Below are 461,373 nucleotides of genomic sequence, written 5' to 3' on the forward strand. Positions count from 1 at the left end.
GATCAGCCAGGCCTCCAACGAGCAGGCCCGCGGCGGCGAGCAGAACATGAAGAGCGCGGAGCGGATGAAGACGCTCACCCAGCACGTGCAGCGCTCCAGCCAGGAGCAGGCGCACGGCAGCAAGCAGATCACCCGCTCCATCGAGAGCATCAACGAGATGGTCACCCACCTGAACCGCGCCCAGAAGGAGCAGACCAAGGGCAGCGAGCAGGTGCTCAAGGCGGTGGAGACCATCAAGGGCGTGTCCGAGCACCAGACGCGCTCGGTGCGCCAGCTGGAAGAGGCCATCGACAACCTCACGCGCCAGGCGGAGATCCTGCGCGCGGAGGTCCGCCGCTTCCGCGTCTGACGCACCGCGAGTCCCCGAAGGCCTCCATGCCCGAGTCGTCCGAGTCCGCCGCCCCCTCCCGTCCCGTGTCCGAGCGCGCCGTGGTGCTGCTCATCGGCGCGGTGCAGTTCGTCAACATCCTCGACTTCGTGATGGTGATGCCGCTGGGCCCGGACTTCGCGAAGGGGCTGGGCATCGAGTCCTCGCACATCGGGACCATTGGCGGCAGCTACACCGCCGCCGCGAGCGTGGCGGGGCTGCTGGGCGGCTACTTCCTGGACCGCTTCGACCGGCGCAAGGCGCTGGCCGTGTGCATGCTGGGGCTCGTCGCGGCCACCGCGGCGGGGGGCCTGGCGCTGGGGCTGTCCACGCTGCTGCTGGCGCGGGTGTGCGCGGGCATCTTCGGCGGGCCGGCGACGGCGCTGTCGCTGTCCATCATCGCGGACCTCATCCCGGTGGAGCGCCGGGGCCGGGCGCTGGGCTCGGTGATGGCGTCCTTCTCCGTGGCCTCCGTGCTGGGCGTACCCCTGGCGCTGAAGGTGGCGGAGGTGGGCGGCTGGCGGCTGCCCTTCTTCGTGGTGGCGGCGCTGGGCCTGGTGGTGGTGGGCGCCGCGCTGTGGCTGCTGCCGCCGGTGCGTGGGCACCTCAAGCCGGGAGGCAGCGCGGCGCGGGCCCCGGGCGTGCGGGAGCTGATTGGCCACTCCGACGTGCAGCTGTCCTATCTGATGACGGCGCTGGTGATGATGAGCGGCTTCATCGTCATCCCCAACATCTCCGCCTACGTGCAGCAGAACCTGGGCTACCCGCGCGACCACCTGTGGATCCTCTACTTCGCGGGCGGCATCGTGAGCTTCATCACGCTGCGGCTGACGGGGCCACTGGTGGACCGCTTCGGCTCCTTCCGCGTGGGCACGGTGGGCGTGGTGCTGGCGGCCGTCACCACGTACGCGGGCTTCGTGCACTACCCCGCGTGGCTGCCCATCCCGGTGCTCTTCATGGTCTTCATGCTGGCCATGGGCGTGCGCAACGTGGCCTACAACACGCTCACCTCGCGCGTGCCGGACAACCCGGTGCGCGCCCGCTTCATGTCGCTGCAGTCCGCCACCCAGCACATGGCCTCCGCGCTGGGGGCCTTCCTGTCGTCGCGCCTGCTGGTGGACCTGCCGGACGGGACGCTGGGCGGCATGGACACGATTGGCTGGGTGTCCATCGGGCTGTCGGTGGGGGTGCCCGTCATGCTGCGGGTGGTGGAGGCGCGGGTGCGCTCGCGTGAGCAGGCCCGGGCCCTGGCGGTGCCCCCGGCCCAGGGGATGGCGGCGCCGCTGTCGCCCCAGGCCAACCCCCACGCCTGATGGGGCAATGTGCCCCAGAGGGAGGAGGGTGCCCGGCCGCCCGCCTCCCGGACACGAGGCCGGCCGGACGCTGGACGGTCGCTGACGGTTGCGCGGGCCCGCCGTGGGCGCGATAACCCCGGGACGTTCCCTTCCAGGGGAAGACGACGACCCATGTTCAACATCGGCGCAGGCGAAATGGTGTTCATCCTGGTGGCCGCGCTGATCGTGCTCGGCCCCCAGCGGCTGCCTGAGCTGGCGCGGGCCATCGGCAAGTTCATGCGCGAGTTCCGCCGGCAGACGGACGATGTCCGCAACGTCGTGGAGCGCGAGTTCTACGCCATGGACCAGGACTTCAACGCGGAGCCCCCGCCGCGTCCAGGCACGCGCGTGCCGTCCCCGCCGCCGGAGCTGGCCGCGTCCTCGCTCCCGGACGGGTCCCCGCCCAACGTGCTGGCGGAGCCCGCCCCCGCGCTCACCGCGACGCTGGACCCCGCGAACGTGCCCGCCCCTTCGGAGGCCGCCGCCGTGGATGGCGCCGCTCCTGGCACGGAAGCCAAGGTGGATGCGGCGCCGGCGCAGGACGAGAACGGCCTTCCGCAACTCGCCCCCATCCCGGGCACGGTGGCGCGCAACGCGCCGAAACGGAGCTGAGCCCTGAACCGCCAAGGGGTTGACCTGTCGGACTTCCGCATGAGCCTGGCGGAGCACCTCACGGAGCTGCGCTCGCGGCTCGTGAAGTGCTCGCTCGCGGTGCTCGTGCTGGGCGCCGTGTCGCTCATCTTCGCCAAGCCCATCTTCGGCGTGTTGATGCGGCCGGTGCTGGACGCGCTGCCCCCGGAGGGGCGCTCGCTCGTCTACACATCCGGCATCGAAGAGATCAACGTCCTGATGAAGGTGGGCGTGTACTGCGGCATCTTCCTCACCACGCCCGTCATCCTCTGGCAGATCTGGGGCTTCGTGGCGCCGGGGCTCTACCCGGAGGAGCGCAAGTACGCGTCGCCCTTCGTGGTGCTGGGCTCCGTGGCCTTCATCGTGGGCTCGCTGTTCTGTTACTTCCTGGTGCTGCCCTCCATGTTCAAGTTCCTCCTCAACGAGGAGGAGACGCTCGCCCTGGAGCAGCGCATGGACACGGCGCGCATGGGCGCCGAGGACTCGCTGCGCTTCCTGCGCATTGGCGAGGTGGAGCGCGCCGGCCACGTGGCCAAGGAGACCAGCGCCGCGCTGACCGCCGTGGGCGAGGGCCAGGTGAAGGACCCGCAGGTGGCGACCGCGAAGAGCGTGGAGCTCACCGCGCGCCTCAAGGGCCTGGGCGACCTGCTGGACGCGGCGTCGGACGGGATGGGCGTCTCCGTGCGCGGCGTGCTGCGCCAGGCGGTGGAGAAGCGCGTGGAGGCGGTGACGGCCTTCGGCAAGAAGGACTACGTCGCGTCGGAGGCCGCCATGGACCAGGCGGCCAGCCTGCTCGCGGGCGTGGCGCCCACGCGCGCGGAGGAGATGTCCGGCCTGTGGCGGCTTCAGAAGGAGCTGGCCAAGGGCCACGCGGATGCCGAGGCCGCGCGCTGGACGCGGCCCATGCTGACGATGAACGAGCAGCTGTCGCTGGTGCTGCTGCTCATCCTCGCCTTCGGCGTCATCTTCGAGCTGCCGCTGGTGATGGCGCTCCTGGGCATCGTCGGAGTGGTGCAGTCGAAGTGGCTCTTCCGCTATCAGCGCCACGCGTTCGTGGTGTGCCTCATCGCGGCGGCGGTGCTGACGCCCACGGGTGACGTGGTGAACCTGTCGCTCATGGCCGGTCCCATGCTGCTCTGCTACGAGCTGGGCGTGCTGGCGGTGTGGCTCATCGAGAAGCGCCGTGAGAAGGCGGAAGCCTCCACGGACATCACCCCGGCGGCTTAAGCTCTCCGCGCATGAAGAGCCCCGCCGCGCGCCTGATGGTGGACCTGCGGTACCTGCGCGCGCTGTCGCGGAGGTTCCGCAGCACGCTGGTGCTGGCGGTGGTCCTCTTCGGGCTAGGGCCGGCCCTGTACCACTGGCGCTACGTGGGGCCGGGCGGGGACCGCATCTCCTACGGAGAGGCGCTGCACCACGTCTACTTCCTGCTCTTCGGCCAGCCGTCGCTGCCGTACGTGAGCGACTGGCTGGTGGAGCTGCTCAACATCCTCATCCCGCCGGTCAGCATCGCGCTGGTGGTGGATGGCGTGGTGCGCTTCGCGTACCTCTTCTTCGCGCGGCACAAGAACGACAAGGAGTGGGTCTCCGTGGTGTCCGAAACGATGAAGGGCCACGTCGTGGTGTGCGGCGCGGGCCGCGTGGGCTACCGCGTGGTGACGCAGCTGCGGGAGATGGGCAAGGACGTCGTCGTGGTGGAGAAGCGCGAGGACGCGACGTTCGTGTCCGCGCTGCGCGACGAGAACGTGCCCCTGCTCATCGACGACACGCGCAGCCCGCTGTGCCTGCCGCGCACGCACGTGAAGAAGGCGTCCGCCATCGTCTGCGCCACGGACGACGACCTGGCGAACCTGAACATCGCGCTGGACGCGCGGCGGCTGAACCCCGGCATCCGCGTGGTCATCCGCCTGTTCGACGACGACCTGGGCGCGAAGGTGCGCGACACGTTCAAGGCGGAGGCCCTGTCCAGCTCCTCGCTGGCCGCGCCCGCCATGGCGCTGGCCGCGTTGGATCCGCGGCTCATCCATTCGTTCCGCATCGGCAAGCACCTGATGGTGGTGTCGCTGTTCGTGGTGCGCGACGGCCTGACGGGGATGAACGTGTCCCAGGTGCGCGACCGCTTCGGCGGCCTGGCGCTGTCGCTCATCCGGGGTGACACGGAGACGCTGCACCCCAACGGGGACGTGGTGCTCCAGGCGGGGGACCAGGTCACCATCCAGGCGTCCTATCCGGAGTACTGCGCCCTGCGCGCCTTCACCGGCGAGTCGGACGCGCCCGCGTACGCGGACCACGACAACTTCCTCATGCCGGGGTACCGCCCCACGGGGTGAGCGGACGCTGCTTGGGTTCGCCCTCGCGCACCCGGTGGATGCGGGTGCCGGAGGCGCCCTCGCCGAGCCCGGGCTTCAGCACCTGCTGCGTGTCGTAGTGCCCGCCGTTCTGCCTGCGGAACGGGATGGGCGCGTCGGTGAACAGGCCGTCCAGCCGCGCCTTGAAGGCCTCCGCCACGGCGGGCCACTGCTCCTCCTTCATGCGGTCGGACTGGTAGACCGTGAAGGACGGCAGGACGTCCATCCCCGGATAGAAGAGCACCCCGTGCTCGATGGGGAAGAGCAGGTCGTCCAGGGCGCCGTTGACGCCCCGGTCGGTGTAGTGCGGCGCGCGTCCGCCGATGGTGAGGGAGAGCATGGCGCGGCGGCCCATGAGCGTGCCCTCGCCGTAGCGGTCCCCCCAGCGGTCGCCGCCATGCACGCCCACGCCGTACGCGAAGCCCAGGGCGAAGACCCGGTCGATCCAGCCCTTGAGGATGGCGGGCATGGAGAACCACCACAACGGGAACTGGAAGAGGACGGCGTTGGCCCAGAGCAGCTTCTGTTGCTCGGCGGTGATGTCCGCGGTCTGGGTGCCGTTGGCGTAGGCGGCCTTCGACGCGTGCTCGTAGAAGAGCCGCTCTCCGGCGGTGGAGGTGAGGAAGTCCTCGCCATCCGCGATGGCCTTCCAGCCCATGGCGTAGAGGTCCGACACCTGGACCGCATGGCCTTGCGCCGTCAGGTGTTGCACCGCCAGGTTCTTCAGTGCGCCGTTGAGCGAGCGGGGTTCCGGATGGGCGTAGACGATGAGGACGTTCATGGCCCATGAGGTACGATTGCGGTTATTTTCACGCAAGTACGCACAAGTTTGGGCAGTACGTACAAAGAGGTAACCATGAGCCGCAAACGTGACGACGACTCGAACACGAACTGCGCGGTGGAGGCGTCCCTCGGCGTCATTGGAGGACGGTGGAAGGGCGTGGTGCTGTACTGGTTGCTGAAGGGCACGCACCGCTTCGGTGAGCTGCGCAAGCGGCTGCCCAATTGCAGCCAGCGCATGCTGACGTTGCAGTTGCGCGAGCTGGAGGAAGACGGGCTGGTGAAGCGCACCGTCTACGCCCAGGTGCCGCCGCGCGTGGAGTACGAGCTCACCGCCTTCGGCCGTTCGCTGGAGCCGGTGCTCATCGGGCTGCGGGACTGGGGTGAGAAGTACAAGCGCCGGTTGCAGCGCGCGGGGTGAGGCTTGCGAGCGGGACCGCCGCCGATTAGGCAGGGCGCGCTTTCTTCCGGAGGCCGCCTTGCACCGTTCCGCCGTCGTCCTGGGTCTGCTGGCCGTTCTGTCCTCGGGGTGTGCGTCGTCCCCGCCGCGTCTGAAGGGGGCGCAGGTGACGCTGGCCTCGCACGCGGACGCGCGCGTGGGGACCTACGTGTCGTCTCCGTGGGGCTTCAGCACGTCGTCCTATTGGATTGAAGGGCCCACGGGGCTCATCCTGGTGGACACGCAGTTCCTGCCGTCCGCGGCGGAGGAGTTCGTCACCTGGGCGGAGGCGGTGACGGGCAAGAAGGCGGAGCTGGCCATCGTGCTGCACGCCAACCCGGACAAGTTCAACGGCACGGACGTGCTGCGCAAGCGCGGCATCCGCGTGGTGACGAGCGAGCAGGTGCGCGCGGCCATCCCGGCCATCCACGAGAAGCGCACGCGGGCGTTCGGCGCGCGCTATGCGCCGGACTACCCGACGTCGCTGCCGCTGCCGGACAGCTTCGGGAGCCAGACGGCGGAGCTGAGCGCGGGCGGAGTGACGGTGAAGGCGCACGTGCTGGGCGCGGGGTGCAGCGAAGCGCACGTGGTGGTGGAGTTCGACGGGCACGTGTTCCCCGGCGACCTGGTGGCGAACGACGCGCACAGCTGGCTGGAGATGGGCCGCACGGAGGAGTGGCTCCAGCGGCTGGAGGAGCTGAAGGCGCTGCGCCCGAAGTGGGTGCACCCGGGGCGGGGGCCTTCCGGCGACGCGGGGCTGCTCGCGAGCGAACGGCAGTACCTGGAGCGCGTCATCGCGGAGGTCGCGGCGGAGAAGCCCCAGGGGCCGTTCACGGACACGGCGGCGCAGCACATCCGCGCGCGCATCGAGGCGGCGTACCCGGGGCTGCGCTTCCCGGTGTTCCTCGACATCGGCCTGCCAGCGGAGTGGGAGCGGCAGTCACGGGTGGCCGCGCCCTGAGGAGCGCGGCTTCAGGGGCAGGACAGCGGCGTGTACGATGGGTCAGCCAGGAGCGTCAATGTCGACAGGTCGGACGGCGGATGGTGGATATCAGGCAGGAGTGCGGCGCTCGTACGCGGTGGGCTCGGAGATGGCCTGGGCCGCCTGGGGCGAGGAGGCAGGACTCGTGCGCTGGGTGGGCGCGTGCTCGCAGCCGCTGACGCAAGGGGAGCAGGTCTCGCTTCCGGACGGCACGCGCCTCAAGGTGGTGCGCCGGGTTCCGCCCCAGCAGCTCCGGCTGCGCCTGGAGCGTGACGAGTGGCCCCGCGCTCGCACCGTGCAGCTTCGCGTGCTGCCGTCGGTGCATGGCGTCACCGTCGCGCTCCATGCGGAAGGACTGCCGGACGCGGAGGCTCGCGAGGAGACGCTGGCCCGGTGGACGCGTGCGCTGGAGAGCTGGGATGCGTTCTCCGGAAGGGCCGTGACGGTGAACCGGGAAGGGCCTCCGAAGCGTGAGCCCGCTGGGAAGAAGGGCGCCCGGAAGCCTCCCGCGCTGGAGGCAGGCCTCGCGAAGAAGGGCGCCGCCGAGCTGAAGAAGCATGGCCCCGCGCGCGGGACGAAGAAGGCCGCGGCCACGAAGCAGCCCCGGGTGGCGAAGAAGCAGGCCGCGCCCGCGAAGAAGGCCGTGGCGAAGAAGAAGGCCCCTGCCCGGCGCCGGTGAACGCAGCGCGGGTGGTGACCGGGGTTCGTGCGCCGATGACTCCAGTCACCAGGGACGAGCCCCGGTGCGCCCCACCGTGGCTCCCGCTTCCTCAAGGACATCAACCACTTGGCTTGCGGTGGATGTCCGCCAAGGGGTTGGCATGTCCCCTGCTGTAGGTGTTCCTCGTCAGCAGCACTCAAGCTCTCGAGGAAAACCCCCATGGTCATCGCGCCCGGCGCCCCCCGCCTCCCTTCTTCCTCCCGCATCCCCTCCCAGGACCTCGGTCTCAGCCCGGAGGCCATGTCCGCTGGCCGCGTGCAGGGCGGTGGCTGCCAGAAGCCCGGGTCGGGCTTCGCGTCCCGGTTCCAGCAGGACGGCTTCAGCGCGGGCCCCGCGAAGGGCGCGCAGTTCAAGCAGTTCATGGAGGGGCTCACCGAGGTGGTGAAGGAGCTCCAGCAGGTCGTCCAGACGCTCCAGGCCACCATGGGCGGTGCCAATGCCGCCACGGGCGGCGTCGACGGCGCCCAGGGCCCGTCCGGCGTGTCCGGTGCGTCCAGCAAGGACGGCACGCCGGGCACGGGCGGCGCGTCCGGCGCGGGTGACTCGTTCCAGGCGGACTCCGCTCAGTCGGCCGGCGCCACGGGCGACATGCCGAAGGGCGAGGTGGGTGACTGGATCAAGCAGGCCATGGAGATCCTCAAGGCCGCGGGCGTCCCGGTGGACAAGATGAACCCCCAGGACATCGCGAAGATCATCGAGCACGAGTCCAGCGGCAACCCGAACGCCATCAACCTGACGGACCAGAACGCGAAGGACGGCCACCCCTCCATCGGCCTGATGCAGACCATCCAGCCGACGTTCGACGCGTTCAAGCTCCCGGGTCACGACAACATCCGCAACCCGGTGGACAACATCATCGCGGCCGTGCGCTACGCGGTGGACCGCTACGGCTCCGTGTCCAACACCCCGGGCATCCAGGCGATGAACGGCGGCAGCGGCTACGTGGGCTACTGAGCCTCACCGCCCTCGCAGGTTCTGGGCAATCTTCAGGATGTCCGCGAGGACGCCCGCCGCCGTGACGGGGCCTCCCGCCCCCGCGCCCTGCACGAGCAGCGGGTAGTCCGCGTAGCGCTCCGTGGAGAAGGCCACGAACGCCTCCGAGCCGCGCAGCCGCGTGGCCGGATGCTCCTCCGGCACGGCCACCGGACCCACGCGCAGCACCGGCCCGTCCTTCGCCGACGGGTCGATGCGCGCCAGGTAGCGCAGCACCTTGCCCTCCGCGCGCAGCCCCTCGATGCGCGAGGTGAACGTCCGGTCCAGCTTCTCCAGCCCCGCGAGGAAGCGCTCCACGTCCGCCTCCTCCAGGGACTCGCGAGGCACGAACGGCTCCACCTCCACGTCCTCCAGCGACAGGTCCAAGCCCTGCTCACGCGCGAGGATGAGCGCCTTGCGAGCCGCGTCCGTGCCCGCCAGGTCCTCGCGCGGATGCGGCTCCGTGAAGCCCTTCTCGCGCGCGGTGCGCACCGCCTTGGACAGCGGCACGCCGTCCATCAACTGCTGGCTCAGGTATCCGAGCGTCCCGGAGAACGAACCCTCCACCCCGTGCACCCGGTCCCCCGTGCGCACCAGGTCCTTCAGCGTCTGGATGACCGGGAGCCCCGCGCCCACCGTCGTCTCGTAGTGGTACGCGCGGTGGTTCAGGTGCGCCGTGCTCCGCAAGCGCTCCCAGACCTCACGCGGCTGCGTCAGCGGCTTCTTGTTCGCCGCCACCACGTGGATGCCGCTGCGGAAGGCCTCCAGGTATAGCTCCTCCATGCCCTCCGCCGCGGTGCAGTCCACCAGCACCGGCACCGGCAGCCGGCGCAGCGGCTCCAGCAGCGCGCGCACCACGGGCGGCGACGCGCCTTCAGGCACGGACCCGATGCGCTCGCGCCACTGCTTCAGCGGGATGCCCTCCGGTGAGAAGAGCACCCGCCGGCTGTCCGCGAGCCCTACAAGATTGAGCTGGATGCCGTGCTCCTGCGCCAGCGTCTCCTGCAGCGCGCGCAGTTGGTCCAGCAGGTTGCTGCCCACCACGCCGTGCCCCAGCACCAGCAGGCTCACCTCTTCGTGCGCGAAGTGGAAGGCCGCGTGCACCGTGCGCACCGTCAGCGCCGTCTCCGCCCCGTCCACGATGAACGAGATGGAGCGCGCGCTCGCCGTCTGCGCGATGGCGCGCACGTTGATGCCCAGCGCGCCCAGCGGCTGGAACAGCCGTCCCGCCACGTTGGCGCCCTGGCCCATCGCCTCCGCCACCAGCGCCACCTGCGTCACCGGCGCGCGCACCTGGGGCGGCTGCAACGCTCCGCGCTCCAGCTCCGGCGCCAGCTCCCGCCGCAGCACCTCCTCCGCGCGGGCCGCGTGCGCCCGGCGCAGCACCACCGCCACCGAGCGTCCCGGTGACGACTGCGCCGCCATCCACGCGTCGATGCCGGCGGCCTCCAGCGCCTGCAACGCGCGAGGCCCCACCGGCCGCGCCGCCTCCTCCGTGCCGCCCTCCAGGCCCAGCAGCGCCAGGTCCTCCAGCGACACCACGCACGTGGGCACGCTGCCGTTGCCTGCGCCGCGCACGTCGATGAGGGTGCCGGGCTCCTCCGGCTGTTGCAGGTGGCGCACGCGCAGCGGGATGTCCGCGTCGCGCAGCGTGGACAGCGCGCGCGGGTGCAGCGTGGGCAGGCCCAGGTACACCAGCTCCAGCGCCTCCGTGTAGCTCAGGTGCGGCACCGGTCGCGCATCCGCCACGTGCAGCGGATCCGCCGTCATCACGCCGGGCACGTCCGTCCACAGCGTCAGCGGCGTGCCCAGCAGCACGGACAGCACCGCCGCCGTCTCGTCCGCGCCCTCCACGCCCAGCGTCGTGGAGCGCCCATCCAGCGCCACGCCCCGTCCGCCCGCGTGCAGCGTCAGCCGTCCCTCCCACGAAGGCCGCAGCGTCGCCACCCGCGCGCGGGTGTGCTCGCGGTTCACGCGCGCCTGTCCGGGCTCGCCCTCCGTCACCGTCCAGTCCGCCGCGTCCACCTCCAGCGACGGCACGCCGCGCGCCCCCAAGAGCCGCGCCAGCAGTGCCGCCGTCAGCCGCTCGCCGGTGCCGCGCACCACGTCCTCCAGCGCGGGCCGCCGCTCACGCACCAGGCTGGCGCCATCCAGCGCGCGGCGTGCGGGCTCCAGCAGTGACGCCAGCGTGCGTGCGCCGTCCGCCTCCACCGACGTGGAGCCCGGGGGCGCGCCCAGCCGGCGCTCGGCCTCCTCCAGCATCAACAGGCCCCGCGCGAGCAGCCCGTCCAGCTCCTGCCGGGCCAGCGTGGAGTTGCCCTTCAACGCGATGGACAGCGCGGACTCCAGCCCCGCCGCGAGCCACGGCGGCGACGACACGATGGCGGCGCGCGTGTTGCCCGCGTCGCGGCGTGACAGGTGCGTGGCCACGGACGCGAGTCCCTGGGCGGTGTCGAGCAGGAAGGGAGCGTAACGGGTGATGCTCACTGGGGCGGTCATGAGGTCTTCCGGGCGCGGACGCCGGCAGGGGAGAAGAGGCGATCGTCGCGGCCCAGGCCCGCAGGCAGGGCGAGCGCGCGGATCAACAGGGGCGCGAGCGCGTCCCATTCGATGAGGAAGCCGTCGTGGCCGTGCACGCTGCACAGGACCGCGTGCTCGGCATGGAGTCCCTGCGCGCGCAGGCGCCGGGACAGGTTCTTCATGTGCTCGGGAGGAAAGAGGACGTCCCGGTCGATGCCAACGGTCAACGTGCTCGCGCGGATGCGGCCCACGCCGGGACCTCCGTTGGCTGTCGGCACGCGCGTGAGGTCGTGATGGTCCATGGCGCCCAGCAGCGCCAGGTAGGAGCGGGCATCGAAGCGCGCCTCCAGCTTCGCGCCCTGGTGCTCCAGGTAGCTCTCCACCGGATACAGCGTGCGCGACGACCACGCCTGCGGACGCGGCTGGAGCGCGTCCAGTCCGGCCTCCGCGCGATAGGTGAGCGTCGCCAACTGGCGCGCCAGCTCCAGGCCGCGCCGCGGAGACTCGGGGTACTCGGGGTCGAGGAGCAGGGCCTGCCGGGCCACGTGGTTCCAGCCCACCACCCACGCGGACGCGGCCTCCGCCGTCGCGATGGGCACCATGCGCTGGAAGCGCTCCGGCGCGAGCGCCGCCAGGCACAGCACCACCATGCCGCCCAGCGAGCCGCCGGTGACGAGCGCCACCTCGTCCACGCCCAGCGCGTCCAGCGCCGCGAGGATGGAGCGCGCCTGGTCCCACGGCGTGAGGGTCGCGGGCAGGCTCCGCTCGTCCAGGCGCAGGTCGCCCTTGGGCAGCACCGGCGAGGGGCCGAAGCGCGTGTCGTCGGTGCGCTGCGGGAAGCCCTCGTCGGCGGGGCCGAAGGTGCCGTAGCAGGAGCCCAGGTTGTTGAAGCACAGCAGCCGCACGCGCGATGGGTCCAACGGCCGGCCATGCCCGATGACGGGCTCCCACCAGCCGCCTTCACCACCGGCGTGCATGTCCCCGGTGAGCGCGTGCACCAGCAGCACGGTGGGCACCGCGTCCGGTGTGCGGCGGGGCCCGGTGCGGCGCGTGCCGCGCAGCTCGGAGGCCGCGTCGCGCAGTTCGGAGGCGGACCTGCGCACCACGCGCAGCCGGCCTGCCCGTGTCGCTTCGTCGGAATGCACGCGGGCGCGCGACTGCAACCACGCGAGGTCCTCCGGGGGCCCCCACCACCAGCCGCGCACGAGGTGGGGCGCCACGCGGGCACCGGCCTCCAGCGGCAGGTCCGGCAGCGACAAATCAAAGACGCGCGGGGTCTCCGCGCGCGGGGGCACTTCCTGGCCAGGCCTCACGGGTCGCATGGCGTCAGGCCGCGCTCAGGGCCTGGTCCAGGTCGGCCAGGATGTCGTCCAGGTGCTCCAGGCCCACGGACAGGCGCACCAGGTCGTCGGTGACGCCCGTGCTGGCGCGCTCCTGCGGGCTGAGCTGTTCGTGCGTGGTGGACGCGGGGTGGATGATGAGCGAGCGCGTGTCGCCGATGTTCGCGAGCAGGCTCCACAGCTTCACGCCGTCAATCACCTTGCGCCCGGCGGACAGGCCGCCCTTCACGCCGAAGGTGACGAGCCCACCGAAGCCGCCCTGGAGGTACTTCTTCGCGTTGAGGAACGAGGGGTCGTCCTCCAGGCCCGGGTAGCGCACCCACTCCACCTTCTTGTGCTGCTTGAGCCACTTCGCCACCGCGAGCGCGTTCTGCGAGTGGCGCTCCAGCCGCAGGCGCAGCGTCTCCAGGCCCAGGATGAACGCGTGCGCGTTGAAGGGGCTGAGCGCGGGACCCAGGTCGCGCAGGCCCTCCAGCCGGGCCTTGAGGATGAACGCCGCGGGGCCGAAAGCCTCTCTCAGGCGCAGGCCGTGGTAGCCGGGGTTGGGCTCGGTCAGCTCCGGGAACCTACCGTTCTCCCAGGGGAAGTTGCCGCCGTCCACGATGACGCCGCCAATGGAGGTGCCGTGGCCGCCGATGTACTTCGTCGCGCTGTGCAGCACGATGTTCGCGCCGTGGCGCAGCGGGTTGAAGAGGGCGGGGGACAGCGCGGTGTTGTCCACGAAGAGGGGCAGGCCCGCTTCACGTGCCACGGCGCCGATGGCGTCGAAGTCCGGCACGTCCAGGCGCGGGTTGCCGAGCGACTCCAGGTAGAGCGCCTTCGTCTTCGGCCCGATGGCCTGACGGAACGCGTCCGGGTTGCCCGCGTCCACGAACTTCGTGGTGATGCCCAGGCGCGCGAGCGTCACCTTGAAGAGGTTGTACGTGCCGCCGTAGAGGCTGGCGCCGGAGACGATCTCGTCCCCCGTCTTCAGGATGTTGAGGATGCCCAGCGTCTGCGCGGCCTGGCCGGACGCGACCGCGAGCGCTCCGACGCCGCCTTCGAGCGCGGCGATGCGCTTCTCGAAGACGTCCGTCGTGGGGTTCATGATGCGCGTGTAGATGTTGCCGAACTCCTTGAGGCCGAAGAGGGCGGCGGCGTGGTCCGCGTCGCGGAAGCGGTAGCTGGTGGTCTGGTAGATGGGCACCGCGCGAGCGCCAGTGGTGGGGTCGGGCGAGTAGCCGGCGTGCAGCGCGAGCGTGTCGGGGTGCAGCGGACGTTCGGTGGGCGTGCTCATGGCAAGGGACTCCTGTTCGCGTCGCTCCGGAAGGAGCGCGCGTGCGTGAGGGCGGACGGGTGGTGGGGACGTCAGGACACTGCGGGCGGCGGGGAGGGCTTCAGGACTCGGTGGGCGCTGCGACGCTTCTCGGCAGGGGTGCGAGAGCGGAGGCCCGGAACGACGAAGCCCACCGACCCTCGCGGGTGGGTGGGCTCCGGTTGGCTCGCCAGGGGCAGGCTGTGCGTCAGCCGGCCGCGGCGGGCTTGGGCCCACCCGGAACAGGCATCGAACACATGCACATGGCGGAGGTGACGAACATTCTGCGAGAAGAAGTAGACGCGATGTCGCGAGCTGTCAAGCCACCCTCCAGAACATCACCGCACGTGTCGCGCGCCCGTGACAACGATTCACCGCGTATTCCCAGAATGAAGTCCTTCCACCGTCATGTCCTGCTGGCCTGTCTGTTTCTCTCTGCGTGCTCCAAGCCCGCGCCGCCCACGTCCGTGAACCTTCGAAAGACCTTCCGCACGCAGTTGAAGGTGGAGCCCGAGCAGCGCATTCCCGCGCCCACGCCGCGAAAGGAGCTGTTCGAACTGGTGCGCTATCCCGCGCCGCTGGGCACGAACGCGGCCTACGTCACGCCCGTGCGGGAAGGCGCGAAGCGGCCCGCGGTGGTGTGGATCCACGGTGGCATGGACTTCGGGATCGGCGCCCTGGCGTGGGCGCATTCGTCCCGGAGCAATGATCAGAGCGCGCGGGCGTTTCGTGAGGCGGGGCTGGTGTTGATGCTGCCGTCCTTGCGAGGGTCGAACGACAACCCGGGCGCGCGTGAGTACTTCCTGGGCGAGGTGGATGACGTGGTGGCCGCCATCGACTTCGTGGCGCAGCGCCCTGACGTGGACCCCGCGCGCATCTACGTCGCGGGCCACAGCACGGGAGGCACGGTGGCGCTGATGGCGGCGGTGCTGTCGCCGCGCTTGAAGGGAGCCTACGTGTTCGGCCCGGTGCACGACGTGTCGGAGTACGCGCACTACGTCCCGCTGCTGGGACAGGCCCGTGGGCCGGAGCTGTGGATGCGCAACCCGGTGAGCTACGTGGAGCACCTGCGCGTGCCCACGCAGGTCATCGAGGGCTCGGACCACGGGAACATGGACGCATTCGAACCGCTGCGCGCGGCGGCGAAGGGCGCACCGCTGTCGTTCCTCGCCGTGCCGGGTGCCACGCACTTCAGCGTGCTCGCGCCCGTGACGGAGCTGCTGGCGAAGCGGCTCATGGAAGCGAAGGCGGACGCGCCCACGGTGATGCTCACGGACGCGGAGGCCCGTGAGGCCGTGGCCGCTGAGCAGGAGTAGTCAGCGCACGTTCGCGTTCGCGGAGTAGGGCGGCACTGTGCTTGACCCGCCGGGCCAAGCACACCTGAGGAGTGGGTGAAGGAACGGACAGGCGTAAGGCTGCCGGTGTCCCCGCGGCGCTGGGTGCGTCACGCAAATGGGAGCTGGCGCTGGAGCAGTTGGACGACGCGCTGAAGTGAGGCGTGCGTAAGCACGTCGTGCTGGCGGATGCGGGGTATGGCAACTGCCGTGAGTTCCGCGAAGGCCTCACGGCGCGAGCACTGCCTTACCTTGTCGGAGTGCCAGGGCAGCACAAGGAGTGGCCGCCAGGAGCTACGCCGCACCGTCCGGTGAAGAAGGCGGGCGAGTACGGCCGTCCCCGGACGCGCTTTGTCGACGGCAGCGGCGTGCAGCCTTGGACGATTGAGGAGCTTGCGCGCAAGTTGCCCGAAGAAGAGTACCGCCGTGTCAGCTGGCGCGCCGGGAGTCGTGGCAGGCAGGCGTCCACCTTCGCCGCGGTGCGAATCCAGGTCGCTAAAAGCCACGTCATCCGCAATGCACCAGGTGCACCCGAATGGCTGTTGTGTGAATGGCCGCAAGGGTAATCCGCGCCGACGAATTTCTATCTCTCGTCATTGCCGGCAGAGACGCCCCTTAAACGCCTCGTCACCCTGGCGAAGCTGCGCTGGCGCGTCGAGCGTGACTACCAGGAGATGAAAGGCGAAGTGGGGCTGGACCACTTGGGGGCACCTGGAGAGGCTTTCACCATCACGCCACGCTCTGCATTGTGGCCCATGGATTCCTCGCTCCGTCGATCGCTTTTCCCCCGGAGGAGGATTCCCTGGACGATGCCCCAGGTGCGTCGGCGGCTTCTGCAGTTGCTGCTGCGCCGCCGCGACCATTTTTCGCTGTGCCTCCGCAGACTCGGCGCTCGCGCTCCTCCTCGAGGATCGTCACGAATCTGATCAAATAGTATCAGCCCCGCGCGAGCAACTCGAGCTCGGCGAACATGCCCGTCGCGGTTGCGAGTTGCAGCCGCGTCTCTGTCGACGCCCGCCGCCACCCCAGGTGTGTTCGCGCCACGGACTGACGTACTGCTCTATCCAAGTCTCCAGCAACAACTGCATCGAAGATGTTGCGGCTCAGACCCGTCCGGATGCGAATCTCATCGAACGCCATACCATTGTCGGTGTGAAGTTCGTGAGGGTAGAAGACGGTGCGTGACTGCACGATAAAAGGCTCTTTTTGTAACTTGCCGATGCCAAGCACTGTTGAGAGTTCCCGGACACGTTCGGCAGGCGGACCTTTCATCTCATTTTCTTTAAGGGCCACCGCGTTTCCCTCTCGACGTAGACCGAGTAAGTGCAACGCCGAGGCGACATTCGCGCGAGCGGCGGCGACCGCTAGGTTATCACCCCCGTTTCCCTGATTGCGCTCGCCCTCTGCTAGCTCAATCTCCGGGTCGATGATTTGGCAGAGAGGCTTCCCGCCGCCGTGCTGAGGAATATAGACGCCAGCGACGAGGCTCTGCCCCAGGGCGTAGGGAGGGCCGACGCGCATGTTCTGCTTCTGAGGGATACCGTTGTTCAGGAGCTTGTAGAGGGTGCTCGGTGTCTGGGTGCCCTTGCATTCGATGATGTGCGCCCGGCCCTTGGTGTCGACGGCGACAAAGTCGGGACTTTTGCGCTGCCCTTTCTTCTGGGATGGCTTCAGACTGAAAGCAGGCGTGTTGAGCGTCTTCACAAGGTACTGCGTGTGGGCGAAGTAGATGGTGTCGAGCGCTTCGAAGAGCAGAAGCGTAGTGATCCCCATTCCGAAGTCGTCGCTCAGCACCGTCTTCTGGTGAGGATCGAGTTCTGTCCACTCATGCCGGAGGTGCAGGAGTGGGCCCTTGTCCAACGCAGGCAGATAGCGCGCGCATGCCCAGCTGTTGTCGAACTCGAAGCCGAGGGCAAGAGGTGGTGCCGTGAGAAGAGCAATGAGCACCAAAACCTCACGCATGTCTACAGGGACGAGCTGTTTGTGGAGCGACATTATCTTGGGGGGACCGGTTTCGCGCCCCACGAACTCACGTCCACATTGACCAACAGATGACGAGACACCGACACAGTCACCTCACGTCGCTAATGCGATCCGGTCATTTCCCAGAGGTACTACAGTATTTCGAGAGCGCTCCTTCGCGGCAGGCGCCCGAAATGATCGAGTAATATTAGCGCACCGGAAATGGCGACAGCTCTTCGAGCAGTCGCTTGGCCATCTTGAGATCCAGTTTCTTTGGTCCGTGTTGGAGCCCACCAACGAACGGTTGGAAATTACCTGGCCCGTGGATCAGGTCGACGAGATTACGCAGCAGCGGTCCAGCATTGTTTGGGGGGAAGTAGACGACTTGGCAGGGCCAGCCTATCGGCCATCTTCGCTCGCGAGTAAGAAGGTCGTTGAAGAAGTAATTGTCAACCGTCCTGTTTGCTGGCATCTGCAACAACTTTACGGCCCCCACGACTCGCCCGCGCTGGCCTTCATTTTGGTACACATCATCGGTCCCCTCAGGGATGTAGATGGCAATCATGTCATCCGTGCCGAGGAGGTCATCGACCATTTCCTTTAACTTGACTCCGGCCTTCGCGGGGACCGCAATGTGTTCCTGCTCGGGACCCAGCCCAAACATCGCTTCAAGGTAGCGAATCGTCGCCATGTTTAATCCTCCAGAGGCAGACACGGACGGGACTTAGGTGTTCGCGGCCGCGTGAAGATCCTCCTCGCTCAAGTATTCTACTGCGCCTCGCTCCGTTTCCATTAAGGGCTGTCCCTGAACACGTGCGCGTTCGCGGAGTAGGGCGGCACGGGGCCCAGGAAGCCGGGCTGGGCCTTCACGCGCTCCAGCCACGCGCGCACGGATGGGTAGGGCACGAGGTCCACGCCCGCCTCCGGCGCCAGGTGCGTGTACGCGTAAAGGCAGACGTCCGCGACGGTGTAGCGCTCCGCCACTAGGAACGGGTGTTTGCCCAGGTGCCGCTCCAGCGTGGCCAGCGCGCGCTCGCCGTTCTGGATGCGATTGCGGAGCACGTCGGACTCTGGCGGCTGCCGGCCGGTGAGGAGCCAGAAGCGTGCGGTGCCCAGGTTCGGCTCCACCGCGTTCTGTTCGAAGAACATCCACTGGTGCACCTGCGCCCGCGCGAAGCGGTCCTCCGGCAGGAACCGAGTGCCCTCCGCGAGGAACAACAGGATGGCGTTGGACTCCGCGAGGAACCGCCCGGGCTCCGGCTCCAGCACCGGGATGCGGCCGTCCGGGTTCTTCGCGTGGAAGTCCGCCGTGTGGCTCTCCCCAGCGAAGATGTCCACCGGCACCAGCTCGTACGCGACGCCCAGTTGGTTCAGCAGCGTGCGGACCTTGTAGCCATTCGCGGAGGGGAGATAGTCGTAGAGGCGCATCCGGGCTCCAGCAAGAGGATGCGCGCGACGCTATCGACCGGCCTTCTGCCCTCGCACTCCGCTTCTTGCGATGGAATCACCGCGAGAAGCGGAGCAGGGAAGACAGCCGTTACTGCGCGGTGGCCTCGTTCCACACTTCCGTGACGCGGCCCACCTGGTCGAACGCGCAGTGCGCAGCGCCCGCGATGACCTTGTCGTTCACCGGGAACTGGAGCCCGGTGAGGTACTGCTCCGCCGCCTGGATGTCCTGGAGGAGGTAATCCTGGTCGCCGTACGTGAAGTAGAACTTCGTGCCCGCGCGCAGCGCCGCGTTCGACGCGTCCCAGTTCATGCTGCCCGACCACGGCTTCTCACCGCCGCAGCTCAGCGCGTAGACGCCCGGGTAGCGGTCGCCGTAGCGCGGCAGGAAGCTGGCCGTCAGCTGGATGGAGCCACCCGACGAGCCGCCGAAGAGGATGGGGCCGTCCTGGATGTCCCAGCCCTTGCGCAGCGCCTCGATGAGCGACACCAGCTCCGCCGCGTTCTTGCCCTCCAGGTCGCGCGCCTCGATGGGCGCCTCCGTGGTGCAGTCCGTGCGCTCCGGCACCGTCCACCACGCGCACTTGTTGGGCGCGAGCGCCGTCACGTAGAGCGTGTTGTGCCCGTACGTCCAACCGCCGTGCGTGAACAGCGAGCGCGGGTTGTTGCCGTTGTACGTGGCCGCGCCGTCACCGTGCAGGTAGATGGCCAGCCGCATGGGCCCGGGCGCGATGCCCTGCTTCGGCTCGATGTACTTCACCTCCGTCGCGCCCACCTGCGCCACGCAGTACGTCAGCGTGCCCGCATCCGTGCTCACCGTGCCCGTCTTGCTGCACGCGAGCTTGCCGGAGCCGTGCGAGCTGCTTGTGCCCGCGTCCGTGCCCGTCCCAGCGTCCGTGCCCGCGTCGACGCCGGTGCCCGCGTCCGTGCCCGCGTCCACGTCGGTGCCGGCGTCCACGTCCGTGCCCGCGTCGCGGCCCGCATCCGTGGTGGAGGTGCCTGAGTCAGGCGTGACTTCATCGGGGTCGTCGGAGCACGCGGACAGACCCAGGGCGAGAACGGCGGCGAGGAGGATGCGGGACATGGTGACTCGAAGGGGGAGGAGGCAGCGCCTCTGTTCAGGAGCCAGTATACCGGGTATAGATTTCCAGTCGGGAAAGGAAATTCTTCCATGGCTGAACGAGTGAACCTGCTGGCCCCGGAGGTCCGGGCGAATCCCTACCCCGTCTACGCGGAGCTGCGCCGCACCGCGCCGGTGTGTCAGGTGGAGCCCGGCGGGCTGTGGGCCCTCACGCGCTTCGAGGACGTGGCCGCGGCCTTCAAGAACCCGCAGGTCTTCTCCTCCGCCGGCGTGCGCACCACCACCGCGCCGCCGTGGCTGGGCCACAACCCGTTCTCCGAGTCGATGATCGTCATGGACCCGCCGCACCACATGCGGCTGCGCACGCTGGTGAGCCGCGCGTGGACGCCCGCGGCGGTGAACCGGCTGGAGCCTCGCATCCGCGGCTTCGCGCAGACGCTGGCGGAGCGGCTGACCCCGGGGCGCGAGGTGGACCTCGTGGACGCCTTCGCCATGCCGCTGCCCGCCAGCGTGATTGGCGAGCTGTTCGCCTTGGACCCCACCATGACCGCTCGCTACAAGCGCTGGTCGGTGGACCTGTCCAGCGTGTCCGGCACGACGGAGAAGGACACCCACCGGCACGAGTCCATCAAGGCCACCGTGCGCGAGATGGAGGACTACCTGTCCAACGTCGTCGCCGAGCGCCGCCGCCACCCGCAGGACGACATGGTGTCGGACCTGGTGAAGACGCGCGTGGACGGGGAAGCGCTCTCCGACGCGGAGGTGATGAGCTTCCTGTTCCTGCTGGTGGTGGCGGGGCTGGAGACCACCGTGCAGCTCGTCAGCCACAGCGTGCGCCTGTTGATGGAGCAGCCGCACCTGGTGGCCCGGCTGCGCGAGAACCCGTCACAGGTGGGGCGCTTCGTGGAGGAGGTGCTTCGCTACGAGCCCTCCGTGCACGGCCTGGTGCGCGTGACGACGAAGGCCACGGAGGTGTCGGGCGTGGTGATTCCGGAGGGCGCGCGCGTGGCGCTGATGATCGGCTCCGCGTGCCGCGACGGCGAGCGCTTCAAGGACCCGGACACCTTCGACATGGACCGCGAGGGCGTGAACAACATGCCCTTCGGCCACGGCATCCACTTCTGCCTGGGCGCGCCGCTGGCCCGGCTGGAGGCGCGCGTGGGGCTGGAGGTGCTGCTGTCCCGCTTCACGCGCTTCACGCCCACGGGCCCGGTGAAGTGGAACACCTCCCTCACCGTGCGCGGCCCGCTGAGCATGCCCCTCATCCCGCACGCCTGAGGCGCTTACGCCTCGATGTCGAAGGCGAGCGACACGCGCTCGCCCGGAGCGACGTGCAGCAGCCCCTCGCCGGTGGCCAGCGCCCCGGCGGCGGCCGTCCACGGCTCCACGCAGACGAAGTCCTTCCCCGTGAGCGTCCACACGACGAGCATGCGGAACTCCCCGCTCCACGACAGCTTCACGGGGGACAGGCCCGGGCCCCGCTCCAGCACCGTGCCCGGCGCGGAGTGGTCACGCAGGTGCATGTCCACCTCCTGCGCGGTGAGGTCCAGGCCGGTGAAGGGCACCTCGTGCTTCGCGCGGTTGTCCCACGCGTGCGTGGCGTCCGTCTCCACGCGCGCCTGGGCCTTCTGCGCTTGAGGCACGCGGAAGTACGGGTGGTAGCCCAGGTGCAGCGGCAGGGGCCGCGTGTCCCGGTTCTCCAGGTCGAAGTCCAGCGTCAGCCTGCGGCCCGCGAGCGAGAACGCCAGCTGCGCGTCGAACGCCCACGGGTACTGGCGCAGCGTCTCCTCCGACGACGTGAGCCCCAGCACCAGCAGGGACTCTTCCGCCTGGCGCACCGTCCACGGCAGCTTCCGCGCGAAGCCGTGCTGCGGCAGCGAGTACGCCTTGCGGTCCGCCGGATACGTGTCCCCGGGCAGGGGACCGGCGTTGGGAAAGAGCACGGGGATGCCCCCGCGCACGCTCTTCGTGAGGTCGGCGACGGTGCCCTCGTCCAGATAGAGCACGTCCTCGCCCTCCACCACCATGCGCGTGACGAGCGCGCCGCGCGTGGGGATGACCTCCACGCGGCAGCCGCCGTCCTCCAGCGCGTAGGTGTCCAGCCCCGCGATGCCCGGGAACGGTCCGCTCATGGAACTAGATGGCCCCTTCCTTCGGGTCGCTGTCCATGAACGGGTAGGGGACCTTCACGGGCGGCGCGAAGTTCTCCTTGATGGTGCGCGGGCTGCTCCAGCGGAACAGGTTGATCATCGACCCGGACTTGTCGTTGGTGCCCGAGGCCCGGCTGCCGCCGAAGGGCTGCTGGCCCACCACCGCGCCCGTGGGCTTGTCGTTGATGTAGAAGTTGCCCGCCGCGTTGCGCAGGCCGCTCATCATCTGCTCGATGGCCTTGCGGTCGCGCGCGAAGATGGCGCCCGTCAGCGCGTAGCTCGCGGACTGGTCGCACTCCTTCAGCGTCTCCTCGAACTTCGCGTCCGGGTAGACGTACACGCCGACGAGCGGCGCGAAGATCTCCTCCGTCATGATGCGGTGGCGCGGGTTCGTGCACTGCACCAGCGTGGGCTGCACGAAGTAGCCCTCGCTCTTGTCCGTGCCGCCGCCCGCGACGATGGAGGCCTCGCCGCCGGACTTCGCCAGCTCGATGTACGAGGACACCTTCTTGAACGAGCGCTCGTCGATGACGGCGCCCATGAAGTTCCGGAAGTCCGCCACGTCGCCCATCTTGATTTCACCGATGAGCGCCTGGAGCCGCGACTTCAGCTTGGGCCACAGGGACTCCGGCACGTAGACGCGGCTGGCCGCGGAGCACTTCTGGCCCTGGTACTCGTAGCCGCCGCGCACGATGGCGACCGCGAGCGCCTCCAGGTCGTCCGCCGCGGACGGGTGCGCGAAGATGAAGTCCTTGCCGCCCGTCTCACCCACCAGCCGCGGGTACTGCTTGTAGCGGCCGACGTTCTCCCCCACCGTCTTCCACAGGTTGTTGAACGTGGGCGTGGAGCCGGTGAAGTGGATGCCGCCCAGGTGGGGGCTGGCCAGCACCGGGTTGCCCACCGTGGGGCCGTCACCGGGCAGCATGTTGATGACGCCGTCGGGCAGGCCCGCCTCGCGCAGGAGCTCCAGGCCGTACCACGCGCTCAGGGCCTGCGTGGAGGAGGGCTTCCACAGCACCACGTTGCCCATGATGGCGGGCGACACGCAGAGGTTCAGCGCGATGGACGTGAAGTTGAACGGCGCGATGGCGAAGACGAACCCGTCCAGCGGCCGGTAGTCCGTCATGTTCCACGTCTGCGGCGAGTTCTCCGGCTGGATGGCCAGGATCTGCTGCGCGAAGTGGACGTTGTAGCGAAGGAAGTCGATGAGCTCACAGGCCGCGTCGATCTCCGCCTGGTGCGCCGTCTTGGACTGGCCCAGCATGGAGGACGCGTTGAGCAGCGGGCGGTAGCGCGTGGTCAGCAACTCCGCGGCGCGCAGGAAGATGGCCGCGCGCGCGTGGAAGGGCATCCGCGCCCAGTCCTCCTTCACGCTCATGGCGTTCTGGATGGCCTGCTCCACGTGGCCCGCGTCGGCCTCGTGCAGGGTGGCCAGCACGTGCTGATGCCGGTGCGGCATGCGCACGGTGTCCGTCTTGCTGGACTTCACGTGCTTGCCGCCGATGACGACGGGGATGTCGATGCGCTCCCCGCTCATGCGCTTGAGGGTGGACTGGAGCTCCGCGCGCTCGGGGGTGCCGGGAGCGTAGGAGAGGACAGGCTCGTTCTTGGGAGCCGGGACGCGGGGAATGGCGTTGAGCACGCGGTGACCTCGGGACGAGAGGAAAGGGAAGGTTCGGGCAAGGTATAGCCCTCCCGGTGTCCCAGGTCAGTGACAGAAGCGTGGGGCGTCCGCGCCGCGACACAGGCGCGAGGCCTGGACGGCCGTCCGGCTCAGCCCTCGCCCGCGGCCTTGGCGGTTTCGCCCCGGGCACGCTGCAGCACGGCATGCAGCTGCGCGATGAGGTACGGCGGCTTCACCGGCTTGACCAGGTACGCATCCGGCTGGGGCTGCCCGGGCTCCAGGTCCGCGCGCGGTGCGTAGCCGCTGACGAACACCACCGGCAGGTGCGCCAGGGCGGGCTCGGCGCGCACGCGGCGGCACAACTCGTAGCCGTCGATGCCCTCCATGTTCACGTCCGACAGGAGCACGTCCGGCGGCTGCGTCAGCGCGTGCGCGAGCCCCGTCTCCCCATCCGCCGCCACCGTGCAGTCGAACTCACCCGACAGCAGCAGCCGGAGCGTCTCGCGCATGGTCCAGGAGTTCTCCACGATGAGGACCTTGGGCTTCACGGTGCATCGACTCCCGGGGCGGCAACGACGGACGGCAGGGGGAACGGCGTGCACAGCATCCCCCCGCCGTGCGCACCGGGCAAGAGGTCCCCCCTCACCCGTGAGAATTCACGAAAGCCTCCACCTCACGGGTTTGCCGCCAACGCCCCTAACTCTCGGGCGGCGGATTCAGGAGCCCGCGCCGGGAAACCTCGGAGTCCGGCTCCTCGTCGCCCCGCGCCTCGCGCTCGGGCACCTCTTCTTCCCGCCACTCCGCGCCGCGCTCCACCTGCGCCTCCCAGGCGGTCTCCTCCAGCGGGCCGGGGTTGACGTCCTCCCGGGCGGCGGCCCGCGAACGCTCCCGGGCGAGCTCGGCGGCGCCGCGGTCCAACGCGTCCTCCATCTGCCCCCGGTTGCGCGGCTGGAAGTTCTTGGAGTCCAGGATGTCCTTGTCCGAAGCCATGGGTGTCACCTCCGACGGGAAGGTGGGATGCGCGGCGGCGGGCGGGCAATGACGGCCCGTGCAGAGGCCGCCTGCCCGGCCGTCCAGGTGCGGAAAGGGCGGGGTGCGCCGTCTTCCCGCGTCAGCGCGGCGCGGAGGCCGGCCGCCGGGCCAGGGGCTGCGCGTCCTGCCGTGACAGGCGCTCGATCTCCGGCGCCACGTCCCCGGTGGGCGCGGCGATGCTGCACCGGGCGCCGCCATGCACCAGGCCCACCACGCGCTGCTGCTCGTCCACCAGCGGCGCGCCAGAGTCTCCGGGGACGCCGTGCATCGTGGTGAAGAGCGCGTTGGGCACGTCCGGCAGTGACGGGCAGCGGCCCCAGCGCTCCACCATCACGCGCTGCGGTTCGCCGGGCCGGTCGTGGCGTCCGGTGAAGACGAGCATGGCGCCGGGGATGGGCAGCCCCCGGGCCACCTCCAGCGGTGCGACAGGCGCCTTCGCCTCCAGCTCCAGTACCGCCATGTCCCGGCCGCGATCCACGAACACATAGCGGCCCGACAACTGCCGCCCGTCCTCGAAGTTCGTCCGCTCGTTGCCCGCGTCCGGTGCGACGCAGTGGGCCGCGGTGAGGACGTGGCGTCCCTGGCCCACCACCACGCCCGCGCAGTGGCCGTCGCCCAGCGTCACCGTCGCGGCCTCGGCCTTCGCGATGCCCTCGAGTTCATCCGTCCCGGACTGGCCGCAGGCCATCCAGGCCGTCACGGCCGCGAGGCCCACCGTGGCGCCGCCCCACTTCCATGCACGCATGCCGCTTCCCCCTCCTCCCGGGGCGACGGGCCCACGGGCTTGGAGCAAGGGTGTGCACGCGGACGGGCGCGTCGTGGGAGCGGGTGTGGAAGTGGCTCCCCAGCAGGCGTCCGGGCACGCCTGCCGCGAGCGCTTCCAGCAGGGCGGTGAAACAGGGAATGCAAGCAGCGGGAGCGCACCTGCTCGGATGTCCCGGAGGCGGTGTCACTGAAACGTGCTATTCCTCCGACGTCTGGATTCTGCAAACCGGACCCTGGCCGGAAACGGCCAGCCCTTTGGCTCGTGAGCGACGACGAGAAGACAACGGTACTGGATGAGCGCACCCGCCCTCCGAGCACGTGGGGTGAGCGGATGCGTACGCCCATCACGTTGCCGGGCTCGGGCGTGGGCGAGCGCCGCTCGCTGATTCCCGGCGTCATCGTCACCGGGCGCTACCGGGTGGACTCGCTCTTGGGCGAGGGCGGCATGGGCCGCATCTGGCTGGCGGACGACCTGCAGGAGCGCCGCCGCGTGGCGCTCAAGGAGATGCACGTCCCCTCGGAGCTGTCCGCCGCGAAGGTGGAGGAGCTGGTGCTGCTGTTCCGGCACGAGTTCTTCGCGATGAAGAAGCTCCAGCACCCGTCCACGCTCAAGGTCTTCGACTGGGGCATGACGGAGGCCGGCAACCGCTTCATCACCATGGAGGTGGTGGGCGGCAAGGACCTGAGCTCGCTGGTGCATGACGCGCCGCTGGACACGCGCACGCTGTATCGCGTGCTGATTCAAATGGCGCAGGTGCTCGCGTTCATCCACTCGCGCCTGTACGTGCACTGCGACATCAAGGCCAGCAACGTGCGCATCACCGAGTCCGGCGCGGTGAAGCTGATGGACTTCGGCGTGATGCACCAGCTGGGCACGCCCAGCCCCGGCAAGCTGAAGGGCACGCTGGAGTACCTGGCGCCGGAGTGGCAGCGGGGCGCGAGCATCGACGGCCGCGCGGACCTGTACTCGCTGGGCGTGATGGCCTGGTACCTGGCCACGCGCAAGTTGCCCTTCAAGCGCGCGAGCCCCGCGGTGCTGCTCGCGGACCACCTGACGCGCCCGGCGCCGCGCCCGTCCACCATCTGCCCGGTGGATCCGCAGCTGGAGGAGATCATCCTCCTGTTGATGGCGAAGGACCCGCGCGAGCGCTTCCAGGACGCGGGCGAGCTGCTGGAGGCGCTCTGCCAGGCCAGCGGCGAGCCCGTGCCGGAGGAGTCGCTGTCCGCGCGCGCCAGCTACCTGCACGTGCCGGAGGTGGTGGGGCGCGAGGCGGAGCTGGAAGGGCTGATGAACGGCCTGGCGGAAGCGGACTGGGGCCAGTCGCGCGCGGTGCTCGTGGGCGGGCCCGCGGGCGTGGGCAAGACGCGGCTGCTCCAGGAGTTCGAGCTGCAGGCGAAGCTGGCGGAGCTGCCCTTCGGCCGGGGCCAGTGCCGCGCGGAGGGGCTGTCCCCGCTGGCGCCCGTGGCGCAGGCCCTGCGCTGCCTGGTGCCGCACACGCCCTCGGAGCTGATGGACCGGGTGAAGGCCCCGCTCGCGCGCCTCTTGTCGTCGGACGTGTTCGACGGCGACCTGCACGAGCAGCTTCCGCGCGACAGCTCCGATGAGAAGACCGCCTTCTTCGAGGCGCTGTCGGAGTGGACGCGCACGCTGGGGGGGCGGCAGTCCTTCGTGCTGTGCTTCGAGGATCTCCAGTGGGCGGACAGCGCGTCGCTGGAGGCGCTCAACGTCCTCATCCGCGCGCTGCACGGCACGCGCGGCATGGTGGTGGGCACGTTCCGCTCGCAGGAGCTGTCGCGCCTGAGCCTCGCGTTCCAGACGGTGGATGAGAAGCTCACGTCCCGCGTGGACCTGGAGCCCCTGTCCGCCGAGCACGTGGCCACGCTGGTGGAGCTGGTGCTGCCGGGGCTGGACGTGCCGGAGGGCTTCGTGCAGCGGCTGCACGCGACCACCGGCGGCAACGCCTTCTTCGCCACGGAATGCCTGCGCATGCTGGTGGAGGCGGGCGCGCTCAAGCGCGTGGGCGGACGGTGGGAGGCGGAGGAGGGGCTGGGTACGCGCAGGCTTCCGGCGAGCATCCAGGAGGCGGTGCTGGTGCGTCTGGCCAGCGCGCCGCCGGAGCAGGTGGCGCTCCTGCGCAAGCTGGCGCCCGCGGGCCGGATGCTGGACCTGCCGCTGTTGCGCGCGCTGTCGGGCCTGCCGGAGGCGGAGCTGTTCGCCGTGCTGGACGGCATCGTGGAGCGGCAGTTCCTCCAGGACGTGGAGGGCCGCTACGTCTTCACGCACGACACCGTGCACCAGGCCGTCTACGACAGCACGCCGGAGGCGGAGCGCCGGGCCCACCACGGCCGGGTGGCGCGCACGCTCCAGTCGCTGCCCTCCGAACGCGCGGGCGTGGTGCGCGCGGTGGGCTGGCACTTCGCGCGCTCGGACGCGCCCGCGGAGGCCATCCAGCCGCTGCTGGAGGCGGGGCACGCGGCCATCGAGGCGGAGGCGCTGCTGGAGGCCACGCTGCTCCTGAAGGAGGCGGCGGCGCTGCTGGAGTCCGCGCCGGACTACCCGGGGCGCTCGGAGCAGCTTTTGCGCACGTGGGTGTCGCTGGTGGAGGTGGGCTACTCCAGCGACCCGCCGACGTCGGTGGCGTACGCGGACCGGCTCTTCGCGCACTGGGCGGCCACGGTGGACGTGGCGTCCGGACGGCGCGAGGCGCTCTCCCGGCTGGAGTCCGCGCGCACGGCCACGCCGGCGGAGCGCGAGGAGCTGTTGATTCCGCTCTTCCGCGAGGTGGCGGCGGACGCGCGGATGACGCCGGTGGATGTCTTCTGGAAGCGCTCGGAGCTTGAAATCCTCCAGGGCATGGCACTGGCCATCCTGGGGCGCACGGACGCGGTGGAGGCGCTCATCGCGCGCGTGGCCGCGGAGCACCCGGAGGACTCGCCGTACCGGGCGGGGCTGTCCGTGGCGCGCTCCACGCTGAGCGCTTACACCGGCCAGTGGGCGGGTGGGGTGGCGGACCAGCGCAGGCAGGTGCAGCGGCTGCGCGAGTTCCGCGACGCGGTGGGGCGCCCGCCCCGGCGGCTCGCGTGGGCGCTGGGCATGGGCGGCTACCTGCTCAACGTGAACCTGGCCCTGCGTGGCGAGCCGCTGGACGAAGAGCTGCACAAGGACGGGCTCCAACTGGCCGAAGCCCAGGGCTTCACGGACGTGCGCGCCTACCACCTCTTCGCGCAGGTGGCGCGCGCGGCCTTCACCGGCGACGGCGCCGCGTTCGCGTCCGCGCTCGCGCAGAAGACGGAGCTCATCCGGCGGCTGGGCAGCCCCCGGCTGATGGAGCGCAACCTGGCCCTCTTCACGCCGCCCTACTACCTGGAGCGCGGCGAGCACGAGCTCGTCGCCGCGGTGGTGTCGCGCGGCGAGGCGCTGTCGCGCGTGCTGCCCGAGGACCGCTGGCTGCGCGCGCACGTGCTCGTGTACCAGGCGTGCCGCGACGTGCTCTTCGAGGACGCGGGCGCCGCGCGCGAGTCCCTGCCCCGCGCGCTGGAGGCCGCGCGCCAGGGCGGCCTGCGCATGGAGACGCTGGTGCACGTGTACCAGTCGCGCTTCGAACGCGACCAGGGCCGGCTGCCCGCCGCGCTCGCCGCCGCCGAGGCCGCGCTCGAGCGCGCGCTGGACCCCCGCTTCGCCAACCCCTGGGACGAAATCCTGGCCCGCCGCGCCCTGGCGCCGCTGGTGTCACAAGAGGACGGGGACGCGCACCTGCGCCGCGCGCGCCTGCTGGCGGAGTCCACCGGCAACGTGCTCCAGATGGGGCTCGTGTACCTGCAGCACGCGGAGCGCTACGGCACGCCGGAAGAGGTGATGCGGGAGCTGGAGATCGCCGAGCGGGCCTTCACCACCGCCCGGGCCACGCACCTCCAATTGCTGGCCCAGTCGCTGCGCGGCCCGCTGTCGCGCCAGCACGAGGACGTGAAGCAGAGCGCCTGACGGCCGGGTCGTGCATAGGATGGGGACACCATGGCCTCCTCCCCCCTGCGCTTCTGCCTGGACTACCTGTCCCCGTACGCGTACCTCGCCTGGCTCCGCATGCCCGCCATCGCGGCCCGGCACGGCCGGGAGCTGGAGCCCGTGCCGGTGCTGCTCGCGGGGCTGCTCAACGCCGTGGGCTCCGTGGGCCCGGCGGAGATTCCCGCCAAGCGCGTCTACGTCTTCAAGCAGACGTTCCGCATCGCGCACGAGCAGGGCGCGCCCTTCACCCTGCCGCCCTCGCATCCGTTCAACCCGCTCCTGTCCTTGCGCGTGACGGCCGCGGTGGACGACGTGGCGGAGCGCACGCGGCTCACCACCGCGCTCTACTCGGCCGCGTGGGGCCAGGGCCGGGGCATCGAGACGCCGGAGCAGGTGGGCGCGGTGCTGACGGAGGCCGGCTTCGACGCGCAGGCCCTGCTCGCGCGGGCGCAGCTGCCGGAGGTGAAGGACCGCGTGCGCAAGAACACCGAGGACGCTCTGGCCCACGGAGCTTTCGGCGTGCCGTCCGTGCTGGTGGACGACGAGATGTTCTGGGGCGTGGACTCGCTGGGCCACCTGGAGCGCTACCTGGAGGGCCGCGACCCGCTCACCCCCGGCGAGCTGGCGAAGTGGACGAATCTGCCCGCCACCGCCAACCGGCGCCCGGAAGGAAAGCCCCGCCCGTGAACGTGCTCGGGCAGCTGGGGGTGGCCGTCGCGGGGCTGGTGCTGGCCGGCGTGCTCCTGTTCCTCAACTTCTGGCGCGCGCTGCTCTACCTCTTTCCCCACACCGTCCGCGTGGAGCCGGAGGCCCCGGCGGACCAGATGGACCTGCCGGACGGGCTTGGCCCCCTGGCCGGCCAGCTCCAGGCGCTGGGCTTCACGCCGCTGGGCAGCCACGAGGAGAAGCCGCTCCTCCAGAAGGCCACCCGCTCCTACGACTGGGCCCACGCGGGCGAGCGCGTCTTCGCCACCCTCTACGAGGGAGCCGACCTCTTCCCCCGGCTCTACCTGCTCACCCCCCTGGCCTCCGGGGGCTTCGTCGTCACCGCCAGCTACCGGCGCCCCGCGCTGGACGTGCCCGGCTACCGCTCCGGCTCCCTGGAGGACGCCGCACCGGAGCGCCTGTTGCGCGCGCATGTGCGACGACTCGAGGGGTTGGAGCCGGCGGGCCCCGAGGGCTTCACCTGGGAGGGGCGCGTCCAGACGGCGCGGGCCTGGTACGCCGGTTTGGGGCGCAAGGAAATCCGCCGCCAGAACCTCCAGGGGCTGTTGTGGACGGCCATCGCGCTTGCCATCGTCGCCAGCGCCTTCCTGGGACGGCGCGCGGGCTGACGGCCCCCCGGACGCTTTTTCCGTGTCACGTCGTGCGTGCACCGCGCGCCCCGGAAGAGTAGGGAGACGAGCACCATGAAGAGCGTGTCCAAGAACGAGGAAATCTACTTCCTGTCCGGCAAGCGCACCCCGTTCGGTACCTACGGCGGCAGCCTCAAGGACCTGAGCGCCACCGACCTGGCCGTGGAGTCCGCGAAGGCGGCCCTGGCCCAGGCGGGCGTCTCCCCGGAGCAGATCGAGCACGTGGTGTACGGCAACGTCGTCCAGACGAGCGCGGACGCCATCTACCTGCCGCGCCACGTGGGCCTGCGCACGGGCGTGCCGGTGCCGGTGCCCGCGCTGGGCGTCAACCGGCTGTGCGGCTCCGGCTTCCAGGCCTTCGTCACGGCCGCGGAGATGATGCTGACGGGTGGCGCGGAGAGCGTCCTCGCGGGCGGCACGGAGTCCATGAGCCAGGCGCCCCACGTCATCCGCGGCGCGCGCTGGGGCATCCCGCTGGGCAAGGGCGGCCTGGAGGACATGCTCTGGACGGCCCTCACGGACAGCTACACCGGCCAGGCCATGGCGCTCACCGCCGAGCAGCTGGCGGTGGACTACGGCCTCACCCAGGACGACGTGGACCAGTACGCCGTCCTCACCCAGAAGCGCTTCGCCGCGGCCCAGGAGTCCGGCCGGCTGGCGGATGAAATCGCGCCGGTGACGCTCAAGGGCAAGAAGGGCGACACGGTGGTTTCCAAGGACGAGCACAACCGTCCGGAGACCACGGTGGAGGGGCTGCGCAAGCTGCCCAAGGTGTTCAAGAAGGACGGCGTGGTGCACGCGGGCGCGGCCAGCGGCATCTGTGACGGCGCGGGCTCCATGGTGATGGCCACCCGGAGCTTCGTGGAGAAGCACGGCCTGAAGCCCGTGGCGCGGCTCGTCAACTGGGGCGTGTCCGGCTGCGACCCGAAAATCATGGGCATTGGCCCCGCGCCGGCCATCCGCAACCTGCTCAAGCGCGCGGACGCGAAGCTCACGGACGTGGACCTCTTCGAGGTCAACGAGGCCTTCGCGCCCCAGTACCTGGCGGTGGAGAAGGAGCTGGGCCTGCCACGCGACGCCACCAACGTCAACGGCGGCGCCATCGCCGTGGGCCACCCGCTGGGGGCCTCCGGGGCGCGCATCACCATGACGCTCGCGTACGAGCTCAAGCGCCGGGGCGCCCGCTATGGTATCGGGTCCGCCTGCATCGGTGGCGGCCAGGGCATCGCCGTGCTGATCGAGGCGCTCTAGGACGGGACGTGAGATGAGCAACGAGGTGGACGCGAAGACGGCCCGCGAGCGGGCCAAGGCCATCGCCGAGCAGCGCCGTGCCGAGCGCCGCAACCGCAAGCGCCGCTGCGTGGTGTGCGGCGTGGAGGAGAGCGACAAGACGCCCCTGACGGCCCACCCGGAGGGCATCGGTCCCGCCTGCAAGGACGAGATCACCTGTCAGACGCGCCGGGCCGCCGCCGGCCGCTGAAGCGCCGGGGCCCATGCCCACCCTCTTTCCGCCGCACTGTCGGCGGGTGGACGGTGGGCCGGGCCCCGCGCGTCACGGGCCTGCCCTCCAGGGCGAAGGCGCGCTCCCGGGCCGGATTGTCGGGCCCGTTTCTTGATGGCGCCCGCGACTCGGGGTAAACATTTGTAATCTCTGGTGACACGAGGGTTGGAATGGGCGTTATCAGCTTCACGGGAGTCAAGGTGTTCTCCACCACGCTCGCGCGCGATCGCGAGAACATGGGCGAGAACATCACCAAGTGGCTGAAGGAGAACTCCTCGGTGGAGGTCGTGGACAAGATCGTCACGCAGTCCTCGGACAAGGAGTTTCACTGTCTGACCATCACGCTCTTCTACCGCCACAAGGCGTAGGCACCGGCTCCAAGGCTGGCGAAGGCGTGGGATGCGAGGGCGCTTCTCCCGGGTGACACCTGGGTGGGGCGCCCTTCATCGTTTCTGGATTTGGGGTTGCGGACCGGGCGGTGTTCCACCACCTTTGGGCCTCTATGCGACCCATGCGGGGCTTCAACCGGGGAGGCGGCGGTTTCGGCGGCGGCTTCCCGGGCCTGGATTCGATGGCCGCCAAGCTGGCGGTGGCACTGGTGGCGTTCTCCGCGCTGTTCCTGGCGACACGGGGAGGGCAGGGTGTGCTGCTGCTGCTCAACCCCCGGGACGTGCTGGGGCTGCGCGTGTGGGAGCTGTTCACCTACGCGTTCATCGCCACGGATCCGCTGGGCATCGTCTTCGGCGGCATCATCATCTGGTCCATCGGCGGCTTCCTGGAGTCCACCTGGGGTCCCCGTCGCCTGTTGATGGCGTCGGTGGGCATCACGGTGCTCGCGGGCCTCATCACGGTGCTGCTGTCGCTCGTGATTCCCATGGCCAGCCTCTACGCCGGCGGCACGGTGATGACGACGGTGCTGTGGGTGGCGTACGGCCTGGTGATTGGCCGGGGGCAGACGAACTTCTGGGGCATCCCGCTCACGGGCAACTGGTTCGCGGCCATTGGCGCGGGCTTCACCGTGCTGCGGCTGCTCACCGCGCCGGCCTGGCAGGTGCTGGCCCCGGAGCTCATCAGCCTGGTGCTCGTCTTCGCGTACGTGCGCGGCGCGAGCCCCAAGCGGCTGATGCTCCAGTTGCAGCACTGGCGCCTGCAGCGGCAGCTGCGTGACCGCTCCAAGCACCTGCGCGTCGTGGACCGCAACCGTCCGCCGGACCGCGACCAGTACCTCAACTGACGCTAGTGCGCGGCCTCCGGGTGGCCGTACTGCTTGAGCTTCCGGTAGAGCGTGGCCACCCCGATGTCCAGCTGCTCCGCGGTGCGTGAGCGGTTGCCGCCGTTCTGCGCCAGCACCGCGAGGATGTACTCCTTCTCCATGTCCTCCAGCCGGCGCGGGTTGCCGGTGGGGACCAGCGGGGGCGGCGCGGCGCGCACCTCTTCGGGCAAATCGTCGCGCTCCACGCGCGGGCCCTCGCACAGCACCACCGCGCGCTCGATGGCGTTGCCCAGCTCGCGCACGTTGCCCGGCCACGGGTAGCGCAGGAGCTGATCCGCCGCGTCCGGGGACAGGCTCGTCACACGCCGGCCCAGGCGCTCACCGGCCTCCGCCAGCAGCAGCCGCGCCAGGGGGAGGATGTCCTCCTTGCGCTCGCGCAGGGGCGGGATGCGCAGCTCGATGACGCGCAGCCGGTAGAAGAGGTCCTGGCGGAAGCGGCCCAGGCGGACCTCCTCGGACAGCTCGCGGTTGGTGGCGGCCACCACGCGCACGTCCACCTTGCGGCTGGTGTTCTCGCCCACGCGGCGCACCTCGCGCTCCTGCAGGGCGCGCAGGAGCTTCGCCTGCATGGCGGGGGGCACCTCGCCCACCTCGTCCAGGAAGAGGGTGCCGCCGTGCGCGGCTTCGAAGAGGCCGGGCCGGTCGTGCGTGGCGCCGGTGAAGGCGCCCTTCGCGTGGCCGAACAGCTCGCTCTCCAGCAGGCCCTCCGTCACCGCGGCGCAGTTCACGGCGATGAAGGCCTTGGGCGCGCGGCCGGACTCGTCGTGGATGAGCCGGGCGATGCGCTCCTTGCCCACGCCGCTCTCGCCGGTGACGAGGATGGTGGTGTCCACCTTGGCGGAGCGCCGCGCCAGGTTGAGCACGCGCTGCATGGCCTCCGCGCGGGCCACCATGCCGGCGGGGTCCTCCGTCACGCCGGACACGCGCGCCAGCGACTGCCGCTTCGCGCGCAGCTTGCGCTCCGCCTGCCGCAGGGCTTCCGTCACCTGCCCGAGCACGCCCTCCATGCACTGCGTTTCATAGAAGCGCAGGAACTCCGTGCACTCGCTGCTCCACTCCTCCTCGGGGCGGCCCACGATGTGGCAGAGCGCGTCGCCGTGGCCCACGCACTTGAGCTCCGCGCAGTAGATGGGTTTGTTGTTGCAGTAGCTCAGGTAGCCGGACGCGAAGCCGGTGAGGCTCCAGCACACCGGCTGGTCCGCCTGTCCCAGGTGGAGCAGGTGCTGCTCGGCTTCATAGGAGTCGCGCCACTGGGCTTCCGCGAAGGGCTCCGGGCCGTCCTTGTCCGTGCGCTCGATGCGCTCCACGCGCACCTGGCCCATCAGCGTGTGCAGCCGTCCGCCCGCGCGGCGCCACTCCGCCTCGTCCGTCCACGGCACCGCGGTCTTCATCGCCTCCGCCGTGCGCCAGCCGTGCGCGTAGCCCAGCCGCGTGAAGATGCCGCGCGCGGCCGTCATCCCCAGCATCCCGATGAGCTCCTTGCGCAGGAGCCCCAGCGCCACCGGATCCATCAACAGCGCGCGCTGCCCGGCGAAGCGGATGACCCCGCCCTTGGGCTCGAACGCGAGCAGCTCCCTCAAGTCCAACCCTTCCAGACCCGCCACGGTGTCTCCCAGTGCCTTTCAGACTGATGCACCTTCCTATCAATCTGAGAGGCGTTTTTCAGGGGCGGAAAGCGATTCCCCGTCATTTCATGGGGTTATCGTGTCGGGTGCGCTGGTCCTGGGGTTGCAGTACAAGGCGCCACGATGGCTTCCGGGGTGGACAGACGCGAGGTGCTGCAGGGGGTGGCGGCCGCCGGGGTGGCGGGGGTGATGGGTCCTGGCCCCTCGGTCGCCCGGCAGGTGGCGCCGGCCCTGTTCGTCTCGCACGGCTCGCCCATGACGGCGCTGGACGCGGACGACTACCCCCAGGCGCTCAAGCGCTTCGGTGACGGCGCGGGCGCGGTGAAGGCGCTGGTGGTGGTGTCCGCGCACTGGGAGACGGACGCGCGCGTGCACGTCACCGCGATGGCCGCTCCGCCGCTCGTCTACGACTTCTACGGCTTCCCGGAAGCGATGTACCGGCTGCGCTACGCACCGCCCGGCGCGCCGGCCCTGGCGCAGGACGTGGTGGCGCGGCTGTCCGCGGCGGGCGTACCCGCGGTGGGGGACGCCGAGCGCGGGCTGGACCACGGCGTCTGGGTGCCCCTGCTGCATGCCTTCCCGGAGGCGCGCGTGCCCGTGGTGCAGGTGGCGCTGCCGGCGGACGCGACGCCCGCGCAGGTGGCGCGCATGGGCGAGGCGCTGCGTCCGCTGCGCGCGGAGGGCGTGCTGCTCATGGGCAGCGGCGGGGTGGTGCACAACCTGCGCCGGGTGAATTTCAGATCCAAGCTGGCGTCCGTGGAGCCATGGGCCGCCGAGTTCGATGCGTGGGTCGCAGGAAAACTTGCCGCACGCGACTTCATCGGGCTTCAGTCGTGGATGGACGCACCGAATTCGCGGGTCGCGCATCCATCCGCCGAGCACTGGCTGCCCATCTATTTCGTCCTCGGAGCTGCCCTCCCCGAGGACCGCATCACCCCCGTGTTCGAGGGCTTCCATCACGGAACCTTGTCCATGCGCAGCTTCGCGCTGCGCGCCTGAACCTCGCAGTCCGCAAACTCCAAGGAGTCACACCATGAAGCTGTCCCTCAAGTCCGCCGTCACGCTGCTCGCCGTCGCCGCCCCGTCGTTCGCGTTCGCGTCCGCGTGGGAGATTGACTCGTCGCACTCCAGCGCGCAGTTCGCCGTGAAGCACATGATGGTGTCCAACGTGCGCGGCACGTTCAGCAACGTGAAGGGCGCCGTGAACCTGGATGACAAGGACGTCACCAAGTCCACCATCGAGGCCACCATCGACGCGAAGACCATCAACACCAACGAGCCCAAGCGCGACGAGCACCTGAAGAGCGCGGACTTCTTCGACGTGGAGAAGTTCCCGACCATCACCTTCAAGTCCACGAAGGTGGCGAAGGCCGGCAAGGACAAGCTGAACGTCACGGGCGACCTGACCATGCACGGCGTGACCAAGCCGGTGACGCTGGCCGTGGAAGGCCCGACGGCGGAGACGAAGGACGCCTGGGGCAACGTGCGCCGCGGCGCCGTGGCGACCACGAAGATCAAGCGCAGCGACTTCGGCCTGACCTGGAACAAGGCGCTGGAGGCCGGCGGCGTGGCGGTGGGTGACGAGGTGACCATCACCCTGGACCTGGAGACCACGAAGAAGGCCGAGGCGGCGGCGCCGGCGGCCAAGGACACGAAGTAGTCCGCGTCGTCTTCACCAAGCTGAAATGAAGAGAGGGGCCTCGGGTGACCGGGGCCCCTCTTTTTTTGTCCCCGGTGGGCCGGGGACGGGCGGCGGCTGCGCTCAGCCCTCGGCGACGGCCTGCACGCTGGCGCGGTAGATGAAGATGCGCGCGGTGTTGGTGCGGGTGTCGGCGGGGACGACGAAGAAGCCCGGGGTGGGGCCCTTGAAGTCCTGGGAGAAGCCGGCCACCTGGCGGCCGTCGTTGAAGGTGACGCGAATCTTGGAGCCTTCCGCCTGCGGCTGACGCGCGCCCGCGGCGAGCATGAAGAAGATGGCCTTCACGCGCTTGCCGGGGATGCGCTCCGGGGCGAAGCCGCTCTGCTGCTCCAGGGAGATGGTGTCCTCCAGGAGGTCCGCGTCGCGGATGGTGCCGCGCTTCACCTGACCTTCGACGGTGTGGATGATGACGCGGTGCTCGCCCTCCACGAAGGAGCTGGTGGCGGAGGCGAAGCCGTCCCCGGGCACTTCGAACAGCGTGTCTTCCGTGGGGCGCAGGTGGTTGGCCGTCACGGGCGTGGCGGCCATGACCGGCGTCGCGGCGGCGACGGGCGCCGGGCCCCGGACGGTGGGAATGGCCGGGGAGGAGGGCGTCAGCCGGGCCACGGGCGTGGCGGCGAGTGACAGGGCCGGCGGGGGCGGCGGAGGAGGAGGCATGGCCGCGACGGGCAGCGCGGGGACGACGTCCTCGACGAGCTCGATGTCGGCGACGGGGTCGGACTCGGGCTCCACCTCCTCGACGTCGAGGGCGGGCGTGGCGTCGAGCTCCGCGTCCACGTCGACGGCGGGCTCCTCCCAACCGGAGGACGGAGCCTCGGCGGCGGGCTGGGCGGCCCAGGTGGGGGCGGTGATGTCGGTGAGGGAGACCTCTTCCTCGGCGACGGGCTCGCTCCACCCGGCGGCGGGGGCCGCGGGCGCGGAGTCGGCCATCCAGTCGGGCTGGGCCTCCTTGGGCGCGCCCCACGTCGAGCGTGCGGCGGGGGCTTCAGGGGCGGCCCACTCCGGCGTGGTGGGCGGCGCCTCCCACTCGGAGGCGGCCTCCTCGACGGGGGCGTCCCACGGCTGCTGGGCGCCGGAAGGCTGGGCCCAGGCGGCTCCGGCATTGGGGTCCTCGGAGGCGGCCCATTCCGGCTGAGCGGCGGGAGCCGAAGCGTCCGTGGCGGACCAAGGCTGATCCGCGCCCGGAGTCACATCCTCCGTGGACGCCCATTCCGGTTCGGCTTCGATGGGGGCTTCCTCGGAGGCGGCCCACTCCGGCTGAGCGGCGACAGGCGCGGCGTCCGTGGAGGCCCACTCGGACTGAGCGGCGACGGGCGCGGCCTCTTCCGTGGCCCATTCAGGCTGGGCTTCGATGGGCGCGGCCTCTTCCGTGGCCCACTCAGGCTGAGCCTCGATGGGCGCGGCCTCTTCAGACGCGGTCCATGCCGGCTGAGTGGCGACGGGAGCAGCTTCTTCCGTGGCCCACTCAGGCTGGGCTTCGATGGGCGCTTCCTCGGAGGCGGCCCACTCCGGCTGAGCGGCGACAGGAGCGGCTTCTTCCGTGGCCCACTCGGGCTGAGCCTCAATGGGCGCGGCCTCTTCGGACGCGTTCCACGCCGGCTGAGCGGCGACGGGTGCAGCCTCTTCCGTGGCCCACTCAGGCTGAGCCTCGATGGGCGCGGCTTCCTCAGAGGCAGTCCACGGCGGCTGTGCTGCGACGGGCGCAGCCTCTTCCGTGGCCCACTCGGGCTGAGCCTCGATGGGCGCGGCTTCCTCGGAGGCGGTCCACGTTGGCTGTGCTGCGACGGGCGCGGCTTCTTCCGTGGCCCACTCGGGCTGCGCCTCAATCGGTGCGGCTTCCTCGGTGGCCCATTCGGGCTGAGCCTCGATCGGCGCGGCTTCTTCAGACGCGCTCCACGCCGGTTGTGCGGCGACGGGCGCGGCTTCCTCGGTGGCCCATTCAGGCTGAGCCTCGATGGGCGCGGCCTCTTCCGTAGCCCACTCGGACTGCGCTACGGCAGGCGTAGCGGCCTCTTCGGTCGCCCATTCAGGCTGGGCTTCGATAGGGGCGGCCTCTTCCGTCGAGGTCCACTCGGACTGAGCCGTGGCCGGCGTCGTGCCTTCAGCGGTGGCCCATGCGGACTGATCAGCAACCAGTGCAGTGCCTTCAGCAGCCGCCGATTCGGACTGATCCGTAGCCGACGTGGTGTCTTCAGCGGTCGCCCACTCGGACTGCGTGGCGACCGGCGCGGAGCCTTCAGCAGTGGCCCATTCGGACTGATCAGCGACCGGCGCAGCGTCCGTGGTGGCCCACGCGGACTGCGCAGAAACGGGAGCAGCTTCCGTGGCCCACTCGGGCTGAGCCTCGATGGGCGCGGCTTCTTCAGCGGCGGTCCACGCCGGCTGAGCGGCGACGGGTGCAGCCTCTTCCGTGGCCCACTCAGGCTGAGCCTCGATGGGCGCGGCTTCTTCCACGGTGGCCCATTCAGGCTGGGCCTCGATCGGCGCGGCCTCTTCAGGCTGAGCCTCGATGGGCGCGGCTTCTTCCACGGTGGCCCATTCAGGCTGGGCCTCGATCGGCGCGGCCTCTTCTGGCTGGACCTCAATGGGCGCGGCTTCTTCGGACGCGGTCCACTCCGGCTGGGCGGCGACCGGTGCGGCGGCTTCTTCCGTGGCCCACTCCGGCTGGGCCTCAATCAGCGCTGCGTCTTCCGTGGCGCTCCACTCGGACTGCGCGGCGACCGGTGCGGTGGCATCGGTCGTGGCCCACTCAGGCTGGGCCTCAATCGGTGCCGCCTCTTCCGTCGAGGCCCACTCGGACTGCGCGGCAACCGGTGCGGCGGCTTCTTCCGTGGCCCACTCGGACTGCACTGCAACCGGTGCGGCGGCTTCTTCCGTGGCCCACTCGGGCTGTGCCTCGATCGGCGCAGCCTCTTCCGTGGCGCTCCACTCAGACTGCGTGGCAACCGGTGAGGCAGCTTCGGTCGTGGCCCACTCGGGCTGTGCCTCGATCGGCGCGGCCGCTTCCTCAGTGGCCCACTCGGGCTGGGCCTCAATCGGCGCGGCTTCTTCGGAGGCGGTCCACGCCGGCTGTGCGGCGACGGGCGCGGCTTCTTCCGTGGCCCACTCGGGCTGGGCCTCAATCGGTGCGGCTTCTTCCGCAGTGGCCCAGGTGGACTGATCAGCGACCGGTGCAGCGGCCTCTTCGGTCGCCCACTCAGGCTGTGCCTCGATCGGCGCGGCTTCTTCCGTGGCCCACCCTGCCTGCGCGGCGTCAGGCGTGGTGCCTTCCGCGGCGGTCAACTCAGGCTGGGCAGCGACAGGTGCGGTCTCTTCCGTGGCCCACTCAGGCTGAGCGGCGACGGGCGCGGTCTCTTCCGCCGTGGCCCATTCAGACTGCGCGGCGGCGACGGGTGCGGTCTCTTCCGTGGCCCATTCCGGCTGCGCTTCGATGGGAGCGTCGTCGGTGGTGGCCCACTCGGGCTGGGCCTCGATCGGCGCGGCTTCCGTGGTCGCCCACTGCGGCTGCGTGGGAATGGCGGCTGCGCTTCCGTTGGTGGCCCACTCGGACTGCGCCTCGGCCGTACCCCAGCCGGTCTGCTCAGCGTCAGGCGTGGCGCCTTCCTCCGTGGCCCATTCAGGCTGGGCCTCGATGAGAGCGGCTTCTTCGGACGCCTGGGCGATAGGGGCGGCTTCTTCCGTGGCCCACTCGGACCGGGCTTCGATCAGCGGGGCTTCTTCGACCTGCGACGTCGCTCCGCCCTGGGCCTCAGGGGTCGACGCCGACGTCGATGCGGCCCACGCGGATTCCGCGGCCGGGGCATCCCAGGCGGGCGTGGCGTTCGCGGTGGGCTGCGCAGACGTGTCAGCGGTGGACGCCCACTCGGGCTGCAGCTCGATGGCGGCGGGCTCCGCGGCATCGGCGGCCCACTCGGGCTGCAGCTCGATGGCGGCGGACGCGTCCTGCAAGCCCACGGTATCGGTCGCGTCGGAGGGCGTGCCCTCGGCGGACCACTGCTGCGCATCCTCACCCGAGGCATTCCACGCGGATGGCTCGGTGGACTGCGCTTCGGCGAGCGACTCGGCCGCGGTGGCCAGCGGCACGGCTTCGTCGGCGCTGCCGCTCAGCTCGCCCCACTGCTCCGAGACCTGGACGGCTCCGGCCGCGGGCTCGACGTCATCCGCGCCAAGCTCCAGCGTGTCGGCTTCGATGTCCGGACCGACAGGGATGCTGCGGATCCGCAGCGACGGAACACCCGTCTCGTTCGCGAACGGGGAGGGCGGCGGAGTGAGCTGCTGCTCCTCCTCTGCGCCCAGGTCGGCCACGTCGAAGGTCTGGGCCTCCACACCGGCCGCGACCGCCGAGGCCGCGCCGCCATCGGACCAGTCCGCGTCGCCTTCGTGGGCAACGTCGTTCGCGTCGAGCGCGATCTCTTCGGCAGGGGCCGCATCGGACGCGACGCCCGCCGGATCTTCGCCGGACGCCTGCCACTCCGTCGCGACGTCGCCCGTGCCCAGGGCGATCTCCTCCGCGATGTCACCCGCGCCGAGCGCGATCTCCCCACCGGACTCCGGCGCTTCAGCGACAGGGGACGCATCCGCGCCCCACGCTCCCGCAGTCTCCGTGGCGACAGGCTGCGCCTCCACGGCCACTTCCGTGGACGCTGCGGGCTCCGCCGTCGCGACGTCGCTCCAATCCCACTCCGCGCTCCCACCCTCGGCGGACGCCGTCGGCTCCACCGCGAGCGGCGCCGTGTCGAGCGCGCTGGCCCCGGACTCCTCGGACTCCACCGCGAGCGGCGCCGCATCCCACGCCGCGTCCATGGGCGCCGGCGCCAGGTCCTCGGCCAGCACCGCCTCGGCCTCGGGCTCCGCCTCCAGCAGCTCCGCGTCTCCCGCCGCCTGCTCCGCGGAGGCCAGCGCCTCCGCCATCGGATCCAGCCCGGACGTCACCGGGGCCTGGGCCTCCGCCTCGACCTCCATCGACAGGTCCGCGAACGAATCCTCCAGCGAAGGCTCCGGCGCGGCGGCCGCCACCGGGGGCGGCGTCTCCACCGACAACCCGGAGAAGTCATCCTCCGCGCCCGTCCCCCACGACTCCGCCGGCGCCGCAGCGGGCGCTGCCGCCACCGGTGCCTGCGGCATCCACGGCGCGGGCTCGCTCAACGACGGGATGTCGATGTCATCCGTGCTGAGGCTCAGGCTGTCCTGTTCGGAGGGCGCCTGCGGGACGTACCCGTCGGCCTGCGGATCCACCGGGGCCGCGTAGCCCGCGGCGTTCGGGTCATACGCGGCGTTCGGGTCATACGCGGCGTTCGGGTCATAGCCCTGCTGCGCCCACGCCGCGTTCGGATCATACGCCGCCGCGTTCGGGTCGTAGCCGGCGGGGTACGCGTACCACTGGCCGTCCTCGCCGTAGTAGCCCTGCGCGTTCGGGTCGTAGCCGGCGGGGTACGCGTACCACTGGCCGTCCTCGCCGTAGTAGCCCTGCGCGTTCGGGTCGTAGCCGGCGGGGTAGGCGTACCACTGGCCATCCTCGCCGTAGTACCCCTGGGGCTGCTGCTCGGGCTGGGCGTACGCCTGGGCCGCCGCCGCGGTGTCCGCCGCGTCCTGGATGCCCAAGAGGCCGCGCAACTCGACCCAGCGAGCCTCCTCGACAGCGGACAGGCTTCCCAGCTTCCGCTTCTCATCCAGGAAGCGGAACTCTCTCATCGCGGCGCGCGTATCGGACATCCGTCACCTTGCTGCGCCAGCGTCCAACAGGGGGACCGCCGCAGCGAAAATCTTGGAGGCCCGCGAGTGTAGGGGACTCCCGCCAGGGGGTAAACCAATCCGCCACGCCCGACCGGCCGCTACCTCCCCGAGAGGGCGGCATGCACCGCCGCGTCCAGGCCCGCGAAGTCCTTCTCGTAGGTGGCCTTCAGGACCTCCTGGAAGGAGTCGGCCTGGCCCGCCTTCTCGATGAAGGCCAGCAGCTTGTCCGGGCCGCCCAGCCGCACCAGCTCCCGCACCGCCATGGCGGAGGTGCCGTAGGCGATCTCCGGCTGGGACAGGGTGATGGGCGCCCGCGAGTCCATGTCCGACAGCTTCGGCAGGGCCCCCTGCTTCGAGCGGGCGCGCATCACGTCCCGCAGGTTGCGCGGCGGGCCGTCCAGCCCCAGGTAGCGCCACTCGATGTACTCGGCCAGGCCCTCGTTGAACCAGCGGGGCAGGGCGCCGCCGCCGCGCGGGGAGATTTCATCCACCGCCGCGTGCACGTACTCGTGGACCAGCGTGGCCTTCGTCGCCTGCGTCAGCTCCGCCGCGTCGTTCATGCGGATGGCGTCCTCGGAGTACAGGCCGGCCACCCGGGCCGCGAACGTGGCGCCCATGTGCGTGGCGAACTCGTCGCGGGTGTAGAGCACCACGTTCAGCTGCCGCGCGCGGGCCCGCCCCAGCGTGCGCTGGGTGAAGTCATAGGCCTCGTCCAGCGCGGACACGACCTTGCCCTCGTACTCCGCGCGCTGGCCGAAGTCCCGGTCGCTGTTGAAGTAGCGGATGGCGAAGCGGCTGTTCTGGCGCACGCGCATGCCGTCCTTGCCCACGCCGGACTCGTAGCTCAGGCCCGCGGGCCGGACGTCTCCGCCCGAAGTCGCCCGCGCCTGGCGCGTGTCCCCGGTCGCGGGCTCGCCGTTCATCCGCTGCTCCAGGCGCTCCGCCTCGCGCCGCGCGGAGCCCTCCTCCGACGCCTGCGAGCGCGCCTGCTGCATCAGCTTGCGCGCCTCCGCGGCCTCCTTGGACTTCGGGGGCACCTGCTGCAGCGTGGCCAGCGCCCCCGCCGGGTCCTTGTCCAGGAGCTGCAGCCGTCCCAGCTCCAGCGCGAACGCGCCGTCCTTGGGGAAGGCCGCCAGGCCCTTCTTCAGCGCCTCCTCCGCGGCGGCCCGCTGATCCGTCTTCAGCGCGGAGCGCGCCAGGCAGCGCAGCCCGCCCGCCGTCTCCTGGAAGGCCACGGCGCGCTCGCCCAGCGAGTACGCCATCACCGCGTCGTCCGCGAGCAGCGCCTCGCAGCCCTTGAGCAGCGGGGCCGCCACGGACGGCCGCTGCGCCTCCGGATACGAGGCGGGGTCCGCGGCCGCGAAGGCGAGGTACAGCTCCTCCCACTCCTTGTGGGCCGCCAGCTCCTTCGCCTTCTGCGCGGGAGGAGCGGCGGCAAGGAGCAGCAGGGCGATGAGGGGCGTGTTCATGGGTTTCCGGAGTATCGCCGAACCCCGGAGCGCCCGCGCAAGCCTCCCTGCCCTACGTCCGGGCGACCTGCCAGCCCTGAGACTCCAGCGCGGTCATCAGCTCCTGGATGTGGGCGTGGCCGGTGGTCTCCAGCATCACCTCCACCGTGGCCTCGCCCAGGCCCGCCTTGGAGAAGGCGCGGTCGTGGTGCAGGTCCACCACGTTGGCGCGCAGCTCGGCGATCTGCGTGGTGAGCCGCGCGAGCATGCCGGGGCGGTCCGGCAGGCGGACCTCCAGCTGCACCAGGCGGCCCGCCTTCACGAGGCCCCGCTCGATGATGCGGCTGATGACGTTCATGTCGATGTTGCCGCCCCCGATGATGATGGCGACGCGCTTGCCCTTCGCCTGGGGGATCCGGCCGTTGACGAGCGCCGCCAGCCCCGTCGCGCCCGCGCCCTCCGCCACCGACTTCTCCTGCTCCAGCAGCATGAGGATGGCGGCGGCGATCTCCTCCTCGTCCACCGTCACCACCGCGTCCACGTACTTGCGCACGTGCTCGAAGGTGAGCTCGCCCGGAATCTTCACCGCGATGCCGTCCGCGATGGTGGTGCCCGCGGAGGTGAGCTCCGTGCGCTTCCCCGCATCCAGCGACGCCTTCATGCTGGCGATGGTGGAGGCCTGCACGCCCACCACCTGGATGCGCGGGTTCGTCTGCTTCAGCGCCACGGCCACGCCGGAGATGAGCCCGCCGCCGCCCACCGGCACCACCACCAGCTCCAGGTCCGGGCACTGCTCCAGCAGCTCCAGGCCGAGGGTGCCCTGGCCCGCGATGACGTGCGGGTCGTTGAACGGGTGCACGAAGACCAGGCTCTCCGCGGCCTGGATGCGCAGCGCCTCCGCGTAGGCCTCGTCGAAGTTGGCGCCCTTGAGCACCACGCGCGCGCCGTAGTCGTCCCGCGTGCGCGTGACCTTGATGAGCGGCGTGCGCTCCGGCATCACGATGGTGGCGCGGATGCCCAGCCGCCGCGCGTGGTACGCGACGCCCTGGGCGTGGTTGCCGGCGGAGGCCGCGATGACGCCGCGGCGCTTCTCGTCTTCCGTCAGCGTCAGCAGCTTGTTGAGGGCGCCGCGCTCCTTGAAGGCGCCGGTGCGCTGGAGGTTCTCCAGCTTGAAGTACACCACCGCGCAGTCGGTCTTCTCCGTGAAGTAGTCCGACGCGGGGCACGGCGTGGGGCGCAGCGCGGTGCGGAGCCGCTCGCGCGCCGCCTGGATGTCCTGCAAGGTGACCATCATGGCCGGGCGTGTAGCGGAAGCCGGGCCCGTACGGAAGGGACCCGGAGCCCACGCCTGCCTGTCCGCGATGTGGCGGAGCGCGTCAGATGCCGCGCAGCACCGTGGCCTTGCCCACCCGGCCAATGGCCAGGATGTAGGCGGCCGTCCGCATGGAGACCTTCCGGGAGCGGGCAATCTGCGCCACCCGGTCGTAGGCCTCCTTCATCGTCTTCTCCAGCTCCGCGTTGACGCGGTCCTCCTCCCAGGAGACGTGCTGGAGGTTCTGCACCCACTCCAGGTAGCTCACCGTCACGCCGCCCGCGCTGGCCAGGATGTCCGGCACCACGAAGATGCCGCGCTTCTCCAGGATGTCGTCCGCCTCCGGCTGGGTGGGGCCGTTGGCGCCCTCCACCACCAGGCGCGCGCGCACGCTGTTGGCGTTGTCGCGGGTGAGCACGTGGCCCAGCGCCGCGGGGATGAGCACCTCACAGTCCGCCGCGAGCACGTCCTCGTTGGTGCAGGGCGTGCCGCCGGAGAAGCCCGTCACGGTGCCGGTGCGCTTCACGTGCTCGAAGAGCGAGGGCACGTCCAGGCCCAGCGGGTTGTACATGCCGCCCAGCACGTCGGACGCGGCCACCACCACGCCGCCGTCGCCCCAGATGAGCTGCGCGATGTGGCTGCCCACGTTGCCGAAGCCCTGGATGGCGAAGCGCGTGCCCTTCACCGGCATGCCCAGATCCCGCAGGATTTCGCGGCACACGTAGAGCAGCCCGCGCCCGGTGGCGGCCTCACGGCCCTTGGAGCCGTAGAGCTCCAGCGGCTTGCCCGTCACCACCGCGGGGGAGTGCCCGTGGTAGCGCGAGTACTGGTCCATCACCCAGGCCATCACCTGGGGGTTGGTGTTGACGTCCGGCGCGGGGATGTCGCGCGTGGGCCCGATGACGTCCTGAATCTGATCCACGAACTTGCGCGTGAGCCGCTCCACTTCCTTGAGGCTCATCTGCGCGGGGTCGCACGCCACGCCGCCCTTGGCGCCGCCGTAGGGCACGTTCACCACGGCGGTCTTCCACGTCATCAGCGACGCGAGCGACACGCACTCGTCCTGGTCCAGGGCGGGGTGGTAGCGCAGGCCGCCCTTCATGGGGCCGCGGCTGTTGTCGTGCTGGATGCGGTAGCCCAGGAACGTGCGGATTTCGCCGGAGTCCATCTCGATGGACACCTGCACCTTCACCTCGCGCAGGGGCGTGGCCAGGAGCGTCTCGATGGGCGTGCCCACGTCCATCACCCGCGCGGCCTTGCGGAAGTAGTAGTTGGTGCCGTCGACGGCGTTCATGGCGGGCTTCACTCCTGGGGACAGACGGAAAACCTTAACAGAAGGGGTGCGCTACGATGCGCGCGTCCATGCGCTCCCACCCCCCGGACGACAGCGACGCCGGCCCGTCCCTGCAGGGGCTGGCCCGCCGCATCCGCACGCTGCGCGAGCGCCGGGGCCTCACCCAGGAGGACTTCGCCGCCCGGTGTGACATCTCCGTGAGCTTCGTGTCCCTGCTGGAGCGCGGCGAGCGCAACCCCAGCTACGACACGCTCCTGCAGGTCGCGGCCGCGCTGGAGCTGCCGCTGTGGGAGCTGTTCCGGCTGGAGGACGCGGAGGACGCGGGGGCTCATCGGCTGGTGGACTGGGTGCGGCTTCGGAAGCTGGGCCGGGAGGACGTGGACCGCCTCCTGGCCGTGGCGGAGGCGATGTTCAGCGGCGGGCCGGGCGCTCCAGGCCTTGGGGCCAGGGAAGTCAGCGCGGCCTGTACTTCACCGGAGTGCGGCCGGCCCGTGCTGGCCCGGGGGTTGTGCGTCGCGCACTACCACCGGGCCCGCAGGAAGAAGGCGCCCTCCGGACCTCCGGAAGGCGCTCCGTAGGCGAAGCGCTACTTGCGCTTCGCGCGCTCCACCTTGAGCGTCTTGCCCTCGCCGTGGGGCTTGCCGTGGGTGGCCTCGAAGCCCGCCACGTCCTCCTCCGCGACGAAGACGTACGCGTACGTGGGGCGCAGGTCCGTGCGCAGCACCTTGCCCGCCGGAGCGCCCGCGGCCTCCAGCGCGGCGGTGACGCCCGCCTCGTCCAGGCCCTCCTGCCGACCCAGGCCCACCCACAGCCGCGCCTGGCCGGGGACATCCGGCAGGGCCTCGTGGCGGGGGCGGCGCTCCTCACGCTGGCCGCGCGGACGGTGCCGCTCCAGCTTCAGCGGCTTGTCGTTGTGCGCCTTGCCGTTGAGGGCCTCGAAGCCCGGGGCGTCACCTTCCGGCACGTAGACGTAGCCGTAGGTGGGGCGGGTGAGGGCCTTGATGACCTTGCCGCCCGGGGCGCCCAGCGACTCCAGCGTGGCGGGCAGCTTCGCCTCGTCCATGCCGTCATCCGAGCCCAGGTTCACCCAGAGCTTCACCTCGCCGGGGCCCGCGTCCGGGGACGGGGGCGGGCGGGTGCCGGGCACGTCGCGCTCGCTGCGCGGCTTGCTCTTCTCCACGCGCAGCGTCTTGCCGCCGTGCTGCTTGCCGTTGAGCGCCTCGAAGCCCGCGGAGTCCTCCTCCGCCACGAAGACGTACGCGAACGTGGGGCGCAGTTCCGCGCGCACCAGCTTGCCCACCGGCGCGCCCGCTTCCTCCATGGCCGTGGCGATGCTGCCCGGCCCCAGGCCGTCCGCGGTGCCCAGGTTCACCCAGAGCTTCGTCTCACCGGGGCCCGGCTCCAGCGCGGCGGAAGTCCCGCCACCCCGGCGCTCGCCCCGGTCCTCGCGGCGCGGCTCGTCGCGGCGCGGACGGCGCTCGCGGTCCGGGTGCTCGTCGCGGCGGGGGGGGCGCTCGGTGCGCTCGCCGCGCTCCTCGCGGCGGGGACGCTCGCGGTCGCGCTCCCGGTCGCGGTCCTTGCCCCGGCGCTCCGGCGGCTTGCGCTGCTCCACCGGCTCGCGCTTCTCCGCCTCGCCCGCGGCCTGCGCCTTCTCCATGCGCAGGTGGCTGAAGTAGTACTTGATGAGGAAGGCGATGAGGTCGTCCGCGTCCTGGCGCTGCTTGAGCTGCGAGGCCAGCGGCAGGAAGCCCTCGAAGATGCTGGAGCCCATGCCCTCGCGCAGCTCGCGCACGTGGCGCTCGGTCCACAGGCGCATGGCCTCTTCGGGGGCGGGCATCTCGCGCATCTCGAACTTGATGCCGAACTTCTTCTCCAGCACGGTGAACGTCGCCAGCTCGCGCCCGGAGAAGAGGTTGATGGCCGTGCCCTTGTTGCCGATGCGGCCCGTGCGGCCCACGCGGTGCAGGTAGACGGCGGGGTCCTCCGGCAGGGAGTAGTTGATGACGTACTCCAGCCCGGAGATGTCGATGCCGCGCGCCGCGATGTCCGTGGCGACCATGAAGGCCACCTCGCCGCGCTTCACCTTGCCCATCACCCGCTCGCGCTCCTTCTGCGGCAGGTCTCCGTTGAGCAGCTCCGCGTCGAAGCCGTTGCGGTTGAGCACCGCGGTCACCAGCGCCGTGTCATCCCGCGTGTTGCAGAAGATGATGGCGTTGGAGGGCTCCTCCTTCTCCAGCACGTAGATGAGGTTGCGCGGCTTGGGGAACTGATCCGACACGTCGTAGCGGATGTGGTGGATGTGCTCCACCGTGAAGACGTCGCCGGACAAGAGCAGCGTCTCCGCGTTCGTCGTGTAGCGCGCGATGAGGTTCTGGATGTCCGTGGGGACGGTGGCGCTGAAGAGCAGCACCTGGCGCGTCTTCGGAAGACGGTCGAGGATGCGGGTGACCTCCTCGTAGAAGCCCTGGTTCAGCATCTCGTCGGCTTCGTCCAGCACGGCGTGGTCGCAGCCGTCCAGCTTGAGGTTGCCGCGGTTGATGTGGTCGAAGACGCGGCCCGGGGTGCCCACGATGATGGGCGTGCCCTCTTCCAGCGCGTCCTCCTGCTGCTTCATGGAGGCGCCGCCGTAGATGGCCGCCACCTTCACGCCCTTGTGCTTGGCCAGCATCGTGAGCTCCTCCGCCACCTGGAGCGCCAATTCGCGCGTGGGGCAGAGGATGAGGGCGCGCACGCGCTTCTCGTCCGCGGGGATCTTCTCCAGCAGGGGCAGGCCGAACGCGGCCGTCTTGCCCGTGCCCGTCTTGCTGCGGACGATGAGGTCCTTGCCCGCCATCGCGGGACCGAAGGCCTTGGCCTGGACAGGGGTGGGGCGGGTGTAGCCGCGCTCCGCCAGCGCGCGGCGGAGGGGCTCGGAGAGGTTCATTTCGTCGAAGCTGATGTCCGCGATGTATTCGGCGGGACGCGTCGTGGCTTCGTCAGGCGCCGGGGCTCCCGGCGTGGGCTCTTGGATGTCGCTCATCGGGCATGGGCATAGCCCCTGCATTACCCTCTGGCAACAATCGCGGCACTTTGGGGTATGGAGCGCGCATGGCGAATGGGAGGAAGAGAACCAATGGTCCGGCCGCCCCCCGGCCCCGCGCGAAGCGGCCCGCGGCCTCCGCCCGTCCGGAGACCGCCCCGGAAGGCGTCGAGGAGGAGGTGGAGGAATTCCCCCAGGACCCGGACGCCCTGGAGCCGGACCTGGCGGAACTGAACGAAGCGGAGGCGGAAATCGAGGAGGTGGCCACCCCGGCCCGCCCCGTACGGCCTGCCGCCCTGGTGAAGGCCGAGGGCGCCGCCCTCACCAACCGGGACCCCCTCCAGGCCTACATGGCCGAGGTGACGAAGCACCCCCTGCTCACCCGGGAGGAGGAGCACCGGCTGGCCAAGGAGTACCAGTCCACGGGGGACGTGCGGGCTGCCTACCGCCTGGTGGCGTCCAACCTGAGACTCGTGGTGAAGCTGGCCCACGAGTACCACCGCAACCCCCTGTCGCTGCTGGACCTGGTGCAGGAGGGAAACATCGGGCTGATGCAGGCGGTGAAGAAGTACGACCCGGACCGGGGCGTGAAGCTCAGCTCCTATGCCGCCTGGTGGATCCGCGCCTACATCCTCCGCTACATCATGGACAACTGGAAGATGGTGAAGCTGGGGACCACCGAGGCCCAGCGGAAGCTCTTCTTCAAGCTGCGCCAGGAGCAGGAGAAGCTCGTCGCCCAGGGCTTCGAGGCCAGCCCGCGCCTGTTGGCGGAGCGGCTCAACGTCTCCGAGCAGGACGTGGTGGAGATGGACCAGCGGCTGGGGCACGACGAGATGTCGCTCGACGCGCCGCTGGGCAACGACGGGGACTCGGGCGCCACGCGGGCGGACCGCTACCTGCCGTCCAGCGCGGTGCCCGCCGACGAGCGGCTGGGCAGTGAACAGTTGAAGGCCCTCTTCCGGGAGAACCTCAACGCCTTCGCCCAGACGCTGGAGGGCAAGGAGCGCTACATCTTCGAGCACCGCCTCACCGCGGACGAACCGCTCACGCTCCAGGACATCGGCGACAAGTACGGCGTCAGCCGCGAGCGCGCCCGGCAGATTGAAGCGGCCCTCATCAACCGGATGCGCGAGTTCATGCGCGAACGCATCCCGGACTTCGACATGGTGGCGGTGCCCAAGGGCTGACGGACGCCGGGGGCCCCCCGAGCAGGGCAGGGGAGGGCCGCGCTAGGATGGGCGGCCTCCACACCCCGCTGCTTCCCGTCCGGGAGGTCGTCCCCCATGCGCCACCTGCTTCGCGCGGCCCCGTTGTGGGCCCTGACCCTGTCCGCCGTCCTCTTCACCGGCTGCGCCGGCCACCAGCGCGACAACTACATCCGCGACCGCGCGGCCACCGTCGCCTACGAGCAGCCGCTCGCGCAGTTGTGGCCGGAGGTGAAGACCCTCATGGACGCGCGCGGCTATTCGTGGCGCGAGCTGCCCAACCAGTACGTGCTGGAGACGGAGTGGCTGGACTCCGGCGGCGGCACGCTGGGGCCCACGTCCTCCACGCGCTACCTCATTGAAGGCGTCACGCTGGCGGATGGCCGGGTGGTGCTGCGCGCGCTGCGCACGGACCGCGTGCAGCAGTCCGTGGGCGTCAGCTACGCCACCGACAAGGGCACCGGCAGCCCGTCCACCGGCGGCCTGGCGGACGCCAACGGCGTGGGGCGCAGCGCCAGCGGCCTGGCCCCGGAGCAGAAGGCCAGCTACCGCGACCTGGAGCTGGAGCTGGAGTTCTTCCGCAAGCTCAACCCGAAGGGCGCCTCGGCCCTGGAGGCCGAGGCATCCGCGAAGTACCCCTGAGCCCGGCCTACTTCCAGGGCCGGGAGATGACGCAGGCGTTGATGCCGCCCACGCCCATGGACAGCTTGCCCGAGCACCCCTCGGGCGCCGCCACTTCCTGGTTGAAGACGAAGCGGCCGTGCACCTTGGCGATCTGCTTGTTGAGCTCCGGCGCGGCCAGCGGCGTGGGGAACACCTTGCCCGCTTGCGCGCCCAGGTACTGCGCCGTGAGCTCCCAGCCGCCGCCCGCGGACATGCCGTGGCCGAAGGTGCCCTTGCGCGCCGTAATCAGCACGGACTCCGGCAGCACGTCGCGCAGGTTCTGCACCTCCAGGAAGTCGCCCGGGGTGGCGGTGGCGTGCAGGTCCCAGCTGCCCACGTCCTGGGGCTGACAGCCCGCGGCGCCCAGCGCCTCGCGGATGGCCAGGGTGGGGCCTTCCTTGGACGGGGTGATGATGTGGTCCGCGTCCGCGGTGACGCCCACGGCGACGGGCTCCAGGCCCAGCGCCTTGAAGCCCTTCTGCGTGAAGTGCTCGTAGTCGCCCACCACCCACACCACCGCGCCACCCGCGATGTGCGTGCCGCGCAGGGCGGTGAGGGGCTTGGACACGGCGGCGTCCGCGGAGATGACGCGCGCGTTGTAGAAGCCGCCCACCACCAGCGGGTTGGGCGCCGCGTCCGTCATGCCCAGCACGACGGCCTTCGCCTCGCCCAGGCGGATGGCGTTCATGGCCAGCTTCAGGCCGTAGCCGAAGGACGAGCACGCGGCCACCGGCGCGAACGTCATGCCGGTGATTTGACCCAGCATGGACACCTGGGACGCGGGCGTGTTGTGGATGTTCCACAGCACGTTGGAGGACACGGCGTTCCACGGCGGCTCGGGCGCGTTCCACTTCTTCTGCAGCCGGCCGTTGCGCGTGCGCTTCTCCTTGATGACGGCCAGCTTGGCGGACTCCACGTCGCCCTCGTCGGGCACGCCAATGGCTTCAATCTCGCGCAGCTCCTCCAGGTACTCGCGCAGCTCCGGCGAGCGGCCGGCCCAGAAGTGCCACCAGTCGTCCTCCGCCTTGTCGCGCTCCACCTCTTCGATGGTGGAGGGCTCCGGCGGCAGGCCGGGCAGCGGCTCGCGCGTCTCGCGCCACGCGCGCAGGGCGCCGTTGCGCTCCGGGGAGGCCCAGAAGCGGTCCCAGCGGCGCTGGGCGCGGTAGAGGTCCAGGGAGATGTTCTGGATGGTGGGCAGGTCGCCCAGGCCGGTGCCCACGTAGACGTGGGCCTTCGTGCCCAGCGCCTGGAGCTCTTTTTCAATGCCCGGGTTCTGCGCGAGCGACTGGATGAAGGCGCCGATGGCGTACTGCGTGGGCTGCCCCATCTTCCGCTCCAACTGGGAGAAGCGGTTGGCGGGGAAGCGCTCGTCGATCCACGGCTTGTAGGCCGCCAGGTCGAACTCGGGCGTGCCGACGAGGAAGTTGTCCGGACCGAAGCCGTTGAAGGGGGTCAGCCAGGTCTCGGATGATTCGAGGTTCTTCGCGAAGGCCTCGATGTTGGGGGAACGCGGGGCGACCACGCCCCAGCCGAAGATTCCGACTCTGCGCACGGGTGTTTCCTCCGCCGCCCGGGGGAAGGCTACAGCGGCTGGATCTTGAGGTTGTCGAAGTGGACGCGCGTCTGCCAGCCGGAGAAACCGAAGTACTGGTTCCGGGGGCCGTAGAGGGGGGACGCGTCCTGGAGGGTGAGGAAGGGCTTGCCGTCGACTTCCCACGTCAGGAGGCCGTCCCGGCGGGTGATGCGGAAGTGGTAGCGCTGGCCGGGCACCACCGCGGCGCCGTCGCGCACGGCGCGGTCGTTGGTGTGCTCGTTCTGGCGCGCGATGACGGACTGGGTGTTGCGCCAGCCGCCGAAGATGAAGACGTAGCCGGTGGCGGTGTACTGCAGGCGCGGGTCGCCCGCGTAGAAGGAGCGGCCGTCGCCCCACGCCTCGATCTTCATGTCGCCGTCCGGGCTGTCACCCCAGGCGTCGAACTCGATGACGGCGTTCTCCGGGATGGGCTTCTTGAGCCACACCGGGCGGTTGCCCACGTTCTGCACCACGAGCGCCCCGTCCTCCAGCTTCACCGCGGCGGGGTTCGTCACGTTCCACGCGTCACCCAGCGTGTCGCGGTTGAAGTCGTCCTCGGAGGGGCCCGGGGGCAGGGTGGGCTCCTGCTTCGTCGCGATGGTGGCGGGCAGGGAGTCCGGCGTGCCGACGCGCAGGTTGTCGAAGAACAGCTGCGACTCCCAGCCGGACAGGCCCAGCCGGTCGTGGCCCTTGCCCTTGAAGGGGAACGGGTCGTCCAGCTCCGCCACCAGCGTGCCGTCGATGGCCCACCTGAGCACGTTGCCGCGCCGCTCGATGCGCCAGTGGTACGTGCGGCCGGACTGGATGGGGGCGCCCACGCGGGACTCCACGCGCACCGCCGTGTCCCGCTTGAAGACGCCGGTGGCCACGAGGTCCGCGCCCTGGCCGCCGCCCTTCTCCGCGATGCGCGCGGCCCGGCGCTGGAGCGCGTCCATCGCGGGGGCGTTGATGTCGCGCCGGGCGATGACGGACAGGCTGTTGTTCCACCCGCCCTGCACCAGCACGTAGCCGGAGGCCGGGTCGCGCCCGTTGCCGAACAGCTCCACGCGGATGTCGCCCTCGGGGTACTCGGGGCGCACGTCGAACTCCACCGCCACGTCGTCCGGCAGCACGGCCTGGAGCCACAGCGGGTTGTTCTTGGGCGCGGGGCCCAACAGCTCCCCGTTCGTCACACGCCAGTAGGCGCCGGTGGAGAAGAAGTCGCGAGAGACGACGCCCGGGTCGTTGAAGGCCTGCTGGTAGGGCACCGTCGCGGTGACGTCCGCCTGGCCACGGAAGAGCGCGTAGTGGATGAGCGGGAGCTGGATGAAGGCGACGGCGCCAGCGAGGACGGCCCAGCCCTTGCGGCCCATGCCGGCGGGCTTGCGCCACCCTTCATGGGGCACGGCGGGCTGGGGGGCCTCCGGGGAAGACGGGACGGTGGCCGCCGGGGGCGACCCTTCCTGCTTCTGCGTGTCCTTGTCCTTGCGGCTGGCCTGGCCCATCGATGCTCGAGGAAGGGGAGGGGGAAAGCCGGCGGAATCTACGCCCCGGCCCCCCCGGCGTAAAGGATTGCCGGGACAGGGGTTACTTGACACCCCAGCGCTTCTCGAGCGCCTGCTGCTCCGCCAGCCGCTGCTTCAGCCGCTGCTTCTCCGCCTTCTGTTGATCCGACTCCTCCGGCGAGGGGCGCACGGCGAGCTGGTACACGCTGCCCGCCAGGGCGAAGAGGAGCGCGGCGATGATGACGCCCCAGGGCCGGCTGGCCACCGCCTCCACCACGCCGCCAAACTGGTGCAGCGCCGCCAGCGCGCCAATCACCAGCAGCCACGCGCCCACCACCGACGCGACGATGCCGCTCACCTGCCGGTGGAGGAAGGCGCCCACCAGACCGCCGATGATGAAGCCCGGCCCGAAGCCGAGCAGGAAGTCCGCGGGGCCGGCGATCTGCCCCGCCACCAGCCCCAGCGGCACGCCCACGCCCACGAAGGTGATGGCGGGCGGGAAGAGGAAGCCCAGCGCCATCAGCGCCGCGGCCACCAGGGTGGGCAGGCGCGGATCCAGCTCCGCGCCCAGGTTGAGCCGCTGGGTGACGGCGCCCGTCCACACCAGGCCCAGCACCGCGCCCACCGGGCCCGCCACGGCGCGGAACAGCTTGCCGCCGCCCGCGAGCAGCAGCACCAGCCCCACGAGCGCCACCACCACGCCGACCCACATGGGCAGCAGCCGGTAGATGCCCACCCAGCCGGAGGGGTTGAAGGTCTGGTACGACTTGAGCGCCTGGAGGAAGCCTTCCATGACGCGCCATCCTAGCGGCTGTGGCCGTCAGGAATAGCGGGTCAAGGCGAGCCCCAGGAGCACCGCCAGGATGACGGCGCCCAGGAGCGCGTACCCGTACAGGGCGCGGGGCGTGGCGGTGGCGCGCAGCAGGTCTTCCGCCCGTTCACGGTCTTCCGGGGACGGGGTGCCCGCGAGGATGCGCTCGGCGTCCTTCCGGGCACCGGCCACGTCACCGGCGTCCTTGCGGGCCCAGGCGGCGCGCACGGCGTCGGAGCCCTGGGGGCTTGGAGCCCTGGGAGGCTGGCCGGGAGCGCCGGGCTCCGTCTGTCCGCCTTTCGCCATGGCGCGCGTCTATACCAGGGAATGCAGGCACCCGCCGACGGTATAAGCGGGTCCCCATGCCCGTGCGGTCCCTGTCCCGTCGAAACCTGCTGCTCGCCACGTCCGCGCTCGTCCCGCTGCTGTCCCGGCGTGCGGCCGCCTTCGGTGAGAAGAGCCGCTTCATCCCCGCCGTGGCCCGGCACGGAGGCCGCTGGGACGGCCGGCTGTCGGGCCTGCGCCGGCTCGCGTGGGAGCTGCAGCGGCGCACGTCCGTGGAGGTGGTGCCGGACGCGCGCCCGTTCGCGCTGAGCAGCCCGGACCTCTTCGAGTACCCGTTCCTCTACTTCGGGGGCGACGGCGCCTTCCCCGCGCTCAGTGACGCGGAGGTGTCCAACCTGCGCCGCTACCTCACGTACGGCGGCTTCGTGTTCGGGGACGCCAACGACGGCAGCGACGGGGACGGCTTCGACGCCAGCTTCCGCCGGGAGATGGCGCGCGTGCTGCCGCAGAGCCCGCTGAAGGAGGCGCCGGGGACGCACGTCGTCTTCAAGTCCTTCTTCCTGCTGGACGCGGCGCCGGGGCGCCTGTTGCACAAGCCGCTGCCGCTGGTGGCGAGCGTGGGCAAGCGCGCGGCGGTCATCTATTCGCAGAACGACGTGGCGGGCGCGTGGAGCCGCAGCGAGTCCGGCGACTACGAGTTCGACGTGTCCCCCGGCGGCGAGCCGCAGCGCGAGCTGGCCATCCGCCTGGGCATCAACCTGTGCATGTACGCGCTCTGCCTGGACTACAAGGACGACGCGGTGCACCTGCCCCTCATCCTCAACAAGCGGCGCTGAAGGCACTCCTCGAGCGCACGACCGAATGAACTCCCCGTCCTTCAACGCGTGGAAGCTCGTCAGCCTGTCGCCCCTGCCCGTCTGGGCGCTGGTGCTCTTGGGCGTGGGGCTGTTGCTGGGCATCGCGCTGGCGGCGTGGGGCGTGCGCCGCGAGCCGTCCCGGGGCCGCAAGCTGCTCTTGTGGGGCCTGCGCCTGGGCGCGGGCGTGGCGGCGTTCTTCTTCCTCCTGGAGCCCGGCATCCGGCACCTGCAGGTGGCGCGGATGAAGAACCGGGTGGCGGTGCTGGTGGACCGCAGCGCGTCCATGAACTTCCCGTCGGAGCCGGGCGGGCCCACGCGCAGCGCGCAGGTGGCGGCGTTCCTGGAGAAGGCGGCGCCCACGTTCGCGTCCTGGCAGGACCGCTTCACGGTGGAGGTGTACGGCGTGGATCCGGAGCTGGCTCCGGTGACGGCCGCGCAGCTTGGGCAGGAGCCCGCGCGCGCGGGCACGACGGACCTGCTCGCGGCGCTGCGGTCCGCGGCGTCCGGCGGGCAGGGGTCGCGCAAGCTGTCTGGCGTGCTGTTGTTCAGCGACGGCGCGGACAACACGGAGCTGAAGGCCGGCGCGGTGGGCCGGGCCCGCGCGGCGCTCACGGACCTGGGCGTGCCGGTGTCCACGTTCCTGGTGGGCCAGGAGGCGCTGAAGGATTTGTCGGTGGAGGGGCTGAAGGTGGATGACTTCGCCTTCGTGCGCAACTCGCTCACGGTGGAGGTGGAGATCCACGGGCGCGGCTTCTCCGGGCAGGACATCCCCGTCGTCCTGAGCCAGGAGGGCAAGACGGTGGCGAGCAAGCTGGTGCGGATGACCACCGGCGACGACGTGAAGCCGGTGTCCTTCACCTTCACGCCGGACCAGACGGGGCGCTTCGTCTACACGGTCACGGTGCCCACGTTCCCGGATGAGGCGGTGAGCGACAACAACAGCCGCTCGTTCACGCTGAAGGTCATCCGCGACCGCGTGCGCGTGCTGCTGGTGGTGGGGCGGCCGTCGTGGGACGAGCGCTTCCTGCGCGGGCTGCTCAAGCAGGACGCGAACGTGGACCTGGTGTCGTTCTACATCCTGCGCACGCTGTCGGACGACCCGGGCGTGTCGAACGAGCGGGAGCTGTCGCTCATCCCGTTCCCCATGGAGGAGATCTTCGACACGAAGCTGCACACGTTCGACGTCGTCATCTTCCAGAACTTCGGTTACTCGGACCCGTCGCTGTCCATCGCGGAGTACGAGCGCAACCTGGAGCGCTACATCCACGAGGGTGGCGCGTTCGTGATGATTGGCGGCGACAGCGTGCTGGGCGAAGGCCGCGCGGCGATGCCCACGCTGATGGAGGCGCTGCCGGTGGAGGCGGCGGGGCCCGCGAACGCGGATCCGTTCAAGCCGCGGCTCACGCCGGAGGGCCTGCGGCACCCGGTGACGTCCATTGGCACGGGCGCGGCGAGCACGGAGGGCACGTGGGGGGAGCTTGCGCCCATTCCGGGGGCGAACCTGACGCGGGCGCGGCCGGGGGCGACGGTGCTGATGGACCACCCGTTCATGACGGTGGACGGGAAGAACGCGCCGCTCGTGTCCGTGTGGGACTACGGGCGCGGCCGGGCGATGGTGGTGGCGACGGACGCGACGTGGTCGTGGGCGTTCACGGCGCACCGGGACGGCTCGCCGAACCGGGCGTATGACCGCTTCTGGGGCAATGCGCTGCGGTGGCTGGTGCGGGACCCGGACCTGACGACGCTGAAGGTGACGGCGGATCCGCCGTCGGTGGAGCCGGGGCGTCCGGTGGGCGTGGTGGTGCAGGCGCGGATGGCGGACTACCAGCCGGCGGAGGGTGCGCAGGTGCGGGTGGAGCTGCTCTCCGTGGCGACGCAGAAGCCGGTGGCGGTGCAGACGGGCACGGCGGGGGCGGACGGCGTGGTGCGGCTGGAGTTCGCGCCGCCGGCGCCGGGGCCGTACAAGCTGCTCGCGTCCGCGAAGAAGGGCGAGACGGACCTGGGCAAGGGCGAGGACGCGGTGGCGGTGCGCGCGGTGGGCCCGGAGCTGTCGGACGCGTCGGTGCGGCCGGAGCTGATGGAGCAGATCGCCAGCGTCACGGAGGGCAAGGCGTACAAGCTGCCGCGTGACGGCATGCCGGACGTGCCGCTGTTGGATCCGCCGGTGGTGGAGGTGGGGCGCGCGAAGGACCAGCCGCTGTGGGACCGCTGGTACTACCTCGTGGCGCTCATCGCGCTGCTGGGCGCGGAGTGGTTCGCGCGGCGGCGCTTCGGGTACGTGTAGCGGGAAGGTGCGGCCCGGTCCCCTCGTGAGGACCGGGCGCGTTCTTGCCGTGAAGCGGGTGACTACTCCGACTTCTCCACCACGCCGCAGGCGATGCGGCCGCCGGCGTCGCCGGTGGGGTCGGTGTGGTAGTCGTCCAGCTTGGCGTGCACCATGAGGGCGGAGCCGTCCTTGTCGAGCAGCGACTTCACCTTCAGGTCCGCGATGAAGACGTCGAACTTCACCTTGCCGTCCTGGGGGACGTAGAGGTTCGGCATGTCACCCGCGTGCTGGCCCTTGGGCGACAGCGCGCCGTGCTGCTTCTTCGTCGGGTTGAAGTGGCCGCCCGCCGTCTTGAACTCCGGCGCCTCGCACTTGCCCGTCTCGTGGATGTGGAAGGCGTGCTCGCCCGCGGGCAGGTTCATCAGCGTGCCCTTCACCAGCACGCCCTTGGGCGCCTGCTCCAGCGTGACCTCGCCCACGTCCTTGCCCTGCGCGTCCTTCAGCATCGCCTTCACCGTCTCGCCCTTCTTGGGCGCGGGCTTCGTGCCGGCGTCCGCGGGGGCCGGCGTCCCGGCGTCCTGGGCCAGGGCGGGCGTGGAGAGGAGGGCGGCGGCGACCAGCAGGGGACGGATCATCATGTCTCGGAGACTCCAGGGATGGGGTTACCCAGCAGCGCCGGACACTACCCGCCGCACGCCCCGCTCGCTGGAGAATGTCCACCGCCGCGCGTGGCCGGTGATGGGGAGTCATCACTCCGGCAGCGGCCCGTCCAGCGGCACCGGCACCACCCGTGAGGCCCCGAACGCGGGCGCCCACACCCGCTGCACCGGCGTCCCGTTCAGGAAGCGCATCACCGCGCGGAACGCCGCCTCCGGACCGCCCAGCCCTTCCGCCCACGCGCTGCCCCTCGGCGACAGGTTCGGCACCAGCGGGCCCAGGGACGCGCGGGACGTCGCGCCCCGCGTGATGCCCAGGCCTTCGTCGCGGAGGCGCTGGGGCACGTACAGCGGCGCGAAGCGCGCGTGGCGGTGGTCGTGCACGCAGCCGGGCTCTTCCAGGAGCGCGGCGGACAGGGGCAGCTCGCGCACGTTGAACAGGAGCTTCACGGCTTCCTGGTGCGGATCATACGGACCGCGCAGCCGGTGGTCGCCTCGCGGAATCAGCCGCCGGTCCAGGTAGCAGAAGGCCTTCGCCTCGGGGGGCAGCGCGCCGCGGTGCCTCGCGCCGCCGTAGCGGAAGAACGGCCGCACGTGGCTTGCGTCCACCTCCAGCGCGGGCCCCTGCTTCAGCGCGCGCAGCTTGGGCAGCAGCGCGGGCTCCAGGCTGAACTCGCGCGCGAAGTCCTCCAGCGTGTCCTCCGTCGCGGCACAGAAGGCGTGCAGGCGCGCGAGCAGCCGCTCCGGGTCCGCGTCCACCAGCAGCTCGTCGAAGCGCGTCTTCACCCCGGGCAGACTCACCGGGATGAGCGTGGTGAGCAGCTCGCCCCGCGCGCGCCAGTCCGCGTCCAGCGCGGCGGCCTCCTGGGCGATGGGGGACAGCCGCCACTCGGGGGGCTCGGGGGTGAAGCACTGGCCCACGCCCTTGTGCTCGTAGCGGGGCGCGGAGGTGTCTGCGCCGGACCGCGACGTCCACACCGTGATGCACGTGCGCACCTGCGTGCCGGTGAAGATGCCCGGGCCCAGGTCCACCACCTCGCGCAGGTGGAGCGCCTCCAGCAGCGCGTGGCGCAGCGGCGCGTAGATGAACGACTCCAGCAGGCTCGCGGGCGTGATGAAGGCCAGCACGCCGGGGCGGGCCGTCAGCCGCTTCATGGCGACGAGGAGGAAGAACGCGAAGTCGTCGCGGAGGCTCGTGCCCGGCGGCATCGCCAGCGGCACCAGGGCGCGCAGCCGCGCGTAGCAGGCCGCGTCCTTCAGCACGGCGGACGTGCCGTTGTAGGGCGGGTTGCCCACCCACAACTCCGCGTGCCCCTCCGGCGTCCCCGCGAGCAGCGGCTCCAACCCGTCCCGGAGCGCGTCCCCCACGCGCACGTCCGCGCCGGGCACGCGGGCCTGGCAGAGGCTGGCCACGCCGGCATCCAGCTCCAGGCCGCACAGCCTCGCGTCCGGGCGGTGGCGCGCGGCGGCGGCGAGGAAGGCCCCCGCGCCACAGGCCGGGTCCACCACCGTGAGCGGGCCGTCACCCAGGTGTGACAGCGCGAGCGCGAGCGTGCGCTCCACGATGGGCGCGGGCGTATAGAACGCGCCCACCGCCTTGCGGTCGATGCCGGGGAACTGGTGGACCAGCCGTTCCTCGTCCAGCTCGGGCGTGTCGATGGCGCGGGCCATGCGCGGCCATCCTAGACAGATTCACCCGGTGGGCCGCGAGGGGGCCCAGTCCAATGCCGTGCCGCAGCGTTTGCAATAGCGCGCATCCAGGTCATGACCCTGTGCGCCACAGCCCGGGCACGCCTGGGTATTCAGGGGTGGACGCGTTGCGGCAGCGAGCTCCACCGACACGATGCCCGTGGGCACCGCGATGATGCCGTAGCCCATCACCATCAGGATGGACGCGAGGAACTGGCCCGTCACCGTCTTGGGCGTGATGTCCCCGAAGCCCACCGTCGTCATCGTCACGATGGCCCAGTACATGGAGCGGGGGATGCTGTCGAAGCCGTGCTCCTCGCCCTCCACCAGGTACATGACCGCGCCCATGATGACGTCGATGCTCAGCACGGTGCCCAGGAAGACGATGATCTTCGGGCGGCTCGCGCGCAGCGCCGTGAGCAGCACCTCCGCCTGACCCAGCAGGTGCCCCAGCTTGAGGATGCGGAAGACGCGCAAGAGGCGCAGCACGCGGATGACCAGCAGCGTCTGCGCGCCGGGGAACAGCACGCTCAGGAACGACGGCAACAGCGCCATCAGGTCCACGATGCCGAAGAAGCTGCGCGCGTAGTGCAGCGGCTGGCGCACGGCGATGAGGCGCAGCACGTACTCCAGCGCGAAGAGCACCGTGAAGATCCACTCGGCGGTGTGCAGCCAGTGGCCGTAGCCCGCGCGCACCTGCGAGACGCTCTCCAGCATCACCGCGACGACGCTGAACACGATGGCCCACAGGAGCGCCACGTCGAACGCCTTCCCCGCGGGTGTGTCCGCTTCGAAGATGATGGTGTGCAGGCGGGCGCGGAAGCCGCTCGGGGGGCTCTGTTCGGACGGGCGGTTCACAGGCCGCGCAGCTTAGGCGCAATCCCCCGCGCTCCCGCCCTGGAACGTTCAGCATCTTCCCCGGCCCTGGACCCCGGGGCCGCGTTGCCCGCGTCCGTTTCCGGACCCAGCTTCCCGGGCTGCCTCTTCCGGGGCGCGGAGTCCTTCCGGCGCATGTTCCGAGTCCTCGACGTCGTGCCTGTGTGGCTGCTCGCCCTGGGGGTGATGGCCCTGCTCTTCGCGAGCCTGGAGGTCGGCTTCCGGTTCAGCCACCGCAAGCCGGGGCTCGTTGACGCCTCGGCGCTCCAGGCCTCGGTGCTGGGGCTGGTGGCGCTGCTGCTCGCCTTCTCCTTCTCCATGGCCGCGGACCGCTACAGCCTGCGCCGCGCCCTCGTCGTCCAGGAGGCGAACGCCATTGGCACGCTCTACCTGCGCGCGGGCTTCCTGCCTGAACCGGCGCGCGGCGAGATGCGGGCCCGCCTGCGCCGCTACACCGACCTGCGGCTCGAAGGCTACGAGGCTGCGGGGTCGACGGAGCTCTTCGAGGAGCGGCTGCGGGAGTCGGATGCGCTCGGGACCGAGCTCTGGTCCGGCCTGGAGGCCGTGGCCCCCCAGCTTCCGCCCGCGGTCCTGCTGCTCACCACGGAAGCCCTCAACGAGGTGCTGGACACCTCCGACGAGCGCCTGGCGGCGGCCCGCAACCTCATCCCGACCTCCATCTTCTTCCTGCTGCTCATCGGGACGCTCGGCTCCGGAGTGCTCCTGGGGTACCGGCCGGAGGCGCGCCTGCGCGGGGTCCTCACCTGGACCCTGTTCGTGGTCGTCCTGACCGCCGTCATCTTCACCCTCATGGACCTGGACCTGCCCACGCGCGGGCGCATCCGCGTGGATCAACAGCCGCTGCGGTCGCTCCAGGAGAAGCTGCGCGCCCGGCCCTGACGCACCTCCCCAGGCAATCGAGGTGGAGCCCGTCCGTTCAGGGGGCATGCGGACCCTGAAAGACACCTTGAAGCGCGGCCCCCTGTCCCTGCTGGGCCTGGGCGTGTCGCTGACGGCCTTGCCCGCCCTCGCGGCGGACGCCCCTCCCACGCCGCAGGCGGTCATGCGGGAGGCCCGCCGCAGTGTGCTCACGGACGGCATCGAGAAGGCGGAGGCCGTGCGCATCGGCGGCATCGACCAGTGGATTTCGGTGCGCGGGCGCCACAAGGACAACCCGCTGCTGCTCTTCCTGCACGGCGGGCCGGGCTTCACCGCGCTGCCCACCGCGTACTTCTACCAGGGCGAATGGGAGGAGTACTTCACCGTCGCGCACTGGGACCAGCGCGGCGCGGGCAAGACGTACGCCCTCAACCCGCCGGACAAGGTGCGCCCCACCATGACCGTGGACCGCATGATCGCGGACGCGGAGGAGGTGGCCGCGTACCTGCGCAAGACCTACGGCAAGAAGCGCATCGTGCTCGTGGGCCACAGTTGGGGCACGGTGCTGGGCGTGCGGCTCGCGCAGAAGCACCCGGACTGGTTCTACGCCTACGTGGGCATCGGCCAGGGGGTGGACGTCCCCAGGAACGAGGTCCTGGGCTACGAGGCCACGCTCGCCGCGGCGAAGGCGGACGGCAACGCGAAGGCCATCGCGGACCTGGAGTCCATCGCGCCGTTCCCGGACCCCAAGGACCCCTCGCGCACGCTGGCCAACCTGCACAAGGAACGCCGCTGGCGCTCGCACTATGAGACGCACGGCTGGCGCGCGCCGGACTGGCACGGCGCGGAGGTCTGGCGCTACAGCCCGGACGTCACCGACAAGGACATGCAGGCGCGCGACGAGGGCCTGGACCTGAGCCTCGCGGCGTTCTGGGGACCCATCACCCAGCTCAACCTCACCCAGGCCCACCGCTTCGCCGTGCCCGTCGTCTTCTTCCACGGCCGGCATGACCGCACCACGTCCGCGCAGCTGCTGGAGGCCTGGTACCCCACGGTCCAGGCCCCGTCGAAGAAGCTCGTCTGGTTCGAGGACTCCGCGCACATGGTGCACGAGGAGGAGCCCGGCAAGGTGCTCGTCCACCTGGTGCAGGACGTGCTCCCGCTCACGCGCAGGAAGTAGTCCCTGGGGGAAAAAGAAAGGCGGAACCCGAGCCCCTTTGGAAACTCCCGGGTTCCGCCCCGGCCGAGCAGCCTCAAACCTTTTGCGGTGCCTCCGGGATGCCCGGAGGCACCCGTCCCGCCACCCCTGTGGGGACCGTCACGGGCGGCGTCACCACCGCGCCCACGTGCATGCGGTGCTCCACCTCCGCGAACCGCCGCGACGCCTCGTCCTCCGGCGACAGCAGCGACACCACCCAGCCGACGATGAAGGACAGCGGGATGGTGACGATGCCGGGGTTCTTCAGCGGGAAGAGGGCGGACGCGTTGCCCAACAGCTCCACCTGCACCGTGGGCGACAGGAAGATGAGCAGCACCGCGCTGATGGACCCGGTGAGCATGCTGGCCACCGCGCCCTTCGTGGTGAAGCCCTTCCACAGTATGGACAGGAGCAGCGCGGGGAAGTTCGCGCTCGCGGCGATGGCGAACGCCAGCCCCACCATGAAGGCCACGTTCTGGTTCTTGAAGAGGACGCCCAGGATGATGGCCAGGATGCCCAGCAGCAGGCTGGAGATGCGCGCCACCTTGAGCTGCTCCGCTTCTGGCGCGTGCCCCTTGCGCACCACGCTGGACCACAGGTCGTGGGACAGCGCCGCCGCGCCCGACAGCGTCAGGCCCGCCACCACCGCGAGGATGGTGGCGAAGGACACCGCGGAGATGAAGCCCAGGAAGCCCGTGCCGCCCACGGCTTCCGCCAGCATGGGCGCGGCCATGTTGCCGCCCTTGTCCACGCCGACGATGGCCTGACGGCCCACCAGCACGGACGCGCCGAAGCCCAGGATGAACGTCACCAGGTAGAAGAAGCCGATGAGGCCCGTGGCGTAGAAGACGCTGGTGCGCGCCGCCTTCGCGTCCGGCACCGTGTAGAAGCGCATCAGGATGTGCGGCAGGCCCGCCGTGCCGAACATCAGCGCCACGCCCAGGGAGATGGTCTCCAGCGGGTTGGACACCAGCTTGCCCGGCGCCAGCGCCTCCGGACCGTAGCGGTTCACCGCCTCGCTGAAGAGGGCCGTGGGGCTGAAGCCGAACTTGTAGAGCACCGCGCCCGCCAGCGCCGTCGCGCCGCCCAGCAGCAGCACCGCCTTGACGATTTGAACCCACGTCGTGGCGATCATCCCGCCGAACAGCACGTAGAGGATCATCACCGCGCCCACGATGACGACGGCCGTCTCGTAGGAAAGGCCGAACAGCAGGCGGATGAGGTTGCCGGCGCCCACCATCTGGGCAATCAGGTAGAAGACGACGACGGTGAGCGTGCCCACCGCGGCGGACAGGCGCACCGGGGTCTGCTTCAGCCGGTAGGCCACCACGTCCGCGAAGGTGTACTTGCCCAGGTTGCGCAGGGGCTCCGCGATGAGGAAGGTCACCACCGGCCAGCCCACCAGCCAGCCCACGGAGTAGATGAGCCCGTCGAAGCCGGACGTGGCGACGAGCCCCGCGATGCCCAGGAAGCTGGCGGCGCTCATGAAGTCACCGGCCAGCGCGAAGCCGTTCTGCGCCGCGCTGATGCCGCCACCCGCGGCGAAGAACTCGGAGGTCGTCTTCGTCTTGCGCGCGGCCCAGTAGGTGATGGCCAGCGTGATGCCGACGAAGAGGAGGAAGAAGAAGATGGCCGTGGTGTTGGGCTGGCCAATCTGCGTGCCCGCGGTCGAGGAATTCATGGGGGGCCTCTTTCAGCGGCGCAGTTCGTCGAGCGCGCGGTCGTATTTGCGGTTCGCCCACAGCATGTAGACACCCGTCAGCACCCAGGCGAGCAGGATGGTGAGCGCCCCCAGCACGATGCCGACGGACAGCCCCGGCACGAACTGGTGCCCCATCAGCGGCCGGTTGAACGCCACGAGCAGGATGAAGCCCAGGTAGGCGACGAGCATCGCCACCGTCAGCGCGCCGGCCACGCGCCAGCGCCTCGCGGCCAGCGCCTTCAGCAGGTCGTCCTTCGAATTGCCATACATCGGTGCGCTCCGGAGTGAGGGGTTCAGCGTCGCGAGGCCGGCGGCAGCCCCTTGGTCAACAGCTCATCCAGCACGGCGGGGTCCGCCAGCGTGCTCGCGTCGCCCAGGTTCTCCGTCTCGCCGCCGGCGATCTTCCGGAGCATGCGGCGGAGGATCTTTCCGGAGCGCGTCTTGGGCAGGCCCGACACCAGCACCACCCGGTCCGGCGTGGCGATGGGGCCAATCACGTGGCGCACCTGCTCGCGCAGCGTGCCCACCATCTTCTCGTCCGGGGTGCGAAGGAAGTCCGGCTTCACCGTGACGAAGGCGCACACGCCCGTGCCCTTCAGGTCGTGCGGATAGCCCACCACCGCGGCCTCCGCGACGGCCTCGTGCGCGACGAGCGCGCTCTCCACCTCCGCGGTGCCCAGGCGGTGGCCGGACACGTTGAGCACGTCGTCCACGCGGCCGGTGATCCAGTAGTAGCCGTCCTCGTCGCGGCGGCAGCCGTCACCCGTGAAGTACAGCGGCAGGAAGCGCGCGTAGTACGTCTCCACGAAGCGCTCGTGGTGGCCGTACAGCGTGCGCGCCTGGCCCGGCCACGAGCGCGCGAGACACAGGTTGCCGCTGACGCCGTTGCCTTCCAGCTTCCGGCCTTCTTCATCCACCAGCACCGGCTCCACGCCGAAGAAGGGCAGGGTGGCGCTGCCGGGCTTGCAGGGCGTCGCGCCGGGCAGCGGCGCGATGAGGATGCCGCCCGTCTCCGTCTGCCACCAGGTGTCCACCACGGGGCAGCGGCCCTCGCCCACCACGTCGTGGAACCAGCGCCAGACCTCCGGGTTGATGGGCTCGCCCACGCTGCCCAGGAGGCGCAGCGACTTGCGGGAGGACTTCGTGACGAACGCGTCGCCCTCCTTGATCAGCGAGCGCAGCGCGGTGGGCGCGGTGTAGAGCGTGGTGGCCTTCAGGTCGTCCACCACCTGCCAGAGGCGGCTCGCGTCGGGCCACGTCGGAGTGGACTCGAAGAGGACCGTGGTGGTGCCGGTGGAGAGCGGGCCGTAGACGAGGTACGAGTGGCCCGTCACCCAGCCCACGTCCGCGGTGCAGAAGTGCACGTCGTCCGGCTGCGTGTCGAAGATGTAGCGGAAGGTCGTGTTCGCGTAGACGAGGTAGCCCGCCGTCGTGTGCAGCACGCCCTTGGGCTTCCCGGTGGAGCCGGAGGTGTAGAGGATGAAGAGCGGATCCTCCGCGTCCATCCACTCGGCGGGGCAGACGCCCCGGTGCTTCTTCAGCTCCACGTCCAGCCAGTGGTCGCGCCCCTCGCGCAGGGGCACTTCCCTGGGCGTCCGGCGCGCGACGAGCACCGACGTCACCTGGGACAGCCCCTCCAGGGCCTCGTCGGTGATGGCCTTGGTGGCCACGCTCTTGGGGCCGCGCGGGCCCTCGTTGGCGGTGATGACGACCTTCGCGCCGGAGTCCAGCACGCGCTCGCGCAGCGAGTCCGCGGAGAAGCCCGCGAACACCACCGAGTGCACCGCGCCGATGCGCGCGCACGCGAGCAGCGAGTACACCAGCTCCGGAATCATGGGCAGGTAGACGATGACGCGGTCGCCCTTCCGCACGCCGTGCGCCTTGAGCACGTTGGCCAGGCGGTTCACGTGGTGAGCGAGGTCGCGGAAGGTGATGGTCTCGTACTCGCCGGGCGTGTTCTTCGCCCAGAGGATGGCGGCCTTGTCCGGACGCGCCTTCGCGTGGCGGTCCACGCAGTTGACGGTGACGTTGAGCTTGCCGCCCACGAACCACGCGAAGTCCGCGGCCTGTTCGTTCACCTCGCGGATGGACTCCGGCGGGTGGAACCAGGTGAGCTGCCGGGCCTGTTCGCCCCAGAAGGCGTCCGGGGCGTCCAGGCTCTGGCGGTAGAGGCGCTGGTACTCCTCCAGGCTTTGCACGTGCGCGGTGCGGCGGAAGGCTTCCTTGGGCGGGACGAGCGAATCCGGTTCGATGGCCATGGGGTGCGTCCTCAGTAGAAGAGCTGGAGCTGGGCGGTGCCGGTGATGCCCGTGGTCGCGTGGGCGATGTCCCCGACGCGCGCCACGGCCACCTCCGTCTTCAGGTTGAAGGTGTGCTTCTGGAACCAGATGTTGAAGCCGGGCCGGAACGTGAGCAGGTCCTGCGCGGCCACGCGTCCGTTGAAGTACTCGGTGGTGAAGACGGGCTCGATGATGCCGATGCGGTAGCCCAGCTCCACGAAGAAGCCCGTGCCGCTGCGCACGTTGTCGTGGCCCTGCTGCCAGGAGAAGACGTTGCTCTGGAAGACGAACTCCTGGTCGTCGCCCACGGGTACGTCCAGGAACACGTCCGCGGCCAGGGCGACCGCGTCGTGCACGCCGGAGGCGGTGGCGATGGCGGAGTACTGGTAGTCACCGGCCACTCCGAACGACAGCAGGGGCTCTTCCGTGAAGTAGATGCCCCGGAGGAACTGGTCGTACTCGTGGCCCCAGACGTTGTAGCGCACCGTGCCCACCGCGCGTGGCAGGTCGTCCGGGTTGACCACCTGCCCGTTCTCCAGCTTCGCGCCCTCCACGCCGTTGAGGATGGCGGCGCGGTACGTCCACGGGCCCGCGAAGCCGCGCACCTGCACGCCCATGTCGCGCCACACCTTGCCCACGCCCAGCGGGTAGCGGATGAGGTCGGAGTGGTAGTCCACCGTGTGCAGCGCGATGGCGCCCTGCAGCGCGTGGTGCGACAGCGGCGCGAGGATGAAGCCCGCCTCCACCCACATCTTGTCGGCGACCTCGTATGCGATGGTCGCGTCCTGGATGTAGAAGGACGGGTTCCAGTCGCCGTTCTTGCCCAGGTTCGGCTGGTCCGTGTCGATGAAGAACGACAGCTTCTTCGTGATGGAGCCGAAGACGAGCAGGCGCACGCGGCGCAGGAAGAAGTCCGTGCCCACGCCGCCCGTGGGCGCGCCGTCCTTGATGAGCTGCATCTGCGGATGCAGCAGCACGTCGACGTTGAGGACCGCGTCCTCGCCGAGCTGGATCTTCCCCGCGGCCGCCGGCAGCGCGGTCAGCAGGGTCGTGAGCACCAACAACCGCGACAGGGGGGCGAGGGCGGGGCGCATGGGTCCCCATCCCCAGAGCAACCCGCGTTCCACCCGCGCGCACTCCGGGTTTCAGGACCTTGGGGGTTGGCTCGCCGCGTCAGGATGTGGCGGAAGGTGACAGGACGTTACCCCCCGTAACGATTCGTGCAGCGCGTCGTAACAACTGGGCCGCGTCAGGCGCGGGTGCGGGGGATGCCCAGCCGCTGGCGCTTCTCCCAGAGTGTCTTGCGGCTGATGCCCAACCTGCGCGCCAGTTCGGTTTCGCCCATGCGATCCTGGTGCTCCAGCACGAAGCGGCGGAAGTACTCCTCCATGGAGTCGGGGGAGTCCGGGGCTTCGCTGGTGGGCACGGGCGGGAAGTCGGTCTCCTCCAGTGGGGGCGGGCTGCCGTCCACGTTGGGGCCTCCCGGCGACTCCAGCGCGAGCAGGTCGGCGGTGATGAGCGGCCCGTCCGCGAGGATGACCGCGCGCTCGATGGCGTTCTCCAGCTCGCGCACGTTGCCGGGCCACGGGTGCTGGGCGATGGCCGCCAGCGCGTCCGGAGACAGCGACGCGGGCGGGCGTCCCATCCGCTTGCTGGCGCGCTCCAGCAGGTGCCTGGCCAGCGCGGGAACATCTTCGCCGCGCTCGCGCAGTGGGGGCAGACGGATTTCCACGACGCGCAGGCGGAAGTAAAGGTCCTGGCGGAACAGTCCTTCCTGCACGCGACGGGGCAGGTCGCGGTGCGTGGCCGCGAGGATGCGCACGTCCACCTTGCGCGAGCGCGTGGCGCCCACCCGCCGCACCTCTCCGTCCTGGAGCATGCGCAACAGGCGCGCCTGCGCGGGCGCGGGCAGTTCACCAATCTCATCCAGGAACAGCGTGCCGCCGTGCGCGGCTTCCACGAGTCCCGCGTGCGCGGCCTGCGCGCCGGTGAAGGCGCCCTTCTCGTGGCCGAACAGCTCGCTCTCCAGCAGGCCTTCCGGGATGGCGGCGCAGTTGACCGCGATGAGCGGCCCTTCCGCGCGCGGGCTCTGGGCGTGGACGGCGCGGGCGACCAGCTCCTTGCCGGTGCCGGACTCGCCCAGCACCAGCACGGTGGCGGCGGAGGGGGCCACCTTGCGCACGCGCTCGAACACGTCGCGCATGGCGGGGGAGTTGCCCACCATGCCGCCGGGGGACCAGGTCTGTTCCACTTCGCGCTTGAGCGCGGCGTTCTGGCGGCTGAGGCGGCCCTCGCGCAGCACGCGCTCGACCTGGAGCAGCAGCTCGTCATGGTCGAAGGGCTTCGCGATGTAGTCCACCGCGCCCAGCTTCATCGCGTCCACGGCGGACTTCACCGTGGCGAAGCTGGTCATGATGAGCACCGGTACGCCCGGACATAGCGCGATGATGTCCGTGCCCGGCGGCCCGGGCAGGCGCAAATCCGAGATGACCAGATCGAAGGCATCCAACGCGTGTTCAGCCGCGGCCTCCGGCACTGCGCCAGCCTCCGCCACGTCATGGCCCGCGCGGGTGAGCAGACGGCGCAGCTCCGTGCGGATGATGGGCTCGTCCTCGATGACCAGGATGCGGCTCAAGCGGAGGCCTCCTGCTTCTGCGTGTCCGCGCGGGGCAGGCTCAGCGTCACGCGGGTGCCACCTTCGGGACGGCCTTCGATGCGCAGCGTGCCGCCGTGCTCGCGCACGATGCCCTCCACCAGCGCGAGGCCCAGGCCGGTGCCTTCGCCGGGCTGCTTGGTGGTGAAGAACGGCTCGAAGATGCGTTGCGACAGCTCCGGGGCGATGCCGTGCCCCCGGTCCTCCACCTGGATTCGCACCTGATCTCCAGCGGCTTCCGCCATGAGGTCCACGCGCGAGCCCGCGGGCGACGCGTCGATGGCGTTCGTCAAGAGGTTCACCAGCACCTGCTCCAGCCGCTGCGCGTCGCCGCGCACGTTCAGCCCGTCCGGACTCTGATGCGTGCACGTCACGTCGCGCGCCTTGCGTGACAGCCGCGCAAGCTGCGCGGCCTCCGCGAGCAGCGGGCCCACCGCCACGCGCGTGAATGGCCGGGACTCGCCGCCCACCGTGCCCGCGTGCCCGAAGCCCACGAGCGCCCGGACGATGGCGTCGATGCGGCGGCACTGCTGGAGGATGAGCCCCACGCGCTCGCGCACGGCCTCCGGATCCTCCAGCTCGTACTTGAGGTTCTGGCTGATGCTGGCGATGGCCGTGAGCGGGTTTCCAATCTCATGCGCCACGCCCGCCGCCACCCGGCCCAGCGACGCCAGCCGGTCCTGGTGCGCGAGCCGCGCGTCCACCGCCTTGCGCTCCGTCCAGTCCTCCACCAGGAACGTGATGCCCGTCTCCCCACCGCCCTCCCCATCCGAAAGCGCGAGCCGCGACCGGTGCAGGCGCAACAGCCTCGGCCCGCCGCGCACCGTGACGCGCACCTCGTCGTCGCCGCCCGGCGCCCGCGCGAGCTCCGCGAACAGCGGGCCCCACGGCTCCGGCAGTCGCGCGAGCGGCTGCCCCCGCGCCGAGTCCATGGGCACGCCTGACAAGTCCTCCAGCGCCGCGTTCCAGATGACGACCTCTCCGTCCGGGCCCATGGCACAGACACCCAGCGGCAGGTCCTCCAGGATGCGGTAGAGGTAGCGGCGCACGACCTCCAGCTCGCGCAGCGGTCCGCGCATGTCGCGCGCGTCCCGAAGCCGCTCCTCCACGAAGCGCAGCTGATCCGCCAGGGCCGTGCGCGCACCGGGGTCCAGCCGCAGCGCTTCTCCCACCGCGAGCCGCGCCAGCACCGGACCGATGAGGCCGGAGAGGTTGCGCTCCACGCCATCGCGCAAGCGGCGCAGCTCCGCCGGGCGGCGCTCGTCCGGAGCCAGGTCCAGCGCCTCGCGCGCGCGGTCCACCTCCGCCGCGGCCACCTGCGCGCCCAGCACCGGCTCCAGCTGCCGGCGGAACTCATCGGGAGAGCTGGCCGCGACGCTGCCCTCCGCGAGCCCCGGCGCCTCGCGCGCGCACACCCGCGCGGCCTCCTTCTCCTCCACGGACTGGCGCGTGACGAGCGACACCGCCACGAAGCACAGCGCGTTGAGGGCCAGCGACGTGAAGGTGGCGAAGCCCCAGGGCTCCTCCGTGCCGAAGCCCAGCTTCGCGGAGACCTGGTTGGTCCACGCCACCAGCGAGGGCGGCTCCCACAGCGGAGCCACCAGGGTGACTGCCCACGTCGCCGCGCCCGCGCCCAGCCCCGCGAGCAGCCCCGCGCGCGTGGCCTTGGGCCAGATGAGCAGCCCCAGCACGCCCGGCGCGAACTGCGCGGTGGCCACGAAGGACACGAGCCCCAGGTCCACCAGTCCCGTCGCTCGCGCGTTCAGCAGCCGGTAGAAGCCGTATCCCGCCAGGATGACCGCGGCGATGATCACACGCCGGGCCCACAAGAGCCACCCGTAGAGGTCGTCGCGTCCGCGCGTGCTGCTCAAGGGCAGCACCAGGTGCGTCAGGCACATGGGCGCGAGCGCGAGCGTGGTGACGATGACCATGGCGCTCGCCGCGGACACGCCGCCCAGGAAGGCGATGAGCGCGAGCAGCGGCGCCCCCTTCGCGATGGGCACGGAGAGCACGTGGAAGTCCGCGGGCCAGGGCAGGCCCAGCGCCTCTCCGGACCACAGCAGCACGGGGATGGCCGCGTTGATGAGCAGCATCAACAGCGGGAAGGCCCACGCGACGGTGGCCAGCCCGTCGCGCTCCGGCGCCTCCGTGAAGGCCACGTGGTACTGCCGGGGCGTGAGGAACGCGGCGATGGTGGAGAGCACCAGCAGCGGCGCCCAGGACGCGTCGCGCGCGGGGCGCTGGAGGGCCTCCACCGCCTCCGGGTGGTGGGTGAGCCAGTCGTTGAGCCCGCCCACGCCGCCGAAGACGGACAGCACGCACCAGCCCGCGACGATGAGCAGCGCCAGCAGCTTCACGCCCGACTCGAAGGCGATGGCCAGCATCAGCCCTTCATGCCGCTCGCGCGGAGCGGGGTGGCGGGCACCGAAGAGGAGCGCGAAGACGATGAGCACGGCGCAGAAGCCGGGCCCCACCAGCGCGGGAGACGCCGCGGGACTCAGGAGGCGCGCGGACTCCACGACGGCGCGAATCTGGAGCGCCAGGTAGGGCAGGCTGCCGGCCAGCGCGAACAGCGTCACCGCCGTGCCCGTGACCTGACCGGGGTAGCGGAAGGCGAGCAGGTCCGCGAGCGACGTGAGCTGCAGCTCGCGCGTCAGCCGCAGGAGGGGCCGCCACAGCACCGGGGCCAGCAGGCACGCGAGCGTGAGCCCCAGGTAGATGCCCAGGTAGCGGAAGCCGTGGCGGGCCGCGTAGCCCACGCTGCCGAAGTAGGACCAGGACGTGGCGTACACGCCCAGGGCCAGCGCATACGTCAGCGGGTGCTGGGTGATGCGCGGGGAGATGCGGCCCCGCTCCGCCGCGTACGCCACCAGGAACAGCACGCCCAGGTAGGCCACGGACGCGACGACGAGCGGGCCCGGCCCCAGCGTCATGGGCGCAGGCTCCGGTGCGCCACCCACCCGCCCAGGGCGATGACGCCCAGCCACACGAGGAAGGGCAGCGAGGCGGGAGCGCCTTCCGCCAGCCACAGCCTGCGCAGCGGCGAGCCGAACAGCAGCACCGCCACGGCGAACACCAGCAGCGACGGCATGGCGGGAGGATCCGCGGGGGGCCGCGACATGGGGTGCGAGGATAGCAGCCCTGGCGGGTCACGCGGGGGGCCGTGATAAGCCGGCGGGCCATGGCTCCCCCGGACGTGCCCCCGTTCTCCGAACTGCCCCAGTTCACGCTCGACCGCGACTCGCTGCGGCTGCTCCCCGAGTCCTTCTGCCGGCGGCTGGGCGTCGCGGTGATGGGGAAGGTGGACGCGGCCAACGACACGGAGCCCGTGACGGTGGCCATGCTGGATCCGCAGGACGACTCCGTGCGCTACCGCATCGCGGACTTCCTGCGCCGGCCCGTGCGGCCCGTGCGGCTCAACCGCTACGAAATCGACTCCGCGCTGGAGGTGGGCTTCGGCGCGGGCGTGCACGCGTCGGTGGACGTGGTGCTGAAGGCCGGCACGCCGCTGTCGCATCAGCCCACGGCGGTGGAGCTGGTGAACCACGTGCTCGCGGTAGCGGTGGCGCAGAACGCGTCCGACATCCACCTGGAGAGCTACACGGACGACGTGGACCTGCGCTATCGCGTCGACGGCATCCTCCACCAGACGTACACGGACATCTCGCCGGACTCGCTGCCAGAGGTGGTCAGCCGCATCAAGGTGATGGCGGGGCTGGACATCGCGGAGAAGCGCCGGCCCCAGGACGGCCGCCTGCGCGCGCTGTACGAGAGCGAGGCGGGGCGGAAGTTCGTGGACTTCCGCGTGAGCGTGGTGCCCTCCCCGGCGGGCGAGGACGTGGTCATCCGCCTGCTCGACGCCACGGTGGGCCTGGTGCCGGTGGAGAAGCTGGGGATGACGCCGGAGATCCAGGCCACGGTACTGCGGCTGTTGAGCAACCCGGAGGGGCTGGTGCTGGTGACGGGGCCCACGGGCAGCGGCAAGACGACGACGCTGTACGCGGCGCTGGCGCGGCTCAACGACGGGCGCAAGAAGATCATCACCGCGGAGGACCCCATCGAGTACGTGGTCCCCAAGGTGAACCAGAAGCAGGTGTCGCCGCAGATGCCGCACCTGACGCTGCTGCGCGCGCTGCTGCGGCAGGACCCCAACGTGATGCTGGTGGGGGAGATCCGCGACCTGGAGACGGGCAACACCGCGCTGATGGCCGCGTCCACGGGCCACGTGGTGCTGGGCACGTTGCACACGGCGGATGCCATTGGCGCGGTGAGCCGCCTGCGCGGACTGAAGCTGGAGGACGGGGACATCGCGGAGGCGCTGCTCGCGGTGCTGGCGCAGCGGCTGGTGCGGCGCATCTGCCCGGCATGCTCCGCGCCCACGACGCCGACGGCGGACCAGCTGTCACTGCTGGGGCCGCTGCTGGACGGCGTGCAGCCCCGGGCGGGGCAGGGCTGCGAGGCGTGCCGCCACACCGGCTTCAAGGGGCGCGTGGGCCTCTATGAGTTGCTGGTGGTGGACCCGGAGCTGCAGTTGCTCATCGCCACCGGGGCGCCGGGCGTCCAACTGCGCCAGCACGCCCGGAAGTGGGGCTTCCGCACGCTGGTGGAGGACGCGCTGGCGAAGGTGGCGGATGGCATCACCACGCTGCACGAGCTGACGCGCGTGGTGCCCTACCGCTACATCCTCACGGCTCGGGAGGAGCGTCAGGGGGCGGCTCCACGTCCGGACCCATCGGCAGCATCACGGTGAAGGTCGCGCCCTCGCCGGGCGTGCTGCGCACCTGGACGATGCCGCCGTGCGCTTCGACGATCTGCTGGGTGATGAAGAGGCCCAGCCCCAGGCCGCCGTAGTTGCGCTCGGACACCGCGCGCACGAAGCGCTCGAAGACGCGCGGCTGGTCCTCGAGCGGGATGCCGATGCCCTCGTCGCGCACGCTCACGACGGCCAGCCCCGCCTCCTGGCGCACGCGGATGTGGATGGGCTTGCCGGCGCCGTACTTGAGCGCGTTGGTGAGCAGGTTGGTGATGACCTGATCCACCCGGGCGCGGTCCCAGTACCCCTCGATGGGGTTCGGCGCCTCCAGCGTGACGGCGCACCCGACCTGCGCGGATTGGGGGGCGTAGCGGACCACCACCTCCCGTGCGAGCGCGGCCATGTCCATGGGCGCCCGGTCCAGCCGCAGCTGGCCCATGCTGATGCGCGAGACGTCCAGCAGGTCCTCGATGAGGTCCGACAGCTTGCGCACCTGCCGGCGGGCCACCTCCAGGTCGCGGGAGATGCGCTCCACGGGCAGGGTGGCGGAAGGGTTGTTCTCCACGGCGCGCAGCAGGGCGGTCAGCTTCAGCTGCAGCGGGGTGAGCGGCGTCTTCAGCTCGTGCGAGGCGACGGAGAGGAACTCGTCCCGGGCGCGCACGGCGTCGCGCAGCATCTCCAGCTCGCGCCGCTCCTGGTTCTGTTTGCGCTGGGTGATGTCGCGCGTCACCTTGGCGTAGCCCACGAGCTTGCCGTCGGTGTCATGCAGCGCGGTGATGACGACGCTGGCCCAGAAGAGGCTGCCGTCCTTGCGGACGCGCCAGGCCTCCTCCTCGAAGCGGCCCTCGCTGGCAGCCACCTGGAGGGCGTGCCAGGGCTTGCCGCGCGCCACGTCCTCCGGGGGGAAGAAGCGGCTGAAGTGCTGGCCGATGATCTCCTCGGCCTTGTACTGCTTGAAGCGCTCCGCGCCGGCGTTCCAGGTGGAGACCCGGCCGTCCGCGTCCAGCATGTAGATGGCGTAGTCCTGGACGTGCTCGACGAGCAGGCGGAAGCGCTCCTCGCTCTCCCGCAGGCGCTCCTGGGTCTGCTTGCGCTCGGTGAAGTCGCGCGTCACCTTGCCGTAGCCGATGAGCTGGCCCTTCGAGTCGCGCATCGCGGTGATGACGACGTTGGCCCAGAAGAGGCTGCCGTCCTTGCGCACGCGCCAGCCCTCCTCCTCGAAGCGGCCCTCGCGGTTGACGATCTCCAGCTCCATCTGGGGCTTGCCGCTGGCGATGTCCTCGGGCGGGTAGAAGCGGCTGAAGTGCTGGCCGAGGATCTCCTCGGCCTTGTAGCCCTTGATGCGTTCCGCGCCGGTGTTCCAGCTCACGATGTAGCCAGCGGGGTCCAACGTCAGGATGGCGTAGTCCTTCACGCTGTCGATGAACAGGCGCAGCTGCGCGCCCATGTCGCGAGCGGACTGGGGGCTGACGTACGCGATGTCGCCACCACTGGAGGAGGAGGGTGGCTGACCTTCGTCCAGAGGACTCCTCATAGGTTGAGAGCGTATTGCACCGGGCGGGCATTTCGGGATCGAACGATGTTTTGGATCCATCCACCAGCCAACCCTGCCGGGGGCCAAGCTTACGAGCAGGGCGGAAGCTCACACCCTGCGTGGATGCCGCGCTGCTCCGCCCATTGTCCCCAGGTTCAATGCGGGGGCCCGGCGGCGGGCCTGGCTAGGGCTCGCGAGGGACGTAGCTCAGGAAGACGACGCCGCTGTCGACGGTGCGCGTTCCGGTGAGCCGCAGGCGGTGGGGCGCGAAGCCCGCGTCGACGAGCCGGATGCCGGCCCCGGCGATGACGGGATTGAGCTTGATGATGTACGCGTCGATTTCAGGGAGGAGCTCGGCCGCGAGCTTGCCGCCGCCGCACAGCCAGATGCCCAGGCCGTCGCGGGCCTTCAGCTCGCGCACGGTGGCGAGCGGCGTGCTGGAGAGGTTGACGCCGGGGTCGGGGCTCTGGGTGAGGGAGCGGGAGAAAACGTAGTGCGTGAGGTGCGGGTACGCGTTGGTGACGCCCGCGTCCAGGCCGACTTGATAGGTGTGACGGCCTTCCAGGACCGTGTCGAAGTGCTTTCCCGGGCCGGTGATGCCTTTGAAGGCGCGGTAGCCGGCGGGGAGCGTCTCCGGGTACTCGGCGGCGATGGCGTCCAGGTAGTCCTGCTCCATGGTGAAGAAGTCGAACGCCCCGGTGGGCGAGGCGATGAATCCATCGAGCGAGCTGGCGATGTAATAGGTCAGTTTCCGCATGGGCGTGCTTCCTCCTGACGCCAGGGCTTAGCACCGCGTGGGAGAACGCACCTGTTAGAACGGCGCTCCTGTCTCCAGTGAACGTGGAGGGCGCATGAGGCTCTGGGCAATGGCCGTGCTGCTGTGGCTGGCGGCGGGCTGCGCGACGACGCGCGTGGTGAACCTGGACACGGGCCGACGCTTATTGCTCGCGTCCGCGGGCGGCATCGTCGACGGGGCTCAGGGGCGGCGGTCGCTGCGCTTGCGTGAGGATTTCCCGTTGGAGCCCATGGCGCGGTGGAGGCTGGCGCTCTCCTTCGCGCTCGACACGGTCTGGGAAGGAGTGGCGGAGGCGATGGGGGAGTTGATGGATCCGGCCGCGCTGCGGGCCATGGTGACGACGATGATTGGCACCGCGATGGTGATGCTGGTCGCACCGGAGCCCATCACGAAGCTGGTCGCGGTGGCGCTGACGGCCGCGCTCATCGCGTACCTGGGCACGGGGCCGGTGTGGAACCTGGGACAAGGCTTCCTGCGGCTCATGGATGAATCGCGGGATGCAGGGGACGTGGTTGGGCTGAAGGATGCGGGGCATCGCTTCGGGCGGGTGCTCGGGAGCAATGGCGCACGGGTGCTGGTCATCATCGCGATGACGGCGCTCGGTGGCAGGAGCGCGATGGCCGCGCACGGGCCCCGGATGCCGGGCTTCCCGCAAGCGGCCTTGAGGGCGGAGGCGGAGGCTGGATTCCAACTGTCGCGAGCACTGTCCGGTGAGGTGCGGTCCATCTCCGTGTCATCCGCGGGAGTGCTCAACGTCACGTTGGCGCCCACCGCGGTGGCTGCCGTCGCCATGGGGCCTGGAGGCGGAGGGATTCAGGGCGACCCGGAAGGAGAGGTCCATCACATCTGCACGGACAAGAACGAGGTGTCGGAGCTGTCAGGTGGACCGTGGACGCCCATCTTCGAGCAGTTCTTCGAGTAGGCGGGAATGAGCTTCAGTGACAGGGCGAACCTGGTGCGGATCAACGGACATCGCGGACCGCATCCTGCGGAGTACCATCGAGAGGTGCTCGCTCGGCTCACCGATGCCATGGCAGAATGTCAGGGCATCGCACAATGCCGGATTGCTTTGGTGGATGTCCTGACAGCCATCGCGAAAGAACTGACGACCGCAGGCACCGGCTTGCGCAAGCTCATCACCCGGAATCCAGATGCCTGAGACGATGGAACGGCGGTTCTTCCAACTGGACATCGATGTGTATGTGCCGGGGCGTTGGTACTTCAAGACGCCGGTTCAGCTCGATGGTCAGCCACTTGAGAACCCTTGGGTGTTCACGCGGGGCGCACCCATTCCCGACCCAGGAACGCTGCGGATTCCGCTCTCCCGTCCTGGGATTCCCCTGGACTTCACGTCCGCGGGCGTAGGGCTGACGCCTGTTCTCAATGCCAGGACCGCCGAGGTGTTTCGCACGCTGGCCCCCAACGACGTGTAACTCTTCCCGGTGCAGGTCGAGGGACAGGTGGAGCCCTATTTCCTCATGGTCGCTGCGCGCACGGTCCGCTGTGTGGATGAGGCCGCGAGTGAAGAGTTCAAGCACTGGATGCCCGAGGACGGACAGCCCGCGAAGGTGGGGCAGTATCGGTACGTCGCCGGGCTGCGTATCGACAAGGCGAGGGTGGGTGACGAGCGCGTGTTCCGCCCATGGGGACTTCGCTCCGCGCTCATCGTCGATGGAGAACTGAAGGACGCCCTGGAACGGAGTGGCATCGTGGGAGGCCAGTTCGTTGAGGTGTAGAACCCGGGTCCATGGAACTTCGTCCCGCATTCCTCCTGGGCCTGCTCTGCGTCCTCCCAATCCCTGGCACCGCGCGTCCCCGGTCCAGTGACCTGGCCATCCCCTTTGGCGGACGGCCGGGTGCGCTCAATGCCATCACGGACGTCAAGGGCGTGGAGGTGGGCCACACCACGCTGATCACCGGCTCCCAGGTCCGGACCGGTGTCACCGCCGTGCTGCCCCGGGGCCGGGACGCGGTCGCCCAGCCTGTCTTCGCGGCCACCCATGACCTCAACGGCAGCGGGGAGATGACCGGCACCCACTGGGTGAAGGAGTCCGGCCTGCTCTCCGGCCCCGTGATGATCAGCGACACCCACGCCGTGGGCGCCGTGCACGAGGGCGTCATCTCCTGGGCCCAGAAGCGCGACCTCACCTGGGAGCTGGGCCTGCCCGTCGTCGCGGAGACCTGGGACGGCCTCCTGCACGACATCGACGGCTTCCACGTCCGGCCCCCGCACGCGATGCAGGCGCTCGACGCCGCCCGCTCCGGCCCCGTCGCGGAGGGCTCCGTGGGCGGTGGCACCGGCATGGTGTGCCATGGCTTCAAGGGCGGCATCGGCACGTCCTCCCGCAAGCTCCCCGCGGAGCAGGGCGGCTACACCATCGGCGTGCTCGTGCAGTGCAACTACGGCAGCCGCCGCCTCTTCTCCGTCGCGGGCGCTCCCGTGGGCGAGGAGATTCCCGACCTGCGCGCCTGCTACTCCGGCGACACCGCTCCGAAAGGTCCCTTCTTCTCCCAGATGCCCCCGTGCTCGCAGCGCGCCAGCACCGGCCCCACCCACCCGGAGGGGCTGGGCTCCATCATCGTCGTCGTGGCCACCGACGCGCCGCTGCTTCCACACCAGCTCGACCGCGTGGCCCGGCGGGTGCCGCTCGCGATCGGGAAGATGGGCGGCCTGGGGGAGAACTCCTCCGGCGACATCTTCCTCGCGTTCTCCACCCAGCCCGTGGCCAACCCGGAGAACGCCTCCGTCGCTCCGGTGGCCATGCTCGACAACGAGCGGATCAACCCCGTCTTCGAAGCCACCGTGCAGGCCACCCAGGAGGCCATCCTGAACTCGATGCTCGCCTCCGACACGATGACGGGACACCAGGGCGCCCGCGTCCATGGCCTGCCACCGGAGCGGCTGGTGAAGGCCCTGCGCAAATCCGGCCGCCTGCCGCCGGCCCCGAAGCCGGTGAAGTAGCGCGTCCCTCCGGCCTTCCCCGCGCTCCACCCGCTGCGCCATGCTGCGCCGCCGAAACGCCAGCCAAAGGGGATGCGGGATGGAGACGGAAGCGTACGGACCTCCGAGGGACGAGCAGGAACTGGCCGCCATCGCGGACATCACCGCGCAGGCGTTCGCCATGTCGCTCGCGGACTCCGAAACCGTGGTGCGCAAGAACTTCTCCGAGTCCTCGCTGCGCATCCTGCGCTCGGACCGCGAGGTCGCCGCCACCCTCACCCTCATCCGCATGGGGCAGTTCCTGGGCGGCCGCTCCGTGCCGCTCATCGGCGTGGGCGGCGTGGGCGTCGCTCCCGCGCACCGGGGCGCCGGCGCCGCCACGCGCCTCTTCCACCGCTTCCTGCGGGAGATGCGCGACGAGGGCGCTCCGCTCTCCGTCCTCTACCCCGCGACGCAGCCGCTCTACCGGCGCGTGGGCTACGAGGTCTCCGGCGCGCGCTATGAAATCCACGTCGACGCGGCCTCGCTGGAGCTGGGGGAACGCTCCCTGTCCCTGCGCCCCATGCGCCCGTCCGACGACGCGGCGGTGGAGGCCTGCTACCGGCGCTTCGCGGCCCAGCACCACGGCTGGCTGGACCGGGGCCCCTACATCTGGCGGCGCGTGCGCACGCCCCGCGGCGACACCGCCTACGGCTACGTCGTGGAGGGCACCTCCGGCGTGGAGGGCTACGTGTACCTCGTGCGCAGCCTGGCACCCCAGGGCGCCGTGCCGAAACAGGCCCTGAAGCTCACCGACCTCACCGCCACCACGCCCGCCGCCGCGCGCCGGCTGCTGCGCTTCCTGGGCGACCACCGGTCGCTGGCCCAGGACGTGATGTGGTTCGGCGGCGCGGACGAGCCGCTCCTCACTCTGCTGCGGGAACAGACCTACCAGTTGAAGCTCTCCATGCACTGGATGACGCGCCTCTTGGACGTCCCCCGGGCCCTGGAGTCGCGCGGCTTCACCCCCGGCCTGTCCGGCGCGCTCCACCTGGCCGTGGAGGACGACCTCTTCCCGGAGAACCAGGGGCGCTTCGTGCTGGAGGTGGAGGGCGGCGCCGCCCGCGTCCGCCCGGGGGGCGAGGGCCATCTCCAGTTGCACGTGCGCGCCCTGGCGCCGCTCTACACCGGCTTCCTCTCACCCCGCGCGCTCCAGCTCGCCGGCATGCTGAGCGCGGACGAAAAGACGCTCGACGCCGCCAGCGCCCTGTTCGCGGGGCCAGCCCCCGCGATGCGCGACATGTTCTGACGCACGGGCGCGGGCTACCCCGCGCCCCGCCGGGAGTGGTAGGAGCGGCGTCCTCTGGCGGAAGGAGGCTTCACACGTGCGCGCGTTCGTCACCGGTGGCTCGGGGTTCGTCGGGAAGCACCTGCTCACGGCGCTCGCGAAGCGCGGGGAGCCGACGCGCGCGCTGGCCCGCTCGCCCGGCGCCATGGACGCCGTCCGGGCCGCGGGCGGTGAGCCGTGGGAGGGCGACCTCTCCGACCCGGAGCGCCTGCGCCTGGGCATGGAGGGCTGTGACACCGTCTTCCACTCCGCCGCGCACGTGAAGCTGTCCGGCCCCCGCGCGGACTTCCATGAGACCAACGTGCGCGGCACGGAGGCCGTGCTGGAGGCGGCGCGCGCGGCGGGCGTGAAGCGCTTCGTGCACGTGAGCACGGAGGCCGTGCTGGTGGATGGCGGCCCCATGGCGAACCTGAACGAAACGCACCCGCTGCCCGCGCGTCCCGTGGGCCCGTACCCGTCCACCAAGGCGGAGGCCGAGTGGCGCGTGCTCCAGGTCAACTCGCCGGAGTTCACCACCGTCGCCGTGCGGCCCCGGATGGTCTGGGGACCGGGGGACACCACGCTCCTGCCCACGCTGGTCGCCGCGGTGAAGTCCGGCCGCTTCCGCTGGATTGGTGGCGGGCACTACCTCACGTCCACCTGCCACGTGGCCAACGTCGTGGAGGGGATGCTGCTGGCCGCGGAGAAGGGGCACGGCGGTCAGGCGTACTTCCTCACCGACGGCCCGCCCGTGGAGTTCCGCACCTTCATCAGCGCGCTCCTGAAGACACAGGGCGTGGATCCCGGGCACAAGACGATGCCCACCGCGCTGGCCGCGACCGTGGCCGTGGTCAGCGACTTCGTCTGGGACCTGTTGGGCCTCAAGGGCACGCCGCCCCTGTCGCGCACGGAGCTGCTGCTCGCGGGCCAGGAGGTGACGGTGAGCGACGAGAAGGCCCGGCTGGAGCTGGGCTACACGGGCAGCGTGTCGCGCGAGGAGGGACTGCGCGCACTGGCCGCGAAGGTGGAGTAGCCTGCCTGCCATGCGCAGGTTCGAGTTCGTCGACGGCAACAGCTCCAAGTTCTGGATGCCCGAGGTGCAGGGCGCCACGTTCATCGTCACCTACGGCCGCATCGGCACCGCGGGGCAGCGCAAGGAGAAGGTCTTCCCGGACGAAGACGCCGCCCTGAAGGAGTACAACAAGAAGGTCGCGGAGAAGGTGCGCGAGGGCTACGCCGAAGTGGGCGCCGAGGCTGGCGCCGCCCCCGCCGCCCCGCCCCCGAAGGCCGCCGCCGCCCCGCCCCCCGCGCTGGTGCTGCCGCGCCGCGTGGCCCCCGCCTCACCCGGCCCGGAGGCCGTGACCGCCGCCGCCGCCGCGCTCACGCTGCTCCAGTCCCGCCTCAAGGGCCCCAGTTGGCGGGTGACGCGGCTGGCGCGCAAGGCCCGTCAGGCGCTCCGGGCGCTGGGCGGCGTGGACCCCGCGGCGCACCCGGCCCTGGCCGCGCCCTTCGCCGCGCTGATGGCGCACGTGGTGGGGCCCAAGGCGGAGGGCCGGCTGCCGGTGCGCCACGCGCTGGGGCTCCTGTCCCAGGTGGACGTGGCGGCCTTCCAGCGCGCGGCGGAGATGTGGAAGGCGGCGCCCGCGGGCTCGGTGCCGCCGGGCGTGGCCGCGGCGCGGACGCTCAGCGACCCGGAGCTGGCGCTGCGCGTGACGGCGCTGCTCTCCGAGCGCCCCGACCTGCGCGACGGCTCCGAGGACGCGTGGACGAAGCGCTGGACGACGCTCAAGCCGCACGTGGAGGCCCACCTGTCCGGCGCGGGCCAGTCGCTGTCCGCCTTCGTGTCCAGCGTGGACGCGGGCGGCGACGCGCACCTGTCCAAGCGGCTCGCCCGGCTGGGAGCGTGACGCCGGGCGCCCGCGCGTCACGCCCGGGCCTACGGTGCGCCTTCCGCCGCGCTGCCACCCTCGGGCGCGGCGGGCTTCCGGAGGCTGGCGGCCGTGGGCTCGCGGTCCACCTCCTCCGCGGGATAGGCCAGCGCCGCGTCCAGGTACTTCTTCGCCTGCACCCGCCGCCGCTCCGCCTTCGACAGCCCCTCGGGGCTGAGCAGCGAGGGCTCCGCGTCGCCGGACTTCTCCACGACGTGACCGTCGCAGAAGAACCACTCGGTGCGCCCCTCGGGCGACAGCCGCGCGAAGTAGAGGTCCGGCTGGCCCACCTTGGAGGGCTTCGGGCACCACGTCTCGCGCGCCTTCGCCTCGCGCGCTGGGCCCTGCTCGCGCCACTGCTTCTGGGCCTCCTGCAGCGCCGAGGCCGCCTGAATCTGGGGCCCCAGCGCCATCAGGTCCCGCGCCTCCGTCAGCAGCGTCGCGCCGCGCTGGGCCAGGTCCGGGAACGCGCCCGTGCGCCGGAAGTCGCAGGCCTTCAGCGCCTGGAGGTTGGCCTCGTGCACCTTCAGCACCGGAGGCAGCGTGCGCAGGCCCTCCTCCAGCAGCGTCAGGTGCTTCGGGTGGTCCGGCCCCTTCGGGTCCAGGGCCTGGTCCGTCTCCTTGATGAAGCGCGCCAGCAGGCCGTTCACCGCGGTCAGCTCGTCCTGGAACCAGCGCGGCTCCGCGTCACAGGGGCTCGCCTTCGCGCCCGCGTAGTCCCGATACTCCGCCCGGGACATGCCCAGCGCGTAGCGCTGGACGGGAGGGGCCTGCTTCGCCGCGCAACCCCCGAACACCGCTCCCAGTCCCAGGAGCGCCATGGTTCGTGCCAGTGTCTTCATCCGGGCCATTCTGCCAGCCCTATGAGGGCAAACAACCGGCGTGGACCCCTCTTGGAAGGGGAGCGGCCGGGGGAGAAGTCGTGAGTGACAGGGTTGTGACAAAAGCGCCCCCGGGCTTTCCGGGAATGCGGCCTGGAGTACGAGGGGGGACATGAAGCCCCGGATCCTCCTCCTCATTGGGATGCTGGCCGCGGCGCTGGGGGTGTTCTACCTGCTGGCGGCCCCGGAGGCGCCCCGCGCGCTGACGTCGGAGCCCGAGTCCGTCTCCGCGCCGCTGCCGTCGCGCCGGCGGGTGACGGACATCACGTTCCTCTACAGCACGGAGAAGCGCGCGTGGGTGGAGGCGGCGCTCGCGGACTTCCAGCGCACGCACCCGCACGTGCGGGTGACGCTGGTGGGGCGGGGCTCGCTGGAGGCGGCGCAGGCCATCCTGGAGGGGCGGGAGAAGCCCACGGTGTGGAGCCCGGCGGACAGCGCGGAGCTGCGCATGCTCGCGGCGGACTGGGCGACGGAGCCCTCGCACGGGCCGCTGTTCGCCACGCAGGGTGAGGCCGTGCCGCATCCGCTGGTCATCACCCCGCTGGTCTTCGTGGGCTGGCAGGACCGGATGGACGTGCTGCGCAAGGCGGGCGGCGGCGCGGCCCTGTCGTGGAAGACGCTCCAGCGCGCGGTGGCGAGCGACCGGGGCTGGCCCGCGGTGGGCGGCCCGCCGGAGTGGGGCTTCGTGAAGCTGGGCCACACGGACCCCACGAAGTCCAACTCGGGCCTGCAGGCGCTCCTGTCCGCGACGCTGGAGTACCTGGGCCGGCGCGCGAGCGTGAAGGAGGCGGACCTGCTGGACCCGGGCTATCAGGCGTGGCTCCAGGGGCTGGAGCGGGGCGTGACGCGCTTCGAGCCGTCCACGGGCACGTTCATGACGGACCTGGTGCGCTACGGGCCGTCCCGCTACGACCTGGCGCTCGTGTACGAGAGCCTGGCCATCGCGCAGCTGGACCACGCGCAGGGGCGCTGGGGGCAGCTGCGGGTGGACTATCCGCCGGTGACGCTGTGGAGCGACCACCCGGCGGCGGTGCTCCAGGCGGACTGGGTCACACCTGAGCAGCGCGAGGCAGCGCTGGAGTGGGTGGCCTTCCTGCGCAGCCCGGCGGTGCAGGCCCGGGCGCTGGCGTTCGGCTTCCGGCCGGCGGACCCCACCGTGCCGCTGAAGACGCCGGACGCGGACAACCCGTTCACCCGGTTGGCGGCGCAGGGCATCCGCGTGGACGTGCCGCCCGCGGCGGACGTGCCGGACGCGTCCGTGCTGCGCACGCTGCTGGAGCTGTGGACGCGCATGGGTGTGGGGCGCTGAGCCGGACATCCTGCCCCTTCCAAAGGCCCGTTCACCCCATTTCCAGCCCGTCTGGCCGGCTCGGGGCGTATTGGTTCCATGAAGGGGAGGAAGCGCATGGCCATGCGAAGCGCACGTGGGGCCCTGGGGCTGGTGCTGCTCGGGCTGGGGTTGAGCCATTGCAAGGGGGACCCGGACGGGGCGGGGGACGCCGGCGTGGATGCGAGCGTGCCTCCTCTAGAACAGACGGTGATGCGGGACGTGCACCTGCTGGACGTGGATGCCCGGCAGCAGCGGCTCATCGCGGTGGAGCTGGATGGCGGCACGCTGGCCCACGAGCTGGCGAGTGGTGAGACGCGGCGCATCGCGCCCGGCGCCTGGAGTGGACGCTTCACGCAAGATGGCGGCGCCGTCGTCCTTTCGAGCTTCCCCCAGGATGGCATCAGCACGGCCTGGCTGTGGCGGCCCGGTGACGCGGAGGCGCGGACGCTGGGGACGCAGGTCTGGGGCGGCGTGGTGCTGAAGGAAGGCGCCGAGCCCTACGTGGCCTTCGCGGAGCGCACCGACGGGGGCGGGGCCGCCCTGCGCAGGGTGCTGCTGCGGGAGTGCGATGCGCAGGCCTGCACGGTCCAGACGCTGGCCCAGCTCGACGGGGGACTTCCCCTGGAGCCCGTCCTCCTCGCGGGGGAGCGCTTCCTCTGGATTTCGCGGGACAAGCGCGGGTGGGCCTTCGACACGGTGTCGGGCACGCTCGTCGAGGCGGGCGGGGACGTCTCCCACGTGCTGCGCATCTCCCCCAGCGGGAACCGCTTCGCGCGCGTCACGCCGGACCGGCATGTCCAGGTGCATGAGACCGGCACGGGGACCCTGCTCTGGGACGTGGTCGTGCCCCCGGACGACAAGAGCATCACCCAGTCCGCGTTCTTCGGGGAGGACACCTTCATCGTCAACACGTGGCGAGCGGGAAGCCCCGCGCCGTCGCCCCCGGAGCTGGCGTCCCATGCGTGCACCGCGCAGGGGTGCACCTGGTTCGCCGACTCGACGTGTGAGCCCAGGCAGGTGCGGGGGGGAACCGTCCTCTCCTGCTACGCCACGGACTGCTTCGGCGTCCGCTGCTCGCCGCGCTACGCGTTGATGCGCGAGCCGGGCGTGGTGTTCTCCGGGCGGAACTCCTCCTACGACCAGCAGCCCGCCGTGAGCGACGACCTGACGAGCGCGGTGTGGATGACCTACGAGCTTCGCAACCAGCCGGGGACCCGGACCCTGAGCTGGGACCGCGACCCGCCCGTGCAATCGCTCACGTTCCCGACGCAGATCAACCTGAACGTCTTCGACTTCGTGCCGGGGCAGCAGCGGTTCGTCTTCGTCAATCCCAAGCATGTGGCGGACGGCGGCGTGGAGAACGTCCTCTCCGTCTGGGACGAGACGGGCGTGGAGGAACGGGGCGTCGTCGAAGGCTATCCGGGCGGAGCCCTCATCCGGATGGATCCGCCCGTGCTCTACATGACCGGGTACGAACTGGGACCGGACGGTCCGCCCGTGGCGTCGGTCCTCCAGCGCTTCGCGCTCTGACACCGGAAGGTAGACTCCCGGGGGTGCCCTTCCTGTCCATGTTGGCTGTGGGGGCTGGAGGAACGGATGTCATTGCGACGCGGATGCAGGGTCCTGGGGCTGGTGCTGTTTGGAATGGGCTTGAGCCACTGCAAGGGGGACCCGGACGTGGGGGATGCCGGCGTCGATGCGGGCGTGCCTCCAATCCAGACGGTGCTGCGGGACGCGTACCTGCTGGACGTGGATGCCCGGCAGCAGTGGCTCGTCGCGATGAAGTCGAATGGCGGCGGCACGGTGGTCCAGGACCTGGCGACCGGGGCGACCCGGCGCATCGCTCCCACGGCCGCGAGCGGGCGCTTCACGAGCGACGGTAACGCCCTGGTCCTCACCTTCCCTTCACAGGAGGGACTCTCCACCGCGTGGCTGTGGCGGCCCGGTGACGCGGAGGCGTCCGTGATGGGTACCCGCATCTGGGGGCGCGTGGCGGTGAAGGAGGGCGCCACCCCGTACGTTGCCTTCGTCGAGCGGACCGCCGACGGCGGGGCGGACCTGAGCAGGGTCTTCCCCCCGGAGTGTGATGGGCGGGCGTGCCAGGTCGAGACGGTGGCGCAGGTCGAGGCGGGCCTGGCCACCGAACCGGTCCTCCTCGCGGGCGAGCGCTTCCTGTGGACGACGCTGGACACGCGCGGGTGGGCCTTCGACACGGAGCTGGGCATGCTCGCGGAGGCCGGAGGGGACCCGGCCTACAGTCTGCACATCTCCCCGAGCGGAAATCGCTTCGCGCGGCTCACGCCGGAGCGGCACGTGCAGGTGTACGACACCCGCACGCAGGCCCTGCTCTGGGAGGTGGCCGCGCCGCAGGGGAACGGAAGCGTCACGCGGGCCGCGTTCTTCGACGACGACACCTTCCTCATCGGTACGTCAACCCCCAGCTATCCGCCGCCCCCGGAGCAGAACTCCTATTCCTGCACTTCGCAGGGGTGCACCTGGATGGGCTCCACGGTCTGCGAGCCCCGGACGGTGCGCGGTGGGACGGTGATCTCCTGCGCGGCCCTGGACTGCTTCGGTAACCGCTGCACGATGGTCTACAGGTTGATGAGACGGCCAGGCGAGGAGTTCTCCTCCGTGGGCGAGCTCATCGAGCGCGCGCCCGCCGTGAGCGATGACCTGACGAGCGCGGTGTGGATGACCTACGCGCTGCGGGACAGCTCGAGTGGCCCCCGGAACCTGCGCTGGAACCGCGCATCGCGATCGCTCACCTTCCCAGCCGGGACCGACATGACGGTCTTCGACTTCGTGCCGGGAGAGCAGCGGTTCGTCTTCGTCAATCCGATCGCGGGCGCGGACGGAGGCGTGGAGAAGGTCCTCTCCGTGTGGGACGGGGAGACCGTGGAGGGAGTGGGCGTGGTCGAAGGCCGACCCAGCCACCCTCTCACCCGAGCCCACCCGCCCGCGATCTATCTGAACGACACCCAGCGGCAGTCGGATGGGGGCGCCACCTCGCCGGTCATCCGGCGCTTCGCGCTCTGACGCCTAGCGCGCCTGCGCCACGAACTCCGCGACGCGCAGCGCCCAGGCCTCCGCGGAGTCCAGCTCCGAGCGGGCGTCGGCGTAGCGGTCGAACGACGCCTCCGAGCCGTCCCGAGCGAAGAGCGCGGTGTTGAAGTCCTGCTGCGCCTTCATGAGCCACTGGCTCGCGCGCATGCGCAGCCAGTTCATCACCTGTGGCGTGGGCTCGATCTGGTTCAGATCCAGCGCCGCGGGGTGCATCTCCACCGACTCTCCAGCCTTCTCAAATTCTGGCGTCACGTTCATGGACCGGATGGTTGGCATGCACCCAAGAGCATGCACCCGGCCCGCATGGACGAGACAAACGTCGATGGTGAGCAGTTGGTCGCGCTGAAATCTTCGCTGCTTGACGGAACGTCGGACTGACGGGCTGCGTCAGATGACGCCTTCCCAACCCTGCCCCTGGCGGTGGAAGGCATCCCGGATGCCCTGAAAGGTGGACTCGGGAAGGGGGCCCTGCTCCAGGGTGCGAGCATTGGCGCGGAGGTTGTCCAGCCGCGTCGTGCCCACGATGCAGGTGGCGACGCCCGGCGCGAACGCGGTGAAGCGCAGCGCCAGCTCCGGCCAGTCCAGGCCGTCCGTCTGGAGGGCCATGCGCTGCATGCGGTCCCAGTACTCGCCCACGTCGTGCGCGTGGGGGCGGCCCGGGAAGCGCCAGGGCGCGTTGGCCAGGGGCCGCTTGGCGATGACGCCCACGCCGCGCTCGCGGGCCTTCGCCACGCCGTGGTCCAGCGCGCGCTGGTCGAAGAGGTTCACGGACGTCTGCACCACGGCGAACGCGCCCGTCTCCAGCGCGGCGTCCAGCCCGGCGTTGTCGCCGGAGTACGCGGCGGCGCGCACCTTGCCCGCCTGCACCGCGCGCGTCAGCGCTTCAATGAGCCCCGGGCGGTGCAGCACGTCCGGCGGGCACGAGTGGAAGTGCAGCACGTCAATCACCTCCGTGCGCAGCCGCTGGAGGGCCAGGTCCACGCCGCGCGTGATGCACTCGGGCGTCCAGTCCTCCACGCCGGGCACGCCGTAGCCGCACTTGGTGGACAGCACGAACTCCCGGCGGCGCGCGCCGAGGAACCTGCCGATGCGCTCCTCGGACACGCCATAGCTGGGCGCGGTGTCGATGAGCGTGATGCCCGCGTCCAGCACGCCGTGGAGCAGGGCCTCCGCGCCGGCGTCGCTCAATGCCTCACTGCCCACGGGCCCCGCGCCGAAGCCGAGCGCGGACACCGTGAGGCCGCTGTTGCCCAGGGGACGTTGAATCATCGGGTGGGGCCCTCGCCCCGCGCGGCCAGGTCGATGAAGCCGCGGATCCAGATGAGGTTCACCGCGTCGCACGCGTCCTGCGTCGTGGGCGTGGTGGTCTCCAGCGCGGCGGCATAGGGCACGCCCTGGCGCATGTACCAGTCGGTGACGCTGCCGTCGTGGAAGTAGATGAGGCCGTTCTCGTCGGCGTAGGCGTTGTCATCCACCTTGCGGCTCTTCACGACCGTGGCGTGCGCGGCGGCGGCCTCCATCAGCGGGCGGTAGGCGGCCTTGTCTCCAAACGTGTACGCGTACGTGGCGACGCCGCCCAGGTAGTTGTCCTGGTGGATGTCGAGCGCCGCGTCCGGAGCGGGGAAGCGGGCCAGGTCGCTTCTCACCGCGCGCGTCTCCTTGGGGCCGCCGTCGTACAGGGCCCAGCGGAGGATGGGCGGGTCGCCCACCAGCTCGCCGCGCCACTCGCCGGGGGCGATCTCGTAGCGCATGAAGTCGTTGTTGGGCTTCTCGCCGCTGCGGTTGTAGCGCGTGCCGTCCTCGAAGCCGGAGGGGTTGATGCACGGGTAGACGCGCAGCCCCACGCCCTTCGACTTCGCGTACGCGACGATGTCCGGCAGATGCTTCGCGAGCGTCAGCGGACCGGCGGGTTCCTCCCCATGGAAGCCGGACGTGATGACGAGCCAGCGGTCGCCAGGGACGATGAGGCGGAAGAGGGGATAGTCGCGCCCCCCTTCGTTCACCTGGCCGTATTCAGAGAGTTCACCCAGCGAAGCGTGGGCACGGATGCGTCGAGCGTAGTCGGTGTAATCCACCGTCCGACCATAACCGCGCGCGTCATCCCTGCCCACGAAGGTTCAGGGTGAGACACGGAATGTGTCTACTTCGCGCCGGTGCGCTCGCGGATCTCGCTGGCCAGTTCCTGCCGCTGGGCCGGGGTGAGGGTGCGGTGGACCTCCAGCACGGCATCCACCGCCTTGTGGGCGAAGGCGCGGGCGGCGTCGATGCGCGCGTCCACCAGGGCGTGGAGCTTCGTGGCGTCGGGCGTGGCGGACTCCAACTGGGTGACGGCCTCGGCGCGGGCGGCCTGCTGGCCTTCCATGAGCGCCTGGCCTTCGTTGAGGAGGCGGTCCTTCACGGCGTGGATGGAGGTGCGCTGGGCCTCGGTGGCGTCCAGGTCATCCAGCGTGTCGTTGACCTTCCAGGTGACCATCTGGTGGATGCGCTCCGGGTCGGGCGTGCCGCGGTGATGGCGGCCCCAGCCGAAGCCGGTGAGCAGGGTGACGGCGACGACGGCGGTACCAGCGATGGCGAGCGTCTTCTTCATGGCGTGTGGCTCCAGAGGCGTGGGGTGTCTTTCCCGCTGCGTGACTGGACCCAAGATGCAAGGCGCCGGTTGCGGTGGTTTGAGCTGGGGGTGAAGAAGTGTGAAGGGCGGGCTTCAACGGCGACAGGGGGGCGAACTAACGTCGCGCGCCATGGAATCCCAGTCTGAGTCTGTCGTTTCCACACCCGTGCGGCGCCCGCGCGTGTGGACGGTGTTTGTCGCGTTCGCGGTGATGTTCGGGCTGCTCGTCACGGGGAGCGTCCTCGTGAACCACGTCGCCACGGGCATCGAGGCGGCGAAAGCCGGCGTGGACCCGAGCGACAGCGGATTGACGGAGCGGGTCGAGTCCCTGCCATGGCCGACCGTGGCGGTGGTGATGATGGTCGGCGTGGTGGCGCTGAGCCTCGCGCTCCTGGGTGGCAGGCTGTCCCCGCAGCCCCTGCGCGACCGGCTGCGCCTGCGGGCCGGCGTGCCGCTGCCGGCCTGGGCCTGGGTCACGGCGGCGGTGGGCTGCTTCGCGGTGGGACAGGTCCTGGAGAGCCTGGCGGTGCTCACGGGAGCGTGGAGCTGGACGGGGTCGTTGAAGGGATTCCAGGCCGCGAGCCAGGGGCCGCTCGGGACCTTCGCGCTGCTGTTGTTCTTCGGCTCGCCGGTGGCGGGCACGGCGGAGGAGCTCTTCTTCCGGGGCTACGTGCAGACGCGGCTGGTGGAGCGCTGGGGTCCCAGGGCGGGCGTCGTGGTGGCCGCAACGCTCTTCGGCCTGCTGCACCTGGATCCGGTCCACGGGCCCATCACCCTGATGGTGGCCTTGTTCCTGGGCTGGCTCGCGGTGCACACGGGAAGCGTGCGGCTGCCCATCTTCGTCCACATCGTCAACAACGGAGCGTCCTTCCTCCTCGGCCGCTACGCGCCGCCATCGTCCGAGTACCCGACGTCCGTGCACACGGCGCTGCTCTGCGTGAGCACGCTGGTGGTGGTGGGTGCCGTGACGTTGCTGCGGCGAATCCCTGGGGCCCCGAAGACAGAAGCACCCGCGATGCTCGTGGGCGCGTGAGCTTTCAGCGGCCGTCCCAGAACGCCATGTCGCCGTACTCCCAATCCCAGGGGACGCCGGCCTCGCCCAGCACGAAGCGGACGAGGTGGGGATAGGCGGGTTCAGCGCGGACGTCGTTGCTCAGGATGAGCACGCAGCGGCGTCCGCGCGGCAGGCATACGAGGGTGTTGGCGGTGCTGTCGTTGTGGCCGTTCTTGAAGAACCCGCGACCCTGGGGACCATCGAACACCACCACGCCCAGGCCCGCGGCCAGGTCCTTGCGCCGAGCCTCCGGAGGCAGTTCATCCTGAAGAGTAGGGAACTGGCTCCGCGTGGTGATGGGCAGTTGCGGCGAGGTCATCCGGGCGAAGCTGTCCGGTGACAGCCCCTCGCCACGCACCAGCGCCGCGGCGAAGCGAGACAGGTCATCGAGGGTCGTATCCATGGAACCCGCCGCGCGAACCCGGCTGCGTTCGTCGTGCGGCTCCACGCCGCCGTCCAGCTTCCAGCCGTCGGCCAGGTTGTTCGCGAAGTCCGGCCGCCACGTCATGCTGGTGGTGCGCATGCCGAAGCGGTCGAACACGCGCCGTTGCAGCTCCGAGCCCACGTCCAGCCCGAGCCCGCGCTCGAGCACGAACTGCATCAGGATGATGCCGTCACCAGAGTACGCGAAGCGGCTGCCGGGAGCGAAGTGGATGCGCAGCCGCTCGTCAGGTTCGAGGAACCCGAAGTTGGCGAATCCCGCGCTGTGGGTGAGCAGGACGCGAGGCGTGATGTCCCGCCAGCGTTCGTCACCGGTCAGGTGCGACCAGGTCGAGTAACGGTCCTCGTCCGGATACGCCGGCAGCGGCTTCTCCAGGTACTTGGAGATGGAGGTGTCCAGGTCGATGCGCTTCTCATCCGAGAGCTGCATCACGAGGTAAGCGAAGACCGTCTTGGTGATGGAAGCGCCATACATCACCGTGTCCGTGCGCAGCGGTTCGCCCTGAGCATTGCGAGCGCCATAGGCCCGGGTCGCCACCACGCGTCCGTCGTCAATGACAGCAATGGCCAGCCCCTTCGTGCCAGTCGCGGCCATCGCGCGAGCCGCTTCCGCATCCAGCGCGGCGATGTCCGGAACGGGCGGCACCTCGCGGCGAGCGGACGTCGTGGCACAGCCGCAGACGAGCATCAGACCCAGGCTCCAGGCACGCAGCCGCTTCATGCAATGGGCTCCCATCCGCGAAACATGAAGCAGACCCTATCGTCCGTACAACGCGCGCGCCTACGGCGCGATTGCTCCGCAGCGGTGGATTCGCGGCGTGGCCCGCATGGGCGATACCCTCGTCCGCTTTGGAATTTCCAAGGAGAAGACGTGCATGCCGCACGTCAACACGGAGCGCGAGGCCCGCTATGGCACATCGGACCCGACGTACCTGATGTACGCGCTGGGCAAGAAGATGCTGATAGACCTGTGCGAGGAGACGAAGGTGAAATGAGCCGGGGCTTCACCTTCCAGCGCTTCCTCGACGCCGTCGCTTCCCACAGCTACCGGCCGTGCCACGGCACCTTCGAGCCCGCGGCCCTGCGTCGAGCCGTAGCTGTCAGTGCTGCGCCTTGAACCAGCGCACCCATGCGTCCGCGACTTCCTTGGACGGGTTGTTGATGGAGTGGGGGTCCAGGACGAGGGAGAAGGCATAAGCGTCGCGGGCCAGCAGGTCGCGTTTCACCGCGTAGTCGCCTTGTGCGTCGCGCTGGGGCGTGCCTTGGGCGTCGCGCTGGATGTAGCGGCTGTGGGTGGCGAACTCGTCCATGCGGCGCTGGTACTGGCCGGTGCCGTAATAGTCGGTGAGCGCCTGGGTGATGCTCAGGGCTGGTTTCTGCCGCAGGCGGTTGGCGAGGTTGAGCCCATCAATGTCGCCGTACCAGTCTTCATTGCCCTCGCGGCTGATGGCGAGGTCCGCGCGGTGAGCTGCGTTGTTCCCCTTGGCGGTGTTGCGCACCGCCGAGGCCACGTCCCCTGTCAGCGTCACGGTATCGAGAGTGAAGGGGTTCGGGATGGCGACTGGCGGAACCGTCGGGACCAAATAGGACTTGGGGACGCGGGCCGAATTCACCTGCCAGTCGAGCGCGGCGGTCACATGGCCCATGTCGACCTCACTGCCGTCCGGGGAACGCATTCGACCGCCGTAGCCGCCCACCGCCTGGCCGCCGCTGTAATCCGGGGCATGCGGCAGGCCCGCCGCGAGGACCTTCCCCTCGGAGGCAGGCAGTGAACCGCGACCCACATTCCACGTCACGCTGTTGTAATAGGTCTGACGGGCGATGGTGGCCGCGCCGCTCTTGCCCAGCTCCAGCTCCAGCTTGGGCATACGCTCGTTGAAGACGGTGAATCGCGCGCGCTCCACGGCGTCTTGCGGTTGGCCTCGCTCCACGTTTTCCAGCGCGGCGATGTTCTGCTTCAGCCGGACGATCTCCGCCTCCGTCGCCTCAGCCTTGCCGGTGAAGGCATCACGGCCCTTCTGAATGATGCTGCGGTTGTCCAGCCCCAGTTGCAGCCGCCCCGCCGTCTGGCGCAGGTCGGACAGCCGTCGCTGAGTGCCCAGCGCCTGTGCGTATGCGGCGTCGCTCACCTTTCTGACGCCCTGGGCTGCATGGGGGCCGCGGCTGCGGTCCGGTCCAAAGCCATCCTTCACCTGTTGCTGCGGCTGCGGTGTAGGAAGGAGGGACGTGGCTAACCCCTTCTTGGTCTCGCGGAGTGGGGCCGCCAACATTGCGGATGTCCGGGCTCCTGCGGGAGGCGTGGACGCGCGATAGCTTTTGACGGTCACGGGCAGCCTTTCGCGAAGCCTTGAGGGCGCCCACAGTATCGACGGTCGTCGCTTGCGATTGCTATGTGGGTTCCTGTCGTTCCCCTGGCCGAGGGATGGAAATTCGACTAGCACCCAGACAGTCATGTCTGAGAACCCTGCCATTCGCACGGATGCCGCCAACCTGCTTGCCTCGCTCATGCCCGGGGGGCTGTTCGGTGTGGCACTTGTGTTTCTTGCCGGGCAGCCTGGCTTTGGCTGGCTCATCAACCCTTCCCGGTACCCCTGGGAACTGTGGGTGATAGCGCTGGCGGGCACGGTGGCGACGACGGCGGGCGTGTTGGACTGGCGCTATCACCGCACGGCAGGCATCCGCGTAGGGCCTAACGAGCACCGCGCCGAACTACTCGCCCTGGCGGGAGGGGGGCTGCCCCTGTTCCTCCTGATGTGCGCCGCCTCGGTGGCTCGGCAATCACGGGCGTTTCTATTGCCCGTCCTCGTCGTGCTGCTGTGGACGGTGGTTCTCATCTGCTACGACGAGTTCGTCTTCCACCGGCGGCGGTGTGACGGGCACGAGGCGCTGCTACACCGCACGCTGCTGGCGGGGCATTGCGCGGCCTTCCTGGCCTGGGCGCACTTCTGCTTTGTCCGCGAGGTCTTCCATGGTTGAGGCCCTCGCCGCTGTCCTGCCCGACTCGCTGCGGCGGGGCGCGAGGCTGCTGGAGCGCGCAGCGCGGCTGTATGACGCTCCCAACTCGCCCCTGCCCCGGCGGGCCAGGGGGGCCTGGCGGGGAGGCTTCCAGGGGGGCGCGGCGTGGATGGCCGGGGCGATGGCGCTTGTGCGGGGCCAGGCTGTGCGCGCACCGCCCCAGGGTGCCTGGACATGGGGATTGGCGAAGTATTCCGCCTCGTTCCTTGCCGCGCTTGGCACCTGGGCCCTGGCGGTGGGCATGGGGGGACCGCACGCGCTGGGACTGGTGCTCGCCCTGCCCGCCTTCTATGCCGTGGAGGTACAGGGACTGTTCCTCTTTCCGGTAGCCATCGACGGCGCTCCGCATCCCTGGCGAACCGCGCGCGCGATGCTGCGGGACGTGGGCGGCACGCCAGGCGCGATGGGCACGGTGGGGGTGCTGGCATCGGTGATGCTGCTGGGCGGGCTGGCTGGACGCGGGCAGGTGCGATGCTGGTGCTTGGGCTGCCTCGCGGTGGTGCTCTGGTACGAGGACCTGCGGACATGAGTTTCGCCGGGCTCTTCGCGCTCGCGGTGGACGCCGTGAGCGTCCACGCGGTGGGGCAGGAACAGGGCTTGTGGGTGAAGCGTCGCCGCGCCGGGATGGGGGCGGTGATTGCCATTGGCAATGTCTTTCTATACCAGTCACGCAGCCGCATCCGCATGTTCTCCTCATGTGCTCGTTGGCAGGAGCGGGAGCTGGCATCCTTCAAGCTCCTGCATCCGGGCCGGTTCGCCGAGCCCCGCGGAAAGGGGGCGGTCGCGCTGGAGGCGCTTCCTGGGGAAGGACTGGACCAACTCGCGACGCGGGGGGAGTTCACCCCCGAAGTGGCCGAGGCCGCCGCCCGGGAACTGCGCCGGGCTCATGCGCTGGTCTATCCCGGCACCGCAGAGCCGTGGTCGCACGGGGACGCGCACCTGAAGAACTTCCTCTACGAAGCGGCCGGCGCGCGCGCGTGGCTCATCGACTTCGAGACGCGGCACGAGGCGCATCTGGCCCCCGAGGCGCGCCATGCGGACGACCTGCTCGTCTTCTTGTTGGACTTGGCGGGACGCGTCCCCAGGGCCGAGGAACTCTCGCGGGCGTTTCTTCGCGCCTATGCCCGCGAAAACGTGCTTCGCGCCCTGCTCGCCCGGCTGCGGCCCCCCCGGGGATTGGAACGGGCGCTGTGGCGGAGCCGCTCCGGGCATCTGCCCCAGGCGCGGCTCCTGGGCTGGCTGGAGCACCTCCGTGAGGATGTGATCCGCCTGACTCAGTCTCCGGAGCCGCCTGTCGACGCGGGATGAAGCCCTTCGCTGACAGCCGCTGCTTCGCCGCGAGCACCAACTCCAGGATGGACGCGACGAGCGCCTTGCGTCGGTCCATGTCCAGGGGCGCGGGGAGCAGCGTCTTGAGCACAGTCGCGAAGCCCAGCGCCCTCGCGAGGACGGCTGCCGTTCCGCCTGCCTCCGGTCGGCCTGCCACGGGCTTAAGGTGGGGCGCTACCATCGACCGCCATGGATTGTCCTTCCGAGCCAGCCTCCGCCGTCACGTCGCCTGCTCCTGCGTCACCGCGCCCGCGCGTGTGGACGGTGCTGGTGGCCTTCCTGTTGCTGCTGATGGGGATCCTCGCGGTGAGCGTCACGGTGGCCAGCATCGCGATGGCGGTGGAGATCGCCCGCACAGGAGTGGATCCCCGGGACAGCAAAGCCATCCTGGCCCTGACTGAACAGCTCAAGACGATGTCCTGGCTCCAGGTGGCTGGAGTCATCACGTCGAGCCTCCTGGGGCTGACTGCCGCGCTCCTGGGCGGGTTCCTGTCCCCGAAGCCCCTGACGGAGCGGTTGCGGCTGGGGAAGGGGACACCGTTGCCGGCGTGGGCCTGGGGTGCCGCGCTCGTGGGCTGCTTCACGATGGGACAGGCGCTGGAGAGCCTGTCCGTCCTCACGGGTGTCTGGGATTACACGGCGTCGCTGAAGGGGTTGCAGGCCGTCAGCCAGGGCTCGCTCGCGACCTTCGCGCTGTTGCTGTTCTTCGGCACGCTGGTGGCGGGCACAGCGGAGGAACTTTTCTTCCGGGGCTATGTGCAGACGCGGCTGGTGGAGCGCTGGGGGAAGTGGGCCGGCATCGCGGGCGCTGCGGCGCTCTTCGGGTTCCTGCACCTGGATCCCATCCACAGCCCCATGGCCTTGATGATGGGCCTGTTCCTGGGCTGGCTCGCGGAGCGCACGGGCAGCCTGCGCCTGCCCATCTTCGTCCACATCCTCAACAACCTGACGTCGTTCCTGCTGTCTCGCTACGCGCCGCCCACCGCGGAGCTGCCAACCTCCGTGCACGTGACGCTGCTGGTGGTGTGCTCACTGGCGTTCGTGGGCGTGGTGCTGGCGCTGCGGCGGTCGGCATTTCATTCAGTGCGAGGTGGGACTGAACAGCATCCGTTGCCGCAACACGCTCAGTGACTCCAGGTCCGCAGCCACCTTCCGGACCTCCGCCATGGCCGCGTCCGCTGCCTTCAGCGCCTCATCCTCCAGCCCTTCGCGATACTGGTGCGCGGCGAAGTCAGTCCACTGTTCCCAACGCGAGTAGAGCCGCATGGGCCAGTCGGAGAGGCGGACTTCCGCGTAGTAGGGATCGGCTTCGCGCTTCGCCGGACCACATCGCAGGACCCAGGCGCGCCCTCCTGAGAGGACACCATTGGCGAGGACGGAGTCGTCCTTCCAGAGATCGAAATAGCCGCGAGAGAACCGCTCCCGGTGCGGCCAGCGAGCCAGGCAGTCGAAATGCAGCGGGGCGTCGCAGAAACGCCACAGCTCATCCTCTTTAGGAAAGGCCACTCCCGAGGTCGCTGTGTAGGGCTTCGACAAGTCAGTGCTGCCGCAGATGGCGCAGCTCGTGAATCCCTTGATGATCATTGCCATGGAGTGACACCCTACTCAGGGACCCACGGCACCGCGAACCTCTCCTGTCGCATCCGGCAGCTCCGCCGCGAGCTTCGCCCTCAACGCGGTCACGACGTTCGGATGGTCCCCCGCCACGTCCCGCAGCTCCGACGGGTCCGACACCGTGTCGAACAACTGCACCCGCACCCCATCCGGCGTCGGCAGCTCCAGCAGCTTCCACCGCCCCAGATACACGCCGCGGTGCCGGGCCCGGCGCACCGGCCCCTCCCACTCCGGCTTCAACGCAATCTCACCCGTATCCCCCTCCACCATCGCAATCTCATACAGCCACGGGTACGGCATGCGCACCGTCTGGTACGGCTGACCGTCCCGGTCGCTGAACCACACGTCCGTCTCAATCAGCGCGGGCACGTCCGGCAACGGCTTCGGCTCCGTCCCCGGCCGAGCCAGCGACGCCAGCGAGCGACCCCGGAACGACTCCGGCGCGGGCACGCCCAACAGGTCCAGCACCGTCGGCGCCACGTCCAGCGAGCGCGCCCGCTGCGTCACCTCGCGCCCTGACGCCACCTGCCCGGGCAGCCGCACCGCGAACGGGATGCGCAAACCCGCGCTGCCCCACAGGTGGTCTCCATGCCCCTGGCCCAGCCCCTCGTCCTCCAGGTGCTCGCCATGGTCCGACAGCAGCACCACCAGCGTGTCGTCCCACCGGCCCCGCCGCTCCAGGTCCGAGCGCACGCTCCCCACCAACCCGTCGAACGTGCGCACCGCCGCGTCGTAGTTCGCTCCCAGCGCCGCGACGTCCTCCGGCGTGGTCGCGGACGCGTTCGGATCCACCTCCATCCGAGGCGTCGCACCGAAGCGCCACGGTCCCCGGTAGCCATGCTCCACGTACTTGCCCTCCTGCGGCCACGGCGCCGCGTAGGGGAAGTGCGTGGACGACGCGAACACCACCAGCGCGAACGGCGCATCCTCCGGCAGCCCGTCCAGCACATGCCGCACCCGCGTTCGCAGCGGGGCCGGGTCCGTCAGCTCCGGGAACTCGCCCCGTTCCTTGAACAGCCCCGGCGCCAGCGCCGTCCATGGCAACAGCGCCACGTGCGTGATCAGCATCCGCTGCCGCACCAGATCCGGGAAGCGGAAGTCCGGCGCGGACACCACCTGGAAGCCGTACGGGAAGCGCGTGAAGTGGTCCCCCGCGTAGTCCGCCACCACCGCCGTGCGGTAGCCCTGCGCCTCCAGCACCGTGGCCAGCGTGGTGAGCTTGGCCTCGCGCGCCTCGCGCCCCACCAGCGTGTGCACCACCGGGTGCTCGCCCGCGTACTGCGACGTGAGCAGCGTCGTCCACGACGGCGCCGTGCGCGGCACCTGCACCACCGTGTCGTTGAAGCGCGTGCCTTCCCCCATCAGTTGGTCGATGTTCGGCGACGTGGCCCTCGGATAGCCGTTGCCCGACAGGCGGTCCGGCCGCAGCCCGTCCGACGCCAGGATGAGCAGGTTCGGCCGTGCGGGAGCCCCGGCCTTCGTACCGCCCGCCGCCCGCGCGAGGCCCAGCCCCGTGAAGCCCGCCACCGCCGCCGCGGCCGTCACTCCGCCCAGCACGCCGCGCCAGCGAGGGGACTCGGCCAGCCACCGGCCCACCACCGCCAGCACGCTCAACACCGGCAGCACCAGCGCGGCCATGACCCAACCCGACGGCTGCGTGCCGCTCAACCCCCGCAGCACCGCCGCCGTCACCTCCGAGCGCGCATACAACGTCGCCGCGTACAGGTGCGGATGCCGCGCCATGTCCCCCGCGACGAGGAACACCTCCACCACCAGGCACCCCAGGCCGCTCAGCCAGAACACCGCGCGCCGGCTGCGCCCCGCCGCCCACAAGCCGGCCCCCAAGAGCGCCCCCAGCACCAGCCCCACCACGCAGTACGCGCCAATCAGCCGCGCCACCTGCCACAGCACCACCCCGCGCCATGCGTTCCAGACGTACTCCGTGACGATGCCGCTCTCGTTGCCCTGGTAACCCAGTTGCATGTTCAGCAGGGCACAGAGCGTGTAGAGCACCAGGAAGACGAGCAGGCCCGCCCGGCAGCCCAGCAGGAGGGCGCGAGCGAGCGTCGGCGGTGTACGGGCGAAGGCGGGCATCCTGGGGCAGCGTGGTCACGAATCCCACGGCGCACACCCCACGCCGGAACGGAGTGCCCACGCCCGGACGTACGGGGGGCCGGAATTCCGCTCCGGGTGTCTCCCAGGCCGGTTTTCCGGGCCCCGGCTCCGAGCGGGCCCAGGTGTTTTCGCCAGGGCCGTCACTGGACTGGCGAGCAGGGGTTGCGGGCTCTACTGTTCAGGCGCCTCTTTCTTCACCGGGAGCCGGAACGCCCATGTCCTTTACCCACCTTCACCTCCACACCCTCTATTCGCTGCTGGATGGGGCCATCCGGATGAAGGACCTCATCAAGACGGTGAAGGAGAAGGGCATGTCGAGCGTGGCCGTGACGGACCACGGCAACATGTTCGGCACCATCGACTTCTACAAGAAGGCGAAGGACGCCGGTATCAAGCCCATCCTCGGCCTGGAGGCGTACGTCGCGGGACCCAAGGGGCGCGAGGACCGTTCCGAGAAGGTGGCCCACCACCTCATCCTCCTGGCCAAGAACGCGGAGGGCTACGCGAACCTGCGCTACCTGTCCTCCACCGCGTACATGAACGGGTTCTACTACCACCCGCGCATCGACAAGCAGGTGCTCGCGGAGCACAGCAAGGGCCTGGTCGGCCTCACCGCGTGCCTGGGCGGTGAAGTGACGAGCGCGTGCTTCCGCGGCGACATGGACCACGCCCGCCGCGTGGCCGCCGAGTACAAGGGCATCTTCGAGCCCGACAGCTTCTATCTGGAGGTCCAGTCCAACGGCATGGCCGAGCAGGACAAGGCCAACGAGAACCTGAAGCAGCTCTCGCGCGACCTGGACATCCCGCTCGTCGCCACCGCGGACGCGCACTACATCAAGCGCGAGGACGCCAAGGCGCACGAGTTGCTCATGTGCATCGCCAGCGGCAAGACGCTGGCGGACAACAAGCGCCTGCGCCACTCCACCGACAAGCTCTACGTCACGAGCCCGGAGGAGATGCTCGGCTTCTTCGCGGACTCGCCGGAGGCCGTGCACAACTCCATGCGCATCGCGGAGATGTGCAACGTGGAATTGAAGCTGGGCAAGCCCATGCTCCCCACGTTCAAGGTGCCGGACGGCCACACGCCGGACACCTTCATGTCGGAGCTGGCCTACGAGGGCCTGCGCCAGCGCTTCAAGGAGCTGGAGGGCCAGTACCCCATCGACCGCGAGCAGTACCAGGCGCGCCTCACGCTGGAGCTGGGCGTCATCCAGCGCATGGGCTTCTCCGGCTACTTCCTCATCGTCCAGGACTTCATCAACTGGGCCAAGGACCACAACATCCCGGTGGGCCCGGGCCGTGGCTCCGGCGCCGGTTCGCTGGTGGCCTACGCGCTGCGCATCACCGACCTGGACCCCATCCCGTACAACCTCCTCTTCGAGCGCTTCCTCAACCCGGAGCGCGTGTCGATGCCGGACTTCGATATCGACTTCTGCCAGGACCGGCGCGACGAGGTCATCAAGTACGTGGGCCGCAAGTACGGCGAGATGAACGTGGGGCAGATCATCACGTTCGGCTCGCTCAAGGCCAAGAGCGTGCTGCGCGACGTGTGCCGCGTCTTCGGCCTGCCCTTCAGCGAAGGCGACCGCATCGCCAAGCTGGTGCCCGAAGTCCTCAACATCACCTTGAAGGAGGCCATCGAGATGGAGCCTCGCCTCAAGGAGATGATCGAAAAGCCCCAGAACATCGGTGAGGTGGAGGGCAACCCCGTCACCACCAAGGACGTGCTCGAAATCGCGCTCGCGCTGGAGGGCCTGCACCGCCAGCCCGGCATGCACGCCGCGGGCGTGGTCATCGCGGACAAGCCGCTCTGGGAGTTCGTGCCCGTCTACCAGCCGCCGGGCGAAAAGATTCTCATCACCCAGTTCGCCAAGGACGAGGTGGAGGCCGCGGGCCTCGTGAAGTTCGACTTCCTCGGCCTGAAGACGCTCACCGTCATCCAGCACGCGCTGGACCTGGTGAACCGCAACCACGGCAAGGACATCAAGCGGCACGAGATCCCGCTGCACGACGAGAAGATGTGGCAGCTCATGGCGGAGGGCGACACCGCCGGCGTCTTCCAGATGGAGTCCAGCGGCTTCACCGAAATGGTGATGAAGCTGAAGCCCACCTGCTTCGAAGACGTCATCGCCGCCGGCGCGCTCTACCGCCCGGGCCCGCTGGACTCCGGCATGGTGGACGTCTTCATCAACCGCAAGCACGGCCGGGAGAAGGTGGCCTACCCGCACCCGAAGCTGGAGCCGGTGCTCAAGGACACCTACGGCGTCATCGTCTACCAGGAACAGGTGATGCAGATCTCCCAGGTGCTGGGAGGCTACACCCTGGGCCGCGCCGACCTTCTTCGCCGCGCCATGGGCAAGAAGAAGGCGGAGGTCATGCAGGCCGAGCGCGCCGGCTTCCTGGAGGGCTGCAAGACCAACAACGTGGACCTGAAGGTCGCGGGCGAAATCTTCGACCTGATGGAGAAGTTCGCCGAGTACGGCTTCAACAAGAGCCACTCCGCGGCGTACGGCCTGGTCACCATCCACACGGCGTGGCTCAAGGCCCACTACCCGTGCGAATTCATGGCCGCCCTTCTCACCAGCGAGAAGGACAACACCGACAAGGTGGTGAAGCACATTGGCGAGGCCCGCGAGTCGGGCACGCAGGTGCTGCCGCCGGACGTGAACCTGTCCGACCTGGCCTTCGGCGCGGTGGAGGGGAAGATCCGCTTCGGTCTGGGCGCCATCAAGGGCGTGGGCGAGGGCGCCATCGAGTCCATCCTGGAGGCGCGCAAGGAAGGCCCCTTCAAGAGCCTGTTCGACTTCTGCGAGCGCGTGGACGGCCGCCGCGTCAACCGCAAGGTGCTGGAAGCGCTGGTGAAGGCGGGCGCCTTCGACTTCGAGAAGCGCCCCCGCGCGCAGCTCTTCGAGACGATTGAGCGCGCGATGAACCGCGGCTCCTCCAGCCAGAAGGACCGCGCGGCGGGGCAGAGCTCTCTGTTCGGGATGCTCGCGGGCCCCGCGTCCTCCGGCACCGGCCTCAAGGACGACTACGCGCAGGTGGAGGAGTGGCCGGAGAAGGAGCGGCTGGCCTTCGAGAAGGAGTCCATCGGCTTCTACGTGTCCGGCCACCCGCTGTACCAGTACGAGAAGGAGCTCAAGCGCTACGCGCGGCCCATCACCGCCGTGCAGCGCGCGCGCCGCGACGAGAAGCTCACCGTGGCGGGCATCATCACCGTGCTGCGCGAGCGCCCCACCAAGACGGGCAAGCGCATGGCGTGGGTCACCATCGAGGATTTGTCCGGCTCCACGGAGCTGGTGTGCTTCCCGGGCAAGGACGGCACGCGCAACGTGATGGGCAAGGACGGCAAGTGGTCCAAGCAGGGCCCCAAGCCGGGCTACGAGCACTGGGAGCACCTGCTCAAGTCGGACGACCCCATCCTCGTGACGGGCACCGTCCAGATTTCCCAGCGCGACGAGAACACGCCCACCGCGGAGCTCATCGTCGAGGACATCCAGAGCCTCAAGGCCGTGCGCGAAAAGCGCACCAAGCGCCTGGAGCTGCGCCTGCCCGCGGAAATCGTCACCGAGGAGCGGCTGGCCAAGCTCAACGAGCTGGCGAAGAAGTACGCGGGCGCCACGCCGGTGGCGGTGAGCGTGCTGTTCCCCGGGGAGGCGGAGGCGCACATCTCCGGCACCACGCTCAAGGTGCAGGTGAACGACGATTTGCTCCTCGCGGTGGACCGGCTCTTCGGGCAGAAGGTCGTGGAGTTCGGCTGACAGCGAAAGGAAGCGACTCCATGGCGGACAGCGTGTTCAAGGACGGGCTGCTCAAGGGCAAGACGGCGTTCGTCTCCGGCGGCAGCAGCGGCATCAACCTCGGCATCGCGACCGCGTTCGTGAAAGCGGGCGCGAAGGTGGCCATCAACGGCCGCAACGTGGAGAAGCTGGAGGGCGCGGTGAAGGGCCTCCAGGCCCACGGCACCGCCATGGGCGTGGCCGCGGACGTGCGCGACTACGCGTCCGTGACCCAGGCCCTGCAGCAGGTGAAGGACGCGTACGGCGAGATCGACATCCTGGTGTGCGGCGCCGCCGGCAACTTCCCCGCGCCCGCGCTGGGCATGTCCTCCAACGGCTTCAAGGCGGTGATGGACATCGACGTGCTGGGCACCTTCAACGTGTCCCGCGCCGCCTTCGAGCACCTGCGCAAGCCGGGCGCCTCCGTCATCAACATCTCCGCGCCGCAGGCCTACCTGCCCATGGCCATGCAGGCCCACGTGTGCGCCGCCAAGGCCGGCGTGGACATGCTCACCCGCGTGCTCGCCATCGAGTGGGGCGGCGCGGGCGTGCGCATCAACGCCATCACCCCGGGCCCGATTGAAGGCACGGAGGGCATGAGCCGGCTGGCCCCGTCCGAAGCGGCCCGCACGAAGCTCGCGGAAGCCCTGCCTCTCCAGCGATTCGGGACGCCGGACGACATCGCCCGGCTGGCCCTGTTCCTGGCCTCGGACGCGGCGTCGTACATCACCGGCGCCATCATGGTCTGCGACGGCGGCCAGTCCCTCCTGGGCGGCGCCGCGGTGCTCCAGGCCATCAACGGCTGATGGCAGTCGCCGGCCCTGCTTCGCGGTGGCCGGGGAATGTCTGCTAGAAAGTGTTGCAGCCCTGCGTGCCGTACACGAAGCCGCAGGGCTGCTCGCTGGACAGGGACATCCATGACGCCACGCTTTGCCTTGCTCGCCCGCTGTCTGGGGGTGGGTTTGTTGTGTCTGGGATTGTCCCTGGGCTGCACGGAGCCTGGAGTCTCCCCGCTACCGCCGCTGGTGCATTCCGGGGGGGACGCGGGCACGGACGCCGGGACGGACGCAGGCGCGGATGCAGACGCCGGGACGGACGCGGGCGCGGATGCGGGCACCGAGCCGACCGTGGATGCGGTGAACTCCACGGTGACGGTGAATCGCCCCGGGGCCATTCCGGCGGACGGCCAGGAAGTGGCGGTCGTTACGGTGACGGTGCTGCTGACGGACGGCTCGCCGGCGGTGGGGCTGACGGTGACGGTGACGGTGACGGGAGAGGGGGCTTCCGTGACGCAGGCTGCCGGCGCGACGGACGCGGAAGGCCGAACCACCGCGAAGGTGGCTTCGACGGTGCCGGGCATGAAGTCGGTGATGGCGTCGGTGACGGATGCCCTGGGCAGCAAGGTGTCGCTCACCCAGACGGCCACGGTGGAGTTCGTGGAGGTCCGCACCGTGAAGACGCTGGCGTTCCGCTCGACACTGCCGGATGGCGTGGCGGGCGTGCCGCTCCAGGGCCTGGTGGTGGAGGTGCGGGACGGCGCTGGCGCGGTGGTGGCGGACAGCACGGCGGAGGTGACGCTGTCGCTGGGCTCCGGCGCAACGGCATCCCCGGAGGGCCTGTTGACGGTGTCCGCGGTGAATGGCGTCGCGACCTTTGCGGACGTGGTGCTGAAGAAGGCGGCTGGGGGCTACTCCTTCATGGCGAGCGCTTCGGGCTTCGAGCCCGTCACCAGTTCCGTCTTCACGGTGGCGCCGGGGGCCGTAGCCGCACTGGGATTTGACCACCGCTTGGAGACCGCCACTGCGGGTGTGGCCCAGGACCTGGAGGTCACGCTCGCGGACACGTACGCCAACACGGTGACGAACTACACGGGCACGGTGAAGCTGACGTCCACGGACGCGGCCGCGGCGCTGCCCTCCCACACGTTCACCGCCGCGAACGCGGGCAGGTTCAAGTTCCAGGGCCTCACCTTCCGCACGGCCGGGCCTCAGACCCTGACCCTCGCGGACCTCGCGGGCGCCTTCTCGTTCACGTCCTCCGTGGACGTGTCCGGCGCACTGCCTACGCACATGGTCTTCACGCAGCAGCCGGCCACGCGGGTGTCGACGCGCGGGGCCTTGGGGCCCGTGAAGGTCGAGTTGAAGGACCCCTTCGGCAATACCTCGCCGGTGACTGGCATCCTGGTGCGTGTATCGGTGCCGGCGGGTGCCTTCACGCTTTCGGGAGGGTTGCAGCAGTGGGCTGATGGGGGTGTCGCGACGTTCCCGGACCTGAGCCTCATGGGACATGGCATCACGCACCTGATTGCCTCCGTGGCGCCTCTCCAGATGCAGGATGTGAGCGGCGCGGACGTGCAGGTGGTGGACGACGTGGCACCCGCGAAGCCGGAGTTGACGCAGACGGAGGGCACGGAGACGGGGCTCACCGTGCAGTGGACCGGGGTGGGGGATGACGGTGTGCTGGGGCAGGCGACGTCGCAGGAGTTGCGCTACTCAACGTCTGTCATCACCACGGATGCGGCCTTCGACGCGGCGACGCCAGTGACTGCCGCTGTCCCCGGGCCTCCGGGCACGGTGCAGTCCGCGACGCTCTCCGGCCTGAAGCCGGCCACGACGTACCACGTGGCGTTGAAGGTGACGGACGCGCACGGCAACTCCGCGCGTTCGGAGAGCCTCGCGGTGTCCACCGCGGATCCGCAGGTGACGCAGTTGGCGTTCACGCCGCAGCCCTCGAACGGTACCGCGGGCTCCGAACTCGCGGACGTGAAGGTTTCGCTGCTGGACGCGCGCGGGGACGTCGTCCCCAAGGCCTCCAGCGTGGTGACGTTGACCCTGACCGGTCAGCCGGGCTTCCCCGCGGTGACGGTGTCTGCGGTGGATGGCGTGGCCACCTTCTCCGGCCTGCGCGTGGACACGGCGGGCACGTATACGTTCACCGCTATGGAGGACGCGCTGACGAAGGGGAGCCAGCCCTTCACGGTGGACCCCGGTGCGGCGGCGAAGCTCGTGCTGTCGGCCCTGCCGGCCTCGGTCTCCGCGGGCGCTTCACTCGACGTGACCGTGTCCGTAACGGATGCGTACGACAACCGCCTGGAGGACTACGCCGGCACGGTGCACTTCACGGCCTCGGACACGCAGGCGGTGCTGCCCTCGGACGCGGTGTTCGCCCCGCCGGACGGGGGACAGAAGACGGTCTCCGGCCTCGTGTTCAAGACGGCGGGAGCGCAGTCGCTCACCGCCACGGCACCGGCCCTCACCGCGACGGTGAACACCGAGGTGCGCGCCAGCACGGCGGCGTCCCTGGCGGTCGTCGCGAGCGCGGAGCCCGTCATCGCGGGGCAGGCGTCGAGCTACGAGGTGGTGGCGCATGACGCCTGGGGCAACGTGGCGAAGGACTACGCGTCCACGGTGACCTTCGCCTCCTCGGACACGCGGGCGGTGCTGCCGGGCGCGTACACGTTCACCCTGCTGGACGAGGGCCGGCACCTCTTCAGCGTGGAGTTGCGCACCGCCGGGGACCAGGACGTCACCGTGGAGGACGTGGCGGACCCGTCACTTACGGCTACGCATCCCTACGCCATCGTCCCCGCCGCTGCCGCCCAGTTGGCCTTCGTCTCCGCCCCCGCGACGGGCTCGGTGAGGCAGGCGCTGGCGGATATCGCGGTCGCGGTGAAGGACCTCTACGACAACACAGTTGCCAGCGCGTCCGCTGATGTGCAGCTGGCGCTGGTGGGAGGCACCTTCGCCCAGGGCATTCCCACGCGCGCCGCCGTGGACGGTGTGGCCACGTTCAGCGGCCTCAGCCTGGATGCCGAGGGCACGTACCAGCTCCAGGCGAGCGCGGACGGCTTCCAGGACATCACGTCCGGGGACCTGAGTGTCTCCGATACGCAGGCGCCGGCCGCCGCAGCGGGCTTCAGCGCGACGGCGGTGTCGGGCGACAGCATCCGGCTGGCATGGCAGGCCCCTGGCGACGACGGCGTCCTGGGCACGGCCGCTCGCTACGAGCTGCGCTACGCCATGTCCGCCATTACCGACGCCACCTTCGACTCCGCGACGCTCGTGATGGGCGTGGCCGCGCCGAAGACGGTGGGCACGGCGGAGTCCTTCACTGTCAGCGGCCTGATGGTGGGGACGACGTACCACTTCGCGCTGAGGACCTTCGACGGCGCGGACAACGCCAGCGCGCTCGCCAACGCGAGCACCGCCACCACCAACCCCTGCGACGGCTACGTGTGCTCGCCGCCCGCGTCCCAGTGCGCGGAGGACGGCACGTCGCTGGAGGTGTACTCGTCGGTCTGCGTGGTGCAGGGCGGCATGCCGACCTGCGAGCCCGGCGAGCCGAACCTCCAGGCCTGCCCTGGCGCGGACGCGGTCTGCTACGCGGGCGCATGCGCCACGGCGCCGCACCCGGGCGCGGGCGAGCTGGTCCTGTCGGAGGTGATGCACTCGCCGTCCGCGGGCACCACGGAGTACCTGGAGCTGACCAACACCACGTCGAAGCTGCTGGATGCCAACGGCCTGGTGGTGAACCTGGTGAACGGCGCAGGCACGCCCACGACCATCACGGTGAACCACGGCCACGCGCTGCTGGTGCCGGCCGGGAGCCGCACGGTGCTCGCGCAGAGCGCGAACTTCGGCACCAACGGCGGCGTGGCTGCGAATCACGCCTGGGGCCCGGACATCTCCCTGGACAGCACCGGCTCCATCACGCTCGAGCAGGGCACGGTGACGGTGGACAGCCTCACGTATACGAACGCGTTCCCGCAGACGACGGGCCGGGCCATGAGCCTCGCGTCCAGCATCGTGGGGACGAAGGGCAGCGCTCGCGCCTGGTACTGGTGTGAGTCCACCGGCAGCCTCTCCGGCGGAGACCGGGGCACGCCGGGCCAGGCCAACGACGACTGCGGCCTGAACGTGGAGAAGCCGCTCAACTTCTGCGCCATCCAGTCCCCGAAGACGTTCCCGTCGGGCAGCGCCTACCCGACGTTCATCACCGCCACGGAGAGCTACGACATCCTCAGCCAGTTCAACAGCTCCGACGTCACGCAGCGGAACACGAAGGGCAACGACTTCTATCCGCGCATCGAGGCGCAGCTGGGCTACGGCACGGACGCCACCAACCCCGCGGGCTGGACGTGGAGGGCGGCGGACTTCAACGCGGCCTTCAGCCCGTCGAACTCCAACAACGACGAGATGAAGGCCGCGCTGCGGATTCCCACGGCCGGCACGTACAGCTACGGCTTTCGCTACCGGTTCACGGACGCGGGCGCGCCGTGGGTGTACTGCGATCAGAATGGCAAGACGGTGCCGCCCGCGGGCACCTGGGGCACGGTGCAGGTGGCCAAGCCTCCGCTGACGAACCACGTGGTCATCAGCGAGGTTTCCACCTCCAGCGTGGCGAACGCGGATGATGACTTCATCGAGCTCTACAATCCGACCCATACGGACATCGACCTGACGGGCTGGAAGCTGATGTACAGCCACGCGTGGACTCACTGGACGGACTACACCCTTGCGGCGACAGTGGCCACCACCACGCCCCGCAAGGTCATCAAGGCGCATGGCTATTTCTTGTTCGCGAGCCCCCGCTTCGCCTCCAGTAATCCGTCCGTGGGCGTGGATACGGTCTGGGTCAGTTTCGTGGACCTGCAGCTAGGTGGGGGAAACATCCGGCTGGGTGATCCGACCTCAGCCCTCAAGGCCACCACGACGACGGGTGTCGTGGACACGCTGGCCTACGGAACGGGCCTTCTGGTGGCCGAAGTCTCAGCGGCCATGGCGCCGCCATCAGGCGGGGGCAGTATCGAGCGCAAAGCCGTGTCCACCTCCGGCTCCGGCTCCATGTACTACCCGCTTGGCGAGGATGCCTTGAGGGGCAACGCCTACGACTCGAACTTCAACTTCGCGGACTTCGTGGAGCTCTTCCGGCGCGCCCCCCAGAACTCCGCGAGCCCGATCGAGTTCTACTGATGCCCCCTCCTCCCTGAGAAGTCCCAGGAAGGCTCCCTCCAGCACTCACGCCGGGGTCACCTTCCGCCTTTGGAGCACGCTGCGACGGCGGCCAGTCCCTCCTGGGCGGCGCCGCGCTGCTCCAGGCGATGAACGGCTGAATTTCAGTTGATGTGCAAAGTTCCGGCCCTGCTTAGCGGGGGCCGGGGGATGTCTGCTAGAAAGCACTGCAACCCCGCGTGAAGCGCACTTCGCCGCGCGGGGCTGCTCGCTGGACGGAGACATCCATGTCCCCACGGATCGCTGTGCTCGCCCGCTGTCTGGGGCTGAGCGTGCTGTGTCTAGGGCTGTCACTCGGCTGCACGGATTCAGGAACCTCCCCTCAACCTCCGCCCGAGGCGGAGAGCGTGGTGGATGTCGCGGCCTCCACGGTGACGGTGGACCGGCCCACGGGCGTGCTCGCGAACGGCAGTGACACGGCGGTCGTCACGGTGACGGCGCTGCGCAAGGGGGACGGCTCGCGGCTGTCCGGGCGCGCGGTGTCCGTGACGGTGGAGGGGGAGGGCGCCTCCGTCCTGGAGTCCGCGGCCGTGACCGACGTCTCCGGCGTGGCACATGCCCGTGTGTCCTCCACGGTGCCGGGCGTGAAGACGGTGAAGGCGTCCGTGAAGGACGACACCGGCAAGATGGTGACGCTCACCCAGACGGCCACGGTGGAGTTCGCGGACGTCAGCACGGTGAAGACGCTGGCGTTCCGCTCGGCGCTTCCGGATGCCGTGGCGGGCGAGCCGCTCAAGCTCCTGGTGGTGGAGGTGCGGGACGGCGCCGGCGCGGTGGTGCAGGACAGCACGGCGGAGGTGACGCTGTCCCTGGGCTCCGGCGGCATCGTGTTCCCGGAGGGACTGGTGAAGGTGGCGGCGGTGAACGGCGTCGCGACCTTCACGGACGTGGTGCTGAAGAAGGCGGGCGGGGGCTACCACTTCATCGCGAACGCGCCGGGCTTCGAGCCCGTGGCCAGCACCGTCTTCAAGGTGGAGCCGGGCCCGGTGGCGGCTCTTGGATACGACCGCTTCCTGGAGACCGCCACGGCGGGCGTGGCGGAGTCCCTGGAGGTCACGCTCGCGGACACGTACGCCAACACGGTGACGAACTACACGGGCACGGTGAAGCTGACGTCCACGGACGCGGCCGCGACGCTGCCCTCGCACACCTTCACCGCCGCGGACGCGGGCAAGTTCAAGTTCCAGGGCATCACCTTCCGCACGGCCGGCCCCCAGTTCCTGACCATCGCGGACAGCGCGGGTGCCTTCTCCTTCGAGTCCCGGGTGATGGTGTCCGCCGCGGAAGTCGTGAAGCTGGCGTTCACGCCTGAGCCGGCGAACGGCACCGCGGGCTCCGCGCTCGCGGACGTGAAGGTGTCCTTGCTGGACGCGCGCGGCGACGTGGTCCCCACGGCCACCAACCTGGTGACGCTGACCCTCACCGGCCAGCCGGGTTTCCCGGCGGTGCAGGTGGCCGCGCAGAACGGCGTGGCCACCTTCCACGGGCTGCGCGTGGACACGGTGGGCACGTTCACGTTCACCGCCACGGCGGGCGCGCTGACCCAGGTGAGCCAGTCCTTCACGGTGGGCGCCGGTCCCGCGGCGAAGCTCGTGCTGTCGGCCTTCACGGACCCGGTGGACGCGGGCGAGGAGAGCGACGTGAGCGTGGCCGTGACGGATGCCTACGGCAACCCTCGCAAGGACTACGCCGGCACCGTGCGGTTCACGTCCTCGGACGCGAAGGCGGTACTGCCGGAGGACGTGACCTTCGTTCCGGCGGACGAAGGGGAGAAGACCGTCTCCGGCCTCGTGTTCAAGACGGCGGGAACGCAGTCGCTCACCGCCACGGACACCGTCGTCACGGCGCTCACCGCGACGGTGGACGCCGACGTGCGCGCCATCTTGGCCGCCTCCTTCGAGGTCGTCGCGGGCGCGGGCCCCTTCGTCGCGGGCCAGTCGCTGAGCTACGAGTTGGTGGCGCGTGACGCCTACGGCAACGTGGCGGAGGAGTACACGTCCACGGTGACGTTCTCCTCCACGGACACGCAGGCGGTGCTGCCCGGCGCGTACACGTTCACGCTCCTGGACGAGGGCCGGCGCCCCTTCAGCGTGGAGCTGCGCACCGCCGGGGCCCAGGACGTCACCGTCGCGGACGTGGCGGACCCGTCGCTCACTGCCACGCACACCTACGCCATCGGCTCCTCCGCCGCCGCCCAGCTGGCCTTCGTCTCCGCGCCCACGACGGGCTCGGTGCGGCAGGCGCTGGCGGACGTGGAGGTGGCGGTGCGGGACGCCTATGGCAACACCGTCACCGATGCGAACCTCGACGTGACGCTGTCGCTCACGGGCGGCGCCTTCGCCCAGGGCAACCTCACGCGCGCGACCGTGGACGGCGTGGCGACGTTCTCCGGGGGGCTGGTGAATGACGAGGGCACCTACCAGCTCCAGGCCGGAGCCGACGGCCTCGCGCTCATCACGTCCGCGGACCTGATCATCTCCGACACGCAGGCACCGGCCGCCGCGGCGGGCTTCAGCGCGACGGCGGTGGACGGCGCCAGCATCCGCCTGGACTGGCAGTCCCCGGGCGACGACGGCGTGCTGGGCACGGCCGCGCGCTACGAACTGCGCTATGCCACGGCCGCCATCACCGACGCGAACTTCGACTCGGCCGCGCTCGTGACGGGCGTGGGCCTGCCGGGCACGGCGGGCACGGCGGAGTCCTTCACCGTCACCGGCCTGACGGCGGACACGACGTACCACTTCGCGCTCAAGACGTTCGACGGCGCGGACAACGCCAGCGCGCTGGCCACCGCGAGCACCGCCACCACCAACCCGTGCGACGGCTTCGTGTGCACGCCGCCCGCGCCCCAGTGCGCGGAGGACGGCTACTCGCGGGAGGTCTACGCGTCCGTGTGCGTGGTGCAGGACGGCGCGCCGGCCTGCGTGGACGGCGACACGACGCTGGAGACCTGCACCGGCTCGGATGCGGTCTGCTACGCGGGTGAGTGCACCACCGCGCCGCACCCGGGCGCGGGTGAGCTGGTCATTTCGGAGGTGATGCACTCGCCCTCCGCGGGCACCACCGAGTACCTGGAGCTGACCAACACCACGTCGCACCTGCTGGACGCGCAGGGCCTGTCGGTGACCCTGGTGAACGGCGCGGGGACGGAGACGTCCTTCACGGTGAACCACAACCCCACGCTGCTGGTGCCCCCGGGCGGCCGGACGGTGCTCGCGCAGGACGCGAACTTCACGCGCAACGGTGGCGTGGCGGCGAACACCGACTACGGCATCGACAAGTTCATGGACAGCACGGGCTCCATCACGCTCAAGCAGGGCCCGGTGACGGTGGACAGCCTCACGTATACGAACGCGTTCCCGCAGACGACGGGCCGGGCCATGAGCCTCGCGTCCAGCATCGTGGGGACGAAGGGCAGCGCTCGCGCCTGGTACTGGTGTGAGTCCACCGGCAGCCTCTCCGGCGGAGACCGGGGCACGCCCGGCCAGGCCAACGACGACTGCGGGCTGAACGTGGAGAAGCCGCTCAACTTCTGCGCCATCCAGTCCCCGAAGACGTTCCCGTCGGCCATCAGCACCGCTGACAGCTACGACATCCTCAGCCAGTTCAACAGCTCCGACGTCACGCAGCGGAACACGAAGGGCAACGACTTCTACCCGCGCATCGAGGCGCAGCTGGGCTACGGCACGGACGCCACCAACCCCGCGGGCTGGACGTGGACCGCGGCGGACTTCAACCCGGGCTTCACCACGCCGGGCTCCAACAACGACGAGATGAAGGCGAGCCTGCAGATTCCGACGGCCGGTACGTACAGCTACGGCTTCCGCTACCGGTTCACGGACGCGGGCGCGCCGTGGGTGTACTGCGATCAGTCCGGCAAGGTCACTCCGCCTGCCGGCACCTACGGCTCCGTGACGGTGGTGAAGGCTCCGCTGACGAACCACGTGGTCATCAGCGAGGTCTCTTCTGGAAGTTCGGCGAACACCGATGATGACTTCATCGAGCTCTACAACCCGACCCACACGGACATCGACCTGACGGGCTGGAAGCTGATGTATCGCTCCGTGAGTGGCACCTCGACGGACTACACCCTCGCGGCGACCGTGAGCGCCACCACGCCCAGGAAGATCATCAAGGCGCATGGCTATTTCCTGTTCGCGAGCAGCCGCTTCGCCACCAACAACCCGTCCATTGCCGTGGACATGCCGTGGGGCAACGGTGTGGACTTGGCCGGAGGCGGGGGCAACATCCGCCTGGGTGATGCGACCTCGACGCTGGTGCCCACCAATGCCGTGGGGGTCGTGGACACGCTGTCCTATGGAACTGGGCGCACCCTCCCCGAAGGCTCTCCGGCGACGGCGCCAGCGAGGGGCAGCAGCATCGAGCGCAAGGCCGTGCAGGAATCGACCTCCACCTCCATGGGCGGGGTAGGCACGGACGCCTCGCGAGGCAATGCCTACGACTCGAACAACAACTCCTTGGACTTCGTGACCCGCGACGCCCGGCAGCCCCAGAACTCCCAGAGCCCGCTCGAGTTCTACTGACGCCTCCGTCCCACCCCCGCAGTCCCAGGAAGGCCGCCTCCGGCACGCACGCCGGGGCGGCCTTCCGCCGTTTGAAGACCGCCCGCCCGTCCGCCGCCCGACGGACGGGGCAGGGAAGGGCGTCCACTGCCCGGCACCTGCTGGCCCCCGGTCACTCGGATGCTGCCAGGGCGTGCGGGGCGCATTAGCTTTGAGCCCTTCGCCGCACACCCACGGCTTGAGAGGAGCCCTTCCCGTGTCCGAGCCCCTGGTCCCCGACGCCGCCCGCCATGTCACCTGCCCGCCGGAGGAGTTCCGCCGCGCGAGCGAGGAGGCACTGGCCAAGGCCCGCGACGGCATCGCGCGCCTGAAGACGCTGCCCGCCTCCACGCCTCCCCGCGAGGTGCTGGAGCTGTTCGACGAGTCCTCCGCCGCGCTCGATGACGCCGCCGCGCGCGCCAGCGTCGTGCGCCACACCCACCCGGAGGCCGCCCTGCGCGAGGCCGCGGAGAACGCCGAGCAGGCCATCGAGAACCTGGCCAACGACATCCGCATGGACCGGGGCGTCTACGACGTCCTGGCGGGCGTGAGCCTGGCCAACGAGGACGCCGCCACGCGCAAGTGGATGGAGAAGGTCCTGCGCGACTTCCGCCGCGCCGGCGTGGACCGCGACGACGCCACCCGCGCGAAGGTGAAGGCGCTCCAGGAGGAGCTGGTCCGCATTGGCCAGGAGTTCAGCCGCAACATCAGCCAGGACACCCGCACGGTGTCACTGCCCCCGGCCGCGCTGGACGGCCTGCCGCAGGACTACGTGCGCGCGCACGCCCCCGGCGAGGACGGCCAGGTGCGCATCTCCACGGACTACCCGGACCTGGTGCCCTTCCTCACCTACGCGCGCGACGGCAGGGCCCGCGAGGAGTTGTGGCGCGCCAACCGCCAGCGCGGCTACCCCGCCAACGTGGAGGTGCTCCAGAAGCTGGTCCAGAAGCGCCACGAGCTGGCCACGCTGCTGGGCTACCCGCACTGGGCCGCCTACGCCACCGAGGACAAGATGGTGCGCACCGCGGACGCCGCGGGCACCTTCATCCGGAAGATCGCGGACGCGTCCGAAGAGCGCATGAAGCGCGACTACGCGGTGCTCCTGGAGCGCAAGCGCAAGGACGACCCGAAGGCGGACCGGGTGGACCCGTGGGACTCCGGCTACCTGGATGACCGCGTGAAGGCGGAGCAGTACGCCTTCGACTCGCAGACGGTGCGCCCCTACTTCGAGTACACGCGCGTGAAGCAGGGCGTCCTGGACCTCACCGCGCGCCTCTTCGGCGTCACCTACCGCCCGGTGAAGGACGTGCCCGTGTGGCACCCGGACGTGGAGGCCTATGACGTCTATGAAGGCCCCACGCTCAAGGGCCGCTTCTTCCTGGACATGCACCCGCGCGCGGACAAGTACAAACACGCGGCCCAGTTCACGCTGACCAGCGGCAAGTCCGGACGGCGGCTGCCGGAAGGTGCGCTCATCTGCAACTTCCCCAAGCCCGGCGCGGAGCCCGCGCTCATGCAGCACGGCGACGTGGAGACGTTCTTCCACGAGTTCGGCCACCTGCTGCACCACATCTTCGGCGGCCACACGAAGTGGGCGGGCCTGTCCGGCGTGCGCACGGAGTGGGACTTCGTGGAGGCCCCGTCGCAGATGCTGGAGGAGTGGGCGCGCGACGTGACGTGCCTGCAGACCTTCGCGAAGCACTACCAGACGGGGGAGGCGCTGCCCGCGGAGCTGGTGGAGCGCATGCTCGCCGCGGACGAGTTCGGCAAGGGCCTCTTCGTGCGCCAGCAGATGTTCTACGCGGCGCTCAGCCTGGAGCTGTACCGGCGCGACCCGAAGAACCTGGACGCCACCGCGCTCGTGCGCGAGCTGCAGAGCCAGTTCGTCCCCTTCCCGTACCTGGAGGGCACGTACTTCCACCTCACCTTCGGGCACCTGGACGGGTACTCGTCCAACTACTACACGTACATGTGGTCGTTGGTCATCGCGAAGGACCTCTTCACGGTGTTCCAGACGAAGGGCCTGCTCAACCCCGAGCCCGCGCAGGCCTACCGCCGCGCGGTGCTGGAGCCGGGCGGCTCCGACGACGCCGCCCGCCTGGTGCACCGGTTCCTCGGCCGCGACTACGACTTCCGCGCGTACGAGGCCTGGCTCAACAAGGCCGCGTGAGACGCTGACGGCACACGCAGCGCGGCCCCGGGAAACCACCGGGGCCGCGGGGTGCCCGCCGGCGCGCTACTCCACGTCCGTCTTCTGCACCTTCCAGATCTCCTCCGCGTACTGCTTGATGGTGCGGTCGGAGGAGAAGATGCCCGCGCGGGCCACGTTGATGATGCACTTCTTCGTCCAGGACTCCGGGTCCCGGTAGGCGCGCGCCACGTCCTCCTGCTTCGCCATGTACGCGGCGAAGTCCGCCAGCACGAGGTAGCGGTCCTCGTTGAGCAGGCTGTCCACCAGCGGCTGGAAGAGGTTGCGGTCCTCCGGCGAGAAGAAGCCGGAGCGGATGAGGTCCAGCGCCTCGCGCAGCTCCGTGTTGGACTCGTACACCTCGCGCGGCCGGTAGCCGGCCTTCTTGCGCGCGATGACCTCATCCGCCGTCAGGCCGAAGAGGAAGAAATTCTCGTCGCCCACCGCGTCGCGGATTTCCACGTTGGCGCCGTCCAGCGTGCCCAGCGTCAGCGCGCCATTGAGCATCAGCTTCATGTTGCCCGTGCCGGAGGCCTCCCAGCCCGCCGTGGAGATCTGCTCGGACACGTCCGCCGCGGGGATGATGCGCTCCGCCAGGCTCACGCGGTAGTTGGGCAGGAACATCACCTGCAGCCCCGTGGCGCCCGCGTCGCTGTTGACGACCTCCGCGATGCCGTTGATGAGCCGGATGGTCAGCTTCGCCAGGTGGTAGCCCGGGGCCGCCTTCGCGCCGAAGAGGAACGCGCGCGGCGTGATGACGCTCGCCGGGTCGCGCCGCGCCTTCATCCACAGCGCCACGATGTGGATGGCGTCCAGCAGCTGCCGCTTGTACTCGTGCAGGCGCTTGATCTGCACGTCGAAGATGGCGTCCGGATTGAGCTGCACCCAGCGCAGGTCGCGCACGTGCTGGGCCAGGTCCTCCTTGTTGGCGCGCTTCACCTCGCGGAAGGCCTTGCGGAACTCCGGGTCCTCCGCGAGCGGCTCCAGCTTCTGGAGCTGGTCCAGGTCCGTGACCCAGCCCTCGCCGATGCGGCTGGTGATCAGCTTGGACAGGCGCGGGTTGCACCACGCCAGCCAGCGGCGCGGCGTCACGCCGTTGGTCTTGTTGTTGAAGCGCTCCGGGTACATCTGCGCGAAGTCCGGCAGCACGTCGCGGCGCAACAGGTCCGTGTGCAGCGCGGCCACGCCGTTGATGCTGTGGCTGCCCACCACGGCCAGGTGGGCCATGCGGATCTTCTTCTCCGGGCCCTCCTCCACCAGGCTCATCCGCTGCTGCTTCTCCACGTCGAACGGGTAGCGGATCTGCACCTGACGCATGAAGCGCTGGTTGATCTCGAAGATGATTTCGAGGTGGCGCGGCAGCAGGCGCTCGAACAGCGACACCGGCCAGCGCTCCATGGCCTCCGCCAGCAGCGTGTGGTTGGTGTAGCCGAACGTCTCCTGGGTGATGGACCAGGCCTCGTCCCAGAGCAGGCGCTTCTCGTCCACCAGCACGCGCATCAGCTCCGCCACGCCAATGGCCGGGTGCGTGTCGTTGAGCTGGATGGCGCACTTGCGGCTGAAGTCGCGGAAGTCGTCGTGGTTCTTCAGGTAGCGCCGGACGATGTCCGCGATGGAGCACGCCACGAAGAAGTACTGCTGCTTCAGGCGCAGCTCCTTGCCCGCCTGGAACGCGTCGTTGGGGTAGAGGACCTTGGAGATGACCTCCGAGTCGTTCTTCTCCACCACCGAGCGCTCGTAGTCACCGGCGTTGAACAGGAGCAGGTCGAACTCGGCGCTCGCGCGCGCCTGCCACAGCCGCAGCGTGTTGACGGTGTTGTTGCCGTAGCCCGCGATGGGTGTGTCGTACGGCACGCCAATCACGGTCTTGCCGCCCACCCAGCGCGCCACCGGCCGGCCATCCGGACCCTGGTGGTGCTCCACGCGCCCGAAGAAGCGCACCGGCACCGCCTTCTCCGGCCGCACGATCTCCCACGGGTTGCCGAACTTCAGCCACTCGTCCGCGCGCTCCACCTGGTGTCCCTCCACCAGGTCCTGGCTGAAGATGCCGAACTCGTAGCGGATGCCGTAGCCCATGCCCGGGTAGCCCAGGGTGGCCAGCGAGTCCAGGAAGCACGCCGCCAGGCGGCCCAGGCCGCCGTTGCCCAGGCCCGCGTCCGGCTCCATCTCCAAGAGCTGCGTCAGGTCCACGCCGACTTCCTGCATGGCGGCGGCCGCGGCGTCGTACATGTTGAGGTTGAGCAGGTTGTTGCCCAGGGCCCGACCCAACAGGTACTCCGCGGAGAGGTAATAGGCGCGCTTGACGTCCTGCTCGTAGTAGGTGCGCGCCGTCTTCACCCAGCGGTCCGTGAGGCGGTCGCGGACGGCCAGGGACAGGGCCATGAAGCGGTCATGCGGAGTGGCCGTCTCCGGGTTCTTGCCGCGCGAGTAGCGCACGTGTTCGAAGAAGCCGCGACGGACGCTGGCCGCGTCGAGCCCGGTGCGGCCGCTGTCTTCGGGCGTTCCCGAGGCGGAGGGCGGGGGCGATGCGGGGCGCGCGGAGGCGGGAGGAGCCATAAGTCGTTCGTCTCGAAGGTCGCGAAGGGATTGAAGGACTGCCGGGGACGCCCACGCTTTTGACGCGGAACGCCCATGGCGGAAGGCTACCGTGTCGCGCCAGCCCAGGGCAGGGGAAACCCACGCCCTTTCACAGGGTCGGCTGCCTCCCCCGCCAGGGAGGGAAGGTGCCCCGGGACCCGCCGTGACGCGGCGCGCCCCAGGGAATGACAGACATCTCCCGCGTCTTCGTGAGAAGGACCGAAAACGCGCAAAACTGGAGTACAACGGACGCGAATGTCCCTCCCCCTGGACGACCTGGAGCAGCGCATCGCCCTGACCCGGCCGGGTGACACCGTTCGAGGGCTGAGCTTCGCGGCGGTGCTTCGGCTGACGCACCAGCGGCTGGGGCGCGACGCCGCGGAGCGCCTGCGCGCGCCGCTCCTGCAGCGCAGCCCGGTGGACTTCTTCTCCTACCCGGCGGTGGACTTCCTGCGCCTGATGGCCTTCGCGTCGGAGGCCCTCCAGGCCGAGTACGGCTCGCGCGACGCCGCCCTGCGGGCGTGCGGAGAGGCCATCGTCGGGACCTTCTTCGAGTCCACGGTGGGGCAGACGCTGCTGCGCCTCACCGCCGGCGCGGGAGACCCCAAGCGCATGTACAGCAACGCGCCCGCGTCCTACGGCACGGCGGTGAGCTACGGCCAGCGCGAGTACCAGGCCCTGGGCGACAAGCGCGTGCGGCTGACCTTCAAGGGGGACCTGCTGCCGGTGCAGGTCCACGAGGGCATCCTCGGCGGCGTCCTCACCGCGCTCCACCGCGACGGCAGCGTGCGGGGCACCGAGCGGTGCCTGGGCGACTCCGAGTTCCTCATCGAGTGGAGCTGACGGTCTGGGCAAAAGCGACGGGCCCCGCTCCACCGTGAAGGGGAGGGGGCCCGTGGGCTTTGAAGCGCGGGACGGCTGCTACTTCGTGGCGGTGGGCGGCGGGCCCGCCTGGCCGGCGACGGCGGCCACGGACACAGCGTCGAGCTGCTGGGCCATGTCGTGCGCCTTGGCGAGGAAGTCCCCGGTCAGCTCCTTGGGCAGCGGATCCGCGCGGGGGAACTTCTGGGTGAGGGGGTTGGCGTAGGCGCCGTTGCGCTTCAGGCCGAAGTGCAGGTGCGGACCCGTGGAGCGGCCGGTGTTGCCGGAGTAGGCAATCACCTGCTTCTGCCGCACGCGCTGGCCGGTGCGCACGCCGTCGCCGAAGCGCGACAGGTGCATGTACTGCGTCTCCATGCCGTTGGCGTGGCGCAGGACGACCATGTTGCCCGCGGCGCCCGCGTTGCCCGCGGACACGACGGTGCCGTCCGCCACCGCCCACACCGGGGTGCCAATGGGCGTGCCGTAGTCCACGCCATTGTGGTTCTTCACGTACTGGAGCACCGGGTGGAAGCGCGACCCGAAGCTGCTGGTGACGTGCGCGTACTTCAGCGGGCTCTTGAGGAAGGTCTTCTTCGCGCTCGCGCCGTCCTCCTGGAAGAAGTTGGCCTCGCCGTTGGGCAGCACGTAGCGGAACACGCGCTTGTTGCCCACCAGGCCGCCTTCGTACGTGGCCGCCAGCACCTCGCCGTAGCGCAGCACGCGGCCCTTGGAGACGAACTTCTCCACCAGCGCCTTGGCGCGGTCGCCCTTGCGCACGTCGCGGTAGAAGTCGATGTCCCACGCGAACACGTCCGACAGCACCAGCCCGATGGACGGGTCCTCGCCGGCCGCCAGCGTCGCCTCGTACAGGGACGAGTTGATCTCCAGCGAGACGACGGACACCTGCTTCTCCACCTCGATGGAGCGCTTGCTGCCGACGTACTTCTCACCGTCGCGGCGCACCTGCCACTCGTCCACGGTGCTCTGGCGGTAGTCGAAGAAGTCCAGCTCGCCGTTCTTCATCACCAGCCGGAACTGGTCCCCCACGCGCGACTTGCGGAAGTCGAACACGCCCTCCAGCGCGGCGATGACCGCCGTCACCTGCTCGTCGGGCAGCGCCGCGTCGTGCAGCGCGCCCGCCAGGGTCTGGCGCGGCTCGATGCGGCGGTTCTTGATTTCGAAGTGGGTGGCGGCTTCCGACGTCGAAGCCACCCCGAGGGCGGCGAGGCAGAGCAGGGAGGCGGTCTTCATGGGGGGCGATACAGGAGTGTAGAGGACTGTTGGTCCTCCGCCCAAATCCTGTCCGCACTTCCTGAGCCCGCCTGCCTGCTTGGACCGGACCGGCCTTACAGCTCCACTTTCTTTTCCGAGTGGTGCTGCCCGTCGTAGCGCAGCAGGGTCCCCTTGCCGTCGTAGCGGGTGATGATGTTCACCGGCCGGCGCCAGAGGCTCTGGAGGTTGCGCAGCGTCTCCCGCGCGTAGTCGCCCTTCAGGTCCTGCCCGTCGTGCTTGTGCGCGAGCAGCAGCTCCGAGCGGTTCTCGTAGTTGCCGTCCACCACCTCGATGATGGGCTGCCCGAAGTTGGTGAGCGACGTGAGCAGCTTGTTCTTCACCTTGCGGAACTCGCGGTCCAGGATTTCCCACGAGTTGCGCTTGTCGTTGAAGCCGTAGACGAAGAGCTTCTGCTGCTGGGCGAACTCGGCGGTGAGGAACGTGTCGATGAAGGTGATGTCGTTGTAGTGCTTGCGCACCTCGAAGATCTTCTCCCGCCCCGCGCCCAGCTTCTTGTCCCAGGCCTGGCGCGCGCGAAGGTCATCGCACTCGTCCCACTCCTTGCCGAACTTGCCCTTGTTCCACCGGTCTTCGATGTCCCGCCACAGCTCGATGCCCAGCTTGTACGGGTTGATGGCGCCGGGGCGCACGCCCATGGTGCCCGAGTGGTGGTCCGCGTAGTCGATGATTTCATCGTCGCGCAGCGCCCTGCGGGTCATGATGGTGGAGTGCCAGTAGCTGGCCCACCCCTCGTTCATGATCTTCGTCTGGCCCTGCGGCGCGAAGTAGTACGCCTCGTCGCGCAGGATGGAGAGGATGTCCACCTCCCACGGCTCCAGCGGCGCGTGCTCCAGGAGGAAGTAGAGCACGTCGCGCTGCGGGCGCTCCGGGAAGCGCTTGCGCTGCTGCTTCTCGTCCTCGGCGCGCTTGCGCTGCGAATCCATGAACTCCGAAGGGTTGATGAAGCCGCGCATGTACTCGCGGTCCACCTTGAAGCCCTCCACGCGCTCGTTGGACTTGGCCTCCTCCTCCGCGCGCTGCGGATCCGGGTTGCGGCGGATGTGGGGCGCGTGCTGGTCGATGAGGTTCTCCAGCGACAGCGTCCGGTCGATGAAGTCCTCCACCTTCTCCACGCCAATCTTGTCCACCCACCGCCGGACGCGGGTGGCGTGGTTGGCCATGTCGTCAATCATCCGGCGGTTGGTGTGCCGGAAGGAGAAGTTGTTCTTGAAGAAGTCGCAGTGACCGTAGACGTGGGCCATCACCAGCTTCTGGTCCACCTCCGGGTTGCTCTCCATCAAGTAGGCGTAGCAGGGGTCGTTGTTGATGACGAGCTCGTAGATTTTGCTGAGCCCGTACTCGTACCCCTTCGCCAGCTGCTCGTACTCCATGCCCCAGCGCCAGTGGGGATAGCGGGTGGGGAAGCCGCCGTAGGCGGCCACCATGTTCATCTCGTCGTAGGACACCATCTCGAAGACGGTGTCGAAGAAATCCAGGCCGAACTCCTTGGCGTAGCCGTGGATTTCATCCCGAAGCGCGGCGAGTCGCGGTGTGAGGCTCTTGGGCATGGGGCGGTGGCTCCGGTGGGGGATGAGACAGAAGCGCTCGGGTGTCAGCGCCCCTTGCCGAGGAAGTCCTTGATGGAGGCGTAGATGGCGTCCTTGTCCGCGATCTCGCTCAGCGCGACGTTGGTCGTGTCACCCACCGCCTCGCGCAGGTCCTTGATGAACTGCCCGCTGCCGTAGGGCGACTCCACCTGCCCGTAGGCGAACTGGTTCACCTGCGGGAGGATGTCGTTGCGGAGCATCTCGATGCACTGGCGCGTGTCGTCCGCGCTCCAGTTGTCCCCGTCACTGAAGTGGAACGGGTAGATGTTCCACGCGCTCTTCGGGTAGTCCGCCTGGATGATGTCCCGGCACAGCTTGTACGCGCTGGAGATCATCGTCCCGCCGGACTCGCGGGTGTGGAAGAACGTGTCGCGGTCCACTTCACGCGCCACCGCGTCGTGGATGATGTAGCGCGACTCCAGGCCCTTGTACTGGTGCTTGAGCCACGTATCGAGCCAGAAGCTCTCGATGCGGACGATCTCCTTCTGCTCGTCCCCCATCGAGCCGGACACGTCCATCATGTAGATGATGACCGCGTTCGTTTCAGGCAGCTCCTGCAGCTTGTAGCTGCGGTAGCGGCGGTCCTCGCGCGTGGGGATGATGACCGGCATCTTCGGGTCGTAGGTGCCGGTGGCGATTTGACGCTTCAAGGCCTGCTTGAAGGTGCGCTTGAAGTGGCGCAGCGACTCCGGGCCCGTGGTGTTGACGCCCGTGTACTTCACCTTCTGCGTGACGATGCGCTCGTTCTGCCGCCGTTCAATCCGCGGCAGCTGGAGCTCTTCTCCAAGAATCTGCGCCAGCTCCTCCAGCGTGACGTCCACCTCCAGGGCGTGGTCTCCCTCGCCCTGGCCGGCCTGGTGCCCGTCCCCGGGCTCTACCGCCCCGGGGCCGAGCTGCTGGCCTACGTCACCGTCACCCTGTCCAACGCCGCCCTGCTCCTTGTGGCCGTACTTGAAGCGCGGGATGTCGATGAAGGGGATGGGGATGCTGATGGCATCCTTGCCCTTCTTGCCCAGCATCTCGCCCTTCTGCACGTACTTGCGCAGGTTGGCTTTGATCTTCCCGCGGACGATCTGTTTGAAGCGGGAGTGGTCCTGGTGGATCTTCAAGGTCACGGTGTCACGTCCCTCTTGGGCAAAGTCGCTAGGCGTTACTCCTTGGCGTCACCGCGGGCGAAGATGCTGGCCACGAAGTTCAGCACGTCCGTGGAGCAGATCTCGCAGTACCCGTAGTTCTTCATCATCCGGTCCTTCACCAGGTCGATCTTCTCCTGGGTCTCCTTGTCCACGACGGAGGACACGAGGTTCTTGAGCTTGATGCTGTCCTTCTGGTCCTCGAACAGCTTCAGCTCCAGCGCCTTGTGCAGCCGCTCGTTGGTCCGGTAGTTGAAGGTCTTGCCCTCCACGGCGAGCGCGCCGATGTAGTTCATGATCTCGCCGCGGAAGTCGTCCTTGCGGCTCTCGGGGATGTCGATCTTCTCTTCAATCGACCGCATCAAGCGCTCGTCCGGCACTTCATAAATGCCGGTGTACTTGTTGCGGACCTTCTCCTTCTGGGTGAAGGCCTTGATGTTGTCGATGTAGTTGCCGCACAGTTTGCCGATGGCGTCCTCGTCGGCGCTGATGGCGCGCTGGACCTCGTTCTTGACGATGTCCTCGTACTCCTGCTTCACCGTGGTGAGCAGCTCCTTCATGCGCTTGCGCGCGTCCTCGGTGTTGATGAGGGAGTGCGTCTTCAAGCCGGCTTCCAGCTCGTTGAGCACCATGAAGGGGTTGATGCAGCCCTCGCCCTTGTCGCTCACCAGGGCGTTGGAGATTTTATCCTGGATGTAGCGGGCGCTGATGCCCTCCAGGCCCTCGCGCACGGACTCCTTGCGCAGCTCCTTGATGTTGTCCTCGGTGAAGTTGGGAAGCGTCTTGCCGTTGTAGAGCTTGAGCTTCTGCAGGAGCGACAGGTTGTGTTTCTTGGGCTCCTCCAAGCGCGTGAGGACGGCCCACATGGCGGCCATCTCCAGCGTGTGCGGCGCGATGTGCTTGCCCTTGATGGCGCGGGAGTTGAAGTCCTTCTCGTAGATCTTCACCTCCTCGGCCAGCTTGGTGATGTACGGGATGTCAATCTTCACCGTACGGTCCCGCAAGGCCTCCATGAACTCGTTGTTCTCGAGCTTCTTGTACTCGGGCTCGTTGGTGTGCCCGATGATGACCTCGTCGATGTCCGTCTGAGGGAACTTCTTCGGCTTGATCTTGTGCTCCTGCGACGCGCCGAGCAGGTCGTAGAGGAACGCGACGTCCAGCTTGAGCACTTCGACGAACTCGATGACGCCGCGGTTGGCGATGTTGAACTCGCCGTCGAAGTTGAAGGCGCGCGGGTCGGAGTCCGAGCCGTACTCGGCGATCTTCCGGTAGTTGATGTCGCCGGTGAGCTCGGTGGAGTCCTGGTTCTTCTCATCCTTGGGCTGGAACGTGCCGATGCCCACGCGGTCCTTCTCGCTGAAGATGAGCCGGTTGACGTGCACGTGGCCCATGACCTTGGCGAAGTCACCGCCGTACTGGGTCATCAGCTCCTTGAAGACGAAGCGGCACGCGGGGCACAGCTCGCAGCCGCCGGGAATCGTGTAGCCGGACTCCGGCGGGGACAGCTCGGAGAAGACCTTGTCGCGCCACTCCCGCGGGATGAGGTTGAGGGGCTCCTCGTTCATCGGGCACTTCATCTTCTCCTTCGTCACCGTGCCGTCCGGCTGCTTCTTGTCGGTGAGCCAGGAGAAGGTGTACGCGGCGCCCTCCGGCGTCTTCGAGTACTCCTCCATGCCCTTCTTGAGCAGGCGGGCGATGGTGGACTTGGACGAGCCCACGGGGCCGTGCAGGAGGATGACGCGCTTCTCCGTGCCGTAGCCCTGCGCGGCGGACTTGAAGACGTTGACCAGCTTCATCAGCGGCACGTCCAGGCCGAAGATGGCGTCGCGGCCGCCGAAGCGCTCGTCACTGAAGAAGTGGTAGCGCGTGAGCTTCTTCTTGTTGTCGATGTACTCCGACTTCCCGTGGCTGAGGATCATGTCGTAGATCCTCTGGAAGGCGGTGCGGGTGACCTTCGGGTTCTTCCGGACGATTTCGAGGTAGTCCTCGAAAGAGCCCTCCCAGTTGAGTTCCGCGTAGGTCTTCACGTCCTGGAACGCGGCGATTCTGGAGACCCACGAGCCCTTCTCAGCGTCCTTCATGTCTCTCCCTCGTAGCCTCACAGGAGGACGCGAGGACTCGCGTGCTTCCGGGGGGCCAACATGGTGAACCTGGAGGGCTGGAAGGCCATTCCACACCCACTCCGAAGAGGTCCCAGGCGACGACAATCGCGATGCTTCAGCCCCTTCGGGACCCCGCCGCGGAGTGGGACCGCGCGTTCGGCTCGTGTCGGAGGGGAGCCGCCCTCCTCCACGGGGTGAAAAGGCACTTCGATTATAAGGACCGGGACGCGCGCTGGGAGGAGCCCCCCCGGTGCGATGTGTCCGGTCCTACCTCGCCCAAGCGCGTACTTCCCGACGCTTGGGTTTCCGCTAGAGGACACCCCGTCCGAGCAGGCCCTCACTGTGGGGCGGCGTCCGTGTCCGCTCCACATGTCGGCGTGACGGCCGGCGCACCGGTTCCGTCCTGCCCCGAAGGGTGCGTAACGGCGAGAATCCTCCGCTGCCCGGGGATTTGGCCCGTGGGTGAGGGCAGGCGGGCGGGCATCAGGCAGGAGGGAGGGTCGCTGGCTTGGCTTTGAGCCCTGCCTGCGTATCCTCGCGCGCGCCATGGTTCCCGCATCGAGTCCCGCCGCCCTTGCTTCCCCCTCCGCCGCCGTGCCCGGCCTGTCCGCGGTGCCCGCACCCCAGCCCGAGCCTTCCACCCGGTGGTTGGTGGGCCTGCTGCTCGTGGCGGCGCTGCTCCCCCGGTTGGGGGTGTTCTTCATCAACGAGAACCTCTTCGGGGACGCGGTGGTGCGCACGGAGCTGGCGGAGCGCTGGCTGGCCGCGCCGCACGTCATCACCTCGTACAAGGACGGCACGTACCAGTTCGGCCCGCTGCACCTGTACCTGGTGGGCGCGGTGCTGTCGGTGTTCGAGCGCGACGTCGCGGGCCGGCTGGTGAGCCTGCTGTTCGGCGTGGCGTCGGTGGTGCCGCTGTTCGCGCTGACGCGGCGGCTGTTTGGCTGGCGCGCGGGCGTGGCCGCGGGGCTGGCCTTCAGCGCGTGGGGCATGCACCTGCAGTTCTCCACCACCGCGGGCAGCGAGGCGGTGTCGCTGTTCTTCATGCTGGCGGTGTTCGCGCTGGTGGCGGAAGGCGTGGAGGAGAACCGCTTCCAGCCGCTGTTCTGGGGCGCGGTGCTGCTCAACTTCGCGTGCGCGCTGCGCTACGACGCGTGGCTGTACATCCCGCTCATCTCCGTGGCGCTGGTGTTCAGCAGCGAGGACCGGGTGGCGTCGCTCACGCGCGCGGTGGGCTTTGGCCTGGTGTGCCTGCCGTTCCCCCTGTTGTGGATGCAGGGCAACGAGCTGGCGCACGGCGACCCGTTCTTCCCCATCAAGGCGGTGGAGGACTTCCACAAGCAGTGGGTGTCCGACTCCGGCGGCGCGGGAGGCTCGCTGGGCTGGCGGCTGCAGCAGCTGGGGTTCTGGCCCGCGGTGGCGCTCTTCACGCTGACGCCCGGCGTGGCGCTCCTGGGCGGCGTGGGCATGGTGCGCGCGTGGAAGAAGCACCCGGAGACGCGCTGGCTGGTGGTGATGGCGGTGCTGCCCGCGCTGTACTTCACCTTCCGCGCGGCGGTGCTGCTGAGCTTCGTGCCCCTGGCCCGCTTCACGGTGACGCAGCTGGTGCTGCTGCCCGTGTTCCTGGCGCCCGGCCTGGCGGCGGTGGTGGGCAACCGGGGGGCCTTCGCGCGGCGCGCGGTGGTGGGGGTGAGCGCGGTGCTGGCGGTGGTGATGCCGGTGGCGCTGGGCATCTACACGTTCCGCACCGAGGGCGGGCTGCACGACTCGCTGCGCCCGGTGAGCCCCACGTCCACGAACCCCGTGGCGGTGATGCAGGTGGCGCGCTACCTCAAGGAGGAGGTGGCGGCGAAGGGCGGCGCGGCGGCCATCGACGACGACCCGCGCTACATGGACCTGCAGGTGGCCTTCTTCTCCACGCTGCCGGAGATGCGCATGGCGCGCGTGCGCTGGGACACCTTCCGCCAGCGCCTGGGTGACGCGCGGCCGGACGTGCTGGTGCGCTTCGACGAGGGCAACCTGGTGAAGGACCCGGGCGTGAAGCTGGACGGGCGGACGCTGACCCTGGACGGCGTGGCGTACCAGGAGCAGGACGGCTTCACCGCGCCGCTGCACGTGTACCGGCGCCAGCCGTAGTGCCGGGCTGACGGCTCCCGGAGGCGGTGCTCAGGCCTCCGGGTCGTAATCGTCGTCGTCGTAGCCGTCTTCATCCTTGGGGCGGTGCGCGTCCAGCCAGCCCTGCAGGATGAACTGCGCGGCGAGCTGATCAATCACCTCCCGCCGCTTCTCCCGGCGCACGTCCGCCTCCAGCAGGGTGCGCTGGGCGGCGACGGTGGACAGCCGCTCGTCCCACAGCTCCACGGGCAGCCCCAGCGCGCTCTCCAGCACCTCCGCGAACTTGCGCGTGGCCTCCGCGCGGGGCCCCTCCGAGCCGTTCATGTTGAGGGGCAGCCCCAGGACGAAGCGCGTCACCTCGTGCTCCTTCACGAGCCGGGACAGCTCCGCGAGGTCCGCCTTGAGCGACGCGCGCCGCACGGTGGTGACCGCCTGGGCGGTGAGTCCCAGTCCATCCGAGACGGCCACGCCGATGGTCTTGGTGCCGTAGTCGAGCCCGAAGGTGCGCATGGGCGCGGGACTCTAGCCGCAATCCTCCGCGACGGACCGGACCGTCCGCGGGCGGGGACGCGGACGGGGTGCCCTCGCGCACAACCCCTCGAATCGACTTGGCCCGAGCGCCGGCGCGCCCGGCACCGCCGCTGCAATGCCTGCCCGCGTCCGAAGAGACGGCGCGCGGCACCCTGGCAGCACCCACTTCAACCCGTCGCGCGGGAGTATCGATGCTCGACATCCTCAAAGGCGTGGCGAACCTGCTGGGCGGTCCCATGGCCGCCGTGACCGACCTGGCGGGGGACGCCCTGGGGCTTCCCCCCGTCCTCACGAACTCCATCAAGACGGCCGCCGGGGTGATGACCGGCAACGTGATGATGGCGGCCAGCGGCGCGCTGGGCGTGGCGGATGAGCTGAAGAAGAACCCCTCCGCGAAGACGGAGTACTGCGCGCCCCGGGACGCGGCGAAGGCGGGCGCGGGCTACGCGGGGGCCTCGTCGGCGGGGGGCGCGCAGGCGGGAGGCGCGGCCGGGAGCCGCAGCCCGCTGGACCCCAAGCTGCTGGACTACGCGGACTCGCTGCGCACGCTGGAGGCGAACTTCGGCTACCTGGACCTGCTGGACGGCAAGAAGGACGGCACGCTGTCGCACGCGGACCTCCAGCGCATCTCCCAGGACCGCAACGTGTCGCCGTCGCTCCGGGACGCGGCGAAGTTCCTCGTCGACAACCGCACCTTCTTCGAGCAGGTGGACACGGCGAAGAAGAAGGTGCTCGGCCTGCCGATGCCGGTCTTCAACGACGACCGCATCGACCTGATGGGCCTCCAGCAGGAGTCCAGGCGGCTGGCCGCGGACTTCGCGAAGTACGGACGTCCGGACCGGCCGGGCCAGCCGCCCCCCACGCAGTCGGATTGCAAGCCGGCGCCGTCGGACTGCGCGCCGCCCACGACGGGCGGTGGCTCCAGCCCGAGGCCGGGCAGTGGGGGCGCCGGGAAGCCGGGCAGCGGCACGGGAAGCACGGACGGCATGTCGGGCCGGCCGGGGCAGGGGACTCCGGGCACGGGCCGGCCGGGCCACGGCGGCGGAAGCACCGGGGGGACGGGGCGGCCGGGGGGCAGCGGAGGCACCGGGGCGGCGGATCCGGATCTCGCGGAGTACGCCGACGCGCTCCAGGTGCTGGACGAGAACTGGGACACCTTCGACACGGCGAAGGGGACGAAGGACGGCAAGGTGACGCTGGCGGACCTGGGGGCGGTGCTGGACAGCCCGGCCGCGTCCGCCACGCTCAAGCGCGCCGCGCAGTTCTTCACGGACCACCCGGAGTACTGGCACCGCCTGGAGATGGCGGCCAGCGGTGGCCGGGACGGCGTGGCCAGTTGGCAGGACCTGGACGCGGCGCTCGACGCCGTGCCGAAGCAGTCGGGCGGGAGCGGCCGGAGCACGGGCGGCACGCGGGCGCGCGACATCGTGGACAACCCGAACATGAGCATCGAGCAGAAGGTGCAGGCCCTGCTCATGGGCATCACCGAGGACACCGACTCGGAGCTGCTGGACGTGATGAACGAGATGGCCAGCGCCCGCGAGGAGCGCGCCACGCTGGGCGGCAGCGACGCGGACAAGGCGCGCGGCGCGAAGCTGGACACGAGCATGCAGGAGCTGGAGCTGCGGCTCCAGACGCTGATGGAGAAGCGCAAGGCGATGTTCGACCTGATGAGCAACATGTCTTCGAAGTTCAACGAGATGGCCAAGACGGCCATCTCCAACCTGCGCAGCGCGTGAGGACCGCCATGGGACGCATCATCAAGCACGAGGGCGGCGAGGAGCCGCGGATGGAAACCGGAACGGCGCGCAGGCTGAAGGCGTTCGCGCGGGGGGAGACGACCTGGGCGGAGGTGGAGGGGATGACCTTCGAGGAGGCGAAGGCCATCGCGCAGGTGGGCTGCGACCTGGCGGCGGCGGGCCGGCTGGAGGAGGCGCGCATCCTCTTCGAGGGGCTGGTGGAGGGAAACCCGAAGGACTCCGCGGCGCACGCGGCGCTGGGCACCGTGTACCAGAAGCTCGGGCGGGTGGAGGACGCGCTCACCGAGTACACGCACGCGCTGTCGGGGGATCCGCGCAACCCCGTGGCGCTCACGGGCCGGGGCGAGCTGCACCTGCGCCGGGGCGAGCGGCAGGGCTTCACGGACATCGCCAACGCGGTGGAGGTGGATCCGCACGGGGAGACGTCCGCGGGGCGCCGCGCGAAGGCCCTGGTGAAGGCCATCACCCTGGTGGCGGTGGAGAAGCTGAAGGAGGGCGCTCCGCCGACGTGAGGCGTTGAGCGCAGGGACGATTCAAGACGGATGTGCCACCGGACAGTTGGGGAGCGGTCCGGGGGCGGCCGGCCGGAGGGTGGGCCTGGATGGCGAGGGGGAGTAGTGGAGTGGAGGCCCACTCACCGGCGGCTTCTTGAAAGGCGTTCAGGGCGCGTCGAGCGCGGCGAGCCGTTCCCCGATGGGCGGATGGCTCATGCCCTTGAAGACGACCCAGCGGGGCGGCTCCGGGTCCATCTTGTTCACCCGGGCGGCCTTCACCAGCATGCGGCGGAAGGCGCCCGTGTCGCCGGTGAGGTTCAGGCCGTAGCGGTCCGCCTCGCGCTCGCGCTCGCGCGAGAGGGCCCCCGACACCGGGGCCGCGAGCACGAGGAGGAGGAACACCGCCAGCGACACCAGCGGCAGGGTGCGGATGTCGCCCGCGCGCTGGACGCCCCACCAGCCCCGGCGGGCGGAGAGGCGCAGCAGCTGGTCGATGAGGAAGAGCAGGGCCAGCACCGCGAGCGAGGAGGCGATGCGGCCGGGCCAGCGGGGCTCGTTCACATGGCCCGCCTCGTGCGCCACCGCGGCCAGGATTTCGTCCTCGGCCAGCTCCTTCAGGATGACGTCGTTGAGGACGATGGTGCGCGTGGGGCCCTGGCCGGCGAAGTACGCCTGGATGCGCTTGGACGTCACGGACGTCTTCTCCACCACCACGTCGGAGAAGGTGATGTCCGCCTTGCGCATCAGCGCGGTGATGCGCGAGCGCAGCGGCCCCTCCTGCAGGGGCGTCTGGTCGAAGTAGAGGCGGGCGCGGTACGGGTCCAGGGCGGAGGAGACCAGCATCAGCAGGGCCACGGGCACGCCCAGCACCAGCCACCAGCGGCGCACGCGGCGGGCCAGGCCGTACAGGCCCACCACGAGCGCGGTGAGGGCGATGGCGCCCACGAGGCTGCCCTTGAACCACGTCCACGCGAAGGTGGCGGGCGTGTCGTTGGACAGGCCGTGCCGGTGCTCCAGCACGTAGTAGAAGTAGACGTTGGCCGGGGCGTAGAGCAGCTGGGTGGCCAGGTCGATGAAGAGCGCGAAGAAGATGGCGGTGCCCCAGCCGGGCTCGCCCCACAGCTTGTCCATGGCGCTGAAGAAGGCGCGGCTCACCGGGGCCGTGCGCAGCGCGCCACCGAACCTGCGCTCCAGGGCCGCCGCCGCGGCCGCCGCTCCCCGGTACACGGGCCGCACGAGCACGGCCAGCAGCAGCACCGACAGGGCCAGCCGCACCAGCGGCTCCACCGCCGCCCGGATGTAATAGGGCTGGTGGTAGGCGTGGATGTCGGCGAGCTGCTCCGGGGTGAAGAGCGGTTCCATGGCTGGCGGAAGGTGCGCTTTAGCGGTGCTTCGCGCCCGCGCTGGAGGCGGGCATGGGCACGGAGACCTCTCCCGACTCCGTGTCGGCGTCCGCGTCCGCGAGCAAGAGCGACTTCACCTTCTCCAGGCTCTGGCGGGTGCGGTCCACGAAGGCGCTCTGCGAGCCGATGCGCTCGGCGGCCTCCAGCGTGCGCTCGTAGATGTTGATGGACTTGGTGAGCAGCACGCGGATCTTCTTGCGCAGCTCCTGGCGGTAGACCTCCGCCTCCTCGGCGTTGAGCTCCGGGGGCGTGGGCGAGTTCACCATGTGCTCGTAGAGGTTCTCGTAGAGGGCGCCAATCTGCGAGCCCGCGGCGGTGGCCCAGTAGCCGTTGCCCACGCGGATGGAGCGCAGGTAGTGGCCCTGCGCGGACAGCAGCAGCTCCGCCTTGTAGTTGAGGTCCTGCGCCAGCCCGTCGCTGCCCCGGCTGGCCTCCAGCTTCACGGCCTCGTAGTGCAGCCGGTAGATTTCCCCGACGAAGAAGTGCGCCTGCGCGGGGAAGTAGTCCTCCACCTCCGCCTTGTCCGGCAGGGCGTCATACGCGGCCAGCGCCTTGCGCAGCGTCGCCTCCGCGTCGTCGGTGCGGCCGGCCTCCACCTGGCAGATGCCCTGCTGCACCTGGGCCTCGATGCGGCGGCCCGCGGGCAGGTCCGCGCGCGCGGCCAGCGTCGTCAGCAGCTTCGTGGCCTCCTCGTAGCGCTCCAGGTGGTAGAGCGTCTCCGCCACGCGGAAGGACGCGTCCAGCGCGTCGCCCTGGCCCTTCTCCGGCTCGGCCAGCTCGGAGAAGCGGCCGTAGGCGTCGTCCCACTCCTTGAGGCGCTGGTGCGCGAGGCCCGCATTGTAGAGGGCCTGGCGGCGGTGCGGGCTGTTGGGGTGGAAGTCCGCGAGCCGGCCGAAGTAGCGCGCCGCCTGCTTGAAGTCGTTGGCGGCGAACGCGGAGGTGCCGCCCGCGAAGAGCTCCTCGTCGTTGAGCTTGTCCAGCTCCAGGTCCGCCGTCACCGTGACGGGGTCGAACTCCACGACCTGCTTGTTCGCCGTGGCGTCCGGCTTTCCCGCCGCGCCCGTGGTGCGGCAGCCCGTGAGCGTCAGGCCCAGGCCCAGCACGCCCACCCACAGCCACCGCCGGGCGACTCCGGCTGCCTCCATCCGCTTGCTGCCGTCCATGCACCTGCTCCCGTCCGGACACCGGCGTCACCCGGCGTGGCCCCGGACATCGACACCCCGGGGACCCGACAGGTTCCCCGGATGGCTCTCCCCGGAGGACTTCCAGGGCACGCCACTCTAACCAGGAACGACCGCGCGTGCCGGATATGCCCGGCGCGCACGGCGTGTCACTCGGGGTGGGGGAGGGCCCTCAGGCGAGGACGTCGTCGCCCAGGAGGTAGCGGCCGGTGCCCCAGAGCGCGGTGAGGTCGTGCACGTCCAGCCCGAAGCGGGGCACCTGGATGAGGGGCGTGCCCGGACAGGCCGCGCGCAATTGCGCCATGCCCTCCAGGTCCTGCTGCGCCAGCACCTGCGTCTCGCGCAGCGTCTCCTCCACCTTCGCGCGCCGGGTGGGCGTCAGCGTGGCCGCGTCCTCCCACTGCGCCGGGGTGGGCATGGGGTGCACGCGGTTCACCACGATGGCCGTCATCTCCATGCGGTTCTGCCCGAGCAGCTTGTGGAAGTGGATGGCCTCGTCCAGCCGCTCCGGGTTGGGGCTGGTCACGAGCACGAACCCCGTCGACTTGTCCTCCAAGAGCTCGCGCACGCCGCGGGCGCGCTCGCGGAAGCCCTCGTTCATGGAGGAGAGCGTCACCATGAAGGAGGACAGCTCCTGGAGCATCTCCGTGCCGGTGAAGCGCGACAGCGCGCGCGTCACGTAGCTGCCGCCCAGGTTGAAGAGGGACAGGCCCACCTTGCCGGCCTTCAGCGCGGGCGTGAGGAGCCACTTGGCCGCTTCGTTGTCCAGGAAGTCCAGCACCCGGTTGGGCGCGTCCAGGAAGTCCAGCGCGTGCGCGGTGGGCGGCGTGTCCAGCACCACCAGGTCGTAGTCGCTGCGCCGCCGCAGGTCCCAGACCTTCTCCATGGCGATGTATTCCTGGCTGCCCGCCAGCGCCGTGGAGAGGGACTGGTAGAAGCGGTTGGCGAAGATCTTCTCGCGCTGCTCCGGCGGGGCCACGCGGGTGATGAGGTCGTCCCAGGTGGCCTTCATGTCCAGCATCATCGCGTGCAGGGCCGCCTTGGGCTTCACGCCCAGGGGCTCCAGCACGGACGCGGGGACTTCGGCCTCCGTGTTGCCCAGGCCGGACAGGCCCAGCGAGTTGGCCAGCCGCTTCGCCGGGTCGATGGTGCACACGATGCTGGGACGGCCATCCACCGCCGCGCGCAGCGCGAGCGTCGCCGCCACCGTCGTCTTGCCCACGCCACCGGAGCCCACGCAGATGAGCACGCGCTTGTTCGCGAGCGCCGTTTGCAGCGCCGTCATGCTCCCGCGCCTCCCTTCACCATCGCGTCCAGGTGCCCCATCACCGTCTCCACCGCGTCGCGTCCGAAGCGCGGCACGAACAGCCTGGGCACCGTGTACACCGGCGCGTGGAGGTTGCGCTCCAGCTTCGTGCCCGCGAGCACCGCCTGCGACGCGCGGTCATGGTGCGCCTGCGCCACGCGGCGCAGCTCCGGGTGGCCCGCGAGCGCCTCCAGGTCCGCTTCCGTGAAGCGCTGGGGGAAGGCCTGGTTGAGCACCGCCGCGTGCGTGCGGATGTGCACCCTGTCCCGCAGCGCGCCGTGCAGCTCCAGCGCCTCGTTCACCGGCATCTCCTCCGGCAGCGCCACCAGCACCGCGGCGGTGACGGTGGGGTCCACCAAGAGGTCGCGCATCTTCAGCGCCTCGCGCGTCATGGGCCCCGGCGGCACCGTCTGCAGCAGCACCTGCGGCACGCTCAGGAAGGAGATGGCGTGGCCGGTGGCGGGCGCGTCCAGCACCACCGTGTCGTACTTCCAGCGGCCGTCCGGCAGCTTCTCCTGGAGGTGGAAGAGGATCTTCCCCAGCAGCACCAGCTCCTGGAGCGACGGGATGAAGCGCAGGAAGTAGCGCACCAGCCGGTTCTCGAAGACCGTCTTGTAGAGGGTCTCGAAGCGCAGGACCATCAGGCCGTACTCGCGCATGGCCTCCTGGGGGCGCACGTCCACCGCCCAGAGGTTCTCCTCCAGGAGCTTCACCTCCGGGCCCGCTTCGGGCAGCTCCAGGAAGCGGCTGACGCGCTCCTGGGTGTTCACTTCACACACCAGGGTGCGCCGGCCCGCGCGCACCGAGGCAAGGGCCAGGGCGGCGGCGACGGTCGTCTTCCCCACGCCCCCCTTGCCAGAGACGATCCACAGGCGTTTGTCGAGCAGTCCGGCCATAGAGGGCGCGCGAACCGTAGGGATGGCCTCCCGGAGAGTCAACGAGAGTCCACGAGGAGAAATCCCCATTGTTCCCCTGCTTGACACGTCGCGTTGGCCCCTCCCAGAGTGCGGCGTCCTCTTCCTGACGTCCCGCCTGTCCCGAGGGCCATGACGCCCTGGCTTGCAGGTGGGCCGGACCTGAACGGTTCCAAGACCATGCTCAAGAACAACCCGGTGATGAAGAAGCTCGTGGAGACAGGCGAGGAGCGCGTGGGCAAGCTCGCGCAGCAGCTGCTCTCCAACGAGAAGTTCGTGGCGGCGGTGCAGGGACTGGTGTCCCGCTCGCTCGCGGCGAAGGGGACGCTGGACGGCGCGCTGCGCACGGCGCTGTCCGCCATGAACCTGCCGTCCACGGGGGACCTGGAGCAGCTGCGCTCGAAGGTGGACGACCTGGAGCGGCTGCTCGCGTCCATCGAGGGCAAGGTGGACACGCTCGTGTCCAGCACGTCCACGTCCTCGAAGAAGAAGGCGTAACGCGCGCTGTTCCCAAGGCCATGCGGCGCCCGCTTCCTCACGGGCGCCACGTGCTTCAAGCCGCGCCAGCGCTTCAGGAAGCGCTGGAGTCCTTCTTGTCGCCCTTCTCCACGGCGTCGAGCTTCTTCTCCAGCTCCTCCAGCCGCTGCGTGAGCGCCTGCATGTCGCGGCCCAGGGCGGGGAGGTTGCCGGTGAGGTTCTCCACCACCTGCTTCACCCGCTCGTCGATGCGGCGCTGGAAGTCCTCGAAGGCGCGCTGGCTGGCCTTGAGCAGCTCCGCCGGGTTGAGGCTGGCGTTGCCCTCCGCCTGCGGCGCGGGCGTGGCGGCGGCCGTGTCCGGGGTGGCCTCCTGGGGGCTGCCGTCCTCGCGGCGCAGCAGCTTGTCCAGCCGCTGCTCGGCCTCCTCGCGGATGGAGGCCACGCGCGGCGTGACCTCCTTCTGGATGAACCCGGAGATGGACTCGCCGGGGTGGCGGATGATCTCCCGCAGCACCGACAGCGGCATCTGGTTCTTCTTCTTCTCCTCCTCGAAGATGATCTGCGCGAGGGTGACGGAGGTCAGGTCTTCCTTCGTGCGGTTGTCGACAATCCGCACCTCGGTGCCCTCCTTGATCATCGCGGCGATCTCATCGAGCGTGACGTACCGGCTCTCCACGGTGTCGTAGAGCTTCCGGTTCGTGTAGCGCTTGATGATCTTCGGCTCCTTGTTGCTGCTGGGAGCGTTTGCTTGCTCGGCCTCGCTCATGTCTGTCGTCTCCGACCCCGGCTGCGCCTTGGCATTTACTGGTTTACTTCTTGATTTCCAAAGGGGCGAACCTCGTATCAAAGGGGTCGGAAGCGAGCAAGTTACCCGGGCCCGACTCGCGGTGGTTGACGGGTGGGCCTATGCTTCGAGTCCCCCCGACCCGACCCCATGATCGTCCAGTGTGAACAGTGCCAGACGCGGTTCAAGATCCCCGACGAGAAGGTGACGGAAAAAGGGGTCAAGGTCCGCTGCACCAAATGCCAGAACACCTTCCGGGTGGCGCGTGAGCCCGCGCCCGCGCTGAGCGCCCCTCCGCCCGCTGCCCCTCCGGCCGTGCAGGCGGACCCGTTCCAGGCGTTCGGAGACGCTCCGGAGCCGACCGGGGAGGTCACCCGGCCTGGACCCGCGTACTACGCGCCCGGCGCGCCCGCGGTGAAGACCCCGGTGAAGACCTGGGGTGACGTGGACGTGGACATCGACGTGGACACGGGAGGGGCGACGATGCCGTTCGACCCGCCCGCGTCGTCCCCGGGCATCGCCGCCCGGCGGCAGGCGGCTCCGCCCTCGACCCCGCTGCCGTCGCCCACGAACCTGGCCGGGCTGGACCTGGAGGACCCGTTCGCGGACTTCATGTCGGATGCGCCCGCGCCCGCCGCTCCGGTGGCGCCGCCGCGGCCCGTGGCCTCTCCTGCGTCGGGGACCTTCCGCGCGGTGCCTCCGGGGGCCTTCGCGCCGCCGGCGGCCCGGGCCGCTCCTCCCGGGGCGTTCGCGGCGGGGCCCTCGGGTGCGGCCCGTCCGGCCGCCGTGGCTCCGGCGGGGGCCGCGCCCCTGGGGGGACCCTCCGCGCCCGGCTCACGTCCGGCCGCCGTGGCTCCGGGGGCCGGTGGAGCACGGCCGCCAGCGGTCGTAGACCTCGGTTCTGACTTCGGCTCCGTGGATGATCCGTCGTTCCTGGGCCTGGATGACTTCGGCGGGACTGATTCGCCTGGGCTGGGGCTTGAGGCCGCTTCGGCGCCTCCCGGGGCAAGGGCAGGGGCCCCGCCGGCAGCACCAGGAGTTCCCGCGGCTGCTCCGGCCCGTGCTCCCATTCAGCCGACTCCCGGCGCTGCTCCGGCCCGTGCCGCCATGTCCGCGACTCCGGGAGCCCCTGGGGCCGGGGGCGCGGCGCGCGCGGGCATGCCGCCGGCGGCTGGAGGCATCGCGGCCTCGGCGCGTCCCGGTTCGCCCGGGGGCCCTGCCGCGGCGGCTCGTCCGGGAGCCGCGCCTGTCGCCTCGCCGGGCCTTGCCGCGGGTTCGACGGCCCCCGCTCCGGATCCGCTCTTCGACTTCTCCCTCGACGCTCCCGCGGCTCCGGACGCGGTGTCGCTGCGCCATGCCGCGAACGTCGCCGTCGCGCCCTCTCCGAGCGGCGCCACGGCGGTGGGACCCGTCGTTCCGTCGCCGTCGACGGGCTTCGAGAGCGACGACCCGTTCGCCTCCATCGACGTCGCCGCTCCGGCGCCGGACCTGGCCGCCGCGCCCATGGACACCGGTGCGGCTCCGGAGCCGATGGGCGACCTGTTCGACTTCTCCGGCGCGGGTGCCTCCGCAGAGGAGGGGATGGCTCCCACGGACACCGGCCGCGCCGCGCTCCTGGGCGACGTGCCCGCGGAGGCTGGCGCGGACGAGCCCGGCGGCATCTCCCTGCTGGGCGACGTGCCGGCCTACGACGACGGCGACCCGTTCAAGATCACCACGCCCCGCCGCGAGGTGGTGGACCTGGCCAACATGCGCGGCGGCCCCGCCGTCACCGTGGCCAAGCCCTCCGCGCGCATCGAGGACGTGGGCATGCCCCAGCGCCGGCTGCCCGGCCGCGCGCGGAAGGTGACGGGGCTGGTGCTCAACCTCGCCATCGCCACCGTCCTGGTGGTGGCCCTGGGCGCGCTGGGCACCGTGTACCTGCGCGATGGCAAGGTGGATCCGTCCACGCTGTCCCCGGACCGGCTGCGCACGCTGGTGATGCCCGCGTCCCGCCCGTTCGTCGCGAGCGACGTGTCCAACGGCCTCTATGAAACGCGCGACGGCCGCATGCTCTTCGTCGTGCGCGGCGAGGCGGAGAACCGCACCGGTGCCGCCGCGGCCGTGCGCGTGAAGGCCGCCCTGTTCGACGGCGACCAGCGGGTGCGCTCGGCGGAAGGGCTCGCGGGCGCGCTGGCCACGCCGGAGGAGCTCCACGCCGTCACCACCCGCGAGGCCGCCACCGCGCTCCGCCAGCGCATGGACGCGGCCGCGCTCCCGGTGCCGCCGGGCGGCAAGGTGCCCTTCCTGGTGATGTTCCAGGAGTTCCCCGCGGACCTCGCCGGCTTCCGGCTGGAGGTGACGCTGGAGCCCGTCCCCACCGAACCCACCGCTGACCGCACGGGAGGCTGAAGCCGTCATGTCCACGCTGGAGGAGGCCCGTGCGCTCGCGCGCAACCTGCACGCCCTGGGCGGGGGCGCCACCGTGCGCCGCAAGGCCGCCGCGCGCGAGCTGGCCCGTCGTGAGCCCTTCGACACGAACGAGCTCATCGGCCACCTGCTGACGCTGTCCCGCGCCGGGCAGGCCCCCGCCACCTGCGTGCTGTCCGACTTCCTGGCCGCGTTGGACCAGGAGGCCGAGCACATCCCCCACGTGGAGGCGCTGCGGCGCATGGCCCACGTGCAGTCACTGGAGGCGGTGGCGGACCTCTTCGCGCAGGGGCCCGCGCGCAAGGAGCTGGACGCGGACGCCGCCGCCCGCGCGGACGCGCTCGCCGCCAACCAGTCCCTGGGCCACCTGAAGCAGCAGGCCCGCCTCACGCGCGACCCGGACGTGCTGTCGCGCCTGGCCACCGTCAGCAACCCGGCCGTGCTGCGCAACGTGCTCATCAACCCGCGCCTCACGGAGGACCTGGTGGTGCGCATCGCGGCGCGCAGGCCCGCGCGGCCGGAGCCGCTCGTCGAAATCTGGAAGACGCCGCGCTGGTCCGTGCGCCACAAGGTGCGCCGCGCGCTGGCCTTCAATCCGTACCTGCCGCCAGAGGTGGGCGCGAAGCTGGTGCCGCTGCTCACCACCGCGGACCTGCGCGAAATGGTGGAGGCCACGGAGCTGCTGCCCGCGCTGAGGCAGCAGGCCGCGCGCCTGCTCCTGGCGCCAGCGCCCGGCAGTCCGCCCGGTCCGCTGGTCCTCTCGACGGGGGAGGAGTTCTAGGAGCGGCGGTCCTTGTTGGGGCCTTCGGTGAAGTCCGCGTCGGTGTGGCCCCGGCGCGAGTGGGGCAGGTGCTTCACGTCCACCAGGTCCTCGCCGCGCGAGGCCTTGCGGAAGGAGTAGACGAACTTGCCCACCGCGTTGCCCAACTGCCCCATCCGGGCGGCCGAGAAGACCACCAGCAGGATGAAGCCGAGGACGATGAATTCTCCGAGGCCCAGCATGCGGCGGACACTGCAATAAACCCACCCGCGAGGCAAGTTGCGCCCACGCGTCCACCCCCGGACGCCCGTCCCACGTGGGCGCTGCGCCGGGGGGCCGTTCCAGCGCACACTGCGCGCCCATGCTCCTGCTCGCTCACCGTGGTGCCAGCGCCGACGCCCCCGAGAACACCCTGGAGGCCTTCACGGAGGCCGTGCGCCAGGGCGCCGACGGCGTGGAGCTGGACGCCATGGTGTGCGGCTCCGGCGAGGTCGTCGTCTGCCACGACGAGCGCCTGGACCGCCTGGCGGGACAGCCCTGGGAGGTGCGCACCACGCCCTGGTGGAAGCTCGCCCGCGCGGACGTGGGCTCGCCCCTGGGCTTCGCGCCCGCGCGCATCCCGCTGCTGGAGGAGGTGCTGGACGCGCTGCCGGAGCACTTCCTGGTCAACATCGAGCTGAAGTGCGACCGCTTCGACGACGGAGGCCTGGCGGCGGGCGTGGCGCGGCTCCTGGGCGACCGCGACCTGGCGGGCCGCGTGGTGGTGTCCAGCTTCAACCCGCTGTGCCTCTTCCGGCTGGCGGCGGCGGCACCGGGCCTGCGCCGGGGCTTCCTCATCGACCCGGACAAGCCCTGGGCGCTCCAGGCGTACGCGCTGAGCCCGCTGGTGTCGTCGCACTCGGTGCACCCGTTCCACGAGGCGTGCACGCCGGAGCGCGTGGGCGCGTGGCGGGATGCCGGACTGCGCGTGGCGGCGTGGACGGTGGACGACCCCCAGCGCGCCCGCGAGCTGCGGGACCTGGGGGTGTCCTACCTCATCACCAACCGTCCGGGCCGCGTGCGCGAGGCCCTGCGCTGACTAGAAGTCCAGGCCCAGCGTGGTGTTGAAGGCGAAGACGGACGGCAGGTCGCGGCTGCTGGCGCCCTCCTGGTCGAAGCTGCCCAGGTTGGTGAGGGAGATCTCCGCGCCCAGCTGCAGCACGCCGCCAATGAAGCGCGCGCCCGCGTAGAAGCGCGGGGTGAGGTTGTCACCCGCGTTCACCCGCGAGTACGGCGCGGCGTTGGTCAGCGCATCGCGCGAGTCGTTGCCCTGCGAGTCCGCCACGGTGCGGCCGGGGTCGAAGTCCAGCGTGCGCGTGGTCGCGCTGACGAAGTTGAGGTCCAGGCCGCCGTAGGGCGTCAGCGTGACCATGCCGCCCAGGGGGAACTGCTTGCCCACGCCGATGTCCAGGCCCGTGGTGGTCAGGTCCAGGTTGTGCGCGCCGAACAGCTTCGTCACGTGCAAGCGCAGGCCCACGTCCGGCAGGTAGGTGAAGCCCTCGTTGACGGCCCACTTCAGCTCGCCCGTGGCCGTCACCATGCCGCTCTTCTCAATCCAGCCCACGCGCCCGCCCAGCTCCAGCGAGAAGGGCAGGCCCTTGCGCACGTGGAGCGACGGCACCAGCACGGAGCCGGGCTGCTCGGCCTCCGTGGGCAGCACCACGTCCTCCGGCAGCGACACCACGGACAGCTCCGCGTTGAACGCGAAGCCTGAGTGGCCCGTCGTGCGCGGGGGCATCAGATTCGCCGACGTCATCACCGCGCCGAAGGTGCGCGCGAAGGCACGGAAGTCCGCGCTGGCTTCGGCGAACTGCGTGTCCGTGATGACGGAAGAAGTGCCCCGGCGCTCGACGCCGAAACGGGAAAGCTTCAGGTCGTTGTCGTCCGCATGGGCCGCGGCCCCGGACAGCGCCGTCGCGAGCAACAGGCACCGACTGAACGTCCGCATGGGGGAATCACGCCTCCAGGACGCATGCCGGCCAAGCGGGCGCCCACCTGCCGCGGACCCTAAATCGGCCCTCGGTGAAGCGTCAACAAAACGGGCGGCCCTCCTCCAGGGAAACGCCTGGAAGCGAGCCGCCCGTGGGTCAGGCACTCCGGGTCCGTGCCCGGAAGCCTGGAATGACTACTGCTGGCGCGGCTTCACCGGCGTGGTGGCCGCGGCGGCGGGCGTCACGACCTTCTGCGCCACCTCCGCCGGACGGCGGCGGATGACCAGGGTGCGGCGGCTGGCGAACTCGGTGCTCTCACGGGCCACCACCAGCACGTTGTTGTTGCCCTCCTTGAGCGTGAAGTCGGAGGTGAACTTCAGCGTGTTGGGCTCGCCGCCCTTGGGGTCCACGGCCTTGAAGTAGACCTTCTGGTCGTTGACCAGCACGTAGACGTCCAGGAGGCCGTTGGGGTCCTTCACCACGCCGGAGAGGGTGAACTTGTCGCCGTTCACCACCACGCCGCCGTGCGACGGATCCACGTCCAGCTTGATGTCCGGCGGCTGGCGCGACGTGTTGTACGCCACCGTCTTGGGCGCCACGGCCTTGCCGGTCTTCACTTCCTTCGCGTCCTGCGTGCGAACGAAGGCGAAGCGGTCCTTCTCCAGCGCGACCTTGTAGTAGCCCTTGGTGGTGGCCTCCAGGGCCAGCGTCGCACCCTGCGGCAGCTTCGCCACCGGACGGGCGTCCGCGGTGGGGGAAGCGAACAGCTCCGCCTTGTCCGACAGCTTCACCAGGCCCTTCTTCGCCTCCAGCGAGGCCACGGGGCCGTCCTTCACCGGCAGCTGGAGCTTCTCCAGGACGAACTCCTCCAGGGGCTCGTCGAGGATGGCCAGCTTCAGCGGGAAGGTGTCGCCCTTGAAGGCCTTCTTCAGGGACACCTGGAAGCGCGCCGTCTTCGTCTCACCGGGCTTGATCTCCCCCAGTTTGAAGCGGCCCTTCTCGATGAAGATGTTCGCGTCGCCGCCGTTCTTGATCTGCGCGAAGGAGTCCAGCGCCGGGCCCACGCCCGTGTTGGTGACGTCCATCACCACCGTGACGTCCTCGCCGCGCTGCACGACGCCGTCGCCGTTGCAGTCCGCGCAGTCATCCACCACCTGCCAGTTGAAGGCGAACGTCGGGCGGGGCAGCTCCACGAAGGACAGCTCCGACACCAGCGTGTCGCGCAGCGGGCCGTTGTCGTCGAACAGCTTCACCTTCACGTCGTCGCGGCGGCTGGTGAGGTCCTTGGGCAGGCGCACCTGCACCTTCCAGGACTTCTTTTCACCCGGGGCGATGGCGCCGAAGAGGAACTCGCGGCGGTCGAGGAACGCGTTGTCGCTCTCCGTCCAGCCACGCACGCGCTTGAGCGGCTCCGTGCCCTTGTTCTCCACGTGGATGACCATGTCCAGCTGCTCGCCGGCGATGATCTTGGCGTCGGCGCCCGGGGTGAAGCTGGCGTCCAGCTGCACGTTCTTCGGCGTGGGACCGGGGCTCCAGTCCAGGCCCAGGGCGGCGATGGCGTTGTTGATGCGCTGCTCCTCCTCGTTGCGCTTCTGCTCCACGAAGGCCTTGCCCTTGGCGATCTGCTCGCCGCGCTTGATGGCCGGCACCTTCAGCACGAAGTCGCGCGCGAACTGGACCTCGAAGTCCTCCTTGATCTCCTCCTGGGACTCCGCGTCCAGCTGGTCGTCCAGGTCCTCGCCCTGGCCGGCCACGTCCACGTCCAGGAGCGGATCATTCTGGCCGTGCTCCTTCTTGGCGTCCTTGCCGGTGCCCGGCTTGGCGGCGACCTTCTCCTTGGGCTCTTCCTTCTTGGCGGTGGCCTGGGCGGCCTTCTCGTCCACCTTGAGGTACTTGAGGCTGGTGCCCGGCTTCTCGCGGTCCAGGACCTCCTCGCGCTTCTTGGCGACGGTGGAGGACTCCGGGTTGCCGAAGTGCTGATCCAGGTCCGCCTCGCCCATGGACTTGCGCGGCGCGAACACGTCCACCCGGTCCGCGGTGACGCGCGTGGGCACAAGCTGGATGTCCGGAACGATGCCGACCTCCTGGATGGAGACGTCACCCGGGGTGAGGTACTTGGCGATGGTCAGCTTGAGCGCGCTGTCGTCCGGGAAGTCGTAGAGCACCTGCACGCTGCCCTTGCCGAACGTCTGGCGCCCGATGATGACCGCGCGGTCCAGGTTCTTGAGCGCGCCCGCCACGATTTCAGACGCAGACGCGCTGCCCGCGTTCACCAGCACCGCGATGGGGTAGGACTCCTCGCCCTCCGTGGGGCGCGCGCGCTTCTCCTCGCGCAGCTTGTCGCTGAAGCCCACCGTCGCGACGATGTTGCCCTTGGACAGGAACGTGTCCGACACCTGGATGGCCTGCTCCAGGAGGCCGCCCGGGTTGCCGCGCAGGTCGAGCACGAGGCCCTTGAAGCCGCCCTTGGCCTCCGCCTGCTTGCGGATGTCCGCCAGCGCCGCCTCCAGGTCGCGCGTGGTGTTGCCCTGGAAGTTCTTCAGGCGCACGTAGCCCACGCCGCCCGCGAGCAGCTTGTGCTGCACGGACTCAATGGAAATCATGGCGCGCGCCACCGTCATGTTGCGCGGCTTGTCCCAGCCGTCGCGCTCCACGGTGATGGTGATGCGGCTGTCCACCGGACCGCGCAGCTTGGACACGGCCTCGTTGAGGTCCATGTTGACGGTGGACTCCTCACCAATCTTCTTGATGCGGTCGTCCTTCTGGATGCCGGCGCGCGCCGCGGGCGTCTTGGGCAGCACCTTCACCACGGTGAGGTTGCCCTCCTTCATCTGGATGACGAAGCCCAGGCCGCCGAACTCACCCTTGGTGGACAGCTTCATCTCCCGGTACAGCTCCGGGCGCAGCAGCACCGAGTGCGGGTCCAGCGTGGAGAGCATGCCGTTGACGGCCGCGTACTCGATGTCGCGCGTCTCCTCGATGGGACGCATGTTCTTCGACAGGAAGTCGAACACGTCCTTCAGCGCGAAGGACATCTTCCACAGGGAGTCGACGTGGGAGATGTCGAACTCCTTCTGCTTGCCGTTGACGTTGACGTTGAGCTTTCCCGTCTCCGGGTTGCCGTCCACGAGCACGTCCGGGACGCTCTTCTCCACGTACTCCAGGGAGGCGATCATCATCTCCTTGGGCTTCACCCGCTTGGGGTCGACGTAGTTCTCCTTCACGTAAAGGATGACCTTCGTCAGGACGCGGAGGCTGTTGAGGTCGTGCGGGGCCTTCTCGCCCTTGTTGGCGGAAGGCAGCGCGCCGTCCCAGGAGTCCTGCCCCGCCTCCGCCGCTCCCACGGTGAGCGGGAGGGGGGCGCGGTCACTGCCTGCGAATGCCCAGGCCCCACACAGAACGGCGACGGCGGTGATGCGGCGGAAGATACGCGGCATGCGGTTCATCCCAGCTGAGGCGCGAGGGGCGCCCCGGGTGATGCGTGAAAAGCCCTGTGAATCCGAACGGTTCAACGGGTGCCAAGGGACCTGGCAGCGGCCGGGCAAGCCTAATCACGGCTTCCAGGTGCTTCAAGGCGTGGCCTTGTCACTAGCGACCGAGAACGTCTGCCGCAGGCAATGCGTTCCCGGGCGGCCTGCACGGATGGACACCCGGCATGCCCCTTTATTTCGTGTCAGGGGCTGCCACCGGACGATGGGCTCCCGGCGCGGATCGCATCCGGCGGCGGAGGCAGGTCCCCGGCCTCCCGCAGGCCCCGGTACAGGAGGGTGCCTCCGATGATGGCCACCGGGAGGAAGAAGGTGTTGAGGATGGGAACCCAGAGCAGCAGGTAGACGCCCGCGCCGAAGCCCAGGCAGAGGGCCCGGCGCTCGCGCAGCATGCGGCGCACCTGGGCGAAGGGGTACAGGTGGCGCGTCATGGGCGCGGCCAGGTGCTCCGCCGCCATCCAGAGCATGGTCCACAGGCTGGCCAGCACGGTGAACGCGATGCTGCCCAGGCCCGGGACGAAGTTCAGCGGCAAGAGCACCGCCAGCCCCAGGAAGAGCAGCGCCATGCGGGCGAGCGTGTGCAACAGCCCTGTCGTCATGCCGCGCAGGAAGGAGGCGGGGGAGAGGACGGCGTCCGCTTGCGCACACTCGGCCTCCGTCGCCTCCGACAGCGGGTCCTGCAGCGGCGTCAGCAGGAGGGGCGGCACCACGTTGGCGCCCACCACCCAGGCGACCAGCGAGCCCAGCACGAGCGCGGCGTACCAGCCGGCGCGGCCGTACCAGGTCTCGGGCCGGGCCCACACGGACTCCAGGAGGCCGGGCGCGTAGCGGTAGAGCAGGACGGCCAGGGCCACCAGGGCCACGGCGGTGAGGACCGCGCACAGGCTGGACAGGAGGAAGAGGCGGCGCGAGCGGAAGATCAGCCGGAAGGCGCGGCCGAGCACGCCCACCCCCTGGAAGAAATCCGACAGACGGGGCTGGGGGGAGAGCGTGGGGACGGGGGATGCAGGACGCATGGGGTCGGGGTGCTCAAATGAGGGCAAGGCCAGCGGGCCTCGTTATATAGGGCGCCCTCATGTCCCTCGACCTCAAGCGCGTGGCCTCCGAGCCCCTCACTTCCACCGCCCCCCTGGTGGAGGAGCTTCGCAAGGCGGAGAAGCCCCGGGCCCAGCACCGGCTGGGGCTGGAGCACGAAAAGTTCATCTATCCCGTGGGGTCCGCCCAACCCCCGACCTACGAGGGACCGAACGGAATTGGCGCCCTCCTGGAGCGCATCGCCCCAGGCGGCTACGACCGCTTCCGGGAGACGCCCGAGTCGCCGGTCATCGCGTTGCAGCGCGGCATGGCGGCCATCTCCCTGGAGCCGGGCGGGCAGTTCGAGCTGTCCGGCAGCCCGTTCTCCACGGCCCGCGAGGCGCACCAGGAGAACCTCCAGCACCTGAAGGAGACGAAGGCTGCGGCGTCCGCGCTGGGCCTGCGGCTGGTGGCGCTGGGCTACCGGCCGGTGGGCACGACGGGAGAGATGCCCTGGATGCCCAAGACGCGCTACCAGGTGATGCGCCGCACGCTGCCGGAGCGCGGCCGGCTGGCGCTGAACATGATGTTGATGACGTCCACCGGGCAGGTGTCGCTGGACTGGGCGGACGAAGCGGACTGCGTGCGCAAGACGGTGACGGTGGCGCGCCTGTCGCCGCTGCTCGTGGCGCTGTACGCGAACAGCCCGCTCGTGGAAGGCAAGCCGTCCGGCTACATGTCCTTCCGCAGCCGCGTCTGGGAAGAGGTGGACCCCACGCGGTGCGGCTACCTGCCGTCCTGGTTCGACGGCTCGTTCTCCTACAAGGCCTACGTGGACTGGGCGCTGGACGCGCCGCTCCTGTTCCTGCGCCGTCACGGCGAGTACCGCCACCCGAAGCTCACCTTCCGCCAGCTGATGCAGGAGGGCTACGAGGGCAAGCCGCCGGACATGGGGGACTGGACGGACCACCTGTCCACGCTCTTCCCGGAGGTGCGGCTCAAGAAGGTGCTGGAGGTGCGCGGCGCGGACTGTTCCAGCGCGGCGATGACGGGGGCGCTGGGCGCGCTCTGGCGCGGCATCCTCTACGACGCGCAGGCGCTGGAGGAGGCGGAGCTGCTCTTGCCGCGGCTGACCTTCACCGAGCACCTGGCGTTCCACGACACCGCGCGCCGCGAGGGCCTGGCCGGGAGGCTGGGGCCGCGCGAGCTGCACCGGCTGGCCGGGGAGATGGTGGCCATCGCGAAGCGGGGCCTGATGCGGCTGGACCCCGAGGACGCGCCGCTGCTGGCGCCGCTGGAGGCGGTGGCTGCTTCGGGCCGCTCTCCGGCGCAGGCGGTGCTGGATGCGTGGAAGGAAGATCCGCGTCCGGAAGTGCTGATGACGCGCTTCGAGCTGTGAAGCGCGTCCCCTCGCGGACGCGGACCTGCGTGGGCGGCTAGAAGCGGCCGCCCACGGTGATGTTGCCGTTGAAGAGGCTGCCCTTCGCGTCGTCGTTGGTGCCGGGGCGCTCGACCAGCTCCTCGCCGCCGACGAGGCGGTAGGTGGCGCGCACGCCGGCGGTCAGGGCGCCCAGGCGGTACTCGATGCCCGCGGCCAGGGGCAGCTCCGTCTGCCAGTCATTGTTGTAGACGTCCTGGGAGCCCGAGGACGCGTGCAGGTAGCTCAGGCCCAGGCCCGCGCCCACGAAGGGGTGCCACTTCTGGTCGACGATGGGGCCCAGCTTGCCCAGCAGCGTGCCGTTGTTGCGCCAGATGTGGTTGCCGCCGGCCACGCGGGCGTCGTCGATGGGGATGTTCTGGCCTTCGTAGCCGGCCTCCACGCCGATGTACTTGTAGGGCTGGGCGTTGGCGGTGATGTTGAAGAGCCCGCCCACGCCCGTCTCATCGCCCAGGTCGCCGGTGAAGCCGCCCAGGCCGATGCCCACGTCCAGGCCGGCCTGGACGTCCTGCTCGCTGTAGCTGAGCCGGCGTGACACTTCCGTCGCATCCACCGCGAACGCGGGGCCTGCCACGCAGACACCGGCCACCACCAGTCCTGCCACCCTCGAAGTCCTTCTCATGTCCAGGCTCCTCCTGCTTGAAGTGCATGACCTGGAATGGAAGCTGGGGCGGTGGGGCTGGACGGTGCACCTGCCCTGGGAGCGGAGCCAGGAGGCCGAGGGCCTCAGCGCCGGCCGAAGAGCTTCTTCAAGCCGGACAGCAGGCCGCTCGGCCGGGCCTCCGGTTCGGTGTGGAAGGGCGAGCGGGCGATGAGCGCGTCGCGGGAGGCGTCGTCCAGGTCCTCCGTCGCGAGCGTGACGGGCTGCCGCTTCGCGCCGGGCAGGGTGGCGCTGAAGGCCAGGGTGCCGTCGGTGGACAGCTCCAGGTGGAGCTCCACCTCGCCGGGGCGCTCCACGGTGAGGGTGAGGGCGCCGAGCCATTCGTTCTCCACGGCGGTGGCGGCGGTGCCCTGGAAGAAGGCGAGCGCCAGCGGACCTGGAGCGGTGACGGGGATGACGAGCGTCTTGGCGGTGGGCAGGCGGGTGTTGCGCTCCAGCACGCGGCGGAAGGTGCCGGAGTCCTCGGCGACGCCGATGGGCGCGGTGAGGACTTCGGAGACGCTGGCTGCGGGCTTGCCGGTCTCCGACAGCAGCAGTGCGTGGCCGAGCAGCGCGGCGCCGCGGACCACGGCGGTGCGGGCGTCCACGTCGTCCTCGCGCACGGGCACGCCCAGGCTCTCCTCCAGGCGGCGGCGCACGAGGGGCGCGCGGGACTGGCCGCCCACGAGGAGCACGGCGTCCAGGCCTTGAGGGGAGAGGGCGTTGGACTCCAGCACCTCGCGGGTGACGGAGACGACGCGCTGGGCGAGGTCGGCGGTGAGTGCCTCCACGCGCTCGCGGTCGAGCGTGGGGCCGGGGCCGGTGGGCAGGGTGACTTCCACGGAGTCCTTCGTGGAGAGGGACTCCTTGGTGGACTCGGCGAGGGTGCGCAGGGGGCCCCAGTCGAGCGGGTGTTCGGGGCGGGGGTGGCCCTGTTCGGAGAGGTCGCTGACGAGCGCCTCGGCGATGCGGCCGTCGAAGTCCATGCCGCCCAGGGTGGGGTCGCCGCCGGTGGTGACGACCTCGAGGTCATCGCCGGTGACCTGCACGACGCAGACCTCCAGGCCGCCGCCGCCCAGGTCCACGACGAGGACGCGCTTGCGGGCCAGGCCCCGGCCGTGTGCGTACGCGAGCGCAGCGGCGGCGCTGTTGGTGAGCACGCGGGGCACGTCCAGGCCGGCCATGGTGGCGGCCTCGCGCAGGGCGGCGCGCTGGCGTTCGGTGAAGTGGGACGGAGCGCAGAGGACGGCGCGCGTCACCTTGCGGCCAAGGAACGAGGTGGCGGCCTCGCGCAGCTCGCGAAGCAGCATCGCGGTGAAGAGGGTGGCTGCCACGACGCGGCCACCGAGTTCCACGCCCGCGTCGCCGTGGAGGTCGGTGGCGATGGGGAAGGGGAGCTGCGGGGACAGCCAGCGCAGGTTCGGGGAGCGGGCGCGCATGCCGAGCAGGCGCTTGAGGCCGGCCGCGGCGCGGCGGGGCGCACGCGAGGCTTCAACGAGCGCGGCGGCGCCGACCTGGAGCTCCCCGGTGCTGGCCACCGCGATGACGGAGGGGATGCCCGAGCCGTCGGTGCCGGGGATGGGGATGGGCGTGGCGACGCCGTTGATGAACGCGGCGACGCGGGCGTGTGAGGTGCCCACGTCGATGCCGAGCACGACCTCCGCCGCCGCCGGAGCGGGGACGGGCACGGCGGGAGTCAGGTCGAAGAGCGTGCGGCGACGGCTGCGCGCGGTGGCGGCACTGCTCTGTGCGTCGGTGGAGGCCGACGGGGTGACTTCGTCGCGTGCTGGGGTGGATGTCCGTGATGCGGCCGTGCTGACGGCAGCTGTGGCTTCGCTGGCCTGGGACGGCTGTGACGAGGCCGTGCTGAGCGGGGTCGTGGCTTCGCTGGTCTGGGACGTCTGTGACGAGGCCGTGCTGAGCGGAGGCGTAGCTTCGCTGGCCTGGGACGTCTGTGATGCGGCCGTGCTGAGCGGAGGCGTAGCTTCGCTGGCCTGGGACGTCTGTGATGCGGCCGCGCTGAGCGGAGGCGTAGCTTCGCTGGCCAGGGACGTCTGTGACGAGGCTGTGCTGAGTGGCGCCGTGGCTTCGCTGGCTTGAGAGGACTGTGACGAGGCTGTGCTGCGCGGAGCCTTGGATTCGCTGGCCTGGGACGTCTGTGACGAGGCCGTGCTGAGTGGCGCCGTGGCTTCGCTGACTTGAGAGGACTGTGACGAGGCCGTGCTGAGCGGAGCCTTGGATTCGCTTGTGCTGGAGGACTGTGTCGCAGCAGTGCGAAGTGGTGCCGTGGCTTCGCTGGCCTGGGAGGACTGTGTCGCAGCAGTGCCAAGTGGCGCCGTGGCTTCGCTGGCCTGGGAGGACTGTGACGCGGCCGTGCCGAGCGGAGTCGTGGCTTCGCTGATGCGCGAGGGTTGTGTCGCGGCCGTGCTGACGGGCGCTGTGGCTTCGCTGACGCGAGAGGGCTGCTCCGTGGTCAGAGGCTGTGACGAAGCCGCACTGGGTGGCGCCGTGGATCCACTGGCTGCCGATTGTGAGGCGGCAGGGCCGCCTGGCTCAGTGGCTTCACTGACGCTCGATGGCTGAACCGTGGCCACCGGCTGTGACGAGGCGGGGCTGTCTGGAGCAGTGGCTTCAGTGGCGCGAGAGGTCGGCTCCGTGGCCAGCGGCTGCGACGGGGCTGTACTGATGGGCGCCGTGGCTTCACTGGCGTGGGAGGACGGCTCCGTGGCCTGCGGCTGGGGCAAGGCCGTGCTGAGCGCAGCCGTGCCTTCGCTGTCGCTAGAGTGGTGCTCAGCCGTGTCTGGCTGTGACGCGGTCGTGCTGACGGATGCGGCTGTTTCGCTGTCGCGGGAGGACTGCTCCGCGGAGAGCGGTTGCGGCGAGGCCACGCGGGTGTGCGCGGCGGCTTCGCTGTCGCTCAAGGGCTCCGTCGCACCGGATGCTTGAGAGGGTGTTTGTTGCGAGTTCTCGTTGGGACTGGATGGGTGCGCGGCAGCGGCCTGCGTGGCTTCGTCCGAAACCGGCTGTGAATCGATGACCGGTGGAACGGAGGTTCCAATCGGAACCTGGAGCGCCGTTGTTTCGCCCGGGGACTGCTCAATGGACGCCTGCGTGTCGGATGCGAGCGCAACAGAAGCGTCCTCGGGCAGTCCCGGAGTGGGGGCCACCGGCGATGCGGATGGCGTCTCTTCGAGGAACACGCTCGACGCAGCCGTGGAGCGCGCTCCCGCTTCTTCCAGAGGCGACTCCCCGTCGGGAGCGAAAGGGGAAGGGGACGCAGCATCCGCCTCGAAGGGCCTCTCCGCTTCGGCTGCTGCCGTGTCGCTGGCTGATGGAGGCTCAGCCGATCCGACAAGCGCCGTCCATGCATCCTCTGTCGGCAGTTCGACCACGACGACTGTCGACGAATCCTCCTCGTCCTGCGGAGAGTCGAGCACTGGCTCCGTGTTCGACCTGTGCCCTGATTCATCAGCGAGTGACGTGGAGACGTCTTCGCTCGCGGTCGGCGCCGTGGCTTCAACAGCCTGCTCAAGCGCCGCGCTGAACGGGTCCACGTCCTCCGAAGCCGTGCTGAACTCGTGCGGCAGGGAGTCCGGGTCGATGCCCCACGCGCGAAGGCGATCAGCCTCCCGTTGGCTTGGCGTCGCAACCGGTTCGGTGGCAGGAGGCGTCTCCTCCGAAGCGACTGGAGTGTCCTCGGTGGAGAAGGGCTCCGCCGGAGGGAGCGTTGCATCAACCGCGTCGGCGTTCAGTGCGGCAGAGACGCTGTGCTCTTCGAGCGGCAACGACGCTGCAGTGGAAGCTTCCTCGGAGCTGGAGTCCGTTGCTGCCCAGGAGTGGCTCTCGTCCTCAGGCGGCGTTGCTCCAACTGCATCGGAGTCCTGAGCAGCCGAGACAGCATGCTGCTCATCCTGCGGAGGAAGCGTCGCGTCTGGGGCGCCTTTCGCCGTGTTGAAATCCGGTGCGGAAGAAGACCCAGCGGGTTCCTCCTCCGACTCCATGTTGAGGTCGACGTCGAAATCGAACGACGCATCGGAGGTGGCCGCTGCTTCGACGCGTTCGGCTTCGCCTGAAGTGCCACCGGCTGCAGACGCGGAGGCCCACTCGGAATGCTCGGGAGCGTGCGGGGCTCCGAGCACGGCGTTCGGATCAAACGCCTCCACCGACGCCGGAGTGAAACCGGCTGCCGCCCCTGTCTCCAGCGGGAGCGCTTCGTCCGCTCGTGCATCCGGCGCGAAGGCATCCCACTCCGATGCCGAGGACCTCGCTTCCGTGGAGGACTGCTCCCAAGACGATGCTTCCGCGCGGCCTTCATCGACAGGTGCGCTTGTCGCTGCGGCCTCGGCGGTTCCAGATGCCTCCCAGGAAGGCGCATCCGTTCCGGCCTCACCAGCGGCCTCCACCGGTGGCTGATCCGCAGGCGGCTCAGGCGTCCACCCGGCCTCCACCGGAGGCGGCATCACGGCCGCGAAGGTGCCCGAAGCCGCGACAGGCCGCGTCTCCGTGGGGTTCGGCACCTTCGGCTGGACCGTGAACATCTCCTGGGTCGCCCGTTGTGCCCCTTCGCCCGGCGGGTTCCTCCGCGCCTTCCTCGAAAGGCCCACCGACGGAAGGGGCGCGAGGTCCTCATCCTCCTCTGCCGGGCCCTCCGGAAAGAGCGACACCGGCTCATCCGGTTCAGCCAGGTCCGGCGGTGTGACCGCGTCGGGCACCGTCACGGCCGGCAACGTCATGGACGCTCTTGGCGTCGCGGCGCTCGTCCCGGGTTCCTCGCGCGAAGCCTTCGCCGGAGGCTCCGGCGGCACAGGCGCCGTGGGCACTGCCTCCGTCCCGGCGCGTGCGGCAGGCCGTGACGGATTCACAGCCGCGGTCCGCCGGACGAGCCCTGGCGGCAATGGCGCGGCAGGCGGCGTCACCGCCGCTTCCGTCCCGCTCCGCCGCGTGACGATGCGATCGATGAGCGCCTTGCTCGCGGCGTCCAGCTTGGTGAAGCGCACCGTCATCCCGGTGCGCGCACCGCCCGCGTCCGGCTGCGCCCTGGCCACCACGCCTTCACCGCGCAGCAGCCGCGTGCCGTCCGCGAGCACGAACTCGAACGCCAGCCCCGTGCCCTCTGGCTTGAGCGCCTTCGTGGCCACGAAGACCCCACCGCGCCCCACGTTCGAGCCATACCGCTCGATGAACTCCTCCTCCGCCGTGTACGGAAGTCGGATCCGCAGGGGGAGGAGCTTGGGGGCCGGCCCGGTCATCGCAAGGGGATCCGCACGTCCCCGCCGGAGCCCTGCACCACGAGCGCCAGCCCATCGTCTTGCACGGCGTCCTGCGGCACCTCGAACAGCAGCACCACTTCCGTGCGCTGCTCGGGTGCCCATGTGGTGGGCAGGGGCTTCGTGCCGGCCACCGCCTGCGCGTCACGCGCCAGCGGGTACGTCTGCCCCTTCGCGTCCGTCACCTTCGCGCCGTCCAGCGTCAGCGGCGCGGGCATCCCGCCCACGTTCTGGGTGAGGAGCGTCACGCGCAGGAACAGGTCCTCCGTCGTGAGTCCCAGCCCCACCTTGCCGGAGCTGCCCTTCACCGAGTGCGATGCCTCCAGCCCCGTCACCTTCACCGCCACCGTGTCCACGTGCACGGTGTCGTTGCGCTCGGGCAGCCGCAGCTTGCGCGGCCCGGAGTCCCCCATGCCCGCGGCAAGCCCCGCGAGCTTCGAGTCCTCCGGCTCGCGCTGGGCCGGCTGCGGGCGCGTGGCTACGGCGCCGCCCTGCTTCACCCGGTCCGCCTCCGCGCGCAGCTTCTGGAGCGTGCGCGCTTCGGCTTCCTGGCCCCCTTCGGACGTGGAGGCTTCCTTCGAGCAGCCCCCCAGGAGGAGGGCCGCCGTCAGGAACGCCAGGGAGCGGGATGAAGCGCGGGGACTCACGCCGGGCTCGCGCCCTTCACCAGCTCGTAGAGCTTCTCGAGCGCCACGGGCAGCTTGTCCGCATCCGGGCCACCGGCCTGCGCCATGTCCGGCTTGCCGCCGCCCTTGCCGCCCACTTCCTTGGCCATCTCGCGCACGAGGTTGCCCGCGCTGATGCCCTTGGCGACGAGGTCCTTCGTGGCCGCCACCAGGATGACGGCGCGGCCGTCCTTCTCACCGCCAATGGCGATGATGCCGGAGCCGATGCGGTCGCGCAGCTGATCCGCCATGCCGCGGAACACCTTGTCGTCGGCGGGGTCCACGCGCGTGGCCAGCACCTTCATGCCGTTGACCTCACGCGCCTGGTCCATGAGGTCCTTCTGCGAGGCCGACTGAGCCTTCACCGAGACCTCCTCTACCTTGCGCTCCAGCTCCTTCACGCGCTTCTGGGTGGCCTCCACGCGGGTGGCGACCTCCTTCGGGTTCGTGCGCAGGAGCGCCGCGACCTTCTTGAGCTCGTGCTCCTGCTCGCGCACGAACTGGAGCGCGCCCACGCCCGTCACGGCCACGATGCGGCGCACGCCGGACGCCACGCCGCTCTCGCTGGTGACCTTGAACAGGCCGATGTCGCCGCTGCGCTTCACGTGCGTGCCGCCGCACAGCTCCGTGGACTCCGGGTGCACGGTGACGACGCGCACGGTCTCGCCGTACTTCTCACCGAACATGGCCACGGCGCCGGACTTCTTCGCGTCGTCGATGTTCATGACGCGCGTCTGCGCATCCGCGTTGTCGCGCACCCAGGTGTTGACCAGGTCCTCCACCTGCTCCAGCTGCTCCTGGGTGGCGGGGGAGAAGTGCGAGAAGTCGAAGCGCAGGAAGTCCGGCGCGACGACGGAGCCCGCCTGCTTCACGTGATCGCCCAGCACGCGCTTGAGCGCCTTGTGGAGCAGGTGCGTGGCGGAGTGGTTCGCGCGGATGGACTTGCGGCGCTCCACGTCCACGGACGTCTGCACCATGTCGCCGACCTTCAGCGTGCCTTCCTTCAGCTCCACGCTGTGGACGATGAGCCCCTGCACCGGGCGCTGCGCGTCCTTCACCTGCGCCACGGTCTTGCCGCCGTGCGCGACGATGCGGCCCGTGTCGCCCTGCTGGCCGCCGGACTCGCCGTAGAAGGGCGTGCGGTCGAGCACCACGTCCACCGTGGCGCCCGCGGAGACCTGCGGCACCTCCACGCCGTCCTGCACGAGCGCGATGACGCTGCCCTCGCCCTCGTGGCCCTCGCCCTCGTAGCCCAGGAACTGGGTGGGCGCGGTGCGGGCGAGGACGCTCTGGAAGATTTCGCCGGTGGACTTCTTCTCACCGTGGAAGTCCTGGCTGTCGGCCTCCTTCTCCTTGAGCTTGTTGAAGCCCTCCAGGTCCACGTCGTAGCCGCGCTCGCGCGCGATGATCTGCGTGAGGTCCCAGGGGAAGCCGTAGGTGCCGTGCAGCAGGAAGACGACGTCGCCGGAGAGCAGCTTGCCCCCGGAGGACTGGAGCTTGGCCAGCTCCTCGTCCATCAGCTTGAGGCCGCGGTCGAGCGTGCGGCGGAAGCCCTCCTCCTCGTGCTTGGCGACCTCGAGGATGAAGGTGCGGCCGTCGCGCAGCTCGGGGAACGCGTCGCCCATGAGCTCGATGACGCGGTCCACGACCTTGAAGAAGAAGGGCTCCTTGATGCCCAGCTGCGTGTCACCGTGGCGGATGGCCCGGCGCATGATGCGGCGCAGGACGTAGCCGCGCGCCACGTTGGAGGGCTGGACGCCGTCGGCCACGAGGAACGCGGTGGCGCGGGCGTGGTCGGCGACCACTCGCTGGGACGCGCCGGTCTCCTGCGTGTACGGCTTGCCGCACAGCTGGCTGACGGTGGCGAGGATGCCCTGGAACAGGTCGGTGTCGTAGTTGGAGCGCTTGCCCTGGACGACGGACGCGATGCGCTCCAGGCCGGCACCGGTGTCGATGGACGGCTTGGGGAGCGGGATGAGCGGCGCGTCCTTCTCCTTGCGCTCGAACTGCATGAACACGAGGTTCCAGATTTCCAGCCACCGGTCGCAATCACACGCGACGCCATGGCACTTGCGGCCCGCGGCCTCTTCCACACAGGGGATGTCGTCGCCCTGGTGGTAGTGGATTTCAGAGCAGGGGCCGCACGGGCCGGTGTCACCCATGGCCCAGAAGTTGTCCTTGTAGCCGAGCTTCAGGATGCGGTCGCGGGACACGCCCTGCTTGGCCCAGAGCTCGAAGGCCTCTTCGTCCCAGGGGATGTTGTTCTCGCCGTTGAACACGGTGACGGCGAGCCGGTCGATGGACAGGCCCAGCCGCTTCGTCACGAACTCCCAGGCGAACGCGATGGCGTCGGCCTTGAAGTAGTCGCCGAAGGAGAAGTTGCCGAGCATCTCGAAGAACGTGTGGTGGCGCGCGGTGTAGCCCACGTTGTCGAGGTCGTTGTGCTTGCCGCCGGCACGCACGCACTTCTGCGAGGTGGTGGCGCGGCGGTAGTCGCGCTGCTCGCGGCCGGTGAAGACGTCCTTGAACTGGACCATGCCGGCGTTGGTGAACAGCAGGGTCTGGTCGCCAACGGGCACCAGCGAGGAGGAGGCGACACGGCGGTGGGCGCGCTCCTCGAAGAACTGGAGGAACGCCTCGCGGATCTGGGAGGCGGTGAGGGCGGAAGGCATGGTGTGGGTATATGCCACAAGAGGGCCGGGCGCAGCAGTTCCTGGACGGGTCATCCCCTGTGGGACGGGGCATGTAGGCAGGGCTGACGACCGCAGGGCAGGGGAGCAGCCGGGGCCCGGCCAGGTGCCCTGTCCAAGACGCTTGGGGCTCCAGCTTCAGGCCCTGGGGCCTCCGCGATGCGACGGGAGCGAGACCTTGAAGGTCGTTCCCGCTCCCGGCTTGCTGTCCAGCTCGATGCTCCCGCCGTGCGCGTCCACGATGCTCCGGACGATCCACAGCCCCAGCCCGAAACCTCCGGCGTGGGACTTCGGCGACAGCTGCACGAACCGCTCGAAGACACGCTGCTGCGCTTCCTCGGGGATGCCCGGGCCGCCGTCGCGGACGACCAGCGTCGCGCCGTCCTTGGCAGGCTGGACCGCCAGCTCCACCTCGGTTCCCGGGGCGTACTTGATGGCGTTGGACAGCAGGTTCGTCACCACCTGCTCCAGCCGCATCCGGTCCCAGTGGCCGACAGCGGGGTGGTCCGCCTGCACGCGCAGCTCGCAGCCCGCGCGCTGGAGTCCTTCGGCGAAGACCTCGCCCACGCTCCTCGCCACCTCCGCGAGGTCCACCGGTTCCACTTCGATGGGCAGTGGATCATCCGACGCGGTGGCGCGTGAGACGTCGAGCAACTTGTTGATGAGGTTCTCCAGCCGCCCGCACTGCTCCTTGGCCTTGAGGAGCTTGGGCGCTACCTGCGCGGGCGTCAGCGTGCCGCGCTGATTCGCGCGCAGCAGGCTCTCCATGTAGAGCTGGAGCGAGGTGATGGGCGTCTTCAGCTCATGCGATGCGACGGAGAGGAACTCCTCGCGCATCTGGAGCGCGTGCTGGAGCTCCGCCGTCCGCTCCCGCACGCGCTGCTCGAGTTCTCCGTTGAGCTTGTGCAGGTCCGCCTTCGCGCTCTTCAGCGACGCGCTCTCGATGAGCTCCCATTCGCCCGCCTGCCGGATGAGCGCGAACTGGTGGTTGCGGACGACGTTGAGCACATCCATCGGGCCACACCGCTCCAGGCAGTAGCTGCACATCCCGATGATGTTGTGGCTCTTGAAGGTGCCGGTGACGCGGGCCTCGTATTCGACGAAGCCGGACCAGTCCTGACGCTCCAGCCAGTAGGTGTTCCCCGTCAGGCGCAGCCCGGCGTAGCCCTGCGCGAGCGCCCGGCCGTGCCGGTCCACCCAGCCCTGGAGCACTTCGTCCGCGCTCTTGCCCCCGGCCTTCATGTACCAGTCGCGATGGTCGATGATCTCGATCTGCCCCCGGCTCATCCGCTGATCCAGGTCGGGCACCGCGTTGCGCAGCAGGGTCCGCGCATCCGAGGCTCCAAAGGGCTCGGACGTGACCCACAGGCAGTGCTCGTTGTTCTCCAGCCCCGCCTTGAAGTAGGGGACCAGCGAGTCCACGAGGTCCTCCCGGTCGCCGTAGAACTGGCAGAAGTGGGAACCCCAGGGCAGGTCTCCCACCGCGGGGATTCCACTCGGACGCAACGGGATGGGCATGGGGGTTGGTACCTTGAACATGGGGCACCAACAACACGACGGCGCCGCGAATCCGTTCATCCTTGAACGGTCCGCCCGGCTGCCTTACGGGCGGCTGCGTCATGCCCGGACTCCGAGTGGAACTCTCGGGTTCTCACGGGCTTGGAACGGAGCACGCAACTCCTGGCGCCATTTGCCGACAATGTAGGCAAGCCTCCCTGCTGCTCCACTCGGCTCCCCCTCCCGAGGTCCCCTCATGGTCCAGGTCACGCGTCCTTCCAGCCTCACGCCGTCCACCCAGGCGCGGGTCGCTCCGGAGGCCCCTGTCCGGGCCAGGGGCGCGCAGGGCTTCAACGCCATCGTGAAGGGCGACAGCTTCAGCTCGGCCGCTCCGGCGGGTTCGCAGCAGGTCAATGCGCTGCGCCTTCCCATCCCGTGGCCGGGCAAGGGCGAGGCCGACAAGATCGGCTGGATCCAGAAGGCGTATCCGCCCGCGAAGGACTCCACCGCGGAGTTCATGAAGCTGAACCAGGCGGTGCGCGCGGGCCAGAACGTGATGCCTCCCGAAGCCAAGAACTGCGTGTTCCTGGCGGTGGGCGGACTGCTCTCGGAGGCGGCGCCCAAGCAGTTCTACTTCGACAAGAACCTGGACGCGCTGGAGGCGCAGGGGCTCCAGGTCGGCCGCGTGCCGGTGGACACGGACATGGGCGTGGAGCACAACGCGGCCATCGTCCGCCAAGCGGTGCTGGAGGCTTCGAAGAACGGCAAGCAGGTGGTGCTGATTGGCCACAGCAAGGGCGGCCTGGACTCCGCGGCGGCGCTGTCGATGTACCCGGAGCTGAAGGAGCACGTGCGCGCGCTGGTGACCATCCAGTCGCCGTACGGCGGCTCGCCCATGGCGCAGGACCTGCTGGACAACCCGCTGGTGCGCTACGGCGTGGGCGGCGCGGTCGAGGCGCTCGGCGGCAGCATCCAGGCCGGTGAGGACCTGACGTACGACTCGCGCAAGGAGTTCCTGAAGAAGCACCCGATGCCCGCGGGCATCCCCACGGTGTCGATGGCCTCCACCACCGCGAACCCGACGTCGCCGCTGTTCGCGATGCAGGAGTACATGCACCAGCGCTACGGCGTGAAGTCAGACGGCCTGGTGTTGCCGCAGGACGCGTTCATCCCGGGCTCCAAGTCCGTGACCCTGTCCGGCCTGGACCACCTGGACTCCACCGGGACGACGCTGAACCCGTTCAAGCCCTACCAGCCCGAGGACCTGACCCTCTCGCTGGTCGCGATGGCGCTGAACATGCCCAAGGGCAGCTGAAGCCTCACGTCCGAAAAGCATCACGGTGAGAAGGACAACGCCTCTCGGCCCCTGACGCCTGCATGGGGGCAACTCCCTAGACACTCACTGCGATTGTGCACGCGGAGTGAGCGAGCTTCGTGGTATGTCCGTTTGTGAATAGACGGACTGCGACCGGGCTGTCCGGTCCTGTGTAAAAGTACAGACGGGGCACAAACTCAAAATGTGGCATGATTGTCTGCGAGCTGAACCGAAGGGTTCGAGCCGAAGGAGAAGGCTCGCCCTGTTGATGGCGCTGATGGGTGGGGTGATGGGGTGCAGCGAAACCCCTGCCAAGCCCGCTGCAGTCAAGAGTACCCCGGCAACCGCAGCGGTCCTGTCGGAGCATCGGTTCAAGGCCAATGCTTCGAGCAATGGGTTCCCACTGGGACATGATTGCTCCACGGGCGGCGTCTCCGACTGTGCGTCCGGGCTCTGTGTGCACGTCGGCGCGCAGCGGGATGCAGGCTATGTCTGCACGGAGCCGTGTGACGCCAGGCGCCCCTGTTCCAATGGTTGGCGATGCGCGCAGGTTCACCCCACGGATCCTTCGGCTCGCGTCTGTCTTCCCTGAAGGCAGAACCGCTGCACGTTGAAGCGCAATCCGGTTCGCCGGTCAGGCCAAATTATTATGTCGAGATGGATTTCAATGGGTTTCTCTAGAAACACGATGAGTCAGCGCGTTCCGTACTTCATGGGTCTGCTGCTGGCAGGCCTCCTGCTCATGCCAGACACCGTCCTGGCCTACGGCACGTTCAGTTTCTGCGCGCCTCCCCCCAGTGGTGGGAACACACTGGTTCAGTGGGCTTGCACCTGTCCTGATGCCAACGGCAATACAGGAACGCTGTACTGCAATGGCAATGACCCGAATGGGGGATGTCATCTGCAGACATGCCTCTATCCTCCGAATGGAAGTCAGACGGATATTGGCAACTATACATGCTGCCCTACCGGCATCACCTGTGGATCGAGCTATACGGCGTTCAAGGTCCTCAATGAAAGCTGCTACGGACCGGACTGGGAGTGCGATCTCGGCACCGAGTGCACGGCTCCGGATGATGTCTGCAAGACGGGGTACTGTGAGGCGAAGGTTGATGATGTTCTTCCCTCGGGGGAGCCCATCAACGACAGGGCTGAATGCAAGTACAGCGACTACTCCGCCTGCGATGACGAGGACGATGTATGTGACGGCGTGGGGGGCCCTGGCTGGGTCGGAGATCCGGTCGTCGTGGCGTCCCGGGGGACCCGCCACCCGGTGACCGACGTGGAGATCCAGGGGACGGTGGGGGGGCTCTCGCTGGAGCGCACCTATGCCTCATCCGTGAGACTGTGGGCCAACCAGAAGAGCCTGGGGGAGGCCGGAGGCTCTTATCTGGCACGACCGTTCGGAGCCGCCGCGGAGAACCGCGAGTCGCTGCACTGGTGGCATGATTTCTACAGTTTCGTCCATCCCGTGGGCAGCGGTGGCGGCGAAACCTGGAAGCTGCGTGAGGGAAACGGGAGGTTGCTTGAGTTCACGGGGTGCACCCGGTCCGCGACGTCGTGCCTTGCTCAGCCCGCCTCCGGCTCCAAGGAAACCCCAGCGCGGCTGGTCTGGGAGAGCACCGGTAGCGGCGCCGGTTATTTCGTCCTGCACAAGCCTGGCGAAGGGCGCTTCTTCTTCGAAGCGGTCTGGAGCCCCACGGGCAGCGCCAGTTCGTCTGACACCCGCTACTTCCTGACGCGAATCGAGGATGCTCAGCACCCGGCTCCAGGTGGTCTGCCCCGGACTCGTGCCACCTTGAGCTATGCCGTGCCCGCGGGCCTGACGTGTCCTGGCGTGGGCGCTGGACCGACGGCAGGTGTTCCCTTTCTTTACGAGGTCAGCTCCTTGGAGGGGACCCGCCTGCGATTCATCTACAAGAAGCTGCCGAGCGCACGTGCTGAAATCGGAGAGGAATGCGTCCTCGCGAGTGTGTCACTCGTGGGCGACGCCGGCGTGTTGATGCCCCTCGTGGAATACACCTATGCACCCACCGGCTCCGTGAGCGAAGTCGGAGGGCGCATCGCCCAGGCGAAGTGGCCTCAGCGCGGGGGGATGATCGAGAAGTATGAGTACAAGGACAGCACGGGTGCTCCTGCCTGGAAGGTCAGTCGAGACAGTACTCCCCAGACGCTGCACACCTACCAGAATGGCTATGTCACGTATGATTCCGAGTCCTTGACTGGCTGGTTCGAGATCAACGTGCAGATGGCCACCCGCACCACCGGGGCATGTGATTCCAGCTCCTCGCCGGAGTGCCTGGAGCGGATCATGAGCACGGTGGTGAAGCATGGCTACCTGGGGAACGGCGGCGGGTACGCGGGTTACGAGGGGCGGAGCTACGTCCAGGAGCGGACGGGCTTCGCGAGAGCCCCCCGGGTCAAGAGCATTGGGGTGGGCTGTTCCGGGACCAGCTGCACCCGGATGCAGGAGTATGTCTGGAGCACCCTGTCCAACGGCGTCGTCGTCAACCGTGCGAAGAAGGACTGGAATGGCGCCTGGACGGCCCGTGACTGGGTGGTTCCCACGGGGGCGACCTCGTCCACGCTGCCGGAGCTCCGCACGCTGGCCGTCGGCGCGACCGCCGCGGACGGGACAGGGGCCCTGGAGACCACCCACTATACGTACGAGGAAAGCACCGCCGGAGCCGGGATCGTTCTGGGAGAGCGCCTGCGCGTCGAGGAGAAGAAGGTATCGCTTCTCCAATCTGGCGCCGACGCTGTTCAGCGCAATGTGTACGACCCCCTGACGAATCGGCTCCAGGCGGTCATCCGAAGTGGCTACACGGAGGGGCTGGGCTCGGGTGGCGCGGCTCCGGTGCCAGTGCTGAAGCATCAGGCGACCTTCTATTTCACGCGTCAGGTGTGTTCGGGAGGAACCACCGATGATGCCCTGGGCCGGGTGCTGGAGGTTCATGGCCCGTGCTGGGTGAGTGGCCCCACTGCCACGGATTGCTCGGCAACACTCAACGCGACGATTCCTGTCACCCAGTATGAGTACTGGTCCGCAGGGACGGGCAACTCCAATGCCAACCGCCTGAAGAAGGTCTCCCGGTATCCGCAGGTGACCTCCGTGACGGGGTGCTCGGGGCAGACGGCCCTGGAGACCCAGTATGCGAACTACGACGTGCGGGGGAATCCCCGGAGCGTCACGGACGCCAATGGCATTGAGACGACCTATGCCTATGAGGAGGACCGGGTCACTTCCATCACGACGCAGGGGGCGACCTGGGAATACCTTTATGACAACGGAATGATGACGGCCATTCACTTCCCCCGGGGTGACTACGAGCGTTTCTGCTACCGCGGTTCAGGGTTCGGCCATTGTACGAGCGGCTGGATGGGGAAGCTCACGCTGCGAGCCAAGCAGGCGTTCTTGAACAGCTACACCTGGAGCGAGGAAGTCCAGTACGACTACGGGCTGGACCGGCAACCGCAGCGGGAGACGTTCCATTCCAACGATGGCTCGGATCTCGAGCGCAGGCAGCGCAGCCTCCGGGTGGACATGAATGGAAATCCTGCCTACGAGTTGGTGGGAGGGCGCGGCGGCGGCTATCCTCCCTATTACATCCGTCCGAAGCTGTTTGACGGAGCGAACCGATTGATGGGTGTGGGCCTCGCCTACAACTCGCCTCCCGCGTTGTGTGGCGGATTGGATGTCGACGGACGGCCCGTGTCACCGCTTTGTAATGCGATGAGTTACGACCGGGCGGACCGGTTGACCGGCGTGGATGAGTATCCGGAGATTGGAACGCGAACCGGGGGAACACGGACGTGCATGTCTTACGACGCGCACGGAAACATGGCGACGGTGCGCACGGGGTGTCCAGCCACAGGCGCGGGTGGGGACTGCACTGCTTGCGCTCAGCCTGAGTCCACCTATCGATACGACGACTTCGGGCGCGTCATCGCGGTCAAGCTGCCTTGGCAGGGGGGCGATGGGTGGACGCGCTACGACCATGACGCTGCCGGCAATCTCCTGGCGAAGCAGACGCCGCAGATGCGCGCGGATGGAGAGCACCTGGCCTATGCCTACGATGCGATGGGGCGACGTTTGTCCGCGACGCGTGTCGTGGGCGGCTCCTCGCCGCTCACGGAGACGCTCTACACGCTGGGCTACGACAACTCCGCGACACCAGATTCGAGTTGCCCGCAGCCTGTGAATACCCTGGGCAGGACGCTCTTCCGGAATGACTCCTTCGGCCAGACCTGGCTGTCATATGACGCCTGGGGGCGGGTCACGAAGGAAATCAGGGTGAGGCGTTCCGCGGGGAACACGTTCACGTGCCCGAGTGATACGCCAGCAAGCACGCTGCATACGAGTTACGCGTATTCCACGTCAGGTGACCTGTTGTCCGTGACCTACCCCTATGGGCATCGTGTCACCTACGGGTATCGCCTCTACCCCAACACCACGGTGCCTTCGGACCGGGTTGGAACTGTCACGGTCGAGCGTTGGAGCGGGAGTGCATGGACGGCGCTCGCCAGTGTGTCGGACATCCTGTGGGAGCCCTATGCGGGGCTGCGTTCCTACAAGATCAATTCCCCAGGGGCTGCGAATCCCCTCTACGTGGAATACGCGCTCGGAAACAACAGTGATGCCCCGCCTGTGTCGCCATGTTCGGAAGCGGCGCCTCCCTATTCGGATTTTACGGGGCGGCTGCGCAATGTCTGGGTTTCGTCCGCGGGGTTCTCCTGGTCGGGAGGCACGGGGAATCTGTACCGGCGGGTCAATACCTGGAAGGGAGACGAGATCATCCAGGAGGATACGTGCCTCCTGGGAGGGCCGACTCCCACGACCGTGAAGTATGAGTATGACGGACTTGGGCGGCTCAAGAACGTTACCCGTCCCGCTGGGAATGTTGCCGCGGTGGGTGGGACAGTCAGCTCCCGGAGCTACGGGTATGACGGGCGTGGAAACCGGATCAGTCAGGTCGAGGATGGAACAGCGCTGACCTTGACCCATGGCACGGGGGCTCTGGTCGACCGGCTTGAGCGCAGGCAGGGAAGCGCCGCTGGTTCGATGCTGGATTACCAGTATTCGTATGACCTGGACGGCCGCGCCATGGGGAAGCGCTGGGTAGAGGTTGCCGGGACGCCTGTGTACCAGCTGCAGTTCAACCACGGTGCGTCCGTGGGTGGTGCGTCGGAGACGGTGTTTCGCTCCGTGGACGTCAATGGAAGTACCTACGAGTACTTCTACGACGCGATGAATCGGCGGCGGCTCAAGCGCTATCCGACCACGGCGGAAGATGAGTTCTTCTACGACCTTGACCATTCGCTTCTGGTTGATCGGGGTAATCCATCTGTGTCACCACCGGTGGGAGGATTCACTCAATACGTGGATGACACCTATGTGTGGCTGGATAATCGGCCAATCATGGTGGTTCGGGGGCAGTTGACATCTGGGATGTCGCGAGTCGTGAGCCCGGTGGGAGGTTGCACCCGAAATGGGGAGGCCGCGCCGTGCGGTGTGTACTTCCCGGTAACAGATGCCATTGGTAAGCCAATTGTGATGTTTGACTCCTCGGCCAAGGTAGCTGGAACTGCGGACTACGATCCGTTTGGCCACGTCAACCGGGTAGCGCTAGGCCAGGAGTCGTCTCATCCGCTGCTTGGAACGGATGGGGGCGCCGTTCAGGAAAGCCTGCTGGCTGAAATGAGCCAACCAGTCTCGGAGGACGGCGGGGTCATGATTCGTGAGCGTGCGCTTTTCCACTTACTGGACACAGGAGATATGGCGCGTGTGGAGTTGCGCAATCAGACCGATGGCGGGGTCCTGTCCAGTGTACTGACCGCGACGGCAGCGGGACAGGTTTGGTCTCCCTGGGTTGAGCCTCCTGAGGGAAAGTCCTCAGTTGTATTGGTGACGACAGGCCCGTCAGCGCCTCAGGCCTCAGAGGGGGTCGTGGCAGAAGGGTATGAGTACCAGCGGTTCCAACGAGGTGGGCAGCCCTATTGGGTGCCGCTGCGGTTCCCGGGCCAATACCATGATGCTGAGACAGACTTGTTTGAGAACTGGAACCGGTACTACGAGGCTGCCACATCCATTTACCTGCAGCCAGAGCCGCTTCTTCAGAGCCCCAGTTTTGTGATGGGCATGGCGATGCAGGGGGTGAGCATCCCAATGTATGCCTACGCGAACAGCAATCCATTGCGTTTTGCTGATATGACTGGGTTGTTCACGGTAGACACGCGATCGATGCGGGCCTGTCTCGGGGCAAACCAGTGGAAGTGGACCAAAGCCTATGAAATACTCAGGAGGATGGCGAACAGTCCACGTTGTTCTTCGGAGTTTAGGACCAAGTATGGTGCAGATCTGAACCAACTTCTAGATTACTGGCGACCGGGTGCCACTTTGAAGTTTGGTGACATACGGCCGTCCCTGGCAGGGCAGCAGCAAGGAGACGACATCACCGTGCAGTGTAGCCTTTGGGCAGGAGCTGCAACACCCAAAGCACTTGCCGCTACGGTCGTTCATGAACTTGCGCACTACGCGAACATGAAAGCCGGAGAGCCTCTGTCGGAAGTTGCTCCTTCTCACGGTGGAGCCAACATTACCGAATTCGAGTGCGTAGATGAGTGCCAGTGGGGAGAAGACTAGTTTCAATGCGTCTGATTTATTGGGCGATTGTGTTGGTTGGTACGGGGTGTGCCCGGTCTACGAGAGTAGATCACTTCAATGACATTCTTCCTGGATGCCAGGGGGCACCTCCGGTTTCCTCTCCGTGTGAATGCCCTCCCTCGTCCCTGAGAGACGAGTTCTGTCCAGAAGACGCAGGTGAACGGTCTGGAAGCCCGCCACTCCAAACACAGAAGTAGTGATGGCTTTGTGCAGAGAAATGCCTCGTCTCTGCACCGTGCTCCTATGGCGGGCCGGAGCATTCTCGTTCTTCGCGTGTCGTAGATGTGAAAATTGAATTTGGTGATTGTGGCTGCCACGCCCGCGAAGAAGACGAGGGAGGCTGAAGCCTCACGTCCCCGTGGGGGGAGCCTGGCGCTTGAGTTCGCGCGCGGGAATCCCCGCCACGGTGGCTCCTGGCGCCACGTCCTCCATCACGAGGGCGTTGGCGCCAATCTTCGCTCCGTCTCCAATCGTCACCGGGCCCAACACCTGCGCGCCCACGCCGATGTAGACGTCCTTGCCCACTCGGGGCACTCCGGCCACGCCGGGCAGGGGCTCCAGGCTCACGTTCTGGGAGATGAAGCTCCGCTCTCCAATCTCCACTCCCGGCGCGATGATGACGCCGATGCCTCCGTAGCCCAGCTCCACCGTGGGGTGCAGCGCGGCCCTCGTGTCCACGTGGCTGTTGTGGATGCGGTCGCCCACCGTGGCCACCATGCTCGCGAGCCTGGGGTGCGCCTGGAGCCGCTTCGCGGCCCGGTAGAACGTCAGCGCCGTCGGACCCATCTGCCCACCATCCTCTTCGCGACCGGTGCCCAGCGGAACTTCGACCGCTGCAGCGTCTGCCCCATCCAGGTGTCCCGGTAGATGAACAGCCAGTGGTGCTGCCGCACCTGCTCCGTCCACTCGCGCTTGTAGGGGGCGTCATCCCCCAGCAAGTCCAGCTCGCCCAAGCCCCTCCCAATGCAGTCCTGGACCAGGCTCTCCGTCAAGAGATGCCCCGGGCTCACTTCCGACAACGTCTCGTCGTAGCCCGGCTTCATCGCCAGATATCGGCCGCTGTACTCAAGGCCGTACTGGAAGGCGATGGGCCGCCCGTCCAACCGCAGGAAATACAATCCCAGCCAACCGCGCTCCGCCGCCGTGCGCGCCAGGCCCGTGTAGAAGCCGCGGCGGTGCTCCGCCTGCGCGATCGCCGTGCCTTCCTGTGCCTTCCAGCCGCTCTGTTCCAGTGCGAAGGCCTCCTCCAACTTCGACCCCAGGCCCTCCACTTCGGCCACGCGCTCCACCTCCACGCGGCCCTTCTCTTCCAGGCGCCTGCGCCTCCTCCGCAGCGGCTTCGCGTTGCTGCGTCCCTTCGTCCACGCCGCCACCGTGGTGGGCAGCACCAGGTACGGGGAGCGCGCGCTCGGCCACGCGCCCCAGGGCATTCCCGCGCCCTTCGCCGCGTGCACCAGCTCCCAGGCCGCGCCGCCTTCGGGCACGTCCGACAGCCGGAGCACCTCCCAGCTCGGGTCGCCCATCAGGTGCGACAGGAAGGCCACCGCCGCGCGCTTCGGCTCCTCGGCTACGAGGTCGAAGCGGCAGGAGTGCTTGTTCGTCAGCGACACCAACTGCCGCACCGGCAGGCCGTACTGATGGCCCTGTTCCTCCTTGAGGCCCAGCACCGCCACCAACGTGCCCAGCGCGTTCCTCGCGGTGAGGATTCGCAGGGTGGCTCCGGGCGCGAAGTGCTCCATCCAGCAGCGCACGAACTCGTGCCGGTAGAACACCTGGTCGTCCACGCGCTTCACCAGCGCGTTCCACTCGGACTCCAGCGCGTCGAAGGCCGGAAGGCTCCGGACCTCCTCCACGCACAGGGGCTCCACGCGCTTGCGCGGCGCGGGCTCCACGGCGTTGTGCCGCGAAAGGGTAGGGACGCGCTCCCCGAGCATCGCGTCCGTGATGGGAATGTCCTCCATGTACGTCTCTCCTCGGGTCTCGCGCTCAGGGGGACTCAGGACAGCGGCTCGCCCGCGTCATCCACCGCTTCGGGGGCGGGGAGGTCCGGTCCCTGCTTCTTCAAAGGCTCGTCACGCACCAGCACGGGCCCTTCGCCCTTCGTCAACGCGTTGATGTCCAGGGGAACGTGGTGCACCGGCACCTTCGTGCTGGGGAGCTCCACGCTCGTCTTGAACACCGCCTCCGCGGACGCCGGCAGCGACGCCTCCTCCATCGCGGGCACGGGCGCCTCCACCACCGGCACCGGCGCCAGCCGCTTCGGCTGCTTCTTGAGGCCGCGGAAGAGCCAGCCGCCCTTCTGGCGCTCGTACAGCTTGCGCGTCTCCACGGCCGCCCGCGCGTGCGACACGCGGCCCGACTCCAGGTCCTCCAGCAGCATCTCGCTCAGCCGGCGGCGCGTCACGCTGTCCAGGTAGTCGAACACCTTCTCCAGCTTGCGCACCACCACCTGCGTCGCGCCGCCCGCCGCCGTGTGCGTGAGCGCGTTGATCTTCAGTTCGTGCCGCGCCCGGGCGCGCTCGGCCAGCTTGCGCAGCCGGTCCGCTTCGTCCGGCGAGCTGGCCTTGCCGACGAGCCCCGGCAGCACCGTGCGCGCCAGGCCCGCGTCCACGAAGCCCGAGTCGTCGAACGTCTCCAGCGACTCCAGCGCCCGCCGCCGCGCCTCCACCGACGTGCCCTCCAGCGCCTTGAGCGCCGTCGTCACGCGGTCCAGCGCCATCCAGCGGTACACCCAGTCCAGGCCCGTGCCCTTGATGTTCTGCGCACCCATGATGCTCACCTGCATCCCGGGCGGCACCGCGCGGGCGCACGCGTCCACCACCTGGTCGCCCGTCGCCTGCGAGTCGGACACCGGCACCAACTGCTCCAGCATCATGGCCTTGTAGGCGTCACGGAACTTCGCGTGGAACGCCTTCACGCGGCCCTGCGCATCCGCTTCGCCCCGGGGCAGGAGCGCCTTCAGCCGCGCGTGCACCGCCATGCGCGCCAGCAGGTACAGCGCGTGCTCGCGCACCTCGTCCTTCGTCGCGGCAGTCAGCACCTCCGGCAGCGGCGAAGGCTGCGCGCGCGACACCGGCGACAGCGCCTCGTCGATGAGCGGGCCCACCTCGCGCTCCAGCGCGCGGCGGATCTTCTCCACGCCCACCTCGTCGTCGCCGCCCTCCAGCGCCTTGCCCACCGCCGCCGTCAGCGCCAGCGTGGCCGTGGACTGGAGCCCCGCGCCAGCCGCGTACCGCTCCAGCCGGTCCATGAACGTCGCCATCGTGGGACGCGGCACCTTCAGCTTCGCCAGCTCCTTCGCGAGCCGTGCCTCCGCGCGGGCCTGACCCTCGGGGCTCGAGACCTCTTCCGCCGCGACGACCTCCGTGCTCAGCAGGTGCCGGTCCAGCGCGTCGCGCACGTACTTCTGGAGGCCCTCCAGGTTCGTGCCGATGAGCACGTGCCGGTCCGCGGGCGCGTCCTCCACCATGATGCGCGCGAAGACTTCCGAGCGGGACACGCGGTCCCAGCGGTTGTTGATGACCGTGATGACGGCGCGCTCCGGGTTCGCGTCCGGATCCACGTCCCCCAGGCCCGTGCGGATCCAGTTGTTCATGAAGCCCGTGCGCTCGTTCGCCGAGTGCCCGTTGATGAACTGGAGCTGGCGGCCGCGCACCAGCGCCGGCGGGAAGACCTTCAGCACGCCGATTTCCGGCTGCACGTGCTCGGCCATCAGCGCCAGCGCGTACGGCCGCGACACGCCGAGCTGCTCGGCCAGCGTGGCCACCAGCGCCATGTTGCGCGGGTGCTCGCGGTAGGGGAACAGCGCGAGGAACTCCTCGGGGATGAGCTCCGCCTCCCACCACGCGCTGTGCAGCAGCGTCGTGTCCTTCTCCTTCGCCGCCTGCTTGAAGAGCGGCAGGAAGTGGTCCTCCGTCGTCACCACCCGGCCGCCCTTGGGCATGAAGTTGGTGATGACGGACGCGACGTTGATGCCCGCCGGGCCCTGGATGTCCTCATGGTCCGGATAGGCGTTGGTCAGCGTGGCGAAGTCGTCCTTCATCCAGTCGTTCTGGAGCAGTTCGACGAAGTTGGGCTGGAGCGCCATGCACTCCCAGAGGAAGACCTCCGTGCCCAGGCGCGCGCCCAGCTCCACCATGTCCTTCTGCTCCCAGATGGTGGCCTTGTCGTAGGGGCGGAAGATGAAGAACTCGGACGGCCCGGCGCCCGGGGCGCTGTGCACGAACATCGCTTCGGAGCCCGTCGTCTTCGCGAAGACCTCGAAGCCCATGCCGGAGAAGAGCGCCGCCTTCAGGCGCTCCGTGCCGGACTTGCCGCGCGTGCCCCAGCCGCCGATGACGAGCGGAATCTTCTCCCGCGACTTGCGCACGTTCTGGCGCTTCACGTACGTGTCGCCCAGGAAGATGGAGAAGAGCGCCGCGGTGAAGAGGCCCAGCGCCGCGATGCCGTTGCCTCCCATGCCGAGGAAGTAGCCCTCGTTCTCCATGATGCGCTCGGTGAGGAGCGCCAGGAACCCGCTCTGCAGGCCCACGAGCGCGGGCGTGTGCAGCGTGGACGTCGGCTTCGGCGCGGCCTCCGGCTCGTGGAAGAGCGTGGCGAGCGGCGAGGGGACCTGCTTGTTCTGACCGTATGGCGTGAAGTGCACCTGGACGCCCAGGTCCTTCTCCACGTGCTCCACGAAGCGGCGGCGCTCGCGGGGCTCCTCGCCTCCCAGCGAGTCGAGCCGCAGCGACGCGAGCTTGCGGTAGTCCTTGGACACCTTCAGGCGGTTCGTCAGCCGGCGCAGGCGCGACGCGGGCGGCACCAGCACCGTCTCGCCGTGGCTGCTGAAGAGGTGGACCTTGCCGTCCTTGGACAGCGGCATGTCCAGCAGGTCGTCCACGGTGGGCAGGTGGCGGCCCCAGCTGCCCTGGCTCGCCACGTGGACGCGCTCGCCGGGGACCAGCGTCTCCGTGATTTCATCCAGGTGGCCCGGGTGCGCACGCAGCGTGCCGGACATCACGCGGCCGGTGGTGTGCAGGAACGCCTGGCGCTTGTTCGGCGCGGGGCGGCCCAGCTCGTGCCACATGCGCCACAGGCGGCGCTCCTGCCGGTCGCCGTGCCACAGCGTCAGCGTCTTGTCCGTGCGCTCCGCGTAGAGGCCGTGCCCGTCCTGCGACAGGTCCGCGAGGATGGCGCCCAGCCACGCGGGGCCCTCCGGCATCGGCGGCAGGTTCTCCGGCGCGGGCTGGAGCGGGATGCGCGTGCGGCTGCCCGGACGGAGCTTGGAGACACGGCCGGCGAGGAACGCCGTCCACGCCTGGCGCGCCGGATCCTTCACCCGGCGGAGCACCTGCGCCGCGGTGGCCGCTGCCTCCACCACCGGGCCCGAGGCGCCCGGCTGCGTCGTCAGCGACTCCACGGCATCCAGCAGCGCCGCGTGCGCGGGACCGAGGCCCGCGGCTCCCAGCGCTTCGGCCAGCGCGGCGGCGCGCTCGCACGACACGCGCAGCACGAGCGGCGCGGTGTCACGGCCGAGCACGTCCACCAGCACCTGGAGGGCGGGACCCTTCACCTTCGGCGATGCGAGCGCCGCGTCCACCGCGGCCAGCACGGCGGCGGTGCGCACGCGCGGGCTCGGCTCCGACAGGGCCTGTCCCGCGACGGCGGGCATGGGCTCCAGGCCCGCGAGACGGCGCAGCAGGGATTGACCATCCGGACGCTGCGCGATGAGGGCGCACAGGCCCATGCGCACGTACTCGCTGGGGTCGTTGTGCGCGACCTCGGTGAGCAGCGGCATGCGGTGCTCTTCGGAGAGCAGCGGCGCGCACTGCTCCAGCACCTGACGGCGGAAGAGGAAGTCCTTGTCCGACGGGGCCTTCGCGCGCAGCCGCTGGCGCAGCAGGGTGATGCCCTCGAGCACGTCCACCGTGAGCAGCGCGCGCAGGGCCTCCGCCTGGAAGAACGGGCTCACGTCCTCCTGGCCCGCGAGGCTCGTCAGCGTGGGGCCCACTTCGGGCAGCGACGCGGCGACACCCGGCACGGTCTGCGCGAGCTGCCGGAAGGCCTCCAGCGCGGCGAAGCGGTTCTGCGCTCGGGGTGCGTCCACCGCGCGGTCCAGGAGCTGCCTCGCCAGCGGCACGGCGGCGGGCTGGAGCTCCTTGGGGGGGGCCGTGGCCAGCACGCCCGTCAGCGCGCGCAGCGCCGTCTCTTCTTCGATCAACAGCTTGTGGCGGCGCTTCTCCTGCCGCTCGCGCAGGGCGTCGAAGCCCATCCACCGGTCCAGGGCACGCAGGTCCTCCTTGCGGTCCTTGCGGTCCTTCACCGTGGCCTTGATGTGATCCACCAGGACCTGGCGGCGCGCGGCGTCATCCACCGCCTCGTTGTGCTGGCGGGTGAACTGGACGATCTCCGCGTGGATCGCCGCCAGCTCCGTCTCCAGGGCCTCCAGGGCCACGCCCAGCCACGGGGCCAGCCCTTCCAGGCCCGCGGGGCGGGGACAGGTTTCCGTCAGCCGCTGGGCCAGGACCTCGACCGAGGCCCCCCGCACACGCCGGTGCAGGGGGGGCAGGGCTTCCAGCAGCTGGGATTCGAGTGGTTCGTTCGCCGGGTGCATGTCGCGGCCAGAGCTATTCATTGCTTGAGAAACCTGCCCGGCCCCCCCAGGCACGCGTTCGGATCAGGACAGCTCGGGACGTCTCAGGGCTGCAAACGTCGTTCATCCAGCAGCTCTTCGAACTCCTCCTCGGTGGGCGTGACGTCCTGCAACCCACGTCCACCCGTCCAATCCCACCGCGCTCCGAGTGAAAAGACGTTCTGCGTGCCGTACGGGCCGGAGAGGAACGCGCGGTCTTCCGCGAAGAGCATGAGGCGGTTGCCGCCCTTGCCCATCCACACGTTCCAATCCAGACGGCCCGACACGCGGTGGCGCAGGTACGCGGTGGCGCGGTGATCATCCTGGAAGCGCTGCGACGCGCCGTAGCCCAGCTCCACGCGCGTGCCCTGGAGCTTGCCGCCCAGCAGCGCCGCCCAGCTCGCGTAGGCGCCCGCGTTGTCCACGGTGTAGAGGTTCGCGTTGCTCACCGCGGACATGCCCAGCGTGGCCACGTGGTCCTGGAAGGGCTGCCAGCGCAAGGACAGACGGGGCGACAGGCGTTGCGGGTGGTCCTTGCCGTAGAGCCAGTAGACGTTCTGGTCGTAGCGGCTGGCCTCCACCGCGCTGCCGCCCTGCATGGACTCCACCGTCAGGCCCAGGCCGGGGATGAGGCCCACGTCCGGGGACAGGCGGAAGTAGCGGTCCGCGGCGATGCGGCCTCTCGCGCTCCAGCGCATGGCGCCGTCGATGGTCTGCGAGAACACGCTGCCCTGCATGGACAGACGCAGGTCACCGGGGAGCTGGTTCACGTAGCCGGCCACGGTGCCGCCGAGCACGGCGGTCTGGTTGAGCGGGTAGCGCGCCTCGGGCGTGAAGCGCAGCCACGCGCGGCCCGGGGACAGCTCGCGGCGCAGGGACAGGCGGACCTCCAGGCCTGTCTGGAGCGGGCGGTTGAGCAGCTCGCCTTCCTCCACGTCCTCGCTGCGGTAGCCCATCTCCGCGGACACCATGCCCAGGCCGCCGGTGCGCGTTTCCGGAGGCATGCCCTCCGGCAGGAGCGACAGGCTGGGCGGCAGCGCGGGCCAGGGCAGGGGCTCCAGACCCGTGCTGCCCTGCGCCCACGACGGGGCCGCGAGCGCGCTCGGATCCGAGGCGACACCCAGTTGCACCTGCACCAGGGCTTCACCTTCAGGCGACTCCAGGCTCACGCGGTGCGGACCGCGCGAGGGCAGGAGCAGCCACGTCTCACCCATGCGGCCCAGCGGCTGGGACGCGCCCTGGAGGCCGGGGTCGGCGTCCGCGGGCAGGCCCAGGTGCATGAGCGGGCCTTCCTCCGCGCTGGAGCCGCCCGTGCCGTCACCGGACGGCAGCGGCGTGCTGCGCAGGAGCAGCTCTCGGCCCGACGAGGGGGCCAGGGCGGAGGCGCGCACGCGCAGGGCGGTGGGGCCCAGCACGGTCATCACGACGGGCGCGCCAGGACGGCTGCGCAGCAGGGACAGCGGCTGCGGGGCGGCCACGACGCGGGCGTTGGCGCTGGCTTCCTCGGACTCCACGAAGCGCACCAGGCCGGTCTGCTGCGTGTCGGCGCGCGCCATGACGACTTCCACCTGGTGGCGGCCGGGGACGTCCAGGCGCGTGCCCAGGATGGCGGTTTCGCCTTCAGCGACCTTCAGCTCGCGCACCACGCGGCCATCCACGCGGAGCGCGAAGGCGCAGGTGCCGGCGGCGTCCACGCCCGGACGCGGGGTGGTGCCGCAGAGGACCTCGGCGCCCAGGGGCCGGGGCTGTTTCACGACCAGGCTCATGACACGCGAGGCCCCGGCGGGCAGCAGCTTCGCCTCGGAGAGCTTCCACGGCGGCGCGAGCAGGGCCTTGCGCACGGACATGGCGACGTCCTCGTCATCCGTGCCGGCCTCCGACGTGGCGACGAGCGACCCGGCGGTCTCCTCCGCGTCGCGCAGGCCTTCCCAGCGCGTCCAGCGGCCCGCGGTGAAGCGCATGCGGCGCACGTCGGGATGATCCGCCCAGGCCTGGAGCTGACCCGCGAGCGCCGCACCGAGCGGAGCACCGCCGTCCTTCCACGCCTGCGGCGAGTCCTGCAGCCGCTCCAGCATGGCGAGTGCTTCCAGGCCCACCTGCGGCAGGCCCGTCTCGCGGTACAGCGCGGCCATGGCCAGCGCACCCGCCGCGTCCTCACCGGAGGCCGACAGGAGACGGGCGCGCAGGTAGCGGCCCTGAAGGCTCTTGTCGCCCGATACCGCCGCGAGCGCCGCGTCCGCGTGTCCCTCACGGACCTGGGCGCTGGTGGCCGTGAGCTCCGCACCGTCCGTGCCCAGCGCCGGAAAGGCGGGGGACACAAGCGTGGGCTGCGTGATGGCCTGGGCGAAGCGCACCGTGCGCGGGGAAGCCTGTGACAGACGATCCATCAGCGCGAGCAGCCGCCGCTGCTGCTCCGGCGTCAGCTTCGCCTGCGCGTCCAGCAGCCGGCCCACGTCCGCACGGGCGAAGCCGTCTTCCTGCAACGACGAGAGCAGTTCGGCGCGCGCGAGGCGCGGCTCCGTGTCATCAGGCTGGGTGCGCAGCGTGCGCGAAAGCGCCTGGAGCGTTTCGTACGCCGTGCCTGCCTGCGGCTGCTGCGCCGGGGCAGGGGACTCCTCGGGCGTGGCCACCTCCGCGCGGCGCACCGCCAGCGAGACGGCGAGCTGAGCCTTCGGATCCTCGGGCTCGAACCAGACTTCGCGCGCCTGCGCGGGCAGCGTCACCACCGCGGACACCGGCGCGGAGGACGTGCCCTTCGCACCCTCCAGCGCGACGTGGCTCGGGCTGGCGGTGCCCGGCATCAGCACCAGGCGGCGCGGATGGCCCACGTCGGTGTTCATGCGCACCACGATGGGCTTGCCGGCTTGCGCGTTCAGCGGACGGAACTGCACTCGCACCGGCGATGGCAGCTTCGCGTCCGGCACCCGGAAGCGCACCGCCTTCGCGTCCACCTTCACCGGCCACTGCGAGCGCACGTAGCCCACTTCACCCGGCGCACCCTCCGCCTTCGCGGGCGCGAGCGACAGGAACGCGCGCGTGCCCTCCGCGCCCTCCAGCTTCAAGGCGTGCTCGCCCGGAGGCAGGGCAATCTCCACCGGCTCCACCGCCGACAGCGGCAGCAGCGGGAAGGTGTTGTTCCCCACGCGCAGCACCGGGTTCGCCTTCGCGCCCGGCGGCGTCATCACGTAGGCGCGCAGCAGGGTGGGGGCCTCCGCGAGCCCCGTGGCCTGCACGCGCGTGGTGCCTCCCACGGCGAGCGGCCACAGCGCGCTGCCCGCCATCGAGGCGTCGGCCTCCACGCCCTGGAGGTCCAGCCACTGCGACGCCTTCACCTCGGTCCCATCCTCGCGGGGCGCGGGCGCCACCTGCGACCAGCGGCTCGCGCGCCACCACGCGGCGCGGTAGCTCCGGCGGATGTCCTCCGACAGCGGCTCCGCGCGCCACGCCAGCTCCAGCGCGGCCAGCTCACGGCTGCGCAGCGGGTCGCCCAGCGGGAGGCGGGACACCAGCTCCGACGCCTCGGCGGTGAGGAAGCCCGCGTCCGGCAGCGCGGGCGCGGTGCCCAAGAGCGCGTGCGCGACGTCCGGCTTGCCCGCGTCCAGCAGCTTCTTCGCGGTGAGCAGCCGCAGGTGCCACGCGAGCGGCGACGCATCCGCGCTCTTCAGCTTCTCCACCGCGACGTCCGTGTCGCCGTCAACCAGGGCGGCCATCGCATGCAGCAGCGGCGGCAGGCCCTCCGTCTTGATGCGTCCGTACGTGCCGCGCGCCAGGTCCGGCATCAGCGCCACCAGCCGCTGACGCAGCAGCGACGGACGCGCGGCGGTGTCCTGCTTCACCACCTCCCACGCCTTCTCCGCCAGCTCCGTCCAGTGCGTCTGGTGCGACAGCGCCTCGGACAGCGTGGGGCGGCGCGTGGCGATGCGCGCGCGCACCATGGGCGCGGGGCCCTTCCAGCTCACGCGGTAGTTGTGCTTGCCCGGAGGCAGCGCCACGCGCATCTCCTCCACGATGCCCACGCGCTCACCCGACGCGAGCACCCGCGCGGTGCGCCCGTCTGGCAGCGCCGCGCCCTCGGGCGCCTCCGCCCACGCCGGCTGCGGCGTGAGCTGCGCCTGCGCGAGCACCCCGCCCACGCCGTAGACCTCCACCGTCGGTGCCTCGGCGGGCGCGCCATTGCCCAGCACGGCGCGCGCCTCCAGCGCGAACACCCCCGGGCCTTCCAGCTCCAGCGCCCAGACCGAACCCTTCACCTCCGGGCGGATCCACGGCGTGTCCATCCCGTCCAGCACCACCTCCGTGCCGGTGGGACGCGGACGCTCCACGCGCACCGCCTGGCCGTAGAGCGGCGACACCAGCGCCCACTCGCGCAGCGCCGAGGCCTTGCGCCAGTCGCGCACCGCGGTCCGGAAGGGCGAGGACTCAGGCTCGTCCTTCACGAGCTCCGCCTCCAGCGCCGCGTCCACGTCCAGCCGCGCGCGCGTGGCCGCGTCGAACGCGAGCGCCGGACGCGGGCCCTTGCCGTCCACCCACTTGAGGAGGGCGTCGCGCATCCGCTCCTCGGTGCGCGCCGTGGACGTGTGCGTCGGGCGCTCCACCACGATGCGGGCGTTCTTCGTCGCCGTGACCCACCAGATGCTGCCGGCGCCCATGGGCTCCGCCAGGTACCAGCGGCCCGGACGCTCGGACACGCCCTCTTCCTCCACGCGCAGCTCGGGCGCCTCGGTGCCCTCCGACAGCGGCACGCGGGTGAAGCGCAGCGCTCCGGCGGGGCCGGTGACGCGCACCACGTCCAGCGGGCCCAGCCACACGGCGGCGCCCTTCTTCGCGGACACCTCCACCGCGCCCGTCACCTGGGGGACGCCGGAAGGCACGTAGGGCGCGTGGCCCCGCAAGTCCTCCAGCGCCACCGGGCCGCGGATGGCGCGCGGCTGCCACGTCATGCCCTCTTCGCTGCGGGCGATGACGGACGGCTGCGAAACGGCGGGCTGCGCGATGACGGGCAGCGCCGCGAGCGCTCCCACGAGCAGGGTGTAACGGGCGCGGCGTCGAACAGGAAACATCGGCGCTCAGTCCTCCAAGGGTGCGAACAGAATCTGGGCCAGCCGGTCCAGACGCGCCGGGCTGGCCAGCGCTTTGCGCGTACGGGATGACATTTCCAGGTGCAGGAAGCGGGCGAGCGGGTAGGCCTGGAGCAGCCGGGCCTGCGCGTTCTGTGTTCCACCGAGCACCCGGACTCCATCCGGGAACAACTTCACTCCGGGACCGAGCGCCTCCTCCAGCGGTGTGGCCACCTTCCGGGCCCACGTGCCGGGCTTGCGCGTCCCGTCGCTCACCACGGCCGCGAGCATCTCCGTGCGGCCCTTCTGGACCTTCGATTCGCCGAAGCCGTGCAGCTGCGCCACGCGAGGAGCGCGGAGCTGGCGCGCGGCCAGGTCGGTCACGGTCTGGAAGAGATGATCCGGGTTGTGCGCGACGTCCGCCGGGTGCTCCGGATCCTCGGGCGTCTCACCGGGCGCGCCCTTGTAGCGGTGCGCGGTGGCGGTCATGAACAGGCGCGGCGCGTGGCCCTGCGGCGGGCAGGAGAAGACGCTGGCGCCGATGTCCTCCGTGCCGATGTCGAAGTACGGATGGGGCACCTGCACCACGTCGTCGGTGGCCTCGCCCGTGCGGATCACATACGCGCCCGCGCCGTGGAAGTTGTCCGGGCGCTCGCGCAGGACCCAGAAGGTGTCGCGCGGCGTCGTCCACGTCTCCAGGAAGAAGCCCGCGGACGCGGCGACGTTCGTGAGTTCCGGCGGGACGTCCTTCTGCGTGGGCGCCGCCGCCAGCAGCGCGGGGATGAGCTTCGAGAACGCCGCCCGTTCCTCCAGCGTGGTGGGGTGGAACGTCACGGCGTCCAGGCGCGGCCACAGCCCGGAGAAGCGCGCGTCCACGCGGCACCCCGAGTGCTCGGGCACGTTCACGGATGGATCCTCCTGCGGCACGCGCTCCGGGGGAGGGTGCGTCGCGGCCTTCGGGCGCTGCCGGGATGGCTTCGCTGCCTTCGCGGAGTCCGAAGCCGTCTCAGCGCCCGGGGCCGTCTGCGCGTGGGCGCTGATGCCAGCGCCCAGCACGGACACGACTCCCGCGGCCACGAGCGGGCGCCACGACCCGGTCATCCCACGGGACTTCACAGCAGGTCCTCGTCGGGCTGCCAGCCGCCCCGGTTCCACATGCGCGGCGCGGTGTTCTCCACCGACTGGCCGAACATGAAGAACCGCGCCCACATGGGCTCGGAGCCCAGCGCCTGGATGCGCACGGTGTGCACGCCCGGCGCGATGTCCTCGCCCAGCGTCACCGGCACCGTGCGCGCGTACCACTTCACGCCCGGGCGGCCCGCCGGCATCGCCGGGTCGCGCTCGGAGGCCGGCAGCACCACCGTGCGCTCGGCGCGGGTGACGTGCGGCACCAGCACGCTGGCGCGGCGCACGGGGTTGCCGCCGTCCACCGTCACCGTCAGCTGGGGCTCCTTCGCGCCCTCCGCCACCGGCGTGTAGACGACCACGTTGAGCGTCACGGCGCCCGGGCCCGTCTTGCGCACCGGCACGCGCAGACCACCCTGGCCCACCGGATACACCGTGCGCGAGCGCAGACCGCTGCCCGCCGCGGGAGGCCGGTTGAGCATCGCCGTCAGCCCCGGCGCGGTGGAGCGCAGCTCCACCTCGTGCTCGCCCGGCGGCAGCGGAGGCAGCAGCTCCCGCGCCCGCGTGGAGCGCACGGTGAAGCGGTGCAGGGGCTCGCCGTCGAGCAGCACCTCCACCTCGTTGCCCAGCGCCGCCGCGTCCTTCAGCGACAGGCGCACCTCCGGACGGGTGGGCGTGCGCGCATCGAAGCGCGCCCGCACCGCGCGGCCCGGCTCCAGCACCGTGGACAGCGCCTTCACCATGTCCACCGTGTCCGCCTGCGCGGACTCCAGCACCTCCACCACCGCGGGCGAGCCGTAGGGGCGCACCACCACCGCGTCACCCGACGGCGGCAGGCGCTCCTCCACCGGACCCACGGGCTCCAGGCGCACCTGGCTCAGCAGCTCCAGCCGGGCGCCCGCCTGCAGCAGCGCCGGCAGGTTCGCCGGACGCATCGGGTGCCACGCGCGGGAGTCCACGGGCGCGTTGCGCCAGCGCACGGCCGTGAGCGCGTCGTTCGTGTACGGCGCCGACGCCGCGATGGGCTGGCCGCTGGAGAGGAAGCTGTAGAGCTGCACGATGGTCGCGCGCGGCGCCTCCACGCGCAGCTTGCGAGCCCCCATCGGCAGGAACACCCGAGCGCTCGCCGTGCCCGACACCCAGGCCGGCAGGTCCGTCACTTCTCCGGAGCCCCCGTCCTGCGCCACCTGCGCCATCGGCGTGCACGGCAGCGCGCCTCCGGGCAGCGGGGCCAGGGCCGCGCTCTCGAACGGGGCGGGCTCCGGCGTGGCGTCCAGCGAGGCCTGGCCCAGCGCCTGGCCCTGCTCATCCAGCACCGTGAGGCTCAGGTGCAGCGGCTCACGCGAGGGCGCGCGGTCCAGCGAGCGCGCGTCGATGCGCACCAGCCGCCCCACCGCGTCCATGCGCGGGTCGATGTCCAGCTCCAGCACCGGGCACGCCGGGCCGGTGGCGAACGCCTCCGTGCGGCGCGTGTCCGGCAGGAAGGCCACGCGGCCCTCCGACGCGACGCTGGAGGAAGGACGCGACTCGGCGGGCAGCAGCCACGACTCGAACGGGCCCTCCACCGTGTAGCGCAGGTCCTCCTGGCCGTCGTTGCGCACCATCACCGTGTGCACGCCCTCCGGCAGCTCCAGCGGATGCGACATGGGCGAGCCCGCCACGGGGCCCGGCAGCTCCAGCGTGTGCGCCGAGCCGTCCGCGGACAGCGTCTGCACCGTCACGGGCCCGTGCGGCTGGGCCTTCGCGTCCGTCGCGTCGCTCCACAGCCACAGCACCGGCTTCGAGGGGCCGGTGACGTTGAGGGCCACGGCGCGGCCGGCGCCCAGGCGCTCCTGCACGGACTCGGTGGCCTCCACCAGCGGCAGCCGGTACGGGGTGCGGTAGACGGGTTCAATCTGGTAGTCGGTGCCCGCCTCGCCTTCCGCGTTGAGGCGCTCCCAGTGCTCCTCGGCCAGCCAGCGGCGCGTGTCGGCGGAGAGCTTCTCGAAGGGCTCGAAGGTGGCGCGGCCGGCGCGCACCTCCGCGCGGGCCAGGGCCAGCTTCTGCGACGCGAGCAGCGGCAGCGTGCGGTGCGCGCGGACGTAGACGCGCGCGAGCAGCGTGTCGTTCGTGCCCGCGGGGCGCAGGTAGAGCACGGAGTACTCCGGCCGCTCCTCGGGCAGGCGCAGCACGAACTCGCGCTCGTCCGTCACCTGCTGATCCGCGTGCGTGGTGAAGGCGCTCTCCTGCAGGAACGTGCCGTCCTCCTGCGGCTGGCCCTTGCTCTGGCGCGTGCGCGTGAAGATGGCGCGCTCCAGCAGCACGCCGTCCGGGCCGCGAAGGATGGCCTTGAGGCCGTACTGGTACTGCTTCTCCGGCGCGTAGGGCGTGCCGTCGGGGAGCAGCTCGTGCGTGACGATGAGCAGCTCCTCCGCGTCGGCGGGGACGCGCACGCGCATCTCCCGGCCCGGCTCCAGGCGGTAGAAGATGAGGCGCTCGGCGTTGACGAACTTCGCGTCGCGCCGGGCGGTGGGCGTGTCGGTGTTGCCGAGCACGGCGAGGCTCGCGCCCCAGATGAGGGCCAGGCCCACCATCAGGCCAAGGAGCGCCACGAGGGCGCGGCTGCGGGTCTTCATCGACGGGCCTCTTCGCGGGAGACTTCCCCGGTCAACACCACAGGACGGCGGTGCCGCAGCGCCAGGTCCACCGTGCTCGCGAGCTCCGCGTCACCCGCGGTCAGCTCCGCGCGCTTCGCCGGCGACGGGTGCTGCTGAAGGAAATAGACGGCGCGCAGCACCTGCTTGCCCTGCCGCGCTTCCACCAGGAGGAAGGGCAGGCCGTATTCGGCGCTGTAGCCGGACTTCACCGAACGCGTCACGTTGCCCACGCGCTTCGTCTGCGCCAGCGCCCGCAGGTCGTGCACGTTCTGCTGCGCGACGTAGCGCTCCGCGCTGGCGGTCAGCTCCGCGAAGTGCTCCTTCAGCGCGGAGGACACCGGCTGCGTGGGCGCCACCAGCCGGTCCGCCAGCAGCGCGCGCTCGGGAGACTCGCGCGGCTCCTCGGGCAGCAGCCCCGTGAGCGCCAGCTCCTCGGCCGCCAGCCTCGGGCCCACGAAGGCGCCGCGCAGCGGCTCGGACAGCCACAGCGTGGCCAGCCGCGCTCCGCCGAAGGTGCGGGAGAAGACCTGCTGCGGGCTCGCGTCGTTGAGGCCCGTCAGCTCCGGGGAGCCGTCGTGGTAGCGCACGCGCTGCCCCAGCCAGCCCAGCGGGCCCTCTTGCGACAACAGCTTCTCCAGGTCCGCCGGCCGCTGCGCCGGCGTCAGCACCGGGCTGCCCACGTCCACCAGCACGTCCGCTTCCACGGAGGGCCGGCCGGAGAAGCCGCGCAGGTGCAGCACCCAGCCCTGCTCCTTCGGCAGCGCGCGGTGCACCGCCTGGTGGAACGCCTGGAAGCTCGTGCGCAGCTCACCGAAGGTGGCCGGGTGGGGCAGGTCGCCCGACGCGGTGGCGAACACCATCGCGGTGGCGCGCGACTCGTGCCACACCTCGGCGGCCACCGGCAGCGTGCCCGCCTCGCGGGCCGGCGACGGCACCTCCAGCGCCAGCGGCGAGCCGCCCGGCCGCACCATCAGCCCCGCGCCCAGCCGGCCCGGCGTCTCTTGCGCGTCCGTCACCCACCAGCACCCGGCCGCGCCCGCGCACTCCGTCACCGGGTGCACCCGCAGGCCCAGCAGCGCCGCCATGGCCCCGGCCCAGCGCGTGCGCAGCTCCACCGGCACGTCCGCCGTGCCGCCGCCCAGGAGCGGCGAGGCCACCTGCTGCTCCAGCACCAGCAGCTCCGCGTCCGAAGGCTGCACCGCCGGCACGCGCGCCACCTCCGGCGTCACCATCAGCGTGCCCAGCGCGTCGCGCTCCGTCATCGGCTCGGCCAGCCCGGGGGCCTGCGCCAGCACCAGCGCGGCCAGGTCGAAGGCGCCCGCGCGCAGCACGCTCACCCGCGACTCACCCCAGTTGCCACCGGGCTCCGGCGGAGCCTCCGCCGTCACCTTCGCGCCCGGCCACAGCGCGTCCAGCCCGCGAGGCGCCTTGCCGTCCGGCGTGTGCAGCACCGCCTGGCCCGGCTTCAGCGAAGGATCCACGCGCAGCTGCACGCGCTCCCGCGACGACAGCGCGTCGTGCGCGTGGCGCAGCGGCGTTTCCGACTGCGACAGCGCGTCACCCAGCACCAGGCCCGCGCGGTGCGAGTCCACACCGCTCACGATGACGGCGCGGCAGCTCACGCGCTCGCACAGGAGCGCGGCGGCCTCGGCGCTCGGCGCCTCCGTCAGCGGCCGCGGCACCTCCAGCACGGGGCCCTGCGCGCCGGGCACGAGCAGCGCCGTGTCCCAGCCCGCCTTGCCCTCGCCCTCCACGCGCTCCACCAGCGCGTAGCGCGCGGGCGCGCCGTCCTGCTTCGGCAGCTCGCGAAGCTCCAGCCCCAGCGCCACCGCCTGCGTGCGCAGCGAGGACACGGCCTCCGCGCGGCCCGACTCCAGCCACGCGTCCAGCCCGTTCCACAGCCCGGTGTACGCGCGCAGGTCGCCGTGCTTCAGCCGCAGCGAGCCGCCCACATCGCTCTCACGCGCGGTGGCGCGGCCCATCACCATCAGGCCCAGCGGAGACCGGTCCAGGCCCAGCCCGGGCACGTGCTCGTGCGGCGCCTCCGCCGTCAGCGCGGTGGCCGGACGCGGTTCGATGAGCGACAGCCCGAAGCCCGCGAGGCTGCCGATGAGGAAGCCCGCCAGCGACGTGTGCAGCGTGGGCAGCAGCACGCGCGCGATGACCTGCTTCTGGAGCATCTTCACCGCCAGCAGCGTGGGCACCAGGTAGCCGAAGCCGAAGAGGTCCGTGACCTTCAGGCCCGGGATGCGCGCGCCCATGGCCCAGCCGATGGTCCACTTCACGAGGAAGCCCAGGCAGAAGACGAGCACCGTCTTGCGAGGGCCCTCCAGGTTGAGCGTGCGCAGCCCCGGCACCGACAGCACCGCCTTCGCGGCCAGCACCAGCAGCAGCACCTCCGCCATCGTGGCCACGAGCTTCAGGGGCTCCAGCCACGTGAGCGCCAGCAGCGCGGGCACGAGGATGCCGTTGAAGTCCCAGCCGTACTTGAGGTTGAAGCGCGCGGCGAGGAACGCCGTCGTCAGCAGGATGATGTAGGCCTTGGGGCTGGACAGGAAGTCCTGCGCCACGTCCTCGTACATCAGCTCCAGACTGGAGAAGGACAGGTTGGTGCCGGGCAGCAGCACGAAGCGGAGGATGACGTACGTCAGCGCCACCGGCACGGCGACCTGCCACAGGCCGCGGCGCAGCTTCAGCTTCCAGAAGGCGTTCGCGGTGAGCGGCACCAGCACCAGGCCGATGCTGTGCAGGCTGCGGTCGACGATGAAGGACGTGCCCCAGCGCTCGTCCATCCAGTGGCCCAGGACGGGCAACAGCCACGTCTCACTCACCGCGCGCACCACCACGCTGGCGAGCACCACGGCGAAGAAGCGGTCGCGTCCGAAGAACTCGCTCCAGGCCCCCGTGCGGGACAGTCCACTGGAGAACGCCAGCGCCAGGCCGTAGGTGAGCAGCGACTCCGCCACCACGGTGCAGCCGGCCTCCGGGTGGATGACGAACACCGAGGCCAGGTAGCCGGGGACGACGAGGCCCACGAAGACCCACCCCAGCGTCTCCGTGAGGAGCGCCAGGATGAGCACGCCCACGAGCACCGCCACCAGGATGGAGGTGTCGAGGGAGTAAGCCGGAAACAGTGTCAGGGTCGAAAGGAGCGGCATTGGTGGCCGCTCGAATCTAGGGAGGCTCCCGTCCCCGACCAGGGTTGCCCCTCTCAGGGGATGAGAAGCGTCCGCTGCCCAACCGATGCTCCGGGCCTCCAGTCCCACTGAATGCCCAACCCCGGACAGTGGAATTGGCCCCCTGAACCGGATCAGCCTGTGTGCTTCACGGGAGGAAAAGCCGGGCTGAACGCCGCGTGTGGCCGCCTTACGCGGGCAGCCAGAGGGCCTACGGGCAGTCCTGCGCCGCCACGGCCTGGCAGCCCAGGCCGGAGCCGGCGAGCGTGCAGGGCACGGTGTCCGCGAGCGCCTGCATGACGGCCCTGGACGACGCGCCGGTGCCGCGCAGCGTGGCGGACTGCTCCAGGTGGATGAAGCGGTCGGACGCGGCGGCGGCCTCCGTGAAGCACGCGTCCCCGGCGCCGTTGTCGATGCGGCCCTGCACGTTGCTGGTGCCGCACAGCGCGCGGTGCTTGCCGGAGTCATCCACCGCGTTGCAGGAGAAGGCCTTCTTCGTGCCCACCAGGTGGGTGTTGAGCGCGTCGCGCAGGCGGTTGGAGATCGACTCCGGCCGCAGCACGCTGGTGCCGTCGCTCACCACGGCGGCCTCCGGGCCGGTGCCCGCGTCCATGCCGTGGATGCTGGCGGCGATGGCGTCCGGGTAGGTGGCGCGCAGCGCGCGGTGCGCGGCGGTGAAGAAGTTGTTGCCGTAGTGCGCGGCGTCGGAGATGCGCAGGCCCTTCGTGCCGCACACGCTGGTGGTGCCGCTGCACGGGCTGGCGGTGGTGACGGCGCAGCGGTTGCTGCCGGTGATCAGCAGCGCGCGCGCGCCCAGCGTCACCAGCTGCGTGGCCGTCTGACGCAGCGTGCCCTCATCAGAGTCCGCGTGCGGCGCCTCCAGCCACAGGTTTCGTGCGGGGAACAGGTTGATGATGAAGGTGCCGCCGCCGCGCGCCAGCAGCCCCTGCTCGCGCACCACCAGCCAGCCGCCGCCCGTGGCGTTGCGGAAGGTGGACACGCCGTAGCCCATCCCCGCCAGGTCCTGCACCACCTGCGGGGTGGGACCTTCGGTGAGCAGCGTGCGGAAGGCGCCCTCGAACGCGGCCAGCTCCGTGCCGCCCGGCTCCTTGAAGCCGCCGCTGTTGGCCAGGGCGATGGGCGCCGTCTGGAGCCACGTCGTCAGGTCGCCCGTCAGGCTGGACAGCGAGGTGAGCGGCGCGCACACGCTTGCTGACTGCCCGGGCGTGCTGACGACCGGCGCCTCGGCGGTGGGCGTCTCGCCGGGCGTCACCGTGTCGGTGGGCGTCGGCGTGGTGGGCACCTGGCCCACGTCTTCGGCGGGCGCGGTGGGCTCGGTCGGAGAGGCCGGGGCCTGGCCCACGCTCCCGGGCGCGTTGATGGAAGAGGGGTTCTCCGCCACCGCGTCACTCGGTCCAGCGACGGCATTGCTGCACGCGGCTGCGAGGAGCAGGAGGCAGGAAAGGGACGTGCGCAGGGGGGACAAAGACATGGTCCTGTCCCGAACAGCATGCCCTGCGCATGCATTCGCATCCCGTCAATCCGGGATGACAGCCGGAACAGCGCCCGCACGCCTGTCCGCTCTATGTCGCCTGCCTGCTCAGGGCAGGGTCCGCAACAGTCCCTCCGCGTCGGGTGCGCCCCAGCCGGTGGGGATGTCCCAGCCCGGCCCGGCTTCGTACTGACGGTCGGTCATGCCCACGGTGATGTCTCGGAAGGTGTCCTGCACGTCGGGCAGCGTGTAGAGCTGCGAGTTGAGCCAGCCCACCGGCGGCTTCGCGGCTTGCGCGCGCGCGCCGTTCACCACGGAGATGAGCCCCGCGAAGATGGGCGAGGAGAACGACGTGCCGGTGTTGGGCGTGGTGACGCCCAGCCACGTGTACCAGTAGCCCGTGTCCGCGTTGAGCGCGACGTCCACCACCGCGCGCTTGGCGGGCATCGGGTAGAGGCCCTTCTGCCACTCGGGCGTGGCGAAGGTGCGGGTGATGCCGGAGCCGGAGTAGTACCAGGCCGTCTCGCCCGTCACCGTCATGCCGTTCATCTTCAACTGCGTGCCGCCCACGGCGGTGACGTAGGGGCTGTTGCCCGGCACGTCCACGCCCGCGGAGTCACCGCTCGCGGCGGCGATGGTGATGCCCAGCGCGGCGGCCATGGTGCTGGAGTGGCTGTACGCCTCGTGCACTGCCTTCGGCTCGGAGTCCTCGCGGTGCGCGAAGGACGTGGTGATGACGCTCACCTCGCCGCGCGAGATGGCCTCGTTGTAGGTGTAGAGGATGGACGTGTTGCGCGCGTCCGGGCCCATGTAGACGAGCACCTCCGCCTTGGGCGCCATCGCCGCGGCCCACTCCACGTCCAGCGTGCCCTCGCGGTAGCGCGTGACGGGCGGCTCCATGGTCTGGATGACCTTGGGGTCCTCGCGCTCGATGCCCCACATCTTCCAGAAGGCGCGCACGTCCTTCCACCGGAAGCCGGCGCCAATCACCACGCCCAGCTTCGTGCCCTGGCCCTGGTGGCCCTGCTGGTAGAGCGAGTCCACGTTGTACGCGCGCGCCACCTGCTGCGGCGTGAGGCCCCGGCTGACGGGGTTGGGTGGCTCCGTGGACGGCTGACCGAACTCGCCGGGCATCGTGCCTGTCGGCACGGGCAGGTCCAGCGCGACGACCGCGTGGATGCGCTTCTGCACGAACGCCGGCGCGTTGACGCTCTCCGTGAGGCCGTAGACGTCGTGCGGATCATTGCCGCCCTGGGGCGACTTGCGCTCCAGGACGCGCAGCTTCACGCCGAAGGCCTTGTTGAACTGGCCCACCGTCCCCACGAACTGCACCAGCAGCCGGTTGGTGGCGACGAAGGGCACCTGCATGCCCTCGGACTTCAGCCAGTCGGTGACGATGGTGACGTCCTTCTCCAGCGGAGCGTGCTTCGTCATCCACTCGGCGGGCGTCATGTACTGGCGGAAGCGGGAGCCGCCCGGCTTGTAGATGTCCGCGATGCGCTGCTCCAGCGCGTCCTTGTCGCGGATGGGGAAGGACACGAGCCCCCGGATGAGGTCCGTCTCCGGCGCCTCGCCCTTGTCCGTGTAGACGCCCGGCAGGGGCCCGGGGACACCGTCCGTCGTCGGGACGGGCGTGGGGTCCAGCACCTCCTCTTCCGGATCCGGCGGCGGTGGTGGCTCCACGACCTCGGGTGCCGGTGGCGGCTTGCCGGGCGGCGGCTGGGAGTTCTCGGAGTCGGGCAGGGTGGGCGTGGACTCCACCGGCGTTGGCCCGGGAGGCCGCGGCTTGCCCACCGACGTCAGACGGTCCGAGTCACGGCAACCGCCCAACCAACCCGCCAGCAGCAGAACACCCGTCAGGATGACTCCGCGTTTCATTGCGCCCCCAGCCCACGGTGACCCGCCTCGGGTCCGCCGCACCCCAGCCGTCCTCCCCCCTGGAGGACGTCGCCCATTGTGCGCCTGCAAGGTGTGCGCGATTGCCCTGAGAGGCAACTGTCATGGACAGGTAAATCGCGGCTACACTGTTGGCACTTCTTTGCCCATCCCATGCGGCTGCCGACAGCACTCCTGCTCCTCTTCTTCCTGCTGCCGAGCGCTGCGCTGGCGCAGGGAGACACGCGCATCACCTTCCTGGGCCGTCAGCTGGAAAAGGGAAGGGATCCGCGTGCCCGCTCACAAGCCGCGCTCGTGTTGGGCGCCACCGAGGATCCCGAGGCGGTGACGCCTTTGTGCGGCGGCCTCAAGGACCCCAGCGAGCTGGTGCGCGCGGCGGTGGCGAAGGGCCTGGGCGCCCTCCTGGAGCCGGGCGGGCTCGACTGCCTCCAGGCGGTGAAGGGAGAGACGGACACCACGGTGCAGGCGGCGGTGGCGGAGTCCATCAAGGCCATCAAGGCCTACCAGGCGCGCCGGCCGCGCTTCTACCTGTCGCTGGACACGCTGAAGGACAAGACGGGCAGCGTGCCCGCGGAGCTGGTGAAGGTGACGGAGGCGCGGCTTCGCTCCAAGCTGGTGCGCCGGGGCGCGCAGCTGGCGCCGGAGAAGGAGTCCAAGGCCGGGGCGAAGGGCGTGCTCAAGAAGCTGGGTGTGCACGGCTACCGCATCACGGCGGAGATCCAGAAGACGGACAGTGGAGGCCTGCGCCTGGCGCTCCTGTGCATGACGTACCCGGAGCAGTCCCTGATGGGACAGGTGGAAGTGAACGCCGCGGGAGCTCCGCCCGCGGACCTGTTGAAGGCCCTGATCCCCCGAGCCATCGAGGAAGCCGCCGCGACCTTCGACTGGAGCAGCGAGACATGACGACGACCACGGCCCAGGCCCCGACGACGAAGCGCCGCTGGCGCAACTACCTGCTCGACGCGCCCTTCCAGCTGAAGCTCACCGCGTACATCGTCGGTGTGTCGCTGGTGATGGCGGCGCTGCTGGGCATCTTCCTGGTGCGCGCGGCGAACTCGCTGATGCACGAGACGGCGACGGCGGTGGACGCCCGCTCGGCGGCGGCGGAGGTGAGCCGCGAGCTGTCCGGCGCCACGCTCTCCAACGAGCTGATGGCCCACATGAACGACCCGGCGTTCGAGAAGCAGTTCCGGGAGCAGGCGCAGGCCATCGACGCCAAGTACGAGGCGGAGCGCTCGGCCATCGTCGCGCAGCGCGCGGAGCTGGAGCGCCACCAGCACCTGACGTGGTGGGTGCTGGGCGGCTGCCTGCTGACGTTCATCGTGGTGGTGGCGCTGGCGACCATCGTGGTGACGCACCGGATGGCGGGCCCGCTCTTCCGCATCAAGCGCATGATGCGCGAGGTGGCCGACGGCAGCCTGAACCCGCCGCAGCACGGCCTGCGTGAAGGCGACGAACTGCAGGACGTCTTCGAGGCCGCGCGGGACATGACCCAGCGGCTGCGCGCGCGGCAGACCGAGGACTCGCGCGCGCTGTCGGAGGCCCTGGCGCAGGCACGCGCGAGCGGCGCCACGGGCCCCTGGGTGGACGAACTCAGCGCCCTGGAAGCGCGCTACCGCGAGCGGCTGGCTCGATAGGGAAGAGCTGGGGGCTCACACCCGCGCGGTATCGGCGGTGAGCCCCATCTGCATCAGCTCCGAGTGCAGCAGCAGCCGCGCCTGCGCCCACGGCAGCGCGACGACGCGGTAGCCCGCGAGCGCCTGGAGCAGCATGGGCCGGTAGCTGGCGTGTCCGGGGTCGGCGATGACGACGATGCCCCGGTCCGTGGTGGAGCGGATGAGCCGCCCGACGCCCTGGCGCATGAGCAGCAACGCGCGCGGCAGCCGGTACTGGAGGAAGCCCAGGTACTCGTTGCCCGCCTTCGCCAGCGGCTCCTCGCGCGCGGCCACCAGCGGCCGGGACGCCGGCTCCAGCGGCAGCTTGTCGATGAAGACACACCCCACGCCGCGCCCGGGGATGTCCACGCCCTGCCAGAAGCTCTTGGTGCCCAAGAGCACCGTGCCCGTGTCGCGCTCCTGCCGCGCCGCCAGCGACCGGCCGTGCCCGCGCGACTGGCGCAGCACTTCGATGCCGTGCGGCTCCAGCCGCGCCTGCACCTCGCGCGACACCCGCTCCAGCCGCCGCGTGGACGCGAACAGGCCCAGCACCCGGCCGCCCATCACCTGCGCCAATCCGGAGATGCGCCCGGAGGCCCAGTCGATGAACGGCTCCTCGTGCGCGCGCGGCGCGTCGGTGACGAGCACCACCAGCGCCTGCTGTCCCAGGTGGAAGGGCGACGGTGCGCGCAGGAGCGGCGGCTTCAGCCCCAGCCGCTTCAGCACGAAGGGCACGCCGTCCCCGGTGCCCAGCGTGGCGGACGCCATCACCAGCGCGCGTTTGTTCGCGGCGAAGTCCTTGGCCACGGCCTCGGACACGTCCACCGGCTGCGCGCCCACGCTCCAGCGCCCCTTGCGAGGCTCCGCCCGCGCCGCGTAGCAGCGCTTCGCGTCCGGCTCTCCGGCCAGCTCTCCCGCGAGCACCGACAGCTCACCCAGCTCCGTGGTGGCGCCGGCCAGCTCCCGCTCCAGCGACGGCTGCTTCACCGCCAGCTCCGGCAGCGCCGCCAGCACGCGCACCGCCAGCAGCGTGTGCACGCGCTGCAGCGCCGTGCGCACCGCCACCAGCCCCTCGCGCACGGGCTCCCAGGCGGGCAGGGCGCGCACCGCGTCCGTCACCCGCAGCTCCGGCGCGTACGCCGCGTCGTCCGCGTCCTCACCGGGCATCGCGGACGCGGGCTCGCACAGGGCCGTCACCTGCTCGCCCAGCGCGCGCGCCTCTTGAAGCAGCGTGCGCAGGGCGTCGTCCACTTCGGACATCAGCACGCGGGACTCATCCCGGCGCGTGGCCGCGAGCGCGCGGCGCAGCTCCGCGAAGAGGCCCCGGCGCCCGTCGCGCCCGTGCAGCCGCTCCGTGAGGCGCAGGAAGGCCAGGTCGGACAGCTCCACCGTGAGCGCGGTGGTGGCCACGTCCTCCAGCTCGTGCGCCTCGTCCAGCACCAGGTGGTCCAGGCGCCCGTAGCGCGCGGGCCACGCGAACGCGAGCGACTGGTTGATGACCAGCACGTCCGCCTCGCGCGCCTGCGCCACCGCCGAGTGGTAGAAGCACTTGTGGTGATGCGGGCAGCGCTCGCCCAGCGTCGTCGCCGCCTCGGAGCGCACCGACGGCACCAGCCCGTGCATCCCCGGGAAGCGCTCGCGGAACCAGTGGCTCAGCCGGTCCAGGTCTCCGTCCAGGCTGCGGCGCAGGTACGCGCGCACGTAGGCCCGGGGCGCTCGCGCGGTGTGGTTCATCCCCGGCTCCACGCGCGTGGCCTCCAGCGCGCGGCGGCGGCACAGGTAGTTCGTCTGGCCCTTGAGCAGCGCATAGCCGAACGCGCCGCCCGTGGCCTGGTGCAGCCGGGGCAGGTCCTTCTCCAGGAGCTGGTCCTGGAGCGTCTTCGTGTGCGGCGCCACGCCGACCTTCAGGCCGTTGCGCGCGGCGAACAGCGCGGCGGGCGTGAGGTACGCCAGCGACTTGCCCGTGCCCGTGCCGGCCTCCACCGCCACCTGCCCGCCGTCCGACAGCGTGCGCGCCACCGCGTGCGCCATCTCCAGTTGCGCGGGCCGGGACAGGAACCCGCCCCCGCGCTCCAGCGCGCCGCCGGGGCCCAGGATTTGCGCCACCTCGTCCGGCCGCACCGGCAGTGGCGTCGCGTCCAGCTCGGGTTCGGGAGGCGGCCTGCCGCCATTGGCGCGCTTGCGCTCCGGCCGCGCGCGCAGGAAGCCGCCCGTCGTCTCCAGGTTCAGCGGCACCGGCGTCGCCCGGCACGCCTCCCACAGCCGCGACAGCAGTCCCAGGAGGGGCCGCGCCTCCGCGTCCGCCGCCAGGTCGCGAGCGTCCTCCTCCGTCAGCGTGTCCAGCAGCGGCGTGGGCCCCAGCGCCGCGCGCGCGCGCGGATCCAGGGTGGCCAGCAGGTCCGCCACGTCCTCCGCGCGGCCGTCCCGCACGCAGCCGTCCAGCGCGTGCACCAGCACCGCGTGCACCGCCACGCAGTCGTGGAGCGCGCGGTGCGGCTGCTGCGAGCCCAGCTTCGCCCACCGCATCAGCGACTCCAGCGAGTGGCTGGGCAGCTCCGGGTGCAGGTAGTGCATGAGCTCGCACGAGTCGAGCACCGGCACGCCGCCGAGCACGTCCGGGAGGAAGCCCTTCTCGAACGGGGCGTTGTGCGCCACCACCGTCCAGCCCTTCAGCCGCTCCCGCAGCTCCGCGCGCTCCGCGTCGAAGCGGGGCTGTCCGGCGAGCTGCGCATCGGAGAGGCCGGTGAGCCGGCGGATGGTGAGGTTCAGCGGGCGCGACGCCGAGTACAGCCGGGAGAAGCGGTCCACCTCCCGGCCATGCTCGAAGAAGAGGCAGCCCACTTCGATGACCTCATCCACGCGGGGGTCGAGCCCCGTCGTTTCGAGGTCCAGGAAGACGTGCCGGGTGAAGAGCTCCGAGCTGCCCATGCAGGGCGTCGAGCCTACCCGGCCGGGGGGACATCGCCAGTTAACGGGCGGCGGCCCCCCACCGGCTCAGTCCACGACGAAGGTGCCGGCGATCATCTTCCCCATCGCGCAGCCGTACTTCAGCGTCCCGGACTGGTTCGGCGTGAACGCAATCTCCACCGGCGTGTCCAGGGGCAGCTTCGTGTCGATCTTGTACTCGTCCATCACCAGCTCGGTGGCGCACGTCATGTCCGTCTTGCGCGTCACCACCAGCTTCACCGGCTCGCCCTTCTTGAGCTGCACCGGGGAGGGCTCGTAGCCCTTCTCCGTCACGGCCAGCTCCACCACGTGCACGCCGTTCTCCCGCCGTCCCACCTCCTGCGCGGCGGGCGCGGACGGCTCCTTCGCGGAGGACTCCTTGGAGCACGCCTGCTGGGACGCTCCCGCGAGGACCGCCGCCGCGGTGAGCGCGAGCCAGGGCTTGATGATGCGGGAGAAGAAGGGGCGCATGGACGGGGCTCCTTGTCGGAGGAGGGGAAGGAAGAAGGGCGGCCCGCCCGTGAAGGCGAAGGCCGCCCGGAAGTAACGGCACCGCGCGCGGATGTCAGCTCGCGGCGTCGGGCTTCGAGTCGTCCGCGTCGTCGGAGTCGTCCTCGGCGGGGGCCGGGGGCGCCTCGAAGCGCAGGAGCGCGTGCAGCGGGACGAACAGCTCGTGCCCGGCCTCACCCAGCAGCACGTCGAAGCGGCCCACGCGCAGGAGCGGCGCCTCCACCGTGATGCCGTTGCGCAGGGTGAGCTTCACCGTCTGCCCGATGTGCGGCAGGAACGGGCGCGGGTCCGAGTAGGGCCGCTTGTCCGGCTGCCGCGCCACCTGCGCCGGCTTCTGCGTGAGCTTCGCGTCGCGCTCCAGGTTCGGCATCAGCCGCTCCCAGTCACCCCTGCGCGCGATGAGCACCACCTGGAGCTTCTCCAGCCGGCCCGTGCGCTCGAAGGTGAAGGCGATGGGCTCCTCCGCCAGCAGCGTGTCCAGCAGCGACCGCTCCGCCAGCACCACGGACAGCTCGGTCTTCTGCTCGATGAACGCGCCCAGGAAGTCCGCGACGAGCGCGTTGTCCACCTGGCCGCGCGCCTGCTTGATGGCCGCCTTGCGCTGGCTGCGCTCCTTGCGCGCCATGAACTCCTGCACCGTCAGGCCGCTCTGGAGGATGCCGAACGCGTCTCCCAGCGACAGGCCCGGCGTCTGGCCCATGAGCTCGTAGACCTGGTCGAAGCGCTTCGCCTCCTCGGCGTGCAGCTTGCGCCAGATGCGCGCCTTCATCTTGCCTTCCAGCTCACCCTTGGCGATGCGCGCCGGCACGTGCTCGCGCGTGGCCAGCGCCAGGATCTGCTCCGGCGTGGGCGGCGGACGCGGCGTGCTGGGGCGCGCGAAGCGGCCCGGAGGCCCGCCCGCGCGTGGAGGCCCACCCATCCCGGGACCCCGGGGCGGGGGACGCGACGCGGCGCCCGGCGTGAAACCCGCCGCCGGAGGACCGGACGGCCGGGGAGGCGCCGAGGGGGCCGTCGACACCGGACCTGACGCACCCACCGCGCCCGGCGTGGTCCGGGGCGTGGGAGCGGACAGGCCCGCGGGGGCCACGGGGGTGGCCGGCCGGGGAGGCGTGGGCGCCAGCCCGGCGGGCTTGGGCGTGGGCGCGACCCCCGGGGTCGGGCGCGGGGCCGTCGTCGGGCGAGGTGCGCCTTCGGCGCTGGTGGGGGCCACCGGGGCGGAGGGCGCCACCGGCGTGGGCCGGGGCGTGGGCCTCGGCGTGGGGGAGGGGGTGGGGGCGGCCGAGGACGGAGTCACCGGGGCGCCGGGCGAACCCGGCCGCCGGATGACTTCGACTGCGGGGAGCACCCGCCGTGTCTTCCTGTCGTTCACGGTTGTACGTTACCTGATGCGCGGGGTCCGGGCATGCCCGGGCTCACGGCTGGGGGGATGCTGAAAAGTCCACCTTCCACCCGGACGGCTCCCTCACCATCCGGACCTCGCCCGACCTTCCCGCCGAGCGCACGACCAAGGTCGCCACGTCGCCCTCCTGGCGGAGCAGCGAAACCTCTTGAACATCGGGCGGCACGGGAACATTCGCGAAGAACAACGCGAGCGGCTCCGGCTTCACCATGCCTCCGGACGCGTCGCTCACCTGCTGGGCCCGCGTCTTCAGGACCTGCTGGGTCGGTTGCGACAGCACCGCGTACGCCTTGGGCAGCTCACCGCGCTGCACGTGCCGGTGGAACGTCTGGTAGGCCCCCACGGGGGAGTCCGGCTGGAGCCGGTTGCAGCCGCCCAGGGCGAGGAGGGCGAACAGCAGCCAGGTCGTCGTCGCGAGCGGGCGCATGGAGCCTCCGGTTTAGGTCAAACCGCAGCCGTGGGGAAGCGCGAGGTGCGTCACGCCGCATGCTGGTGGACGCGGTTGCGGCCCGTCCCCTTGGCTGAATAGAGGCTCGCGTCCGCCGCGCGCAGCAGCGCCTCCGTGCCCGGCAGGTCGTCCGCGGGCACCGTCGCCACGCCCAGCGACGCGGTCAGCTTCACCTCCTGGGAGCCTCCTCCGTCCGGCGCCTTCCACGTCAGCTCCAGCCGCTCGATGGCCTCGCGCACCCGCTCGCACGCCCGGAGCGCGTCCTGGGGGGCCGCCTCCGGCAGCAGGGCGATGAACTCCTCGCCGCCATAGCGGGCCAGCAGGTCCACCTCCCGCAGTGTCGCGCGGGCCGTCTGCGCCACCGCGCGCAGCACTTCATCTCCGAAGGGGTGGCCGAAGGTGTCGTTGATGCGCTTGAAGTGGTCGATGTCCAGCATCACCAGCGACAGCGGGGAGCGGTAGCGGCGCGAGCGCATGAACTCCTCGCTCAGCCGCTCCTCGAAGTAGCGCCGGTTGAACAGCCCCGTGAGCGCGTCCGTGCGGCTGAGCGCGAGCAGCTCCTGGCGGCGGCGGTCCAGCTCCCGGTTGGCCCACTCCAGCTCGCGGTTCTTCTCCAGCAGCGCGTCCTGCAGCGCCTTGAGCCGCAGCATGGACTTCACGCGCGCGCCCAGCTCCAGCATGTCGAAGGGCTTCACCAGGTAGTCGTCCGCGCCCAGCTCCAGCCCCTCCACCTTGCCCGCCGCCTGCCGGGCCGTCATCAGGATGACCGGGATGAAGCCGAAGCCGCCCTCGCCCGCGTTCGCCTTGACGATGCGGCACACCTCCACGCCGCCCAGGCCCGGCATCTCCACGTCCATCACGATGAGGTCGGGCCGTCCCGCGCGGATGGCGGACAGCGCCTGCGCGCCGTCCAGCGCTTCCTTGAACACGTAGCCGTGCGGGGCCAGGCCCTCGCGCACGTGCTTCACCTGCGCCGGATCATCGTCCACGATGAGCACGGTGCGTCCGGAGAAGTCATTCGCGGGTCCGCTCCGGCGCGCGCCCTCCGCCATCCGCTTCCTTTCGGCATCCGGCATGAAGCGCCCACCCCCCCAACAGGCTGCGGTCGTGGCCAACGTCGCGAGTGTCCCCCGGGGCGGGAACCCCGTGGGTGGATTCTCCCTTGGGTGGCGGGCGCTGCCAAGGGCCTCCACGGACTCCGCGAGGGGCCAGCGCCCCCCTTGCGTCCACGGCCTGACAGGCTTTGAGCGGACTACGGCGCGGGTTTCACCAGACGTGCGCGGTAGACGGGTTCTCCGGACGCCAGGTAGCGCCGCTCGCGGGTGGAGGGCACCTCCTCCGGGTCGTACGGGTGGAACACGCCCGCGCCCAGCGGGTTGTGGAAGCCCGCCTCCTCCAGGATGCCCAGCATGGCCACCGCGCGGTCCTGCACGTCGGTGCGCATGTCGAAGCGGCCGCCCGGCTTGAGCAGCCCCAGCATCAGCTTCGCGAAGTCCGGCTGCACGACCGCACGCTTGGCGTGCGAGCGCTTCCACCACGGGTCGGGGAACTGCAGGTGGATGACGTCCAGCGACCCGGGGGCGAAGATGCGCGGCACCACGAAGCGCGCGTCGGATTCGATGACGCGCAGGTTCTTCAGGCCCAGCTTCTCCCCGCGCATCTGCGTGTCGCGCGCGTACTTCTTGCGCCACTCGAAGGCGACGAAGCGCACGCCCGGATTGCGGCGGCAGTACTCCAGCGCATGGCCCCCCGCGCCGGAGCCGATCTCCAGCTCCAGCGGTCCCGTGAACCCGAACTCCGCGTCCCAGTCCGGGGGCGCTTCCAGGGGGACGAACTTGAGGCCGACCGGATCAGGGAGCAGGGCAGGGCGCATGGCGGGAGCGGGGGCCTCTAACCATGGAGCCGCGTGGGTTGGCCAGGGCAAAAGCGCGCGGGGTGGTATAGGTGGGGGCCATGAAGGTCTTCCAGTCCGTGTCCGAGGCGGGCCGCCAGCTCCAGGGACAGGCCCTCGCGCTGGGCAACTTCGACGGCGTGCACGTGGGCCACCAGGCGCTCTTCGCGGAAGCGCTGCGCCACGCCCCCGCCAACGCGCTCACCTTCCAGCCCCACCCGGGCAAGGTGCTCCAGCCGGACCTGGCGCCCAAGCTGATCACCCTGCTGCCGCGCAAGCTGGAGCTCTTGTCCGAGCACGGCCTGGGCCACGTGGTGGTGCAGCCCTTCACCCGCGACTACGCGCGCTCCACGCCCCAGGACTTCGAGTCCGCCCTCTTCGACAGCCTGGGCGTGGGCCACGTCGTCGTGGGCAGCGACTACACCTACGGCGCCCAGCGCGCAGGCACCGTCACCACGCTGCGCGAGGCCGCGGCGAAGCGGGGCGCCCAGGTGCACGTCGTGCAGCCGGTGAACGTGGACGGCGTCGTCGCGTCCTCGTCGCGGATCCGCGAGTACATCCTGGAGGGCAGGGTGGGCGCGGCCCGGCGCCTGCTCGGCCGCCCGTTCGACCTGGACGGCACGGTGGTGTCCGGCGCGGGCCGCGGGCGCACCATCGGCTTTCCCACCGCCAACGTGGACACGCAGAACGAGCTGCGCCCCGCGCCCGGTGTGTACGCCATCCGCGTGCGCCTGCGGGCGGAGGAGGGCGGCCCGTGGCGCCCCGGGGCGGCCAACATCGGCGTGAAGCCCACCTTTGGCGGCACGGAGGTCACCATCGAGGCGCACCTGCTGGACTTCACCGGTGACCTCTACGGAAAGGAGCTGCGCGTGCAGTTCCTGGAGCGGCTGCGCCCCGAGCAGCGCTTTGGTTCCGCCGCGGAGCTGGTGGGTCAAATCAAACGCGACGTGGAGGCCGCCCGCACCGTGGTGGCCCGCGACGACGGGTAGGGCCCGCGACGCCTCGAAAAAGGGGCGCCGGACAGCAAGGGAGCACGCCAGGGCGCCTTGACAGGCCGCGCATCGGTTTCCTCTAATCCGGGAGGATCCGTGCCAGGGCTTCAGGCCCCTGTCGCACGTCTTCCTTCCCCCCGCGGGTCCCGCCTTGGCCGGGGCTCTGGCTGTTCCCTCCTCACGCTCAAAGAGGCATCCCAGAAATGTCCGGTCGACTCGGTGAATTGCTGGTGCGCGAGAACCTCATCTCCGTCCAGCAACTCCGCAAGGCGCAGGAGGAGCAGCAGAAGAGTGGCGCGCGCATCGGCACGGCGCTCATCAAGACGGGCGCCATCGAGGAGTCGAAGCTCACCGACTTCCTGTCGAAGCAGTACGGCGTCCCGGCCATCAACCTGAAGGACTTCGACATTGATCCGGACATCATCAAGCTCGTGCCCAAGGAAGTGGCCGAGAAGCACCTGGTGATCCCGGTCAACCGCGCGGGCCCGTCGCTCATCGTGGCCATGTGCGACCCGTCCAACATCTTCGCGGTGGACGACCTGAAGTTCCTCACCGGCTACAACATCGAAGCCGTCGTCGCGTCGGAAATCTCCATCCGCGAGTCCATCGAGCGCTACTACGCGGAGAAGGGCCCGTCGCTGGAGGACATCGTCGGCGACGTGGCCGACGACATCGAGGTCGCCAAGGACGAGCAGGAGAACGTGGATGAGATGGCCCGGGCCGCGGACGACGCGCCCGTGGTCAAGCTGGTGAACCTCATCCTCATGGACGCCATCAAGAAGCGCGCGTCCGACATCCACATCGAGCCGTACGAGAAGGACTTCCGGGTCCGCTTCCGCATCGACGGCGTGATGTACGAGGTGATGCGCCCGCCCATGAAGCTGCGCAACGCCATCACCAGCCGTCTCAAAATCATGGCGTCGCTGGACATCTCCGAGCGCCGCCTGCCGCAGGACGGCCGCATCAAGATCAAGATCGGCGGCGGCAAGGAGATGGACTTCCGCGTGAGCGTGTGCCCCACGCTCTTCGGCGAGAAGGTCGTGATGCGCTTGCTCGACAAGAGCAACCTGCAGCTCGACATGACCAAGCTGGGCTTCGACGCGCAGCCCCTGGCCTGGTTCAAGGAGGCCATCGACCGGCCCTACGGCATGGTGCTGGTGACGGGCCCCACGGGCTCCGGCAAGACGACGACGCTGTACTCGGCGCTCTCCAGCCTCAACGACGTGGGCACCAACATCTGCACCGCGGAGGACCCGGTGGAGTTCAACTTCGCCGGCATCAACCAGGTGCAGATGCACGAGGACATCGGCCTGAACTTCGCGGCCGGCCTGCGCTCCTTCCTCCGCCAGGACCCCGACATCATCATGATCGGTGAGATCCGCGACTTCGAGACGGCGGAGATCGGCGTGAAGGCGGCGCTCACGGGCCACCTGGTGCTCTCCACGCTGCACACCAACGACGCCCCGGGCACGGTGAGCCGTCTGCTCAACATGGGCATCGAGCCGTTCCTCGTGACGGCGTCGCTCAACCTCATCCTCGCCCAGCGTCTGGCGCGCCGGCTGTGCCCCGCGTGCAAGCGCCCCGCGGAGAAGGTGGACGAGCAGGCCCTCATCGACGCGGGCATCCCGCCGGACAAGATGGGCACCTTCACCATGTACGAGAAGGTCGGCTGCCGCGAGTGCAACGACCGCGGCTACCGCGGCCGCGTGGCCATCTACGAGGTCATGCCCTTCTGGGACGGCCTCAAGGAGCTGGTCATCAACGGCGCCTCCGCCGCGGAGCTCAAGCAGGAGGCCATCCGCCTGGGCATGAGCAGCCTGCGCATGAGCGCGCTCAAGAAGCTCATGGACGGCATGACCACCCTGGAAGAGGTCGTGGGCAACACCGCGCCGGACCGCTTCTAGTCACCCCCTTCCTCCACCACTTTTCCCCCGACAGGACACGCATCCGTGGCCAACCTGCACCAGCTCCTCAAGGCGATGGTCGAGAAGGGCTCTTCCGACCTCCACATCACCACCGGCTCGCCGCCGCAGCTTCGCGTGGACGGTGAGCTCGTCCCGCTCAAGACGGCGCCGCTCACCCCCGTGGAGACGAAGCAGCTCTGCTACTCCATCCTCACGGACGCCCAGAAGCACAAGTTCGAGGAGGAGAACGAGCTGGACCTGTCGTTCGGCGTGAAGGGCCTGTCACGCTTCCGCGCGAACATCTTCATGCAGCGCGGCGCCGTCGCCGGCGCGTTCCGCACCATTCCCTTCAAGATCCTGACGTTCCAGGAGCTGGGCCTGCCGCCGGTGGTGGCGGAGCTGGTGAAGAAGCCGCGCGGCCTCATCCTGGTGACGGGCCCCACGGGCTCCGGCAAGTCCACCACGCTGGCCTCGATGATCGACAAGATCAACACCGAGCGTCATGAGCACATCATGACCATCGAGGACCCCATCGAGTACCTGCACCCGCACAAGAACTGCCTGGTCAACCAGCGCGAGGTCGGTGCGGACACGCGCAACTTCAAGACGGCCCTCAAGTACATCCTCCGCCAGGATCCGGACGTGGTGCTCGTCGGCGAGTTGCGCGACCTGGAGACCATCGAGGCGGCGCTCACCATCGCGGAGACGGGCCACATCTGCTACGCGACGCTGCACACCAACAGCGCGGTGCAGACCATCAACCGCATCCTGGACGTCTTCCCGCCGTACCAGCAGCCCCAGGTGCGCGCCCAGCTGTCCTTCGTGCTGGAGGGCGTGATGAGCCAGGCGCTCGTCGCCAAGGCGGGCGGTCCGGGCCGCGTGCTGGCCCTGGAGGTCATGGTGCCCAACCCCGCCATCCGGAACCTCATCCGCGAGGACAAGGTCCACCAGATCTACTCCTCCATGCAGGTGGGTCAGGCGAAGTACGGCATGCAGACGTTCAACCAGGCGCTCGCCGCGCTTCTGGCGCGCCGGCTCATCTCCCAGGACGAGGCCTTCGGCCGTTCCTCCGACCCGGAGGAGCTGCGCAACATCCTCGCCACGGGCGGTGCGCCGGGCGGAGCCCAGCGGCCGGCCGGGGGAGCGGGTGCCCGTTAGTTTTCCGACGTGAATTTCGCGGGTTAGACTCGCGCCCTCCCCGGAGGTCCAGGTATGGCAGCACCAGCGGTCCAGCAAAAGGCGACAGCGTCGAAGAAGAACACGGCCCAGTTCCTCTGGGAGGCGAAGACCAAGAGCGGGGAGAGCAAGAAGGGCGAGATGGAGGCCTCGGACATCGAGGCCGTCAATGCGCGCCTCAAGTCCCTGGGCCTCAACCCGACGAAGGTGCGCAAGAAGGGCACCTTCGACATGGAGCTGTCCCTGCCCGGGAGCGTGACGGGCAAGGACATCCTCATCTTCACCCGCCAGTTCGCGACGATGATCGACGCGGGCCTGCCGCTGGTGCAGTGCCTGGACATCCTCGCCAGCCAGATGGACAACCCCGCCTTCAAGAAGGTGGTGTTCGCCATCAAGGGCAAGGTGGAGCAGGGCAGCACCTTCGCGGACGCGCTGAAGGAGCACCCCAAGGTCTTCGACGAGCTCTACGTGCAGCTGTGCGCCGCGGGCGAGGTGGGCGGTATCCTCGACACCATCCTCAACCGGCTCGCCGCCTACCGTGAGAAGAACGAGAAGCTCAAGGCGAAGGTCAAGGGCGCCATGACCTACCCGTCGGTGGTCATCCTGGTGGCCATCGGCGTGACGGCGCTCCTGCTCCTCAAGGTGACGCCCGTCTTCGAGAAGATGTTCTCGGACTTCGGCTCGGCGCTGCCGGGACCCACGCAGGTGGTGGTGGACCTGTCGAAGCTCGCGCAGGAGTACTTCATCCACGCCGTCGTCGGCATCGCCGCGCTCGTCTTCTCCTTCACCTGGAGCTACCGCCAGCCCAAGGGCCGCAAGTTCTGGGACAAGACGTTCCTCAAGCTGCCCCTGTTCGGCGACGTGCTGCGCAAGGTGGCGGTGGCGCGCTTCACGCGCACGCTGGGCACGATGATCTCCTCCGGCGTGCCCATCCTGGACGCGCTGGACGTGACGGCGAAGACGGCCGGCAACCGCACGGTGGAAGAGGCCATCTACTACGTGCGCGGGAAGATCGCCGAGGGCAAGAACATCGCGGGTCCGCTGCTGGAGACCAAGGTGTTCCCGTCCATGGTGGTGCAGATGATTGGCGTCGGTGAGGCGACGGGCGCCATGGACACCATGCTCAACAAGATCGCCGACTTCTACGACGACGAGGTGGACGCGGCCATCGGCGCGCTCACGTCGATGATCGAACCGCTGCTGATGGTGTTCCTCGGCGGCGTGGTGGGTGGCTTCCTCATCGCCATGTACCTGCCCATCTTCAACCTTGCCGGCGCGATCAAGTAGCGCGCGGCTGGGAAGCTCCGCGTCGGGCGCGGCCCCGGGCCTGGGGCCCCGCCTGGTGTGGCTGGTGTTGTTCCGCACCGTCGCGGCGAGCCTGTCGCTCGTCGTGACGGTGGCGAGGCTCCTGACTCAGCCCGCGCAGGAGCCCAGCCGGGCGGACTCGCTGTCGTTCGCGGTCATCGCGGGCGCGTACGTCCTCACGGTGGTGACGGGCCTGCGGTTGCGCCGGGGCACCGCGGGACGGCTGGACGCCACGGTGACGGTGGTGGGCGACGTGCTCATCGCCACCGGGCTCGTCTACCTGAGCGGCGGCGCGGACTCGCCGCTGACGTTCCTCTACAGCCTGGCCGTGATTGGCGCGGCGGTGGTGCTGGACTGGCGCGGCGCGCTGGTGGCCGCGGCCGTGTCCACGTTCGCGTTCACCATGCTGCTGCTCATCATGCGGCTCACCACGCCCGTGGACGCGGTGGCGGTGCCCGCGGCGCGCGTGCTCTTCGTGCTGGGCAGCAACGCGCTGGCGCTGGTGCTCATCGCCGTGCTGTCCGGCTACCTGTCGCGCCAGCTGTCCGCGACGGGCGGCGCGCTGTCCCAGAGCGAGGCGGACCTGCGCCGGCTGGGGCGGCTGCAGCAGCTCATCCTGTCCTCCATGCCGTCGGGGCTGGTCACCTGCGACGCCGGGCGGCGCGTCACCTTCCTCAACACGGCGGCCCACGCCATCCTCCACGTGGAGGACAACGCCTCCGTGGTGGGGCTGCCCCTGGAGAACCTGCTGCCCGGCGTGGCGTCCCTGGCGCCGCGCTCCACCCGCGGCGAGCTGCGGGTGCGCACGCCCGGAGGCAACCGGGTGCTGGGGCTGTCGGTGTCCCCCCTGGAGGGCGAGGCGGGCGCGCTGCTCATCGTCTTCCAGGACCTCACGGAGCTGCGCCGCATGGAGGAGGACCTGAAGCGCACGGACCGGCTGGCCAGCCTGGGGGCGCTGTCCGCGCAGCTGGCGCATGAAATCAGGAACCCGCTCGCCGCCATGCGCGGCTCCGCGCAACTGCTGGCCCAGGAGCAGTCGCGCGACGTGGTGGTGACGAAGCTCACCGGCATCCTCACGCGGGAAGCGGACCGGCTGGCGCGGCTGGTGGAGGACTTCCTGCGCTTCGCCCGTCCGCCAGAGCCCCAGCGCCGGCCGGTGGCGCTGGACGCGCTGTTGTCGGAGACGGTGGACATGCTGCGCGCGGATCCGCTGGCGCGCGAGGTCCAGATGGAGGTGCGGGCCCCGGAGGCGCTGACGGCGCCGGTGGATCCGGATCAGCTGCGCCAGGTGCTCATCAACCTGCTGCGCAACGGCTTCCAGGCGGCGGGCCCCCAGGGGACCGTCCGGGTGGCGCTGGCGCGGGCGGAGAAGGAAGCACAGATTCGCGTGTGGGACTCGGCCGGCAGCATCACGGAGGAGATGATGGGACACCTGTTCGAGCCGTTCTTCACCACCCGCAGCGGCGGCACCGGCCTGGGGCTGTCCACCGCGCACTCCATCATCCGCGCGCACGGCGGCAGCATCCGCGTGACGTCCCACCCGGCCGAGGGCACCGAGTTCCTCGTGGGGCTGCCGCTGTGACGGCGCTCCCCCACGAAGGAGGCCCGCGCGGCCACGTGCTGGTGGTGGACGACGAGCTGTCCATGCGCGAGTACCTGGAGATATTGCTCGTGCGCGAGGGCTACGCGGTGACGAGCGTGCCCGGCGTGGAGCCCGCCCGCGCGGTGCTGGAGAAGGACCAGGTGGACCTGGTCATCTCCGACATGAAGCTGGGCCCGGCGGGCAGCGGCCTGGACGTGCTGCGCGCGGCGCGCTCGCGCAAGGAGCCGCCGGAGGTGGTGCTCATCACCGCCTTCGGCACGCCGTCCTCCGCGGTGGAGGCCATGCGCGAGGGCGCGTACGACTACATCTGCAAGCCCTTCGACAACGAGGAGCTGCGGCTCTTGGTGCACAAGGCGCTGGAGAAGCGCGCGCTGCGCCAGGAGAACAGCACGCTGAAGGCGCGGCTGCTCCCCGGGCTGGGCGGGCTGCTCGTGGGCACCAGCCCGCGCATGCGCGCGCTGTGGCAGCTGGTGGAGAAGGTGGCGCCGGGGCGCAGCACCGTCCTGGTGACGGGGGAGAGCGGCACCGGCAAGGAGCTGGTGGCCCGGGCCGTCCACCTGCGGGGCCACCGCGCCGCGCAGCCCTTCCTGCCCTTCAACTGCGCGGCCCTCAACGAGGGCGTGCTGGAGAGCGAGCTCTTCGGCCACATGCGCGGGGCCTTCACCGGCGCCACGCACGAGCGGCCGGGCCTGCTCGTCTCCGCGGGCGAGGGCACGGTGATGCTGGACGAGGTGGGGGAGATGCCCCTCTCCACGCAGGTGAAGCTCTTGCGCGTGTTGCAGGAGCGCAAGGTGAAGCCGGTGGGCAGCGCGGCGGAGATTCCCTTCCAGGCGCGCGTCATCGCGGCCACCAACCGCCGGCTGGAGGCGGAGGTGAAGGCGGGCCGCTTCCGCGAGGATCTCTTCTACCGGCTCAACGTCATCACGCTGGAGCTGCCGCCCTTGCGCGAGCGGCCGGAGGACATCCCGCCCCTGGCGACGCACTTCCTGTCGCGGCTGTCAGAGGAGCTGGGGCGCCCGGGGCTGCGCTTCGCGCCGGAGACGCTGGCGCTGATGGAGCGCTACGCCTTTCCGGGCAACGTGCGCCAGCTGCAGAACATGGTGGAGCGGGCCGCCACGCTGTCGGACTCGGACGTGCTGGGCCCCGGGACGCTGCCGCCCTCCGTGCGCGGCGAGGCGGAGCCCCAGGCCCGCGCGGGCGACGGGGAGCCGGTGCTGGGCCAGGGCTTCAACCTGGAGCGGCACCTGGACGACCACGAGCGCCGGCACCTGCTCGCCGCGCTCAAGCAGGCGCAGGGCGTGAAGACGCGCGCCGCGGAGCTGCTGGGGCTGTCCTTCCGCTCCTTCCGCTACCGGCTGGCGAAGCACGGCCTCACGGACGAACTGGACGAGCCCGGCGGGACGCGGGCCGGCTGACTACTTCCGGAAGTAGCGGGCGAAGGCGGGGTCCGGGTGGCGCTCCCGCACGGCCTCCGGCCGGTGGACGCGCAGGGTGTACTCGTAGAGCGGCCCGCCCGCGTCCAGCTCCCAGAAGCGGCTGAGGCGCTCCACCACGAAGTCCAGGAGCGCGCCGGGCGGCTGGTAGTGCAGGTCCTCCCGCGTGAACGCGGGGTCGTGGTAGCTGGTGAGGAAGTTCACCGCGAAGCCCTTCGTGCACAGTGCGTACATGGCGCCGAGCATGCCGTGCACGAAGCCACGCCACGCCTCCGGCGACGCGGACAGCCGCACGTTGAAGGTGCCCGACAGCGTCAGGTAGTCGTAGCGCTCCGGGGGCAGCACCGCGACGATGTCGCGCGTGTGGAAGTGCCCGCCGGGGAACTTGGCCTGGCACGCCTCCACGAAGCCCGGGTGCACGTCGCTGCCGGAGTAGGCCGCGCGCGGGTGGTGGCGCTGGAGGTACTCGCCGTAGTGGCCCATGCCGCAGCCCACCTCGTGCACGCTGAAGGCGTCCGTCTCATGCGCGAACACACGGGAGAGCCGGTGGAAGCGCTCGTATTGCGTGGCCTGGTCGCGGTGCGACAGCGCCCGGGGGTCGTCTCCGTACTGCTCCAGCAGCGCTCCGTAGAAGGCGCGCTGCTCGTCAGCGATGTCCATGGGGGGCCCCGCTCGCCGCCGCTTCGGGCCCGGGCGGGGAGGGGGTCTGGGCCTCCCGCCCGTCCGTGACGGCGCGCACCACGGACTGGGGCTTCTGGTTGATCTGCAGGAAGATGCGCGTCACGTACTCGCTGAGGATGCCCACCCCCAGCAGCGTCACGCCCGAGGAGAAGAGCACCCCCACGGCCAGCGACGCCCAGCCGGGCACGTCGATGTCGCCGGCGAACTTGGAGAGGATGACCGACGCGCCCGCGGCGACGGACAGCACGGACAGCACGGCGCCGCCAATGGAGGCCAGCCGCAGCGGAAAGGTCGTGTAGTTGAAGAGCAGGTTGAAGAAGACCTGCACCAGCTTGCTCAGGGTGTAGGAGCTGCGCAGGCCCTGGGGCTGCTCGTGCCGCACGGGGGTGGCGGTGATGCGGTCCGTCACCCAGGACAGGTAGATGTCCAGGATGATGTCATGGCGCTCGCTGCGCGCCGCCTCCGCCGCCACCGGCCCGGAGATGAGCCGGAAGGCGGAGATGTCGAAGCCCACGCCCATCACCCGCCGCGGCACCACCATGATGAGCCGCGACGCCCAGGTGCGCCAGCCCGGCCCCTGCCGCTCGTGGGGGATGCCGTAGACGACGTCCGCGCCCACCTCGTTCGCGCGGGCGAGCAGCGTGGGAATCTCCTCGGGCGGGTTCTGCAGGTCCTCGTCCAGCGTCACCACCCAGCGGCCGCGCGCCATGCGGAGGCCCCGCACGGTGGCGTTGTGCTGGCCGTAGTTGCGCATCAACTGGATGCCACGGATGCGCGCATCCCCCTTCGCCAGGGCCTGGATGCAGGCCCAGAGCGCGGGCCGGGCGCTGTCATCCACGAGGAGGATCTCGAACGTGTCGCCGCGGGCCTCCAGGGCGCGCACCAGCCGTCCGCAAAGCGCGGGAAGGGAGCCTTCCCCCCGGAAGCAGGGGACGACCACGGAGACGTCGACGGAGTCAGGGGGCATGCGGGCGGAGGCGGGGACTGTAGCGTCTTCGCGCTGGAATGGGGGAGGGACGGGGGGCCCGGGCGGGCGGGCTCAGCGGGCGGCAGTCATGGTGGTGGCAGGGCGGCGCGCGGGGCGTCCATGCCCGCTGCCTGCCCGCGGCCGGGGTGCGCTAGCCTCCTGGGGCGGACTCCCATGACCATCCCCTTCAATCGGCTGTCCATGCTTGGCGACGAGGCGAAGTTCATCGATGAGGCGCTCGCGAAGAGCCACCTCATGGGGGACGGGGGCTTCACGAAGAAGTGTCACGCCTTGCTGGAGGCGTCGCTGCCCGGGGGCAAGGCCCTGCTCACCACCTCCTGCACGCATGCACTGGAGATGGCGGGCCTGCTGCTGGACCTGAAGCCGGGAGATGAGGTCATCGTTCCGTCCTTCACCTTCGTGTCCACCGCGAACGCCTTCGCGCTCCGGGGCGCGCGCATCGTCTTCGCGGACGTGCGGCCGGACACGCTCAACCTGGACGAGGCGAAGCTGGAGGCGCTCATCACCCCGCGCACGCGGCTCATCGTCCCGGTGCACTACGCGGGCGTGGGCTGTGAGATGGACGCGCTGCTGGCCATCGCGGCGCGCCACGGCCTGCCGGTGGTGGAGGACAACGCGCACGGCCTCTTCGGGACCTACCGCGGCCGGCCCCTGGGCACGCTGGGGGCCTTCTCCACGCTGAGCTTCCACGAGACGAAGAACATCAGTTGCGGAGAGGGGGGCGCGCTGCTCGTCAACGACGCGCGCTTCGCCGAGCGCGCGGAGATCATCCGGGAGAAGGGCACCAACCGCAGCCGCTTCTTCCGGGGCCAGGTGGACAAGTACACGTGGGTGGACATCGGCTCCAGCTACGTCATGTCGGACCTGCTCGCGGCCTTCCTGTACGGCCAGCTCCAGGCGCGCGAGCGCATCCAGGCGTGCCGCCGGGCGCTCTGGGAGACGTACCACCGCGAGCTGTCGGCCTGGGCCGCCGCGCAGGGCGTGACGGTGCCGCACGTGCCCGCCCACTGCGAGCAGTCCTTCCACATGTACTACCTGCTGATGCCGTCGCTGGAGGCGCGCACGCGCTTCATCCAGCACCTGCGCGCGCAGGACATCAACGCCGTCTTCCACTACCTGCCCCTGCACCTGTCCCAGATGGGCCAGCACCACGGGGGCCGGGCGGGGGACTGCCCGGTGACGGAGGACGTGAGCGACCGGCTGGTGCGGCTGCCCTTCTTCACCACCATGACGGAGGCGGAACAGGCGCGCGTGCTGGCGGCGGTCCGTGACTTCCGGTGCTGAAGCCCCGGCACACGGTGGCCATCCTCCAGTCCAACTACCTGCCGTGGAAGGGCTACTTCGACATCATCCACGACGTCGACACGTTCATCTTCTACGACGACGTGCAGTACACGCACCGCGACTGGCGCAACCGCAACCGCGTGAAGACGGCGCAGGGGCCGCTGTGGCTGACGGTGCCGGTGGGCTCGCGCACGGACCGGCGCATCTGCGACGTGCGCATCGAGGACGCGGGCTGGGCGCGACGGCACTGGGAGACGCTGCGCCACCTGTACGGCCAGGCCCCCCACTTCGCGCGCGTCGCGCCGCTGCTCCAGGAGGCGTACCTGGAGCGGACGTGGACGCACCTGTCGGAGCTCAACCAGTTCCTCGTCCAGCGCATCGCCCGTGACTTCCTGGGCCTCACCACGCGCTTTCGAGACTCGCGGGAGTGGACGGTGCGGGGCGCGAAGCAGGAGCGCATCCTGGACCTGCTGCGCCAGGCGGGCGCCACGCACTACGTCTCCGGCCCCGCCGCGAAGGACTACCTGCGCCAGGAGGCCTTCGACGCGGCCGGCATCGCCCTCACGTACAAGGACTACGCGGGCTACCCGGAGTATCCGCAGCCGCATCCGCCCTTCGAGCACGCGGTGACGGTGCTGGACGTGCTCTTCCAACTGGGGCCTGAAGCCCCCCGGGCCATCTGGGGCTGGCGGGGCGCGTAGCGGTCGCGCGTCCCCACCTGGCTGCCGGGCGGGCCGCGCGCCGCCGTGCATTGCCGGCAAAGACGGGGCTGTGCTACCCCCGCCGATGGATGACCCCCGAACAGACCCATGCGTGGCGCACTTCCGTGGTCAGGGGCGGACTGGGGCTGCTGCTGGTGGCGGCCTTCTTCGGGCTCGCCCTGACGAACCCGGGGCTTCGCGTCACCTTCCTGCCTCCGTGGAGTCACAGCTCCTCCGGCGAGCTCTACCTGTGGCTGGGCCACGCGCTGCTGCTGGTGCCCGGCGGCGCGCTGCTGGGACTGGCCCTGCTGCCCGTGCTGCCGGCGCCCCTCGGCCGGCTGTGGCGCCGGGTGGAGGCCCTGGACGCGCGCGAGCGCCGGGTGGCGCTGCTGCTGCTGGGGATGGTGGCCTTCCTCGCCGCCCGGCTGGGCCGCTTCGTCTTCCTGCGCGACTTCCCCATCACCGACGACGAGGTCTCCGCGCGCTTCGGAGGCCAGGTGCTGGCATCCGGGCACCTGCTGACGCCGCTGGTCCGGCCCGCGGCCGCCATGACGGGCTTCTATCTCCACGCGCGCGACGGGCTCGTCACCAGCTTCGAGTGGCTCGGGCTCCAGCTGACGTGGGCGCTCAGTGAGGTGACGGGGACGGGCTCGCTCATCTTCTCCCTGGTGGCCGCCGTCCCGGTCATGGCGGTGACGTGGGTGACGACGCGGCGGCTGGGGCCCGCCTGGGGCGCGGTGGCCGCGGCGCTCCTGCTGCTGTCGCCCATGGCGGCCATGCTGTCCATGACGACGCATGCCCACCTGCTGTCGCGCGCGGCGCTGGCGGTGGCGGTGGCGGTGTACCTGCGGGCCCGCGACGGAGGCGGCGCGCGCGCGTGGGCGCTGCTGGGCCTGGTGAGCGGCGTGTCGTTCCTGTGCCGCCCCTTCGAGACCCTCTTCTTCCTCCTGCCGTTCTATCTGGAGCTGCTGGGGGGCATGGCGCGCCGCCAGCTTCCGGTGGGCGCCTGCCTGGGAGGGCTGGCGCTGGGCTGGGTGCTGCCGCTGGTGGCCTTCCTCGCCTTCAACCACGTCCTGACGGGCAACGCGCTGCTGCCGGCGCGCATGGCCATGTACATCTCCCCCGTGAAGCTCACCGAGCACGACGGCACCCTGCTGGAGCGCTTCGGGACGAACACCAGCTACAACGCGCTGATGCTGGCGGTGTGGTTCCTGGGGCCGGTGGGCGTGGCGCTGGTGGCCCTGGGCGCATCCTGGGACCGGCTGACCGTCCTGCTGTCGTTGTCGGTGTTGTCGCTGCTGGGGCTGGCGCTCTTCCATGATGACCATGGCATCCACGCGGTGGGGCCCATCCACTACTCGGAATGCGCGCCAGCGCTCGTGCTGGTCGCGGTGCACGGGCTGAAGCGCGCGGTGGACTTCGTACGGCGGGCCCAGGTGTCCGCGTGGCCGTTGATGCTGGCCACGGGGGGCTCGCTCGCGGTGGGGCTGGGCATCTTCGACGTGCGCCATGCGCTCGCCCTGAGGGAGCAGTCCGCCATCCATGAGACGGTGCAGGCCTACGTTCGCGACGCGGGCCTGGGCCGCGCCGTGCTGCTGGTGCCGTCGTACATGCAGGTGTGGCAGCGCGTGCCGGCCTTCCGCGACGTGGGCAGCTGGGTGTTCGAGTGGACGCCGCCGCGCCCGGACTTCTCCGACGACGTCCTGCTGTTCCACGACGGCCCGGGCCACTACGAGCAGCTGCGGGAGCGCTTCTCCGACCGGCGCTTCTTCCGGCTGAAGCCGGGCCGGGCCCCGGCGCCCTGGCGCATCATCCCGGCGGACTCGCCGCGGGAGGAGCCCGGAGCGACGCCGCCCTCCACGCAAGAGCCCGCGCCATGACGGCGCCGGACGTCCAGGAGGCTCCGCGCGCGGAGGCGGGGCCGGGGCCCCTTCCCCCGGCGCCCCGGTCGCAGGCGGCGCTGGTGGCGCTGCTCGCGCTGGGGGTCTTCGCGGGCACCCTCCTCAACGGCTTCGTCTATGACGACCAGCAGCTCGTGCTGGAGAACCCGTGGATCCGCTCGCTCGCGGGGATGCGGGAGCCCTTCCGTCAGTCGCTGTTCGGCTTCCTGGAGTCGTCCACCGCGCAGGATGCCCGGAGTCACTACTACCGGCCCCTGATGCACGTGTTCCTCTTCGTGCTGCGGCAGGCCGCGGGGCCCACGGCCTGGGTGCACCACCTGGCGCTCATGCTGGGGCATGCCGCGGTGTCGGTGGGGGTGCTCTGGTTGCTGCGCACCTGCCTCGTCCGGGGACGCCCGGCGGCGCAAGGCGCGGCGGGGGACTGGGCCGCGCTGGGCGGCGCGCTGCTCTTCGCGCTCCACCCCGTCCATACGGAGGCGGTGGCGTGGGTGAGCGGCGCCATGGATGTGGGGATGACGCTGCTGCTGCTCGTGGCGGCGAGGCTGTGGCTGCCGGTGCCCGCGACGGCAGGGCGGGCGCTGCTGGCCTCCGGCGTCTGGCTGGCGGCGCTGCTCGTCAAGGAGACCGCGTTCGTCCTGCCCGTGCTCCTGTGGAGCCTGGAGCGCGTCGTGGCCTCCGCCGAGGCCCGGGGCGGGTGGGGCCCGTGGCTCCGCCGCCAGGCGCTGCTGGGCGTGGGCGGCGCCGTGTACCTGGGGCTCCGGCTGTCGGCCCTGGAGGGCGCGCTGCCCGGCACCCCGCCCGTGGACGGCGTGTCGCGCGTGGGCGGCGTGCTGGCGTTCACCGCGGACCTGGGCGGCAAGCTGGCGTGGCCCGCTCCGCTGGCGGTGCTGTCGCCAGGAGGCCCCGTGCACTCGCTGCTGGAGCCCCGCGTGTGGCTGGGGGGACTGCTCCTGCTGTCCGCGCTGGTGCTGTCCGCACGCGCGTGGCGCCGGGGCCCCGCGGCCGCGGGGATGGGGTGGGTGTGGCTGGGCGCGCCCATGGTGCCGGCCTTCGTCCTGCAGGCCCGGGGCGTGGATGCCTACGCCGAGCGGTACCTGTACCTGCCGTCGGTGGGCTTCGCGCTCCTGGTGACCGTGGCCCTGCGCTCGGCCCTCTCCCGCTTCCCTGAGCGCGCGCGGCCCCTGGCGCTCGTGTCCGGGGGCGTGCTGGCCGTCTTCGCCGCGCTGACGCTGGCGTACGTGCCGGCCTGGCGCGACGACCTGTCGCTCTGGACCTGGGTCCAGGCGCGGGTCGTGGACCAGCCGCTCATCCACCTCAAGCTGGGCGACCTGCACCTGGGCGCCGGCCGCCTGGACGCGGCCATCCCCGAGCTGGAGCTCGCCGCCCGGGGCCTGCCCGGGGACTTCCGCGTCCACAACAACCTGGCGGTGGCGTACGCGAAGTCGGGGCGGATGGGGGACGCACGGCGGGCGCTGGAGCGCACCGCGCGCCTCATGCCGGACAACCCCGTCGCGTGGCACAACCTGGGGCTCGTGTCCCGGCGGGAGGGGGACTGGGACACGGCCATCGCGCGCTTCCGCGACGCGCTCCGGCTGGCGCCGGACCGGGTGGACTCCCTGCTGGAGCTGGGCCGCACGCTGCTGCGCGCGGGCCGCGCCGGGGAGGCCATCGCGCCGCTCGAGGAGGCGCTGCGGCTGCGGCCGGACCTCGTCGCCGCGCGCAAGGCCCTGGCGGAGGCCCGGGCCGCGGCGTCCCCACCCCCGCGCTGACAGGTGCTCCGCTATGGTCGGGCGCGGCGGGCCGGACGGCCAGGGAGCGCGATGAGCGACCAGCAGCGCGGGACAGTGGTGGGGCGGTGGGGGCCGGTGGCGCTGGCCGTGGTCCTGTGCGGCCTCTTCTTCTTCCGGGCCCTCTCCTCGTCCGGCGTCTTCCTGGGTGGGGACGCGCTGCGGGTCTTCCTCCCCATGCGGGCCTACTGGGCCTCGCGCGTGTCGGCCCTCGAGTTCCCCGACTGGCTCCCCTATGACGGGCTGGGCCAGTCCTTCCCCGGCATCTTCATCACCGGGACGTTCCACCCGTTGATGTGGCCGCACCTCGTCCTGCCGCTCGGGCTCGCGGCGAAGGTGGCGCTCCTGGGCTGTTTCCTCCTGGCGCTGGGCGGCACATACGCCCTCGTGCGGGCCTGGGACGTGCCGCGCGCGGGCGCGCTGTTCGCGGGCGTGACGTTCGCGTTCTGCGGCTACCTGGTCTGCATCACCAACAACCCCACCTACCTCCAGGCGGCGAGCACGCTGCCCGGAGTGCTCTGGCTCGCGCTGCGGTTCCTGCGTCAGCCGGACCTTGCCCGGTTGACGCTCGCGGGCATGGGGCTGGCCCTGCTGGCGTTCGCCGGGGATGCCCAGGCCTTCGTCATGGCCAACGCGCTCATCGTGTGCCTGACGGCCCTGGAGCCACACGCCGGGCCGTGGCGCCGGCGCGTGACGGCGTGCGCGCTGCTCATCCTCGCCGGGGGGCTGCTGGCCGCGCCGCAGCTGCTGCCCGCCGCGGCGCTCGTCTCCGGCTCGGAGCCGGGCGCGCGTTCGCTCGGGGAGGCGCAGCGCTTCTCGCTCCACCCGCTGCGGCTCTGGGAGCTCGTCCTGGGGCCCTTCCTGGCGGACGCACGGGGCACGCAGGGCATCCCCTACGTCGTCGTGACGCACCTGGTCCCGTCCGGAGGGTTCGGCCGCGCCTGGGTGGACTCGGTGTACCTGGGGACGCCCGCCTGGGTGCTGGCGCTGGCGGGGCTGGCCGCCTCCGCACGGCAGTGGCGCGCCTGGGCGTTCGTGGGGCTCTGGGGCGTGCTGCTCGCGCTCTGCCTGGGGGACGCGCTGCCGGTGTACGGCTGGGCCTACCACCTCATCCCGTTCTGGAAGCCCTTCCGCTACCCGGAGAAGCTGGTGCCGCTCGTGTCCCTGGGGCTCGCGGTCGCCGCGGGCCTGGGGTGGAAGCGGTGTCTGGGCGCGGGAGGCCCGGTCCGGCCCGTCGTCTGGGTGGGGGCGCTCATGGCGCTGCCGTTCGCGGGGGTGGCGCTGGCGGAAGGGCGCGGCCAGTGGTGGAGCGAGCACTGGCTGCGCGCCCGCTGGCCGGACGTGCCCGGCCCCGTGCTGCGGGGCTTGTCCGACAACGTCGTCGCCACGACGGCGACGGCGGCGCTGCTCGCGTTCGCCTGCGCGGCGCTGGCCCTCCTGCGCGAGCGGCCCGCCCTCCGCGGCTCGCTGCTCGTGGTCCTGCAGTGGGGAGCGCTCACGTGGGCCCACGAGCCGCTCTACCAGCTGTCTCCTGAAGAGCTGCTGAGCACCCCGCCCGCCTTCGTCGAGCACATCCGCGCGCGCTTTCCTTCGCCGGAGCCCGTCCGGGTGGCCTCGTCGCTGCGCGAAACCACGCCGCCGCGCCTGCCCGGGCTGAACTACCACGACAGCCTGCACCTGACGCTGCTGTCCGCCCTGGCCCCGGACATGGTGGCGATGTGGGGCCTGGAGAGCGCGAACGAGTACCTGCCCGGGGTCAGCCCCCGCGTGCGCCAGCTCAAGGCGGACCGGGTGCAGTGGTTCACGCGGCTCGCGCCCCGGCTGGGCACGCGGTTCCTCGCCTACGCCACGTCGGAGCATGCGGCGTTCGCGGCCCGGCTGAGCGTGCGGAGCACCTTCACGGATCCGCTGCTGGGCCTGACGCTCGTGGAGTACGCGGATGCCGTGCCTCGCGTCCTGCTGGCCCGTCCCGAGTGCGTGGCCGGACGGGACGAAGCCGCGCGGCGGATGCTGTCCGCCACGCTCCCGCCGCCAGACGTCGCCCTCGTGGAGTGCACCGCCCCGCTGCCCGCCACGCCGGAGGGACCGCTGGGCCCGGTGCGCGTGCTGCCGGGCACCCCCGAGCACCTCACCGTGGAGGTGGATGCGCGCGCTCCCGCGGTCCTCGTCGTCAACGACGCCTTCCAACCCGGCTGGCGCGCGACGCTGGACGGACAGGACGTCGCCATCCTGCCCGCCAACGTGGCCGTGCGCGCGGTGGCGGTCCCCGCCGGCCGGCACGTGGTGGAGCTCCGCTACCGCACGCCGGGCCTGACCGCGGGGCTCATCGTGGGGGCCGCCGCGTGGGTGGGGCTCCTGCTGGCCTGCCTGGGAACGCGCTACGTCCCCAGGCGCCGGGCAGCAGGGGGCTAACGGAAGTCGCGCCGCTCGAAGATGGTGATGGCCAGGGTGATGAGCACCAGCGTCCACGCCAGGCTGTAGCCCACGCCGGACAGGAACGTGGAGGCGTCCACCGGCAGCGCGTACGTGGCCTGGGGCCGGAAGTTCACCCGCTCCAGGTTGGGCAGCAGGTAGTAGATGGTCTTGCCAATCGCCTGGACCGCGCCGCTCTCCGAGCGGTTGGCGATCATGTACAGGTCGCCCGTCAGGTGACCCGTGAAGTACATGCCCGTGGTCGCGATGGCGGACACCGCCGGCCCCGCGAAGCTGGAGAACAGGATGCCCACGCTGCTGAGAATCAGCAGCTCGAACCACAGCCCCGCGCTCGCCAGGAGCTGGGTCGACGTGATGTCCGCGCCGAACAGCAGCAGCTCTCCCAGGAAGATGAGCGTCATCGCCACCAGCAGCACGCCCAGGGTCAGCATGTTGCCCGCGAGCCGCGCCAGGAGGAACTGACGGCGCGACACGGGCTTGCTCACCACCAGGAAGATGGTGCGCCGCTCGATCTCCCGGCTGAGCAGGCTGCTGGACAGGAAGATGGTGAGGAAGACCAGGATGATGCTCATCATCCCCAGGCCGAAGTCCGTCAGCACGCGGTCGAACGTCGCGACCGTCACCTCCGTCACCAGCGTGGAGGACAGCAGCACCACCGCGGTGAACACGCCCACCACCACCGTCACCCGGTTGCGGCGCGCCTCGCGAAAACCATTCCACATCATCGCGGTGAAGGCGCTCACGTGTTGATCTCCCCGCCCACGCTGGACGCGCGGCCTGATTCCTTCAAGGCATTCATGAACAGCTGCTCCAGGGAGAAGCGGGCCGGCTGCATCCGGTTCACCCGGCCGCCGGCGCCCAGCACGCTCCCCAGCAGCCGCTGGCTGTCCACGTCCGCCACCTGCAACATCACGCGCCCGTCCAGCGCCTGCACCGACTCCAGCGGAATGCCCAGTCCCCGGACCTGCTCGGAGTTCATTCCCTCCACCACCACCTCCATGGCCGACGCCTGCGCGGACACCAGCTCCTGCACGCTGCCCTCGCGCACCCGCCGGCCGCCCACCAGCACCGCCAGCCGGTCGCACAGCGATTCCACGTCCGGGATGATGTGGCTGCAGAACAGGACCGTGGTCCCCTTCTGCCGCTCCGCCAGGATGAGGTCGCGGATCTGCCGGCGCCCCAGCGGATCCAGACCGCTCGTGGGCTCATCCAGGATGAGCAGCTTCGGCCGGCTCACCAGCGCCTGCGCCAGGGCCACGCGCTGCACCATGCCCTTGGAGTAGCGGCGGATCTGCAGCTTCTCCGCGCCCGCCATCTCCACCGCGCCCAGCACCTCCGTCACGCGCCCGTCCAGCTCGTGTCCGGACAGGCCCGCCAGCTGGCCCGCCAGCGTCACGAACTCACGGCCCGTGAGGTATTCGTAGGGCGCCGGGTTCTCCGGCACGAAGCCCACCAGCCGGCGCGTCTCGGCGTCCTCCACCGGCTTCCCGAAGAGCCGCGCCGTGCCCCCGCTGGGGCGCACCAGGTTCATGAGGATCTTGATGGTGGTGGACTTGCCCGCGCCGTTGGGCCCCAGCAGACCGTAGATCTGCCCGGCGTCCACCCGCAGGTCCATGGACTGCAGGGCCCGCACGGTGCGGTTGAACCAGAAGCCGACCTTGTAGGTCTTGTGGAGCCCCTGCGCCTGGATGGGCGGGGCTTCAGGGTTGGGCGTCGTCATGGCTTGTCACTCGGGGCTTGGGCACCAGGCGTTCACCGTCCTCGCCGCGCTCGTCCTGCACGAGCTCCATGCGGAAGCGCACGGCATCGGAATACGCGCGGCCATCCTCGCCCAGGAAGAGGTGGCCTCCCAGCGGATCCTCGGGGAGCCGGGGGAGGTCGCCCGCGGTCACCAGCACGGCGAGTGACTGGGGCAGGTGGCCCTCGCGCGCGCGGTAGCGGGCAATGGCTTCATCCACCGTGCGCAGCATGCGCTCCTGGAGGATCTCCTGGACGCGGTGCTCGTAGAAGGCGCGGGTCTCCGGGTCCTCGGAGCCGTCGCGCAGGGCCATGCTGAGCGACAGGCCGCTGTCGAAGTCACCCGACTGCGCGTACAGACGCGTGGCCAGGGCTGAATACCAGGAGGGCGCATCCGGCCGCCGGGACAGCTCCTGGATGATGTCCGCCGCCTCCTTGTACTTCTTCTCGAAGAACATGAGGTTGTAGGCGAGCTGGAAGGCGATCCGCTCGTTGCTCGGCAGGTGCTTGCTCCCCTTGCGCAGCAGGGCGGAGGACTCCGCGACGTTGGCGTACTCCCCCTTGCCCAGGTGGACGGGGAGGGTGATGCCTCCGTAGACGTACGGGTGCCGGAACAGGGGATCCAGGTCCGTGACGAGGTCCGCGTAGTCGTACACGCTCCGGTACTCGTCCACCGTGTTCGCGCTCCCGATGCGGTTGAGCATCAGGATCCAGAAGTAGTCGGTGACGAGCCCCAGCTGCGACTTGAACAGGGCCGTGAGCAGCCCGGGGCGTGGGAGCAGGGCGCCGCCTCCCTGCTTCTGCATCCGCTGCGGCGGGGCGGACAGCACGGCCACCAGCAGCAGACCCGGGATGAATCGAAGCGCAGACGACTTGACCATGGGTCCACTCAACGAAAATGGGGCGCCCTGAAAATCCGGGCGCCCCATCGATTCTGCCATCAACCTTCCAACCCGTCAGCAGGCAACGCGGCGGGCGGAGGGAGACGGATTACTCGCAGCTGACGTCGTTGTACGCGTTGCTCGGCTCGCCCGCGGCCGTCAGGGTCGTGTCGACGCCGCAGGTGTTGGCCAGGGTCGCGCCCGTCGGGTTGGACGTGATGCCCCACGCGTCGCCGGCCTCGTCGTTGTCGACGTTACCGACCGCGTTCGCGCTGAAGAAGCAGTTGGGGCAGTCCGCCGCGGCAGGCTGCACGCCCAGGGCCGCGATGGCGTCCTTGGCGGCCGGCACCTTCGGGAACTTGCCCGAGTCCTGGCCGATGCAGCCCTTGTTGGCGTTCGCGCGCGCGTTGGCGGCGGTGCCCTCGGCGCAGCTCGCCGCCAGGCCGTAGCTGTAGCGGTTCGCGGGCTCCGGATCGAAACCGATGACCGTGAAGTCGGAGACGTACTTGTCCTTCTCACCGAAGTACGACTTCTGCGCGGTGAAGATGGCCTTGAGGTTCGTCTTGGCCTCGGACTGCTTCGACTTCGCCTGGAAGCGGATGAAGTTCGGGATGGCGATGGCGGCCAGGATGCCGATGATGGCGACCACGATCATCAGCTCGATGAGGGTGAAGCCACCCTTCTTCCGGAAGAGACGGTTCATCATGTTTGGGAACTCCGCGGCAGGCAGAGGGGGGTTGAACGACGTGCGAACTCTTAGCACGAAGAGTGCCACGCCGAACAATCCGCCCAACCCCCGGGATTCCCAGGGCAGGCGGCCGGGGCAGGGGATGGATCAGCCGGGGACCTGCCAATTTTTGTCACCGGCGCTGACGGTTTTCGTCCTCCATCGCGCAGTCGCCAGCTCCGGAAGCGGCGGGTAGGATTCCGGGCTCCGTGACGTTCACCTACGCGCCGGGCTGGGCCGAGCCCCTCTTCATCCTCTTCCTGTTCATCCTCGGCCTGTGCATCGGCTCCTTCCTCAATGTCGTCATCGCGCGGGTGCCAGAAGGACTGAGCATCGTGCGGCCCGGCTCCCGCTGCCCGAAGTGCGGGCATGTCCTCTCCTGGTACGAGAACATCCCCGTCCTGTCGTGGCTGGGGCTGCGCGGGAAGTGCCGCGGCTGCGGCATGCCCATCTCCCCGCGCTATGTGATGGTGGAGCTGCTCACGGGGCTGTTGTTCCTCGCGTGTCTCAAGCGCTTTGACTGGACGTACGAGCTGGTGCCCGCGCTGGTGCTGGTGTTCCTGCTGGTGCCGCTCACCTTCATCGACCTGGAACATTGGATCCTCCCGTTCTCGCTGACGCTGCCGGGCATCGCCGCGGGCGTGCTGCTGGCCATTCCGCGGGGCGGCGGCGCGGTGGCGCAGGCGGCGCTGGGCGCGGCGGTGGGCTTCCTCGGCTTCCGGCTGATGGAGTACGTGGGCTGGCGCGCCTTCAAGCGCGAGGCGCTGGGCGGCGGGGACAAGTTCCTCGTCGCGCTCCTGGGCGCGTTCCTGGGCTGGCACTCGCTGCTGGGCATCCTCTTCTTCTCGTCGCTGCAGGGCTCCATCGTGGGCGTGGCGCTGCTCGCCTTCACGGGAAGGGCGGGTCCGCGCGGCGCGGAGGAATCCACAGCCGAGCCTCCGCCGCCCCAGGCCCCTGAATCCGACGTGTCCCTCACGCCGCCGCCAGAGACTCCCGTGGAGGAAGAGGCGGAGCCCGAGCCCACGATGACGTGGGACTTCACGAAGCCCGGCCTGCCCCCGTGGAAGCGGATCGTGCTCGTCCCCTGGTGCCTGCTCTTCCAGCCCATCCCCGACGCGGAGCTGGACGAAGCGGGGGAGGAGGAGGAGTGGGTCCCCGGTCCCACCAACATCCCCTTCGGTCCGTGGCTGGCGCTGGCGGGGCTGGAGGTGATGCTCCTGGGCCCCTGGCTCGCGCGCGTGCTGCCGCTGGACGTGGCGCTGATGCTCGGGGGGACGCGGTGAGCGGCCCCGGGCCGGTGCCGGGATGAAGTGGCGCATCGCCAGCGTGGCGTTCCTCCTGGGCTCGCTGTCCACGGGCCTGTCGTGGCTCACGCTGCAGCCGGTGTTGATCCGCCTGCTGGACACGGCGCGCCGGCTGGCGCTGCCCGGGTCGCTGGACATGGAGGGCCTGGCGCGGATCCGCGCCTTCCTGCCGCTGGCGCTGGGGCTGGACCTGCTGGTGCTGACGGTCCTGGCCTACGGCGTGCTGTACCTGGCGGTGGGCCGTCCGCTGCACGCCATGGAGAAGTCCGTGGAGCAGTTGGGCCGGCTGCAACTGGACGTGCCGCTCTCCGGGCAGGGCGGGCCATTCCTGTCGCGCATCCAGCGCGAGCTGCGGCGCATGGCGGAGGCGCTGCGCCAGGAGCAGGCCCTCACGCGCTCGCAGCTGGAGGCGCTGCGCGAGGCGAACGCGCGGCTCGCGCGGGCACAGACGGAGCTGGTCGCCTCCGAGCGGCTGGCCACGGTGGGCAAGCTGGCCGCGGGCGTGGCGCACGAGGTGGGCAACCCGCTGGCGGGCATCCTGGGCTACCTCTCCCTGGCGCGCTCCCGGGCGCAGGGGCCGGAGCTGAAGGACTTCCTGGAGCGCATCGACCACGAGGTGCTCCGCATCGACCGCATCGTGCGGGGGCTGCTGGACCTGGGGCGTCCGGCCAGCCCCCAGCCCGGGCCGGTGGACGTGGGGCAGGTGGTGGAGACGTGCGTGCGGCTGGTGCGCGCCGGACCGGAGCTGGACCGGGTGGACGTCACCCTGGAGGTGGCGCCCGGGCTGCTGGCCCGCGCGGATCCGGGCCCCCTGTCGCAGATCCTCATCAACCTGCTGCTCAACGCCGCCCAGGCCATGGGGGGCGAGGGCCGCGTGCGCGTCTCCACGCGGAGTGAGAACGCGCTCGTGGTGGTGGAGGTGCAGGACAGCGGTCCGGGCCTGTCCCCGGAGGTGCGGGCGCACCTCTTCGAGCCGTTCTTCACCACCAAGGGCCGGCAGGGCACGGGCCTGGGACTCGCGGTGTCGCTGAACCTGGCCCAGGGCATGGGCGGCCGGCTGGACGCGCGCGACGGCGCGGGCGGCGGCGCGTGCTTCCGTTTGTCCCTTCCAGCGGCCTGACGGCGTGGCCGGACGGCATATGATGGGCGGCACCCCATGCCCCTCTTCCGCACCGTCCTCGTCGCCGACGACGAGCCGTCCATCCGCCACATCCTCACCCTGGTGCTGACCGACAAGGGCTACGACGTGCGCGCCGTCGCGGACGGAGACGAGGCCCTGCGCGAGCTGTCCACCCGCGCCTACGACGTCCTGGTGACGGACGTGCGCATGCCCAAGCGCGACGGGCTGTCGGTGCTCAAGGCCGCGCTCGCGGAGCAGCCCGGCCTCACCGTGGTGGTGATGAGCGCGTATGGCTCCCAGGAGCAGGCGCTGGAGGCGGTGCAGGCGGGCGCGTACGACTACGTCCAGAAGCCCTTCAAGCCGGAGGAGATCGTCCTCGTCCTGCGCAAGGCGCAGGAGCGCGAGCGGCTGGTGCGCGAGAACCGCCGCCTGCACGAGGCGCAGCTTCCCGGCGCGTCCGGGGGCCACATCCTGGGCCAGAGCGCCGCGCTCCAGGCGGTGCTCAAGCAGGTGGCGCGCGTGGCGCCCGTGGACACCACGGTGCTCATCTCCGGGGAGAGCGGCACCGGCAAGGAGCTCATCGCGCGCGAGCTGCACGGCCAGAGCCGCCGCGCCGCCATGCCCTTCGTCGCCGTCAACTGCGGCGCCATCCCCCACGGCCTCCTGGAGAGCGAGCTGTTCGGCCACGCGAAGGGCGCCTTCACCGACGCGCGCACCGCCCGCCGCGGCCTGTTCGCGGAGGCCGACGGCGGCACGCTGTTCCTCGACGAGGTGGGTGAGCTGCCCCTGGGCGCGCAGGTGAAGCTCTTGCGCGTGCTTCAGGAGGGGGAGATCCGCCCGGTGGGCGAGAGCCGTGTGGAGCGCGTGGACGTGCGCGTGGTGGCCGCCACGCTGCGCGACCTGGGCAAGCTGGTAGAGAAGGGGGACTTCCGCGAGGACCTCTACTACCGCCTCAACGTGGTGAACCTCACGCTGCCGCCCCTGCGCGAGCGCCGCGAGGACATCCCGCTGCTCGCCCGCGCCTTCCTCCACCGCTTCAACCGCGAGCTCAACCGTGATCCACCGGTGGAGGGCTTCACCCCGGAGGCGGAAGCCCTGATGACGGCCTACGCCTGGCCGGGCAACGTGCGCGAGCTGGAGAACGCCATGGAGCGCGCGGTGCTGCTCGCGGAGGGCACCCACGTCGCGCCTGGCAGCCTGCCGGAAAAGCTGTGGGCGGCTTCCGCACCCGCTCCGGCCGGGACGGCCGCGCCGCTACAGGCCGGGGGCGACCTGTCGCTCAAGCGCGCCATCCGGGAGCTGGAGGAGTCCTACATCCGGGCGGCGCTGCGGCGCACGAAGGGCAACCGCACCCGGGCGGCGGAGGTGCTGGACATCAGCCACCGGGCGCTCCTCTACAAGATCAAGGAGTACGGCATCGATCCGGACGCCGAGGGCACCCGGACCTGAGGGCAGGGGAGTGGCCCGCCCGCCGACCGTCCAGTAATCCCCGGGCAGGAATCCTCCGCCGCCATTTGACGGAACGCCGCCGGGGCCGGAAAATCGGGCCTCCGCGAAGGTGTGGGTCCGGGGGCGCGGTCGTGGCTGGCTTTCACGGCGCTCCCCCGTCCGCAGGGCGGCCGGGCGCCAAGCACTTTTTAGGAGGGGTATCAAGCCGGTGCTACGCTGGCCGCCTCTCCGATGGAGTTACGCATGGCGAAGGGCAAACTGGCACTCGGGCTGGATATCGGGTCGACGTCGATCAAGATGATCATGCTCAAGGAGCAGCGCAAGCGCGGTGAAGTTGGCTACGCGCTCCAGAGCTTCGGAATGAAGCCGCTGCCTCCGGAAGCCATCGTGGACGGCGCGCTGATGAACTCCACGGCCATCGTCCAGGCCGTCCAGGAGCTGATGTCCGAACTGAAGGTCAAGGGCAAGGACGTCGCCATCGGCGTGTCCGGCCACTCGGTCATCATCAAGAAGATCCAGATGCCCCGCATGAGCCAGGAAGAGCTCGAGGAGAGCATCCAGTGGGAGGCGGAGCAGTACATCCCCTTCGACGTGAAGGACGTGAACATCGACACGCAGATCCTCGACGGCGGCGGCAACGACGCCACCGGTCAGATGGACGTGCTGCTGGTGGCCGCCAAGAAGGACATGATCAACGACTACACCACCGTGGTCTCCGAGGCGGGCCTCGCGCCGGTGGTGGTGGACGTGGACGCGTTCGCCGTCCAGAACATGTTCTCCACGAACTACGAGCTGCCGGACAAGGAGACCGTCGTCCTCATCAACGCCGGCGCCTCCGTGGTGAACATCAACATCATCGCCAACGGCGTCACCGTCTTCACCCGTGACGTGACCATCGGCGGCAACCAGTTCACCGAGGAGATCCAGAAGCAGCTCAACGTCTCCTACGAGGAGGCGGAGGCGCTGAAGATCGGCGGCAACCGCGCGGACGCGGACGCCGTCGTTCCCCAGGACGTGGAGCGCGTGCTCTCCAGCGTCGCGGAGCAGGTGGCCGGCGAAATCCAGCGCTCGCTGGACTTCTACGCGGGCACCGCCGCGGACTCGAACTTCACCAAGGTCTACCTCTCCGGCGGCACCGCGAAGATCCCCGCCCTGTTCAAGACCATCGAGGCGCGAACCGGCGTGCCGGTGGAGATCCTCAACCCGTTCCGGAAGATTGAAGTGGACAACCGCAAGTTCGACCCCGCGTTCATCATGGACGTGGCGCCCATGGCCGCGGTGGCCGTGGGACTGGCGCTCCGGCGCCCGGGCGACAAGCTGGGCTGATACCGCTCTGACCGACCTTGAGGAACTGAACGCACATGATGATCCGAATCAACCTGCTGCCCGTCCGGGCGGTGAAGAAGCGGGAGATGGGCCGGCAGATCCTGGCCCTCTACGCCGCGGTCCTGATCGCCGCGGTGGTCGGCAATTACTTCTGGTTCGCGGACCGTGACGGCGAACTGGAGCGCACCAAGCAGGGCATCGCCCAGACGCGCGCGAAGATCGCGGAGCTGGAGAAGGTCATCGGCGAGGTGACCAACATCAACGCCCGCAAGGCGGAGGTGGAGAAGAAGCTCGCGGTGCTGGACACACTGCGCAAGGGCCGCAACGGGCCGGTGCGCATGCTGGACGCGCTGTCCTCCGCCATGCCCAAGAAGGTCTGGCTCAAGGACTTCGTGGAGGCCTCCAACAGCGTCACCATCAACGGCGGCGCGGTCAGCCACGACGAGGTCGCCGAGCTGATGCGCGGCCTGGGCGGCATGGTGTGGACGCCCAAGGGCATGGGGCGCCTGGTGGATCAGGGCCGTGGCGTCAGCAAGACGTCGCGCGTGGAGCTCTTCAACACGGAGACCGCCAGCGTGGAGGAGTTCTCCGCCAGCGACATCAAGCCCTTCTTCGGAAACATCGAACTGACCAACGCGGTGCAGACCAAGCCCAACCAGGCCGGGGCCGCGTCCTTCGTCGAGTTCAAGCTCACCCTCACCGCCAACTACGCCATCTGATTGGCGGCGAAGGACCCCTGTCATGGAAAAATACCTGGATCAACTCGCGAAGGCCCCTCCCGCGGCGAAGTTCGGCGGGCTCGCGGCCATCGTCGTCCTGCTGACCGTGGGCAACTTCTTCTCCTTCATCCAGCCCACGGAAGAGGACATCGCCCGCCGCCAGTCGGAGCGCCGGACGCTGGACCTGGAGCTCGCGGAGAAGAGCGAGATCGCCCAGAACCTCAACGAGCGCCGTCGTGAGATGGACGTGCTCGAGCAGAAGCTGGCGGAGGCCCTCACGGAGCTGCCGGAGCGGCGCGACATGGAAGAGCTGCTCGCGCAGATCAACGACATCGGCAAGAAGTCCGGCCTGGAGATCTCCCGCGTGGAGCCCGACCGCGAGTACGTCGAGGGCGGCGAGTTCTTCGCGCGCATCCCCATCAAGATGACGGTGAGCGGCAACTACCACGAGATCGCCATGTTCCTGCAGGAGATGGCGAACATGCGCCGCATCGTGAACGTCAACAACATCAAGCTCGATGGCGCGACCCTGAAGAACGAGAAGGTGGTCCTCCAGAGCAGCTTCCTGGCGACGACGTTCCGGTTCATCGAGAAGAAGAGCAACTAGAAACTTGATCCGCCCGGCAACTGGGGCGACAAGGGATGACGCGGATGAAGACGTTCAAGTCCACGATGACCGCTGCGGTGATGGCGCTGACCCTGTCCGCTTGTGAGGACTCGCCCCCAGCCCCGCCACCTGCTCCTCCCAAGGCCGCCGCCCCCGCGCCGGCCCCGGTGGAGGAGAAGACCGAGGCGTCGGCGGCGCCACCGTTCGTCTACACCTATAGCCCGGTGGGCAAGCGGGATCCGTTCCGCAGTCCGCTGGAGGAGCTCGGGCCGGTGGCGCGTGACGCACCGGAGCGTGCCTGCAACGAACCCCTGTGCGTGTTCGACCTCGACCAGCTCAAGCTGGTGGCGGTCGTCACGGGGGATGCCAGCCCGCTGGCGATGGTCGAGGACCCCCTGGGCCGCGGCCACATCGTCCGGCGCAACACCCGCGTGGGGCGCCAGGGCGGCAAGGTCACACAGATTCTAAGGGACTCGGTCACCGTCACCGAGGTCTTCACGGGTGCCAAGGGCGAACTCATCAGCAACCCGGTGAGTCTCCAGCTCAAGGCGGATGGCGTGAAGGACCCCGCCTACAACCTGATGACGGGCAAGAACTGGGAGTAGCGCCCCACGGCGCGCCCGCGGGCAGTCGTCGCCCGCTTCCAACTTGTTGAGGGGACGCATGCTCGAGCAGAGCGCTGTGACGAGGGGCAAGTGGATCATGGCGGCCGCATGGGCGGTCGTCCTGGCAAGCGCCAAGGTGTACGGCGCGGATCTCAATACGCTGCGGGACCTGCAGGTGTCCCGGACGGGAGCCGGTGCCCAGGTCGTGGTGACCGGGACCCGGCCGCCCACCTTCACCGTCTTCCGGCTCAGTGGGCCGGAGCGGCTGGTGGTGGACCTGTCGTCCGCGGACGCCACCGGCATCAAGGGGCACCACGACGGCACCGGTCCGGTGTCCGGCGTGGTGGCCGCCCAGTTCTCCGACGCGCGCGCCAGCGTGGGCCGCGTGCTGGTGGCGCTGGATCAGGCCTCCCAGTACGACGTCCGCGCGGAGGGCAACCGCGTGGTCATCTCCGTGGACGGCTCACCGGTGGCCCCCGCCGCCGCGACCGCCCAGGCTCCGGCGGCTGAGGCGAAGCCGGTGGCCCCCGCCGCCGCGCCGAAGCCCGCCCCCTTGCAGGTGGCCGCCGCCGAGCCCGTGAAGCCGGAGCCGGTGAAGCCCGCGCCGGTGGTGGAGGCGATGGTGGCGGTGGTGCCGGAGGAGGGGACCTCCTCGAAGGCGGCCCCGTCCCAGGCGCCCGGCCGTGAGAACGTGGTCGCCACGGAGGCGGATGAGCGCGACGTGGCCCACCCGGCCCAGCGCATCACCCGGCTGTCCCTGGACGGCGACGCGCTGCGCGTCGGCGCCGACGGCGACATCGCCCGCTATGAGGTCCTGGAGCTGGTGGACCCGCCGCGCCTGGCCGTGGACGTGTACGGCGTGGGCCTGAGCGCGAAGGCGCCCAAGGTGAAGGGCAACCTGCTCAAGGACGTGCGCGTGGGCGCGCACGAGGACAAGGTGCGCCTGGTCCTCGTGGCCAAGGGCGACATGCCCGCGTACCGCGTGGACCGCTCCGAGCGCGGCCTGGAGGTGGTGTTGGGCGGCGCGGTGGCGCGCAAGCCGAAGCCCTCCCAGCCTCGCGACGCGGTGGCGGAGACCGAGCCGCTGCGCCCGCAGCCCCTGCCGGTGCAGGAGGCCGCGAAGCCGCAGCCCGCCGTGGCGCAGGCCGCGCCGCAGCCGGCGGCGGTGGAGGTCAAGGACCTGTCCTTCGACGAGAGCCCCACGGGCGGCCGCGTGCAGCTGAAGCTGTCCGGCGCGACGGCGTGGAAGGTGGACCGTCCGGATCCGCGCAGCGCGGTGCTGACGCTGGAGAACGCGCGCCTGCCCAAGAAGCTGGAGCGCAGCCTGGACACCAGCGCGCTGGACACGCCGGTGAAGATGATCAGCGCCTTCAGCGTCCCCGGTGAGGGCCGCAAGGTGCGCCTGGTGGTCGCCGCGGACGGCGCCATCGAGGAGAACGTCACCCAGGGCGCCAACAGCCTGAGCTGGCGGCTGGACGTGCAGGGCGTGAAGACGGAGGAGGTCGCCGTCACCCAGCGCACCGCCGGCTTCACGGCGGAGGCCCCGGCGTACGCGGCGGAGGGCGCGCCCCAGCAGGCGCGCTACCGCGGCAAGCGCGTGTCCTTCGAGTTCAAGGACATCGACATCCAGAACCTGCTGCGCGTCATCGCGGAGATCTCCAAGCGCAACATCGTCGTGGCCGACGACGTCGGTGGCCGCGTGACCATCCGCCTGCGCAACGTGCCCTGGGACCAGGCGCTGGACCTCATCCTGCGCACCAAGCAGCTGGGCCAGGAGCAGGTGGGCAACATCATCCGCATCGCGCCGCTGAAGACGCTGGAAGAGGAGGCGCGGCTGCGCCAGGAGCGCAAGAAGTCGCTGCAGCAGCAGGAGGACCTGCTGGTCAGCCTGGTGCCGGTGAACTACGCGGTGGCCGGTGAGATGTCGTCGCGCGTGAAGGACGTGCTCAGCGACCGTGGCTCGGTGACGGTGGACACGCGCACCAACGTGCTCATCATCAAGGACATCCGCTCCAACACGGAGAAGGCGCGCGCCCTGGTGCGCAGCCTGGACACGCAGACGCCGCAGGTCCTCATCGAGAGCCGCATCGTGGAGGCGAGCACCACCTTCAGCCGCAACCTGGGCGTGCAGTGGGGTGGCCAGACGCGCCTGTCCACCGCGACGGGCAACCCCACCGGCCTCATCTTCCCCAGCACCGTCGGTGTGACGGGCGGCTCGCCTGGCGGGGCCGCGGGTGTTCCGGCCCAGCCCAACTTCGCGGTGAACCTGCCGGCGGCGGTGGGTGAGGGCCTCGGTGGCGCCATGGGCTTCGCCTTCGGTTCCGCGGGCGGCGCCGTGCAGCTCAACCTGCGCCTGTCCGCGGCGGAGACCGAGGGCACGGTGAAGACCATCTCCTCGCCCAAGGTCACCACGCTGGACAACAACACGGCCCGCATCAGCCAGGGTCTGTCCATCCCGTTCAGCCAGACGTCGGCCGGCGGCGTGAACACGACCTTCGTCGAAGCGCGCCTGTCGCTGGAAGTCACGCCGCACATCACCCAGGACGGCAGCATCCTCATGTCCATCGCGGCGCAGAACAACCAGCCGGACCCGTCCAACACGGGCGCCAACGGCCAGCCCTCCATCCAGCGCAAGGAGGCCCAGACCCAGGTCCTGGTGAAGGACGGCGACACGACGGTCATCGGCGGCATCTACGTCCGCCGGGGCAGCACGCGGGTGAACTCGGTGCCCTTCCTGTCGAAGATCCCCGTGCTCGGCTTCTTCTTCCGGAACACGAACGACACGGACGAGCGGCAGGAGCTGCTCATCTTCATCACGCCTCGCATCCTCAACCGGCAGACCATCGCGCAGAGCCTCTAACGGCTTCGCGCCCTGATTGAGAGAGACCAGTCCAATGAAGCCTTTCTTCATCGCGGCGGCCCTGTCGCTCGGGCTCTTCTCGTGCTCCGAGAGCGCTCCCGCTGTCCAGATCACCCAGATCAAGCTGCCCGACGCCAGCTGCTCGGTGGACACGGAAGCGCCCGGGATCGCGAGCGGCCAGCTCAACTTCGAGTATGGCCGCAGCTACGTCCTGGCCTTCCTCGTGAACAACAGCTACAGCGCGACGCCCATTTCCGTCGGGGATAACCCGCTGGAGCCAGACGGCGTCGAGGGGGGCGCCGCCACCGCGTTCGTCACCACGCTGCGGCTGTCCTACGACACGACGCCGAGCCTCTCCATCCCCGATGCGGAGGTGCCCTACGCGGGCGGCCTGAATCCCTCTTCGCAGGGCAACGTCCTCGTGACCGGCCTGCTCACGTCGGAGGCCTCGGGGATCCTGTCGGAGGCGACGAAGGGCGGGGACGTCCAGGTGCGCGTCACCGTCCAGTTCGCGGGGGAGTACGGCTCGGGCAGCAAGGAGTTCGAGACGAACGAGATCGTCTACACGATCAACGCCATCCGCCGGAACTTCGGCGTCGCTGACTGCAAGGCCGGCGAGGTGCCCGAGCCCGGAGCCCCGTGCGGTTCGCCGGGTGGCCAGGATGGCAACCTCCCCTCGTGCAAGGTTCCGCAGCCGTGAGCCGGGCACCCATCACCACGCCCCGGGAGGACCATGTCTTTTCGCACGCACCTTGAAGCGGTGGTGAACCAGGTGGACGGAGCCCTCGCGTGCAGCGTGATGGGCTTCGACGGCATCTCCGTGGACACGTTCCAGAAGGACGAGGCCACGGAGCTGGACGTCTCCGGCACCTGGGTGGAGTACGCCAACCTGCTCACGCAGTTGAAGAACGCGGCCGAGTCGCTGAAGACGGGCACCGTCACCGAGGTGTCCGTCAACAGCGAGAAGGTCCTCACCGTGATGCGCCTGCTGACGCCGGAGTACTTCCTGGTGCTGGCCCTGCGCGCGGACGGGAATTTCGGCAAGGGGCGCTATGTCCTGCGCGTCACCGCGCCGCAGGTGAAGGCGGAGTTGTAGCCGCGCACGTCCGCTCGGGCAGGAGCTTGTCGAGCCTGCCCGGCGACGCAGCGTGCCTCCGCTTTCCTCTTTGCAGGAACCAGGGCATGGGCTAGACACCCCGGACTTTCGCCTTTACGTCTGTATGAAGGAGTCGGTCCCATGGCCGGGTTTGTCGACACGTCCGAATTCCGCAATGGTTTGAAGATCTTGTGGGAGGACAAGCCGTACGTCATCGAGTACTTCCAGCACGTCAAGCCTGGAAAGGGCTCCTCCTTCACGCGCACGAAGATCCGCAGCCTGCTGGACGGTCGCGTCCTGGAGCCCACGCTGAAGTCCGGCGACAAGGTGGGCACGCCGGACATCGAGTCCAAGGACATGCAGTACCTGTATGTCCAGGACGGCGACTACTACTTCATGGACAAGAAGAACTTCGAGCAGACCTTCCTGTCCAAGGAAGGCCTCGGAGAGGCCGTGAACTTCCTGAAGGAGAATCTCGACGTGGAGATCCTCTTCTGGAACGGCAAGGCCATCAACGTGTCGGTGCCGAACTCGGTGGACCTCAAGGTCACCAAGTGCGACCCGGGCGTGCGCGGCGACACCGTGTCCGGCGCCCTGAAGCCCGCCACGCTGGAGACCGGCTTCACCGTCAACGTCCCCCTGTTCATCAACGAGGGCGACGTGCTGAAGATCGACACGCGTGAAGGTGGCAAGTACCTCACCCGCGTGTCCACCGCGGGCTGAGAGCAGCTTCCCTTCACCTGGCGACCCGGGAGGGGTCTGAATGGCAACGAAGCGCAAGGCAACCCGGTCGCCCGAGTCCTCGGGTGCGGCCTCCGGACGGGATTCGGGCACCACGTCGCTGGACGTGGAGGCCCTCCGGCAGATCGTCGAAATCCTGGAGGCTTCCGACGTCACCCGGCTGGTGTGGACGCGGGGGCCGGAGAAGCTCTACATCCGCCGCGGTCACGCGCCGGAGACGACCATCGTCCACCACACGGCGCCTTCGGGCCCCGGGGTGACGGTGTCGCCGCCGGTGGAGTACGCCGCTCCCGCCGCGCCCCGTGCGGCGCCCCCCGCCGCGCCCGCGGCTCCGGCCGCCGCGGCGGCTGCGGAGAAGCCCGCGGAGAAGCCGGGCCACCAGGTGACGAGCCCCTTCGTGGGGACGTTCTACCGGACCCCCGCGCCGGACCAGCCCCCGTTCGTGGACGTGGGCACGGTGGTGCGCAAGGGCCAGGTGCTCTGCATCGTGGAAGCGATGAAGTTGATGAACGAAATCGAGTCCGAGGTCTCCGGCCGCATCGCCGAGGTCCTCGTGGAGAACGGTCGCCCGGTGGAGTTCGGCCAGGCGCTGTTCCGCATCGAGCCGGCCTGAGTCACTCGTCGTCTGGCGCGTCCGGCCCGCATCGGGCGGGGCGCGCCGCGCCTTGAAGGCCCTCGCGTTAGGAGCACGGCCGTGTTCAAGAAGGTCCTGGTCGCCAACCGCGGGGAGATTGCCCTGCGGGTCATCCGCGCATGCCGTGAGCTGGGCATCGCCACCGTGGCGGTGCACTCCACCGCCGACGCCAACGCGCTGCACGTGCGCTTCGCGGACGAGGCCGTCTGCATCGGGCCGCCTCCGTCCAAGGAGAGCTACCTCAACGTGCCGCAGCTGCTCTCCGCGGCTGAAATCACGCGCGCGGACGCCATCCACCCGGGCTACGGCTTCCTGTCGGAGAACGCCGAGTTCGCGGAGGTCTGCGAGAACTGCAAGATCCGCTTCATTGGCCCGCGTCCGGAGATGCTGCGGCTGATGGGCAACAAGGTGCGCGCGCGCGCCGCGGCCCGCGAGGCCGGCATGCCGCTGCTGCCGGGCAGCCCCGGCGTGGTGAAGGATCCGCGCGAGGCGGAGGCGTTCGCCAAGGAGATCGGCTTCCCGGTCATCCTGAAGGCGGCGGCGGGCGGCGGCGGCAAGGGCATGAAGATCGTCCGCGAGCCCGGCGTGCTCGCGCAGGCGTTCTCCACCGCGCAGGCGGAGGCCCTGGCGTCCTTCAACAACGGCGACCTCTACATCGAGCGGTACGTGGAGAAGCCGCGCCACATCGAAATCCAGATCGTCGCGGACGAGCACGGGAACATCATCCACCTCAACGAGCGTGAGTGCTCCGTGCAGCGGCGGCACCAGAAGCTCATTGAAGAGAGCCCGTCCCCCGCGCTCACGCCGGAGCTGCGCCAGCGCATGGGCGAGGTGTCCGTCGCCGCGATGCGGAAGCTCCGCTACAACAACGTGGGCACCATCGAGTACCTGCTCGACGAGCGCGGCGAGTTCTACTTCATGGAGATGAACACGCGCATCCAGGTGGAGCACCCCGTGACGGAGCTGGTCATGGGCGTGGACCTGGTCCGTGAGCAGATCCGCATGGCCTACGGGCACCCCCTGCGCTTCAAGCAGGAGGACGTGCAGATCCGCGGGCACGCCATCGAGTGCCGCGTGAACGCGGAGGACCCCGTCACGTTCGCGCCGTGGCCGGGGAAGATCACCGGCTACAGCGTGCCGGGCGGCTACGGCGTGCGCGTGGACTCCGCCGCGTACGAGAACTACACGGTGCTGCCGCACTACGACAGCCTGCTGTCGAAGCTCATCGTCCACGCGGAGGACCGCGAGACGGCCATCCGCCGCATGCAGCGCGCGCTCTCCGAGTACGTCGTGGAGGGCATCCGCACGAACATCCCGTTCCACCGGGCCGCACTGGCGGAGGAGTCCTTCCAGGAGGGCAACTACGACACCCGCTTCGTGGAGCGGCTGCTGGCGAGCGAGACGGGTTCGCGCCGGCTCAAGAAGGCCGTGGAAGAGACGCCGTAGCGCTCACCGTGAGGGCACGGAACACCCGCCGGGCGGACGAGCGTCCAGGCGGGTGATCCAGCCCCGGGGGGTGGAAGGCTGTTTCTTGACCCGCGTTGGAGGATTCCGTTAGCCTCCAAAGCTCCCCCCCAGAGAAGGACTGAAACCCGCGAAGTTCCTCGGGGTTTCTGCCTGCCGGAAGCGCACGCTCGATGGACAAGAACAAGATCATCGAAGCCGCCGCGAAGCTGGTCGCGAAGGGCGCGTACGACAAAGCCATCAAGGAGTACCAGAAGGTCCTGGAGGTCGACCCGAAGGACATCCGGGTCCTCCAGAAGATGGGGGAGCTGTACCAGAAGAAGAACGACAACGCGCAGGCGGCGCACTTCTTCACCAAGGTCGCGGAGAGCTACTCCTCGGACGGCTTCTTCCTCAAGGCCGTCGCCCTCTACAAGCAGGTCCTCAAGCTCAACCCGAACCTGCTGGAGGTGAACCTCAAGCTGGCGGAGCTGCACCAGCAGCTGGGATTGATGTCGGAGGCGATGGCGTACTTCCAGATCGTCGCCAACCACTACGACAAGGCGGGCGACACCAAGTCGAGCCTCGACACCCTCAAGAAGATGGTGGATCTCGACCCCGAGAACGTGGCGTCGAAGATCAAGCTCGCGGAGCTGTACGCGCGCGAGAGCATGACGAAGGAAGCGGCGCAGGAGTTCAAGCGCGCCGCAGAGTACCTCAAGCGCAACGCCCGCGCGGATGACTGGCTGCGCGTCGCCGAGCGCCTCTCCGCGCTGGAGCCGGACAACCTCCCGCTCGCGAAGGAGCTGGCCGCTTCCTACCTGCAGCGCGGCGACCAGAAGCGCGCGCTCGCCAAGCTCCAGGTCTGCTTCAAGGCGGATGGCCGCGACGTGGAGACGCTGACGCTCCTGGCCCAGGCGTTCCAGGGGCTGGGCCAGGTCTCCAAGACGGTGTCCGTCTACAAGGAACTCGCGAAGATCCACCAGGAGCGCGGCCGCACCGCCGAGTCCGACGGCGTGTGGACGCAGATTGAACTGCTGGATCCGAATGATCCGGATCTGCTCGCGCGCCGGGGACCCGTCGCGGAGCCCGAGCCGGAGCCCGCTCCCGCCGCGCACCACCCCGCGGAAGAGGCCGCGCCCGCGTGGAGCGCTCCCGCCGCCGCCGCGCCCGCCGCCCGTCCCGCGCCCGCCGCGCCGCCCGCGGCCGTGGTGCCGCCTCCTCCCGCGGGGATGAGCCGCGAGCAGCTGGCCAAGCTGCTGACGGAGACGGACGTCTACGTGAAGTACGGGCTCCACGACAAAGCGCTGGAGCACCTGCGCAAGGTCTTCTCCGTGGATCCGGAGAACCTGGACGCGCACGAGAAGGCGTACCACATCTACGTGGCGGCCAATAACGGCGCGCAGGCGTCGGAGCAGTTGCTCAACGTGCTGCGCCTGTGCACGCGCCGCGCGGACGTGCAGCGCGCGCAGCCGTACCTGGCGACCATCCTCCAGGAGAACCCGGCGCATCCCGAGGTGCCTGCCTTCCTGTCCGTGCTGCGCGCGGAAGGGGGCTTCGTGGCGCCGGCGGCGACGCCGGGCGTGGAGTCGCTGGAGGAGGACGCCATCCTGGTGGACTCCAACGACGACGAGGTCCTCGTCGCGGAGCCGCCGGAGGACGCGCTCGCGCAGCCGGAAGGCGACGAGCTGGCGCTCGCGGCGCTGAGCCACGGTTCGGACTCGGATGAGATCGTCGACGACGAGGTCGCGGAGACCACGTTGAGCGGCGAGGAAGCCGTGATGGGCGAGCCCATCAGCTCCGCCGAGCACGACGTCTACGACCTGCCGCCGCAGGACGACATGGTGGTGGCGTCCGACGAGGACTCGCTGGTGCTCGCGGACGAGCCGGGCCTGGACGGCTCCGACGCTTCCGCGGGCCTGGACGACGAGCCGCTGGTCGCTCCGGACGACGCGCTGGCGTACGCGGACGCGGGCGGCGACGAGCCCATGGTGCTCGCGGACGAGCCGGGCGGCATGTCGCTGGGCGACGAGGAGGAGGCGCCTCCCACGCGCATCCTGTCCCCGTCCCGCGCGCTGCTGGAGGAGGCCGCGCCGGACACGTACCAGATGCCGACGCTGGACGACGGCGGCGACGAAGCCCTGGTCGAGCCCGGCATGTCGCTGGGCGAGGACGACGACGCGCCCACGCGCGTGGGGCTGGCACCGCTGGACGCCTCCGCGCTGGACGACGCCGGCCTGGACGAGAGCTTCGCCGCGCCCGCCGACGAGCCCCCGTACACGGGCGGCATGTCGCTGGGCGACGAGGACGACGACGAGCCCACGGCCGCGCACATGGTGCTCGCGCCGGTGGAGGTGCCGGCCTACGACGAGCCCCAGGCCGAAACGTACGAGGAGACGCCCGAGCCGGAAGCCGAGCCCGAGGCCCTGGCGGATGCGCCGGAGCCGGAGCCGGAAGCCGAGCCCGAGGAGGAGCCTGCCTCCGAGGAGTGCGACGAGGCGTCGTTCTTCCTGGACCAGGGCCTGCTGGAAGAGGCGCGCGAAATCCTGGAGACGGTGGCCATCGCGTTCCCGGGCCACGTGCGCGCCGGGGAGCTGATGGCGCGGCTGGAGGAGCTGGAGGCCGGCGGTGGCGCGGCCCCCGCGGACGAGGCTCCCGCCGAGCCCCTGCACGTGCCCTCTGTGCAGCCGGTGACGGAAGCGTCGCTCGACGACGGCGGTGGCGGCGACGCGTTCGACCTGGCGGCGCAGCTGGCCGGAGAGCTGGACGACCTGGGCGGTGAGTCGCTGGCGGCGGTGCCCCCGGCGGACGAGGACTTCCAGTACTCGGTGGACGAGGTCTTCGCCGAGTTCAAGAAGGGCCTGGCCAAGGTGGTGAAGCCCGAGGACGTGGACACGCACTACGACCTGGGCATCGCCTACAAGGAAATGGGCCTGCTGGACGACGCCGTCCACGAGTTCGACGTCGCCCGCCAGGGCTGCGTGGGCACGCCGCGCGAGCTGGACTGCCTGACGATGATTGGCATGCTCCACACGCTGCGCGGCAAGCCGGAAGAGTCCGTGCAGGTGTTCAAGGAAGGCCTTTCCAACGTGCTCGCGACGGGCGAGGTGGCCAAGGCCCTGGGCTTCGAGCTCGCGAGCGCCTACGACGCGCTCAACGAGCCGGGCAAGGCGCTCTTCCACTTCCAGCGCGTGGCCGCGATGGACGCGAAGTACCGCGACGTGGGGTCGCAGGTGACGCGGCTGTCGGCGGTGACTGCTCCGGAAGAGGACCCGCTGCCTCGCGCCGGCAAGGGCCCCGCGACTCCGGCACCGGTTCCTGCCGCGGGCGCGCCGAAGGCTCGTAAAGTAGGGTACGTGTAGCGCGTCCCCACGAGGCCCGGCGAGCGATGACGACCTACCTCGATTTCTTCGAACTCACCCAGGAGCCGTTCTCCAACGCTCCGGTGAGCCGCTTCTATTACAACTCCGCGCAGCACTCGCAGGCCCTCACCCGGCTGATGCACGCCGTGGGCTACATGAAGGGCCTGTCCATCCTCGTGGGCGACATCGGCGCGGGGAAGACGACGCTCGCCCGGCGCATGCTCGACTCGCTTCCGGAGTCCGAGTACGAGGCCGCGCTGCTCGTCATCATCCACTCGGGAATCACCGCCCAGTGGCTGTTGCGCCGCATCGCGCTCCAACTGGGCGTGGAGAACCCCGCGCAGGAGAAGCTGGCGCTCCTGTCGCAGCTCTACCAGCGCCTCCTGCAAATCTACGAGTCCGGCAAGAAGGCCGTCGTCCTCATCGACGAGGCGCAGATGCTGGAGACGCGGGAGATCATGGAGGAGTTCCGGGGGCTGCTGAACCTGGAAGTGCCGGAGCGCAAGCTCATCTCCTTCGTCTTCTTCGGCCTGCCGGAGATCGAGAAGAACCTGAAGCTGGACCCGCCGCTCGCCCAGCGCGTGGCGCTCCGCTACAAGCTGGAGCCCTTCACGGCGGAGTCCACCGAGGCGTACGTGAAGCACCGGCTGCGGCTCGCCGGCTGCCCGCGCATGCCGTTCTCGCCGGAAGCGCTGCTCGCCGTCCACGAGCACTCCGGCGGCACCCCGCGCGTCATCAACACCTTGTGCGACAACGCCCTCTTCGAGGCGTTCCTGGCGCGCTCGGAGACCATCAGCGCGGAGCTGGTGCACCGCATCGGGACGAACCTGGGACTCCAGGGCGGCTCGGCTGCTGCCCAGGCAGGCGAGCGAGCGAGCGCTCCCGCCACGTCGCTGCCCCGGACGGCGAACACGAAAATCGACCTGGCGGAGATCGACCGCTACCTCGAGGGACTCGGTAAGCTCTAGCGGCTTGTCCCTCCCCAGCCGCAACAGCGCAGCGCGCAAGGCGCTCTTGTGGGTGCTCCTCGTGGTGTCGGGGAGCATCCTGCTATTGCGTCAGCCGTTCACCTGGGACGCCGCCTGCACCGTCGCGCGCAGGCACCTGCCGGACCTGCTGGGCGTGGACATCGGCATCGGCCGGTGCGAGCTGGATCCGCTGGGCTCGCGCGTGGTGCTGCACGGCGTGTCGGTGTTCGCTCGCGGCACGGACACGCCGCTGTTCGCCGCGGACGAGGCGGAGGTGGCGCTGGGCTTCCTGTCGCCCCTGTCGCGCCGCCTCATGCTGGGCCAGGTTCGCGTGCGCCATCCGCGCGTGGCGTTGGATTTGTCCCGGCCCTCTTCGAGCCCGCCATCCTCCGACAGCACGTGCCCGCTCACGCCGCTGACGCGCGTGGGCGTGGGGCGCCTGGACATCACCGGCGCGGAGGTGCGCCTCGCACTGCCGGAGGGACGCGGCGTGGAGGTGGAGAACCTGGACGTGGGCTGGGTGGAGCACTGGGGCGTGATGGAGCTGGAGGTCGGCGCGCGGCGCGGCCTGGTGCGCCTGGGCGCGGGCGGCGGCGAGCTGTCGCTGGGACAACTGGGCTTCACCGGCGCGTTGGATCCCGACGAGGGGCTGCTGGACGTGGAGCGCGCGGAGGTGACGCTCGACGACATCACCGCCACGGTGTCCGGCCGCGTGGAGACGCTGTGCCATCCGGTGCTCGCGCTGGACGCGCAGGTGTTCCTGCCGCTGCGCACGCTGTCGCAGGCGAAGCTGCTGCCGCGCCCGGCCACCGGACACCTGTGGACGCGCCTGTCCTTCACCGGGAAGCCCTCCGCGCTGGCGGTGGGCGCGGACCTGTCCGCGAGCAACCTGGCCTATGAGCAGTACGGCCCGGTGAGCCTCAACGCGCGCCTGTCGTACGCGGGGGACCGCGTGCGCGTGGAGTCGCTGGAGGCGCCGCTGGGAAGCGGCAAGGTGAAGCTGTCGGGCGCGCTCCAGCTCACGCCGGAGCTGCCGGTGGACGTGACGCTCCAGACGGAGGACGCGTCGTTCGGGCGCATCCTGGAGCGAGCGGGCGTGGCGGGCTCCTGGGTGGACTTCCCCGCGACGGCGAACGCGCACCTCACCGGGACGCTGCTGCCCCGGCCGTCGCTGTCCGGGCCGCTGGACCTGCGCAGCGGCCGCTTCGTGCTGGCCACGCGCGCGTTCGACGCACCACCGAGCGCCGGCAAGACGCTGCTCACCTTCGAGCGCGGCCGCGCGCAGACAGCCGTGAAGCTGACGGGCGACCGCGTGTCCTTCACCCGCCTCACGGTGGAGTCCGGACGCTCGCGCGTGCACGGCGACGTGACGCTCTACTTCGACACCGCGCGCGGCCTGGACATCCAGGGCAACGGCGAGCTGGAGCTGTCGGACTTCGGCCACATCGCGGAGCTGCCGTGGTCCGGCAAGGGCTCCGCGAACTACTCCATCGTGGGGCCGTACTCGGACGTGAAGGTGGACGCGAGCCTGTCCCTGCGCGACTTCACCTTCTGGGGCTTCGGCCTGGGCGTGACGCAGGCGAAGCTGTCGTACTCCAACGGGCTCCTGTCGTTCCCGTCGCTCACCGGCCAGAAGGGGCGCACGCAGTACTTCGGCAAGGCAGCGCTCACCTTCGCGCGCCTGCTGCACCTGCGCCTGGACGTCACGGTGCCACAGGGGCGTACGGAGGACCTGGTGGACCTGGTGGCGGGCCTGAGTCCGTCCATCGCCGTGATTCAAGGCCAGTTCGCCGGCGCGGCCTCCGGGCGCGTGGAAATCGACAGCCCGCTGGAGAAGCTGGAGGGGCTGGTGGCCTTCGACCTGCGCGACACCACGTACCTGGGACGGCGGCTGGGCGCGGGCTCCGCGCGGCTGCGCTTCGTGGACGGCAAGGAGATGGTGCTGGAGCGCACCGTGCTGGACGGCCGGCTGGGGCGCAGCTGGGTGGAGGGCTCCTTCGGCTTCGCCACGGGCGCGCTGGACTACCGCTTCGGCGGCGAGAACCTGTCGCTGGCGGAGGCCGTGGGCCCGGAGACCGCGGAGGAGATGGGCATCCAGGGCGCGCTCGCGCTCGCGGGCACCGTGGCGGGCACGGCGGACAAGCCCGACATCCAGGCCACGCTGAAGGGGCCGCGCATCACCTTCGCGTCGCGCGACCTGGGGGCCATGGACCTCGCGCTGCACCAGGAGGGCAAGCAGCTGCGCATCACCGGCCGCCCCTTCCGCGACGCGCAGGGCTCGCTGTCCATGACGGTGAAGGAGCCCTACCTCTTCGAGTCCAACATCGACCTGCTGCTGCCGGAAATCCGGCCGCTGCTGCCCCAGGTGCCGGCGCTCGCGGGCGTCACCGGCATGCTCGCGGGGCGCGTGGCGATGCAGGGCCCGCTGTTGCAGCCGGAGGGCTACCAGGTGGGGGCCACGGTGCGGGAGCTGTCGCTCGCGCGGGGCGACCTGCGCGGCCGCAACCAGGGGCCCATCGTGCTGACGTACATCAACGGGCGGCTGGACGTGCAGCCCTTCCGCTTCAGCGGCGCGTCGGTGGACGTCACGCTGGGCGGCTGGATGAGCAAGCGCGCCATGAACATGAGCCTGCGCGAGGGGCGCATGGACGTGCGCCTCCTGGAGCCGCTCCTGCCGGGCATGGAGCGCGTGGGAGGGCAGCTGCGCGTGGACGCGGAGGCCACGGGTTCGCTGGACGCGCCGTCGGTGGTGGGCACCGCGGAGCTGTCCGACGTGCGGATGTCCATGCGCGACCTGCCGCTCACCGTGCGCGGCATGTCCGGCCGCTTCGAGATGACGGGCCAGCGCGTGCTGCTGGAGCACCTGCAGGCCCAGGTCAACGACGGCCAGGTGTCCGCGCGCGGCGACATCCGGCTGGAGCGCTTCGTGCCCAAGCGGCTGGCGCTGACGCTGCAACTGGATGCCGTGCCGTACCGGATGACGGAGGACCTGCCGCTCACCGTGTCCGGCCTGTTGCAGGTCGTGGGACCGCCCACGGGGCCCACCGTCACGGGCGGGCTGGACATCGTCAAGCTGCGCTACCAGAAGCCGCTCGACATCGAATCGCTGCTCAAGACGATGCAGAAGAAGCCGCAGCTCGCGGTGGGCGGCGGAGGCGAGCGCGCGAGGGACCCCTTCTTCACCTGGGACGTCAACGTGCACTTCGGTGACGTGCGCGTGGACAACAACCTGGCGAAGGCGCGGCTGTTGGGTGACGTGCGGCTCACCGGCACGGACGTGAAGCCGGGGCTTTTGGGCCGCGTGGAGGCGGCCGAGGGCAGCCAGGCGTTCTTCCGCAACAACCTCTTCACCATCGAGCAGGGGCAGCTGGAGTTCCGCGACGCGTCCGGCATCGACCCGGTGTTCGAGGTGCAGGCGCAGACGTCGGTGCGCGAGTTCGTGGTGAAGCTGCACGCCTTCGGCCGGCCGGCCAACCCGCTGGTGGTGCTGTCCTCGGAGCCGGTGCTCACGGAAGGGGACATCCTGTCGCTGCTGACACTGGGCGTGACGAGCGCGGACAAGGACACGGCCGCGTCGGCGAGCTACGGTCTGGCGGCGGAGGCACTCTTCAACGTGTCGGGACTGGACAGGCAGGTGCGCCGGTTCCTGCCCAGCAACCCGGTCCTCAGGGATTTGTCCCTGCAGATCTCCACCACCTACAACGACGCCACCCGGCAGGCGGAGCCCACCGCACAACTGGAGTCGAAGTTCCTGTCCGAGCAGCTTAAAATCGGGATGACCCAGCCTGTGAGTGGGCGAGGCACCCGGGCACGCGCTGAGTACCGCTTCGACGACCGTCTTTCCGCACAGGCCCAGTGGGACAACGAGAACAGCCAGGCGTCGTTCGGAAACCTCGGGCTCGAGCTGAAGCTGGGCTGGGAGGTCGAGTAGCCGCGCTGACCGCGGTGCTGCTCCTCGTGTGCGCGCAGCCCGCCTTCGCGGCGCCCACTGGCCACGACGACGAAGCGCCCGCGGTGGTCGCGGTGGAGCTGCACCTGCCGGAGGGCATGGCCGCGGACGGGCTGTCGGGGCTCGTCACGCTGCGCAAGGGTCAGGCGCTGACGCCCGGCGCGGTGCGCAAGTCGGTGGAGCAGCTCTTCGCCACCGGACGCTTCGCGGACGTGGTGGCGCTCACGCAGGACGTGCCGGGTGGGGTGCGGCTCGTCTTCCAGCTCACGCCGCTGCCCTTGCTGTCGCACGTGGCGGTGCGCGGCAACCACGTCCTCACGTCCGGGGAGCTGCTGGAGGCGAGCGGGCTGCTCCAGGGTGGGCCGTTGGATCCGGAGGAGCTGGACACCGCGGCGGCCTCCGTGCGCGAGGCCTACCAGCGCAAGGGCTACGACGCCGTCGACATCCGGGTGGAGGAGCGGCCGGTGCCCGCGGGCGGCGTCGCGGTGACGCTGGTGGTGGAGGAGGGCAAGCCCACGCGCGTGCGGCAGGTGACCTTCTCCGGCAGCCCCGCGCTGCCGCTGCCGCGCCTGGTGGAGGCGCTGGGGATGAAGCCCGGCGAGGTGTTCGACCGGGCGAAGCTGGACTTCGGGCTGGAGCGGCTGCGGGCGCTGTTGCGCGAGGGCCGGCACTGGCGGGCCTGGGTGGGCACGCCCACCGTCGTCGTGGAGGACAGCGAGGCGTCCGTGGCGGTGCCGGTGTCGGCGGGCCCCGCGTTCCACCTGCGCTTCACGGGCAACCGCCGCTTCCCCAGCTCGCTGCTGGCGCGCGTGGTGGCCTACGACGGCGAGGAGGCGATGGACGAGGCCGTGGCGGCGCGGCTCGCGCGGCGGCTGGAGGCGTTCTACCGGCGGCGCGGCTTCCACGACGTGCGCGTGCGGCCGCTGGAGCTCATCCGTCCGGACGGGGACGCGGCGGTGCTGGGCTTCCAGGTGGACGAGGGCGCTCCGCTGCTCGTGACGGACGTACGCTTCCACGGCAACGCGGCGCTGTCGTCCGAGCTGCTGCGCTCCATGCTCACCAACCAGGTGGCGGCGCAGGAGACGTGGCCGGAGCTGGACCTGGCCATGCGCGAGGATCCGCTGGAGACCGAAGGGCGCGAGCGGCGCTACGACACGAGCGTGGTGTCCCCGCCGGATCCGTCCACGGTCTACGTGGAGGACGCGTGGCTGGAGGCCGCGGACGCCATGACGACGGCCTACCGCGAGCAGGGCTTCGCGTCCGCGCAGGTGACCTTCCGTGGCCTCGAGGTGGATGCGGTCCGCCACACGGCGGAAGCGGACTTCGACGTGGAGGAGGGACCGCGCGCGCTGATCCGCGCGCCCATCTTCCTGGGCATGCCGCTGGAGGTGGATCCGGTCTGGGTGACGCTGCTGCTGCCCGCGGGGACGCCGCTGAGCTTCGAGAAGGTGGACCAGGCGCAGGCCGCGCTGGAGCGGGGACTGGGCCGCGAGGGCTACCTCTTCGCTCGCGTGAGCAACTCCGTGTCGGTGGAGGAGAACGGCACCTCCGCGCAGGTGACCTACCGCACGGACGCGGGGCCTCGCGTGCGCGTGGGGCAGGTGCTGCTCCAGGGGCTGACGCGCTCGGATCCGGACGTGGTGCTGGCGCAGTTGGACCTGAAGCCCGGGCAGCCGCTGTCGGTGGAGGCGCTGGCGGAGGCGCAGCGCCGGCTGTCGCGGTTGGGGCTGTTCCGGCAGGCGGAGGTGTCGCTGGCGGACCCCAACCGCCGCGAGGCCTCCAAGGACGTGCTGGTGACGGTGCAGGAGCGCCCGCGCATCGACGGCGAGGTGTCCGGTGGCTACTTCCTGGTGGACGGTCCGCGCATCACGCTGGATACCGCATGGCGCAACCTGGACGGCCGGGGGCTGAACCTGCTGGCGCGCGGCAAGGTGAACTACGCGGGCGCGAGCGCGGAGGCGCTGTCGTCGTCGCGGCTTCCGACCGGGTGCTCCACCGGTGAGCTGTCCGGCGAGGCGTGTGAGTCCGACCTGGACGGCTTCAGCGGCCTGGGCGGACGCGGCAACCTGGCGCTGTCCCAGCCCCGGCTGTCCTTCCTGGCGCCGCAGGAGATTGGCGCGCGGCTGGACCTGATTGGCGAGCGCGTGCACCGGCCGTCGTACCTGTCCACGCGGTTCGCGGCGGTGCTGGGTGCGGACTGGGCGCTGGCGTCGTGGGTGAACGTGTCGCTCCAGTACGAACTGGAGAACAACCGGCTGCGCTCGCGCGCGGGCGTGCTGGAGCTGATCAACCGCGCGGACCAGGAGCGCCTGCGCTACCCGTACGGTGACTTCGCGCTGCACTCGCTGCGCCCGTCCATGACGCTGGACTTCCGCGACGACCCGGCGAATCCGCGCCGGGGCATGGTGCTCAGCAGCAGCGTGGAGTTCATGCGCGGCATCAGCGTCCACCCCACGGACGTCGCGGGCAACCGCGTGCCGGAGTTCCCCATCGACGGCGTGAAGCTGTCCGGCAGCGTGAGCGCGTACGCGCCGCTGGGCCGCCGCGCGAGCGTGGCGGTGAGCGCGCGCGCGGGCACCATCGTGCCGCTGACGCAGGGGGCGCAGAACATCGGGTCGAAGCTGTTCTACCTGGGCGGCTCGTCCAGCCTCCGGGGCTTCCGCGAGGACGGCGTGCTGCCGCAGGACGTGCGCGAGGTGCTGCACCAGCGGCTGGCCGCGTGCCGCGCGGTCATCACCCCCGCGGGCTGCCCGGACGACCTGAAGGCGGTGCTCTCCGGCCAGGTGCCCGCGAGCCAGGGCGGTGAGCTCTTCACGCTGGCCAAGGCGGAGCTGCGCGTGCCGGCCATCTCCGCGTTGGACCTGGGGCTGTTCTTCGAGGCGGGCAACCTGTGGCAGGACCGCACGTTGTTCGACCCGGGCGTGCTGCGCTACGCGGCGGGCGTGGGCCTGCGCTACGTGACGCCCGTGGGCCCGCTGGCCTTCGACGTGGGCTTCAACCTGGACCGCGACGAAGCGCTCAACGAGGCCCCCACGCAGTTCCACTTCAGCATCGGGACGTTCTGACCGGAGGCCTTCGCTTGCGACCCGAACGTGTGCGCCGTGGAATGTCTTGGGGCCTGGCCCTGCTGGGCGTGGGCGCGCTCGCGTGTCAGCACGGGCCGGACGCCGCCGCGAAGGTGCCGCGTCCCGCGTGGATGCCTCCGGAGGGCAGTTGTCCCCGGGGCGCGCAGCTCCAGATGGAGCGGCTGGGGCTGAAGGTGGGGGACCGCATCCCCGTCATCGTGGACAGCATCCAGGACCACCCGGGGCCGGCCCGCTACAACTACAGCTTCGTCATCGCGCTGCCGCAGGCGGAAGGGGAGGCGAAGCTGCCGGGGGCGCGCATCGGCGGACGGCTCTACGTGACGAAGCACCGCGTGTTCGGCCGGTATGACCGCATCTTCACCCCGGAGAGCGGTGCCACGTCGGTGCCCTTCTGCGGCGTGCTGCTGGACTCGCGCTGGGACCGGGATGGCGAGGGGCTCATCGCGTATCCCAGCCCCATGAAGGGCTTCTCCGTGGTGCAGGACAACACGGGCGTCATCCAGGTGGTGGACCGCTACCCGTGAGGCCGGACCGTCAGTCGACGTGCAGGCTGTAGGACTGCTTGTCGTTGGCGAGCAGGTCCACGACGCTGATTTCGAAGGTGAAGTCGGTCCCGCTCGTGGGCTTGCCGTAGAGGACACCCTCCTTCGTGTCGAAGAGGATGCCCGGCGGCAGCGCTCCGTCCTTCACGCTCCAGCTGAACAACGAGCCGGAGCCACCGGTCGTCTGGAGGGTGTAGCTGTAGTCGGAGCCCACGCGTCCGGTGGGCACCGCGCGCGACAACAGCTTGACGTTGCCGGTGGCGTTCGTGAGGGTGATGGAGAGCGTGCCGGTGACGGACTGGGGGGGCGTGTCACTGTCCGTCACGACCACCATGAACGACGTCTTCCCGGCCTGCGTCGTGGTCCCGGTGATGGTGCCGTCCGCCGCGAGCGTCAGTCCCGACGGCAGCGACTGCTCCGGCGCGAGGGCGAAGCTGTACGGGCCCTTGCCGCCGGTGGCGGAGATGCGCTCGGTATAGTCGCGATTGCTGGCGGCGTCCGCCAGCGGCTCCGGCCCCGCGATCCGCAGCAGCGGACGGGCGTACAGGGTCAGGTTGCCTCTGGCGCGCTTCCGCGGATTGCCGCTGTCCGTCACCTCCATGGGGAGTGACAGGTTCCCCGCGCGCGGGGGCTTGCCGATGACGTGGCCCGCGCTATCGATCGAGATGCCCTCGGGCAAGTCGCTGGTGGCGGTGAACGCGTACGGTGGCGTGCCGCCCCGGGCCTGGATCCGAGCGGAGTAGGAAGCGCCCTCGATGGCGTCCGGCAGGCTGGGCTCCAGCGCGAGCGCGGGAGTGCCCGGATCCGGTTCGCCCGCGTCCGCCACGCCAGAGTCCACGCTGCCCGCGTCCACCTCCACGCCGGCATCCTGCTCCGTGCCCGCGTCATCCACGGGCGCGGGTCCGTCATCGCAAGGCCCACCTTCGCCACATGCCGGCAGACAGCGGTTCTCCGCGGCAAGACACGAGGTTCCGGAAGGGCAGCCACCGGCGGGGTCGCACGCGGCGAAGCGGGACAGGTCCGGCACGAACGTGCACGCCCCCACCACCAGGACAACGGCACCGGTCAGCGCGGCGAGCAGCTTCCTCATGGCAGCTCCCAGATGAAGGACACCGCGCCTCCGATGCCCAGCAACGCGCCCACACCCAGCAGCACGTTGGACGTGCGCGCCTGACGCCGGCCCGCGTCGAGCCTCGACGCGAAGCAGTCCGCGAAGGCCTGCCCGGCCGTGGCGCACTCGCCGCCGTTCGTCGACACCTTCGACTCCGTGCTTCGCGCCGCCAGCCCGAAGCCCACGCCCGCGATGAGCGCCGCGCCGCCCGCACCCCACAGCACCTTGGGCAGCACTCGCGAACCCTGGGGCTGCCGCACCGCGCGCGCCGTCACCAGCGGCGACCAGACCTGCTGGAGCGCGTGGGTCGCGCGCGCGTCCGCTTCGCCCGGTGCCGTCGCCGGTGCCTCGAACTGCGCTCGCGTCTCCGAGCCCTGCGCGTCCGTCACCGTCAGCGCGACGCTGCGCTTGCCTCCCACGCCCAGCGCCACCCCTCGCACCAGCCTGCGCACGCCCAGCGCCGTGGCCTGCGTGCTCCGGCACTCCGCGTCGCTGCACGTCGCCAGCGCCGCGCCGGCACCGCGCAGCCTCGCCACCGTGTCCTCGCGCGACTCCAGGCATGCGTCTGGCAACGCGGCCACCGCGCGCCGCGTGGCGTCCTCCAGCTCGCGCGCGTCCTCGGACGGCAGGGCCAGTCTCTCGAAGGGCACGAGCACCACGCGCGTCTGCGCGTCGCATGGCGCGGACACCCGCAGCAGCATGAACAGCAGGGACGCGGGGAGGCTCATGGCACCAGGAGCGCGTCGGCCTCGTCCGACGGCGGAGTGACGCCGAGGCTCGCCATGTAGCCCCGGTAGAAGCGCGGTCCGAACGGCACGGAGAAGAGCTTGAAGCGCAGCGCGTCCTCCACCGCGCCCCGGGCCGCCACGCTGGAGTCGCTCCAGCGCAGGCCGCCCGCGTCCACCACCTCCGACGCCCGGGTGATGGAGAACGACGCTTCACGGCCGTTGGCCCGCAGGTAGTAGCCACGCCTCACGGGCAGCGACACCACCAGCGGACGCTCGCGCTCCTTGTGCAGCTCCACCACGCGGATGCCTCGCGCGTCCTCCACCCACAGCCGGCCCGCCACGCCCGTGGGCACCAGCAGGTAGCCCAGCGACGCGGCGTCGGCCAGGTTCGTCAGCGCGAACGTCCGGTCCAGCGCGGGCGGCTGGATGTACACGCGCGACTGGCCCCGCACGTCGTCGATGCCCTGGCTCGCGGCGGCCACGAAGGCCCGCAGCTCCGCGTAGTCCACCTTGCCGTCCCCGTTCACGTCGCCCGCGCCCGACAGCGCCGAGCGCACCATGTGGCTGAAGACGCCGGAGCGGATGGCGCTCCACTCGTGGCTCTCCTGCTCCGACGACGTGGACAGCACCACGCCCACCTGCGGGAAGCGCTCCAGCTCGCGGTTGCCCAAAAGCCCCTTCACCGCGTCCGCGTACGCGGGACCCACCGGCAGCGCGCCGCGCGAGTGGACGAAGAAGTACGAGTCACACGCGTCCACGATGAGCTGGAGGAACGACGCCTTGCTCGGCGCCAGCACCCGCGAGTACAGCTCCGTGCGCGTCAGCGGCCCGTCCAGCAGGCTCACCGACCCTTCACCCGCGGCGCCGCGCTTGCCGTGGCCCACGAAGACGAAGGACAGCACCGGCACCGCGCCCTTCGCCCGGTCCTCCGCCATGCGGCCGTTCAGCCGGGCGAGCGCGTCCATCAGCGCGGCGCGCGTGGGAGGCCGCGTCTTCGCGGCGAGCCCCGGGTGCAGGGCCTGCGTGTCCGGGTCCAGCACGCTCAGCAGCACCACCTCCCGCGAGCGGGGCGCGAACAGCTCGTAGTACCGGGCGCCGTCGTCGTCCGCGTAGCGCAGGGGGGCCTGGGACGGCTCGGTGCCCGTGTTGCTGGCCACGATGAGGGCGTAGTGCACCTGCTCCGGCGCGGCGCTCGCAGCGCTTCCGGCCAGGAGCAAGACACCCAGGGCCAGCGGCCTGTGAGAGGGCATTCGCATCAGGGGATTGCGCGGTGCGCTGTGGGAAAGAATGCCACGGGGCGCAACCGACAATCCACCGCAGGCCGCTCGCGACAACATACGGATGACGGAACCGCGACGGACGCGGTAAGCCCCTGAGGGATGGAGTGGGATGACGACACGCTGCGCCGTTTTCGCGAAGGCACCCCGGAGGTGCTGGCGGACGTGTATCGCGCGCACGCGGAGCCGCTCGCTCGCCTGCTCAAGGCGGCCGCATGGCGGGGAGCCTTCACCCGCCTGAGGAACGCGATGGAGTTGGAGAACACGCTGCTGGAGACCTTCGCTCGCGCCTTCGAGCCGCGCACCCGCGCCGCGTACAACGGCACGCGCCCCTATGCCCACTTCCTGATGGGCATCGCGCGCAACGTGCTGCTGGAGCAGTCGCGCGAGCGCGAGATGGTGGGCCGGGACGAAGCCTTCGAGGGACTCACCGAGTCCTCTCCCGAGGACGGCGGACTGGCGGAGCTGCTGGAGGACCGCGAGGTGGAGGCGCTGCTCGCGGCGTTCAAGGATGGGCTGTCGCGCGAGGAGCACCGGCTGTTCGAGCTGCGCTTCGCCGAGGGCGTGGCCCAGGAAGAGGCGGCCACGGCGCTGGGCCTCACGCGCATCCAGGTGCGGCGGCGCGAGTTCGGGTTGAAGTCCAGGCTGCTGGGGTTCCTCCAGTCGAAGGGGTACCTCGAGGACCTGGAGACGCAGGGCTGGAGCTTCTTCAGACGGCGGGGTACGCGATGAGTGGATGTGACGACCGCCGGGCGAAGCAGGCCATGGCCGCCCTCTTCGAGAAGGGCCGTGACGGGCTGGACGCGGACGGCTTCGAGCGCCTGCGCGCGCACCTGGCCACGTGCCCCGCCTGTCAGCAGACGTACACGCGGCTGTCGCGCGTGGAGTCGGTGATGGAGCAGCGCGCGCTGCCCCAGGCCCGGAGCGCGCTGCTGGAGCAGGCGCTGTTCGCGAGGCTGCAACCGGCCCCGGCTCGGGCCGTGGTGGCACCGGAGCGCAAGAAGTGGTTCGCGTCCCCGCTCCTCATGCCCCTGTCGCTGGGCGCCGCCGCGGCGGCCGTGGCGCTGGTGGTGGTGGCGCCTTCGCTGGAGCGTCCGGAGCAGGGCGCGCCGGAGTGGCAGGCGCGCTCCTCCGCGCCAGGCGTCGGGGCCTGGGGCGTGCGCGCCTTCTGCATCGCGCCCACGGGCACGGTGCTGGCGGAGGCCCGGCCCGGTGGGACGCTGACGTGCGCGGAGGGCAACGCGGTGCAGTTCAGCTACACCGCGCCGGAGCGCGTGCGCCTGTCGCTGGAGGGGCTGCCCCGGTCCGGCGGGGAGCCGCTGCGCTTCTTCCCCAGTGAGGGCGCGGCCCCGGAGGTCGCCGCGGGCGTGGACGTCCCGCTGCCCTTCAGCACGCCCGTGCAGGGCGGGTGGCTGACGGGCCCCGTGCCGGTGCACGCGCGCTTCACGGACGCGCAGGGCCGCACCGTCGCGGACACGCAGGTCACGCTCACGCCCCGCTGAGCGGTTTCAAACGAACAACCCCCCTCCCGTGCGAGCACAGGAGGGGGGCGGGGACTGCCGTGCCTTGTGGGGTCCGTGAGTGACTACGGACGCGGGACGCGGCGGTCCACTTCCGCGGTGCCGGTGTACTGCGTGGACACGTTCAGGAAGCCCTTGAGCTGAACGCGCCAGGTGCCGGCGGGAGGGTTCGTGATGGTGACGGCCTCACCGGTGGAGGTGCCCTCGGCGCTGGTCGCGACGAGCTCCCCGTTGGGGCCATAGACATACAGGTCCAGGTCGTAGGCAGGGTTGCCCCAGTCCGTCCGGATGCGCAGGGCGTTGGCGCCCGAGGGCACCACCAGCGGGTGTTCGTGCTGCGCGGCGCGCAGGGACAGGTCCACCACCGGGAGGTTGATGCTCGTCTTCACCGTGCCCGTCCAGCTGGGAAGGGCGGTGGTCTGCGTGGTGTAGCGGGTGCCCACGGCGTCATTCACCAGCTTCGTCGCCGCGTAGACGTCCGCGTAGCCCGCGCCCACCTCCCACGTCTCCAACTGGCGCGTGTTGCCCGCCGCGTCCGTCGCGTACATGGGCCGCGCCGTGGCCTGCACCGCCGCGAGCACGCCGTCCATGTTGAGTGCGGGGTTCACCTCCAGGAGCAGCGCGGCGACGCCAGACATGTGCGGCGCGGCCATCGAGGTGCCGGAGCTGGCCGCGTAGAACGGCTCCGGGTGAAGGAGGTCCAGGCCCAGGTACGGCTGCATGATGGTGCCGGTGAGCGCGCGCGCCGCCACGATGTTCACGCCGGGCAGCGTAATGTCCGGGTGGTGGAACTCGTCGCCCGGGATGCCGCGGCTGGAGAAGCCCGCCAGCTCGCCCGGCGTGTCCTGGCTGAGCAGCGGGTTGATGGCCGCCGTGGTGTCGCGCGACGTGCCGGCCGCGACGGAGATGGCGCACGGCGAGGCGCTGTAGGGATTCAGCGTGTCCGGGTCGGAGCCCTCGTTGCCCGCGGCGAACACCACCACCATGCCCAGGTCGTAGGCTCGCTTCGTCGCGATGGAGATGGGGTCGAACGGCGCGAAGTGGCTGCCGCTGGTGCCCCACGAGTTGGAGATGACGCGCACGTTGTGCGCTTCGCGGACGTCGGGGTCCATCAGGAAGGCGAAGCCCTCCAGCGCGAACAGGATGCTCAGCGCGTCACCGGTGCCCACGCCCAGCAGCTTCGCGCCAGGGGCCACGCCCTGGTGCCTGCCGCCCGAGCGCGCACCCGAGCCGGCGATGATGCTGGCGCAGTGCGTGCCGTGGCCGCTGGTCAGGTCGCTGTTCGGCGTGTCGATGTACAGCGCGCCGCCCACGCCGACATCCAGCGGGGACGCGACGACCTTCACGTTGCGCGCCACGTTGGGGAAGTCGCCGTGCGTGCCGTCCAGGCCGGAGTCGATGACGCCCACGCCGATGCCCGCGCCCGTCGTCCCGTACACGGTGCGCGCGGTGTCCGCGTGGATGTACGGCACGCTGGTGTCCAGGAAGTACTGGAGCGGCTTGTCCTCGTAGATGGAGAGCAGGCCCAGCGGCTGCAACTCCTGGCGCAGCTGGGTGATGAGCTGCGGCGTCACCGGGGCCTTCAGCGCCACCATGGGCAGCGACTTGAGCGCCAGCACGTTGCCCAGGCCCAGCCCCTGCGTCACTCCGCCCAGCGTCCGCGTCAGGCCGCCCAGGACGGCGTCCAGGTTCAGCACCCCGCCCGTCGCGTTCGCGGTGTTGAAGGAGAGGATGAGCGTGCGCACGGAGCCGTCCGTGTGCAGCGCCGGATCCACCACCGCCTGGCTGAGCGCCGCCTGCGCCGCGCTGGACGCATAGAGCGCGTTGCAGGCACTGGGAGTCGTGGCCGCCGCAGTGACGATGGACCGCGAGGCCGACGTGACGGCGGGCCGCGCCTCCGGCTTCGAGCCCTCCTCCTGCGAGGCGCTCGCGCCACAGCCCAGGACGGCGGCGGTGGCGGCGGCCCAACCCAGCGACATCAAACGCTTCATGTGGTGTTCCCCCGAGGTGTGCGGCGGCTTTCCAAGGTCCGCGCGCAAAAAAGGGGTGACGCGGACGCGCCCGCATGGATCGCGGTCTCACCGGATTGTTCTGTAGTGGCTGAATCCGGAGGGCTGTCGGGGAAGAGGGTCTTTCCGGCCCCTGGCGGTGACAGTGTCCGGAGCGTGGACGGGCCCGGGGTGGGGCGCCGGGATACAGTCCGCGCTGTGTTCTACGCGTGTGTGCGGGCGGTGGTGGCGCTGGCGCTGCGGCTCTTCTACCGGGTGAGGGTGAATGCCCCGGGTGAAGCGCCCTCGGGGCCGGTGCTCTTCGTGGGCAACCATCCGAACGGGCTCATCGACCCGGCGCTGGTGTTCATCCTCACGCGGCGCCAGGTGACGTTCATGGCCAAGGCGCCGCTGTTCAAGCTGCCCGTCATCGGCTGGCTCTTGAAGGGGCTGGACGCGCTGCCGGTGTACCGCAAGCAGGATGACCCGACGCAGATGGGCCGCAACGAGGGCACGCTGGAGGCGGCGAAGGGCGCGCTCGTGCAGGGGCGGGCCATCACCATCTTTCCGGAGGGCAAGAGCCACTCGGAGCCGGAGCTGGCGGAGCTGAAGACGGGCGCGGCGCGCATCGCGCTCAACGCCGCGCGCGAGGGTGCCCCGGTGCGCATCGTCCCGGTGGGGCTCACCTACGCGGAGAAGAACCTCTTCCGCAGCGAGGTGCTCATCGAGCAGGGCGCGCCCATCGACGTGACGGCCTTCCTGCCGAAGGACGCGGCGGCGGAGCAGGACGCGGTGCGAGCGCTGACGGAGCGGGTGGCGGAGGGCCTGCGCGCGGTGACGCTGAACCTGGAGCAGTGGGAGGACCTGCCGGTGGTGCAGGTGGCGGAGCAGCTCTACGCCTTCCGCCAGGGCGGCACGCTGGACGCGGAGCGGCTGCGGCTGTGGGCGCGCGGGGTGCGGCTGTTCCGGACGCAGGAGCCGGAGCGCTACGAGCGCCTGCGGCAGCACCTGTCCTCGTTCGGCCACCGGATGGCGCTGGTGCAGGCCTCGCGGCCGGAGGAGCTGTCCGTGGAGTACCGCCCGGGCAACGTGGTGCCCTTCGCGGTGAAGACGCTCCTGCGGCTGGTGTTCGGGCTGCCGCTGTTCGCGCTGGGGCTGGCGCTGTTCTGCATTCCGTATCCGCTGCCCCGGATGGCGGCGCGGCGCGCGGAGCTGGACGTGCAGGCCACGGTGAAGTTCCTCACCGCGGTGGTGGTGTCCGTCGTCTGGTGGTGGGGGCTCACGGCGGTCGCGGCGGTGTGGGGCGGGTGGGCGTGGGGGCTGGGGACCTTCGTGCTGATTCCGCCGCTGGCGCTGTTCACGCTGTCGTTCGCGGAGCGCTGGGACGAAATCCGCCACGACCTGGAGCTCTTCTTCACGCTGGGCAACCGGAAGCGGCTGAAGGCCCGGCTGCTCACGGAAGGGGAGCGGCTGGCGAGCGAGGTGGAGCGGCTGGCGGAAGAGTACCGGCCGAAGCTCGACGCGCCCGGTGCTGCGCCCGTCGCCCGGTAGCGGATCCGAAGATCCGCCGATGCCACCGAAAGTCCCGCCCTCCTGCCGGCCCCGGGCCCGTCGTTAGGTTTCCGGAAGGGAATCAACGGCACTGGCATGAGGAGCAGGGCAATGGCGGCATACGACGTGGTCATCGTGGGAGGCGGCCCCGGCGGGCTCAACGCGGCGCTGTATCTGGGACGTGGGCGCAAGCGGGTGCTGCTCTGCGACGCGGGCACGCCGCGCAACGCGGCGGCGGAGCACATGCACGGCTTCGGTTCGCGCGACGGCATCCCGCCGCCGGAGTTCCGGCGCATCAGCCGCGAGCAGTTGAAGGCCTATCCCAATGTGGAGGTGCGCGACACGCGCGTGGGATCCGTGGAGAAGCACGCGGGCGGCTTCCGCGTGGCACTGGGTGACGGCACCTCGGTGGACGCCCGGCGCCTTCTGCTGGCGATGGGCGTGGTGGACGTGATGATGGACATTCCCGGCTACAAGGAGCTGTGGGGGCCCAGCATCTTCCAGTGTCCCTACTGTCACGGCTGGGAGGTCCAGGACCAACCCTTCGCCATGCTGGCGAAGAACCCGCAGTACCTGGACGGCGCGCCCATCATCCAGAACTGGTCCCGGGACCTCATCGTCTTCACCCACGGCGCCTTCGAGGTGCCGCCGGAGCAGCGTGAAAAACTCCAGGCCCTGGGCATCCCGCTGGAGGAACGGAAGATCCGCGCGCTGCACGGCAAGAACGGGCGCCTGTCGGAGGTGGAACTGGAGGACGGGACGCGCATCGCCCGGAGCATCATGTTCTCCGCGCCGCCGCAGCGGCAGCATGAGCTGGTGACGCGGCTGGGGCTGGAGCTGGACGACCTGGGCTACGTGAAAGTGAACCCCACGGGTGAGACGTCCGTGCCGGGCATCGTCGCGGTGGGCGACATGACGACGCCGATGCAGGCCGCCATCGCCGCCGCCAGCGCGGGCACCATCGCCGCGGCGATGATGAACCACGCGCTCATCCTGGAGGACGCGGACCGCCGCTACACGGAGGTGACGGGGAAGCCCGCGCCCTCGCGGCAGAAGGCGCACTGAGCCTCAGTGCGCGGAGGGCTCGCGGTGCTGCTTGCGCCACGCGGCGGGCGTGAGCCCCTCCGTGCGACGGAACAGGCGGATGAAGTGCGTGGGGTCCGCGTAGCCCACGCGCTCCGCGATGATGTCCACGCGCTCGTCCGTGGACATCAGGCGCCGCCGCGCCTCCGCCATCCGGCCGGAGATGATCCACTCCACCACGCTGCGGCCCGTGGCCTGCTTCACCGCGGTGGTGACGTGCGCGGGCGAGCGGCCCACGGCGGCGGCCACCTCGCGCAACGAGATGGGCTTGAGGCAGTGGCGCTCGATGAACGTGAGCGCTTCACCGGCGAGCGGCGCCCGCGACTCCACGGGCGCCCACGAGCTGGAGCGGGCCACCTCCGCGAGCACCAGCGAGAACAGGCTGCGCGTCACCTGTTCCCCCATCGCACGGTGGGGCGCGCGCGTCTCCGTGTGCAGCTCCGACAGCAGGCGCAGCAGGTGCTCCTGGCGCCCGGAGGGAATCGGCACGACGGCGGACGCGCCCTGGCGCACGCGTTCGAAGGGCTCCAGCAGCGGCGCCACCTCCGTCTGCGTGAAGGCGGACGGATGGAACCCGAGCCCCCACACCTCCGCCCCGTCAGCCGACACCGTTCGGTGCCGCTCCCCAGCGGGGATGAGCATGACGTCGCCCGCGGACACCGTCAGCCGGGTGCGCTGGTCGATGACCGCCCGCCCGCCCGTGTAGAGGGCCAGCACGGCCTGGGGATGCGAGGCGGCGTGATGAGAGGGGGCCTGCTGGGCATGGCCACAGGCGACGACCAGGGTGCTCGACGGCCGCTCCCACACGTGGACCGCCTGGGAATGCACGACAGCCATGGGCGCCTCCGCTTCCTTCCCTGGCGAGCAGTGAACCTGCTCGCCCAACCGGATGGGGCTCGGATGCATTCCGGGCCCGGGCGTTTCAGCCCGCCTGCGTGCGGGGCGTGGCCTCCCGGAACAGCTTCGCGCCCACGAGGAGCGCCAGGCCGCCCAGCAGCACCGGCACCGCGTTGATGGCGATGGCGGTGTGGAGGCTGGCCATGTCGGCGATCTGCCCGATGAGCGTGGGGGAGATGGCGTCGCCCAGCATGTGGATGCACAGCACGTTGAGGCCCATGGCGAAGGCGCGGAACGCGGGCGGCACGCAGTTGACGATGGCCGCGTTGATGGGGCCGCTGTTGAGGAAGATGAGGAACTGCGCCACGCCAATGGCCGCGAACGTCAGCGTCGTGTCCTGGATGTTCACCGCCAGGTACATGCACGGCGCCGCCAGCAGCAGGCCCACGCCGGACAGCCACAGTCCGCCGCCCGCGCGCTTGCGGTCCATCTTGTCGCCCAGCCAGCCGCCGGCCACGGTGCCGGTGAGGCCCGCCACCGCCGTGATGGCGCCGAACACCAGGCCCACGCGGCCCGGGTGCTCCAGCCACAGGTGCCGCTCGCGCACCAGGTACGTGGGCATCCAGAACGCCAGGCCGCCAATGGAGAACGTCATCAGCGTGTAGCCCGCCGTCGTGGCCCAGAAGGCCATGTTGCGGCCCAGCCCCTTCAAGCCCTCCATGAACGGCAGCTTCACCGCCGCGTCCGGCCCGTCCATGGCGCCGCGCTGCGGCTCCGGCATGAAGAAGGCCATGGTGCCCAGCAAGAGCCCCGGCACGCCGCCCGCGAAGAACGCCGCGTGCCACGAATACGTCTGCGTCAGCCAGCCGCCCAGGCCGTAGCCCATGGCGGAGCCCACCGGGATGGCGATGTAGAAGTACGACAGCATCCGCGTGCGCTGCTCGCGCGGGTACAGGTCGGAGATGATGGACGGCGCCACCGCGCCATAGCCCGCCTCGCCAATGCCAATCACCGCGCGCGCCAGCAGCAGCGCCGTGAAGCTGGACGCAAGGCCGCTGGCCCCCGTGGCCAGGCTCCAGAGGATGACGCCGCCCGCCACCAGCAGCCGGCGGGGGATGCGGTCCCCCAAAAAGCCGCCCAGGGGCGACGCCAGCATGAACACGATGATGAAGACGGTGCCCAGCAGTCCGGACTGCGCGTCGTTGATGCCGAAGTCCTTCTGAATCTCCGGCAGCGCGACGGCGATGATGTACCGGTCAAGGTAGTTGACCAGGTTGATCAGCGTGAGGATGAACAGCGCGTAGCCCGCGCGCACGGACTGCGTGGCACGCGCGCTGGACGGAGCGACGGGGGTGGAGGCGTTCATGAGCGAGAAGAGCCGGAGCCGGAGGCCGAGCCGAAGCGGTGTGCCAGGAGGCCCCAGCGCAGGCCGCGGTCGCTCACGCGGACCGCATCCAGGCGCAGCGCCTTCACCGCTTCCCGCAGGATGAGGGCGCCCGCGGGGATGACGTCCGCGCGCTTGGGCTGGAGGCCGGGCAGCGCCCGCCGCGCGTCCAGGGGCAGGGCGCACAGCCGGTCCGTGAGCGCGTCCAGCTCGCCCCGGGACAGCGTGCCGCCATGGACCGCTTCCGCGTCGTAGGTGGCCATCTGGTGCTGCACGGCGTACAGCGTCGTCACCGTGCCGGCTACGCCCACCAGCATCGCGCCCGGAGGCGGCGGGGGCAGGGCGGAGAAGGTGTCGCGCAGGTGCGCCTCGATGGCGCCGCGCTCGTCGGGGGACAGCGGGTCGGTGCGCACGTAGCGCTCCGTGAGCCGCACGGCGCCCACGTCGAAGCTGTGGCGGAAGGCCACCGTGCCGGCGTCGCTGCCGTAGATGAACTCCGTGGACCCGCCGCCAATGTCCACCACGAGCAGCGGGCCCGCGGCCTCGCTCCCGAAGTCCTGGGCCACGGCGGCGAAGGACAGCTGCGCCTCCATCTCCCCGGGGATGATCTCCACCGTCACGCCCGCGCGGTCCTTCGCGGCGGCGATGAAGTCCGCGCCGTTCTTCGCGTCGCGCGCGGCGCTGGTGGCGGACACGGCGATGGCTTCCGCGCCCAGCTCGCGGGCCTCGTTGGCGAAGGCCACCAGCACGGACAGCGTGGCCTCCATGCCGTCGGAGGAGAGGACGCGGCTGGTGTCCACGCCCCGGCCCAGGCGGGTGATTTCGGCGCGCTCCACCACGGCCTCGAAGCGCCCGTCCGGCTGGCGGTCCGCGACGAGCAGCAGCACGGAGTTGGTCCCGATGTCGATGGAGGCGTAGCGCGGCATGCCGCGCACACTACTCAACGCAGCAGCGCTTCCAAAGCGCGCTCCAGGGACTCGTAGTCCGCCGGGGTGTTGTAGAGCTGCGCGGACAGCCGCAGGTGCCGGCGGGGCGCCCGGGGCCAGGCCGTGACGGGGATCTCGATGCGGTGCTCCTCGAACAGGCGCACATGGAGGGGATCCACGTAGAGCGGCGGCTCGGGACGCTCCGGGAAGCCGTCCGGCAGGGCCACGCACGCCATGCTGCCCACCATGGATTCCGGGCACAGCGGCTCCGTGTTGCCCAGCTTCGCGTTCAGCCGCTGGCGGGCGGCCAGGGCCTTTGCCCGGTTGGACGCCATCACCTCCGGCCACCCGCCCGGCACGAGCCCGCCCATGAAGCGGATCACCGTGGGGATGCACAGGAAGGGCGTGGGGTCGACGGTGCCCACCCAGTCGAACTCCAGCCGGAAGCGCGAGCGGTCCGTGCGCGGCGAGTTGTGCCCGTGGCTCACCACCATGGGCTTGAAGCCCCGCTGCAGGTCGCGGCGCACGTACAGGAACGCGGCCCCCTTGGGCGCGCACAGCCACTTGTGGCAGTTGCCGGTGTAGTACGCGACGCCCAGCTCCTGGAGCGCCAGCGGCACCATGCCGGGCCCGTGCGCGCCGTCCACCAGCGTCTCCACGCCCCGCTCGCGCAATCGGCGCACCAGCTCCGCCACCGGCAGGATCAGCGCCGTCTGGCTGGTGATGTGGTCGATGAGGACCAGCCGCGTGCGCGGCGTCACCTGCGCCATCACCGCGTCCACCACCGACTCAGGCGACGTGACGGGCCAGGGCAGCTTCGCCACCACCACCTTCACGCCCTGCTCGGCGGCGGCCACGTCCAGCGCGTTCCTGGACGCGTTGTATTCGTTGTCGGTGACGAGCAGCTCGTCGCCCGGCTGGAAGCGCAGGTTGCGCAGCACGGTGTTCACGCCCGTGGTGGCGTTGGGCACGAACGCCAGGTCCTCCGCGTCCACGCCCACGAAGGCCGCGAGCGCGGCGCGCGCCTCGTTCAGCAGCGGCTCCAGCTCCCGGGCGAGGAATCGCACGGGCTCCGACTCCAGCCGCGCCCGCAGCTCCGCCTGGTGCTGGAGCACCGGCGTGGGGCACGCGCCGAACGAGCCGTGGTTGAGGAAGACGACCTGGGGGTCCAGGCCCCAGTGGGTCCTGAGGGCGGGGAGGGGAGCGCTCATGGGGCGCGCAATGCACCCCGGCGCGTCCCCCCTGTCAACGGCACCCGCCGTCCGCTGCTACTTCGCCGCCGGAGCGGTGCCCCAGTCCGGGGTCAGCCAGCTGCCCTTCTCCATGGGGAGCGGCACCTGGTTGTTGCCGTCGGCGGTCATCACCCACAGGTGCGCGGCGCCGTTGCGGTTGGTGCTGAACATGATGAGCCGGCCGTTGGGGGAGAAGGTGGGCTCCTCGTTGTTGCCCTGGTCCTGCGTGAGGCGCGTCACCTTGCCCGTGTCCACGTTGACCGTGAAGAGGTCGAAGGCGTTGCGCTCGTCGCGCGCGGTGAAGGCGATGAGGTCCCCGCGCGGCGACCAGTCCGGCGTCTGGTTGTAGTTGCCCTGGAAGGTGAGCCGCTTCACGCCGGAGCCGTCCGCGTTCATCACGTACACCTGCGGGCTGCCGCCCCGGTTGGACACGAACGCGATGCGCTTGCCGTCCGGCGACCAGGTGGGGCTGGTGTTGAGGCCGTAGGGCGTGTCGGTGACGGCCTTCGCGCCGGAGCCGTCCGCCGCGGCGACGTAGATCTGCGCGCTCTCACCCTCCGCCAGCGCGTACGCGATTCTCTTGCCGTCCGGCGAGTACGCGACGCCCGTGGCCATCTGCCCGTCCGTCACCAGCGCCTTCGCCTCGCCGCCGGGGGACTGCACGTAGATGTCCGGCCGGTTCTTCCGGTAGGACGTGAAGGCCACCTGGCCGGAGGGGCTGAGCGTGGGGAGGATGTGCGTGCCGCCCTTGGTGAGCGCCTGCGCGCCCATGCCGTCCCAGTCCGCCACGTACACGTCGCGGTTGGAGCCCGCCTTGCGCACGTAGGTGATGCGCGACAGGAAGGGGCTGGGCTCGCGGGTGAAGTGCCGGTAGAGCGCGTCCGCCAGCGCGTGCGCCAGCCGCCGGGGCTCATTGGCCGGCGCGTCCTTGGCCACCTTCAGCTCCTCCTTGCCCGTGGCCACGCTGAACAGGCGCAGCTCGCCGCGCAGCGCGCCGCCGTCCTGCGCGAGCGACACCTTCACCAGCGACTCCGCGCCCACGTCCGCCCAGCGGCTGAAGTTGATGCTGCCCGCCGTCATGCCCTCCTTCGCGTCCGCGGTGAAGCTGTTGCGGTCCAGCACCTGGAAGATGCCGGAGGCGGTGAGGTCGTACGTGAAGGCGGAGTCGAACGTCTGGGCGGACTTCCTGTCCGCGCCCTCCTGCACCACGGGCGCGGGGGCCGCGAGCGGCAGCGGGCGGAAGTTCGCGCCGGAGATTTCGATGACGGGTGCCTGCGCCAGCACCAGCGCGGGGACGAGGAGGAGCGACAGCAGGAGGGCTTTCATGGGCTGAACACCAGGACGACGCCGTTCTTCTGGAGCGCGTCGCGAAGCGCATCGGGGGGAGGAGAGAAGGGGGATGCCTTGCGCACGGCGGCCACCACCGCCGCGTCGAACAGCTCGTTGCCGCTGGCCTTGGCCAGGCTCACGTCCAGCACTTCGCCCGCGCGGCCCAGCTTCATGGCCACCTGCGCCTTGAGATACAGGCGCTCCGCGTCGGGGATGGTGTCCGCCACGTTGTAGTGACGGCGCACCTGGGACTTCAAAAGACCGTAGTACCGCTCGCCCTCCGCCACCGCGGAGTCACCGTCGGGGTCGCCGTCCTCGGCCCCCTCCAGCTCCTCCGGCTCGCTGGGCTTCGCGGACTTGTCGAACGCGCCGAACAGCTTCTTGCGCCGGTCCTCCGCGTTCGCTTCCCCCTTCTGGGGCGCGGGCGACGGCGCGGGCTTCACGCCGGGCACCGCCACCGCGGCGGGGGAGGGCGCGGGCGCGTCCGCGGGAGGCGTGGGCGTGGGCTTCGCCACGACCTCCTTGGGCGGCGGCTGCGCCACTTCCTTGCGCGGCAGGAGCTTGGGGTCGCGCGGCTTGCCCAGGCGCACCAGCGACGCGTTGATGGGCTTCTGGTCCAGGTCCACCTTCGGCGCGGACGTGAAGCGCGCGTACAAGAGCGCCGCCGCCAGCACCGCCACGTGCCCGACGACGGAGACGACGAGGAAGCGCGACAGCCGCGTGGGCCGGCTCACCAGCAGGCTGTGGGTCACCGCGGAGCTCATGGGCTAGCGCTTCGCCTCCTTGGGCTTGCCCTTGCCGCTGGACGCGGGGGCGGCCTTGCCGGAGTTGGACGCCTTGGAGCCCGTGGCCGGTTCCGTGATCATCCCCACGTTGGAGATGCCCGCGCGCTGGGCCGCGGCCATCACCTCCACCACCACGCCGTACGGCACGTCCCGGTCCGCGTGGAGATACACTTCCTTGTCGGCCTGCGCCTTCGCGTTGGCGGCGAGCTTCGTCTCCAGCTCCTCCAGCGCCACCTCCGCGTCCCCGATGTAGACCTTCTTGCCCGCGTCGATGGAGAGGACGACCTTCTTCTCCGTCGCCTCCACCGGGGCCGCCTTGGTCTCCGGCAGGTTCACCTTCACGCCCTGCTGGATGAGGGGCGCCGTCACCATGAAGATGATGAGCAGCACCAGCATCACGTCCACCATGGGCGTGACGTTGATCTCGCTCATGGTGGTGCGGCCACCGCCGCCCTTGCCTCCGCCCATGCCCATGTGACGGGTCCCCTAGCGGAAGAAGTGCCGCTTGATGATGTTGAGGAAGTCCGCGGAGAAGTTGGACATCTCCGTGTCGAAGACCTTGATGCGGCTGACGAACGAGTTGTACGCGACCACCGCCGGGATGGCCGCGAACAGCCCCGCCGCCGTGGCGAAGAGCGCGTTGCCCACCGGCGCGGCCACCGTGGCCAGCGTCGCGTTGCCCTGCTCGGCGATGTTGTTGAACGCGCCCAGGATGCCAATCACCGTGCCGAACAGGCCCACGAACGGCGACGCGGCGCCCACCGTGCCCAGGAAGGACACGCGGTTCTCCAGCTCGGTGATCTGCGCCGTGGCCGCGCGGTTGAGCGCGCGCTCCACGTTCTCGATGCCGCCCAGCTTGGCGCTCATCGCGGCCTCGGCGCCGCCGCCCTCCTGGTTACCCGTCTGCGCCAGCTTGCTCAGCTCCTCGTAGCCCGCGCAGAACACCTTCGACAGCGGCGAGCCCTCCAGCTTCTGGGCGGACTGGTAGATGGCCTCCAGCCGGGACGCCTTCCAGAAGGTGTCGAGAAAGGTGAGCGACTGGGCGCGGGCGCGCGACAGCTGGGTGGCCTTCATGGCGATGAGGGCCCAGGAGGCGACCGAGACGGCCATGAGGAGCAGGAGCACCGCGAGCTCGATGAACGACGCGTCGCGGATGATCTCCACGTAGTTCATGGCGCCAAAGGCCAGGGGCAGGTGGGGTATCATGGGGTCCAGCGCGTAACATTCCGTCCTCGGGTGGGTCAAACCCGCCGTCGCTGCCCGGTTGCTTTGGACGGCACTGAATAATTCCCAGGGTCGGTCGTCTGGACGGTTGTTACGGGCCGACGACCTCAACTTCCCGAAACACGGATGCCCACCATGAACGCGAGAACGCTCGCCGCATTCCTCTGCCTCTCCTCTGGACTCACCGGCTGCATCGTCGAAAGCAACCACCCGCGCTACCCCGGCGACGTCCGGATGTCGTGGAGCTTCGATGGCGCCACCTGCGGTCAGATGCGGGACGTCCGGGGCGTGGACATCTACATCGACGGCGAGATCCTGGAGAACGACGGCCAGTATCCCTGCACGGCGAACGGCTTCGACGGCATCGTGCTGCACGACTTCGCGCCCGGCACGTACTCCTTCAGCGCGGAGGCGGTCGACTACGACGGCGTCGCGGTCTACTCGTACCGCGGCAACTTCACGGTGGACGGCAACGTGGCCGTGCCCATCAACTTCTCCACGGGCCGCACGGGCGCCACGTCCTACGCCTACGTGAACTGGCTGTTCCCGACGGAAGCGGGCACGAGCTATCCCACCTGCGGACAGGCCGGGGTCGCCTACGTGGACGCCCGGGTGGATGACGGCGCGTGGGGGCGCTTCAACTGCAAGGAGGGCAGCGAAGGGCGCTACGTGGAGACGCCGGAGCTGGCCCCCGGGCAGCACTACCTGGAGGTCGTCGCCGTCGACGCCTTCGAGAACCCCGTCTACTACTACGGCGGCGGCTTCACCTCTCAGGCCGGCATCCCGGCCTCCATCACGGCGAACACCTGGGTCATTGGCGGGGCCGCGGTGGGCTGGAAGCTCTACGAGGACAGCGTGTCGCTCAGCTGCGCCCAGGCCGGCGTGAGCGAGGTGGGCCTCAACTTCAAGGACATCCACACGGGCGAGTGGGTCTACGGCGATGAGGGCCAGTGGTTCGCCTGCAACGAGTCCCCGGCCATCTTCGAGTTCCTGCGCCCCGGCGAGTACTTCGTCTCCTTCAAGGCCTCGGGCACGGGCGGCCGCGCCTACTCGTCGCGCAGCGACCTGGCTCCCATCCGCGTCTATGCCCATGACTTCCCAGGCGTGAAGGACGCGATCTACGCCCCGCTGTACCGCATCCAGTAGGCCGCGGTCCCGGCAGCACCGGCGAGCAAGGAAGGGTCGGAGGCCATCCAGGCTTCCGGCCCTTCGTGCGTTCCGGGGGCAGGGGGCGTTGGCATCAAACGTGATAGGGACTCCCCCCATGCGGCAAGACAGCCACGGTCCCATCGGCGTGTTCGACTCCGGCATCGGAGGCCTCACGGTCCTCAAGGCGCTCATGGCGCGGCTCCCCCACGAGCGCACGCTCTACCTGGGGGACACCGCCCGGGTGCCCTACGGCACCAAGTCCGGCGAGGTGGTGACGCGCTACTCGCTGAAGAACGCGGAGTTCCTCCTGGAGCGCGGCATCAAGCTGCTGGTGGTGGCGTGCAACACCGCCTCCGCCGCGGCGCTGCCCGCGCTCCAGGCCGCGCTGCCGGTGCCGGTGCTGGGCGTGATTGAACCCGGGGCCCGCACGGCGCTCCAGCGCACCCGGGGCGGCGGCGTGGGCGTCATCGGGACGCCGGGCACCGTGCGCTCCGGCGCGTACCAGCGGGCGCTGGAGGCGGGCAACCCGAGGGTCGCGGTGAAGGCCACGGCGTGCCCGCTCTTCGTGCCCCTGGCGGAAGAGGGGTGGACCACGGGCGACGTGCCGCTGCTGGTGGCCCGCGAGTACCTGGCCGGCTTCGCGCGCGACGGCGTGGACACGCTGGTGCTGGGCTGCACCCACTACCCGCTGCTCAAGGGCGTCATCGCCGAGGTCGTGGGGCCGCACGTGTCGCTGGTGGACTCGGCGGAGGCCACGGCGGAGGCGGTGGCGGAGCTGCTGGGACAGAAGGGCCTGCTGGCGCCGGAGTCCGTGGGCACGCCGGAGCACGCCTTCTTCGTCACCGACGTGCCGGAGCGCTTCGTGGAGGTGGGGGCCCGCTTCCTGGGGCGCCCCATCCCTTCCGCGGAGCAGGTGGACCTGCGCTTCTAGACGGGACTGCCGCCCCGGCCCCTTACGGAACGGGGCGGGTGGACACGGCGGGAGCGGGCTCCTCGGCGGAGGCCTGGAGCAGCTCCTTGGCCGCCTGGAGCACGGGCAGCGGCTGCGCGTCGTCCACGGCGACGAGCGCCTCGGCGGCCTCCGTGCCGATGTCGTCCTGGCGCGGCAGCTGGCCGGTGGCCCAGGTGATGAGCCGCTCCATCAGCGGGAAGAAGCGGATCAGCTTCAGCGGCCGGTTCATCCAGCCCACGGTGATGCAGTAGTACTGGTTGAAGGGCGCGGTGTGGTGCACGCGGTGGTGGTCCGGCGGCAGGATGAGGTGCACGCGCTGCAGGAAGTTGATGAGCGCGGGCGGCTGGTCCAGGTGCGACCACTTGTGGAACTGGTTGGTCGCCATCACCCAGAAGATCATCGCGCCCAGGAACGCGGCCAGGAACACCCAGCCCGGGCCGTTGAGCGGCACCGCCACCGCGAGCGCCGCCACGGGCAGCGACACCAGGCAGTTGTTGCCGTTGGTCTCCACGAAGTCGTGGCGGGTGATGGCCTTCTCGTCGACGTGGTGCTCGCGGAAGGGGCGGATGAAGGCCTTGCCCAGGATGGGCATCTCCGTGGAGCCCCACGTGTCACCCATCCAGTGGACCACGCCGGACACGAAGTCCGCGGCCAGGTAGCCCAGCACCACCGCCAGGGTCAAAAGCCACGGGCCGGTGTGGTGGGTGCTCCAGAGCTTGTAGACGAGCGCGCCCTCCAGGCCCACGAACGCGATGATGGAGGCGATCTCCATGGCGCGGATGGCGGGCGAGTACCCCTGCGCGAGCGTCTGGGCGTCCTGCAGGCGGACCTTCTCCGCGATGGTGTTCGGCTTCTTCATCGGCATTTCCGCCCGGGGCAAGGGATGGAGGGACTGACGGCGCGAACGTCAGAACGGTTTACGTACCCCAGCCTGTTTCGGCTTTTCAACAGAGCTCCCCATGCCCGCCAGGCTGGTATGCGCGTGCGGATCCGTACACCGCGGGTGGCGGAAGGTGGCGGACGCACACCCGCGGGAGCGGGCAGGCACGCGAAAAGAGGCGAGGGGCGCGTGACGCTTGCCTTGTGAAGCCTGGACCCCGCTGCTACGGTGCCCGACCTCGGCAATGGCGAAAACCTTCGAAAAAGCCGTCACCGGCTTCAATCACAACATCAAGCACAAGGGGAAGGTCTACCACGTCCAGACCGAGGACTCGGGCGTCAACAACCCCCACATCATCACCCACCTGTTCGTGGGCGGGAACATCCTCGCGTCGAAGAAGACGTCCTACGCGGACATCCTCAACGCGGAGAACCTGGCGGAGGTCGTGCGCGAGTTGATGGAGGAGCAGCACAAGGAGATGCTGCGCAACCTCATCAACGGCGTGTACGACAACTACGAGTCCACGGTCCGTTCGTACCAGCCCGGCCAGCTCGCCACGGACGCGGAAGTGGCCGCGCAGCCGAAGCTGCCGCCGCAAGCGCCCGCGCAGCCGCGTCCGCCCACGCCGCCCCCGCCTCCCGCCGCCGCCTCCGGCTCGCACCTGCCTCCGGAAGTGGCCGCCGCGCGCGCCCTCAAGGAGAAGCCGCGCATCAACGAGGTGGGCGTGGAGACGCTCTTCGGAGAGGACCTCATCTCCGAGAAGAGCCTGGACGAGGTCATCCTCAGCTACCTGGCGAGCGAGGGCGAGCCCTCGTAGTCCCCGCACCTGGAGCCGCGCCCGGCCCGTTCCTGGGCGGGCCCTGGGGGCGGTGGTACGCTCACCGGCAGCCCCTCGCTTCCGGTCATGATCCAGTTCTTCCACGTCTACAAGGCGTATCCCGGCGATCCGCCGGTGTTGCAGGACATCAACCTGAACGTGGAGAAGGGCGAGTTCGTCTTCCTCACCGGCCCGTCCGGCGCGGGGAAGACGACGCTGCTCAAGCTCATCTTCTGCGGGGAGAAGGCCACCAAGGGTCAAATCCTGGTGGGCGGCAAGAACATCGCGCGCATCCGCGAGTCGGCCGTGCCGTACCTGCGCCGCAACATCGGCGTGGTGTTCCAGGACTTCAAGCTGCTGCCCCACCGCAGCGTCGCGGACAACGTGGGCTTCACGCTGGACGTGCTGGGCGTGCCCCGCGCGGAGGGCCGCGAGAAGGTGCACCGGATGCTCAAGCTGGTGGGGCTGGAGCACAAGGCGAACTCGCTGCCCCTGCGGCTGTCGGGTGGAGAGCAGCAGCGCGTCGTCATCGCGCGCGCGCTCGTGAATGATCCCACCATCCTCCTGGCGGACGAGCCCACGGGCAACCTGGACCCGGCGCTCACCGTCGAAATCATGGACCTGCTCACGGACATCAACATCCGGGGCACCACGGTGATGGTGGCCACGCACGACGCCACGCTGCTGTCGCGCTACCAGAAGCGCACGGTGCGCCTGGAGCGCGGGCTCATCGTCTCCGACGAGGACGGCGTCAAGGCGGCGCGGCGGATGCTGGTATGAGCGTGCTGTCGAAGGCGGCCTACTTCTGGCGCTCGGCGGCCGGGGGGCTGAAGCACGCGCCCTTCGTGCACTTCATCGCCGTCTCCACCATCGCCATCGCGCTGTTCGCGGCGGGGCTGGCGCGCGGCGCGTCGCACGTGGTGGACAACCTGCTCGCGTCGCTGGGCGGCGAGGTGGAGGTGACGCTCTACCTGGCGCCGCAGCTGGGCGAGGACGAGGTGCACGGCGTGCACACGCGCGTGGTGGAGCTCTCCCACGGCGAGGTGACGGTGGTGCCGCCGGAAGCGGCGCTCAAGCGGCTCAAGCAGGAGCTGGGCGACCTGGGCGAGGCGCTGTCGGAGCTGCCGGAGAACCCGCTGCCCGCGACGCTGGAGCTGCGCGTGCCGGAGGCGCGCCGGTCTCCCGCGGCGCTGGCGGCCCTGGCGAAGGAGCTGCGCGCGCTGCCCGGAGTCACCGGCGTGGACTACGGCGAGGCCGCGGTGGAGCGGCTGTCCGCCATCGCCCGCGCGCTGAGCTTCGGCGCGCTGGTGGCGCTGGTGGTGGTGCTGGGGACGACCGTCGTCATCGTGGCGGCGACGCTGCAACTGGCCATCTACTCGCGGCGCGAGGAGATTGAAATCCAGAAGCTGGTGGGCGCCACCGACCGCTTCGTGAAGGCGCCGTTCCTCCTGGAGGGGCTGCTGCAGGGGCTGCTGGGCGCGCTGGTGGCGGTGGGCGGGCTGTGGCTGTTCGGCCGGCTGCTGGGGCCCACGCTGGGGTCGCTGTTCGCGTTCCTCCTGGGGCCGGGCGTGGCCGCGCCGTGGGTGGAGACGCGCACCGCGGTGGAGCTGCTGGTGGCCGGCTGCGCCCTGGGCCTGGGCGGCAGCTTCGTCGCGGTGGGGCGCTTCCTGCGCGTATGAGGCGGCTCGTCTGGCTCATGGCGCTCCTGGGCGCGACCGCCGCGCTCGCCCAGCAGGACGAGGAGGCGGAGCGCGCGGCCATCCGTGAGAAGCTGGCCGCGCAGCGCGCCACGCTCGCGCTGGTGGAGGCGAAGAAGCTCTCCGTGCTGGAGGGCATGGAGCTGATGGAGGACATGGCCGCCTTCTCCCGCCGCCGCGTGCGCGCGCTGGAAGGAGACCTGAACCTCTTCCGCCGCCGCGTGGCGCTCGCCGAGCGTGAGGAGGCCGTGCTGCGCGAAGCCCTGCGCGCCCAGCTTCGCCGGCTGTCCCCGCGCCTGCGCACCCTGTACCGGCTCCAGCGCCGCCGGCCGCTGGAGGTCCTGCTGTCCGCGGACGACTTCGCCGCGCTCATGTGGCGGGCCCGCGCGCTGGAGGCCAGCATGGCGGGCGACCTGGAACTGCTGCGCACCGTGCAGCACGTGGCGACCCTCCAGCGCCAGGCGACGCTGGAGCTGAAGCGGCTGCACACCTCGCTGTCGCAGCGCGTGGCCTTCCTCCAGCAACAGTCGAAGCAGGCCCAGGCCCAGCAGGAGGCGCTGGAGGAGGTCGTCGGGAAGCTGGCTGGCGAGGCGGAGCTGGCGAAGCGTGCCGTGCGCGAGCTGGAGGGCGCGGACGCGGAGCTCACCCGCATGCTGGCGGACCTGCATGAAGCCCCCGCGACGAGCGGCTTCGGCGCGCTGAAGGGCAAGCTGCCCCGGCCCGTGGCGGGCATCGTGGAGGTGGGCTTCGGCCGCGTGGTGAACCCGCGCTTCAACACCGTCACCGTGCAGAAGGGCGTGGACATCCGCGCCGCCGCGGGCACCCCGGTGCATGCCGTCGCCGAGGGCACCGTCGTCTACGCGGGCTGGCTGCGCGGCTACGGCAACCTGCTCATCGTCGACCACGGCGATGACTTCCACACCCTGGTGGCCCACCTCTCCACCATCGCCGTCGCCGTGGGCGCCCGCGTGGCCCCGGGCGACGTGGTGGGGGAGGTGGGCGACACCGGCTCCCTCAAGGGCGCCTACCTCTACTTCGAGGTCCGCCGCGCCGGGCAGGCCGTCGACCCGGCGCCCTGGCTGGCGCCCGCCACCGCCGCCGCCGGGACGCCCTGACTCTGTCTGCTTTGATGCGCTGCGTCCAAGACGCGGAGGCATTAAAAGGTGCAGGGCAGCGGTCGTTGGTGAGGAAGGAGCCCCGCGCGTGGACCTGATGGGTGGGATGCAGAAGGCGATGCGCCGTGTGCTGGTGGCGCGTGGCGTGGTGTCGGAGACGGTGACTGTCGGCGGTCAGGCGGTGCACCACTACGCGCTGGAGGGGCAGGGCAAGGGCCCGCCGGTGGTACTGGTGCACGGGCTGGGCGGCTCCGCCAACGGCTTCGGGCGCACGTTCTTCGGGCTGTCGAAGCGCTTCTCCCGCGTGCTCGCGCCGGACCTGCCGGGCCACGGCTTCTCCGGCGAGTACTGCGGCGGCCCCACCTGCGTGTCGAACCAGTTCGACGTGCTGCGCGCCTACTTCCGCGACGTGGTGAAGACGCCCGCCGTCGTGGTGGGCAACTCGCTGGGCGGGGCCATGGCCGTCAACCTGGCCTCCGAGCATCCGGCCCTGGTGAAGGCGCTCGCGCTGGTGGCTCCCGCGGGCGCGGAGCTGACGCCGGACGCGCTGGCGGCGCTCCTGGGCCACTTCGCGGTGAAGTCGAACGCGGACGTGCGCGCCCTGACGAAGCGCCTCTTCCACCGTCCGCCGTGGGCGGCGATGCTGCTCGCGTCGGAGCTGCGCAAGTTCTACACGACGCCCACGGTGCAGGCGCTCGCGGCGGATGCGCTCGCGACGCAGGCGAGCATCGCGCCCCAGGCGGTGCGGGACTTGAAGATGCCGGTGCTCTTCCTCTGGGGCGGCAGCGAGCGGCTCCTGCCCCCGGAGATATTGGCCTGGTACCGGCAGCACCTGCCCGCCCAGGCGGAGGTGCACGTGGTGGAGGGCTTTGGCCACGTGCCGCAGATGGAGCGGCCGGACGCGTTCGTGTCCCACCTGGTGGGCTTCGCGGACCGGGCGGGCCTCTAAGGGCGGGAATCGTCCGGCGGGCCGGGTGTAGACTCGGGGGACTTGCGACGGCCCCTCTCACCCGACCCCCAAGGACGCGCTCCCGTGACCCGTTTCCCGAAGCCGTGGCGCATGGGACTCGCCGCGCTCCTCCTGTGGAGCGGGCCCGCGTTCGCGCAGAAGCCCGCGGGCGCGGCCGGCCGGGAGGAGTCCGCGTACCGCCAGCTGGAGCTGTTCGCGCGGGTGCTCTCCTACGTGGAGAACAACTACGTGGAGCCCGTGGACCGGAAGACGCTCATCCAGGGCGCCATCCAGGGGATGCTCGACACGCTGGATCCGCACACCGTCTACATGCCCCCGGAGCTCTTCCGGGAGATGAAGATCGACACGTCCGGCGAGTTCGGCGGCCTGGGCATCGAAATCGCGCGCAAGGGCGACCGGCTGGTGGTGGTGGCGCCCATCGACGACACGCCCGCCGCGCGCGCCGGCATCAAGGCCGGGGACGAGCTGCTCGCCATCGACGGGGAGAGCACCCAGGGCATGGACCTGGGCCGCGCGCTCCAGAAGATGCGCGGGCCCGCGGGCGGCCGCGTGCTGCTCACGCTCATGCGCGCGGGCTTCAACGCCCCCCGGGAGCTGGCCATCCTGCGCGACCACATCCGCATCGTGTCCGTGGAGGGCGCGCTCTACGACGGCATCGGTCACGTGAAGGTGAAGAACTTCCAGGACCGCACGGACGTGTCGCTGAAGAAGGAGCTGGACCGGCTGCGCGCGCTCAACGGCGGCAGGGAGCTGGACGGCGTGGTGCTGGACCTGCGCAACAACCCCGGCGGCCTGTTGGATCAGGCCGTGGCCATGAGCGACCGCTTCCTGCCGGGCAACCTGCCCATCGTGTCCACGCGCGGGCGCGACGGCCGCAACGCCTCCGAGGAGAAGAGCCGCGACCGCGACACGGAGAAGGACTACCCGCTGGTGGTGCTGGTCAACGCGGGCAGCGCCTCCGCGTCCGAAATCGTCGCCGGCGCGCTCCAGGACCACGGCCGCGCGGTCATCATGGGCACGCAGACCTTCGGCAAGGGCAGCGTGCAGACCATCATCGAGCTGGAGGACGGCTCCGGCCTGAAGCTCACCATCGCGCGCTACTACACGCCCAAGGGCCGCAGCATCCAGGAGAAGGGCATCACCCCGGACTTTCTCGTGCCGGAGGATTCCTCCGGGAAGACGGGAAGCGACGCGCCCCGGGAGAAGGACCTGCGGCGCCACTTCAAGGCGGAGCCCTCGCAGGCGACGTCGGAGGTCGCCGCGCCGCCGCGCACCCTGCCCGCGAACCTGAAGGACTGGGCGGTGACGGCGAAGCTCGCGGATCCACAGCTCAAGGTGGCGCTCAACTATCTCCATGGGTTGGCGGCAGGACCCGCGTCCCGGTCCTCCGGGAGCACCGCGGGTCGCTGAAACCCCCTTTCGAGGTGGCGTTCCGCCTCGCAGTGCGTGTAATGCGCACAGCAACGAGGGAGACCGGATGCGACGTCCTTTCAATCGCGCGCTGCACGCGACGCTCAGTGGCTGGCTGGTGGGAATGCTGGCCGTGGGCCCCGCCGCCGCGCAGCAGCAACACGTATCGCTGCGGCTGATGCCGCGAACGCTGCCGGCGGCGGCGGGCCCCCGCGTGGCGGTGGTGGCCATTCCCGTGGATGCCTCGCTGGAGGGGGAGGCGCTGGCGCTGGCGCACTGGGCCGAGCAGGCCGTGGCCCGCTCCGGGCGCCTGGAGCTGGTGCGCCTGACGGACGCGCTGGACGCCCAGGGCGCGAGCGCGCGCCAGGCGAAGGCGGTGGAGGGCAACGCCGCGTTCAAGGACGGCGCGAAGGCGTACGACGAGCTGGACACCGTGAAGGCGCTCCAGAGCTTCGACAAGGCCGTGAAGGACTACGAGCAGGCGGACCTGTCGCGCGCGTTCCCGCTCTTGAGCCGCGCGCGGGTGATGAAGGCCGCGACGCAGGTGGCCAACGGGGAGAACAAGGCCGCGGAGCTGGAGATGCGTGGCGTGCTCGCGGTGGATCCGCGCGCGACGTTCAACCCCAACTACTTCCCCCCGGAAGAAGTGGCGTTCGTGGAGAAGGAGCGCAAGGCGCAACTGGAGGGCGCGCAGGCGACCCTGTCGGTGCGCACGCAGCCCGTCGTCGCGCAGGTGTTCGTGGACGGGACCTACCGGGGCGTGTCCCCGCTGTCGCTCACCGGCCTGACGCGCGCGGACCACTACGTGACGCTGGTGGCGCCGGGCTACGCGGTGACGGAAGGCCGGGCGCGCGAGGGCGAGTCCTCCTTCACGCTCACGAAGCTGCCGGTGCAGCAGCGCTACGCCGCGCTCGTGGAGCGCATCGCGAAGAACCCCGACGATGACGAGCGCGACAAGGCGCTGCAGGAGCTGGGCGCGCTCGCGGGCGTGCCGCAGGTGCTGGCGCTGGTGGTGCGCGGCGGCCCTGGCAACGCGCCCTTGAGCGTCACCGGCCTGCGCATGGACGTGGCGGATGGCCACAACCAGGCGTACGCCCTGGGCCAGGTGCCGCGCGGCGACGCGATGGCCACGGGCTCGGAAGCGCTCCTGACGGGGCTCGTCGCCCAGGACGCGGCGCGCGTCGACGGCAAGCCGGTGAAGCACTTCGCCAGCGGCGGGGGCGTGAGCCGCCGCACCGCGGGCTACGTGCTGCTGGCCACGGGCGTGGCGCTCCTGGCGGGCGGCATCTACTTCGGCCTGGAGGCCTCCTCCAAGTCGGACGCGTTCAAGACCGCGCCGCAGGGCAGCACGCGCGCGGAGGACCTGAAGAGCACCGGCAAGACGTACGCACTGGTGGCGGACATCGGCGTGCTGGCGGGCCTGGTGTCGGCGGGCGCCGGCAGCTACCTGGCGTTCTACAAGAAGGGTGGGGGCTCGTCGTCCAGCGCCCCCGCGAGCACGCCCTCCGAGCGCGCCGCGCCGGCCCGTGAAGAGAAGCCCATGAAGGAGGCGCTGCCCATGCCGCCGCCTCCGCCCCCCGCCAAGACGGAGCCCGCCCCCAAGGCGAACGCCACGTCCACGCCGCCGGCCCCCGAGCCGGCCCCGGCGAACACGCCCCCGCCGGCCGCCTTCGAGCCGCCCCCGCAGGCCCCGCCCCCTCCGCCCGCGAAGAAGATGACGCGCAAGGAGCGCGAGGCCGAGGCCCGGCGCCAGCGTGAAGAGGCGGCCCGCCTCAAGCGCGAGGAGGAGCAGCGCAAGAAGGACGAGGAGGCGCGGCGCAAGCAGGAGGAAGAGGCGAAGCGCAAGGCGGACGAGGAGGCGAAGCGCAAGGCGGAGGAAGACGCCCGGCGCAAGCGCGAGGAAGAGAAGAAGCGTCCCAAGCTCGACGAAGACGATCTCCGGAACTACTAGCCATGCGCCGCCTTTCATCGCTCATCGTTCCCTCGGCCCTGGTCCTGGGACTGTCCGCCTGCAGCCTGCTCGTCGACTTCGACCCCGAGGGGCAGCCGTGTGACCGCGGCCAGTGCCTGGAGGGCTACGTCTGCCGCGACGAGGTCTGCGTCTCCGACGACGGCACCCCGGCCGGTGACGCCGGCACCACCGACGCCGGCACCAGCGACGCGGGCACGTCCGACGCCGGCGCCACCGACGCCGGTGACGGCGCGGACGCCGGCCTCACGGATGGCGGTCTGTCGCCCGACGCCGGCCTCGGCACCCGCGACGGGGGCTGAGGTCCCCAGGCCGGTTCCACCGCCGCGCCTTGAGGCCCCTGTCTCCCGGGGCCCGGGGCGCGGCGCCCTGTAAACACTCCCGCACGTGGCCGCCGGGCCGCGCCGTGTCCCCGCGGACACGGCTGCCTGCCCTCGGGCGCCAGCGCGAAACCCCTGTCATTCCAGTCACTTGCACGCGACGTCCGCGCCGGGGACCACGGCCGGTGCGTGGCATCATCCGTGCTCTGAGGCGGGCCCAAGGAGGCATCAACGACATGGGCAAGCGCGTGGGAGTGCTGATGGGCGGGTGGGGCGAGGAGCGGGAGATTTCGCTCAAGACGGGGGAGGCCGTGGTGGCGGCCCTGGAGACCCTGGGGCACACCGTCACCCGCGTCTTCGCGGGCCCGGGCCTGGACCGGGCGCTGCGCGCGGCCGACATCGAGGTGGCCTTCCTCGCGCTGCACGGCCGCATGGGCGAGGACGGCCGCGTGCAGGGCCTGCTGGAGCTGCTGGAGATTCCGTACACCGGCTCCGGCGTGCTGGCCTCCGCGCTGGCCATGGACAAGCCCATGGCGAAGAAGCTCTTCCAGCTGCACAACCTGGCCACGCCCCGGGGCTACCGGGTGGGCCGCGAGGACGCGGAGCGCGCGCTGGAGCTGCACGGCGACAGCGGCTTTCCCTGCGTGGTGAAGCCCGCGAAGGGCGGCTCCTCCGTGGGCCTGTCCGTGGTGCACGACGCCGGGGCGCTGGTGCCCGCGGTGGCCCAGGCGTGCCGCTTCGGCGGCGAGGCCCTGGTGGAGCGCTTCGTGAAGGGCCAGGAGGTGACGGTGGGCATCCTGGGCGACAGCGTGCTGGGCAGCTGCGAGGTGGCCTTCCCGCGCGAGGGCTTCGACTACGACGCCAAGTACAAGAACGGCGGCGCCCAGTACTTCCTCCCGCCCCGCCTGTCCGACACCCGCCGCGTCAACGTGGAGACGCTCGCGCTCGCGGCGTACCGCGCCCTGGGCTGCCGGGGCTACGGCCGCGTGGACCTGCTCTGCTCGGACACGGAGAACGACGTGGTGCTGGAGGTGAACACCCTGCCGGGCTTCACCCCCACCAGCCTCCTGCCGAAGATCGCCGCCCGCGCCGGCCTGGACTTCCCGGCGCTGGTGCAGGGCGTGCTCGACCGCGCCACCCGCGACGAGTCCCACGTCGCCGAGGGCGTCCCCGCCGCGCCCGTGCCCCTGCGAATCGCCCGCTAGGTCCTGCGGCGCCCGGAGCACCCGGGACGTCGTCCCAGCAGCCACTGGACGCAGGGAAGAGGGGGGTAACATCCTGCGTCAAAACCGTCCTGCAAGGCCTCTCGAATCCGGGGAATAGTTTGACACGACCCGGGTCGCTCCCTATTGTCCGCCGGCGATCAGTAGCCGGAAGGTCAAAGCCCTGTCTTTTCGGGCACATACGGGGCGGGGCTCAGCAGACCCACAGGCGGCGGTCAGCGTGAGCGGTCGGTCGGCATGCCGCCACGTCTGGTAGGACCGCTGGCGCCAGTGCCAGCGGGAGGGGCTGAGCGTCACCGATGACCACCGTCGAGATCATCTTCCTGGCAGTCTACTTCAGCCTGCTGAGCGTGCTGGGCGTCTATGGCTCCCACCGCTACCGCATGGCGTTCTTGTACTACCGCCACAAGTTCAAGCTGCCGACGCCCAACGGCACGCTCCCGGCGCTGCCACGGGTAACAATCCAGCTGCCCATCTTCAACGAGATGTACGTGGTGGAGCGGCTGGTGGAGTCGGTGTGCCGCATCGACTACCCGCGCGAGCTGCTGGAGATCCAGGTGCTGGACGACTCCACGGACGAGACGTGCGCCATCGCGCGCGCGTGCGTGGAGCGCCACCGCCAGAAGGGCCACGACATCGTCTACATCCACCGCGTCAACCGCCAGGGCTTCAAGGCGGGCGCGCTGGAGAACGGCCTCAAGCTGGCCACCGGCGAGTACGTGGCGGTGTTCGACGCGGACTTCGTCCCCAGCCCCGACTTCCTGATGCGCACGGTGCCCTTCTTCGCGGACGCGAAGGTGGGCATGGTGCAGGTGCGCTGGGGCCACCTGAACCGTGAGTTCTCCATCCTCACGCAGGCGCAGAGCATCTTCCTGGACGGGCACTTCATCATCGAGCACACCGCGCGCAACCGCGCCGGCTGCTTCTTCAACTTCAACGGCACCGCGGGCATCTGGCGCCGCGGCACCATCTCCGACGCGGGCGGCTGGCAGCACGACACGCTCACGGAGGACCTGGACCTGTCCTACCGCGCCCAGCTGAAGGGCTGGCAGTTCATCTTCCTGCCGGAGGTCATCTCCCCGGCGGAGGTGCCGGTGGACATGAACGCCTTCAAGAGCCAGCAGCACCGCTGGGCCAAGGGCTCCATCCAGACGGCGAAGAAGCTGCTCCCCACCATCCTCAAGAGCGACCTGCCGCTGCTGGTGAAGCGCGAGGCCTTCTTCCACCTCACCAACAACATGGCCTACCTGTTGATGGTGCTCCTGTCCGTGCTGATGCCCATCAGCATGGTGGTGCGCTTCCAGCACGGCCTGTACGGCACGCTGTTCCTGGACCTGCCCTTCTTCATCACCGCGACGGCCAGCGTCTGCGTCTTCTACGTGGCCGCCCAGCGCGAGCGCGGCGTGAAGGGCTGGGAGCGCTTCAAGTACCTGCCCTTCCTGATGAGCCTGGGCATCGGCCTGGCCATCAACAACGCGAAGGCCGTGGGCGAGGCGCTGCTCAACCAGCAGTCGGGCTTCGCGCGCACGCCGAAGACGGGCGCCGAGGGCAAGAGCGTCAAGGCCGTGAAGAAGAGCTACCGGGGCAGCAAGACGCTGATGCCGGTGGTGGAGCTGCTCTTCGCCGCCTACTTCACCGGGGCGCTGTGGTTCGCCATCGACTCGCGCATCTACACGTCGGTGCCCTTCATCATCCTGTTCCTGGCGGGCTTCCTCTATGTGGGCGTGTCCAGCCTGCTGCAGGGCCTGGCGGGCCGGGTGAAGGCGCCGGACGCCGCCCCCGCCGTGCCGGCCTCCGAGGAGCAGCCGCGTCAGGCGGCCTGAGCCGCCCCACCGCATCCGCGCCGGACCTCGCGCCGCCGCTTCCCACCTGGAATTTCCGGGCGGGGAGGGCGGCGCGGTGCTTTTCGCCCGGGAGGCTACAGGCCCGCGTCGGGCGCGCCGCGCAGCAGCACCTGCTCCTGGCGCACCGGGGCGGGGCCGGCGGTCGCGGTGCGGCAGCCCTCGTCGATGGAGGTGCTGGACGCGGCCCTCAGCGTGAGGCCGGCGTCGGTGCAGGCCACCGCCTCCGTGGGGAAGGTGACGGGGCAGGGCGTCCCGGAGGCGCTGAAGCCGGTGGCGCGCGTCTCCCCCACGAAGCCCTCCGGCGTGCGGGTGAGGATGATGCCCACCGAGCCCGCGTCCGGGGACTCCACGCCGCCGTCCGCCCAGGCGCGCACCACCGCGAGCGACAGCGTGCGGCCGTCGTCCTGGCCCAGGTAGCGGAAGGCCGGGTTCTGCGCGTGGTGGTAGTCGCCGGACTGGTCCTTCTCACAGCCGGGCGGCACGTGGATGGGCGGCGGCCGGGAGGCCGTGGCGGTCTCCACCCGGGGTGGGGCCTTGCCCGGACAGGCCGCGAGCGAGAGGACACAGAGGCCAAGGGGGAGGGTGACGAGGGCGCGGTGCATGGGGCGCGGATATTCTCCCAACGGACGGCCGGGTGGGACGGTGTTTGCTTCCCCTGGGATGACTCTCTAACCTTCGGTCCGACATGAGTCTTCGCCGCTTCGCCATCCTGTCGCTCGTCGCCGCCCTGGCGCTGCCCTCCGCCGCGTTCGCCCAGGACATTGATGATCTCCTCGGCCCCTCGGAGGAGACGAAGCCCTCGAAGCCCAAGGGCAAGCCCAAGACCGCGAAGCCGCCGAAGGCGACGGCGAAGAAGAAGACGCCGCCCAAGGACAAGAAGGTCACCACGCGCAAGGGCAAGGCGGGCAAGGGCGCCGCGACGGCCACCGCCGAGGACGCGGCGCCGGCCAAGGCCACGCTCGTGCTCAAGCTGGGCAGCAACGCGCGCGGCGCGAAGGTGACGGTGGACGGTCAGGAGGTGAACCCGCAGACGCCGCTGGAGCTGACGCCGGGAGATCACACCGTCGTCGCCCGCCGTCAGAACTACTCGGACTTCAACCAGCAGGTGACGCTGGCGCCGGGCCAGTCGGCGGAGCTGACGCTGGCGCTGGACGCGGCGACGGGCTTCGCCACCCTGCGCGCGGACGTGCCCCGCGTCACCGTGTACGTGGACGGGGCGCGCGTGGGCCCCACCCCCGTGGAGAACCACCCCCTGGCCCAGGGGCAGCACGAAATCGAGTTCCGCGGGCCCGCGGGGCTCAAGGACGTGAAGAACATCAACGTGCGCGCCGGCCAGCTCTACGTCGTGGAGGGGCGCCTGCGCCCGTCCCAGGAGCCGGTGGCGTCCGCGACGACGCCGGTGTCCCAGCCGGACGACACGCCGCGCTCGACGGTGCTGGAGCCCTCGAAGCCCTCGCAGCCGGTGGAGCAGCCGGGGCTGGCGCTGGGCACCGAGCAGCCGCCGGAGGTGAAGGAGAGCACCAGCAAGGCCTGGTACCAGAAGTGGTACGTCTGGGTGGGCGTGGGCGTGGTGGCCGCCGCGGCGGGCGCCGGGGCCTACGCGGTGACCAAGAGCCCCGCGGAGCTCACCCCGGGCCAGGTGTGCGGCGGGGAGTGCGACGGCTCCATCGGGTTCTCGGGCCTGCGCCCGGTGATGCCCGCGCCCGGCATGCGCTTCTGACGCTGTCTGGGGCGGACGTGCGCGTCCGCCCTTCGGACCTCGGGGCCCCTCAGTGGCCTCGCAGGTCGTCCTCGGCGCGGCCCGCGCCCGGCTCCAGGCGCAGGAAGACGTTCGTCACGCGGCCCACGCCCCAGTAGTCCAGCGCGGTGGCGCGGACGCGGAAGGGCTCGGACTCCGGCAACAGCGCCGTGACGTCCACCTCGTTGGGCTCGAAGCTGAAGGCGCGCCGGCCCACGTTGTCCACCTGCTCGTTGCCAATGAAGACGCTGTCCGTGAAGCCCACGGCGGCGCGGCGCGACACCTTGCCCTTCGCGTCCAGCACCTCCAGCAGCAGGAAGTTGTCCACGGCGAAGCCCTGCGTGCAGTCCGCGTCTCCGCACAGGCGGGCCTGGGCGCCGTCCAGCCGCAGTGACGGCGTCTCCGCGGTGGCGACGACGCGCGGCGTGCGCTCGCCCTCGCGCGTGTCCACCTCCACGTCCTCGCGCCGCTGCTCCAGGCGCCCCGTCTCGCGCTCCGGCGTGGCGGTCAGCAACTGGACCGAGCGCGGCTTGGACGGCGCGGCGGCGGTGGACGGCGGAACCTGCTTCGCGCAGGCCAGGAGGCTCAGCGCGGCGGCGGAGAGGGTCAACGTTCGCGAGTGGCGCACCCAAAGGCTTGTAGCGAGCGGCCCTGGACGGGGTCAATTAGCATGCCCCCCATGCGGACCCTCCCCGGCTGGTGGCTGCTGTGCGCGCTGCTCTCAGGCCCTGCCTCCGCGGCCCCTCCCGCCGCGCCCGCCGTCCCGGGCGCGACCAGCGTGGCGCCAGAGGTCCAGCTGTGCCTCCAGCACCTGAAGCCGGCGGAGCGGGACCGGGCCGCGCGGGCGCTGGGGCCGCTGGAGTCCGTGCCGCTCTACCGCGTGCAGCTGGAGGTGGAGCCGAAGGAGCGGCGCGTCTCGGGCAAGGTGCAGGTGCAGTGGGTGGCGAAGGGCCCCCGTCCGCTGACGGAGCTGTACCTGCGGCTGACGCCCAACACCCGCTCCCGCCAGGTGACGCTGTCCGGCGCGAAGCTCAACGGCAAGGCCGTGGCGCTGGAGCTGGGGCCGGAGCCCACGCTGCAGCGCATCGCCGTGGAGCCGCCCGTGGCCCCTGGCGGCACGGTGTCGCTGGAGGTCGCGGTGAAGGGCACGGTGCCCAAAGCGGCGCCAGGCGCGGAGTCGCTCATGGGCGCGGGCGGGCTCCTGGGCGGCGGAGGGAAGGGCGGCGCGGAGGACCACGGGGCCTTCTCCGCCACGGCGGACGTGGTGAGCCTGGTGGGCGTGGTGCCGCAGGTGCCTCCGGTGGATGACCAGGGCCAGCCGTGGGCCGGTCCGCAGGGCATGGGGGACCTGGCGCTGTACGAGCCCGCGCACGTGCTGGCCACGCTCACCGTGCCGGCGGGCTGGGCGGCGCACGCCACCGGAACGCCCCTGGGCGAGGTGCCCGAGCGCGACGGCCGGGTGCGCTACAGCTTCGCGGCGGCGGCGGTGCGCGACTTCCCGGTACTGGTGACGCGCGGCTACCAGTCCGCGACCTCCACGGTGAACGGCGTCACGGTGGAGAGCCACTTCGCCGCGCAGGACGCGGCCACGGGCAAGCGCGTGCTCAAGTACGCGTCGCAGGCCCTGACGGAGTTCGAGAAGCGGCTGGGCCCGCTGCCCTACACCCACTTCCGCGTGGTGCAGGCGCCCTTGAGCGGGGGCGCGGGCGGCATGGAGTTCCCGGGCCTGGTGACGGTGGGCACGTCGCTCTACCGCGCGAAGCAGGACCCCCTGAAGATGCTGGCGGGCATGCCCGGCATGGAGGCCTTCCAGGAGCTGCTGGACGCGCAGGGCGCGAGCCTGCTGGCACAGGTGGGGGCGCAGGTGGGCGAGTCGCTGGAGCGCACGCTGGAGTTCACCGTCGCCCACGAGGTGGCGCACCAGTACTTCGCGGGGCTCGTGGGCTCCGACCCCATCCACGACCCGGTGGTGGACGAGTCGCTGGCCCAGTACGCGGCGCTCCTCTACATGGAGTGGGCCCATGGCCCGGAGGCCGCCGAGTCCCTGCGCAACGAGGCGCTGGTGATGCCCTACCAGTTCTTCCGGATGTCCGGCGGCAGGGACGGCCGCGCGGACCGGCCCACGGGCGACTTCGACGGCGGCGAGCTGGAGTACGGCGCGCTCGTGTACGGCAAGGCGCCGCTGCTGCACCACGCGTCGCGCAAGCTGGTGGGGGACACCGCCTTCTTCAAGGCCCTGCGCGCGTACGTGGACACGTACCGCTTCAAGTGGGCGTGCAAGGCGTGCTTCACGCAGGAGCTGGCGAAGGCGAGCCCCGCGAACGCGAAGGCGCTGGGACACCTGCGCACGCGCTGGTGGGAGGAGGCCCACGGCGACGAGGACCTGGGCGCGGCGGACCTCCAGGGGCTGATGGAGGCCCTGGGCGGCGGCATGGGCATGGGCGGCGTGAAGATGGACGCCCAGACGCAGGAACTGCTGGAGCAGCTCTTGCCCCAGCTCATGGGGCAGTAGGGGCGCGTCAGTCGAACAGCGCCTTCACGAACTCGCGCGGCTCGAAGCGGCGCAGGTCGGCGACCTTCTCGCCCACGCCCACCCAGACCACGGGCAGCTTCAGTTCGTCGCAGATGCCGATGATGACGCCGCCCTTGGCGGTGCCGTCCAGCTTGGTGAGCGCGATGGCGCTGACGCCCACGGCCTCGTGGAACTGCTTGGCCTGCTGGATGGCGTTCTGGCCGTTGGTGGAGTCCAGCACGAGCAGGATTTCATGGGGCGCGCCGGGCAGCGCCTTGTCCATCACGCGCTTGACCTTCTTGAGCTCCTCCATGAGCGGGGCCTTGGTGTGCAGCCGGCCCGCGGTGTCCGCGATGATGACGTCGGCGCCTTCCTCCTTCGCCTTCTTCACCGCGTCGAAGATGACGGAGCTGGGGTCGCCGCCCTCCGGCCCCGTCACCAGCTGGGCGTTGGCGCGGCCGGCCCACACGTCCAACTGCTCCGTGGCGGCGGCGCGGAACGTGTCGCCCGCGGCGAGCACCACCTTCTTGCCCTGGCCGGTGAGCTGCGCGGCCAGCTTGCCGATGGTCGTCGTCTTCCCGGCGCCGTTGACGCCCACCACCATCACCACGTGCGGTGGGCCTCCGCCCTCCAGCGAGCGCGGCACCGGCAGGTCCACCATGCGCGCCACCTCGTCGCGGATGGCGCCCTTGATGCGCTCCGGGTCCTTCAGCTCGTTGCGCTTGAGCTTCTCGCGCGCCACCTCCACCAGGTGGTCCGCGGTGCGCACGCCGATGTCGGCGGTGAAGAGGATCTCCTCCAGCTCCGACAGGACGGACTCGTCCATGGTGCGCTGGCCGCCGAACAGGCCGTTGAGCCGCGCCATGAAGCCCTGGTTGCGCGTGCGGTCCAGCCCCTGCGCCAGGGTGCGGCCACCCTCCGCCTCCACCTTGGCGCGCGCCGCGGCGGCCTCCGCCTGACGGGCGGCCTCCGCCCGGGCGGCCTCCTGGGCAAGGGCCTCCTCGCGCAGGCGCACGGCCTCCACCTGCTCCCGCTTGCGGCGCTCGCGCGTCTCGTCGTCGACGGCCTTCTTGGCGCGGTACTCGACGCGCTTGGCCTCTTCTTCCTTCTCCTTGAGGGCGCGGACCTGCGCCTCCAGGCGGGCCTTCTCCGCCGGGTCCTTGGCGGCGTGGGCGGCGAAGGAGGCCGTCTCGCGCTCGCGGCGCAGCTCGTCCATGCGCGCGTGGGCGTCGTCCAGCTCGCGGCGCCGGGCCAGCTCCGCCTCGTTGGGCGGCAGCTCCACGCGCAGCTCGGGGCGCTCCGCGGGCAGCTGGGGCGCCTCCACCTCCGGCTTCCGGGGCGCTTCCGGCACGCGCTTCTTGCCGAAGAGCCTCCGCGCCCCGACGAGCGCGAGGATGACGGCCAGGACGGCGCCGCCAATGCCCACCACCTCGCCGCCGCTGAGCCCGGTGTCCGGCGGGGTCCCCGTGCCCGGCTGCGTCGTCCCGCCGCCGGGAGTGGGGGCGGGGGAGGGGGCGGGGGGCACCTGCGCCAGGAGTGCGTCGAGGGAGGTCGGGGTCTTCATCGCCGCTCCGCATACACCAACGCGCAGTTGGATGCAGCGCCCGTGGCCGGGTAGAACGGCCCTCCGTCATGCGCCTTCCGCCCCTGAACGTCCTGCTGTCCGCTTCCGTCCTCCTGGGCACGTCCAGTGCCTGCATCGTGGAGGCCCCCGGAGGGGCCAGCCCCGCGGAGCGCCGCGCGGCCACCGTCGCCCAGGTGCCCCCCCTGGCCATCCGCAGCGGCGCCAACCTGGGCGGCAAGGTGGAGGTGGTGGGCGCGTCGGTGCAGCCGGGCCGCATCCCCGCCGGGGACCAGGCGCGCGTCACCGTCTTCTTCAAGGTGCTCCAGCCCCTGGAGGAGGACTACCTCGTCTTCGTGCACCTGGAGGACGCGGACGGGCGCATGGAGCGCATGAACGTGGACCACAAGCCCGCGGGCGGCATGTACCCCACGACGCAGTGGAAGGTGGGGGAGACGGTGAAGGACGAGTTCGTCATCGCCCTGCCGCCGGGCGCCTCGCCGCGCGCCATCAACGTGTGGATGGGGCTGTGGGAGCCGCGCAACGACGCCCGGCTGCCCATCACCAACCCGGAGGCGGTGCGCAACGATGGCCGGGGCCGCCTCTTGCTGGCGCAGGTCCCCGTGGGCGGGTGACAGGGCAAAAAAACCGGAGCGGCCCTGTAAGCCGGGTTCTGTCCCCACCCCTTTCGGGATGGGCGGCGAACATTCATCTAGGGCCCTGGTTGCCCAGGGACCTCATCAGCGAGCAACCCGAACGCATGGGACGGGCCATCCCTGTCCCCTTTCGGGGACGCGCTCCTATTGGCTCTTGCTCCAGGTGGGGTTTACCGTGCCGTCCGGGTCACCCCGGACGCGGTGCGCTCTTACCGCACCGTTTCACCCTTACCCGCCCCCTTGCGAGGACAGGCGGTCTGTTTTCTGTGGCACTTTCCTGCGAGTCGCCTCGACTGGCCGTTAGCCAGCACCCTGCCCTGTGGAGCCCGGACTTTCCTCCCGCCATCCATGCCTGCGATGGCCGGCGTTCACCCGGACCGCTCCGGCACTCCGGGGATACAACAGCCAGCCCGGGCGGGTCCACCTTCAGGATGGGACGATGTCGCGCGGGCAGCGCCGTGAGCCCCGGCGGGTGAGCGTCCGGGGGCCTGTCCGGTTTCCCCGCGCCTGAGCGTCCCGGAGTCCCGCGAGCGTTGGCTCGGGAGGGGAGGGACGGCATGGAAGCGGTCATCTTCACGGGCATCCAGGGGACGGGGAAGAGCAGCTTCTACCGGGAGCGCTTCTTCACCACGCACGTCCGCCTGAGCCTGGACATGCTGAAGACGCGGCACCGGGAGAAGGTGCTGCTGCGCGCGTGCCTGGAGGCGAAGCAGCCCTTCGTGGTGGACAACACCAACCCCACGGTGGCGGAGCGCTCCCGCTACATCGCCGCCGCGAAGGGGTTCGGCTTCCGCGTGGTGGGGCTCTACTTCCAGTCGAAGGTCGCGGACGCGCTGCTTCGGAATGATCAGCGCCCGGTGGAGCAGCGCGTGCCGCTGGTGGGCGTGCTCGGCACCTACAAGCGCTTGCAGGTCCCCAGCCCGGAAGAGGGCTTCGACGCACTGTTCTTCGTCCGGCTGTCGCAGGACGGTTTCACCGTGGAGGAGTGGCAACGTGAAGTTCGATGAGCTCGACCAGAAGATGCGCGTGTTCGAGACCGCGCATGACCTGTGCGTGCTGCCCGGGGTGTTCATGGTGGCGCGCATCGATGGACGCGGCTTCACGCGGCTGACGAAGGAGGTGCACGCCTTCGAGAGCCCCTTCGACGTGCGCTTCCGGGACCTGATGGTCGCGACGACCGGGCACCTGATGGACTGCGGCTTCCGGGTCCTCTACGGCTACACGCAGAGCGATGAAATCTCGCTGCTGTTCCACCCGGACGAGGACACCTTCGGGCGCAAGACGCGCAAGCTCAACTCGCTCCTCGCGGGAGAGGCGAGTGCGAAGTTCTCGCTGCTGTTGGGGGACCTGGCCGCGTTCGACTGCCGCATCTGCGAGCTGCCGAATGCGGGGCTCGTGCGCGACTACTTCCGCTGGCGCAGCGAGGACGCGCACCGCAACGCGCTGAACGCGCACTGCTACTGGAGCCTGCGCCGCGAGGGAAAGGGCGTCGCGGAGGCGACGAACACGCTCATGCGCCTGTCGGTGGCGCAGAAGAACGAGCTGCTCTTCCAGCGGGGCGTGAACTTCAACGACCTGCCGAACTGGCAGAAGCGCGGGACGGGGCTCTACCGGGAGACGTACGCGAAGGAGGCGCTCAACCCGAGGACGGGAGAGACGGTCCTCGCCGAGCGCCGCCGCCTCAAGGTGGACTCCGAGCTGCCGATGAAGGACGCGTACGACGCGTTCATCCTGGCGTTGCTGGAGGGTGTGGAGCGATGAGCGTGGACCTGGACCGTTTGATGCGTCAGTACCGGGAGTGCGCCCGGCACGTGTGGAACACGTACTTCCAGCCATTGCAGGACGGGTGGCACGAGTTCATCGGCGTGGAGCAGGCGCTCCTCTCGGGCCTTGTCCTCGAACAGGCGGGCATCGACTCCACGCGGAAGTCTCTCGAGTACATCCAGGGCCTTCGCGTCCGCCCGGTCATCCCTCCCATGGGCTACCTGGACGTGTTCCTCGCTCCGGCGCGGGTTCCGGAGGATCGCGTGACGCGCTGGCGCCAAGGCGTCCTGAAGCCCGGGGAAGTGGACCTTCGGTTCCTCTGCTTCTTCGACTGGGCCGGGATGAACGACCCGCAGGACTATCGCTACGTGAGGGCACGGGTCCTGGCGACCGGACAGCCAGAGTTGGAAGGCTGTGACGTACTCCTGGAGTTCCAGGCCGTCTCCTTCGAGCGGGTGTAAGGCTTTACGGGCAATGCCACTCCTTGACCGTGAGGCGCTGTCCTACCCGGGGGATGGGGGATTGCGCGGCTTCGCCCGGGTGCCGCAGGATTCGCGCTCGCGCCGCCGGGTGCCCTGCGGCACGGCGCGACGGTTTCGAGGGGGAAGCACATGGTCATCTTTGGTTCGAGGCTCTACGGCAAGGTCGATGCGGTTCCGGGCCTGGGCTACGTGGCGACGAAGTTCGGTCACATCAACTTCGTGCCACTCATCCCGCTGGAGGGCTGGCTCGTCGTCGCCGAGGAGGGCAACGGCTGGAGAGGGCAGGCCATTGGCATGAGCGGCAAGTCCGTGCTCGTCGCGTGGGCGCGCTTCTTGTTCATCGTCGTGGGGCTCGGCTCGCTCGCCTTCGGCTTCATCGGCAGCACGAGCCACGATTCGGGCGGCATCCTCCTGCCGGGCGTGCTCGCGCTGGCGTGCATTGGCGGGCTCATCGCTTCGTACACCTGGAAGTGGGTCACCCACGCGTCGCCGGAGCGCGCGCTGGAGATCGCCCGGGAGGCGGGAGTGGGCGAGGCGGGGCTGGAGCAGCTGCGCCGCATGTACCTGATGCCCGAGGCCGCCGCCGCCGTCGCCGCGCCCGCTCAGCCGTGGACTCCGCCGGAGTCCTAGTCTTCGCCGAAAGGCTTTTGGGTTCTCCTCGCATGAGTCATGTCGTTGGCATCGATCTGGGCACCACGCATTCCCTGGTGGCCGCGCTCGACGGCGCGGGCCGTCCCAACCTGCTGACCAACCGGTTGGGGCAGCGGCTCACGCCCTCGGTGGTGGGGCTGGACGCGGAGGGGCGGCTCCACGTGGGCGAGTCCGCGCGAGCGCAGTTGCTCGTGCATCCGGAGCGCACCATCGCGGAGGTGAAGCGGCGCATGGGCCGCGACCTGCCGGTGACGCTGGGTGACCGCCGCTACAGTCCCACGGAGATCTCCGCGCTCATCCTGCGCGCGCTGCGTGAGGACGCGGAGCGGGCGCTGGGCGGCGCGGTGACGGAGGCCGTCGTCACGGTGCCTGCGTACTTCAGCGATGCGCAGCGCCAGGCGACGAAGGATGCCGGTGAGCTGGCGGGGCTCAAGGTGGAGCGGTTGCTCAACGAGCCCACCGCCGCGGCGCTCGCGTACGGCGTGAACCACCTGGACGCCGAGCAGTACGTGCTCGTGTACGACCTGGGCGGCGGCACGTTCGACGTGTCGGTGCTGGAGATGTTCCAGGGCGTGCTGGACGTGAAGGCCTCCGCGGGCAACAACCAGCTCGGAGGCAGCGACTTCGATCAGGCGCTGGCCGCGTGGCTGGGCGCGGAGTTCGAGCGCACCCACGGCGTGTCGCTGACCGGGAACCTGGCGGCACAGGTGCGGCTCAAGGCGGCGGCGGAGGCCGCGAAGATCGCGCTCACGGCTGTGGATGCCACGCCCGTCATCGTGCCGTTCCTCGCGCCGGGGCGGGGAGGCACGCCCGCGTCGCTGGAGGTGGAGGTGACGCGCGCGCGGTTCGAGGCGTTGATCACGGACCTGGTGCGCTCCACGCTCGAGCCGATGGAGAGCGCGCTGCGCGACGCGAAGCTGTCGAAGAAGTCCATCGCGGAGGTGGTGCTGGTGGGCGGCAGCTCGCGCGTGCCGTTGGTGCGCCGGCTGGTCGCGGAATACTTCGGGCGCGAGCCCCGCGAAGGCGTGCACCCCGACGAAGCGGTGGCGCTGGGCGCCGCGCTGCAGGCGGGGCTGAAGACGGGCGCGGTGAGCGCCGCGCACGGCATCATGATCACGGACGTGTGTCCGTTCACGCTGGGCGTGGAGGTGCAGGCGACGGTGGGGCGCGAGCGGGTGGGGGGCGTCTTCTCTCCGCTGATCCCGCGCAATACGACGGTGCCGGTGTCGCGCACGGAGACCTTCGCGACGACGGCGGACGGTCAGCGCGCGGTGGAGATCCGCGTGTTCCAGGGCGAGGCGCGGCTGGTGAAGGACAACCTGCTGCTGGACGCGTACACGGTGGAGGGAGTGCCGCCAGGCCGTGCAGGGGCGGAGAAGGTCGCGGTCACGTTCACGTACGACATCAACGGCATCCTCGACGTCACGACGCGAGTGGTCTCCACGGGCAAGGAGGCCACGCTCGTGGTGGACAAGCGCTCGCAGCGCCTGGGGCCGGAGCAGCGGCTGGAGGCGAAGGAGCGGCTGGCGCGCGAATGGGGAGCGGCACCAGGAGCACCCGTGCCCGTGGCGGCGCCGCAACCTGTGTCTCCGGAGGCCGATGCGGATGCCCTGCTGACCGCCGCGACCGAGCGGATCGCGACCGCGCCCGCGGGAGTGCGTCCCCGGCTGGAGTCGCTGTGCAACGCCCTGCGTGAGGCCCGAGCCAAGGGAGACCGCGCCGCCGCGGCCCGCCTGGATGCCGAGCTGACCGACCTGCTGTTCGACCTGGGCTGAGCGCGCGGATGCCGCCGACCGAACTCCCGTGCCTCACCGGTTCGTTGATCCTGGCCGCGATACCGCTTCAGGAGCACGCAGGTGCTTGAGCAAACTCAAGCGCACGGTGGAGCCACGCCCGGCCGGAACGTCAGGGGCGATGGGCCTGTGTGCGATGCAGATTCAGGAGCCGGCATGCTCCTGACTGAGTTGAGCTTCGCGATGGTGCCGCGTCCGGCCGGAATGCCGGGGGCGATGAGCCTGCATGTGCTGCTGCCTCAGGAGCACGCATGCTCCTGACCGAACTCAAGCGCGCGGTGGTGCTGCGTCCGGCGGAGCCCTCGGCGCGTCTGGCATTGGCCGAGGCGCTCTTCCAGGAGCGCGACTTTCGCGGCGCCGCGGAGCATGCGCGCAAGGCACTGGACCTGGGCGGTGGCGGTCCCGCGCGTCGCCTCCTGTGCGGAGCCTGGGCTCGTGATGGCAAGCGGGCCGACGCGCTGAAGATGCTGGAGACGTCCGTTCGTGAAGCTCCGCGCGATGCATCCCTGCGCGCTGAGCTGATCACGTTCCTGGCGGAGGAACGGCCGGACGACGCGCTCGTGCATGCGCTCGAGGCCGCCGAAGCCGCACCCGGTGAACTGGAGGCCTGGCGCGCCATCATCCGGCTGTGTGAACGCACGAACCGTCCCTCCGAAGCCATGCCCGCGCTCAGGCGTGCGCGGCTGCTCGCGCCGGAGGATCCGCGCCTCGCGGAGTCAGTGCTCAGTGCACGTTCCGCGCTCGGACTTCCGGCCACCACCGCCATGCTGGATGCGCCTCCCCTGGAGCAGGCCGCGTTTGCGCTCAAGCTGCCCACGGCGCGCGCCGCGCTCTCCCAGGCAAAGCTCGAGGCCGCCGTGGATGCACTCTCCCGAGGTGCGCTCGCGGAGGCGAAGCGGCAGCTCGTGGTCGCGCCCGCTTCGACCCGGACCGGCGCCGCCGCGGCCCTGCTTCGCGCGGAGTTGCTGTGGCTGGAGGGACGTCCCGCCGCTCAGGTGGAAGAGGCCCGTCGCGCCGTGGTGGACATGCCCGGTGCACCCGGGGCCGCCGCGCTGCGCCTGGGTGATCACCTGCTCGAGGCCGGCGCGCTGGATGAAGCGCGAGAGCTCTATGCCATCGCGGCGGCGAACGGAGAGTCCCTGGCGGCCGCGGGCCGCGAGGCCGAAGTCGCCGAACGTCGCCGGCTGCTCGCGCGCGACCTGCCCGCGGTGGGCCGCGTGGGTGTGCTCGGCTGGCATCCGGGGGGCGGGCATGTCTCTCCGCTGGAGGCGGTCGCGGTGCCAGGGCGCGGCGTGCTGCGGTGCAGTGGCCACGTGGGCCCCGAGGGCCAGGAGGCCGCGGACGTGGCCTTCAGCGTGGTGCGTGCCCGCGCGCCCGCGCTGAGCCTGGGCACGCTCACGACCCGCTACGACCTTCACCTGCACTACACGGACACCGAGGTGGGCAAGGACGGCCTCTCCTCGGGGCTCGCGCTCTCGCTCGCGGGCCTCTCCGCGTACACGCAGCGGCCTCTGCCCGCGCGGCTGGCCGTGACGGGCGAGGTGACGTTGAACGGCGAGGTGCGGCGGGTGGGCGGCGTGCACGAGAAGCTGGTGGCCGCGTACCTCGAAGGCATGCGCGTGGTCGTGCACCCGCGCCGCAACCTGGATGACGTGGCGGCGCTGCCGCCCGAGGTGGCCGGGCGCCTGCGCCTGATCGCCGTGGACAGCTTGGATGAGGCGTGGCGGCTCGTGAACGCGGCCGTGAACACGCCAGGACTGGAGCGAAGGTGAACAACGAGCCCCGCCAGAACCCCTACGAGGTGCTGGGCGTCGAGAAGGACGCGGAAGCCCGCGCCATCAAGAAGGCCTACTTCGAGCGCGTCCGGCAGAACCCGCCGGAGACGCACCCGGAGGAGTTCCGGCGCCTGCGCGAGGCCTACGAGCTGCTCTCCGACCCGGAAGCACGTCAGGCCTTCGACGCCAGCACCGCCGCGCAGGCCGACGGCCCGGAGGCCGCGGGCAACGCGCACCTCAAGGAAGCCATCAACCTGTTCGAAGCCGGTGACAAGGAAGGGGGCCGCAAGGTCCTCACCACGCTCCTCACCGAACAGCCGGACTTCCACGACGCGCGCCTCCTGCTGGGCCGCCACTTCCTCTTCGAGGGCGAGTTCAAGCAGGCGCTGGCGGAGTTCGACGCGCTGCTCGAGCGCGCACCCGAGCACTGGCAGGGGCACCTGCAGCGGGGCTGGGTGCTGGTCCGCCAGGAGCGGCTGAAGGAGGCCGCGGACGCCTTCTGGCGCGCGGGCAAGCACGGCCCCACGGAGGTGGGCCCACGCGTGGCGTTGGCCGACTGCCTGGAGGCGATGGGGCAGGTGGCCGACGCGATTGAAGTGCTCACGAAGGCGCAGGAGCTGCCCGGCGTGTCGCGGATGGACGTGCTCGCCCTCAAGGTGCGGCGCATCGCGACGATGCTGGAGTACGGCCAGGACGCCGACGTCGAGACGGACCTGAAGCAGCTCGACGCGGAGCTACCGGAGAGCGCGGACCCCGAGCTGCGCCGGTGGACCGGAGGCCAGCTCTCCTCCGCCGCCGCGCACCTCTTCGCCCAGCAGAAGTCCAAGGCCGCGAACCGGCTGCTCGAGTTCGGCCGCCGCTTCAACCCGGAGAGCGCCACCGAGGTCGCGTACCCGACCTGCGTCAGCCTGGACGTGGACGCCCTGCCGGCCGTCACGCGCGAGTGGCTGCACTCGGAGGCGGAGCGGATTGGCGGGTGGCGCGTCGTGGCGACCTGGGTGATGCCGGCCCTCTTCACGCTGGCGCTCGCCACCGGCACCTGCTTTCTGATGGCCTCCGTCTTCTTCGGGACCTCCGAGCGCGGCGTCCTGGGTTGGATCGGGTGCGCGCTGTTCGCGGCCATCGCGTTTGGCATCACCTGGGCCCAGGCCCGTCAGCTCAGGCGGGTGATGGCGAGCCCCTATGGCCGCTTCAACACCATCCACCCCCTGCACCTCATCGAGGTGGCCATCGACCGCATCACCGTGTGGCCGCTCGTGCACCTGCAGGACATGCAGCTGGTGAATCACCAGAACAACGGCGTCTATCAGCACACGGCGATCGAGATGCGCTTCAACGGCAAGCGCATGACCCTGACCGTGCGAGGCAAGGACAAGGCGGAGGAACTGGCCAACGAGTTGATTGCCCGCCGCCGCCGGGTGCTGGAGCTGCTCGGCCGGGGCATGCTGGACGCGGAGAGCGGCGTGGAGCACCTGCCCCCGGCGCTGCTGGCGCGCGCGGACAAGGCGGGCCACGTGCGAGCACAAGCGCCACGTTCGCCCTGGCCCGGCGTGTTCGCCGCCGCGGGCGTGGGCGTGGTGCTGGTGGGCGCCGCCGTGTGGCCGCAGCAGCGGATCGCGGCGGAGCACTCCTGGACGCGCGTCGCCTTCCAAGGGGACCTGAGCTCCCTGCTCGAGTACCTGCGCGAGCAGCCCGACCCCCGCTTCGCCCCGGAGATCCAGGCCCGCGTGGACGCGGAGCTGGGCAGGGCGCATGCACTGCTCGAAGCGCGGTTGGATCCAGGCAGCCCCGCGGCCCCGTCCCGCGCGTTCTTCACGGGCTTGCTGAAGGGCGTCTCGCGCACGCACAGCCGCCGTCTGTCCGTGACGTGGGAGGCGCCCAACGGCAAGCGGATGCCGCCAGGGGATGATCCGTCGGAGCTGCTCATTGGTGCGTGGCAACGGACCGTGAATGAAGCGCTGGGGCAGGGCGTGCTGGTCGTGGATGGGGGACGGGGCTCGCGCCATGAGGGGCCCTCCCTGCTGACGCTTCGTGTGCGGGAGGACTTGCGTCCCGGCGCGGGAGGCACGTCGTCCCAGCGTGTCTGGTCGGTGGTCCAGGAGGGGCCTGGCGCGGACGCGGCGGTCCCGCCGTTGGAGCTCGTGGCGGACGCGGCGGATCCGCGCGCCTCGGAGGTCCTCTTCCATGCGTGGGTGGACCGTTGGCACCTGCCTGGTGCGGGCGATCGCCGCCCGTTGTTGCTGACTGCTTCGACGCTTGGCCCGGAGGCCCAGCCGTGAGTGCTCCTTCGACTTCCCGCCTTCAGGGTGTGTTGCTGCTGGGTGGCATCGGTGTCTGCGCGGTCGCCATCGTGGGCGTGACCCGGACGCTCGGTGCCCGTGAAGACGTGCTCTTCGTCAACGGGTTGGACACGCCGGTCACGGTCACCGCGGGCGCCGAGCACTTCACGCTTGAGGCGAACGGCCACCAGACCCTCACGATGCCGGTCGGTCCCCTGGACGTGGACATCCAGGGTGGGACGGACACGTTGGCCCACGAGACGGTGTTCGTGACCGACGAGGGCGGGCTCTTCGTCTACAACGTGCTGGGCGCCGCGCCGCTCTACACGCGGACGGTCCTCTACTCGCGCGCGCAGACGCCCGGCTCCGTTCCGGAGGTCACTCCCCAGCTCGTGGCGGGCAGGTCCTTCCAGCGGGTGGGGCGCATCGACTACGTGCTCACCGATCCTCCCCAGAGTCTCTCGTCGGACGATTCGAGCGGGAAGACCACGTCGCGCATGCATCTGGGGCTGGCGCCCGGAGGCTGGGCCACGAGCGCCAGCTGGCTGTTCGCGATGCACCGCACGGTCGAGGGGGCACGCCTGGTGGAGGGCCTGTGGAAGGCCCTGCCGGAGCTGCAGGACATCTCGGATGCGGCCTCCACCGCGAGGATCCTGCTCGCGCGCGAGGAGGGAACCCTGGCGTCGCTCGCCGTCTCACGAGCGGCGCGGGACGCGCGTCCGGACGACCTGGATGGGCATCGGCTGTGGTTGAACGACATGCGCCGCGCCGGACGCATGGAGGAGGTCCGTGCCTATTACAAGGCCGCGGTGGAGCGCGATCCAGGCTCTGTCGTCCTGTCCGTGCTGCTCGCGCGCCTCGAGTCAGGGCCCGAAGCCACGGCGCGGCTTGAAGCGTTGGTGCGGGATCATCCCGGGGAGCGGATCCCCCGTCGGGCGCTGGCGGTGCGCTACACGCGACAGCAGCGCTGGGCGGACGCGCTCCCGCTGCTGGAGGCAATGGATCGGGACGGCGATCCGGACTACCCGCGCTTCCAGGACACGCACGCCGAAACGCTGGTGGCGCTGGGTCGCCGCGAAGAGGCCGTGCGCAAGCTGTCGGAGCAACTGCTCGAGGTCGATGACAAGGAGGACCTGCCCCTGGCGTCCGTGGAGCTCTACGCGAGGCTGGTCGGGCACAGCTCACAGGAGGGCGGCAAGAACGCGACGATGCGGCAGCTGGTGGAGCGGGTGCAGAAGGAGCGCCCCCCGGGGCTCGTGAGCGAGTGGCTCGCGGCCTCGCTCGGCGAGCCCGTGAATGCAGCGAAGCTGGGCGCCGTGCCCGAGGAGAACTCCCTCGCGATCGCGACGCGGGTGTTGGTGGCGCTGGCCGAGGAGCCCGAGTTCGCGGCGCGAGCCTGCGCGCAGCTCGACTCCCTGGGTGTCCGGTACCTGAGCCCCGAGGTGGGCCTGTTGCTGGCGGCGGAGTTCGAGCGGCTGGGGGATGGCGCGCTCGCGGCGAAGATGCTCGACATCTTCGGCACGGAGCTGGGCTACGGCGAGCTGCAGGACGTGGTGAACGGCAAGCTGCCGGTGGAGTCGCTGGAGACGATGGACTGGGGCGAGCGAGCCGCGCTCCACCTGGTCCTCGCGCGAAAGCTGGACGCGCAGGGGAAGGACTCCCAGGCGGCCTACGCGCTCGTGAAGAAGGAGACCCTGCTGCCCGGGCCCGTCACCATCGCGCTCCAGAAGTGGGAACGCCCCAAGCCATCCGGAGCCGTGGCCGGGGACACGGTGCCCTGACGGAAGCAGTGCTGCCGTACGGGCTGTCAGGGGTGGCTTGGACCCAGCACCCCTTCCCGCCGGATCTCGGGAAGCTGTGAACATTCGGTAGAGTTGGGATGTGCCTGCTCCCCAGCCGCGCTCCGCGAACTTCGACTTCCTGAGGACCCACGACCCGCTGCTCGTCGCGCTAGGGGCCCAGGCAGAGCGTTACTTCGCAGAAGATCCGACCACCTGCCTGATGAAGCTCCGGCAGTTCGCGGAGGTCCTCGAAGAGAGCTACCAGGAACTGCGCAGGCGGCTCGCGGAAGAGTTGCTGGAGCGCATCAAGGCCTGTGACCCCCGGTTCTTCGAGAAGCTGGTCGTCGATCTCCTCGTCACCATGGGCTACGGCGGCTCCCGCAAGGACGCGGGACAGGCCGTGGGCCAGAGCGGTGACGAGGGCATCGACGGCATCATCAAGGAAGACCGCCTGGGGCTCGATGTCGTCTACATCCAGGCGAAGCGGTGGAACAACACCGTGGGCCGGCCCGTGGTCCAGGCGTTCGCTGGCAGCCTCGAAGGACAGCGCGCTCGCAAGGGCGTGCTCATCACGACCTCGGACTTCAGCCGCGAAGCCCGTGACTACGTGAAGCACATCGAGAAGAAGATCGTTCTCATCGATGGCGAAGAACTCGCGAAGCTGATGATCGACAGCGGCGTCGGTGTCACCGAGGTCGCCACGTACACGGTGAAGCGACTGGACCTGGACTACTTCGGCGACGAGGAGTAAAGCCCGCGCTCCAGGCTACATCCGCTCTTCGAAGCGGCGGGCTTGCATCCACCAAGGAAGAACCGAATCTCCTGCGCTCCCAGCTCCTCACCCATCCCGGGCTTCACCTCGCAGAAGATGTGTGGCTTCTGTAGCCCGAGCCCATCTGGCGAGACAAAAGTGTCTACGCCCCGGTCTGGCCCCGGCTCGGACACGCGAGTGCGGTAGCCCATCGCCCGTAAATTGCCCGCGGCCAGTTCCTGCATTTCGGTCCAGTTCAGCTTGGCGATGCGGTCCTGGACGAGCTGCTCGGCCTTCTCGACCTGCTCCTCGCGGAGCACTGCCTCGGAGCCTTCGTCGGCTTCCTCTCCCGCCTGTGTAACCGGTGGGTTGCGTCGCCTCTGGGCTGTTGATACCAACAGCCTTCGACCAGGGTTCCTTCGCAGCGTCGGCGCTGTGCTTGAAGAACGTTGCGATGGGGCCGAGGCCGTTGCGCGTCCCTGCGCTCAACTGGTCGCGGAGCACGCGGTGGGCGCACTTCACTCGCCGGGCGAGTGGTAGCTGGCCTTCGCGGTGCTCGATACCCGACTTGATGGTACCGAGAATAGAGAGCTTGCTGACCTTGTTCTCGCCGTTGGCGACGTAACCCTCCGACCGAAAGGACTCGAAGAACGCGCCACCATGACCGGAACGAACTACAGGCGCTCGGAAATCATCGAGGTCAGGGTGCATCTCGCGCTCAGTCTCTTCAAGGTTCTGGCCGGTCTATTGGGAGCCGGTCCGCTGAGTACAATCTGCCGGTGAGCCACCGGCTCCCCGCTGCCCTTCAGGCCACCCGCGAATCCGTGCCGCACGTTCTTCGGCACGCGACCCGGCCCAGCACCCCGACGGGCATCACAGAGGCATCCTGTGCATTCCGCGGCGAGAGGGCGGTGGCGAGGACATGTCAGCGGAACGCCCACAAGGGCGCACGGTGCTGCTCGGCGGCTTGCCGTCTGCGGGCGCCCCGGACCTGGCGAGCAGCAGCCCGCAGACGAGCTTGCCGAAGTCCTTCAAGAGCTTCGGAACGCGGAGCAGCGGGTAAACCGAGCCTTGAAGGAATTCGGGCTGCCTTCAACTTCGCTCTAAATACCTGTAGTTCCTCTCGGTCTTGTCAGGCCGCTCTGGTAAAGACCGGCCTCCATGGGCTCTCAATCCAGCCTCCACGGTTTAGCCAGCGCGTCCAGCATTGCGGTGGCGCTTGAGCGTCTACCGACGAACACCACCACACGTGGCCATCCAGTTCATCGGTGGTTCAACTTCATCGCCGGGTTCTCTCCAGAGCTTGTTCAAGCCTGCGTAGCTGCAATGGGCAGGAGTGCGTCAGAGCACCCCCGGCTCCTTGACCCGTTTTCCGGATGCGGTACAGCTCTCGTGGCTGCCCGCCTGCTCGGAATCAGGGCGGTGGCGTATGAGCCGCACCCCTTCTTTGCGACAATCAGCGAGGCGAAGGCCAACAGCTCGCGCTATTGGGCAAGCCTTCCTTCAATTCATGCCGCCATCGGCAGGGGCATCCTCCGAAGGAACCGCGACACGTTTACGCTTTCTCAGTCGGCAGAGGTCTTCCTCGCGAAGATGTTTCGGCCCGAGGACCTGGCTGCACTGCTGTCGGCACGGAGGGAGCTGGAGGAGAACGGGCTGGGGGAAAACCCGCTAGCCATTCTTGTGCTGTCGCGAATCCTCGACCACTGCTGCTTTGCCGCCACTGACGGCATCTACAAAGCACCAACTTCAACAAAACGAGCATTGAGTCCGCAAGAAGCGACGAGCAAGGTGCTCGCCACGCTGCTCGAGGATGAGCGCGAAGCCCTTGCTGGACCACATGGCTGCGAGATTCACGAGAAGTCCTCAGAGCTGATGACCGAGTTGGAAGACTCTTCTGTGGATGTGGTGGTTACGTCCCCTCCGTATTTGAACAACTTTGACTTTGCCGAGATGACTCGGATGTATCTGTACTTCTGGGGACTCGCGGGATCGTGGGGAGAGATTACCGACCGCGTCCGGAGCTTGCTCGTTGTCAATACGACCACTGCACTCAAGGGCCACAAGGAACGACAGGCTGATTATCGCTCTTCGCTTCCCCTCGAGGTGCGAGTTGCTGCGGATAAGGCTGTTGCCGAACTCTCGTCGCGCAAGGCGGAAAAGGCAGGAAAGAAGGACTACGACCTGCTGGTCTACCCGTACCTCAGTCAGATGCAGGCCGTCCTGCGTGAGTGCGTGAGGACCCTCAAGCCCGGAGCCCCCTTTCACATGATGGTGTCCGACGCCGCACTGTATGGCGTCCACCTCCCAGCGCCACAATGGTTGGCGTTCATCATGCAGCACATTGGATTCGTGGACGTGCATTGTGAGATTGTTCGGCCTCGCGGGCATCGCTGGGTTCTCGAAAAACGTGAGGGCTCAGCCTTGGGTCTTGGTGAGTATTACGTCTTTGGGCGAGCTTGCTGATGCACACGCTCTATCAGCTTGCTGACGCCGAAATCAGGTCATGCATCGCTGACTATCTCGCCCTCGCGGCCGACACGAAGGGACTCACGAGTGTTGGTCAGGACGCCATAGACACTCCGCGCAAGGCGGTCATTCTGCTGGCTGGTCTGAATGCCTCTCCCAACAATGTTTCTCCGGCGGCTGCTGCGCTTGAGTGGGAACGTCGCCGTGCTGTGCCTTTTGATGTAGAGGCAGGAATTACGGCGGGTGTTTACACGAATATCCGGGGCGCAGGCATACGGTTCCTGCAAGAAATCAAGGAAGGCACCGCGAACTTCAGTCACTGGTCCCCTGACTTCATCCGCTCAAACCCGCATACGCTTCCGCTCCTGCAGCACCTGGCTGGCATATTCAGCAAGGCCGCACTCAAGAAACAAGTTGGCAGTTTGTCCGACAATAGCATCTCGCTGCCCGCAGCGAAACGTCTCGCGGCGGTCCTTCAGACTCGCGTGATTCCGAGCGAGGTCAGGGAGGGCGAGATCCTGAAACGACTGGAATCCACGCTCGAGGGTATTGTCCGCGACCTGATTGGTCGTGTGATGCTGGAGTCAATTGTAGAGAGTGCCCTGAAGTCTGCAAACATCCCCTTCAAGCGCGAGGAGGAGTACGCGAGCCTGTCTGGCGTGGTTTACGATTTCCGTGCTGACTTTGTTGTGCCAGATGAGCTTTCTCCCAAGGCCTTTATCGAGGTTAGGAAATCATCGTCTCGGCATGCCTCGCTTTATGCCAAGGATAAAATGTTCTCGGCAATCAACTGGAAGGGAAGGCATCGCGAGATGCTGGCGATTCTCGTCGTTGATGGCGAATGGACGACGGAGACGCTTCGTGTCATGGCGCGTGTGTTCGATTACGTCGTGCCATTGGCTCATGTGAACGAGCTTGCAGTGTCGATAGCCAAGTACCTTGAAGGCGACTCCACTAAACTGAAGTGGCTCATCAATTTCAAAATAACTCCGGCGAGTTGATGCCGGTGCCCGTGAAGACCTGACGCAGTTCGAGGCTGCATGTCGTGAGACGGATGCGCCCGTTCGGACGAGGCGATTCTTGGCGTCATTGGGTCCGCGTCCCAAGACGAGCGCTGGTCCGCGAGCAGGAGAAGTGATGGGGAAGCTGCGCGCCCGGCGTGGTCCAGTTCAGCTGACGCATCGTGAAAGCCCGATGCGGCTTCTGGATTACGTGGTGGCCCACGAAATCACGCACCTTCTCCATGACGACCACTGCACGGCGTTCTGATTCACGGCTCGGATGAATCCGTCGATGGTGGCGGGTTGAATCTGCATGAGCTGGCTGGAGCTGAGTGAGGAGCAGAGGGGCGAGCTGGAAGCGCGCTTCCGAACGACGGAGGACCGCCGATTGCGCGACGGGTGCCATGCGGTGCTGATGACTGCCCGGAGCCGTCCTCGGCAGCAGATTGCCGAAGACCTGGGGACCACGACGCGCAACATCCAGTGCTTTGTGGCCCGCTACCGAGCTGGGGGACTGGAGGGGCTGAGGCTTCAGTGGGCACCGGGCAAGACGCCCCTCACCCAGAGGAACTGGGGCCCACCCTTCTGGACTGGATACGGCAGGGGCCCCGGGCCTGCGGCCTCAAGCGCGCCAATTGGCCGTACGTGGCCCTGGCCGACTTCCTCCAGCTGAAGACAGGCATCCCGTGCGCGAAACCGCCATGGGTGACTTCTGTCGCCGCCGAGGAGTCCGACTCTACCGGACCACCTACCGCTTCCTGCGAGCAGACCCGGCGCGCCAGCGACAGGCCCGGCAGGAGTTGAGCGAGAAAAACTCCAGGCCCGGCGAGGCGACATTGCCCGCTTGAGCCAGGACGAAGCGAGATTTCCCATGGTGCCCACGCTGGCTGACAGCCACCCTGGGCCTCAAGGGCGAGCGTCCCGTCATCGGCACCCGCGACTGCCACGACGTAGTGCCCACCTTTGCCTCGGCCAACGTCACCACCGGCGCGGTGACGAGCCGTCTGTATGGCAGCCGCACCCGCATTCGCCGCAAGCATGGGCCGTCCAAGACGAAGCGCATGCAGGTGGCCTTTGCCCACCACCTGCTCGACATCGCACGGGCCTATCCAGCTGCGCAGAACCGCGAAGTCATCCTCGTCATCGACAACGCGCCCTGGCACTGCGGCCGCCCGGTGGATTGGGCGCTGCGGCGCTACCCACGTCTGACGCTGTATCGACTCCCGCCCTACAGCGCGCAGCTTCAGCCTATTAAGCAGCTGTGGCGGCCGTGGGCCAGCGCGGTGACGAGGGCATCGACGGCATCATCAAGGAAGACCGCCTGGGGCTCGATGTCGTCTACATCCAGGCGAAGTGGTGGAACAACACCGTGGGACGCCCCATGGTTCAGGCGTTCGCTGGCAGCCTCGAAGGACAGCGTGCTCGCAAGGGCGTGCTCATCACGACCTCGGACTTCAGCCGCGAAGCCCGTGACTACGTGAAGCACATCGAGAAGAAGATCGTCCTCATCGATGGCGAAGAGCTCGCGAAGCTGATGATCGACAGCGGCGTCGGTGTCACCGAGGTCGCCACGTACACGGTGAAGCGGCTGGACCTGGACTACTTCGGCGACGAGGAGTGACGCCCGCGCTGCGGGCGGCTACATCCGTTCGTCAATCGCGCGGTTGCTCATCTCGTCCGCTTCCGCGTTCTGCGCACGGGGGACGTGGGCGAGCTTCACCTTGCCGAAGGTGGCCAGCAGCTTCTGCGCCTCCTGGAACAAGGGCTTCAGCGTCGGGCTCTTCACCTGGTAGCGCCCACCCAGCTGGCGGATGAGCAGCTCGCTGTCCGCGAACACCTCCACCTCGCGGGCGCCCAGGCTCTTCGCGTGCTGCAGGCCGATGAGCAGGCCCATGTACTCGGCGTAGTTGTTCGTCTGGTGCCCCAGGAACTTGCCCAGGCGCGCCACCACCGCGCCCTGCGCGTCCATCAGCACCGCTCCCGCGCCCGCAGGGCCCGGGTTGCCTCGCGCCGCTCCGTCCGAATAGACGCGCACGCTCTTCAGCCCACCCGCCGCCGCGGGGGCCACGGCCTCGATGCTGGGCACGGTGGACTCGGGCGCCATGACCGGGGCGGGCTCCGAAACGTGCGCCTCGGCCTCGCGCGGACCGCCGCCCAGCTGCTCGGCGGCTTCGTCCAGCAGCTGGCCCAGGTGTTCGCGGGTGAGCCCGCGAAAGGCTCGCACCGTCGCCGTCAACGGCTCCTCACGGGCGATGTGACGGAGGACGTCGACGAGCGAAGGGGTCGGCATGGATGAGGGGCCCGAAGGAGGGCGCCGCCGCTACTTCTCGGCGTTTTCCTTCGGCTCCTGCAGCGCTTCGATGGCGAAGATGATGCGGTTGCACGAGGGGCACACGTCGGTGCCCAGCGAGGTGCGCAGCATGTTGTACATCTGCGGGGGCAGGTTCATGTTGCAGCCCTGGCAGGTGCCGGCCACCACGCCCACCATCGCGGGCAGCTTCTTCTTGCGGATGACCTCGTAGCGGCGGAGCAGGGTGGCGTCCACGTTCGCGGCGACTTCCGCGCGGCGCCCCTCCAGCTGCTTCACCTGGGACTCGGACTCGCCCAGCTTCCCGCGCAGCTCCGTCATCCGGCCCGACAGGCCCTGCTGCTTGGTGGCGTAGTCCGCCTCCTTGCCCTTGATGGCCTCGCGAGCCTGGCCCAGCTCCTTCACCTTCTCAGTCAGTGCCTCGGACTGGGTGAGGATGCCCTTCTTCGCGATGTCGATTTCGCGAGCGAGCGCCGAGTACTCACGGGTGGAGCGCTGGTCGGACAGGCGCGCTTCCCACTTCTTCACCTTGTCCTTCTCGTCCGTGATGTTCTGCTCGAGCAGGGCCTTCTGCTTCTCCAGGTCGGCCACGCGTGTCCGCTCTGCTTCGATGCCGTTGCGCGCGACCCCCAGCTCCCGCTCCAGCTCGGAAATCTGGCGGGGATGCACATCCGCCGCCTTCCGGAGCGAGGCGACCTCGAGGTCCACCTTCTGCAGCTCCGCCAAGGCCTTCAGTTTCTCCCGCAAGTTGCTGCCTCCCACACGGCCGCACCGACGCGCGGCTCGGCTCTTGTACCAACAAGGGTGCTGGGGTTCCAACGCGTAAATGGGGAAGGCTCCATCCCCCTGTTCCCCGCCTGCCCCTTGAGCGTTTGAATCCGCTTCACGCACCCGTTAGACGGGACGCGTGTCCAGCCTCCGCCTCCGCCCCCTCCTGGCCCCCGCGCTCCTCCTCGCCGCCACGGCCTGCCGCGAGTCGCCGCCCCCGCCCGCTCCCTCGGCCACGCCCCCTCCCGCCGCTGCCGCACCGCGCCCCACCGGGCCGGTGAAGTGGGGCGAAATCGAGGGCCGGGTGCTCCTCACGGGAACTCCTCCCCAGACCCCCAGCGCGCCGACCTCCGCCACTGTCGCCAGCGTGTGCGGCGACCAGGCGGAGGACCGCTCGCTCGTGGTGGGAGGCGAGGGTGCCCTGGTCCACGCCGTCGTCTCGCTCCAGGACGGCGCGGCGCTGCCCGCCCCGGAGACGCCCGCGCCGCAGCCGGTGCTGGACCAGAAGCAGTGCCACTACGAACCTCCCTCGCTCGCGGCGAGGGCCGGCACCGAGCTGCTGCTGCGCAACTCCGACCCGCTGGTGCACAACGTGCGCGCCCAGGCCGGGACCAACCGTTCCGTTTTCAACGTGGCCATGCCCCTGGAGGGCATGACCCTGCGCCGCCCCCTGCCCGCCGAACCCGGCACCGTCCAGGTCCGCTGCGACGTGCACCCCTGGATGCGCGCCGTGGTCCGCACCTTCGACCATCCGTACTTCACCACCACCGCCGCGGACGGCCGCTTCCGGATGCGCGTGCCCGAAGGGGCCCACACGCTCGTCTTCTGGCACGACCGGCTGCCGGTAGCCTCCCGCACCGTCACCGTCCGCGCGGGGGAAACAGTCCAGGTCGATCAGACCTGGGGCGTGGATGCGCTGCGTCAGGCGGGCTCGGGAAAGTAGGGCGTCCCTGACACGGCTGTCGCGTCGGGCACCGGTGGAACGAAATCACCGGCCTGGGGTTCCGTATAAGTGCCGGGAAGCACGCCCCTTGTTCAGACTTCTGTCTTGGTGGCAAAATTGCTTTAGCGGAAGCCAACACTTCCGCCCGAGGGGGACCGTCATGCACCAGTCGAGGAAGCAACCCACGCTGTCCGCGGAGGCCGACCGCCTGCCCCTGGGGTCCCGCCGCAAGGGTGCCCGTCCGGTGGGCATGCAGGAGATGGGGCCCAATCTCTACGAGAAGATCCAAAGCGCGCTCACCGAGCTGTCGCTGGTGTCGTCGCACGAGCGCCTGAGCGGCACCTGAGGTGACGTCCCGGAGCGGTGCGGGCCCCTGCCGAGGGGTCCCCGTTCCGGGCGGGTCGTTCCAGCCCCCGAGCGAACCCGGGCGCGGCGGAAAACGGCAAAAGGGCCCGCCCGAGCAGCTCGGGGGGCCCTGAATCCTTCAACCCGGGGTGAAACCCTAGATGTCGTCGTCCTCGGCGGGCTCGGCGCCGGCCTCGGCGTCCTCGTCATCCCCGAAGGAGTCGAGGTTCTCCTCGTCCTCCTCGGCGGCCGGCGTCTCCTCGGGCTCGGGCTCGATGACCTTCGGAGCCGCGGCCAGGCGGCCACGCCGGCCCTCGGCGGGCTTGGCGACCACGTTCTCCCGCTGATCCGCCCCGCACTTGGGGCAGATGGGGTCCGGCTTCTTCATGTCGTAGAACTTCGTCCCGCACTTGAAGCACGTGTGCTTGGTCCCGAGATCCTTCGCCGGCATGCGCCACCCTCGTAGAGCCTGGAGTGAAACAGAGGGCGGCTGAATAGTTGGGCCGAAGAACAGAGTCAACCGTGTGTTTGCGCGGGAGATTTCTGGCGGTAGCATCCCCGCCGGTTTCCCCCGAGAGCCGGACGCCCCCTTTGAACTTCACCTGCGACAATTGCCAGAAGCGGTACTCCATTGCGGACGAGAAGGTCCGCGGCAAGACGGTCAAGGTCCGTTGCAAGAACTGCCAGAACGTCATCACCGTGGAAGGGCCCGCCGAGGAGGAGAGCACCCGCGTGGTGTCGCTCGCCGACGTGGAGCGCATCCGGGCCCAGGAGCGTTCGTTGGCGGGGGGTGGCGCCGCCGCCGCGCCTGCGCCCGCTCCGGCACCGGTGGCCGCCGCGGCAGCACCTGCGCCGCTCGCCCGACCTCCTGTGTCGGCTCCCCAGACGCCCTGGGACGATGAGCCCACCCGCACCGCGCCTCCCCGCCAGACGGCCGGGGCGCCGTGGTTCGTGATGGTGCGCAACAAGCAGGAGGGCCCGCTGGACGAGGCGGCCGTGGCCGAGTGGATGGCCGCGGGCACCATCAGCGCGCGCAGCTTCTTCTGGCGCCAGGGCATGCCGGACTGGAAGCGCGGTTCGGACATCCCGGAGCTGGCCGCGCTGCTCGCGCCCGCCGCGCCGCCGGAGCCGCCGCCTCCGCCCCCCGAGCCGCCGCCGGTGGCCGTGGCGCCTCCGCCGCCCGCGCGCGCCGCGCCGCCCGCCCGCCGCGAGCCGGAGCCCCAGCAGCCCTTCTACGCGGAGAACGAGCCCGGTCCCTCCGAGGACGACAACGGCAACTTCGAGCGCGACGGCGACGAGGACGAGGGCACGCTCTTCGGCAACAACCGTCAGGCGTCCGCCCCGGTGCCCACGCCTGCGCCGCGCCGTGCGGTGGCTGCGCCCGTGGACGAGGCGCCCGCGGCGAGCGGCGCGCCCCTCAACGAGCTGTTCTCCGACCTGGACCTGCCCGGCAACCGGGGCGAGGCCTCGGACGAGGAGGACGCCGGTCAGGACGAGACGCGAGAGGATCCGCGTGGCGACGAGGAAGAAGAGGACGCGCGCCAGGTGGACTCGAAGGCCGCGCGCAAGCGTCCGGTGGTGCCCGCGCGCCGTGGCAGCCCGCTGAAGGTGGTGGCGCTGGTGCTGCTGCTGCTCATCGTCCTGCCGGCGGTGGCGCTGTTCGGCCTGTCGGCGGCGGGCATGCTGCCTCCCGCCCTGGCGGACATGGTCAACAAGGTGACCGGCAAGGCGCCGCCGCCGCCCGTGGTTCCGGCTCCGGCGCAGCGTCAGGCCGCTCCCGCGCCGGAGGCCGCCGAGCCCGCCGCGCCTCCGCAGGGCGCCGCGGCGCAGGGTGAGCCCTTGGCTCCGGCGGAAGGCTCCACGCCGTAGACGCTTGGCTGAAGGTGGGCCTGCTTTCCGCGTCATGCGGCGGGCAGGCCCTCCCACCGCGTCCTGTTCCGGCCGGCGGACCCGGCACGTCGAGCAGGGCGCTCCCGTTCCCGCAGCCGGGTGGAAGGTGCACCGCGCGGACGCATCAGCTGCGCGCGCGGGATGCGCCCTGTCCCGGCCCGTCGACGAGGACGCATTGGCGCAGAGGTCGGTGCGTCGCCGCATCAGGCGTGCGCACCGGCTGCGCGTTCGATGCGTCGAACCGGAGGCTCCAGCTCAGAGGTCGAAGTCGCCTGACGGAGGCTTCTTGCCGCGCATCGCGCGTTCCCTCGCGGCGCGGACGTCGGAGCGCAGGGACTCGGTGGCTTCGGCGTCCACCGTTCCTGACTCCAGGTCCACGACGTCGCCTTCGCGCACGCCGGAGGGCAGGGTGCTCAGGGCGCGCGTCACCTGCTGGCCGTCCACCACCAGCACGGCGACGTCGTCCTCGATGCGGTCCACCGTGGCCCTGGACCGGGGCTTCGCCTTCTTCGTCACGGGTCGCAGTCTCCCGCGGGCCTGCGGCCCGACTTCATCGCTTCGTCGCGAGTGCTCCACGTGAGCATGTTCTCCGGGTTGATGAGCTTCACGGCCCGGCAGCTGGCCTTGTGGAAGATGGGCTTGTGCCTGCTCGCGCGGTAGCCGCCCATGGAGGAGCTGGCCGACGAGCGCACCGCCTTCTCCGGCGCCTCCGTCCGCGTGCCCTTGCGCGCGACGGGCAGGTCATCCACGTCCATCACGTTGCTGGCGCGGGCCGAGCTGTTTCGCGGCGCTTCGACGACGCGCGCGGGCTCCGTCCGGACGGCGGGCGGCGGCTCGGTGGGCGGCGGCTTCACCGCCACGGGCGCGGGCTTCGCCGTCCGCACCAGCGCCGGACGCGGATCCAACCCCGGGAAGATGCGCCGCGTGGAGGAGGGCTCTCCCGGTGAAGGACGCTGGAGCGAGAGCTCGAACTGCTTGCCGTCGCTCACCGCGTGCACTTCGCCATTCACATCCGTGCGGAACGCCTTCGCGTCCACGCCGCGCAGCCTCGCGAGGAGCTCCTTCACCTTCGGGTTCTTGCCCAGGCCGTCATCCCCGCTGAGCACCGCCGCCTGGGGCCGCACCTCCTCCAGGTACGCCTGCGAGTTCGCCCCCTCCACGCCGGGCGAGGCGACCTTCAGCAGCGTGGCGGAGGACAGCAGCCCGCGCTCCAGGAGCTGGGTTTCCGTCTCACCGCGCGCGCCACCCGCGAAGATGACCGACGTGTCGTCGTACGTCAGCCGCAGCACGATGGAGTTCGCCGCGTTGCGACCCTCCGCGTCCGAGGCTCCCTTCAGGAGCGGCTCCGCGGGCGCACGAGGCCAGAGCACCGTGAGGTTCACCCCGTCCTCCAGCTTCAGCCGGACCAGCTCCTTGGGCGTGGACGACGATGGCGCGGGCGAGAAGATCGACACCCCTCGCGACCCCAGGGCCGTCAGCAGCGCGTCATAGGTCTTCGACGTGTCCGGCAGCTGCGGCTCCATCAACCGCCGCGCCCCCACGCGCTTGAGCACCGCCTCCAGCGCGCCGTGGTGCTTCGGATCCGGCTGCGTGAGGACCACCAGGTCCAGCTCCCGGCGCAGCAGCTCCGGCAGCCGGTTCACCAGGTGCGACTCGGCGGACGCGGGCCCCGAGTCCACCAGCACCGTGTTGCCCTTGGGCGTGACGATGAGCGCGGCATCCCCCGCGCCCACGTCGAAGAAGTAGACGTGGAGCTTCCCGTCCGGCGCGCCGCCGAAGTAGCGCGACTTCTCCGGGGCCGCTGGGGCGGGCGGCGCGGACGGCTGCTGCTGGCAGGCCAGGGAGGCGAGCAGCAGCCCCACTCCCAGCGCGATGCGGGCCTTCATGGATGACAGTCCTCGGCGGGGCGGCGCTCACGCAGGGCGTCGGCGCGGCTGGAGTAGACGGTGCGCTCGTTCTTCGAGCGCTTCAAGGTCGAGCAGCTCTCGCGGTGGAACACCTTGCTGCCCTTCAGCGACACGTAGCGCTCACCCGTGGCCGAGGGCGCCGCGGGCTCCGCCTGCGTCCGGGGCCGTGACGCGCCGGGCTCCGGTTCCTTCTCCCCGGAGCGGCCGGAGCGGCCGTGGGGCGTGGGCTCGATGGGGCCCAGCGCCACCGGGCTCCCCGCGCGCTGCGTGCCGGACAGGCTCACGGCCCCGGCGGTGCCCTTCGCCGAGCGCAGCGTCACCGTCGTGCCGTCGCTCACCGCCATCACCTCGCCGTCCTGGTCGGTGCGGAAGGTGCGCGTGCGCACGTCCTTCAGCCGGCCCAGGACCTCCGGGCTCGGGTGGCCGTAGTCGTTGCCCACGCCGCAGGAGATGACCGCCGCCTGCGGCTTCACGCGCTCCAGGAAGGCCGCGGTGGAGGAGTGCTTGCCGCCGTGGTGCGCCACCTTCAGCACCGTGGCCGTGAGGTCCACGGGCTTTTGCAGCAGCAGCTCCTCCGTGGGCGGCTCCGAGTCCCCCGTGAAGAGGAACGCCGTCTTCCCATACGTCAGCTTGGTGACGATGGAGTTCGCGTTCGCGTCCGAGCGCGTGTCCGCGAGGAACGTCTCCTGGGGCACGCGCGGCCAGAGCACCGTGAGCGCCACGCCTTCGCCCAGCCCCACGGTGAGCAGTGTCTGGGGCGAGGCCGGGTTGGGCTCCGGGCTCATCACCTGGCCCACCTCCTTGCCCACGAAGTCCAGCAGGTCGCGGTACGCCTCGCTCGGGTGGTCGAAGCCCGGGTCCATGAAGCGCTTCGCGCCCACCGCCTTCACCGCCGCGCGCAGCCCGCCCAGGTGGTCCAGGTGCGGGTGGGTGAGGATGACCAGGTCCAGCGGCCCCTTCACCAATTCGCGCAGCCGCGCCGCCAGCCGCGTGCCGGCCTCCGGGGGCCCGCCGTCGATGAGCACCGTCTTGCCCGTGGGCGACACGATGAGCGCCGCGTCCCCCTGGCCCACGTCGAGGAAGTAGACCGTGAGCCGGCCCGGAGCGGGGGAGGGGAGGCCCGAGGCGGCCGGAGCCGCCGCGTGGCCGGGCACCGCCGCGAGGACGAGGACAAGGAGTGCGAGCAGCCGCGCGAAGACCTTCACGGGTTGGAACTCTACAGCCCCGCTCCCCTTCGCGGCACCCCGTGCGTTGCCGGGCGCGCAGTCCGCCCGCGAGCGCTTCCCCGAGCGCCGGGAGTGGGCTAAGGGGCGCCCCATGCCGTCCGACGCCGAAGCCTTCTTCACCGTCCTGGAAGAGCTGGTCGACCAGGCCCGCCACCGTCTGCACGCCTGGAAGGTCCAGCAGGAAGCGGTGCCCGCGCCCGCCGCCGTGCTGAACGCCGAGCCTCCGCGTCCTCCTGGCGTGAAGACCGCCACCGCGCGCGTGGATCCGGCCACCCTCCAGAAGGCCACGGACCTGGCGCCGTACATCGACCACACGCTGCTCAAGCCCGAGGCTCGCGCCGAGGACGTGGTGCGCGTGGCGGAAGAGGCCCGCCAGTACGGCTTCGCCACCGTGTGCGTGAACAGCTGCCACGTGGCCACCGCCGCGCGCGTGCTGGCCGGTTCGTCCGCCGTGCCCATCGCCGTGGTGGGCTTCCCGCTGGGCGCCGCGCTGTCGTCCGCGAAGGCCTTCGAGGCGCGCGAGGCCATCCGCGCGGGGGCCCGCGAAATCGACATGGTGATCAACCTGGGCGCGCTCAAGGCGCACGACTACCAGCGCGTGCACCAGGACATCGCCGAGGTGGTGCAGGCCAGCCACCCGCTGCCCGTGAAGGTCATCCTGGAGACGGGCCACCTCACGGACGAGGAGAAGGTCATCGCGTGCGCGCTGTCCAAGGCCGCGGGCGCCGCGTTCGTGAAGACGTCCACCGGCTTCGGGCCCGGCGGCGCCACGGTGAAGGACATCGAGCTCATGCGCGCGGTGGTGGGGGACGAGGTGGGCGTGAAGGCCTCCGGGGGCGTGCGCTCCGCGGAGGACGCCGTGAAGCTGATCCGCGCGGGCGCCAACCGCCTGGGCGCCTCCGCGTCCGTGGCCATCGTCACCGGGCAGATCTCCACCGCGCAGTACTGACCCTCTTTTCCGGAGCACGCACCGTGACCCCGAAGCAGCGAGAGGACTTCCTCCAGCAGTTGCTCGCGCTCCACGCGGAGCTGAGCGGGAAGACGCCCCTGCGCATCGAGCCCAACCGCACCGACGAGGCGCGCGTGGGCGGCGACGAGGACGAGCAGCCCCTCAACGAGATGATGCAGACCATCGCGTCCAGCCGGAACCGCAACACCGACGGCACGCTGGCGCGCGTGGTGAAGGCGCTGGGCAAGCTGCGCGAGGACCCGGACTCCTTCGGCGAGTGCGAGGAGTGCGGCGACGAGATTCCGCTGGGCCGGCTCAAGGCCATGCCCTACGCGGAGTTCTGCGTCGCCTGTCAGAACAACAAGGACGGCCCCAAGGGGCCGGTGCGCCGCAAGCACCTCACCGACTACAAGGGCTGAGAGCAGCCCCTTCTCCAACCACGAGGCAACGCGCGATGGACACGACCGGACTGAGGGAGCGGGCGGAGGCCTGGCGCAAGGCGGACCCGGATCCGGAGACCCAGGCGGAGCTGGCCAATGTGCTCGCGAAGCAGGACTGGGCGGACCTGGCGGACCGCTTCGCGCAGGACCTGGAGTTCGGCACCGCGGGCCTGCGCGGCGTGCTGGGCGCCGGCCCCAACCGGATGAACCGCGCCGTCGTGCGCCGCACCACCGCGGGCCTGGCGCGCTACCTCAAGGCCACCGTGCCGGACGTCACCACGCGCGGCGTGGTGGTGGGCCGCGACGCGCGCCGCCTGAGCAAGGAGCTGGCGGAGGACACCGCCGCCGTGTTCGTCGCGGAGGGCATCCCCGCGCACGTCTTCCCGGAGCCGGTGCCCACGCCCGTCACCGCGTTCGCCGTGCTGCACCTCAACGCCGCCGCCGCGGTGATGGTGACCGCCAGCCACAACCCGCCCGAGTACAACGGCTACAAGGTCTACTGGGGCAACGGCGCTCAAATCGTCCCGCCGCAGGACGTGGGCATCGCGGACGCCATCGCGAAGGTGGAGGCCGCGAACGCGGTCCCCCTGCTCACGCCCGCCGAAGGCCGCGCGAAGGGGCTGTGGCGCGACCTGCCGGAGGACGTGGGCAACGCGTACCTGCGCGCCATCCTGGACCTGCGCCTGTACCGCAAGGGCAGCGACACGCTGTCCATCGTCTACACCGCCATGCACGGCGTGGGCGGCGCGTGGGCGGCGCTCGCGCTCAAGGAGGCGGGCTTCCCGCGCGTGACGCCGGTGGCCGAGCAGCAGCAGCCCGACGGCCGCTTCCCCACCGTGCGCTTCCCGAACCCCGAAGAGCCGGGCGCCATGGACCTGTCGCTCGCCACCGCGGAGCGCGTGAAGGCGGACCTGGTGCTCGCGAACGACCCGGACGCGGATCGGCTGGCGGTGATGGCGCGGGATGCCTCCGGGAAGCTGCGCCTGCTCACCGGCAACGAAGTCGGCGTGCTCCTGGGCCACTACGTCCTCACGCAGGGGACGAAGCGCGCGCGCCCGCACGTCGTCACCACCATCGTGTCCTCCACGCAGCTGGGCGAAATCGCGCGCGGGCTGGACGCCGCGTACGACGAGGTGCTCACCGGCTTCAAGTGGATCGCCAACCGCGCGCTGGAGCGCACCGCGAAGGAAGGCACGCAGTTCGTCTTCGGCTACGAGGAGGCGCTCGGCTACACCGTGGGCACCGCCACGCGCGACAAGGACGGTGTGGGCGCGGCGCTGGTGATGGCGGACCTGGCCGCGTGGTGCGAGGCGCGCGGCGTGACGGTGCTGGGCTACCTGGAGGAGATCCAGCGCCGTTTCGGCCTGCACGTGGGCGCCCAGCGCAACGTGACGCTGCCTGGCGCCGCCGGGGCGCAGACCATCCGCGCCATCATGGAGGCCTTCCGCGCGTCTCCGCCGAAGGACATTGGCGGCACCCGCGTGAGCGCCGTGCGCGACTACCAGAAGGGCGAGGGCGGCCTGCCCCCGTCCAACGTCGTCGCCTTCGCGCTGGAGGGCGGCGGCCGCGTCACCCTGCGTCCGTCCGGCACCGAGCCGAAGATCAAATACTACTTCGAGCACAAGGAGACGCCCGGCCCCGGCGAGCCGCTCCCCCAGGCCCGCCAGCGCGCGGAGGCGAAGCTGGGCGCCCTCATCGACGCTTTTCTCGCCCTGGCCCGTGATCGCGGCCAGCCGGCTTGAGTCCTGAGTCCTGAATCACCCTTCAACTCAACCCAACGGGTCGCGTCCCCTGTCGCGGCCCTTCGCTGAAAGGAACCTCGTGAAGCGCTTCATTCCCGGTTTCCTCCTGGCCGTCCTCCTGGCCGTCCCCGGCACCGCGATGGCTCGTGGGCAGGGCTGGTCCCTGCTGGCGGCGGACACCGTCGGCTCGGGCCGCAACATGTTCAGCGCGCAGATTGGCTTCCCGGGCCTGTCGCTGGGCCTCTTGCACGGCGGCTCGGACAACGTCGATATCGGCGGCAAGTTCAGCTTCAACTGGGGCCGCGAGGGCCTGGTGGACGCGTCCGACGCGGGCATCAAGCTCCAGGGCTGGCTGCGCGTGATGATTGCCCAGACGGACAAGGTGTCCCTGGGCATCACCTTCCAGCCGGGGCCGTTCGTCTACTTCCCGCGGGGCAACACGCTCTTCGGCATGGCGCTGCCGGTGGCGTTCGTGGTGGGCATCCCCGTGGGCAGCGCGCTGATGGTCAACGCCGGCATCGACGTGCCGTTCAACGTCTACATCGGCGAGGGCATCGGGCCGGTCATCCCCATCCTCTTCGGAGGCGGCCTGGAGTACTTCGTGAACAACAACCTCAACGTGAACTTCAACCTGCGGCTGGGGCCCTCCATCGTCCCGCGCTTCGACGACAGCTACTTCACGATGGAAGCGCTGGCGGGCGTGGCCTACCGCTTCTAGACAGGCGTCACGCGGGCGGGGACGTGCTTCCCCGCCCGTGTGGTGGCTCCAGCGGCTACCAGGACGACGTCTGCTCCGGCAGCTCCACCGTGAAGGTGCTGCCCAGGTTGACGCGGCTCTTCACGGTCAGCTTGCCGCCCATGCTCTCCACCAGGGTGCGCGCCACCGTGAGGCCCAGGCCCACGCTCTTCTCCGGGGCCTTGGTCGTGTAGTACGGCGAGAAGATGGCCTGCAGCTCGTCCTCGAAGATGCCGATGCCGGTGTCCTTCACGAAGAGCTGGGGACCGAACTCACCGAACATGTCCGGCAGCTCCACGCCCACGTGCACCACGCGCGGCCGGTCCTTCACGTCCTCCACGGCGTCCACCGCGTTGCAGACGAGCTCCGTCACCACCTGCTCCAACTGACGGCGGTTGAAGACCACCGCGATGGGGTCCTCCGGCAGCACCGCGCGCACGTCCGCGCGGCCCAGGCGGCCGGAAGCGCGCAGGCGGGACACCACCTCCGGCACCACCTCCCGCAGGTCGAAGCGCTGGATGTCCTTGGGGCAGCTGGGGCCCAGCGACAGCAGGTGCTGGCCGTGCAGGCGCATCTGCTCGCCGGCCACGCCCAGCTTGAGCAGCTCCTCGGAGTCCGGGGGCAGCCCCTGGCCCGCGCGGGCGCGCACGTGCTCCAGCGCGCGCTGCAGGCCCACGCCCAGCTGGTCCATCTGCGTCGCCAGGTCCGCGGCGAGCGTGCCCACGCGCGCCAGGCGCTCCATGCGCACCCAGCGGGTGCGCGGGTCCTGAAGCACTTCCCGGACGCCGCCCTGCTCGCGGTGCGCCTTGAGCTCCAGCAGGGTGTGGACGCGCACCTTCAGCTCCAGCGGGTCCAGCGGTTCGGTCGTCAGCAAGTCGTCCACACCTGCCTCCAGCACCTCGCGGCGCGTCTGGCGGTCCGCGGAAGGCGTGAGCATGAGGATGGGGAACTGCGGCGGGGACAGCTCCTCGCGAAGGCGCCGGTACGCGGCCAGGCCCACCGTGCGGGCGCGGTCCACGTCCAGCAGCACCAGGTCCGCGGAGTGGCGGGACACCGCCTCCAGCGCGGCCGTCGTCCCGCTCGCGGGCAGCACGTCGTAGCCGGCCGGCGTCAGGATGGAGCGCACCCGCTCCACTCCGCCGGACTCCACGTCGACCGCGATCACGCGCGGGCGCTGGGGTGACGTCGAGCCTGTTCCCGTCGTCTGCATGTTCACGCCACCCCGGCCTGGAAACCGGATCCGCTTCCGCCCGGAGGCGGTGTGTCGAATCCGGGGGACCGCGTCCCGGAACCGGACAGGGCCAGGTGCCGCCCCTGCTCGATGTCCGTTGCGCAATCCGACATGGGCGCACTCCCTTGCCAGCGCCGTGCCGGACGTCCACCCGAAGCCAGATCAGCCCACACTGGAAACGCAGAAAAACACGCACCAGTAAGGTCAGGGGGTTGGCGGATCGCCCGGGAATGACCAGACGCATCAGGACAGGTGACCGCTTCAGATTTGACGGGTCGGACCTGACCAAAAGTGGAATCCGACCCGGGTCCTGGAATACCCGGACCCTCTCAAAATGGTCAGCGGGATTCCTGCTCGTAGGGGGTGCCCAGCGCGGCCGGGGCATGGCCCCGCTGACCCTGGAGGGCGAGGACGAGGAGGGTCAACAGGTAGGGCAGCGCGAGCAGGAAGCCCTGGGGGACCAGGTCCAGGAGCCAGGGGGCGCTGGAGGCCAGGCCGATCCGCAGCGCGTTGCCGAAGGCGAAGAAGAGCGCGGCGGCGAAGGCCCCCAGCGGCGTCCAGCGGCCGAACACCATGGCGGCCAGGGCCATGAAGCCCAGGCCCGCGGGGGTGTGCTGCTCGAAGCGGTCCAGGACGGCGGTGGACAGCACCGCGCCGCCCAGGCCCGCCATCATCCCGCCGCCCAGCACCGCGCCCCAGCGCAGCGCGGGCACGGACAGGCCCAGCGTGGCCACCGCGTGCGGCTTGTCACCCACGGCGCGCAGGCGCAGGCCCAGCGGGGTGCGCGACAGGAGCAGGTGGAAGAGGAAGGGCAGGGTGAGCGCCAGGTACGTGGGCGCCGCGTGGCCGGACAGCGCGCCCACGAGCGGCACGTGGGACAGGCCCGGGAGGTTCCAGCGCGACAGCTGGGTGATGGCGGGCGTGCCGTTGGGGCCGTAGAGCGACTCCAGGAGGAAGGTGCCTCCCGCCATGGCCACCAGGTTGAGGGCCATGCCGGAGACGACCTGATCCGACCGCCAGCGGATGCTCAGGAAGCCGTGCACCGCGGCGATGCCCGCGCCCGCGGCCATGCCCACGAGCACCGCGAGCGGCGTGGGCATCACGAGCGCCGCGACGGCCGCGCAGAAGGCGCCGGTGCGCATCATGCCCTCCACGCCCACGCTCACCACGCCGGCGCGCTCGGAGAGCATGGCGCCCAGCGCGGCGAACACCAGGGCGGGGGCCGCGTCCAGGGTGGAGAAGAGGAGCGAGTGGAGCACCTCAAGCACGGGGCACCTCGACTCCCGCCTGGGGGGCCTGGGGCGGGGCCGGGGGCTGTGCCTGGGCCAGGGCGCGCTTCTGGCGCCGGTCCAGCAGCGCGAGCCACACCATGCGGCCGGCGACGAAGAGCAGCGCGAAGCCCTGGATGAGCTCCGGGAAGCTCTTGTGCACGCCGAGCAGCTGCATGCGCGTGCCGCCCGCGCGCAGGATACCGAAGACGGCAGCCGACAGCGCCGCGCCCAGCGGGTGGTTGTTGCCGATGAGCGCGATGGCGATGCCGTCGAAGCCGTAGGGCGCGCCCAGCGAGCCCGGGTAGCGCCCCTCCGTGCCCAGCACCAGCACCGCGCCGGCCAGGCCCGCCAGCGCGCCCGCGAGCGCCATGGCCCCGCCCGCGCGCCACAGCGTGGGGATGCCCGCGGCCCGGGCTGCTTCCGGCGTGAGGCCCACGGCGCGCGTCTCGTAGCCGGAGCGCGTGCGGGACAGCCACACCCAGACGCCCAGCGCGGCGGCCAGCGCCAGCGGGAAGCCCAGGTTGAGGCGCGAGCTGTCCCCCAGCAGCCGGGGCAGCTGCGCGGTGGGGAGGATTTCGGCGGTGCCGGTGATGGACGACGCGCCCTCCGCCACGGCGCGCAGCGGGCCGATGACGAGCCAGTTGTCCACCAGGCTCACCGCCACCCAGTTGAGCATGATGGTGGAGATGACCTCGTGCACGCCGCGCTTGAGCTTCAGCACGCCCGCGATGCTGGCCCACGCCGCGCCCGCGACGGCGGCGGCGAGGAGGGCCAGCGGGACGTGGAGCACGCCCGGCAGCGACACGTGCGCGCCCACGAGCGCCGCGGCCAGCGCGCCCCAGATCATCTGGCCCTGCGCGCCGATGTTGAACAGGCCGACCTTGAAGGCCACCGCGACTGACAGGCCGGTGAGGGTGAGCAGCGCGGCCTTCATCGCGGCCTCGCCCAGGGGGCGCAGCACGGCCGTGTCGCTGCCGCCGTCCAGGAACGCGGGCCAGTTGCCCACGCCGCCCCAGAGCATCTGGAGGTAGGCGCGCGTGGCGGTGTCCGCGTCGCGCGTGAGGGCGATGGTCAGCCAGCACACCGCGAGCGCCAGCAGCACGGAGAGCACCGACGGCAGCACCTGCCGCGTCCGCTCACCCATGGCTTCCCTCCGCGCCCAGCATGCGGCGGCCCAGCTCGCGCTCGTCCAGGTGCTCGCGCGTGAAGTGCCCCGTCACGCGGCCCTCGTAGAGGACGTAGACGCGGTCGGACAGGGCCAGCACTTCCTCCAGGTCCAGCGACACCATCACCACTCCCGCACCCCGGGCCTTCGCCTCGCGAAGCCGCGCGTGCACCTGCGCCACCGCGCCAATGTCCAGCCCGCGCGTGGGCTGCACGACGACGAGCAGCCTCGGCTCCGCGTCCAGCTCGCGCGCCACCACGACCTTCTGCTGGTTGCCGCCGGACAGCGCCTGGAGCGCCACCGTCGGGTCGGGCGGGCGCACGTCGTAGGTGCTCAGCAACTGGTTCGTGCGGTCGCGGCGGCCCTTGAAGTCCACCCACGGCCCGCGAGCGAACGGCGGCTGCCGGTGCCGGCCCAGGGCCACGTTCTCCTCCACCGTCATCGCCTTGACCACCGCGCGAGCCAGGCGGTCCTCGGGGACGTGGCCCACGCCGCGCGCCTTGGCCAGCGCCGGGGTGAGCCCCGCGAGGGGACCGCCCAGCAGCGTGCCCTCGCCGCCGTCCAGCTTGCGCAGGCCCGTGAGCACCTCCGCCAGCTCCCGCTGCCCGTTGCCATCCACCCCGGCGATGCCGACGATTTCCCCCGCGCGCACGGTGAGGCTCACGCCCTGGAGCGCGGGACGGCCGCTCTCGCCCGTGGCCCGCAGGTCCTTCGCTTCGAGCACGACCGGGCCCGTCACCGCCGTGGGCGCGTGCGGTTCCACGGGCGCGGGGGGCAGTGACGCCGTCGCGCCGGTGGTGCCGGTGCCCGCCAGGCCGGCGGTCGCGGCAGCCGTCGCGGGCACGCCGGTCAGCGCGGCACCCCTCGAACTCTCGCCCACCATCAGCGTGGCCAGCTCGGAGACGGTGGTCTCGCTGGGGCGCACCTCCGCCACGGTGCGGCCCCGGCGCATCACCGCCACGCGGTCCGCCACGCCCAGCACTTCCTTCAGCTTGTGACTGATGAGCACCACCGTGCGGCCCTGCGCCACCAGCCCGCGCATCACCTGCGACAGCTCGTCCGACTCCTGCGGCGTGAGCACGGCGGTGGGCTCGTCCAGGATGAGCACCTGCGCGCCCCGGTGCAGCGCCTTGACGATCTCCACCTTCTGCTGCGAGCCCACCGTGAGCGTGTCCACGCGGGCGCGCGGATCCAACTGGAAGCCGAAGCGCTTCGCCGTGGCCGCGACCTCGTCACAGGCGCGGTCCAGGTCCAGCAGGCCGCGCCTGGTGGGCTCGCGGCCCAGCACCACGTTCTCCGCCACCGTCAGCGTGGGCACGAGCATGAAGTGCTGGTGCACCATGCCGATGCCCCGGGCGATGGCGTCGCGCGGGCTCTTGAAGCGCACCGGCTTGCCGTCCATGTGAAATGTGCCCGCGTCCGGGTGGTAGAGCCCGTAGAGCACGTTCATCAGGCTGGACTTGCCCGCGCCGTTCTCGCCCACCACGGCGAGCAGCTCACCCGGGCGGATGTCCAGCGACGCGTCCTCCAGGGACACGCACGACCCGAAGCGCTTCGCGATGTGCTGGAGGGAGATCAGGGCTGCGCGACCTGGAAGGAGGACAGCTCCGCCTGCGTGCCCGGCACGGAAAGCTTCCCGGCGAGGATCTGCTGCCGCAGCGCCTCCACCTTCTGGAGCGCCTCCGCCTTGCCCGGGAACTCCACGCGCACGTCCGCCATGCCCACGCCGTTCTCCTTGAGGCCCAGCACCTGCTCACCCGCCGTCAGCTTGCCGTCCACCAGGTCCTTCGCCGCCTGATACACGGCCAGGTCGCTGTGCTTCACCATGGACGTGAGGATGGCGTCTGGCGCCAGGTGGGACTGATCCGAGTCCACGCCGATGGCGAACACCGTCTTGCCCGCCGCCCGCGCCTCCTTCACCGCCTGGATGACGCCCAGTCCGTCCGTCCCCGCCGCGTGGAAGATGACGTCCGCGCCCTTGGCGATGAGGTCCTGCGCCACCTCCTTGCCCGCGGACACGCTGTTGAAGCTGCCCGTGTACACGCCCATCAGCGCGTCCGCCGCCTTCGCGTTCGTGGTGCGCACGCCCGCGCGGTAGCCCACGTCGAAGCGCTTGATGAGGGGGACTTCAATGCCGCCCACGAAGCCCACCTTGTTCGTCTTCGTCACCAGCCCCGCCAGCGCGCCCACGAGGAAGCTGCCCTCCTGCTCCTTGAAGAGCACCGTGCGCACGTTGGGCAGCGACTTGGGCTTGCCCTGCGCGTCCAGCAACTGGCTGTCGATGAGCAGGAACTTCGCGTCCGGGTTTTCGGTGGCCACGTCACGCACCGCGTTGGCCAGCAGGTATCCGTTGCCGATGGTCAGCTTCGCGCCCTGCTCCACGAGCAGCTGGAGGTTGGGGGCGTAGTCCTCCTGCGCCTTGCTCTGGAGCACCAGCGGCTGCACCGGCAGCGGCTTCACTTCCGGTGCGAGCGCCGCGAGGTCGGAGGAGATGGACTGACGCACTTCGCCAGCGGGGGCGTCCACGTACTTGCCGCCCTCGTACTTCTTGCCGGCGGCCCACAGCTCCAGGCCGCGCAGGGCCGCGTCGTTGAACGAGTGGTCACCCCGGCCGCCCACGTCGATGACGAGCCCCACGACGACGGGTTTTCCCTCGGAGGGCTTCGTGGCGGTGGAGGCCTGGGCAGGCGCCTTGGGGGCGTCCTCGGACTTCTTGGAACAGGCGCACAGGAGCGCGGCCAGGGCGAGCACGTGGAGTCGACGGAGCATCATGGGGCTGGCTATCTACCAGATGCGGCCAGGGCTTTCCTTCTGCTATGGCCTTGCCCCGTGCAACCCTACGAGCTCATCAAGGCCAAGCGCGACGGCGGCAAGCTGGACCCGTCCGACATCCAGGCGTTCATCCAGGCGTACACCGCCGGCACCGTGGCCGACTACCAGATGGCCGCCATGTGCATGGCCATCTTCTTCAAGGGGCTGGACTCCCGGGAGCTGGGGGCGTGGGCCCGCGCGATGCTCCACTCCGGTGAGGTCCTGGACCTCTCCGACACGCCGGCCATCAAGGTGGACAAGCACTCCACGGGCGGCGTGGGCGACAAGGTGTCCCTGAGCCTCGCGCCCCTGGCGGCCGCCTGCGGCGTGCCCGTCCCCATGATCTCCGGCCGCGGCCTGGGTCACACCGGCGGCACCCTGGACAAGCTGGAGTCCATCCCCGGCTTCAACGTGAACCTGTCCACCGCGGACTACCGCCGGCTGGTGCGCGAGGTGGGGTGCTGCCTCATCGGCCAGACGGCCCAGGTGGCCCCGGCCGACAAGAAGCTCTACGCGCTGCGCGACGTGACGGCGACGGTGGACTGCATCCCGCTCATCGCGTCGTCCATCATGAGCAAGAAGCTGGCGGAGGGCATCGACGCGCTGGTGCTCGACGTGAAGGTGGGCAGCGGCGCCTTCATGAAGACGGCGGACGACGCGCGCGTGCTGGCCCGGACCATGATTGGCCTGGGCGCGGAGATGAACCGCAAGGTCGTGGCCCTGCTCACGGACATGGATCAGCCCCTGGGCCGCCAGGTGGGCAACGCCCTGGAGGTCCGCGAGGCCGTGGACATGCTCCGTGGCGACGCGCCCGACGACTACACGGAGATCACCTACGCCCTGACGGCGGAGATGCTGGTGCTGGGTAGGAAGGCCGCCAACGTGGAGGAGGCGCGCGGGATGCTGCGCCGCTCCGTGGAGGACGGCAGCGCCATCCAGAAGCTCAAGGAGATCGTCCAGTCGCAGGGCGGCGACCCGCGCTCCATCGACGACTATTCGCTGCTGCCCACCGCGAAGGCCACGACGGACGTGGTGGCGCCGCGCGACGGCTTCGTCACCGGCATCCACACGGAAGGCGTGGGGCTGGCGGCGGTGGCGCTGGGCGCGGGGCGGCAGCGCGTGGACAGCAAGATCGACCCGGCCGTGGGCTTCACGCTGCTCAAGAAGGTGGGGGACGCGGTGAAGCAGGGCGAGCCCGTGGTGCAGGTGCACTACAACGACGCGAAGCCCGTGGAGGACGTGAAGGCGCGGCTGCTCGCGGCCTACCGGTTTGGCGACCGGGCGCCCGCGGCCCGCCCGCTGGTGCTGGAGCGGCTGGAGTAGTTAGCCCATCCCCATGGCCCCCACGTTCCGCGAGCTGCTGTCCGAGGTGAAGAAGGAGATCCGCGAGGTCTCCCACGAGCACGTCCGCCAACTGCTGGTGACGGGCGCGAAGGTGAAGCTCGTGGACGTGCGCGAGGCCGACGAGTACGCCGGGGGCCGGCTCCCCGGCGCGGTGCACATCCCCCGGGGCTACCTGGAGCTGCGCATCGAGGAGAAGGCGGACCGCGACGAGGAGCTGGTCCTCTACTGCGCGGGCGGCACCCGGTCCGCGCTCGCGGCCCGCACGCTGCGGGACCTGGGCTACACGCGCGTGTCGTCGCTCGCGGGCGGCTACAACCGCTGGAGCGACGCGGCCTTCCCGGTGGAGAAGCCCGTCGTCCTCTCCGCCGAGCAGAAGGAGCGCTACCGCCGCCACCTCATCCTCCCGGAGGTGGGGGAGGAGGGGCAGGCGAAGCTGCTCAAGTCGAGGGTGCTGCTGCTGGGCGCGGGCGGGCTGGGCTCACCCGCGGCGCTGTACCTGGCGGCGGCGGGCGTGGGCACGCTGGGCGTGGTGGACGCGGACGTGGTGGACCTGAGCAACCTCCAGCGGCAGGTGCTGCACACCCTGGAGCGCCGGGGCCAGCCCAAGGTCCAGAGCGCGAAGGCGGCCCTCGAGGCGCTCAACCCGGACGTGAAGGTGGTGCCCTTCCAGGAGCGGCTCACCAGCGCCAACGTGGAGCGCATCCTCGCGGACTTCGACGTCGTGCTGGACGGCGGGGACAACTTCCCCACGCGCTACCTGCTCAACGACGCGTGCGTGCGCATGGGGATGCCCAACGTGCACGGCTCCGTGTTCCGCTTCGAGGGCCAGGTGACGACCTTCGTCCCCGGCCAGGGGCCCTGCTACCGCTGCCTCTACCCCGCGCCGCCCCCGCCGGAGCTGGCGCCCTCCTGCGCGGAAGCCGGCGTGCTGGGCGTGCTGCCGGGGACCATCGGGATGCTCCAGGCCACGGAGGCCCTGAAGCTGCTGCTCGGGGTGGGGGAGACGCTCGTGGGGCGGCTGCTCACCTTCGACGCGCTGGGCACGCGCTTCCAGGAGCTCAAGCTGCGCCGGGACCCGGAGTGCCCCGTGTGCGCGCCGGGGGCGAAGGTGGAGCTCATCGATTACGAGCAGTTCTGCGCCACGGGGGCCTGAAGGGCGCCGGTGGATGCATTTTCAGGGGCAACGGATTCGACCGGCCCGCGTATGATGCCGCCAGCCTGGACCCTGGGGCGGTGGTGGAACGCGACCCGGGTCGGATACGAGAGCGGCAGCGGCAGGGAGACGACGGCGATGTCCGAGCAGAACGAGAACCAGGACACCAGGACGGGAGAGGACCGGCGCGACTCGCCCCGCGTCCCCATGCGCCTGAAGGTCGGCTGGGACGGGGCGGATGGTTTCCTGGAGCGTGCGGGGGACCTGTCCCTGGGCGGTGTGGGCTGGGTGGGCGAAGCCCTGGACGAGGGGAAGGACGTGATGGTGCGCTTCACGTTGCCCTCGGCCTCCGAAGAGGCGGTGGTGAAGGGCAAGGTGCTGGCTCCGAAGGCCGGCATGTCCGGCCCGGTGGTGCGCGTGCGCTTCGTGGACCTGCCGGTGGAGCTGGAGCTGGCCATCGCCCGGCACCTGGACGAGCAGAGCAAGGACGAACCCCGGGGCGCCCGCTAGGGCGTTATCGGGATGGACGGGCGCCGGTGGACGGCGTCCGACGTGAAGGAGGGCGGCATGGCGGACGAGATTCCCTGGGAGCGGCTGTTCGAGGAGGCCCTGCGGGTGCGTCAGCGCGCGCACGTGCCGTACTCGAAGTTCCCCGTGGGGGCCGCCGTGCTGTACGCGGACGGCTCCATCGTGGCCGGCTGCAACGTGGAGAACGCCACCTACGGCCTCACCGTCTGCGCGGAGCGCAACGCGTTCGTCGCGGGCGTGGCCCAGGGCCGTGAGAAGCCGGTGGCCGTGGCCGTCGTCGTGGACACCCCGGAGCCCTGTCCTCCCTGTGGCATGTGCCGCCAGGTGATGGCCGAGTTCGCCGGGCCGGACCTTCCGGTGCGAAGCCGCACCCTGAACGGGCAGGAGGCGCGCTATCCGCTCAGCGAGCTGCTGCCGCACGCCTTCACCCGTTCCTTCCTCTAGGACCTCTCTCAAGTGGACTTGCTTCTCACTGGCGCCACCGTCGTCACCATGAACCGCGACCGCGAGGTGCTGCCTCGCGCGGACGTGCTCGTGCAGGACGGGCGCATCGCGAAGGTGGGCCGGGGCCTGAAGGTGAAGGGCGCCCGCCGCGTCCTGGACCTCGCCGGGCAGGTGGTGATGCCCGGCCTCATCCACGGCCACCTGCACGCCTGCCAGACGCTCTTTCGCGGCCACGCGGACAAGCGCGAGCTGCTGGACTGGCTGAAGGAGCGCATCTGGCCCATGGAGGCGGCGCACGACGCGGCCTCCCTGCGCGCCAGCGCGGACCTCACCTTCGCGGAGCTCATCCGCTCCGGCTCCACGGCGGCGCTCGACATGGGCACCGTGCACCACTACGACGCCGTCTTCGAGTCCGCGCGCGACTGCGGCTACCGGCTCGTCGGTGGCAAGGCGATGATGGACTCCGGCGCGGAGGTGCCCGCCGGCCTGCGTGAGACGACGGCGGACTCGCTGTCGGAGAGCCTGGCGCTGATGGAGCGCTGGCACGGCACCCACGACAACCGCCTGCGCTACGCGTTCGCGCCGCGCTTCGCCCTGTCCTGCACGCCGGAGCTGCTGCGGGAGGTGGGCCGGCTGTCGCGGGAGAAGGGCGTGCGGATCCACTCGCACGCCAGCGAGAACCCGAAGGAGACGGAGGTCGTCCGTCAGGTGACGGGGCAGGACAACATCGCCTTCTTCCACGGGCTGGGGCTCACCGGGAACCACGTCACGCTGGCCCACTGCGTCTGGGTGGAGGGCGACGAGCAGCGGCTGTTGCGTGAGTCCGGCACGGTGGTGTGTCACTGCCCGGGCTCCAACCTGAAGCTCGCGTCGGGCTACGCGCGCATCCCGGAGCTCTTGAAGGACGGCATCCCCGTGGCGCTGGGGGCGGACGGCGCCCCGTGCAACAACACGCTGGATTTGTTCCACGAGATGCGGCTCGCGTCCGTGCTGCACAACCCGCGTGTGGGCCCGGTGGCGATGACGCCCATGCACGTCCTGGAGATGGCCACGCTGCACGGCGCGCGCGCCCTGGGCCTGGAGGACGAGGTGGGCTCCGTGGAAGTGGGCAAGCGCGCGGACCTCACGGTGGTGGACACGCGCGGCTTCCACTTCTGCCCGCTGCCGGAGGACGTGACGGGGCCGCTGGTGTACTCGGCGCGCTCCACGGACGTGTCGCACGTGCTCATCGACGGCAAGCTGGTGCTGCGCGAGGGCGAATTGACGACGCTGGACGCGAACGCGGTGCTGACCAACGCCCGCACGCAGGCCACGAAGCTCTTCGCCCGCGCGAAGCTGCAGGCCTCCTAGCGGCGCTGCCGGGCGGGCGTCGCGTCCGGGGCCGGCTGCGAGGCGCCCTGCGCGCGGGGCAGGCGCAGCACGAAGGACGTGGCCCAGCCCTCCGCGTCCTCCACCGCCAGCCGCCCGCCGTGGGCCTCCGCCGCCAGCCGGGAGAAGTACAGCCCCAGGCCGTAGCCCCGGCGGCCCTCCTTCTCGCGGCTGCCCTGCACGTACTTGTCGAAGAGGGACTCGCGCGCCTCCGGCGGGATGGCGATGCCGTCGTTGCGCACCGCCAGCCACTGCTGGCCTTCCGTCTCACCCGCCTCCAGGCGCACCCGTCCGCCGGACGGCGCGTAGCGGAGCGCGTTGGTGGCCAGGTTCTCCACCACGCGGATGAGCAGGCCCGCGTCGCCGACGAGCTGGAAGCCGGGCGGGCAGGACAGCTCCAGCCTGATTTTTCGCAGCCGGGCCGCGCCATCCAGCGAGCGGCGCACCTCGTCGAACAGCGGCGCCACCGGGAAGGGCTGCCTGCGCGGGGACAGCCGGCCCTGCTCCAGCCGGGGCACGTCCAGGAGGTCGCTGATCATCCGGTCCAGGCGCGCGGTGACGGCCAGGCCCGTGCGCACGGACTCCACCATGGGCGTGCCGATGGGCAGCTCCTGCTCCATCCACGACAGCGACAGCGTCACGGCGGACAGGGGCGAGCGCAGGTCGTGCACCAGGAACTGCATCAGCTGTTCTTGATGGGCCTGGAGCGCCTCCAGTTGGGCGTTGCGCGCGTGGGCCTCGGAGAGCATGCGCTCGATGGTGCGGTGGGCGTCCTCCACGTCGTGGGTGCGGCGCGCCTCCAGCTGCCGGGCCACCTCCGCGTGCGACAGGTCCATTGCCAGCTGCCGCAGCCGTCCGGTGCCGTAGTGGCTCACCGCCGCCACCAGCACCAGCGTCACCGCGGCCACGACCATGGCGCCCGGGCCCACGCCCGCCTGATGCATGAGGACGGCCTGGGTCAGCGACGCCAGGCCCGCCGTGCCGTAGACGAGCCAGGGCATCAGCTCCAGGCCGGACAGCGCCACCACCAGCGCGAACAGCCCCAGGCTGAAGCCCGCCACGCCCGCAGGGAAGGGCGACACGGGCAGGGCCAACTGCTGGAGGCCGAACACCAGCCCCACGTCCACCAGCGACTGTACGACGCCCAGCTGCTTCGTCAGCGGCTTGAAGCGCAGCGCGAACAGCAGCGCCACCACGCCGCCGTAGCAGAGCAGCAGCGGCGGGTAGTGGGCCCAGTCCCGGGCGCCCGTCAGCCACAGCCCCAGGCTGACGGCGAAGAACACGGCCGTGCCCACCAGCCGCACCGCCGCCCCGGCGCCCAGGACGCGCCGCCTCTGGGCGGCCACCACCCGTGCAAGCTCATTCTCGAAGGCGACGGGAGGAGTCGGGTCCATGCGACACTCTCGTTTTCCCCGCTTCCTCTCCGCCCGGCAAGTTCGTGGCCGCATCGTCTTTCACGACCCCGGGTGGACCCCTAAGGACACGGAGTGGCGGGTGGGGGCTGTCTGGAGGCCCTGGCGCCGGCCGGGCTGGCGGGCGGTGGGTTCAAGGGGGCAATCATCCGCCCGGGGCAGGCGTAGTCACGGTGACACGCGCCTTGCGGCCGGATGCTTGTGAGCGTCGGAGTTCGTGTAAGGTGGCTGGGATTACGCACAGGCGGAGGTGAGAGCCGACATGTGGCAGCGATTCAAGAGAGCGATGCGGAGCTTCGCGGGCTTCTTCGTCTCCTCCATCGAGGATCCGGAGTTGATTCTCGAGCAGAACATCCGTGACCTGAACGACCAGGTCCCCAAGATGAACGAGTCCATCGCCATGGTCCGGGCGAATGTGACGCTGCTCGAGAAGGAGAACATGAAGTACCAGCAGGACGTGCGGGAGCTGACCGCCAAGGTGAAGGCCGCCATCCAGGCGGGCCGAGACGACCTGGCCGGCACCTACGCGACCAAGCTGCAGGGTGAGAAGGAAGCCCTCGCGCGCAACCAGGCGCAGTTGGACATCGCGAAGCAGGCCTACGAGAAGGCCCTGAACGTCAAGAAGGCGTTCATGCGCGAGAAGGACCGCAAGACCCAGGAGGCGATGAACGCCGTCCGGGACGCCCGGCGCGCCAAGTGGCAGGCGAAGGTCGCCGACACGATGGAGTCCTTCACCGTCGCGGGCGTGGACTCCACGCACGACGAGATGCTCCGCAAGGTCCAGGAGAAGACGGCCATCAACGAGGCGCGCATGCAGATGGCGCTGGAGTCGGTGGACCACCAGGCCGCGGCCATCGAGGAAGAGGCGGAGAAGATCCAGGGCGACGAGCTGGTCAAGCAGTTCAAGATGGAGATGGGCCTGCTGGACAGCCCCGCGCCGGTGTCGGACGTGGGCGCGGGTCCGGAAAAGACCATCGGCAAGAAGGTGGAGATCAAGTAGGTCTCCCCCCATGAAAGGGGCCGACGCACACGGATGAAGCTGCACCGCGGACCCGGCCTCTTTCTCTTCCTCGCGCTCTGTCTGCTGGGCGCGGGGTACGTCTTCGCCTCGCGGGCGGGTTACCTCGACCGCCTGCAGGCGCGCTTCTTTCCCTCCACCCGTGAGGCGGTGCGGCTGTCCCCGGGCGACTTCCCGGCGGGCGTCGCGGCCCCGGTGGCGGACGTGGCCTCCGTGCCACTGCGTCCCGTGCTCATCGGCTTCACCCCGCGTGGCTCGGCCTCCGCGCTGCTCGTGGCCACCGGCGGCGCCACCACGCTGGACAACCCCGCCACGCCCCCCGGCGCCGCGCAGGGGCTGCTCAAGACGGCGTACGCGCTGGATGCCCGCGCGGTGCTCTTCGCTCGCGAGGAGGAGCTGAAGCAGGCCCTGTCCGTGGGCGCGGAGAACGGCGGTGTGGACATGGCGGCCCTGTCGGTGGACCGGCTCGCGTCGTGGGCGCCCACCTTGAGGGACGCGGCGCCGCGCACGGTGCTGCTCGTGGGGCGCAGCCGGGGCCAGGAGGCCATGGCGGCGGTGGGCGTGCCGGACCTGGCCGGCCTGCGCGGCAAGCGGGTGGGCGTGTATCCGGGCGGCTCGTCGCACTACTTCGCCCTCTGGGTGCTGGCGCGCGCGGGGCTGCGCACCTCGGACGTGCGGTGGGTGGACCTGCCCTCCACGCTGGACGCGGGCCGCGCGCTCCGGGAGGGCCGGGCGGACGTGGTGGTGGGGCTGTGGGGCGACGTGGAGCTGGCGGCGAGAGACAGGGGCGGCAAGGTGCTGGCCACCACGGCGGACGCGCCGCACCTGCTGGCCACGGTGCTGGTGGCCCGGGGCGACTTCGCGGCGCGCTACCCGGACGCGGTGCGGCGGGTGCTGCGTGGACTTCTGGACGCGGGGCAGGGCGTGCTGAAGGACCCGGCGGCCGGGGCGCGGCTGTTGGGCGAGGTGGCGCCCTACCTGGGCGACCCCACGGAGGCCATCCGGAGCGCCCCGCCCGCCACGCTGGCGGACAATCGGGCCTTCTTCGGACTTTCCGGCGAGGCGCCGGTTACCTATGACGAGCTCTTCCAGAGCGCCGCGGCGCTCTTCCAGAAGCTCAAGCGTGGGACGGCGCCCCCACCCGCGGAGGACACGCGGGACCTGGGCGCGCTGAAGTACGTCTCCGAGGCGCGGGGGCCGTAGAGCGGCCCGAGAGGGAAGGGGAGTCGGACGTGGCGAAGACACCGAACTACATCAAGGCCGCGTTCCTCCTGCCGGCCAACCTGGTGGGGCTGACGACGGCGGCCATGTCCAGCGCCGTGACGCAGGAGCCGCTGCCCATGATGGTGGCGCTGGGCGTGGAGGGCGTCTACCTGGCCGTCCTGTCGTCCATGAAGCGCTTCCAGCGCGCCGTGCGGGCGCAGCAGCCGGACAACCCGGAGGCCGCGCGCGCGGCGGTGGACTCGCTGCTCGCGGACCTGGCGCCGTCGCAGCGCGACCACTACCAGCAGCTGGTGGGGCTGAAGGAAAAGATTCTGGCCAACTACCGCAAGCTGCCCGCCGGGCGCGTGCTGGCCGCGAGCAGCGAGCCCAAGCTGGACGCACTGCTCACGTCCTTCCTGCGGCTCATCTCCGCGCTCAACCAGTACCGCACGTACCTCAACGGCTCCGACCGCGAGCACCTGACCGCCGAGGTCACGGCGCTGGAGGCGGAGGTCGCCGAGGAGCCCAACCCGCGCCTCAAGGACGTGAAGGGCAAGCGCGTGGAGATTTTGCGCAAGCGCCTGATGCGCTTCGACCAGGCGGGCGAGAGCCGCGAGGTGGTGAGCCACCAGCTGGCCGGCATCGAGGACCTGCTGCGGCTGACGCACGAGCAGTCCATCGCCATCCGGGACCCGGAGAGCGTCAACCGGCAGCTGGACGTGCTCTCCGCGGAGACGGAGGCCACGGACGAGACGGTGCGCCAGATGGAGCGCTTCCTCGACTTCACCGAGGAGACGTCCGCGCCCCTGCCGCACGGCGGCACCCGCGTGCGGTAGGGCAGGCACCTGTTCACCGTGGCACCTTGCGGGCGTAGCGAGGGCCCGGGATGGCGCACGAATAGATTGACTCTCCGCCGAAGGCATCCTGTCCTGACGCCCATGCTCCGCCGCGTTGGGTTCCTCCCGTTGGTCCTGCTGTTGGTCGTGTTCGCCGGCTGCTCGCGCTGCGGGAAGGAGGCGGCGGGGCCGGCGGATTCGCCCCGGGGCGTGTCGCGCTACCTGCCGCGCACCGCGCAGGCGGCCGTCGTCATCGACGACCTGGGCACGCTGGGCGAGAAGCTCGCGCGCTTCCAGAACCTCAAGGTCGCTTCGTTCGTCGCGCAGCTTCAGAACTTCCCTTCCGCGGAGCGCTACGTGTCCGCGGTGATGCGGCAGGTGGGCGTGGACCTGCGCAGCAGGAAGGCGCTGGAGGACGCGGGCATCGACCCGAAGCGCGGCGCGGGCGCGGCCTTCCTCGGCGGCACGCAGGCGGTGTCCGTCATCGGCGTGAAGGACGCGGACAAGCTGAAGGCGACCTTCGCCACCTTCGCCCGCTCGCGCCTGGGCGCGACGGAGGAGAAGGACACGAAGGTGGATGCCGGGCGGCTCGTCACGTTCAACCGTCCGGGCTCCACGGAGCCGCTGCTGGGCATGCTCTTCCTCAAGCACGACCTGGTGCTCCTGTCCGCGGGCGCGTCGGTGGCGCGGCTGACGGAGCTGGCGGCGCTGCCGGAGGAGCAGTCCCTGGCGAAGGAGCCGGTGCTGGAGGCGTCCCTCAAGCGACTCTCCGGCGACCGCGACTTCCACGTGTGGCTGCCGGGTGGCTCGGGCCTGTTGCCCGCGGGCACGGTGCAGGGCCTCACCTTCACGGGCCACATCGAGGAGCGCGCGGTGACGCTGCGCGCGGACGCGCCGTGGCCGGACACGCAGGCATCGCTCGCGGCGCTGGAGCCCAAGGGCGGTGAGGCGCTCGCGGGCTGGCTGCCGCAGGACAGCTTCCTGGTCGCGCGCTACCGGGGTGACCCCGCGCAGCTCGACGGCGTGTGGCCGTACCTGGCCGGCTCTCAGGTGACGCGCGCGGTGCAGAACGCGGGCTTCGACGTGAAGGCGGAGGTGCTGGACAACCTCAAGCCGGGCATGGTGTTCGCGCTGTCGCTGTCGCCCACCGTCAACCTGTCCTCGGGCATGCCGGACCTGGACCTGCGGCGGACGAACCCGTTCCGCTTCATCAACCTGGTGGCGCTCGCGGAGGTGAAGGACGTGGCGAAGGGGCAGGCCACGCTGGACAAGGTCCCCGGATTCGCGGGCGGCTTCGGCGCGAAGGTGGAGCCCACGGACATGAATGGCCAGAAGGCCTACCTCACGTCGTACCGCGCGGGCGAGGGTGCGCACTTCGCGCTGTCGAAGGACGGCAAGCTGGTGCTCGCGGGCCCCCGGGCGCGCCTGGAGTCGACGCTGGCCTCGCTCGCGCAGCCGGCCGGTGCGGGCCCCGTGTCGGAGGACCTGAAGGCGGTGGGCAAGGACGCCGCGCTGGTGGTGCTCCTGGACCTGCGCCGGCTGTCGGACGCCGTGAAGGCGCTGCCGTCCGCCGCGTGGGGCATTGGCGGCTTCGCCATCAAGGCCACCACGGTGCGCTGGCTGGACGCCACGGACGACCTGCGCGCGGTGACGCTGGCCCTGTCGCGCAAGGACAAGGCGCTGCAGGCGGAGGTGTCCCTGCGGCTGACGCCGGCGCCCGCTGGCTCCACGACGACCACCACCCCGGCCACGCCTTGATCCGCGCGCGCGACGTCGTGAAGGAGTACGAGGACGGCGAGGGCTCGCGCGTGCGCGTGCTCGACGGCGTGTCGCTGGACGTGGAGGCCGGGGACTTCGTCGCGGTGGTGGGCGCGTCCGGCAGCGGCAAGTCCACGCTCCTGCACCTGCTGGGCGGCCTGGACGTGCACTACCAGGGGCAGGTGGAGGTGGGCGGCGTGAAGCTCACCGGCCTGCGCGACCGGGAGCTGGCGCGCTTCCGCAACACGCACGTGGGCTTCGTCTTCCAGTCCTTCCACCTCATCCCCAACCTGTCCGCGCTGGAGAACGTGCTCCTGCCGTCGCACTTCGGTCCGGCCACGGCGGACGGGCGCAAGCGCGCGAGCCAGTTGCTGGAGCGCGTGGGGCTGGGCGCCAAGCAGGACCGCGCGCCGGTGCGCCTGTCCGGTGGCGAGCGCCAGCGCGTGGCCATTGCCCGCGCCCTCTTCGGCGGCCCGAAGCTGCTCCTGTGTGACGAGCCCACGGGCAACCTGGACGCGGCCACGGGCGCGGGCGTCATCCAGCTCTTCCAGGAGCTGCACAAGGAAGGGCTCACCGTGCTGACGGTCACCCACGAGGAGCGCATGAGCGCGGTGGCGCGGCGGGTGCTGCGGCTCAAGGACGCGCGGCTGGTGGAGGAGACCTCCGCGCCCGCGCCGCTGGCCTCGCGAGGTGCCCCGTGAGGTTCGACGCGCTGTCACGACTGGTGAGGTTGTCCCTCGCGCGCGAGCGCAAGGGCGCGTTCTTCTCCGCCTTCGGCGTGGCCATGGGCGTGGGCGCGCTGGTGTTCTTCGTGGGCCTGGGGCTGGGCGTCGGGCGCGTCATCCGCGAGCGCATCTTCCCCACGGACTCGCGGCTGGTGGACGTGGTGCCCCCGGCGGTGTCGCTGGGCCTGCTGGGCGGCGGCAAGCTGGACACGGCCGCGGTGGAGCGGCTGGCGGCGCTGCCCGGCGTGGAGACGACGTACCGGAAGATGAACGTCCGCGTGCCGGCGGTGACGCGCTACGACGGCGTCTTCTTCGGCTCGCGCCTGCGCATGGGCATGGAGGTCCTCGCGGTGGGCGTGGACCCCGGCCTGGTGCAGAAGGACGTGGGGCTCGCGGAGGCGAAGGACTTCAAGGACCCCGGAGAGGGCAAGGCCATCCCCGCGCTCATCTCCACGCGCCTGCTGGAGCTGTACAACAAGACGTTCGCGCCCGCGCGCAAGCTGCCGCAGCTGTCCGCGGAGATGCTCATCGGCTTCGGCTTCCCGGTGGAGTTCAACCGCTCCTACGTGGCGGCCACGTCCGGCGGGCCCACCACCACGCAGCAGGCGCAGGTGGTGGGCGCGTCCGACCGGGCCATGCTCGCGGGCATCACCATCCCGCTGGACACCGCCGTGCGCATCAACCGCGCTTCGGGCGCGGACGCGGACAGCTACTCCGGCGTCACGCTGGTGGCGGCGGATCCGTCCCGCGTCCCGGAGCTGGTGGAGGCGGTGAAGGGGATGGGCTTCGAAATCGATGATCAGGAGCGCCGGCTGGCGGAGAACGCGGGCGCGGCGGTGGCGCTCACCACGTCCGCGCTGGCGCTGCTCTCCATCCTCATCTGCGTGCTGGCCGCGGTGAACATCGCGCACGCCATGTCCTCGTCCGTGCGGGCGCGCGCGAAGGAGATTGGCGTGATGCAGGCGGTGGGGGCTTCACGCGCGGACGTGCGCGCCATCGTGCTGGCGGAGGCCGGCGTGGTGGGCATGCTGGGCGGCGCGGCGGGGACGGCGGCGGCGCTGCTCCTGGCCTTCCTCGTGGACCGGCTCGCGAAGGGCTACCTGCCCAACTTCCCCTTCAAGCCGGAGAGCTTCTTCTCCTTCCCGGTGGCGGTGGTGCTGGGAGGCGTGCTCCTGGGGCTCGTGGCCGCGCTCGCGGGGGCCTACTTCCCCAGCCGCCGCGCCGCCGCCACGGATCCGGCGAGGACGCTGGCGGGATGAGCCGCCCTTCGTACAAGACGCTGCTGGCCAACGTCGGGTGCGTGGTGGCGCTGGGTTGGATCTACGGGGGCGACCTCGCGGATGCCCTGCGCGCCCGGACCGCGGAGGTCTCCGCGCTCATGGCGCCGCCGTCCGTCGTGCGCACCAGCGTCGTGCTGGGGCTCACCGGGGTGGCGCTGGCCGTGTTCCTCGCGGGGCTGCTCCGCAAGAAGCCCGAGGGCTTCAAGGGCTACCGGCTCCTGCCCATCCTGCTCGTGGTCGCGCTCTTCACGGACCTGGTGCTGGCGGAGGGGCGGACGCCGCTGGACTCGCCGGAGCTGGGCGCGGTGGCGCTGCGGCGCTTCCAGTCCGAGGCGCAGAAGCTGGCCACGGTGGAGGCCGTGCCCTCTCGGGCGCAGGTGCTCCAGCCGCTCGTGGACGCGCTGGGCGCGCCGCCCTACCTGGAGCGCGGCGTGCCGGTGCCGGCCTACACACTCCAGGTGCGCACCGGCTGCGAGGGCCCGGTCCGTGACGCTCCCGGAACGCGTCCCGGCACGCTGCTCTACTGCGTCGCCGGGGACGGCAGGCAGGCGTGGGTGACGCTGGTCGGGCTGCCCGCCGAGGTGCGCTTTGGTGCGCCGGCCGTGCTCTCCGTGCGGGGCGAGCCACGCTCCGCCGCCGTGCACGCCCAGGTCCCAGAGGAGAATGACGCCGTGCCGGGCATCGACCTGGAGATCCCCACGGTGGTGGATGGGGGCGCTGAAGCATCCCCCGCGCCCTGAGTCAGGGCTGCCTGGAGAGCAAGCGGGCGGAAATAGGTCCGCGTGCGCGGTTGACCCTTCGGAGCCGCGATCGATAGGCTCCCTGCAAGGACTCGACCCCCACTCAAAGTGACGACCTCTCAACCGAAGCGGCAACCCATCCCGTTCGGGAAGTATCTCCTCCTGGACCGCGTCAACATCGGCGGCATGGCGGAGGTCTGGCGCGGCAAACAGTTCGGCGCCAGTGGCTTCGAGCGGCTCGTCGCCATCAAGCGCATCCTGCCGAACATCGCCGAGGATGAAGAATTCATCTCGATGTTCATCGATGAGGCGAAGATCAGCGTCCAGCTGACCCACGCCAACATCGCGCAGATCTACGAGCTGGGGCAGATCGCCAGCAGCTACTTCATCTCGATGGAGTACATCCCCGGCAAGGACATGCGGGCCATCTTCGACCGCTGCCGGAAGAAGGGTGAGCCCGCGCCCGTGCCGCTCGTCGCCTTCTGCGTGGCGAAGATGTGCGAGGGCCTGGACTACGCCCACCGCAAGAAGGACGGGATGGGGCGCGACCTCAACATCGTCCACCGCGACATCTCGCCGCAGAACGTGCTCGTGTCCTTCGAGGGCGAGGTCAAGGTCATCGACTTCGGCATCGCGAAGGCGGCGGGCAAGGCGACCAAGACGCAGGCCGGCATCCTCAAGGGCAAGTTCGGCTACATGAGCCCGGAGCAGATCCGCGGCCTGCCCCTGGACCGCCGCTCGGACGTGTTCGCCATCGGCGTGTGCCTCTACGAGATGCTCACCGGTGAGCGCCTCTTCGTGGGCGACAGCGACTTCTCCGTGCTGGAGAAGGTGCGCAAGGCGGAGGTGCCTTCGCCGTCCACGTACAACCGGCGCATCCCGGAGGCGCTGGAGCGCATCGTCCTCAAGTCGCTCGCGAAGGACGTGGAGGAGCGCTACCAGTACGCCAGCGAGCTGGGCGACGACCTTCAGCGCTTCCTGCTGACGAACGACTCCATCTTCGGCCGCAAGGACCTCATGCAGTACATGAAGTCCACGTTCGCCGAAGAGGTCGAGCGCGAGAAGCAGCGCCTGGCCGAGTACGCGGACATCCGCGCGCCGGACGGCATGCTGGCGGCCATCGAGGCGGGCTTCAGCGGCCCGTCCCCGGTGCCCACGCAGAGCATGACCAACATCCCGGCGGTGGCGCCCTCCGCGCCCGCCGTGGAGCCCGTCTCCGCGCCGCCGCCGCGCGCCTCCAACTCCGGCGGCAACAACGCGGCGGGGCAGGGTGCCCGCCGCTCGCCCACGCTCGCCGCGCTGCCCAAGCTGACCGCCGCGCCCGCCGCGCCCTCGCCCAAGGAGGACGAGGAGCTGGCGACGCAGATGGTGGACCGCGACGCCGTCTTCAACGACGCGCCGGAGCCCACCACCCAGCCGGGCGCCGCCATTGGCCGCGCCGTCACGCCGCTGGAGTCCCCGGCCGCGCCCGCGGACGCGGATGACGGCGAGGACGTGTCGGGCCGCACCGCCGTCATCCCGCCGCCCTCGTCGCTGCCCCAGATTCCCTCCGCGTCCCCGCGGACCAGCGCCCCGGTGCTGACCGCCGCGCCGCCGCGCCCGTCGCTCACCAACGTGCCCACGTTGATGGCCCACGACGCGCCCGCGCCGCGCAGCACGCCCAACCGGGGCAACGACAGCCAGCTGCCGCGCATCGTCCGGCCGGACTCTCCGCCGGAGCCGATGCCGCCCCCGCCGCGCCCGCCCGCGCCCCCCGTCCTGGGTGGCTCGAACGCGCCGCGTCCGCCCGCGGGTCGCGAGCCGCCCGCGAAGGACACCCGCGCGAAGAACGCGCCCGAGGAGGGCGGTGCCCGGGGCCTGGGCCTCAAGGGCATGGACAAGCGCCTGCTCTACAGCGTCGTCGCGGTGGCGTCGCTGTTCATGCTGGTGGGCGTGGCCCTGGTCTTCTCTCCGAGCAAGGCCGCGCAGGGCTACGTGATGGTGGAGCTCAAGACGCCGGACGCGAAGGACCGCGCCATGGTGTCCATCAACGCGGGCCCTCCGGAGAAGTTCCCGTCCAACGGCTTCATCCTGAAGCAGTTGCCGGTGGGCAACGTGCTGGTGGTGGTGACCGCGGACGGCTACGACGCCTTCAACAAGTCCGTCATGGTGTCCGAGGGCGCCAACGCCACGCAGGTGCCGGTGCAGCTCAAGCAGCAGTCGCGCTCGGTGCTCGTGGTCTTCAAGACCCAGCCGGATGACGCCGAGGTGAAGATCGACGGCCAGGTGGCCCGCAAGCAGGGCGTCCGCGATCAGGTGCTGCGCGACTTCTCCCTCAGCGAGGACAACCCGCTGGTGGAGGTCTCCGCTCCGGGCTACGGGACGTTCATCAAGAAGCTGACCGTGAACAACAACGGCCTGGACGTGGTGGCGAACCTGGAGCGCTCGCCGGTGGACGTGCGCGTCGAGTCCACGCCCGAGGGCGCGGCCGTCTTCCTGGGCAACAAGGACCTGGGCGTCGTCACCCCGGTGAACGTCCGGGTGCCGTGGGGCACGCGCGAGCTGACGCTGAAGGCGAAATGCCACGCGGACGCGGACGTATCCGTGGGGACGCCGACGCCGGCGGGTTCCACGGTCAAGGTGGAAGCAGCCCTGAAGAAGCAGGCGCGCTGCCGCGATTAGCGGCACCGCGGCCCTGACACTTAAGGTAGGCCTGGGGGTCCTCCCCCCGGATGTCCCTGGGGGGAGCGACGCCGGAGGGATGTCCGTGACAAAGGTGCGCAAGGTGAACAAGGCGGATCCGCTGGCGGATCTGCCCCGGTGGGCGCAGCAGCTGGCGCGCAAGTACTACACGAAGACCGTCAGCACCTTCCTGCTGTATGGGGCCGTGCGGGACCTGCAGCCCCTGCAACTGGAAGACGGCGGCCGCGGCTTCGGGACGCTCAAGACGTTCCTGTCGGAGGAGCTGTTCGGCGGGCGCGACCACGTCCTCTTCTACGACCGCTCGTCGGGCATCCGCTCCGCGACGCCGGAGACGCAGAAGGACCTGGCGCGGGCTATGACGGGTTACGACGCCATGTACGGCACGGACTTCTCCAAGGTCCTGCCGCGCGATCCGGGCCGCGCGCTCCAAATCCTGGAGAACTTCCTGCGCATGCGCCTGAGCGAGGGCCGCTCCATGGCGCTCATCATCGACTACGCGGAGACGCTGGTCCCCGGCGGGGAGATGAGCCACCTGTCCGCGGAGGACCGCTTCGTCGTGGCCACACTGGACAAGTGGGCGCACGACCCGCAGTTCCTGGCGGGCGACGTGTCGGTGGTGCTGCTGGCGGAGAACCTGTCGGACGTGTCGCCGCGCATCAGCCGCAACCCGTACGTGGCGCCCATCGAGCTGCCGCTGCCCACGGAGGAGGAGCGCCTGGAGTACGTGCGCTCCAAGCTGGAGGGAAAGAAGCTCCAGACGGTGTCCGAGGTCCCGCTGGCGGGCCTGGCGAAGATGACCGCCGGCCTGTCCCGCATCAACCTGGACCGCGTGCTCACGGAGGCGCTGGAGCGGGAGGTGCGCATCACTCCGGAGCTGCTCAAGGAGAAGAAGAAGGAGCTCATCCAGGCGGAGTGCCACGGCCTCTTGGAGTTCATCGAGCCGGCGCACACGCTGGACGCGGTGGCCGGGCACGCGCCCGCCAAGCAGATGCTGCGTCAGGCGGCGTCCGCGCTGAAGAAGGGCCGCATCGAGGTCATGCCCATGGGGTACCTGGTCAGCGGCCCGGTGGGCACGGGCAAGACGTTCATGGTGAGCTGCTTCGCCGGTGAGATTGGCATCCCGGTGGTGAAGTTCCTGAACTTCCGCAGCCAGTGGCAGGGCGTGACGGAGTCCAACCTGGAGAAGATCTTCAACCTGCTGAAGGCCCTGTGGCCGGTGGCGGTGATGGTCGACGAGGCGGACACCTTCCTCGGCAACCGCGACTCCGGCGGGGACTCGGGCACGAGCAGCCGCATCTTCGGCTCCATCGCGTCCTTCATGGGCAACACGCAGTACCGCGGCAAGATTGTCTGGTTCCTGCTGACGGCGCGCCCGGACCTGCTGCCCATCGACCTGAAGCGCCAGGGCCGCGCGGAGGAGCACCTCGCGCTCTTCTATCCGCAGACGGACGAGGAGCGGAACGAGCTGTTCCAGGCGATGAGCAAGAAGACCGGCGTGTCGGTGGAGGGCGTGGACTCCTTCGCCGCGCTCATCCCCGGCGGCGTGCGCGCCTTCAGCGGCGCGGACATCGAAGCGGTGATGGTGCGCTCGAAGTTCCGCGCGCTGGCGGAGGGGCGCGACCAGGTGACGAAGGACGACCTGGCCGCGGTGCTGGCGGACTTCGTGCCGCCCAGCTACCCGCTGGAGATTGAAATGCAGAACCTGGTGGCGGTGCAGGAATGCACCAGCCGGGCGCTCCTGCCGGAGAACTTCCGCAAGCTGGACCGGGACTACATCAGCAAGCGCGTGCGCGAGCTGAAGATGCTCCTGGAAGAGCAGTAGTCAGCCGGTGGTGACGGGGACGCCCAGGTGCGGGTCCTGGAGCGTCTCCACCACCGCGATGCGGTCGCCCGCGGCGAGCGCGTCATGCAGCACGAGGATGTCCTCGTTCGCGTGACGGATGCAGCCGTGGGACACGTCGCCCCCGAGCAGGGCGGGGGCGCTGGTGCCGTGCAGCTCCTCGCCGCTGCGGTGGCCATCCGCCCAGGAGAGGTCCAGCAGCCGCGCGCCGAACACGTGCCGGTCGTTCCACAGCCGCGCGCCCGCGTCCTCGGTGGCCACCTGATCCAGCTTCGCCCTGACGAGCTTCAGGCCCGCGTGCGTGGGCGTGGTGGCGGTGCCCACGGCGTTGGGGAAGATGTCGACGAGCTGGCCCGCCGGGTCGAAGAGGAACGTGCGGTGCTCGCGCAGGGCGATGACCACGCGCACCGGCTGGCCCGCGTAGAAGGGGGAGGGCAGGGCGCGGGCCTGTCCGCGTGAGCCCGGAGCCGGGGCCAGCGCCTCCAGGGCCCGCAGCGTGGCGGCATCGAGCACGCCGCTGGAGCGCAGGCCCGCATGCACCTGGAAGTTGCGGAGCGCTCGGGCCGTGTCCGGTCCATAGCGCCCGTCCGCGCCGCCATAGAGCGCGAACCCCATGTCCAGGAGCGCGCCCTGCACCGCGCGAAGCCCGTCCCCTTTCGCTCCGGTGCCCAGCACCGTCACCCCGGACGCCACGTCCGCGAGCTGCGGCGAACCGGCGAAGCGCGGATGCTCCAGCGCGGTCGCGGGCAGCCGCGTGGGGAGCGCCGGTTCCACCTTCGGTGCCGGGCCACTGAAGCGCGTGAGCGAGTTGGCCTCGGACGCCGTCCTGTCCCCCGGACGCTCCGCTCCACGGGGCAGGACGGACAGGAGCGACGCGGAGTCGCGCGCGTCGGTCGGTTCACGGAGGAGAAGCGGGGACTCTCGAAGCAGTGCGGATGCGAGCATGGCGCCGGGGACTGCAAGGCCCCGGCCGCCGCATCACCCCGTCACGGCGCGCTCAGCGACAGCAGCTTGCCGGTGGGGACCGTGCGGTGGTCCTTGATGTGGTTCCACTTCATGATGTCCTGGACGGACACGTTGTAGCGCTGCGACACCGACCAGAGCGTCTCGCCCTCGGCCAGCGTGTGCACCTTTGCGCCCTTGGGGCCCACGGGCGCCTGTCCCGCCACGGCGTTGGCCACCACGATGGTGCCGCCGCGCTCCTCCACCTTCGCGGGCGCCGCGCCCTTCGCGTCCGGCGGCCATACCGCGAGCAGCGTGCCCAGCGACAGCGTGCGGTTGCGCTTGGGCAGGTTGTTCCACTTCTTCAGGTCGTCCACCGACACCTGGAAGCGGTTGGCGATGAGCCACAGGCTGTCGCCCTCCTGCACGCCGTAGGTGATGCGCGTCTTGCCATCCACCTTCTCCGTCTTCACCGGACCGGCGGCCACCGGACCCCGGGGCGTGCCCGCGGGAATCTCGTCCTCCGGCCGCGTCGCCACCATGCCGCTGCGCCGCGCCTGCGCCACCTTCGTCGCGATGGCGCCACCCGCGTCACCGCTGCCACCCCGGCCGTTGGCCGGCACCGGAATCACCAGCTCCGCGCGCACCTTCAGCACCCGCGCGCTCTTCAGCCGGTTCATCTGGAGGATGGCCTCCGGCGCCGTGCCGTACTTCTGGGCAATCTGCGACAGCGTGTCGCCGCGCTTCACCGTGTGCACCCGGAACGTCAGCCGCTCCGCGGGCGACAGCTTCTGGAGGTTCTCCGCGAACCGCGTCGTCGTGCCGCGCGGCAGCTTCAGGACGTACGGCTTCGCGGCCGTCGCCGGGGGCGTGCACCAGCGCCGCAGCTCCGGGTTCAGCTCCTGCACGTCCGTCACGCTCACCCCGGCCGCGCGCGCCACCACGTCCAGGTCCGTGGCGTCCGTGAGCTTCACCTCGTCGTACTCGAGCGTGGACTCGTACTGGAACTCCTCCTCGGAGAAGCCGAACGCGGTGGGGTTCTTCGCCACCAGCGCCGCGGCGATGAGCTTGGGCACGTAGTGCTTCGTCTCCTTCGCCAGGCCTGGCTCCTCCGCCAGCACCCAGAAGTCGTTCGTCCCGTAGCGCGTCACCATCTTGCGCACCCGGTACGAGCCCGTGTTGTAGCCCGCCCACGCCAGGTACCAGTGGCCCAGCTCGCCGTAGAGGTCCTTCAGGTACGCCGCCGCCGCGTGCGTGGCCTTGATGGGGTCACGCCGCTCGTCCACCCAGAAGTCCTGCTTGAGGCCGTACTGCTTGCCCGTGCTGGAGATGAACTGCCACGGCCCGGCCGCGTGCGCCCACGAGTACGCGTTCGCGGAGAAGCCGCTCTCGATCATCGCCAGGTACACCGTGTCCCGGGGCAGGCCCTTGGACTCCAGGATGGGCTGCATCACCGGCAGGTAGCGCGTGGAGCGCGCCATCCACTTGCGGAACCACTTGCGGCCGGGGCCCTGGAAGAACTGGATGTACTCGGCCACCCGCGGCTGCATGTCCACCGGGATGTCGTAGCGGTCCTTCACCTGCGAAATGTCGAAGCTCGCCAGGTCCGTGATGCGCGCCAGCGGCGGGGCGGTGTCGTCCTCGCGGAAGGTGGGCTCCTCCAGCGCGTCCAACATTCGGAGCCGCAACGGGTTCGTCAGGCCCAGCCGCCGCAGCGACTGCATCATCTCCGCGTTCGGCTTCGCCTCCGGGTCCAGCGTCGCGCCCTCCAGCGCGCGCAGCTCCTCCAGCTCGGCGGACTCGTTCTCCACCTCTTCCGTCTCCTCGCCTTCCTCGATGGGAGAGGGCGGCGTGGCCAGATTGCCGTCCGCCGTCAGAAGGGAGGCTTCCTTGGAGGGCACCGCATGCACGCCGGGCGGCGGCACCGGTGACGGCGCCACGCCCTGCGACGAGGGAACCGAGGCCAGGGCTAGCAGGAGCAGAGAGAGCGGCATGGGAACGCCAGGCGAGGTCGCCCAGAAGCAGGCGAAGGCCGCAGTATTCGCCAGCTTTCTTGACAGTCAAACAACAAGTCGCGCGGTATGCCCCCGGGAAGGACCCCAAGTAGGAGCAGGCGACCCTATTTCGACGGGGGCTCTCCTGCCTGCCCGCTCTTCCCCGTTCCGCCATGGCCGGGACCGAGGATGCGAGGCAGGTAGGTGGCGAAGTCGAAGTGCGGAGAGTTCTCCGTGTTGTGGCAGGTGACGCAGACGGCCTGTCCCGGCTTGCCCACGATGGTGGCCGGGCTCGGCGCGTCGACGTGTTTGGAGCCGGGACCGTGGCAGCTCTCGCAGCCCACGTCCTCGCGCCCCGCGACCTTGTCCAGCCGGCACACGCCGCCGGGCTTCTGCCAGCCGGTGACGTGACAGCCGATGCAGTTGAGGTGGTGCTGTTTGCCCACCTCTTCCAGCGTCTCCCACGCGTGGTGGTGCTTGGTGCCTTCCCACACGGCGGTCGCGTCCGGGTGGCAGTCCGCGCACACCGCGCTGCCGACGAAGCCCGCCTTGCCCTTTTCGGGCAGCGGGCAGTCCTGGCCGTGCGCCTTCGCCCACGCGAGGTTCAGCTGGCCCACGTCCGCGTCGTACGCCTTCACCAGCGCCTGCGTGTCCGGCGCGGTGGGCAGGTTCGACTCCAGCGGCAGGAAGCGCAGCCCGAAGCCGTTGACGTCGGCGGCGGGCGCGGGCGGCGCGGTGAGCAGGCCCTGCTTGCGCGCGGACAGCTCGTCGCGCTTGCCCTGCTTCAGCGCCTTGAGCTTCGGGTCGATGCCGGGCAGGGCGATCTCCTTGTCCAGGAGCGCCATGCGCTGCTCCAGCGCCGTCACCTCGCGCTCCACGTCCCCCTGCGAGCGCTGGAGTGAGAAGGGCCCCTTCGCCTGGGCGTACGTCAGGTCCACGCGCAACAGCGAGCGCCCCTTGCTCTGCAGCGCCACCACCGGCACGTCGGCGCGCACCAGCCGGTTCTCCTCCGCGGAGAACTCCCCGGCGCTGTGCGTGGCCACCACCAGGTTCGCGGCCAGGCCCGGCAGCGCGGCGGCGGCCTGCGCGGCCTCCAGCGGCTGATCCAAAAGGCCCACGACGAAGTCCGCGCCCTGCTCGCGCGCCTGCTGGCTGGCCTTCACCAGCGCTTCACCGGATGCCGCCGCGACGACGCCCACCTTGCGAGCCCCCGCGTCCAGCACCTTCACGCCGCCGGAAGGAACCTCCGGCAATCCCAGCCCCTGGCGGAACGCCGCGCCGCGCGTGTCGTCCAATTCGCCCGTGGCGCGCGCCGCGATGCCCATGGTGCGGAACGCGTCCGCCAGAGCCTTCGCCTTGCGCTCCTCCTGTGGCACCTGATCCGCCTTGAGGTGCGGCTCCCCGAAGAGGCTGTTGCCTCCGTCGATGTAGAGCACGGGCTGGCCGCCCTTGCGCGCCTGCTGCACCTGGAACGCCGCCCGGCCAATGCCGCCGCGCATGTTCTCACTGCAGCCGCAGGGGCCCAGGTAGCCACGCGTGTCGGCGGAGAGGAACAGCACCGCGCCCGGAGGCGCGGCGGTGGCGGTGGGGGAGGGGGCCTGCTGCTCGGAGGGGCTGCCCTCGGGAGGGCGCGCTTCCTGGCGTCTGCAACCAGCGAGGAGCGCGCTCACGAGCACCGCGAGGACGGCCGCGCGCATGGCCATCACCAGAGGATGCTCTGCACCAGTTCGTCGATCTTCTCGCCCATCGCCTCCAGGCCGTTCACCTTGGAGAGCGAGCCGTCCGCGCCCACCTGCTCGGCGAGCTTCGACAGCTCGTCGTCCGGCAGGCTGGAGAACAACACGATGGGGATGTCCTGCGTGTTGTACTCGTTCTTCAGCGTGCGACAGATGTCCGTGCCCTTGGCCTCGGGCATGTGGATGTCCGTGAGGATGAGGTCCGGCCGCCAGCTCTGAAGCGTTTTCTCAAACTCCATGAGCGTGGAGGTGGCCACGACCTCATAGCCCCGCGCCTCCAGGACGGCCTTCTCCATGGCGAGGGTGATCTCGCTGTCGTCAATGAGGAGGATTCTTCGCTTCTCTTCGGACACGGCGACCTTCCTTGGGGGTCGGTTCTAGCCCACCACCCAGCGGCGCACCAATGCTTTCCCGTGTCGCGTTCCGACAGGGCTTTTCTGTTTTCAACCCCGGGCTTCCTGGCCGCCCTGCGGGCGCGGAAGCACCCACCGTCTTTCCCGGACAAGCGACCGCACACGGAGTATGGAGGCGCCCATGAAGCGCCATGCCTCCCGGGTCCTGGTGGCCCTCCTTCTCCTGGGGTGCGTCCTCGGTGGCCTCCCCGCCCTCGCCCTGAACGGAGGACTGGGGGAGGTCCCCCAGGACCTCGACCGCACGTCGCCGCGCGCCGCCGCGCAGGGCTTCCTGGACGCGGTGCATCGCGGGGAGTACGCCCGCGCCGCCCACTACCTCTACCTGGACCACCTGCCGGCCGCCGAGCAGCCCGCGCAGGGCGCCCAGCTGGCCCGGAAGCTGAAGTTCGTCCTGGACCGCAAGCTGTCCGTGGACACGTCCATCCTGCCGAAGACGCCCGAGGGCGAGTCCGCCAGCTCGCGCTTCGTGTCGCTGGGGGGCATCCCGCTCAAGGGCGACACCATCCCCATCCGGCTGCAGCGCATCAGCGTGGACGGCACGCCCACCTGGGTGCTGGCGGAGTCCACGGTGAAGATGGTGGACCCGCTCTTCGAGGAGTACGGCCCGCTGCTGACCGAGACGCTCCCGTCCGTCTTCTTCGACCGCACGGTGCTGGGGCTGGAGCTGTGGCAGTGGCTGGGACTCGCGGTGACCCTGCTGAGCGCGTGGATCCTCTCGTACCTCATTGAGAAGCTGCTCCTGGCCGCCGCGCTGCGGGTGGCGCGCTGGACGCGCATCTCCTGGGACGACCAGCTGGTCAACGCGGGCCGGGGTCCGCTGCGGCTGCCCTTCTTCGCCATCCTGCTGGCGCTGGGCACCTCGTTCCTGCTCCTGCCTCCCAAGCTGAAGCTGCTGAGCGACCGGGTGAGCTACTCGCTCATCATCATCGCGGTGGCGTGGTTCATCCTGCGCTTCCTCCGCGTGTCGGAGGCCTACGTCCAGAGCCGCGTCACCTCCGAGACCGGCAGCCACCCCCGCGCCCGTTCCCTGCGCACGCAGCTGGCCGTGCTGCGCGCCGTGTTCGAGGTCGCCACCTACGTCATCGCCGCCGCGTTGCTGCTCATGCAGTTCGAGGTCGTCCGCAACGTCGGCGTGTCGCTGCTCGCCTCCGCCGGTATCGCCGGCCTCGCCGTCGGTCTCGCCGCGCAGAAGTCGCTCGCCACGCTGCTCGCCGGCATCCAGCTGTCCATCACCCAGCCCGTCAGCATCGGCGACAACGTGCTGGTGGAGGGCGAGTTCGGCACGGTGGAGGAGATCACCCTCACCTATGTCGTGCTGCGCATCTGGGACCAGCGGCGCATGGTCATCCCCATCCAGCAGTTCCTGGACAAGCCGTTCCAGAACTGGAGCAAGGGCTCTCCGGAGATGATGGGCACCGTCATCCTCCAGGTGGACTACATGGCGGACATCGACGCGCTGCGCGCGGAGCTGGACCGCATCCTCATGAATGAGGGCAAGGCGCTCTGGGATGGCCGGGTGAAGACGCTGGTCGTCTTCGACGTGATGGACAAGACGCTCACCCTGCGTGCGCTGGTGAGCGCGGCGGACTCCGGCAAGCTGGGCGACCTGCGCTTCCTGGTGCGCGAGCGGCTGGTGCTCTTCATCCGCGCCCGGCCCCAGTGGCTGCCCACGGTGCGCAGCGAGTCCCGTGCCGCCGTGGCCCCCGCCTCCCGGGACACCCAGGACGCCGCCCAGGGCGCTCCGGAGCCGAGGGCCTGAAGGCAGGAGGGCGCCCGGGAAAACAGGCGCTTGCACGGACGCTCGCGGCGCGATGAATATGGCGCGCGCCGCGACGTATGACGCGCGTAAGAGCAGTCGCACCCACGCTGGGGAGTTCAATCAGATGAAGCGTCCTGTCACCTTGTGCGGAGCCCTGGCGCTCCTGGCCGTCGCCGCGCCGCTCACCGCGAGCGCCCAGGAGCAGGGCCGCACCGACGGGCCCGAGGAGTCGGAGTACGGCAAGGGCGGCTACGGCGACAACCGCCGGGGCGTGTCGCTCCAGTTCGACTGGGGCGCGGCCATCAACTCCCAGGAGAACCCCCCGGGCGCGCCGGAAGGCCCGCCGCTGTTCGTGGGCGCCACCGTGTCCCTCTGGGGAGATGACTGGTACCGCCTGGACGTCAGCGGCGCGTACGTCTTCGACGGCGGGCGCTTCATCGGAAACGTGGGCCCCACCTTCCGCAGCTGGGGCTGGCCCGTGGCCTTCACCCTCGGCCTCAAGGCGGGCGCCATCGTCATCCCGGAGGGCGAGGGCCTCCGCTTCGCCCTGTCGCCGCAGGTGGGCGCGGAGCTCTACCTGGACCGCCGCGACCGCGTGCTCATGGGCCTGCACTACTCGCCGGACATCCCCATCGGGGGAGGGGGAGTCACGAACCGGTTGTTCATGAACGTCGGATACCGGTTCTAAAGGACCGCCATGATCGCTCAACTGCTCGCAGCCGCTGTCGCGTTGACCACGGCCCAGGCGCCCCGCGCCGCGGCGCCGTCCGTGTCACTGCCGTTCCCGTCCGGGGACGTGCAGACCTACAACATCATCCAGTGGGACCCGAACCAGCTGCCGCGCATCTATGAGCGCTCGGACCAGCTCCCGCTCACCGACGAGGAGCTGACCAAGCTGTCGCAGGCCGGCTTCGAGCCCGCACAGCTGGTGAAGATGATCGAAGAGCGCCGCTGCGCCTGCGACGCGAGCGCGGACGGCCTCATCCGCCTGAAGAAGGCGGGCGTGGACAAGACGGTGCTGGCGGCGGTGTCGCGCCACGGCCTGGCGCCCAACCGGCAGCTGGACATCCTGGTGACGCTGGACTTCACCGGCGAGAGCCGCACCGCGCGCGAGGCCTTCCTCTACTTCTTCGTGGACGACGGGGACATCACCCGCGTCTTCTCCGCGAACCTCCCGGAGCTGCTGCAGCGCCGCAACACCCACGAAACCATGGTGGACCGCAGCGACATCATGGTGGCGCGCACGGTGCGCCGCATCCAGCTCGCGGGCCATGTGCCGCTCAAGACGTACGGCGCGCACCGCGTGATGGTGGCCGCCAGCGCCAGCCCCACGCTCACGCACCCCTCGCAGCTCACCCCGCAGGAGCGCGCGAAGGCGCAGACGTACACCTTCGACTATCCGCGCGCCTCGCTGCAGAGCCTCTGCCGGCTGACGGCCGGCTACCGCCGCGACGCGGTGCTTGCCTACAAGTGGAACTTCGAAGGCAGCCGCTTCGAATGCGAATGGAACTAGGAGTCGACCCGACCATGAACACCCGCCGCCTGTTGCTCTCCGCCCTCGTCGCCGTGTCGCTCGCCGGCTGCGGAGGCCCCCGCGCCTTCACGCGCGGTACCTACGAGGACCCCAACACCATCGAGATGCTGGGGGACCGCTTCAACGAGAACGACCTGCAGCTCATCGCGAAGAAGATGGCCGAGTCGCTCGCCAGCTCCCCGCGCTTCGCCCAGGCGACGCCGCAGGGCCAGCCGCTGCCCATCGTCCTCGTGGGCAAGCTGCGCAACAGCACCAGTGAGCACATCGACATGCGCTCGCTGGGGGACAAGATCCAGACGGCGCTCGCGCAGACGGGCCGCTTCGCGCTGGTGGACCAGCAGGCGCGCCAGGACATCGCGGAGGAGTACGAGTACCAGCAGTCCGGCTACGTGAACCCGAACGCCGCCAAGGCCCCGGGCCAGCAGGCGTCGGTGGACTTCCTGATGACGGGCGACCTCGCGTCCATCATCCAGGAGGTCGGCCGCGACAAGCTCGTCTATTACAAGATGACGGCGAAGCTGAACGACGTGCGCACCGGCACCATCGCCTGGACGGACGAGAAGCAGATCCGCAAGAAGTTCGAGAAGCAGGGCGTGAGCTGGTAGCCGTCCGCCGTGTCCAACCTCCTCGACATCGCAACCCAGGCCCCGCGTGTCTCCGCTTCTCCGGCGGCACGTTGGGGCCTGCTGTTCGTCGTTGCCATGAGCGCCCTGGGCTTCGGCACCGGCTGCGCCAGCGACTACGTGGCGCGCACGGCCTCCGCGCGCTCCGCCTACCAGTCCTCCGACTATCCGCGCGCCCTGCGTGAGCTGGAGGGCGAGCAGAAGGAGGCCCCCGAGCGCGACCAGCTCCTGCTCCTGCTGGACAAGGGCATGGTGCTGCACGCGGCCGGGCAGTGGGAGGAGAGCACGAAGGCGCTGGGCCAGGCGGACGAGCTTGTCTCCCAGCTGGACATCACCTCCGTGAGTGAAGAGGCGGGGGTGCTGCTCAGCAACGAGCGGCGCCGCGCCTACCGGGGCGAGGACTTCGAGAAGCTGATGATCTCCGTCCTCCAGGCGCTCAACTACACGGAGCTGGGCCGGGACGAGGACGCGCTCGTGGAGGTCCGCCGCGTCAACGAGCGCATCGAGAAGATGATCATCGAGGAGAAGAAGCCGTACGAACAGCTCGCCATCGCCCGCTACCTGGGCGGCGTGCTGTACGAGGACCAGCATGAGTGGGACTCGGCCTTCATCGACTACATGAAGGCGTACGAGCTGGAGCCCCGGCTGGGCGGACTGGCGGAGCCGCTGCTGCGGCTGGCGAAGAAGACCGGCCGCGATGACGCGTACGCGACCCTGTCCCAGAAGTTCGCGGACGTGGCGCACGACCCGCTGGGCCCCGGCGACGGGCAGCTCGTCGTGGTGGTGGAGGCGGGCCTGTCGCCGCAGAAGGAGCGCGCGTCCCGGGACTACGGCGACTCCGGCGACCTGATTGAAGTGCCCGTGTACCGGGACCGCGGCGGCACACCGCCGGTGCGCGTGTCGGTGGATAGCAAGTCGGAGCGGGCGGTGACGGTGACGTCGCTGGCGCGCGTGGCCCAGGTGCACCTGAACGACCGCATCGGCCGCATGCTGGCGAAGCAGCTCGCGGGCGCGGTGGCCAAGGCGGGCGTGGCCGCGGGCGTGGGCGCGCTGACGAAGAGCAAGGAACTGGGGCTGCTCGCGTTCCTGGTGCTCAACGCGGGCAACCAGGCCGACCTGCGCTCCTGGCTCTCACTGCCCGCGGAGTTCCAGGTGGCGCGCTTCCGGCTTCCTCCGGGAAAACACACCGTCCAGGTGGATGCCCCGGGCCGGCCCACCACGCACCAGGTGGAGGTGAAGCCGGGGCGGGTGGAGGTGCTCGTGGTGCGAAGTTACTGACGGCGTCGTTTTGGGAGTAGGGTGCGCGCCCTCATGTCGCCGGTCGTGGCCGAAGTCTTCCTGTATTCCTTCATCGTCGTGTTGAGCGCGCTGGCCGGCGCAGGGGTGGTCATCTTCAATGACCGCTCCACGCGGCTCGTGACGTTCCTCGCCTTCGCGGCGGGCGTGATGTTCGGCGCGGCCTTCTTCCACATGCTCCCGGAGGCGTACGAGGGCGGTGGCTGGTGGGCCTTCGCGCTCGTGCCCATGGGCTTCCTCTTCGTGCTGGTGCTGGAGCGCTACCTCGTCGCCCACACCTGCGAGGAGCCGCCGGACTGCGCGGAGCACGTGCACGGCCACGCGCTGGGCTTCAGCGCGTTCCTGGGCCTGTCCACGCACACGCTCTTCGACGGCATCGCCCTGGGCTCCGCGGTGAAGGAGGGCGTGGGCGCCATGGCGCTGCTGGCCATCACCGCGCACAAGGTGCCCTCGTCGCTGTCGCTCGCGTCCATCCTCCAGGCGGAGGGGAAGAAGCGCGGCACCATCCTGGCGTACACGGCGCTGTACGGCCTGATGGTGCCGGTGGGCGCGCTGCTCTACTTCGGCTTCGACGCCGTGCTGAGCTTCCAGTCCCTGGCGCCCAAGGCCCTGGCCTTCTCCGCCGGCACCTTCCTCTACATCGCCGTGTCGGACCTGCTGCCGCACGTGAACAAGCACGGACGGGACAAGCCCGGACGCAACCTGGTGGCATTGGCAGCCGGGTTGCTGGTGATGTTCGTGCTCGCGCGCGTCCTGGGGCACACGGAGCACTGAAGGCACCATGGAACGACGCAAGGACTGGTACGAGCACCCGGAGTACTACGAGGCCATCTTCGGCACGGACACCGTGCGCGAGGCGGACTTCCTCCAGGCGCTGAGCCGACGCTTCGGCACCGGCGGCAACCAGTGGCTGGAGCCCGCGTGCGGCGCGGGCCGGCTGGTGGCGGAGGCCGCGGGCCGGGGCCTGAAGGTCGCGGGCTATGACTTGTCGGAGGCCATGCTCGCGCACGCGCGCAAGCGGCTGTCCCCCGCCGAGCGCCGCCGCGTGAAGCTGTCCCAGGCGCGCATGGAGGACTTCTTCGACCCGGCGCTGGAGGGCCGCGTGGACCTGGCGCACACGCTGGTCTCCACCTTCCGCTACCTGGACAGCGAGAAGGCCGCGGTGGAGCACCTCACCGGCACCCGGCGCCTGCTCAAGCCGGACGGCATCTACGTGCTGGGCTTCCACCTCACGGACTACGCGCGCTCGGGCCCGGAGCACGAGCGCTGGGTGGGGCAGGTGGGCCCGGACAAGGTCGTGTGCAACACGCACGAGGGCCTGCCGGAGAAGCGCCTGCGCCGCTCGCCCATGCGCAACCGGCTGCGGGTGACAGGGCCGGACAAGGACTGGCTCATCGAGACGACGTGGTACTTCCGCACGTACGACGAGGCCCAGGTGAAGCGCCTGTTCCGCAAGTCCGGCCTGCGCGTCGCGGCCACGTTCGACTTCGACTACGACCTGGACTCGCCGGTGGGGCGCGGCAGCCCGCGCCTGGACCGCGTCTTCGTCCTCCGGCCGGACGCGGCCCCCAAGGCCTGACTTTTCCCTGACTGGTACGGAATGACCCGGCCGACTGCCTGTTGGGGAGGCGTGGTCCGTCAGTCAGTGAAAGCCAAACGGTGCGTGGTTTTGCGTTCCGTCAGGACGCGTCTGCGTTCCATTGGGACGCAGATAGGGCAGGGGGCTGCGCATGACTCCGCGAAATCATTGGGCTTCGCTCTTGGCACGGCAGCCGCATTAGCGTCTGGCCATACGCCGGCAACGGCGTGTACCGCATCCAGATGCACCCGGAGCGCGGAAGGAGGGGCCGCTCCTTCCGCGCTCTCCATCTGAATCCGCACCTCCCCGCCATCTCCGATAGAGTCGGCGTCTGTTTTCTGGACGGCTTCGCCGGTCTCCGGTGGCGCGGCTTCCGCACGGGAGGCGAGGGGATGCAAGACGAGTTGGCGCAGCTCATGGCTGCGCTCAGGGATTCCAGGGACTTCGAAACCGCGGCGGCGGCGACGTTGCGTCGGATGCTGGCCGTGGCGGAGGCCGCGGTGGCGTCCAGCCGCTACGCGGGCCGGGCCCGGGTCCTGCGCGGCATCGTCCACCTGCGTCCTGGAGAGGCCTACCGCCGCCTGGCCGCGTTGGACGTGGGCGCGCGCGAGGTGACGGACGCGGGCGTCGGGACGCCCTTCTTCACCTCCGCCACGGCGTGGCGCGCGGTGGTGGAGCACCGGTGCGCGGTGTCCATCGACGTGAACATCGGCACGGTGCAGCCGCACGCGCCGGACGCGCCGGTGACGGGCGACCCCGGCCTCGCGGGCTTCCACAGCAACGAGAGCAAGCAGCGCTTCCTGGGCCGTCACGCCACGCACGTGTGCGTGCTGCCCCTGCGCACGCCCGCGGGCATGGAGGGCATGATCTCGCTGGAGGCGGACTGTCTGGCCGCCATGGGGCAGGAGTTCGTCTGGCGCGACGCCGGTGACACGCTCCAACTGCTCACGGACATCGCCGCGCCGTACCTCACCGCGCTGCCGCAGCGGCCGGTGGCCACGCCGGAGGTGGACGAGTTCCTCCCCGTGGTGGGCCGCTCCATGGCGGAGCTCCTGCCCATCCTCAGGACGTTCGCGCTCCAGGACGAGACCATCCTCGTGAGCGGGGCCACGGGCGCGGGCAAGTCGCGCCTGGCGCGCTGGTGCCATGAGCGCTCCGGACGCCGGGGCAAGCCGTTCGAAACGCTGGACCTGGTGACGGTGCCGGAGGACCTCCAGATGGCGGAGCTCTTCGGCTGGAAGAAGGGCGCCTTCACCGGCGCGGTGCGCGACGCGCCGGGCGTGGTGGCCCGCTCGGATGGCGGCACGCTGTTCATCGACGAAATCGACAAGCTGTCGCTGAAGGCGCAGGCGGGCCTGCTGCACCTCCTGGAGTCGCGCAGCTACCGGCCGCTGGGCGAGGGCACCGGCGAGAAGCTCGCGGACGTGCGCTTCATCATCGGCACCAACGCGGACCTGCACGCGCAGGTGCGCGCCGGGCGCTTCCGCGAGGACCTGTACTATCGCGTGAACGTGTTGCCGGTGCGCATGCCGCCCTTGCAGGACCGGCAGGACGAGATTCCCCTCTGGGCTCGGTACATGGTGAACCGCCGCCACCGCGAGCGGCCCGCGGAGGGCTCCGCGCGGCTGGCCCCGGAGGCGGAGCTGCTGCTGACCACCAGCTCCTGGCCGGGCAACCTGCGGCAGCTCGACAACATCGTGCGGCGCGCCTACTCGCTGGCGATGGTGGCGCACGCGGGCGGCACGGGCGACCTCGTGTTGCAGGAGAAGCACGTGGCCCAGGCGCTGGGCTACGAACAGTCCCCCGGGGCCCGGCCGCTGCCGGAGGCGCTGAGGGCCGCGGCGCAGGCCTTCGTCGGCGAGGCGCGCAGGCGCGGCAGCCCGCTGGACCTGGACTACGCGGACGGCTTCCGCGGGCTGGTGCTGGGCATGGCCATCCGCCAGGTGGGCCGCGACGAGGCCTTCCGCCTGCTGGGCCGCGAGAGCCTGGTGAAGAACCGCAACCACCACAAGGCGCTCAAGCGCGAGCTGGAGAAGGTGGACGTCCTCTACAAGGCGCTGGGGGAGGACGGCTCGCCCTTCTCCGACCTGCTGGAGAACGAGGACGCGGACTGACGTGGACGGCGCGCCCCGGAGCAGTGGGGCGCGCGCGTGGGGCCTTCAGCGGATGGCGCTGCCCAGCGGCTGGTAGTTCTCGTCGCGCAGCCCCACCAGCACGCTGGTCCCGCTGTCCGTCACGCGCAGCTCTCCGAAGCGCGCGTTCGAGTACCGCTCCGCGTGGCCCTCCTGGAAGAAGAAGGCCTCCGCGCCCAGGCGCATCTGCGAGTTCCGGATGCGGAAGCGCAGGCGCACCTCGCCGGGCGCGAGCGCGGTGCCCGGCGTCTCGTAGCGCACGAACTCGCCGACGTTGTGCTCGTCCAGGCGCAAGACGACGTTGCCGTCCTCCTGGGGCTGCTCGCGGCCCTCGCGCCAGCCCTGGTTGATGGCGTAGTCGAGCACCATGTAGTCGCCCTGGATGAGCGATCGCGGATCCACCGGCGCCAGCCGCAGCAGCACCGGCTGCCCCCGCGCGAGCACGGTCTCCTTCTGCACGACGAGGAAGACGAGCGCGGCGAACACCAGCGCCAGCCCTCCGAAGATGACGGCGCCGCGTTTCATCGGGCCTCCGTGAGCACGGCGGATTCACGCCGCAGGAAGAACTGCCGCACCCCCAGCAGCACCAGCCCGCTGCCCACCAGCGCCAGCGCCTTGGCCAGCAGCGTGATGCGCAGGTCGTAGTAGTAGTACGCGCCGAACGTCAGCAGGAACAGCACCGCCAGCCCCAGCATCACGCGGCTGCGCCGGTGGAAGCCGAGCGTCAGCATCAGCACCGCCACGAGTACGCCCGGCGTGTTCAGCGTCATCACCGTGAGCAGCCCTAGCGCGCCGGCCGCCGGAATCCAGACGCGCTTCTCCTGCTCCATGCCCAGCTCGCGCAGCACGCGCCAGCCCGTCACGCCCACGAGGAGCGCGAGCAGAAGGGAGAGGTACGCGCTCGGGACGAACGCGCTGTCGAAGCGGAAGACGTAGCGGAAGCCCTCCAGGGAGCTCTCGTAGTTGCGGAACAGCAGCCATCCCGGGACCGCGCACGCGAGCGCGAACGCGATGGGCCCCACGCGAGCGCCCAGGGGCCCGCGTCGCAGCTGGGGCTCGAAGAGCAGGAGGCCCGCGAGCGCCGCGGCGCATACGAGCATCCACACGTCCACGCCCGCGCCGCCGACCCCCTCGAGCGCCAGCGTGCCGATGGACACGCAGAGCCCCACGGCCGCCAGGAAATAGAGGATGAGGTCCGGGAACGTGGCGAGCAGCGCGATGCAGATCACCGCGCCGACGGATGAAAGTCCGAGCGTCCGCACCTCCATGCCCGCCAGCCCGGCCAGCAACGTGCCCGCGCCAGCCAGGCAGAGGGCCAGGGCCAGCTGCTCCATGAAGGCCCCATGGGTCTGCCGGCGCAGGAACACCGACGCCACCAGCAACACGAGCCCCAGGCCCGTGAGCGCTGACTCTTCGTTCCACAGGCCCACGCACGCGAAGAAGCTGAGCAGGAACGCGGCGGACATCCACGCGCCCGCGCCGGCCAGCGCCTTCACGAACCAGGGAGAAGCCCCCAGCGTCTTGTGGCGGACCTCCAGGACGGTGCGGGCGCGAGCGTCCACCTCCGCGTCCACGTGGCCCTCGGCCTTGAGCCCCGCCAGTACGTCTTGAATCGTCGGTCGCAGGGCCATGATCAGGTCTCCTCCGAAACGCCCGTGGCCTGCGACTCGTGGCGCAGCCAGTACACCGCCAGGCCCACTTCTCCAATGAGCACCAGGGGCAGGATGAAGAGGGTGAGCTCCTCGGCGTGCGTCACCTCCATGAGGAAGTAGCCCACCGCCGTGGTGACCAGCGTGATGACGCACACCGCGCCCACGGTGAGCAGGAACAGCTCGCCGTGCAGGTGCCGGTGCAGGGCGTAGATGGCCACCAGCCCCCCAATCACCAGCGGCAGCGACACGCCCACGACGAGCGAGCGGTCATACCGGCTGACGATGAACAGGACGCCCAGCCCCACCAGCGGCATCAGCGCCATGAGGGACAGCACGCGCGGCATCCACCGCCCCTGGAGCCAGGACACCTTCCGGTTGGCGAAGTGCTCGTACGTGGCCCAGGCGAAGCCGTTGAGCAGCCCCAGCACCAGCGCCAGCGCCTCCTCATTCGAGCCGAAGCGCCCCATGCGCTGGCCCCAGAAGAGGATGACGCCCGTGTTCACGAGCACGAGCTGGAGCATCCACAGCGGCGTGAAGCGCGCCAGCGCCACCCACGGCAGGATGAGCACGCCCCAGCCGATGAACAGCTCATACGGATCCGCGCCCGTCTGGTACGCCTGCCCGTACACGGCGAGCAGCGGGCCCACCAGCACCGCGGCCGCGAGCAGCGAGAACTGCCCCGCGGGCCGCTCGCCCAGCCGCCACGCGCCCACCGCCGCCCCGGCGATGCCCAGCGACACGAGGCCCAGCTTCGAGAAGCGCCCCAGCTCCGCCCAGTTGAAGGCGAAGAAGTACACCACGCCCGCCAGCACCAGCAGCGAACCCAGCGCCATCAGCGTCGTGGACAGGAACGCGCGCCACGCGGGCCGCGCGGGCGAGGCGACCGCCAGGTGCAGCGCGCGCCCGTACGCGTCCGGGCTCAGGATTCCGGCGTCCGCCAGCGCGTGCAGCCGCTCCGGCGTCGCCTCCAGGTCGAGGAAGTCTTTCGGCACGGCGGAGGACTGTACCCGGTTCAGGTGACGCCGGGGACGCCGCGCCCCCTCACGGACCGGAGCGCTCCGCGTCCAGGAAGGCCTTCAGCTCGGGGAGCACGCGCTCGGGATGCTCCAACTGCGGACTGTGTCCGCAGTCCACGCGCAGCACGCGGGCCTGGGCAAGCACCCGCGCGGCCTCGTCCACCAGGGAGACGGGCAGCGTCTCGTCGCGCTCGCCCCAGACGAGCAGCACGGGGACCTTCACCTCGCCCAGCCGCTCTCTGCGGTGGAACACCGGGCCCGTCAGCGGCACCAGCGCGTTGAAGGCCTGCGCCGCTTCGGGCCTTCCGCCGGGCACGCTCAACAGCTCGTAGCCCAGCTGTCCCAGCTTCTCTCCCAGCGGCGTCGGCGGGGGCGGCAGCATCCGCGCCATCGCCCAGGGGCCCAGGTTGCGCGCCAGCCGCTCCGGCCCCGCGCGGAAGAAGAGCCGCGACGGCCGAGGCATGTCCGGCCCCAGCCCCATCGCGTCCACCAGCACCAGCCGCTCCACCGGCACCGCGCCGCGCAGGGCCAGCTCCAGCGCCACCAGTCCGCCCAGCGAGTGACCGACCACGGCCACCGGCCCCGGAGCCACCATCCCCAGGGCCTCCTCCACCGGCCCGGTGAAGAAGCGCACCGCGTCCTCCGCCGACCGCACGCGCACCTCCGCCGGGGTGGACTGTCCGAAGCCGGGCAGGTCCAGGGCCAGCACCCGGTGGTGCCGGGCCAGCACTGTCAGGTACGGGAACCAGTGGGTCGCCGCGTTCCCACGCCCGTGGAGGAAGACGACGGTGGAAGGCGCGCCGTCCCCGGAGCCGGGGCCCCCCTCGAGGATCCGCACCGCGCCGCCCCCGGGCAGCCAGTGCACCTGGGGCACCACGGCGGGGGCCAATTGGGCCAGGAGCCCCGTCTCCACCGGGCCCACGGGGGGCGTGGCGCCCGGGGCGCCGGGGCGGCCGGCGGCGTCCCAGCGAGGGGGGAGGGCGGAGCGGCGGGGCGGGGGCGGGCGGGACATGGGAGATGACCCTTTACGGGACAGGGCGGCTTGACGGAATGTCCGGCTTACAGCGGTGTTGAGCCGGACGCCCGGGAACCCTAGGCTGCCCGCCGCCCAGGCCGACAGAGGGGACATGAACACCGACATCCGCGCGCTCACCGAACGCGTGCAGCAGGAAAGCAGCTTCGTCGAGGTCCTCAACCAGGAGACCGGCAAGGTCATCGTCGGGCAGCGGTACATGCTCGAACGCATCCTCATCGGCCTCTTGTGCAACGGCCACGTCCTCCTGGAGGGCGTGCCCGGACTCGCCAAGACGCTGACCGTGCGCACCGTGGCGGACTCGCTCAGCGCCACCTTCATGCGCGTGCAGTTCACCCCTGACCTGCTGCCGGCGGACCTCGTCGGCACCATGATCTACAACCAGCAGACGGCCGCCTTCACCGTCCGCAAGGGGCCCATCTTCGCGAACATCGTCCTCGCGGACGAAATCAACCGCGCCCCCGCCAAGGTCCAGTCCGCCCTCCTGGAGGCCATGGCCGAGCGCCAGGTCACCATCGGCGACCAGACCTTCGGCCTGCCCTCGCCGTTCCTCGTGCTGGCCACCATGAACCCCATCGAGCAGGAGGGCACGTACCCGCTGCCCGAAGCGCAGGTGGACCGCTTCATGCTCAAGGTGAAGGTGGGCTACCCGACCCGTGATGAGGAGAAGGTCATCATGGACCGGATGTCCGGCGGCTCGTCGCCGAAGGTCCAGCGCGTCATCTCGCTGGAGCACCTGGTGCGCGCCCGCGAGCTCGTCCACGCCATCTATATGGACGAGAAGGTGAAGGAGTACATCCTCAACGTGGTGTTCGCCACGCGTGAGCCCGCGCGCTACGGCCTCAAGGACCTGGCGGACTACATCCAGTTCGGAGCGTCGCCGCGCGCCACCATCGCCCTGGCCCAGGCGGCCCGCGCGCACGCGTTCCTGCGCCACCGCGGCTTCGTCACCCCGGAGGACGTGAAGGCCATTGCCTTCGACGTGCTCCGCCACCGCATCGCGATGACCTACGAGGCGGAGGCCGAGGAGCTCACCCAGGAGAAGATCATCCAGCGCGTCTTCGACCGCGTGGAAGTCCCCTGACAGGACCCCGGTAAGAGCGCGCCCGTGCTGCCCAAGGACCTCATCCGCCGCATCCGCAAGCTGGAGATCCGCACCCGCAAGGTGGTCTCCGACATGCTGGCCGGCCAGTACCACTCGGTGTTCAAGGGCCGCGGCATGGCCTTCTCCGAGGTGCGCCAGTACCAGCCCGGCGACGAGATCCGCTTCATCGACTGGAACGTCACCGCGCGCATGAATGAGGCCTACATCAAGGTCTTCACCGAGGAGCGCGAGCTCACGGTGATGCTCCTCGTGGACGTCTCCGCCTCCAACGAGTTCGGCTCCAAGGACCGCACCAAGGCGGAGGTCGCCGCCGAGGTCGCCGCGCAGATTGCCTTCAGCGCCATCGCGAACAACGACCGCGTGGGGCTCATCCTCTTCTCGGACCGGGTGGAGAAGGTCGTCCCGCCGCGCAAGGGCCGCATGCACGTGCTGCGGCTCGTGAGCGACATCCTCACCTTCAAGCCCAAGGGCCACGGCACGGACCTGTCCGCGGGGCTCACGTACCTGACGCAGGTGGCCAAGCGGAAGGCCGTGACGTTCCTCGTGTCGGACTTCATGGCCACGAACTACGAGAAGCCCCTGCGCCTCGTGGGCCGCCGCCACGACCTGGTGCCGGTGGTCATCGAGGATCCGCTGGAGCAGCGCTTCCCCGCCCACGGCCTGGTGGAGATGGAAGACCCGGAGACGGGCGAGCGCTTCGTCGTGGACACCAGCTCCACCGCCGTGCGCGGGAAGTTCATGCGCGCCATGCAGGCCCAGCGCGACGAGCGCCGCAAGCTGTTCAAGAAGCTGGAGCTGGACCACGTGGAGCTGCGCGCCGGTGACGACCACGGCAAGGCGCTGGCGAACTTCTTCCGCGCGCGGGCCCGGAGGATGGCGGCATGAGACACGCGCTCGTCCTCGTGGCTGTCCTCCTGATCAGCACTCCGGCCGCCTGGGCCCAGGCCCCCGCGCCGGCGAAGAAGGCCCCCGTCGCGCTGGAGCTGGTGTCACCCACGGGCGCGTCCGCGCGGGTGGAGCCGGAAGAGGTGCACATCGGCGAGCCGTTCACCTACCAGGTGACGCTCACGCACCCGAAGGATCAGCGCTACGAGCTGGTGGCTCCCTCGGGTGAGGGCCCGGTGGAGCTGCTCCAGCAGACGCGCCAGCGCCAGGACAACGCGAACGACGCGACCACGACGTTCGGCCTGCGCTTCTCCGCGTTCGAGCTGGGCAGCGTGCAACTGCCCGACCTCACCTTCGACGTGGCGACGCCGGAAGGGCCGCGCCGGTTCGTGCTCAAGGGCAAGCCGGTGGAGGTGGCCTCCACGCTGCCGGCGGACGCGCAGGGGCAGGGCGCGGAGCTCTTCGACTACCAGCCCCCGCAGGAAGTGCCCATCCGTTCGTGGACGCTGCTCTACGCGCTGGCGGCGGCGCTGGTGGTGGGGCTCCTGGCCTGGATGCTGGTGCGCTGGTGGCAGCGCCGTCCGAAGCGCGACAAGGTCGTTCCGCTGCTGCCCCTGGACGTGCGCGTGCGCCAGTCGCTGGACGCGCTCAAGCGCGAGGACCTGCCCGGCCGGGGCCTGGTGAAGGACTTCTATTTCCGCCTCTCCGAAATCGTGCGCGGCTACCTGGGCGAGCGCTACGGCTTCGAGGCCCTGGAGTGCACGTCGTCCGAACTGATGGCGTCCCTGCGCCGGCTGCCCACGCCGGGCCTGCCGGAGGACGCGCTGATGCGCTTCGTCTCCGAGTCGGACATGGTGAAGTACGCCCGCGCCGACGCGTCCCCCGAGTCCTGCAACCAGGCGCTGGCCTTCGGCTACGACCTGCTCGCCAAGACGTACGTTCCTCCCGCTCCTCCCAAGGCCGATGCTGCCCCCGGACCTCGCGTTCAATAACCCGGAGGCGCTCTGGGCCCTGCTGCTGGCGCCGCTGCTGCTCGTGCTCGCCCTCTGGGAGCGCAAGCGCCGCGCCACGCTGCGCTTCTCCGCCGCGCACGTCTTCGCGAAGGGCGGCCGGGGCTTCCGCACGTACCTCCTGCCGCTGCTCCCCCTCTTGCGCGCGGCGGCGGTGATCGCCGCGGTGGTGGCCATCGCCCGGCCGCAGTCGCGCGACTCGCGCGTGAGGGACTTGTCGGTGGAGGGCATCGACATCGTGGTGGCGCTGGACCTGTCCACGTCCATGGAGGCCGGTGACTTCCGTCCGCAGAACCGCCTCAACGTGGCCAAGGAAGTGCTGTCCGACTTCATCACCGGCCGCGTGAACGACCGCCTGGGCCTGGTGGTGTTCTCCGGCGCCGCGTACACGCAGTCGCCGCTGACGCTGGACTACGGCGTGCTCAAGGAAGTGCTCAAGCAGCTGCGCACCCGCGTGCTGGAGGACGGCACGGCCATCGGTGACGCCATCGCCACGTCGCTCAACCGCCTGCGCGATTCGGAAGCGAAGAGCCGCGTGGTGGTGCTGATCACCGACGGCGACAACAACGCCGGCAAGATCTCCCCGCTGGACGCGGCGAACATGGCCGCGTCGCTCCACATCCCCATCTACACCATCCTCGTGGGCAAGGGCGGCAAGGTGCCCTTCCCGCAGGGCACGGACCTGTTCGGCAACACCGTGTGGCGCGAGACGGAGATCCCCATCAACCCGGAGCTGATGCAGGACATCGCGGACCGCACCGGCGGCGAGTACTACCGCGCCACCGACCCGGAAGGCCTCAAGCAGGGCCTGCAGAAGGTGCTGGACGCGCTGGAGCGCTCGAAGCTGATGGAGGGCGGCGCCAGCGCCACCTACAAGGAGAACTTCCACCCGTTCCTGCTGGTGGCCTTCGGGCTCGCCGCGCTGGAGCTGCTGCTGCGCGCCACCTTCCTGCGGGTGTTCCCATGATGCCCACGCTGGAGGCATGGCGCTTCACGCTGCTGGGCTACCAGGTCGGTCTGGCACAGCCGCTGTTCCTGGGGCTGGCGCTGGTGGGCGTGCTGCTGGGCGTGCTCGCGCTGCTCAAGGCGCTGGGCCGCAGGACGCGGCTGTCGGCGCTCATCGCGGAGCGCCACGTGGCGACGCTCGCGCCCGGTGTGTCCGTGTGGCGGCCGGCGGTGCAGGGCAGCCTGTACGGCCTGGGGCTGATGCTGTTCGGGCTCGCGCTCGCGCAGCCCCAGTGCGGCACGAAGAGCGAGTTGACGAAGCGCCGGGGCATCGACGTGGTGGTGGCGCTGGACGCGTCCAAGTCCATGCTCGCGCGCGACGTGCAGCCCAGCCGGCTGGACCGCGCGCGGCTGGAGCTCAACACGCTGCTGGATGAGCTGAAGGGCGACCGCGCGGGCCTCGTCGTGTTCGCCGGGGATGCGTTCGTGCAGTCGCCGCTCACGTCGGACTACTCGGCGGTGAAGCTGTTCCTGCGCGCGGTGGATCCGGACGTGATGCCCCAGGGCGGCACCAACGTGGGCGCGGCGCTGAAGCTGGCCAAGCAGGTGCTGGACAACGCGGACCGGGGCTCCAAGGAGCGCGTGGTGGTGCTGCTGTCGGACGGCGAGGACCTCACGGGCGAGGTGCGCGAGGCCACGGACGCGCTCAAGGACGCGCACGTCCAGGTGCTCGCGGTGGGCGTGGGCTCGGACTCCGGTGAGCCCATCCCCGTCTACGACCGGCGCGGCGAGTTCGTGGACTACAAGAAGGACTCCAACGGCGACACGGTCATCACGCGCCTGGACCGCGCGGGGCTCACGGCCATCGCGGACGCCACGGGCGGCGCCTTCTTCTACCAGCCCAACGGCGTGGCGATGAGCCAGGTGGTGGAGCGCATCGACCAGATGCAGAAGAGCGAGCTGGAGAGCCGCGTGACGGTCCGCTACGACGAACGCTTCCAGCTCTTCGCCATCCCCGGGCTGGTGCTGCTCGCGCTGGGCATGGCGCTCATCCCCTCGCGCCGGAGGGCCGCATGAGCGCGCGTTCGATGCGGCGGCGCGCGGCGCGTGCGATGGCGGTGGGCCTGGCGGGCCTCCTGGCGCTGCCGGGGCCCGCGTGGGCGGTGGGGCCGCTGGAGAAGGACCATCCGCTGGTGCAGCGTGGGCGCGAGGCCTACGCGGCGGGGCGCTACGAGGACGCGCTCCGGGACTTCGAGGCCGCGAAGAAGGAGCGGCCGAATGATCCGACGGTGGAGTTCAACCGCGCGGACGCGCTGGCCAAGCTGGGCCGCTCCGCGGAAGCGCGCGAGGCCTTCAAGCAGGTGGCGGAGTCCTCGCGGCAGCCCGACCTGGCGCAGAAGAGCTGGTACAACCTGGGCAACCTCGCGGCCACGGCGGGCGACCGTTCGGAGGCGCTCAAGTCGTACCGCAAGGCGCTCACGCTGGACCCCACGGATCAGCTCGCCCGGCACAACTACGAGGTCGTGCTGCGCGACCTGCCCCCGCCCCAGAACGGTCCGGATGGCGGCACCGACGGAGGCCAGGACGGCGGCGATGACGGCGGCCGTCCGGACGCGGGCGAGGACGGCGGACAGAAGGGCGACGGCGGCACCCCGCAGGACGGCGGCCAGGACGGCGGTCCGGATGGCGGTGCCGACGGTGGCGCGGACGGGGGGGCGCCGGATGGCGGTCAGGACGGCGGCGCGGATGGCGGCGGTGGTGACGCCGGGCCCGGGGATGGTGGGGCGGATGGCGGCTCGGATGGCGGGCAGCAGGATCCGAACCAGAAGGGCGACGGTGGCGCGGATGGCGGCGCCGACGGCGGCCAGGACGAGGGTGAAGGCGACTCCCGCGATGGCGGCACGGACGGCGGCAGCGAGGGCGAGGAGGAGACGGAATCGAACCCTCGCGACGGCGGAAGTTCGCCGGGCGACGTCGACCGGCAGGAAGCCGAGCGGCTGCTGGATGCGATGAAGCAGAACGAGAAGAATCTCCAGCTCTGGCGTTTCCAGCAGAAGAAGAAGCAGAGGAAGCCCAATGAGAAGGACTGGTAGCGGGCGCACGGCGCTGCTCGCCGTGCTCGCCCTCCTGGCCACGGCGCCGGCGTGGGCGGCGGACATCGAGTTCTACCAGACGGTGGACCGCACCGAGGTGGGCACCGACGACACCTTCAAGCTCACCGTCGTGGTGGTGGACGCGCCGTCCAACGCCCAGGTGCGCCTGCCCGAGTCCAACGACTTCGAGGTGCTCTCCTCGTCGCGAGGCAGCCAGCGCTCCATCTCGCTGTCCGGTGGTGGCCCCGCCGTCATCCAGGACGTCACCCGGCATGAGCTGATCATGCGCCCGCTGCGCGCGGGCAAGCTCACGGTTCCGCCCTCGACGCTGACCGCGGGGGGACGCACCTACCGCACGGACGCCGTGCAGCTCACCGCGCGCGAGGGCCACGCGGGTGGCGCACCTCAAGCGCAGCAGGGCGGCCGCAACACGTTGCCGGATCCGTTCCGCAACTTCCGCAACATGCCGGACCCGTTCGGGGACGACGACCGGGACCTCAACGACGACGAGCCGGTGATTCCGCGCGGGGACTCGGACCTGTTCCTGCGCGCGAGCCTGGACCGGGACGACCTCTACGTGGGCGAGCAGGCCACGCTGTCGCTCTACATTTACTCGCGCGTGGACCTGTCCAGCGTGGACGCGGTGACGATGCCCAAGCTGGAGGGCTTCTGGACGGAGGAGGTGGAGAGCCCCACGCAGCTCACGGGCGAGCAGAAGGTGGTGGACGGCATCCCGTACCGCGCCTACCTGCTGCGCCGCCGCGCGCTGTTCCCGGTGAAGTCCGGCACGCTGCTCATCACCCCCGCGGAAGCGGACATCACCACGGGCTTCCTCTTCGCGGGCCACCGCGTGCACCGCGTCTCCAACGGCCTGAAGGTGAAGGTGCGGCCGCTGCCGTCCGGCGCGCCGCCGAACATGTCCAACGCGAACGTGGGTTCGTGGCGCATGTCCCTGGACGTGTCGCAGACGCGCGTGGAGCTGGGCCAGCCCATCACGGTGAAGGTCATCCTGGAGGGGCAGGGCAACGTGAAGAACGTCACCCCGCCGAAGCTCACCGGCCCGTCCGCGCTGAAAATCTACGAGCCGACGACGACGGACCGGCTCATGCCCAGCCGCAACCGCATCCAGGGCCGCCGCGTGGTGGAGTACCTGGTGATGCCGCAGCGCACGGGGACCTTCACGCTGCCCGAGCTGCGCTTCCCCTATTTTGATCCGTCGCGGCGCCAGTACGAGACGGCGCGCACGGACCCCATCACCATCACGGTGGAGGCGGGCGCGGGCGGCGTGTCCTCGCTGCCGTCGACGATGACGCCCTCGCAGGTGGCGGACGCGGCCAACGAGCAGAAGAACGTGCTGACCACGGGAGGGCTGCGGCCGGTGCGCGCCCAGGCCCACTTCGTGGGACCGGCGCAGCCCGTGTGGATGCGGCCCTTCTTCATCGCGGGCGTGCTGGCGCCGCTGGGCCTGCTCGTGGGTGTAGCGTTCATCGGCGGCATGCGCGGCCGGTTGGCCACCCGCTCGGAGGCGGGCAAGGGCCGTCAGCAGGCGAAGGCCGCGCGCAAGCGGCTGGCGGAGGCGGAGAAGCTCAAGGCGGGCGCGGACGCGGGAGCCTTCTACGTGGAGGTGGAGAAGGCGATGGTCGGCTTCCTGGAGGCGCAGCTGGGCTTCCCCGTGGGCGGGCTGACGCGCGAGGCGCTCGGGGAGAAGCTGGCGGCGGCGGGCGTGGACGCGGAGCGGCGTGCGCGCGTGCTCTTCGTGCTGGAGGCGTGTGACCTGGGCCGCTACGGCGGCGGGGTGGAGCCGGGCGAGCGGCGCAAGGTGCTGGCGACCGCGGCGGCGGTGATGGAAGGCTGGACCGCATGAGCGACGCGGCGACGCAGGGCTACTACACCGCCGAGGAAGCGGAGGCCGTCTTCCAGCAGGCCAACGACGCGTACGGGCGCGAGGACTACGCCACCGCGCAGTCCCACTACGAGAAGCTCATCGCCCACGGCTTCGGCGGGCCGGACGTGCTCTACAACCTGGGCACCACGCACCTGGCCCGGGGCGACCTGGGCCGCGCGGTGCTGGCGCTGGAGCAGGCCCGGAAGCAGGGCGGCCACGCCACGGACCTGGAGGCCAACCTTGCCCTGGCGCGAGCGCGGCAGGTGGACAAGGTGGTGGGCGCCGCCGCGGACGAAGCCTTCCTCCCCCGGCTGGCCGCGGCGACGGACGGCGCGGCGGTGGCGTGGGTCTTCTTCGTCGCGTGGCTGGTGGGCTTCGCGCTGCTGCTCATCCGGCGCCTCTTCCCCGCGCTGCGGCGCACGGCGGTGGCGGTGGTGGCCGGCCTCTGTCTCACGGCGGCGGTGCCGGCGGCGATGCTCCTGGCGGCGCACATCTGGGTGCACCAGAACGTGCATGAGGCGGTGGTGCTGTCGCCCACACTGGTGGCGCGGGAGCTGCCTCGCTCGGAGGGACGCTCCCTCTTCGAGGTGCACGCCGGCCTCAAGGTGCAGCTCCTGGAGGAGACGGGGAAGTACGTGCGCATCCGCCTGCCCAACGGCCTGGAGGGCTGGGCGGAGCGCGACGGCGTCGCTGAAATCTAGGCGGGGCTGGAGCGACCCCCGCCCGCGCGGAAAACCGGCGGTGGACCGCTTTCGTACAGAGGGGCGGCCGGGAGGCGTCGCTTCGCTGGACGCGGCCTGGGCAATGGCCTACGAGGGGCCCCGAGGAACCATGGCTGGCAACGCGCAGGCACCCTTCCACATCCTCCTCGTCGAGGACGAGCCCGTCATCCGCGAGCTGGTGCGCTCCATGTTGAGCGACGGCGCGGTGGACGTGGTCTGCGCGGCCAATGGTATTGAAGGCCTGAAGCTGGCCCGCGACCGCACCTTCCACCTCATCCTGATGGACGTGGTGCTGCCGCAGCTGGACGGCGTCTCCGTGTGCCGCATCCTGAAGAGCGACCCCGTCACGGCGAAGGTGCCGCTCTACATGCTCACCGCGAAGGCGAAGAAGGCGGACGTGGAGAGCGCGACGCAGGCGGGCGCGGACGGCTACATCCACAAGCCCTTCCGGGGCGCGGAGCTGATGGACCTGGTGGAGCGCCTGCGCACGGCCCGCACGGCCGCGGAGTGACGCTCCACCGGTAGGCCTTACGGCAGGTGCGGATGGAGGAAGCGGGCCAGGGCGATGAGGTCGTCCCAGTCCAGCTCGCCGAACTCCAGCGCGACGCCGTCCACTTCCCGGCGGCGGATGGTGCACATGGTGACGAGCTCGCGGTCGCCCGGCAGCGGCAGGGCGATGGTGAGCGCGCGCTGCGAGTCCGCCGGGTGGGCCTGGAGGAACAGGCCGTTCATGGAGATGTCGCGCGCCTGCGCCGTCACGGTGCGGCCCGACAGGAGCACCTTCACCTGGAGACGCGCTTCGACGCGCGGGTGGTAGCGCTCGCGCTCGTTCGGACGGGGGCCGTTGGAGGGGGTCATCATCGGAGTGCTCACCTTCAAGTGCGACAGGACGCGACAACTGTGAAGCAGGTTGGCGCGGAGGCAAGTTTTCGGGTTTTGCTTTGCCGTCCCGTGCCGTGGACCCGGCGCGAGCCCACCCGGGACGCCTGACGCGGAGGCAGTGGAGCGCGCCTCTGTCGTTTCAAGGGGTTGGGCCCTGGCACGGACGGTGGAAGGCAGCCCCGGCGAATCCCTGCCGGAGGCACCCCTTGGAAGACCGTCGCATCCCGTCGTTGAGCATCGCCCCGTCCATCGAGCGCCAGACGCCGAAGACGGAGTTCGGCCCCACGTTGGCGCGAGCGGCGCGCGAGGTGGTGCGCACGGGAGCGGGGCTCGTGGGCGGCATGCTGCCGTCGGGTGCCATCTCCAGCGCGGTGGTGTCCTCGCTGGCCGGCACGGTGTCCGCGGCGGTGCCGGCCGAGGCGGTGTCGTCGGTGCCCGCGACGGGTGGTGCCTCCGCGATGTCCGCGCGCGCGAGCACGGCGGGGACGGGGGCCGCGGCAACGGGGAAGGGGGAGGCGTGGGACCTGCTGGAGGCGCAGAAGCTGATGGCCGCGGACGGCCAGAAGTTCAACGTGGCCTACCTCTCGCTCCAGAACGAGATGCAGAAGGAGAGCCGCGAGCACAACGCCATCTCCAACATCATGAAGGTCCGCCACGACTCGGCGAAGGCCGCCATCAACAACATCCGCTGAGGCGCGTTCGCGATGGCCATCGACAAGTTGGGAGCCGTGGGCGGAGCGGGCCCTTCGCCCGCGGTGGAGTCCGGCAGGGAGACCTTCGGCAAGGTGCTGGAGGGCGTGCGCGAGCCCGCGTCGCGTCCCGTGCCGGTGACGACGGAGGGGCCGCCGAAGCCGGTGCGAACGCCCACCGAGGCCACTGCCGGAACGGAGCGGGCGAGGGCGGGCTGCGCGGAGGTGAAGCCGGGCGCTCGCGTGGATTCGGTCCACGCAGCACGGAGTCAGCAGGCGGTGGAGGTGCTGGACCGGGTGGGGCAGGCGCAGCAGCGGCTGGACCACATCCTGAAGCTCGCCGAGTCCGGCCGCACGTTCAGTCCCTCGGAGTTGCTCGCGCTCCAGGCCCACGTCTACCGCGCCAGCCAGGAGCTCGATCTCGCCGGCAAGGTCGTCGAGAAGGCCACTGGCGGAGTCAAGCAGGTCCTCCAGACCCAGGTGTGAGGAGTCCTTCCTTCCATGCGTTCCGCTCCCCTTCGTTGTCTGTGTTTCCTCCTCCTCCTGGGCGCCTCCGCGTGCCGGGAGCGTATCCAGCACGGCCTTGATGAGCGTCAGGCCAACGAGCTGCAGACGGTGCTCGTCGAGCGGGGGCTCGACGCGCGCAAGGTGCCCGAGCCGGGCAAGAAACCCACCTGGGCCATCGAGGTGTCGGACGCGCAGTCCTCGGACGCGGTGCGCATCCTGGCGGAGCTGGGCCTGCCGAGGCTCGCCGCGGAGACGGGCTGTGACGTGTTCGGCGGGAGCGGGCTCGTGCGCTCGCCGCTGGAGGAGCAGGTCTGCCGTGTCCGGGGAATGGAGCGCGAGCTGGAGAAGACGCTCCAGACGGTGGACGGCGTGCTGCTGGCGCGGGTGCACCTGGTGGTTCCACCTCCGCCCAGGCCCGGTCAGGCCGCGGCACCCTCGAAGGCCTCGGCCATGTTGCGTGCGGCGCCCGGCGGCGCGACGCGCGTGCGCAAGTCAGCGGACACGCTGCGCGAGCTCATCGCGGGAGGCGTGGAGGGGCTGTCCCCGGAGGCGGTGTCGCTGCTGGTGGATGAGGTGACGACGCACGTGGAGGCGCCGCCCCCGAAGGGAGCACCCGTGCCCCTGCGGCTGCGGTGGGTACTTGCCCTGCTGGAGGTGCTGGTGACGGGACTGTCCGGCGCGCTCGTGTGGACGACGCTGCGCTGGAGGCATTACCAGGCGCTCGCGGAACAGCCTCCGGTGGCGCCGCCTGCTCCGCCTGCGCCGCCCACGCCCGCGCGGCCGGTGGTGACTCCGGGCTCCACGCGCAAGCTGGCCTGAGCACGCCATGGAAGCCACACGCGTGGGACGGGCGATGCGCATGGCCAGGAAGCTCCTGCCATCGCGCAAGGAGGCACCCCAGGCCGCGGTGGCGGACGTCACGCTGCCCGCGCTGTCGCTGCCCCTGGAGCGCATCGCGCTGGTCGTCTGCGTCCTGTCAAGGGAGCGTGCAGCGGAGTTGCTGGGCGGTCTGGTGGACGCGGAAGCGGGAAGGGCGCTGCGGCATCTGGAGCGCTTCGCCGCCATGCCTTCCGCACAGCGGCAGGCCAAGGTGTCGGTGGAGTTCGGCGAGCGGGCGGACGCCGCGAACCGGTTGGCCCTCTTCCTGGAGTCGGCCCCCGAAGTCTTGCGCCAGGAGGCCCTGCGCGGACTTCCGCCGTATCACCGGAGCCGGTTTCCCCAATGGGAGACGACCGCATCACGGGAGGAGGCCGCACCGGGCCTGACCGCCCTGGCGGAGCGGCGCATCCGCGAAGCCCTGCGCTGAGCGTCTTGGGGCGTGGAGGGCCATCCCGATGACGGACATCCCCCTCCCGCCAACACCCTGATTCCACGAGCAGGCCCCCTGGCCATGGCCATGCACAGGGGACGTGTGTCCATCGCCGTCCCGGAGTGCCGGATGCAAACGACGAGTCCCATCAGAACTCCCAGCGCCGCGAAGAAGCCCACGCGGCCGTTCCGTCCAGGAGCGCGCCGGCTGACGCGGGCCCACCTGGTGCTGGGACAGCGGCCCCAGGTGGGGAGATGGGGTGCGGAGCTCCTGCGCGACGTGGGCGCGGCGCTGTCACGGGACTTGAGTGCGACGGTGCAGGTGGAGGGGCACCTGGTGCCGGCGGCGGTCCAGCCGGAGCGTGACCTGGCAGTGGGCATGGTGTTCGCGCTGGTGGAGCTGTCCGCGGTGGGCGGCACCGCCATCGTGGAACTGGAGATGCCGTGGGTCTTCGCGGCGCTGGCGAAGCTGGCGGGGGCGGGACTGCGGCCATCCCCCGTGACGGAGCTGACCCGGCTGGAAGAGTCCACGCTGGTGTACCTGCTGCTGTCCGCCCTGGCCGCGATGCGCGGGCAGGGTGAATGGGTGCGAAGGCTGGGACCGCGATTGTCCGCGGTGTCGATGCGGCGCAGTGACGTGCTGACGCGAGTCGACCCGAGACAGCCCTATGTCGCGGTGTTGCTGACGGCAACGGTGGAGGACGCGACGGTGGGAGGCCGGGTGCTCCTGCCCGCCCGTGCCGTGCAGACCGCGTTTCAGGAACTGCCCGTGGAGCCCGCGGGCGCCGTCGCGCCCCAGGTGCTGGCGGCATCGGTGTCCGCGCGCTGCCTCGTGGGACGCAGCCCGTTGCAGGCCTCGGCCGTGGATGCGCTGTCCGCGGGGGACGTCGTGCTCTTCGAGGGCGTGCGCCTCCGCGAAGGCCGCGTCGAGGGGACGGGACAGCTGATCACCCGGGGCTTCGCGCTCCGGGGAGAGTTTCTCGCGGACGGTTTTTCGACAGGGAGCGTGCACTCGCACGCGGCCCGACAGGAGTCGGACATGGCGACGAACAAGCGGAGCGAGGCGATGCCGCCGCTCCCGGTGGATGTGGAGATCGAGCTGACGCGGTTGCTGTTGCCCTTGTCTGAGCTGGCGACGCTGAAGCCGGGGACCTTGCTGCCCCTGCACGTGAACGCGAGCAGCCCCGTGCTGCTGCGCGTGGGCGACCGGGTGGTCGCGCGTGCGGAGTTGGTGGAGATCGAAGGCGAAGTGGGCGCCCGCATCCTGGCGTTGCTGCCGTGAGCGCCCCGATGAACACGTTGCTGTCGTCCTTCTCTCCACGCGGCCGCCTGCTGCTCGCGTCGGCCCTGCTGGTCGGGTTGGCGACGCTCGCGCCACTGGGAGGTCTGTCGCTGGTGGGCACCTCACGCCTGCTCGTCGGCTCCATGGCCGTGGCGGGGCTCGGCTGGGTTCTGCTTCGCAAGGGAGACGCGGCGGGAAGTGGCGATGCCTCTGCTCCGGAACCCCTGACCATCGTCTCCCGGAAGGGGCTCTCTCAGCGCTGTGGCCTCGCGCTCGTGGAGGCGGAGGGGCGGCGCTACCTCGTGGCCTACGGCGACACGTTCGCGGAGATCCATGAGACCCGCGCCATGGCGGTCCAGCCCGGAGCCCTGTCCAGGACCCCGGTGAAGCCTCGGGTGAACCTGGACCTGGAGCCGACGGTGCTCTTCCCCCGCGCGAGACAGCCCCAGGTCACGTGTGGTGCTTCCCGGAAGCGGGGTGGGGGATGAAGGCCCTCGGATTGGGATGCGGTGTGTTCCTTCCCGCGGTCGCGCTCGCCGCGGAGCCATCGCTGGCACAGGCCTCCTATGCCGGCAGCCCGCTGGCGATGATGGGGATGCTCGCGCTCCTGGCGCTGCTGCCGTTCGCGGTGCTGATGCTGACGAGCTTCTCGAAGATCGCCGTGGTGCTCTCCCTGGCCCGCTCTGCGATGGGCACGCAGCAGGCACCGCCGACGGTGGTGCTGACAGGGCTCGCGGTGGTGCTGACGGGGCACATCATGGCGCCAGTGATGGAGCGCATGTACGACGCGGGACAGGCGGCGTACGACGAGGTGCACTCCGGAGCGCAGGTCCTCTCCGCCGCGAAGCAGATCACGGAGCCTCTGCGCGGATTCCTCACGAAGCACGGCAGTCCTGAGGAACGGGCCCGCTTCGTGGACCTGGCCCGCGAGCTACGTCCTCCAGAGGAGGCGGAGCAGGTGAGTGAGACGGACCTGTTCGTCGTCATCCCGGCCTTCGTCATCACCGAGCTGAAGGAAGCCTTCCAGATTGGCTTCATCGTCTTCCTGCCCTTCCTGGTGCTCGACATGGTCGTCGCCAACGTGTTGCTCGCGCTGGGCATGCAGACGCTGTCGCCGGGACAGGTGAGCCTGCCCTTCAAGATCCTCCTCTTCGTCGCCGTGGATGGTTGGGCCCTGCTCGCGCGGGGACTCATCCTCGGCTACCGGTGACACCGTGAACCAGGACGTCCTGCTCACCCTGGGGCGTGAAGCCCTGCTGTTGATGGTGGTCGCCTCACTGCCGCCCATTGGCGCGAGCCTGCTGGTGGGCTTCCTGATGAGCCTCTTCCAGGCCACGACGCAGTTGCAGGAGAGCACGCTGTCGGTGGTGCCCAAGCTGTGCGCGGCGGTGCTGTCCCTGGTGCTCGCGGGTCCATGGATCGCGGGTCAGCTCACGCGCTTCACCCAGCAAGTCCTTCTGCTCATCGCGGAGGTGGCGCTGTGAATCCGGACCTCCTGGGCGAACAACTCATCACCCTGGGGCCGCACCTGGTCGCGGTGGCGCTGTGCGCGGCCCGGCTCGTGCCCATCGCGTTCCTCTGCCCGTTGCTGGGCGGCCAGGCCGCGCCCACGACGGTCCGCCTGGGGCTGGTGCTCGCGCTGTCGCTCTTCCTGCACGTCGAAGCAGGCGTGGAGTTCATCGGAACGGTGGAGACGCCGGTGGTGATGGCGGCGCTCGTGGTGCGCGAGCTGGCCTACGGTGTTTCCGTGGGGCTCGTGTCCGCGTTGCCCTTCGATGCGGCAAGGATGGGAGGCCGCTTCATCGACCTGTTCCGAGGCACCTCCGCGGAAGCGAGCCTGCCGCTGGCGGGAAGCCGTGAGTCGGCCACGGGAGACGCGCTGTACAACCTGCTGGTGGCGAGGGTGGTCTCGGGAGCGTTGTTCCCGGTGGTCCTCTCGGCCCTGCTGCGAGGCTTCGGCGTGGTTCGGCTGGGAGCCTTCGTGCCCACGGAGGCCTCTGCCCTGCACGTGGTGGTGATGGTGGGCGGTGCCATGGCCACGGGGCTCGCGGTGGGCGCGCCTGTGGCCGCTGCGTCGCTCGTGGTGGATTGCTTCCTGGGAATGGCCTCCCGTGCGGCGGCACAGGTGAATCTCCAGGAGCTGGGGGCTCCCCTGCGCATCCTCGGGGGCGGAGCGTTGCTGTGGTTGGGCGTGGGGCTGCTGTGTGAGCGGCTGCTCGCGGGCGTGGCCTCGAGCGAGGGTGCGCTGGCGCTGCTGGGCGAGGTCTCTCGATGAGCGGCGAGAAGACGGAGCAGCCCACCGCGAAACGGCTGCGGGAGGCGCGGCGCAAGGGGCAGCTTCCTCGCAGCCGGATGTTGTCCTCCAGCGCGACAACGCTGGGCGGGCTGTTGGGCTTCATCGCGTTCGCACCCGAGGGCTTCGCGCGGCTGAGGGACTGGACCGCGCGGTTGATGCTGGAGCAGACCTTCGCGGGAGCCTGGGAGGAGGGGGCCTGGATTGCCGCGTGGCTGTGCGGTCCCGCATTGGGCGGAGCACTGGTGGCATCGCTGGCGGTCTCCGTCGCCACGGTGGGCTTCGAACTGGACGCTCGCCATGTCGCGCCGAAGCTCGAGCGGATCAACCCTGCCGACGGCCTCAAGCGCCTCTTCAGCGTCCGGCCCCTGATCGAGATGGGCAAGGCGCTACTCGTGGCGGCACTGCTGGCCCTCATTGTCTGGGATGAGGTGGAGACGGTCGGCCCTGATGCCTTGCGTGCCGCGTGGCTCGATGGAACCCGGGGACTGGAGTTCCTGGTCGGCCGGCTGGCGGCGCTGGTGACGCGACTGGCGTGGGTGGTGCTGGGGTGCGGCGCCGTGGACTACGCGCTCGCCCGGCGCAGGCATCGGCGCGAGCTGATGATGTCCCGGGAGGAAATCAAGCGGGAGCACAAGGAGAGCGAGGGCGACCCGCGACACAAGGGGCAGCGGAAGGCCCTGCATCGCCAACTGGCGCAGGGCGGTCCGGCACGTGGAGTGCAGAAGGCCACCGCTGTGATCGTCAACCCCACGCACATCGCGGTCGCGCTCCGCTACGACGCGGGCGAATGCGACGCGCCCTACCTCGTGGCCAAGGGCCGCGAACAGGACGCGCTCGCCCTCAAGGAAGAGGCGCGCAGGCAGGGCATCCCCGTGCTCCGGGACGTGCCGCTGGCCCGCAGCCTCATCCACTTCGACGTCGGAGAGTCCATTCCCGAGGAGCTGTACCAGGCGGCGGCCGTCGTGCTGCGGACCGCGATGGAACTGCGCGAGCCGGACGACCGTCCACGGAGCCAGACGTGATGCCCGCACTCATGAAGGTCTTGCTGAAGGCCCGCCAGTCCTCGGACGTCGTGCTCGCGGTGGCGATGGCGGCGGTGCTTGGAGCGCTCATCATCCCGCTGCCCGCGTGGCTCCTCGACGTGGGGCTCGCGGTGAACCTGGCCGCGGCGGTGGCGCTCCTGGTCGCGGCGCTGAACGCGAGGGACGCGCTGCGGGTGACGTCGTTCCCCACGCTGCTGCTCTTCACCACGCTGTTCCGGCTGTCGCTCAACGTGTCGTCCACACGGCTGGCGCTCTCGGAGGGCCACGCGGGCGAGGTCATCCAGGCCTTCGGCGAGTTCGTGGTGCGAGGCGACTACGTCGTGGGCGCGGTGGTGTTCGCCATCCTCACGCTGGTGCAGTTGCTGGTGGTGACCAAGGGCGCCGAGCGGGTCGCGGAGGTGTCCGCCCGCTTCACGCTGGACGCGATGCCTGGCAAGCAGATGTCCATCGACGCGGACCTGCGCGCGGGCGCCATCGACCAGACGGTGGCCCGGCGGCGACGGCGCGACCTGGAGCGCGAGTCCCAGATGTTCGGCGCCATGGACGGCGCGATGAAGTTCGTGAAGGGCGACGTCGTCGCGGGCCTCGTCATCGTCGCGGTGAACCTGCTCGGCGGCACCCTCATCGGCGTGTTGCAGAACGGCCAGTCGTTCTCCGAGGCCGCCGCCACCTTCGCCCTCATCGCCATCGGTGACGGGCTCGTGTCCCAGGTGCCCTCGCTGTGCATCGCGGTGGCCGCGGGCCTCGTCGTCACGCGGGTGGCCTCGGAGAAGGAAGAGGACTCGCTCGGGACGGAGATTGGCTCCCAGTTCTTCGGCGACTTCCGCACGCTGACCACCGTCGCGGGCCTGTGCGTCGCGCTGGCCTTGATGCCGGGCATGCCGCACCTGACCTTCCTCGTCCTGGCGGCGGGCCTCGGAGGGCTCGGCCATGCGCTGCGGCGCAAGGGACAGACGCCGGAGAAGCCGCAGGTGAAGGACGGAGGGTCCACCGGAGCCGCGGTGCCGGCCGGAGCCGCGGGCAAGCCTCCCGAGAGCGCGAAGGCCCCGGTCGGCGTGACGCCCCTCACGCTGGACCTGTCCGCGCAGCTCACGCCGCTCGCGGAGGCGGAGGGAGGCGCCTTCGTGCACACGGTGCTGAACGCCGTGCGTGACGAGCTGTTCTTCGAGCTGGGCGTGCGCATCCCCGGCATCCGGGTGCGGACCCACGCCGCCTACCTGGGGCCCGGCGAGTACCGCATCCTCCTGGACGAAGTGCCCGCCGGTGGCGGCGTGGTGCAGCCCGGGGCCCTGTACGCGCTCGTTCCTCCCGGCGAGCTGGCCTTCCTGGAGGTCCAGGCGGAGGCGTCGGTGGAGCCCGCCAGCGGACGGCCCATCAGCCGGGTGGGGGAGGGGGCCCGCTCCCGGCTGGAGCTGGCCCAGGTGCCGCTGCGCAAGCCGTCGGAGCTCATCGCGGACCACCTGCGGGCCGTGCTGCGCCTGCGCGCCTCCGCGCTGCTGGGGCTCCAGGAGGTGCAGGGGCTGCTGGAAGGGCTGGAGGCCCAATCTCCCGTGCTGGTGAAGGAAGCACTGCAGAAGGTGCCGCTGCCGCTGCTGGTGGACGTGCTGCGGCGGCTCGTGCAGGAGCAGGTGAGCATCCGGGACCTGCGGGCCATCCTGGAGGCGCTCGTGGCGCCCACCACCGAAGGCGACGCTACCGCCCTGGCCGAGCGCTGCCGTCAGGCCCTGCACCGCTACCTGAGCCACCAGTTCGCGCCCACGGGCCCGCTGTACGCGTACCTCGTGGATCCGGAGGTGGAGGAGGTGCTGCGCGCCAGCGGCCCCCGAGGGCCCACGCCGGAGCCGGAGCGCATCATGGAGATATTGGAAGGGGTGCGGCAGATCGCCAACGGGGGCCGGGCGGTGCTGCTCACGGCCCCGGACATCCGCCGCCCGCTGCGCAAGCTGTGCGAGGGCCCGTTCCCGGACGTGGCGGTGCTAACCTACGGCGAGCTGGACGGGGACCTGCAGATTCGCCCCATCGGCCGGCTGGCGCCGGTCGCCGTGGGGCGGTGAGGCCTAGAGGGTGCCGGTGCCGCTGCTGCCCTTGAACTCGGAGGAGGGCGGCAGGTCCGACTGGGCCTGCAGCGGCGCGGGGCGGTTGACCCGGTCCCGCAGCTCCTTGCCGGTGCGGAAGAGCAGGCCGCGCTTGGGCTTCACCGGGATGACCTGGCCCGTCTTCGGGTTGCGGCCCTGGTAGCCCTGGTAGTTCTTCACGTGGAAGGCGCCAAGCCCGCGGATCTCGATGTTCTCCCCGCGGCAGAGGGCGTCCTTCATCGACTCGAAAATCGTCTCGATGGTCGCCTCCGCCTGCTTCTGGGTCACGCCTCGTTTGGCGACGAGGATGTTGATCAGATCGGACTTGAGCATCGGACGCTCCCGCAAACCCCGTGACCCCTTGGTGACAGGGCTCTCTGGCCCGTGGTCGAGTCCCGAATACATAACAGAACACCTCCTCCTTGCAAGCCGGGTGGGCTCCCAACCCTCTAAAAACGTTACGGATTTCCGCCACCGACCGCTGCCTTGGGGGCCTCGGGGGCGGGCGGGGCGAGCAGCCCCGGGCGCAGCGGTGTCACGAGGTCCAGCCACCGGGTGCGGCGCAGCAGGTCGACCCCGGCACAGTCGGCCGCCTGGAACAGGGGCTCGAACTGTTCGAAGCCCGGGGCCTTGGGGCCCGTCCAGGTTTCGGGGCCCCCGGTGATCATCACCCCGTGCACCGCGAGCGTGAGGTCGGCGAGCGTGAGCTCCGCGGGGTCCTTCGCCGGGCGCAGGCCGCCCCGTCGCGCCCGCTCCAGCAGGCGGGCTTCCACCATCCGGTCCACCACTTCGTGCACCAGCGACTCCGGCACGCGCAGCCGCGTGGCCAGCTCGCGCGGCAGGGGAGGCGTGAGCCCATCCACCCAGCACAGGGTGACGTCCTGGGCGACGCGCGCGCCCACCAGCTCGTGCGCGCGCGGGTGGCTGCCGAAGGCGAAGAGGGAGCCCCGGAAGGAGACGTGCTCCACCGCGTAGGACAGCCGGGCGCCGAAGAGCATCACCAGCCAGCTCACGTACACCCAGGCGAGGAACAGGGGCAGGGCGCCCAGCGACGCGTAGAGCGGGTTGTAGAGGAAGCTGCGCGCGGCGAACTCGGCGTACACCTGCTTCGCCACCATCCAGCCCAGGCCCGCCACCAGTCCACCCGCCAGCGCCGAGCGCACGCGCACGTGGGCGTAGGGCGTCCAGAGGTACAGCAGCGTCAGGCTGCCCATGGCGATGAGCATGGTGCCCACCCCGATGAAGAACGGCGCGGAGGGCGCGTAGGTCTGCAGGAGCACGCGGACGCGGCCCGTGCCCGAGAAGGAGATGGCCAGGAAGATGGGGCCCAGCAGCAGCAGCCCCGCGTAGATGGACAGGCGCGTCAGCCACGGGCGCTGGCGCCGGATGCCCCACAGCTCGTTCACCGCGCCGTCGATGTGGCGCAGCAGCGAGCCCGCCGACAGCAGCACCGCGAGGAAGCCCACGCTGCCCACCGCGATGGAGTCGCCCGGGTGCAGGAAGCGGTCGAGCAGGGCGGCGGACTCCTCGCTGACTCCCGGTGCCAGCACTTCGGAGATGACGAAGCGCAGCTTCCGCTGGAACTGCTCCTGGTGGAGCGTGCGCAGCAGCACGATGCCCACGGTCAGCAGCGGCACCAGCGAGAACATGCTGATGTACGTGAGCGCGGCGGCGCGCAGGCGCAGGTTCTCGCCCATGAAGCCGCGCGCCACGGTGCGGCCCGCGAAAAAGATGTCCGCCGCGAAGCGGCCCGCTGACGTGGCCCCGATGGGCGCCCACACGCGGGCCGCGGTCTGGAGCGCCCAGGCCCGCGCACGGACCAGGGGACGCCGGAAGCGCCGGGAGAGCTTCCGGAGCTTCAAGGCTTCCTCCTGGTGCGCAGCCATCCCGGTGCAGCCAGGTCGCGGGAGTCCAGCAACGTGCGGAGGCGCGAAGGCAAGCGGTTCATCCCTGGCGATTCAAATGGGCCGGGGCGTGGACGACATCCCCGGTGTGGAAGCGCCACCGTAGCCAAACTCGGCCCCGGCGAACCAGCCCGCCCACCCCTCCCCAGCGGACGTTGTCAGCACACGCACGACCCTCGTCCGCCTGGCTGCTCACCATGCGGGAAGACGGCTTGCGCTCGCTCCAATGCAGAAGGCCCGGCGGGGTGTGCACCCACCGGGCCTTCGCTGTCACTCACGAACCGGAATCAGGGGTTCAGGCTTCGCTGCCCCCGCCGGACGGCTCCGAGGAGCCCCCGCCGGATGCCGCAGGCGCCGAGCTGCCTCCACCGACACCCGTGCTGCCCCCGCCAGAGCCGCTGCCGCCGTTGTTGCCACCACCGGAACCGCCTCCGCGCTCGCCGCGCTCGGGCCGCTCCCCACGCTCGCCGCCGCGGTGCTCGCCGCCTCCGCGCTCACCGCCGCCACGGTTCTCGCCACCGCGGTTCTCACCGCCGCCGCGCTCGCCACGGTTCTCACCGCCACGGCCCTCACCGCCGCGACGCTCGCGGTCACCACCCCGGTTGCGGTCACCGCCGCGCTCGCCACGCTCGGGACGCCGGCCCTCGCGACGGTCTCCGCCGCCGCGCTCACCGCCACGGCCCTCACCGCCGCGCTCGCCGCCGCCCCGGTTCTCGCCGCCGCCCCGGTTCTCACCGCCGCCGCGCTCGCTACGGTCGCGGTCCCGGCCGCCGCCGCGACGGCCCTGGTCCTGACGGCCGCCGTAGTTGCTGTCCGGACGGCGCTGCTGCATCGCCAGCTCGCCGTCACCGGAGCCCGGCGACGAGGCCACCTTGTGCTCGGGGCCCGTGGCCGACCGGCCGTAGATGTCGTACTGCTCGCGGTGGTAGTTCTGCTGCGCCTTCACCTGGATGGACTTGTTGTAGCGGTCCATCAGGTGCCGCAGCTCGTTGCGCTCCTCGCCCTGCAGGAGCCGCGCGACCTCCGCGTTGCAGTTGATGACCAGCGTGGAGTCCTTGTAGCCCGGCGCCTCGCGGCGGATCTCCCGGAAGATTTCATACGCGACCGTGGTGGCCGTCTTCACGAAGCCCTTGCCGTCGCAGTACGGGCAGTCCTCGTGCAGCACGCGGCCAATGGACTCGCGCACGCGCTTGCGCGTCATCTCCACCAGGCCCAGCTCGGAAATGCGCAGCACGTTCGTCTTGGCCTTGTCGCGGCCCAGCGCTTCCTGCAGCGACTTGAAGACCTTGTCGCGGTTCTGCGCCTTCTCCATGTCGATGAAGTCGCAGATGATGATGCCGCCGATGTTGCGCAGCCGGAGCTGGTAGACGATCTCCTTTGCCGCCTCGACGTTGATCTTGGTGATGGTCTCCTCGAGGCTCTTCTTGCCGACGTAGCGGCCCGAGTTGACGTCGATGGCGGTGAGCGCCTCCGCCTGGTCGATGATCAGGTAGCCGCCGCTCTTCAGCCACACCTTGCGCTGGGTGGCGCGCTGCAGCTCCTGCTCGATGCCGTAGGCGTCGAAGACGGGCTCGTCCGTTTCGTGCAGCACCACGCGGTCGCGCAGGGCCGGGTCCTGCGCGGTGACGAAGCCCTGGATGCGCTCGTACTCCTCCGCGTCGTCCACGACGAGCTTCTCCACGTCGTGGGCGAACAGGTCGCGCGTGGCGCGCAGGATGAGGTCCAGGTCCGGGTGCAGCAGGCCCGGTCCGCCGCGCTTCTCGTTGCGGCGCACCACCTGGTTCCACACCTCGATGAGGAACCGGATGTCGCTCTCCAGCTTCTCCTGGGGAACGTTCTCCGCCACCGTGCGCACGATGAAGCCCGTGCCGGGCGGCCGCAGCCGGTCCACGATTTCACGCAGCCGGCGGCGCTCCTTCTCGTTGGAGATGCGGCGGCTGATGCCCACGTGGTCCACCGTGGGCATGAACACCAGGTGACGGCCCGGGATGGAGATGTGCGACGTGAGCCGCGCGCCCTTCGTGCCGATGGGGTCCTTGGAAATCTGGACCACCACCTCCTGGCCGACCTTCAGCAGGTCTTCAATCTTGTCCGTCTTGCGCTGCTTGGGCTTCTCCTTCTCCTCGTCGCGCTTCTCGCGGCGGGGCTGCTCCTGGCGGCGCTTGTCCTTGTCCTTCTCGCGGCCCTCCCGGTTGCGCGGCTCGCGGGCCTCGCGCGCCTCACGCGGCGTGCGGCGCTCGCCGGACACCTCGGCGGGACGCGCGGACTCGGGGGCGGGGGAGGGGATGAGCTCACCCAGGGCGGCCGCGTGCGGCGGCGGCTCGGCGGCGCCGTCCGTCACGGGCACCGCGCCGGACTCGGCGAGGGCGGCGACGGTGGCGCTCTCCGCGGGCGTCTCCTGCACCGCCGCGGCGTGCTCCTCGAAGGGCGTGCCGTTCTCCGTCAGCGGCACCGCCACGGCGGCGGTGGACACCGCGACCTCGGACTCCGGCGCGGCGCCCTCGGCCGGGGCCTCCACGGCGGCCACGGGCTCGGCGGCCTGCGCGGGCTCGTGGGACCCGGTCGAAGCCTGGGCCTCCACCGGGGCCGGGGCGGCTTCCGGGGCCGGCTTCACGGCCTCGGCAGCTTCAGGGGCGGCCGCCTGGGCCTGGACGTCCAGGGCCAGCGCGCCGTCATGGGCCAGCACCGGCTCCGGGTGGGCCGGGGACGCTTCCGTGCCCGCGGGCAGGGCGTGCTTGGTGTCCGGGACCGTGGCGGCCGCGAGCTCCACGGCATCGGCCTCGGACTCGGTGGGGACCTCCGGGGCGTCCTCGTGCTCGCCCTCGGTCAGCTCGAACTGGGCGCGGGCGAAGTCCGGGTCGTAGACGACGTCGCTGACATACAGGAAGGCGGCCTTCTCCAACCCGATGTCGACAAAGGCCGCCTGCATGCCCGGGAGGACCCGGACGACGCGCCCCTTGTAGATGTTTCCGACGACGCCCTTGTCCTTCTTACGCTCGAGGTAGAACTCCGCGATATGGCCGCCCTCGACGAGCGCCACCCGGGTCTCCCGACCCGCGGCGTTGATGACGAGCACACTGCTCATGGATGAATCCTGGTAGCGCGCGCGGTAGGGGGGACCTCACCGGACGGGAGGCGGCGAGACGCCACACCTCCGAGCACGCTGCGATGGGGGAGGCGGCCAGAGGCCCCCCGGCGTGTGCACGCCATCCGGAAGACCCGGAGGGAGAACGCATCACCTGGGTGGGGGCCGAGGACATCGCCGCCTGCTCCTCCGAGTTCACGTCGCCCCGCATTGCGACCGGCACCGTGCCGGGCGGGGCTGCTTCTCTTCACGCGCTCGAGGCCTCCACCACGCCCGTGCCGTCCGCCCCCTCTTCCACACCCGGTCGGTGCCCTTCATGTGGGTCACCTTGGGGGGGCGTCTGGGGGCCCCGGAGCAGCAGGGGCATCCGGAGGAAACCGGAAGCGCAACCCGTCGAAATTCCAGCCTGGGCCTGATGTCCCGCCAACGCGGGGCGTCACACAACCGCCCAGAAACACGGAGAGTTTTCCACGCCCCTCCAGGTGTGTAAAGGCCCGATGCGCCCGTTCATCCACTGTCGGGCAGATGGAGGGCGGGCCCGCCCGGCGGGTCCCCGGGCGCTCGGAAACGGACGTTCAGGCCTGGGCGGGGGCCTGCTTGCGCCCCTCGGGCTTGTCCAGCTTGCCGCGCGGACGGCGCACCAGCCTGAGGCCCGTCCAGGTCTCGTCGATGATGCAGATCTTGTTGTCCACCAGGCCGATGTCGAGCGCCGCCTGGCGCACGAAGTCCTCGGACAGGCGCGTCTTCACGCCCTCGCCGGCGGGCCAGCAGACCCAGATGCCGCCGTTGAGGGTGGTGGCGCGCGACAGCGCGGGCAGCCGCTGCACCAGCTCCGTGGCGTCGGAGGTGAAGAAGAGGATGACGTCCAGCCCCGTCTGCGCCGTGACGAGGAACTCCACGCCGTCCGGCAGCGGGTTGAGCTTCTGTACGAAGCCCCGCGGGGGGTTGATGACGGAGACCTTGGTGCCGGACCGGATGCCCAGCATGGACGGCAGGGAAGCCAGGGCGTAGGGCGTCATGATGTGCGCTCCACGGTGAAGGTGCGGAACTCGCCAGTGGCCCCGCCGTCGGAGCGCGCCACGTCCGTGACGCGTGCCATGCGGGGACCTGAGTGACACCAGCGGATGAAGTCTTCCAGCGCGCCCGGTTCGCCTTCCACCGTGGCCTCCACGGAGCCGTCGCTCCGGTTGCGCACCCAGCCTGACAGGCCAAGCCGCAGCGCCTCCTGGCGGGCGCTCTCCCGGTAGGAGACGCCCTGGACCGTGCCCTGGATGCGCAGGGTCACCCGGCGCTGCGTGCTCATGCCTCTGGCCTCATGCTCTTGCGTCCCCTTCTAGCAGCTTCAGGAACGCCTGCTCATCCAGGATTCTTACCCCGAGTTCCTGTGCCTTCTTCAGCTTGCTGCCCGCGTCCTCGCCCGCGACGACGAAATCGGTCTTGCGCGAGACACTTCCAGAGACCTTACCTCCGCGCCGCTCGATTTCCTCCTTGGCCTGCTCGCGCGCCAGCCCCGCCATGGTGCCGGTGAGCACCACCGTCTTGCCCACGAAGGGGCCGCCCGTGGCGACCGCCGGGGGCGCCGGCTGGACTCCCGCGTCCAGCAGGGCCTGGATGGCGGCCTGGTTCTGGGGTTCCTGGAAGAAGGTGTGGATGACCTGCGCCATCACCGGGCCCACGTCCTTCACCCGGCTGATGTCCTCCAGGGTGGCCGTGAAGAGCGTCCTCACGTCCGGGAAGGCCTCCGCCAGGGCGCGCGCCGTGGAGTCGCCCACGTGGCGGATGCCCAGCGAATACAGGAAGCGGCGCTGGGTGGTGGCCTTGCTGCCCTCGATGGAGGCCAGCAGGTTGTCCGCGCTCTTCTCCCCCATGCGCTCCAGCTTGAGCAGCGAGTCCCGGGTGAGCGCGTACACGTCCGCGAACGCCTTCACCTGCCCGGACGTGACCAGCTGCGTGGCCAGCTTGTCGCCCAGACCTTCGATGTCCAGCGCGAGGCGGCTGGCGAAGTGGCGCACCTTCTCCACCAGCTGCGCGGGGCAGGACGCGCCCGTGCAGCGGATGATGGCGCCGTCCTCGTCCTTGGCCGCCACCGCGCCGCACACCGGACAGTGGGTGGGGAAGCTGAAGGGCTGGGAGTCCTCCGGGCGCTTGGACAGCACCACGGAGACGATCTCCGGAATCACGTCGCCCGCGCGGCGCACGAAGACGGTGTCGCCCCGGCGCACGTCCTTGCGGCGCATCTCGTCTTCATTGTGCAGCGTGGCGCGCGACACCGTCACGCCGCCCACCTTCACCGGCTTCAGGTGCGCCACCGGCGTGAGCGCGCCCGTGCGGCCCACCTGGATGCCGATGTCGTCCACCGTGGTGGACTCCTCCTCCGGCGGGAACTTGTAGGCCACGGCCCAGCGGGGGCTCTTGGACACCTGGCCCAGGCGGCGGCGCAGGTCCTCGTCGTCCACCTTCACCACCATGCCGTCCACTTCGAAGGGCAGGGCGTGGCGGCCCTTCAGGGACTCGTCGTAGCGCTGGCGTACCCCGTCGGCCCCTTCCGCGCGCTCGTAGCGGTTGATGGGCAGGCCCAGCGTCTTTAGGTACTCCAGCTTCTCGATGTGGCTCTTGAAGGCGGGCACGCCGTCGCCGGGCACGCACTCGTAGAGGTAGACGGACAGGGGCCGGGCCGCGGTCTCCTTCGGGTCCAGCTGGCGCAGGCTGCCCGCGGCGGCGTTGCGCGGGTTGGCGAAGAGCGACTCGCCCTCCTCCTCGCGCTTCTCGTTGAGCTTGCGGAAGTCCTCCTTGCGGATGAAGACCTCGCCGCGCACCTCCAGCCGCTTGGGCACCTTCACGCCGTCCTGGGGGAACAGCTCCAGGGGCAGGCTCTTGATGGTGCGCAGGTTGGCCGTGACGTCCTCGCCGGTGGTGCCGTCGCCGCGCGTGGCGCCCTGGATGAAGCGGCCGCCCTCGAAGCGCAGCGAGATGGCCAGGCCGTCCAGCTTGGGCTCGCACACGTAGTCCACCCTCGGCAGGCCCGTCAGCTTGCGGACGCGCTCGTCGAACTCCACGAGCCCGGCGTCATCGAAGATGTTCGCCAGGGACAGCATCTGGGTGGTGTGCACCACCTGCCCGAAGTCCTCCACCGCCGCGCCACCCACGCGCTGGGTGGGCGAGTCCGGCGTCACGAGCTGGGGGTACTTCTCCTCCAGCGCCTGGAGCTCCCGCATCAACGTGTCGTATTGCGCGTCGCTGATCTCCGGCGCGTCCAGCACGTAGTAGCGGTGGTTGTGGTGGGCCAGCTCCTGACGGAGCGCTCGGGCGCGGGCTTCGGCTTTCGGGAAGGTGTCCACGGGGTGTGTCCTTACCCCAATTCAAGGGCGCGGCCAGTTGCGCACGCCCCGCGTTGGAGGAGCACCACTCTACCGGCCCCACCTGACAGGCCTGCCTGGCCACACGGGAAGGGGAACCCGGGGACGCGTGTTGCACGCCAGGGAGGCAGTGTTGCCGCCCCGTTAGGCCCGAATTTCAGATACATAGCGGATTCCCTGTTGGTGGGATACCGCCCTCCAGTGCAACCCCCTGAAAAACGGGACAGAGCCAGGCACGGATGCCTTGACAGCTCTGGGGGCGGTCAATAGTTTCCAGCGCGATTCCAGGCGCAGGGGTTCCCCCGGCGCCTCTCTTCCCAACCACAGGCCCACGCGCCCTCCGGTCCGTTCCCAAGGACTTGGGTGGTGCTGCCCCCCTGGAAGGTGCTTCCGAGCGCCGCGCGGACGGACCGCCGTCCCGCGTACAGCCTGCCCGAGCCTTCGGGCGATTCCCCCCTTCTTCCGTCTGCAGACCGTCATGGCCAAAGCCCGTTCCCCCCGAGAAAAGGTAGTCGAGCCCGAGTTCACCGCGGAGGAGAAGCCCCGCCGTAAGCGCGCGGCGGCGAAGGAGGCGGAGAAGCCCGCGCCCCGGTCCCGCCGTGCGCCCGCCCGTCGGGAAGAGGCTCCCGCCGAGGAGGCCGAGGCCCCCGAGGTCGCCGCGGAGGCGCCCCGTCCGGTGCTCACGCCCATCTCCCGTCCGGTGCGCGACGACGAGCTCCAGGAGCTGCGCGGCACGGAGGAGGCGCCCGCCGAGGAGGCCGCTCCGGCCGCCCCGCAGGAGCCCACCGAGGCCCCCGCCATCACGGAGGTCGAGCGCGACGGCACCCCGATGCAGGTCATCAAGCTCAATGACCTGAAGCGGATGAAGATCGTCGACCTGGCGAAGATGGCCCACGACACGGGCATCGAGGGCTACCAGGGACTGAAGAAGCAGGACCTCATCTTCGCGCTGCTGGGCGGCATCGCCGACAAGCGCTTCGAGGTCCACGCGGAGGGCGTGCTGGAGCTGCTCAGCGACGGCTTCGGCTTCCTGCGCAGCGCGGACAGCGACTACCAGCCGTCCCCGGACGACATCTACGTGTCGCCGTCGCAGGTGCGCCGCTTCAACCTGCGGCCCGGCGACACGGTGACGGGCCCCATCCGCCAGCCCCGCGAGGGCGAGCGCTTCTTCGCGCTGCAGAAGGTGGACAAGGTCAACTTCGCGGACCCCATGTCGGACGCGGCGCGCGAGCGCATCCTGTTCGACAACCTCACGCCGCTCTATCCGACGCGCAAGCTCAAGCTGGAGCACGAGTCGTCGGAGATGACCACGCGCATCATCGACATGTTCTGCCCCATCGGCCTGGGCCAGCGCTGCCTCATCGTGGCGCCCCCGAAGGCCGGCAAGACGGTGCTGCTGCAGAACATCGCGCACGCCATCAGCCGCAACCACCCGGACGTCTACCTCATCGTGCTGCTCGTGGACGAGCGCCCGGAGGAAGTGACGGACATGGAGCGCAGCGTGCGCGGCGAGGTGGTGTCCTCCACCTTCGACGAGCCCGCCACGCGCCACGTGCAGGTGGCGGAGATGGTCATCGACAAGGCCAAGCGCCTGGTCGAGCAGAAGTACGACGTCTGCATCCTGCTGGACTCCATCACCCGTCTGGCGCGCGCCTACAACACGGTGGTGCCGGCGTCCGGCAAGATCCTCTCCGGCGGCGTGGACGCCAACGCGCTCCACAAGCCCAAGCGCTTCTTCGGCGCGGCCCGCAACATCGAGGAGGGCGGCAGCCTCACCATCATCGGCACGGCGCTCATTGACACCGGCAGCCGCATGGATGAAGTGATTTTCGAAGAGTTCAAGGGCACGGGTAACTCCGAAATCGTCCTGGACCGGAAGTTGATGGAGAAGCGCATCTTCCCAACGCTCGACATCAACAAATCCGGCACCCGCAAGGAGGAGCTCCTCTTGTCTCAGGCGGACCTGGTGCGTATTACGGCGTTGCGCCAGGTGCTCCACCCGTTCACGCCCATCGACGCGATGGAGTTCGTGCTCAAGCACATGCGTCCGACGGCGGCGAACACGGAGTTCCTGGGCTCGATGAACCGGTAGTCCCCTCCGGCCCAAGGAGCCCCGTATGCGTCGTGCCCGCCTCCTCTGTCATGTCGCCCGCGCTGTCGCGGGCCTCACCCTGGGGTTCCTGGCGGGTTGCGACATCGGGGTGGAGGACCTTCCGCTGGAGGACACCCCACCGGTGCTCTCCAGCCAGGTCTGCTACGACGACTCGGACTGCGTGGCGAACAAGTGCTGCGGTAACGGCACCGCCATCACCCACCGCGACGTGGGGCCCGACTGCTCCGCCGTGCTGTGCGACGGCACGTGTCCTGCCAACAGCGTGGACTGCGGCCGCTGCATCCCGACGTGCCGCGAGGCGCGCTGCGCCGCCGCCTGCCAGTAGGCGCGCGGCCACAGCCGGTTCAGCCGGGCAGGCCGGTCATGTCCACCGGCGGCTCCCTCAAGGGCAGCGTCACGCGGAAGGTGGTGCCGCCGCCCGGCGTGTCCTCCACGTCGATGCGGCCCTGGTGCGCCTCCACCACCTGGCGCGACACCCAGAGCCCCAGGCCCAGGCCGCCGTAGTGGTGCGTGGACACGGCGCGCTCGAAGCGCTCGAAGATGCGCTCGCGGTCCTCCGGCTTGATGCCGATGCCGTGGTCCACCACGGTCAGGCGCACCACGTCCCCGTCCGGCTGGAGCGTCACGGTTACCGGCCGGCCCCGGCCGAACTTCAGCGCGTTGGCGACCAGGTTGTGCACCACCTGCGAGATGCGTGACGGGTCGAAGGGGCCCACCACCGGGCCCTTCACGTCCACGGTGAGCGGCGTGCCGTCGCGGCGCGCCTCCTCCTCCGCGAAGCGCGTCACCTCCACCAGCAGGTCGCCCAGGTCCACCTCCGAGCGGGTGAGCTTCAGCCGGCCGCTGGTGATCTGCGACACGTCCATCAGCACGTCCACCAGCATCGCCAGCCGGCGGATGAAGGACCGGGCCTGCTTCAGGCGCTCCAGCGCCTTGGGCGGCGCGTCCCGGCCCAGGCCGCGCTCCACCAGCTCCAGGTGCAGCTGGAAGGCCGCCAGCGGCGTGCGCAGCTCGTGGGCCGCCACGGAGAGGAAGTCGTCCCGGGCGCGCAGCGCTTCGGCCAGCCCCTCCGCGCGGGCGCGCTCGTTGGCCATCTCTCCGCGCATCCGCGCGAGCTTCAGGTTGGACGCGATGCGCGCGAGCAGCTCCCCGGCGGAGAAGGGCTTCACCAGGTAGTCATCCGCGCCGGACGTCAGGCCCTGCACCGTGGCCTCTTCGCCGGCCTTCGCGGACAGCAGCAGGATGGGCAGCTCGCGCGTGGTGGGCGCGGCGCGCAGGGCCTTGAGCAGGCCCATGCCGTCCAGCTTCGGCATCATCACGTCCGACAGCACCAGGTCCGGCGGCCGGGCCAGCGCGGACTCCAGGCCCTTCAGGCCGTCCGTCACGGCCTCCACGTCGTACTCGGGGGAGAGCACGCGCTGGATGTAGTCGCGCATGTCCCGGTTGTCGTCCACCAGGAGGATGCGCGCGCGCTGCGCCGGGCCCGGGTCATGGCCGTCCGCCGAGGCCGGGTGCTGGTGCGAGGACTGCGTGCGGTCCTTGGGCCTGGTGACGTTCCACAGCAGCGCTTCCTCGACGTAGGCCGACGTGGCCTCGCGCGCCGCGGAGCGCGGCCGGGCGGCGTTGCGGATGCGCTCCGGCGGCAGGTGCGCATGGCCCAGCGGCAGCTCCACGGTGAAGACGCTGCCTTCGCCCTCCGTGCTGCGCGCGGACACGGCGCCGCCGTGCAGCCGCGCGAACTCCTGCACCAGCGCGAGCCCGATGCCGCTGCCCTCCACGGTGCGCGACGGCGAGCCCTGCACGCGGTGGAAGCGCTCGAAGAGGCGGGGCAGCTCGTTCGCGGGGATGCCGGAGCCGGTGTCCTCCACCTCCAGCGTCACCCGCTGCCCGGACTCGCGCAGCCGCAGCGTGACGCCGCCCTGGAGCGTGAACTTGAACGCGTTGGACACCAGGTTGAGGACGATCTGCTCCCACAGGTCCGGGGCCACGTAGACGGGCTGGGACAGGGGCGGGCAGTCCACCGTGAGCTTCAGGCCCGCGCGCTCCATGGCGGAGCGGAAGCTGGCGGCCGCGTCCTTCGTGAGCGCGGCCAGGTCCGCGGGCACGAAGCGCTCCTCCTTGGGGCCCGCCTCCAGCTTCGACAGGTCCAGCAGCGCGTTCACCAGCTTGAGCAGGCGCCCGGCGTTGCGGTGCACCCGCTCCATCTCCTTGCGGACCTCGTCCGACAGCGGGCCCGCGCGGCCGGCGAGCAGGTCCTCCGTGGGGCCCAGCATCAGCGTCAGCGGCGTGCGGAACTCGTGGCTGACGTTGGCGAAGAACTCCGACTTGAGCCGGTCCAGCTCGCCCAGTTGCTCGTTGGCCACGCGCAGCTGCTGGTTGGCCTCTTGAATCTGCTGGGCGCGCCGGAAGATTTCGCCCTCCATTTCATCCGCGCGGGCCCGGAGCGCGGCGTGCTGGCGGCTCTGCTCGTCGTCCGGCTGCCGCTGGTGGATGAAGTCGGTGACGTCCTCCACGCGGTGGATGATGTGGCGCAGCGTGCCGTCCTCGCCGAACACCGGGCTGTTCAGCGGGCTCCAGTAGCGCAGCTCGAAGCCGCCGCCGGCCTCCGGGGGCCGGGGGATGTCGTACTTCTGGACCGCCATCGCGTCCGGGGCGCCCGTCTTCACCACGCGCTCCAGCGATGCGCGCAGGTTGGTCACCCCGGTGGCCCCCGATTCCTGGGGGTTGTCCGGGAAGACCTCGAAGATGTGTCGGCCCAGGATGTCCTCGCGCCGCGTCCGCGTGGCGCGCAGGTACGAGTCCGTCACCGCGACGATGACGAACCCCGGCGTCAGCACCAGGTACGGGTTGGGTGAGGCTTCGAACAGGCTCCGGAAGTCCGGGGCCGGCGAGGGGCTGGGGGGCATCACGCGTCCTCAGATGCGGAGGAGTGCGTGGAATTAGTCACTCGCCCCCGGGATGGCCAGGGGAGAAAGGGGGCCCCGGCCCCCGGTTTTCAACCGGTGGACGCTTCGGCTCAGGCGGCGGGGGCCGCGTCCGTGGAGGCGACCGCCTGCTGCGAGGGCGCGGCCACCAGTGGGGGCGGCTGGGCCTTGAGGCGCGCGTAGTCGAAGCAGGCCACCGCGATGGAGGCCACCGGCACCGCGAACAGCGCGCCCCAGAGGCCGAAGAGCTTCTCGCCCGCGATGAGGGAGAAGGCCACCACCACGGGGTGGATGCGCGCGGCCTCGCCCATGATCTTCGGGTTGAGGAAGTACGCCTCCAGCGCGTGGATGCCGATGATCCACAAGAGGAGCGCCACGGCCTTCTGGAAGCCGTCCGCCAGCGCGATGAGCACGATGGGCACCGAGCTGATGATGGTGCCGAAGATGGGGATGAGGCTGAAGAGCGTGGCGATGGTTGCCAGGAGGAACGCGAACTTCACGCCGAACAGCAGCAGGCCCAGCAGCGTGAGGCCTCCGTTCACCAGGCAGATGGTCACCTGGCCGCGCACCACGCCGGACAGCGACTTGTCGATGCGCGCCACCAGCGTCTTCGCGTCCGGGAGCAGCTCCGCGGGGATGAGCGTGCCGAAGTAGCGGCGGATGGCCTGCGCGTCGATGGAGAAGAACGCGGCCACCATCAGGATGAAGAACAGCATGAAGACGCCGGCCAGCACCTCCGTGACGATGCGCCTGGACACGTTGACGATGTCTCCCAGGTTCTCCCTGGCGAACGACGTCGTGCGGGCCACCGCGTCGGTGAGCATCTGCTCCAGGTCCAGCGCCAGGCTGAAGCTGCCCTGGGCCCCCGCCGCGCCCTCCATGGCCCGGTCCGACAGCGCCACGGGGATGCCGTACACGTTGAGCCACTCCTCCGCGCGCTGCGCGAGCGTCTGCACGTGCTCCGGCGTGAGCGCGCTGGCGAAGCCCGCCATCTCGCGGCTGATGCGCGCCACCTCGCGGTAGAGCTGCGGCACCAGCGCGACGAAGAAGAGGTACACGGCGAGGAAGAACCCCGCGTAGATGGCGAGGATGGCCACCCAGCGCGGCACGTAGCGGCCCGCCACCTTCAGCCGCGTGATGCGCGCCACCAGCGGCTGCACCAGGTACGCGATGAGCGCGGCGCCCGCGAAGGGCATCACCACCGAGCGCAGGGCGAAGAGCGTCACCGCGAGGGCCACCCACAACCCGGCGAGGAGGAGCAGGCGCTTGCGGCGTTCGTCGGGGGCGGTGGCTTCCACGGGCTGCGACATGCACCCGGGCTTAGGGCACCAGCCTCCCTCCTGACAAGCACCCACGGGAAAGCTTCGCCCGGCCCGGGCTCCTCTGTCCCCCAAGGGTCAGGAAATGCCTCGGGTGAGGGGGCAGGCAGGCGGGCTTCAGGCCTGGGGCAGCCCGGTCCGGTCGCCCAGGCGGGCCTCCAGCCGCTCCAGGCAGTCGCGCATGAGGCGGCGCTTGATGCGGCCCTGGGTGGCCTCGCCCAGGCCCAGCATCTGTTCGGTGAGCCAGCGGGTGAGGAAGAGCAGGGGGACGCGGTCCCCGGCGTTCAGCCCGTGCTCCAGGTAGCGCTTGTTGCGCACGTAGTCGTCGAAGGCGTCGAACTCGCGGGCCAGGTCCCACTTCGCCAGGCGCAGGGCCTCCGTGTAGACGGCCGGCTCCGGGCGCCGGGTGGCCTCCTGGAACAGCGGGGCGAACTCGCCCAGGGTGGCGGGATCCAGGTCCTGCACCGGCGGAGGCCAGGACGCCAGGTCCTTGGCGAGCAGGCGGGCCACCTCGTCCAGCAGGTGGTCCACGAGGGCGACGGGCTTGAGGTCGAAGAGGTGGTCCCAGCGCGAGGGCATGTGTCAGGGGCTGGCGGCGGCGGTCAGGGCCACCGGAAGGGGAGGGGACGGAAGCTCCGGCGCGTGGACGACGGGCGTCGGGGTGTCAGCATAACCCAGCGCCAGCTCGCGCTGGATGACCTCCCACACGGCCCGGCGCGTGAGCAACTCGCCGTGGGGCACCACGCCGGACAGCTCCACGTTGGAGACGTTGGGCTGTCCGTCCACGTCCAGCACGGAGGACGGGTAGCGCGCGATGACGTCGTCGCGCGAGTAGATGGACGTGAGCCGCACGTGGCGCGGGAAGGCGCCCATGCCCAGGTCCTTGATGAAGCGCGAGGTCGGCGTGAGCTGCCACATGCTGCGGCTGAACCAGCCCAGCGTCGCGCAGCCCAGGTAGGCCATGCGCGTGCCCCGGTGCGGCGTGCCCAGCGTGATGAGGTTCTTCACGCGCGCGTCCCCGCCCAGCCGCTTCACGTAGTACGTGCCGATGAGGCCGCCCTTGGAGTGGCCGATGATGGTGAGCGGCCCCATGCCCGGGTGGCGCTCGTAGAGCCGGTCCACCTTGCCGCGCACCTTCTGGGCCAGCTCGTCGATGCGGTGCGTGTTGAAGCGGTCCATGGTGCCGCCCAGGTGGATGGACCAGACGCAGTAGCCCTCGCGGCGCAGGCGGTGCTCCAGCACCTCCAGGACGCGGCGCGTGCTGAAGAAGCCGTGCAGCAGGAGCACCGGCTTCTGGCAGTGCTTGAAGTCCGTGCGGCGCACGACCTGGTTGCCACGCGGATCCAGGTCCACGTAGCTGGCCAGGTACTTCAGGTGGCACTTCAGCTTCCGGTACTGCATCACGAACGGATTCATCCCCAGCCCCCGTCCTGCAACACGGTGCAAGCTAGGGACCGTGGGGGCTCGCGGCCTGGATCAGCGCCCGTCCGTTCAGGTGAAGTGTTCGAGGAAGTTCATCAGCACCCGGTGCGCGAGCGGCGTCGGGGTGATGCCGGACAACAATCGGGGGACGTACTCGCCCTGGGGGATGCCCTTCTCTTGCGCGAGCGCGTCCAGCTTGTCCTCGCGGGCGAGGATGACCGCGCGCATGGCGTCCGTGGGCATCTCCGGGTGGAACTGCACGCCCCGCACGTTGGGACGGAAGGCGAGCGCCTGGTGCGCGGTGTTGGCGTTGCCCGCGAGCACCGTGGCGCCCTCTGGCAGTCGCGAGACGATGTCCTCGTGGGTGGCCTGCACGGCGAAGCGCTCCGGCAGGCCGGTGAACAGCGGATCCGCGCGGCCCTCGGGTGAGAGCGTCACCTCCACGGTGCCGGTCTCGCGGCCGTTGGGGTTGCGCGTCACCTTGCCGCCGTAGGCTTCCGCGAGGAGTTGTTGGCCAAAGCACACGCCGAGCACGGGGATGCCCTGCTCGCCCGCCTCCGCCATGAAGGCGCCCGCGCGCTCCATCCACGGCTCGCGCTGCGTCACCGACAGCGGAGAGCCCGTCATCATCACCGCGTCGTAGCCCTTCGCATCCTTCGGCAGGGGCGCGCCTTTGTGCACCGGGAGGATGTCGAAGCGCTGGCCGGACAGTCCGATGGTTTGCAGAAACCACCGCTCGTAGTCGCCCACGGAGAGCTGGACGGAGGTCGCCGCGTCGCCGGCTTTCAGCAGGAGGACGTTCTTCATGGGGGCAGCTTGCCGCGTCATGCCCTCATTCCTACCGTGTCCTGCCGTCCGTGTCCGGTGCCCGCCACTTCCAGGTCGCTCGTGCGCCGTGCTCACCCGAGGCTTCGCCATGACCGACGCTCGCTCGCTCACTCCCAAGCTCCCTGTGCTCAAGCTGCTCATCGACGGGCAGCAGGTGGATCCGATTGAAGGGGGCACCTTCGCGGTGACGAACCCCGCCACCGGTCAGAAGATCGCGGACGTGCCCGCCGGCACCGCTGCGGACGTGGACCGTGCGGTGAAGGCCGCGCGCCGCGCCTTCGAGTCCGGCCCGTGGGGGAAGATGACCGGCCGCGAGCGCGGCAAGCTCATCCGCAAGCTGGCGGACCTGCTCTTCGCGCGCCGCGAGGAGTTCGCGCTCGTCGAGTCGATGAACAACGGCAAGACGTTCCGGGACGCCATCCGGGGCGACGTGGCGCCGGGCGCCGCGACGCTCGCGAACTTCGCGGACCTGGCCAGCACCATCATGGGCGAGGTGCTGCCCGTGGACGGCCCCTTCCACACCTACGCGCTCAAGGAGCCGGTGGGCGTGGTGGGCATCATCGTGCCGTGGAACTACCCCACGTGCATGCTGGGCTGGAAGCTGGGGCCCGCGCTGGCCTCCGGCTGCACGGTGGTGGTGAAGCCGTCCGAGTACACTCCGCTCACCGCGCTGAAGCTGAGCGCGCTGGCGCTGGAGGCGGGCTTCCCGCCCGGCGTCATCAACGTGGTGACGGGCCTGGGCGACCCCGCGGGCGAGGCGATCGCCCGGCACCCGGACGTGGACAAGATTTCGTTCACCGGCTCCGGCCGCACCGCGCGCCGGCTGCTCCAGGCGTCCGCCGCGAGCAACCTGAAGAAGCTGACGCTGGAGCTGGGCGGCAAGAGCCCGCAGATCATCTTCCCGGACGCGGACTTCGACCGCGCGGTGGAGGCGTGCTTCTGGGGCATCTTCGGCAACAAGGGTGAGACGTGCAACGCGGGCAGCCGCGTGCTGGTGCACGAGCAGGCCTACGAGGCGTTCGTCGCGAAGCTGGCGCAGAAGGCCGGCACCATGAAGGTGGGCGACCCGCTGGACGCGACCACGGAGATGGGCGCGCTGGTGAGCCAGAAGCAGATGGACGTGGTGCTGGGCTACATCGAGAGCGGCAAGCAGCAGGGAGCGAAGCTGCTGGCGGGCGGCGGCCGCGACACGGACGGCTTCAAGGCGAAGGGCTGCTTCGTGAAGCCCACCATCTTCGGCGACGTGAAGCCGGACATGAAGATCGCCCAGGAGGAGATCTTCGGTCCGGTGCTCAGTTGCCTGCGCTTCCGCGACGACGCGGAGGCCATCTCGATGGCCAACAGCACGCAGTACGGCCTGGCCGCGTCCATCTGGACGGGCGACGTGGCCAAGGCGCACGCGCTGGCGAAGCAGGTGAAGAGCGGCGTGGTGTGGATCAACTGCTTCAACGAGTTCGACGACGCGGCGCCCTTCGGTGGCTACAAGGAATCCGGCTGGGGCAAGGACCTGGGCCACCACGCGCTGGACGGCTACCTCCAGACGAAGGCCGTGTGGACGAAGCTGCCGTCCCCCTGACGCGAAGCCGCGCGCGCTCCGCTTTCCATTCCACTGCTCCACCGCCGCATGACGAAGAAAAGGAAGGTCCCGATGGCATCGCGTCCCAAGGCCAAGGTGCTCACTCATCCGGCGATGGCCCGCCGGGCCCGCGCGAAGGAGCGCACCGAGGGTGGGCCGCGCGCGGTGCCCGGACAGCAGGGGGACCTGGACTCCCTGCGCCGGTGGATGGACGAGAAGGGCGTCCGCAAGGTGAAGCTGGGCGCCATCGACGTGGATGGCGTCTTCCGCGGCAAGTACGTGTCGCTGGAGAAGTTCTGGAGCGCCGCGAAGAGCAACATGGGCTTCTGCGACGTCGTCTTCGGCTGGGACCTGGGCGACGAGCTGCTGGACAACACCAAGGTCACGGGCTGGCACACGGGCTACCCGGACACGCCCGCGAAGGTGGACCTGTCCACCGCGCGCATCATCCCGTGGGAGCCGGACACCGCGGCGTTCCTGCTGGACTTCGTGAACCCGGACGGCACGCCCTTCGAGGCGAGCCCCCGCCAGCTGCTCCAGAAGATGGGCCAGCGCGCGCGCAAGCTGGGCTTCCTGCCCAAGTTCGGCGCGGAGTACGAGTTCTTCCTCTTCAAGGAGGGCCCCCAGAGCCTGCATGAGAAGGGCTTCCAGAACCTCACGCCGCTGACGCCGGGCATGTTCGGCTACTCGTGGCTGCGCACGTCCATGAACGCGCCGCTGGTGCACGCGCTCATCGACGGCTGCAACGCGTACGGGCTCAACATCGAGGGCTTCCACACGGAGACGGGCCCCGGCGTCTTCGAGGCCGCCATCCGCTACGACACGCTGGAGCTGGCGGCGGACCGCGCGGCGCTCTTCAAGACGGTGGTGAAGGAGATCTGCGCGAAGCACGGCGTGTCCGCGTGCTTCATGGCGAAGGTGGACCCCAAGCTGCCCGGCTGTTCCGGCCACGTGCACCAGTCGCTGTGGAACCTGAAGGACGAGGAGAACCTCTTCCACGACCCGTCCCAGAAGCACGGGATGAGCAAGCTGATGCGGCACTACATCGGCGGGCAGGTGGCGCTGATGCCGGAGCTGACGGCGCTCTACTGGCCCACCATCAACAGCTACAAGCGCAGCGTGGAGAACACCTGGGCGCCCACCACCGCGACGTGGGGCCTGGAGAACCGCACCTGCGCCATCCGCGTCATCGGCGACAGCCCCAAGTCCATGCGCATCGAGTACCGCCAGCTGGGCGCGGACATGAACGCGTACATCGGCATGGCGGTCAGCCTGGCCGCGGGCCTGTGGGGCATCGAGAACGAGGTCGAGCCGCCCGCGCCCGTGCTGTCCAACGCCTACGAGGCGAAGCACACCAAGCCGCTGCCCCGCAACCTGAAGGACGCGGTGGCGCTGCTCAAGAACAGCGAGCGCGCCCGCGAAATCCTGGGCGAGGGCTTCGTCGACCATTTCGTGCGCACCCGCGAGTGGGAGGTGCGCCAGTACGAGCGGGCGGTCACCTCCTGGGAGCTGGAGCGCTACCTGGAACTCATCTGATTCGGAGGAGCACGCTTCCATGAAGCATTTCGACATTCCCTCGGAGCCGCGCGTCACGGAGATGTCCTGGCCCACGCGCATCGTGTTCGGCGCGGGCGCGCTCCAGCGGCTGCCCGCGCACGCGACGCGGTTGAACATGAAGCGCCCGCTGCTGGTGACGGACGCGGGCGTGGTGAAGGCGGGCCTCGCCACGCGCGTCACGGATGTGCTCAAGGCGGCGGGCATGGACTGCGCGGTGTTCGACCGCGTGGAGCCCAACCCCACGGAGAAGGACGTGTTCGCGGGCCTGGAGGCGTACCGCGCGCACAAGGCGGACGGCATCGTCGCCCTGGGCGGTGGCAGCGCGCTGGACGCGGGCAAGCTGGTGCAGTTGCTCACCACGCACGAGCCGCCGCTCAGCCGCTACGACGACGCGAAGGGCGGCGACCAGTACGTGCGCGACGACCTGCCGCCGCTCATCGCCATCCCGACGACGGCGGGCACGGGTTCGGAAGTGGGGCGCTCCGGCGTGGTGACGCTGGCGGACACGGGCCGCAAGACGGTCATCTTCAGCCCGTACCTGCTGCCCAAGGCGGCGGTCATCGACCCTGAATTGACGCTGGGCCTGCCCCCGTCCGTCACGGCGGCCACGGGCATGGACGCGCTCACCCACTGCATCGAGGCGTACGTCGCCAACGGCTTCCATCCGCTCGCGGACGCGGTGGCCATCGACGGCGTGATGCGCGTGGGGCGCTCGCTGGTGACGGCGGTGAAGGAGGGCAAGGACCTGGCGGCGCGCACCGACATGATGGTGGCCGCGATGGAGGGCGCCATGGCCTTCCAGAAGGGCCTGGGCGCGAGCCACGCGCTGGCGCACGCGCTCACGCCCATCTCCAACGTGCCGCACGGCCTGGCGAACGCCATCGTGTTGCCCGCGGTGATGGAGTTCAACCGCGCGTCGAGCACGGCGCGGCTGGCGCGCATCGCCATCGCGCTGGGGGACACGTCCAACGCGCGCGAGGAGGTGCTCGCCGCGAATGCCATCGACCGCGTGCGCAAGCTGGCGGCGGCCGTCGGGATTCCCACGCGGCTGCGCGAGGCGGGCGTGCAGGAGAAAGACCTGGAGCACATCGCGGAGAAGGCCTTCCAGGACGCGTCCCACCAGGGCAACCCGCGCACCGTCACGCAGGCGGACCTGCTGGCCATGGCGCGCGAGGCGTACTGAGGCCGCGGCTTCATCCCGACTTGATTTCAGAGTGTTTCAGCGGGGCCTCTTCCGAGGGAAACGGGAGGGGCCCCGTGCCTTTGGCGCGCGTGAATCCAGCGGGGCCTCCTCCGTCAGAAGGTTCAGAACGCAGCACAACGCGGCTCACGGAGGCAGGTCATGAAGGCAATGCTCAAGAAGATGGTGGTGGCTGTGGCGCTCGTCGCGAGCACCCCGGTGATGGCGGCGGACTTCCACGCCGCCAGCCCTCTCGTGAGCCGCCAGGACCAGCGCCGCATGGAGCGCGAGCGTCAGGAGCGCGAGCGGCAGGCCCGGCTGGAGCGCGAGCGGCAGGAGCGGATGCGCCAGGAGCGCGAGCGTCAGGCCCGGCTGGAGCGCGAGCGTCAGGAGCGGGAGCGCCGGGAACGCGAGCGGCTGGCGAAGCTGGAGCGTGAGCGCCAGGAGCGTGAGCGTCTGGCCCGCATGGAGCGCGAGCGACAGGAACGGGCACGCCTGGCGCGGCTGGAGCGCGAGCGGCTGGCGCGGCGGGACCGGGGCTCGACGTACAACGGTGGCTGGCTGAACTAGGCAGCGTCACAGCCTGAATGCAGCACGGAGGCCCGGGGGCGGAAGCATCCACCCTCGGGCTTCTGCGCGTCTGGAGGTCAGTGGGGTGTGGACTCCGCGGACAGCATGCGGGTGCCGGCATCGCCTGTTGCTTCCGGTCTGGCTTTCTCCGGTGTGAACTCCAGCGTCTCCACGAAGATGCTCCCCGGCAGCCGCAGGTCCATGGCGGTGATGCGCTCGCGGTCGCGCAGTTCATAGAGCTGCTGCGCCACCCAGCCCGAGGGCACGGGCTCATCCGAGAAGAAGACGTAGACGCGCACCTTCCCCTCCTGCAGGGGGACGCGGAAGCTGGTGTTTGCGATGGGCTGGTTCGCGTCGCAGCGGATGGAGCGCTTCTCCCGCGTGAGCGTGAGCTGCCGGATGACGCCCTTCTCGGACGTCGTGAAGAGCAGGCAGTAGGGCAGCTGTCCCTCCATGGGGATGATCTCCATGGTCGCGGGGCCCGTCCGCTTCACCAGCGCTCGCTTCGCCTTCACGGGCGGCGGCGCGGTGTCGCAGCCCACGCCGCCCGCACCCAGCGCCATCATCATCAGCAAGCCCGTCCAGCGCGTCATGTGTTCCTTCCCGGGCAGGTGGACTGGCCGGCATCGCGAGTCTACCCCGACGCAACCCGGCTCGATTTCAGAGTGCTTCCGCGGGAAGCATCCACCCTCGGGCTTCTTCGCGTCGGGCGGTCAGTTCGCCAGGGGCTGCACGGACAGCGTGTTGGTGCCCGCGTCCGAAGCCGTGCCGCCATCGGACGTCACCACGCCGCCCGCGCCCACGACGACGCCCGTCGCTTCCGGCTCGCCCGTCTCCGGCGTGAACTCCAGCGTCTCCACGAAGATGCGCCCTGGCAGCCGCAGGTCCATGGCGGTGACGCGCTCGCGGTCGCGCAGGTCGTAGAGCTGCTGCGCCACGGAGCCCGCCGGCACGCGCTCGTCGGAGAAGAAGATGTAGACGCGCACCTTCCCCTCCTGCACCGGCACGCGGAAGCTCGTGTTGGCGACGGGGCGGCCCGGGTCGCAGCGGATGGAGCGGTTCTCCCGCGTGAGCGTGAGCTGCCGGATGACGCCCTTCTCCGACATCGTGAAGAGCATGCAGTAGGGGAGCTGTCCCTCCACCGGGATGATCTCCATCGTCGCGGGGCCCGTCCGCTTCACCTGGGCGCGCGTCACCTTCGCGGGCGGCTTCTGGTCGTCGCAGCCCATGAACCCCGCACCCAGCGCCATCACCGTCAGCAAGCCCGTCCAGCGCGTCATGTGTGTCCTCCCCCGGCAGGTGGATTGGCCGACACCGTAAGCCTACCCCGGCGCCATGCCTTTCAGTCCTGTCCGGTCTTCAAGCATGCCTCCGCGCCCGCCGAGTGCTCGGTCGTGCACATGGCCTGTTGCGTCATCCTGGACCGGGACTACTCCGGGCGCTGGTAGACGATGACCTGCGGCGTTTCGTCCAGGTACAGCCCGGTGACGGGCGTGCGCGTGCCGAAGGCCTGCCACGTGAGGAACTCGTGCTCGCGGAACTCCTGGTGGTACTGGTACGCGACGATGTCCGCGTCGAACGGGCTGTTCACCGCCCGCACGTCCTCGCGCAGCATCCCGTTGCGCTGGTAGTCGCGGAACGAGAAGCCGTTCACCTCGTGCAGGTAGATGCGCGCACCCGGCTTCGCGTGTTCGTTGATCCACGGGAGCACGCCGGTGACGTGGCTGGACCAGAACTGGCGCTGCATGCCCAGCGTCGCCGCGCCCGGCAGCCCCCCCGCCAGCTCCGAGTACGCGGCCGTGCCGTAGGGGAACACGCGCACCAGCCCCAGCAGCGCGGGCACCAGCAGCAGCGCGAACACCGGCACTGTCACCTCGAGCGGTGACACCGACGGCCGCCGCGCCTTCAGCAGCTCCCACAGCGCGAAGCACCCGCGCGCCACCGCCGCACCCGCGAGGATGCCCAGGAAGGGCATGGACGGGAACCAGTGCTTCACGCCGCCGAAGTGCGGCACCTGCGGGTGGCTGATGATGAGGATGGACGTCACCGCGTTGACGCCCACCAGCGCCTCCGAAGCGGTGGGCATCCGCACCCATTCGCGCGTGCGAGCGTTGAGGCTCAGCAGCGCCCGGCCCACGAGCGCGACGAAGCCCGTCACCATGGGCGCGAAGAGGCTGGTGGGCACGGTGAGCGCCGTCTTCACCACCACGTACGTGAGCGGGAAGGGCGGCCCGCGCATCAGCGTGCCCAGGTAGAACCAGGCGTAGTGGTTGTGCGTCGCGTGGAAGGCCAGGTACCACGCGGTGCGGTCCACCGGCGCGTGCCACAGGTAGGGCCAGTGCAGGTAGAAGAGCACGGGGCCCAGCACCGCCATCGCCGCCAGCGGCACCAGCGCGCGCGTCACCGGCAGGCTCACGGGCTTCAAGTCGCGCAGCAGCACCACGCTGCCCACCGCGAGCCCCACGAAGAACAGCGTGTGCGGGCTCAGCAGCAGGAACTTCTTCTGGAACGCGTCGGGCCCGCCCAGGAACACGACGAGCAGGCCGTACAGCACCGCCACCGCCGCGTAGAGCCCCACGAAGCGGCCCAGCCGCACGCGGGCCTCGGGCACGCCTTCGCTCGCCTGCCACGCGCGCCACAGCGCGAACGGTGACAGCACGAAGGGCATGAAGAGGGCGTTGTGCTTCGTGGCGATGGCCAGGCCGAACGCCACGCCGCACGCGATGCCCCAGCGGGTGCTCTCCAGCGCGCGCCAGAAGCAGTACACGACCAGCAGCCACATCGCGGCCACCGGCATGTCGAAGCACGCCAGCTCCGCGTTGAAGTACTGGCGGGGCACCAGCAGGAAGGAGAGGGCGGCGAACCACCCCGCGGTGCGGCCGTACAGCGCGCTGCCCAGCAGGAAGCACAGCGCGGGCACCAGCGCCGACATCGCGAACGCGGGCAGCCGGAAGGCCGTCGCGTCGCGCATGACGCCCAGCGTGTCGTGGAAGAGCAGGTGGCTCAACCCGAACAGCGTCTTCATCAGCACCGGGTGCTCGTGGTTGTAGTCCCACGCGCGCACGATGGCGCTGTCCGTGAACGCCTGCGCGGGCGAGTGCAGGAGCAGCCGGAACCACTGCGAGTAGCCCTCCGCCGCCGCGAAGTAGACGCTCTCGTCGCGCGTGAAGCCCACGGCCGCTTCCGTGGTCCACAGCGCCGCGAACCCCAGCACCCACAGCGCCAGCGCCGTGAGCTTCTCCTCGCGCGTCGCGGGGCGTCCCGTCAGCAAGGGAACCGTCATGGCTTCACCCCCGCCGCGGGCTCCAGCGCCATCACGTCCAGGCACACCTGCCGCGACTCCGCGTTGTCCGCCTGCACCCAGACCTTCACCGTGCGCGGCGGTCCGGGCGGCAGCACCACCTCCGCCTTCTGCACGCCCTCGCGGCCCGGCGGGATGGGCACGTCCAGCAGGCGCTCACCCGTGGCCGCGTCATCCACGCCCAGGGACGTGGTGGACAGGCGCGGGTCCTTCGGGTGCGCGAACTCGAAGATGATGCCGCCCTCCAGCCGCAGGCCCATGCCCGAAGGCACGTTGGCGAACTCCGCCACCAGCCGCTGCGGCCCTCCCGGCGCGTGCATCCACAGGCAATGCCGGGGCTCGTAGAAGATCTCGTGCCACTCCGGCGCCACGTACAGGTGCGGCGGGCCGGGGCAGCGGTGCGCGCGCCCGTCGAAGGGACAGTCGCGGCGCGAGCCATCCGGCTGCTCCAGGTACACGCGCGCCGCGCTCGCGGACTCGCTCGCCACCCAGTGACGGGGGCGGTAGCGGCCGTTCTCATAGAGGCGCAGCGACAGCGGGCCCATGCGCGCTTCGGGGCCCAGCGCCTTGCGTCCGGGCAGGAAGGCCGCGTCGAACGCGCCCACGTCGGAGCGGGGCAGGTCCGGCTGGCCCAGCACCCAGATGCGCGGGTGCGCGCCCAGGTCCGCGCGGTCCGACTCCAGCCACCCGTACACGGGGATGGAGGAGGGCACGAAGAGGCGGGCCCGCTCCGTCCACCAGGGGAACAGCAGCACCGCGTCCCCGGGCCGCGCGTCGCGGGCCAGCACGTCCGCCATGGCGCGCTCGTCCGCGTCCGTGGGCAGCCGGCCCGGAAGCCTCAGCTGGAAGACGAGGCACAGGAGCGCGACGAGGAGCAGCGCCCCCAGTTCCACCAGGGGCAGGGCGCGCAGGGCCTTAGGACTTGGCAAGACGGATCTTCTGCTCGCTCTTTTCGCGGCAGAAGGTGCAGAAGATGTGGTCGCCCTGGTTGAAGGACGGCGTCCAGGGTGGATACATCGAGCAGCGCGGATCCAGGCAGTGGTGCAGCTCCCAGAGCGTGCCCAGCTGGTGCAGCGCGTGGCGCGCGATGGGCTTGAAGTCCTTCTCCAGGTCCTTGAACGGCGCGATGGAGAGGATTGCCCGGTCCTTGCCGTACCGCGCGAAGCCGGACGTGGGCGCCTTGCCGCTGGGCAGGTCGCGGTCCTTGAGCTTGCGCGAGGTGAGCAGCAGCACCTTGTCGTCCTTGTAGGCCCGGATGCCCTTCACCTCGTCGAGCAGCTTCTCCGCGTCCAGGGGCTCGGACATGCCCGCGGGGATTTCCGCGGAGCCGCTGTGCTCGCTGCCCACGCCGAAGGCCGTGTAGAGCGTGCGGTTGAACTTGGCCAGTTGCTTGTCGTCGAAGGGGTCCAGCGTCACGACGCGAATCACGGGGCGTCACCTCGGCGGGAGGGCCCTCGCGCGGTGCCGGGCGCGCGCTTGCGGCGCGACGCGGGCAGCCGGGAGGGCCGTGGAGTCCTGCGGTTCACTCGTCCTCGGCGGGCTTCGCCTTGGGCGGACGGCCACGCTTCTTCGGCGCGGCGGGCTCCGCGGGCGCGGCGCCCTCGGGCGGCTTGGCCTTGGGCGGACGGCCGCGCTTCTTCGGCGCGGCGGGCTCGGCGCTCTCCGCCGTCACCTCGGGCTTCGGCTTGGGCGGACGGCCGCGCTTCTTGGGAGCGGCGGGCTCGGCGCCTTCGGCCGGCTTGGCCTTGGGCGGACGGCCGCGCTTCTTGGGTGCGTCCTCGGCCGCCTCCTCGCCGCCTTCCTCCTCGGCACCTTCCTCGGAGGACTCCTCCTCGGACTCGGACTGCGGCTCCTCGTCCGAGGGCAGGTCCAGCTCTCCGCCCTCCAGACCCATGAGGTCGCCGTCCAGGTCCATGTCGTCCTCGTCGCCACCGGGCCGCGCGAACTCCGCGGCGGTGCGCTTGGGACGCTCCTTCCCGGGCGGGAAGAGGACGATGTCGATGGAGTCCTCGGCGTTGGCCTCGGCGGTGCCCAGCGCGGCGGCGACCTCCGACACCAGCAGGTGCCGCGCGTTGTCGTAGAGCTCGCGCTCCTTGGTGGGCAGCGGCCGCAGCTCACTGAGGACCTGGAGGCCCTTGACGACCTCCGCCAGCCCCAGGATGCCGCCCTGGGTCATGCGGTCCAGGTTGGTGCGCGCGCGCTGCTTCCAGTCCAGGTCCGCCTTGTCGCTGTCCGAGCGGAGGAACGCGTAGATCTCCTCCACGTCCGCCGGGCTGGCGACCTTGCGCACGCCGATGGAGATGATTTTTCCCTGCGGCACCATTACGACCGCGCCGTCTTCCTCGCGGCGCATGGTGACGAAGGTGAGGCTCTGTCCGGCCACCTCTTTCACATCGATGGCGGCGACGCGACAGACCCCCTGGTTGGGGTAGACGACCCGGTCTCCAACCTGGAGCTGGAGTGCAGCGGACCCTTCTGGCATGGCCCCCTCGTGAGCGGGTGGATGAGCACTGAAGCGAGCGCCCGGTCGTAGCACCGTGCCCCGCCGGATGCCACGAGATTACCGGGGAAGCATTGTCATCCGGTTGGCATTGCGCTGCGCTTCCAGCAGCCGGGCCATGACCTCGTGAGCCTGCGCGTCCAGGACAGCGTCGATCTGGGCATCGGTCGGTCCCTCGTCCGCCGTGCTTCCGGGCCGCGCGTCCACGCGAGTGGAAAGTCCCACCGTGGCCGTCACCGCGATCCCCAGGCCCAGCACCGCCAGCAGCTTCTTCATTGAGCGTCCTCCGTGGCGGCCCAGGGTAGGGGCGCGTCCCGGATGATCAATTTTTCGGCTACAGGCTGGCGGCGTCCTGTAGCGGCCCGTCGCGCGCGCTACTGGTGCAGCGGCGCCACCGGGGTCACCTCCAGCGTGAGGCCCCCGGCGTTGTCGTTCACGTCGTCGTCCGGGAACGCGAGCCGCAGCCAGCTCGCGCCGCGCATCACCGTGGGCTGGTTGACCTCCAGCACCTCCAGCGTGCCCGGCGCCATGGCCGGAGAAGCGCCCGCGCCGTGCAGCGCGAGCACGCCGCCCACCTCTCCGCCGCCAAAGCCCCGCGTGCGCGCCGGCTCCTGCGCCGCGCGCACGACGACGCGGTAGGTGGTGGACGGATCCAGCTCCCGGAGCGTGAAGCCGTCATGGGGCGACAGCGAGACCGCGTGCCGGCGCGCGTCCAGGAGCAGGGTGGTGATGGCGCCGCTCGCCTGTTCGCGCACGTGGACCTGGAGCGCGCCGCGGTTGTCGTCGGGGCGGTCGTCCCAGAGGAACACGTAGAGGACGGAGGCGTCGCGCACCAGCACCTCGTCCGCGCCCACCAGGCCGAAGCTGTCGCGCGCGGCCAGGGCCGTGCCGCCCTCCAGGAAGTAGACCGCCTGGGCCACCGGCAGCGGGCCGCCCACCGACACGCGGCCCTCCACGCGCAGGCCGTAGGCGCGGGACGGATCCAACCGCATGCGCGCCGCCTGGGTCGGGGGCACGCGCAGGGCATGCGCGACGGCGCTGAGCGCGAACGGGCCTCCCGCGGAGTAGCGCGCGCCAGAGACGGGCGCGTCGTCCGGGCCCGCGCGGGGCAGGGCGCGCGCGGAGGCCGGGTGCTTGGGCGCGAGCCGCGCGTGGACCGCCAGCGTGGTGCCGCGCTCGGCGTGCACGCGCTGGCTGAAGGGCACCATGCCCGGCATCAGCACCTCCAGCACGTGCTCGCGGTCGGACGGAAGCTGGGTGATGAGCGTGGGCGTCGTCTCCCGCTGGATGCGGCCGTCCACGCGGATGGTGGCGCCCGCGGGCGAGGAGCTGAGCTCCACCGCGAACGTATTGGAGCCGCCCATGACCAGGCCCAGCCAGGTGGCCACGAGCGCGGCCACCACCACCGGCGCGCCGCGCACCGCCCAGCCGCGCAGGGAGCGGTGCCACGCGGGCGGCGGCGCGGGCGGCAGCGCCTGCGGGGGCAGGGGCTGCGTCGTCAAATCCCCCCGGGGCTCGCCGTGAGGCTCGGGCACGTGGCGGGGCAGCTCCGGCGGCGTCTGCACGGGCGGCGGCTCCGCGATGCCGCTCCAGCGGCCCACCCGCGCGATGAACTCGCGCGGCAGCTGCACCGGGCGGCCGGCCTCCACGAGCTCCGGCTCGAAGAGGTAGCCCATGAAGTGGCCCAGGTCGCTGGCGGACACGTCCGGCGCGGTGATGTGGAGCTGCCGCGCCAGCGCCTCCGCGAAGGCCTGCGCGGTGGGGTAGCGCTGCTCCGGGCTGGTGGCCATCGCGGTGAGCAGGATGCGCTCCAGCGCGGCGGGGATGCCCGGCACCCACTCGCGCGGCCGGGGGAAGTCGCCCTGCGAAATCTTGCGCAGCACGTCCTGGAGCGAGCCCTCGAAGGGGCGCCGCCCGCAGAGCATCTCGTAGAGCACCGTGCCCGCGGCGAACACGTCCGTGCGCGCGTCCAGCGCCTCGCCGCGCGCCTGCTCCGGCGCGAAGTAGACGTACTTGCCCTTCGCCACGTCCGTGTTCGTGTCGCTGCGTCCGGCAAGCCGCGCCCGCGCGATGCCGAAGTCCACCAGCTTCACCTGCCCCTCGAAGGAGAGCAGCACGTTCTGCGGGCTCACGTCCCGGTGGACGATGTGCAGCGGCCGGCCGTTGTCGTCCAGCCGCGTGTGCGCGTACGCCAGGCCGCGCAGCATGTCGATGGCCACCAGCACCGCCAGGGGCGGCGGCAGCGCGGGCAGCCCCTTCTCCCGCGCGCGGCGCAGCACGTGCGAGAGCGGATGGCCGTCCACCCACTCCATCGCGAGGAAGTACTCGCCCTCCACCTCGCCGAAGTCGAAGATCTGCGCGATGTTGCCGTGCGACAGTCCCAGCGCGATGCGCGCCTCGTTGATGAACATGGACACGAACGCGCTGTCGTCCGCGTAGCCAGGAAGGATCTTCTTGATGACCACCGGCTTCGTGACGCCCGCCACCGCCGTCATCCGCGCGCGGTAGATCTCCGCCATGCCGCCCGTCGCGATGCGCTCGAGCAGCTTGTACTTGCCGAATTGGAAGCCGGCGGAAGGCTGCGGCACGTTCGAATCGGCTCCTGTCGAGGGGAGGCCTTCGGAAAAACCGCGAGAAGCTATCATGAGGCCATTCAGACGCTCCGGGTGGAAAATTCCGCTACGCTCGCCAGCCTGTTTGCGTAACCCTGCATTCTTCCTCCTGTTCTTGAGCAGCCTGGCATCAGTTGGCTGCCGCGAATCCACGCCCGCCGGGCCGGCGCCAGCGGCGTCCTCCGCGACCCCCCTCGGCGCGGACGCGGGAGCCCCTCCGCTGGCTCCCGTCGACGCGGGCACCTGGGCGGACGCCACCGTCACGCCCGCGTCCGCGCCCGTCTATGGCGAGCCGCTCCCGGACGACGTCCTGCGGCTGGTGCTGTCAGGGGAGCAGGCGCGGCTGGGCGCGGAGGCCTTCGTGCCCGCGCGGGGACAGGACGCGGACCGGCTCGCGGAGCGGGTGCGGGGCAGGGACGTGCTCGTCACGGTCGAGGACGCGGACACGTTTCTCGCACAGACGTCTGACACGCTGGCGGTGCTGCGCACGCAGGCGCGGGCCGTGTGGCTCCAGCACCCGGACGCACCGGTGGCCTACCCGCTGGTGCTGCGCGACGAGCAGGGCTTCCGGGCGTGGCTGGAGGAGGTGGCGCCCGGCAAGCTGCGCATCATCCAGCGCGCGGACGGCTTCGAGCTGACCACCAGCGTGGGCAAGCTGCCGGGACCGGACCGCAATGGCCCGTCCGTGCCGGTGCGAGGCGGGCGCCAGGACATCGCGACGCTGCGGCGGGAGCTGGCCCGGCTCAAGGGGCGCTTCACCACGTCGGAGGACCTGTGCCTCGTGCCGTCGTTCGGCACGGAGGTGGTGCAGGTGGCGCGGGCGCTCGGCGGCACGTATGCCGCTCCGGAGGAGGGGCTCTTCGACACGCTCTGCCTCGTGTACCCCACGCCCCGGCCCGCGCTGGACGCGGGTTCCCCGTAACATGGGCCGGCCTGGCAGGCGGACACGCACCCGGGGTGGACTCTCATCCCATTGAGGTGGTGGGGCCACGCCGCTACTACCCCTGTCGGTCCGCGCGCCCTAATGTGCCGCGCGCCTTTTTTCCTGAAGGCTTCGGAGGGCACTGCTCCCTCCCCGGAGGTCGTTGATGGTCGCCGCAACCGAGCCCGCTTCGCGTCCCCAGGATGTCCTCGCTGGGGCGACGTTCCTCTTCCAGGAGGTGGGCGCCACCCGCATCCTCACGCCGGAGACGTTCTCCGAGGAGCAGCGGCTCTTCTTCAAGACGGCGCTCCAGTTCTGCCGGGAGCAGGTGCTGCCCCAGGCCGCGCGCATCGAGGCCAAGGACAATGCGCTGCTGCGCGACCTCCTGCGCCGCGCGGGTGAGCTGGGCCTCTTGAGCGTGGACATCGCGGAGACCTACGGCGGCACGGGCCTGGACAAGACGACGTCGCTGCTGCTCGCGGAGGCCATGAGCCTGCTGGGCTCCTGGTCGGTGACGTCCAGCGCGCACACCGGCATCGGGTCGCTGCCCATCGTGTGGTTCGGCAACGAGGCGCAGAAGGCGAAGTACCTGCCCAAGCTCGCCACGGGCGAGTGGGTGGCGGCGTACGCGCTGACGGAGCAGGGCAGCGGCAGCGACGCGCGCGGCGCGAAGACGAAGGCCGTGAAGTCCGCCGACGGCAAGCACTACGTGCTCAACGGCTCCAAGCTCTACATCACCAACGCGGCCTTCGCGGACGTGTTCGTCGTCTTCGCGCAGGTGGACGGTGACAAGTTCACCGGCTTCATCGTGGAGAAGGACACCCCGGGCCTCACCGTGGGCCCGGAGGAGCACAAGATGGGCATCCGCGGCTCGTCCACGTGTCCGCTCTACTTCGAGGACGCGCAGGTGCCCGTGGAGAACCTGCTGGGCGAGCTGGGCAAGGGCCACCGCATCGCCTTCAACATCCTCAACTACGGCCGGCTGAAGCTGGGCGCGGGCGTCATCGGCGGCATGAAGCTGCAGCTGCAGAGCGCGCTCAAGTTCGCGCAGGAGCGCAAGCAGTTCAAGGCGCCCATCGCCACGTTCCCGCTCATCCGCGAGAAGCTCGCGCGCATGGCCACGCTCGTCTACGCGGTGGAGAGCATGACCTACCGCACGGCGGGCCTGGTGGACGGGCGGCTGTCGTCGAAGGAGCGCTCGGACGCGGACTACGACGCGCACGTCATCGCCGCCATGGAGGAGTTCGCCTGCGAGGCCTCCATCATGAAGGTCTTCGGCTCGGAGGCCCTGGGCCACCTGGTGGATGACGCGGTGCAGGTGCACGGCGGCGCCGGCTACATCGAGGAGTACCCGGTGGAGCGCGCCTACCGCGACGCGCGCATCAACCGCATCTTCGAGGGCACCAACGAGATCAACCGCATGCTGATCACCGGCATGCTGCTCAAGCGCGCCGTGAAGGGCGACCTGCCGCTGTTCGCGCAGGCGCGCTCCGTGGCGGAGGAGCTGAGCCGCGGCGAGCGTCCCCGCGCGGGCCGCCAGGACGCGCTGGCCAATGAAGAGATCGCCGCCGAGTGCGCCAAGCACCTGGCCATCCACGGCATGCGCCTGGCCGCGGAGACCTTCGGCACGGAGCTGGACAAGCACCAGGAGGTCATGGCCGCGCTGGCGGACGTGGTGATGGACGCGTACGCCCTGGACTCCATGGTGACGCGCACCCGTCAGGCCGCCACCGGCGGTGTGCAGGACCCCGTGCGCGTGGCGCTGGTGCGGCTGTACGCGATGGAGTCCACCACGCGCGCCTTCGAGCGCACCCGCCGCGCGCTCTGCGCCACGCTCAAGGGCGACGCGCTCTCGCTGGAGCTGAAGCGTCTCACCGCCCTGGACGCCTTCACGGCGTACGACCCGGCGGAGCTGCGCGAGACGATTGTCGCGGGCCTGGAAGAGGCCGGCGGCTACCCGTACAACCCGCTGTAGCCTGTCGCGCCGCGCGGGTGCCCTGGCCGAGCGTCAGGGCATCCGCGACACGGCATCCAGGCCGAAGCTGACCCGGGCCCGCCAGGGCGCGGGCGGCAGATGCTCCAGCACCATCAGGGCCTCCAGCCGCTGGAGCATGTCCGGCCGCAGCCGGCCGAACGTCGCGCCGAAGCCCGGCGTCATCGCCTGCGTCGCGCCCTTGCGCGGCACCGACGACGTCCAGGCCACCTCGCCGTGCAGCAGGAGCGGGCCCTCCTTCATGTCCATCTCCATGAGGAAGGGCGTGCCCACCTGGACCTCGCGGGGCAGGGCGGGGGCCTCCACCTCCAGGCCCACGCCGCCGCGGGAGATGTCGCGCACGTAGAAGAACGGCGCCCGGGGGTCTGCCTCCCGCGCGCGCAGGTGCAGCGGCATGCGCGGGAAGCGGCGCAGGCCGTTCTGCTCCTCCTGGGCGAAGATGAACTGGAGCACCGCGTCCAGCGCGCTGCGATCCTCCGCGCCGTCGTAGCGCACGGTGAGCATGAAGCGCTCGCCGGGGCGCGGCTCCACCTTGACGACCTCGCCCAGCACCTCCACCGGACGCGGCATGCCGCCCGCGTGCAATTCGAAGGTGAAGCGGGTGCCCAGGGGCAGGGCCTTGCGCGTCTCCAGGGTGACGCCGCCCTGACCCACGCTGCGGGTGTACTCACCGACCAGCGACTGCGGGGTCTTGTAGGCCACCTTCAGTCGAACGTTCGTGCTCACGCGCCCAGACTCTCAGGCTGTGAGCGGAAAAACTCAAGTTTGCCCCACCCTCGAAGGTAGGCCCTCCGGCACGCGCCCTGAGTGATGTCCGGCGCCGGGCGCGGCGTGTTCCAGCCTGTTGCGCGCTTTCTTGACCCCCCTGGGGGGGGCGCGTATGTATGCCGGCCGCAGAGGGGTAAGAAGTGGGAAGGAGTGGTGGTCCGTCCCGTGCTGGGCTGAAAAGGTGGATCGTCCCGCGTGTTCCGAGGCGTCTATGAGCACCAGATCGACGCGAAGGGGCGCACCAGCCTCCCGGCCAAGCTGCGGGAGACGCTGGTGGGCGCCTACGACGAGCGGCTCATCGTCACCACGGCCCTGGACCCCTGCCTCCACGCCTATCCGGTGCGGGAGTGGGAGGCGTTGGAGACCGCGCTCGCCCGGCGCAACCCCATGGAGCCGGGGGTCAAGACGTTGATGCGGCTGTACGTGGCCAGCGCGCAGGAGTGCCCGCTGGACAAGCTGGGCCGGTTGCTCATCCCGCCGTCGCTCAGGGCGTACGCGAAGCTGGAGAAGGAAGTGGTGTGGGCGGGGATGGTGAAGGTGATTGAGCTTTGGAGCCAGGAAGGTTGGGCGAAGGCGCAGGAGGACGCGCGCCAGGAAGCCACCTCCCAGGACGTGTTGAGGGTGCTGGGCGAGCTGCGCCAGCCGTAGCCAGGAAGTCGACAGCCTCGAGTTCGCAGGAGAAGGGTGGGTCAAGCGCATGGACCAGGTGCAGGAGGTTCGTCGGAACAGGGCGGTGGTGGCGGCGTCCGAGCGCGTGGAGACGCTGATGCTCGAGGGCGAGCTGGAGGAGGCGGACCTGCTCAAGCTGTGCGAGGACCTGATGCACCGGCTGCACCGGGGCACCCGTCAGGTCGTCCTCGACTTCGCGGACGTGTCGCACCTGAACTACCGGGGCGTGCGCCCGCTGATGGCCCGCACGGAGCAGTTCCGCCGCGCCGGCGGTGACGTGAAGCTGTCCGGGCTGTCGCCGTACCTGGCCGCCATCTTCCGCGCGGCCGGCGCCCACGACACCTTCGAGCTGTACCCGCACATGAACGATGCCCGGGCCGCCTTCCAGCTCGCGCGCGCTCCCTTCGTCTGACCCGTACCCAAGGCCCCCTCCCGTGGACTTCCAGCACCAGACCGTCCTGCTCCACGAGACGGTGGAGCTGCTGAACCCGGCGGAGGGCAAGGTCATCCTCGACGGCACGCTCGGCGGCGGCGGCCACACCCAGGCGCTGCTCGCCCGGGGCGCCACCGTGGTGGGCGTGGACCGGGACCCCGTGGCCCTTGCCGCCGCGACCGCCCGCATGGGCGGCAACGCGCGCTTCCAGGCCCGGCAGGGAAACTTCGCGGACCTGCCCCGCGTGGCGCACGACCTGCTGCCTGTGGACGGCGTGCTCGTGGACCTGGGCGTGTCCTCGCCCCAACTGGACGTGGCCGAGCGCGGCTTCTCCTTCATGAAGGACGGCCCGCTGGACATGCGCATGGGCGACAGCGGCATCACCGCCGCGGAGCTCATCGCCGAGACGGACGAGCGCGACCTGGCGCGGCTGCTCAAGGACTATGGGGAAGAGCCCTTCGCCCGGCCCATCGCCCGGGAGCTGAAGAAGGCGCTGCCCCAGCGCACGCTGGAGGCCGTGGAGGTGGTGAAGCGCGCCGTGCCGCGCAAGGCGTGGCCGGACCGCATCAACGTCGCCACCCGCACCTTCCAGGCGCTGCGCATGGCGGTGAACGGGGAGCTGGAGGCGCTGGACGCGCTGCTCGCCGCGCTGCCCTCGCTGCTCAAGGTGGGCGGCCGCGCCGCGGTCATCTCCTTCCACTCCCTGGAGGACCGGAAGGTGAAGGAAGCCTTCCGCGCCCTGGTGGGCGGGTGCACCTGTCCGCCGGGCTTCCCGGTGTGCGTGTGCAACAGCCAGGGTGATTTCGCCCTCGTGTCCAAGAAGGCCGTCGCGGCTTCCGAAGCGGAAGTCGAGGCCAACCCCCGGTCTCGCAGCGCGCACCTGCGCGCGGTGGAGAAAATCCGATGAGCAAGGCCCTCTCGCGTCCCTCCGTGTCCGTGGCCGGCGTGCTGATGCACCTGCTGCCCGCCGTCATGCTCTTCACCCTCTTCGCCGGCGTGGGCATCCTCCACGTGACGAGCCGCGTGCTGGTGGTGGACATGGGCTACCGCCTGTCCAACGCGGAGGGCGAGAGCCGCTCGCTCACCCGGGAGAACGACCGGCTGAAGCTGGAGCTGGCCACGCTCAAGGCCCCCGCGCGGCTGGAGCGCGTGGCGCGTGAGCAGCTGGGCATGGCCATGCCCAAGGGCGGCGCGGTGGTGTCCATCGCGGATGACCGCGTGAAGACGTCCGGCACCGCGCAGGCCCGCTCGGCGGCCCCGGCCGTCCGCGTGGCGGAGCGGGGGACCGGGCGGTGAGGGACCTCAAGAGCGCGCGGGTTCCGGAGTCGAACACGAAGGGGCTCCGGCTGCGGGTCCAGCTCTTGTTCGGGCTGTTCCTCGCGCTTTTGGGCACCGCGTTCGGCCGCGCGGTCTACCTCCAGGTCTTCCAGCAGGAGAAGCTGCGCGGCCTGGCTCAGGACCAGTACGTCCGGCAGATCGACATCCCGGCCCGGCGCGGCGACATCTTCGACCGGCGCGGCACGCCGCTCGCGCAGAGCGTGGAGGTGGACTCCATCTGGGTGGACCCGTCCATGCTCCCCAACGTGCAGCAGGCGGCCCGGCAGCTCGCCCGCGCGGTGCACCTGGACGGCAACGACGTGGCCGCGCGCCTGTCCCGCGCCAAGCGCTTCGCGTGGGTGAAGCGCCAGGCGAAGCCCCAGGAGGTGGAGGCGGTGAAGGCGCTGGGCCTGCCCGGCCTGGGCTTCACCAAGGAGCCCAAGCGCTTCTATCCCCAGCGCGAGCTGGGCGCGCACATCGTCGGCATGGTGGGCACGGACGGCCACGGCCTGGAGGGCCTGGAGCTGGCCTTCGAGGACGAGCTGTCCGGGCAGAACTCGCGCACCTCCGGCTTCCGGGACGCCAAGGGCCGCAAGCTGATGGTCCAGGGCGCCATGGATCCGCTGGAGCGCCAGGGCGCCGCGGTGACGCTCACGCTGGACCGCCACCTCCAGTACGTCGCGGAGAAGGCGCTGGCCAAGGCCGTGGAGGACGCGAAGGCCGTGGCGGGCATGGCGGTGGTGCTGGACCCGCGCACGGGGGAGCTGCTGGCGCTGGCCAACAACCCGCGCTTCAACCCGAACACGCCCGAGGACGGCGTGAAGAACGCCATCCGCAACCGCGCCGCGCTGGACGCCTTCGAGCCCGGCTCCACGATGAAGGCCTTCGTGGTGGCCGCCGCGCTGGAGCAGAAGGCCATCACCCCGGACCAGCTGTTCTTCTGTGAGAACGGCGCCTTCCGCATCGGCCGCCACACCGTCAACGACACCCACCCGCACGGCTGGCTCAATGCCCAGGGCGTCCTCCAGGTGTCCTCCAACATCTGCGCCGCCAAGATTGCTGAAGCCCTGGGGCGGGAGAAGATGGTCGCCGCCTACCACGCCTTCGGCTTCGCGGAGCGCACCGGTCTGGCGCTCACCGGCGAGTCCCGCGGCGTCATCCCGTTTCCGAAATCGGACATCTCCCTGGCCACCCAGTCCTTCGGCCAGGGCATGACCTCCACCGCCGTCCAGCTGACGGCGGCCTACGGCGCGCTGGCCAACGACGGCGTGCTGATGCGCCCGTACCTCGTCTCCAAGGTCGTGGACCCGGACGGCGTGGTGCTGCTGGAGAACCAGCCCACGGAGCTGCGGCGGGTGGTTTCCCAGAGGGTGGCGCGGCAGGTCGTGGGCATGCTCGAGAGCGTGGTGGTCAAGGGAGGGACCGCGCCCAAGGCCGCCATGGACGACTACCGGGTGGCCGGCAAGACGGGCACGGCCCAGAAGGCGGACCCCGTCGCCCGGGGGTATTCCGACAAACGCATCGCGTCGTTCGCGGGCATGGTGCCAGCCGAGGCACCACGCGCCGTGATTCTCGTGGTGGTGGACGAACCCAAGACAGACGTATACGGGGGGAACGTGGCTGCCCCTGCCTTCAAGGAAATCGCTACCGCTGCCATGGCCCACCTGGCCGTGCCCCCGTCCCGCACGGTGGCACCCGCCGAGGTGGCCGCGGCCGCCGCGCCCGTGGTGCCCCCTCCGGCACCAAAGGCGCTGGCGAAGGCCGTGCCCGTCCGGGCCGGTCTGGAGGATGCGGTGACCGAGACCCCGGAGCCCGGCACGGTGCGTGTGCCGGACGTCCAGGGACAGGCAGGACGCGAGGCCGTGGTGAAGTTGCTCGCCGCGGCGCTGGAGCCACAGCTGCAAGGCAGTGGACGAGTCGTATCTCAGACCCCCCCCGCCGGTGCGCTGGTGGAGAAGGGGGCCCGGGTGACGCTGGAACTGGCGACGCGGCAATGAGGCCGTGTCCTTTCCAGGCCCCGCATCAGCAATGCGTGTGAAGGGGAAGAGATGAAGCTGACGGATGTCCTCGCAGGGTGTGGAGCCGAGCAGACCTCGGGCGGCCGTTCCGCGGTCGACGTCACGGGCGTGACGCAGGATTCGCGGCGCGTGAAGCCGGGGGATCTCTTCATCGCCGTGCCGGGCCTGAAGGAAGATGGGGCCCAGTTCATCGGCGAAGCCGTGTCGCGCGGTGCCGTGGCCGTGGTGTCGGAGAAGCAGGGGCAGTCCTCGCAGGTGCCGTTCTTCAAGGTGAGCAGCGCGCGCAAGGCGCTGGCCCTCATCGCGGCCAACTTCCACGGCCGCCCCGCCGACAAGCTGACGCTCCTGGGCGTCACCGGCACCAACGGCAAGACGACGACGACGTACCTCCTGGAGGCCATCCTCGCGACGGCCGCCATGTACACCGGCTCCGCCGCGCCGGGCGTCATCGGGACGCTGGGCTACAAGTTCGGCGGCAAGACGACGGAGCTGGCCAACACCACCCCGGACCCGCTGGAGCTGCACCGCATCTTCCGCGAGATGGTGGACGCGGGCGTGGAGACGGTCGTGATGGAGGTCTCCAGCCACGCGCTCGCGCAGGAGCGCGTGCACGGGCTCACCTTCAAGGCCGCGGGCTTCAGCAACCTGTCGCGCGACCACCTGGACTACCACAAGGACCTGGAGGAGTACTTCCAGGTGAAGCGCAAGCTCTTCGTGGAGAACCTGGGCGCCACCGGCACCGCCGTGGTGAACGGCGACGACACCTTCGCCAGCCGCATCTACAACGAGCTGCGCGGCCAGAAGCGCATGGCGTGGAAGTTCAGCCGCACGGGCGCGGGGGAGATCTCCGCCGCGGACGCCACGTACTCGCTCAAGGGCATCGAGGCCACCCTGAAGACGCCCGCGGGCGACATCAAGGTGAAGAGCAAGCTGCTGGGGCCCCACAACCTGGAGAACATCATGCTCGCCGCCGGCATCGCGCTGGGCGCGGGCATCTCCCGCTCGGACGTGAAGAGCGGCATCGAGCTGGTCTCCCAGGTCGCGGGCCGCATGGACCGCGCGGAGAACCACCGCGGCGGTCCCGCGCCGGCGGTGCTGGTGGACTACGCGCACACGGATGACGCGCTCAAGCGCTCCATCGAAGCGGCGCGCACGCTGGCCAAGGGCCGCGTCATCGTCGTCTTCGGCTGCGGCGGCGACCGCGACAAGGGCAAGCGCCCGCTGATGGGCACCGTGGCCGCGGAGGGCGCCGACCTGGTGATGGTGACCAGCGACAACCCGCGCACGGAGGACCCGGAGGCCATCATCGCCGAGGTCACGCCGGGCCTGGAGAAAGGCGGCCTGCGCCGCATCTCCGCGGGCAAGGCGAAGGTCGGGGAGAAGGGCTACCTCGTGGACGCGGACCGCCGCGCCGCCATCGAGCAGGTCATCAACCTGGCCAAGGACGACGACGTCGTCCTCATCGCCGGCAAGGGCCACGAGACCTACCAGACGGTGGGCACGGAGAAGCTCGCGTTCGACGACCGCGAGGTCGCCGCGCGCGCGCTGGCCAACCGCATCCCGGGCTGAAACCCCCTTCAAGGCCAACACCCCCCCTCCATGGCCGCTCGATTCTCCGATGACGAGGTGGTGCAGGCGACGGGGGCGACCCGGCGCGGGGAGCCCGTTGCCGCGGGCTTTCCCGCCGTCTGCACCGACACCCGGTCGCTCACCCCCGGGTGTCTCTTCGTGGCGCTGCAGGGCGAGCGCTTCGACGCCCACGACTTCGTGGGCGGCGCCCAGCGACAGGGCGCGGCCGGGGCGGTGGTGAAGCGGGGGAGGGCGCTGCCGGCCCTGCCCCCGGGCTTCGCCCTCTACGAGGTGGACGACACCCTGGCCGCGCTGGGCGGGCTGGGGGCGCTGCACCGCCGCCGCTTCAGCATCCCCGTGGCGGCGGTGGGGGGCTCCAACGGGAAGACGACCACCAAGGAGATGGTGGGCGCCATCCTGGCCACGCGCGGCCCCGCGCTGAAGACGGAGGGCAACTTCAACAACGAGGTGGGCGTCCCGCTCACGCTCTTCCGGCTGGAGCCGTCCCACGTGGCGGCCGTCATCGAAGTGGGGATGAACCAGCCGGGAGAAATCGAACGCCTCACCCGCAAGGTGCGGCCGGACGCCGGGGTCATCACCGTCGTCCAGCCGGAGCACCTGGAGGGGCTGGGCAGCCTGGAGGGCGTGGCGGAGGCGGAAGGAGAGATGTTCCGCGAACTGCTGCCCCAGGCCACCGCCGTGGTGAACCTGGACGACGCGCTCATCGTGCGCCAGGCCGCGCGCAGCGGCGCGAAGCACCTGACGTTCGGCCGGGCGGAAGCGGCGGACGTGCGCCTCACCGCGGTCCACACGCTGGGCCGCGACGGCATGGTGGCCACCGTGCGCTACCAGGGGAAGGACTGGCCGGTGCGCCTGCACTTCGTGGGGCCGCACAACGCGCAGAACGCGACGGCGGCGTTCGCGACGGCGCTGGCCCTGGGCTACTCGCCGGAGGAGTGCGTGAAGGGGCTGGAGTCCGCGCGGCCCTACGCGCGCCGGCTCAACATCGTGGACGGCCGCAACGGCGTCACGGTGGTGGACGACTGCTACAACGCCAACCCGGCCTCCATGGAGGCCGCGCTCGTCACGCTGGGCACGCTGGTGCCCGAGGGCGGTCGCGCGGTGGCGGTGCTGGGCGACATGCTGGAGCTGGGCGCCGGTGAAGCGCAGGAGCACGCCCGGCTGGGTGAGCTCGTCGCGCGGCACGCGGCGCTGGTCGCGTTCTTCGGCCCCCGCTCCGCGGGCGGCCATGGGAGCGCGGACATGGGAGATTCCGCCGCCCACTTCACGGAAGTGGAGCCATTGGTGGCGTGGTTGACGCCCCGGCTCTCCCCCGGTGACGTGGTGCTGGTGAAGGCCAGTCGCGGCATGCGATTGGAGCGCGTGGTGGCGGCCCTCACGGGCGCGGCACCCCCCGGAGGTGGTCACTAGTGCTGTACCTTCTGTACGAGCTCATCCAGAACACCGAGGCCGGGCGCGTCCTCAACTTCCTGCGCTACCCGACCTTCCGCATCATCGCCGCGGGCGTCTTCGCCCTGCTCCTGGGGATGCTGATTGGCCCGCGCCTCATCGCGCGGCTGCGCCTGAAGCAGCACGGGCAGAGCAACGTGCGCGAGGACACCCCGGACTCGCACCAGAAGAAGAAGGGCACGCCCACCATGGGTGGCGCGCTCATCCTCATCTGCATCGCGGCGGGCACGCTCTTGTTCGCGGACCTGAAGTCCCGCGGCGTCTGGGTGATGATCCTCCTCACCTTCGGCTACGGCTTCATCGGCTTCCTGGATGACTGGCTCAAGCTGTCCAAGCGCAACTCCAAGGGCCTGGCCGGGCGCAAGAAGATGGCGCTGCAGACGCTCTTCTACCTCATCGCCATCTTCGGCCTGATGTGCACGTGGACGAAGGCGGACGGCTCCTTCGGGCCCACGCTGCTCATCGACACGCGGCTGACGCTGCCGTTCGTGCCGTCGCACTGGTTCAACCCGGACCTGGGCTGGTTCTACGTCGTGTTCGCGTGGATCGTGATTGTCGGCACGTCCAACGCGGTGAACCTCACGGACGGCCTGGACGGCCTGGCCATCGTCCCCACCATCGTGTCGGCGGTGACCTTCTGCGTGCTCTGCTACGTGGCGGGCACCACGCTGCACATCGCGGACACGGAGACGGTGAACGGCGTCGCGAAGCTCACGGCCACGCCGCTGTACCGCTACCTGGGCATCCTCCAGGTGCCGGGCGGCGCGGAGCTGGCCGTCTTCTGCGCCAGCATCGTGGGCGCGGGCATCTCCTTCCTCTGGTTCAACACCTACCCGGCGTCCGTGTTCATGGGCGACATCGGCTCGCTGGCCCTGGGCGGCGCGCTGGGCGCGCTGGCGGTGTTCTCCAAGAACGAGGTCGTCTCCGCCATCATCCACGGCATCTTCTTCGCGGAGGCGCTCTCCGTGATGATCCAGGTGGCGTCCTTCAAGATGACGGGCAAGCGCGTCTTCAAGATGGCGCCCGTGCACCACCACTTCGAGCTCAAGGGACTGGCCGAGCCGAAGATCATCGTGCGTTTCTGGATTGTCGCCATCCTCTGTGGTGGCGTGGCCCTGCTGTCCCTGAAACTGCGCTAGTCGCTTTGCCCCATCGAGGTCGGCCCGCCCCATGAATCCCTCGCTGTCCGGTCGGAAGGTCGCGGTGTTCGGGCTGGCCAAGAGCGGCGTCGCGGCGCTCCGGCTGCTCGTCCAGCAGGGCGCGAAGGTGACGGCGCTGGACGCGCGCTCGGAGGACGCGCTCGGCGACGTGGCGAAGGAGCTGCGCGCCAAGGGCGTCGAACTCGTCACCGGCGCCACGCCCGAGGGGCTCCTCACCCGCCAGGACCTGGTGGTGGTGAGCCCGGGCGTGCCGCTGTCCCTGCCGGAATTGGAGGCCGCGCGCACGTCGGGCGTCCCCGTCTGGGGCGAGATTGAACTCGCGGGCCGCTTCCTCACGGGCACGCGCTTCCTGGGCATCACCGGCACCAACGGCAAGAGCACCACCACGGCGCTCACCGGCGAGCTGTACGCGAAGTCCGGGCTGCGCACCTTCGTGGGCGGCAACCTGGGCCGTCCGCTGGCGGAGGCCGCCATGGCCCCCGGGGACTGGGACGCGCTGGTGGTGGAGCTGTCCAGCTTCCAGTTGGAGGGCATCCACCAGCTCAAGCCCACGGGCGCGGCCATCCTCAACCTCACGCCGGACCACCTGGACCGCTACGCCAACCACGCCGAGTACGGCGCGGCCAAGGCGCGCATCTTCATGAACCAGGACGCGGGCAGCGACTTCGCCGTGGTGAACGCGGACGACGCGGCGGTGATGGGGCTGGCCGCCTCCGCGCGCGCGCCCGTGTACGGCTTCTCCATGACGGGCCGCCCGGTGGTGGACGCGCCGAAGCTGGCGGGGCTGGCCATCGCGCGGCCCGGCGGCTTCGAGCTGGAGTTCGCGGGCGAGTCCTACACGCTGACCAACCGCTCGCTCCGGGGCGCGCACAACGCGCAGAACGCGATGGCGGCGGCGCTGCTGGCGCGGCTGGGCGGCGTGGCGAAGGACGCGATCCAGGCCGGGCTGGACAGCTACCCGGGACTGGCGCACCGGCTGGAGAGCGTGCGCGTGCTGGACGGCGTGGAGTGGGTGAACGACTCCAAGGCCACCAACGTGGACTCCGTGCTGGTGGCGCTCAAGGCGTTCGCGGGCGACGTGTGGCTCATCGCGGGTGGCAAGGGCAAGGGCGCGCCGTACGCGCCCATGGTGGAGGCGGGGCAGGGGAAGGTGAAGGGCGTGCTGACCATTGGCCAGGACGCGGACGCGCTGGCGCGGGCGTACGCGAACGACGCGCCGGTGCACGCGTGCGGCACGCTGGCCCAGGCGGTGGCGAAGGCGCGTGAGGTCGCGCGGGCGGGGGACACGGTGCTCCTGTCCCCGGCGTGCGCGTCGTACGACCAGTTCAAGAACTTCGAGGACCGGGGCGACACGTTCAAGCGCCTCGTCGGGGCGCTCTGACCGTGATGAAGACCTCTCCTCCGGCCGCCCCCGTGCGGTTCGATCCGATTCTCCTGTGCGCGGTGCTGGCGCTCGTGGCGCTGGGCCTCGTGATGACGTACTCGGCCAGCGCGGTGCTCGCGCAGGACAAGCTGGGCGACAGCCTCTACTTCCTCAAGCGCCAGCTGTCCGCCGCGGGCCTGGGCCTGGTGGCCATGGCGGTGGCCATGAAGCTGGGCTGGCGGAAGCTGGCGCGGCTGGCGTATCCGCTCTTGCTCATCGCCATCGTGCTGCTCATCGCCGTGGCCATCCCCGGCATCGGCACCACGGCGGGCGGCGCGCGGCGGTGGATCCGCCTGCCGGGCTTCAGCCTCCAGCCGGCCGAAATCGCCAAGTTCGCGTGGCTCGTCTACCTGTCCTATTCGCTGGCGAAGAAGCGGGAGAAGGTGGCCACGTTCTCCATCGGCTTCCTGCCGCACCTGGCCCTGTGCGGCATCCTGGTGCTCTTGTGCATGCTCCAGCCGGACTTCGGCAGCAGCGTGCTCCTGGTGTTCATGCTCTTCGTTCTGCTGTTCGCGGCGGGCACGAAGCTCTCCTACCTCGTGGGCTCCGTGCTGCTCGCGCTGCCGCTGGCCTTCGTCGCCATCGCGACCAGCCCGTACCGCATGAAGCGCATCCTCGCGTTCCTGGACCCGTGGGCGCACCGGCACGACGTGGGCTACCAGGTCGCGGAGTCGCTCATGTCCATTGGCTCCGGCGGCATCACCGGCCTGGGGCTGGGCGACGGCCGGCAGAAGCTGTTCTTCCTGCCGGAGGCGCACACGGACTTCATCTTCTCCATCCTTGGTGAGGAGCTGGGGCTCATCGGCGTGGGGCTGCTCGTGGTGCTGTACGCCATCGTCCTGTGGCGCGGCATCCGCGCGGCCCTGGCGGCGGGGGAGACCTTCGGCACGTACCTGGGCCTGGGCATCAGCTCCATCATCGCGTTCCAGGCCACGGTGAACATGTGCGTGGCCATGGGCCTGCTGCCCACGAAGGGCCTGACGCTGCCGTTCGTGTCCTACGGCGGCACGTCGCTGGTGGTGCTGATGGGCTCCGCGGGCGTGCTGCTGTCGCTGAGCGCGAACACGCAGGGCGCGACGCGGCCGGTGCGCACGGGCACGACGGACCTGCGGGAGGTGACGGCGTGAAGGTGCTCATCGCGGGCGGCGGCACCGGTGGCCATCTGTTCCCGGGCATCGCGCTGGCGGAAGAGGTCGTCACGCGCCACCCGGCCAACGAAGTCGTTTTCGTGGGCACGGAGAAGGGCCTGGAGGCGCGCGTGGTGCCCAAGGAGGGCTACCCGCTGGAGCTCGTGAAGGTGCAGGGGCTCAAGGGCAAGGGGCTGCTCGGCCTCATCAAGGGCCTCATCGCGCTGCCCATGGCGTTCCTCGCGTCGTTCCGCATCCTGTCGCGCCAGAAGCCGGACGTGGTGGTGGGCGTGGGCGGCTACGCGAGCGGCCCGGTGGTCCTGGCCGCGTGGCTGATGGGCATTCCCACCGCCATCCAGGAGCAGAACGCGCTGCCGGGCCTCACCAACAAGGTGCTGGGCCGCATCGTGAAGGTCGTCTTCACCGCCTTCGAGGAAGCGCGCGCGTTCTTCCCCGAAGCCAAGGTGCAGATGATTGGCAACCCCATCCGCAAGAAGCTGATGGACAACTACCTGCGCAGCAGCGCCGCGCACGAGAAGTTCTCCGTCCTCATCTTCGGCGGCAGCCTGGGCGCGCGCGGCCTCAACAACCGCGTGCTGGACGCGCTGGACTCGCTGGGCGACGTGAAGGACCAGATTTCCATCGTCCACCAGACGGGGAAGCTGGACCTGGAGACGGTGCGCAAGGGCTACGCGGACAAGGGCTTCGCGGACGTGGCCCAGGTGGTGGAGTTCATCGACGACATGTCCTCCGCCTACGCGAAGGCGGACCTGGTCATCTGCCGCGCGGGCGCCACGTCGCTGGCGGAGCTGACGGTGTGCAAGAAGGCCAGCATCCTGGTGCCCTTCCCGCACGCGACGGACAACCACCAGGAGGTGAACGCCCGCGCGCTGGTGGACGCGGGCGCGGCCCTGATGTTCCGCGAGTCGGAGCTCACCGGGCAGAAGCTGGCGCACGAGCTGCGCACCCTGATGACGGACCCGGCGAAGCTCAAGCAGATGGCGAAGAAGGCGGGCATCCTGGGCCGCCCGGCCGCCGCGAAGGAGCTGGCGGACGTGTGCGTGGACCTGACCACCCAGGCCTGGGGCCCGGGTGGGCGGGACCGCGGACCCAAGGACGTGAAGAAGGCACCCGGGAGCAAGGCATGAGCAAGAGCGTCAGCAACAAGCCCGGCAGCCTCTTCAAGACGCGCCACGCGGCGCACGTGCACTTCGTGGGCGTGGGCGGCATCGGCATGAGCGGCATCGCGGAGGTGCTGCTCAACCTGGGCTACCGCGTCTCCGGTTCGGACCTGCGCGAGAGCGACATCACCCGCCGCCTGGCGAAGCTGGGCGCCACGCTCTATGAGGGCCACAAGGCGTCCAACCTGGTCCACGCGGACGTGGTGGTCATCTCCTCCGCGGTGCGCAAGGACAACCCGGAGGTGGTGACGGCGCGCCAGCGCAAGATTCCCGTCATCCCTCGCGCGGAGATGCTCGCGGAGCTGATGCGCCTGAAGTACGCGGTCGCCGTCGCCGGCAGCCACGGCAAGACGACGACGACGTCCATGGTCGCCACGGTGCTGTCCGCGGCGGGCCTGGACCCCACGGCGGTGGTGGGCGGCAAGGTGAACGTGCTCGACTCCAACGCCAAGCTGGGCAAGAGCGAGCTGATGGTGGTGGAGGCGGACGAGTCCGACGGCAGCTTCCTCAAGCTGCACCCGTCCATCGCCGTCGTCACCAACATCGACCCGGAGCACATGGACCACTACGGCAACCTGGACACGCTCCAGTCCGCCTTCGTGGAGTTCTGCAACCGGGTGCCCTTCTACGGACTCAACGTGCTGTGCCTGGACAACCCCAACGTCCAGGCGCTGCTGCCGCGCATCGAGAAGCGCTTCGTCACCTACGGCAGCTCGCACATGGCGGACTACCGGCTGGAGGGCATCGCGCTGGACGGCTTCACCACCACCTTCCGCGCCTTCCGCCGCGAGGAGGACCTGGGCGAGTTCCGCGTGCGCATGGTGGGCGCGCACAACGCCTTCAACGCGCTGGCGGTGGTGGCCATCGCGGAGGAGATGGACATTCCGCTGGAGACGGTGCGCGGGGCGCTGGCCGAGTTCGGCGGCGTGCAGCGCCGCTTCACCGTGCGCGGCGAGGTGGGCGGCATCACCGTGGTGGACGACTACGGGCACCACCCCACGGAGGTCATGGCCACGCTGTCCGGCGCGCGCCGCGCGTTCGGCCGCCGCGTCGTGGCCGCCTTCCAGCCGCACCGCTACACGCGCACGCACGACCTGATGAAGGAGTTCGCCACCGCGTTCAACGACGCGGACGTGCTCCTGGTCACCAGCGTCTACGCGGCGGGCGAGGAGCCCATCCCCGGCGCCACCGGCGACGCGCTGGCGGAGGCCATCCGCGCGCACGGCCACCGCGACGTGACGTTCGTGGAGAAGCGCGCGGACGTGGCGAAGGCGCTGCTGGAGCGCGTGCGCGAGGGCGACCTGGTGCTGACCCTGGGCGCGGGCGACATCACCCAGGTGGGCCCGGACCTGCTGAACCTGATGGGCGCGGCGAAGGGCGGGTAGGGGATGCAGCCGGGTGAGGTGACACCGCTGGCGGCGCGCGTGGCGCGTCTGCCGGGCCTGGACGTCAAGCCGGGTGAGCCCCTGGCGCCGCTCATCAGCGTGCGCGTGGGCGGACCGGCCGAAGCGCTGGTGCGTCCCCGCTCGCCGGACGCGCTGGTGGACCTGCTGCGCCTGGCCCGCGACGAGGGCATCCCCGTCACGGTGCTGGGCGGCGGCGCCAACACGCTGGTGGGCGACGGCGGCGTGCCGGGCTTCACCGTGAAGCTGCCTCCGGATTTGTTCCCGGAGACGCTGGACGTGGGCCCGGACGACGGGCGGGTGACGCTGGGCACGGGCGCGGCCATCGCCCGGCTGGTCAACGTGATGCGCGCGCAGGGCCTGGTGGGCGCGGAGTTCCTCGCGGGCATTCCCGGCACCTTGGGCGGCGCCGTGACGATGAACGCGGGCACCAAGAACGGCGAGTGCTTCCGCGTGGTGGAGGCCATTGAAGTGGCCACCGCGGACGGGGTGGGGTGGCTGACGAAAGCGCAGGTGCCGCACACCTACCGTCACGCCACGCTGCCCGCTGGAGGTATCGTCACGCGCGTGCGCTTCCATCTTCCCAAGGGCGATGTCGTGGCCAGCAAGGCGGCCATGGACGCGGACCTGGGCTACCGGAAGCGCACGCAGCCCTTGAGTCAGCCCAACTTCGGCAGCGTGTTCACCAACCCGCCGGGCGACCATGCCGGGCGGCTGATTGAACTTGTCGGCCTGAAGGGGCACACCCTGGGGCGCGCGCAGGTATCCACCCTGCACGCCAACTGGATCGTCAACCTGGGCGGCGCAACCGCTCGCGACGTGCGGGGCCTCATGACCCTGATGCAAGACCGGGTACATGAGGCCACCGGCACCGTCATGCACCCCGAAGTCAAATTCGTCGGAGTCTTCCTGCCATGACCATCGGTCCCCGAGGCTTCACCCCCGCTGAGTTGAAGGCCAAGCGCGTCGGCGTGCTGTACGGCGGCCTCTCCAGCGAGCGCGAGGTGTCCCTGCGCACGGGCGCCGCGGTGGCGGGGGCCCTCAAGGGGCTGGGCTACGACGTGGTGGAGATCGACGTGGGCAAGGACCTGCCCGCGCGCCTCGTCGCGGAGAAGGTGGACGTGGCGTGGCTCGCGCTGCACGGCCGCTTCGGCGAGGACGGCTGCGTCCAGGGCCTCCTGGAGGCCATGTTCATCCCCTACACCGGCAGCGGCGTGATGGCGTCCGCGGTGGGCATGGACAAGGTGTACGCGAAGGAGATCTTCGTCGCGCGCGGCATCCCCACGCCGCCCTACCGGGCGTTCGACTCGGCGGAGGCCGCGCTCGCGGAAGCGGACCGGCTGCCGTTCCCCTTCCCGGTGGTGGTGAAGCCCAGCCGCGAGGGCAGCAGCGTGGGCGTGCACATCTGCAAGACGCGCGAGGACTACACCGCCGCCGTCCAGGACGCGGCGAAGTACGCGGGCACGCTCCTGGTGGAGCAGTTCATCAAGGGCCGCGAAGTGCAGGGCGGCGTGCTGGACAACGAGGCGCTGGGCGTCATCGAGGTCAAGGCCGCGCGCGAGTTCTACGACTACGAGGCCAAGTACAAGGCCGGCAGCGGTACTCAGTATCTCTTCCCCGCGCCGCTGCCCCCGGACCTGTACGCGCGCGTCAACGAGGTCTCCCTCGCCGCGCACAAGGCGCTGGGGTGCTCGGGCGGCTCGCGCTCGGACGTCATCGTCACCGAGTCCGGTGACGTGTTCCTGCTGGAAATCAACACGCTGCCCGGAATGACGGCCTCCAGCCTCCTGCCCAAAATCGCGGCGGGGCGGGGCATCGACTTCCCGGCCCTCTGTGAGCGGCTGCTCCAGGGCGCTTCGCTCAAGGCCTGAGCCGCTCCGCGTTCTTTCCTGGAGTTCCAGACCCTTGCACGGGAGGGGTGTCCCCTCGTGCCGCTACAGCGACGTGCCTGTAGCCAAAAACTGGCGTGGTTCGACGTCCGCACGCAGCATGCGCCTCCCTAGTCATGGCCTTCGGAAAATCCAAGAACCGCCGCCGCCTGGACGCCGCACCGCGCAACGACGCGGTGAAGGGCGCGGTCCGTTCGCACGGGCCGACGGTGGCGAAGGCGCTGGGGCTGGCCGTCGCGACGGCGGGGCTCATCTGGGGCGGCATCGAGCTGCGTGCGTGGGCGCTGGTGTCGCCGCGCTTCGCGCTGGAGTCGGTGAACTTCTCCGGGCTGGAGCGGGCCTCGCGCCCGGAGCTCTTGAAGCTGTCGGGGCTGACGGCGGGGCAGAACCTGTGGACGCTGGACCCGGCCGCGCTGGCGAAGGCCATGGGTCAGCACCCCTGGGTGCGCACGGTGGAGGTGACGCGGCGGTTTCCGCGCGGCGTGTCCGTGGAGGTGACGGAGCACGCACCCGCGGCGCTGGCGGTGCTGGGCGACCTGTACGTGCTGGACGAGGAGGGCGAGCCCTTCAAGCGCGTCACCCCGGGGGACGGGCTGGACCTGCCGCTCGTCACCGGCATGGAGCGCGACGCGTACGTGGCGGACCCGGACGGGGTGCGCGCGAAGTTCCGTGAGGCGCTGGATGTAACCCGTGCTTATGCGCGGCTGTTGCCCGGACGATCGGAGCGGCTTTCTGAAGTGCGCCTGGAGAACACCGGGCTTGCGCTGGTGACGGCGACGGGGCAGGAGGTGCGCCTCGGCGCGGGCGATACGGAAGTCAAGCTCCAGCGGCTGGCGCGCGTTCGACGCGAGCTCAGCACAAGGGGGCTTGCAGCCGCGATCATTCGCCTGGATAACCGTGCCCGACCGGGTTGGGTGGCGGTGAGGCTTTCGAGTGGGTCCGACTCCGTGCGGAGCGGGGACTCGACGCAGTGAGGATGCTTCCTTCACGAAAGTGAGGGAGCCTGGGAGGAGTCACATGGCGAAGCAGAAGTCGGGGGAGATCATCGTCGGCCTCGACATCGGCACGACGAAGATCTGCGCCATCGTCGGCGAGCTGACCGATAGCGGTATCGACATCATCGGTATCGGTACGCATCCGTCGAAGGGATTGCGCAAGGGCGTCGTGGTCAACATCGAGGCCACGGTGTCGTCCATCCGGCGCGCCGTGGAGGAAGCCGAGCTGATGGCCGGGGCGGAGATCTCCCACGTCTACACGGGGATCGCCGGCGGCCACATCAAGGGCTTCAACTCCCAGGGCATCGTCGCGGTGAAGGACAAGGAGGTCCGCGACGCGGACATCGCGCGCGTCATCGACGCCGCGAAGGCGGTGGCCATCCCGCTGGACCGGGAGGTCATCCACGTCCTGCCGCAGGAGTTCATCATCGACGACCAGGGCGGCATCAAGGAGCCCCTGGGCATGGCCGGCGTGCGCCTGGAGGCCAAGGTGCACATCGTCACGGGCGCCGTCTCCAGCGCGCAGAACATCGTCAAGTGCGCCAACCGCACGGGCCTGAACGTCTCCGACATCGTGCTCCAGCCGCTCGCCTCCGCTGAAGCCGTGCTGAGCGAGGACGAGAAGGAGCTGGGCGTGTGCCTCGTCGACATCGGCGGCGGCACGACGGACATCGCCATCTTCTCCGGCGGCTCCATCGTCCACACGGCGGTGATTGCCCTGGGCGGCAACAACCTGACGAGCGACATCGCCATCGGCCTGCGCACCCCCGCGCACGAGGCCGAGCGCATCAAGCAGAAGTACGGCTGCGCGCTCGCGTCCATGATCAACAAGGACGAGACGATCGAAGTGCCGAGCGTGGGCGGCCGTCAGCCGCGCGTCCTGGGCCGGCAGATCCTCTCGGAGATTCTCGAGCCGCGCGTGGAGGAGATCTTCCAGCTCGTGCACCGGGAGATCCAGAAGTGCGGCTACGAGGACCTGCTCGCGTCGGGCATCGTCATCACGGGCGGCAGCACGCTGCTCGCGGGCATGCCGGAGCTGGCGGAAGAGGTGCTGGGCCTGCCGGTGCGCCGGGGCATGCCGCGCGGCATCGGTGGCCTGGTGGACGTGGTGAAGAGCCCCATGTACGCCACGGGTGTGGGTCTGGTCGTCTACGGCGCCAAGCACATGGACCGCCGCATGTTCCGCATCCGCGAGGACGGCAACGTCTACAAGAAGGTGAAGGGCCGGATGCGCGAGTGGCTGGAAGAGATTTTCTAAGCGGTCCCGGTGCGGCAACGCGCTGAGTCAGGGCTCCCTTCGGGGGGCCCTTTCGCGTTTCGGGGGCTCGTGTCCGAGGGCTCGTTTGACGCGTCAGGGGGCGACGCTGACGCGTCAGTCCGGGAAGCAGCGAGTTTCCAGATTCCAGAATCCGGATCCGGCTTTCGGACGGCCGCCTTAGGCACGGGCGGCCAGCCGTGCAAGTTCCAGGATTTGGACGGATCGGGAATTCGACAGAGGATGGCGCCCGGCTTGCTAGGGGGGCCTGTGGCTCCCGGAGCGGATTCCTCCGTGTTCCCGGTGAGCCTCTGAACCTATGACACCACACAAGACTTCGCGGTTGCTGACGCCCCTACTGGGAGTACGCGGCTCTGCCGCGGCGCTGTTGGCCCTGCTGTGCGCCGTATTCGCGGCGCCCCCGGCCTTCGCTGAGCCGGACTCGTTCGGCCTGGGCAATGGCCACGATGGCCCGGAGGTCATTACCGCTCCCGGCACGGTCGTGAACATCTACACGCGGTTGACGCAGCCCGCGGGCGTGAATGCGACGACCGTGACCGTCACGGACACCACGGGCTTCAACGTGGGCGACCTGGTGATGCTCTACCAGTCCACGGGCTTCACAGGGGCAGTGACCTCCGGCGCCCCGGGCCCGTTCAACTTCTCGGCGACCCCGGTAGGCAACTGGCAGTTCGTTCGGCTCACGGATGTGACGGATGAGGAGCTGACCTTCACGGGCATGCCGCTCACGACGGCGTTTACGGGCGGCAATGGTGACGTGGAGGCCATCCGGGCTTCGGCTCAGGCCATCCGGGTGCCCGAGTACACGACCGTGACCATCAACCCGGGCGCGAGCATCGTTGCCAAGCCGTGGTCCAACGACGGTGACTTCACGGACAGCCTGGGCGGCATCGTCGTCTTCCTGGCGAACGGGACGGTGACGAACAACGGCACCATTTCCGCCAGCGGCGCCGGCTTCCGAGGTGGCGAGGAGTTCAACGGGAGTGGCGACAATTGTCCGGAGACGGATCTGGACGTCGAGCATCCGCGCGGTGCCATCAAGGGCGAGAGCCTGGTTCCCACCCGCTACAAGCAGGACTTGGCATTCCCGGCCCCTGCCGGGACCTCGGGCCGGGGCAATGTTCTTCACGGCGGTGGTGGCGGTGTCTGCCACAACTCCGGCGGTGGTGGTGGTGGCAACGGCGGCGAGGGCGGTATCGGCGGCAGGACCTGGAGCGGTGATGACGAAGGAAACGCGCCCTCACGGCCCGTCGGAGGGTTGGGCGGCGGTCGGCTGACGTTCTCACCCGCGACCCGACTCCTGTTTGGTGGCGGTGGTGGCGCAGGTCACAGCAATGATGATGAGGGCGGCGGTGGCGGAAACGCCGGCGGCATCGTCTTCATTCGCGGTCAGGCCCTGGCTGGTAACGGAAGCATCACGTCGGATGGCGACCCGGGTGAGGACTCGCTGAATGATGCCGCGGGTGGCGGTGGCGCTGGCGGCACCCTCTCGCTGAACTTCACCGAAGCCCTCTCCTGTGGTGCGGGCACGCTGTCCGCCAATGGCGGCAAGGGCGGCGACAGCCATTTCGAGGAGCCGCACGGCACGGGCGGTGGCGGCGGTGGCGGCAACATCTTCCTGCAGGGCACGAGCCTCTCGTGCGGCACGTCGGTCGCGGGCGGCGTGGCGGGCCTCCAGGACACGACTGAGGCCGTGGATGGTCGGCCTTACGGCTCTGCTCCGGGCAACCCGGGTGTCATCACCCAGAACCTGCCGCCGACGGTGGCCATCACGACGCCGGCCAATGGCTCGACGGTGACGAACCCGAACGTGACGGTGACGGGCACGGCCACGAACGCCACCAGCGTCGTGGTGAGCTTCAACAATACGAACTACCCGGCGACGCTGACAGGCAACACCTGGAGCGTGGCGCTGCCCGGTCCGCTGCCCAACGGCCAGTACACGGTGACGGCGGTGTCCTCGAATGGGACGACCACGAGCACGCAGGCTTCTTCCACCTTCACGGTGCAGGCTGCCACGACGCCGACGGTGGCCATCACGACGCCGGCCAATGGCTCGACGGTGACGAACCCGAACGTGACGGTGACGGGCACGGCCACGAACGCCACCAGCGTCGTGGTGAGCTTCAACAATACGAACTACCCGGCGACGCTGACGGGCAACACCTGGAGCGTGGCGCTGCCCGGTCCGCTGCCCAATGGCCAGTACACGGTGACGGCAGTGTCCTCGGACGGGACGACCACGAGCACGCAGGCTTCTTCCACCTTCACGGTGGCGGTGCCGGCGCCGACGCCGACGGTGGCCATCACCACGCCGGCCAACGGTTCGACGGTGACGAACCCGAACGTGACGGTGACGGGCACGGCCACGAACGCGACCAGCGTGACGGTGACGTTCCAGGGCACGGACTACCCGGCGACGCTGACGGGCAACACCTGGACGGTGGACCTGCCCAGTTCGTTGCCCAACGGTCAGTACACGGTGACGGCGGTGTCCTCGAATGGGACGACCACGAGCACGCAGGCTTCTTCCACCTTCACGGTGGCGGTGCCGGCGCCGACACCGACGGTGGCCATCACGACGCCGGCCAACGGTTCGACGGTGACGAACCCGAACGTGACGGTGACGGGCACGGCCACGAATGCCACCAGCGTGACGGTGACCTTCCAGGGCACGAACTACCCGGCGACGCTGACGGGCAATACCTGGAGCGTGGCGCTGCCCGGCCCGCTGTCCAATGGCCAGTACACGGTGACGGCGGTGTCCTCGAACGGGACGACCACGAGCACGCAGGCTTCTTCCACCTTCACGGTGGCGGTGCCGACGCCGACGCCGACGGTGGCCATCACCACGCCGGCCAATGGCTCGACGGTGACGAACCCGAACGTGACGGTGACGGGCACGGCCACGAACGCGACCAGCGTGACGGTGACGTTCCAGGACACGGACTACCCGGCGACGCTGACGGGCAACACCTGGAGCGTGGCGCTGCCCGGCCCGCTGGCCAACGGCACGTACACCGTCACGGCGGTGTCCACCAACGGCACCACCAACAGCACGACCGCGACCTCTACCTTCACCGTCGACCCGGCGGGCACGGTGGACTCGGACAACGACGGCCTGACGGACGAGGAGGAGGTCGACCTGGGCACCAACCCGAACGACCCGGACTCCGACGACGACGGCATCCCCGACGGCATCGAGGTCAAGGTGGGCGGCACGGATCCGCTCGACGACGACTCGGATGACGACGGCATCCTCGACGGCAACGAGGACAAGGACCACGACGGCATCGTCGATGCCGACGAGACCGACCCGAAGAACATCGACACGGACGGCGACGGCCTGACCGACGGCGTCGAGACGGGCCTCACCGAGCCCCAGGGCGACGACACCGACCCGTCCAAGTTCGTGGCGGACAAGGACCCGTCGACCAAGACGAACCCGCTGGACGGCGACACGGATGACGACGGTCTGCTCGACGGCAACGAGGACGCCAACCACGACGGCAAGGTGGATCCGACGGAGACCGATCCGAACAACATCGACACGGACGGCGACGGCCTGACGGACGGCCTGGAGCTGGGCCTCACCCAGCCCCAGGGCGAGGACACCGACCCGACGAAGTTCGTCGCGGATCAGGACCCCGACACCAAGACGAACCCGCTCAACAAGGACACCGACGGCGGCAGCGTGCTCGACGGCATCGAGGACGCGAACCACAACGGCCGCGTGGACGTGCTGGAGACGGACCCGAACAACGCCGCGGACGACAAGGACGCGGACGGCGACGGCATCGACAACGCCACGGAGCTGGAGAAGGGGACGGATCCGTTCGACCCCGACACCGACGACGACGGCGTGCCGGACGGCATCGACGGGCTGACCGACACGGACGGGGACGGCACCATCGACGCGCTCGACCCCGACAGCGACAACGACGGCATCCTCGATGGCACCGAGCTGGGTGTCACCCTGGAGACCGCGCCCCCGGGCACGGACACGTCGTCCCCGAACTTCAAGCCGGACGCGGACCCGTCGACAAAGACGGATCCGAAGAAGGCGGACACGGACGGTGACGGCCTGAAGGACGGCGAAGAGGACGCCAACCACGACGGCCGCCGTGACGCGACGGAGACGGATCCGACGATGAAGGACACCGACCAGGGCGGCATCGATGACGGCACGGAGGTGAACGGCGGCTCCAACCCGCTCGACGCCAACGATGACTACCTGGTGGTGGGCCACGGCTGCAGCACGGGCGGCTCCGGTTCGCTGGCGCCCTTCGCGCTCATGCTGATGGCGCTGCCCCTGGTGGGCCGCCGCTTCCGCCGCGCCGGGAACCTCCTGGCGCGCGCGGGTGGGGCGCTGACCGTGTTCATCACGGCCCTGTTCGCGGGCTCCACTGCCCACGCGCAGGCCACGGCCGTGTCGCAGGCCATCGACGTGCAGCAGTACAAGCCGGGCCCGGGCATCGCGGACGTGCTCGCGGTGCACGGCGCGAAGGTGCAGCGGCACCTGGGGTGGAACGTGGGGCTGTCGGTCAACTACGCCGACAAGCCGCTCAACTTCTTCGACCCCCGCTCGGACACGTACATCACCTCCGTGGTGAAGAGTCAGGTCGGCGTGGACCTGATGGGCGCCATCGGTCTCTACGACCGGTTCGAGATCGGCGTCGTGCTGCCCATCACCATCCAGAGCTCGGAGGCTTCGCCGGGCGTGGACGCGTCCTTCTCCAACGGGGTGAGCGGGGGCGGCATCGGCGACCTGCGCCTCATCCCGAAGGCGCGCCTGCTGGACGGTGACAACTACGGCCTGTCCGTGGTGGTGCCCGTGTCGCTGCCCACCGGCGGCGCCTCGGACTTCCTCGGCGGGTCGGGCGTGTCCGTCAACCCGCGCGTGGTGGCGGAGTACGGCCGGCGCTTCCGCGTACTGGCCAACGTGGGTGTGGACATCCGCAAGGCGGAGCAGCTGCGCAACCTGAACGTCGGCAGCGCGCTGGCGTACGGGGTGGGCGCGGAGGCGCCGCTGGGTGACCTGCCGCTGGCCGTCCAGGCCTCGCTGGTGGGCGCGGTGGGCTTCAAGCAGCAGAACGAGGAGGAGCGTCCGCTGGAGCTGCTCGCGGCCCTGAAGTACCGCGGCCTCACCGGTCTGTCCGCGCAGGTGGGCGCGGGCCCGGGCCTCACCCACGGCTACGGCACGCCGACGTTCCGCGTGCTCGCGTCCGTGGGCTACAGCACCCCGGAGCGCGCCCCGGCGCAGCCCCGGCCGGTGTGCCCGGAGGGCCCGGAGGACTTCGACGGCTTCCAGGACCAGGACGGCTGCGCGGACCCGGACAACGACGGCGACGGCATCGTGGACACGCAGGACAAGTGCCCCAACGAGCCGGAGACCGTGAACGAGTTCGAGGACGCCGACGGCTGCCCCGACACGAAGCCCGCGCCGCCTCCGCCCGCACCGGTGGACTCCGACGGCGACGGCCTGATGGACCCGGACGACAAGTGCCCCAACGCGCCCGAGGACAAGGACGGCTTCCAGGACGAGGACGGCTGCCCGGACCCGGACAACGACAAGGACGGCATCCTGGACACGGCGGACAAGTGCCCGCTGGAGCCGGAGACCATCAACGGCGTGGCTGACGAGGACGGCTGCCCCGACAAGGGCAAGGTCAAGGTGCTCGTCGAGGGCGAGCGCATCCTCATCCTGGAGAAGGTCTACTTCGCCACGAACAAGGACGTCATCCTGCCGCGCTCGTTCCCCATCCTGAAGCAGGTGGCGGCCGTGCTGCGCGCCAACCCGCAGGTGGAGCTGCTGCGCGTCGAGGGACACACGGACAGCCAGGGCAGCGACGTCGCCAACCTGGACCTGTCCAAGCGCCGCGCCGCCAGCGTGAAGACGTTCCTCGTCAACGAGGGCATCGCCGCGGAGCGCCTGGAGTCCGAGGGCTACGGCGAGACGAAGCCCGTGGACACCAACAAGACGTCCGCTGGCCGTGAGAACAACCGCCGCGTGGAGTTCAACATCACGCGGATGGGCAAGGTGGAAGTGGAGAAGCCCGCCCCGTAGCACCCGCTCCAGGGAATGAAACACGGAAGGCCCGGTTCCCCCGAGGGAGCCGGGCCTTTTCGTCATCCGCGTCCCGTCCTGTCACGTCGCGCGTGCGTGGAGCGCGTGGACGACTGACCACGGCGAGTCACCGGACGCGAGTCAAGAGGGTGTTTGCATGCGCGCGATGTCCGCATGCCCACCGCCGCCACACGCGTAAGTGGGCGTCAGGACTCGGGCGCGCAGCAGGGCGCTACAGGCTGGTAGCGGAATACTTGCCAAAGCGCCCGACTTCCTGATGATTGTCGACGGTGGGTGTTTCCGCGGACGGCGCCGCGGTGCTTCCGCCACGAGGACGACATGGACCAGTTCGAGCAGAACAAGCAGGCCGCGAAGATTCGTGTCGTGGGCGCGGGCGGGGCGGGCTGCAACGCGGTCAACACGATGATTCTGTCGAAGCTCGACCGCGTCGACTTCATCGCCGCCAACACCGATGTCCAGGCGCTCGCCGCGAGCAAGGCGCCCACCCGGCTGCAGCTGGGTCAGGCCCTCACCAAGGGCCTGGGCGCGGGCGCCAACCCGGAGATGGGCCGCGAGGCCGCCCTGGAGTCGCGCGATCAGATCGCCGCGGTGCTGGAAGGCGCCGACATGGTCTTCGTCACCGCAGGCATGGGCGGTGGCACCGGCACGGGCGCCGCGCCCATCATCGCGGACATCGCCAAGAGCCTGGGCTGCCTCACGGTGGGCGTCGTCACCAAGCCGTTCCTCTTCGAGGGCAACAAGCGCCGCAAGCAGGCCGAGCAGGGCATCGTGGAGCTCAAGGCCGCGGTGGACACGCTCATCACCATCCCCAACCAGCGCCTGCTGTCGCTCTCCAACGAGCCCATGCCGCTCTTGGAGACCTTCAAGCGCGCGGACGAGGTCCTGCTCAACGCCGTGCAGGGCATCAGCGACCTCATCCAGTACCACGGCTACATCAACGTGGACTTCGCGGATGTGAAGACCATCATGAGCGACAAGGGCCTGGCGCTCATGGGCACGGGCCACGCGTGCGGCGACCGCCGCGCCATCACCGCCATGCAGCAGGCCATCTCCAGCCCGCTGCTGGAGGACGTCTCCATCGACGGCGCCACGGGCCTGCTCATCAACATCACCGGCGGCCGCGACATGACCCTGCAGGAGGTCAACGAGGCGCTGACGCTGGTGCACGACGCGGCGGACGGCGAGGCGGAGATCATCTTCGGGTCGCTCATCGACGAGCAGATCCAGGACGAGGTGAAGATCACCATCATCGCCACGGGCTTCGTGCACCGGGACGCGCCCAAGGCGCGCCCCATGGCGCAGGTGGTCCAGGTGCCGCTCGTCGGCCGTCCCTCCTCGCCGCCCATGGCCCTGTCCTCGCCGCGCGAGGAGGTGGCCAGCCTGGTGCCCGCGAAGACCACGCCGCGTCCGACCATGTCCACCGTGGAGACGCCCAAGTCCTCCATGCAGAGCGCGCGCACGGCCGTGGTGAAGGACGCGGCGCTGCCCCTGGACGAGGATCAGTTCGACATCCCCACGTTCCTGCGCCGCCAGGGCCAGACGGAGCTGCCGTAGTCAGGCAGCAGCGGGGTCGCTAGCGGGGGAGGCGGGCGACGCTCGCCGTGCCCCTGCCGGTGAGGCGGTCGCACCTGGTGAACAGTCCGTCCACCTCGTCGTAGAGCGCGTCGATGCGCTCCGACAGGCTGGGGGCGGGAAGCAGTCCGTCACCGGACAGCTCCTCCAGGCGGGTGCCGGCGCGCTGCAACAGCTGCAGGGCCTTGAGCAGCGAGCGGCCCTGCTGCGTGCCGTCCGGCGTGAAGAGGGTGCCGCCCTCGTAGAGCGTCACCAGATTGGCGCGGGTGTCCTGCTGCCGCTGGTTGAGCCGGTTCCGGTACAAGTCCAGACGGCGGGCGCGGCGGGCACCATGCAGGTCCACGACGCTGTGCGTTCCTGTCGAGGGAGGCTTCACGTCGGGCAAGGTACGCCAGGGGTTCGCAAGTCCGCAAATTTACGGGACTGTACGGACCTGTTGCGCGCCTGCCCGAACGCTTGTCAGTCAAGGGGGTGGGGGTTAGTTTGGCCGCCCTTCGTAAAGCCAGGGTGCCTGCCATGTTCCAGAAGCTGCTCATCGCCAACCGGGGTGAAATCGCGCGTCGCATCGGGGCCGTGGCCCGGAGCATGGGCGTGAAGACGGTGGCGGTGTACTCGGACGCGGACGTGAACCTGCCCTTCGTGAAGGAGGCGGACGAGGCCGTGCGCATCGGCCCCGCGCCCGCGAAGGACAGCTACCTGAGCATCCCCGCCATCCTGGAGGCCGCGAAGAAGACGGGCGCCCAGGCGGTGCACCCCGGCTACGGCTTCCTGTCGGAGAACGGCGAGTTCGCGCAGGCGTGCGCGGACGCGGGGCTCGTCTTCGTGGGTCCGCCGCCGGAGGCCATGGCGCGGATGAAGGACAAGAGCCAGGCGCGCAAGCTGGTGTCCGCCGCGGGCGTGCCGGTGGTGCCGGGCAGCGACGGCGTACTGCCGGACGTGCAGAGCGCCCTGGAGGCCGCGGAGCGCATCGGCTACCCGGTGCTGTGCAAGGCCGCCAGCGGCGGTGGCGGCATCGGCATGGCGGCGGCGAAGGACCCGGCGGAGCTGGAGAAGGTGTACCGCCAGTGCACGGACCGCGCGAAGGCCGCCTTCGGCCGCGAGGGCGTGTACCTGGAGCGCTACTTCCCGGCGCCCCGCCACATCGAGGTCCAAATCCTGGGCGACACCCACGGCCACCTCATCCACGGCCTGGAGCGCGAGTGCTCCATCCAGCGCCGGCACCAGAAGGTGGTGGAGGAGGCCCCGTCGGTGCTGTTCGCCAACGGACGCAACGCCGCGCTGGCGGACACGCTCTTCACGGCGGCCGTGAAGGCGGCGAAGGCCTTCGGCTACGCGAACGCGGGCACGGTGGAGTTCCTGTACTCGGACGGGCAGGTGTACTTCATCGAGATGAACGCCCGGCTCCAGGTGGAGCACCCGGTGACGGAGCTGACCACGGGCCTGGACCTCATCGGCTGGCAGCTGCGCATCGCCTCGGGTGAGAAGCTGACCGTCAAGCAGGAGGACGTGAAGCGCAAGGGCGCGGCGCTGGAGTTCCGCATCTACGCGGAGGACCCGGTGAAGTACTTCCCGTCCCCCGGTCCGCTGAAGGTCTTCCAGCCGCCCACGGGCGAGGGCGTGCGCCTGGACTCCGGCTACGCGGAAGGGGACGTGGTGACGCCGAACTACGACCCGATGATCGCCAAGCTCATCATCAGCGGTGCGACGCGCGACGAGGCCATTGCCCGCGCGGTGAAGGCGCTGGAGTCCTTCCGCATCGAAGGCATCAAGACGAACATCCCGCTCCACCTGCGCATCCTGAAGGACCCTGCCTTCAGCGCCGGCGAGCTGGACACGCACTTCCTGGATCATCACGCGAAGCCTTGAGTATTCCCACCTGAGGAGGACGGTTCATGGCGGACGTTGCGGCGCACATCACGGGCACGGTGTGGAAGATTGAAGTGAAGGTCGGCGACACGGTGGATGCCGGCCAGACGCTGGTCATCCTCGAGTCCATGAAGATGGAGATGCCCGTGGAGGCCGAGGAGGGCGGCACGGTGAAGGAGATCCGCTGCAAGGAAGCGCAGCCGGTCAACGAGGGCGACGTCCTCGTGGTGCTCGGGTAGTCACGAGCGTCACCGGATGGAGCCCACGCTGGAGGTGGAGGATCGCGAGGGCGGGGTCCGGGTGCTCACCGTCTCCAACCCGTCGCGGCGCAACGCGCTGAATGACGCGTTGCTGGCCCGGCTGGACGCGGCGCTGGAGCCGGCCGCCCACGTGCGCGCGCTGCTGGTGCGCGGCCAGGGCGGGCACTTCTGCGCGGGCTACGATTTGACGCACCTGGGGCCCCCGGGCGCGGACGGGCGGCTGCCGGATGACCCGCTGGTGGCGTGCCTGCTGAAGCTGGAGCGGCACCCTGCGCCGTCGGTGGCGCTGGTGCAGGGCGGCGCGGTGGGGGCGGGCTTCGACCTGGCGGCCTCCTGCGACTTCCGCGTGGGGGCCTCCGACGCGTTCTTCCTCATGCCTCCGGCGCGGCTGGGCATCGTGTACTCGCCGGAGGGGCTGGCGCGGGCGGTGCGGCTGGTGGGGCTGTCACGCGCCAAGCAGCTGTTCCTCACCGCGCGGCGGCTGCCGGCGGCGGAGGCGCTCGCGTGGGGGCTGCTGGATGAATGCCCCGAGGACGCGGAGGCGCGCGCGCTGGCGCTGTGCGCGACGCTGGCCGCGGGGGCGCCGAAGGCGGTGTCGGGGATGAAGGAGGCGTTCGGGCTGCTGGCGCGCTCCGGGTTGTCCCCGGAGGACGTCGCGCACCTGCGTCAGGTGCGCGGCGAGGCGTTTGGCAGCGAGGACGCGAAGGAGGGGCGCGCGGCCTTCCTGGAGAAGCGCGCGCCCCGGTTCAACGGCCGCTAGGTGTCGCCGAACAGCTCGCCCATGCGCAGCTGGAGCGCGGAGGCGATCTTGTAGAGCGACGAGATGGACGCGGAGGACTCCGCGCGTTCAATCTGGGACAGCAGGGACACGGACAGGCCGGTGCGGCGGGCCAGCTGCTTGAGCGTGAGCTCCTGCGTCTTGCGCGCGTCGCGGATGGTGCGGCCGATGGCGCGGTGCAGGTCGGCTTCCGGGTCCTGGGACAAGCCCTTCTTCTGCAGCGCGTTGCGCACGGCGGCCGTGAACTGCTCCGGCTCCATGGGCTTCTTCACGTAGTCGGACGCCTGCGCCTTGAGCGACGCGACGGCCGTGTCCACGGTGGGGTAGGCCGTGGCGACGATGACCGCGATGTCCGTGTCGTACTTGCGGATGAGCTCCAGCACTTCGGTGCCGGACATCTGCGGCATCATCATGTCGAGGATGACGAGGTGGAAGTCGGAGCCTCGGAGGATGTCCACCGTCTGCGTAGGGTCCGTGGTGGTGACGACCTCGTAGCCTTCACGGGTCAGCACCAGCTTGAGGTAGTCGCAGTTGTCCTGCTCGTCATCAACTACCAGGATGCGAATCTGCACAGCGTCTCCTCGCTGCAGGGTTGAGGGAAGTGCTGCGGGGGGGACTACTCGCCGTTCTACGGGGCGGGGGGACTCTGAGCCTGGCGCGCTTTGGTCATCTGGCTCAACGCCTTCATGACCAGGTCTCGCTTGGGATAGCCCTCGGGCGTGAGCGTGAGGAACGTCTCGTAATGCAGCTCACTCGACTTGAAGTCCTTGAGGGTGGCGTACACCCCGCCGAGCATCAGGTGGCACTCGGGAACCTTGGGTGCGCGCGCCGCGCATTCCTGGGCGATTGACAGGGCCTCGTTGGGTTCCGTCTTGGCCAGCTTGAGGACCCTGGCCTTGATCTGATCAATGTTCCTGGTGACCTCTCCCGGCTTCAGCGTCTTCAGGCTGTCGACCGTCACGTCCTCGGCCGTCATGGTGGGAGGGCCGACTGCTTCGGTGGCCGGCGGCGGCGCCTGGGCCTCGAGCCCTTGCTTCACGCTGTCGTAGCGGGACTTGAAGACCGTCTCCGGGGAGACCTTGGCCAGGGTGCTGCCTGCTTCCTTGAGCTTGCCGGCGTCCAGGGCTTCCTGGGCGGCCGTGAGGTTCTTGTCGGCCTCGATCTCCTGGGTCAGCAGGCGCTCCCGCGCGGTCTGCGCCTTGAGGGCCGGACCGCCCCGGGCGGACTCGCCCAGGCTCTTCAGGATGGTGGCCGCGACCTCGAAGTTGGCCGACTTGAGCGCGGTGTCGAAGTCCGCTTCGGTGACCTTCTGTGCCGGAGGGGCCGGCGTCTTCACCGTCTCCGGAGGCGTCAGCGCTTCAGGAGGCTTCTTCTCCGGCGTCGCGGGCGGATTCGCGGCCACGGTCTCCGCGGGCTTCGTCGTGGGCGGCGTCTCCGGGACCGGCTGCGGATCCGCGGCGACCACGGGGGGCGGCGCGTCCGGCGGCTTGGGCAGCAGGTCCTGCCCCTTCACCACGAAGAGGGCCGCGCCCGCTCCAATGGAGAGGAACACGATGACCGCGGCCACCCACATCTTCTTGGAACCGCTGCGCTCCTGCGCCGCGATGTCCTCCGCCAGCGAGCCCGGCCCCACGAAGCGCAGCTTCACGTGGCCCATCTCGATGACGTCTCCGTGCGCGAGCGTCGCCTGGGCGTAGCTCTCACCGTTGACCGTCATCCCGTTGGCGGACTGCATGTCGATGACGCGCCACTCGCCGGTCTCCTCGCGCACGATCTTCGCGTGCGTGCGGGACAGCGAGCGGTGGTCCAGCGCCACGTCGTTCTCCGACGTGCGGCCAATCCGCAGTTCCGTGCGGTTGCAGTCGTACTCCTGGCCCTTGAACTCGTTGGGGGCGAGCACCAGCAGCCGGGGCTGCTCGTCCTCCGGCACGCGCTCCACGCGCCGGGGCCGGTCCGCCTCCATCTGGTCCATGCGGATGATGGACGTGGCGTTGCGGCGCGCCTCCGCGGAGACCGGCGTGTGGCCCGGCTCGTCGCCGTCCTCCTCGTCGGGGTCCTCCGCCTCGTCCTCGCCGTCCACCATGGTGTCGCGAGGGGCGGGGCCGCCGCGCTCGTCGTCGTCCTCCTCCGGTTCCGGCTCCGGCCGGCGGGAGGCGGGCACCTTGGCGGTGATGGCGCCAGCGGGGGCGCCAGCGTTGGCCGCGCCCTCGACCTGCAAGGCCAGATCGTAGTCGCCAATCTGGATGAGGTCGCCCTCCTTGAGAGGGAGCTGGCCTGCGACGCGTTCACCGTTGATCCGGGTGCCGTTGTAGCTCCCCAGGTCTTCGAGCACGACGTGTCCATTGAGGCGCACCAGGCGGGCGTGTCGACGTGACACGTTCCGCTCGGTCAGGCGGATCGTGTTGCCCTCCTGACGGCCAATGGTGATTTCGTCGCGCACGAAGGGAACAACGGTCTTGCGCCCCTCGTCGTCTTCGATGATGAGCTTCAGCACGGGTCCGGTCCGAGTACAGCTATAGCAGAATGCCCTTCACCGAGACAAGCCATGTATCCCCCGAGAACAACAGGGTTTTTCGCCCATCCCAGGGTCAGGGAGGCACTGTTGTCCATCGGTCGATTGGCCGGAAAGGGTGGGGAGCGCAGGATACCGGGGCTCACGATAGCGCTGATCGCGGCCCAGGCCATTCTGTACGCAGTGGTGGCGTCCGGCGGGTCGCCCGGGGTGGACGCGCTGATCCGCTGGGGAGCCAAGTCGGGCCCCCTGGTGACGGACGTGGGGCAGGGCTGGCGGCTCCTGTCGGCCAACCTCCTGCACCGGGACGCGCTGCACCTGGGGCTCAACCTCCTGGTGTTCGCGGGGGTGGGGACGGCGGTGGAGCGCTCGTGCCGGTGGTGGGAGTACGTGGCGCTGCTGGCCGTGTCGGGGCTGGCGACGATGACGGGCTCGCTCTGGTGGTCTCCGGCGGTGAGCGTGGGCGCGTCAGGGTGGGTGTTTGGCTGTGTGGGTGCGCTGCTGGTGCTGGGGCGGCGCGCCCGGAGCGGCCCGGGGGCGCGCTTCCGGTGGTTCTCCGGGGAGAACGCGCTGCCCACCGTGCTCGTCTTCCTGTGGCTCGGGTGGACGAGCGTGGGCGTGGACAACGCGGGGCACCTGGGCGGGCTGCTGTCCGGGGTGCTCGTGGGTGTCCTCCTGCGCTCGCGGGCGTGGGGGGCCGGGCTTCCGCGAGCGGTGGCGCTGGTGGGGTTCGCGGGGCTGGGCGCGGCGGTGGTGGTGGCGGAGCGGTCGGCGTGGCGGGTGGAGCGGGATGACGGCTTCGGGGTGGCGGTGTCGCTGCCGGAGGGGTGGCGCCGCGAGGAGGATGGCCAGGGGCGGCGGGCCTTCTCCAACGGGCTGACGGGCCTGGGGCGGGCCACGCTCACGGCGGAGGCCATCGAGGCGGGTGAGCCGGGGGACGGCTCCGCGCAGGCCCGGCACTTCCTGGATGAGTCGCTGGTGCCCGGCAGGGCAGGGCCCGAGGGGCGCACGGTGTCGGTGGGCGCCGTGGAGCCCGCGTCGCTGGGCGGCCGGCCCGCGCAGCGGATCCGCGCGGAGCTGGAAGGGGCGGGCAGGCGGACGCACCTGGTGGCGTGGTTCGTGCCACGCGGAGAGTGGGTGTACCGGCTCGTCTTCACCTGGCCGCAGGCCTACCCGGCCTATGCGCGCGTGGTGGAGCGGATGACGGCGGACGTCCGCTTCGACGAGCCCGCGAGCCTGCGGGTCGCCCGCGCCCGGGCGCTGCTGGTGCCGGGCGTCGCGGGGCCGCTGCGGGAGCTGGGGCATTCGCTGCGGCGGTGGGGGCTGCCGGCGGATGCCGTGGAGCCCCTGGCGTCGGCGGTGCGGCTGGCGCCGACGCAGGTGGACACCCGCGTGGAGCTGGCCCGCGCGTACTTCGAGTCCGGGCAGGTGGAGGAGGGCTGCCACGCGGCGGCGGAGGCGCGGGTGTACGGGCCGTCCGACACGGGCGCGCTGGAGGCAGGCGTGCGCTGCGCGCTGGCGCGAGGGGACACCGCCGGGGCCCTGCTGCGCCTGGAGGAGGCCCGCCGCGTGGATCCGCGGGATGCGAGGCTGCGCGCGGCCGAGGGCGCCTTGAAGGCCGCGCTCGAACCGCACGGGCCTTAGCCGGAGGTCGCCGCTTCAGCGCTCTCCGAACGGGCGCACCGCGAGCCCCACGCCCAGCATCGCTTCGTCGCGCCGGAAGAGCCCCGCGTCGTTCTTCACCCCCGTGGCCGTGAGCCGCGCGAACACCGGCGCGTCGTTGACCGCGAGGAGCACGTGCTCCAGCGCGACCTCTCCGCGCGCCCGGAAGTGCGCGCCCCCCTCGAACTCGAAGCTCCAGCCCGCCACCCCCGTCGCGCGCAACGCCCACCGCCCGTCCCGCGTCTCCCAGCCCGCGTCGAGCAGCAGGGACGTGAAGGGGGACACCTCATGCCGGGTCCCGTCCGGCGCGTGGCGCAGGGCATGGCTCGCGGCGGGGCCCACGGCCAGCCAGCCCCACTCGGCATTCGTGCGGAGCGGATCCAACAGCAGCCCCACGCGGCCCGTCTCCAACGTCCAGCCCGCACCCTCCCAGGTGCGCCGCTCCAGGTGCGCCGCGCGCGCGGCGAGCGCCACGTCGAACGGGAAGGGGATGCGCCGGGGCCGCCCGATGGAGACGAGGATGGAGCCCTCCTCCACGTGCCTGCGCAGCAGGCCCTCGTAGGCGGTGAAGGTCAGCCCCCGCTTCTCGCCGCCCCAGGCCTCCGTCATGAGCAGCCGGTGCGAGTCGAACCACAGCGAGTCCGCCTTGCTGCCGCTCGAGCGGTCCGCGCGCACCAGGAACCCCGTCCGCACGGCGAGGCTCTGCGCGTCGTCCTGCACGCGCAGCGCGGTGCCCAGCACCCAGCCGGTGCCGGGGTCGAAGCAGGTGGGGAACGTCTCCCCGGCGGCCGTCCGGCCCTCACACGACAGGCCGGGCACGCTGCCCAGGAGCAATGCCAGCGCGAGCGCCACCATGCCGGCCTAGCCCTTCCCGGGGGACGACGTCGGCGCGGACCTTCTCGCCGGAGCCCACAGCGAGAAGCGCAGCCCCGCCTGCGCGGACCACTCCCAGCCCGCGGGTGCGTTCGCCACGTCGTCGCGCCACGTCCCGCGTCCGTCCAGCGTCAGGCTCACGGGCTGGTCGTTGATGGCCAGCAGGATGACCTCGTAGCCCGCGCGCAGCCGCAGCCGCTCCGGGCGCAGGGGCCGGCCCTCCACTTGTTCGCCGAGCAGCACCTTCTGGGCCTCCGCGCCGAAGCGCACGTGGTGGAAGCCGTCCCGGTCCAGCGTGAGGTCCCCCTCCAGCGCCGCCGAGGGAACGAGCGTGAAGAAGCCGTTCGTCCGGTCGCGCTCCACGGCGGGACCGGCCCGCACGCGCACGTAGGACACCAGGTCGCTCGAGTGCCACAGGTCCAGCGTCACGTGGGTCGCGGCCAGGGAGAGGAAGTCCGCGTGCACGTCCTCGCGGCGCACCTGCTCTCCGTGGAGCACCTCCATCCAGAAGCCCAGGTTGGCGTAGACGTCGAAGCGCCGGGGACGGCCGTAGAAGGTCGTCACCCGGAAGAGCGGCGCGTCGTTCTGGCTGCGGAAGTCGTAGCGCAGGAGCGTGGCCTCGTAGGACGCCGCGTCGCCCAGGTAGAACTCCGTGTCCAGGAGCGTCATCCGGTGCAGCCGGTCGGAGTCGCCGGGCCACTCCAGGTCCACGCCGAAGTCCACGCGCACGCGCTCGTCCATGCGGTCCGTTTCGCGCAGCCATCGCGGCGCCCACGCTCCACCCAGGTAGACGCGCCGGTGCAGGTCGAAGTTGTACTGCAGCACCCGTCCGCGCTCGTCGCGGTACCAGCCCGGCGGCGCCTCCGCGATGGCGGGCACCAGGCGGTACTCGCGCGCCTTCTCCGGGGGCATCACGCCCGACACGCACGGGTTCACCCGGTCCAGGGGCTGGTCGCTCTCATGTCCCTGCGAGTCCAGCACCTGGGCGGGCGACACCAGGCACTCCTTCTTCGCCTCGTCGCAGCGGACACGCCACTGCCCGGATGGCACGGCGGGCGTGGGCGGCAGGCGCAGGCACAGCGGATATCCGTTGGGAGATTGCTGGGGAGACTCCGCGCCAGGCACGGCCATCTGGAAGTCCCACGGCTCGGGTTCCACGGGCGGCTCCGGCTCCGCGGCCTGCGTCGACTCCACAGGAGCTTCGGGCTCCTTCACCTCCGGCACCTCCACCTGTCCGAGCAGGAGGGCACACCCCAGGGTCACCGCTGAGACCAGCATCACTGCTCCTCATGAGCGGCCTTCCGCGCACCGGCCACGCGGTCAGGCTTCGTGATGGGACGCCCTTACAAGGCCCGTGCCCCTTACGGGAGGACGGGCTTTCGCGGACATGGCCGTGCGGCTGTGCAAGCGTCTGCACAGCCCCTGTGCACGCGGAGGCGCACGCGGTGGCGCGAGAACGACGCACCTCCTTCCAGGTCGGTCGACCGGAGGGGAGGGTGGGGGTATAAGCGCCCCGGCCCCATGTGGTGCACGGTGGGCCCGTCCCGGACGACGAAGGAGCACGCGCGCGTGGCAAGCGACGGCGAAAAGAACTCGCAGGGGGAACCCACCTTCACCCAGGCCATCCTCGGTGAGGACACCCTGACGTCTTCATGGGGCAGGCGGTGGCTGGCCCTGTCCTTCAGCGCGCGTGTGGTCCTGGCGACCGCGGGCTTCGCGGCGCTGCTCTTCGTGCCCTACCTGGGCGCCGTGGGCCTGTGGGACCCCTGGGAGACGCACTACGGCGAAGTGGGCCGGGAGATGATCCAGCGCAGCGACTACGTCTATCCCTTCTGGGAGAACGCGTGGTTCTTCTCCAAGCCGCCGCTCACCATGTGGATGCAGGCGCTGGGGATGAACCTCGTCGGCGCGCTCAAGGGCGACGGCGCCATGGGCCTCTACACGGAGTGGGGCATGCGCATGCCCTTCGCCATCCTCAGCATCACCGCCGTGGCGCTGCTGTCGCTGGCGGTGGCGCGGGTGGTGAGCATGCGCGCGGGCCTGGCCACGGGCTTCGTGCTGGCCACCATGCCGCTGTACTTCCTGCTCACCCGGCAGACCGTCACGGACACGCCCTTCGTCACCACGTTCGTGTGCGCCATGGCGTGCGCGCTCATCGGGCAGTTGGATGACACCACGAAGCACCGCGCGGGCTGGTGGTACGCGTTCTACGTCTTCGCGGGCCTGGCCACGCTGGCCAAGGGCCTGCTGGGCGTGGGTCTGCCCGCGGTCATCCTGGTGCTGTACGCGGCCGCCGCCGTCATCCCGTGGAGCCGCGAGAGCCTGGAGGCGCACCTGCGCTGGCTCACCAGCGGCGAGGTCCGCGCCCAGGTGCGCGCGGGCACGCGGGCCATGCCGGTGCTGTGGGCGCAGATGTACCGGATGAAGCTGGGCACGGGCATCCTCGTGTTCGCGGCGGTGGCGGTGCCCTGGTACCTGACGCTGTGCCTCTTCGACGGCGTGGACGACGAGGGCAAGCTGTTCTGGTACCGCTTCTTCATCCACGACCACCTCAACCGCCTCACCGCGGGCGTGCACACCACCACGCCGGGCGGGTCGTTCACCTACTTCATCGAGCAGGGCGGCTTCGCCATCTTCCCGTGGGTGGCGCTCGTGCCCGGCGCGTTCGCGGTCGTGTCGCGCCTGAAGCTGCGCTCGCGGGACAAGGCGGACCACCTGGCGCTCATCGCCGTGCTGTGGGTGGCGTTCGCGTTCTACCTGCTGGCCTCCAGCGCGACGAAGTTCCACCACTACGTGTTCCCGGTGCTGCCGGGCCTGGCCATCCTCTGCGCGCTGTTCGTGGACCGGCTGTGGAAGGACGGCATCTCCGAGCACGCCGTGAGCCTCATCTTCGGCCTGGTGCTCTTCATCCTGGTGGGCAAGGACCTGGCGGAGAACCCCAAGGACTTCACCGACCTGTTCGTCTACAACTACGACCGGCCCTACCCGCAGGACCTGGTCAACCGGCCCATCGCGTTCTTCTCCTCGCGCCCGCTGTGGATGGGCGACCTGGTGACGCTGGTGCTGCTGGCCTTCGGCGTGTACCTGGCCTTCGACGCGTTCTCCTCCAAGGCGAAGCAGGAGCGTCCGGCCGCCGGGCGCGCCATCGCGCTGGGGCTGCTGCTCACCGGCGGGGCCACGCTGGCCGCGGTGGCCACGCAGGGGCAGGTGTCCGCGATGGGGCTGTGGGGCGTGGCGCTGCTGGCGCTCGCGGGCTTCCTCGTCTGGCAGGCGTCGCGGCCGGAGGAGGCGCCGGGGCGCACGGTGCTCCAGGCCGTGGGCTTCGGCCTGGCGCTGGTGGGCGTGGCGCTGGCGGTGCGCGGCTTCCGGGGCCCTCCCGCGTCGGACGCGATGTTCAAGGCCCTGTCCGGCACCATCAACGTGAAGGTGGGCATGGGTTTCGCGTTCGGCGTGGCCGGCGTGCTGGCGGTGGTGGCCGCGCTGCAGCGCTCGCGCGTGCTCCTGTTCAGCACGTTCTGGGGTCTGGCCGCGGCGTTCGCGCTCTGGTTCAACTGGGGCCACTGGGTGGACCTGTCCCACCACTGGACGCAGCGCGACCTGTTCTGGCGCTACTACAACCAGCGCCAGGCGGGAGAGCCCATCGCCGCGTACATGATGAACTGGCGCGGGGAGACGTTCTACTCGCGCAACACGGTGGAGCAGTTCCGCGCCAGCGACTCCGCCACGCGCATGCGCCAGTTCGCCGCGCGGCCCGGCCGCGAGTGGGCGCTGGTGGAGCACAACCGCGTGAACCTGCTGAGGAGCGCGGTGGGCGCCGACAAGACCGTCACCCTCGTGGACCGGGACATCAACAACAAGTTCGTGCTGGTGACCATCGAGTGAGGCTCCCCCTGTCCGCTGCTCGCGTGGAGTCCCCCGGCGAGGGAGGCCTGCGCGTGCGCGGGCTGGCGAAGCGCTTCGGTGAGCGCACCGCCGTGGAGGACCTCACCTTCGACGTGCGGCCCGGGGAGGTGTTCGGCCTGCTGGGGCCCAACGGCGCCGGCAAGACGACGACGGTGCGCATGCTGACGGGGCTGCTCAAGCCCTCCGGCGGCGACGCGGAGGTGTGGGGCCACTCCGTCACGCGCGACGGTGAGTCGCTGCGCAAGGTGGTGGGGCTGCTCACCGAACAGCCCGGGCTCTACGACCGGCTCACCGCTCGGGAGAACCTGCGCTTCTTCATGAAGCTGCATGAGCTGGACGAGTCCACCGCGTGGCCCCGGGCGAAGCACTACCTCGACCGCTTCGGGCTGGGCGGCCGCGAGGACGACCCGTGCGGCGGCTTCAGCAAGGGCATGCGCCAGAAGCTGGCCATCGTGCGCACGCTGGTGCACGACCCGCGCGTCATCTTCCTGGACGAGCCCACCAGCGGCCTGGACCCGGAGTCCGCGCGCACCGTGCGCGACGCGGTGGCGGAGCTGGCCTCCGAGGGGCGCACCATCGTCCTGTGCTCGCACAACCTGGCGGAGGTGGAGCGGCTGTGCGAGCGCGTGGCCGTGGTGCGCCGCCGCCTGCTGGCGCTGGGCCCGGTGCGCGAGCTGCGCCGCGCGGGACAGGCGCTGGACGTGCGCGTGGAGGGTGACGCGGAGGCCTTCCGGCCCGCGCTGGCGGCGCTGCCCTTCACGCCCAACGTGCTGGTGGAGGGCGGCCGCCTGCGGGTGATGGTGGCGGACGAGGCGCAGGCGCCGGACGTGGTGGCGTGCCTGGTGGGCGCGGGCGCGCGCGTGCACAGCGTGGTGCCCGCGCAGCGGCCGCTGGAAGAGGTGTACCTGGACCTGCTGCGGGAAGAGGAGACGTGAGCATGGCCTTCCGGCCTCGACGCGCGTTGGCGGTGTTCTGGAAGGACTCGCTGGACCTGCGCAAGAACGTGGGGCTGCTCCTGTCCATGACGGTGCTGCCGCTGGTGATGGTGACGGTGCCCATTGGCGTGGTGTGGACGTACGTGCGGCAGCCGGACCACTCCGACCTGCGCACCGTGGCGCTCTTCTACGACCCCACGCTGCCGCTGGGCGCGAGCGCGGCGCGCTTCCTCATCGACAAGTCGCTCACCGACTGGTTCGGCATGTTCCTGGTGATGCCCGTCTTCATCCCCATCCTCATCGCGTCCCAGAGCGTGGCGGGGGAGAAGGAGCGGCGCACGCTGGAGCCGCTGCTCGCGTCGCCCGTGTCCGCGGCGGAGCTGGTGGCCGGCAAGAGCCTGGCGGCGCTGGTGCCCGCGGTGATGATGACCTGGACCGCCTTCATCCTGTTCTGCGTGGGCGTGGACTGGGTGGCGTGGCCGCTGGTGGGCGCGCCGCTGATGCCCAATGCGCTGTGGGGCTTTGGCGTGTTCGTGCTCGCGCCGCTGTTCGCCTTCTTCGGCAACGGCGTCGCGGTGCTCATCTCCGCCCGGGTGAGCGAGGCGCGCATGGCGCAGCAGCTCTCCGCGCTGGTGGTGCTGCCGCTGGTGGGGCTGGTGGGCGGGCAGGTGGCGGGCGTGCTCAAGGCGGGCCTGGGCTACTACGCCATCCAGGGCGCGGTGGTGCTGGTGCTGGACCTCGTCCTGCTGGCGGCCAGCATCCGGCTGCTGGACCGGGAACGTCTGGTCAGCCGCTGGGGTTGAGTCACTGGCGGGTTGGAGAGTGGACTGCCAGGGGGCCGGGCGGACGGGCAGGCGCCCGTGAAGCTGTTATGTTCCGACGCAGGATGCCAGAGGGAAGCGCGGTGGCGTTTTCGCGCTGGCGGCCCCGCATTTAGGGGTTGGGGTTACGGAAGCTTTGAAGACCTGCCGCCCAGGCGGCCACGGAGGCGCTGAAACAGACATGGGGATCTTCGACAGCATCAAGGGCGAGGCGCAGCGGAACTTCATCGCCCGCGCGGACAGCGCGAAGGGTGAGATCGTCTACAAGTATCCGGAGAAGAACGTCCGGATGAAGACGCAGCTCACCGTGGACGCGGATGAGGTGGCGCTGTTCGTCAAGGACGGCAAGGTGGAGGGGAAGCTGGGGCCCGGCCGTCACACGCTGGACACCAACAACATCCCGTTCCTGTCGCGCCTGCTGGAGGGCTTCACCGGCGGCAACATGTTCATGGCGGAGATCTTCTTCGTCTCCAACCGCGAGCACACGGGCGTGAAGTTCGGCGGCCCCATCGGTGACGTGCGCGACCCGGAGACGGGCCTGGGCATCGGCACCATGGTGTACGGCGACTTCTCCATCCGCGTGACGGAGCCGGAGAAGCTCGTGGTGGGCCTCGTCGGCATGGGCCGCGCCTCCAACGAGGAGTTCCTGGGCTGGTTCAAGGGCCAGGTGCTCAAGGTGACGCGCGACCGCACCGCCGAGCTGCTGGTGAAGAAGAAGTGGCCGCTCCTGGACGTGACGAGCGGCGCCTACGTGGAGGAGATGGAGCAGGAGATCCTCGCCGGCCTCAAGCCGCACGTGGACACCTACGGCCTCACCATCGTCCGCATGGGCAACTTCGTCGTCAGCATCAAGCCCGAGGACGAAGTCACGCTGAAGAAGCTGTCCAAGGACGTGGCGTACTCGCGGCTGGCCGGTGGCTTCCAGCAGTACGCGCAGGGCCAGGCGATGCTCGGCGCGTCCGAGGGCATGGCCAAGGGCGGTGGCGGAAGTGACGGCGCCATGCAGGGCATGGGCATGGGCATGGGGTTCGGCATGGCGCAGATGTTCGCCAACCAGCAGCATCAGCAGCGCCCCGCGGAGCCCGCGCAGGCGGCCGCTCCGGCGGACACGCGCAGCCCGGCGCAGCGGCTCAAGGAGATCAAGGAGCTGAAGGACGCGGGCGTGCTCTCCGACGAGGAGTACAACGCCAAGCGCGCGGAGCTGATGAAGCTGCTGTAGTCGCCGCGCTCGGCTTGAAGTGACGTGAGGGCCCTGTCTCCCGAGTGTGGGAGGCGGGGCCTTCGCGCGTCTTCAGGGGGCGGGCGTGCCGGGCACGGCGAGGCGCAGGTGCTGGTGCAGCGTCTCCGCGCGCAGGTAGAGGAACTGCACGTCGCCGAAGGCCAGCGTGGCGCCGTCGTGGAGCATCACCTGGGCCTTGAAACCCAGCGGCGCGCCGTTGATGAAGGTGCCGTTCATGGACTGCGCGTCGCGCACGGAGAAGTCCCCGGCGCCCGCGTTCCAGCGCAGGGTGGCGTGGTGCTGGGAGACGGAGGGCTCCGGCACCACGAGGTCGCACGTGTCGGCGCGGCCCACGGTGAACTCCTCGCCGTCCTGGTTCGGCTGGAGGAAGTGCACCTCCAGGTTGTCGAAGTCGCGCAGCATCGCGAGCAGCCGCTCCCCCATGCGCGAGCGGTGCGCCATGCCCACTGTGCGCATGCCCACCATGGCCGGAATCACGGCCTTGAAGGCGGCCTCCACGGGCTGCTGGATGAGGGCCACGGAGCCGGACGCGGACCGGAAGGACTCCAGCGAGGCCCCCGCGAAGGGACGGAGCTGTTTCACGGACACCATGGCGTTGGACCCTATGTGCAACCAGCGTGGACGGGAAGGGCCCGAGAGGGCCCGGACAGTGGGCCTGGGACTAGGACGGCAGCGGCGTCGCCTGAGCGCGGGGCATCTGCTGCGGCCCCGAGGTGGGCGTCGTCGCGGGGGACGGGGGCGCGGACGGCGCGGGCGTGTCGTCCAGCCGGCGCAGGTCCAGCTTCATGGGCACCTGGAGCGTGGTGCCCAGGCGCAAGAGCAGCACGTCCGGCGCGAGGCCGTTCTCGCCAAGCGCCTGCGTCAGCTCGCGCGCGGAGGGCGCGGTGCCCCGGGCCCAGAGCTCCTTGAGGAACGCGCCCGCCTCCGGCGCGTGCCACCACGCCGGGCCGAAGCGCGCCTTCAGTTGCCCCTGGAGCTGCCCGGCCAGGAACCACGCCCGGAAGCTGTCGGCGGACTGGTAGAAGTCCTCCTGGTCCACGAGGTAGCGCTCCACGTCGTCCGCCGTCATCGGCATGGCGCCGGTGCGCGCCATCAGCGCGCGGTACAGCTCGCGCGGATCCACGTCCGTGCGGCGGTGCAGCTCCAACTGGTAGAGCAGCCGGCCCGCCGCGTGGCGGATGAGGTACAGCTTGTGCGCGCTGGACGTCGCCAGGTACTGGGCGCGCTTGTCCGCGTCCCCCAGCACGCCCGCGTTCTCCTCCAGCCACACCGGGTCCTCCAGCAGGTCCTCGAAGAGGGCGGAGTAGGCCTCGCCCACGGTGGGGTTGCCCAGCCGCGCCAGCTCGAAGCGCGCCTCCTGCGTGAAGGCCGTGTGCAGCAGGTGCCCCACCTCGTGCAGCACGCGGCCCTGGTGCAGCACGCCCGTGCCGGGCTTGAAGGACAGCCGCACGTCGGATGGGACCTTCACCGCCATGGCCAGCGGACGCGGGTTCTTCTGGGGCAGGTCGCGCGCGTCCACCTTCACGTTGGGCAGCGCGTTCAGGTCGATGCCCAGGCCCGCCACGGTGGCCTGCGCCTTCGCCAGCGACTCGCCCTTGGGGAACGCGTCCTCCACCTCGCGCGAGCGGAACAGGCGCGGGATGTCCGCGCGGGTAATCTGCGCGAAGGGCAGCCCCAGCTCGCGCTGGGAGAGCCGCTCCATCACCAGGCGGTACGGCTCCTGCGTGGCCTGGAGGATCTCCTCCGCCAGCTGCGCCAGCCGCTCCAGGTCCGCTTGCCTGAGCTCACTTCCAAAGGCCTCGTACGACTCGAAGCCCATCTGCTTCACCAGCTCATTGGTCCTGGCCTCGCGGCGCAGGAGCGTCTGGTTGAGGCGGGTGAGCGCGGGTGTGGCCGCCGCATAGAGCGCCTTGCGCTTGAGGGCGCTCTTCTCGTTGGCGAGCAGCCGCTCCAGCTCGTGGTAGCGCACCTCGCGCCCGTCCACGCTCAGCTTGAGCGACGCCTCCAGGTTGGCGGTCGCGTCGTTGTGCTCGGCCAGCTCGCGCGCCAGGAACTCTCCGGCGAAGTGGCCGTGGAGCGCGGTGAGGGCGCGCAGCTCGCGCGGGTCCTTCGTCAGGTGCCTCAGCCGGTCGATGCGCCGCAGGTTCTCCAGGCTGAAGAGCGCCTGCTTGCCGCTGTAGGTGGCGGCGATGTCCACCGCCTTGCCTTCCGTCCAGTAGTCCCAGACGAGCCGGTGCTGCTCCTCCAGGAGGAGGGCCGCCTCCGCGGAAAGGGCGTTCACCTCCCCGGTCAGTTGCTCTTCCTCGCTGGGAGGGGGGGCCACCACCGGAGGCGGCGCCTTGTGACAGGCGCTCAGCAGACACACGGCGGCGGCGAGGAGGGACGGAATCCTTGGGGACATGGGCCGCCCATGTTACTTCCGACCCGCCGATGCCCAACGTAAACCCATGGCGGGCGGCCCGAGGACGCCAGGGCCTCTACTCCGCCCTGCGCCAGTTCTTCGCAAGCCAGGGATACCTGGAAGTGGAGACGCCGCTGCTCGTGCCCACCCCCGGCATGGAGCCGTACATCTCCGCCTTCGAGACGCCCTTCGTCCCGGAGACGGACCTGGGCCGGGCGCGCACGCTCTACCTGCACACCAGCCCCGAGTACGCGATGAAGCGCCTGCTGGCGCAAGGCGCGGGGCCGCTGTTCCAGATCTGCAAGGTCTTCCGCAACGGCGAGGTGTCCCAGACGCACAACCCGGAGTTCACGCTGCTGGAGTTCTACCGGCCGCACGCGGACTACCACGCCATCATGGACGACCTGGAGGGCGCGCTGGCCCGGGCGGGCCAGGCGGCGGCGGACGCGAAGGACGGCGAGCCCGGCGCGGACCCTGGCTTCTTCACGCGCACGCCGTACGAGCGCGTGACGGTGCGCGACGCGGTGCTGCGCGCCACGGGCGTGGACATCCACGTGCACTCGGACGGCGCGTCGCTCAAGCGGGCGGCGGACGCCGTGGGCGTGCACACCGGGAACTCGACGTCCTTCGACGACGTCTTCTTCCACCTCTTCCTGGAGCGGGTGGAGCGGGGCCTGGGCCACGAGCGGCCCACCTTCCTCATCGAGTACCCCGCGTCCATGGCGGCGCTGTCCCGGCTGAAGCCCGGCGACCCGCGCGTCGCGGAGCGCGTGGAGCTGTACGCGAAGGGGCTGGAGCTGGCGAACGGCTTCTCCGAATTGACGGACGCGGCGGAGCAGCGCGCGCGGCTGGTGGAGGAGCAGGAGCTGCGCCGCAAGCTGGGCCGCGCCGTGTATCCCCTGGACGAGCGCTTCCTGGAGGCGGTGGGCCGCATGCCGCCGTCCGCGGGCATCGCCGTGGGGCTCGACCGAATCCTCATGCTGCTGCTCGGGGTCCAGCGCATCGAGGACGTCCTCCTGTTCCCCGCGCACGGGTTCGTCTGATGCTCAAGGTGCTCCAGACGGTGTTCGCTGGCACGGCCACGGTGGGCCTCACGGGCGTCACGTCCGCGACGGTGACGGTGCTGTCCGGGCTGCATCAGCACCCGGCGGCGGACAAGGTGCTGGGGGCCTGGGGGCGCTCGGCGCTCGCGGCCGCGGGCGTGCGGCATGAAGCCTTCGGCCTGGAGAACATCCCGAAGGACGGCAACGTCGTCTTCGTGAGCAACCACCAGTCGCACTTCGACGCGATGGTGAACTTCGCGCACATCGAAAAGCACACGCGCTACGTCGCCAAGGCGGAACTCTTCAAGGTGCCCGTGTTCGGCCGGGCCATGCGCGTGGCGGGCAACATCCCCGTGCAGCGCACGGGCGGCGCGGACGACCGGGCCCGGCTCCAGGAGGCCGTCACGGCGCTGCGCGAGCGCGTCAGCGTGCTGTTCTACGCCGAGGGCACCCGCAGCCCGGATGGCGAGCTGAAGCCCTTCAAGAAGGGCGCCGCCACGCTGGCCATCCAGGCGCAGGTCCCCGTCGTCCCCATGGCCATCTCCGGCACCCGGCTCATCCTCCCCAAGGGGGGCAGGGCCATCCGGTGGGGCCAGCGCGTGGCGTTGGTGGTGGGCAAGCCCGTGCCTACGCAGGGGCTGACGCTGGATGACCGGGATACCCTCACCCGCCGCCTGGAAGAGGCGGTGGCCGGCCTGTACGCCGAGGCGCGCCAGCGCTCGGGAGACACTCCATGAAGAAGAGCACCCAGACCACGTCGCAGGCCCACCCCTGGCATGGCATCGCGCCCGGGCCCGAGGCCCCTGAAGTCGTCACCGCGTACATCGAGATCGTCCCCACGGACGCGGTGAAGTACGAGATGGACAAGGAGTCCGGCATCCTGATGCTGGACCGGCCCCAGCGCTTCAGCAGCCAGTGCCCCACGCTCTACGGCTTCATCCCGCGCACGTACTGCGGCGAGCAGGTGGCGAAGCGCTGCGCGGAGCGCACCGGCGTGAAGGACATCCGCGGCGACGGGGACCCCATCGACATCTGCGTGCTGACGGAGAAGGTCGTCTCCAACGGCAACCTGCTGGTGCACGCGGTGCCCGTAGGCGGCTTCCGGATGATCGACGGCAACGAGGCCGACGATAAAATCATCGCGGTGCTGGAGTCGGACCTCGTGTACGGCGAGCTCCAGTACATCGCGCAGCTGCCGCGCCCGCTGCTGGACCGCCTGAAGCACTACTTCCTCACCTACAAGCAGATTCCCGGTGAGGGAAAGCGCAGCGTGGAGATCGCCGAGGTCTACGACCGGCAGGAGGCCATGGAGGTCATCCGCCGCAGCATGCGCGACTACGACAAGCTCTTCGTGGAGCCGGAGGCGAAGCCGGCGAAGAAGGCCGCGCGCAAGGCCCCCGCTTCGAAGGCGCCGGCCGGCAAGGCGTCCCGTGGAGCGCGGGGCGGGAAGTAGCCCGTCGTCCCCAGCGGTCCTGAAGTGCTCCTGACGCGCGGGAAGGGAAGGGCGGTGGCGCCCCTCACTTTTTCCGCGCGTTCTCTTTTTCGCGCGCCCCTACGAGCGGCGGGCGCGCTTGGGCGCGGAGGCCGCGGGGCGCTTGCCTCGGGCCGGGGCGGCGGGCTTGCGCGCGACCTTGGCCTTGGCGGCGGGGGCGACCTTGGCGGCCTTCTTGGCGGCCTTCTTCGCCACGGTCTTCACGCGGGCGGCGGCCTTCTTGGCCACGGTCTTCACCTTCGCCACGACCTTCTTGGCGGCCTTGCCCGCGGAGGCCTTCTTGCCCGCGGCGGACCTGGCCGGCTTCGAGGCCGGCTTCGAGGCCGGCTTGGACGCGGGGCCGGGGACGGCGGTGCCCCGGGCGGGGAGCTGATCCACGAGCTTCTTCGGCGCGATGGCGCGGTAGCTCTCGTCGATCCACGCCTTGATGACGGGCACCGGCACCTGCGAGGCCTCGTCGAAGTGGGCGGTCACCCAGCCGCTCTTTCCCAGGCCGTACTCGGTGGGCTCCGTGAAGGGCAGCGTGAGGGCGGCGTCCTTGGAGTCGGGAAGCTTGGCGGAGAGGTTCAGCTTCTCTCCGTCCACGGTCATGAAGAGGAAGGTCTTGTCGTTGACCTTCATCGCGCGGTGGCCCCAGGGAAAGTCCTCGTGGGCGCCGGGGTAGCTCATCGCATGTTCGCGCAGTACGGCTTCGACCTTCTGCGTCTCGTTCTCTGCGGGCATGGGCACCTTGCTTCGTTGTGTGTCGTGACAGCTTAACCGGACCTGTCGCGTCCGGCGTATTCCCCAATGTGTCTGTTCTAGGAGGAAAGGCGGGTGACAGGCCACCCGTGGTTTCCCGCATGCGTCGGAACCCTTGGAACTAGGTGCCGGATGGGGGGCACGCATAGTCTCGGGGTCAACGATAAGGAGTCACTTCCCGATGCCCCAGTCTCTGCTCGCCACGGATGGCTACAAGTTCAGCATGGCGGAGGCCGGCTGGCCCCTGCGGAAGGAAACGTTCTACTACTCGCACCGCAAGGGCGGGCCGCAGGTGATGCCGCTGGACCTGGAGGCCTGGGTCCGCAACCTCCTGCCGGAGCCGCAGCCGGACGACTACGCGTTCCTCGCCCGGCACGACTACGAGATGGGCGTGGGCTTCAAGGCCGCCATCCTCCGCAAGGAGCGGCTGTCCGTGCGCGCCATCCCGCGGGGCGCGGTGTTCCTGCCGCGCGAGCCCATCCTCACCCTCACCGGCCCCTCCGCGCTGGTGTCCTGGCTGGAGCCGGTGCTGTTGCAGCTCAACTACCGCGTCCAGGTGGCCACGCAGGCCCTGCAGGACCGCGAGGCCCTGGCGCGGACGCTGGCCACGGTGTCGTGCGAGGAGGAGAAGAGAATCGCCCTGGAGACGCTGGACCAGGTGGGCGTGCGGGCCGTGGCCATCCGCGTGGACTCGGAGGGCTACGTGCAGCGCGTGCGGGCGCAGGTGAAGGAGCTGGTGGACATCGTGGAGGACCCCTCGCGCATCTTCGAGGTGGGCCTGCGCGCGGCGACCTGCCTGGAGCAGCACGAGCTGGCCCTGCGCGCGTGCCAGGAGGCGGGCGTGCAGCGCACCAGCAACGTGGAGGGCGCGCGGGTGCTGAACATGATTCCCGTGGGCACCATGGGCCACGAGCACGTGCAGCGCTACGGCTCCGACGACGCGGCCTACCGCGCGATGCATGAGCGCCGGCCGCAGCGCTCCAGCTACCTGCTGGACACCTTCGACACGCTGACGTCGGGCATCCCGGCCGCGTTCAAGCTCATCTCCGAGGAGCCGCAGGGCGGGGACTCCATCCGCTTCGACTCCGGGAACAAGAAGCTCCAGTACCTGTACGCGGTGACGCGCGCGCGCGATTTGGGCATCAAGCCGGTCATCATCCTGGAGGACGGCCTGGACGCGCAGATGACGCGCGAGTTCGAGGAGCTGCGCAAGCAGGTGGGCTGGGAGCCGACGACGCAGTTCTACGGCTACGGCGGCCACATCGTGGCGCGCACCATGTCCCATGCGCTGACGCGCGACCGGGTGGCGGCCATCTACAAGCTGTCGTGCTCGGGCGCGACGCCGGTGATGAAGTTCGGCAACGAGCTGGCGGAGGGCAAGCAGAGCGTGCCGGGCACGCCCGTCCTGTTCCGCCGCCGCACGGGCACCGGGCCGCTGGGGCTGGTGGGGCAGGCGGGGGAGGCGACGCCCCAGGGCTACTTCCCGCTGATGGAGTCCGCCGCGTCCACGCCGTCGCTGGTGGGGGCGGAGGGCCTGACGCCGGAAGAACAGCGCATCGGGTACACTGCCACCACGCAGGCGCTGGTGGAGTCCATCACCCGGCGCCACTTCCCGCAGGGCCGCTGACGTCAGGCGCGGCGGCCGCTGGCGGGTCTGGAGAGGACGTCATGCCGCTGCCCGCACCCCGGTTCCACGACGACGCACGCGCTGGTCAGCTCTACCTGGAGCGCGTGGCGGAGGTCTCCCAGGAGGCCCACCGCTACGCCGCCGAGCACCGCGTGCGTCCGGCCCGCGAGGACAAAGTCCGCATCGCGGCGTTCGGCATCGACGCGCAGGTGGCCTTCTGCACGCCGGGCGCGAGCCTCTTCGTCCCGGGCGCCGTGGAGGACACGCAGCGCACCCTGCGCTGGCTGTATGCGCACCTGGACCGGCTGACGGGGCTCGTGTTCTCGCTGGACACGCACCGGGCCTTTCAAATCTTCCATCCGGCGTGGTGGAAGGACGCGGAAGGGCGTCCGCCCGCGCCCATGACGGTCATCACCGCGAAGGACGTGCGGGAGGGCCGCTGGCGGGCGACGCGCCATCCCGAGGAGAGCCTGGCGTACTGCGAGGGGCTGGAGGCGAGCGGCCGGTACGTGCTGACCATCTGGCCGTACCACGCGCTCCTGGGCGGGCAGAGCCACGCGCTGGTGCCGGCGATGTACGAGGCCAGCCTCTTCCACGCGCTGGTGCGGGACACGCCCACGCACTTCGAACTGAAGGGCGAGCACCCGCTGACGGAGAACTACTCCGTGATGGCGCCGGAGGTGACGGAGGTGAAGGGCCAGCGCGTGGGCGAGTTCAACGCGCGGCTGATGGAGCACCTGATGACGTTCGACCGCGTGTACGTCTTCGGGCAGGCCAGCTCGCACTGCGTGCTGTCCACGCTGCGCGACCTGCAGCAGTACCTGGAGCGCACGGACAGGTCGAAGCTCCAGCGCATCCACATCCTGGAGGACGCGATGAGCCCCGTGCCCGCGCCCCCGCTGCAGCCGCTGCCCCCGGGCCTGGACTTCCCGCGCGTGGCGAAGGAGGCCCTGGAGGGCTTCCGCGCCGCCGGGATGCGCGTGGTGCGGACGACGGACCCGATGGCGCCGTAGACGGAACTACCGGCCCAGGCGCGCGAGGGCCCACTTCGCGGTGGCTTCGCGCAGTGTCTCCCGCGCGCTGGCACCGGGGCGGGCCTGGCCGCTCAGCTCCACCACCTCGCGGAAGAGGGACAGCTCGGGGCCGTTGTCCCGCTGCACGATGCCCGCGAAGAGCACCACGTGCGTGCCCTGCGCGCGCGCAAGCCTCGCGAGCGCCACCGGGCCCTTGCCCATGGACGTCTGCCGGTCGAAGCGCCCCTCGCCCGTGAGCACCAGGTCCGCGAGCAGCACGCGCCGCTCCATCCCCAGCGCCCGCGCCACCAGGTCGTAGCCGGACGTCAGCTTCCCGCCCGCGAGCGCCGCCAGGCCGTAGCCCAGGCCTCCCGCCGCGCCCGCGCCCGGCAGGTTCGCCGTGGCCTCGTCCACGATGCGGCAGAACGTGGCCAGCGCCGCCTCCAGCTCCTCCACCGCCGCGGCGTCCGCGCCCTTCTGCGGACCGAAGAGCCGCGCGGAGCCGTCGTTGCCCAGGAGCGGCGTCGTCACGTCCGTGGCGATGAGCAGCTCCACCTGCTCCAGGCGCGGGTGCTTCCCGGTCGCGTCCACGCGCGAAAGCCTCGCGAGGCTCGCGCCACCTGGAGGCAGCGGTGCCCCGTCCGCGTCGAGGAAACGGAAGCCCAGCGCCTCCAGCGCGCCCTTGCCGCCGTCCGTGGTGGCGCTGCCGCCCAGCCCGACGATGAGCCGCTCACAGCCCGCGTCCAGCGCCGCGCGCAGCAGCTGCCCCGTGCCGTGCGTGCACGCGGCCCGCGCATCCCGCTGCTCCGGCGGCACCAGGCTGAGCCCCGAGGCCTGCGCCATCTCCACCACCGCCGTGCGCCCGTCGTCCAGCCGCGCCCAGCTGGCCTCCACCGGCGCGCCCAGCGGGCCTTGCACCGTGAGCTTGCGGCGCTCGCCCTTCGGCATGCCCACGAGCAGCGCGTCCAGCGTACCCGGGCCTCCGTCCGCGAGCGGCGCCACGTCCAGCACCACTTCCAGCGAGGCCTCCCGCAGCCCCTCCGCCATGGCATCCGCGGCCTCCGCCGCGCTCAACGTGCCCTTGAACTCCTGGGGCGCGAGCAACCAACGCGGGCGGATCATTCGTGGACACCCACGGGCGTGGACCCCGCGCACACGGGGGGACTCCGGTGGGCACTCCGCCACCGCGTCTGCAGCATGGACTTCATCGTTCCTCCCGGGCCGGGGCGGTACTGACCCCGGCATACCATTCCAGGAGGGGGCGTGGCCCCTGGAGCGAGGGCATCACGCGCTGTGAAATCCGCTCCAACCGCTGGAGCAGCCGGGCCACCTCTTCGGACGGCTGCCGCGCGGGGCCCTGGATGCGCTGGCAGAAGAACGTGCGGCAGCCGAACGGCCGGTCCGCGTACACCGTGCAGCGCAGGCCCGCCGCGTCCAGGTAGGGGCACGCACCGTCGGCCCGGGCCGGGGGGAGGGGCTTGCTGCGCTTGAGCAGCTCCCACTCCGGGAGCCACAGCCACGGCTGGCGCTTCGTCACCGCCAACTGGCAGCACTCACCGCTCGCCGGACACGAGTACGGGGCGTACGCCGCATCCGCCTGGCGGTACACGGTGCGCGTCTCCTGGAGGGCGCGCTCCAGTGCCCGCGTACCCGACGCGGGGGCTTCGTCGTCTGCGTCGTCCCAATCCCGGCGTGCCATGCCCTGAACCATTCCCGCACGTCGGAGCCCATTGGATGGACCCCTTGGATGGGTCCTACCCTATCTCACAGCATGCGCAGCACGAAACATTTGAGGTACCGCGTCTCGCGCAGGTTGAGGAGGACGGGGTGGTCGCGGCCGGCGCCCCGGCGCTCGATGATCTGCACCCGGCGCTTCGCGTCCGAGGCCGCGGAGGCGAGCATCTCCTCGAAGGCCTGCTCGTCCACATGGTACGTGCAACTCGCGGTCACCAGGATGCCGCCGGGCCGCAGGAGCTGGAAGGCGCGCAGGTTGAGTTCCTTATAGCCGCGCACCGCCGCCGGGATCGCGTCCTTGTTCTTCGCGAAGGAGGGCGGATCCAACACGATGGTGTCGTAGCGCTTGCCCTCGTCCACCGCGTCGCGCAGGAAGTCGAACGCGTTGGCCGTCACGACCTCCAGGTTGGTGAGCTTGTTGGCCTGGGCGTTGTCGCGCAGTTGCGCGGAGGCGGACTCGGAAATCTCCACCGCCGTGACGTGCTTCGCGCGCGTGGCCAGCTGGAGCGCGAACCCGCCCACGTAGCTGAAGCAGTCCAGCGCCTCGCCAAAGGCGTACTGCGCCGCCATCACGTGGTTCTCACGCTGGTCCAGGAACGCGCCCGTCTTCTGGCCCTCGAGCAGGTCCGCGCGCACGCGCACCAGGCCCTCGTCGAAGGGCACCGGGCCCGGCGGCAGCGAGCCTCGCAGGAGGCCCTTCTCCGGGAGGAGTCCCTCCAGGTGGCGCACGCTCACGTCGGAGCGGTTGACGATGCCCTTGGGGCGCAGCAGTTCCTCCAGCAGGTCCGCGATGAGCGCCTTGCGCTGCTCCATGGCGGGGACCAGGAACTGCACGCTGAGGTAGTCGCCGTAGCGGTCCACCACCAGCCCGGGCAGGCCGTCCGCCTCGCCGTGCACCAGCCGGTACGTCGTCTCGCCGGGCAGCGCCAGCTTGCGCAGCGCCTCGGCGGACTGGAGGCGCTGGCGGAAGAAGTCCGCGTCCACCGCGACGTCGTCGTTGGTGAGCCAGCGCAGGGAGATCTTGGACTGCTTCGAATAGAAGGCCTTGCCCAGGAACCAGCCGCGGCCGTCCACCACGCGGACGACCTCACCGCCCTGGAGGCCGGGGTCGCCATTGAGGTCCGCGCGGTAGATCCACGGCGGGCCCGCGAGCCACCGGTCGGAGCCGCGGCGCAGCAGCATCACCTGGGGCGTGCCGTCCGGGCCCAGCTCCGGGGACGTGCGGTCCGGCCGCATCTTCTCGGGGCGCTGGCCGTGCTTCTCCGGACGCGCGCCGGGCTTGCCACCGCGTCCGGGGGGAGGGGCGCCGGGACGGCCGGAGCGGGGGGGAGAGGAGGGCGTCATCGGAGGCGTCTCGGAGGCAAAGAGGCGGAGGGGAACGGGCGGCGTATACTCGCAACCCGCGTGAGTTACGAGTTGGTCCTTCAGGCGCGGGCCCCGGGCGCCCCCTACGACGAGACCCGGGTGGAGGCCCTGCTGGCGGCACGCCCGGGGACCGTCCGCCCGGACGGCGTGCGGGAGTGGGACCTGGGGGTGGGCGTCGTGGAGGTGCTGCCCCTGCGCGACGGCAAGCGGGTGGTGGGCACGGAGCTGCGCGTGCCGCTGGTGGACCACGAGGAGCTCATCCGCGAGGTCCTGACCGAAGCCGCCGGGCTGGCCCACAAGGCCCAGCTCCGGCTGTTCGACCCGCAGCTGGGAGAGGTCCTCACCGGCTCCGCCACGGAGCGGGTGGTGGAGCAGTACCTGCGCACGGAGCACTACCGGCGCACCGCCAAGCCCATGGAGATCACCCCCGGCCTGGAGGAGGCGATGAACCGGGCGGAGCGGGCGGAGTCGCTGGGCCTGCGGTCCGAGCCGATGGCGCTGTCCACGCGGCTGGTGCTCTTCGCGGTGGGCGGCTTCGCCATCCTCTTCTTCGTGATGCGCTTCCTGATGGCGCAGCTCAACGGGGAGTAGGCCCGGGTCGGCGCGGCTCCTGGCAGTCCTCCGGGGAGCACGGGTTGTCCGGCTGGAGATGAGCGCGGGAGTGAATCTGGCGTTAACGTGCCGGCGTGCTCAAGGTCCTCGTCATCGTCTGCATCCTGTTGCCCCTGGTGGAGCTCTACCTGCTCATCACGCTGGGGCACCACATCGGCTTGGGGTCCACGCTCGCGCTGCTGGCCGGCTCCGCCGTGCTGGGGAGCCTCATCGCCCGGAAACAGGGCGAGAAGGTGTTCCGCAACTGGCGCGAGGCCATGGCGGGCGGCGGCGTGCCCGAGGAGGGCCTGCTCAACGGCGTGCTGGTGCTGGTGGGCGGAGCGCTGCTCATCGCGCCGGGGTTCATCTCGGACGTGATGGGGCTGGCGCTGATGGTGCCGCCGGTGCGCCGCTGGGTGACGGCGCGGGTGCGGCGCTCGCTGGAGCAGACGCTGCGGTCGGGCACCGTGCGCTTCACGCACATCGGCGGCATGGGGCCCATGCCGGGCGAGGACCCGTTCCAGGACGCCCGGCGCTTCGACGCGCAGGAGACGCCCTCGAAGACGGAGCCCTCGGAGGGCCCCGCGACCTTCCGTCGCCCCCGGAGCGAAGGGGGCGAGGTGGACGCGGAGCTCACCAGCGACGAGGAACCCCGGGGCTGACGGGCACCCGCTGCGGCGAGCCGTTCCACCGCGGCGTCACGGGCGTGGGGACGGGCATGGGCGCGGGGGCCTGCGCGGGTGCGCCGGGCTGCGGCTCGGCGGACATGCCCAGGGCGATGCGGGCCTCGGTGGCGTAGCGGCCGTTGGGGAACTCGCGGAGGTACTGGCGGAACTCGTCCTCCGCGTCCGACGGCTGGTGCTGCTTGTTGAAGCAGCGGCCGCGCAGGATGCGGGCCTCTTCGCGGTGGCCCGTGCGCGGGCTGGCGACGGCGATTTCTCCAAGGCCCATGAGGAAGCGCCCGCACGTGGTGGCGGCGGTCTGCACCTTCGCGTAGCCGAGGAAGCGCTCATCGGAGTCGTCCGACAGGAGCCCGCCCGGAACGAGCGCGCCCAGCGTCTTGCGCTTGCGCGGCTCCGAGGACGCGGCCGGGCCCATGGACGGAGCCTGCACGGCGCCCGGCGTCGGCAGAGGCGCGGAGGACGCGAGCGAGCCCGCCGGTGAGCCGGGGTAGGGCACGAAGTCATCGGACGGAGAGGTTTCGTTCGGAGTCACGGGCCGGGGGATCTCCGTGTTGGACGCGTGCGCCGGGTCCGGAGCGCTCTCCAAGGGGTTGGAGGCGGTGGCAACGGATTGGCGCGGCGCTTCCGGAGCAGGAGCTTCCGGCGTCGTGGTGGCGACGGCCTGCGACGGTGCTGCGGAGTCCTGCACGGTCGGGGTACCGGCAGCGGGCGCATCCGGGGGCTTGGCAGCCGTGGCAGGTCGTGAAGGGGACTTCTTCGTGGGCAGGAGGCTCGCGACCGCGGCGCCCGGTTCGGCGGCGCGCAGGTCCCGGAACGCCTGACGGTCTCCGGCGGAGAGCGCGCGAGGCTTCAGCGCTTCACCGGTGCCCGCGAGCTCCACGCGCTGGCCCGCGTCCACGAAGCGCGGAGGCTGGCCTTCCGCGTCCACGCGCACGCGGCCTTCGAGGACCGCCACCGCGGCACCGGCCGCCGTGCGCTCCACCGAGAAGACCGTCCCCACGACGGACACGCGCAGGCCGGCGGACTCCACGAGGAACGCCTCGCGCTT

General features: G+C 70.5%; 367 protein-coding genes, 1 other RNA gene and 5 pseudogenes (2 of these 373 running past the window's edge). 216 read left to right on the forward strand and 157 right to left on the reverse strand.

Going from position 1 to position 461,373, the window contains the following annotated elements:
* The 5 genes from JYK02_RS00940 to JYK02_RS00960 all read left to right on the forward strand — a co-directional run.
* A protein-coding gene (locus JYK02_RS00940; protein WP_207047967.1) for a methyl-accepting chemotaxis protein crosses the window boundary here: on the forward strand, positions 1-349 show its final stretch. The gene continues 1,715 nt to the left of window position 1, outside the view; 349 of the gene's 2,064 nt are visible here — the last part of the coding sequence; its start codon lies beyond the left edge, outside the window; the stop codon is at positions 347-349.
* A gap of 26 nt (positions 350-375) precedes the next feature.
* Entirely contained in the window at positions 376-1,680 is a 1,305-nt protein-coding gene (locus JYK02_RS00945) for an MFS transporter (protein ID WP_207047968.1), read from the forward strand.
* 153 nt (positions 1,681-1,833) lie between these two features.
* Positions 1,834-2,313, forward strand: a complete 480-nt coding sequence (gene tatB, locus JYK02_RS00950) for a Sec-independent protein translocase protein TatB (protein ID WP_207047969.1) — start codon at positions 1,834-1,836, stop codon at positions 2,311-2,313.
* 39 nt (positions 2,314-2,352) lie between these two features.
* Entirely contained in the window at positions 2,353-3,558 is a 1,206-nt protein-coding gene (tatC, locus tag JYK02_RS00955) for a twin-arginine translocase subunit TatC (protein WP_207047970.1), read from the forward strand.
* Positions 3,559-3,569: 11 nt separating this feature from the next.
* A complete protein-coding gene (locus tag JYK02_RS00960) occupies positions 3,570-4,661 on the forward strand; it encodes a potassium channel family protein (protein ID WP_207047971.1) in 1,092 nt (363 codons plus the stop codon).
* Here JYK02_RS00960 and JYK02_RS00965 read toward each other — a convergent pair.
* Positions 4,633-5,460 carry an NAD(P)H-dependent oxidoreductase gene (locus tag JYK02_RS00965; protein ID WP_207047972.1) on the reverse strand — a complete coding sequence of 276 codons (828 nt, stop codon included), beginning with the start codon at positions 5,458-5,460 and terminating at the stop codon, positions 4,633-4,635. The genes JYK02_RS00960 and JYK02_RS00965 overlap by 29 nt on opposite strands.
* Before the next feature lie 75 nt (positions 5,461-5,535).
* Between JYK02_RS00965 and JYK02_RS00970 the strand changes: the two genes are divergently transcribed.
* The 4 genes from JYK02_RS00970 to JYK02_RS00985 all read left to right on the forward strand — a co-directional run bounded on the left by JYK02_RS00970 (position 5,536) and on the right by JYK02_RS00985 (position 8,555).
* Positions 5,536-5,880: a winged helix-turn-helix transcriptional regulator gene (locus JYK02_RS00970; protein WP_207047973.1), complete on the forward strand. Its 345-nt coding sequence runs from the start codon at positions 5,536-5,538 to the stop codon at positions 5,878-5,880.
* Positions 5,881-5,938: 58 nt separating this feature from the next.
* On the forward strand, positions 5,939-6,859 hold the full coding sequence (locus tag JYK02_RS00975; protein WP_207047974.1) for an MBL fold metallo-hydrolase: 921 nt from the start codon (positions 5,939-5,941) through the stop codon (positions 6,857-6,859).
* 58 nt (positions 6,860-6,917) lie between these two features.
* Entirely contained in the window at positions 6,918-7,559 is a 642-nt protein-coding gene (locus JYK02_RS00980; protein ID WP_207047975.1) for a hypothetical protein, read from the forward strand.
* Positions 7,560-7,760: 201 nt separating this feature from the next.
* Positions 7,761-8,555, forward strand: a complete 795-nt coding sequence (locus JYK02_RS00985) for a transglycosylase SLT domain-containing protein (protein ID WP_207047976.1) — start codon at positions 7,761-7,763, stop codon at positions 8,553-8,555.
* Between the two features lie 3 nt (positions 8,556-8,558).
* Here JYK02_RS00985 and JYK02_RS00990 read toward each other — a convergent pair whose 3' ends face one another.
* From JYK02_RS00990 to JYK02_RS01000, 3 genes are read right to left on the reverse strand one after another with little or no spacing between them, the layout of a single operon-like run.
* Complete coding sequence (locus tag JYK02_RS00990; RefSeq protein WP_207047977.1) at positions 8,559-11,072, reverse strand: ACT domain-containing protein; 2,514 nt, start codon at positions 11,070-11,072, stop codon at positions 8,559-8,561.
* Positions 11,069-12,415 (reverse strand): alpha/beta fold hydrolase, encoded by a 1,347-nt coding sequence (locus JYK02_RS00995; protein WP_207047978.1) that lies wholly within the window; start codon positions 12,413-12,415, stop codon positions 11,069-11,071. The genes JYK02_RS00990 and JYK02_RS00995 overlap by 4 nt, the downstream gene beginning before the upstream one ends.
* A gap of 4 nt (positions 12,416-12,419) precedes the next feature.
* Complete coding sequence (locus tag JYK02_RS01000) at positions 12,420-13,709, reverse strand: O-acetylhomoserine aminocarboxypropyltransferase/cysteine synthase family protein (protein WP_207047979.1); 1,290 nt, start codon at positions 13,707-13,709, stop codon at positions 12,420-12,422.
* Between the two features lie 407 nt (positions 13,710-14,116).
* Between JYK02_RS01000 and JYK02_RS01005 the strand changes: the two genes are divergently transcribed.
* On the forward strand, positions 14,117-15,043 hold the full coding sequence (locus JYK02_RS01005) for an alpha/beta hydrolase family protein (RefSeq protein WP_207047980.1): 927 nt from the start codon (positions 14,117-14,119) through the stop codon (positions 15,041-15,043).
* A gap of 63 nt (positions 15,044-15,106) precedes the next feature.
* Positions 15,107-15,995, forward strand: a pseudogene (locus JYK02_RS40875) (IS701 family transposase); the annotation flags it as partial.
* Positions 15,996-15,997: 2 nt separating this feature from the next.
* Here JYK02_RS40875 and JYK02_RS01015 read toward each other — a convergent pair.
* From JYK02_RS01015 to JYK02_RS39390, 4 genes are all read right to left on the reverse strand, one after another.
* Positions 15,998-17,023: a hypothetical protein gene (locus JYK02_RS01015; protein ID WP_207047982.1), complete on the reverse strand. Its 1,026-nt coding sequence runs from the start codon at positions 17,021-17,023 to the stop codon at positions 15,998-16,000.
* A gap of 208 nt (positions 17,024-17,231) precedes the next feature.
* Positions 17,232-17,714 carry a hypothetical protein gene (locus JYK02_RS01020; protein WP_207047983.1) on the reverse strand — a complete coding sequence of 161 codons (483 nt, stop codon included), beginning with the start codon at positions 17,712-17,714 and terminating at the stop codon, positions 17,232-17,234.
* Positions 17,715-17,815: 101 nt separating this feature from the next.
* Positions 17,816-18,451, reverse strand: coding sequence for a glutathione S-transferase family protein (locus tag JYK02_RS01025; RefSeq protein ID WP_207047984.1), 636 nt, complete (start codon positions 18,449-18,451; stop codon positions 17,816-17,818).
* A gap of 109 nt (positions 18,452-18,560) precedes the next feature.
* Complete coding sequence (locus tag JYK02_RS39390) at positions 18,561-19,553, reverse strand: alpha/beta hydrolase (RefSeq protein ID WP_242588286.1); 993 nt, start codon at positions 19,551-19,553, stop codon at positions 18,561-18,563.
* A gap of 87 nt (positions 19,554-19,640) precedes the next feature.
* On the opposite strand from JYK02_RS39390, the gene JYK02_RS01035 reads away from it, so the two are divergent.
* Entirely contained in the window at positions 19,641-20,828 is a 1,188-nt protein-coding gene (locus JYK02_RS01035; RefSeq protein ID WP_207047985.1) for a cytochrome P450, read from the forward strand.
* Positions 20,829-20,833: 5 nt separating this feature from the next.
* On the opposite strand, the gene JYK02_RS01040 is transcribed toward JYK02_RS01035, so the two are convergent.
* The 5 genes from JYK02_RS01040 to JYK02_RS01060 all read right to left on the reverse strand — a co-directional run bounded on the left by JYK02_RS01040 (position 20,834) and on the right by JYK02_RS01060 (position 25,101).
* Positions 20,834-21,682 (reverse strand): aldose epimerase, encoded by an 849-nt coding sequence (locus JYK02_RS01040; RefSeq protein ID WP_207047986.1) that lies wholly within the window; start codon positions 21,680-21,682, stop codon positions 20,834-20,836.
* Positions 21,683-21,686: 4 nt separating this feature from the next.
* Positions 21,687-23,342 carry an L-glutamate gamma-semialdehyde dehydrogenase gene (gene pruA, locus JYK02_RS01045; RefSeq protein ID WP_207047987.1) on the reverse strand — a complete coding sequence of 552 codons (1,656 nt, stop codon included), beginning with the start codon at positions 23,340-23,342 and terminating at the stop codon, positions 21,687-21,689.
* Positions 23,343-23,473: 131 nt separating this feature from the next.
* Positions 23,474-23,872, reverse strand: a complete 399-nt coding sequence (locus JYK02_RS01050) for a response regulator (RefSeq protein WP_207047988.1) — start codon at positions 23,870-23,872, stop codon at positions 23,474-23,476.
* Positions 23,873-24,020: 148 nt separating this feature from the next.
* On the reverse strand, positions 24,021-24,314 hold the full coding sequence (locus JYK02_RS01055) for a hypothetical protein (RefSeq protein ID WP_207047989.1): 294 nt from the start codon (positions 24,312-24,314) through the stop codon (positions 24,021-24,023).
* A 121-nt stretch (positions 24,315-24,435) separates the two neighbouring features.
* The gene (locus JYK02_RS01060) at positions 24,436-25,101 is read right to left on the reverse strand and encodes a S1 family peptidase (RefSeq protein ID WP_207047990.1); all 666 of its coding nucleotides are present in this window, start codon (positions 25,099-25,101) and stop codon (positions 24,436-24,438) included.
* A 351-nt stretch (positions 25,102-25,452) separates the two neighbouring features.
* Between JYK02_RS01060 and JYK02_RS01065 the strand changes: the two genes are divergently transcribed.
* The 7 genes from JYK02_RS01065 to JYK02_RS01095 all read left to right on the forward strand — a co-directional run bounded on the left by JYK02_RS01065 (position 25,453) and on the right by JYK02_RS01095 (position 33,214).
* Positions 25,453-29,103 (forward strand): serine/threonine-protein kinase, encoded by a 3,651-nt coding sequence (locus JYK02_RS01065; protein WP_207047991.1) that lies wholly within the window; start codon positions 25,453-25,455, stop codon positions 29,101-29,103.
* A gap of 30 nt (positions 29,104-29,133) precedes the next feature.
* Positions 29,134-29,811, forward strand: coding sequence for a 2-hydroxychromene-2-carboxylate isomerase (locus JYK02_RS01070; protein WP_207047992.1), 678 nt, complete (start codon positions 29,134-29,136; stop codon positions 29,809-29,811).
* A complete protein-coding gene (locus JYK02_RS01075; RefSeq protein ID WP_207047993.1) occupies positions 29,808-30,458 on the forward strand; it encodes a hypothetical protein in 651 nt (216 codons plus the stop codon). Before JYK02_RS01070 ends, JYK02_RS01075 begins: the two co-directional genes overlap by 4 nt.
* 75 nt (positions 30,459-30,533) lie before the next feature.
* A complete protein-coding gene (locus JYK02_RS01080) occupies positions 30,534-31,730 on the forward strand; it encodes an acetyl-CoA C-acetyltransferase (RefSeq protein WP_207047994.1) in 1,197 nt (398 codons plus the stop codon).
* A 13-nt stretch (positions 31,731-31,743) separates the two neighbouring features.
* The gene (locus tag JYK02_RS01085; RefSeq protein ID WP_120523727.1) at positions 31,744-31,959 is read left to right on the forward strand and encodes a hypothetical protein; all 216 of its coding nucleotides are present in this window, start codon (positions 31,744-31,746) and stop codon (positions 31,957-31,959) included.
* A gap of 191 nt (positions 31,960-32,150) precedes the next feature.
* Positions 32,151-32,348, forward strand: coding sequence for a hypothetical protein (locus tag JYK02_RS01090; RefSeq protein ID WP_207047995.1), 198 nt, complete (start codon positions 32,151-32,153; stop codon positions 32,346-32,348).
* Positions 32,349-32,482: 134 nt separating this feature from the next.
* Positions 32,483-33,214: a DUF1751 domain-containing protein gene (locus JYK02_RS01095; protein ID WP_207047996.1), complete on the forward strand. Its 732-nt coding sequence runs from the start codon at positions 32,483-32,485 to the stop codon at positions 33,212-33,214.
* A 2-nt stretch (positions 33,215-33,216) separates the two neighbouring features.
* Here the strand turns inward: JYK02_RS01095 and JYK02_RS01100 are convergent, their stop codons facing one another.
* Positions 33,217-34,857, reverse strand: a complete 1,641-nt coding sequence (locus tag JYK02_RS01100) for a sigma 54-interacting transcriptional regulator (protein ID WP_207047997.1) — start codon at positions 34,855-34,857, stop codon at positions 33,217-33,219.
* Between the two features lie 144 nt (positions 34,858-35,001).
* Here JYK02_RS01100 and JYK02_RS01105 point away from each other — a divergent pair, with 144 nt between their 5' ends.
* Together JYK02_RS01105 and JYK02_RS01110 are read left to right on the forward strand one after the other, a co-directional pair.
* Positions 35,002-35,877, forward strand: a complete 876-nt coding sequence (locus tag JYK02_RS01105) for a DODA-type extradiol aromatic ring-opening family dioxygenase (protein WP_207047998.1) — start codon at positions 35,002-35,004, stop codon at positions 35,875-35,877.
* 34 nt (positions 35,878-35,911) lie between these two features.
* A complete protein-coding gene (locus JYK02_RS01110; RefSeq protein ID WP_207047999.1) occupies positions 35,912-36,538 on the forward strand; it encodes a YceI family protein in 627 nt (208 codons plus the stop codon).
* Between the two features lie 102 nt (positions 36,539-36,640).
* Here the strand turns inward: JYK02_RS01110 and JYK02_RS01115 are convergent, their stop codons facing one another.
* From JYK02_RS01115 to JYK02_RS01130, 4 genes are all read right to left on the reverse strand, one after another.
* Positions 36,641-42,289, reverse strand: coding sequence for a DUF6982 domain-containing protein (locus JYK02_RS01115; RefSeq protein WP_207048000.1), 5,649 nt, complete (start codon positions 42,287-42,289; stop codon positions 36,641-36,643).
* A gap of 119 nt (positions 42,290-42,408) precedes the next feature.
* Positions 42,409-43,779, reverse strand: coding sequence for a peptidase MA family metallohydrolase (locus JYK02_RS01120; protein WP_207048001.1), 1,371 nt, complete (start codon positions 43,777-43,779; stop codon positions 42,409-42,411).
* Between the two features lie 52 nt (positions 43,780-43,831).
* Positions 43,832-45,049: a threonine ammonia-lyase gene (locus JYK02_RS01125; RefSeq protein WP_207048650.1), complete on the reverse strand. Its 1,218-nt coding sequence runs from the start codon at positions 45,047-45,049 to the stop codon at positions 43,832-43,834.
* A gap of 85 nt (positions 45,050-45,134) precedes the next feature.
* Complete coding sequence (locus JYK02_RS01130) at positions 45,135-46,364, reverse strand: Glu/Leu/Phe/Val family dehydrogenase (protein WP_171420820.1); 1,230 nt, start codon at positions 46,362-46,364, stop codon at positions 45,135-45,137.
* Between the two features lie 68 nt (positions 46,365-46,432).
* On the opposite strand from JYK02_RS01130, the gene JYK02_RS01135 reads away from it, so the two are divergent.
* Positions 46,433-46,942: a helix-turn-helix domain-containing protein gene (locus JYK02_RS01135; protein ID WP_207048002.1), complete on the forward strand. Its 510-nt coding sequence runs from the start codon at positions 46,433-46,435 to the stop codon at positions 46,940-46,942.
* 8 nt (positions 46,943-46,950) lie between these two features.
* On the opposite strand, the gene JYK02_RS01140 is transcribed toward JYK02_RS01135, so the two are convergent.
* Positions 46,951-49,383: a DEAD/DEAH box helicase gene (locus JYK02_RS01140; protein WP_207048003.1), complete on the reverse strand. Its 2,433-nt coding sequence runs from the start codon at positions 49,381-49,383 to the stop codon at positions 46,951-46,953.
* Between the two features lie 68 nt (positions 49,384-49,451).
* Between JYK02_RS01140 and JYK02_RS01145 the strand changes: the two genes are divergently transcribed.
* On the forward strand, positions 49,452-50,570 hold the full coding sequence (locus tag JYK02_RS01145; RefSeq protein WP_207048004.1) for a sigma-70 family RNA polymerase sigma factor: 1,119 nt from the start codon (positions 49,452-49,454) through the stop codon (positions 50,568-50,570).
* Between the two features lie 96 nt (positions 50,571-50,666).
* The gene (locus tag JYK02_RS01150) at positions 50,667-51,230 is read left to right on the forward strand and encodes a hypothetical protein (protein WP_207048005.1); all 564 of its coding nucleotides are present in this window, start codon (positions 50,667-50,669) and stop codon (positions 51,228-51,230) included.
* Positions 51,231-51,237: 7 nt separating this feature from the next.
* Here JYK02_RS01150 and JYK02_RS01155 read toward each other — a convergent pair whose 3' ends face one another.
* The 4 genes from JYK02_RS01155 to JYK02_RS01170 all read right to left on the reverse strand — a co-directional run bounded on the left by JYK02_RS01155 (position 51,238) and on the right by JYK02_RS01170 (position 55,425).
* Positions 51,238-52,803 carry a beta-ketoacyl synthase N-terminal-like domain-containing protein gene (locus JYK02_RS01155; protein WP_207048006.1) on the reverse strand — a complete coding sequence of 522 codons (1,566 nt, stop codon included), beginning with the start codon at positions 52,801-52,803 and terminating at the stop codon, positions 51,238-51,240.
* Positions 52,804-52,832: 29 nt separating this feature from the next.
* A complete protein-coding gene (locus tag JYK02_RS01160; RefSeq protein ID WP_207048007.1) occupies positions 52,833-54,308 on the reverse strand; it encodes a hypothetical protein in 1,476 nt (491 codons plus the stop codon).
* An 82-nt stretch (positions 54,309-54,390) separates the two neighbouring features.
* Positions 54,391-55,101 carry a hypothetical protein gene (locus JYK02_RS40300; protein ID WP_207048008.1) on the reverse strand — a complete coding sequence of 237 codons (711 nt, stop codon included), beginning with the start codon at positions 55,099-55,101 and terminating at the stop codon, positions 54,391-54,393.
* Positions 55,102-55,128: 27 nt separating this feature from the next.
* Positions 55,129-55,425, reverse strand: coding sequence for a DUF2379 family protein (locus JYK02_RS01170; protein ID WP_207048009.1), 297 nt, complete (start codon positions 55,423-55,425; stop codon positions 55,129-55,131).
* A 56-nt stretch (positions 55,426-55,481) separates the two neighbouring features.
* On the opposite strand from JYK02_RS01170, the gene JYK02_RS01175 reads away from it, so the two are divergent.
* Positions 55,482-56,240 carry a DUF4159 domain-containing protein gene (locus JYK02_RS01175; protein ID WP_206789459.1) on the forward strand — a complete coding sequence of 253 codons (759 nt, stop codon included), beginning with the start codon at positions 55,482-55,484 and terminating at the stop codon, positions 56,238-56,240.
* A 25-nt stretch (positions 56,241-56,265) separates the two neighbouring features.
* Positions 56,266-58,545, forward strand: a complete 2,280-nt coding sequence (locus JYK02_RS01180) for a glutamine amidotransferase (RefSeq protein WP_207048010.1) — start codon at positions 56,266-56,268, stop codon at positions 58,543-58,545.
* Positions 58,546-58,607: 62 nt separating this feature from the next.
* On the opposite strand, the gene JYK02_RS01185 is transcribed toward JYK02_RS01180, so the two are convergent.
* From JYK02_RS01185 to JYK02_RS01195, 3 genes are all read right to left on the reverse strand, one after another.
* Complete coding sequence (locus JYK02_RS01185) at positions 58,608-59,165, reverse strand: superoxide dismutase family protein (RefSeq protein ID WP_207048011.1); 558 nt, start codon at positions 59,163-59,165, stop codon at positions 58,608-58,610.
* 111 nt (positions 59,166-59,276) lie between these two features.
* Positions 59,277-60,854 (reverse strand): N-6 DNA methylase, encoded by a 1,578-nt coding sequence (locus JYK02_RS01190; RefSeq protein ID WP_207048012.1) that lies wholly within the window; start codon positions 60,852-60,854, stop codon positions 59,277-59,279.
* 21 nt (positions 60,855-60,875) lie between these two features.
* Positions 60,876-61,730, reverse strand: coding sequence for an ion transporter (locus tag JYK02_RS01195; RefSeq protein WP_207048013.1), 855 nt, complete (start codon positions 61,728-61,730; stop codon positions 60,876-60,878).
* 153 nt (positions 61,731-61,883) lie between these two features.
* Between JYK02_RS01195 and JYK02_RS01200 the strand changes: the two genes are divergently transcribed.
* Positions 61,884-62,648 carry a hypothetical protein gene (locus JYK02_RS01200; RefSeq protein WP_207048014.1) on the forward strand — a complete coding sequence of 255 codons (765 nt, stop codon included), beginning with the start codon at positions 61,884-61,886 and terminating at the stop codon, positions 62,646-62,648.
* 46 nt (positions 62,649-62,694) lie between these two features.
* Positions 62,695-63,807, forward strand: coding sequence for an alpha/beta fold hydrolase (locus JYK02_RS01205; RefSeq protein WP_207048015.1), 1,113 nt, complete (start codon positions 62,695-62,697; stop codon positions 63,805-63,807).
* A gap of 73 nt (positions 63,808-63,880) precedes the next feature.
* Here the strand turns inward: JYK02_RS01205 and JYK02_RS01210 are convergent, their stop codons facing one another.
* The 7 genes from JYK02_RS01210 to JYK02_RS01240 all read right to left on the reverse strand — a co-directional run bounded on the left by JYK02_RS01210 (position 63,881) and on the right by JYK02_RS01240 (position 73,550).
* Positions 63,881-65,506, reverse strand: a complete 1,626-nt coding sequence (locus tag JYK02_RS01210) for a sodium:solute symporter family transporter (protein WP_207048016.1) — start codon at positions 65,504-65,506, stop codon at positions 63,881-63,883.
* A 12-nt stretch (positions 65,507-65,518) separates the two neighbouring features.
* On the reverse strand, positions 65,519-65,797 hold the full coding sequence (locus JYK02_RS01215; RefSeq protein ID WP_120527272.1) for a DUF485 domain-containing protein: 279 nt from the start codon (positions 65,795-65,797) through the stop codon (positions 65,519-65,521).
* 23 nt (positions 65,798-65,820) lie between these two features.
* Positions 65,821-67,785 (reverse strand): acetate--CoA ligase, encoded by a 1,965-nt coding sequence (gene acs / locus JYK02_RS01220; protein WP_207048017.1) that lies wholly within the window; start codon positions 67,783-67,785, stop codon positions 65,821-65,823.
* 11 nt (positions 67,786-67,796) lie between these two features.
* Positions 67,797-68,900: a hypothetical protein gene (locus JYK02_RS01225; RefSeq protein WP_207048018.1), complete on the reverse strand. Its 1,104-nt coding sequence runs from the start codon at positions 68,898-68,900 to the stop codon at positions 67,797-67,799.
* Positions 68,901-69,055: 155 nt separating this feature from the next.
* Positions 69,056-70,441: a sigma-54-dependent transcriptional regulator gene (locus JYK02_RS01230; RefSeq protein ID WP_207048019.1), complete on the reverse strand. Its 1,386-nt coding sequence runs from the start codon at positions 70,439-70,441 to the stop codon at positions 69,056-69,058.
* Positions 70,438-73,392, reverse strand: coding sequence for an ATP-binding protein (locus tag JYK02_RS01235; protein WP_207048020.1), 2,955 nt, complete (start codon positions 73,390-73,392; stop codon positions 70,438-70,440). The genes JYK02_RS01230 and JYK02_RS01235 overlap by 4 nt, the downstream gene beginning before the upstream one ends.
* Positions 73,389-73,550: a hypothetical protein gene (locus JYK02_RS01240; protein ID WP_171447193.1), complete on the reverse strand. Its 162-nt coding sequence runs from the start codon at positions 73,548-73,550 to the stop codon at positions 73,389-73,391. Before JYK02_RS01240 ends, JYK02_RS01235 begins: the two co-directional genes overlap by 4 nt.
* A gap of 90 nt (positions 73,551-73,640) precedes the next feature.
* Between JYK02_RS01240 and JYK02_RS01245 the strand changes: the two genes are divergently transcribed.
* A complete protein-coding gene (locus JYK02_RS01245; RefSeq protein ID WP_242588287.1) occupies positions 73,641-75,209 on the forward strand; it encodes a GspE/PulE family protein in 1,569 nt (522 codons plus the stop codon).
* Here the strand turns inward: JYK02_RS01245 and JYK02_RS01250 are convergent.
* Complete coding sequence (locus JYK02_RS01250; protein ID WP_207048022.1) at positions 75,145-76,746, reverse strand: sensor histidine kinase; 1,602 nt, start codon at positions 76,744-76,746, stop codon at positions 75,145-75,147. The two genes, JYK02_RS01245 and JYK02_RS01250, sit on opposite strands and share 65 nt — an antisense overlap.
* Positions 76,747-76,930: 184 nt before the next feature.
* Positions 76,931-77,503: a dihydrofolate reductase family protein gene (locus JYK02_RS01255; protein ID WP_207048023.1), complete on the reverse strand. Its 573-nt coding sequence runs from the start codon at positions 77,501-77,503 to the stop codon at positions 76,931-76,933.
* A 94-nt stretch (positions 77,504-77,597) separates the two neighbouring features.
* Here JYK02_RS01255 and JYK02_RS01260 point away from each other — a divergent pair.
* From JYK02_RS01260 to JYK02_RS01285, 7 genes and pseudogenes are all read left to right on the forward strand, one after another.
* Positions 77,598-78,701: pseudogene (locus tag JYK02_RS01260) on the forward strand (AHH domain-containing protein).
* Complete coding sequence (locus JYK02_RS40700) at positions 78,694-78,975, forward strand: hypothetical protein (RefSeq protein ID WP_347402403.1); 282 nt, start codon at positions 78,694-78,696, stop codon at positions 78,973-78,975. The pseudogene JYK02_RS01260 and the gene JYK02_RS40700 overlap by 8 nt, the downstream one beginning before the upstream one ends.
* A gap of 27 nt (positions 78,976-79,002) precedes the next feature.
* On the forward strand, positions 79,003-79,278 hold the full coding sequence (locus tag JYK02_RS40705; RefSeq protein WP_347402404.1) for an imm11 family protein: 276 nt from the start codon (positions 79,003-79,005) through the stop codon (positions 79,276-79,278).
* 11 nt (positions 79,279-79,289) lie between these two features.
* A complete protein-coding gene (locus JYK02_RS01270; RefSeq protein WP_207048024.1) occupies positions 79,290-80,504 on the forward strand; it encodes a P1 family peptidase in 1,215 nt (404 codons plus the stop codon).
* Positions 80,505-80,583: 79 nt separating this feature from the next.
* On the forward strand, positions 80,584-81,771 hold the full coding sequence (locus tag JYK02_RS01275; protein ID WP_207048025.1) for a GNAT family N-acetyltransferase: 1,188 nt from the start codon (positions 80,584-80,586) through the stop codon (positions 81,769-81,771).
* Between the two features lie 76 nt (positions 81,772-81,847).
* Positions 81,848-82,822 (forward strand): NAD-dependent epimerase/dehydratase family protein, encoded by a 975-nt coding sequence (locus JYK02_RS01280; protein ID WP_207048026.1) that lies wholly within the window; start codon positions 81,848-81,850, stop codon positions 82,820-82,822.
* A gap of 10 nt (positions 82,823-82,832) precedes the next feature.
* On the forward strand, positions 82,833-83,696 hold the full coding sequence (locus JYK02_RS01285; protein ID WP_207048027.1) for a WGR domain-containing protein: 864 nt from the start codon (positions 82,833-82,835) through the stop codon (positions 83,694-83,696).
* Positions 83,697-83,725: 29 nt separating this feature from the next.
* Here JYK02_RS01285 and JYK02_RS01290 read toward each other — a convergent pair whose 3' ends face one another.
* On the reverse strand, positions 83,726-84,559 hold the full coding sequence (locus tag JYK02_RS01290; RefSeq protein ID WP_242588288.1) for a hypothetical protein: 834 nt from the start codon (positions 84,557-84,559) through the stop codon (positions 83,726-83,728).
* A 151-nt stretch (positions 84,560-84,710) separates the two neighbouring features.
* Here JYK02_RS01290 and JYK02_RS01295 point away from each other — a divergent pair, with 151 nt between their 5' ends.
* From JYK02_RS01295 to JYK02_RS01305, 3 genes are all read left to right on the forward strand, one after another.
* Positions 84,711-85,907: a substrate-binding domain-containing protein gene (locus JYK02_RS01295; protein WP_207048029.1), complete on the forward strand. Its 1,197-nt coding sequence runs from the start codon at positions 84,711-84,713 to the stop codon at positions 85,905-85,907.
* 102 nt (positions 85,908-86,009) lie between these two features.
* The gene (locus JYK02_RS01300) at positions 86,010-87,458 is read left to right on the forward strand and encodes a hypothetical protein (RefSeq protein WP_207048030.1); all 1,449 of its coding nucleotides are present in this window, start codon (positions 86,010-86,012) and stop codon (positions 87,456-87,458) included.
* Positions 87,459-87,524: 66 nt separating this feature from the next.
* Positions 87,525-88,967 (forward strand): hypothetical protein, encoded by a 1,443-nt coding sequence (locus JYK02_RS01305; protein WP_207048031.1) that lies wholly within the window; start codon positions 87,525-87,527, stop codon positions 88,965-88,967.
* Positions 88,968-88,970: 3 nt separating this feature from the next.
* Here the strand turns inward: JYK02_RS01305 and JYK02_RS01310 are convergent, their stop codons facing one another.
* The 4 genes from JYK02_RS01310 to JYK02_RS01325 form a co-directional block, all read right to left on the reverse strand.
* Complete coding sequence (locus JYK02_RS01310) at positions 88,971-89,207, reverse strand: FruA-associating protein, FapA (protein ID WP_242588339.1); 237 nt, start codon at positions 89,205-89,207, stop codon at positions 88,971-88,973.
* A gap of 174 nt (positions 89,208-89,381) precedes the next feature.
* Complete coding sequence (locus JYK02_RS01315; protein WP_207048033.1) at positions 89,382-90,263, reverse strand: aldo/keto reductase; 882 nt, start codon at positions 90,261-90,263, stop codon at positions 89,382-89,384.
* Positions 90,260-91,069 carry a hypothetical protein gene (locus JYK02_RS01320; protein WP_207048034.1) on the reverse strand — a complete coding sequence of 270 codons (810 nt, stop codon included), beginning with the start codon at positions 91,067-91,069 and terminating at the stop codon, positions 90,260-90,262. Before JYK02_RS01320 ends, JYK02_RS01315 begins: the two co-directional genes overlap by 4 nt.
* A 65-nt stretch (positions 91,070-91,134) precedes the next feature.
* Complete coding sequence (locus tag JYK02_RS01325) at positions 91,135-91,581, reverse strand: Spy/CpxP family protein refolding chaperone (protein WP_207048035.1); 447 nt, start codon at positions 91,579-91,581, stop codon at positions 91,135-91,137.
* A 187-nt stretch (positions 91,582-91,768) separates the two neighbouring features.
* Between JYK02_RS01325 and JYK02_RS01330 the strand changes: the two genes are divergently transcribed.
* Entirely contained in the window at positions 91,769-92,635 is an 867-nt protein-coding gene (locus JYK02_RS01330) for a CPBP family glutamic-type intramembrane protease (protein WP_207048036.1), read from the forward strand.
* Positions 92,636-92,639: 4 nt separating this feature from the next.
* Here JYK02_RS01330 and JYK02_RS01335 read toward each other — a convergent pair whose 3' ends face one another.
* Together JYK02_RS01335 and JYK02_RS01340 are read right to left on the reverse strand one after the other, a co-directional pair.
* Positions 92,640-93,818 (reverse strand): serine hydrolase domain-containing protein, encoded by a 1,179-nt coding sequence (locus JYK02_RS01335; protein WP_207048037.1) that lies wholly within the window; start codon positions 93,816-93,818, stop codon positions 92,640-92,642.
* 379 nt (positions 93,819-94,197) lie between these two features.
* The gene (locus JYK02_RS01340; RefSeq protein ID WP_207048038.1) at positions 94,198-95,226 is read right to left on the reverse strand and encodes a hypothetical protein; all 1,029 of its coding nucleotides are present in this window, start codon (positions 95,224-95,226) and stop codon (positions 94,198-94,200) included.
* A 322-nt stretch (positions 95,227-95,548) separates the two neighbouring features.
* On the opposite strand from JYK02_RS01340, the gene JYK02_RS01345 reads away from it, so the two are divergent.
* From JYK02_RS01345 to JYK02_RS01360, 4 genes are all read left to right on the forward strand, one after another.
* Positions 95,549-96,073: a hypothetical protein gene (locus tag JYK02_RS01345; RefSeq protein WP_242588289.1), complete on the forward strand. Its 525-nt coding sequence runs from the start codon at positions 95,549-95,551 to the stop codon at positions 96,071-96,073.
* A gap of 220 nt (positions 96,074-96,293) precedes the next feature.
* The gene (locus JYK02_RS01350; protein WP_242588290.1) at positions 96,294-96,641 is read left to right on the forward strand and encodes a hypothetical protein; all 348 of its coding nucleotides are present in this window, start codon (positions 96,294-96,296) and stop codon (positions 96,639-96,641) included.
* A complete protein-coding gene (locus JYK02_RS01355) occupies positions 96,638-97,420 on the forward strand; it encodes a hypothetical protein (protein ID WP_207048039.1) in 783 nt (260 codons plus the stop codon). The genes JYK02_RS01350 and JYK02_RS01355 overlap by 4 nt, the downstream gene beginning before the upstream one ends.
* 210 nt (positions 97,421-97,630) lie before the next feature.
* The gene (locus tag JYK02_RS01360) at positions 97,631-98,572 is read left to right on the forward strand and encodes a CPBP family intramembrane glutamic endopeptidase (RefSeq protein WP_207048040.1); all 942 of its coding nucleotides are present in this window, start codon (positions 97,631-97,633) and stop codon (positions 98,570-98,572) included.
* On the opposite strand, the gene JYK02_RS01365 is transcribed toward JYK02_RS01360, so the two are convergent.
* Positions 98,522-99,031, reverse strand: coding sequence for a hypothetical protein (locus JYK02_RS01365; RefSeq protein WP_207048041.1), 510 nt, complete (start codon positions 99,029-99,031; stop codon positions 98,522-98,524). The genes JYK02_RS01360 and JYK02_RS01365 overlap by 51 nt on opposite strands.
* A gap of 15 nt (positions 99,032-99,046) precedes the next feature.
* Positions 99,047-101,149 (reverse strand): sulfatase family protein, encoded by a 2,103-nt coding sequence (locus JYK02_RS01370; RefSeq protein WP_207048042.1) that lies wholly within the window; start codon positions 101,147-101,149, stop codon positions 99,047-99,049.
* Between the two features lie 236 nt (positions 101,150-101,385).
* Here JYK02_RS01370 and dnaE point away from each other — a divergent pair, with 236 nt between their 5' ends.
* The 5 genes from dnaE to JYK02_RS01395 all read left to right on the forward strand — a co-directional run bounded on the left by dnaE (position 101,386) and on the right by JYK02_RS01395 (position 117,692).
* Positions 101,386-104,931, forward strand: a complete 3,546-nt coding sequence (dnaE, locus tag JYK02_RS01375; RefSeq protein ID WP_207048043.1) for a DNA polymerase III subunit alpha — start codon at positions 101,386-101,388, stop codon at positions 104,929-104,931.
* A 20-nt stretch (positions 104,932-104,951) separates the two neighbouring features.
* Positions 104,952-105,755, forward strand: a complete 804-nt coding sequence (locus JYK02_RS01380) for an SDR family oxidoreductase (RefSeq protein ID WP_207048044.1) — start codon at positions 104,952-104,954, stop codon at positions 105,753-105,755.
* Between the two features lie 111 nt (positions 105,756-105,866).
* Entirely contained in the window at positions 105,867-110,921 is a 5,055-nt protein-coding gene (locus JYK02_RS01385; protein ID WP_207048045.1) for a lamin tail domain-containing protein, read from the forward strand.
* 386 nt (positions 110,922-111,307) lie between these two features.
* On the forward strand, positions 111,308-115,504 hold the full coding sequence (locus tag JYK02_RS01390; RefSeq protein WP_207048046.1) for a lamin tail domain-containing protein: 4,197 nt from the start codon (positions 111,308-111,310) through the stop codon (positions 115,502-115,504).
* Positions 115,505-115,739: 235 nt separating this feature from the next.
* Positions 115,740-117,692 carry a M3 family metallopeptidase gene (locus JYK02_RS01395; RefSeq protein ID WP_207048047.1) on the forward strand — a complete coding sequence of 651 codons (1,953 nt, stop codon included), beginning with the start codon at positions 115,740-115,742 and terminating at the stop codon, positions 117,690-117,692.
* 66 nt (positions 117,693-117,758) lie between these two features.
* Here JYK02_RS01395 and JYK02_RS01400 read toward each other — a convergent pair whose 3' ends face one another.
* Positions 117,759-120,266 (reverse strand): glycogen/starch/alpha-glucan phosphorylase, encoded by a 2,508-nt coding sequence (locus JYK02_RS01400; RefSeq protein WP_207048048.1) that lies wholly within the window; start codon positions 120,264-120,266, stop codon positions 117,759-117,761.
* Between the two features lie 276 nt (positions 120,267-120,542).
* Here JYK02_RS01400 and JYK02_RS01405 point away from each other — a divergent pair, with 276 nt between their 5' ends.
* Positions 120,543-121,130 (forward strand): DUF2378 family protein, encoded by a 588-nt coding sequence (locus JYK02_RS01405; protein ID WP_207048049.1) that lies wholly within the window; start codon positions 120,543-120,545, stop codon positions 121,128-121,130.
* Positions 121,131-121,208: 78 nt separating this feature from the next.
* Here JYK02_RS01405 and JYK02_RS01410 read toward each other — a convergent pair whose 3' ends face one another.
* The 4 genes from JYK02_RS01410 to JYK02_RS01425 form a co-directional block, all read right to left on the reverse strand.
* Positions 121,209-122,399, reverse strand: a complete 1,191-nt coding sequence (locus JYK02_RS01410) for a peptidoglycan DD-metalloendopeptidase family protein (protein WP_207048050.1) — start codon at positions 122,397-122,399, stop codon at positions 121,209-121,211.
* Between the two features lie 95 nt (positions 122,400-122,494).
* Positions 122,495-123,988, reverse strand: coding sequence for a SpoVR family protein (locus tag JYK02_RS01415; protein WP_207048051.1), 1,494 nt, complete (start codon positions 123,986-123,988; stop codon positions 122,495-122,497).
* A gap of 44 nt (positions 123,989-124,032) precedes the next feature.
* Entirely contained in the window at positions 124,033-125,142 is a 1,110-nt protein-coding gene (locus tag JYK02_RS01420; RefSeq protein ID WP_120529160.1) for a DUF444 family protein, read from the reverse strand.
* Between the two features lie 35 nt (positions 125,143-125,177).
* Positions 125,178-127,241, reverse strand: coding sequence for a PrkA family serine protein kinase (locus JYK02_RS01425; protein ID WP_207048052.1), 2,064 nt, complete (start codon positions 127,239-127,241; stop codon positions 125,178-125,180).
* Positions 127,242-127,808: 567 nt separating this feature from the next.
* Between JYK02_RS01425 and JYK02_RS01430 the strand changes: the two genes are divergently transcribed.
* Positions 127,809-129,398 carry an ArnT family glycosyltransferase gene (locus tag JYK02_RS01430; RefSeq protein WP_207048053.1) on the forward strand — a complete coding sequence of 530 codons (1,590 nt, stop codon included), beginning with the start codon at positions 127,809-127,811 and terminating at the stop codon, positions 129,396-129,398.
* 30 nt (positions 129,399-129,428) lie between these two features.
* Here JYK02_RS01430 and ruvX read toward each other — a convergent pair whose 3' ends face one another.
* Positions 129,429-129,887, reverse strand: a complete 459-nt coding sequence (ruvX, locus tag JYK02_RS01435) for a Holliday junction resolvase RuvX (RefSeq protein ID WP_207048054.1) — start codon at positions 129,885-129,887, stop codon at positions 129,429-129,431.
* Positions 129,888-130,099: 212 nt separating this feature from the next.
* Here ruvX and JYK02_RS01440 point away from each other — a divergent pair, with 212 nt between their 5' ends.
* Both JYK02_RS01440 and JYK02_RS01445 read left to right on the forward strand, forming a co-directional pair.
* Positions 130,100-131,647 (forward strand): hypothetical protein, encoded by a 1,548-nt coding sequence (locus JYK02_RS01440; RefSeq protein WP_207048055.1) that lies wholly within the window; start codon positions 130,100-130,102, stop codon positions 131,645-131,647.
* A gap of 8 nt (positions 131,648-131,655) precedes the next feature.
* A complete protein-coding gene (locus JYK02_RS01445; RefSeq protein ID WP_207048056.1) occupies positions 131,656-132,180 on the forward strand; it encodes a tetratricopeptide repeat protein in 525 nt (174 codons plus the stop codon).
* Between the two features lie 147 nt (positions 132,181-132,327).
* On the opposite strand, the pseudogene JYK02_RS01450 reads toward JYK02_RS01445, so the two are convergent.
* The 4 genes and pseudogenes from JYK02_RS01450 to JYK02_RS01465 all read right to left on the reverse strand — a co-directional run.
* Positions 132,328-133,533: pseudogene (locus JYK02_RS01450) on the reverse strand (M48 family metalloprotease); the annotation flags it as partial.
* Positions 133,534-133,543: 10 nt separating this feature from the next.
* Positions 133,544-134,728, reverse strand: coding sequence for a tetratricopeptide repeat protein (locus JYK02_RS01455; RefSeq protein ID WP_207048058.1), 1,185 nt, complete (start codon positions 134,726-134,728; stop codon positions 133,544-133,546).
* A 190-nt stretch (positions 134,729-134,918) separates the two neighbouring features.
* A complete protein-coding gene (locus JYK02_RS01460) occupies positions 134,919-136,031 on the reverse strand; it encodes an ArsA family ATPase (RefSeq protein ID WP_207048059.1) in 1,113 nt (370 codons plus the stop codon).
* Entirely contained in the window at positions 136,028-136,948 is a 921-nt protein-coding gene (locus JYK02_RS01465) for an ArsA family ATPase (RefSeq protein WP_207048060.1), read from the reverse strand. Before JYK02_RS01465 ends, JYK02_RS01460 begins: the two co-directional genes overlap by 4 nt.
* Before the next feature lie 198 nt (positions 136,949-137,146).
* On the opposite strand from JYK02_RS01465, the gene JYK02_RS01470 reads away from it, so the two are divergent.
* Positions 137,147-137,464, forward strand: coding sequence for a hypothetical protein (locus JYK02_RS01470; RefSeq protein WP_207048653.1), 318 nt, complete (start codon positions 137,147-137,149; stop codon positions 137,462-137,464).
* 73 nt (positions 137,465-137,537) lie between these two features.
* On the opposite strand, the gene JYK02_RS01475 is transcribed toward JYK02_RS01470, so the two are convergent.
* Entirely contained in the window at positions 137,538-138,209 is a 672-nt protein-coding gene (locus JYK02_RS01475) for a polyhydroxyalkanoate synthesis regulator DNA-binding domain-containing protein (RefSeq protein WP_207048061.1), read from the reverse strand.
* A gap of 168 nt (positions 138,210-138,377) precedes the next feature.
* Here JYK02_RS01475 and JYK02_RS40305 point away from each other — a divergent pair, with 168 nt between their 5' ends.
* Both JYK02_RS40305 and JYK02_RS01485 read left to right on the forward strand, forming a co-directional pair.
* Entirely contained in the window at positions 138,378-140,618 is a 2,241-nt protein-coding gene (locus JYK02_RS40305; RefSeq protein ID WP_207048062.1) for a zinc-ribbon domain-containing protein, read from the forward strand.
* A gap of 7 nt (positions 140,619-140,625) precedes the next feature.
* Positions 140,626-141,417, forward strand: a complete 792-nt coding sequence (locus tag JYK02_RS01485) for a hypothetical protein (protein ID WP_207048063.1) — start codon at positions 140,626-140,628, stop codon at positions 141,415-141,417.
* On the opposite strand, the gene JYK02_RS01490 is transcribed toward JYK02_RS01485, so the two are convergent.
* On the reverse strand, positions 141,414-141,638 hold the full coding sequence (locus tag JYK02_RS01490; protein ID WP_171437182.1) for a twin-arginine translocase TatA/TatE family subunit: 225 nt from the start codon (positions 141,636-141,638) through the stop codon (positions 141,414-141,416). The genes JYK02_RS01485 and JYK02_RS01490 overlap by 4 nt on opposite strands.
* 119 nt (positions 141,639-141,757) lie before the next feature.
* Between JYK02_RS01490 and JYK02_RS01495 the strand changes: the two genes are divergently transcribed.
* The gene (locus JYK02_RS01495; RefSeq protein WP_207048064.1) at positions 141,758-142,474 is read left to right on the forward strand and encodes a glycerophosphodiester phosphodiesterase; all 717 of its coding nucleotides are present in this window, start codon (positions 141,758-141,760) and stop codon (positions 142,472-142,474) included.
* Here JYK02_RS01495 and JYK02_RS01500 read toward each other — a convergent pair whose 3' ends face one another.
* The 3 genes from JYK02_RS01500 to JYK02_RS01510 form a co-directional block, all read right to left on the reverse strand.
* A complete protein-coding gene (locus JYK02_RS01500; protein ID WP_207048065.1) occupies positions 142,475-143,383 on the reverse strand; it encodes a hypothetical protein in 909 nt (302 codons plus the stop codon).
* A 177-nt stretch (positions 143,384-143,560) separates the two neighbouring features.
* The gene (locus JYK02_RS01505) at positions 143,561-146,812 is read right to left on the reverse strand and encodes an MXAN_5808 family serine peptidase (RefSeq protein ID WP_207048066.1); all 3,252 of its coding nucleotides are present in this window, start codon (positions 146,810-146,812) and stop codon (positions 143,561-143,563) included.
* A gap of 227 nt (positions 146,813-147,039) precedes the next feature.
* Positions 147,040-147,870: an EI24 domain-containing protein gene (locus JYK02_RS01510; RefSeq protein WP_207048067.1), complete on the reverse strand. Its 831-nt coding sequence runs from the start codon at positions 147,868-147,870 to the stop codon at positions 147,040-147,042.
* Positions 147,871-147,929: 59 nt separating this feature from the next.
* On the opposite strand from JYK02_RS01510, the gene JYK02_RS01515 reads away from it, so the two are divergent.
* The gene (locus JYK02_RS01515; protein WP_207048068.1) at positions 147,930-149,267 is read left to right on the forward strand and encodes a glutamate--cysteine ligase; all 1,338 of its coding nucleotides are present in this window, start codon (positions 147,930-147,932) and stop codon (positions 149,265-149,267) included.
* A 37-nt stretch (positions 149,268-149,304) separates the two neighbouring features.
* On the opposite strand, the gene JYK02_RS01520 is transcribed toward JYK02_RS01515, so the two are convergent.
* Together JYK02_RS01520 and JYK02_RS39410 are read right to left on the reverse strand one after the other, a co-directional pair.
* Positions 149,305-149,928 carry an outer membrane beta-barrel protein gene (locus tag JYK02_RS01520; protein ID WP_207048069.1) on the reverse strand — a complete coding sequence of 208 codons (624 nt, stop codon included), beginning with the start codon at positions 149,926-149,928 and terminating at the stop codon, positions 149,305-149,307.
* Between the two features lie 104 nt (positions 149,929-150,032).
* Positions 150,033-151,634 carry an Hsp70 family protein gene (locus JYK02_RS39410; RefSeq protein WP_347402429.1) on the reverse strand — a complete coding sequence of 534 codons (1,602 nt, stop codon included), beginning with the start codon at positions 151,632-151,634 and terminating at the stop codon, positions 150,033-150,035.
* 124 nt (positions 151,635-151,758) lie between these two features.
* On the opposite strand from JYK02_RS39410, the gene JYK02_RS39415 reads away from it, so the two are divergent.
* Together JYK02_RS39415 and JYK02_RS39420 are read left to right on the forward strand one after the other, a co-directional pair.
* A complete protein-coding gene (locus JYK02_RS39415; protein ID WP_242588441.1) occupies positions 151,759-152,046 on the forward strand; it encodes a hypothetical protein in 288 nt (95 codons plus the stop codon).
* Between the two features lie 534 nt (positions 152,047-152,580).
* On the forward strand, positions 152,581-152,892 hold the full coding sequence (locus tag JYK02_RS39420) for a hypothetical protein (RefSeq protein WP_242588442.1): 312 nt from the start codon (positions 152,581-152,583) through the stop codon (positions 152,890-152,892).
* A 2,009-nt stretch (positions 152,893-154,901) separates the two neighbouring features.
* On the opposite strand, the pseudogene JYK02_RS01530 reads toward JYK02_RS39420, so the two are convergent.
* The 4 genes and pseudogenes from JYK02_RS01530 to JYK02_RS01545 form a co-directional block, all read right to left on the reverse strand.
* A pseudogene (locus JYK02_RS01530) lies at positions 154,902-155,195 on the reverse strand (TIGR02266 family protein); the annotation flags it as partial.
* The gene (locus JYK02_RS01535) at positions 155,192-155,860 is read right to left on the reverse strand and encodes a hypothetical protein (protein ID WP_207048070.1); all 669 of its coding nucleotides are present in this window, start codon (positions 155,858-155,860) and stop codon (positions 155,192-155,194) included. The pseudogene JYK02_RS01530 and the gene JYK02_RS01535, both read right to left, overlap by 4 nt.
* Complete coding sequence (gene alaS, locus JYK02_RS01540; protein ID WP_207048071.1) at positions 155,857-158,550, reverse strand: alanine--tRNA ligase; 2,694 nt, start codon at positions 158,548-158,550, stop codon at positions 155,857-155,859. Before alaS ends, JYK02_RS01535 begins: the two co-directional genes overlap by 4 nt.
* Before the next feature lie 156 nt (positions 158,551-158,706).
* The gene (locus tag JYK02_RS01545; protein WP_207048072.1) at positions 158,707-160,086 is read right to left on the reverse strand and encodes an MEDS domain-containing protein; all 1,380 of its coding nucleotides are present in this window, start codon (positions 160,084-160,086) and stop codon (positions 158,707-158,709) included.
* Positions 160,087-160,321: 235 nt separating this feature from the next.
* Between JYK02_RS01545 and JYK02_RS01550 the strand changes: the two genes are divergently transcribed.
* Together JYK02_RS01550 and JYK02_RS01555 are read left to right on the forward strand one after the other, a co-directional pair.
* Positions 160,322-161,380, forward strand: coding sequence for an esterase/lipase family protein (locus tag JYK02_RS01550; RefSeq protein WP_207048073.1), 1,059 nt, complete (start codon positions 160,322-160,324; stop codon positions 161,378-161,380).
* 688 nt (positions 161,381-162,068) lie between these two features.
* Positions 162,069-168,023, forward strand: coding sequence for an RHS repeat protein (locus tag JYK02_RS01555; RefSeq protein ID WP_207048074.1), 5,955 nt, complete (start codon positions 162,069-162,071; stop codon positions 168,021-168,023).
* Between the two features lie 369 nt (positions 168,024-168,392).
* Here the strand turns inward: JYK02_RS01555 and JYK02_RS01560 are convergent, their stop codons facing one another.
* The 9 genes from JYK02_RS01560 to JYK02_RS01600 all read right to left on the reverse strand — a co-directional run bounded on the left by JYK02_RS01560 (position 168,393) and on the right by JYK02_RS01600 (position 190,021).
* Positions 168,393-168,830: a serine O-acetyltransferase gene (locus tag JYK02_RS01560; RefSeq protein WP_207048075.1), complete on the reverse strand. Its 438-nt coding sequence runs from the start codon at positions 168,828-168,830 to the stop codon at positions 168,393-168,395.
* Positions 168,812-170,005 (reverse strand): GNAT family N-acetyltransferase, encoded by a 1,194-nt coding sequence (locus JYK02_RS01565; protein ID WP_207048076.1) that lies wholly within the window; start codon positions 170,003-170,005, stop codon positions 168,812-168,814. The genes JYK02_RS01560 and JYK02_RS01565 overlap by 19 nt, the downstream gene beginning before the upstream one ends.
* Before the next feature lie 35 nt (positions 170,006-170,040).
* A complete protein-coding gene (locus tag JYK02_RS01570; protein WP_207048077.1) occupies positions 170,041-174,660 on the reverse strand; it encodes a hypothetical protein in 4,620 nt (1,539 codons plus the stop codon).
* A gap of 62 nt (positions 174,661-174,722) precedes the next feature.
* Positions 174,723-179,717 carry a hypothetical protein gene (locus tag JYK02_RS01575; RefSeq protein ID WP_207048078.1) on the reverse strand — a complete coding sequence of 1,665 codons (4,995 nt, stop codon included), beginning with the start codon at positions 179,715-179,717 and terminating at the stop codon, positions 174,723-174,725.
* Between the two features lie 6 nt (positions 179,718-179,723).
* Positions 179,724-180,815, reverse strand: a complete 1,092-nt coding sequence (locus tag JYK02_RS01580) for a hypothetical protein (RefSeq protein WP_207048079.1) — start codon at positions 180,813-180,815, stop codon at positions 179,724-179,726.
* Positions 180,816-180,826: 11 nt separating this feature from the next.
* Positions 180,827-183,454, reverse strand: coding sequence for a hypothetical protein (locus JYK02_RS01585; RefSeq protein WP_207048080.1), 2,628 nt, complete (start codon positions 183,452-183,454; stop codon positions 180,827-180,829).
* On the reverse strand, positions 183,451-186,633 hold the full coding sequence (locus JYK02_RS01590; protein ID WP_207048081.1) for a poly-gamma-glutamate biosynthesis protein PgsC/CapC: 3,183 nt from the start codon (positions 186,631-186,633) through the stop codon (positions 183,451-183,453). The genes JYK02_RS01585 and JYK02_RS01590 overlap by 4 nt, the downstream gene beginning before the upstream one ends.
* Before the next feature lie 229 nt (positions 186,634-186,862).
* The gene (locus JYK02_RS01595) at positions 186,863-188,143 is read right to left on the reverse strand and encodes a hypothetical protein (RefSeq protein ID WP_207048082.1); all 1,281 of its coding nucleotides are present in this window, start codon (positions 188,141-188,143) and stop codon (positions 186,863-186,865) included.
* A gap of 108 nt (positions 188,144-188,251) precedes the next feature.
* Positions 188,252-190,021: a S53 family peptidase gene (locus tag JYK02_RS01600; RefSeq protein WP_207048083.1), complete on the reverse strand. Its 1,770-nt coding sequence runs from the start codon at positions 190,019-190,021 to the stop codon at positions 188,252-188,254.
* Positions 190,022-190,192: 171 nt separating this feature from the next.
* On the opposite strand from JYK02_RS01600, the gene JYK02_RS01605 reads away from it, so the two are divergent.
* Together JYK02_RS01605 and JYK02_RS01610 are read left to right on the forward strand one after the other, a co-directional pair.
* Positions 190,193-190,942, forward strand: a complete 750-nt coding sequence (locus JYK02_RS01605; RefSeq protein WP_207048084.1) for a HEAT repeat domain-containing protein — start codon at positions 190,193-190,195, stop codon at positions 190,940-190,942.
* Positions 190,939-191,676: a signal protein gene (locus JYK02_RS01610; RefSeq protein ID WP_207048085.1), complete on the forward strand. Its 738-nt coding sequence runs from the start codon at positions 190,939-190,941 to the stop codon at positions 191,674-191,676. The genes JYK02_RS01605 and JYK02_RS01610 overlap by 4 nt, the downstream gene beginning before the upstream one ends.
* A gap of 15 nt (positions 191,677-191,691) precedes the next feature.
* On the opposite strand, the gene JYK02_RS01615 is transcribed toward JYK02_RS01610, so the two are convergent.
* From JYK02_RS01615 to trmB, 6 genes are all read right to left on the reverse strand, one after another.
* A complete protein-coding gene (locus JYK02_RS01615) occupies positions 191,692-194,622 on the reverse strand; it encodes a helicase C-terminal domain-containing protein (protein WP_207048086.1) in 2,931 nt (976 codons plus the stop codon).
* A gap of 66 nt (positions 194,623-194,688) precedes the next feature.
* Complete coding sequence (locus JYK02_RS01620) at positions 194,689-195,111, reverse strand: cupredoxin domain-containing protein (protein ID WP_207048087.1); 423 nt, start codon at positions 195,109-195,111, stop codon at positions 194,689-194,691.
* A gap of 94 nt (positions 195,112-195,205) precedes the next feature.
* Positions 195,206-196,495, reverse strand: coding sequence for a hypothetical protein (locus JYK02_RS40310; RefSeq protein WP_277991198.1), 1,290 nt, complete (start codon positions 196,493-196,495; stop codon positions 195,206-195,208).
* A 67-nt stretch (positions 196,496-196,562) separates the two neighbouring features.
* Complete coding sequence (locus tag JYK02_RS01630) at positions 196,563-196,976, reverse strand: hypothetical protein (protein ID WP_207048089.1); 414 nt, start codon at positions 196,974-196,976, stop codon at positions 196,563-196,565.
* A gap of 50 nt (positions 196,977-197,026) precedes the next feature.
* The gene (locus tag JYK02_RS01635; RefSeq protein ID WP_207048090.1) at positions 197,027-198,073 is read right to left on the reverse strand and encodes a diguanylate cyclase; all 1,047 of its coding nucleotides are present in this window, start codon (positions 198,071-198,073) and stop codon (positions 197,027-197,029) included.
* Between the two features lie 176 nt (positions 198,074-198,249).
* A complete protein-coding gene (gene trmB, locus JYK02_RS01640; RefSeq protein ID WP_120527971.1) occupies positions 198,250-198,870 on the reverse strand; it encodes a tRNA (guanine(46)-N(7))-methyltransferase TrmB in 621 nt (206 codons plus the stop codon).
* A gap of 80 nt (positions 198,871-198,950) precedes the next feature.
* Between trmB and JYK02_RS01645 the strand changes: the two genes are divergently transcribed.
* The 6 genes from JYK02_RS01645 to JYK02_RS01670 all read left to right on the forward strand — a co-directional run bounded on the left by JYK02_RS01645 (position 198,951) and on the right by JYK02_RS01670 (position 207,283).
* The gene (locus tag JYK02_RS01645; RefSeq protein WP_207048091.1) at positions 198,951-199,877 is read left to right on the forward strand and encodes a bifunctional riboflavin kinase/FAD synthetase; all 927 of its coding nucleotides are present in this window, start codon (positions 198,951-198,953) and stop codon (positions 199,875-199,877) included.
* A 206-nt stretch (positions 199,878-200,083) separates the two neighbouring features.
* Positions 200,084-201,784, forward strand: a complete 1,701-nt coding sequence (gene pilB, locus JYK02_RS01650) for a type IV-A pilus assembly ATPase PilB (protein ID WP_207048092.1) — start codon at positions 200,084-200,086, stop codon at positions 201,782-201,784.
* A gap of 45 nt (positions 201,785-201,829) precedes the next feature.
* Positions 201,830-202,942, forward strand: coding sequence for a PilT/PilU family type 4a pilus ATPase (locus tag JYK02_RS01655; RefSeq protein ID WP_207048093.1), 1,113 nt, complete (start codon positions 201,830-201,832; stop codon positions 202,940-202,942).
* Positions 202,943-202,996: 54 nt separating this feature from the next.
* Positions 202,997-204,247 carry a type II secretion system F family protein gene (locus tag JYK02_RS01660; RefSeq protein ID WP_207048094.1) on the forward strand — a complete coding sequence of 417 codons (1,251 nt, stop codon included), beginning with the start codon at positions 202,997-202,999 and terminating at the stop codon, positions 204,245-204,247.
* A 61-nt stretch (positions 204,248-204,308) separates the two neighbouring features.
* Positions 204,309-205,847: a two-component system sensor histidine kinase NtrB gene (locus JYK02_RS01665; protein WP_207048655.1), complete on the forward strand. Its 1,539-nt coding sequence runs from the start codon at positions 204,309-204,311 to the stop codon at positions 205,845-205,847.
* The gene (locus JYK02_RS01670; RefSeq protein ID WP_347402405.1) at positions 205,844-207,283 is read left to right on the forward strand and encodes a sigma-54-dependent transcriptional regulator; all 1,440 of its coding nucleotides are present in this window, start codon (positions 205,844-205,846) and stop codon (positions 207,281-207,283) included. Before JYK02_RS01665 ends, JYK02_RS01670 begins: the two co-directional genes overlap by 4 nt.
* On the opposite strand, the gene JYK02_RS01675 is transcribed toward JYK02_RS01670, so the two are convergent.
* Entirely contained in the window at positions 207,284-207,961 is a 678-nt protein-coding gene (locus JYK02_RS01675) for a class I SAM-dependent methyltransferase (protein ID WP_207048095.1), read from the reverse strand. It lies immediately after the preceding gene.
* Entirely contained in the window at positions 207,948-208,949 is a 1,002-nt protein-coding gene (locus JYK02_RS01680) for a glycosyltransferase (RefSeq protein WP_207048096.1), read from the reverse strand. Before JYK02_RS01680 ends, JYK02_RS01675 begins: the two co-directional genes overlap by 14 nt.
* Before the next feature lie 174 nt (positions 208,950-209,123).
* On the opposite strand from JYK02_RS01680, the gene rffA reads away from it, so the two are divergent.
* The 5 genes from rffA to JYK02_RS01705 all read left to right on the forward strand — a co-directional run bounded on the left by rffA (position 209,124) and on the right by JYK02_RS01705 (position 217,055).
* Complete coding sequence (gene rffA / locus JYK02_RS01685) at positions 209,124-210,254, forward strand: dTDP-4-amino-4,6-dideoxygalactose transaminase (protein ID WP_207048097.1); 1,131 nt, start codon at positions 209,124-209,126, stop codon at positions 210,252-210,254.
* Positions 210,248-210,955 (forward strand): WbqC family protein, encoded by a 708-nt coding sequence (locus JYK02_RS01690; RefSeq protein ID WP_207048098.1) that lies wholly within the window; start codon positions 210,248-210,250, stop codon positions 210,953-210,955. Before rffA ends, JYK02_RS01690 begins: the two co-directional genes overlap by 7 nt.
* A 125-nt stretch (positions 210,956-211,080) precedes the next feature.
* On the forward strand, positions 211,081-212,835 hold the full coding sequence (locus JYK02_RS01695) for a glycosyltransferase family 39 protein (RefSeq protein WP_207048099.1): 1,755 nt from the start codon (positions 211,081-211,083) through the stop codon (positions 212,833-212,835).
* The gene (locus JYK02_RS01700; RefSeq protein WP_207048100.1) at positions 212,832-214,625 is read left to right on the forward strand and encodes a tetratricopeptide repeat protein; all 1,794 of its coding nucleotides are present in this window, start codon (positions 212,832-212,834) and stop codon (positions 214,623-214,625) included. Before JYK02_RS01695 ends, JYK02_RS01700 begins: the two co-directional genes overlap by 4 nt.
* A 51-nt stretch (positions 214,626-214,676) precedes the next feature.
* Entirely contained in the window at positions 214,677-217,055 is a 2,379-nt protein-coding gene (locus JYK02_RS01705) for a YfhO family protein (RefSeq protein WP_207048101.1), read from the forward strand.
* Here the strand turns inward: JYK02_RS01705 and JYK02_RS01710 are convergent.
* The 4 genes from JYK02_RS01710 to JYK02_RS01725 all read right to left on the reverse strand — a co-directional run bounded on the left by JYK02_RS01710 (position 217,052) and on the right by JYK02_RS01725 (position 220,400).
* A complete protein-coding gene (locus tag JYK02_RS01710) occupies positions 217,052-217,819 on the reverse strand; it encodes an ABC transporter permease subunit (RefSeq protein WP_207048102.1) in 768 nt (255 codons plus the stop codon). The genes JYK02_RS01705 and JYK02_RS01710 overlap by 4 nt on opposite strands.
* The gene (locus JYK02_RS01715) at positions 217,816-218,796 is read right to left on the reverse strand and encodes an ABC transporter ATP-binding protein (RefSeq protein WP_207048103.1); all 981 of its coding nucleotides are present in this window, start codon (positions 218,794-218,796) and stop codon (positions 217,816-217,818) included. Before JYK02_RS01715 ends, JYK02_RS01710 begins: the two co-directional genes overlap by 4 nt.
* The gene (locus tag JYK02_RS01720; protein ID WP_207048104.1) at positions 218,777-219,694 is read right to left on the reverse strand and encodes a tetratricopeptide repeat protein; all 918 of its coding nucleotides are present in this window, start codon (positions 219,692-219,694) and stop codon (positions 218,777-218,779) included. Before JYK02_RS01720 ends, JYK02_RS01715 begins: the two co-directional genes overlap by 20 nt.
* Before the next feature lie 109 nt (positions 219,695-219,803).
* A complete protein-coding gene (locus JYK02_RS01725) occupies positions 219,804-220,400 on the reverse strand; it encodes a type IV pilin protein (protein WP_207048105.1) in 597 nt (198 codons plus the stop codon).
* 230 nt (positions 220,401-220,630) lie between these two features.
* Here JYK02_RS01725 and JYK02_RS01730 point away from each other — a divergent pair, with 230 nt between their 5' ends.
* The 18 genes from JYK02_RS01730 (at position 220,631) to JYK02_RS01815 (ending at position 246,214) form a co-directional block, all read left to right on the forward strand.
* Complete coding sequence (locus JYK02_RS01730) at positions 220,631-221,704, forward strand: prepilin peptidase (RefSeq protein ID WP_207048106.1); 1,074 nt, start codon at positions 220,631-220,633, stop codon at positions 221,702-221,704.
* A gap of 22 nt (positions 221,705-221,726) precedes the next feature.
* A complete protein-coding gene (locus JYK02_RS01735) occupies positions 221,727-222,845 on the forward strand; it encodes a sensor histidine kinase (RefSeq protein ID WP_207048107.1) in 1,119 nt (372 codons plus the stop codon).
* A gap of 36 nt (positions 222,846-222,881) precedes the next feature.
* Complete coding sequence (locus JYK02_RS01740; RefSeq protein WP_207048108.1) at positions 222,882-224,294, forward strand: sigma-54-dependent transcriptional regulator; 1,413 nt, start codon at positions 222,882-222,884, stop codon at positions 224,292-224,294.
* A 243-nt stretch (positions 224,295-224,537) separates the two neighbouring features.
* Positions 224,538-225,620: a type IV pilus assembly protein PilM gene (pilM, locus tag JYK02_RS01745; protein WP_014399064.1), complete on the forward strand. Its 1,083-nt coding sequence runs from the start codon at positions 224,538-224,540 to the stop codon at positions 225,618-225,620.
* A gap of 35 nt (positions 225,621-225,655) precedes the next feature.
* A complete protein-coding gene (locus tag JYK02_RS01750; RefSeq protein WP_207048109.1) occupies positions 225,656-226,339 on the forward strand; it encodes a PilN domain-containing protein in 684 nt (227 codons plus the stop codon).
* 22 nt (positions 226,340-226,361) lie between these two features.
* On the forward strand, positions 226,362-226,946 hold the full coding sequence (locus tag JYK02_RS01755; protein WP_207048110.1) for a type 4a pilus biogenesis protein PilO: 585 nt from the start codon (positions 226,362-226,364) through the stop codon (positions 226,944-226,946).
* Between the two features lie 44 nt (positions 226,947-226,990).
* Positions 226,991-227,551, forward strand: a complete 561-nt coding sequence (locus tag JYK02_RS01760; protein WP_207048111.1) for a pilus assembly protein PilP — start codon at positions 226,991-226,993, stop codon at positions 227,549-227,551.
* A gap of 58 nt (positions 227,552-227,609) precedes the next feature.
* Positions 227,610-230,411, forward strand: coding sequence for a type IV pilus secretin PilQ (pilQ, locus tag JYK02_RS01765; RefSeq protein WP_207048112.1), 2,802 nt, complete (start codon positions 227,610-227,612; stop codon positions 230,409-230,411).
* 34 nt (positions 230,412-230,445) lie between these two features.
* Positions 230,446-231,111 (forward strand): hypothetical protein, encoded by a 666-nt coding sequence (locus JYK02_RS01770; RefSeq protein ID WP_207048113.1) that lies wholly within the window; start codon positions 230,446-230,448, stop codon positions 231,109-231,111.
* Between the two features lie 33 nt (positions 231,112-231,144).
* A complete protein-coding gene (locus tag JYK02_RS01775) occupies positions 231,145-231,507 on the forward strand; it encodes a roadblock/LC7 domain-containing protein (RefSeq protein WP_120525949.1) in 363 nt (120 codons plus the stop codon).
* Positions 231,508-231,648: 141 nt separating this feature from the next.
* Entirely contained in the window at positions 231,649-232,230 is a 582-nt protein-coding gene (gene efp / locus JYK02_RS01780; protein ID WP_207048114.1) for an elongation factor P, read from the forward strand.
* A gap of 40 nt (positions 232,231-232,270) precedes the next feature.
* On the forward strand, positions 232,271-232,861 hold the full coding sequence (gene accB, locus JYK02_RS01785) for an acetyl-CoA carboxylase biotin carboxyl carrier protein (RefSeq protein WP_207048115.1): 591 nt from the start codon (positions 232,271-232,273) through the stop codon (positions 232,859-232,861).
* Between the two features lie 81 nt (positions 232,862-232,942).
* Positions 232,943-234,328, forward strand: a complete 1,386-nt coding sequence (gene accC, locus JYK02_RS01790) for an acetyl-CoA carboxylase biotin carboxylase subunit (protein ID WP_207048116.1) — start codon at positions 232,943-232,945, stop codon at positions 234,326-234,328.
* A 191-nt stretch (positions 234,329-234,519) separates the two neighbouring features.
* Positions 234,520-237,687 carry a tetratricopeptide repeat protein gene (locus JYK02_RS01795; RefSeq protein ID WP_207048117.1) on the forward strand — a complete coding sequence of 1,056 codons (3,168 nt, stop codon included), beginning with the start codon at positions 234,520-234,522 and terminating at the stop codon, positions 237,685-237,687.
* Between the two features lie 26 nt (positions 237,688-237,713).
* Positions 237,714-238,655, forward strand: a complete 942-nt coding sequence (locus JYK02_RS01800) for an ExeA family protein (RefSeq protein ID WP_207048118.1) — start codon at positions 237,714-237,716, stop codon at positions 238,653-238,655.
* Between the two features lie 4 nt (positions 238,656-238,659).
* Complete coding sequence (locus tag JYK02_RS01805) at positions 238,660-242,586, forward strand: translocation/assembly module TamB domain-containing protein (protein WP_207048119.1); 3,927 nt, start codon at positions 238,660-238,662, stop codon at positions 242,584-242,586.
* 14 nt (positions 242,587-242,600) lie between these two features.
* Positions 242,601-245,669, forward strand: coding sequence for a POTRA domain-containing protein (locus tag JYK02_RS01810; RefSeq protein WP_207048120.1), 3,069 nt, complete (start codon positions 242,601-242,603; stop codon positions 245,667-245,669).
* Positions 245,670-245,710: 41 nt separating this feature from the next.
* Entirely contained in the window at positions 245,711-246,214 is a 504-nt protein-coding gene (locus JYK02_RS01815; RefSeq protein WP_207048121.1) for a hypothetical protein, read from the forward strand.
* A 10-nt stretch (positions 246,215-246,224) separates the two neighbouring features.
* On the opposite strand, the gene JYK02_RS01820 is transcribed toward JYK02_RS01815, so the two are convergent.
* From JYK02_RS01820 to JYK02_RS01830, 3 genes are read right to left on the reverse strand one after another with little or no spacing between them, the layout of a single operon-like run.
* Positions 246,225-247,322 carry an Ig domain-containing protein gene (locus JYK02_RS01820; protein ID WP_207048122.1) on the reverse strand — a complete coding sequence of 366 codons (1,098 nt, stop codon included), beginning with the start codon at positions 247,320-247,322 and terminating at the stop codon, positions 246,225-246,227.
* Complete coding sequence (locus JYK02_RS01825; RefSeq protein WP_207048123.1) at positions 247,319-248,071, reverse strand: hypothetical protein; 753 nt, start codon at positions 248,069-248,071, stop codon at positions 247,319-247,321. The genes JYK02_RS01820 and JYK02_RS01825 overlap by 4 nt, the downstream gene beginning before the upstream one ends.
* Complete coding sequence (locus JYK02_RS01830; protein WP_207048124.1) at positions 248,068-249,321, reverse strand: hypothetical protein; 1,254 nt, start codon at positions 249,319-249,321, stop codon at positions 248,068-248,070. The genes JYK02_RS01825 and JYK02_RS01830 overlap by 4 nt, the downstream gene beginning before the upstream one ends.
* A gap of 129 nt (positions 249,322-249,450) precedes the next feature.
* On the opposite strand from JYK02_RS01830, the gene JYK02_RS01835 reads away from it, so the two are divergent.
* Positions 249,451-250,080 (forward strand): RNA polymerase sigma factor, encoded by a 630-nt coding sequence (locus tag JYK02_RS01835; RefSeq protein ID WP_207048125.1) that lies wholly within the window; start codon positions 249,451-249,453, stop codon positions 250,078-250,080.
* Complete coding sequence (locus JYK02_RS01840; RefSeq protein WP_207048126.1) at positions 250,077-250,850, forward strand: anti-sigma factor family protein; 774 nt, start codon at positions 250,077-250,079, stop codon at positions 250,848-250,850. Before JYK02_RS01835 ends, JYK02_RS01840 begins: the two co-directional genes overlap by 4 nt.
* A gap of 83 nt (positions 250,851-250,933) precedes the next feature.
* Here JYK02_RS01840 and JYK02_RS01845 read toward each other — a convergent pair whose 3' ends face one another.
* The gene (locus JYK02_RS01845) at positions 250,934-252,859 is read right to left on the reverse strand and encodes a S8 family serine peptidase (RefSeq protein ID WP_207048127.1); all 1,926 of its coding nucleotides are present in this window, start codon (positions 252,857-252,859) and stop codon (positions 250,934-250,936) included.
* A 216-nt stretch (positions 252,860-253,075) separates the two neighbouring features.
* Here JYK02_RS01845 and JYK02_RS01850 point away from each other — a divergent pair, with 216 nt between their 5' ends.
* Both JYK02_RS01850 and JYK02_RS01855 read left to right on the forward strand, forming a co-directional pair.
* A complete protein-coding gene (locus tag JYK02_RS01850; protein ID WP_207048128.1) occupies positions 253,076-254,407 on the forward strand; it encodes a 1-acyl-sn-glycerol-3-phosphate acyltransferase in 1,332 nt (443 codons plus the stop codon).
* A gap of 111 nt (positions 254,408-254,518) precedes the next feature.
* A complete protein-coding gene (locus tag JYK02_RS01855) occupies positions 254,519-255,472 on the forward strand; it encodes an NAD(P)/FAD-dependent oxidoreductase (RefSeq protein ID WP_207048129.1) in 954 nt (317 codons plus the stop codon).
* A gap of 3 nt (positions 255,473-255,475) precedes the next feature.
* Here the strand turns inward: JYK02_RS01855 and JYK02_RS01860 are convergent, their stop codons facing one another.
* The 8 genes from JYK02_RS01860 to JYK02_RS01895 form a co-directional block, all read right to left on the reverse strand.
* Positions 255,476-256,327 (reverse strand): AraC family transcriptional regulator, encoded by an 852-nt coding sequence (locus JYK02_RS01860; protein WP_207048130.1) that lies wholly within the window; start codon positions 256,325-256,327, stop codon positions 255,476-255,478.
* Positions 256,328-256,412: 85 nt separating this feature from the next.
* Complete coding sequence (locus JYK02_RS01865) at positions 256,413-257,693, reverse strand: spinster family MFS transporter (RefSeq protein WP_207048131.1); 1,281 nt, start codon at positions 257,691-257,693, stop codon at positions 256,413-256,415.
* A complete protein-coding gene (locus JYK02_RS01870; protein ID WP_207048132.1) occupies positions 257,690-258,637 on the reverse strand; it encodes a Ppx/GppA phosphatase family protein in 948 nt (315 codons plus the stop codon). Before JYK02_RS01870 ends, JYK02_RS01865 begins: the two co-directional genes overlap by 4 nt.
* Before the next feature lie 14 nt (positions 258,638-258,651).
* Complete coding sequence (locus tag JYK02_RS01875; protein WP_207048133.1) at positions 258,652-259,848, reverse strand: aminotransferase class V-fold PLP-dependent enzyme; 1,197 nt, start codon at positions 259,846-259,848, stop codon at positions 258,652-258,654.
* A gap of 57 nt (positions 259,849-259,905) precedes the next feature.
* Positions 259,906-261,195 carry an LpqB family beta-propeller domain-containing protein gene (locus JYK02_RS01880; RefSeq protein ID WP_207048134.1) on the reverse strand — a complete coding sequence of 430 codons (1,290 nt, stop codon included), beginning with the start codon at positions 261,193-261,195 and terminating at the stop codon, positions 259,906-259,908.
* Positions 261,192-261,962 (reverse strand): TonB family protein, encoded by a 771-nt coding sequence (locus tag JYK02_RS01885; RefSeq protein WP_207048135.1) that lies wholly within the window; start codon positions 261,960-261,962, stop codon positions 261,192-261,194. Before JYK02_RS01885 ends, JYK02_RS01880 begins: the two co-directional genes overlap by 4 nt.
* A 3-nt stretch (positions 261,963-261,965) precedes the next feature.
* A complete protein-coding gene (tolR, locus tag JYK02_RS01890; RefSeq protein WP_207048136.1) occupies positions 261,966-262,457 on the reverse strand; it encodes a protein TolR in 492 nt (163 codons plus the stop codon).
* 12 nt (positions 262,458-262,469) lie between these two features.
* The gene (locus JYK02_RS01895) at positions 262,470-263,189 is read right to left on the reverse strand and encodes a MotA/TolQ/ExbB proton channel family protein (RefSeq protein ID WP_207048137.1); all 720 of its coding nucleotides are present in this window, start codon (positions 263,187-263,189) and stop codon (positions 262,470-262,472) included.
* Between the two features lie 153 nt (positions 263,190-263,342).
* Here JYK02_RS01895 and JYK02_RS01900 point away from each other — a divergent pair, with 153 nt between their 5' ends.
* Both JYK02_RS01900 and murI read left to right on the forward strand, forming a co-directional pair.
* A complete protein-coding gene (locus JYK02_RS01900) occupies positions 263,343-264,353 on the forward strand; it encodes a hypothetical protein (RefSeq protein ID WP_207048138.1) in 1,011 nt (336 codons plus the stop codon).
* A gap of 118 nt (positions 264,354-264,471) precedes the next feature.
* Positions 264,472-265,287: a glutamate racemase gene (murI, locus tag JYK02_RS01905; protein WP_207048139.1), complete on the forward strand. Its 816-nt coding sequence runs from the start codon at positions 264,472-264,474 to the stop codon at positions 265,285-265,287.
* A gap of 22 nt (positions 265,288-265,309) precedes the next feature.
* Here the strand turns inward: murI and carF are convergent, their stop codons facing one another.
* Positions 265,310-266,167 carry a plasmanylethanolamine desaturase gene (carF, locus tag JYK02_RS01910; protein WP_207048140.1) on the reverse strand — a complete coding sequence of 286 codons (858 nt, stop codon included), beginning with the start codon at positions 266,165-266,167 and terminating at the stop codon, positions 265,310-265,312.
* 265 nt (positions 266,168-266,432) lie between these two features.
* Between carF and JYK02_RS01915 the strand changes: the two genes are divergently transcribed.
* The 10 genes from JYK02_RS01915 to JYK02_RS01960 all read left to right on the forward strand — a co-directional run bounded on the left by JYK02_RS01915 (position 266,433) and on the right by JYK02_RS01960 (position 277,532).
* Positions 266,433-267,005 carry a hypothetical protein gene (locus tag JYK02_RS01915; RefSeq protein WP_207048141.1) on the forward strand — a complete coding sequence of 191 codons (573 nt, stop codon included), beginning with the start codon at positions 266,433-266,435 and terminating at the stop codon, positions 267,003-267,005.
* Positions 267,006-267,092: 87 nt separating this feature from the next.
* Positions 267,093-267,785 carry a cell division ATP-binding protein FtsE gene (gene ftsE, locus JYK02_RS01920; RefSeq protein WP_120527935.1) on the forward strand — a complete coding sequence of 231 codons (693 nt, stop codon included), beginning with the start codon at positions 267,093-267,095 and terminating at the stop codon, positions 267,783-267,785.
* Positions 267,782-268,684 (forward strand): cell division protein FtsX, encoded by a 903-nt coding sequence (locus JYK02_RS01925; RefSeq protein ID WP_207048142.1) that lies wholly within the window; start codon positions 267,782-267,784, stop codon positions 268,682-268,684. Before ftsE ends, JYK02_RS01925 begins: the two co-directional genes overlap by 4 nt.
* Positions 268,681-269,817, forward strand: coding sequence for a murein hydrolase activator EnvC family protein (locus JYK02_RS01930; RefSeq protein ID WP_207048143.1), 1,137 nt, complete (start codon positions 268,681-268,683; stop codon positions 269,815-269,817). The genes JYK02_RS01925 and JYK02_RS01930 overlap by 4 nt, the downstream gene beginning before the upstream one ends.
* 88 nt (positions 269,818-269,905) lie before the next feature.
* A complete protein-coding gene (locus tag JYK02_RS01935) occupies positions 269,906-270,766 on the forward strand; it encodes an alpha/beta fold hydrolase (RefSeq protein WP_207048144.1) in 861 nt (286 codons plus the stop codon).
* An 84-nt stretch (positions 270,767-270,850) separates the two neighbouring features.
* Entirely contained in the window at positions 270,851-272,197 is a 1,347-nt protein-coding gene (locus tag JYK02_RS01940; protein WP_207048145.1) for a S41 family peptidase, read from the forward strand.
* Positions 272,198-272,264: 67 nt separating this feature from the next.
* The gene (locus JYK02_RS01945) at positions 272,265-274,148 is read left to right on the forward strand and encodes a PEGA domain-containing protein (protein WP_207048146.1); all 1,884 of its coding nucleotides are present in this window, start codon (positions 272,265-272,267) and stop codon (positions 274,146-274,148) included.
* Between the two features lie 2 nt (positions 274,149-274,150).
* Positions 274,151-274,468: a hypothetical protein gene (locus JYK02_RS01950; RefSeq protein ID WP_207048147.1), complete on the forward strand. Its 318-nt coding sequence runs from the start codon at positions 274,151-274,153 to the stop codon at positions 274,466-274,468.
* Positions 274,469-274,722: 254 nt separating this feature from the next.
* Positions 274,723-275,691, forward strand: coding sequence for a D-alanine--D-alanine ligase (locus JYK02_RS01955; protein ID WP_207048148.1), 969 nt, complete (start codon positions 274,723-274,725; stop codon positions 275,689-275,691).
* Between the two features lie 317 nt (positions 275,692-276,008).
* Positions 276,009-277,532 (forward strand): cellulose synthase family protein, encoded by a 1,524-nt coding sequence (locus tag JYK02_RS01960; RefSeq protein WP_207048149.1) that lies wholly within the window; start codon positions 276,009-276,011, stop codon positions 277,530-277,532.
* Between the two features lie 95 nt (positions 277,533-277,627).
* Here JYK02_RS01960 and JYK02_RS01965 read toward each other — a convergent pair whose 3' ends face one another.
* On the reverse strand, positions 277,628-278,155 hold the full coding sequence (locus JYK02_RS01965) for a hypothetical protein (protein ID WP_207048150.1): 528 nt from the start codon (positions 278,153-278,155) through the stop codon (positions 277,628-277,630).
* Between the two features lie 83 nt (positions 278,156-278,238).
* On the opposite strand from JYK02_RS01965, the gene JYK02_RS40880 reads away from it, so the two are divergent.
* On the forward strand, positions 278,239-279,273 hold the full coding sequence (locus JYK02_RS40880) for a PEGA domain-containing protein (RefSeq protein WP_207048151.1): 1,035 nt from the start codon (positions 278,239-278,241) through the stop codon (positions 279,271-279,273).
* Positions 279,274-279,322: 49 nt separating this feature from the next.
* Here the strand turns inward: JYK02_RS40880 and JYK02_RS01975 are convergent, their stop codons facing one another.
* Positions 279,323-279,919 carry a hypothetical protein gene (locus tag JYK02_RS01975; RefSeq protein WP_347402406.1) on the reverse strand — a complete coding sequence of 199 codons (597 nt, stop codon included), beginning with the start codon at positions 279,917-279,919 and terminating at the stop codon, positions 279,323-279,325.
* A 51-nt stretch (positions 279,920-279,970) separates the two neighbouring features.
* Here JYK02_RS01975 and JYK02_RS01980 point away from each other — a divergent pair, with 51 nt between their 5' ends.
* Positions 279,971-281,803, forward strand: coding sequence for a M1 family aminopeptidase (locus JYK02_RS01980; protein ID WP_431603460.1), 1,833 nt, complete (start codon positions 279,971-279,973; stop codon positions 281,801-281,803).
* A 7-nt stretch (positions 281,804-281,810) separates the two neighbouring features.
* On the opposite strand, the gene ftsY is transcribed toward JYK02_RS01980, so the two are convergent.
* Complete coding sequence (gene ftsY / locus JYK02_RS01985; protein WP_207048153.1) at positions 281,811-283,367, reverse strand: signal recognition particle-docking protein FtsY; 1,557 nt, start codon at positions 283,365-283,367, stop codon at positions 281,811-281,813.
* Positions 283,368-283,435: 68 nt separating this feature from the next.
* Between ftsY and JYK02_RS01990 the strand changes: the two genes are divergently transcribed.
* Positions 283,436-283,999: a hypothetical protein gene (locus tag JYK02_RS01990; protein ID WP_207048154.1), complete on the forward strand. Its 564-nt coding sequence runs from the start codon at positions 283,436-283,438 to the stop codon at positions 283,997-283,999.
* Between the two features lie 11 nt (positions 284,000-284,010).
* Here the strand turns inward: JYK02_RS01990 and rnpB are convergent.
* An RNA gene (gene rnpB / locus JYK02_RS01995) (RNase P RNA component class A) lies at positions 284,011-284,404 on the reverse strand.
* Positions 284,405-284,577: 173 nt separating this feature from the next.
* Here rnpB and JYK02_RS02000 point away from each other — a divergent pair.
* The 9 genes from JYK02_RS02000 (at position 284,578) to JYK02_RS02040 (ending at position 295,296) form a co-directional block, all read left to right on the forward strand.
* Positions 284,578-285,027 carry an AAA family ATPase gene (locus tag JYK02_RS02000; RefSeq protein WP_207048155.1) on the forward strand — a complete coding sequence of 150 codons (450 nt, stop codon included), beginning with the start codon at positions 284,578-284,580 and terminating at the stop codon, positions 285,025-285,027.
* A complete protein-coding gene (locus JYK02_RS02005) occupies positions 285,014-285,781 on the forward strand; it encodes a tRNA(His) guanylyltransferase Thg1 family protein (protein WP_207048156.1) in 768 nt (255 codons plus the stop codon). Before JYK02_RS02000 ends, JYK02_RS02005 begins: the two co-directional genes overlap by 14 nt.
* Positions 285,778-286,245, forward strand: coding sequence for a hypothetical protein (locus tag JYK02_RS02010; RefSeq protein WP_207048157.1), 468 nt, complete (start codon positions 285,778-285,780; stop codon positions 286,243-286,245). Before JYK02_RS02005 ends, JYK02_RS02010 begins: the two co-directional genes overlap by 4 nt.
* Positions 286,246-286,395: 150 nt before the next feature.
* Positions 286,396-286,896, forward strand: coding sequence for a hypothetical protein (locus tag JYK02_RS02015; RefSeq protein ID WP_207048158.1), 501 nt, complete (start codon positions 286,396-286,398; stop codon positions 286,894-286,896).
* Between the two features lie 32 nt (positions 286,897-286,928).
* Positions 286,929-288,692 (forward strand): Hsp70 family protein, encoded by a 1,764-nt coding sequence (locus JYK02_RS02020; protein ID WP_207048159.1) that lies wholly within the window; start codon positions 286,929-286,931, stop codon positions 288,690-288,692.
* A 269-nt stretch (positions 288,693-288,961) separates the two neighbouring features.
* Entirely contained in the window at positions 288,962-290,482 is a 1,521-nt protein-coding gene (locus JYK02_RS02025) for a S16 family serine protease (protein WP_207048160.1), read from the forward strand.
* A complete protein-coding gene (locus JYK02_RS02030; protein ID WP_207048161.1) occupies positions 290,479-292,764 on the forward strand; it encodes a DnaJ domain-containing protein in 2,286 nt (761 codons plus the stop codon). The genes JYK02_RS02025 and JYK02_RS02030 overlap by 4 nt, the downstream gene beginning before the upstream one ends.
* Positions 292,761-294,545, forward strand: a complete 1,785-nt coding sequence (locus tag JYK02_RS02035) for a tetratricopeptide repeat protein (protein WP_207048162.1) — start codon at positions 292,761-292,763, stop codon at positions 294,543-294,545. Before JYK02_RS02030 ends, JYK02_RS02035 begins: the two co-directional genes overlap by 4 nt.
* A gap of 100 nt (positions 294,546-294,645) precedes the next feature.
* A complete protein-coding gene (locus JYK02_RS02040; RefSeq protein WP_347402407.1) occupies positions 294,646-295,296 on the forward strand; it encodes a restriction endonuclease in 651 nt (216 codons plus the stop codon).
* On the opposite strand, the gene JYK02_RS39430 is transcribed toward JYK02_RS02040, so the two are convergent.
* Entirely contained in the window at positions 295,275-295,616 is a 342-nt protein-coding gene (locus tag JYK02_RS39430; RefSeq protein ID WP_347402408.1) for a restriction endonuclease, read from the reverse strand. The two genes, JYK02_RS02040 and JYK02_RS39430, sit on opposite strands and share 22 nt — an antisense overlap.
* Positions 295,617-296,688: 1,072 nt before the next feature.
* Here JYK02_RS39430 and JYK02_RS02050 point away from each other — a divergent pair.
* The 5 genes and pseudogenes from JYK02_RS02050 to JYK02_RS02070 all read left to right on the forward strand — a co-directional run bounded on the left by JYK02_RS02050 (position 296,689) and on the right by JYK02_RS02070 (position 300,387).
* On the forward strand, positions 296,689-297,762 hold the full coding sequence (locus tag JYK02_RS02050) for a site-specific DNA-methyltransferase (RefSeq protein ID WP_207048163.1): 1,074 nt from the start codon (positions 296,689-296,691) through the stop codon (positions 297,760-297,762).
* Positions 297,762-298,766 (forward strand): hypothetical protein, encoded by a 1,005-nt coding sequence (locus JYK02_RS02055; RefSeq protein ID WP_207048164.1) that lies wholly within the window; start codon positions 297,762-297,764, stop codon positions 298,764-298,766. Before JYK02_RS02050 ends, JYK02_RS02055 begins: the two co-directional genes overlap by 1 nt.
* A 313-nt stretch (positions 298,767-299,079) precedes the next feature.
* Positions 299,080-299,439, forward strand: a complete 360-nt coding sequence (locus JYK02_RS40885; protein ID WP_431603461.1) for a helix-turn-helix domain-containing protein — start codon at positions 299,080-299,082, stop codon at positions 299,437-299,439.
* A gap of 388 nt (positions 299,440-299,827) precedes the next feature.
* Positions 299,828-300,016: pseudogene (locus JYK02_RS39435) on the forward strand (transposase); the annotation flags it as partial.
* A 20-nt stretch (positions 300,017-300,036) separates the two neighbouring features.
* On the forward strand, positions 300,037-300,387 hold the full coding sequence (locus JYK02_RS02070) for a restriction endonuclease (RefSeq protein ID WP_347402409.1): 351 nt from the start codon (positions 300,037-300,039) through the stop codon (positions 300,385-300,387).
* A gap of 18 nt (positions 300,388-300,405) precedes the next feature.
* On the opposite strand, the gene JYK02_RS02075 is transcribed toward JYK02_RS02070, so the two are convergent.
* Both JYK02_RS02075 and JYK02_RS02080 read right to left on the reverse strand, forming a co-directional pair.
* Positions 300,406-301,056 carry a ribonuclease HI family protein gene (locus JYK02_RS02075; protein WP_207048166.1) on the reverse strand — a complete coding sequence of 217 codons (651 nt, stop codon included), beginning with the start codon at positions 301,054-301,056 and terminating at the stop codon, positions 300,406-300,408.
* A 30-nt stretch (positions 301,057-301,086) separates the two neighbouring features.
* Positions 301,087-301,821 (reverse strand): zinc ribbon domain-containing protein, encoded by a 735-nt coding sequence (locus tag JYK02_RS02080; protein ID WP_207048167.1) that lies wholly within the window; start codon positions 301,819-301,821, stop codon positions 301,087-301,089.
* 160 nt (positions 301,822-301,981) lie between these two features.
* Here JYK02_RS02080 and JYK02_RS02085 point away from each other — a divergent pair, with 160 nt between their 5' ends.
* Entirely contained in the window at positions 301,982-302,785 is an 804-nt protein-coding gene (locus JYK02_RS02085) for a carboxypeptidase regulatory-like domain-containing protein (protein WP_207048168.1), read from the forward strand.
* Between the two features lie 160 nt (positions 302,786-302,945).
* Positions 302,946-303,131, forward strand: a complete 186-nt coding sequence (locus JYK02_RS02090; protein WP_207048169.1) for a hypothetical protein — start codon at positions 302,946-302,948, stop codon at positions 303,129-303,131.
* Between the two features lie 156 nt (positions 303,132-303,287).
* On the opposite strand, the gene JYK02_RS02095 is transcribed toward JYK02_RS02090, so the two are convergent.
* Positions 303,288-303,581 (reverse strand): TIGR02300 family protein, encoded by a 294-nt coding sequence (locus JYK02_RS02095; RefSeq protein ID WP_207048170.1) that lies wholly within the window; start codon positions 303,579-303,581, stop codon positions 303,288-303,290.
* A gap of 140 nt (positions 303,582-303,721) precedes the next feature.
* Here JYK02_RS02095 and JYK02_RS02100 point away from each other — a divergent pair, with 140 nt between their 5' ends.
* Complete coding sequence (locus JYK02_RS02100; RefSeq protein WP_207048171.1) at positions 303,722-304,999, forward strand: GYF domain-containing protein; 1,278 nt, start codon at positions 303,722-303,724, stop codon at positions 304,997-304,999.
* Positions 305,000-305,275: 276 nt separating this feature from the next.
* Here the strand turns inward: JYK02_RS02100 and JYK02_RS02105 are convergent, their stop codons facing one another.
* Genes JYK02_RS02105 through JYK02_RS02115 form a run of 3 tightly spaced genes read right to left on the reverse strand, consistent with a single transcriptional unit; the run spans position 305,276 to position 308,132 of the window.
* Entirely contained in the window at positions 305,276-305,536 is a 261-nt protein-coding gene (locus JYK02_RS02105) for a DUF3006 family protein (protein ID WP_207048172.1), read from the reverse strand.
* Positions 305,533-306,906 carry a ComEC/Rec2 family competence protein gene (locus JYK02_RS02110; RefSeq protein WP_207048173.1) on the reverse strand — a complete coding sequence of 458 codons (1,374 nt, stop codon included), beginning with the start codon at positions 306,904-306,906 and terminating at the stop codon, positions 305,533-305,535. Before JYK02_RS02110 ends, JYK02_RS02105 begins: the two co-directional genes overlap by 4 nt.
* The gene (locus JYK02_RS02115) at positions 306,903-308,132 is read right to left on the reverse strand and encodes an MBL fold metallo-hydrolase (RefSeq protein WP_207048174.1); all 1,230 of its coding nucleotides are present in this window, start codon (positions 308,130-308,132) and stop codon (positions 306,903-306,905) included. Before JYK02_RS02115 ends, JYK02_RS02110 begins: the two co-directional genes overlap by 4 nt.
* Before the next feature lie 112 nt (positions 308,133-308,244).
* Here JYK02_RS02115 and deoC point away from each other — a divergent pair, with 112 nt between their 5' ends.
* The 4 genes from deoC (at position 308,245) to JYK02_RS02135 (ending at position 312,002) form a co-directional block, all read left to right on the forward strand.
* A complete protein-coding gene (gene deoC / locus JYK02_RS02120) occupies positions 308,245-309,102 on the forward strand; it encodes a deoxyribose-phosphate aldolase (RefSeq protein WP_207048175.1) in 858 nt (285 codons plus the stop codon).
* Positions 309,103-309,125: 23 nt separating this feature from the next.
* Positions 309,126-309,521: a TraR/DksA C4-type zinc finger protein gene (locus JYK02_RS02125; RefSeq protein WP_207048176.1), complete on the forward strand. Its 396-nt coding sequence runs from the start codon at positions 309,126-309,128 to the stop codon at positions 309,519-309,521.
* A 35-nt stretch (positions 309,522-309,556) separates the two neighbouring features.
* A complete protein-coding gene (locus JYK02_RS02130; protein WP_207048177.1) occupies positions 309,557-311,284 on the forward strand; it encodes a phospho-sugar mutase in 1,728 nt (575 codons plus the stop codon).
* A 79-nt stretch (positions 311,285-311,363) separates the two neighbouring features.
* The gene (locus JYK02_RS02135; protein ID WP_207048178.1) at positions 311,364-312,002 is read left to right on the forward strand and encodes a hypothetical protein; all 639 of its coding nucleotides are present in this window, start codon (positions 311,364-311,366) and stop codon (positions 312,000-312,002) included.
* Between the two features lie 55 nt (positions 312,003-312,057).
* On the opposite strand, the gene JYK02_RS02140 is transcribed toward JYK02_RS02135, so the two are convergent.
* The 5 genes from JYK02_RS02140 to JYK02_RS02160 all read right to left on the reverse strand — a co-directional run bounded on the left by JYK02_RS02140 (position 312,058) and on the right by JYK02_RS02160 (position 318,456).
* Positions 312,058-313,185 (reverse strand): sensor histidine kinase, encoded by a 1,128-nt coding sequence (locus JYK02_RS02140; RefSeq protein ID WP_347402410.1) that lies wholly within the window; start codon positions 313,183-313,185, stop codon positions 312,058-312,060.
* Positions 313,186-313,589: 404 nt separating this feature from the next.
* Entirely contained in the window at positions 313,590-314,519 is a 930-nt protein-coding gene (locus tag JYK02_RS02145; RefSeq protein WP_207048180.1) for an ABC transporter permease subunit, read from the reverse strand.
* Positions 314,512-315,666 carry an ABC transporter permease gene (locus JYK02_RS02150; RefSeq protein WP_207048181.1) on the reverse strand — a complete coding sequence of 385 codons (1,155 nt, stop codon included), beginning with the start codon at positions 315,664-315,666 and terminating at the stop codon, positions 314,512-314,514. Before JYK02_RS02150 ends, JYK02_RS02145 begins: the two co-directional genes overlap by 8 nt.
* Complete coding sequence (locus JYK02_RS02155) at positions 315,659-317,224, reverse strand: ATP-binding cassette domain-containing protein (RefSeq protein WP_207048182.1); 1,566 nt, start codon at positions 317,222-317,224, stop codon at positions 315,659-315,661. Before JYK02_RS02155 ends, JYK02_RS02150 begins: the two co-directional genes overlap by 8 nt.
* A 38-nt stretch (positions 317,225-317,262) precedes the next feature.
* On the reverse strand, positions 317,263-318,456 hold the full coding sequence (locus JYK02_RS02160; protein ID WP_207048658.1) for a BMP family lipoprotein: 1,194 nt from the start codon (positions 318,454-318,456) through the stop codon (positions 317,263-317,265).
* 60 nt (positions 318,457-318,516) lie between these two features.
* On the opposite strand from JYK02_RS02160, the gene JYK02_RS02165 reads away from it, so the two are divergent.
* The 5 genes from JYK02_RS02165 to JYK02_RS02185 all read left to right on the forward strand — a co-directional run bounded on the left by JYK02_RS02165 (position 318,517) and on the right by JYK02_RS02185 (position 323,317).
* A complete protein-coding gene (locus tag JYK02_RS02165; protein ID WP_207048183.1) occupies positions 318,517-319,821 on the forward strand; it encodes a thymidine phosphorylase in 1,305 nt (434 codons plus the stop codon).
* Positions 319,822-319,834: 13 nt separating this feature from the next.
* Complete coding sequence (gene moeB, locus JYK02_RS02170; protein ID WP_207048184.1) at positions 319,835-320,995, forward strand: molybdopterin-synthase adenylyltransferase MoeB; 1,161 nt, start codon at positions 319,835-319,837, stop codon at positions 320,993-320,995.
* A gap of 138 nt (positions 320,996-321,133) precedes the next feature.
* Complete coding sequence (locus JYK02_RS02175) at positions 321,134-321,505, forward strand: PilZ domain-containing protein (protein ID WP_207048185.1); 372 nt, start codon at positions 321,134-321,136, stop codon at positions 321,503-321,505.
* 57 nt (positions 321,506-321,562) lie between these two features.
* Positions 321,563-321,967: a cytidine deaminase gene (locus JYK02_RS02180; RefSeq protein WP_014398972.1), complete on the forward strand. Its 405-nt coding sequence runs from the start codon at positions 321,563-321,565 to the stop codon at positions 321,965-321,967.
* 12 nt (positions 321,968-321,979) lie between these two features.
* A complete protein-coding gene (locus tag JYK02_RS02185) occupies positions 321,980-323,317 on the forward strand; it encodes a 5'-deoxyadenosine deaminase (RefSeq protein WP_207048186.1) in 1,338 nt (445 codons plus the stop codon).
* On the opposite strand, the gene JYK02_RS02190 is transcribed toward JYK02_RS02185, so the two are convergent.
* On the reverse strand, positions 323,314-324,729 hold the full coding sequence (locus JYK02_RS02190; protein WP_207048187.1) for a sensor histidine kinase: 1,416 nt from the start codon (positions 324,727-324,729) through the stop codon (positions 323,314-323,316). The genes JYK02_RS02185 and JYK02_RS02190 overlap by 4 nt on opposite strands.
* Before the next feature lie 280 nt (positions 324,730-325,009).
* On the opposite strand from JYK02_RS02190, the gene JYK02_RS02195 reads away from it, so the two are divergent.
* The 9 genes from JYK02_RS02195 to JYK02_RS02235 all read left to right on the forward strand — a co-directional run bounded on the left by JYK02_RS02195 (position 325,010) and on the right by JYK02_RS02235 (position 336,811).
* Complete coding sequence (locus JYK02_RS02195) at positions 325,010-325,747, forward strand: PspA/IM30 family protein (protein WP_207048188.1); 738 nt, start codon at positions 325,010-325,012, stop codon at positions 325,745-325,747.
* A gap of 33 nt (positions 325,748-325,780) precedes the next feature.
* Entirely contained in the window at positions 325,781-326,968 is a 1,188-nt protein-coding gene (locus tag JYK02_RS02200; RefSeq protein WP_207048189.1) for an ABC transporter substrate-binding protein, read from the forward strand.
* 29 nt (positions 326,969-326,997) lie between these two features.
* Complete coding sequence (locus tag JYK02_RS02205; RefSeq protein ID WP_207048190.1) at positions 326,998-327,804, forward strand: hypothetical protein; 807 nt, start codon at positions 326,998-327,000, stop codon at positions 327,802-327,804.
* 102 nt (positions 327,805-327,906) lie between these two features.
* A complete protein-coding gene (locus tag JYK02_RS02210; RefSeq protein ID WP_207048191.1) occupies positions 327,907-329,562 on the forward strand; it encodes a hypothetical protein in 1,656 nt (551 codons plus the stop codon).
* A complete protein-coding gene (locus JYK02_RS02215) occupies positions 329,559-330,263 on the forward strand; it encodes an ABC transporter ATP-binding protein (RefSeq protein WP_207048192.1) in 705 nt (234 codons plus the stop codon). Before JYK02_RS02210 ends, JYK02_RS02215 begins: the two co-directional genes overlap by 4 nt.
* Positions 330,260-331,546, forward strand: coding sequence for an FtsX-like permease family protein (locus JYK02_RS02220; RefSeq protein WP_207048193.1), 1,287 nt, complete (start codon positions 330,260-330,262; stop codon positions 331,544-331,546). The genes JYK02_RS02215 and JYK02_RS02220 overlap by 4 nt, the downstream gene beginning before the upstream one ends.
* Positions 331,543-332,307 carry a hypothetical protein gene (locus JYK02_RS02225; RefSeq protein WP_207048194.1) on the forward strand — a complete coding sequence of 255 codons (765 nt, stop codon included), beginning with the start codon at positions 331,543-331,545 and terminating at the stop codon, positions 332,305-332,307. The genes JYK02_RS02220 and JYK02_RS02225 overlap by 4 nt, the downstream gene beginning before the upstream one ends.
* A 108-nt stretch (positions 332,308-332,415) precedes the next feature.
* Positions 332,416-334,968 (forward strand): protein kinase domain-containing protein, encoded by a 2,553-nt coding sequence (locus tag JYK02_RS02230; RefSeq protein ID WP_207048195.1) that lies wholly within the window; start codon positions 332,416-332,418, stop codon positions 334,966-334,968.
* Positions 334,969-335,053: 85 nt separating this feature from the next.
* Positions 335,054-336,811, forward strand: coding sequence for an AAA family ATPase (locus JYK02_RS02235; protein WP_207048659.1), 1,758 nt, complete (start codon positions 335,054-335,056; stop codon positions 336,809-336,811).
* Here JYK02_RS02235 and JYK02_RS02240 read toward each other — a convergent pair whose 3' ends face one another.
* The 4 genes from JYK02_RS02240 to JYK02_RS02255 form a co-directional block, all read right to left on the reverse strand.
* The gene (locus JYK02_RS02240; RefSeq protein WP_242588293.1) at positions 336,812-337,774 is read right to left on the reverse strand and encodes a L,D-transpeptidase family protein; all 963 of its coding nucleotides are present in this window, start codon (positions 337,772-337,774) and stop codon (positions 336,812-336,814) included. It abuts the gene before it with no gap.
* A gap of 41 nt (positions 337,775-337,815) precedes the next feature.
* Positions 337,816-339,765, reverse strand: a complete 1,950-nt coding sequence (locus tag JYK02_RS02245) for a LysM peptidoglycan-binding domain-containing protein (protein ID WP_207048196.1) — start codon at positions 339,763-339,765, stop codon at positions 337,816-337,818.
* Positions 339,766-339,890: 125 nt separating this feature from the next.
* A complete protein-coding gene (locus JYK02_RS02250) occupies positions 339,891-341,468 on the reverse strand; it encodes a multiheme c-type cytochrome (protein WP_431603462.1) in 1,578 nt (525 codons plus the stop codon).
* Positions 341,468-341,854 carry a response regulator gene (locus tag JYK02_RS02255; protein WP_014398957.1) on the reverse strand — a complete coding sequence of 129 codons (387 nt, stop codon included), beginning with the start codon at positions 341,852-341,854 and terminating at the stop codon, positions 341,468-341,470. Before JYK02_RS02255 ends, JYK02_RS02250 begins: the two co-directional genes overlap by 1 nt.
* A 181-nt stretch (positions 341,855-342,035) precedes the next feature.
* Here JYK02_RS02255 and JYK02_RS02260 point away from each other — a divergent pair, with 181 nt between their 5' ends.
* The 8 genes from JYK02_RS02260 (at position 342,036) to JYK02_RS02295 (ending at position 350,819) form a co-directional block, all read left to right on the forward strand.
* Positions 342,036-343,673, forward strand: coding sequence for a mechanosensitive ion channel family protein (locus JYK02_RS02260; protein WP_207048198.1), 1,638 nt, complete (start codon positions 342,036-342,038; stop codon positions 343,671-343,673).
* Positions 343,674-343,797: 124 nt separating this feature from the next.
* On the forward strand, positions 343,798-344,361 hold the full coding sequence (locus tag JYK02_RS02265; RefSeq protein WP_207048199.1) for a hypothetical protein: 564 nt from the start codon (positions 343,798-343,800) through the stop codon (positions 344,359-344,361).
* 9 nt (positions 344,362-344,370) lie between these two features.
* Positions 344,371-345,186: a hypothetical protein gene (locus JYK02_RS02270; RefSeq protein ID WP_120559522.1), complete on the forward strand. Its 816-nt coding sequence runs from the start codon at positions 344,371-344,373 to the stop codon at positions 345,184-345,186.
* Between the two features lie 14 nt (positions 345,187-345,200).
* Positions 345,201-345,812, forward strand: coding sequence for a penicillin-binding protein activator LpoB (lpoB, locus tag JYK02_RS02275; RefSeq protein WP_207048200.1), 612 nt, complete (start codon positions 345,201-345,203; stop codon positions 345,810-345,812).
* 9 nt (positions 345,813-345,821) lie between these two features.
* Positions 345,822-347,108, forward strand: a complete 1,287-nt coding sequence (locus JYK02_RS02280) for a hypothetical protein (protein ID WP_207048201.1) — start codon at positions 345,822-345,824, stop codon at positions 347,106-347,108.
* 33 nt (positions 347,109-347,141) lie between these two features.
* A complete protein-coding gene (locus JYK02_RS02285) occupies positions 347,142-347,900 on the forward strand; it encodes a ZIP family metal transporter (RefSeq protein WP_207048202.1) in 759 nt (252 codons plus the stop codon).
* Between the two features lie 7 nt (positions 347,901-347,907).
* Entirely contained in the window at positions 347,908-348,705 is a 798-nt protein-coding gene (locus JYK02_RS02290) for a class I SAM-dependent methyltransferase (RefSeq protein ID WP_207048203.1), read from the forward strand.
* Positions 348,706-349,097: 392 nt separating this feature from the next.
* Positions 349,098-350,819: a sigma-54-dependent transcriptional regulator gene (locus tag JYK02_RS02295; RefSeq protein ID WP_207048204.1), complete on the forward strand. Its 1,722-nt coding sequence runs from the start codon at positions 349,098-349,100 to the stop codon at positions 350,817-350,819.
* A 45-nt stretch (positions 350,820-350,864) separates the two neighbouring features.
* On the opposite strand, the gene JYK02_RS02300 is transcribed toward JYK02_RS02295, so the two are convergent.
* From JYK02_RS02300 to JYK02_RS02315, 4 genes are read right to left on the reverse strand one after another with little or no spacing between them, the layout of a single operon-like run.
* Complete coding sequence (locus tag JYK02_RS02300) at positions 350,865-351,362, reverse strand: GDYXXLXY domain-containing protein (RefSeq protein ID WP_207048205.1); 498 nt, start codon at positions 351,360-351,362, stop codon at positions 350,865-350,867.
* Positions 351,359-352,468 carry a DUF4401 domain-containing protein gene (locus tag JYK02_RS02305; protein ID WP_207048206.1) on the reverse strand — a complete coding sequence of 370 codons (1,110 nt, stop codon included), beginning with the start codon at positions 352,466-352,468 and terminating at the stop codon, positions 351,359-351,361. Before JYK02_RS02305 ends, JYK02_RS02300 begins: the two co-directional genes overlap by 4 nt.
* Before the next feature lie 2 nt (positions 352,469-352,470).
* Positions 352,471-353,481: a DUF2157 domain-containing protein gene (locus JYK02_RS02310; protein WP_207048207.1), complete on the reverse strand. Its 1,011-nt coding sequence runs from the start codon at positions 353,479-353,481 to the stop codon at positions 352,471-352,473.
* A gap of 49 nt (positions 353,482-353,530) precedes the next feature.
* Positions 353,531-354,517, reverse strand: coding sequence for an alpha/beta fold hydrolase (locus tag JYK02_RS02315; RefSeq protein ID WP_242588294.1), 987 nt, complete (start codon positions 354,515-354,517; stop codon positions 353,531-353,533).
* A 115-nt stretch (positions 354,518-354,632) separates the two neighbouring features.
* On the opposite strand from JYK02_RS02315, the gene JYK02_RS02320 reads away from it, so the two are divergent.
* From JYK02_RS02320 to JYK02_RS02360, 9 genes are all read left to right on the forward strand, one after another.
* The gene (locus JYK02_RS02320) at positions 354,633-355,622 is read left to right on the forward strand and encodes an AAA family ATPase (RefSeq protein WP_014398943.1); all 990 of its coding nucleotides are present in this window, start codon (positions 354,633-354,635) and stop codon (positions 355,620-355,622) included.
* A 24-nt stretch (positions 355,623-355,646) separates the two neighbouring features.
* Complete coding sequence (locus JYK02_RS02325) at positions 355,647-356,528, forward strand: DUF58 domain-containing protein (RefSeq protein WP_207048208.1); 882 nt, start codon at positions 355,647-355,649, stop codon at positions 356,526-356,528.
* Positions 356,525-357,520, forward strand: a complete 996-nt coding sequence (locus JYK02_RS02330) for a hypothetical protein (protein WP_207048209.1) — start codon at positions 356,525-356,527, stop codon at positions 357,518-357,520. The genes JYK02_RS02325 and JYK02_RS02330 overlap by 4 nt, the downstream gene beginning before the upstream one ends.
* A complete protein-coding gene (locus JYK02_RS02335; protein WP_242588295.1) occupies positions 357,492-358,505 on the forward strand; it encodes a vWA domain-containing protein in 1,014 nt (337 codons plus the stop codon). Before JYK02_RS02330 ends, JYK02_RS02335 begins: the two co-directional genes overlap by 29 nt.
* Positions 358,505-359,560 (forward strand): VWA domain-containing protein, encoded by a 1,056-nt coding sequence (locus tag JYK02_RS02340; RefSeq protein ID WP_207048663.1) that lies wholly within the window; start codon positions 358,505-358,507, stop codon positions 359,558-359,560. Before JYK02_RS02335 ends, JYK02_RS02340 begins: the two co-directional genes overlap by 1 nt.
* Positions 359,557-360,576, forward strand: coding sequence for a tetratricopeptide repeat protein (locus JYK02_RS02345; RefSeq protein WP_207048210.1), 1,020 nt, complete (start codon positions 359,557-359,559; stop codon positions 360,574-360,576). The genes JYK02_RS02340 and JYK02_RS02345 overlap by 4 nt, the downstream gene beginning before the upstream one ends.
* Positions 360,560-362,440: a BatD family protein gene (locus JYK02_RS02350; RefSeq protein WP_207048211.1), complete on the forward strand. Its 1,881-nt coding sequence runs from the start codon at positions 360,560-360,562 to the stop codon at positions 362,438-362,440. Before JYK02_RS02345 ends, JYK02_RS02350 begins: the two co-directional genes overlap by 17 nt.
* On the forward strand, positions 362,437-363,162 hold the full coding sequence (locus tag JYK02_RS02355; protein WP_207048212.1) for an SH3 domain-containing protein: 726 nt from the start codon (positions 362,437-362,439) through the stop codon (positions 363,160-363,162). The genes JYK02_RS02350 and JYK02_RS02355 overlap by 4 nt, the downstream gene beginning before the upstream one ends.
* Before the next feature lie 130 nt (positions 363,163-363,292).
* A complete protein-coding gene (locus JYK02_RS02360) occupies positions 363,293-363,694 on the forward strand; it encodes a response regulator (RefSeq protein ID WP_207048213.1) in 402 nt (133 codons plus the stop codon).
* A 17-nt stretch (positions 363,695-363,711) separates the two neighbouring features.
* Here the strand turns inward: JYK02_RS02360 and JYK02_RS02365 are convergent, their stop codons facing one another.
* Positions 363,712-364,044, reverse strand: a complete 333-nt coding sequence (locus JYK02_RS02365; RefSeq protein ID WP_120523302.1) for a PilZ domain-containing protein — start codon at positions 364,042-364,044, stop codon at positions 363,712-363,714.
* 227 nt (positions 364,045-364,271) lie between these two features.
* On the opposite strand from JYK02_RS02365, the gene JYK02_RS02370 reads away from it, so the two are divergent.
* The 11 genes from JYK02_RS02370 to JYK02_RS02420 all read left to right on the forward strand — a co-directional run bounded on the left by JYK02_RS02370 (position 364,272) and on the right by JYK02_RS02420 (position 373,244).
* Positions 364,272-364,757 carry a hypothetical protein gene (locus JYK02_RS02370; protein ID WP_207048214.1) on the forward strand — a complete coding sequence of 162 codons (486 nt, stop codon included), beginning with the start codon at positions 364,272-364,274 and terminating at the stop codon, positions 364,755-364,757.
* 12 nt (positions 364,758-364,769) lie between these two features.
* Entirely contained in the window at positions 364,770-365,240 is a 471-nt protein-coding gene (locus JYK02_RS02375; RefSeq protein WP_207048215.1) for an ATP-dependent helicase HrpB, read from the forward strand.
* 15 nt (positions 365,241-365,255) lie between these two features.
* Entirely contained in the window at positions 365,256-366,080 is an 825-nt protein-coding gene (locus JYK02_RS02380) for a flagellar M-ring protein FliF (RefSeq protein WP_207048216.1), read from the forward strand.
* Between the two features lie 40 nt (positions 366,081-366,120).
* Entirely contained in the window at positions 366,121-366,567 is a 447-nt protein-coding gene (locus JYK02_RS02385; RefSeq protein WP_242588296.1) for a hypothetical protein, read from the forward strand.
* Between the two features lie 132 nt (positions 366,568-366,699).
* Entirely contained in the window at positions 366,700-367,851 is a 1,152-nt protein-coding gene (gene sctQ, locus JYK02_RS02390; RefSeq protein WP_207048218.1) for a type III secretion system cytoplasmic ring protein SctQ, read from the forward strand.
* A complete protein-coding gene (locus JYK02_RS02395; RefSeq protein WP_207048219.1) occupies positions 367,848-368,339 on the forward strand; it encodes a hypothetical protein in 492 nt (163 codons plus the stop codon). Before sctQ ends, JYK02_RS02395 begins: the two co-directional genes overlap by 4 nt.
* Positions 368,336-369,061, forward strand: coding sequence for a type III secretion system export apparatus subunit SctR (gene sctR, locus JYK02_RS02400; RefSeq protein ID WP_207048220.1), 726 nt, complete (start codon positions 368,336-368,338; stop codon positions 369,059-369,061). Before JYK02_RS02395 ends, sctR begins: the two co-directional genes overlap by 4 nt.
* 4 nt (positions 369,062-369,065) lie before the next feature.
* On the forward strand, positions 369,066-369,335 hold the full coding sequence (locus JYK02_RS02405) for a flagellar biosynthetic protein FliQ (RefSeq protein WP_207048221.1): 270 nt from the start codon (positions 369,066-369,068) through the stop codon (positions 369,333-369,335).
* A complete protein-coding gene (locus JYK02_RS02410) occupies positions 369,332-370,126 on the forward strand; it encodes a flagellar biosynthetic protein FliR (protein WP_207048222.1) in 795 nt (264 codons plus the stop codon). The genes JYK02_RS02405 and JYK02_RS02410 overlap by 4 nt, the downstream gene beginning before the upstream one ends.
* On the forward strand, positions 370,123-371,169 hold the full coding sequence (locus JYK02_RS02415) for an EscU/YscU/HrcU family type III secretion system export apparatus switch protein (RefSeq protein ID WP_207048223.1): 1,047 nt from the start codon (positions 370,123-370,125) through the stop codon (positions 371,167-371,169). The genes JYK02_RS02410 and JYK02_RS02415 overlap by 4 nt, the downstream gene beginning before the upstream one ends.
* A complete protein-coding gene (locus tag JYK02_RS02420; protein WP_207048664.1) occupies positions 371,169-373,244 on the forward strand; it encodes a flagellar biosynthesis protein FlhA in 2,076 nt (691 codons plus the stop codon). The genes JYK02_RS02415 and JYK02_RS02420 overlap by 1 nt, the downstream gene beginning before the upstream one ends.
* A gap of 3 nt (positions 373,245-373,247) precedes the next feature.
* Here JYK02_RS02420 and JYK02_RS02425 read toward each other — a convergent pair whose 3' ends face one another.
* The 6 genes from JYK02_RS02425 to ligA form a co-directional block, all read right to left on the reverse strand.
* A complete protein-coding gene (locus JYK02_RS02425; protein WP_043321998.1) occupies positions 373,248-373,598 on the reverse strand; it encodes an HU family DNA-binding protein in 351 nt (116 codons plus the stop codon).
* Between the two features lie 125 nt (positions 373,599-373,723).
* Positions 373,724-375,088, reverse strand: coding sequence for a YhjD/YihY/BrkB family envelope integrity protein (locus JYK02_RS02430; protein ID WP_207048665.1), 1,365 nt, complete (start codon positions 375,086-375,088; stop codon positions 373,724-373,726).
* Positions 375,089-375,464: 376 nt separating this feature from the next.
* Entirely contained in the window at positions 375,465-378,254 is a 2,790-nt protein-coding gene (locus JYK02_RS02435; RefSeq protein ID WP_207048224.1) for an Rne/Rng family ribonuclease, read from the reverse strand.
* A 575-nt stretch (positions 378,255-378,829) separates the two neighbouring features.
* Positions 378,830-379,273 carry a DUF3052 family protein gene (locus JYK02_RS02440; RefSeq protein ID WP_207048225.1) on the reverse strand — a complete coding sequence of 148 codons (444 nt, stop codon included), beginning with the start codon at positions 379,271-379,273 and terminating at the stop codon, positions 378,830-378,832.
* On the reverse strand, positions 379,270-379,557 hold the full coding sequence (locus JYK02_RS02445; protein WP_207048226.1) for an acylphosphatase: 288 nt from the start codon (positions 379,555-379,557) through the stop codon (positions 379,270-379,272). Before JYK02_RS02445 ends, JYK02_RS02440 begins: the two co-directional genes overlap by 4 nt.
* Before the next feature lie 10 nt (positions 379,558-379,567).
* A complete protein-coding gene (gene ligA, locus JYK02_RS02450; RefSeq protein ID WP_207048227.1) occupies positions 379,568-381,592 on the reverse strand; it encodes an NAD-dependent DNA ligase LigA in 2,025 nt (674 codons plus the stop codon).
* Between the two features lie 496 nt (positions 381,593-382,088).
* Between ligA and rho the strand changes: the two genes are divergently transcribed.
* Positions 382,089-383,702, forward strand: coding sequence for a transcription termination factor Rho (rho, locus tag JYK02_RS02455; protein ID WP_207048228.1), 1,614 nt, complete (start codon positions 382,089-382,091; stop codon positions 383,700-383,702).
* A 25-nt stretch (positions 383,703-383,727) separates the two neighbouring features.
* Positions 383,728-384,048, forward strand: coding sequence for a hypothetical protein (locus JYK02_RS02460; RefSeq protein WP_207048229.1), 321 nt, complete (start codon positions 383,728-383,730; stop codon positions 384,046-384,048).
* Positions 384,049-384,067: 19 nt separating this feature from the next.
* Here JYK02_RS02460 and JYK02_RS02465 read toward each other — a convergent pair whose 3' ends face one another.
* The 5 genes from JYK02_RS02465 to JYK02_RS02485 form a co-directional block, all read right to left on the reverse strand.
* Positions 384,068-386,629: an ATP-binding protein gene (locus tag JYK02_RS02465; RefSeq protein WP_207048230.1), complete on the reverse strand. Its 2,562-nt coding sequence runs from the start codon at positions 386,627-386,629 to the stop codon at positions 384,068-384,070.
* A gap of 110 nt (positions 386,630-386,739) precedes the next feature.
* On the reverse strand, positions 386,740-387,957 hold the full coding sequence (locus tag JYK02_RS02470) for an AI-2E family transporter (protein ID WP_207048231.1): 1,218 nt from the start codon (positions 387,955-387,957) through the stop codon (positions 386,740-386,742).
* A gap of 126 nt (positions 387,958-388,083) precedes the next feature.
* The gene (locus JYK02_RS02475) at positions 388,084-388,545 is read right to left on the reverse strand and encodes a hypothetical protein (protein ID WP_207048232.1); all 462 of its coding nucleotides are present in this window, start codon (positions 388,543-388,545) and stop codon (positions 388,084-388,086) included.
* Positions 388,546-388,548: 3 nt separating this feature from the next.
* Positions 388,549-389,382: an esterase/lipase family protein gene (locus JYK02_RS02480; RefSeq protein WP_207048233.1), complete on the reverse strand. Its 834-nt coding sequence runs from the start codon at positions 389,380-389,382 to the stop codon at positions 388,549-388,551.
* A gap of 75 nt (positions 389,383-389,457) precedes the next feature.
* Positions 389,458-390,195 carry a glutamine amidotransferase gene (locus JYK02_RS02485; RefSeq protein ID WP_207048234.1) on the reverse strand — a complete coding sequence of 246 codons (738 nt, stop codon included), beginning with the start codon at positions 390,193-390,195 and terminating at the stop codon, positions 389,458-389,460.
* A gap of 109 nt (positions 390,196-390,304) precedes the next feature.
* Between JYK02_RS02485 and JYK02_RS02490 the strand changes: the two genes are divergently transcribed.
* From JYK02_RS02490 to JYK02_RS02505, 4 genes are all read left to right on the forward strand, one after another.
* Positions 390,305-391,792, forward strand: coding sequence for an aldehyde dehydrogenase family protein (locus JYK02_RS02490; RefSeq protein WP_207048235.1), 1,488 nt, complete (start codon positions 390,305-390,307; stop codon positions 391,790-391,792).
* 72 nt (positions 391,793-391,864) lie between these two features.
* Complete coding sequence (locus tag JYK02_RS02495) at positions 391,865-393,328, forward strand: glutamine synthetase family protein (RefSeq protein WP_207048236.1); 1,464 nt, start codon at positions 391,865-391,867, stop codon at positions 393,326-393,328.
* 19 nt (positions 393,329-393,347) lie between these two features.
* Positions 393,348-394,532, forward strand: coding sequence for an iron-containing alcohol dehydrogenase (locus tag JYK02_RS02500; protein ID WP_207048237.1), 1,185 nt, complete (start codon positions 393,348-393,350; stop codon positions 394,530-394,532).
* A gap of 159 nt (positions 394,533-394,691) precedes the next feature.
* Positions 394,692-395,099, forward strand: a complete 408-nt coding sequence (locus JYK02_RS02505) for an ATP-dependent DNA helicase (protein WP_207048238.1) — start codon at positions 394,692-394,694, stop codon at positions 395,097-395,099.
* A 77-nt stretch (positions 395,100-395,176) separates the two neighbouring features.
* On the opposite strand, the gene JYK02_RS02510 is transcribed toward JYK02_RS02505, so the two are convergent.
* The 8 genes from JYK02_RS02510 to JYK02_RS02545 all read right to left on the reverse strand — a co-directional run bounded on the left by JYK02_RS02510 (position 395,177) and on the right by JYK02_RS02545 (position 403,488).
* Positions 395,177-395,692 (reverse strand): hypothetical protein, encoded by a 516-nt coding sequence (locus JYK02_RS02510; protein ID WP_242588297.1) that lies wholly within the window; start codon positions 395,690-395,692, stop codon positions 395,177-395,179.
* 120 nt (positions 395,693-395,812) lie between these two features.
* Positions 395,813-396,379: a hypothetical protein gene (locus JYK02_RS02515; RefSeq protein ID WP_207048239.1), complete on the reverse strand. Its 567-nt coding sequence runs from the start codon at positions 396,377-396,379 to the stop codon at positions 395,813-395,815.
* Between the two features lie 149 nt (positions 396,380-396,528).
* Positions 396,529-398,382, reverse strand: a complete 1,854-nt coding sequence (locus JYK02_RS02520; protein ID WP_207048240.1) for an ArnT family glycosyltransferase — start codon at positions 398,380-398,382, stop codon at positions 396,529-396,531.
* Positions 398,379-399,329: a hypothetical protein gene (locus tag JYK02_RS02525; protein ID WP_207048241.1), complete on the reverse strand. Its 951-nt coding sequence runs from the start codon at positions 399,327-399,329 to the stop codon at positions 398,379-398,381. The genes JYK02_RS02520 and JYK02_RS02525 overlap by 4 nt, the downstream gene beginning before the upstream one ends.
* Positions 399,316-399,828: a hypothetical protein gene (locus tag JYK02_RS02530; protein WP_207048242.1), complete on the reverse strand. Its 513-nt coding sequence runs from the start codon at positions 399,826-399,828 to the stop codon at positions 399,316-399,318. Before JYK02_RS02530 ends, JYK02_RS02525 begins: the two co-directional genes overlap by 14 nt.
* A gap of 94 nt (positions 399,829-399,922) precedes the next feature.
* Positions 399,923-400,882, reverse strand: a complete 960-nt coding sequence (locus JYK02_RS02535; RefSeq protein WP_207048243.1) for a CarD family transcriptional regulator — start codon at positions 400,880-400,882, stop codon at positions 399,923-399,925.
* A 78-nt stretch (positions 400,883-400,960) separates the two neighbouring features.
* The gene (locus JYK02_RS02540) at positions 400,961-401,176 is read right to left on the reverse strand and encodes a hypothetical protein (RefSeq protein WP_207048244.1); all 216 of its coding nucleotides are present in this window, start codon (positions 401,174-401,176) and stop codon (positions 400,961-400,963) included.
* Between the two features lie 98 nt (positions 401,177-401,274).
* Positions 401,275-403,488 (reverse strand): protein kinase domain-containing protein, encoded by a 2,214-nt coding sequence (locus tag JYK02_RS02545; RefSeq protein ID WP_207048245.1) that lies wholly within the window; start codon positions 403,486-403,488, stop codon positions 401,275-401,277.
* Positions 403,489-403,621: 133 nt separating this feature from the next.
* Here JYK02_RS02545 and JYK02_RS02550 point away from each other — a divergent pair, with 133 nt between their 5' ends.
* Entirely contained in the window at positions 403,622-404,434 is an 813-nt protein-coding gene (locus JYK02_RS02550; protein WP_431603468.1) for a hypothetical protein, read from the forward strand.
* A gap of 166 nt (positions 404,435-404,600) precedes the next feature.
* Entirely contained in the window at positions 404,601-406,409 is a 1,809-nt protein-coding gene (locus JYK02_RS02555; RefSeq protein WP_207048246.1) for an acyl-CoA dehydrogenase family protein, read from the forward strand.
* 33 nt (positions 406,410-406,442) lie between these two features.
* Here JYK02_RS02555 and JYK02_RS02560 read toward each other — a convergent pair whose 3' ends face one another.
* Entirely contained in the window at positions 406,443-407,153 is a 711-nt protein-coding gene (locus JYK02_RS02560) for a PilZ domain-containing protein (RefSeq protein ID WP_207048247.1), read from the reverse strand.
* 237 nt (positions 407,154-407,390) lie between these two features.
* On the opposite strand from JYK02_RS02560, the gene mraZ reads away from it, so the two are divergent.
* The 18 genes from mraZ to ftsZ all read left to right on the forward strand — a co-directional run bounded on the left by mraZ (position 407,391) and on the right by ftsZ (position 432,767).
* The gene (mraZ, locus tag JYK02_RS02565) at positions 407,391-407,843 is read left to right on the forward strand and encodes a division/cell wall cluster transcriptional repressor MraZ (protein ID WP_207048248.1); all 453 of its coding nucleotides are present in this window, start codon (positions 407,391-407,393) and stop codon (positions 407,841-407,843) included.
* 49 nt (positions 407,844-407,892) lie between these two features.
* Positions 407,893-408,276, forward strand: a complete 384-nt coding sequence (locus tag JYK02_RS02570; protein WP_120523313.1) for an STAS domain-containing protein — start codon at positions 407,893-407,895, stop codon at positions 408,274-408,276.
* 22 nt (positions 408,277-408,298) lie between these two features.
* Entirely contained in the window at positions 408,299-409,204 is a 906-nt protein-coding gene (rsmH, locus tag JYK02_RS02575; RefSeq protein ID WP_207048249.1) for a 16S rRNA (cytosine(1402)-N(4))-methyltransferase RsmH, read from the forward strand.
* Positions 409,201-409,593, forward strand: coding sequence for a cell division protein FtsL (gene ftsL, locus JYK02_RS02580; protein WP_207048250.1), 393 nt, complete (start codon positions 409,201-409,203; stop codon positions 409,591-409,593). The genes rsmH and ftsL overlap by 4 nt, the downstream gene beginning before the upstream one ends.
* Positions 409,590-411,611: a penicillin-binding transpeptidase domain-containing protein gene (locus JYK02_RS02585; protein ID WP_207048251.1), complete on the forward strand. Its 2,022-nt coding sequence runs from the start codon at positions 409,590-409,592 to the stop codon at positions 411,609-411,611. The genes ftsL and JYK02_RS02585 overlap by 4 nt, the downstream gene beginning before the upstream one ends.
* A gap of 51 nt (positions 411,612-411,662) precedes the next feature.
* Positions 411,663-413,201, forward strand: a complete 1,539-nt coding sequence (locus JYK02_RS02590) for a UDP-N-acetylmuramoyl-L-alanyl-D-glutamate--2,6-diaminopimelate ligase (protein ID WP_207048252.1) — start codon at positions 411,663-411,665, stop codon at positions 413,199-413,201.
* Positions 413,202-413,231: 30 nt separating this feature from the next.
* Positions 413,232-414,632 carry a UDP-N-acetylmuramoyl-tripeptide--D-alanyl-D-alanine ligase gene (locus JYK02_RS02595; protein WP_207048253.1) on the forward strand — a complete coding sequence of 467 codons (1,401 nt, stop codon included), beginning with the start codon at positions 413,232-413,234 and terminating at the stop codon, positions 414,630-414,632.
* On the forward strand, positions 414,632-415,810 hold the full coding sequence (mraY, locus tag JYK02_RS02600; RefSeq protein WP_207048254.1) for a phospho-N-acetylmuramoyl-pentapeptide-transferase: 1,179 nt from the start codon (positions 414,632-414,634) through the stop codon (positions 415,808-415,810). The genes JYK02_RS02595 and mraY overlap by 1 nt, the downstream gene beginning before the upstream one ends.
* A 31-nt stretch (positions 415,811-415,841) precedes the next feature.
* On the forward strand, positions 415,842-417,212 hold the full coding sequence (murD, locus tag JYK02_RS02605; protein WP_207048255.1) for a UDP-N-acetylmuramoyl-L-alanine--D-glutamate ligase: 1,371 nt from the start codon (positions 415,842-415,844) through the stop codon (positions 417,210-417,212).
* Positions 417,213-417,217: 5 nt separating this feature from the next.
* A complete protein-coding gene (ftsW, locus tag JYK02_RS02610; RefSeq protein WP_207048256.1) occupies positions 417,218-418,381 on the forward strand; it encodes a putative lipid II flippase FtsW in 1,164 nt (387 codons plus the stop codon).
* Positions 418,378-419,529 (forward strand): undecaprenyldiphospho-muramoylpentapeptide beta-N-acetylglucosaminyltransferase, encoded by a 1,152-nt coding sequence (gene murG, locus JYK02_RS02615; protein ID WP_207048257.1) that lies wholly within the window; start codon positions 418,378-418,380, stop codon positions 419,527-419,529. The genes ftsW and murG overlap by 4 nt, the downstream gene beginning before the upstream one ends.
* The gene (gene murC, locus JYK02_RS02620; RefSeq protein ID WP_207048258.1) at positions 419,526-420,947 is read left to right on the forward strand and encodes a UDP-N-acetylmuramate--L-alanine ligase; all 1,422 of its coding nucleotides are present in this window, start codon (positions 419,526-419,528) and stop codon (positions 420,945-420,947) included. The genes murG and murC overlap by 4 nt, the downstream gene beginning before the upstream one ends.
* Positions 420,948-420,950: 3 nt before the next feature.
* Positions 420,951-421,883 (forward strand): UDP-N-acetylmuramate dehydrogenase, encoded by a 933-nt coding sequence (gene murB / locus JYK02_RS02625; RefSeq protein WP_207048259.1) that lies wholly within the window; start codon positions 420,951-420,953, stop codon positions 421,881-421,883.
* On the forward strand, positions 421,880-422,836 hold the full coding sequence (locus JYK02_RS02630; protein WP_207048260.1) for a D-alanine--D-alanine ligase: 957 nt from the start codon (positions 421,880-421,882) through the stop codon (positions 422,834-422,836). Before murB ends, JYK02_RS02630 begins: the two co-directional genes overlap by 4 nt.
* Positions 422,837-422,970: 134 nt before the next feature.
* Complete coding sequence (locus JYK02_RS02635; RefSeq protein WP_207048261.1) at positions 422,971-423,828, forward strand: cell division protein FtsQ/DivIB; 858 nt, start codon at positions 422,971-422,973, stop codon at positions 423,826-423,828.
* A gap of 43 nt (positions 423,829-423,871) precedes the next feature.
* Positions 423,872-425,107, forward strand: coding sequence for a cell division protein FtsA (gene ftsA, locus JYK02_RS02640; protein WP_014398878.1), 1,236 nt, complete (start codon positions 423,872-423,874; stop codon positions 425,105-425,107).
* Between the two features lie 340 nt (positions 425,108-425,447).
* On the forward strand, positions 425,448-431,192 hold the full coding sequence (gene agmC, locus JYK02_RS02645; protein WP_207048262.1) for an adventurous gliding motility protein AgmC: 5,745 nt from the start codon (positions 425,448-425,450) through the stop codon (positions 431,190-431,192).
* A gap of 339 nt (positions 431,193-431,531) precedes the next feature.
* Positions 431,532-432,767: a cell division protein FtsZ gene (ftsZ, locus tag JYK02_RS02650; RefSeq protein ID WP_207048263.1), complete on the forward strand. Its 1,236-nt coding sequence runs from the start codon at positions 431,532-431,534 to the stop codon at positions 432,765-432,767.
* A gap of 19 nt (positions 432,768-432,786) precedes the next feature.
* Here ftsZ and JYK02_RS02655 read toward each other — a convergent pair whose 3' ends face one another.
* On the reverse strand, positions 432,787-433,128 hold the full coding sequence (locus JYK02_RS02655) for a hypothetical protein (protein WP_347402411.1): 342 nt from the start codon (positions 433,126-433,128) through the stop codon (positions 432,787-432,789).
* Between the two features lie 173 nt (positions 433,129-433,301).
* Here JYK02_RS02655 and JYK02_RS02660 point away from each other — a divergent pair, with 173 nt between their 5' ends.
* The 3 genes from JYK02_RS02660 to JYK02_RS02670 are packed head-to-tail and all read left to right on the forward strand — an operon-like array spanning position 433,302 to position 435,671.
* Positions 433,302-434,651 (forward strand): acetyl-CoA carboxylase biotin carboxylase subunit, encoded by a 1,350-nt coding sequence (locus tag JYK02_RS02660; protein WP_207048265.1) that lies wholly within the window; start codon positions 433,302-433,304, stop codon positions 434,649-434,651.
* Between the two features lie 26 nt (positions 434,652-434,677).
* Positions 434,678-434,890 carry an acetyl-CoA carboxylase biotin carboxyl carrier protein subunit gene (locus JYK02_RS02665; RefSeq protein ID WP_207048266.1) on the forward strand — a complete coding sequence of 71 codons (213 nt, stop codon included), beginning with the start codon at positions 434,678-434,680 and terminating at the stop codon, positions 434,888-434,890.
* 16 nt (positions 434,891-434,906) lie between these two features.
* The gene (locus JYK02_RS02670; RefSeq protein WP_207048267.1) at positions 434,907-435,671 is read left to right on the forward strand and encodes an enoyl-CoA hydratase/isomerase family protein; all 765 of its coding nucleotides are present in this window, start codon (positions 434,907-434,909) and stop codon (positions 435,669-435,671) included.
* Here JYK02_RS02670 and JYK02_RS02675 read toward each other — a convergent pair.
* Together JYK02_RS02675 and JYK02_RS02680 are read right to left on the reverse strand one after the other, a co-directional pair.
* Positions 435,668-436,261 carry a response regulator gene (locus JYK02_RS02675; RefSeq protein ID WP_014398871.1) on the reverse strand — a complete coding sequence of 198 codons (594 nt, stop codon included), beginning with the start codon at positions 436,259-436,261 and terminating at the stop codon, positions 435,668-435,670. The genes JYK02_RS02670 and JYK02_RS02675 overlap by 4 nt on opposite strands.
* A 56-nt stretch (positions 436,262-436,317) precedes the next feature.
* Positions 436,318-438,183, reverse strand: a complete 1,866-nt coding sequence (locus JYK02_RS02680) for an FHA domain-containing protein (RefSeq protein ID WP_207048268.1) — start codon at positions 438,181-438,183, stop codon at positions 436,318-436,320.
* A gap of 228 nt (positions 438,184-438,411) precedes the next feature.
* Here JYK02_RS02680 and JYK02_RS02685 point away from each other — a divergent pair, with 228 nt between their 5' ends.
* Complete coding sequence (locus JYK02_RS02685) at positions 438,412-439,845, forward strand: rhomboid family intramembrane serine protease (RefSeq protein WP_347402412.1); 1,434 nt, start codon at positions 438,412-438,414, stop codon at positions 439,843-439,845.
* Between the two features lie 15 nt (positions 439,846-439,860).
* Here JYK02_RS02685 and JYK02_RS02690 read toward each other — a convergent pair whose 3' ends face one another.
* Both JYK02_RS02690 and JYK02_RS02695 read right to left on the reverse strand, forming a co-directional pair.
* Complete coding sequence (locus JYK02_RS02690) at positions 439,861-440,718, reverse strand: hypothetical protein (protein ID WP_207048270.1); 858 nt, start codon at positions 440,716-440,718, stop codon at positions 439,861-439,863.
* A 6-nt stretch (positions 440,719-440,724) separates the two neighbouring features.
* On the reverse strand, positions 440,725-442,014 hold the full coding sequence (locus JYK02_RS02695; RefSeq protein WP_207048271.1) for a hypothetical protein: 1,290 nt from the start codon (positions 442,012-442,014) through the stop codon (positions 440,725-440,727).
* Between the two features lie 291 nt (positions 442,015-442,305).
* Between JYK02_RS02695 and JYK02_RS02700 the strand changes: the two genes are divergently transcribed.
* From JYK02_RS02700 to JYK02_RS02715, 4 genes are all read left to right on the forward strand, one after another.
* Positions 442,306-444,618 carry a glycosyltransferase family 39 protein gene (locus tag JYK02_RS02700; protein ID WP_207048272.1) on the forward strand — a complete coding sequence of 771 codons (2,313 nt, stop codon included), beginning with the start codon at positions 442,306-442,308 and terminating at the stop codon, positions 444,616-444,618.
* Positions 444,615-445,574, forward strand: a complete 960-nt coding sequence (locus JYK02_RS02705) for an ABC transporter ATP-binding protein (RefSeq protein WP_347402413.1) — start codon at positions 444,615-444,617, stop codon at positions 445,572-445,574. The genes JYK02_RS02700 and JYK02_RS02705 overlap by 4 nt, the downstream gene beginning before the upstream one ends.
* Positions 445,575-445,576: 2 nt before the next feature.
* Positions 445,577-446,377 carry an ABC transporter permease subunit gene (locus tag JYK02_RS02710; RefSeq protein WP_207048668.1) on the forward strand — a complete coding sequence of 267 codons (801 nt, stop codon included), beginning with the start codon at positions 445,577-445,579 and terminating at the stop codon, positions 446,375-446,377.
* Positions 446,378-446,576: 199 nt separating this feature from the next.
* Complete coding sequence (locus tag JYK02_RS02715; RefSeq protein ID WP_207048273.1) at positions 446,577-447,614, forward strand: SPFH domain-containing protein; 1,038 nt, start codon at positions 446,577-446,579, stop codon at positions 447,612-447,614.
* 72 nt (positions 447,615-447,686) lie between these two features.
* On the opposite strand, the gene JYK02_RS02720 is transcribed toward JYK02_RS02715, so the two are convergent.
* Entirely contained in the window at positions 447,687-448,226 is a 540-nt protein-coding gene (locus JYK02_RS02720; RefSeq protein WP_207048274.1) for an FHA domain-containing protein, read from the reverse strand.
* Between the two features lie 70 nt (positions 448,227-448,296).
* Entirely contained in the window at positions 448,297-450,036 is a 1,740-nt protein-coding gene (locus tag JYK02_RS02725) for a chromosome segregation protein SMC (protein ID WP_207048275.1), read from the reverse strand.
* A 29-nt stretch (positions 450,037-450,065) separates the two neighbouring features.
* Here JYK02_RS02725 and epmA point away from each other — a divergent pair, with 29 nt between their 5' ends.
* The 3 genes from epmA to JYK02_RS02740 are packed head-to-tail and all read left to right on the forward strand — an operon-like array spanning position 450,066 to position 452,532.
* Positions 450,066-451,079, forward strand: coding sequence for an EF-P lysine aminoacylase EpmA (gene epmA, locus JYK02_RS02730; RefSeq protein ID WP_207048276.1), 1,014 nt, complete (start codon positions 450,066-450,068; stop codon positions 451,077-451,079).
* Positions 451,079-451,816 carry a lysophospholipid acyltransferase family protein gene (locus JYK02_RS02735; protein WP_242588299.1) on the forward strand — a complete coding sequence of 246 codons (738 nt, stop codon included), beginning with the start codon at positions 451,079-451,081 and terminating at the stop codon, positions 451,814-451,816. The genes epmA and JYK02_RS02735 overlap by 1 nt, the downstream gene beginning before the upstream one ends.
* Entirely contained in the window at positions 451,813-452,532 is a 720-nt protein-coding gene (locus JYK02_RS02740) for an inorganic pyrophosphatase (RefSeq protein WP_207048277.1), read from the forward strand. The genes JYK02_RS02735 and JYK02_RS02740 overlap by 4 nt, the downstream gene beginning before the upstream one ends.
* Positions 452,533-452,631: 99 nt before the next feature.
* Here JYK02_RS02740 and JYK02_RS40320 read toward each other — a convergent pair whose 3' ends face one another.
* Positions 452,632-453,294 carry an MmcQ/YjbR family DNA-binding protein gene (locus JYK02_RS40320; protein ID WP_277991221.1) on the reverse strand — a complete coding sequence of 221 codons (663 nt, stop codon included), beginning with the start codon at positions 453,292-453,294 and terminating at the stop codon, positions 452,632-452,634.
* Between the two features lie 199 nt (positions 453,295-453,493).
* On the opposite strand from JYK02_RS40320, the gene JYK02_RS02750 reads away from it, so the two are divergent.
* Both JYK02_RS02750 and JYK02_RS02755 read left to right on the forward strand, forming a co-directional pair.
* On the forward strand, positions 453,494-454,939 hold the full coding sequence (locus tag JYK02_RS02750) for a nicotinate phosphoribosyltransferase (protein WP_207048279.1): 1,446 nt from the start codon (positions 453,494-453,496) through the stop codon (positions 454,937-454,939).
* A gap of 41 nt (positions 454,940-454,980) precedes the next feature.
* Positions 454,981-455,952 carry a nicotinamidase gene (locus JYK02_RS02755; RefSeq protein WP_207048280.1) on the forward strand — a complete coding sequence of 324 codons (972 nt, stop codon included), beginning with the start codon at positions 454,981-454,983 and terminating at the stop codon, positions 455,950-455,952.
* Positions 455,953-455,958: 6 nt separating this feature from the next.
* On the opposite strand, the gene JYK02_RS02760 is transcribed toward JYK02_RS02755, so the two are convergent.
* The 3 genes from JYK02_RS02760 to JYK02_RS02770 all read right to left on the reverse strand — a co-directional run bounded on the left by JYK02_RS02760 (position 455,959) and on the right by JYK02_RS02770 (position 459,030).
* Positions 455,959-457,074: a glycerate kinase gene (locus JYK02_RS02760; protein WP_207048281.1), complete on the reverse strand. Its 1,116-nt coding sequence runs from the start codon at positions 457,072-457,074 to the stop codon at positions 455,959-455,961.
* 82 nt (positions 457,075-457,156) lie between these two features.
* Positions 457,157-457,651 (reverse strand): YkgJ family cysteine cluster protein, encoded by a 495-nt coding sequence (locus JYK02_RS02765; RefSeq protein WP_207048282.1) that lies wholly within the window; start codon positions 457,649-457,651, stop codon positions 457,157-457,159.
* Positions 457,652-457,716: 65 nt separating this feature from the next.
* On the reverse strand, positions 457,717-459,030 hold the full coding sequence (locus JYK02_RS02770) for a class I SAM-dependent rRNA methyltransferase (protein ID WP_207048283.1): 1,314 nt from the start codon (positions 459,028-459,030) through the stop codon (positions 457,717-457,719).
* 60 nt (positions 459,031-459,090) lie between these two features.
* On the opposite strand from JYK02_RS02770, the gene JYK02_RS02775 reads away from it, so the two are divergent.
* Both JYK02_RS02775 and JYK02_RS02780 read left to right on the forward strand, forming a co-directional pair.
* A complete protein-coding gene (locus JYK02_RS02775) occupies positions 459,091-459,642 on the forward strand; it encodes a hypothetical protein (RefSeq protein ID WP_207048284.1) in 552 nt (183 codons plus the stop codon).
* A 95-nt stretch (positions 459,643-459,737) separates the two neighbouring features.
* Positions 459,738-460,304 carry an FxsA family protein gene (locus JYK02_RS02780; protein ID WP_207048285.1) on the forward strand — a complete coding sequence of 189 codons (567 nt, stop codon included), beginning with the start codon at positions 459,738-459,740 and terminating at the stop codon, positions 460,302-460,304.
* On the opposite strand, the gene JYK02_RS02785 is transcribed toward JYK02_RS02780, so the two are convergent.
* A protein-coding gene (locus JYK02_RS02785) for a FecR domain-containing protein (protein ID WP_207048286.1) crosses the window boundary here: on the reverse strand, positions 460,276-461,373 show its 3' portion. The gene runs 759 nt beyond the window's last position; 1,098 of the gene's 1,857 nt are visible here — the last part of the coding sequence; its start codon lies beyond the right edge, outside the window; it ends in the stop codon at positions 460,276-460,278. The genes JYK02_RS02780 and JYK02_RS02785 overlap by 29 nt on opposite strands.

Origin of the sequence: Corallococcus macrosporus (assembly GCF_017302985.1) — a bacterium.
In the GTDB taxonomy this organism is placed as follows: Bacteria; Myxococcota; Myxococcia; order Myxococcales; family Myxococcaceae; genus Corallococcus; species Corallococcus macrosporus_A.

Bases quoted from the DNA above. Each gene is read 5' to 3' on its own strand.
- JYK02_RS00945 (WP_207047968.1), top strand. From the start codon at position 376: ATGCCCGAGTCGTCCGAGTCCGCCGCCCCCTCCCGTCCCGTGTCCGAG.
- tatB (WP_207047969.1), top strand. From the start codon at position 1,834: ATGTTCAACATCGGCGCAGGCGAAATGGTGTTCATCCTGGTGGCCGCG.
- tatC (WP_207047970.1), top strand. From the start codon at position 2,353: ATGAGCCTGGCGGAGCACCTCACGGAGCTGCGCTCGCGGCTCGTGAAG.
- JYK02_RS00960 (WP_207047971.1), top strand. From the start codon at position 3,570: ATGAAGAGCCCCGCCGCGCGCCTGATGGTGGACCTGCGGTACCTGCGC.
- JYK02_RS00965 (WP_207047972.1), bottom strand. From the start codon at position 5,460: ATGAACGTCCTCATCGTCTACGCCCATCCGGAACCCCGCTCGCTCAAC.
- JYK02_RS00970 (WP_207047973.1), top strand. From the start codon at position 5,536: ATGAGCCGCAAACGTGACGACGACTCGAACACGAACTGCGCGGTGGAG.
- JYK02_RS00980 (WP_207047975.1), top strand. From the start codon at position 6,918: ATGTCGACAGGTCGGACGGCGGATGGTGGATATCAGGCAGGAGTGCGG.
- JYK02_RS00985 (WP_207047976.1), top strand. From the start codon at position 7,761: ATGGTCATCGCGCCCGGCGCCCCCCGCCTCCCTTCTTCCTCCCGCATC.
- JYK02_RS00990 (WP_207047977.1), bottom strand. From the start codon at position 11,072: ATGACCGCCCCAGTGAGCATCACCCGTTACGCTCCCTTCCTGCTCGAC.
- JYK02_RS00995 (WP_207047978.1), bottom strand. From the start codon at position 12,415: ATGCGACCCGTGAGGCCTGGCCAGGAAGTGCCCCCGCGCGCGGAGACC.
- JYK02_RS01000 (WP_207047979.1), bottom strand. From the start codon at position 13,709: ATGAGCACGCCCACCGAACGTCCGCTGCACCCCGACACGCTCGCGCTG.
- JYK02_RS01005 (WP_207047980.1), top strand. From the start codon at position 14,117: ATGAAGTCCTTCCACCGTCATGTCCTGCTGGCCTGTCTGTTTCTCTCT.
- JYK02_RS01015 (WP_207047982.1), bottom strand. From the start codon at position 17,023: ATGCGTGAGGTTTTGGTGCTCATTGCTCTTCTCACGGCACCACCTCTT.
- JYK02_RS01020 (WP_207047983.1), bottom strand. From the start codon at position 17,714: ATGGCGACGATTCGCTACCTTGAAGCGATGTTTGGGCTGGGTCCCGAG.
- JYK02_RS01025 (WP_207047984.1), bottom strand. From the start codon at position 18,451: ATGCGCCTCTACGACTATCTCCCCTCCGCGAATGGCTACAAGGTCCGC.
- JYK02_RS39390 (WP_242588286.1), bottom strand. From the start codon at position 19,553: ATGTCCCGCATCCTCCTCGCCGCCGTTCTCGCCCTGGGTCTGTCCGCG.
- JYK02_RS01035 (WP_207047985.1), top strand. From the start codon at position 19,641: ATGGCTGAACGAGTGAACCTGCTGGCCCCGGAGGTCCGGGCGAATCCC.
- JYK02_RS01040 (WP_207047986.1), bottom strand. From the start codon at position 21,682: ATGAGCGGACCGTTCCCGGGCATCGCGGGGCTGGACACCTACGCGCTG.
- JYK02_RS01055 (WP_207047989.1), bottom strand. From the start codon at position 24,314: ATGGCTTCGGACAAGGACATCCTGGACTCCAAGAACTTCCAGCCGCGC.
- JYK02_RS01060 (WP_207047990.1), bottom strand. From the start codon at position 25,101: ATGCGTGCATGGAAGTGGGGCGGCGCCACGGTGGGCCTCGCGGCCGTG.
- JYK02_RS01065 (WP_207047991.1), top strand. From the start codon at position 25,453: ATGCGTACGCCCATCACGTTGCCGGGCTCGGGCGTGGGCGAGCGCCGC.
- JYK02_RS01070 (WP_207047992.1), top strand. From the start codon at position 29,134: ATGGCCTCCTCCCCCCTGCGCTTCTGCCTGGACTACCTGTCCCCGTAC.
- JYK02_RS01080 (WP_207047994.1), top strand. From the start codon at position 30,534: ATGAAGAGCGTGTCCAAGAACGAGGAAATCTACTTCCTGTCCGGCAAG.
- JYK02_RS01085 (WP_120523727.1), top strand. From the start codon at position 31,744: ATGAGCAACGAGGTGGACGCGAAGACGGCCCGCGAGCGGGCCAAGGCC.
- JYK02_RS01090 (WP_207047995.1), top strand. From the start codon at position 32,151: ATGGGCGTTATCAGCTTCACGGGAGTCAAGGTGTTCTCCACCACGCTC.
- JYK02_RS01095 (WP_207047996.1), top strand. From the start codon at position 32,483: ATGCGACCCATGCGGGGCTTCAACCGGGGAGGCGGCGGTTTCGGCGGC.
- JYK02_RS01105 (WP_207047998.1), top strand. From the start codon at position 35,002: ATGGCTTCCGGGGTGGACAGACGCGAGGTGCTGCAGGGGGTGGCGGCC.
- JYK02_RS01110 (WP_207047999.1), top strand. From the start codon at position 35,912: ATGAAGCTGTCCCTCAAGTCCGCCGTCACGCTGCTCGCCGTCGCCGCC.
- JYK02_RS01115 (WP_207048000.1), bottom strand. From the start codon at position 42,289: ATGTCCGATACGCGCGCCGCGATGAGAGAGTTCCGCTTCCTGGATGAG.
- JYK02_RS01120 (WP_207048001.1), bottom strand. From the start codon at position 43,779: ATGAACACGCCCCTCATCGCCCTGCTGCTCCTTGCCGCCGCTCCTCCC.
- JYK02_RS01125 (WP_207048650.1), bottom strand. From the start codon at position 45,049: ATGGTCACCTTGCAGGACATCCAGGCGGCGCGCGAGCGGCTCCGCACC.
- JYK02_RS01130 (WP_171420820.1), bottom strand. From the start codon at position 46,364: ATGAACGCCGTCGACGGCACCAACTACTACTTCCGCAAGGCCGCGCGG.
- JYK02_RS01135 (WP_207048002.1), top strand. From the start codon at position 46,433: ATGCGCTCCCACCCCCCGGACGACAGCGACGCCGGCCCGTCCCTGCAG.
- JYK02_RS01140 (WP_207048003.1), bottom strand. From the start codon at position 49,383: ATGAGCGACATCCAAGAGCCCACGCCGGGAGCCCCGGCGCCTGACGAA.
- JYK02_RS01145 (WP_207048004.1), top strand. From the start codon at position 49,452: ATGGCGAATGGGAGGAAGAGAACCAATGGTCCGGCCGCCCCCCGGCCC.
- JYK02_RS01150 (WP_207048005.1), top strand. From the start codon at position 50,667: ATGCGCCACCTGCTTCGCGCGGCCCCGTTGTGGGCCCTGACCCTGTCC.
- JYK02_RS01160 (WP_207048007.1), bottom strand. From the start codon at position 54,308: ATGGGCCAGGCCAGCCGCAAGGACAAGGACACGCAGAAGCAGGAAGGG.
- JYK02_RS40300 (WP_207048008.1), bottom strand. From the start codon at position 55,101: ATGGAAGGCTTCCTCCAGGCGCTCAAGTCGTACCAGACCTTCAACCCC.
- JYK02_RS01170 (WP_207048009.1), bottom strand. From the start codon at position 55,425: ATGGCGAAAGGCGGACAGACGGAGCCCGGCGCTCCCGGCCAGCCTCCC.
- JYK02_RS01175 (WP_206789459.1), top strand. From the start codon at position 55,482: ATGCCCGTGCGGTCCCTGTCCCGTCGAAACCTGCTGCTCGCCACGTCC.
- JYK02_RS01180 (WP_207048010.1), top strand. From the start codon at position 56,266: ATGAACTCCCCGTCCTTCAACGCGTGGAAGCTCGTCAGCCTGTCGCCC.
- JYK02_RS01185 (WP_207048011.1), bottom strand. From the start codon at position 59,165: ATGATGATCCGTCCCCTGCTGGTCGCCGCCGCCCTCCTCTCCACGCCC.
- JYK02_RS01190 (WP_207048012.1), bottom strand. From the start codon at position 60,854: ATGGCCCGCGCCATCGACACGCCCGAGCTGGACGAGGAACGGCTGGTC.
- JYK02_RS01200 (WP_207048014.1), top strand. From the start codon at position 61,884: ATGTTCCGAGTCCTCGACGTCGTGCCTGTGTGGCTGCTCGCCCTGGGG.
- JYK02_RS01205 (WP_207048015.1), top strand. From the start codon at position 62,695: ATGCGGACCCTGAAAGACACCTTGAAGCGCGGCCCCCTGTCCCTGCTG.
- JYK02_RS01210 (WP_207048016.1), bottom strand. From the start codon at position 65,506: ATGAATTCCTCGACCGCGGGCACGCAGATTGGCCAGCCCAACACCACG.
- JYK02_RS01215 (WP_120527272.1), bottom strand. From the start codon at position 65,797: ATGTATGGCAATTCGAAGGACGACCTGCTGAAGGCGCTGGCCGCGAGG.
- acs (WP_207048017.1), bottom strand. From the start codon at position 67,785: ATGGCCATCGAACCGGATTCGCTCGTCCCGCCCAAGGAAGCCTTCCGC.
- JYK02_RS01225 (WP_207048018.1), bottom strand. From the start codon at position 68,900: ATGCGCCCCGCCCTCGCCCCCCTGTCGCGGTTGTTGGTGCTCACGACC.
- JYK02_RS01235 (WP_207048020.1), bottom strand. From the start codon at position 73,392: ATGACGCTGGGGCCGGGCCCGCTCGTCGTCGCGTCCGTGGCCTACCTG.
- JYK02_RS01240 (WP_171447193.1), bottom strand. From the start codon at position 73,550: ATGCCGTCGCTGCTGGTGTTCGCCGTGGCGGTGCTGCTGTTCGGCTCG.
- JYK02_RS01245 (WP_242588287.1), top strand. From the start codon at position 73,641: ATGGCTCCCCCGGACGTGCCCCCGTTCTCCGAACTGCCCCAGTTCACG.
- JYK02_RS01250 (WP_207048022.1), bottom strand. From the start codon at position 76,746: ATGAGGAGTCCTCTGGACGAAGGTCAGCCACCCTCCTCCTCCAGTGGT.
- JYK02_RS01255 (WP_207048023.1), bottom strand. From the start codon at position 77,503: ATGCGGAAACTGACCTATTACATCGCCAGCTCGCTCGATGGATTCATC.
- JYK02_RS40700 (WP_347402403.1), top strand. From the start codon at position 78,694: ATGCCTGAGACGATGGAACGGCGGTTCTTCCAACTGGACATCGATGTG.
- JYK02_RS01270 (WP_207048024.1), top strand. From the start codon at position 79,290: ATGGAACTTCGTCCCGCATTCCTCCTGGGCCTGCTCTGCGTCCTCCCA.
- JYK02_RS01275 (WP_207048025.1), top strand. From the start codon at position 80,584: ATGGAGACGGAAGCGTACGGACCTCCGAGGGACGAGCAGGAACTGGCC.
- JYK02_RS01285 (WP_207048027.1), top strand. From the start codon at position 82,833: ATGCGCAGGTTCGAGTTCGTCGACGGCAACAGCTCCAAGTTCTGGATG.
- JYK02_RS01290 (WP_242588288.1), bottom strand. From the start codon at position 84,559: ATGAAGACACTGGCACGAACCATGGCGCTCCTGGGACTGGGAGCGGTG.
- JYK02_RS01295 (WP_207048029.1), top strand. From the start codon at position 84,711: ATGAAGCCCCGGATCCTCCTCCTCATTGGGATGCTGGCCGCGGCGCTG.
- JYK02_RS01300 (WP_207048030.1), top strand. From the start codon at position 86,010: ATGCGAAGCGCACGTGGGGCCCTGGGGCTGGTGCTGCTCGGGCTGGGG.
- JYK02_RS01305 (WP_207048031.1), top strand. From the start codon at position 87,525: ATGTCATTGCGACGCGGATGCAGGGTCCTGGGGCTGGTGCTGTTTGGA.
- JYK02_RS01310 (WP_242588339.1), bottom strand. From the start codon at position 89,207: ATGCACCCCGCGGCGCTGGATCTGAACCAGATCGAGCCCACGCCACAG.
- JYK02_RS01315 (WP_207048033.1), bottom strand. From the start codon at position 90,263: ATGATTCAACGTCCCCTGGGCAACAGCGGCCTCACGGTGTCCGCGCTC.
- JYK02_RS01325 (WP_207048035.1), bottom strand. From the start codon at position 91,581: ATGAAGAAGACGCTCGCCATCGCTGGTACCGCCGTCGTCGCCGTCACC.
- JYK02_RS01335 (WP_207048037.1), bottom strand. From the start codon at position 93,818: ATGAAGCGGCTGCGTGCCTGGAGCCTGGGTCTGATGCTCGTCTGCGGC.
- JYK02_RS01345 (WP_242588289.1), top strand. From the start codon at position 95,549: ATGTCTGAGAACCCTGCCATTCGCACGGATGCCGCCAACCTGCTTGCC.
- JYK02_RS01355 (WP_207048039.1), top strand. From the start codon at position 96,638: ATGAGTTTCGCCGGGCTCTTCGCGCTCGCGGTGGACGCCGTGAGCGTC.
- JYK02_RS01360 (WP_207048040.1), top strand. From the start codon at position 97,631: ATGGATTGTCCTTCCGAGCCAGCCTCCGCCGTCACGTCGCCTGCTCCT.
- JYK02_RS01365 (WP_207048041.1), bottom strand. From the start codon at position 99,031: ATGGCAATGATCATCAAGGGATTCACGAGCTGCGCCATCTGCGGCAGC.
- JYK02_RS01370 (WP_207048042.1), bottom strand. From the start codon at position 101,149: ATGCCCGCCTTCGCCCGTACACCGCCGACGCTCGCTCGCGCCCTCCTG.
- dnaE (WP_207048043.1), top strand. From the start codon at position 101,386: ATGTCCTTTACCCACCTTCACCTCCACACCCTCTATTCGCTGCTGGAT.
- JYK02_RS01380 (WP_207048044.1), top strand. From the start codon at position 104,952: ATGGCGGACAGCGTGTTCAAGGACGGGCTGCTCAAGGGCAAGACGGCG.
- JYK02_RS01385 (WP_207048045.1), top strand. From the start codon at position 105,867: ATGACGCCACGCTTTGCCTTGCTCGCCCGCTGTCTGGGGGTGGGTTTG.
- JYK02_RS01400 (WP_207048048.1), bottom strand. From the start codon at position 120,266: ATGGCTCCTCCCGCCTCCGCGCGCCCCGCATCGCCCCCGCCCTCCGCC.
- JYK02_RS01405 (WP_207048049.1), top strand. From the start codon at position 120,543: ATGTCCCTCCCCCTGGACGACCTGGAGCAGCGCATCGCCCTGACCCGG.
- JYK02_RS01410 (WP_207048050.1), bottom strand. From the start codon at position 122,399: ATGAAGACCGCCTCCCTGCTCTGCCTCGCCGCCCTCGGGGTGGCTTCG.
- JYK02_RS01415 (WP_207048051.1), bottom strand. From the start codon at position 123,988: ATGCCCAAGAGCCTCACACCGCGACTCGCCGCGCTTCGGGATGAAATC.
- JYK02_RS01425 (WP_207048052.1), bottom strand. From the start codon at position 127,241: ATGAAGGACGCTGAGAAGGGCTCGTGGGTCTCCAGAATCGCCGCGTTC.
- JYK02_RS01430 (WP_207048053.1), top strand. From the start codon at position 127,809: ATGGTTCCCGCATCGAGTCCCGCCGCCCTTGCTTCCCCCTCCGCCGCC.
- ruvX (WP_207048054.1), bottom strand. From the start codon at position 129,887: ATGCGCACCTTCGGGCTCGACTACGGCACCAAGACCATCGGCGTGGCC.
- JYK02_RS01440 (WP_207048055.1), top strand. From the start codon at position 130,100: ATGCTCGACATCCTCAAAGGCGTGGCGAACCTGCTGGGCGGTCCCATG.
- JYK02_RS01445 (WP_207048056.1), top strand. From the start codon at position 131,656: ATGGGACGCATCATCAAGCACGAGGGCGGCGAGGAGCCGCGGATGGAA.
- JYK02_RS01455 (WP_207048058.1), bottom strand. From the start codon at position 134,728: ATGGACGGCAGCAAGCGGATGGAGGCAGCCGGAGTCGCCCGGCGGTGG.
- JYK02_RS01460 (WP_207048059.1), bottom strand. From the start codon at position 136,031: ATGACGGCGCTGCAAACGGCGCTCGCGAACAAGCGCGTGCTCATCTGC.
- JYK02_RS01465 (WP_207048060.1), bottom strand. From the start codon at position 136,948: ATGGCCGGACTGCTCGACAAACGCCTGTGGATCGTCTCTGGCAAGGGG.
- JYK02_RS01470 (WP_207048653.1), top strand. From the start codon at position 137,147: ATGCTCAAGAACAACCCGGTGATGAAGAAGCTCGTGGAGACAGGCGAG.
- JYK02_RS01475 (WP_207048061.1), bottom strand. From the start codon at position 138,209: ATGAGCGAGGCCGAGCAAGCAAACGCTCCCAGCAGCAACAAGGAGCCG.
- JYK02_RS40305 (WP_207048062.1), top strand. From the start codon at position 138,378: ATGATCGTCCAGTGTGAACAGTGCCAGACGCGGTTCAAGATCCCCGAC.
- JYK02_RS01485 (WP_207048063.1), top strand. From the start codon at position 140,626: ATGTCCACGCTGGAGGAGGCCCGTGCGCTCGCGCGCAACCTGCACGCC.
- JYK02_RS01490 (WP_171437182.1), bottom strand. From the start codon at position 141,638: ATGCTGGGCCTCGGAGAATTCATCGTCCTCGGCTTCATCCTGCTGGTG.
- JYK02_RS01495 (WP_207048064.1), top strand. From the start codon at position 141,758: ATGCTCCTGCTCGCTCACCGTGGTGCCAGCGCCGACGCCCCCGAGAAC.
- JYK02_RS01500 (WP_207048065.1), bottom strand. From the start codon at position 143,383: ATGCGGACGTTCAGTCGGTGCCTGTTGCTCGCGACGGCGCTGTCCGGG.
- JYK02_RS01505 (WP_207048066.1), bottom strand. From the start codon at position 146,812: ATGAACCGCATGCCGCGTATCTTCCGCCGCATCACCGCCGTCGCCGTT.
- JYK02_RS01510 (WP_207048067.1), bottom strand. From the start codon at position 147,870: ATGCGTCCTGCATCCCCCGTCCCCACGCTCTCCCCCCAGCCCCGTCTG.
- JYK02_RS01515 (WP_207048068.1), top strand. From the start codon at position 147,930: ATGTCCCTCGACCTCAAGCGCGTGGCCTCCGAGCCCCTCACTTCCACC.
- JYK02_RS01520 (WP_207048069.1), bottom strand. From the start codon at position 149,928: ATGAGAAGGACTTCGAGGGTGGCAGGACTGGTGGTGGCCGGTGTCTGC.
- alaS (WP_207048071.1), bottom strand. From the start codon at position 158,550: ATGCCTTCCGCCCTCACCGCCTCCCAGATCCGCGAGGCGTTCCTCCAG.
- JYK02_RS01545 (WP_207048072.1), bottom strand. From the start codon at position 160,086: ATGCCCATCCCGTTGCGTCCGAGTGGAATCCCCGCGGTGGGAGACCTG.
- JYK02_RS01550 (WP_207048073.1), top strand. From the start codon at position 160,322: ATGGTCCAGGTCACGCGTCCTTCCAGCCTCACGCCGTCCACCCAGGCG.
- JYK02_RS01555 (WP_207048074.1), top strand. From the start codon at position 162,069: ATGAGTCAGCGCGTTCCGTACTTCATGGGTCTGCTGCTGGCAGGCCTC.
- JYK02_RS01560 (WP_207048075.1), bottom strand. From the start codon at position 168,830: ATGGGTCCGACGGCGCTGACGTTCTACCGGGCCGCGAAGCGGCTCCAG.
- JYK02_RS01565 (WP_207048076.1), bottom strand. From the start codon at position 170,005: ATGGAGGACATTCCCATCACGGACGCGATGCTCGGGGAGCGCGTCCCT.
- JYK02_RS01570 (WP_207048077.1), bottom strand. From the start codon at position 174,660: ATGAATAGCTCTGGCCGCGACATGCACCCGGCGAACGAACCACTCGAA.
- JYK02_RS01575 (WP_207048078.1), bottom strand. From the start codon at position 179,717: ATGTTTCCTGTTCGACGCCGCGCCCGTTACACCCTGCTCGTGGGAGCG.
- JYK02_RS01580 (WP_207048079.1), bottom strand. From the start codon at position 180,815: ATGACCGGGTCGTGGCGCCCGCTCGTGGCCGCGGGAGTCGTGTCCGTG.
- JYK02_RS01585 (WP_207048080.1), bottom strand. From the start codon at position 183,454: ATGAAGACCCGCAGCCGCGCCCTCGTGGCGCTCCTTGGCCTGATGGTG.
- JYK02_RS01590 (WP_207048081.1), bottom strand. From the start codon at position 186,633: ATGCCGCTCCTTTCGACCCTGACACTGTTTCCGGCTTACTCCCTCGAC.
- JYK02_RS01595 (WP_207048082.1), bottom strand. From the start codon at position 188,143: ATGTCTTTGTCCCCCCTGCGCACGTCCCTTTCCTGCCTCCTGCTCCTC.
- JYK02_RS01600 (WP_207048083.1), bottom strand. From the start codon at position 190,021: ATGAAACGCGGAGTCATCCTGACGGGTGTTCTGCTGCTGGCGGGTTGG.
- JYK02_RS01605 (WP_207048084.1), top strand. From the start codon at position 190,193: ATGCGGCTGCCGACAGCACTCCTGCTCCTCTTCTTCCTGCTGCCGAGC.
- JYK02_RS01610 (WP_207048085.1), top strand. From the start codon at position 190,939: ATGACGACGACCACGGCCCAGGCCCCGACGACGAAGCGCCGCTGGCGC.
- JYK02_RS01615 (WP_207048086.1), bottom strand. From the start codon at position 194,622: ATGGGCAGCTCGGAGCTCTTCACCCGGCACGTCTTCCTGGACCTCGAA.
- JYK02_RS01620 (WP_207048087.1), bottom strand. From the start codon at position 195,111: ATGCGCCCCTTCTTCTCCCGCATCATCAAGCCCTGGCTCGCGCTCACC.
- JYK02_RS01630 (WP_207048089.1), bottom strand. From the start codon at position 196,976: ATGCGCCCGCTCGCGACGACGACCTGGCTGCTGTTCGCCCTCCTCGCC.
- JYK02_RS01635 (WP_207048090.1), bottom strand. From the start codon at position 198,073: ATGCCGGATGCCGAAAGGAAGCGGATGGCGGAGGGCGCGCGCCGGAGC.
- trmB (WP_120527971.1), bottom strand. From the start codon at position 198,870: ATGCGCCCTGCCCTGCTCCCTGATCCGGTCGGCCTCAAGTTCGTCCCC.
- JYK02_RS01645 (WP_207048091.1), top strand. From the start codon at position 198,951: ATGAAGGTCTTCCAGTCCGTGTCCGAGGCGGGCCGCCAGCTCCAGGGA.
- pilB (WP_207048092.1), top strand. From the start codon at position 200,084: ATGTCCGGTCGACTCGGTGAATTGCTGGTGCGCGAGAACCTCATCTCC.
- JYK02_RS01660 (WP_207048094.1), top strand. From the start codon at position 202,997: ATGGCAGCACCAGCGGTCCAGCAAAAGGCGACAGCGTCGAAGAAGAAC.
- JYK02_RS01675 (WP_207048095.1), bottom strand. From the start codon at position 207,961: ATGGACATCGCTGACGAGCAGCGCGCCTTCTACGGAGCGCTGCTGGAG.
- JYK02_RS01680 (WP_207048096.1), bottom strand. From the start codon at position 208,949: ATGCCCCCTGACTCCGTCGACGTCTCCGTGGTCGTCCCCTGCTTCCGG.
- rffA (WP_207048097.1), top strand. From the start codon at position 209,124: ATGACCATCCCCTTCAATCGGCTGTCCATGCTTGGCGACGAGGCGAAG.
- JYK02_RS01700 (WP_207048100.1), top strand. From the start codon at position 212,832: ATGACGGCGCCGGACGTCCAGGAGGCTCCGCGCGCGGAGGCGGGGCCG.
- JYK02_RS01705 (WP_207048101.1), top strand. From the start codon at position 214,677: ATGAGCGACCAGCAGCGCGGGACAGTGGTGGGGCGGTGGGGGCCGGTG.
- JYK02_RS01715 (WP_207048103.1), bottom strand. From the start codon at position 218,796: ATGACGACGCCCAACCCTGAAGCCCCGCCCATCCAGGCGCAGGGGCTC.
- JYK02_RS01720 (WP_207048104.1), bottom strand. From the start codon at position 219,694: ATGGTCAAGTCGTCTGCGCTTCGATTCATCCCGGGTCTGCTGCTGGTG.
- JYK02_RS01725 (WP_207048105.1), bottom strand. From the start codon at position 220,400: ATGATGAACCGTCTCTTCCGGAAGAAGGGTGGCTTCACCCTCATCGAG.
- JYK02_RS01735 (WP_207048107.1), top strand. From the start codon at position 221,727: ATGAAGTGGCGCATCGCCAGCGTGGCGTTCCTCCTGGGCTCGCTGTCC.
- JYK02_RS01740 (WP_207048108.1), top strand. From the start codon at position 222,882: ATGCCCCTCTTCCGCACCGTCCTCGTCGCCGACGACGAGCCGTCCATC.
- pilM (WP_014399064.1), top strand. From the start codon at position 224,538: ATGGCGAAGGGCAAACTGGCACTCGGGCTGGATATCGGGTCGACGTCG.
- JYK02_RS01750 (WP_207048109.1), top strand. From the start codon at position 225,656: ATGATGATCCGAATCAACCTGCTGCCCGTCCGGGCGGTGAAGAAGCGG.
- JYK02_RS01755 (WP_207048110.1), top strand. From the start codon at position 226,362: ATGGAAAAATACCTGGATCAACTCGCGAAGGCCCCTCCCGCGGCGAAG.
- JYK02_RS01760 (WP_207048111.1), top strand. From the start codon at position 226,991: ATGAAGACGTTCAAGTCCACGATGACCGCTGCGGTGATGGCGCTGACC.
- pilQ (WP_207048112.1), top strand. From the start codon at position 227,610: ATGCTCGAGCAGAGCGCTGTGACGAGGGGCAAGTGGATCATGGCGGCC.
- JYK02_RS01770 (WP_207048113.1), top strand. From the start codon at position 230,446: ATGAAGCCTTTCTTCATCGCGGCGGCCCTGTCGCTCGGGCTCTTCTCG.
- JYK02_RS01775 (WP_120525949.1), top strand. From the start codon at position 231,145: ATGTCTTTTCGCACGCACCTTGAAGCGGTGGTGAACCAGGTGGACGGA.
- efp (WP_207048114.1), top strand. From the start codon at position 231,649: ATGGCCGGGTTTGTCGACACGTCCGAATTCCGCAATGGTTTGAAGATC.
- accB (WP_207048115.1), top strand. From the start codon at position 232,271: ATGGCAACGAAGCGCAAGGCAACCCGGTCGCCCGAGTCCTCGGGTGCG.
- JYK02_RS01795 (WP_207048117.1), top strand. From the start codon at position 234,520: ATGGACAAGAACAAGATCATCGAAGCCGCCGCGAAGCTGGTCGCGAAG.
- JYK02_RS01800 (WP_207048118.1), top strand. From the start codon at position 237,714: ATGACGACCTACCTCGATTTCTTCGAACTCACCCAGGAGCCGTTCTCC.
- JYK02_RS01815 (WP_207048121.1), top strand. From the start codon at position 245,711: ATGTCTTGGGGCCTGGCCCTGCTGGGCGTGGGCGCGCTCGCGTGTCAG.
- JYK02_RS01820 (WP_207048122.1), bottom strand. From the start codon at position 247,322: ATGAGGAAGCTGCTCGCCGCGCTGACCGGTGCCGTTGTCCTGGTGGTG.
- JYK02_RS01825 (WP_207048123.1), bottom strand. From the start codon at position 248,071: ATGAGCCTCCCCGCGTCCCTGCTGTTCATGCTGCTGCGGGTGTCCGCG.
- JYK02_RS01830 (WP_207048124.1), bottom strand. From the start codon at position 249,321: ATGCCCTCTCACAGGCCGCTGGCCCTGGGTGTCTTGCTCCTGGCCGGA.
- JYK02_RS01835 (WP_207048125.1), top strand. From the start codon at position 249,451: ATGGAGTGGGATGACGACACGCTGCGCCGTTTTCGCGAAGGCACCCCG.
- JYK02_RS01840 (WP_207048126.1), top strand. From the start codon at position 250,077: ATGAGTGGATGTGACGACCGCCGGGCGAAGCAGGCCATGGCCGCCCTC.
- JYK02_RS01845 (WP_207048127.1), bottom strand. From the start codon at position 252,859: ATGAAGCGTTTGATGTCGCTGGGTTGGGCCGCCGCCACCGCCGCCGTC.
- JYK02_RS01855 (WP_207048129.1), top strand. From the start codon at position 254,519: ATGGCGGCATACGACGTGGTCATCGTGGGAGGCGGCCCCGGCGGGCTC.
- JYK02_RS01860 (WP_207048130.1), bottom strand. From the start codon at position 256,327: ATGGCTGTCGTGCATTCCCAGGCGGTCCACGTGTGGGAGCGGCCGTCG.
- JYK02_RS01865 (WP_207048131.1), bottom strand. From the start codon at position 257,693: ATGAACGCCTCCACCCCCGTCGCTCCGTCCAGCGCGCGTGCCACGCAG.
- JYK02_RS01870 (WP_207048132.1), bottom strand. From the start codon at position 258,637: ATGCCGCGCTACGCCTCCATCGACATCGGGACCAACTCCGTGCTGCTG.
- JYK02_RS01875 (WP_207048133.1), bottom strand. From the start codon at position 259,848: ATGAGCGCTCCCCTCCCCGCCCTCAGGACCCACTGGGGCCTGGACCCC.
- JYK02_RS01880 (WP_207048134.1), bottom strand. From the start codon at position 261,195: ATGAAAGCCCTCCTGCTGTCGCTCCTCCTCGTCCCCGCGCTGGTGCTG.
- JYK02_RS01885 (WP_207048135.1), bottom strand. From the start codon at position 261,962: ATGAGCTCCGCGGTGACCCACAGCCTGCTGGTGAGCCGGCCCACGCGG.
- tolR (WP_207048136.1), bottom strand. From the start codon at position 262,457: ATGGGCATGGGCGGAGGCAAGGGCGGCGGTGGCCGCACCACCATGAGC.
- JYK02_RS01895 (WP_207048137.1), bottom strand. From the start codon at position 263,189: ATGATACCCCACCTGCCCCTGGCCTTTGGCGCCATGAACTACGTGGAG.
- JYK02_RS01900 (WP_207048138.1), top strand. From the start codon at position 263,343: ATGAACGCGAGAACGCTCGCCGCATTCCTCTGCCTCTCCTCTGGACTC.
- murI (WP_207048139.1), top strand. From the start codon at position 264,472: ATGCGGCAAGACAGCCACGGTCCCATCGGCGTGTTCGACTCCGGCATC.
- carF (WP_207048140.1), bottom strand. From the start codon at position 266,167: ATGAAGAAGCCGAACACCATCGCGGAGAAGGTCCGCCTGCAGGACGCC.
- JYK02_RS01915 (WP_207048141.1), top strand. From the start codon at position 266,433: ATGGCGAAAACCTTCGAAAAAGCCGTCACCGGCTTCAATCACAACATC.
- ftsE (WP_120527935.1), top strand. From the start codon at position 267,093: ATGATCCAGTTCTTCCACGTCTACAAGGCGTATCCCGGCGATCCGCCG.
- JYK02_RS01925 (WP_207048142.1), top strand. From the start codon at position 267,782: ATGAGCGTGCTGTCGAAGGCGGCCTACTTCTGGCGCTCGGCGGCCGGG.
- JYK02_RS01930 (WP_207048143.1), top strand. From the start codon at position 268,681: ATGAGGCGGCTCGTCTGGCTCATGGCGCTCCTGGGCGCGACCGCCGCG.
- JYK02_RS01945 (WP_207048146.1), top strand. From the start codon at position 272,265: ATGCGACGTCCTTTCAATCGCGCGCTGCACGCGACGCTCAGTGGCTGG.
- JYK02_RS01950 (WP_207048147.1), top strand. From the start codon at position 274,151: ATGCGCCGCCTTTCATCGCTCATCGTTCCCTCGGCCCTGGTCCTGGGA.
- JYK02_RS01955 (WP_207048148.1), top strand. From the start codon at position 274,723: ATGGGCAAGCGCGTGGGAGTGCTGATGGGCGGGTGGGGCGAGGAGCGG.
- JYK02_RS01960 (WP_207048149.1), top strand. From the start codon at position 276,009: ATGACCACCGTCGAGATCATCTTCCTGGCAGTCTACTTCAGCCTGCTG.
- JYK02_RS01965 (WP_207048150.1), bottom strand. From the start codon at position 278,155: ATGCACCGCGCCCTCGTCACCCTCCCCCTTGGCCTCTGTGTCCTCTCG.
- JYK02_RS40880 (WP_207048151.1), top strand. From the start codon at position 278,239: ATGAGTCTTCGCCGCTTCGCCATCCTGTCGCTCGTCGCCGCCCTGGCG.
- JYK02_RS01980 (WP_431603460.1), top strand. From the start codon at position 279,971: ATGCGGACCCTCCCCGGCTGGTGGCTGCTGTGCGCGCTGCTCTCAGGC.
- ftsY (WP_207048153.1), bottom strand. From the start codon at position 283,367: ATGAAGACCCCGACCTCCCTCGACGCACTCCTGGCGCAGGTGCCCCCC.
- JYK02_RS01990 (WP_207048154.1), top strand. From the start codon at position 283,436: ATGCGCCTTCCGCCCCTGAACGTCCTGCTGTCCGCTTCCGTCCTCCTG.
- JYK02_RS02000 (WP_207048155.1), top strand. From the start codon at position 284,578: ATGGAAGCGGTCATCTTCACGGGCATCCAGGGGACGGGGAAGAGCAGC.
- JYK02_RS02010 (WP_207048157.1), top strand. From the start codon at position 285,778: ATGAGCGTGGACCTGGACCGTTTGATGCGTCAGTACCGGGAGTGCGCC.
- JYK02_RS02015 (WP_207048158.1), top strand. From the start codon at position 286,396: ATGGTCATCTTTGGTTCGAGGCTCTACGGCAAGGTCGATGCGGTTCCG.
- JYK02_RS02020 (WP_207048159.1), top strand. From the start codon at position 286,929: ATGAGTCATGTCGTTGGCATCGATCTGGGCACCACGCATTCCCTGGTG.
- JYK02_RS02025 (WP_207048160.1), top strand. From the start codon at position 288,962: ATGCTCCTGACCGAACTCAAGCGCGCGGTGGTGCTGCGTCCGGCGGAG.
- JYK02_RS02055 (WP_207048164.1), top strand. From the start codon at position 297,762: ATGCACACGCTCTATCAGCTTGCTGACGCCGAAATCAGGTCATGCATC.
- JYK02_RS40885 (WP_431603461.1), top strand. From the start codon at position 299,080: ATGAGCTGGCTGGAGCTGAGTGAGGAGCAGAGGGGCGAGCTGGAAGCG.
- JYK02_RS02075 (WP_207048166.1), bottom strand. From the start codon at position 301,056: ATGCCGACCCCTTCGCTCGTCGACGTCCTCCGTCACATCGCCCGTGAG.
- JYK02_RS02090 (WP_207048169.1), top strand. From the start codon at position 302,946: ATGCACCAGTCGAGGAAGCAACCCACGCTGTCCGCGGAGGCCGACCGC.
- JYK02_RS02095 (WP_207048170.1), bottom strand. From the start codon at position 303,581: ATGCCGGCGAAGGATCTCGGGACCAAGCACACGTGCTTCAAGTGCGGG.
- JYK02_RS02110 (WP_207048173.1), bottom strand. From the start codon at position 306,906: ATGAAGGCCCGCATCGCGCTGGGAGTGGGGCTGCTGCTCGCCTCCCTG.
- deoC (WP_207048175.1), top strand. From the start codon at position 308,245: ATGCCGTCCGACGCCGAAGCCTTCTTCACCGTCCTGGAAGAGCTGGTC.
- JYK02_RS02130 (WP_207048177.1), top strand. From the start codon at position 309,557: ATGGACACGACCGGACTGAGGGAGCGGGCGGAGGCCTGGCGCAAGGCG.
- JYK02_RS02150 (WP_207048181.1), bottom strand. From the start codon at position 315,666: ATGGGTGAGCGGACGCGGCAGGTGCTGCCGTCGGTGCTCTCCGTGCTG.
- JYK02_RS02160 (WP_207048658.1), bottom strand. From the start codon at position 318,456: ATGCTCCGTCGACTCCACGTGCTCGCCCTGGCCGCGCTCCTGTGCGCC.
- moeB (WP_207048184.1), top strand. From the start codon at position 319,835: ATGGCCCCCACGTTCCGCGAGCTGCTGTCCGAGGTGAAGAAGGAGATC.
- JYK02_RS02175 (WP_207048185.1), top strand. From the start codon at position 321,134: ATGTCCGAGCAGAACGAGAACCAGGACACCAGGACGGGAGAGGACCGG.
- JYK02_RS02180 (WP_014398972.1), top strand. From the start codon at position 321,563: ATGGCGGACGAGATTCCCTGGGAGCGGCTGTTCGAGGAGGCCCTGCGG.
- JYK02_RS02190 (WP_207048187.1), bottom strand. From the start codon at position 324,729: ATGGACCCGACTCCTCCCGTCGCCTTCGAGAATGAGCTTGCACGGGTG.
- JYK02_RS02195 (WP_207048188.1), top strand. From the start codon at position 325,010: ATGTGGCAGCGATTCAAGAGAGCGATGCGGAGCTTCGCGGGCTTCTTC.
- JYK02_RS02200 (WP_207048189.1), top strand. From the start codon at position 325,781: ATGAAGCTGCACCGCGGACCCGGCCTCTTTCTCTTCCTCGCGCTCTGT.
- JYK02_RS02210 (WP_207048191.1), top strand. From the start codon at position 327,907: ATGCTCCGCCGCGTTGGGTTCCTCCCGTTGGTCCTGCTGTTGGTCGTG.
- JYK02_RS02225 (WP_207048194.1), top strand. From the start codon at position 331,543: ATGAGCCGCCCTTCGTACAAGACGCTGCTGGCCAACGTCGGGTGCGTG.
- JYK02_RS02240 (WP_242588293.1), bottom strand. From the start codon at position 337,774: ATGCTCGCATCCGCACTGCTTCGAGAGTCCCCGCTTCTCCTCCGTGAA.
- JYK02_RS02245 (WP_207048196.1), bottom strand. From the start codon at position 339,765: ATGCCGCTCTCTCTGCTCCTGCTAGCCCTGGCCTCGGTTCCCTCGTCG.
- JYK02_RS02250 (WP_431603462.1), bottom strand. From the start codon at position 341,468: ATGGCCATGCGCGCGGCCGTCCTCGCGGTGCTCGTGAGCGCGCTCCTC.
- JYK02_RS02260 (WP_207048198.1), top strand. From the start codon at position 342,036: ATGAAGCGCCATGCCTCCCGGGTCCTGGTGGCCCTCCTTCTCCTGGGG.
- JYK02_RS02265 (WP_207048199.1), top strand. From the start codon at position 343,798: ATGAAGCGTCCTGTCACCTTGTGCGGAGCCCTGGCGCTCCTGGCCGTC.
- JYK02_RS02270 (WP_120559522.1), top strand. From the start codon at position 344,371: ATGATCGCTCAACTGCTCGCAGCCGCTGTCGCGTTGACCACGGCCCAG.
- lpoB (WP_207048200.1), top strand. From the start codon at position 345,201: ATGAACACCCGCCGCCTGTTGCTCTCCGCCCTCGTCGCCGTGTCGCTC.
- JYK02_RS02285 (WP_207048202.1), top strand. From the start codon at position 347,142: ATGTCGCCGGTCGTGGCCGAAGTCTTCCTGTATTCCTTCATCGTCGTG.
- JYK02_RS02290 (WP_207048203.1), top strand. From the start codon at position 347,908: ATGGAACGACGCAAGGACTGGTACGAGCACCCGGAGTACTACGAGGCC.
- JYK02_RS02295 (WP_207048204.1), top strand. From the start codon at position 349,098: ATGCAAGACGAGTTGGCGCAGCTCATGGCTGCGCTCAGGGATTCCAGG.
- JYK02_RS02300 (WP_207048205.1), bottom strand. From the start codon at position 351,362: ATGAAACGCGGCGCCGTCATCTTCGGAGGGCTGGCGCTGGTGTTCGCC.
- JYK02_RS02305 (WP_207048206.1), bottom strand. From the start codon at position 352,468: ATGGCCCTGCGACCGACGATTCAAGACGTACTGGCGGGGCTCAAGGCC.
- JYK02_RS02315 (WP_242588294.1), bottom strand. From the start codon at position 354,517: ATGTCCCGCCCGCCCCCGCCCCGCCGCTCCGCCCTCCCCCCTCGCTGG.
- JYK02_RS02320 (WP_014398943.1), top strand. From the start codon at position 354,633: ATGAACACCGACATCCGCGCGCTCACCGAACGCGTGCAGCAGGAAAGC.
- JYK02_RS02330 (WP_207048209.1), top strand. From the start codon at position 356,525: ATGAGACACGCGCTCGTCCTCGTGGCTGTCCTCCTGATCAGCACTCCG.
- JYK02_RS02335 (WP_242588295.1), top strand. From the start codon at position 357,492: ATGCTGCCCCCGGACCTCGCGTTCAATAACCCGGAGGCGCTCTGGGCC.
- JYK02_RS02340 (WP_207048663.1), top strand. From the start codon at position 358,505: ATGCCCACGCTGGAGGCATGGCGCTTCACGCTGCTGGGCTACCAGGTC.
- JYK02_RS02345 (WP_207048210.1), top strand. From the start codon at position 359,557: ATGAGCGCGCGTTCGATGCGGCGGCGCGCGGCGCGTGCGATGGCGGTG.
- JYK02_RS02350 (WP_207048211.1), top strand. From the start codon at position 360,560: ATGAGAAGGACTGGTAGCGGGCGCACGGCGCTGCTCGCCGTGCTCGCC.
- JYK02_RS02355 (WP_207048212.1), top strand. From the start codon at position 362,437: ATGAGCGACGCGGCGACGCAGGGCTACTACACCGCCGAGGAAGCGGAG.
- JYK02_RS02360 (WP_207048213.1), top strand. From the start codon at position 363,293: ATGGCTGGCAACGCGCAGGCACCCTTCCACATCCTCCTCGTCGAGGAC.
- JYK02_RS02365 (WP_120523302.1), bottom strand. From the start codon at position 364,044: ATGATGACCCCCTCCAACGGCCCCCGTCCGAACGAGCGCGAGCGCTAC.
- JYK02_RS02375 (WP_207048215.1), top strand. From the start codon at position 364,770: ATGGCCATCGACAAGTTGGGAGCCGTGGGCGGAGCGGGCCCTTCGCCC.
- JYK02_RS02380 (WP_207048216.1), top strand. From the start codon at position 365,256: ATGCGTTCCGCTCCCCTTCGTTGTCTGTGTTTCCTCCTCCTCCTGGGC.
- JYK02_RS02385 (WP_242588296.1), top strand. From the start codon at position 366,121: ATGGCCAGGAAGCTCCTGCCATCGCGCAAGGAGGCACCCCAGGCCGCG.
- sctQ (WP_207048218.1), top strand. From the start codon at position 366,700: ATGCAAACGACGAGTCCCATCAGAACTCCCAGCGCCGCGAAGAAGCCC.
- sctR (WP_207048220.1), top strand. From the start codon at position 368,336: ATGAAGGCCCTCGGATTGGGATGCGGTGTGTTCCTTCCCGCGGTCGCG.
- JYK02_RS02415 (WP_207048223.1), top strand. From the start codon at position 370,123: ATGAGCGGCGAGAAGACGGAGCAGCCCACCGCGAAACGGCTGCGGGAG.
- JYK02_RS02420 (WP_207048664.1), top strand. From the start codon at position 371,169: ATGCCCGCACTCATGAAGGTCTTGCTGAAGGCCCGCCAGTCCTCGGAC.
- JYK02_RS02425 (WP_043321998.1), bottom strand. From the start codon at position 373,598: ATGCTCAAGTCCGATCTGATCAACATCCTCGTCGCCAAACGAGGCGTG.
- JYK02_RS02435 (WP_207048224.1), bottom strand. From the start codon at position 378,254: ATGAGCAGTGTGCTCGTCATCAACGCCGCGGGTCGGGAGACCCGGGTG.
- JYK02_RS02440 (WP_207048225.1), bottom strand. From the start codon at position 379,273: ATGACGCCCTACGCCCTGGCTTCCCTGCCGTCCATGCTGGGCATCCGG.
- JYK02_RS02445 (WP_207048226.1), bottom strand. From the start codon at position 379,557: ATGAGCACGCAGCGCCGGGTGACCCTGCGCATCCAGGGCACGGTCCAG.
- rho (WP_207048228.1), top strand. From the start codon at position 382,089: ATGGCCAAAGCCCGTTCCCCCCGAGAAAAGGTAGTCGAGCCCGAGTTC.
- JYK02_RS02460 (WP_207048229.1), top strand. From the start codon at position 383,728: ATGCGTCGTGCCCGCCTCCTCTGTCATGTCGCCCGCGCTGTCGCGGGC.
- JYK02_RS02465 (WP_207048230.1), bottom strand. From the start codon at position 386,629: ATGCCCCCCAGCCCCTCGCCGGCCCCGGACTTCCGGAGCCTGTTCGAA.
- JYK02_RS02470 (WP_207048231.1), bottom strand. From the start codon at position 387,957: ATGTCGCAGCCCGTGGAAGCCACCGCCCCCGACGAACGCCGCAAGCGC.
- JYK02_RS02475 (WP_207048232.1), bottom strand. From the start codon at position 388,545: ATGCCCTCGCGCTGGGACCACCTCTTCGACCTCAAGCCCGTCGCCCTC.
- JYK02_RS02480 (WP_207048233.1), bottom strand. From the start codon at position 389,382: ATGAATCCGTTCGTGATGCAGTACCGGAAGCTGAAGTGCCACCTGAAG.
- JYK02_RS02485 (WP_207048234.1), bottom strand. From the start codon at position 390,195: ATGAAGAACGTCCTCCTGCTGAAAGCCGGCGACGCGGCGACCTCCGTC.
- JYK02_RS02490 (WP_207048235.1), top strand. From the start codon at position 390,305: ATGACCGACGCTCGCTCGCTCACTCCCAAGCTCCCTGTGCTCAAGCTG.
- JYK02_RS02495 (WP_207048236.1), top strand. From the start codon at position 391,865: ATGGCATCGCGTCCCAAGGCCAAGGTGCTCACTCATCCGGCGATGGCC.
- JYK02_RS02500 (WP_207048237.1), top strand. From the start codon at position 393,348: ATGAAGCATTTCGACATTCCCTCGGAGCCGCGCGTCACGGAGATGTCC.
- JYK02_RS02505 (WP_207048238.1), top strand. From the start codon at position 394,692: ATGAAGGCAATGCTCAAGAAGATGGTGGTGGCTGTGGCGCTCGTCGCG.
- JYK02_RS02510 (WP_242588297.1), bottom strand. From the start codon at position 395,692: ATGACGCGCTGGACGGGCTTGCTGATGATGATGGCGCTGGGTGCGGGC.
- JYK02_RS02515 (WP_207048239.1), bottom strand. From the start codon at position 396,379: ATGACGCGCTGGACGGGCTTGCTGACGGTGATGGCGCTGGGTGCGGGG.
- JYK02_RS02520 (WP_207048240.1), bottom strand. From the start codon at position 398,382: ATGACGGTTCCCTTGCTGACGGGACGCCCCGCGACGCGCGAGGAGAAG.
- JYK02_RS02535 (WP_207048243.1), bottom strand. From the start codon at position 400,882: ATGCCAGAAGGGTCCGCTGCACTCCAGCTCCAGGTTGGAGACCGGGTC.
- JYK02_RS02540 (WP_207048244.1), bottom strand. From the start codon at position 401,176: ATGAAGAAGCTGCTGGCGGTGCTGGGCCTGGGGATCGCGGTGACGGCC.
- JYK02_RS02555 (WP_207048246.1), top strand. From the start codon at position 404,601: ATGGTCGCCGCAACCGAGCCCGCTTCGCGTCCCCAGGATGTCCTCGCT.
- JYK02_RS02570 (WP_120523313.1), top strand. From the start codon at position 407,893: ATGGACCAGGTGCAGGAGGTTCGTCGGAACAGGGCGGTGGTGGCGGCG.
- ftsL (WP_207048250.1), top strand. From the start codon at position 409,201: ATGAGCAAGGCCCTCTCGCGTCCCTCCGTGTCCGTGGCCGGCGTGCTG.
- JYK02_RS02590 (WP_207048252.1), top strand. From the start codon at position 411,663: ATGAAGCTGACGGATGTCCTCGCAGGGTGTGGAGCCGAGCAGACCTCG.
- JYK02_RS02595 (WP_207048253.1), top strand. From the start codon at position 413,232: ATGGCCGCTCGATTCTCCGATGACGAGGTGGTGCAGGCGACGGGGGCG.
- murD (WP_207048255.1), top strand. From the start codon at position 415,842: ATGAATCCCTCGCTGTCCGGTCGGAAGGTCGCGGTGTTCGGGCTGGCC.
- ftsW (WP_207048256.1), top strand. From the start codon at position 417,218: ATGAAGACCTCTCCTCCGGCCGCCCCCGTGCGGTTCGATCCGATTCTC.
- murC (WP_207048258.1), top strand. From the start codon at position 419,526: ATGAGCAAGAGCGTCAGCAACAAGCCCGGCAGCCTCTTCAAGACGCGC.
- murB (WP_207048259.1), top strand. From the start codon at position 420,951: ATGCAGCCGGGTGAGGTGACACCGCTGGCGGCGCGCGTGGCGCGTCTG.
- JYK02_RS02630 (WP_207048260.1), top strand. From the start codon at position 421,880: ATGACCATCGGTCCCCGAGGCTTCACCCCCGCTGAGTTGAAGGCCAAG.
- JYK02_RS02635 (WP_207048261.1), top strand. From the start codon at position 422,971: ATGGCCTTCGGAAAATCCAAGAACCGCCGCCGCCTGGACGCCGCACCG.
- ftsA (WP_014398878.1), top strand. From the start codon at position 423,872: ATGGCGAAGCAGAAGTCGGGGGAGATCATCGTCGGCCTCGACATCGGC.
- ftsZ (WP_207048263.1), top strand. From the start codon at position 431,532: ATGGACCAGTTCGAGCAGAACAAGCAGGCCGCGAAGATTCGTGTCGTG.
- JYK02_RS02660 (WP_207048265.1), top strand. From the start codon at position 433,302: ATGTTCCAGAAGCTGCTCATCGCCAACCGGGGTGAAATCGCGCGTCGC.
- JYK02_RS02665 (WP_207048266.1), top strand. From the start codon at position 434,678: ATGGCGGACGTTGCGGCGCACATCACGGGCACGGTGTGGAAGATTGAA.
- JYK02_RS02670 (WP_207048267.1), top strand. From the start codon at position 434,907: ATGGAGCCCACGCTGGAGGTGGAGGATCGCGAGGGCGGGGTCCGGGTG.
- JYK02_RS02690 (WP_207048270.1), bottom strand. From the start codon at position 440,718: ATGGTGGCGCTCGCGCTGGCATTGCTCCTGGGCAGCGTGCCCGGCCTG.
- JYK02_RS02695 (WP_207048271.1), bottom strand. From the start codon at position 442,014: ATGCTGGTCTCAGCGGTGACCCTGGGGTGTGCCCTCCTGCTCGGACAG.
- JYK02_RS02710 (WP_207048668.1), top strand. From the start codon at position 445,577: ATGGCCTTCCGGCCTCGACGCGCGTTGGCGGTGTTCTGGAAGGACTCG.
- JYK02_RS02715 (WP_207048273.1), top strand. From the start codon at position 446,577: ATGGGGATCTTCGACAGCATCAAGGGCGAGGCGCAGCGGAACTTCATC.
- JYK02_RS02720 (WP_207048274.1), bottom strand. From the start codon at position 448,226: ATGGTGTCCGTGAAACAGCTCCGTCCCTTCGCGGGGGCCTCGCTGGAG.
- JYK02_RS02725 (WP_207048275.1), bottom strand. From the start codon at position 450,036: ATGTCCCCAAGGATTCCGTCCCTCCTCGCCGCCGCCGTGTGTCTGCTG.
- epmA (WP_207048276.1), top strand. From the start codon at position 450,066: ATGCCCAACGTAAACCCATGGCGGGCGGCCCGAGGACGCCAGGGCCTC.
- JYK02_RS02735 (WP_242588299.1), top strand. From the start codon at position 451,079: ATGCTCAAGGTGCTCCAGACGGTGTTCGCTGGCACGGCCACGGTGGGC.
- JYK02_RS02740 (WP_207048277.1), top strand. From the start codon at position 451,813: ATGAAGAAGAGCACCCAGACCACGTCGCAGGCCCACCCCTGGCATGGC.
- JYK02_RS40320 (WP_277991221.1), bottom strand. From the start codon at position 453,294: ATGCCCGCAGAGAACGAGACGCAGAAGGTCGAAGCCGTACTGCGCGAA.
- JYK02_RS02750 (WP_207048279.1), top strand. From the start codon at position 453,494: ATGCCCCAGTCTCTGCTCGCCACGGATGGCTACAAGTTCAGCATGGCG.
- JYK02_RS02755 (WP_207048280.1), top strand. From the start codon at position 454,981: ATGCCGCTGCCCGCACCCCGGTTCCACGACGACGCACGCGCTGGTCAG.
- JYK02_RS02760 (WP_207048281.1), bottom strand. From the start codon at position 457,074: ATGATCCGCCCGCGTTGGTTGCTCGCGCCCCAGGAGTTCAAGGGCACG.
- JYK02_RS02765 (WP_207048282.1), bottom strand. From the start codon at position 457,651: ATGGCACGCCGGGATTGGGACGACGCAGACGACGAAGCCCCCGCGTCG.
- JYK02_RS02770 (WP_207048283.1), bottom strand. From the start codon at position 459,030: ATGACGCCCTCCTCTCCCCCCCGCTCCGGCCGTCCCGGCGCCCCTCCC.